Raw genomic sequence first — 461,373 nt, forward strand, 5'->3', positions numbered from 1 at the left:
AATGGTAATGCCTTTTATTGGCAAAATAATGGTAATAATATTTCAAGTGCTGGAGACTATCCTGACGACAATTCTCAGGCAATTATTAATTTAGATCTTAACGACTCAACTGATGCTTGTGCGCAATTAAGCATAACGCATAACTCCGATTTTTATGTCAGGTCTGTAAACTGGAATGTAAATACGTTTCAGCCGTGGCGTAAAATCTTGTCATCAAAAAATACAACTGTGGATGCAAATGGTTTCATTAAGTCAGCATCACCAGTTGTTAAATTGTTTGCAGATAAAATTGAACCTAACGATGAAGCTGCTGAGCAGAACATTACTTTTGAAAAGCTCGATGTAGGGCACTACTTGCTAAAAGGAACGTCAGGTTTTGCAACGGAAGGTTGGTATATCGAAACGCCAAAAGATGCTAACGGGAACATTCTTTTTGCTGTGATTTATCAGCAGTTAGAAAATAAAGATATTGAAATCAAAACTTTTAAAAAGAAGTTTGATGTTGAGTCTGCTTCAATTATTGCTGATTTGGATAATCCAGTTGATATTTCAACGGGTCGCTGGATCGATATTCGCTTGCAAGAAATTCCTAAACCAGTACCCGAAATGCCAGTGGTGACAGAAAATGACCCTGAATAGTGATTTCCAGAAGCTTTATGTAGATGGATTAATCCATTTGTATGAACTAGATGCCAGCAGCTTAGGTGCTGGCATTTTACGTTTTCATGGCCATATAGCTTTTCAAGACTGGGAGAAAATTTACTCATCGATCGGATCTGAAGGATTGATCGGTGCAGATTCAGGAAGCATTGGTAAGGTTTTTGATACCGGTGATCAAAAAGTATGGAACCGAAATATTATCTGGCAAGGTCAAGTATTTGAGCCAATGGCGCTTGAGGTGTCTGGCCTTGAAATGCGTTCGGACGGTAAAGCTTCAGCGCCAACTTTAAGCATGGCCAACAATATCAACGGTATTCAAAATGCTGTGTCTGCTTACTGTTTGCAGTTTAAAGACTTTGCTGGTGCAAAACTTAAAGTTATTACCACTCTTGCTAAATACCTTGATGCTGAAAACTTCACAGCAGGTAATCCAACTGCTTCAAATGAATCAAAAGAGCAAATCTGGTACATCGAGCAAAAGACATCTGAAAATGCTCAGGCCGTCACTTTTGAACTATCCAATCCAATCGACTTTGAAGGTTTAAAAATACCAGTCCGACAGGTTTCCAATTATTGCCATTGGTGTGCGATGGGCGATTATCGTGGCGAAGAATGCCAGTACACAGGCGCGGCAATGTTTACCGATAAAGATGAGCCAACGGATAACCCTGCACTAGATCGCTGTTCTGGTCGCCTATCTTCATGTCGTATTCGCAACAATGAAATCCGCTTTGGTGGCTTTCCAGCATCGAGTTTAATGTGATGAAACTAACCGCAAAACTTAAAAAAGCAATCCAGACGCATGCTGCTGAAGTTTATCCTTCCGAGTGCTGCGGTGTGATTGTGAATAAAGAATATATTCCATGTCGCAATATTTCAGCTCAATCTGATCAGTTTGAAATACATCCTGAAGATTTAGCTATGGCAGAAGACCAAGGCGAAATCTTAGCTTATGTACATTCCCATCCAGATGGTACTACACGAGCCTCAGAACTAGACTTAATTCAAATTGAGTTACATCAAAAGCCGTGGGTCATTTGCTCCTATCCAGATCTGGATTTTCAAGTTTATGAGCCATTTGGTTATCGCGCCCCCTTGGTGGGGCGTAATTATTTTCATGGCTGGCAAGATTGCTATGCGCTTGTACGTGATTTTTATAGTCGTGAATTGGGTGTAGAACTGATGGATTTCGAGCGTAAAGATGTATGGTGGGAAGATAAAGATCATCCTTCTCTTTACCTTGAAAATTATGAGAAAGCAGGCTTCTATGAAGTAGATAAACCAAAATATGGCGATATGCTTGTTTGTCGTGTTGGACGTACTGAACATCCAAATCATGCGGTTGTTTGGCTCGGAGATAACGGAAAGTTGAAATCAGAAGAAAGTGAAAACTGCATTGGTTCAGCGTTAATTCTTCATCATCCATATAACCGCAAATCTGTTCGGGAAATATATGGTCAACAATGGCTTGAACGTACTGTAAAAATCTTGAGGCATAGAGATGTTAAAAACAATTAAGTTGTACGGCATCTTGGGGCAAAAGTTCGGTCGTGAATTTAAGCTCGATGTCGCAAATACACGTGAAGTCATGCGTGCATTATCTGTTCAGATCGCTGGCTTTGAGCATTTTATGTTGCATGCACATGAGCAGGGCCTACGCTTTGCCGTGTTTTTAAAATCAAAGAACTCAAGTAATAAGCGAGGCAAGAAACGCCCAGCGATTTATGACCACGAAACTAAGCGGCTCATTACCGGCGATAACATCGGTGAAGAGCAGCTAGACATGAATACTGAAGCAGACACTATTCATATCGTCCCGCGTGTAATGGGGGCTGGTGGCAATAATGGGATTTTGCAACTTGTACTTGGTGCGATTCTGATAGCTGCTTCATTTATACCAGGTATTGGTCAGGCTGCTCAGGTTGCATTGATAGGTGCAGGTGCTGGCATGGCTATGGGAGGGGTTGCATCAATGCTCATGCCAAAAATTGATAATATTCAAGACCAAAACCAAGACGGCAACCGTGCCAACAAAGGCTTTGGCGGTGCAGTTACCACGGTTGCACAAGGAAATCCGGTGCCAGTGCTTTACGGCCAGCGTGAAGTCGGTGGCTTTATCGCAAGTGCTGGGCAGTATCCAGAAGATTTGATGTAAACACTTAAAAACACAGGCGCAATGAGCGCCTTTTTTATTGTTTAGGGAAAAGTATGAACGCAGTAATTAAAGGCGCAAAGGCAGGGCAGGGCAAATCAAGACAGCCAGTGATTGCACCCGACTCAGCACAATCTAAAACCTATATTAAAATTCTATATGGTTTATCTGAGGGTGAAGTTGAAGGCTTGGCCAATGGTTTGCAATCGGTTTATCTGGAAGAAACTCCGCTACAAAATCCGGCTGGCGGCTGGAACTTTGAAGATGTTCAGGCTGATTTTCGCCATGGTACTAATGACCAGACTCATATCGAAGGCTTTCCAGATATCTCCTCTGAAACTGCAATCAATGTTGAATTAAAGTCTGAATCGCCTTGGGTTCGCTCACTCACCAATACTGATCTGGATGCAATCCGTTTACGCTTCAAGTGGGGGCCGCTACGTGAGCAGAATGCTGAAAATGGTGATGTAAAAGGCATCGTCATTCAGTATGCGATTGATCTACAAACTGATGGTGGCACATGGACTGAGGTTTTAAATACTCAAATCGCTGACAAAACTTCTGCAAACTATGAGCGCTCACACCGGATTGATTTACCTAAGGCCGATACCGGCTGGACGATCCGTGTCCGTAGAATCACACCGAACTCAACATCAGAATATATCAGTGACAAGATGTATGTGGATGCGCTGACTGAAGTTATCGACCTGAGATTGAGTTATCCAAATACAGCTTTACTCGGTCTGCAATATGACGCTGAAACTTTCTCTAATGTCGCAAAAATTGCTGTGGATTTAAAAGGTATCAAGCTTCAGGTTCCATCAAATTATGATCCGGTTGCACGCACTTATGCAGGCATGTGGGATGGTACATTTAAACGCGCTTATACCAATAACCCTGCGTGGATTTATTACGACATTTGCACATCAAAGCGCTATGCATTGGGCGACCGCTTAACGTCTGCAATGCTGGATAAATGGTCTTTATATCGCCTTGCACAGTATTGCGACCAGATGGTTGATGATGGCAAAGGCGGAAAAGAGCCACGTTTTACCTGCAACGTTTATCTGCAATCCGCCGAAGATGCTTATGTAATTCTCAGCAAACTGGCAGGTGTATTCCGTGCGATTTCATACTGGGATGGCAATTCCATTGTGTGTGATGCTGATATTCCGCAAGACACTTACTTTACTTACACACGCGCCAATGTGATTGATGGTCTGTTTGAGTATTCAGGCACTCGTGCGCGTGATCGACACACAGTTGCAAAAGTAGCTTGGGATAACCCAGCAAATCACTATAAAACTGAATATGTGTATGTGCGTGATGAAGCAGCTATTGCAAAGCTCGGTGTACGTATTGCTGAAATTGATGCATGGGGCTGCACATCAGAAGGGCAGGCACAGCGTGCAGGTCTTTGGGCGCTAAAGTCTGAGCAATTAGAAACTCGCACTGTATCTTTTAAAGTTGGTTTGGATGGTTATATTCCACAGCCGGGCCGTGTGATTGAAATCGCAGATGAACTGTTTGCAGGTCGTGCCAATGGCGGTCGTATTTCTGCTGTCAGTGCCGACCGCAAAGTCATTACTCTGGATCGTGATGATGTGGTGTGTCGTGCGGGTGACCGGCTTGTTGTAAACGGTGAAGATGGTAAAGCACAAGCGCGAATTGTGTCATCTATAAATGGTCGCAATATCACTGTAACCACGGCTTTTGATGCGGTTGCACCAGAAAATGTTTGGGTCGTTGATGCTCAAGACTTAAAAACCATGAAGTTTCGCGTCATGAGTATTACTCAAGACGACAAACATCAGTTTTCAATCACTGGCTTGCAATACGAGTCAGCAAAATATGATGCGATTGATTTTGGTGCTTTTATTGATGAGCGTCCGATTTCAATTATTAATCCAACTGTTCAAGCGCCTGTCGAGTCTGTATCAATCACTTCTGAAACTATGGTGCAACAAGGTCTTGCAGTGGAAACCATGGTTATCTCATGGCCACAGGCACAAGGTGCAACCAAGTACCAGGTGGAATGGCGAAAGGATGATGGCACCTGGATTAAATTACCGATTACCGGAAATAACTCAGCTGAAGTGTCAGGCATTTATGCTGGTAATTATGAAGCGCGTGTGACAGCAATTTCAGCCTTTGATATTGCTTCACTGCCAACATATTCAATTCTGACTTCACTGACCGGAAAACAAGGCTTGCCGCCTGCTTTAGCCAACATTACAGCGACAGGTATCCTGTTCGGTTATCGCTTGAACTGGAATTTTCCTGCGGTTGGCGCACTTGATACCGCTTATACGGAAATTGAAATTTCAAGTACAGCGAATGGTGCTAACGCTGCACAGCTTGGTTTATTTGCTTATCCAACAGATACGCACGAAATTCAGGGAATGCAGCCAAATTTAACACGTTGGTTCCGTGGTCGTTTGATTGACCGGATTGGAAACATTGGGCCATGGTCGGATTGGACTCATGCGACAACTTCTGCCGATGCAACAGATGTTCTTGAGCTCTTGAACGATCAAATCAGTGAAACTCAGCTCAATCAGGATCTTAAAACCAGGATTGATCATATTGAGACTATTGACGCTGAAATTGGTCCAATTAAGCAAGATATACAAAATACGAAAGATCGGATTGCACAAGAAGTCATTGATCGACAAAACGCTATTCAGCAAGCTTCAGATGGCCTTTCACAGCAAATTATTGATGGTGATGAAAGTGTTCTTGAAGTTGTAGAAACGGTCAAGAAATCAAGTGATGATGGTCTTGCGGCGGTTCAGGAAGATATTCGTGTTGTTGCAAATGAACTCTCACTTGTTGCTGAAAAGACCGATGGCGTGTATGCACAGTTAAATCCACCTTTAATTGGCTCTGAGTCTGATCTGATTGGTAACGATCAAGGTTTTGCTGGCACATGGTCTGTTCAATCGGCAATGATCGAAGGAGACTTGGCACTTAGTAAGCGTATTGATACGACAGTTGTTGAAGTTAATGATTTACGTGCTTACGCACGGCAAGAAGTTGAAGCGCGAATTGAAGGCGATAAAGTAACAGTTCAAAAGATTGATACGTATATCGCAAGTAATGACAGTGCTCTTGCAACTGTACGCCAATCTGCACAAGTTGCAGTTGAGCAGTCAGCTGCAAATGCTGAAGCAATTGATTCAATTAATCTTGAGCTTGACGATAAAGCTTCAACTGGTGCACTTGAGCAAGTTAAGTCTGATATTAAGAATGTAGATGACAAAGTTATTGCCCAAACTACAAGGATTGATGGAGTTTACGCGCAAATCAATCCTCCGTTGATCGGGTCAGAATCTGACTTAATTGGAAATGAAGGAGGTTATGCAGGCGTATGGTCAGAGCAATCTGCTCGTATCGAAGGTGATTTGGCCCAAGCTAAACTTACTGAACAGCTTTCTGCTCAGATGAATGAGAACAATGCCGTATTCAAGCGCCAGCTCGAGGCAAATTCAAGTGCTATTTCTTCAACGATAAAAGTAACGGAAACGTTGCAAACTAAAGTCGGTGAGAATAGTGCGTCTATTCAAAATGTCAGTGAAAGTGTAGATGGCATCTATGCTCAGCAGTTTACTAAGTTCGATGTAAATGGCCATGTTTCAGGTCATGGATCAATGAATGATGGTACGACTTCTACTTTCATTTTTAACTATGACTGCATTCAATTTGGTACTCCGGTGGGTATAGATGGTATTGAGCCAAAACCCTTGATGACATTACAGAATAAGCCTGTGACTCTGCCTAATGGCACTGTTATTCCGCGTGGTTTGTATGTCGATAATGGTAGTTTTGGGTATATCAATGCGAATCGAATCTGGGCTGAAAACTTAAGTGCTATTAGTGCAGATTTGGGTGATATTGAAGTTGATAATGCTCACATTAAAAACGGAGCAGTAGATACTTTAAAAATTCAAGATGAAGCAGTCACTGTCCCTTCTGGAGTAATTAATCAATCAGAGCGTAAGTTTTATTTTGCTGTTTCTAATTCAATGGCGGGTTCGGTTGCCTATACACAAGATCTAATTACCCTGAATGTAGAGACGCAAGGAGGGAAGTTAAGGATTGATGGATCGTTTGTGTTTGATTGTAAGGTCAGACTTACACAATATCCATCCTCCTACAACATCTTGAAATGTGTGACATTGGCTTGTCGGGTATTAGTAAATGGTACTGTTGCATACACTCAGGAAATATACCCAACATTTTATGAAGGGAGCAATACAATCCGGTTTATTGGAGTTACTGCGACACCTGTTTATATCCTACCTGCTTCCACCGGTACAAAAACAGTAGTGCTTCAGTTGGCCTATATCACTAAATATTCCAATATTTATTATGGCTCATTTGAAGCTCAAGGTGGCTTTGCCGAAGCTCCTACAATAATCACCATGTCATCTTTATCAACATTGGAGCTTAAAAAGTGACGGTATTAGTTTCAAAGAATGGTGAAGTTATTGGACATATTTTTGGTAATGAAGAGATGATCAAGCTGAATACTCCGGAGGGGTGTGTAGCTTTAGATGATCCTCCTTATCCAAATATGTTTTATCAGGGTGGGTGGGTAGAGATGCCTGCTCAACCCTCGCCATATCATATCTTCGATTATGAAACTAAGAAGTGGGTCGATAATCGATCTTTAGAAGAGGTGAAAAGGCACAAATGGGAACAAATCAAACAGATTCGGGATCAGTATGAGTTTGGCGGTTTTGAGTTTGAAAATAAGCTTTATGATTCAGATCCTAATTCTCAATTAAGAATCGCTACTGCAGCTTTGCTCGGCGTATCAGTTGAGTGGACTTTAAAAGACAATTCAGTTGTTAATCTTAGTCCTGATCAATTGATTGACTTAAAAACAGCACTTGCAGTGCACATTAATAACATTCATGAAAGAGGGCGTATTGCACGACAGAAAATTGAAACTGCTTTGACATATGAAGAAATTGAAGCAGTAAATTTTTAATTTAGAAATTTCTTAGATAGCACCCAACTGGGTGCTTTTTTATTGCCTACGATCTGGAGGATAGCATGCATGAACGATCAGACAAATAGTGTAGTTGAAGCAGCTGCAAGTACAGCTGCCGCAACTGCAACAAAATTCACTTATGGCTATGTAGTAGGGGGCAGCTTGATTGGTGTAGTTGGCAAAATTGATTGGGCTGTTGTCTTTTCAATCTTAATTGGTTTAGCGACCTATTTTACTAATCTCTATTTTAAGCGCCGTGATGAAAAGCGTAAGAACGAGATTCATGAGCTTCAAACCAAGCAATATGAGCTAACTAAGAAACGCTTAGAAGGGGAAACAGATGACAAGCGAACAGACTAGAGCATACCTTTCATTTGCTCTTGTGGGATTAATGTTTGTATTGGTGATTGCTTTATTTTTTGTGGAAATGCCACGGGAAAATAGCACTCTTTTAAATACAGCATTGGGTTTTATTGCGGGGGCGATGTCTATGGCGTGTGGCTATTACTTCGGAAGTTCAGAACTAGAAAAGAAAAAGAAAACCGAAGAAACCAAACAATTGTAATTTACTAAATCTTTATACCGCCTTCGGGCGGTTTTTTTATATCTGAAGGAAACCGAAATGAACATTGAAAAATATCTTGATGAATTAATTCAGCGTGAGGGCGGTTATGTAAATAACCCAGCTGATCGCGGCGGTGCAACAAAGTTCGGTATTACTGAAGCTGTAGCACGTGAAAACGGCTATAAGGGCAATATGAAAGATTTACCGCTTGATGTGGCCAAAGCAATTTATCGGAAACAGTACTGGATAGAGCCACGTTTTGATCAGGTGAATACTCTTAGCTCTGCGGTAGCTGAAGAGCTTTTAGATACTGGTGTGAATTGCGGTACCGGCTTTGCAAAACCTCTTTTACAACGAGCTTTGAACTTACTAAACAACCAAGGAAAAGCTGGATATGCAGATTTGAAAGTGGATGGCGTGTATGGCTCTAATACCTTAGGTGCTCTTAAAACATATCTGGCTAAACGTGGCAAAGAGGGTGAGAAAGTCCTGGTTCGAGTTCTCAACATTATGCAAGGTCAGCGCTATATCGAGATTTGTGAGCGAAATAAAAGCCAAGAGCAGTTTTTCTATGGCTGGATCGCCAATCGGGTTGTTATATGAAAGTCTTTTATTGCAGAGTAAGCATCCGGCTAACACAGCCTTACCAAGCGGTCCTATAAGCCTTAATTTAGTTCCCACCTAAAAACAAGTGGGGACTTAATCCATGAACATGGATATATATTCAGCAACACCTCCTGTTGCTAAAAAACGCAGAACATACAGCAAAGAATTCAAACTCAGTATTGTCAATGCCTGTAAAAATCCTAATACCTCGATCGCTTCGGTCGCACTGCAACATAGTATTAATGCCAACCTTGTCAGTCGTTGGATCAGGATCTTCAGCCATCATGAGGGTGCCGTGCAGGATCCTACTCATGTGAATCCAGCATTTATTGCTTTGCCTTACACTGCTGCAATCAGCCAACCTATTGATGAGAGGATCACGTTGTGTATCACCGTGCCTCATACGAATAATGATATTCAGCTAAAATGGCAGACATCAGAAATACCTGCCTTGGCAGAATTACTCAAGGCACTGGCAACATGATCCGTATCAATGAAATTTGGCTCTCTACCCAGCCCATGGATATGCGAGCAGGAATGGATACTGTCATGGCTCAGGTGGTGAGAGCCTTTGGCTACATCAAACCGCATTGCGCCTACCTGTTCTGTAATAAACGTGGTCATCGTATGAAAGTGTTGGTACATGATGGACTGGGCATCTGGCTGTGTGCCCGGCGTTTGGAACAGGGTAAATTTCACTGGGCTCAAGTTCACCAAGGTGAAACCGTGGCCCTCAGCCCGGAACAGTTACAGGCATTAATCCAAGGTTTGCCCTGGCAGAGAATTGGATTGCAGCAAGTGGTGAATATGCTCTAAACCAAGCTCGACCATTCTGCCATCCTCCAAACGTTCTATTTCATTCTCTTCATGACCTCAGGCATACTGCGGTCATGAATACGCTGCCTGACTTAAGCCAACTGACCCATGAACAACTGCTGGAATTCACCAGACAGTTGGCGATGCAGCATCAGTCTCTAGCACAATCAAACCAACAATTGGATGCCAAAGTTCAACATCTTTCTATTCTCAATCAAAAATACGAGCATGAACTGGCGCTGTTTAAAAAGCACAAATTCGCCCAAAAGAATGAACACTTAACGGCAAAACAAATCCACCTATGGGATGAAGCGGTTGAAGAAGATATTGCTGCTGTTGATCTGGAATTAGAACGATTAAATGCAGATAAAACCGATGCAGCGACACAGAAAGCCAAAACCAATAAACCTAAACGTCGACCACTGCCAGATCATCTACACACCATCCGTATTGAGCATGAACCTGCATCAACCCAATGCACTTGTGGATGCCAACTCCGTCGTATCGGCGAAGATGTCAGTGAGAAACTGCATTTCAGACCGGCACAGTTCTATAAGGAACAGCATGTGCGTGGTAAATGGGTCTGTGATCAGTGTGACACTCTGACTCAGCAAGCGATGCCCGCCTATGTGATTGATAAAGGCATTGCTTCACCTGAATTGCTCAGCCATGTGCTGGTATCGAAGTATGCCGATCATTTGCCGCTGTACCGTCAACGTCTGATCTATCAGCGGGCGGGAATCGAACTTTCTAGATCAACTTTATCTGACTGGATAGGTCGCTGCGGTGTAGAACTGGAACCTCTGGCCAATGCCTTAAAAGAGGTGGTGCTGCAACAGCGGGTGCTGCATGCAGATGAAACACCGGTCACCATCATGCGGATGGGTGAGAATGAGAAAAAACCGAAGAAAGGTTATGTCTGGGCCTATGCCACCACACAGTACAATCCAGTTCAGGCGGTGATCTATGACTTTCAGGATAGTCGTTCAGGCCAGCATGCTGCAGAGTTCTTGAAAGGCTGGCAGGGCAATCTAGTCTGTGATGATTACAGTGGTTATAAAGCACGCTTTAAATCAGGCCAGGTCATAGAGGTCGGCTGCATGGCCCATGCACGTCGTAAATTCCATGAACTGCATGTGACCGGGAAAAGTCAGGTCGCTGAACAGGCATTGGTGCTGATTCAGAAACTGTATGCGATAGAAGCAGAACTCAGGAAAAAGACCGATGGTACAGCGGAAGACCGCCGCGAATACCGACAACAGCATAGTCAACCAGTGATGCAACAACTATATGAATGGCTCAACCAACATCATCTGACAGTGCCATCGAGTTCTCCCACCGCCAAGGCCATCAATTACACTCTGAAGCGTTGGCCAGCCTTAAGCCGCTATCTGGATGATGGCAATCTACCGATATGCAACAATTGGGTAGAGAATCAGATGCGTCCCTGGGCGTTGGGGCGCAAGAACTGGCTGTTTGCAGGTTCGCTGCGCAGTGGTCAGCGAGCGGCAAACATCATGACTTTAATCCAGTCAGCAAAGCTGAATGGGCTGGATCCGTATGCCTATTTAAGTGATGTGCTGAAAAGGTTACCGACACATAAAGTGACCCAGATTGAAGAGTTACTGCCGCACTGCTGGAAACCTAAATCGAATTAAAAAATAGGTATGGGATTCAGCGGACGCTTACATTGCAGACGCTCAAAGATAGCTTTCACAATTACATTGCTGTGCATTCTATTATCAGGGTGCACAGCTCATACGATCAATAACAAGGTAAGTGTTAGGATATGTGCAAAAGCTCTTTAAAAGGGCTTTTTCATCTTTGTAAGATCTATTGAATCAAGTAGATGATTCTCAAGTTCTTTGTATATATTATCCATTCGTTCTATTAATTCATAAATACTTTCAAATTCATATAGTTCATTATTACCTATAAACTTAACGGGAAAATTAATATGAACATTTAAAAGACCAACCTCTACATTGTTTTTTTCTTTTGGGTTGACATATTCCGGAAATGTTCGAGTGTTCATGATATGTGTACGTTCAGAATTGCTGATTTCACTATTAAACTTATCGTAATATTTAGTATATGATTCTTGGATGCGACTAAAATTTTCGATTAAATATGTAAAATGAGTTTGATAGATAGAATAAATACTAAATATTGAATTCGAATTATGATTCAATCTATCTAATATTTTGACATTCAGTTGTTTTCTATAAAATTCATCTCTTAAGTCATTAGCTTTAAACGTGCAAAAGTCTTCAGAAAGAATTTTATATTTATTAACTTTTTTTAGATTGATCAGTATTTCTTCAACTTTATGGAGTTCATCGTAACTTAAGGCTAGCAAATAACATATTTCATTAACATGTTCTTTTTTTAGTTCAAAAGAAGCTTGATGTCTCCAATCATTAAATAAGCTCGCTGCAACATATGCTGTAGCTAATGTTGCGATACCTCCGAAAAAGCTAGCTGTTAAGGTTAATGAGTCTTTTATCTGTGCAATAGATGCATTACTTTCACCGACCATTAAATAATAAATAAAACCAAAAAGAATAATTGAAACTACACTACAAATAAGAAAAACTGTTTGTATAAGATCTTTAATATGCATAATTTTTCTGTAAAAAATAATTATTATAAGTATATAAATAATATTCAATTTTTAATAGATAGTAACTCATCCCATCTAAATGGGTTCTTGCTCAACTTATCCCTACTCATCGACCAGTTTCGACCAGGGACAAAGCATGGTCCGACCCCGATTTTTTTCTTTCCAAATTTACTATGGATACCATCCATAGCTTTCATCAAACATTCCTTTTTCTCTATTTGTTCAAAGTCAGTTAATAAGTCATAGGTATGGCCAGACTTTGGCTCTAAACATGTCAGTACTACGCCGCACTTCTTATATTTAATTCCTTCTTTGTAGATATCGTTTAACATCCTCGTAGCTGCTTTGACAAAATCTATCGCGTAATCTGTGGGTTCAGAAAACGAGCCTGTGATTGATTTGTTGTAGAACGGCACATTGGGGTCAAATGGATTTGATTGAACGAAAGCAATCATACATCCGCATAAAAGCCCTTCATCACGCAAGCGTTTACATGCATCTTGAGCATACATAGAGATAGCTTCTTTTAGATCCGTTAGTTCAGTTACACGACCACCGAAAGACCGGCTTGCAATTATTTGCTTTTTTGAGGGCGGGGTGTGCTCAATCTCAATGCATGAGATGCCTTGTAGTTCGTAAATGGTTCTGGCCATGACGATAGAAAAACGTTTTTGCATTTCTCGAGGTTGAGCACAGGCTAAATCAAGTACCGTATTAATCCCCATGCTTTGCAACTTTTTTGAGTGCTTGCGACCAACGCCCCAAACCTCTGAAACATCGATAAGTGAGAAATAATATTCTTTATTGCACGGATCCATATTCACTAAATCACAAACACTATTAAAGCCGGGGTTTTTCTTTGCAATATGATTTGCAATCTTGGCTTCTGTTTTACTTCTGCCGATTCCGACACAAACAGGCAAGCCTAACCACTTCCATATTTGTTGGCGCATCTCTTGGCCAACTTTCTCTACATCAAAGTTCTTTTCATAAGCTGTAAAGTCTACAAAGCACTCATCAATCGAGTATGGTTCAACTTCTTCTGAAGTTACGTAAGAAGCAAGGATCGTATGAAAGCGCCGTGACATTTCTGCATACATTGCATAGTTGCTTGAAAGAACAATTACGTTATGTTGCTGAACAATGTCTTTAATTTGAAAAAGAGGCACACCCATTTTAATGCCTAAAGCTTTTGATTCATTACTACGAGCTACGGCACACCCATCGTTATTGCTGAGCACAATAACGGGTTTATCATTCAAAGATGGGTCAAAGACTCTCTCACATGAAACGTACATGTTGTTGACGTCTATCAAGAAAAAGACTTTGTTCTCATGCTTCATGATTTTCTTATCATTTTAATTACGCAGGTAACAACACCCCAGATAATTAATTCTTGGCCATCCGAAAGGTAAATATTTTTATAATCCGGATTTTCAGCTTTTAGCCATTTTCCCTTTTCATCGATCATTAATCGTTTTACGGTAAATTCATTATCGATTAGTGCAACGACAATATCGCCATGCTTTGCATCAAGACTACGATCGACAATCAATTCGTCATCAATATCAATGCCAGCATTAAGCATCGAAAGTGAAGCGACTTTTACAATAAATGTTGAAGTTGCATTTTTGATTAAGTGTTCATTCATATCGAGCGCTTTATCGACATAATCTTGTGCGGGGCTGGGGAAGCCTGCTGAAATCTTTTCAAGTGCGTAGGGGATAAGCATGTGAGTTGACGGTACAACTTGCTTAAATGATAAAGCTTCAGATAAAACAATACTTTGTGTGATGTACGGTTTTATCTGAATAATGGATGGTGCAATTTCGCTCATAGACTTCCCCTAGCTTGATTTTGTAACATATTCAAGATGATATTCTAGAGATGAGCATAAATTCAAATTTAAAAAACTGTGGATAAACAAGTAGAAGTCAAAAATTGACGTCTTTTATTGTGTATTTGGTCGGAAATTCTTCAAATTAAATTACTTTGTAAATTTGGAAGTAGAGAGTAAAAAATTAACAAGAAAATTATAACAAAATGAGTCACTTCAAAAACTACATGGTACTAAGTTATTGATTTTATAGTTATCCACAAAGTTATCTATAAATGTTTTTTTATAGCTTTGGTACGCTATTTCTTATCAAATCATACAGATAAAAAATTAATAAAAAGTCAAGATTGATCTGCTCTTATACGTGCTATAAGCTTAGAAATACAAAGAGATAGCATGCTGTCTAGATAGCTAATGTATTTTTGGCAAGAGAATTTGTTCGTTGATTTTTTTGACTAGGAATAAAAACATTAGGAGGGGCTGCTCACTTTCGAAATTTTGGTCGAGGACGAAAGCGAGCAGCGGATTTAAACAAGCGCGTTATTAAACGTTGTTTAATTTAATTTTCAACGAAATTTAAAACTAAGTCTTAAACCGTTTTCAATTGAGAATATATTGACATTGTTTTAAAGAAAATTCAAACAACGAATTTTAGCGCCGCAATAAAGGCGAAATGTAATGTTAAGACTTAAAGTCTTGAAATTCGTATGCTTTCACTTAATTGGGATCTTAGCTGATTTAGTTCAGATCGCTGATTTTGTGATTCGTTAAGATTTTGAAAAATAAGCTAAACTTAGACCCGTTTGCTGGTGCAGGCGGGTCTTTTATTTAGGAGCTATTTTATTTTTAGGGAAGTAGTCAGCAGTAAATTCACCTATTGGTATCTCAAAGAAAAATTGAGCTGCATCTTCTTTTTTACAGTTCAACCAATCTTCTCGATACTCTTCAGGAATTACGATGATAGATCTCTTTTCATCTTCTGGTTTATGAAATTGTGACATAAAAGGGTGATTATCTGCATTAATAGTCAGCATTGACATTGATCGAACTTGTTGCCCATCAATGATAGTAGAATCGTAAATAGCAGCTACGGTGAAAGGTAAGCCGTCTTCTCGATAAATTCCCCATCTTTCCGCTTTACCATTCACATATCTCGGTTCATAGATCTTTTCAACTGGTATTAGTGCAAACTGGCTTTTAGCCCATGCATGTCTAAAACTTGGCTTTTTATCGACTGTCTCGGTTCTAGCGTTATAAGTGTATTTCGAAAACTTTAAATCATGGTTCCAAGGTGGAATCATTCCAAACTTCACAGAGCGCCATTCAAGATTGCCTTTATTGCTAAAAATAAGAGGGCAGTCATAACCCGGATAAACATCATTCTTATAGTCGAATGTCGGTTCAAATAGATCTAGTAGGTGTACCCGGTCTTTTGATATTGGTTCGTAGTTCGCGCACATATAAAGTAACCTCTTTATGATTTTCGAAATTACTTTTCCATCATAACTAATATAAATAAAAAGAGGGTAAATAATAGGCTGTAGACGCTATTATTTACCCTCATGGTATATATCTTTAACGCCAGCTATTCGGAACTTTGAATTTACCTGTAGGCATTGGAGAACCCAGAACATACTTAACGTTGTAAATTAAACCAGGCAAAACAGTGTTTGGCTTTTCATTAAAGCAAACATAGGTATTGTTTCTGGATGGTTTAATTAACTTATATTGTGTACCAGCACTTGAGACATAATAGACACCATTTGAGGTAGTCATAAGGCCAGCATCAACTTTAGAAATATTTTGATTATAACTCTGGCTTGTATTGTTAATAGCTGAGAAATAACTACACCCTAGAGATTTAGATACTTCAGCAGCTTTACGTAATGCGTACTGGTTTGCTATAGATTTATGGGTATATCCATTTACAGATGCGCGTACTTGAAAGACATTATCATCAATAATAGTGGCTTCAACGCCACCAGAAGCCCCCATTTCTTGATAAGGTGTAGTACAGGCTTGTAAACCAATTGTTGCTAAAGCAGCTAAAAATATCTTTTTCATAATTTATATAAAGTGATAAATGCGTCACATTAATTTTAACTATTTAGAAGAATTTTTCAATTGCTTAAGGATTTCTTAAAACTTGAGCTCTAAAAATCTAGAATTTGGCCTGCCATTTTAAAGTTATCTAACACTTGAATGTGGTGGTTAATTAATTCTTGAGCCTGATTTCTCGATTCGTTTTTCTCGAAATACAAGCGACTTTTGATTAATGCTTTTACCGGTTCAGAAATAATCACGTCTTCAATCATATTCATAGCTTTCTTTAAATCATCGAAAGAAACTTGAATATAGCCATCTGTTACATCGTTATCATCATCATCTGTAGTGTGATTGATTAAACGTTTAATCGTATAGCTTCCTATGGCCAAGCTGTTCGCAATAGTACCAAACGTGCGGCGCAAGTCATGGAATGTAAATTCGATACCTGAATTCTCAGTTACTTTTTCACGTGCTGCTCGGCGGTCTGAAATATGGGAAACACCATTTCTATCGGTAAAGACATATTTATTATTGCCGGCACGTTTTTTTCGTTCACGCATAAGGTGCCAAAGGGTATCACCCATAGGCAATAAAAGGTCCTCATGGTTTTTGGTGTTAACGATTTTGATGGTACCAAACTGAAGATCTACATTTTTCCATTCGACAGCCTCAGCCTCACTACGTCTAAAACCAGTTAAAGCGAGTAAGAATAAAAAGTCTTGGTTTGTGTACGCTCTGAAATCATTATTTTGTTCACCCATCCAGTAAGTGGTAGCAACTGCAAGTGCCCATGCTTCGCGCTGATCCGCACGTACGTGGCCTTTTCTGCGTTTAATCTTATTGAAAGCCTTTTCTTCTTTAACGATTACAACAGGATTTTTAATATTTAGAATTTTATTCCCGGACTCATCCTTATATCTGCTAATCGTATGATTAAAGAGAGCATGTAAAAATTTTGATGCAAGATTAGCTCGGGAAGGGCTTGCTTCAGAAAGCTTTAAATGACGATCAATAATCATTGCACTGGTGATTTGATCAAGTTTTAAATCTTTCCAATCACTAAAGTAATTCTCTATGCATCCGTCATAGGCAATTAAAGATGTTTCCGCCAGCTTTTTACGCAATTTATAATATTGGTAAGCTTCAGAAAGGGTAGGCACTAGCTTTTGTAAGGCATCATTTTGAATTGCTGAGGCTCGTATTTCACGCTTTTGCTTAACTGGATCTACACCTTCATCCATCAAGATAAGAAGTCGTTTAGCTTCAGTTCTGGCTTGTTCCAATGTATAGACGCCATGTTTTCCAATAACTTTACGCTTAGACTTGCCATTAGGCATTTTCTTTTCAGCAAAATAGCTTTTAGTTTTGCCCACACATAAGCCAAATCCTATAGTTACTGTATCTCTGTAAAAGATTTGTTTCTCTTCAGACAAAGGAATAGAGTCTATTACTGATTTAGTAAATTTAATGTGTTGAGCCATCTTTAATTTAAGCAATACAAAGCAATACCTAACGATACAACACAATAATTGTGAAGTCTATTAAGAGTCTATTTTGAAGGATTAGTCTATTAAAAAAGAGAGTTTTAAGTAGGGGATTTTATTTTAAGTTGTTGTTATCTAATTAAAAATAAATGCTCCGAAGATGCCGCTGCATGTCGTTACCCTTGAACCCTAAAGTTCAAGGTGGAGGTGACGCATACTTGCTGGGTTTCCTACTCGGGGTAGGCATACGCTCTAAATATGCAGAACACCATCCTAAAGAGATGATATCGGCTCAGGGGAATCAGACCGGCTGGCGAACATCCCAGAGACAGCTTTAGTATAACTGATCTGACTTCGTTGGCAATCATCTGAGCCTATCGAACTGTAAACTTACTTTGCGTTTGATGAAGCTTTATGCGAATTGTTTACACTATTTGTTCAACATCTTCCAAAATAGTCTGGAGTAAACGTTCACAATGCGCATATTCTTGCAAAGATTTATTTAAACTTAACACTTCTTGAGTAAGCTGTAGAGCTACCATGATGACAAGTTTATTATGCTCAACACGAGGGGCACTACGACGCATATCATTGAATTTTTCATTGAGAAGCTCAGCTGCACGTTCAAGCTCTTCTCTTTTATCAGAAGTCGTTGCAAGCCTAAAAGTTTGTTCAATCAGCCGAAGCTCTACCATGACTTGTTCACTCATGATTGTGTCTCCTCACCAGCTTCAGCATTTGGATGAGCAAGTTGCTGAATTTCTTGCGCATGTTGATCTTGAGCAGTACCTAAAATTGCTAAACGTTGAATGATGGCTTCAACTTTTGCTTTGGCAAGTTCATTTTTTTGTAACAAACGGTCACGATCTTGCTGCAAGTCGTGTAACTCTTGTTGAGTTTGACGTTGCTGTGACTGAAGTTTTTCTTTGGTAACGCGTAATTCATTACGCTCTGCCAAAATTTCCTGAAAACGATTTTTTAAATCGGTCGTACTTTTTTCTAGGCGGCTGTAACGCTCTGCAAGTGTGTTAGCATCTTGATTCAATTGTTGAAATTGGCCTTGTAACTGAGTGAGTTTCTCGGTTAATGTCTCAATTTCCTCTTGTTTTTTAGTGATGATGCTATTTTTTTGCACAACTTGTGCGTGATGCTCTGTTTCAGCCAGTTCTTTAGCTTCCGAGAGAGCAGAATTTTCACTCTCTAGATGATGTAAGCGTGTTTTTAAAACGCCAATATGCGCTTGTAGACGCTGTAATTGTTCTAACATAACGAGGTCGCACAGAATTGCAATCAAAGGTAATATATACGAAGTATAGAGATTGGATAAACGAATGCAAGACGATATTTCAGGCTGGACAGAATGGAACGCTCATTTTGAAGGAATTGAAGAAATTTCAAGCCCTAGTGAGTTACATGGTTTATTAACAGGTATTGTTTGTGTGACAGAAGCGCCTACGCGTGAAGAATGGACACAAATCTTAACAACTCTTAATGTGCCTGAGTTAAATGAAGAAGCTTTAGCTCTTTTAACAGATGAAGCAGAAGATGTAGCACATGCATTATCGGAAGATGAATTGGACTATTTACCAATGCTTCCAGATGATGAACATCTTCTTCAAGACCGTGTACAAGCATTGTCAGATTGGTGTGCTGGCGTTGTGCTCGGTTTTGGTTTGGCATCGGGCCATGTTCGTACAGATGAGCGTGAGTTGATCGAACATTTGCAAGATGTTGCAGCAGTAGAATTTGAAGACTCTGATAACGATGAAGAAGGCGAAAGCAGTTACGAAGAATTGTATGAATTTGTACGCCTTATTCCAGTGAGCTTATCTATTGGTAGAAAGAAAGTAACAGTGGCTGAAAGTTCATTGTTGAAAAACTTTTATGCAAAAAGTAAAACTTCTACTGTAGGCACCGCAGATCAAAATATTGTAGAAATGTTTACACCACATCGCCCAAGTTAATTGAGGCGATGTGTTATTGGCTGTGTTTAATTTTTTGACTTTAAAATTCTAAATCAAGTAGATCATTATGAAATTGCCTCAAGCTGATTTTCAACATCGCAGAAACCGTCTAGCAGAAAAAATGGGTCCAAACAGCATTGCGATTATTGCAACGCGTGAGGAAATGTACCGTAATCGTGATGCGGATTATAAATTCCGTGCCGATAGTAGTTTTTTCTATTTGACGGGTTTTGCAGAGCCTGAGGCAGTTGCTGTCATTGAAACCTTTGATGACGTTACTGACTATAGCTATAGTCTTTTTTGCCGTGAACGTAATCGTGAGATGGAAATCTGGAATGGTTATCGTGCGGGAATTGACGGCGCAATTGAAGAGTACGAAGCAGATGAAGCTTATGCAATTGATCTGCTTGATGAAGAAATTATTGAAAAATTATTAAATAAAGAGCGTCTTTATTATCGAATCGGACACAATGCTGCATTTGATGCCAGAGTAAGCCAATGGATCAAAAAAGCGAATGCCGAGCATCGTCATGAAGCCGCTCCAGCCCAGTTAGTTCAACTTGATCGCATTATTGATGAAATGCGGTTAATTAAATCACCGCAAGAAATTGAGCTGATGCAAATTGCTTCAACAATTAGTGCTAAGGCACATACTCGTGCAATGCAAACTGTTCGCCCCGGCATGATGGAATATGCATTAGAAGCCGAGCTCAATTATATATTTGGGCAAAACGGCTGTGTACCTTCATATAACAGTATTGTTGGTGGCGGTGCCAATGCTTGTATTTTGCACTATGTTGAAAATAACCAAGCTCTTAAAGACGGTGATTTAGTTTTAATTGATGCTGCATGTGAATATGAGTTCTATGCATCGGATATTACCCGTACTTTTCCTGTAAACGGAAAATTTAGCCCCGAACAAAAAGCATTGTATGAGGTGGTATTGGCCTCTCAATATGCGGCGATTGATGCAGTACGTATAGGTAACTCATACCGTGAGCCTCATGAGGTTGCAGTCAATATTTTAACGGAAGGCTTAGTTGATTTAGGTTTGCTCAAAGGTGATGTGAGTGAGCTGATTGAAACAGAAGCTTATCGTCAATTTTATATGCATGGTACAGGCCACTGGTTAGGTATGGATGTACATGATGTCGGTTCTTATAAAAAAGATGACGACTGGCGCCAATATGAAGAGGGCATGGTTGTTACTGTTGAACCCGGTTTATACATTGCACCAGATGATGAAACTGTAGATAAAAAATGGTGTGGTATTGGTATTCGTATTGAAGATGATGTGGTCGCAACGTCAAAAGGCCCACGAGTTTTAACTGCTGACGTGGTTAAAGATATTGCAGACATTGAACATTTAATGGCACAAGCTAAAGCATAATTAAACGTATTCGCCAAAGGAGCAAACTCGATGCAACAACAAGTGATTATTGTAGGTGGGGGTATGGTGGGTTTGAGCCTTTCCCTCATGCTGGCGAAGGCTAATATCGCGGTAAAGCTATTAGAAGCTGTGAAATACCCAAACTATGATGATCAAAATGTTGCCCCTTATCATTCCAGTTTTGATGCGCGGAATACGGCTTTATCACGTCGTAGCGTACAGATTTATCAGAAGTTAGGGTTATGGGATGCCTTACAACAGCATGCCACTCCAATTTTGCAAGTTCACATTACTGAACAAGGCAGTTTTGGGAAAGCACGTTTAATTGCAGAACAAGAGAAAGTCGAAAGCTTTGGGCAAGTCATTGAGAATGCTTGGCTTGGTCGAGTTTTGTTAACACAAGTACGTCAACAACCTTTAATTGAACTGATTGATGGCGTACAAGTAACTGCTTTAACTCAAGACGCTGAAAAGGTACATATTGAAGCTCAGCGTGCTGATGAAGTCTTAAAGCTTGAGTCAAAATTATTAATAGCAGCAGATGGGCGCGATTCTTTCTGTCGTCAAGCAATAGGTGTGGGTGTTGATGTCCACGACTATGATCAGGTTGCGATCGTTACGACTGTTCAGACTTCAAAACCGCATGAGCATGTAGGGTTTGAACGTTTTAGTGCATTAGGGCCTTTAGCTTTGTTACCATTACCGGGTGAATACCGTCGCTCAGTGGTATGGCCTGTTAAAAAAGGCACTGAAGGTGAGTGGTTGGGTGAAGAAAACGACCAACACTTTTTAGATGCTTTGCAAAAAACTTATGGTGACAGAGCGGGTAAATTTGAAAAAACGGGTAAACGCTTTAGCTATCCGCTTTCACAAGTGCTTGCGCATAAACAAGCGGTTGGACGCGTTATTTTAATGGGTAATGCAGCACACACCATTCATCCTGTTGCAGGCCAAGGTTTTAATTTATGCCTACGTGATGCAGATGTGTTGCTACGTTATTTAGTGAACCAGTTAAGCACATCTGATGATATTGGTAACCCAGATAATTTGCTTGCCTATGAACAAGCCCGTTTATCTGACCAGCAGCGAGTAATTAAATTCTGCGATACCGTAGTTCGGGGCTTTAGTAACCAAAACCCATTATTAAAATTAATCCGTAATACGGGATTAATTGCATTTGATGTCATTCCGGGTGTTAAGCCACTGGTAGCGAACTATGCAATGGGGTTAAAAGCATGAGTGAAGTGTTAGATGTCGTCATTGTTGGTGGTGGACTAGTTGGTGGCTTAACTGCTTTATTACTTGCACAAGGTGGTGTACAGCCTACCGTGCTTGATGCTGCCCCTGTACTTGATGTTGAAAAAACATTAAGCGTGATGAACCCGCGTGTTTTAGCACTTAGCCAAGCGACCATCCATTTACTTAAAACAGTCAATGTTTGGGATGATCTGGCACGTCAAATGCCTTATACAGGCATGCAGGTGTGGAACTTAAATGGCTATGGTGAAATTAATTTTGGCCATGAGTCTGTACAAAGACCAATACCAGAACAGTCCTTGGGTTCTATGGTTGAGCCAAGTGTATTGAATGTTGCTATTCAACAAAAAATGCTTGAGCAGTTAACAGATTATCGCACTCAAGTTCGCGTGACTCGCATTGAGCAGGGAGTTGGGTGTTGGCATATTCAATTGGCAGATGGTACGACACTTAAAACAAAACTACTTATTGGTGCAGATGGTGCAAATTCATTTGTACGTGAGCAAGCTTTTATTGACCTCGACGTACTAGATTACAAGCAAGCAGCCATTAGCTGTGCAATAAAGACTTCCAAACCTCATCACTATGTTGCCCGTCAAATCTTCTTACCTACAGGGCCTTTAGCATATTTGCCGATGGCTAGTCTTGAAGAAAGTGAAAATGGCTACAGGCAGTCCATTGTCTGGACACTGCCAGATGATTATGCCGATGAATATTCAGCTTTAAGTGATGCTGAGTTTATGCAACTTCTAACCCGTGAAAGCCAACATATGTTGGGTGAAGTGTTAGATGTTCGTTCAAGAGCACAATTTTCATTAAAAGCGCGCGCTGCAAAACAATACGTTAAAGCTGGCCTAGCCCTAATCGGTGATGCAGCTCATGTGATTCATCCACTTGCTGGGCAAGGGGTAAATATTGGTTGTTTAGATGCAGCGGTACTCTGTGATGCACTATTGCATGATTTAGGTCGTGGTGTATGGGCGCATGAACAAACCTTAATGCGTTATGAACACCGCCGTAAAGGACAGAATGATGCGATGATGCATAGTATGTCGGCAATTGGTTGGCTAGAAAGCAGTGAGCTATTTCCATTGATTTGGGCCCGGAATGTGGGACTCAAGCAAGTTGAACAAATTTCGTTCTTAAAAGAGCGTTTTATGCAACAAGCAAATGGTTTAGGGGCTTTACAAAACACCCAGTATAGTCGTTAAAATAATTACGAAGTTTATGCTCTACTGATCTAAATAAATATCAGTAGATATTTTTTAAACAATCATTTATATATCATTACCAATTCGGTCAGAAAAGATACGGATTTGACCAATTTGGCTCTTTGCTAAATGCAAAGAGATTGCTAAATTTCTGAGGTCTTGAAGACCATAGCGATGATGCAATACAAATCATTGTGGGGAGTGTAAAAATGACAGATATCAATGATTATGAAGATGCAGAAGATTCTGCTGTAGATGAAGATGAAGCCAAAGCGGCTGAAAGTGGCGCAGCTGATGAAGAAGCAGGCAACTTAACTGATGCCGATCTTGCAGAAGCAGAAACGCTTACCGTAACTGCGAAACAAAAACAACGCCAAGCGTTGGAAGATGAAGTCGCTGCGTTTTTAGCTCGTGGCGGAAGAATCACAGAAGTTCCACCAGATGAACATAGCGATCGTTAATATTAAAAAAGCATCACTTGAGTGATGCTTTTTTATTGCCCGTTTTATGATGATTTAAGGATGGTTTTGTAGTTCTTTTAAAATGCCGCATTCATCTACTGTACGGTCGGTAGAGCAGTGTTGTTTTAAATCGATTAGGGTTTCTTTTAAAAGCAACAGTCGCTCAATCTTTTCCGATACTTCTATTAAGTATTTATTCACCAAGTTATCGACTTCCGTACAAGCCCGTTTCGGCTGAGCTTTCATTTCTTTTAGCGTTTTAATATCACTGAGAGAAATATCTAATTCACGGCAATGTTTAATAAATAATAGGTCTGCAAGTGTTTGATCTGTGTAAACACGATAATTATTTTCTGAGCGCTGAATTCGGTCCAACACACCTACTTTTTCGTAATAACGAATAGTATCGATCGGGACATCCGCTTTTTTTGATAATTGACCAATAGAAAGACTCATAAGACTTGACTCTGGAGCTACTCAAGGGTTTTTAATCACTATAAAAGAGTTTTTGAGGAAATAAAATGGCTGGATGTGGATGTGCTTCAACCTGCTCTCCTACAAAGAAAGTAAGCCCACGCTTTAGAAAAGCGTTATGGATTGCACTTGTAATTAATGCACTCATGTTTGTCGTTGAAATAGTCGGTGGTTATAAAGCCCAATCTGTTTCATTATGGGCAGATGCATTAGATTTTGCCGGAGATGCTGCAAATTATGCTCTGTCTTTAGTCGTGCTTTCGATGAGCCTTTACTGGCGTGCAACCGCAGCACTTGTTAAGGGTATAACGATGGCCGCTTTTGGGTTCTTCGTTATTGCAAAAGTCGTTTGGTCATTTTTTCATGGTGTTTCACCTGAACCGATGGTCATGGGGGCAATTGGGGTAATCGCTTTAATTGCTAACGTTTCTGTTGCTTTAATGCTTTATGCATTCCGCGATGGCGATGCCAATATGCGCTCTGTCTGGTTGTGTAGTCGAAATGATTCTATCGCCAATATTGCTGTTGTTTTGGCAGCTGTAGGCGTGTTTGGAACAGGCACTATATTTCCGGATTTGTTCGTAGCCTTTGTTATTGCATATTTAGGTGTATCTTCGGGTTATACTGTGATTAAGCAATCATTACAAGAAAGAAAACAATCAAAGTTAATGTTGGGTTCAGAAGCTTAATTTTGATTGCATAAAAAAGTACCATGTAAGCATGGTACTTTTTTTGTTTTTGAATGCATTAGATGAGAAGTGATATTGCGATACTCCACATAACGCAACCAATCATGAAATCTAAAATTTTCCAAGCTTTTGGATTGATAAATAATGGTTTTAGAAATCTTGCACCATAGCCTAGACTGAAAAAGAAGATCCAAGAGGCAAGAATGCTACCTAAGGCAAAACTGATTTTATCTTCTAGCTGTGTCGCAACCGAACCAATCAGTACAATGGTATCTAAATAAACATGTGGATTCAGCCAAGTAAAGGCAAGACAGGTTATAAGTGCTTGGGTTAAAGTCTGCTTTTGGCTGCTATCAAGCTCCATGCCTTGGTTAGTTTTAAATGCGGCATAGAAGGCTTTTGCACCGTAGACGAATAAGAACGTTGCCCCTAAATATTTAGCGACTGTGATTAAGATGGGTGATGCTGTCATAATTTCGGCAAAACCTAATACACCACAGGCGATTAAAATTGAATCGGACAGGGCACAAATTAAACATAGCCAAAATACATATTGCTGTTTAAGTCCTTGTTTTAGAACAAAAGCATTTTGGGCACCAATTGCTACAATTAGGCCGCTACCAATACCTAAACCTTTAAAAAACACACTCAGAGAAAGCATAACCATTAAGCAGAAAAAATCAGATGGGGGAATTATCTGTCTTTTTATTAAGAAATAAGTAAAATTAAGAATATTTAGGTTTGGCTAAAAATAATTTAGGTTTTGTATGTTGGATAGTAAGCAATGTGAAGCGTTTCTGGCGGTTGCAGAAGTCGGAAGTTTTGATGCGGCAGGAGAGCACTTATGTATAACTCCCTCTGCTGTATCACTACGTGTACAAGCGCTAGAAAAATATTTAGGTCAGATTTTAATTATACGTGGCCGTCCTTGTGTACTTACACAAGCAGGGCAAACCTTACTCCAGCATTTACGTCATACAAGGTTAATGGAGCAAAATCTATTACAAGGTTTAATGGGCAAATCTTCTGAATCAGAATTTTATAAAATTGCGTTGGCTTCAAATGCCGACTCATTAGCAACTTGGCTTTTACCCAGTATTCAGCAAACACTTTTTAAAGAAAAAATAGTGTTAGAGCTAAAAATTGATGATCAATCACACACGCATACTTTGCTAGAAACAGGGCAGGTCAATGCATGTATCACAGCAGAAGAGCAGGTGATGGCAGGCTGTTTAGCTCAGCCTCTTGGTAAAATGCGCTATAAAATGCTGGCATCGGCCGAGTTTGTAAATCGGTGGTTTAGTGGTGGAGTTAACCGAGAAGTTTTAAGAAAAACGCCGGCAGTTATTTTTAACCATAAAGATTTAATGCATTCAGAGGTTTTATTAAAAGGATACGGTTTACCGATGCAGAGTTATCCTTATAGTTTTATTCCGGCGACAGATGCTTTTGTTAAAGCAATTCAACTAGGTTTAGGCTATGGCATGGTGCCTGAACTTCAGGTTCAACCATTACTCGAAAATGGAACACTTGTTGATATTATGCCTGAGGCTCAACTTGATGTTCCTTTATATTGGCATCACTGGAAAAGACAGTCGAAACAACTTGATGTACTGACCGAGACCATTGTTGAATCAGCAAAACAGATATTGAGATAATTTTAGATCTTGGTTTTTAAATGGCGATTTGAAATGTGTTGAATATAAAACTCTATATCTTGTACTGAGTAACCTAAAAGTTGTCCGATTCTACGGTCGAGTTCTAGGCGCTCTTCAAGTTGAGTTGCTTTTAATGACCTTTCAATACATAACATGAGTTCATTCAAATCTGCTAAAGACGCATCTTTATAGATCAACATAATTGAAAAGGGGAGAGACAGAGAAGTTTCAATGTCTTTACTGATCATAGATAAAGACCCTTGTTCAAGATGCTTTATAAATTCAATGGGTAATAACTCATAAAAATAAGCGATAGGTTTTTTGCCTGAAAGTAATAATTCTAGTTCTTGTCCTTCATGCGGGCCAAGTTTTCCAAGTGATTCAGTCATATCAATACTCTTATTTTTTTATCTTTAATATTGTTATGCAAAATTTATGCGAGGTGATGACATAGGCGTTGGTCATCACCGTTTAGTTAATAAATTAAGATTGTGTTAACTCAAGCGCACGTTGATAAGCGACTTTTTTCTTAATACCCGTTAAATCAGCAGCCAGTTGAGATGCTGCTTTAACTGATAAATCTTGAAGTAAGCGCTTTAAAAGCTCATCTAGTTTTTCTTGTTCCAGATCGGTTTTTTCTGGTGCACCGCCAACTACAAGAACAATTTCACCTTTTTCTTGGTTATGGTCATTTTCAATAAAACTAACCAAATCTTTTAAGGTCATTTTTTTGATCGTTTCAAATGTTTTGGTAATTTCACGCGCGAAACCTACAGGGCGGTTTTCACCAAATACTTCAGCCATATTTTTTACGCATTCTAAAATACGATGTGGGGCTTCATAGAAAATTAAGGTTTGAGTTTCATTTTTAAGTTTTTCGAGTTGCGTAATACGTTGAGAAGCCTTTGATGGTAAAAAGCCTTCAAAACTAAAACGGTCACTTGGTAGGCCCACAGCACTTAACGCCGCAATTGCAGCACATGCACCCGGTACAGGTACAACCCTAATACCATTTTCTTGAGCAGCACGGACCAGTTTAAACCCAGGGTCACTAATAAGTGGTGTGCCTGCATCACTAATCAAAGCAATATTTTCACCAGCAAGTAGCTTTTGAACTAACTGCTCAATTTTGTTGCTTTCATTATGGTCGTGGCATGCGGTAAGTGGAGTAGATATATTATAGTGTTTGAATAATTGAGCTGATTGGCGTGTATCTTCGGCAGCAACAACAGAAACTGATTTTAAGATATCAATTGCACGGAAAGTCATATCATCTAAGTGCCCGATTGGGGTGGCTACAACAAATAACTGAGCACTCATTTGGTTTTTACTCCGTACAGATAAACAATTTTAATGGGTTAGTGTACCCGAAATTATGTTTTTGGCGTGAACAATGTCAGTAGGCTTTTTATTTTTCGAAACATCTGCTTTTGATTTGTTCAATTCAAAAATAAAAAGGTATAGAACCGGCTTTAACAGTATTTACATTTTTAATTGGGGAAACAAAAAAATTATGTTAGTTGCACAGCAGTTGGGCCAATGGGCGGAACAAACAGCACTAAAACTTTTAAAAGAACAAAATTATGAATGGGTCGCCAGTAATTATCATTCACGCCGTGGAGAGGTCGATCTGATTGTAAAACGTGGTAACGAATTGATTTTTGTTGAGGTAAAAGCGCGAGGGCAGGGAAATTATGGTCAAGCTTGTGAAATGGTGACCTTGAGCAAACAGAAAAAAATAATTAAGACGGCGATGAGGTTTTTACAGCGCTACCCATCTTATCAGGATTTTTATTGTCGTTTTGATGTGATTTGTTTTGATTTTCCACAGAAAATTGCAAAAACAGTACAGCAAGACTTTTCGAAATTCCATTATGATCTGCAATGGATCGAAAATGCATTTACTTTGGATTAAGAGTTCATTACTCTTTTGAGCAAATTAAAGACCGATGTTTTATGATCAAGCCAAGAAGAGATTGATAGGAGTCTGGTGGAGTGTTGAAACGTATTGCTGTAACAGCGCTTTGTGTCGCAAGTTTGTCAGGTTGCGCAAGTTTTATTTCTGGTGGAACAGGTACAGCTCCAGTTGGAACAGATAGTGGTGTACGTAGCTTAGGCCAAGTATTTATTGATTCTTCAATTAAGCGTACAGCGAATATTAACCTCTATAAGCTTGATCAGCGTTTTAAACAATCTCGTATTAACATCGAAAGCTTCCATAGCACAGTATTGTTAACTGGACAGGTGTCAGACCCATACTTAAAACAGTTGGCAGAAGACAACGTTAAGGCCATGAGTGATGTGAAAGCCGTACATAACTATATTACGGTGGGTAACAAAGTAAGCTATAACACGATTATGCAAGATGCTGGGGTAACTGCAAATACACGTGCTTTATTAATGAAAGCGCCAGTAGTATCGGACAGTAAAGTACTGGTTCATACCGAAGATGGTGTTTTATATGTGATGGGGCGTTTAAACACAGCTGAAATTAATGACTTAAACAATGTGCTTCAAAATGTCGGTAACGTAACTAAGATTGTAACGCTCATTGATAATATTGATTTAGCGCCTGCTCCGGCAGCGAGTACTGCCAGCGCAACAACTACACCAGTAATTAATAATGTTCTTGCTCAACCAACAGTTCAAACTCCTGTTGCAATTGATCCGGACCAAACAGATCCAGCATCTTCTGCACAATAAAATATGAACCTGATTGAACAATTACAAAGCAAAATTGAGCAGGCGAGAACTCTTTATAAAGAGTTCCGTCTGTATGATTTGGGGAGCTTTGCTTTAAACCGTTTTACGCCAAAAGATGGTTTTGAGCAGGTTTTAAATGTGCGTTATGGCTTAAAGCCTCGCCATCGTCTAGATATTTATCGTTCTACTAAGCGCTTAGCTCATCGACCACTCATTGTTTTTGTACATGGTGGTGCTTGGCAACATGGTAATAAACGAGACTATTTATTTGTGGGTGAAGCGTTTACGAAAGAAGGTTATGACGTTGCTGTCATTAACTATCAGCTCGCACCGAAGAATATTTTTCCAAGTTATGTAGATGACTTAACGCAAGCGTTAAATTATTTACACCAGAACCAAGAAAAATTGGAAATCTCGACAGAGAATATTGTGCTTATGGGACATTCGGCAGGTGCATTTAATGTGATGTCTGCTGTTTATCATCCAAAGCCAAATACAATTCAATGTTTAGGTAATATTAAAGCAATTTTTGGTTTGGCAGGTCCTTATCATTTTGATTATAAAGGTGATCCGCTTGCCGAAGATGCTTTTGATCAAAGCATTTCTTATAAAGAAGTGATGCCATATTATTTTGTAAATCAAAATCATATTAAGCATTATCTGCTCATGGCTGAAAATGATCAGCTTGTAAAAAAAGAAAATACCTTTGATCTTGATCAGGCACTTAGACAAAGCGGAAATCACAGTCATATCGCTGTGATTCCTAAAACAGGTCATATTACAATTTTGGCGAGTTTATCGAGTTTTGTAAGTCATTACTTCCGAACTAAACGGACCATTTTGCACTTTCTGGATGAAGTATTCTAAAACATCTGTTTGAGAGCGCAGATTACTTCGCTTGAGTAATCTGCGTAATCATTGCGTGTGCAATACTGCCTTTAAATGGAATTTCAGGTAGCTGATCAAATTTAAAGAACTGCGCATCGGCAATTTCATCTTCTTGCAAAGAAATTTCACCTGACTCATATTCAGCTCTAAATGCAATCATGAGATTGCTTGGAAAAGGCCAAGGTTGGCTTGACATATATTGGATATTTTTGAGTTTAAGTCCCACTTCTTCTAAAGCTTCGCGCTGAACAGCTTCTTCAAGCGTTTCCCCAACTTCTACAAATCCTGCGATCAAGCCATACATATTGGTTTTATTGTGAATAGATTTCGCCAATAAAATTTCATCATCGCCTTTAGTAATGATGGTGATAATACATGGGTTTACACGCGGATATTGGTGGTAGCGACAAGAAGGGCACACCATAGCATATTCTGTAGGGTGTACTTCGGTAGCATGCCCGCAGTGGCTACAAAACTTGTGATTACGTCGCCATTCGAGCAACTGTACAGCACGACTTGCCTGTAAAAATTGTTCTTTTGACCAGTTGGAAATAAGTTGACGAATTGGAACGAGTTGCAGTCCTTCCGGAATGGCTTCTTCACTCAACAGGTCACGTGCAATGACCTGTTCATCATGAGTGAAAAGCAGATCACTTGCTAACTTTTCGACTTTAGGTAATTGAAGGTTTTGGTCAACCAATAATTGTTGATGATGAAAAATATAAGCAAGTGATAACTCAGACATTAAGCTGCCTTTTTTTGAAGTTGTTGACTACTTAGCAATGCTACATCAAACATGGATTGTAGAACAGGCTGTTTATTTTTTAAATTGTCAACTAACATATCTAGCCCAGCTAAAACGTTAAAAATACAGTGAATCTGATCATGATTGAAAGGCTGATTTTGATCGATTTGCTTTTGTACAAATTTGGCAGTTTCAAGCAAAGCATTTTGTTGAACTGTGCTTCCTAAAAATTCAGCCGCGCCAGCCAACTCTTTTAAAGAGCCTGCAATTGCTTCAATATTTTGAGTTTGATCGTTGGCATAGAGAGTCAAACTTTGGCATACAAAATCGGTTAAATTTTTGGTCTCATTCAATAATGTCTGATGTGCTTCATCTAAACGATCTAGAGAGATATTGGTATTGTTCACACGAATTTGTAGACGGTTAGATGAATAATGGCGCACCAAAATACCAATGGCATTCATGGCAGATAAAATGCTTTTCATCAACTGCTGAGCATAGTTTTCATTACTCAAGATATTGATTTGGCTTAAACTGCTGGCTTGTTGAGAAAGCTCTGAAGCAGCTTCATTTAAGTTGAGTAATTTAAAAGTATGAGCAAGCTGCATAAGATTGCTTTGTAGTTGCTGAGCTTTTTCTGGTGACATGTTTTGGTAGTTATATTCAATATCATTACGAACTTTATTCATTTCGCTTAAGATTAATTGACTTACCGTTTGCATGGTATCAAAGTCTGGACCATACAAGTGTTGGCTCAGTGCTTTAAGTTGAGTGTCGGTGAGAAACTCATGACCAATGTTTAACTGACTACGGATTTGCTGCGCAAGTTGGTCTTCTTGTCCAATCACAATACTCAGGATATCTGCTAGAGCAGTTAAGTTTGCTTCAAAGCCTTCAGGTGAAGCTAAAAATAAACTTATGGCATTTTCAAGGTTAATGAACACACGTAGGCGAGCATCATTTAAAACAAGTTCATCAATATGACTAAAGGCAGAGTTCACCAATTGCCAGTATTGCTGGCTTGGTTGACCTTGAGCCATGCTCACTAAATAACTGCCAATCAGTTTAAATGCTTGAAAGTCTCGAGCACTTTCAGTTTTATTTAAAAATTGATGTAGTGATAATTTATAAAGCTGATGGATAAACTGAGTTCTTTCATTAATAAGCACTTCGGGTAACGGTAACTCAAGTGAAGCTGTTGAAAGCTTTGATGCAATCTGTTTTCCAGAAGAGGTTAGTGGCTTATTTAAAGCTTTTTCTAAATTATTTAAGGTGTCTAAAAGAAACTGAGGTACTTCGACTTCACGTAAACAGATGAATTCAATATAACGTTTAACCATGGTTGTGCCTTCACTTAAAGCAACAACGTCATCGGTATTGATGTGCTCTGGATTCGCCATAATCTTTTGCATCAACTCGGTTGAATATTGAGTGATTTTTGCCAAATACGGAATATCAATGAGACGTAAGACGTGAGTACATTGTTTAAATTGTTCTAATGCATCATCAATACCAAAAGGGAGAGCCTGTTCTTCAATTAAGGTACTTACAGCGCCTTCCACCAGTTTTATTGAATTATCAATTTCATTTTTAATGATGAGTAACGCTGTTGGATCAAATTGAATCGAATTATGCTCAGACATAAAAAATTCCCCTTTGCAAAAAAATCAATTGTTATATTCGTCATGGCTCAATAGTTTGAGCTAAAAATCTATACGACTAATATAACTTAACTTGCAAAAGGGGAAACTAAAAAACATTAGAGAATCAAAAATTTATTTTGCAAAAAGGCAAGGTTCTCCATGTTTTTTCTCAAATTCTTTGACCCAAGTCTCATGTATGTTTAGCTCCTCATCTGAAGGGTAAATAACAGGTAATTCAATTTGAACTCTAGCTTTAGTCGTTTTTTGCTGGTCACTTTCACTTTGTGATAGGGCATCCATATCAAAGGAAACTTGACCACCGGTCATTGCCAAGTAAACATCAGAAAGAATTTCAGCATCGAGTAATGCGCCGTGGAAAGTACGGTCACGCGCTGGAATTTCATAACGTCTAACTAAGGCATCAAGTGAGTTTTTCTGCCCAGGATGCTTATTTTTCGCTAAAGCTAAAGTATCAGTAACTTCACAAACTTCTGAAAGAGCAGGTAACCCAACACGCTTAAACTCCATATCTAAGAAGTTCATATCGAAGGTTGCGTTATGGGCAATAATTTCTGCGCCTTTTAGGTATTCAAATAAGGTATCTGCAATTTCTGCATATTTTGGTTTGTCGACCAAAAACTCATCAGTAATACCGTGGACTTGAACAGAGTCACCCACTGGTTTTTCAGGATTAATATAAATGTGAATCGAACTGCCCGTAAGCTTACGGTTAATCATTTCGATGGCACCGACTTCAATAATGCGGTCACCATCTTGGAAATAGAAACCAGTTGTTTCCGTATCGAGTATGAGTTGTCTTGGGCCTTGTAATTTAAGCTTGGCTTCAGTCATCACAATTTGTGGATGAATATTGGTATTTTGCTGTTGTTCTTCTTGTTCTACAGCTTCAACTACATTCATTTCTTCATCCGCGACAATCATCTCAACTTCTTGTGTCTGCTCTAAAGTAACCGTTTCATCTTCGGTTGTTTCAACCAGATCGAATCCGAAAGGATCGTCTAGTAACCAGTCTTGTTCAGGCTTTTTTATATCTTGCGATACAGTGGCTGACTGTGGTTGCTTAAGTTCTTGAGCAGTTTTGTCTGCACCTAAATTCGCAAGTTGGTCAGCCATTTCATTACCTGCATGTCCTGCATGGCCTTTAATCCAGTTCCATTCAATATTTCTACCCGCACAAACGGCATCGAGTTTTTGCCATAGGTCAGGATTTTTAACATCTTTCCAGTTTTTCTTTTTCCAACCATGAATCCATTCTGTAATACCTTGCTTCACATAATTTGAGTCTGTCCAGACAATTAATTGAGCATCAGGAGGGCAAAAAGAAATTCCTTCAATAGCCGCAGTAAGTTCCATACGGTTATTTGTTGTGTCGGGTTGACCGCCAAATAATTTATGTTCACCCTGTTCGGTAATGACATATGCACCCCAACCGCCTAAACCCGGATTGCCACGACATGCACCATCAACATACAGTGTGATTGTTTGAGACATAAATCGAAACCTAAACTGAAAGAAAAAGAGCTGAATTTGGTGTATTGTATACGCAAAAAGTTCGGTTCCATCGTTACAAAGCAAGCTTTTTTTAATTTCTTGTAACATTTCCATGCAAATGACATTAAATTATTGCCTTGTCTATCTTGCATGCTTTACTACAATGGCATCGAAGACCTAGGGTTTGTGGGCAGACCCCAAGAAATATTACGCGAGTTGTTTGGAAGTTTTTATGTATAAACCAACCACATTTGTGTGGCAGCCATCTGCAGCATCATTATTCAAAATTACAGTCCTTAGCTCTGCTTTAGCTGCGTTGGGTATTACAACAGGCTGTTCTTCGACTCCGCAATCTGCAAAAACCTCGAAAACAAAACAGGTGAGTGGAGCAGGCTATCTTGATGCAAGCAGTCTGGATTCTTTAGAAGACTTACTTTCAGCAACAGATATGCGCGCTGTAGAGGGTGACCGTTTACTTATTTTAAAACACGGTGATGTCTGGAAGCGTATGGCCGTAGGCTTCAAAATGGACCTTAATCATTGGGATCCACGTATTGAAGCGCAGCGTAGTTGGTTTATCTCACGTCAGCCCTACCTTGACCGTTTAAGTGCTCGCGCAAGTCGTTATTTATATCATACTGTTAAAGAAGCAGAACGCCGTGGTCTTCCAACCGAACTTGCGTTATTACCAGTGATTGAAAGTTCATATGACCCAGCTGCAACAAGTAGTGCGGCGGCGGCGGGTTTATGGCAATTTATTCCAAGTACTGGTCGTATTTATGGTTTACAACAAACGGGTATGTACGACGGACGCCGTGATGTTGTGGAATCTACTCGTGCTGCCTATGAGTTTTTAGGAAGCTTATATAACCAGTTCGGTTCATGGGAATTAGCTTTGGCTGCTTATAACGCTGGTCCGGGTCGTATTCAACAGGCGATTAACCGAAATCAGGCTGCTGGTTTGCCAACAGACTATTGGTCACTAAAATTACCGCAAGAAACCATGAACTATGTTCCGCGTTTCTTGGCTGTTGCACAAATTATTAAAAACCCACGCGCTTATGGGGTTTCGTTACCTCCGATTGCAAACAGACCCCATTTCCGTGAAGTTACCTTATCTGCACCATTATCTTTAAATGAAATCGCGTCGGTGACAGGTCTTAGCCGTGCTGAGTTATATGCATTAAACCCAGGTTATCGTGGTGAAACAGTAGACCCTGCAAGTCCAATGCGTATTTTGATTCCAGCTGATATAAGTCCTTCAGTTGATAACAAGTTAAAAGGGATGAAAGCAGGTGGAAGTTCAGGCTGGTGGGCAAGTGTTACTTCGCCGTCTAAACCGACCACAACGACTTCAACTTCAGTCACAGTTCGAACTACTCCATCAACTCCAGCTCAGCCAGTAAGACCATCGACACCTGCTAAAACAAGTAGCAGCTCGGTAACGGTAAAAACTGCAACTCCTCGTGGTTCTGATGCGCTAGCTGCTTTTGCAGCGTCAGCTGATGTACCAAGTGCACCACGTATTCCTGTTGCGGTCACTCCGGCTGCAAATATCAAACCTGTGAGAACGGAACCGCCAATTTCAGCAACTGAACGCGAGAAAATTTTAGCGGCAGTGCGTGCTGAAGGGGAAAAGGAAACAGTTGATCAAGCTTTAGAGCCTCAAGCTACTCAAGCTGAAAAAGACCAAGTTGTTGCTGAGTTAAAAGCACTTGCACCTCAGGGTACAGAAATTGTCGATCCGTATGATGGCAAAATTAAGTTAACCGCAATTCAGACCAGCCAATCTGTTGCTGAGCAGCAAGGTAAAGAAGTAAGTAAAGGTTTTGCTTATCCAAAAACTTTAGCTGAAGATGCAACTCTTGCAAACTCTGAAGATGCTCAGCGCAATAAAGATAAGCCTTATATTAAGACTGATACAGATGTTGTGGTTGTACAACCTAAAGGTAAGCGTAGTACTTATACAGTACAGCCTGGCGATACTTTAGCAGTTATTGCCATGAAGAATGGTGTGAACTGGCGTGATGTAGCTAAATGGAACCAGATTGACCCAGAAAAGACTTTATTTGTAGGAACCAGTCTATATCTCTATGATGCTAAGCCTCAAGAGGTGGAAACTACGGCAAAATCGGTAGCTAAACCTGATGTCTATGTTGTTCAAGCAAATGACAGTTTAACAGGAGTGGCAAATCAATTTAATTTGTCAGTGAAACAGCTAGCTGAATATAACGATTTGTCTGTAACAGATGGCTTGTTTGTAGGGCAAAAATTACAGTTAAAAGAACCTAAAGGTAATCGTGCTGCTAAAGTAGAGCCAAAGGCAATTCAAGCAAGTACACGTCGTATTGCAACAAAGAGTTATACGGTTAAACGCGGCGAATATTTGAAATTAATTGCAGACCGTTATGCATTATCTAATCAAGAGTTGGCTGACCTAACACCGGGGTTATCAGCTGGTAGTAATTTAATTGTAGGCCAAAAAATTAATGTACCTGCAAAAGAAATCACTGTTGATGAAGTTGATGACAGCAAGGCTTCTGGTAAATATGAAAAGCTTGCAGCAGGTCCATCATATAAAACTGAAAGTTATAAAGTGCAGCGTGGCGATACATTATCAAGCATTGCGACCAAATCTAAAATTAGCCTAGCTGAGCTTGCTGAACTGAACAACTTAAAAGCCAACAGTCATGTCCAACTGGGACAAACTCTAAAAGTTCCGGCTGGTGCATCAGTTCCTGACCAATATGTTGTGCAGTCAGGCGATAGCTTAAATGCAATTGCAGCTAAATATAACTTACAAACCAGTTATTTGGCGGATTTGAATGGCTTGTCACGTACTGCAGGCCTTCGTGCTGGTCAGCGTTTAAAATTAACTGGTGAAGTTGAAACAACTAGCAAAGTTTCGGCTAAAAATACCAAAGAAGAAACGCCAGAGACCTACACAGTTAAATCTGGTGATAGCTTAGGAAATATCGCCAATCGCTATCATTTACAGTTAGATTACCTTGCTGCATTGAACGGTTTGTCTCGCAACAGTAATGTTCGTGTTGGTCAACGCTTAAAATTAACAGGTGATTTACCAACAGTAGAAACAGCTAAAACGGATACGGCAAAATCGTCTCCAAAAGCTGTAGTTGCAGGAAAAAATACTGAAAAGTACACGGTTAAAGCTGGTGATTCGTTAAATGCTATTGCGAGTCGTGCGGGTATTTCAGTTCGTGAACTTGCTGAAATGAATGCATTAAAAGCAAATGCCAATTTACAGCGTGGACAAAATATTGTGATTCCAAAAACTGTAGTGGAATACAAAGTCAAACGTGGTGATACCTTAATTGGTCTTGCGAGTAAATATGGTTTAGAAACCACTTTACTGGCGGAACTCAACAACCTAACACCGTCGACTCAATTGCGTATTGGCGATATCATTAAAGTGCCTAATTTATAGAATAATTAGTACTTTATGCAAAAGTTATATTCTCAACTGAGCCTGCTAGTCGGGCTCAGTGTTTTTTCGCAAGTTATATTCGCTGCTCAGCAAACCACGCCGTATATCGCAATTCATTCTAAACCTAAATATCTGGCAATGGCTGCTATGCCTTATGCCAACCCGAATGCACCTAAAGGCGGAATATTGAGTCAGGCTGCGCAAGGGACATTTGATAACTTAAACAGTATGAACGGTAAGGGAAATGCGACAGAAGGGGTAAATTATCTTTTTGATACCTTAATGACCCAATCACTTGATGAAGTGGGCGTGTTATATCCACTCTTGGCAGAAAAAGTTTCGTATGATCCTATAAAAACTCAGTCAGTTACTTTTTATTTAAACCCAAAAGCTCGATTTAGTAATGGGCTGCCCGTAACAGCTGAAGATGTGAAATTTAGCTTTGATACCTATCAAACCAAATCTAATTTTGGTCTACAAATGTATCTTGGAGACTTAGCGAAAACAGAAGTGGTAAACCCACATCAAGTTAAATTCACTTTTAAGTCTGGCCATAATCCTAAAATGCCATTTGTTGTGGCGAGTTTACCGATTTACTCAAAAGCAGATTGGCAGAAACGTGATTTTACCCGTATTAGCTTGCAACCGATTATAGGTTCAGGGCCTTACGTTGTTGAGAAAATTGATGCAGGTCGAAGTATTAGTTATAAACGTAATCCGAATTATTGGGCAAAAGACTTACCTATTAATAAAGGGCGCTATAACTTCGATCATTTAAAGTATGTTTATTACCGAAATTGGGACATTGCATTCGAAGGTTTTAAATCTGGGCAATATACTTTGCATGAAGAAACTAATCCAAAAAAATGGGTCACTGACTATCATTTTCCGGCTGTAAAAGCAGGCTTGGTAACGCAATATAAATTTAGACATCATAACCCCATTGCAACCGAGAGTTATGTTTTTAACACACGGCGCAAACCTTTCAATGACATCCGCTTTAGACAAGCTTTAACTTATGCCTATGATTTTGAATGGCAAAATAAAGCTTTGTTTTACGGACAATATCAAAGACTACAAAGTTATTTTGAAAATAGTGATTTGGCAGCGACAGGTCGTCCTTCAAACAATGAACTGGCCATATTAAAGCCTCTTTTGCCAAAGCTTTCTCCAATCATGCAAAAAGCTGTTTTGGCTGATTGGAAATATCCAGCCTCAGATGCCAGTGGTTTTAACCGGCAAAATTTATTAATTGCTAGACAGTTGTTGATTCAAGCGGGTTATAAAATTAAAGAAGGGCAATTATATACACCCGAAGGCAAACCTGTAAAAATTGAGTTTCTCATTCAGCAAGATGGCAAACAAAGAACACTGATGCCATTTGTAAGAAATTTAAAAAAATTAGGAATTAATATTAATTTAAGGCAGGTTGATGCGCCGCAATATTTAGAGCGTACACGCCGTTATGACTTTGACATGACTACGATGAATTTGCCTCAATCTTTAAACCCGGGCAATGAACAGGCTCAGTTCTGGGGAAGTGCCGCAGCAGTTCAAGATGGCAACTATAACTATGCTGGTATCCGTAATCCGGTTATTGATGAAGTCATTTCAAAACTGGTGACTGCCAAAGACCGTGAACAGCAAATCACTTATACTCATGTTCTTGACCGATTGCTTCGTGCAGGATATTACCAGATCCCGACTTATGGAAAAGGGGATTATTGGTATGCGTACTGGAATATGTATCAGCAGCCTAAAGTGAAACCTGTGCTCTCTGCCGGTATAGAGTATTGGTGGAGTAATGCAAACCAAGCTAAGAAAGTTGCTCAATATTTACATCAACAATAAAAGCACGTACCTAAAGGAAATCCTGTTATATGGGTTCATATATTCTAAAGCGACTTCTTTTAATGATTCCAACGTTGTTCATTATTTTATTGATCAACTTTGTGGTCGTGCAAATTGCACCGGGTGGACCAGTTGAACAGGCAATTCATGAAGTAGAAAGTGGCTTAGGAGCAGGGCGTATATTAGGCACTGAAATGTACTATCAAGGTGCTAAAGGTTTAAGCCCCGAAATGGTCGAGCAAATTAAAGCCCAATACGGGTTTGACCATCCTCCAGTAGAACGTTTTTTACTGATGTTAAAAGGCTATTTGACTTTAGACTTTGGACAAAGCTTTTTTAAAGATAAATCAGTGGTTGAGCTGCTCTGGGAAAAAATGCCTGTGTCAATTTCACTTGGGCTATGGAGCACTTTGCTGATTTATCTTATTTCAATTCCACTTGGAATTAAAAAAGCGAAGCAACAAGGGACATGGTTTGATCGTTCCACTTCTTTATTGCTAGTGGTGGGTTATGCAGTACCCAGCTTTGTCTTTGGTATACTACTTATTGTCTTTTTTGCTGGCGGTTCATATTTTCAGTGGTTTCCATTACAAAACCTAGTGTCAGATAATTTTTATCAATTGAGTTGGTTCGGAAAAATTACGGACTATTTATGGCACATGACGTTGCCGCTTATTACCATGGTGTTGGGTGGTTTTGCCAGCCTAACTTATCTAACCAAATATTCATTTTTAGAAGAGCTTAATAAACCTTATGTCTTGGCAGCTTATGCAAAAGGTTTAAATAGTCAACAAGTCTTATATAAACATGTATTCCGTAATGCCATTTTAGTGGTTCTTGTTGGATTGCCGGAAGCTTTAGCAGGCATTTTCTTTGTGGGAAATCTTTTTATTGAAATTATTTTTCACCTAGATGGTGTGGGGTTATTGGGCTTTGAAGCAATTGTTCAGCGAGACTATCCGGTTATTTTTGGCGTATTATTTTTCTTCACGCTGTTTAGTCTGCTTTTACGACTTATTTGCGATGTACTGTATCAATGGATTGATCCGCGTATTCACTTTGACGTACAAGGAGGCAAATAATGTCTTTTATTGTGCGTTCACGACTGCAAAAGTTTAGGCAACATAAATTAGGGTGGGCAAGCTTTATCTTGTTTAGCCTCATTTTAGTGATGTCCTTGGCTGCTGAGCTCATTGCTAACGACAAACCATTGTTGGTGAAATATGAGGACGCTTATTATTTGCCTATCTTTAAAACATATTCCGAAACCACTTTTGGTGGCGTGTTTGAAACAGAAGCAGATTATAAAGATCCCGCTGTACAAGAACTCATTAATCATAAAGGCTGGGCTATTTGGCCCCTCATAAGATTTTCTTACCAGACTCCTAATTTAGATTTAGCTGTACCTGTGCCATCGCCACCTTCTAAGCAGAACTGGTTAGGAACAGATGACCAAGGGCGAGACGTGCTTGCACGTATTCTCTATGGGCTTAGAGTCTCATTACTTTTCGGCTTGGCTTTAACAGGTTGTGCAGCACTACTTGGTATTTTTGTGGGGGCTATACAAGGCTACTATGGTGGCTGGGTTGATTTGTTAGGGCAACGGTTGGTAGAAGTTTGGAATGGTTTACCCATGCTCTTTATGGTCATGATTTTGGTCAGCATGTTTACCCCAAATGTATATTGGCTATTTTTTATTATGCTGTTCTTTAGCTGGACTGTACTTGTGGGAATTGTCCGTGCCGAATTTTTAAAAGCGCGTCAACTTGACTATGTGCGTGCGGCTCAGGCTTTAGGTGTAACTGATAGAGCAATTATCTTTAAGCACATTTTGCCAAATGCCATAAGTTCTAGTCTATCGCAGTTACCTTTTATTTTGACGACTAATATTATTGCTTTAACCGCACTCGATTTCTTGGGCTATGGTTTGCCGCCAGATGCAGCCTCTTTAGGTGAGTTGTTGTTGCAAGGTAAAAATAACTTAGACGCACCGTGGTTGGCTTTATCTGGGTTTTTTAGCTTAGCTTTTGTATTGTCATTATTAATTTATATTGGGGAGGCGGCACGTGATGCATTTGACCCAAGAAAATAACTTAAATGTAGATGCTAGATTGCTAAATATAGAAAACCTTTCAATCTCTACGCAAGATCAGCCTTTATTAGAAGGTCTCAATTTACACTTACAAGCAGGTGATACGCTTGCAATTGTAGGTGAGAGCGGTTCAGGTAAAACAATAAGCTGTTTGGCAATGATGGGATTATTACCAGAAAAATTAAAAACATCTGGTCGTATTATTATTGATTCAAAAAATATTTTAGAAATAGACGAAAAGACGCAAACACATATACGCGGCTGCCAAATTGCCATGATTTTTCAGGAGCCTTCTACGGCTTTAAACCCATTACATCGTGTTGAAAAAATTGTCGGTGAAAATTTTATTTTACAAGGTGGGTCAAAAGCGAAAGCTCAACAGCAGGTAATTCAATTATTAAAAGATGTAGGAATCGCTAATCCAGAGTACATTTTAAAACGTTATCCGCATGAGCTTTCTGGAGGACAAAAACAGCGGGTCATGATTGCAGCTGCGCTAGTTCTTCAACCTAAAATTTTAATTGCAGATGAACCAACTACCGCGCTTGATGTGATTTTACAGACGCAAATTTTAGAATTATTAAAATCTTTGCAAAGCAAATATGGTATGGCACTGATTTTAATTAGCCATGATTTAAATTTGGTACGCCGTTATGCTGATAAGCTGATTGTATTACACAAAGGACAAGTTGTAGAGCAAGGTCAGCTTCAGCAGATCTTTAAAAATCCTGCGTCAATTTATACCCAGCAATTATTAGAACATGACCTTGGTTTCGCTGAGCAACGTTCAACCAGTCATAAGATTTTATCTGTTCAACAACTCAATGTTAAATATCCAATACGACGTGGTTTCTTTAACCGAATTCAGGGTTATACCAATGCGGTTGAAAATGTAAATTTTGAGCTTGCTCAAGGCGAAGCATTAGGCATTGTGGGTGAAAGTGGATCCGGAAAATCTTCATTGGCTTTGGCTCTGGTTCGATTAATTAAAAGTGAGGGACAGATTAACTTTCTAGGGCAAGATATAAACCGCTTAGAACAAAAAGCTTTACGCAAGATCAGGTCAGACTTACAGATTGTTTTCCAAGATCCATTTGGTAGTCTAAACCCACGTATGACGGTAGGGCAGATTGTTGCTGAAGGGTTAAAAGTCAAAGCGATAGCTGATAAAGAAATTAAACAGCAAGTTGAATCAGCTTTGATAAAAGTTGAGTTGGCAGAGGGCTTTCAACATCGCTATCCACATGAACTTTCTGGTGGGCAACGACAACGTGTTGCTTTAGCGAGAGCTTTAGTAGTTCAACCTAAACTTTTAATTTTAGATGAACCAACGTCTGCCTTAGACCGAACCACGCAAAAAGCGATGATTCAATTATTACGACGTTTACAACAAACAGAGCACTTGAGCTATATTTTTATTAGTCATGATTTAAATGTGGTCAAAGCACTGTGTCATAAAGTGATGGTATTACGACATGCAAAAGTTGTGGAATATCAGCCGACTGAGCAGTTATTTAATGCCCCAAAAACTGAATATACCAAGCAGTTAATTGCGGCAAGTTATTAAATTTATTTAATAAGATTCTGTTTTATAATAATAAATTTTATTTAAATTTTTAATGCAAAAAGTTGCATTTTTTTATATTTTTTAAATTTGACATGTGCTATTGTCAGTTATCGATTTCCCCTTGACATGACCTATAACTCATCTAAATTAGAGTAATTGCTCTAAAATATTAAAAGAGGTTAACCATGAGCCAGATTGCACAACCAATCACAATTCGAAATACCACATTTAAAAACCGGATTATTAAAGGTGCAATGAGTGAGGCACTTGCAAACTATGAAGGCCAGCCGAATGACTTACATTTAGGTTTGTATGGTGCATGGGCCAAAGGTGGTTTGGGCTGTGCGATTACTGGAAATGTTATGGTCAATGTAGAGGCCAAAAACGAACCCGGGGTAGTGGTGATTGAAACCGAGCGTGACCTAGAGCGTTTAAAAGAATGGGCAGCAGTCGGTAAACAATATGGGATGGTACAGCTTATCCAATTGTCTCACCCTGGTCGTCAGTGTCCAAAGGGCCTAAATAAAGAAACAGTTGCACCTTCGGCAGTTCCTTTTAGCCCAGCTTTAGCGACGATGTTTGGTACTCCACGCGCTCTTACGCATGAAGAAATTTTGGATATTATTAAACGCTTTGCGAACGCTGCTCGTATTTGTGAAAAGGCAGGTTTTGAAGGGGTACAGTTACATGGCGCACATGGCTATTTAATTAGCCAGTTTTTATCACCATTAACCAATAAACGTACAGACCAGTGGGGTGGTTCAATCGAAAACCGTACTCGCTTTTTACTAGAAGTTTATAAAGCAGTACGTGAAGCAACTTCTGATAATTTTATTATTTCCGTTAAGCTCAACTCTGCCGACTTCCAGCGCGGTGGTATTAGCGAACAAGATGTGATTTCGGTATTTAAAGCAGTTGATGAAGCAGGGATCGACTTAATTGAAATTTCAGGTGGAACTTACGAAGCACCTGCAATGGCTGGTGCCAAAGCTGATAAACGTAAGGCAAGTACTATTGCACGTGAAGCGTATTTCTTAGACTTCGCTGAAAAAATCCGTCAGCATGTAAAATGTAAACTTATGGTGACAGGCGGCTTCCGTACGGTCGAAGGCATGAATGCTGCTTTGGCAAGTGGTGCATGTGATTTTATTGGTATTGCTCGTCCACTTGCAGTTGAAACAGATTTAACAGACCGTTTAATTGCAGGCCAAGACGTTCGTTATGCAGTAAAACCGATTAAAACAGGTTTACCTTTTGTCGATAAAATGGCGATTATGGAAATCATTTGGTATGCAGCACAATTTAAAGCCATTGGGCAGGGTAAAAAGCCAAATCCTAAACTGTCACCTTTAATTGTGTTTTTAAATTATGCCAAGGGTAATATTAAGGCTGTTGTTCAAGGACGCGTGAATTCACGTAAGTCAGCGTAAAAATTTCTTAAAGTAAAGGTACTATTTCTAAGGATGAAATAGTACCTTTATACTCAATTTAGAACGTATAGCTCATACCTAATTGAACGGTACGTGATTCACCCGGATAAGCATATAAATTGAAAGCACTTTCATCATAAACTTTATCAAAAATGTTCTTCACATCTAAGTTAAGACGAAGTTTTGGTGTCGCCTGATAATAAGAAACCAAATCTGTAACTGCATAACCTTTCATGATATAGGTACTATTGGCTGTCTGACCTGCACGTTTATCAATATATTTTTGATTGATGCCTAGACCTAAGCCTTGTAAAGGACCATCCTGAAATTCATAGATATTTAAAAGATTAAAACTATTCTTTGGAATATTGGCTAGAGCTGTTCCTTTTTGCAAAGTATTGTCTTTAGTTACTTCCGCATCTGTATAAGCATATCCACCAATAATTTTCCAAGCTGGTGTAATTTGACCAGCAATATTTAACTCAATGCCACGGCTACGAACTTCGCCAGCAGCGACTTTATAAGCTGAATCAACAGGGTCTAGTGTTAAGACATTTTCTTTATTAGCGTAAAAAATAGCGGAATCAATTGATAACATATTATCAAGTGCTTGCCATTTAAAACCTAACTCGTAAGCCGTACCTTCTTCAGGATCAAAACCTTCTCCGTTACGGCTGGCGCCAGTATTTGGTTTAAAAGATTTTGCAGCATTGCCATAGAGTGAAAGGTCATCACTTGCTTTATAAACTAAGCCTAAACGTGGAATAAATGCATCATGACTGGTATTCCAGTTGGTAGTATTTGGTAATAGGTTTTTGTAATCGTGCTCGTAATGTTCAAATCGTAAGCCTAAGAGTGCACTTAAACGCTCATTTAAGTCGATTTGGTCTTGTACAAAAAGGGCCGTTGTTTTTAAGTTTTCACGGTCATGTGTGGTTACACGATTGAGCTCAGGTAAAGGTTGCCCTAAAACCGGATTATAAATATTAATAGGGTAGCTACCGATATCTCCGCTTGAGCGAATAATGTATGACTTATAATCATAATTTTCATATTCAAGCCCAGTCACTAAAGTATGGGCTAAACCTAAAAGCTGAAAATTACCTGTGAGATTAATTTGGGCATCGGTATCTTGCCATTTTAATTCGCGATAATTGTAATTTCGCCCTAATGTTTCTCCGTCATTTTGAATGCCATTTGCTTCTACTGCATAGCCATGCAATTTGCCATTTAAATATTGCACGCCAGCATTTAGCTTCCAGTCATTCCCAAGGTCATGTTCAACTCGTAATTGAGTCATATTGTTATCATTGTAGAGTCGATTGTAGTATTTACCCGTTTCCCATAAATAGGTTTCTGGTGAGCTATTAAAAGATTTCTGTGTTGGATAACGTGTATGACCACGGTCGAGTGGATGTTGGTTTCTTAAAATATCGGCTTCAAAAGTAACCTTGGTGGCATCAGTAGCTTGCCATTGAATGACTGGTGCAATGCCATAACGTTTAGATTCGACATGGTCACGGTAACTATCACCGCCTTCTGCAATTACACTTAGGCGATAACCAATATTTTCTGCATTTGGGATAGTACCTGTTGTATCGACAGTAGTGCGATATAAACCTTCACTGTTGAGCTGTGCACCTAAAGTGGTTTGTTGCTCAGACTTTGGCGTTTTAGAAATTAAGTTAAACGTACCACCTGGGTCACCACGGCCATATAAGCTAGAAGAGGGACCACGTAAAACATCTACACGTTCAATAGTGTTGCTATCCGGCGCATTTGGATAGCCACGGTTAATTGGAAACCCATTTCGATAAAACTCACCACTGGTAAACCCGCGCACGTTAAAACCAGTTAAACCTTGACCACCAAAGTTATTAGCACGAGTCACGCCACCAGCTAAATCAAGTGCTTCAACTAAGCGAGTTGCACCAATATCTTCAATTACTTTTTGGGTTACTACGCTCACAGATTGCGGGGTATTTTGTAATGCAATTTCACTACGCGTAGCACTACTGGAACTATCCACTTTATAAGTCTGGTCAGATGCCTGTTGGGCTTTAATTTTGATAGTTGCAAGAGTAGTTGAAGAGTTGTTCGTGTCTGCAAAAGCAGCTGGAATACAGCATAGTTGTGCAATACTCAGGGAGAGAAGGCGAAGCTTAAGATCCATTTAAAACCATTTTGATAATAAATATCAGTATAAAAATAAGAATGATTATATTGTAAAACGATGCAAAGGAAATACTGGATCAGTGATATATTTGCACAAGTGTATTTTATTTAGAAATAAAGAAAAAATATAAAAAGAATAAGAAGACAGAACTTAGAGAGAAAAAATTTATATGAAGAGAATATGGCGTCCCTACGGGGATTCGAACCCCGGTTACCGCCGTGAAAGGGCGATGTCCTAGGCCTCTAGACGATAGGGACGTTGAGGATGGCGGTATCTTAAGAAGCCGCCACCAAACTGTCAAGGAGGTAAGGAGACAGTTTGTTCAAAATATAGCAAAACAGTTCAGCAGTCTTTTGAGTATCGTATAAAGCAGAGTGTGCTTCTTTACCATCAAACTCAATTCCAGCTTGAATACATGCTTTTGCAAGTACAGTTTGTCCAAACATTACTGCACTTAAAGTGACCGTATCCATCACTGAAAAACTATGGAACGGGTTTTGGTTTTTTGTACCTGAGCGAGCAATGGCCGCTTGTAAAAAACCAAGGTCAAAATGCGCGTTGTGGCCTACGAGTACTGCATGAGTACAATGTTGCTGTTTACGAACTTCATTGACCGATTTAAAAATACGACGTAAAGCAGTTCTTTCATCTTCAGCCATTGCAATACGCATTGGGTTGAATGGGTCAATACCAATGAAGTCTAGCGAACGGCGGTCGAGGTTAGCCCCTTCAAAAGGGTTAATATGTGCATGAAATGCAGGACCAGGGACAAATTGTCCCTGAGCATCATACACAATCGGAATGCATGCGATTTCTAGCAATGCATCTGTCTGGGCATTAAAACCTGCCGTTTCAACATCGACAACAACAGGTAAGAAGCCACGAAAACGTTGGCCAATGACCGGGACAGAGTTTTCTTGTGTCACACTTTTCTCCATTGCAGCGTTTTCCCGGCATGCAGCGGGATGATTTTTTGATTATCTAAATAATCAAAAGATTCTGGAACGAGGTTATCTTCTTTAACCAAAGTAATGGTAGAAGTATTACGTGGTAGACCGTAGAAGTCCGCACCAAAATGGCTAGCAAAACCTTCTAGACGCTCTAATTTACCGACTTGGTCAAATGCTTGTGCATAAAGCTCAATTGCATTTGGTGCACTATAGCAGCCTGCACATCCACAAGCATTCTCTTTTGCATTTTGTGCATGAGGAGCGCTGTCTGTACCTAAGAAAAATTTAGGATTACCGCTTGTCGCTACTTCAAGTAAAGTCGTTTGATGCGTTTGGCGTTTTAAAATTGGTAAACAGTAGAAGTGCGGTTTAATACCACCGACCAACATATCATTACGGTTAAATAATAAATGTTGTGGAGTGATTGTTGCCGCCACATTACGGTCTTGTTCTAAAACAAAGTGTGCTGCATCACTAGTAGTGATGTGCTCAAGCACAACTTTAAGTTTCGGGAACTGTTTCAATAGAGGTGATAATACCTCATCTAGGAAGCGTTTTTCACGATCAAAAATATCTACATGATTATGAGTTACTTCACCATGAAGCAATAACGGAACTTGATGTTCCTCTAATTGCTCAATGACTGCATAAACTTTACGAATATCACTCACACCATTATCGGAGTTTGTGGTCGCACCAGCAGGATAAAGCTTAATTGCATTTACATGTTCTGATTCTTTAATTTTACGAACTTCATCAGGTGAAGTGTGGTCAGTAAAATAAAGCACCATACGAGGGTCAAAATTATTGCCTTCCGGAACATGAGCAAGAATGCGTTCGCGATAAGCTAAAGCTTCTTCTACTGTTTTTACAGGCGGTACAAGGTTAGGCATACAAATCGCGCGGGCGAATTGTTTAGCCAAATCTGGAACAGTACGTTTTAATGCTAAACCATCACGTAAATGTGCATGCCAATCATCTGGCTGGAGCAGGGTAATAGAGTTCAAGGCAGTTCAAACTTCGAAATAAAACAAATGATAATCGATAAAGTGTGAAAATGGTAACGAGAATTACGGACAAATGGCAAAATAAAGCGCAGGGAGCTTTAAAAAATAATGTTATATTTTGTTAATGCAGAATATGTGGGAATCGACTAGTGGCGAATAGGGGAAATGTACATCAATTACTCAAATCTAAAGAAGAAATCGAGTATTTGGTCACTCTACATACCCATCGTTATGCCAACATGCCTTTGCCCAAGCAACTGGAAAAAAAATTCTGGTGTTTAAATCTTGATCGAACTAGACAGAACATCTCAAAGTTTCTAGCAAGTGGTGTACTCACTTATTTAATTTTTATTTTATTGGCCCTGCCGACCGACTATTTAGTGATTGGGGTACCTTATATTACTTTGGACTTTATTCATTGTTTACTTAGTGCAATGAATATTGCACTTGCCCTGTTATTGTTCTGGGTTTTTGCCAAATTTACAAAACTCTCCGAGCACTTTTATTTAGCTGCATGTGGCATTGTATTTTTAACCATTATTATTAATGCGATGTTATTGCTTAGTGTCGGAAATATGGCGCTTAAGAACCAGTCTATGTTGCTTCTTTCATTTTTATATATGCTCGGGTTTATATTAAGCGGTATTAAACCTTTGCATATGCTTTGTGTTGGTTTATTGGCAGCATTTTTAGTTTTTGCTTTTCTTATTTTGTTAGATGTAAATTGTGACTATATTGCGTTGGGCCGTGCTTTGTTCGGTAGTTGTATTTTAGGTTTCTCGATTAGCAGTATGCTCATCTCAAGAGAAAGAAGCCTGTTTTTAAATAACCAGCTTGCTGAAATTAATGAGCAGATCTTACGGATTGAGGCATCGGAGTTATTACATTTAAGCCAGCAGGATGCCCTGACTCAAATTTCGAATCGACGTACATTTGATGAGATGTTTGATTTTTTCTACTACCGAGCAAATCAGGAGAAGCGTCCTTTAGCTGTTTTATTTATTGATATTGATTTTTTTAAAAACTATAACGATTTTTACGGGCACCAGATGGGAGATAAAGTCATCTCTAGCATTGCCGCAGCAATTAAAAACTCAATTCGTCATGTCGACTTTGTTGCGCGTTATGGGGGCGAGGAGTTCGTTGTACTTTTACCTGAAACACCTGCACAGGGTGCTTATTCAGTGGCTGCAAATATCTATAAAGCCATTGAGCGGCAAGCGATTCCTCATGCAGCTTCTTTAGTGTCGAAGTATGTCACTATCAGTTTAGGGTTTACCGTATATACGGGTGGGCTAAAGATGGGACAAGATAGGCTTATTCATGCGGCAGATCAGGCTTTATATCGGGCAAAACAGCTTGGCCGTAATCAAATTTATTATCAGCCATTACAAGTCGCCGAAATTGCCTAACTTAACTTTAAGTATAAAAAAGCCACCTATTGAGGTGGCTTTTTTGACGTTATAAGAAATTATTTTTTCTTATTGTCTAATTGAGGTACAGCAGAACCTTGACCGATTGAAAGCAAGCCAGCATCTGTATAGATGCCTAGTTTTGCACGTGTATCGGTAATGTCGAGGTTACGCATAGTCAACTGACCAATGCGGTCCATTGGCGTAAACATTGAATCACCTTTTTCCATTGTTAAACGTTCAGCTTCGTACGTTAAGTTTGGAGATTCAGTGTTCATGATGGTGTAGTCATTACCACGACGAAGTTCAAGTGTTACTTCACCAGTAATCGCTTTAGCTACCCAACGCTGTGCAGTTTCACGCAACATAAGCGCTTGTGAGTCGAACCAACGGCCTTGGTAAAGTAAACGGCCTAAACGTAAACCGTTAATGCGGTATTGTTCGATCGTATCTTCGTTGTGAATACCAGTAACCAAACGCTCGTAAGCAATATGAAGAAGGGCCATACCCGGTGCTTCATAGATACCACGAGATTTCGCTTCGATAATACGGTTTTCGATTTGGTCAGACATACCTAAACCATGACGGCCACCAATACGGTTTGCTTCAAGAATAAGCTCAACCGGATTGTCAAAACGCTGACCATTTAATGCAACAGGTACACCTTCTTCAAAACGTACAGTCACTTCTTCTGGTTTGATTTCAACTTCTTCTTTCCAGAAAGCAACGCCCATGATTGGGTCAACGATTTTGATACCTGCATTTAGGTATTCAAGATCTTTTGCTTCGTGAGTTGCGCCCAACATGTTTGAGTCAGTTGAGTACGCTTTTTCTTTTGACATTTTGTAGTCAAAACCGTTGTCGATGAGGAACTGTGACATTTCTGCACGGCCACCAAGCTCATCAATAAAGTTTTGATCTAACCACGGCTTGTAAATTTTAAGATTTGGGTTGGTCAACAAACCATAACGATAGAAACGTTCAATATCGTTACCTTTATAAGTTGAACCATCACCCCAGATGTTTACGTCATCTTCTTTCATGGCAGTAACGAGCATAGTACCTGTTACTGCACGACCGAGTGGAGTCGTATTGAAATAAGGAACACCACCTGTACTGATATGGAATGCACCACACTGAATTGCAGCAATACCTTCAAGCGCCAATTGTAAGCGGCAGTCAATTAAGCGAGCTTTTACAGCGCCGTATTGTTCTGCTTTCTTTGGAATTGCATCGTAGTCATCTTCATCTGGCTGGCCTAAGTTTGCAGTATATGCATAAGGCTCAGCGCCTTTTTGTTTCATCCACAATAAAGCAGCTGAAGTGTCTAGACCACCGGAGAAGGCAATCCCAACTTTTTTGCCTACTGGTACATGCTGCAAGATAGTTGCATTATCAGTCATTGCTAATCCTAACATTTATTAGTAAAGATACCGAATAGGGCATCTTGAGAATAAAAAATCGGAACTATTGTAACACTTTTAGTGCAGTAAAGTTTTGTAAAATCGAGTTGATCGTGGTGAAAATTAAAATTTTTATAAGTCTTGGTATTTTTTTCTATTTGGGTGATCTATTGAAATGATGAGTCAAAATAGATGGATGGATTTTTCATATTAGAGATACATCTATTTTGAACGTTGTTGGATAAATGTTTTGAAATCGTGAGGATTAACAGGTTCAACTTTCGTGGGAATAACACTTTCTGATGATAGCCATTGCATATGGTCAATTTTTATGAAGTTCTCTGAAGGAAGTGTATATAAATAACCAATACGATCCCAATTGACACTACATTGGTAAAGTTCAACATAGACGAAGTCATCCTTAAATTTAATACTGAAGCGGGCGTCATTGGATAGGCCGAGATATTCAATTGCAAATAATTGCGCAATTCTTTTATCTTCAACGGCATATATACCAATGGCATTGTCCATTTCTCCATCGCCTATGGCTTGTTTTGGCTCAAGATATTCTCGATAGCTTGTAGAGCCATGAAATAAGTATTTAGGCCTAGATAGCATATTGTTTTGTTAGCTTCCAAGATTTGAGTGTTATATCAATTATATAATCTGACTATATTCTAATATTGACGTATTTGACTACATTTTAGTGAAAATGTGTCAACCACTCCAATAACAAATCAAAGTACTATGCAACAAGTTGCAGAAAAATATTGGGACGCAGCATGACAAGTTACGCCAATTTATTAAAACCATTACATTTGGGCTTCACAACCATTAAAAACCGTGTGGTCATGGGATCTATGCATACGGGGCTTGAAGACCGCTTTTTTAACTACCCAAAACTGGCAGCTTATTTTGAAGAGCGTGCCAAAGGTGGAGTTGGTTTGATTGTGACTGGCGGTATTTCTCCGAACCGTCAAGGATGGTTGGCTCCGGCTGGCGGAACCATGAATAGCTTATTTGATATTCCGCAGCACCGTTTGGTGACTCATGCCGTCCATAAGCATGGTTCAAAAATTCTGATGCAAATATTGCATGCGGGACGCTATGGTTACCAGCCATTTGTAGTATCTTCGAGTGCAATAAAATCACCGATTTCACCATTTAAGCCACGTCAACTTTCTGAAAAAAATATTCTCAGCACAATAGAAGATTACGCACAGTGCGCTGACATTGCTAAAAAAGCAGGTTATGACGGCGTCGAAATTATGGGGTCAGAAGGATATCTGATTAACCAGTTTTTAAGTCGCCATGTAAACCAGCGTACAGACCGTTGGGGTGGTGAAATTGAAAACCGTATGCGTTTTCCAGTTGAAATTGTCAAAGCGATCCGCGCAAAAGTTGGCGAAAAATTTATTATCTGTTTCCGTTTATCGTTGCTCGACCTTGTGCATGACGGTAACACCATGCAAGAAGTGGTTACGGTTGCGAAAGCTTTAGAAAAAGCGGGTGTCACTTTATTAAATACGGGTATTGGTTGGCATGAAGCACGTGTGCCGACTATTGTCACTTCTGTGCCTCGTGCCGCGTTTGTCGATTATACGGCTCATGTAAAACAACATATTTCAATTCCAATCATTGCTTCTAACCGTATTAATATGCCTGAAACTGCTGAAGAGATTTTGGCAACTGGCAAAGCAGATATGATTCAAATGGCTCGCCCTTTATTAGCGGATGCTTTTTGGGTAAATAAAACTGCGACCAATCGTGTAGATGAAATTAATACGTGTATTGCCTGTAACCAAGCATGTTTAGATCATGCATTTAAAAATAAGCGTGTATCTTGTTTAGTAAACCCACGTGCAGGCCATGAAACTGAATTGGTTTATTTAAAAACCAAACAACCAAAGCGTATCGCCGTTGTAGGTGGTGGTGTAGCCGGTATGTCTGCTGCAACTGTTGCTGCACGTCGCGGTCATGCAGTGACCCTGTTTGAAGCCAATGCAGATGTAGGTGGTCAGTTTAACTTTGCAAAGGTTGTGCCGGGTAAAGAAGAATTTCACGAAACGATTCGCTACTTTAAAGTACAACTTCAAAAAACTGGGGTAGATGTTCGTTTAAATACTCGTGTTAATCGTGAACAACTTGAACGTGAAGGTTTTGATGAGGTGATTGTGGCGACTGGAGTCGTGCCGCGCGCATTAAAGATTGAAGGAAGTAATTCACCTCAAGTCCTTTCTTATGCTCAAGTTTTACAGGGTGCTGAAGTTGGACGAAAGGTTGCAGTGATTGGGGCAGGTGGTATTGGTTTCGATGTCTCAGAATTTTTACTTAAACCACCACATCAACCACAGCCTCAACCTTTAGCCGAGTGGCAACGTGAGTGGGGGGTAGACCCAGATCCAAATTATGTTTCGGAAGGTGGTATGCAACCACCAGTAGTTGAGCCAGCAATAAGAGAAATTTATTTACTGCAACGTAAAACAACCCCACTCGGTATTGGTCTTGGCAAGACTTCGGGGTGGGTACATCGTGCTCAGCTTAAAAAGCACGGTGTACGCATGCTTCGTGGCGTGCAATATAAAGCAGTTACCGATGAAGGGCTTTGGATTGAGCATAATGGTCAGGACCAGCTTTTACGTGTAGATACCGTTGTAGTGTGTGCGGGGCAAGAGTCGGTAAAAGACTTGATGCCAAAAGAAGGGGAGTCGACTATAGCGAACTACCATATTATTGGTGGTGCAAAGCTCGCAGCAGAGCTAGATGCGAAGCGTGCGATTAAAGAAGGAGCAGAATTGGCTGCCCAACTGTAAAATTGATGAAACAATATGCACTTGAACACAAAGCGATGATTTTTTTCTTGAATAAAATGAATAAGCTTTGTATTCTTACGCACATGGAAGCGTGGCAGAGCGGTTTAATGCACCGGTCTTGAAAACCGACGAGGGTGTGAGTCCTCCGTGAGTTCGAATCTCACCGCTTCCGCCAAATTCTAAAAGCCCCTGTTAAAAGCAGGGGCTTTTTTTATGCTTAAAATAAAAATTACAACTTCATTTAGCTTAAATCTTGCTAATAAATGCCAAAAATTTCATATAAATCAAGCGAGTATATATTTTAATCAAAATTACTATCTTTATATAATATGTTTTTTGTTTTCAATATCTTAGCAATAAGAGGCCTATATATCAGAATCGAACAAGTTATTTGTAGAATATTCATTTATTGATATATGATGAGGCCATATTTAGAAACTGATTCAAAACATAATTCTATTGTTCAGCGTGCAAATTCACGGAAGGAATGATGCTGAAATCAGGCTTCTAAACCCTATATCTGGAAATTATATCCAGCCAAATATTGCATTTCGACCCAATGGTTGGAAATGTCTCTCTCTGATTTAGGGGAGGCGTTTCCTATTTTAGGATATATTTATGAAAAAATTATTTAGCGTACTGTTCAGTGCCTCTGTACTGACACTTACTGCATGTAATAAACAGCCTGCACAAACTGAAAATACAGCAGCAGCCAAAGATAAAACTGAGTCGGTTCGTACAATTAAATTGGTTTCAACAGGTTCTGATACGGACGTATGGAAATACGTGGCAACACTTCCTGAAACTGCTCAAGCGGGTATTAAACTCGAAGTAACCAATTTGACTGACTATGTTGTGCTCAATACGTCTGTAGCAAGTGGCGAACAAGATGTAAATGCGTTCCAGTCATTCAACTATTTGGCAGCTTATAATGCTTCAAATAAAGCTAAAGTTGCTGCTGTTGCGACAACTTACTTGGAACCAATGGGTATTTATGCAAATAAAGTTAAAACCGTTGATGAGTTCCCGCAAGGCGCTACCATTGCAATTCCAAACGATACTGCTAACGAAGCTCGTGCATTAACATTATTGCAGTCTGCTAAATTAATTAAACTTAAACCAGGTTTTGACCCTGTAAAAGGGACAGTGAATGATATTGCTGAAAACCCTAAAAACTTACAATTAAAACCTATTCAAATGACAACCGCAGTTCGTGTTAAAAACGATGTAGATGCGATTGTACTGGGTAATACATTGGCACTTGAGGGTGGCCTCAATGTAATGAAAGACGCAATCTTCCGTGAGCCAATCGATCAGTCTACTAAGCTTTATGTCAATTTATTAGGTGTTGCTGAAGCGAACAAAAATGACCCGATCTATACGAAGCTTGGTGAACTTTACCACTTACCTAAAGTACAAAAGTTTGTAAATGAAAAATTTGGCGGCACAAAAGTTGAAGTGAACAAGCCTGTTTCTGAATTTGCAGACATCAAATAAGTAATTTTTTAATTAAAATTATTTTTTAAAGCTAAGTCGCGGTTATCGTGGCTTAGCTTTATTTTATTTGGAATAATGCCATTTTCTTCCTCCGTATATGTATCTAGAAATTTTTTCACCCAACACTATTTAAATGCATTAACGCTTTCTATAGGAATTCCTCTTTAATAGGAGGATCGAATATTGAGTCTTTATTATCTAGTGTTCATTCTCTTTATAAATCCTACTTTAACAATAACTTGTTAATTATTTATCCTTACTTTTTAATGATCTAATTTAAATCAAATGTCATTTTGTGTGCTTGACTACAAGAGGGTGGAATACTATTCTTCGCATGCTGGCCACATTGCCAGCCGGTTGTCGCAGACCGGGAAAACAAAGTCGATATGCAAAATTCTTGTTTTGTGTGTCGGGAACTCGTTCGCCCCCTTTTTCTCTACGGTAGGGCGGAAGGGGGACACCTCTGGTGTGCTGGTTCCTTTGTTTCCAGTCTGCGAACCCCCTTTCGTTCTGCCACCATAATTTAAATATTTTGGCAGAACTCCCAATAAAAAGGAGTTGGCTTTGCACATCCACTATTTTTTGGCAGCCTTTGCCAAAAGCTATAACGACACAACTTAACAATTTAAAGCAGCTTGATAGCCTGTAGGGTTTTCATGCTTTAAGTCATTACGGCTCAAAAAACTTGCATCAACAATAAAACTTGAGATGTGCCAAGCACAGTCTTTATGGCTTTGATGTGCCTTTTTTTCTCCCAAAAAAGTATCTCATTTAGAAACAACAAGAATTTATAACGGTAAAACTATGCCAAATTTAGTTCTCCCAACACGTGCCTTATACGTTGTAAATAAAGCAATTGATCTGTTTCATCACCGTGGGTTCCACCTTATTGGGGTCGACAGAATAGTGAAAGAATCAGAGATTACTAAAGCGACTTTTTATAATTATTTTCACTCTAAAGAACGACTCATTGAAATTTGCCTGATGGTGCAAAAAGAAAAGCTCCAGGAACAAGTAGTCGCAATGGTCGAATATGACTTAAACACTCTTGTAATAGATAAACTCAAAAAGCTTTACTTTCTACATACCGATTTAGAAGGGCCGTATTACTTATTATTTAAAGCCGTTTTTGAAATTAAAAATAGCTATCCCAACGCTTATCAATCCGCAGTGCGCTATAGAACATGGCTAAAAAATGAAATTTATAGCCAGCTTAGAACCCTAAAAACCGATGTCTCTTTTACCGATGCCAAACTATTTTTATATATGGTGGAAGGCACAATCATTCAGCTTTTAAGTTCTGGCAGGGTAAGCGAGAGGGAGAGTGTGTTTGAATATTTTTTACGAGGACTAACTTCATGCAAATAAAAAGTTTTGGGTGCATTGGTTGTAACTAAACACGGTGTAATGGAGAGGTGTTATTATTGCAAATATATGTTTATCAAAATATTTGCAATAATTTAGAAGTGAAAGAAACAATTTTTTAAGACTAGGTGTATATAAAAAGACAAATTTTTGAATATTTTTTAATTGTTGAGTCTATAAGCTTATATAAGAACAAAAAATATTTTTATAAGGGCTCTACAAAGATTCTTTAGTTTTTCTTAAAAATATTTGTTCGAAATATAAGAACTCTCAATTTGCATATTTGATTGTATTCATTTGAGTATATAAATGTATATTTCCTAGATGCAAGGATTTATTGCAGAAAATAAAACTGTTCATAAGGATTTTGTTATGGTTAGAAAAAAACTGACAATCGCATCATTATTTATACCAACGATGCTATGTGCAGCTTTGGCTAATGCGACCGATACTGTTAGGAAACCTAATGTATTAGTGATTGTTGCAGATGATTTGGGTTTTTCTGATACAGAGCCTTTTGGGAGTGAAATACGAACTCCTAATATTAATAAGCTCGCTAAAGAAGGCGCTATTCTAACTAATTTTCATGCAGGTCCAACATGTTCAGTAACTCGTTCCATGCTTTTGACGGGCAATGATAGCCATCAAGCCGGATTTGGAACCATGGCTGAGTATTTGCAGCCTGAACAAAAAGGTAAACCTGGTTATGAAGGTCGCTTAAATAAAAGAGTAATTACTTTAGCTGAAATTTTAAAAACTCAAGGATATGCTTCATTTGTAGCAGGTAAATGGCATTTAGGCTCCACTGAAGACAGTAATGCAAAAGCTCGAGGTTTTGATCGCTCATTTACACTAATGCCAGGTGGTGCTGCACATATGGATGCAAGCCAAATGTTCCCTGGTAATTATAAAGCCCGCTATCTTGAAGATGGTAAAGATATAAATTTACCTAAAGATTTTTATTCAAGTGATTTTTTTACAACTAAAATGATTTCCTATATGGAAAATGATCGAAAAAAAGGACAACCTTTTTTTGGATATTTGGCTTTCACCGCACCACATTGGCCGTTACAAGCACCTGATCAGTATTTGAAAAAATATGAAGGGCATTATAAAGAAGGGTATGAAAAAATTCGCCAAGCTCGTTTAGAGCGTATGATTAAGCTTGGAATTATGCCAAAGGGAACAAAAATTAATAATCCATTAATGGATGTTTTCCCTGCATGGGAGCAGTTAACAGAAAGCCAAAAACAAGATCAAATAAAAACAATGCAAATTTATGCAGCAATGATCGATAATCTTGATCACAATATTGGGCGTGTAATTGATTACTTAAAGCGTAGTGGAGAGTTAGATAATACGCTTATTTTATTTATGTCTGACAATGGCGCTGAGTCTGCTACTCCTGAATCGTTGGGGACAACTGAGGATAAGAATGGTATCCGAGAGTGGGTAAATGCTACATTTGATAACAGCCCTAAAAACATGGGACGTAAGGGTTCGTATGTAACATTAGGACCTCAATGGGCACAAGTTGCTTCAACACCGCTTCCATATTTTAAAAGCTTCTTGGCGAATGGGGGAATTCATGTCCCAGCCATAATTCGTTATCCAGCTAAAGTTAAAGCTGGGCAGATTAATAGTGAAACACTGCATGTTATGGATTTCGTACCTTCAGTTTTAGATCTTACAAATACTAAACGCCCAGAAAATTTTGAAGGAAATCCAATTTTAAAGTTAGAAGGTCGTTCATTCTTACCTATTTTTAGCGGGAAAAAATTACCAGAAAGAACGTTAGGATGGGAATTTAACACACGCCGTGCTCTTTATAAGGGAGATTGGGCTATTCAGTATCAGGCTCCTCCTTACGGTACAGGACAATGGGAGTTATATAACCGTAAAACTGATCCTTCTTACCGTATTAATTTGGCACTTAAAAAACCAGAAAAAGTAAAGGAACTAGCAGCAGATTGGGATGTATATGCCAAACGTGTAGGTGTAACTGAAGCTCCTGTACGTTATAAATATGGTCAAATGAATTGTTTTTATGATAAATGCATTCAACCTGAATTTTTAAAACAAGTAGCTAATCAGTCAACTACTGCTCACTAAGGAATTATCTGATTTTGGGGATTTTAAATATGAGCTTATTCATTTGAGTAAGCTCAGTTGATTCTCGAAATATAATATTTATTGGTTTGAATCTCAAAAGGAAATTGGTATGAGAACTATTCAATGTGTAGTGGTTTTTGCCTGTATTTTGGGAGTCACAGGATGTAGTAAGCCTTCCAAAAAGCAAATTCGGGGACCTAAGTTACAACAATTAGGAAGTTTAAATAAATGTAAAGAGTATTCAGGTCTACCTGTTAACTGGCAAAAAGATGCCTATGCTGGGATGGTAAAAATACCTAGTGGGACTTTTAAGATTGGAAACAATAATAGTTATCCTGAAGAAAAAGCACTCTATAAAAGTGATCGTACAATTAAAGAATTCTGGATTGATGCGACTGAGGTGACAAATGCACAATTTCAAAGTTTTGTAAAAGCTACAGGGTATTTAACGGAAGCGGAGTCACAAGGAGAAGCTGCCGTATTTACTCCTCCAAAAGAACAAGTTGCTGAACTGGCTTGGTGGTCTTTGATGAAAGGGGCAAATTGGCGACATCCTTGGGGACCAGATGCTACACGGCAGATTCTTCCTAATGAGCCTGTCCGCATGATTACATTGAAAGATGCAATGGCCTATGCCGATTGGTTAGGAAGAGACTTACCTACTGAAGAACAATGGGAATATGCAGCTAAAGGCTTCAGTAAAGAGCGGGATATTAGTGCAAATCTTGAGCATATAGATGCAAATGTTTGGGAAGGGCAATTCCCTTATCAAAATGAAAATAAAGATGGATTTGAGGATGTCGCACCAGTAGGTTGTTTTCCATCAAATGGATTTGGTCTATATGACATGATCGGTAATGTATGGGAGTACACAAGTAGTCCATTTACAGGGACTCATGATGACCATATGGGAGAGCAACAATTACACACGGGTCATCCTCAAGTTTTTAACAGTTATACGATAAAGGGTGGCTCATTTTTATGTGCCTCTAATTATTGTATGCGCTATCGAGCATCAGCGCGCCATTCACAAGAGGCAGATTTAGGAATCAGTCATGTAGGATTCAGGACTGTAAAAAATATTAAATAAATTAATGGATTAAAAATGAATAAACTTATTTATATTGTGCCATGTCTTTTGGTCATGGCGGCAAAGGTTAATGTCGTCTTTGCAAAAGACATAAACGTAGATTTAACATTTAAAAATCTTTATGCAGATCGGGATTATAACGATGACAGTAAGCCTTCGATTGGAAGCTGGAGTCAGGGAGTAATTGCTCGAGCAAGTACTAAGCAGAACTTAACTCAAGATACAAATTTATTAATAACAGGATCCTTGCAGTATGCACAGCGTTTAAGTAGTGATAATCATTTAAATGATTTAATCTTGCCTTTCGATAAAGACTCTCAAAAGCAAGCTTCAAGTTATAACAAAATTGCAGGATCAATTGGCTTTCAGCATAAACAACATAAGTTAAGTTGGGGAGAGCAATGGGTTGATACGCCTCTTGCTACTACGGATTATAGTCGCCAACTAATAACGATCTATCAAGGAGTTTTATACTCAGGGCAGATTAATAAAGATTTAAGTATAGATATTGGTCATTTAAATAGATATTCAGTAAGAAATGAGGAAAAATTTAAAAAATTATCTGTAAAAAATCATGCATCAGATGGTTTAACATATATCGATCTAAAACATAAATCTTTTCAAGGAAAACTTGATACACAGTTATTTGTGAGCGAGCTAGAAGATTTATATGATCAGTATTCATTGGGGCTAAATTTAAAAGAAGATTTTGATCAATTTAGATTAAAAACTAAATTCCGTTATTACTATACAGAAGAGACCGGACGTCAATTATTAGGAAAAATTGATAATCAATATTTTGGTTTGATGCAAGAGATTGGGTATGGACCAAATACTTTCGGTATAGGGGTTCAAAAAATTGGAGGGAATACTGATTTTCCTATGTTAGATGGGGCTGTTCCTGTTCTTAGTTATATTAATTGGACGCAAGGCACTTTCAATAAAGCTAATGAGCTTTCATACCACTTCACTTTTAATCATGATGCTGGCTGGTTAATGCCTGGTTTGAGCTTTTTACTTCGTTACGTTGATGGGAAAAATTATCTAATTAATAATGAAAAAGGATTTGATGAAAGTGAATTTGATTTCATTATGAATTACAAAATAAAAGAAGGAAAATTCAAAGGGCTTGGCCTGCAATGGCTTAACTTAAATTATAAAAATGATATTGGAGGGGACTATATGGAAAACCGGATTATTACCTCATACACGCTTAACTTTTAAGAAGTAAATAAAGATAATTTCAGTTCTTTTTTACACCATGAATAGTATATTTGAAGAGCTGTCTGGTTGAGGCAGTTCTTTTCTTAATTGAAGTAATGAGGGTAAAGATTAATTATTGAAACAGCTTAACCATAGGTGATAAATATCCCTTTTCGATGAGCTGTTGATCCCACTCAGGTACTAGATCAAGTTTTTCAACTAGAAAATCAATCATGCAACGAATCTTGGTTAAATTTCTAGAGTTTGAAGGGAATACTGCTCTTAATCCATAATTAGGCAGTGGGTAGTCTATAAGTACAGGAGTCAGTTTTTTATCTAAAAGGCTCTCTCGAGCCACAATTGTTGGTAAGCAAACGATTCCTCCTCCTGTTAATGCAAAATCATGTAATAAATGAATTGAGCTTGATGAAACCCTTGCGTGAATAGAGAATTCATGGAATCTATTATTGATCATAAATTTGATCTTATTTCTTTCAGGGTATCCCGAATAATAGCCTAATTCAAATTGCTGAAGCTGCTGTGGGCTTTGGGGTTGACCATGTTTTTCGATAAATTCTGGTGAAGCACACATTACACGGTTTATATTAAAAATTTTTCTCTCAATTAGACTTTCACCTTTTGGGGGAAACATCTGAAAAGCGATATCAAATCCAGAAGAAATTGGATCAATGACTTTATCATATACAACAATATCTAATTCAATATCTCTGTATTGTGTAGTGAATTGAGATAAAAGTTTACTGAAATAGCTTAAAGCAAAACCTGGTGCCATATAAATACGTAAGCGACCATGTAACTCATTTTTTGCATGTGACATCTCATCGGCTAGTTGCTCGAAACGACTAATTAGCTCTACACATTCAGGATAATACTTTTCACCAATAGCTGATAATCTTACTGATCGTGTACTACGATGAAATAATGGTGCATCTACAAATTTTTCAAGCTGCTGAATACGTGTACTTATCACTGAGCGTGTAACACCAAGAGATTCTGCGGCCTGAATAAAACTTCCACTTTGTGCGACTCTCACAAAGGCTTCCATACATTGTAATTTATCCATGAGTTAATCCATCAACTATGAAAATAAAGGTATTGATTTTATACCCGATGAAATTTACAGATTTACTTAAATTACCTAAATAATCAGTTATACATTTAGAAAAATTAAAGCATGCCTGATATGCAAGCAAAAGGTATCAATGACAGGTTTGCTAAAAGTTTGAAAAGTTATATATTTTTTAACATGATAGAGTAGAAAAAGCACTCCTTAAGAATGCTTTTAATAAAAGATGTAAACTATTCTTGAGTTGGCTCAATTTCAAATGCTTGGATATTTTGTACTTTACGCGGAGCTGTTTCAAGAATAAAGAAACTAATAAACATACCTATAATTGCTCCTATTAAACTTAGATAGAAAATATTTTGAATACCATAGTTTTCAGCAATTATTCCTGAAATTACTGGAGCAACACCTCCACCAAATATTTCACCAGCGCCAACAACAAGGCCAATTGCAGATGCAACTAAGCCTACAGGGGCAGATTCAGCAGCTAATGGACCTGAAAGTAAAGCAATTAGACCTAAGCTAAAAAATGAGACTACAAACAGTAATCCAAATAGAACAGATAAGGATGCTGAAGCATTCGCAAATAAATAAATGAAAATAGCTGAACCTAGAAATCCTAAAATAGAAGCCATACGGCGACCAATCCAGTCAGAAAGCGCAGGAACAAGAAATTGACCCAAGAAACCACCAAATCCAATTGCAGAAACAATTATCCCCATATCTTGTGGATTCATTTTTAAAAAGTTTTCAAGATATAGAGGGACCATTGCACTAATCACGAAAACACAGGACATTGTACAAAAGAGACCGATCATGCTTAGCAAAATATTACGTGTCTTTAATAATTCCATCCAATTAACTTTTACATGAGCTTCAGTATTTTTCTGAGCAATTAATAATTGTCCCCCTTGAGTATTTTGAGGTTCTCTTAATACAAAGAAAAGACAAGCAGCTAAAATGAATCCAGGAATTGCAACTACCCAAAATACCTCGCGCCAAGATGGTACGATTAAAAGTAGTTGAGTTGCGATAAGTGGTCCTAGGCCTAGACCAAATAAGGCAAAACCACTTTGCTGCAATCCTTGTAATGCTCCACGGCGTGAAGGTTTTGCTGCTACAGCTGTTGCTGCAAAACTAGTCGGACAAAATGCTCCTTCTGAAATTCCCATCAATGCTCGGATCAATATTAAGCTCGTAAGTCCCATTGCTGAACCAGAAAAACCAGAAGCTAAAGAAAAGACAAGTAGTGATACTATTAAGATTTTACGATGACCAATTTTATCTGAGAGACTACCAGCAAAAATTGCAAAAACACCCCATGTGATACCTAATGCTCCAAATATCAGACCAACGTCCTGATAGCTTAAAGAGAGGTCTCTCATAATTGAAGGTAGTAATGGTGCAATAATCCATCTATCTAATCCTACAAGTCCAAAACCAAGAGTGAGAAGAAGTACAATTTTCCATTCATAGGAAGTATCCCATTTTTGTAGATTCATCTTAATATCCTTTTAAATGAATTTTAAAAAAGAAAGTTAAATCAATTAAATATGATAATTTTCTACTTTCAATTCCAGTGAGTAGTGGATGTAAATAGTTTTTACTACGATAGCCTTTGCTCTTCTCGTAAAAAAATTATGAGAGCACATAACTTATGTACTTCATCCGAACGTTTTTTATTCAAGTGCAAAGTATGCTGAGCTGTCAATGTGACTAAAACAGAGGATTGTTATAGAAAGTATTTGTAAGATTTTGTTTTTTATATTTATTTTTTTAATTGTTCGCAGATTGCAAACATTCATGTTGCTGCTTTCTTCATTGTCTTCAACAAGGGATTGGCGTAATTTCAAACTGTCGAGGAAAGACCATACACGAAGAATTTCAGTAAGGAATATGGAAATGAGTGCTTATACAACAAAGCTCGGTAGTTTGGAAAACTACGAAAAAGGTTCAATCCAGATTATTCAGGGTGAAGCTACTAATTATGCCTTTTCAAATATTTTTGAAGTGGCAGCAATGAGTAAACCTTATGAAAAAACAGTTGTTGGGATGAACCTCAAGTTTGTCATTGAATCTGTTCTGGCAGAAGGACAATCTGCTTGGTATACCGCATCACATGATGAATTTGTTATTGTAATGGATGGCGAAGTTCGTGTCGATTATTTGAAATTAAAAGACCCAATAGTCTTACAGGATCAAGAGGGTACTCATCTTGCGGGAGAGAGACCAGATGGAATACCAATGGGATATGTTGTCTTGAAAAAAGGTCATCAAGCAATTTTACCAGTCGGATCAGCCTATCGTTTTGATGCATCAAAAAAATCAGTGATGTTAATCCAAACAATTAAAGGTCCACTTTCTGTCGAAAAATGGAATGACATTTGTATTAAGTAATCAAGGAGAGATGAAAATGAATGCGATGCAAAATAAATTTGTTGAAGATGATGGTGTAACGATTACTGGATATGATGAAATTTCAGGTTATTCAACTTTCCAGTTAGGTAATTTTAAGTTTAGCCGTGATGAATACTTTGCCAAAGTAACATGGGAAGCAAAAGGTCAAGAGCATTCTCATTTAATGTCTGTTGATGCTTTTTTACGGGCTTTGATGAGAGATGTTGCTTGGGGTTTTTTCTATGGTTGGGTTAACTTCGATCATGTTATTGGTACTCAAAACCACTATGGCAATGTCGACTTATATGCTGGCACTTTTAATGGAGTATTAAAAGCAGCAGGGGTAGATTATGTTGAGAACTTTGAAACTCCACTAATCATGGCGACTTTTAAAGCTATTTTACATGATTGGGTAAGTGAAGGATTTGATCCATTTGCTGCCCCAGAAGAAACGGGTTCTGCTTTTGGTCGTAAGCATGGTGATAATTCAGAAGCGATTGACCGTTATCGAATTGCCACCAAACGTATGCCTGGGTTACCTGATGATTCGCCTTTACGTGATGATTTACCAGTTAACCGTCAGTTTGAAGATGTGGCTCAAGATGATCCACTTATATATTGTGAACCTGGTTTTGAAGGTCAACTTAGTGGTTTTAACTTGTTTAAATATCTGTCGCGTTCAGATGTGACATGGAATCCTTCTGTAACTTCTGTTTGTAAACAGAGCTTATTCTGCCCTACTACAGAAGAATATATTTTACCAATTTTTCATGGCAATGATCGCGTAGAGTGGTTCTTGCAATTATCAGATGAAATCACTTGGGATATTGGCGATAAAGTAGATGGTAGTCCTATTGCCCGCGTCATTATGAAAGCGGGGGATATCGCAGCAATGCCAGCCAATATTCGTCATCAAGGATACTCAACTAAACGCTCAATGTTACTTGTTTGGGAAAATGCGACACCAAATCTACCTGAACGTTATGAGTCAGGCGAATTATCTCCTTATCCAATCCAATTCTAAGCATTCAGCTAGAGGCTGTTAACTTCCTACATTTAACAGCCTCTAATACTCATTAGGTAAAATTATGAATACTCAATTATTTATTGATGGCCAATTCGTGCCTGCAAAAAATGGTGGCACCATTGATGTACTCAATCCATCTAATGGCGAGTTAATTACCAAAATTGCGGCGGCTGAAGCAGAAGATGTCAATATTGCTGTAGCTGCAGCAAAGCGTGCTTTTCCGGCATGGGCAGCAACGCCAGCGGCTGAACGTGGCAGATTATTATTAAAACTTGCTGATCTGATTGAGGAAAATCTGGAAGAATTGGCTCAGCTTGAGTCACTCGATACCGGACATCCGATTCGTGATTCACGCCGTTTAGATGTACCACGTACCGCGGCATGTTTCCGCTATTTTGGTGGTATGGCTGACAAAATTGAAGGTTCGGTTATTCCGGTTGAGCAAGGTTTTTTAAACTACGTGGTTCGTGAACCAATTGGTGTGGTTGGGCAGATTGTGCCGTGGAATTTCCCGCTTATGTTTACCAGCTGGAAACTTGGCCCTGCGCTTGCGGCAGGTAATACCGTGGTGATGAAACCTTCAGAATTGACACCTTTATCGACGCTCAAAATTGCTGAATTAGTGAAAAAAGCCGGTTTTCCAGATGGTGTAGTTAACGTGGTAACAGGTTATGGTCATACCGCAGGGCAACGCCTGGCAGAGCATGAAGATGTCGGCAAAATTGCCTTTACTGGTTCAACTTTAACAGGTCAGAACATTGTCCGCTCATCTGTAGGTAACTTAAAACGCGTACAGCTTGAGCTGGGTGGTAAAGGTGCCAACATTGTGTTTGAAGATGCCAACATTGATGCAGCAGTAAACGGTGCAGCTTGGGCGATTTTCCACAATCAGGGACAAGCATGTATTGCTGGATCACGCTTGGTGCTGCATGAGGCTATTGCCGATGAGTTCCTGGAAAAATTTATCAAACTGGCAGAATCCATCCGTTTAGGTGACCCGCTAGATCCAAACACCGAAATGGGACCATTGACCTCGGAAGCTCACCGCAACAAGGTATTGTCTTATGTGGAAATTGCCAAAGAACAGGGTGGACACGTCCTGTCAGGTGGTAAGGCACCAGAAGATTCCAGCCTTCAAAATGGCTACTACGTTTTACCAACGGTGGTTGAAGCCAAACCGATGGACCGTGTAGCACAAGAAGAAGTGTTTGGGCCTTTCGTAACGGTATTGCGCTTTAAAACTGATGATGAAGCATTGGATATTGCCAACTGTACTGAATATGGTTTGGGCAGTGGTTTATGGACACAAAACTTACAACGTGCGCACCAGTTTGCCAAAAAGATTAATGCCGGAATGTGCTGGATTAACAGCTATAAACGTGTCAATCCGGGCAGTCCGTTTGGTGGTGTAGGCAAATCGGGTTATGGTCGTGAAATGGGTTTTGAAGCCATCCATGACTATACGGAAGCCAAATCGATTTGGGTCAATGTTGATGCAAATATTCCACCGCATTTTCAGCGAGGATAAACAGCATGAATGCATTCCATTATAAGTCATTGCCATTGGACGTGTATTTTGACAATGGCAAATCTAAAGAAATCAAAGAGATTTTGACACAGCATGGCTATCAGAAAGTTTTGGTACTAACGACCCCTGAGCAGGAAGACGCAGGCCAAAAGCTGGCAGAACAACTTGCAAATATTGCCGTGGGCGTATATCCACATGCAGTAATGCATGTTCCGGTTGATGTGGCGAATCAAGCCGTCGAGTATGTGCAAGCCAACAATATTGATTGTTGTTTGGCATTGGGTGGTGGTTCGACCATTGGTCTGGCTAAAGCGATTGCTTTAAAAATTCATACCCCGATTGTGGCTATTCCAACCACCTATGCCGGTAGTGAAATGACTACGGTATATGGTCTGACCGAAAATAATCTGAAAACTACTGGTAAAGACATTCATGTGTTACCCAAAGTGGTGATTTATGACCCAGAATTGAGCATAACTCTACCCGCAGAAATTTCGGCTTGTTCCGGCATGAATGCGATGGCACATGCAGTGGAAGCCCTATATGCACAGGACAAAAATCCGATTATTAGCTTGATGGCAACGGATTCGATTCAGGCGTTAAAAGCCGCATTACCAGCGATTGTTAAAGATACACATGACCTTGAAGCACGTCAAAAAGCGACTTATGGTGCATGGCTGGCGGGTATTTGTTTAGGCTCTGTTGGCATGGCAATTCACCATAAAATCTGCCATACCTTGGGTGGAACCTTTAACCTGCCGCATGCACAGGCACATGCCATTACTTTGGCTTACTCGGTACATTACAACCGTAATGCTGATGTTGAAGCCATGGATCGATTGGCAGGGGCATTAGGCGTAGCAAGTCGTGAAGACGTTGGTATGGCAATTTATCGATTAAACCAGTCTTTAAATATTCCATTGGCACTAAAAGATATTGGCCTGCCGGAACAAGGGCCTGCTGAAGTGGCGCGAATTATTTGTGACAGTCCGTACTACAACCCACGTGGCTATGATTACGACGAGTTACTTGATTTGCTCACCAAAGCTTATCAAGGGCTGCCACCGGTTTAAGACAAACCGAAACTCATCATGAAGATAGATCTGACCGCAGTACTTTATTTGCTGCGGGCGGGTGACTCACGCCGCAAAAAAGGAATTGATCATGAGCGTAACAACCCAAGCTGTTCAAAGCTTCCAACGTATAGAAGATGTTCGTCACCGGACTTTAATCACAGCACTCGTACAAAAGTTGCATGACTATATCAACGAAGTTCAACTGACCGAAGCTGAGTGGATGCAAGCTATCCAGTTTTTAACCCAAACTGGGCAACTTTGCCATGAGCAACGACAAGAGTATATTTTGCTCTCTGATGTACTCGGTATTTCTATGTTGGTTGATCAAATTAACCATCAAAAAAATGAAGTTCAAACGCCGTCTACTGTTTTCGGGCCATTCTTTATTGCCGATATGCCAGTTCGCAACTTTGCAGATAGCATTGTGATCGAAAATGCTGAGCAATGCCGCCCTTTACTGATTAAAGGCAATATTCGTAATACACAAGGCGAAGCAATAGCTAATGCTTATATTGATGTCTGGCAAACAGCCGCCAATGGCATGTATTCTGGTCAAGATCCTGAACAGCAAATTGATAACCTGCGTGGAGTGTTTGTGAGTCAAGCTGATGGTGCGTATGCGATTAAATCTATTCTACCCGTCAGTTATGAAATTCCTTCGGATGGTACGGTGGGACAACTGCTGAATTATGCCAAACGAACCTTTTGGCGACCTGCACATATTCATTTCAAAATCGTTGCCGAAGGTTATCAACCTCTTGTCACGCATATCTTTTTAGAGAATGAGGAATACTTACAAAATGACGCTGTATTTGGCGTAAAAGATCGGTTAATTGTCTGCCATGAATCGAAACAAGCAGATCCTCAAAGCCAAGCTGTATACGGTTTAGACGGTGATTATGATCTGATGGAATACGATTTTATTCTTTCGGAGGCTTGAGCATGGTTAACTTAATTAAGCTTTGTGAGCAGACCGATTTTCAGGAGAAGATCTGCTTTCGGGTGCTTCATCCAGAGGATGAGAAAAAAAGTATTGTGGTGATCAAAGGGCAGAATGGTTTTTATGCCTATGAAAATGTTTGTCCACATTTTTCAGTACAACTGGATTATAAGGATGGGGTGTTTAGTACTTACAAGAATAAGTTGATCATGTGTGCCCATCATTCTGCCATGTTTGACATTACCACTGGAGAATGTGTGGATGGGCCCTGTAAAGGTCATTACCTTAAGGCTGTACCTATCGATGTAACAGATGGTGTTGTATTTTTAAAACGTTAGCGCTGATTTGTCGCTAACGCTTTATATGTTGATTAAGCACTAAAAGGAGTTGCCTGATACATCATCAACTTCAACTGATCCTGCTGCTTTTTCCAAATCGACAATGCCCGATTTTGTAAGGTGCGTGGTTGCTTGCCGACCAGTAACTTTGCATGAAAATTGGCAGTAACAATCACACAATCTTGCATATCAACCACGTTAATAATATCGTAATCAATGTGTTGATAATCATAATAACCCGCCTGTAATTTGTTCATAAAAGCAGACAAATCATCGACTGTGCCACTAGTGTGTACATAACGTAAATGTTGGTCACACATTGCAGCAAAATGATCATATTGTTTATTAATTAGACTGTTGAAGCGCTGTTTTTCCATTTCACGGACTTGCTCTTCCATATCGTTGACTCCTTATGATTGATCATGTCTTTATCATATTGAGTTTGGAGCAGTGGGATTGTTCTAAATTACAGAACATTGTATTTGCAGTTTCGCAGGCTATTTATGTGGACGAACGCAATACAATAGAGGGAAGGGATTTTAGAATAATGGATGAATTATGATTGACAAAAGTAAGTCCTCACTAAGCGAGGTTTTATCGCAAATTAAAGATGGTGCAACCATTCTGATTGGTGGTTTTGGTACCGCAGGACAACCCGCTGAACTCATTGACGGTCTGATTGAACTTGGCGTTAAAGACCTGACCATTGTCAGCAACAATGCCGGTAATGGTGATTATGGTCTGGCGAAACTGCTTAAAGCTGGTTCAGTTAAAAAAGTGATCTGTTCTTTTCCACGTCAGTCTGACTCTTATGTGTTTGATGAACTTTATCGTGCCGGAAAGATCGAGCTTGAAGTCGTACCGCAAGGTAATCTGGCGTGTCGTATTCAGGCAGCTGGTATGGGCCTTGGGGCGGTGTTTACCCCAACTGGCTTTGGCACACTTTTAGCCGAAGGCAAAGAGACCCGTGAGATTGATGGTAAAGACTACGTACTCGAATATCCGATCAAGGCTGACTTTGCCTTGATTAAAGCCTACAAAGGCGACCGCTGGGGCAATCTTGTTTACCGTAAATCAGCACGTAACTTTGGTCCGATCATGGCCATGGCTGCTGATGTCACCATTGCTCAAGTTTCTGAAGTGGTTGAGTTAGGTGGATTAGATCCGGAACATATCATTACCCCAGGTATCTTTGTACAGCACGTTGTACAAGTACAGCCCGCCCAGTAAGCAATAAGGAGAAATAACATGAGCTACCAGAAACTCAGCCGTGACCAGATTGCACAACGTGTGGCACAAGATATTCCCGATGGCGCCTATGTCAACTTGGGTATTGGTTTACCGACCAAGATTGCCAGCTACTTACCTGCTGACAAAGATGTTTTTCTACATTCTGAAAATGGTTTATTGGCTTTTGGCCCACCGCCAGCTGTGGGTGAAGAAGACCCTGAACTGATTAATGCGGGTAAAGAGTTTGTGACCATGCTTGAAGGCGGCAGCTTTTTCCACCATGGTGACTCCTTTGCCATGATGCGTGGTGGTCACCTTGATATTGCGGTGCTTGGGGCATTTCAGGTGGCAGCCAATGGTGACTTGGCGAACTGGCACACGGGTGCACCGGATGCGATTCCTGCCGTAGGTGGTGCGATGGATTTGGCGGTTGGTGCCAAGAAAGTATTTATCACTACGGACCATGTAACCAAACAAGGTGAGCCAAAGATTGTCGCTGAGCTGACTTATCCAGTTACTGGTAAACACTGTGTGGATCGTATTGTTAGCGGCAATGTAAAAATGACCCCCCAACAGCATTTGAAAATTGACCCCCTTGGTTAATATAGTGGTCTTTTTGGACTGCTCAACATGTTAACTTTGGAGCAAGCAGTGACAATCCAAATACTTCATCAACAAGGTCAATCTATTAAGGCAATTAGCCGCGAACTCGGTATTTCTAGAAATACTGTGCGTAAATATTTACGATCTCAAGTAACACCTAAATATCAACGAACACAATCTAAAGTGAGTATTCTTGAGCCTTATAAACCGTATTTAATCAAACGTGTAAATGCCGCCGATCCAGAATGGATACCGGCTGCAGTGTTGTATCAAGAAATCTTGCAAAAAGGCTACACGGGGAAAATTAGAACACTACAAAATTATCTCAATACATTAAAGCCAACTAAACAACCAGAGCCGATTAAGCGATTTGAGACTCAACCAGGTCAACAAATGCAGGTTGATTTCACAAAAATTCGACGTCATCACACCACATTAAAAGCATTTGTTGCAACTTTGGGATACTCTAGAGCAACCTTTGTTAAGTTTTATGATCATGAACGTTCTGATGCATGGATTGATGGCTTAGAAAGTGCTTTTCAGTTCTTTGGTGGTGTTCCTAAAGATGTATTATTTGATAATGCTAAGGCCATTATGATTGAACGTGATGCTTATCAAGATGGTCAACATCGCTGGAATGCTAAATTACTTGATTGTGCTAAGAAATATAACTTCCGACCACGTGTTTGTAAGCCATATCGTGCGCAAACAAAAGGTAAAGTAGAACGCTTTAATAGTTATTTGAAATCAAGTTTTATCGTGCCATTAAAAGCAAGTTTAAAGGTGGTTGACCTTAGCTTAGATGTTGATATGGCAAATGCCTATATTGGTCGATGGCTTAGTGAAACAGCAAATCAACGCATTCATGCAACAACTAAAGAAAAACCAAGTACTCGTTTGCTTGAAGAACAACAATATTTTTCTTCATTACCTTTATTTAATGATGGTTCTAAAAATCTGTAATTGATGATGTTAGCCCATCATCACTCATACCTCATGAGAGTGTTCAACACCCCTTATCAATCTATGATGAATTACTGGAGGTTTCTTAATGAATTTACAGTATGAGCGTATTGAACAGCTTTGCCGTCAGCTTGGTCTACAAACAGTGGCATCACAATGGTCACATCATGCACAACAAACCTTAGCAAAGGATGGCAGTTATGCAGATTTCGTTGAAGCTATGCTATTACATGAATACACAGCCAAGCAGCAACGTAGTCAACAGATTCTTTTACAACTTTCAGGTCTTACTCAAATCAAAACGTTGGAGGCTTATGATTTTAATTATGCTTTAGGTGCTCCAAAGTCGCAGTTGCTTGAACTATTTAATTTAAGCTTTATTCCAAGAGCTGAAAATGTTGTATTTATTGGTGCAAGTGGTGTTGGGAAAACACATCTATCAATGGCTTTAGGCTATAAGGCAATTATGAATAATATTAAGACTAAGTTTATTACTGCAGCTGATTTAATGTTGCAACTTAGCCTAGCTTATCAACAAGGTAAATTAAAAAACTACATGCAACGTGTTGTACTTGCTCCAAAGTTATTGATTATCGATGAAATAGGATATTTACCATTTGGTCGTGAAGAAGCAAATTTATTTTTTAATGTTATTGCCAAGCGCTATGAAAAAGGCAGTACGATTTTGACCAGTAATTTACCATTTAGCCAGTGGTCTAAATCATTCGCAGATGATGTTACTTTGACAGCAGCAATGTTGGATCGTTTATTACATCATTGTCATGTTGTACAAATATCTGGGGAAAGTTATCGTCTAAAAGATAAAAAGAGAGTAGGAATTCAACCACAAATTGAGTCTTAATAAATCATCAAAGGGGTCAATTTTACTTTGCTGTTTTAAGGTAAAAGGGGTCAGTTTTAAATTGCCGTTGACAGTATTTACACTGACCTGTGTGTGATTGATGTGACTAGCGAAGGTTTAAAGGTGATTGAGAAAGTTGAAGGTCTTAGCTTTGATGAGTTACAGGCTTTAACAGGTGCAACTTTGATTGATGCGACTCAAGGGTAAGGTTTACACAACAAACACCTATTACACAGCATTCACTATCGTGACAGGCGACATGGATGTCGCCCGTTGGACAGGGAGGCAAGGAAGCCTCCTCAGTTCAACAAAGGTTTTTGTTACTTTTGACCTTTCAAAAGTAAGGTATCGCTTATACAACAGACCTATGGATATCACAATAAATTACAGCTGTGATGTTATTCGTTGATATGAAAATTTATAAAGCATCACAACGGAGTCTTATCTGTTTAAGTCAGGTACCACCAGCTAATTCGTGTCACTTTTTTAAAAAAGTAACCAAAAACCTTTGTTACTCAGACACAACCTCCCTGTTGTGCTGAGCAACAAGGCGACATCCATGTCGCCACTGCGAAATACTTACAGAGAATGGCTAAAAAGGCCTGAAGTAAAGGACAAAAGTTAGAATGAAAAACGCTTATATCATCGATGCCATCCGTACTCCATTCGGCCGTTATGCCGGTGGCCTTGCATCTGTCCGTGCTGATGACCTTGGCGCTGTGCCGATTAAAGCCCTCATGCAGCGTAACCCGAATGTAGATTGGGAACAGGTCGATGATGTGATCTATGGCTGTGCGAATCAAGCCGGTGAAGATAACCGTAATGTCGGCCGTATGTCAGCACTACTTGCAGGTTTACCGTATCAGGTTCCAGCAACCACCATTAACCGTTTATGCGGTTCATCACTCGATGCGATTGCCATTGCTGCCCGTGCCATTAAAGCCGGCGAAGCGAACTTGGTAATTGCAGGTGGTGTGGAAAGCATGAGCCGTGCACCTTATGTAATGGGTAAGTCAGACAGTGCTTTTGGCCGTAGCCAGAAGATTGAGGACACCACCATGGGCTGGCGTTTCATTAACCCTAAACTTAAAGAATTGTATGGTGTAGACACCATGCCCCAGACTGCTGAAAACGTCGCTGAACAGTTCAATGTCAATCGTGCAGATCAGGACCAGTTTGCCTTGGTGAGCCAACAACGCACCGCAAGCGCGCAAGCCAAAGGCTTTTTTTCTAAAGAAATCGTGGCAGTTGAAATCCCTCAGCGTAAGGGTGATGCTGTTGTGATTGATACTGATGAACATCCACGTGCATCGACCACACTTGAAGGTTTAAGCAAACTTAAGCCTGTTGTAAAAGCAGAGGGCACGGTCACTGCGGGTAATGCTTCAGGCATTAACGATGGTGCAGCAGCTCTACTGATTGCTTCGGATGAGGCAGTTCAGGCCTACAATCTCAAACCACGTGCCAAGATCATTGCTTCAACAGCAGTGGGCGTAGAGCCACGTATTATGGGTTTTGCTCCAGCGCCTGCAATTAAAAAATTACTTAAACAAGCTAACCTGACTTTAGATCAGATGGATGTGATTGAGCTGAATGAAGCCTTTGCTGCACAGGCTTTGGCAGTGACTCGTGATTTAGGTTTGCCAGACGATTCTGCCAAGGTAAATCCAAACGGTGGTGCAATTGCATTAGGTCATCCACTTGGGGCATCAGGTGCACGTCTTGTGACTACAGCCTTAAACCAGCTTGAGCAAACAGGTGGCCGTTATGCCTTGTGTTCAATGTGTATTGGTGTGGGGCAAGGCATCGCATTGATTATTGAACGTGTTATTTAAAAGGAAAGAATTAATGCTATTTACGTACGAAAATATTTAACTATATCTACTCCTTTAACTGATCAGAAAATTGAAGATATTCAAGCAGAGGAGAGTGCTTATTTCAAAGAAATTCAAAAGTCAGGAAGTGCTCCCACTTATAGAGAATAATGGAGCAATATACAAACATGAGTATTTTGATGTTGAAAGCAATTAGGAACTACATAACTTGTTGCAAAGTTTACCACTTTATTCTTATAGAAAATGGAAGTGGTTCGTTTAAACCCATTCTATCTTCAGTATGAGAAAATGTTTATTAATTTTTGATTAAAGCTATATTATTTTCTGCAAAGTATATATTTTTTTGTAACGAATATTCGGAAAACCTGTTAGATGGTTTTAATTTTTGGGTTTTTAAATACAAACAGCTTTTGGAGTGAAAGAGATACGATGTTGGAGTATTTTTTTTAAATTTGCTCATTAAACCTAAGTTAGATCTAAATGTTGTCTTTTTCTTCAAGATATAAGTTGAATATATTGATTATATTTAATTTATATGTATGAGGTGTTTGAATTTTTTAATAATTTTTAACTAAATTGGAGGTGGAATTTAGTTGAAAATTAAAGAATAAATTAGTAACTGGCTTTGCAATTGAATGAGGGCAAAGGAAAAATTTAGTATTCTTATATGTCGTATAATATATTTTTATTTTCGAATAAAACAGAGTTTGGTATAAATTTATTTAATTATAGGAGTAAATAAGATATACAAACTTAAAGGTTTATTTTATGAGATTTAATAATTATAATTTAAAAGTTTATTTAATAGCATTAATATCATTATGTCAAAATTAGAAGTAAAGGCCGAAAACCATAAAATTTTTGTTTTCAAAAAGATATTTGAGTTTGAGTCCGCTAAGCAACAAGCTGAAAAGAAAAAGGTCAACGCTTTTGGAATGTTGGCAAAATTTAATTTTCTAAAACGTCCTACTGAAGAAACTGTAAATTTAAAAAATCATATTCTACGTTATGAACCGTTTTGGTTTGTTTCAAGTGAACGCAATTTAAACTATGATTGTGTTGTTACTTATTCTATTCCTGTACATAATCCTCATGCGAAGCAGATTCAGGTTTATACAGATCCTGAACAAAAAAATTATCCTGTTACACGCCAACAAGATAAAGGCAAAATAGAATTACAAATGAAGGAAGTGTGTAGCCGGAAAATAGAGTTTTCAAATTATTTTGATGGCTTGCAGCGTGAACTTAAATCATCTCATTTAGCAGAATATATTAGAAAATTTGAACTTACCGAAGTAGAGAAAGTCGAAGTTGAGAATGTACTTCAACCATTACTTTCTCTTGATTCAGTTACTAGTATAGTTAGGTCAGAACTACAAAATCAAAAAGTTCATGCAACTAATATCATTGAAGATTCAGAAGAAATAACTCAACTTTACCTTTATTTTCGCCCCGTTTATGCGTTTGAATATATTTGGTCTAATGCAGATAAAATTGGTGTTATTGAAGTTGATGGACTTACCGGCGAGGTTATTGAACAAGGAAATTGGTTCAGAAATACTTTTGATCAAGCTTTTACTAAAGAAAATTTAGTAGAGCTTTCAGCAGAATTGGCGAGTACAGTTGTTCCAGGTGGAGGTACTTTGGTAAAAGTCGCATCAAAAGCTATTCCTCTTTAAGGTAGCCTCTACCTATTGGATTCTTTAAGCCAAACAACTTGTTTGGCTCTTATTTTCAGAATTTAATTCCTATCTATTGAGACTCATCTAAATCACGTTCGCGGCATGATAATTCATAATAATTACCTTTTGGCAGAGAACTAATTTTAAACCCATAGTAAGTGCTATCGGTTTCTATCGGAGCGATATTACATTGATTCTTTTTTGCAAATTTTTCAATTAATTTTAAATTGGTGGTTTGCTTAAATACAGCTACCCAACCTTCACTCACACAACAGCCCACATATTCAGACATATATTCATCTGAAATAAGTACAACATTTTGTCCCATAAATTCATAAGGTTTTTTGAGTTTGTATATATCGTTATAGTCTGCTCTTGAAATATTAGGTTTTTTGGCTAGGAAACCTTTTTGTTTAAGAATTTGAAACTTTAAAAAATCTTCAGGACCAGTACCAAGTCCCCGATAAGTTGAGCTATTGTCCTCTGCAAAACTATATGAGCTGAAAATGCTAACTAAGCTTAAAAGTAATAATTTTTTCATTTGTAATTTCAGAAGTTGTATTAGGGCATAATTGTTTCATATCTTCTTTAAAGCGTAAAGTAAGTAGCTGATTTTTATATTATAGATAGATTTTTCTATACCGCGGAAAACCATAATTAATTTACTAATAATAGGTTTCATATAATTAACTATCTATAGAATAAATTTTTTGCTTCTTTAAAAATTATTTAAACGAATTAAGTAAATTTTTTATTAAAGTCCTAATTTATTCGCTTATTGGATAGTCTTTTTGTATATAATATGTATTCTTTGTATTTATTTATCTTTATAGAGTAAACATGAAAAAAATATTAATCATTACTATGGCGTGTTCTTTCGGTTTAATTGCTTGTTCAACTACTGAAACTTCAAGAACGATACAAAGTCCACAAGTCATTGCTGCTACTGCTACAACAAAATATACCGGAGTAAAAACTCCTATTTCTATTGGTAAGTTTGATAATCGCTCTAGTTATATGAGAGGTGTTTTCTCTGATAATGTCGATCGTTTAGGTGGGCAGGCGAAAACTATTCTTGAAACACATTTACAGCAAACTGGCTATTTTTCAGTTTTAAACCGTGACAATCTATCAGAAATTAAACAAGAAGTAGGTTATAGCAATACTGCTCAATCTATTAAAGGTGCTCGCTACGTTATTACTGGTGATGTCTCTGAATTTGGTCGTAAAGAAGTAGGCGATCAACAGTTATTTGGTATTTTAGGACGCGGTAAACAACAAGTTGCTTATGCCAAAGTTAATTTAAATATTGTTGATGTAAAAACATCAGAAGTTGTGCATTCGGTACAAGGTGCTGGTGAATATGTATTAGGTGCACGTGAAGTTTTAGGCTTTGGTACTACAGCTTCTTACGATTCTACGTTAAATGGTAAAGTACTCGACTTAGCTGTTCGTGAAGCAGTAAATAATCTTGTGACAGATATTCAAAATAACCGTTGGTCAATTCAATAATTTTGGATATGTGTTAGATGAAAAAAATTCTTTTTAGCAGTTTTCTTGCGATGAGTTTGGTGGGTTGTGCCGCTGGTCCTCAACCTTTATACAATTGGGGAACTTATACTCATCAAACCTATTTGATGTATAACGCACCTGAAAAAGCAACGCCAAATACGCAGATCACAAAATTAGAAGCAGAGATTGAAAAAACCAAAGGTAAGGGCCTAGCTGTACCACCGGGGTTATATGCTCATTTAGGATTATTGTATTTACAAGAAAATAATTCTCAAAAAGCAATCGAGTATTTCCAACTTGAACGTCAAGTATATCCAGAATCTACCGTTTTAATGGATCGCTTATTGCAAAAAATGAATGCGAATGGTGGGAATGCAAAATCATGATTAAGAAACTTCTCATTGCCAGCTTGGTCATTTCTAGCCTTGCATTTACAGGATGTGCAGTTACTGCACCACCTAATAAAGATATTACGGCCTATAAAGCCCATATGCCAAAGTCAATTTTGGTATTGCCACCAGTCAATGATTCACCTGATGTAAAAGCGACCTATAGTTATTGGCCTACTGTGGTGGCACCTGTAGCAGAAGCTGGCTATTATGTTTTTCCAATCTCTGTTATAGACAACATGTTTAAAGAGAATGGCGTTACTAATGGCAACGATGCTCAGTCTATTTCACCTCAGAAATTACAAGAAATTTTTGGCGCAGATGCTGCTCTCTATATTCGAATTAAAGAATATGGCTCTAAATATCAAGTCATTCAAAGTGTTGCTACAGTAAGTGCAGATGCAAAACTTGTTGATTTGAAAACGGGAGATGTGATTTGGACAGGTGAGAAAAAACTTGTTCAAGCGAGTAGTGATGGTAATGCGGGTTTAATAGGGATGGTCGTTGGGGCTTTAGTTGAACAGATTGCTGGCAGCTTTAATGATAGAGCTTATCCATTAGCAAGTATGGTCAATACTCAACTGTTTACCCCGACTAATTATAATCCAGGTATGGGGTTATTATACGGACCACGTTCACCTAAATTTCAACAAGATGGCGTAGCTAAGTAAATTAAACTCAAGCTAGTTTCTTAATTTCTTAAATAAGTTGCTTCATATATTTGCTATGTGGAGCACTTCTATAAAAACTTTGAACTAAGCAGAATAGATAGTTAAGAAACTGATTTTATCTGCTTAATTCAATTGAAATCATATTATTTCTTCCGTTTAAAACGGTATTTACATTTCAAGCAGCGATAGTCCTGAAATATATTTTTATCAATCATTACGCCTGCTTTTTTACCAAAAATATTACCTACCACACCGCCAGTAATGCCTGCACTGATTGCACCGACAAATGTTCCTACAGTTCCACCAACAATTACACCTAATGGTCCGGCAACAGTACCAATCGCTGCCCCTACAGTAGCACCAGTTGCGGCGCCGCCTACAGTACCTGCCGTAGTGCCTGCAGCTGTTAATAAAACACCGCCAGTGGTTTTAAGTAATTTGTCATGATCACGTGTTTCAATTTCTGTAGAACCACATTTCGGACATTGCAGTGTTTTTTCCATAAAATTTTCCTGTCTTTCATCATTGAGCGACGCAGTAAATAGCGCGAAATCTATAAGTGGGTAAAGCACTGGGTTAGATGAAGTGTCTTTTTCCTAGAAGGGCATCGCAACAATATACTTTGTCAGCCTCGATTTTAGCTGAACATAAGCACAAATAATTATAGATCATGTAAACACTTGTATTTTAATCATGATCTGTTGAGTATGACTTAATTGCTTGTTTTAGAATGAATAAAGAATACATAAAATATCTCAGAATTAATTATTGTGAATTAAATTAGAAATAGGCATATGGCATAATTGGTTTGTTCTGAAGGCAAATTGTTTGTAAACCCCAAAATAATAAAGGCTTATCTTGTTTGAATAAGCCTTGTTTGAAGATTAGAGTGATTTTTTCCAACTCAAAATTGTATATAGCCCAAACATAAAGGCGATCCAGATTGGAATGATAATTACTGACTTTTCAAAGCCTTGAGTCCACATGATATATAAAATCATGCCAATAAAAGTCAAAACGATATAGTTACTCAAAGGAGAAAATAGTGCAGGAAATTTGGCAACTTTATTTTCAAGCTTCATCGAACGTTTAAATTTTAAATGGGTAAAACTAATAATTGCCCAGTTTAAAACCAAAGCTGCTACAGCCATGTACATAAGATAGCTTAAAGCTTCTTCTGGTATGAAATAGTTAAGTAATACACACCCAAAAATTAGAATAGAAGAAAAGATAACCGCGGATGTAGGTACACCTTGTTTGCTTACTTTTGCAAAAACTTTAGGTGCGTTGCCTTGAACTGCTAGCCCGTACAACATACGGCTATTGGCATACATCCCACTGTTATAAACAGAAAGTGCAGCAGTCAAAATAATAAAGTTAAGTAAATGTGCTGCCCAACCAATGCCCAGTTGGCTAAAAATCATGACAAATGGACTCTTATCTAAACCGCCGAGGTCCAGTTGATTCCATGGAATAAGCGACATAATAATTGCCAGCGAAGCCACATAAAATACCAAAATTCGAAAAATGACTTGGTTAATGGCTTGTGGAATACTTTTTTCAGGATTTTCAGCTTCAGCTGCCGTCATTCCAATGAGTTCAATACCACCAAAGGCAAACATTAAAAAAGCGAGCATATAAAACAGGCCCGAGAATCCATGAGGGAAAAATCCGCCATGCTGCCATAGGTTTGAAAAGCTAGCTATAGAGTCACTACCTGTGGTAAGCAGTAAATATAAGCCAAACACAATCATTGAAATGACCGCAGCAACCTTAATAATAGCTAACCAAAATTCAGATTCGCCATAAAATTTAACATTGCCCAAGTTCAAGCAAGTGACCAGCACAAAGAAAAATAAAACTGAAACCCAAGCAGGGATATGAGGCCACCAATAATGTACATATTTAGCCACGGCGGTAAGCTCGGTCATGGCAACCAAAATGTACACTACCCAATAATTCCAGCCCGATAAAAAACCGGGAAATCTTCCCCAGTATTTTTGTGCAAAGTAGCTAAAAGAACCGACTACAGGCTCTTCGACAATCATTTCACCCATTTGGCGCATGATTAAAAATGCAACCAAACCGACAATGGCATAACCCAAAATGATTGAAGGACCAGCAGATTGAATGACTTGTGCCGAGCCTAAAAATAGTCCTGTGCCCACAGCACCACCCATAGCGATTAACTGGATGTGACGATTTTTAAGTCCACGTTTTAGTTGGGAAGATGAGTTACTCAAAATACTATGCGCTGAATAAAGAAGCCGGCGTTATTGTAATAGATTGAAAAGGGATAACCTAGTTTGAAAATGAATATTGCTTTGATATAAAAAGATTCGCACAAAACTGTACGAATCTTTTTTAGAAAATGACGTTTTTATAAATTAGAAAGAAACCATTTTGCCCGGATTAATCATTGCACCGAGGCCATACATGCTTTTAGCGAGTGGAATAACAACTGGGGCAAGGGTACGACCAAAAATAATATTTTGATGGTCAATTTTAGATAACATTTCAAAGTCATTCGATTGGCCAACAAAATCATTTGCGATGGCTTTACCAATACGTACTGTCTGCGCTACGCCATGACCGCTCCAGCCGTGAACAGCATAAATCGGGAACTTGTTGCCAAATTTACGGCTATCGACTGCACCATTTACCGTTAAATCAGTAGTTCCACTCCAGACGAAATCCATCTCTAGATTTTTAATTTGCGGGAATACGGTATGAATTCGATGCTCTAGATAATTTAGAGTTTTCTCTGGTCCCCAACATGTTCCAGTACCTTGTCCACCAAACAGTAAACGGTTATTAAAGACAGGGCGGTAGTAATCAATCTGGAACTGAGTGTCATAAACCGGATGTCCAAATGGCAGAAGCTCTTTGGTATCAAGCTCTAAAGGAGCGGTGGTCGCGACATAGGTATAAAACGGAATAGTGGTATTGTTCTGTTCAGATAAAAGTTTAAATGAAGCATGGTGTACCGCTAAAACCACAGACTTTTTAGCTTTTACGACTGCATTTGCTGTTTGAACATAAATACCATCTGCTTTTTCTTCTATTGAAATAACTTCTGTTTGCTCATACACAGAGCCGCCGTTTTGGCAAAAGCCATAAATTAAGCCACGGTTTAGAGCCAACGGATGGATTTGTCCACCTAACTCATCAATTAAACCACCTGTATAGTAGTCAGACTTAATATAGTCCATGAGTTCGTGTTTACCCACAATACGGGTGTGGTCTTCACCTAAGTATTTTCGGGCATCGGCACCTTGTGTTAAGCCAACCAAATGTCCTTCATGAACGGCGGCAGTAATATGGCCGTATTTACGGTCAAAGTTGAGTTGGTATTTTTCCGAGATATCATCAATCAGTTGCATCGCTTCAGTAGAGGTAAAATGCCATAGTTTTTTGGCATCTTCGTAGCTGAGACGATCGGCCATTTCTTGAGCTTCCCAACGTGCTAAACCTGGGGTGAGTTGTCCACCATTTCGACCTGAAGCTGCACTACCAATACGATTTTTTTCTAATAAAACCGTATCTACACCTTGTTCAGCTAAATGTAAGGCAGTTGATGAACCTAATAAGCCACCACCAATAACCACCACATCACACTCGATGTCAGTATTTAAACTGTCAAATGTATGCCAATTCGAGAGGGAACTTTCATAGTAGTTTGCTGGGTTATCTACCGAAGTGCCGTTAACCGTGGTTGCGTCAAATTTTGTATGTTTTGGATTTAACCAGCTCCATTCTTTACCCACTTGTAAAGACTGACTTGGTTTGTATTCCACATCTTTTAAAAGTTGAGGTTTAGAAATAATTTTCATGACGAAGTTCCTTAAAAAATTAATAAGCATTACTAATTGCAATACTTTGTTTTTTAATCGTTTTATAAATGAATAGGAGAATGCCTAAAGCTAACCAGAAGCACCCAAAAGTCAGTGAAGACGAGTCGAGATTGAGCCATAAACAAATAATGCTGACGACCGATAACAGCGGTAAAAATAGGTTTAGAAATTTATTTTTAAAACCTGAGCGTTGCTTATCTTTAATATAAAATTTCATAAAAACTGAGAAGTTTACGGCTGTAAACGCAACGAGCGCACCAAAACTGATCAGACTGACAACTTGAGCTAAATCTAAGAAAATAGCCGACATTGAAATAAGCCCGACAAATAAAACCGAGAAAAAGGGTGTCCCTAAAGAGCTATGGATGGTTCCAAAATACTTTTTAGGGAAAATATTGTCAGTGCCCATTATATACAGTAAACGCGAAGCACTGGCATGTGAGGCAAGGCCAGAGGCGACAGTGTTCATAATTTGTCCGCATAAGAAGATGGACTGAAACAAAGCACCACCGACATAAAGCACAATTTCTGGTAACGCTTCTGAAGGATGGTGAAAACGGACATTGTTTGGAAAATAAAGCTGAATAAACCAAGCGGCTGTGAAGAAAATAGCTCCGCCAGCAAGTGTGGTTAACATGACTGCACGGGGGATATTTTTGGTGGGTTGTTTGGTTTCATTTGAAAGGGTGGTGACCGCATCAAAACCCAAGAATGAAAAGCATAGAACGGAGGCCCCAGCAACAAGTGGTAACAGTGATTGCTGACCATGCCATAGGGGAGCCAAGGTAAGTACATGTTCGTAACCTTGGGTAGAGCCAATACCCCGGACCACTAAATATACAAAAATGACCATGAGGATAATGGGTGCGAACACAAACAAGAGGCTTAAGTTGGCAAGTAACCGAATACGGAAACAGTTGACTAAAGTCACAAGGCCCGCCGATACCAGCACCCAAAACCAATAAGGCAAACTTGGAATCAGTGCGGTGAGATAAATTGCTGCCAGTAATACATTGATGAGCGGTAATAACAGATAGTCGAGTAGAGAGCACCAACCGACAAAAAAGCCACTTTTGGGTCCTAAGCTTTCGGCAGTATAACTATAGGCTGAGCCTGATTTTTCCGAATTTTGACTAAACCTTGCGTAGCTCCAAGCGGTAAGCAACATAGCACCTAAAGCAAGTAAATATGCAAGAGGGACACGCCCGTTGGTAATTCCGGAAACAATACCGAAAGTATCAAAAACCGTCATGGGGGTCATATAGGCAATACCAATAATTGTCACTTGCCATAGCGATAATTTTTTTAAGGAAGACGCTTTATTTTCCATGTCTTTTCAACCTCAAATTTCGTTGTTTTTGCTTTTCATCCAGAAAGGCGATGCTATTTTTAGGCCAAAACTTCCCCTAGACCTGAATAAACAAGTCTGTTTGAAGAAAGTTTGAACAACAGCTAGGGCTTAGAGTGCTATATCACCTTGGTGGTACACTAAAGCGGGAATAAAAGGCCAATATTCTTTGCTTTTTAGATGACAACCAACTGGAAAGACTGACAGGGTTGTGAGAAAAACTGTTGATCAGTCTTAGCTTTAAATAATGTCCCGGTTCTGATGCTAATGTCATTTGAAGTAATGACTCGAGATGAATCATTCATAATGACCGCCTTTTGCTTAATGTTTTTGAGTTTTGGCATAAGTAGTTTTTCAAGGGCCGAAACTAAAATATCGGTCGCAATGACACCGATAAAATGGTCATGAATCATGACAGGGTGAGCAATGGTAATGGTATAGGCACCATTGCAAATATAATCCACATAAGGACCATGTATGCATGGACTTTTATTTTGTGCAGGTTTATGGAACCACTCAAATGAGCGGAAATCTAAAAAGCGCTGCGCATTTTGGTAGTTTTCAAGTTTCGCTTGTTGTAATTGATCTTCTTTTTTATACCACCATTCTAGCGTCCAATAGTCTTGCTCATCTTGAGTTGCCGGACTATAACTTGCAAAACCCGTACCTTGACTATAATGGCTCTGAGAGAGTGCTTTTTTAATTTCTTTCTGCAAAGCAGCGCGTTCTGAAGTTGAAAGCTTAATATCTGCATTTTTTTCAGAAGCGTGTTTTGACAGAATTTTACTTGCTTTACTTGCGAGTGTTTCCGTAATAGAGGTTGTTTCGTCAACCACCGTCTTTAACAAATTTTGAAGCTCTTCTACATCTAAATGTTGGGTCATTCCTATAACTCCTAAAATTCCATATTTCTAACTTGTGTATTGATAAGCCATCTTATTTCTTATTTTTATTCACTCGATAATTTATATCGAAGCATTTGGTCAGTGAGCATTGAAACTATTTTTCTGGCTTGAATAACAGCTTCATTTTCATTGTTGTCAATAAAAGACGACAAAAGATGGTGATATTGCTTTACAACTTCACGGTGAAAATCATCATCTTGATAAAGCACGGCAATGAGCGGAGCCCATTCAGCCTGAATCGTGAGTTCCTGATTTGCCAGTCTTGAAGATTGGGCAAATGAGGTGAGTGTGAGTAAACAACGTAAATCAAGCTGTGCACGTGTATCTGCTTCAACGGCTTGTTCAAATTGGTCAATCAACTCTTTGATTTTGTTAAGTTCGTATTCAGTTGTTCTTTGAGCGGCCAGATAGGCACTATGACTTAAAATTGCACTGTGAAACTCGCCTAAATCGGCAAGATACTCATTTGAAGCTTGGCGCAAAGGATGTTGATTTAAAAGTAAATCCGAAGGTAGCTCACAAACAAAACTTCCACCATTTCTTCCGCGACGTGTATCAATTAAACCCTTTACGCGTAAAGTATTTAATGCTTCACGAACAGTAATTGGCGAAACTCCCATTAAGCGTGCTAAGTCTGCTTCATTAGGAAGTTGTTCATTGCTTTTGAGCAAACCAGAGATAATTGCATTTTCCAAGCGTTCTACAACTTGTTCCGAACGAGTTGCTTGAGCAATAGGTGCAAAAATTATCGTATATGCTGACATGGCGAATTCTCTAAAAGCTAAGTCAAAAGACTTAGCTTAATGAAGCGGATAAATAGTTATTAAAACACGCCATAACCATGGACAGCCTGTTCATCTTCAGGCACAGCAGGTATTGCATCCCAAAGTTCAACAATTTTGCCATTATCTACACGCCATAGTTCAAAATAGGCATGTCGATTTCCGGCAATACTGCCTTCGGAATGTGTCAATACAAATTGACCATCAGCAATGGAGCGATGCGTTTTTGAGTATACCAAACCTTGTCCTTCATTACGGATATTGTTCAAAAAATCAATCACGGCTTTAACGCCATCACCAATATCTGGACTATGTTGAATGAACTGATCGCCGTCGGTATATTCTTTAAAGGCTTCATAATTTCCATCAATTAATGACTTCTTGAAGAAAGACGTCACAATCTCGCGGTTTTTCTCTGGGTCATGGTGAGTTACGATTTCGGTCGGACCATCTAGTTGAGTTCTACCGCTTACATTCGGTGCAGCTTCTGCCACAAGACCATCCCAATGCTCGACAATTTTGCCGTCTTTTACTCGGTAAATATCAAAACCAACCAATGGGTTTTCATCTAAGCCTTGAAAGCGGCCATGAATTGCAACCAAGTCACCATCTGCTAGTACACGTACAGCTTCGTGTTGCATATCGGGACAATCTTCTACCAATTGACGAAGACCTGAAATACCATTTGCAACGAGTGGTGAGTGCTCTATAAAGTCTTCAGAAAAATAACGGTCTAGAGCAGTGGTGTCATGCAAATTAAAGAGCTCATGATGGGCTTTAGTCACCAAGTCTTTCATTTCTTGCTTATTCATTTTGATCTCCTTTCAAAACGCATTGTTATTATTCGTTTGAACTCATCACATGTTTAACACGGGTATATTCTTCAAAACCGTAACCAGATAAATCTTTACCATATCCTGACTTTTTGAAGCCGCCGTGTGGCATTTCCGCGGTTAAAGGAATATGGGTATTAATCCAAACTGTACCGAAATCAAGTTCACGTGACAGGCGTGTTGCACGAGCATGGTCTTTGGTCCAAACACTTGAAGCTAGGCCATATTCAACATCGTTGGCTTTTTCAATGGCATCATTTTCATCGGTAAATTTCTGAACGGTAATCACTGGTCCAAAAATTTCATTTTGAATAGCTTCATCATGTTGTTTTAGGCCACTAATAACAGTCGGTTCAAAATAGAAACCTGGGCGGTCTGCCTGTTTTCCGCCTGTTTCAACTTTGGCGTGAGCAGGTAAGTTGTCGATAAACGCTTTAACATTCTTTAATTGATTGGCATTGTTAAGTGGACCATAAAGTGCATCTTGATCATCTGGATCGCCAAAACGGGTATTTTTTGCAGCTTCAACGAGTTTAGCTAAAAACTCGTCATGAACAGATTCAGCCACAATTACACGTGTTGCAGCAGTACAGTCTTGGCCTGCGTTGAAATAGCCTGTTAAAGCAATCATTTCAACGGCTTTATCAAGATCGGCATCTTCAAAAACCAGTACAGGTGCTTTACCTCCAAGTTCAAGATGAGCTTTTGCTAAATTTGCCGCAGCAGAAGCAGCAACTTGTAATCCGGCGCGAACTGAACCTGTAATCGAAACAAGAGCAGGGGTTTTGTGTGATACAACTTTTGAACCAACTTGCGCTTGGCCTAACACCACGTTAAATGCACCTTTCGGAAAAAATGGTGCAGCAATTTCTGCAAGTAAAAGGGTACTTTCAGGAGTGGTGTCACTTGGTTTTAATACGACAGTATTACCTGCGGCTAAAGCTGGAGCAATTTTCCAAACAGCCATCATGAGTGGATAGTTCCAAGGCGTAACTTGACCAACCACACCGACTGGTTCACGACGAATAGAAGAAGTTAAACCTTCTAAATATTCGCCAGTTGCTGTGCCATCGAGTAAGCGGGCAGCGCCTGCAAAGAAACGAACTTGATCTGCCGATGCACCTACTTCTTCAGATGCAATTAAATGTTTTAACTGACCTGTATTGCGGCTTTGCGCTTCAATTAAACGGTCAGCATTTGCTTCAATAGCATCTGCCAAGTTAAGTAATGCTTTTTGACGAGTCGAAGGTGTACTACGTCCCCAAATTTTAAATGCTTCTTTTGCAGCAGCATAAGCTGCATCAACTTCTGCCTCGGTCGCATTCGGCGATTGTGCATAGACTTCACCAGTGACTGGGCTTACCAAATCGAAGAAATCATTTCCTTTGCTAGCAACATATTCGCCGTTAATGAAGTGTTGTAGTTGAGTTTTAGCCATTTTTTATACCTTGTCCTTAGGTTTTAACATATAACATATAATACTATATGTATTATGTTTTAAATTTTCTGTCAAATGCTTTGATGAGGGGAGTGAATGAAAAAGTGGGAATTTAAATCGAATTAGATTTTAAGTTTTTGATTTTGATTATTTAAAAAAATTAAAAATTTATTGAGGATTGTTAGAATAGGTTCACCATGAGGATGGCGCTTTTAGATTTAACGAGCGGCGATAGAGAAATTTTTGAATGAAAGGGAATGGATGAGCTCAGCCGTATAGTTGGCTCACCCCATGTTTAATTTAAGTTTGAACGCAGTAATTAGGTCTTATGGCTAGCAAGTAAAATACTAGTTTCACTGTTATAAATACCTGAAATATTTCTAATTCTTTCTAATACTTTATCGAAGTTTTCTAAAGTGTCGGAACGTAGCTCAACCAGAATATCCCATTTACCGTTAGTTTTATGCAGACATTCAACCGCACTTTCTAGGCGTAGTTCTTTAATCACAGACTGTGCTTTGGTGCCTTCGACCATAATGCTCATCCATGCACGGATGACATTCCGTTCCGCATTTGGTTTAAAACGAACCGTATATCCGGTAATAATGCCCGAAGATTCAAGATACTCCATTCTCTTTTTAATCGTTGCTCTTGAGACGTGAACTTTTTCGGCTAACTCGGTTACGGACATCCGTGCGTTATCTTTAAGTAAACCTAAAATAATTTGATCAATATTGTCCATAATGTAATTGTCAATTATCAGATTGGTAAAAAATAATTCATTTTTTACTGAATTACAAATTTTGTGAATCAATTTGATTTTGAATAATAAGGTCATCAGTTAATCCGAATAATTTAATTTAATGGACTAGATAAGATGAATAATTTTGCAGTTTCTCGTGGTGACTTTAACGAGTGGATGGTTCCAGTATTTGCACCGGCAAATTTCATTCCGGTACGTGGTGAAGGTTCACGTATCTGGGATCAAGAAAATAAAGAATATATCGATTTTGCAGGCGGGATTGCAGTAAATGCATTAGGTCATGCGCATCCAGTGGCAGTCAATGCGTTAACAGAACAAGCAAAAAAACTTTGGCATGTTGGTAACGGTTATACAAATGAACCCGTTCTACGCCTTGCAAAACAACTCACTGAAAATACATTTGCCGATAAGGTATTCTTCTGTAACTCAGGTGCAGAAGCGAATGAAGCAGCTTTAAAACTTGCGCGTAAAGTTGGGCTAGACAGTGGTATAGCTGGTAAAAGCGGTATCGTTGCATTTAACAATGCGTTCCACGGCCGTACTTTATTTACCGTTTCAGCGGGTGGCCAACCTAAATATTCACAAGACTTTGCACCACTTCCCAATGGCATTAACCATGTTGCCTTTAATGATTTAGAAGCTGCAAAAGCAGTGATCAATGAGCAAACATGTGCTGTTATTGTTGAGCCAATCCAAGGTGAAGGTGGCGTTATTCCTGCTGAGATCGAATTTTTAAAAGGTTTGCGTGCGCTATGTGATGAGTTCGGTGCCTTACTTATTTTTGATGAAGTGCAAACGGGTGTTGGCCGTACAGGTGCACTGTATGCCTACATGAACTCTGGTGTTATTCCAGATGTATTAACCACTGCAAAAGCATTGGGTGGTGGTTTCCCAGTCGGCGCAATGTTAACAACCGATAAGTTTGCTCCGCATTTTTCAGTGGGTACACATGGTACGACTTATGGCGGTAACCCTTTAGCAAGTGCGGTTGCTGGTGCAGTATTTGAATTTATTAATACGCCTGAAGTACTTAATGGGGTTAAAGAGCGTCATGACTACTATAAAAACGCTTTAAATAAATTAAATGAAAAATATGAAATCTTTGAAATGATTCGCGGTGAAGGTTTACTGATTGGTTGTGCTTTAAAAGCCGAATTTGCTGGTAAAGCAAAAGACATCAATAACCTTGCGGGCGAAGAAGGTTTACTGAGTCTTATTGCTGGTCCAAATGTAGTCCGTTTTACACCTTCTTTAATCGTTCCATTTGCTGATATTGATGAAGGTTTAAAACGCTTTGAACGTGCGCTTGCTCGCTTTGTAGAAATTCAAAAGGATGAACAAGCAGCATGATGATTATTCGCTACATTGAACCTAGGGATGTTAATGATCTTTACCTGTTGGCTCAAAAAGCGGGTTTTGGTTTGACATCTTTGCAGCCAAATATGGAAAAGTTGGCTGCACGTATTGAACGGGCGTGTAAGACAGTCGCAGGCGAACTCCCAAAGGCAGATCAGGTTTACTTATTTGTTTTAGAAGATACTAAACTCAACAAAGTTGTCGGGGTTTGCGGAATTGAAGTCGCCCTTGGTTTAAAAGAGCCTTGGTACAATTTCCATGTAGGAACCCAAGTTCACGCTTCAGAACCGTTAAGCGTTTATAACGCTTTACCTACTTTGTATTTGAGTAATGACCATACTAACTGTAGTGAGCTTTGTACTTTATTTTTAGATCCTGACTATCGCTTAAATAAAAATGGCAAATTTTTATCTAAAGTCCGTTTCTTGTTTCTCTCTGCCTTTCGCCAATATTTTGAAGAAACGATTGTTGCCGAAATGCGTGGATACTCTGATGCAAATGGGCAGTCACCATTTTGGAATGCGGTAGGCCATAAGTTTTTTAATATTGAATTTACCAAAGCCGATTATTTGAGTGGGGTGGGACAAAAGGCTTTTATTGCTGAGTTGATGCCGAGACATCCACTCTATGTTGATATGCTGCCTGATGATGCTAAAGCCGCGATTGGAATTGTTCACCCCAATACTCGACCAGCCTACAATCTCTTGCTTGAAGAAGGACTACGCTACAAAGGCTATATAGATATTTTTGATGGTGGTGCAACGCTGCAAGCAGATATTGAAAATTTACGAGCAATTAAAGAAAGCCAGATTTTAACTGTACAAGTTGTAGAGTCTATTCCTCTTAGTTCAGGTGATGAACCCTATATTGTGGCCAACGATAACTATGAAAATTATCGAGCCATTCTTGTATTCGGCACACCTTATCAGGAGTTATTGCAAATAACAAAAGCACAAGCAAAACAATTAAATGTTGAAAATGGCTCTTTAGTTCGTGTGCTAAGTGTCCATGTTAAACAGGACTCGAACCCACAGATAGTGAACAAACTTAAAGAAACAGAACATTTGCGAATGGCTGTTAATTAAGCAGAAATACTATACATTTCACCAAATTTAAGAAGGAATACTATATTATCGCTAGCGCAAGAGGGGTATATGGATAAATACGATCTTGCTCGCTGAGCTGGGATTAATTAGCCTGTTTTATTATATAAAAGATAATTCAATAAAATATGTAATTAATTTATATATTTTAAGAATTTTTCAAAATTATATTTTTAAATGCAGGCTAATATAATAATGAAGGAAAGGAATGATGAATAATTTTTATTGTTATAGGTGATAGCTTTTAAAAAGGAATTTATAAGGTTTTAAATGATTTAATAATATTTTTAACATGATTTAATGGACTAAATTAATAATCATATAATTTATTTATTATTAAAGCATTTACGACGGTTGCTATAAATTGGAGTAAATATTACATGAGTAAGAAGAACGGAAAGCAATTCCTGGAAGGAGATCTTCTTGGTAGTCAACATATGACTGAGCAAGAAGAAGAGAAATTGCAGCGCTCATTGACAAATCGTCATATTCAAATGATCGCAATTGGTGGTGCAATTGGTACTGGATTATTTATGGGTTCCGGGAAAACATTAAGTGTTTCGGGTACTTCAATTGTTTTAACCTATTTAATTATTGGTTTTTTCTTTTTCTTCGTAATGCGGGCAATGGGTGAATTGTTGCTTGCGAATACCAATTTTAAAACATTCGCCGATTTTGCAACGGCTTATCTCGGTCCATGGGCAGGGTTCTTCCTTGGTTGGTCCTACTGGTGTAACTGGATTATTACTGCGATTGCCGATGTAATCGTGATCGGAGGGTACATGCAGTTTTGGTATCCAGATTTACCCGTCTGGATTCCGGCATTTACTTCATTGGCGATCTTAACCATACTCAATTTTGTGGCTGTTCGGCTTTTTGGTGAACTTGAGTTTTGGTTCTCCCTCATCAAAATTACCGCAATTATTCTGTTTATTCTGGCGGGTATTTATTTAATAGGTACCGGATTTACTTCTCCAAATGGGGTTAAGGCCTCAATGAGTCATTTGTTTGAAACAGAGTCGATGTTCCCTTATGGTGTAACAGGTTTCTTGGCTGGCTTCCAAATTGCCATCTTTGCATTTGTGGGTATTGAGCTTGTCGGTACGACTGCTGCTGAAACCAAAGACCCGCATACTTCACTTCCAAAAGCCATTAACTCTATTCCTTTACGCATTTTATTATTCTATGTGGGCGCGTTGGTTTGTATTATTGCAGTCACATCTTGGGCAAAAGTTTCACCAGAAAAAAGTCCATTTGTAGAAATGTTTACTTTGGTCGGGTTACCAATTGCTGCGGGTTTAATCAATTTTGTTGTTGCGACTTCGGCTTTATCTTCGGCAAACAGTGGAATCTTTGCAACCAGTCGTATGTTATACGGTCTAGCGTTAGATAATGATGCACCTAAAAGCTTTAGTAAGCTGTCAAAAAGAAAAGTTCCAATTCGCGGACTTGTATTTTCAATGGCATGCGTAACGGTTGGAACATCTATTTTATTTATTGTGCCTAATGTTATGACCGCATTTACGATTATTTCAGCACTCACTTCAATTTTATGTATTTTTACATTCATGTTGATTGTACTTTCGTATATTTATTATCGTAAGAAAAGCCCTGAACTACACATCCAGTCAAAATATAAAATGCCGGGTGGATTATTTATGGCTTGGATGACCATGTTGTTTTTAGTGTTTACTATCGTAATTTTAGCTTTAGACCATGATACTTTAATTGCACTTGAGTGCTCACCAATCTGGTTTATTGGTTTATTTGTTGCCTATAAATATAAAAAGAAAAAGATGTTGCAGCTTGATATTTTAAAAGCACAAAAGGTTGATTATATTTAAATAAATTTTAGTGATTTTATTAGAAATCTTATTATTTAAAACCCAATAAAAAGCCTCATTGCGAGGCTTTTTTATCATCCTTATTTAATATTTGGATCACCTTTCTTCAAGAAAAAGCGAATCGCTAATTTTTGTAAGAATGTTCCATAAGGAGGGTGGAAAAGCTGAGTCGGGAAAAGCCGATGGCGAATAAAAACAGTTTTTGCATGTGAAAGTTCGCGGAAACCTTCTTCTCCATGATATGACCCCATGCCCGAGTTGCCGATACCACCAAAAGGAGCATCATGGTTAACTACATGCCAACCCCAGTCATTGATGGTCACACCACCCGAATGAGTTTCACGTAAAATACGATCACGTTCTATCGAGCTATGTGTAAAGCAATAAAGCGCTAAAGGTCGTTCGTCCGATTTCACATAGGTAATCGCATCATCTAAAGAATCATAAGCCACCACAGGTAAAATAGGGCCAAAGAGTTCTTCTTTCATAATCCGCATGTCTGGCGTGCAATTCAGCACAATCTGTACAGGCATCCTGCGACCTTGTTGGTCAAAGCTATAAGTATCGCAAGGAATAATAAGGGCACCTTTTTCTTGCGCATCGGTCAAAATATCTTGAATACGTTTTAAATGGCGGTCGTTCACAATGGATGTGTAATTCTCATTATTTTCAATGTTTTGACCAAACATTTTTATAAAGCTTGATTTCGCAGCTTCAACAAATTCATCAATACTTTCTTTGGGAACCAACGCGTAGTCAGGCGCTACACAGATTTGACCACTATTAGTTGCTTTGCCATGGGTAATACGTTTTGCCGCATCGGCAAGTGGGTAATTACGGCTCACAATGGCCGGTGATTTGCCACCTAACTCAAGTGTAACAGGTGTTAGATTTTCAGCAGCAGCTCGCATGACGACTTTGCCAATGGCAGGAGAACCTGTAAATACAATATGGTTAAATGGCAAAGAGGTAAATCTTGCTGGGTCTGTAATTTCTTCACCAAACACGGCTACTTCATCTTCGTTAAAGACTTCGGCAAGCATGCGTCTTAGCATGGCATTGGTATTTGGTGTAATTTCAGGGAGTTTAATCATGACTCGGTTGCCTGCAGCTAATGCGGCAATGAGTGGGCCAAGTGCTAAATAAACAGGGAAATTCCAAGGAACAATCACACCAACCACGCCTTTAGGTTGGTATTGCACACTTAAACGGTTCGATAAAAATAAAAGCTCGGTACGGCGTTTACTTGGACGCATCCAGTGGCGTAAATGATGAATCGCATGATCAGCTTCCAACACAGAACCAAGCAAATCTAGTAGTTTAGATTCATCAAGTGATCTAGAACTAAAATCGGAATTAATCGCGGCAGCTAAAGCATCTTGATAACGAATAATTTGTTTTTTAAGTTGATGCAGTTTTGTGCGGCGTGCTTCAAGACTTGGGTAAGGATCTGCCTCAAAATTGGCACGTTGTTTGAAAAAAATAAGTTCCATATGTTCAGTGGCAGAGCCGCTATATTCTTTTAAAGTGGAGCGTTCCATTATTGTTCCTTCCATACTTTTGCTTATCATACTTTATGCTTGAAGCGTCGTATGGTCGATGTTAAATTGAGACAACAAGAGGTAGTTTAGTGCCATTATGCACGTCACTCTAGGGATGGTATGAGTTAAATGCCTAAAAATCTTTATAAAAATGCAAATAGTGTTATCGAAGGAAATTATGATAATACACCCTTAGGTGCCAATACATATTTGCTGGGTTTAACCAGTTTATTTGATGAAATGGGGGCGCAAGGCCATTCAATATCCGATGTTTTATCTGGCACAAATATTTCACCAGATGCTATGAATCAATCCTCTTTATATATTTCCCAAGTCCAAAAAATTCAGCTATTTCAAAATATTCAAAAGCTATCAAATGATCCCTTGATCGGTCTACGAGCGGGACAAAAGCAGCGATTGTCAGATTTTGGAGTGTATGGCTATGCGCTATATTCTTCACGTAATTTTAGACAAGCAGTCGAGCTTGGTATTCGACACATTAAGCTTGCAGGACCTATTTTAAAGAAGTCATTTTATATTCGAGATGATGTTGCCGTTTTTGAAGGGCAGGACATTATTGCACTGGGTAAGCTTTTACCTTTAGTGTGCGAGTTTTGGTTTAGCTCTATGCAAACCTTAATTGAACGAGTGCTTGAAGGACCATTTCAAGCGAAGAAGCTTTTATTACCATACCCAGCGCCTGATTATGCAGAAGAATATGAAAAAGTTTTTCATTGTCCTGTTCAGTTTAATGCTGGGGTAATGCAATGGCACTTTGATTTAAAATGGCTCGATGTACCTTGTCCAAATGCCAATCCGATTACTGCGGACATGTGTAAGTCGTTTTGTGAGCGGATGTTAGGCGCTGCTGAACTTGAAGAGCCTGAGTTGGTGAAAACGATTCGTTTAATATTATTGGATGGAACAGGGCTTTTTCCATCAGCTCAAGAAATGGCTGAACGTTTACATATCTCAAAGCGTACTTTACACCGGCGCTTGGCAGGTTTTGATTTAACCTATCAAGAATTGTTAGATGAGACTCGGCGCCGTCTTGCTGATGAATATTTGCGAGAGACAACTTTAACCATAGATGAAATTGCTGAGAGAATTGGCTTTTCAGATACTTCTAACTTTCGAAAAGCCTATCGTCACTGGACAGGCATTTCACCAAATGAGTATCGAATACAGTACCTAAATTAGATTAAGGTTTGTTTATTATTTAAATCGAGAGAGTAACTTTTTCTGCAAAAATGGATTACAGAGCAAAATGGCAAATAAAATAATAAATATGCCGATAATACTGAATAGATCTGGTAATTCATGCCAAAAAACAAATCCCCATATCCCTGCAAAAATAATGGCAATGTAATTCATTGGGCCAATTTGTCCTGCCGGCGCTAAGCTGTAGGCATAAGACATAAACAGTTGACTAATATTAGCTAAAAGTCCTGCGGCAATGAGTAATGCTAATTCATGCCAAGTGAAAATACGCCAATGCCAAAACATCGGAATAGAGGAAATTAAACTACCAAAAACACAAAAGTAAAAAACAATACGTTCAGGTGGCTCTGTACTGGTTAAAGCTCTTACGGTGACAAAAGCCATTGCTGATAAAAAGCATGCACCTAAGCCAATAAATGATAGTGCGTTAAATAGACCTTGATCGGGTTTAGCGACAAATAAAACCCCAATGAGTCCAATCACAGCGGCAAAAATCATCGATTTGGTAATTTTTTCTTTTAAGAAAAGCCATGCAATGAGTGGAATAAAAATAGGAGATGAATAACTAAAAACCATGGCGTTCGATAGTTTTAAGTTCGCAATGGCATAGAAAAAACCATACATGGCGGCTAGCCCGACAATGCTTCGCCAAGTATGCATCCAGAGTTTATCGGTTTTAATAAAATCTAGCCCCTGTTTAAAGAGCATCGGAATAAAAATAAATAAACCTACTGCATTTCTAAAAAATACGACGGTCGCGTTATCTACCGTTTGTGAAGCAAAACGAATGCACACTCCCATAATGGAAAACAATAATGCCGACGTCATAAGACAAAGCAGTGCTTTTCCAAGTTGTGTAGAGGGGAGGTTTGAAGCAGTCTGATTTTGCATAGAGAAATACAGTTCTTAATTTTCGATGTTATTTTAGCAGCGCTGTTAAGTTTTAGTGAAATGTGTCGTAATTAATAGGGGAAATAAGAAAGATGAGGTGATATAACCTCATCTTCTAAACCTTATTAGGTCACTGGTGCAGGGTTAAATACAGCGAGTGAGTTATGAATACCCCAACGGTCCGACCACGTTTGCTGCTCACCACTAGCCACGCGTAAAATCATTTCAAAAAGCTCCCAGCCCACTTCTTCAATAGTTTTCTTTCCAATCGCAATATCGCCAGCACTGATATCAATCAGGTCATACCAACGGTTTGCAATATTATTTCGGCTTGCCATTTTAATGACAGGTACGGCTGCCAGCCCGTAGGGTGTACCGCGGCCTGTAGTAAAGACTTGGACCGTAATTCCAGATGCCATTTGCTGCGTACCACAGATAAAGTCACTCGAAGGAGTGGCCGCAAAAATTAAACCCTTTTTAGTCGGTCTTTGGCCCGGTGCGAGAACTTCTACAATCGGTGAGCGGCCCGATTTGGCGATCGATCCCATCGCTTTTTCTACAATGTTATTCAGTCCGCCTTTTTTATTGCCGGGTGTGGTATTGGCACTTCGGTCCACTTGGCCTGCTGCTAAATAGTCATCGTACCATTTCATTTCCCGAATTAGATCTTTGGCAACTTGTTCATTTGCTGCACGTGGAGTAAGTAGGTGAATACCATCTCGGACTTCTGTAACTTCAGAGAACATGACTGTACCGCCACATTGCACAATCAAGTCAGCTGCGAAACCAACGGCAGGGTTAGAGGTAACTCCCGAAAATGCATCACTCCCACCACATTGCATGCCTACAACTAATTCAGAGGCTGGAACTTCTTCTCGAGTACGTTGATTAAGCTTTTCAAGGTGTTGTTCTGCCACGGTTAAAATATGGTTCACCATACTTTCAAAACCGTTGTGGCGTTCATCTTGTAACTGAATAATATCTTCGTTTGCTAGGGGAATATATTTGTTTTCTTTAGGAATATTTAAAAGTCGTTCGGGTTGCATTTTTTCGCAGCCCAGACTCACCACCATAATTTCTCCACCAAAATTAGGATTGAGTGCAAGGTTATGTATGGTACGAATAGGAACAATTGCAGCGGGTGCATCGATTGCCACACCACAACCATATAAATGGTTTAATCCAACTACACCATCTACATTTGGATATTTTGGAAGTAAATCACGTTCAATAATTTTAACGACATAATCGACAATACCCTCTACACAGTTAACACTGGTCGTAATACCTAAAATATTTTTTGTGCCGACGCTGCCATCCTTATTTTTATAACCTTTAAATGTATATCCGGTCAGTGGAGGAAGCTTGGGGTCGGGGCGAGTTGCTAACTCAAGAGTATCTAGCTCAGGTGCCTCTGGCATTTGGGTAACGGCTTCATTTACCCAAGAACCTGCGGGTAAATCTTTGTTGGCATAGCCAATGATTTCGCCATAACGAACAATTGCTTCACCTTGCTTTAACGGCTCCAATAAAACCTTATGTCCTTGTGGTACTTCATCAACCAAGGTGAGTTGGTATTCTTCAATATATGTAGAGGATGGTAAGCCACCGTCATTGACCACAATGGCTACATTATCGAGAGGACTGATTCTTATTAGGAGAGGCTTCAGCATGATCGTTCCTTGTATACATTTGAAGAGAGACCATAACGCTTAATGTGTTTAAGCGTTATGGTGTAAAGGTTTAAGAAGTAGGTTTTAACTCGAAGCGCTGAATTTTGCCGACAATAACGGTATAGCAAATGACAGCTGCGATGGCATGTACACCGACATAAGTTAATGCAAGGTTGAAAGAGCCTGTACTTGCCAAGATATAGCCGATCACAATTGGGGTTACGATTCCTGCCGTATTACCAAATGCATTCATCATTCCACCTGATAAGCCCACCATTTCTTTTGGTGCAACATCAGACATCACTGCCCAACCTAAAGAGCCGATTCCTTTACCGAAGAATGATAAGGACATAAAGAATACAATTGCTGCTTGAGAATCTACGTAATTACATAAAATAATTGAGGTTGAAACCAGGAAGCCAACTACGATAGGAAGCTTTCTCGAAAAGCTTAAGCTGTAATTCATTCGAATTAACTTATCTGAAATTAAGCCACCTAAAATTCCGCCTACAAAGCCACAGAGTGCTGGTGCAACCGCCGCAAAACCCGCTTCTAAAATGCTGAGATGTCTTTCTTTGACAAGGTAAACAGGGAACCAAGTCAAGAAAAAATAGGTCAGTGTATTTACACAATATTGGCCAATAAAAATACCGAGCATCATACGTGAAGCAAGAAGTTGTTTAACTTTACTCCAAGTAATTTTCTCTTTTTTAGCGTTTTGGCTGTTTTCGCCCATATCGAGTAAAGCACCTTCTGAAGCAATGTATTTTACTTCTTCAGGATTTACTGTTGGATGATTGGTCGGGCTATAAATGACCTTGAGCCAGATAAAGGAAAGAATGATTCCAAGACCACCCATGACCCAGAAAATAGACTGCCAGTGGACGGTTGCAACAAGCCAGCCCATGAGGGGAGCGAAAAGTACGGTCGAGAAATAAGAGGATGAGTTAAAAATGGCAGCGGCAGTTCCACGTTCTTTGGTTGGAAACCATGCAGCAGCAATTTTACTGTTACCCGGAAAAGCAGGCGACTCAGACAGACCGACTAAAAATCTGAGTATAAAGAGTGAAGTAATGATGGTTGCAGTATCACCTAAAATGTCGGTAAAACCGATTAAAACAGTGAACAAAGACCATAAAAACAGGCTCCAGAAATATACACGGCGAGCACCAAACTTATCGAGTAGCCAGCCACCTGGAATTTGACCAATCACATAGGCCCATGCAAAGGCCGAGAAAATATATCCCATAGTGACTGAGTCAATTCCCAGTTCATGAGACATTGGCGTTGCTGCCATTGAGAGAGTTGCACGATCACCGTAATTAAAAGCCGTGACCAAAAAAATCATCGCAAGAATGTAATAGCGAGTTTTTGTATGCTTGGCTCTTTGCTGAGTCACTACAGCAATATTTGTTTGCAGATTATCCATATACAAACTCTTTTTAATAATCGACCTATTTGCATATCCGTGAAATAGGTGACGTCATGTCAAATTCATCGATAGAATAGATGAGAAAACGGAATGTTGTATCTACTCTATAGTCCTAATTCTAAAACCGCGCCTTTAGATGTATGACATCATATGATTAAAAATATTATTTTGGCAAGTAGGCTCGAAAAATAATTTTTGTGCGAGTTTATATTGACAAGTTGTCTGATGTCTTATAAGTTTTGGTGATGAAAAAATAGTATCAGTATGCCAAGGAGTATTTTAATGGCGACCTCTACACCTATTGTTAAATCCATTCGAGCAATCCCTGTTGCTGGGCATGATAGTATGCTGCTCAATTTGAGTGGTGCCCATGGACCTTATTTCACTCGTAATATACTCATCATTGAAGATAACTCTGGAAATATTGGTGTAGGTGAAATTCCAGGCGGAGAGAAAATTTTAGCGACATTAAATGATGCTAAAGCCTTGGTAGAAGGGCAGCCGATTGGTGAATATAAAAATCTACTTAAAAAAATTCAGCAAACTTTTGCTGATCGTGACAGTGGTGGTCGAGGAAACCAAACCTTTGATTTGCGTACAACCATTCACGTTGTAACGGCTTATGAGTCAGCATTACTTGATTTGCTTGGTAAGCATTTAAATGTAAATGTTGCAAGTTTACTTGGTGAAGGGCAACAACGTAGTGAAGTTGAAGTATTAGGGTATTTATTCTTTATTGGTGACCGAAAACAGACTTCATTAGACTACGCAACATCTACTCAGCAGCATGAATGGTATAAAGTCCGTCATGAAAAAGCGTTAACACCTGAGGCTGTGCAGCGTTTAGCAGAAGCATCTTATGACCGTTATGGGTTTAAAGACTTTAAGTTAAAAGGTGGCGTGTTACAGGGTGAACAAGAAGCCGAAGCTGTTACAGCTATCGCGCGCCGTTTCCCGGATGCACGTGTAACGCTTGATCCAAATGGTGCGTGGTTTTTAGATGAAGCAATTGCTTTAGGTAAACATTTAAAAGGTGTGCTGGCCTATGCAGAAGACCCGTGTGGTGCAGAGCAAGGTTATTCAAGCCGTGAAATTATGGCTGAGTTTAAGCGAGCAACGGGGTTACCGACCGCTACGAATATGGTTGCGACCGACTGGCGGGAAATGTCGCATAGTATTCAATTGCAAGCTGTTGATATTCCTTTAGCTGACCCGCATTTCTGGACATTGGAAGGTTCGGTGCGTGTTTCTCAGTTATGTAAAATGTATAACTTAACGTGGGGATCGCATTCAAATAATCACTTTGATATTTCCCTTGCCATGTTTACCCATGTTGCAGCGGCTGCCGTGGGTAATGTGACTGCAATTGATACGCACTGGATTTGGCAAGAAGGTACAGATCAACTGACTAAAGCACCGCTTGAAATTAAAGACGGTAAAATTCAGGTACCAACAGCACCGGGACTTGGCGTCGAACTTGATTGGGATCGAATTAATCGAGCCCATGAACTTTATAAGTTAAAAGGTTTAGGAGCTCGTAATGATGCGGATGCGATGCAATTTCTGATTCCTAATTGGACTTTTAATAATAAAAAGCCATGTTTGGTTCGTTAATCTGACTCGATTCGTATTTAAATATTGAATTGATAGCTGTCCTTTGGGGCAGCTTTTTTATTGCTATAAAAAAATTAATTTTAAAAAGAAAAAAGATATTGAAAGAAATTAGATTGATGATGTAAGATGTCTGACAACATAAACACGTATGGAAACTTGCAAATGGATGCTCTTGAGTTAAAAAACATTATTTCTGATGGTTTACTGTCTTTCCCCGTAACAGATTTCGATCAAAACGGAGATTTTAATAAGTCTTCTTATGCAAAACGTCTTGAGTGGTTAGCTCCATACGGCGCAAGTGCTTTATTTGCTGCAGGTGGTACAGGTGAATTTTTCTCATTAACTGGCAATGAATATTCTGAAGTAATTAAAACTGCGGTAGATACATGCAAAGGCAGTGTACCGATTATTGCTGGGGCAGGTGGTCCGACACGTCAGGCGATTGAACAGGCAAAAGAAGCGGAACGTTTAGGGGCACACGGTATTTTGTTAATGCCGCATTACTTAACTGAAGCAAGCCAAGAGGGTTTAATTGAACACGTTAAGCAAGTATGTAATTCAGTAGACTTTGGCGTAATTTTTTATAACCGTAGCGTATCAAGATTAAATCTCGATTCGATCCAAAAGTTAACTGAGATGTGCCCGAACTTAATCGGTTTTAAAGACAGCTCTGGCCAAATTGATATGATGACGGCAGTGACTCAAACTATGGGTGATCGTTTGTCATATTTAGGTGGCTTGCCGACAGCAGAAGTTTTTGCAGCGCCATATAAAGCCTTAGGTTGCCCAGTTTACTCGTCAGCTGTATTTAACTTTATTCCAAAGACTGCTATGGAGTTTTATAACGCGCTTCGCAGTGATGACTTTGAAACAACCAATCGTTTGATTAAAGATTTCTTCTTGCCACTGATTAAAATTCGCGACCGTAAATCAGGTTATGCGGTAAGCATGATTAAAGCAGGTGCCAAAATTGTTGGGCATGATGCAGGTCCTGTGCGTCCACCATTAAGTGATTTAACTCAAGCAGACTATGAAGATTTGGCTGCTCTCATTGCGACACTTGGTCCGCAATAATTCTAACTGTTTAGGTATTGGAGCTTTAAAATGAGTAAAAATAACGGTCGGCAGTTTATTAATGGTCAACGCGTTGCTGTAAATGCGCCAGCTTTAGAAAGTATAGGTGCAAAAGACTATCAGCCAACAGGTTATGTATTTAGTCAGGCGACCCTTGAAGAAGTGGATCAAGCTGCTCAAGCTGCGCATAACGCTTTTTTAGTTTATAGCCAAACTTCTCAAGAGCAACGTGCCTCTTTTCTTGAGGAAATTGCTCGCCAAATTGAAGCATTAGGTGCGAACCTGCAAGAAGTCGCTTCACTTGAAACAGGCTTACCACTTGCTCGTCTTCAAGGAGAGACAGGCCGTGTTACTGGTCAGCTTCGACTGTTTGCTGAACTTTTACGCCGTGGCGATTTTTATGGTGCTCGTATTGATGTGGCATTACCAGAACGTAAGCCCTTGCCGCGTGTCGATTTGCGTCAATATAAAGTTGGGGTAGGACCGGTTGCTGTGTTTGGCGCGAGTAATTTCCCACTCGCATTTTCAACTGCAGGCGGTGATACCGTAGCTGCTTTAGCAGCAGGATGTCCGGTTGTCTTTAAAGCACACTCTGGCCATATGGCGACTGCTGAGCTTGTTGCAGAAGCCATTGAAAAAGCAATTGAAGTTTGCGGTATGCCTAAAGGCACATTCAATATGATTTTTGGTGGCCGTATTGGTGCAAACTTGGTAGAACATCCACTCATTCAGGCAGCTGGTTTTACAGGTTCTCTTGAAGGCGGAATGGCGCTTTATAACCTTGCGCAGAGCCGTCCTCAGCCGATTCCATTTTTTGCTGAAATGTCGAGTGTGAACCCTGTAGTGGTTTTATCTCAAGCGCTGAGTTCTCGTGGTGAACAAATCGCTCAGGATACGGTTGCCTCATTTAATATGGGATGCGGCCAGTTCTGTACAAAACCGGGGTTAATTTTAGGCGTACAAGGTCCTGAATTTGACAGTTTCGTAGCAGCTTTAGCTGAAAGCACGCAAAAAGCTGTGCCTCAGGTTATGTTGAATGAAGGTACTTTAAAAAGCTATCGAACTGGTATTGATGCATTAATAAATGAAGCTGGTTTTGAGGTCATTGCATCGGGTCAGGAACCTGAGTTGGTTTCTCAAGCAAAAGCACATCTATTTAAAGCGGACCAATCTGTTTTATTGTCAGGCAACCCAAAACTACAACATGAAGTTTTCGGGCCAATGTCGATTGTGATTGGCGTAGAAGATGAAGCGACTTTGTTAAAAGGGATCGAGGCTTTAGGTGGACAGCTTACAGCAACCATTATTGGTGATGAAAATGAATTGTCTAAGGCAGGCGAGCTTCTTGATTTGTTAACCCGTAAAGTTGGCCGGATATTGTTTAACGGTTTCCCGACAGGGGTAGAGGTATCGGATGCTATGGTACATGGTGGTCCTTTCCCTGCAACCAGTGATGCCCGTGGCACTTCGGTGGGTACGGGAGCAATTGAGCGCTTCTTACGCCCGGTATGCTTCCAAAATACGCCACAATTATTATTACCCGATGCATTAAAAGACAGTAATCCACTACAGATTACTCGTCTGGTCAATGGGCAGTTAAGTCAGGCCCAAATTTAAAAATGGTGCAGCTTAATCAAGAGTATTGAGCTGCATATTTTTTAACTTATTCAAAGAATTGTTAAATATTTAAATAAGCACAAATTGCTTACTTTTTAAATATGAGTGGTGGTTTAATAAGTGAGAGAAAATATTTTATTTTTAATAACTTAAGGGTCTAAAAACCGAATATGACTATCGGCTAAGTTTATAGTAAAATGAATTTTATAATTTTTTTCAACATTTCATGAGTTCTTCAGATTATGTCTAGCGCAATTAAACCTAGATCAACAAAAAAACTAAGCCAGATTATTGTAGAACAACTGATCGAAAAAATTCAGTCTGGAGAATTTAAAGTTGGAGAAAAAATCCCGACCGAACTTGAATTAATTGAAACTTTTGAAGTAAGCCGTTCTGTCATTCGCGAGGCAATTACTGAGTTGCGTTCATTAGGATTCGTCGAGACTCGTCACGGAATTGGTACTTTTGTAAAAGAGCAGACTGTTGAGCAAAACTTTCTGTTGTCTAATGCCAGTTTAGAAACCATTAATGACATTATTTCCTTGCTTGAGCTTCGGATTAGCCTTGAGTCTGAAGCTGTCTTTTTAGCATCTGAGCGCCGTAAGCAAATCCACATCGATAAAATGAAAGCTGCGCTTGAAGACTTTGAACGACATATTTCTTCAGATGCAAATGATGGTACGGTAAAAGCTGACTATGATTTCCATATTGCCATTGCTGAAGCTTCTGAAAACCAATATTTCGTTGATTTTTTAAAGTATCTGGGTGAAAAAATTATTCCACGTGCACGTGTTAAATCTATTGAGCAAAGTCCTGAAAATCGCGAAGAATATTTAAAAGCGGTTCACCATGATCATGTCAATATTTATAACGCAATTGTGGATCAGGACGGTTTATTGGCCCGACAAATGATGCGAGCTCATTTGTCTAAAAGTATTAAAAAGTTTAAGCAGTAAAGCTTGAGCTAAGATCAAGATAAAAAAGAGAGCTTATTTAAGCTCTCTTTTAATTTTATACGGTGTTATTTACAGCTAAAGTTTTCAGCTTTTTCGCTATCACCTTGACCATTGTAACGAGCAATCAGTGGGTAAGGGCAAAGTGGACGAGTACGGTCAGGCGCCCAGTCTTGAGGAAGTTCAGTATTCACTTGACCACTCGGGTTACCTGCACCGCGTGCAGTTGCAATGATTTTGTCAGGTGCTTGCCCGTATTCCACCCAGTTGACTAAAGCAGTCAATGCATCAAATTGGTCGGTCGCAATGCCATCACGGGTATGGTTCATGCCCGGAACTCTAAAGAAACGTGCAAATTCAGGTGCTGTACCTTTTGCATCATTTTTATAGTGTTGTAGCAGTTGATCGTACCAATTTTGGGTGTCATCTACAGAGAAAACACCGTCTGCTGTGCCTTGTACCACAATCATTTTTCCACCGTGATTACGGAGTTTATCCAAATTCAATTCATCAGGTGGCATCATGAATGACATGGAACTTTCGGTATAAACATCATTGGTTGCTGATAGTTTTGGATAGTCGGTATCGAAGTTAAAATTAAAGGCAAATTGTCTAGAGTTTTGAGTCACAGTTGGGTCTGGTGGAACCTGAAAAAGAATGCCGACTGCAACGGGGTCACGTGCTGTTCCCACCGAAGATTCAAATTTCCAGCTTGCCCAGTTACTGCCGACTAAACCGGGGTCGAAAGGCTGGGTTGCATAGAGGGCTTGTCTAGCCGAATTTACAGGACCACGGTAAATGTTGGCTAATACATCAATTTGTTCGGGGCTTAAACAAGTACCGTCTCTTGTGCTTGAGCAAACGGGTACATGCTTATGAATATCAAAAGCTGTACGGCAAGCCTCGACGTCTTGAACCAGTCCATCTGTAACACCGTCTAAAGCATCGCATCGATCTAAAATCGCTTTTGCTAATACTTTACGCTCTGAAAGAGTAAGTGCGGTACTTAGGTCATTTTCATCTGTTGCTACACGACGAAGCTGCTGCGCTGTGTAGAGCTGAGCCGCGGCTGCACGAGGTAAATGAAAACCCGGTGTACTTGCTAAAATTCCATCATATTGGTTACCCAAACGAGTTGCAGCAATCATGGCATGACGCCCACCGTTAGATGTACCGCCTGCATAGGAGCGGTCTGGCAATTTACCATATGCGGCTTTAATTAGATTTTTTGCCATAGGCGTGAGTTTGGTAATCGCACCGTAGCCGTAGTTAATTCTAGCTTGAGGGTCTAAACCGAACATTGGATTTTGTGAAGCATTATGTCCGGCGTCGGAGGAAATAACCGCAAAACCATCATGTAAAGCATTGGTCAGTGGACCACCGCTGCCGACCTGACCTGTTGCAGGCACTAAATTACCATCGGTTCCGCCATTACCTTGATAGAGGAAACGGCCGTTCCAGTCTATTGGTAAGCGCATTTCAAAACCAATTTGATAAGTTTGTCCATCGACAGGGCTTACCCGTTGATCCATATAACCTTTGACCAAACAATGTGCACCAATCGGTTTGTTGGCGACAGTCAATGTACCTGCTTCTTGAAGGGTAGCTGAGCTAATAACGGTATTGTTGTACTGAAATCCGAGTAAGTCTGAACAGCTTCCTGTCATTTTTACGCCAACAGCAGGAGATAACTGCGGTGGTTTGGTTGTTGACGGAACCGTTGTGTCATCATTATCACTTCCACAGCCTGCCAAAGAACTAAGCATGGCAAGCACCAAAGCGGAGCGGGTCAAAATTCGTTTATTGTTGGTGTAATTCATTTATTCATATCCTTATTGAATGAATGTTTGCAATTAATCTAAAACCAAAAAATTAGCTGTGCTTCGTGCAATCATTTTGTTGTTTTGCCAAGCTTCACTTTCGAGATTTAGTACAGTTTTGCCTTGTTTAATGAATCGGCATTTTGTAATGACTTCGCCCACAGCACAGGGTCTTAAAAAATCCATCGTTAAGTTGATGGTGGTAGCGGGTTTACGGTCATTAGCGAGATATGCAAAAAGTCCCATCACATCGTCAAGCATGGCGCAGATCATGCCGCCTTCAACGGTGCCGCGTGGATTGGTAAAGCTTTCTAGCGCCGTGTAGTGGATGGTGAGTTCAGTGTTTTGGTCATTCCAATGGATATTATGTCCACCCAAATGCTGATGGATGGGCGGTAAGTGTTCTAAAGTTTTTTGATCCATAATGAAGGCTCCATCCTTTTTGTAGGTGTTATAAAAATTATTATTTCAGGGTATAGGCATCATAAATAACTGCTTTACCCAAGCGCATTGCACTGCCTACCGCAACGGTCTGGTTAAGCCATGAGTATTTAGGTGAGCTGGTTTCAAACTGCATGGTAATTTTGAAATAGTAGTTTTTCGGGTCGACATCTTTGCCTTGGGCAAGCTGTTTTAGCGTCTCTGCCGAGCCATGGCGGTAACCTTTGGTTTGAAGGTAAATAAGCGCACCATCATCGGTTTCTAACAAATATCGCGTATCAATAATGGCCAGTCCTTTACTGTCGACAATTTGCCAATCTGCGCCATTATTTAAAATGCGGCCCTTAAGGGATTTACCTTCAAATGTCCCGCCTGTAATAGGAATAACTCGGCGTTTACCTGCATCACTGGTGGTGCCTAACTCCCAAACAGGCGCATTTAGATCAACACTAAATTTTGCTAAAGGCTCAAGCTGAATAGGTGGTGGGTTATATTGCGTTTCGGCATGAGTCAGGCTAAAGAGACAAATTCCGCAGAGTAGTGTTACAACTTTCTTCATGATGAATTTCCCGAAATAAAAAGAGGTTCTATGTGTGATAGAACCTCTGGTTTTGAATTATTTAAATTTCCATGTGTAGTCGATGTTGATACGGGTTTCGTTTACAGGTTTGATATTGGCTGTAGAGAGCATGTTGTTGTCATAAATGGCATAGCGCGCGCGTAGCCCTAGATTTTTTAACCAGCCACTTTGAACGGTGTAGCCTAAATCAAAGTCTGTTTCGCGTTCTTTTAAATTGGTCCCACCTAAGTTAGGTGCATAAATATTGTGACCTGTGGTGTAACGAGTCATAAACCGTAAACCCGGTACATAATCTTTAAAGTCATATTCATAACGGAAGCTATAGGCTTTTTCTTTTGGGTTTAAAAACTCACCTGGCCATGTATCAATGAGTAGACCCGTTTCACCTCCCGTTAAATACGGGAACGCGGTGTCGCCGTGATGTTGGAAGGTTCCAAAAATAAATTTATGGTTTTGATGTTTAAGTTCGAAATGCGCATGATAAAGGTCATTATCGACTAAGCCTGCTTTTGCTTGTCCGTCATCTCGGCTGCGGTAGTAACGTAATTGAGAGCTAAAATTAGTGGTGTCATTAATTTTGTGTTGGTGTAGTGCGCCGACCATGGTTTGGTTATAAAGATCATCAACATCCATGTAGAAAGCGGTGAGTTTGAGTGCAGGATTAAACTGATAGTTTCCACCTAAATAATAGAGTCCATCAGTTTCGGCACTTTTAAATCGTCCATTCACCCCAGAAATTTTAATTTTTTCATAGTTGGTCGAATCACGATGATTCACTTTATCGAGGTAGGCTGCCTGTAAATCAAAATCTTTAATATCTTTACTGGTTAGTGAAATTCCTCGATAAGTTTGAGGAAGCAAACGAGCAGGTGAAGCCACTAAAACAGGATTCATTGGCATTAGGGTACCAATGCGTAGTTCAGTCTGACTCATTTTCGCTTTTGCTGTGACCCCAATTTCGCCATAAGAGTCGGCAGGCTCATTGGTGCGCGTGTCTCTAGGTAAGTTACCTGTACCTCCATGCTCTGCATCGGCATCAAGTTTAAAACCTGCCGTTGCAAGCACATCCAGCCCAAAACCGACAGTCCCTTCGGTATAACCTGAATTGGCTTTAAGAATAAAACCTTGTGTCCAGTCCTTGGCAGCAGGGTAAGCAGATTGCTCTTGGTAGTCGCGGTCAAAATAGAAATTACGTGTGGTGAGTTCTACTGAACTATTATCAATAAAACTGCCAGCCCACACTGAACCTGAGAGCATAAGGGTAGAGTACATCCATAATTTCGACATAGCATTTCTTCCTGAAATATCATTTTTTGTTTTCAACAAGGCATAGTTGTTGTGTCTGCTTTGTTTGGTTTTTAAATCGAATTATTTTCCGAGCAGTTCTCGGGCGACGATTTCTTTCATAATTTCATTGGTTCCCCCATAAATTTTTTGTACCCGCGCATCCACAAAAAAGCGTGAAATCGGGTATTCCTGCATGTAACCGTAGCCACCAAAAAGCTGAAGTAATTGGTCAATCACTTCACATTGGACATCGGTAATAAAGCATTTCAGTGCGGCAACTTGAGTCACGCTTAACTGGTGTTGTTGATACAGCGCCGCACATTGGTCTACAAAAGCTTGGGCGGCTTTGGCTTTGATTTGCGCGTTTGCGAGCACGAAGCGTGTGTTTTGCATGTGGCTTAAAGGTTGCCCGAAAGCTTTACGCTCTAATACATAGTCTTTGGTCAGTTCGATAGCGCCTAAAATTGACCCCAAAGCCATCATGGAAATACTCAAACGTTCGCGAGGTAACTCTTGCATTAAATAAGCAAAGCCTTGTCCTTCTTCCCCCAAACGCTGAGTTACAGGCACACAAACATCATCAAAAAATAGTTCGGCTGTATCTTGGGCATGCAGCCCGATTTTTTGTAAAGAGCGGCCTTTTTTAACACCGTCTAAAGCTGCATCAACTAAAAAAATCGAAATACCTTTTGCTTTGGCTTGAGGATCAGTTTTTGCTACCAGAACGATCAGGTCGGCATGCAAGCCATTTGAGATAAACGTTTTTGAACCATTCACACGATATTGGCCATTTTCTAAAATGGCTTGAGTGCGTATAGCCTGTAAGTCTGAACCCGCATTGGCCTCTGTCATGGCAATTGCAGTGACGACTTCACCTGTCACCATTTTCGGTAACCAATAACGTTTTTGCTCTTCGGATCCGATATTTTGTAGATAAGGAGAGACCAACTCATTTTGCCCACCAATGGCAACAGCTAAAGACGCAAAGCCCGCTTGAGCAGTTTCTTGAACCAGCATGAGGGAGTAATGAACAGGAGCGCCATAGCCGCCATATTCCTCAGGCACATCAACACACAAAAAACCATTTTCCCCAAGACGAAGCCATAGATCACGTGGGATAAGACCATCGTGTTCCCATTGTTCGTAGTATGGAGCAACCTGTTCTTTTAAGAACCTGCGATAGCTGTCCCGAAATAGTTCAAATTCTGTATCGTGTGGCATGTTGAACCTTTTTTGGCAAAAGTGAGGCTAAGGCCCAAATCGAAGTTTGAGCTTCCTTTTTTATTTCAATTGCTTATTGTTTTAAGGTGGGCACCCGAATAATCAGTGGGTTATCAGTCTGCTTTTGATAAAGCTCATCAATTAAAGCGGCACGACGTTTCGTAATACTGCTTTGATTGAGGTTGCCTTTATCGGTCACTTCGCCTGCATCGAGTTGAGGTGGTTCAGTCATTAAATAAAGCATTGAGACTGTATTTGAGCTGCCAGTCGCATCTTTATTAAAGGTCGTTAAAAATTGGCGGAACCATTGTTGGACTTTAGGGTGTTGCAGTATCTCTGCTGCAGAATGTTCGCCCAGCTTAAGACCTGCATATTGAGCACATGCTTCTAATTTTGGAAAAATCAGAAAGCCAATAGCATTTAGATTTGAACCAGTAATACAAACATCCTGAATCAGTAAATTACCTTGAATCAGTACCTTGTTGCGTAGTGTGCCGACATTCACAAAAGTACCCGTATTGAGTTTAAAGTCTTCGGCAATTCGTCCGTCATACATTAGGCCTTTAGTCGGATCATTGATATCGACTAAACGAACGGCATCGCCTGTATGGAAAAAGCCTTCATCATCAAAAATAGTACTTTGCTGGTCCGCCTTTAAGCGCCAATAGCCTTTCATGACGTGTTTGCCACGAACGCAAAACTCAAGTTTGTCACCACATGGCACTAGCTTGATTTCACATCCCGGAGCAGGGTAACCAATAAAACCTGCCATCACGCGTGGGCCAGTTGTAAAAGCGCAAGAGGGTGCTGTTTCGGTCATGCCCAATCCACTCATTATGCGAATTTTTTCTCCGCAATGTTGCTGAGCAATTTTATCGAGTCTGTTCCAGCCCGCTTCTGAAAGTGCAGCACCGGCAAAGAATAAAATTTTAACTTTGGCAAAAAAGCGGTCTCTTAATTCTTCATCTTTTTCTAAAGCTTCGGTGAGTTCTTCCCAACCTTTTGGCACATTTAAATAAACTGTTGGAGAAATTTCTTTGAGATTACGAATGGTTTCGTCAAATTTTCCTGCAACGGGTTTGCCATCATCAACGTAAATGGTACCGCCGTTATAGAGTGCGATGCCGACATTGTGACTACCACCAAACGTGTGGTGCCAAGACAGCCAGTCGAGTAGGACAGGCGGTGTTTCTTCAAACTCAGGGAAAGTCTGCAATAACATTTGCTGATTAACACACAACATTAAATGTGTGGTCGGTACAGCCTTAGGTAATTTAGTTGAACCTGATGTAAACAGAAATTTAGCAATCTGGTTTTCATCAAGGGTTTGATAAAATTCTTGAACATTTGAAACTGGTGTATCTAACAGCGATTGAAAAGACGTGCAGATCTGATCGCCTACAATCCCTTTATTTGTGATCACTTCAATATCGGATGTAATACATGCCTGAATGGCTTTGGCAAAGGCTTGTCCATCGCTGGCATAAACCATACCTGGTGTGAGCACTTCAAACACATGTTTGAGTTTGCCGAAGTCTTGAGAAATAAGAGAGTAGGCAGGGGAAATAGCCGAGAAAGGTACACCTGCCAGCATAGCACCCATAGAGAGTGTTAAATGCTCAAGATCATTACCACTTAAAATAACGAGTGGTCGTTCTTGGCTTAAATTACGGTCATGTAATGCCTGAGCAATGTGCCATGCGCGTTGTAGAACTTCTGCATAACTCAGTTTGACCCATTCGCCTTGAGCATTGCGTTTTGCTGCAAAAATATGTTCGGGTTTGGTTTGTGCAAAATGAATTAACCGATCTGTCAGTTTTTGTGGATACGGTTTTAATTGCTCTTTTGGGCTGATATAGAGCGTTTGATCTTTATAGTGATAATGAATATCGTGTTGCCCTAATTTTACGAACCGTTCGCGGTCTTGTGATTGAGTGGCATTCATTTGCATTTCTTTCACTCCATGGAAAGCGCATCACTGCGCTTTATTTTTTGCATCATGCAATTTTTATTTAATATGTTGTTGTCCGCATTACCCTGACTAAATCGGGTAATGACGTGATTGGGTTTGAATGGTAATCCAGCGTAAATCGGTAAACTCGGCAATAGATGCTTTACTACCAAAACGTCCGTAACCACTCGATTTTGTTCCGCCAAATGGCATTTGAGCTTCGTCATGTACGGTTGCGCCGTTAATATGACAAATACCCGAATCAATCTGTTTAGCGACTTCTAATGCCTGTGAAATATTCTGGCTAAACACTGCCGAAGACAGACCAAACTCGCTGTCATTTGCCAGTGCTACGCCTTCTTCAATGCTTGAAAAACGTTGAACTGTGCATACAGGTCCAAATGATTCTTCACGGTAAAGCAGCATGTCAGGTTTAATATTGAGCACCAGCGTCGGTTGCATGGTGGTGTCTTCAATATGAATACCTAAAGGTAAGTCAGCACCTTTGTTTTGAGCATCTTCCAGCAAATGCTGAATACGGTTTGCAGCACGGCGACTTTCTAAAACACCCAATACATTGTCTTTTGAGGTTGGATTACCTGCCTGAATAGAACGGGTTTTCTCAATCAACTTTTCAATAAACTGGTCGGCAATTTTATCTTGAACCAAAACACGTTCGGTCGACATACAAATTTGACCCTGATTAAAGAACGCTCCAAAAGCGACTGCATTTACGGCTTCATTAATGTCAGCTTCATTTAAAACCACAACAGGGGCTTTACCACCGAGTTCAAGTAAAACAGGTTTTAAATATTTAGCAGCAGTCTCGGCAATAATTTTGCCGACTTTGGTTGAACCGGTAAAATTAATGCGCTTCACGGCTGGATGAGACACTAAGCGCTCCACGATTTGTGGTGCATCTTCGGTGGCATGCGTAATCACATTCACCACACCTTCACCCAGACCTGCTTCATGTAACACTTCACCAATGAGACGATGTGTTGCTGGACAAGCTTCCGATGCTTTTAATACAACGGTGTTGCCACAAGCCAAAGGCATGGCAAGCGCACGTGTTGCCAAAATGACAGGCGCATTCCAAGGTGCAATTCCTACAATCACACCGCAAGGAACTCGTACACCCATCGCAAGATTGCCCGGCACATCTGACGGAATCAGACTCCCGTCAATTTGTGTGGTCATTGCTGCTGCTTCACGTAACATGTTGGCAGCAAGGTGAACATTAAACCCATACCATGTTGCAGTTGAACCTGTTTCTTGCATTCCAGTTTGAATGAATTGCTCGGTTTTTTGGTCCATTAAATCGGCTGCTTTTAATAAGCGTAAACGGCGCTCGGTAGGCGAGAGCTTCGACCAAACTTTAAAAGCTTGCTGTGCCGAATCGATGGCACGATCAACATCTTCCAATGTTGCAGCAGCAGCTTTAGTTGCTACCGTTCCATCAATTGGACTAATACGCTCAAAAGTTGCCTGATTTGATGCATCAACAGATTGACCGTGAATAAGTAACTGTACATTTTGCATGGGTTGCGTCCTTACGTTGCCATTAAAGAATCAAAAGTTAACCAGTACGTTTATAACTCTGTAAACCCGGTTTAATTGATTTTTCATCTAAGAATTGTTTCAAACCTTCTTGGCGACCATTTTCAGTATCTCGGTGGATACATTGATCGAGTTTGGCATATAAGTAATCTTCGTTTTGGTCCCATGTCAGTTCACGACAACGCTTAAAGCCATTTTTAGCGGTACGAAGAACCACAGGGTTTTTCTCAAGTAAGCAATTTGCAAGTTCAGTCACTTCTGCTTTTAATTGGGCAAGCGGTACGCTTTTGTTCACAAGGCCCATGGTTTCGGCTTCTTTACCGCTAAAAGTTTTACCCGTCATGATGTAATACAAAGATGCACGATGACCTACCGTATCTGCCATTGCTTTGCTTACAAGGTTGCCCGGTGGGATACCCCAGTTAATTTCAGATAAACCGAAAGTTGCTTCATCTGCTGCAATTGCTAGGTCACATGCCACTAAAGGTGAGAAACCGCCTCCAAAGCACCAGCCATTGACCATAGCAATGGTTGGTTTTGAATACATACGAAGAAGTTGCCACTGCCAACGACATGAGTCACGACGAATACGCTCTTGGAAAATCTCTGGTTGAGTATCGACTTCACGGAAATATTCCTTCAAATCCATACCCGCTGTCCAAGAGTCGCCTGCACCAGTCAGAACCAAAACTTTAGCATTTTGATCAAGCTCAAGGGTTTCAAGCACATCAATCATTTCACGATTGAGGGTTGGGCTCATGGCATTTTTCTTTTCAGGGCGGTTTAAAGTAACCCATGCAATTCCATCTTCAACTTTAACATCTACTGTTTCCCAGCGGTTTTCATAACTCATCTTCATACTCCTTGAATGATTTCTTGCTGTTCTGGGATTTAATCTAATATCAGTTAAACTTACATTCAAGTCTTTTTTGGAAAATTTTATAAATATTTTATAATTTGTTGTATTTTAAACATTAATTATTTTAAAAATTAATTTTAAATAAAAATATGTTGATTTTTTAATAAGTTTAACTGATATTTTTGGTGTGTTTAAAAATAATACACAAAGGGCTAAATGGAACGACTAGTCAATAAAGGACAACACAATGGAAAAAATATCAGGACAGCCTTCAAGGGCAAAAATCACGTTGCTACTGTGCTTTGCCATAGCGATTTTTGAAGGATTTGATCTTCAATCAATGGGGGTAGCCGCTCCACGAATGCGGGCTGAGTTTATGTTAGATAATGCCCAGATGGCGTGGGCATTTAGTGCTGCAATTTTGGGAACACTCCCAGGCGCAATATTAGGTGGTCGGTTTGCCGATATTGTCGGGCGTAAGAAAATTCTGATTTTTAGTATCTTACTTTTTGGAATTATGTCTTTGCTAACCGCCTATGCGGCCAATTTTAGTCTGTTACTGCTTATTCGTTTTTGTACGGGTTTGGGAATGGGTGGGGCGCTACCCATGATGATTACGCTTGCCTCTGAAGCTGTGCCTGACCAGCACAAAGGTACTGCGGTTAGTGTGATGTATAGTGGCATTCCTTTTGGTGGCTTACTCACTTCCGTCGTTGCTATGTCGTTGGCAGGCGATGCAGAGTGGCGTCATATTTTCTATATCGGGGGATTGCACCTATTTTACTAATCCCACTGATTATGCGCTTTTTACCTGAGTCAAATGACTACCTGCAACGCAAAGTTCAAGCACAGCAAACCACGCCATTCTTTGAGGTTTTATTTGCGAAAGAACGCCGTATGTCGACCATTCAGCTTTGGATAAGCTTTTTCTGCACGCTGGTGGTGTTGTATTTCTTGTTGAACTGGTTGCCGTTACTCATGGGTGCGCAGGGCCTATCAAAACTACAGGCGAACTATGTACAGATGGGCTACAACGTTGGCGGAATTTTAGGTTCAATCCTCATGGGCGTATTGCTTGATAAATTACGCATGAGCTTTGTGATTAAGCTAATTTATCTCGGCATTTTATTCTCACTATGCTGTTTAGCAATTTCTCCAACCGTTGCTTTACTTGCACTTTCGGCAGTGGGTTGTGGCTTATTCATTGTGGGTGGGCAATCGGCGTTGTATGGTTTGGCTGCCATGTATTATCCAACCGAAATGCGTGGAACCGGAGTTGGCGCTGCGGTTGCAATCGGGCGTATTGGTTCGTTTGCTGGACCTTTAATGGCTGGTTTTTTACTCTCGCTTGGACAAAGCTCGACCATCGTGATTGGTTCAAGTATTCCAGTGATCTTAATTGCAGCGATCTCTGCATTACTTCTTGTCAAAAAACCTAAACAGCCTGTACATTTAGTACAAAGCTCAGGTGCTCGCTAAGTTTTAACGAAAGTATGGGGTTAGAACCTCATACTTTCACTACAGATTTTCTTATGATGATTGAAAGGTTATGGTACGTTCGAATTTAGTTCAAAAAAAAGTAGAAGATGAGCCTAAGTTAAGTTACATGATTGCTCGTGTTGACCGAATTATTAGTAAACATTTAACAGAACATTTAAAAGAGCTTGAAATTACCTTACCGCAATTTACCGCACTTTCTGTTTTAGCTTCAAAAAGTAATTTATCCAATGCCAAGCTTGCTGAGCGTTCTTTCATAAAGCCGCAATCTGCCAACAAAATTTTGCAAGATTTACTGGTGAATGGCTGGATTGAGAAAAAACCGGACCCGACACATGGCCGCCGTATTTTAATTACCCTGACCGAAAGCGGGATTGAAAAATTAAACAAATGCAATGAAGTGGTTTTAAAAGTCGAAGAAAAAATGCTTGAAGGCATTGATATTAACTTGGCTTATTTGATCCGTAATAATCTCGATATTATGGTCAATAATCTTAAAAATTTTAAATAAGTGTGTTTGTTTAGGTTGAGTTAAATTGCTAAGTAATGATTCACACAGAAAATTGATTTCATTTTGCAAATGAACTTGCTAGCATCAAAGTGACGTTTTTGATGATGTGTGGCAACGAATGTCTTCAGGACAACAAGTTTTACTAAAACTAAGAAAAATGATTATTTCAGGGGAACTTGAAGGCGGTGCCAGAATTGCCGAGATTCCTACTGCCGAGTTACTTGGCGTTTCACGCCAGCCTGTTCGTATAGCCTTTCGGTTGCTCGAACAAGAAGGTCTCCTCATTAAAAACCCAACTCGTGGTTATACGGTTCGTGAAATTTCCGGAAAACTGGTGCATGACGCACTTGAAGTGCGCGGTGTGCTTGAAGGGTTGGCTGCGAAAACTTTGGCAGAGCAAGGCTTAAGCGAAGAGCAAAAAAGACCTTGCAACATTGCATTCAGGAAACGGAAAAACTCTTTAATGAAAAAGACGAGTTTGGCGATGCTGAGCTAGAGCGTTATCACCATTTTAATGTCATCTTTCATGACACCATTATTGAGGGAGCGCAAAACGTTGCGCTCATCCAAGCGTTGGCTAAAAACAACCAATTGCCGATGGCTTCTGCCCAAGCCATTACCTATGACCAGAACCAAGCTTTGTCAGAATATCGCCGTTTGCACTATGCACATTTGCAGCATTGTTCGATTTTCGATGCATTGGTAAATCGTCAGGCAGGGCGTGCTGAAACATTAATGCGTGAACACAGTAGTGTGGTGATTTTAGGTGAAACGCTAAGAAATGTTCTCAGCACTTAAAGTGAAAAGTTCCTTTATTTTGAATAAAGGAATTTTCGAGTTAAAGCTCAATTACAAGATGTTTAGTTTTTGCACGAGAACAACAAGGCGTAAATTGGTCATTTAGTGCATGCTCCTCATCAGTCATAAATAGATCCCGATGATCAGGTATACCTTCTACAACGCGGGTAATACATGTGCCGCAAATGCCTTGTTCACATGAAACAGGAATATCAAAACCATTTGCAATTAATGCTTCTGTTGCAGTCTGCTCTGGCAATACTTCAATTCGGCGGCCCGTACCTTTCACTTCAATAGTAAAAGCTTCATTGTTGGACGTATCTACTTTTTGCGCGACAAAATGCTCTTGATGTAACTGTTCGCTATGCCAACCCGCTTGTTCGGCTGAGCTCATGACAAACTGCATAAATCCTGTTGGACCGCATACATATAAGTGTCTATCTGGTGAACTCTGACCCAAAACCTCTGCCATATTACATTCAGTGTCGGGTTGATCTTGAATATGAAAATGGACTTGGTCACCAAAATGCTCGGTTAAGTTGCCATAGAAAGCAATCATTTCATGACTACGAACAAAGTAGTGCAACTCAAAAGGTATATTGGCCGCCTTAAGTCGATACGCCATCGACAAAATAGGGGTAATACCAATACCACCAGCAAATAAAACTGCTTGTTTGGTTTGAGGATGAATCTCAAATAAATTACGCGGTTCACCAATTTTTAAATGATCGCCTTCACGATATTCGGTGTGGATGCAACGTGAGCCACCGCGTGAATTGGCATAATGTAAAACACCAATGACATAGCGATGTTTTTCAGTGCAGCAGTTTGAAAGTGAATACTGACGGGTGAGGCCATTTTTCAGATGCACATCAATGTGTGCACCTGCTTCAAAACTCGGCAGCTCCGTACCATTTGCTGCAACCAATTCAAATGCACGAATGGTCGGGGTGAGCTGGTGAATTTTTTGAATGATAACGTCCATGTCCATGCTCCTTTAAATAATCCGAATGTTTGGAAACTTCTGTGTGGACGTTTCAGGAGGTGTTTTATTTTCTTCGGCAAGTAGTCGGTCAATCACTTTACGAGACTGGACACCGCCTGCGTCGATGTTGAGCATCAGTAACTTGCGATGTGGATTGTTTAAAATATTTTGCTGCTGTTGCTCCAGCATTTCTAAATCTTCAGTAAAGATTTTGCCTTGGCCTTCACGAATTTGATCGGTGAGTTCAGCATTATCTGGCTGGAAGTTACGTGCCATTCCCCAGAAATACCAATGTGATGTTTCAGTTTCCGGTGTAATAAAATCGACCACGATTGAGGAAACTTTTTTATCTTTCGGTGCGTGATAACCGCCATGTCCAGCATGCGCTACACCTACTTCAATGTGGACATTACTTGGCGCAAAGAAGTGGCAACGTTGCCAACGGTCGACAGGTACATCATCTGCTAAATGATTGCCGCGAAGGGCCATTTGCCAAAATGGAGGTGCGATCACATTTTCCATATAGCGTTCGGTAATGACATGGTCACCGTCAACTTTAGTCACTGGCAGGGCTTCATCAATTTCTTTTTGCCCAATACTGCTTGAGTGAACATAGGTCTCATGGGTTAAATCCATTAGGTTGTCGATCATTAGGCGATAGTCGCACTGAATGTGAAACAAGCCTCCGCCATAGCTCCATTCCGGATGATCTGCCCATTCTAAAGTTGGGAGTTTTGCTTCATCTGCTAAAGCCTTTTCACCTGGCCATACCCAAATAAAGCCGAACTTTTCAACAACTGCATATGCTTTATTGCAAGGGAAACCATTTACACGTTGGGCTGGCATTGAAACGGTCTTTCCGTCACAACCCATGACTAAGCCATGGTAGCCACAGACAAGGTTGCCATCTTCGACATAGCCAAGTGAGAGTGGGGCACCACGATGCGGACAAAAATCTTCAACGGCTGCAACTTGGTTTTCTTTACCACGATAAAAAACGATTTTTTCACCACAGATGGTGCGACCTAATGGTTTATCTTGGATTTCTTCTGGACGGCAAGCGACATACCAAGCATTTTTAATAAACATTTGTGACGACTCCTTATCACTTATTGGATCCAATTTATAATAAATAAAAATATTGGTCAATTGATAAGCAGTATATTTATTCAAAAATATTGTTCTTTAAGGTTGGTTAATTTGTATATTTTTAACTATTGTTAAGGACTTTTACGTTTCTTTGGAATTTTAAGACGAAATTTTTTATTGGTTTATTTGGATCCATAATGGCTGTAACTATAGCCATTATGGGGCGTGAAAATTTAGAAATTAAAAGTGTAATGAAGCATCATGCGCTGTTCATCCAGACTTTTGCCATGTTTGGTGTCGTAGTTAATATTTTAGAAAAGAAACTTAAGATTTTTAATCCAAGCATTTAGGTCGTACTGAATCAACACATCACTTTCTTGCTCAAAATCGTTTTGATTCATGGTTTGAAAAGAGTCGCCATAAATATATTTATAGGTCACTTTTAAACCCTTGATATAGTTTTTAAAGTCATAGGAAGCAACGAAATGATAAGACTTTTCATCTGCTTTGGTAAACGCGCCTAAGGTCCAGTTCACCATGTGAGGAATGGGCATATTATCGAGTTTTGGAATACCATCTTTGCCAAAGTTTTCTTGATAGCCAATTCCGGTTGTAAAGTTGCCATGTTTGATGAAATGCATAGCGCCTATGGATGTATTGTCATATTCACCAAGCTTTGATTTACCGACATCATCGTGGCGAAACACACGTAATTTTGTGGTGTGCTGCTTTGTCCATTGATAATCAAAAGCAAGGTAACTTTGATTGATGAGGTCAGTTAAATAGCCATTATAAAATTTCCAGTGGTACCGTGGTGTTTTGCCGTCCCATTGAAAGAAATAGAGTCCGTCAGATTCATGTTTTGATATGGCGAGTTTGTGATAGTCCTCCTCATTTTTGGGTGAATAACGGTTAATCAAACCCAGCTCGAAATTTTGTTGCGGTGTCTTATATTTTAATTCCAAGCCTTTGTAGTTCACTCGTAATTGATGTGTGTCGACTTGTGGGGTAAGTGGTGAGTCGGGAGTGATTTCACCTATATTCATGCGAAAGTTTTGATATTCAACTCCAGCTCCTAAGCCATATTTAACGTAGTCTTGTGCTTGTTTTTTTGTGTTAGGGTCAAAGGGTATGACCATATCATTGGTGTGTTGGTCGCTACTTAGGCGATAAGCATATTGAATGCTTGGATTGAGGTGTACCTGAACCTCATTAAGCTTGGTTGACCAGTCGCCACGATAGATCAGACCTTGGCTCAAGCTGTGAGTATCGGGGCTGGTCCCATTTTCATATTGTCTGTCGAAGTTGAATGTTTTTAGTGTGAGTGTATTTTGAAAATTAACATCGACTGCGCTATGAGCTAAACAGCAGGCAAGGGTCGTCCCTGAGAAGAAAATCCCATAAATAAAAATATGCTTCATTTTTAAATCCGTTTAAAAGCGTTTTACTGTTCTAAATCCGACATGGCTGGTGGCAAGGTCGAGTTCTTGTGGATGCCTCGCGGCAGCACGATAACGCGCGCAATAGTTGGTTGCGCATAAATAAGACCCACCTTTAATCGTGTATTGCAAAATCTGTTCGTGACTTTGCCGATATTTCGATGGATCTCCCATATGATGATCTCTTGGACCTGTATAGGGTGTTTGCGTCCATTCCCATACATTGCCAATCAAGTCGTATAAGCCAAATGGGTTTTTGCTAAAACAACCAACAGGGGCCACATCCTTAAAACCATCTTCCTGAACATTTTTGTATGGAAATTCACCTTGCCAGAAGTTGGCTACAATATGGCCTTCATGGGTGGGGCCAATGTCGGAGTTTTGCTGAAAACCTTTAGCTGCATATTCCCATTCAAGTTCGGTCGGTAAGTCATGACCTAGCCAGTTTGCATAAGCATAAGCATCATTCCATGTCACCATACGTACAGGCTCATGAGGTGCAGGTTGTTTAGAGTTATTTAAGCCCCATGGGTGTTTCCAATTGGCACCTTTTCCAAATTTCCACCACTGTAATTCTTCAACTGGATGCTCAGGTTGTACAAACATGGCCGCACCGCCTTGCTTTTCTGCATCGGTGACATAACCCGTTTGTTTAACAAACTCTTGAAATTGGGCATTGGTGACTTCAGTTGCATCAATTAAAAAATCGGGAACTGAAGTTGCCTGTAAGTTTAATGGGCGTTCATCTTCATAACCTTGTGTGGTGCCTAAAACAATTTTTCCTTGCGGAAGCTTGATCATGCCTGCTTCTTTATTTTTAGGCCAACCCGAAGGAAGGCCCGAATAAGAATTACATTTAGCTTTGCTGCCTAAGTCGAGCAAGGTGGTCTGTTCTAGTTGAGGCGTGGTTTTTTGGCACGCACAAAGTAAGAGAAACAATGAAAGCATCATGATCTGTTTCATCAGGTTTTCTCTACTTTTTGTTGTATTGCTCAAAATCCACAACACCATTTTCATCGGCATATCTTAAATATTTATCATTTAAGACTTTGACAATCTCAGGATGTTCTGCATAAACATTATGTTGCTCATTAAAATCTGTTTTTAAATTGTAGAGTTCCCAACCGTGGCTTTTAAATTTAGAAGGTGAGTTTTCAACAAGTTTCCATTCGTCAGTTTTGGCGTAGCGGCTGCCATGCAATTCTTTAAAGTCATAATAATTAACAGGGCGAATACGGGCAGTATTATCCTTAAAAGCAGGAATTAGGCTAAAGCCCGACGGTTTAATTTTAGTGCTTGAAGTTGGATAGATTTGATTATTTTGAATACCCGCGAGTTCCATAACAGTCGGGAATATATCTCTGACTGTCACAAAGTTATTGTTGATTCCACGTTGTTTAGAAATTTGCACAGGTGATTTAACAATAAATGGAACACGTACTCCACCTTCCGAAGCAGCTGATTTCCAATAGGTGAATGGTGTACTGCTGACTTCGGCCCATCGTGGTCCCATATAAACATATGAGCTGGCATTGCCTATATTTTCATAGCGATTATCGGCATCACCCATTGGGAAATTATGATCACCACCTTCAGCGCCGTTATCTGACATAAACACAATCAAAGTGTTGTCATATAAATGATGCTTTTTAAGATATTGAATGACATCACCCACGCGGTCGTCTAACTGGGTAACCATGCCCGCATAAACTTCCATTTTACGCGCTTCATATTTGCGCTCTTGTGGGGTGAGTTCATTCCAGCTTTTGGTGCCTAAAGCTTGGTTACCACGTTCGACTGGATATTTTGCATTTGTAGGAATTAATCCTAATTGCTTTTGTTTCTCAAAGCGTTGTTTGCGAATCGCATCGTAGCCTTGATCGTATTTACCTTTATATAAGTCTCTATAATGAGCTGGTGCCTGTATTGGCCAGTGGGGAGCAGTATAGGCGAGGTAGGCAAAAAATGGTTTTTGCGCTTTATTTTTGTCTAAGTACTCAAACGCTTTTTGTGTAAAAAAGTCGGTTGAGTAGTAGTGGTCAGGCAGTGTGACCTTTTGACCATTTTCCGTGTATTGGGTGTTGCGCGGATAGTTTTTAGGTTGGTCTTTAAAATGTAAATCGAAGCCATCGAGCAGGGCAAAAGATTGATCAAAACCACGGGCTTTAGGGTTTTGTTCGGGAGCATAGCCTAAGTGCCATTTACCGACCATGAAGGTGTAATAATCTTTAGTCTTTAAAATTTCTGCGAGTGTATAAGCATTTTGCGTTAAGTGACCTGAATATCCATCAATTTTGAGCAGTGCACGCGGACTATCGGTGCCAACCAATTTTTCTTGTCGTTTTGAAGTTTCATACATGGCACCTAAACCGACCAAGTGATTATCTGCACCTGTCATAAGCTGTGCACGAATAGGTGAACACATTGATGAAGCATGAAAATTGAAAAGCATTTTTCCTTGCTTTAACAGGCTGTCAATATGAGGTGTTTTAATCTCACTGCCATAGGCACTAATGTCTGAAAATCCAAGATCATCGGCCAAAATAATCATGATATTCGGTGGTTGTTGATTTTTTGGAGATGCTGCTTGCGCTGTGTAAAACAATTGGCTGGCAAAAAAAAGTCCCAATGTAAGCTGGCTTACTCTTTTGAGTTTCATAACACAATCCTTTGAAGTTTTATAAATGCATCTTGCATTCCATGGAAATGAACAGAGCTTTTTTGGCTAAAAAATGCTCTGGAATCGATCATAATAGATTTTTTATTGTGGATCCATAAAAATATTCAAACAATCTAATTTTATGTTTTTAATAATTTTATACTTATATAATTTATATGTTTATAGATGTTTTAATAATCAATTTATAATTTTAGTTGATTTTTTGGATCCAAATATTCAGTATATAAAAAGAGCAGGATGCTCAAAAAAACAAATATTCCTCTAGGTCAAGATGGATACGGATATGCATAACCACCCAATCGCTCATATTAGCAATGTCGTGTGTATCTCTTATCCACATTGGGAGATGCACAAATGGAAAGAGATGTTCTAAGTGAGATCAATCACAATAATATGAGCCGTTATCAATGGTTCATCATTTTGATCTGTATTTGTCTCAATATTATTGATGGCTTTGATGTGATGGTAATGGCATTTACCGCTCCGTCCGTGTCAGCAGAATGGTCACTTTCAGGCGCACAAATTGGCTTATTGCTGAGTTCAGGTCTTTTTGGTATGGCTGCCGGTTCAATTTTTCTCGCACCTTTAGCCGATAAAATCGGTCGCCGTTTACTTATCTTGGTTTGTCTTGTAATTGCAGGTCTTAGCATGTTGGGCTGTGCTTTAGTGCAAAGTCACGGCATGTTGGCAGCACTTCGGTTTATTACCGGAATTGGGGTAGGCGGGATTCTTGCGAGTAGTAATGTCTTGGCAAGTGAGTATGCCAATGCACGCTGGCGCAGTCTCGCAGTGAGCTTAATGTCTACAGGTTATGGTATTGGTGCGACACTGGGCGGAGTACTCTCACTGGCCTTGATTGAGCATTTAGGTTGGCGTTCAATCTTTTTTGCAGGGGGCATCACAACCATAGTGATGTTATTAATTAGCGTATGGTTATTACCTGAATCTTTAGATTATTTGTTGGCAAAAAGACCAAAACAGGCACTAGAACGTATTAACACAACAGTAAATCGTATGGGTTTAACTGCTTTAAAGGCATTACCTTATTACGGTCAGAATAATCAAAAAAATACAGGTGATATTGGTAAATTATTTTCAGGGCAGCAGGGGTTCCAGACACTTTGTCTTTGGTTTGCATTCTTTTTAGTGATGTTTGGCTTTTACTTTGTCATGAGCTGGACACCAAAAATTTTGATTTCAATGGGAATGTCGCCTGAACAAGGCGTAAGTACCGGTATTTTAATTAGTATTGGTGGTATTTTCGGAGCAGCCATTATTGGTTTACTTGCTTCGCGTATGAAAATTTTCTATGCCCTCAGCTTATTTCTGGGATTAACCTCTGTCTGTGTTTTCCTATTTGTCGCTGTCTCATCTCAAGTGAGCATTGCGCTCATAGTCGGTTTATTACTTGGCACACTCATTAATGGCTGTGTGGCAGGTTTATATTCTATTTCTCCAACAATTTATGATGCTGAAATCCGTAGTCGCGGTGTGGGCTATGCAATTGGTTTTGGTCGGATTGGGGCAATCTTATCGCCAACGGTTGCAGGCATTTTCTTAGATAAAGGTATTGCACCCGCAACGTTGTATGCCTATTACGGTGTGGTGTTTATTTTGGCTATTTTCCTGATTTTGAGTTTAGGTAGCGCTTTTTACCGAAGTAAGAAAGAGCAAAACTACTCTCTTAAAACAGCACCTTAATCCATTAAAAATTAAATAGTTGAGTTAAAAAATGAAAAAGACACCATTGTGGGTGGGGGTATGCTTGTGCCCATTATTTAGTCAAGTTGTGCATGCTGAGTTTATAGCAGACAGTAAAGCTGAGCTGACACTCCGTAATTTTTACTTTGACCGAGACTATAAAAAAGATCCATATCCCTATACAGCAGCCAGAGATTGGGCACAGGGTTTAATTTTTAAAGGACAGTCGGGTTATACCGAAGGGACAGTTGGGTTTGGTGTTGATGTGCTCGCAATGGCAGGTTTTAACCTGATGGGAAGCCGTGCTGATGACTATGCACGTAGTGGCTTACTCCCAGTTAATACTGACAACTCGCGTGACGACTATTATGGAAAAATAGGCATTACAGGGAAGGCTAAATTTAGAAAAAATGAGCTTTTTGTGGGCGACTTAGTTCCGCAATTACCAACCATATTTTCATCGCCAGCGCGTTTGTTTCCACAGACTTATCGCGGTATCCGTTTCGTTTCAAATGAAATTCCAAATCTTCAACTCGAAGGGTTTTATGTCGACGAAGTACGGCAGCGCGATTCAATTCGTTATACCGATGTTGGAACAGACAATATCAATCATAGATTTAACAAAGCTGCCACCACTGACTCGTTTTATACTTTAGGTGGAAGTTATCAGTTAAAAGACTACCGTTTACGTGCTTATCATGCTGAACTGAAAGACATTTACCAGCAACAATTTTTGGGCTTTAACGGCAAACAACCTTTGAATGACCGGCTTAACTTTTTAAGTGATGTGCGGTTTTTTAATAGTGAAGAAACTGGAAGTAAAAAAATAGGAGAGGTCGATAACCGACATATTAGTGGCTTATTTGGTTTGAACTATCAAAATCATACGGTTTCTTTGGGCTACATGCAGTCGTTTGGCTCGACTGGTCTGCCATTTTTGTCGGGAACTGAAAGTCCGGTTGTGCTTGATTTTATGAGTTCGGACTACTCAAATAAAGACGAAAAAGTCTATTCAATTCGTTACGAATATGACTTTAAAAATACGCGGATAGGGGATGTTTCATTAAACGGACTACGTTTTATGACTCGCTACGCAAAAGGCGAAGATATTGATTTACTGCAATATGGCGATCAGCGATTTAAAGAAGATTCGCTAGAGTTTGATTTGGGTTATAAAATTCCAGAAGGCAAGTTAAAAGGCTTAGGAATGCGAGCTCGCTTTTCTCACTACCGTAATGACATGCCAACGAATATGACCTTCCACTCGGCAAATGAAACGCGTTTGAATGTCGATTACACCTTTAAATTTTAAATATTAAAAAAGCAGGTCAAAACCTTTTATTTGAGGCTTTAACCTGCTTTTGGATGTGGTTAAGCAGATACTTTTGCTGCTTCTAAAACTTCACCCTGAGTTTGAGTATAAGCTTGTTCTTCTAAAGTATGTTTAGTCGGAATATAAGACATTGCACGTTCTGCTAGAGCTGTAATGGTGAGACTTGGGTTAACGCCCAAATTTGCACCTAACATCGAACCATCTACAACGTATAAGTTTTTATAGTTAAACACCCGATTTTGTCCATCTACCACACCACGCTCTGGACTTGAAGCAATTGCACAACCACCCATACAGTGAGCTGTAAAAGGTACGTTAAACAAAATTTCGGTAATGGTCGTCATGGGGTGGCCATTAAACATTTTGGCAACTTTTTCGGTAAATGCATTCGCCTGCGGAATATAAACAGGTAGCTTTTTACCTTCGCTCGATAACACCTTGCCAAAAGGCCAAAACCAGTTACGTTTCAAGCGCATGTTAATGGACGCATCTGCAGTTTGCATGACAAGGAAAATTAAGGTTTGACGTGCAAAACTGACAGGATTACTCATGCGAAGGAAAATAAATGGATGGCAAATGAGTGCCCATAACCAAAAGAAAATACGCGTCCAACCCGGTTTTCCTTTAGCCATGTAAGTACACATAAGGCCCATAGCATCTGAACCACTTTGGTAGCGAGTTGCTTCAATGTGAGTGTCATGGTCAATGTAAATACTTGAACCAATAGCAACACCTTTACTCATGTCGACATCTTTACCAAAAAAGCGAACACCTAAAATCGACTCGGCATTGGTACGAACCCGATTACCTAAATCATCAGAAATATTTGGCAGAGAACCGGACTGTTTTAAACGGAACAACATCTCTTGTGTGCCTAAAGAAGATGCAGAGAAAATTACATTACGAACTCGCCAAGTACGACGTTGTTTGTTAAACCATGAGCTTGAACATTCAGTCGTGACTTCATAACCATCACTGCCATCGGCTTTACCATTGAGCGGTTTAACATCAACTACTTTGGTTTCTTCATAAACCTTGGCGCCATTTTTTTCGGCAAAGTACAAATAGTTTTTATCTAATGTATTTTTTGCGTTGTGTTTACAACCCGTCATACAACCGCCACATGCGGTACAAGTGCCACGATCTGGACCTTCGCCGTTAAAATAAGGGTCCGGGTAGGTCTTCCCACCTTCTTCACCTTCCGGTGGAAAGAAAGTGGCAACACGAGTAGGTTTAAATGTATGGCCGACACCGACTGCTTCACCCATTTTCTTTAGCATGTGGTCGGCAGGGCCGAAAATTTTATTATCAGTCACCCCAAGCATACGTTCTGCTTCAGCATAGTGCTGAGGCATTTCATTTTTCCAGTCCGCTGCATCTGCCCACGTGCCTTCATCCCAAATATGTTCAGGTGGAACCAGTAGGGTATTGGCATAAGTGATCGAACCACCGCCGACAGCATTACCGCAAATAATGGTGACATGGCGAAAAAAACGCATGTTGAAATAACCGAAAAGTTTCATGCTCGGACGCCAAATCCAGCGGCGGGTATTCCAGTTGTTTTTAGCAAAATCTTCAGCTTTCCAGCGTCGCCCCATTTCCATTACGGCAACCGAGTAGCCTTTTTCGGTTAAACGGCAAGCAGAAACACTACCACCAAAGCCTGAACCAATAATCAGGTAATCATAGTCATAATTGTTTATTGTCACGATGAAGGCTCCTGTCTAATGATATTTTTTATATTGACTCTGTATGTTTATCAATGAATTGCCCAATGCGCTCAATGGAGTCATTAGATTCCTTTAGTATACCTGCATGAAATTGAAAAACATGTCCGACTTGGTCATAAAGCTTTAAGTTCGTCGGAATGCCGTATTTTTCAGTCTGTTCAGCAAGTCGTTTTGCATCGTCTAATAAAACTTCTTCGGTACCGACATGGATCAGAACTGGTGGTAATCCGGTTAAGTCAGCATAGAGTGGGGAACACGTTGGATCGGTTGCCGATTTTTGGCCGCAATAGTTTTTTGCACACCAAGTTAACCAGTCTTCCGAGAGCATTGCATCTTGAGCAGCATGAGTTTTTATTGTGTTTCCTGAAAGACTTAAGTCAACCCAAGGCGAAAGTAAAACTAAAGCCGCTGGTAAAGGTAAACCCGCATCTCGTAAAGCAATTACGGTGCTTAAGCTCAGCCCGCCACCAGCTGAGTCCCCCACAATCACAAGTTTTTTAGGGTCTTGTCCGTAAGCAAGTAAAGCTTTATAGACAGCAATGATATCTTCAATAGCAGCAGGGCTTGGGTGTTCTGGGGCCAGACGATATTCAGGTAACCAGACTTGTGCTTGAGCTACATGTCCGATCTGAGCGGCAAGTTTAGCGTGACTTTTGCTACTGCCCACGACATAGCCACCACCATGTAAATACAAAATACCGAGACCTGACTTAATGGTCTTAGGCCGAATATGAAGCGTAGGAACTTGAGCAATTATTTGCTTTTTTGTTTGATAACCACGAGGCCCAAGCACAATAGCACTGGCTGCATCACTACAAAAACGTTGTAGCTTTAGTGGTGTTTTAGGGGATAAAGCTGGACGTAGTGTGGTACGGATGGTCCATGCAAGAAGTTGCTTCATAATAAGGACTCATACTAAGCATGTGAGATTAGTCAGCATCCCTTAAGATTAAGAGCATGCTGACCACTATTTTTATCTTGCTGATTTGTTGAGTAGGCGAGTTTGCCAAGCGGTCGCGGCTGCAAAGATCTTTTGGTAACCTTGCGGAAGAATACGCTGAATTACATCGACGGCTTTTGCATCGGCTCCAATAAGTAAACGGCGGCGGTCCTTACGAACAGCTTCCAAAATTTGCTGAGCTGCATCATCAGCAGGGGTGCGAAGTAATTTATCGAAAGCATCTTGGCTTTTTAGCGGGTCCATTCCTAAAGACTGGACACTATTATTCATACGTGCAGCTTTGGCAATATTGGTGCGAATACCACCCGGATGCACACAAGTCGCGCTCACACCAGCATTTTGCATATCAAGTTCTTGGCGTAATGATTCAGTAAAACCACGAACGGCAAATTTACTGGCGTTATAAGCACTTTGGGTCGGTTGAGCTGTTAAACCAAACATACTGGAAATATTAATAATATGCCCATCACCACTTTGCTTTAAATAAGGTAAAAATTCTTTGGTGCCATAAACCACGCCCCAAAAATTAATACCAATGAGCCATTCAAGATCTTCATAGCTCACACCTTCAGCCGTGCTACCTATTGCGACACCAGCATTATTAAAAATCAGGTTAACTTGACCATGCTCATCTACCACTGCCTTTGCCCAAGTTGCAACTTCATCACGTTTAGCCACATCAACTTTTTGAGTGGTGACTTTGACAGAATAGGGTGCTAATAGCTCGACTGTTTTGGCTAACCCGGCTTCACTAATATCAGAAAGTGCCAGATGACAGCCTTGTTTGGCGAGGGCGATTGCAATTGCTTGACCAATACCTGAACCCGCACCTGTCACAGCTGCGACTTTATTTTTAAAAGACTTCATAAAATTCTCCGTTTATTTTTCTCATTTCCTATGGCGAAGCGTATTTAAGAAATAGCCGACACCTGAGTGTAGTTTTCAATGTCAAAGCGACGAGTGCGTTGGCGATATTCAAGGGTAAAACCTGGCCAGTTATTGGTATTTTTGCCATCAGCAGTTTGGTACCAACTGGTACAGCCTTGCGCCCACACCGTTTTTTTCATTTTTTCCTGAATATTTTGATTAAACTCGTGTTGAATTTCGGCACGAATGTTGGTGAACAGCAGGTTATTTTTCAAAGTAGTGCGCAGTGCATCTAAAATATAATTCACCTGACTTTCAATCATATAGACGATTGAATTATGCCCGAGGTTGGTATTTGGTCCATATAACATAAAGAAGTTAGGAAATCCGTTTACTGTTAGGCCTAAATAAGCCTCAGCACCATCTTTCCATGTGTCTTTTAATGTACGCCCATCAAGTCCAGTAATTTGCATTGGCGCCATAAATTCAGTCGCTGTAAAACCTGTACCGTAAATAATGGCATCAACTTCACGCAGCTTTCCTTCCGTGTCTAAAATGCCATGTTCAGTAATTTCCTGAATACCTGTATCAATCACATCAACATGAGGTTGGGTCAGCGTTTCATACCAGTGGTTAGAGATTAAAATACGTTTACAACCAATTGGATAGTCCGGCATTAAACGATGGCGTAACTTCCCATCTTTAACAACTTTTCGAATGTGGCGCTGGAATATGTATTCCACCAAAGGCATTTCATTGAGTGAAGTTGTAAAGGCAAGTAGGCGAATTTCATGATGACCATATTGCAAGGCACGGTCTAGACTTTGCAAGATCGGCAGTTTACGGAAAGCTTTTTTCTCTAAAGGTTGGTAAACCCGATCCGGTTTTGGAATAACATAAGGCGCTGAGCGTTGATAAACGTCTAGGTGAGCCACTTGTTTTGCAATTTCAGGTACAAACTGAATCGCGCTTGCGCCTGTGCCAATGACTGCAACACGTTTACCAGTTAAGTCATAGTCATGGTCCCAACGTGCTGAGTGAAATGCCTTACCTTTGAAGTTTTCAATGCCTTTAAGTTTTGGATAGGCAGGGCGGTTAAGTTGGCCTACCGCGCCCACTAAAAATTCAGCTTCAAACTGTTCACCAGTTGTACTTTGGATGTGCCATATACCTTGCAGTGCATCAAATTCGGCGCTGGCTATTTCAGTGTTAAATTTGATGTGCGGGCGAAGGTCATATTTATCGGCACAGTGACGTAAATATTGATAAATCTCTTGAGATGTCCCGTAGCGATTTTTCCAACCAAGTTCCTGTTCAAAAGAAAAAGAATAAAGATGTGACGGCACATCACATGCAGCGCCCGGATAAGTGTTGTCACGCCAGACACCACCTACATCGGCAGCTTTTTCAAATAGAGTAAATTGTTCAAAACCTGCTTGTTTGAGACGAATGGCAAGTCCTAGACCACCAAAGCCAGTGCCAATAATGGCGATGCGTACATTTTTATTTGAATTAGACGACGAATTAAACATAGGCTGCTCTAAAATCCTTAAAAACAGTGAGCGAAAAAATCGCAATTTCCTGTATGCAGAATAGACGTTTATTAACTTGATTTAGAGGATGGATGAGGACAAAATATTGTGATTCGAGGACATTCTGAGCGATACAGTGAAGTATGCATGGGCATTTGAACGCAGTGTACATAGTGTTCGGTTAATGGCTGATTTCGCGATGGAATCAGGCATCTCTTATCAGACAATTTTGCAAGGGACTGGGCTTAGCCAACAACAATTACTTGACCCTAATATGGTGGTGACAGGTCATCAGGAATTACAGTTGATTCATAACTTGGTTGAGCAACTAGGAGACAGACCAACATTAGGCTTAGAGGTGGGCACACGCTATCATTTCACCACATTTGGGCCATTGGGCATGGCTCTGATGAGTAGTGCCAGCATTCGTGAAGCACTGGATTTGGCTTTAACCTATTTTACTTTAACCTTTGCTTTTACCCGCTTTGATGTGTCGGATACACCACAAGGAATTCGTATCGAAATTGATGAGCAAGATATTCCATCTTCAGTGCGTCAATTCATTATTGAACGCGATGCCGCTGCACTCATTACGGTACAGCGAGATTTGGTGCAGGACAATTTTTGCCAATATTTGGCTTTTTCTTTCCAATCCAAAGGTGATGCCGAGCCTTATCGGAATTTATTTGGGGTTATGCCAGAATTTGGCGCAGCTAAAAGTTTTGTAATTCTTGATCCGCAAAAAGTGGATCAAAAATTACTCATGGCGAATGAGTTGGTTCTGCACACTGCAGAAGAACAATGTCGTCAAATATTAGAAAAGCGCCAATCACAAAATAAATATACAACCTTAGTGCAACAGCAGCTGATGAGTATGCGTGGGGAAATGCCATCCATGGATATAGTGGCTGATCGACTGCATTTAAATATAAGAACCCTGCGCCGTCACTTGGCATCGGAAGGAATGACTTTTATCCAGATTCGTGAAGAGGTTAGACAGGTCTTAGCAGAGCAATATTTAGCATTACCAAAAGCTTCTGTTGAGCAAATTGCCGAGTGGTTAGGTTATGCCGAACCTGCCAGTTTTATTCATGCTTATAAAAGATGGCATGGGAAAACACCTCATGCCATGCGTTTAGTACAAAAATAAAAAAATGAAGGGTGCTTTTGCTTTCCCTTCATTAAAGAGTAGTTTATTTAATAAAGCTTAGTTGCTTACTGATTTTTTCTAAAATCGGTGCTTTCTTGGCTTGAAATTCAACTTTGTTTTGTTGAATCAGGTTGTTGCCTTTAGTGTCGATAGAAATAATGAGCGGACCAAATTCTCTCACACGGTTAATCCAAAGGGTTTCTGGCATACCTAGATCTTGCCATTCAGCGCCTTCAATCTCTTCAACTAAAGTTGCTGCAAGTACTGCACATCCACCTGGGAAAATCGCATGAACTGCAATATTTTCCTGACATCCAGCAGCTGTTTCTGGTCCCATGCCACCTTTACCCACAATGAGCTTAACGCCAGTTTGCTTGATAAATTCCCGCTCGAATTTTTCCATCCGCATACTGGTTGTTGGGCCAATCGAAACCATTTCGAAGTCGTTTTCACCTTTCTTGCGCACAATAGGGCCAGCATGAAAAATTGCTCCACCTTCAAGATTAACTGGTAGTTCTCGACCTTGTTCAATCAGTCTGCGATGGGCAACGTCACGACAAGTTACCAAACGGCCAGTCAAATAAACTACATCACCGACTTTAAGGTCTAAAAGGTCTTCATCTTTGATTGGCGTTGTTAGAATTTTTTTCATAGTACAACTCCTTCGTGAGACAAGATTTCATACGACATATCTGGATTAATCTTAATTTTGCCACGGCGATGTGCCCAGCAACCTGTGTTTACGGCAACACCAATTGTTGATGGATGACGTGCAGAAGATTCAATATTGACCCCCATTACACTGTTATTGCCTGTGAGTCCCTGAGGACCAATACCAATTTCATTAAGACCTTGTTCTAACAGTTGTTCCATTAAGGCAGCGCGTGGGTTCTCACTTGTTGAGTCAACTGGACGCATAATCGCGAGTTTAGAAAGACGAGCTGCGGTTTCAACCGAAGTTGATACGCCAACACCGACCAGTAACGGTGGACAGGCATTTACACCGCGTTCGGTAATAACATCCATTACAAATTCAGCAACGCCTTCGTAGCCTTGACCTGGCATTAAAACTTTTGCCGCACCCGGTAGAGTACAACCGCCACCAGCCATATAGACATCAATGGTACAAGTATCGAGTTCAGGGACAATACGCCAGTCTAACCATGGAATTTGAGTACCGGTATTTGTGCCTGTATTTTTTTCATCAAAGGTTTCAACAGCGTTGTGACGTAATGGACCTATGCGTGTTGCTTCAGCAGTTGCTTCGCTCAAAATATCTTGAAGTTCACCAAGCAAAGGGAAGTTGGCACCTGCTTCAACAAAATATTGAATGACACCCGTGTCCTGGCAGCTTGGGCGATTGAGTTTATCGGCAGCTTGCTGATTTTCTTCCATCGAGTCATAAACTGATTTAGCCAATGGATTGGTTTCTAAAGTACGCAGTTCAATTAACTTGCTTTTCACATCTTTCGGTAGGCGTTTTCCAATATAAGCCGTAAATTTGGCCATGGTGTCCGTAAGGGACTGGACTGCAATATCTTTGTCCATGTTGTGCTCCTTGAAGAAACTTGTTCAGATCTAATTGGTGTAAATAGGGTTATTGGGTTGCTTTGGCAGCGTTTACTTTCACTTTTTGGGAGAAGCTCAGCACTAGTGTCAGTAAGGTCGAGATGATGAGTAGGCCTGCAACAAAATAGAGTCCGCCTGTGAAATCTCCAGTTTGATCTTTAATCCAGCCGATCATGGCAGGGCCTGCAAACCCGCCTAAATTTCCGATTGAGTTAATCGTGGCGATGCCTGCTGCTGCGGCTGATCCTGACAAGAACATGGTTGGCATGCTCCATAGCGGTGGCTTGGCACAACTAATACCGACATTCACAATGGTAAGTGCTGCAATTAAACCAATGACGTTATGTGTGCCTGCTGCAATTGCGAGACCAACTGCTGCGGTTAAACACGCGAGAGCAACATGCCATGTACGTTCATTGGTGCGGTCAGAGTGTCGAGACCATAAAACCATGGCAATGACAGAAACGATTGGAGGAATAGCATTTAAAAGCCCCACAGTCATAGACGTTACGCCAAGCTGTTTAATAATTTGTGGCGCCCAGATGCCGAGGGTATAAAGCCCAGCCGACGTTCCGAAATAAATCAATGCAAGGGCAAGTACCCGTGGGTTGGCAAGACCACGAAGAATGCTGTGATGCTCAGGTGCATTTTTTCCTACATCCTCTTCCTTCATGGTTTTTACAAGCCATTCGCGTTCATCCTGTCCTAACCAAGTAGCTTGTTCAGGGCGATCCGTCATATATTTAAAAACAACAACGCCTAAGATGATTGCTGGTATTGCCTCAATAATGAACATCCACTGCCAACCAGCGAGACCCCAAATTCCATGCATTTCAAGTAATGCGGCTGAGATTGGTGAACCAACTGCTGTGGCAATTGGGGCGGCTGCCATAAATAAAGCAATCACCCCAGCACGATGTCGTGCAGGAAACCAGTAAGTTAAGTACAGAATAATGCCGGGAAAGAAGCCAGCCTCGGCAACGCCGAGTAAAAATCGCATAACGTAAAAGCTGGTCGAGCTTTCTACAAACGCCATACCGGCTGCAATCAGACCCCATGTCACCATAACTCGAGCAATCCAGATACGGGCACCGACTTTATGCAAAATAATGTTGGATGGGACTTCAAATAAGAAATAGCCCAAAAAGAAAATTCCGGCACCAAAACCGAGAACCGAGGCTGTAAAGCCTAAGTCTTCTTTCATGGTGAGTGCGGCAAAACCAATATTGACGCGGTCGATATAGGCTATAAGGTATAACAACATAATAAACGGTACGATTCTCCAAGTAATTCGACGTAACGTTCGCTTTTCAATATCCATTTCCATGTCATGACTCCATATTCATGACTACCAATCCTGATTGGTAGTTTTCGCTTTCTTTACCGCTATTGATTCGGCTAGATGGCTTTTCCCGTTCATCCACAGCATTCCTTCTGCGGACATTGTTATGCTCTTAAACAAGAGATGCCTTATGTCGGGAAACATTGAAATGGATGTTAAACCCTTTAAAAAACTGATGAATCGATATAAAGTTAAATCACTATTGCAAAAAACTTAATAATCATGAATGCAGATACGGAATTAGCTTTCTTTTGTTTATTGGTCAAACAAGGAAGTCTTGTCGCGACGGCACGAGAGTTAAACTTGACTCCACCTGCGGTTTCTAGACGTTTAACTCAACTTGAAGAGCGTTTGGGAGTAAGGCTTTTAAATAGAACAACACGGCGAATTAGTTTAACCAGTGAAGGTGAGGTCTACTTTGAAAATGCAGTTCGTATTTTAAAAGAGATTGATGAAATGGAGCGTTTGGTTTCAAGTAGTCGGGCAGCACCCAAAGGGGTATTGCGTGTGAATGCTCCTTTAGGCTTTGGTCGTTCTTATATTGCGCCAGCGATTTCTACATTTGCCAAAATCTATCCTGATGTCGATGTCCAACTGCATTTAACTGACCGCCCGATTAATCTGCCAGATGAAGCGATTGATGTCTCAATCCGCTTTGGCGAAATACCTGATTCACGTCTAATTGCAAAAAAATTGGCAGCCAACCGCCGTTTATTATGTGCATCACCTAGCTATTTAAAAAAGGCAGGGCAACCACTCACTCCTCATGATTTAACACAGCATCAGTGTATTGTGATTCGGCAAAATGATTTTGCTTATGGTAATTGGCGGTTAAGTCATGGCAAACAAGTTGAAACCGTTAAAGTTCATGGGCAACTGAGTACGAATGATGGGGCAGTCGCATTAAATTGGGCCTTAGAAGGCTATGGTATTTTGATGCGAGCAGAGTGGGACGTAGCAAAATATTTAAGAAGTGGTAGATTAGTTCAAGTGCTAGCGGACTATGAAACACCACCCGCAGATGTCTATGCGGTGTATTTAGAGAGACTGAATCTGTCGCCTAAAGTCGCGCATTTTCTAGATCATTTACGCCAATTTTTAAATCAGCATGTCGATGGTCCAGAGCCTCGTTCAAGTTGGTAACGATGGTATTAACCTCAATTAAAAAAAGCCAACTTAAAGTCTAAGTTGGCTTTTAACATTAGTTTTTATTTAAACGCAAATGTAGCAAACGTGTTGCCGATGTATGGCGTATATTGTCGGCACGGTTATAAAAATAACGTTCAGTAATAGCTTCACCAGACAAGTCTTCGACTACTTCAAAACCCATTTTTTCAACCGCCTGATGTAAATCTGAAGGTTTAAATTGACCTAGTAAAGGTTCTTTCAGCAAATGGGTAAACTGTGCAACACCCATACTCCCAAGTCGCTCAATACCGTTTAGCTCCTGAAAGTCGGTTGAATAGTCGAGTACCACTTCGCTTCCGTTTGCAGCAAATTCAGCAATACTTTTTAAAGTTTGTAGCGTAGTGTCCGGCTTTAAATAATGAGTGGTGCCTAACCAAGAAAAGAAAGCCGGAGTTTTTCGTACATAGCGACTTCGGGCAAGCGCTTCAGAGATAGATTCTTTCTCAAAGTTAATAGAAACAAATTCAACAGTAGAGGGAAGTTCGCCTAATTTTTTGAGTTTAGATTGTTTGGCAGCCTGAGTATCAGGATGGTCAACTTCAAAAATTTTTAAAGTTGGATAATGCTGTGATTTTCGGAGCACAAAAGAGTCTAAACCCGCTCCAACCAAAACATATTGCTCAATATTGTGTTGAACAGCTTGATTAAGTAAGTCCTCGGCATAACGTGATCGACCGACAACCTGTCCACTCAATAAACCTAAGGTACGGTTTAAAATGGGTGAATTCATTAATTTAACAATGAGTGGTGTAGATAAAAGCTTTTTCCAACCTTTACTGGTCATTTCAAAAGCATAGGGATCTGAAAATACAGGATTTATCGTATTTTTAAAGTGATTCGCACGTAAAGCAGCAGCGGCTTCGGCAGTACGGCTTGATTGACCTTCTTTCATCTTTAACCTGTTCTTTTATTTCTTGAAGATTGAATGAAGAAGGCAGTGTATTTCATGAAAATCTAAAATACACTGCCCATTCCTTACAACTGATTTGGTCAAATTTACAAATTAATGTGTCTTTGACATTTGATATGTAACTTCATAATCCTTCAAATCTAGTTTTTTCAAACGTTGTTTAAGCTTTTTCAATGACCACGGCCATGCTGCAAAGTTGCGACCGTTAGCGTCAAGGTAATAACTCTTACAGCCACCGCTATTGAATACAGTGGTTTGTAAGTGCTTTTGCACCAAGTCATTGTGCTTTTTAATTACATCAGCCTTAACATTTAACTTGCTAATTCCTTTGTTTTTAATTTTCAATAAGCCATCTACGATATAGTCGAGCTGTGCTTCTGCCAAACCAATAAATGAGTCATAAACCAGTACGTTTGGTCCCAACACTAAGAATGCATTTGGTACATTTTCAATGTTAGTTCCTAAGTAAGCTTCCGGTGAACTATTTTTCCACAAATCATTTAAACGTTGGCCTTTTTCATTAAACACACGTTTGCCGATTGGTGGGTGAGATACTTCAAAACCTGTACCCCAAATAATCACGTCAACTTCATGGCGTTCGCCATTAGCTGCAATCACCGTATTGCCTTCGACTTTAACCAGGCCATGTGGAATAAGCGTGGTATTTGGTGCTTGTAGTGCAGGGTAGTAATTGTTAGCAAACAAAATACGTTTACAGCCAATATCAAAGTTTGGCGTTACGTTTTTACGTAATTCAGGGTCCGCAATTTGAAGTTTGAGTAATTGCTTACCCAATACATTTACTGGTTTTAGTGCAAGTGGGTTACGTAAACCAAAATTAATCGCATTGAGAGTTAGCGCTACACTTTTACGCCAACTTGCCTGAATCGCTGGATATTTGGCAATGACTGATTTACTAAACTCGCCTAAGTCTGTATCCGGTTTTGGTAATACCCAAGGGGCTGTACGTTGGAACACAAATAGCTCTTTGGCTTTAGGTTGAATTTGGGGCACAAACTGGATGGCAGATGCACCTGTACCAATTACAGCAATGCGTTTTCCAGTTAAGTCATAATCATGGTTCCATTTCGCTGAATGGAACATTTCACCTGTAAAGGTATCCAAACCTTCAAGACGTGGAATCTGGGCTTCGGTAATTGGGCCTGTTGCAAAAATAACAGTTCGAGATAGATATTGACCAGTAGTTGTATCAAGTACCCACAAATGGCGTGATTCATCCCAAGCAGCATTGAGTAGTTCGTTGTTAAACTCAATTTTAGACGTGATATTAAACTCATTACTTACATCTTCTAAATAACTTAAGATTTCCGGCTGACGCGCAAATAAGTGACTCCATTTTGCACTAGGCGCAAACGAATAAGAATACAAAGCCGACGGTACATCGCAGCCACAGCCCGGATAGGTGTTTTCACGCCAAGTGCCACCTACACGTCCTGCTTTTTCAATAATTTTATAGTTGGTATAGCCAACTTGGTCGAGACGAATCGCTGCGGCGATACCGGAAATTCCAGCACCGACAATAAAGGTATCGTAAATATGGTTAGGTGAATTGACAGCTTTTTTTGCTGATGCATTTGTTTTCATTTGAGCAGTCATATGGGTACTACCTATAAAATTTCTTATTTAAATAATTTGTAAGAGGTACCAAGAAACTTGGTATACAAACTTGGTGATGCACGTTTCATCAGCCAGAACAACTTCGCATCGATTTGAGGAATGGTATAAAGCTCATCCTGATCAAGACGGTTAAGTGTGAGTTTGGCTACATCATCACTTGTGGTGAGTGCGTAGTTCATGAGCGCATGGTCTGCAAGTTTTGAATAACGGCCCGGAATACGACCATTTTTAATGATATTGGTAGGCACCAAGGTCGGGCAGAGCACATTCACTTTAATGTTGAATTTGCGAAGCTCAGCCGAAAGTGTTTCAGACAACGCACGAACACCCGCTTTCGTTACGTTATAAGCAGTCATTTCTGGTGCTGCGGTATAAGATGCCGCAGAAGCTACATTAATAATTGCGCCGTAACCTAGTTTTTTGAACTTTGGCACAAATGCATGACAACCATGAATAACACCCCACAGGTTAATATTCATGACCCAGTTCCAGTCTTCTAGGCTGAGTTCGTCAAACTTACCGCCTAAACCTACACCCGCATTATTAATGACAAGGGTGACAGGATGACTAAGTAAAATTTCAGCAGTTTCAGCCAAATTTGTGACATGTTCAGGATTACCTACGTCACAATGCATTGCAAATGCTTTTGCACCCTGTTGTTCAAGCAGCGTTACAGTTTCTTCAGCAGCTTCTAAATTAATATCTGCGCAGACTACGCTGCCGCCACGTTTTGCCAGTTCAACTGCAAAACTTCGTCCAATTCCACTGCCTGCACCCGTCACGACGGCATAAGCTTTTTGGCTTGGTTTAACTTTCTTTTTGCCAAATAAAATCATGATTCATCCCGAAATAGATTTAAGGAAAGCCAGTCATTAAGTAATGACTGGTTGCAAGCCAGTTAAGACAAGCGTACAGGTGGGGTAAATTCCTTCACAAAGTAAGGTGCAATCGCGCCGCCTTCTTTGAGTAATTTGTCTTTGTAGTACTCTAGATATTCGGTCGTGTCATGGTCATTTGGATGGAAGTCAGGACGTAAGTAATCGAAAATCTGGCCAATGGTGCTACCAAATACACCATCTTTTGGACCAAAAATAAGTCCTACACCACGGCGCGCGTCTTTCCAGAATTTTCTAGTCAACATTTCCTGTGGTTTTCTTAAAACCGGAATAAACAAGGTAGTTGCTGGGATCAAACCTAAAATAGTAAAGAAAGCTAAGAAGAAGCCAGAAGCTCGTAGTGGGTAGCTACCATTGAGTAATTGATATACATCATAGGCAATATCTTTATGCTCAGATTCTTCAAGCATATGCCACATCCATAAAGCACGGCTTTTTGCATCATCTGAATAGTAGAAATTCTTTTCGTGCTTCATCATGTATTCGGCAAGTACCGCAGTAAAATGCTCAATACCGGCCATCATCGATAATTTAAGCGGTTGCGGGAATTTCAAAAACACATATTTAAAGAAGTTTTCACCCAAGAAACGGTATAAATCGACAGGGTATTCAACATCTTTAAGCGCATCGTTATATTCATTGTGTAACTTAGAATGAATCGCCTCTTGTCCAATCAATGAAGTAACACGCTGTTTTAAAACTGGATCTTGAATAAATTCACGGTGATGACGAGCTGTTTCAATCACCAGATCTTCACCATAAGTTAGAAATACTGAAAGCGTAGCAAAAAACATCGTGGCAAATTGATTATTCATATAGAATTCAACATCAATCTCTTTACCTTCAAATCCGATATTTAAATGACGGATTGGGATGGATTTTTTACTGGCAAAATCCGGTAACTCGATTTCACGGTAAAATTTAATTTTGTTTAGTGATTTTTTAACTGTGGTCGAGATCATGGTGACACCTTCAGATCAATCAGTGATAGTGCGGCTATGTCGAAAATCAAAAAGCTTTGATTTGCAACAGGACACTGTAAATTCCATTTTCAAAAAGCAGTTTTCTCTGCTTACTGACTACGGTGATGTTGCTCCGTTATTTGTGTGATTATTTGACTGAATAACGGGAAAAAGAGGAAAGTTCAGTAAAACGGCTCAACCTCTTTTTAGATTTTTTCATGTTAATCTGAGTTTATGTTCGGATTCAATTCGGGTAACTTTTCAAGTTTCTAAACCTAAAGTTTCATGTTTTTATAAAATAAAAAATTAGTTTTAAAATTTATTAATATATTGATTTTTATTTAAATATTTTAATGTAATTAAAAAGAAATACTCAAACATAAAAGAACTTATAACTGTATTTCATTGTAGTTTTAAAAGAAATATTTCATGAAAGTTGACAACTATTCGGATTTTGTTTTTTTATTAGGGTAGGGCTAAATTACATGCTAATCTGAGCTTATGTTCGGATTATTTATAAGAAAATATGTCTACGCGAAAACCCCGTCAGGCACGAGCCAAAGTCACTGTCGATACCATTATTGAAGCAGGTTTTATTGCTGTAGCATTGCATGGACCAAGTGGTACCACCACACGTCATATTGCAGAAATTGCAGGGGTGAGTGTGGGGTCACTCTATGAGTATTTTAAAAACAAAGAAGAAATCTACGATGCGATGAATCACTACTTTGTGAGTGAAATTCTCGACATGATTAAAGAACTAACCCCCACAATTTTAGAGTTGGAGTTAGAACCTGTCATTGAAATGATTTTTTATACGTTCAGTGATTTATTAAAGAAAAATAACGACCGTTATTTAACCGTTTTACGTTATGCTGGTGAGTTGCAATACGATAAATATATTCCAAAAATTGAACAGGCTTTAATGGAAGTCATCATGAAGTATATGATGCATAATCCTAAATATTTAAAAATTAATAACTTACCTGTAATTACCTATATTTGTATTAATAGCGGTATTTTTAACGTTGCAAGGCATCTTATTTTACCCAACCCATTTATTAGTTTTGATGAAATGGTGCAGGGGCTAACCACTATGATTATGAGTTATATCAATACTGAAATGGCACGCTCAGAAGATCAATCATAATTTTTAGTTTTTCAAATGCGATAAAAAAACACCTGCGTATATTTCTACGCAGGTGTTTTTACTATTTATGGCATAGTTGGAATTTCTTCCGGACGCATATCAAAAATTAGAATTTCAGCATTGTCACCATTGGTAAATGATAACTTGCCTCCATCGCGAATACGCGCAGCATCACCGGTATTAAAGGTTTTACCGTTTACATCAATACGGCCTTTTGCCACATGTAGGTAAACATAACGACCTTCAGGAATTGCAAACTCTGCTGTTTCTTCACCATCAAAAAGACCTGAATAAATATTAATGTCTTGTTTGATGGATAAAGTTTTTTCGCCACCTTTTGGTGAAATCATCAAGTGCAATTTGCCGCGTTTGTCTTCCTCGGAAATATGCAATTGTTGATAGCCCGGTGTTGTGTTCACTTCATTTGGAACTACCCAAATTTGCAAGAAGTGCACGTTTTCTTGAGCAGAGTGATTAAATTCACTATGTGCAACCCCACGGCCTGCGCTCATTAACTGAATATCACCAGGCACAATCACCGAACCTGTACCCATTGAATCTTTATGTTCTAACGCACCTTCAAGCACATAAGAAATGATTTCCATGTTGCGGTGAGGGTGAGTACCAAAACCTTTCGATGGAGCAACAGTATCGTCATTAATCACAAGCAAATCTGAAAAGCCTACTTGTTTCGGGTCCCAATAATTTGCAAATGAAAACGTGTGTTTTGACTGTAACCAGCCATGATGTGCTGCACCACGCTCATGAGATAAACGCATATCAAACATGATTTATTATCCTCATTCAATTTTTTTCTCTGAATGCAGTTTATCGTTTTCATTTGTGCAATAAAGCTCTGAAAATAGAAAGCTTAGTGTGATTTTTGGAACGCTGAAATATTGAAATAAGATTTCTATCGAAGTAGGCATAATATTTCATTTTTTATCTTTTAAAGCCATATTTTTATCATTTTAGGACAAATGTATTTTATTTAAATTATTATGAATAATAGTTAGTTATATAAGTTATTTGAAATTATAAAAAATATTTAAGTTGGCAAAAAGTTTCAATGTGGGTTGGCTTTTTTTGTCCTTGTTCGAGAGTTATATCAAGCGCACTATTTAATCTGATTTGGTGAACTTAACAATATTTAAGTTCATAAAACATGACAAGGCAGAGGTATTCGAGCAAATTTTTGTTCTAGAGCAGTTAAAGATTGCAAGAAATAATCTAAAGACAACTTTAACTGTTTGATTCGACGCTGCCTTGTATTTAACAAATTTTATAGGGTGTCGAAAATGGTCGCTCAAGCTATCCGAAATATTATTTCTCCTAAATCAGTTATAGCTCAGTATCAAAAGATAGATTTCTCAAATAAAGGAACTATCCCAATTCGCCATTTAAATATCGGATTTGATGGTAAAGAAATTGATATCGAGTTTTACGTCAACAACCAGTTTGCAACTTTGTTCTTTGCAACGCTTTCGGTTTTTTTGACCTATGGTGAAGATCTGGTGATTGAAACAGCTCGTCATCACCGTGAATTTATTCAAGACCCAGTTTTAAAACAGCGTGTTACATCGCTGATTGGTCAAGAAGCCATCCATTCAAAATTGCATAATGAGTTCAATGATGCAATTAAAGAGCTGGAATATCCGGTCGATTTTTATCGTTTCTTGGGTGAGAACTTCTTTAAATATGTGTTCTTAAAATTCCCGCAGCCATTAAAGCTTTCACTCATGGCGGGTATTGAACATTTTACGGCGGTACTTGCCGAATACATGATGAAGCATGAAAAGAATTTCTATTATACCGACGATGCCAAAAGTCGTGCCTTATGGATGTGGCATATGCTTGAAGAATCTGAGCATAAAGATATTGCTTATGACGTCTATCAGGTTTTAAACGGTAATTATCCGTTACGGGCAACGGGCTTTTTAATGGCTTTCATTACCATTTTAGGGCTTATTCCAACAGCAACTTTATTTGTACCCCTACTGCGTAAGCCAAAAGAACTGTTAACCAGAAAATTCTGGAAAGACGCGCGCCGTGGCGTCAACTTAATTTTTAGTCCAAAAGATGGCGTATTTGGTAGCACCATTGGTCAGATTTTTGATTATTTACGTCCTGACTTCCATCCAAATGACCATGATACGACTGAATATCTGGAGTACTACAAAAAGAAATTACTTAACGAGGGCGGTGCAATTGCGCCTTACTTTGTGAAGGAATTTACACCACCAGTTCGTGCAGTTTCATAAGCCTATTGGTCATGGCAGTAATATGACAATTACTGCCATCTCCCTAAAGTTTTTTAGGATTTACTATGATTTTATTTGGTAAGAAAGACCAGCCGAGCCGAAACGCATATGCGGTCGTAACTGGGGCAGGCAGTGGGATTGGACGAAGCTTTGCAGTTGAACTGGCAAAACGTGGTGGCAGCGTAGTCTGCGCAGATATTAATTTAGAAGCTGCTGAAGAAACCGTAAAGTTAATTGAACAGTTGGGACAAAAAGCATTTGCTGTACAGTGCGATGTTGGGCAAGCAGAACAAGTACAGACTTTGGCTGATCAAGCAGAGCAGTTACTTGATCATCCGGTAACCCTCACCATTAATAATGCTGGCGTAGGGCTAGGTGGCAAATTTGATGAAATGAGCTTAGAAGACTGGAAATGGTGTATGCATGTAAACCTGTGGGGTGTTATTCATGGTTGTCATGCATTTGTGCCAAAGTTCAAAAAACTAGGTTACGGTGCACTCATTAATGTGGCTTCTGCCGCGTCGTATACCGCAGCACCAGAAATGAGTGTCTACAATGTAACGAAAGCGGGTGTTTTGGCATTATCAGAAACCCTTTCAGCCGAGCTTCGTAAATTCAATATTAAAGTTAATGTGCTTTGCCCGACTTTGGTGCCAACCAATATCATTAAAAATGGTCGTATTCCGGGGCGTTATTCAAAACTTGCAGATCATGCACTCATGAACTATGCCATGACAACCAGTGATGCAGTTGCGGCTTTAACATTGAATCGATTAGATCGTGGGCAGCTCTACACCACGCCACAGATCGACGCCAAATTATTCTGGCTTATGAAAAGGACATCTCCAACGCTATATGCAAAGTTCCTTGGGCTTTCGTATCAGTTATTTAAATAAAATTTTGTATAGGCAGAAAAATTATGGTCACTAAACCTAGAACAAATACACGCACCCGTAAAACCCAAGAAGTTGCACATATTTATGACACTTTTATTGTCGGTGCGGGTATTTCTGGTCTTGCTGCTGCAATTAAGCTAAATGAAGCAGGCTTAACTAATTTTAAAATTATTGAAAAAGCAAGCCGCGTTGGTGGTACTTGGCGTGAAAATACCTATCCGGGCTGTGGTTGTGATGTACCTTCGGCTCTGTACTCTTACTCGTTTGCCCCAAGTGCAAAATGGAGCCATTTATTTGCACGCCAGCCGGAAATTTTAAGTTATTTAGAAGATGTTAGTCGTGAGTTTGATATTGAGTCCTTAATTGAATTCAATACCGAACTATTAAAAGCGGAATGGGACAATGTAAAAAATGTCTGGAAACTAGAGACAAGCTCTGGTTTATATATTGCTAAAACAGTTCTATTTGCTACAGGCCCAATTACTGAGGCGCAGATTCCACGCCTTGAAGGTTTAGATACCTTTACTGGTGAAATGTTCCATTCGGCGAAATGGAACCATGACTATGACCTTACTGGAAAACGTATTGCCGTGATTGGTACTGGTGCATCTGCCATCCAGTTTGTGCCCCAAATTCAGCCTAAAGCAAAAGAACTGTTTGTATTCCAACGTACAGCCCCTTGGGTACTGCCAAAACCGGATACAGACTTAGGTGAGTTTAGTAAATCAATTATTGCCAAATATCCAGCGATTCAGGCAGGTTGGCGCCAGACTGTAGCAGGCACCTTAAATGTCATCAATTTTGGTTTACGCAACCCAAAAGCTTTAAAGCCTGTCAATTTTGCTGCGAAACAATTGTTAAAGTTACAAATTAAAGATCCGGTTTTACGTAAAAACGTAACACCTAATTTTGATATTGGTTGTAAACGTATTTTATTTGCCAATAACTACTATCCAGCGTTACAGGCATCCAATACCACGCTTATTCCACATGGCCTGGTTAAAGTCGAAGGCAATACGGTGATTGCAGCTAATGGCGAACGCCACGAAGTAGATGTGATTATTTGGGGCACTGGATTTGAAGTATCTCATCCACCTATTGGTAAACGGGTACATAATGAAAAAGGGGAATGTCTGGCAGAACTCTGGAAAGACTCCTCTCCGGAAGCTTACTTAGGAACCAATATTGAAAATGTACCGAACGCATTTCTTATGCTAGGGCCAAATGTCTTGGTTTATGACTCATTCATTGGTCTTGCTGAAGCCCAACTGCAATATATTGTAGATGGTTTATTGCAAATGAAAGCGAAAGGTATTGTTAAACTTTCTGTAAAATCAGAAATAATTAAAAAGCATAATGAGCTTGTACAAAAGCATTTACAAACTACAGTATTCAATAGTGGTGGTTGTAAGAGTTATTACCTTGATGCAAATGGTCGCAACTTTGCAGCATGGCCATGGTCATTGAAAAAGCTTAAACAGCGTTTACATCATTTAAATTTAGAAGAATATGAGGTCATCTATGAAGCTGATCTTGTAAAAGTAAAACCTAAAGTTGAAGAAGTCGCAGGTTAATTAATTTATAAAAGCCCACTTTATTGATTAAGGTGGGCTTTTTACTATTAAATAATGAAAGAAATATATGAAAATTCAATAAATAATATAATGAAGTTAAAGTAAACGATAAATTTAAATATACTTCAAAATAAAAATGGGCCAAGCAGTCTATATAATTTTCATTTAAAATAATATAGCTATTTTTAAAAATGAATTTTTAAGTGAAAAGTTTTCTTTTTAATCAATTTTTTAAATTGCATAGTGGAAAACATTTTTATATCAATAACTTGTGTAGTTGATAATTATTGTAAATAAATGTGAAAGTATTCACAACCTTATTTTTTTTTGTTAAGATCATTAACATTAAAAACATAGAGATAATAATAATGATCAATAAAGTATTAATAGTGTTATGCGTGAGTATTGTATTTGTATTAGGGTATTGGGCATATTTAGATACCCAAAATAAAAGACATCAAGAGCTCATGAGGATCATTCAAGAAGCTGAAAAAAATTTACAGACCATCGAACGTAATCCTAACCGTGTTAGTCATAGCAATTTAGCTTCATATAATTTGCAAAAATATATCAGTGATAAAAAAGTTTTTTTCTAAGCACAGTGTCGATTGTGATTTGCTTTAAAAAGTGTGCCATTGATCATATCTTTTCATAAATTTTGATCATGTTGCTGTTGAATCTGTTAAACTTATTGAACGTATAGTAAAAAAGCTGCATAGGGGTTATGCAGCTTTTTTGTGTTTCAAGAGGGGCTGTGGCTATTTTCTGTGTATGACAGCAGAAATCAAATGAGTGGCATATTTGTTGCTTCGTCTATTTAAGATTTTTGTCTAGAGATCTGAACAGAAAAACAAGATTGCTCAGATACCTACATAGAAGTACATATTCCACAGCTCAGATTTTGCATAGAGGCTACTTATGGCGGCGCCCAATTCTTCGGCAGGGTGGTTAGAGCGTTTATTTAAGTTAAGCGACAATAAAACCACGTTTCGAACAGAAGTTCTTGCTGGTGTAACAACATTTTTAACAATGTGCTACATCATCATTGTCAATCCACTCATTTTATCTGAAACCGGCATGGATCATGGCGCCGTATTCGTTGCGACCTGTTTGGCAGCAGCAATCGGTTGCTTAGTGATGGGTATTATTGCTAATTATCCAATCGCCTTGGCACCCGGTATGGGGCTTAATGCTTATTTTACCTATTCGGTTTGTATGGGCATGGGAGTGCCATGGCAGACAGCTTTAGCAGCTGTTTTTGTTTCAGGTGTGGTATTCCTTGCAATTAGTTTCTTTAAAATTCGTGAGGCGATTGTCAATGCAATCCCGATGTCGCTTAAATTTGCGATAGGTGGTGGTATTGGTTTATTCCTTGCGCTTATTGCGTTAAAAAATGCCGGAATTATTGTCGCAAACCAAGCAACGTTGGTCGGTTTGGGCGATATTAAACAACCTACTGTATTATTAGCTTTATTTGGCTTTTTACTTATCGTAATTTTGCATCAGCTTAAAGTTCGTGGTGCGATTATTATTAGTATTTTAGTCGTTACAGCAATTGCCACAGCTTTAGGTCTAAATGAATTTAAGGGTGTGGTTGGTGAAATTCCTTCAATTGCGCCAACATTCATGCAAATGGACTTTGAAGGATTGTTTACCGCAAGTATGGTTGGTGTCATCTTCGTATTCTTTATTGTTGACTTGTTTGACAGTACAGGTACTTTGGTTGGCGTTTCACACCGTGCCGGCCTTTTACAAGATGGTAAATTGCCACGTTTGAAAAAAGCGCTATTTGCTGACTCTACTGCAATCGTTGCTGGTGCTGCATTAGGTACCTCATCAACTACGCCATATATTGAATCGGCTTCAGGTGTAGCAGCAGGTGGACGTACAGGTTTAACCGCGGTAGTTGTCGCTTTCTTATTTATTTGCTGTTTATTCTTGGCACCTCTTGCTCAATCTGTGCCAGGTTTTGCAACAGCACCCGCTTTATTGTTCATTGGTGTATTGATGATCCAAGGGATCACTCACATCGATTGGGATGATATTACAGAAGCTGTACCAGCCTTTTTAACGATTGTATTTATGCCATTTGCTTACTCAATTGCAGATGGTATTGCAATGGGCTTTATCAGCTATGCATTAGTTAAATTATTTACGGGTAAGGCAAAAACTGTTCCATACATGGTGTGGATTATTGCTGCCCTTTGGGTATTTAAATTTATCGCCTTTGGCGGTTAAGACGATTGTTTATAATTTCCTTCTAGAACTATTTTAGTGATAGGGATATAAAAAGGAAATTATAGAAGGGTGTGCTTACCACACCCTTTTTTCTTTAGATGTGGAGTTAATATGAATCAAGTCGAGCTGATTCAGGCCTTACCAAAAGCCGAGTTGCATGTGCATATTGAAGGGACCTTTGAACCTGAATTAATGTTTGCCATTGCACAGCGTAATCAGATTCAGATTCCTTACAAATCTGTTGAAGAAGTAAAGCAAGCTTATAACTTTCATAATCTTCAATCATTTTTAGATATTTACTATGCTGGTGCAAATGTTCTTGTTCATGAGCAAGATTTCTACGACCTAGCATGGGCATATTTTGAAAAGTGTGCAGAAGATCGTGTCGTTCATACAGAAATGTTCTTCGATCCGCAAACTCATACTGACCGTGGTATTGCTTTTGCAACCGTGATCAATGGGCTTAAACGTGCATGTGCTGACGCAAAAGCCAAATTTGGTATCAGTTCTCAGCTGATCATGTGTTTCTTACGTCATTTAAGCGAAGAAGCTGCATTTGAAACGCTTGAGCAAGCTTTACCGTTTAAACAAGATATTATCGCTGTAGGACTTGATTCAAGCGAAGTAGGCCATCCACCAGCTAAATTTGAACGTGTTTTTGCTAAAGCGCGTGAAGAAGGCTTCTTAATCGTGGCTCATGCAGGTGAGGAAGGCCCACCTGAATATGTGTGGGAGGCTTTAGACCTGCTCAAAGTAAACCGTATTGACCATGGCGTGCGTTCTGAAGAAGACGAACAATTAATGGCTCGTTTAATTAATGAAAAAATGCCATTAACGGTTTGTCCTTTAAGTAACTTAAAGCTATGTGTTGTTAAGGATATGAGAGATCACAATATCCGCCGTCTTTTACAAAAAGGCGTACACGTGACTGTTAACTCAGATGATCCTTCATATTTCGGCGGTTATATGAATGATAATTTCTTTGCCATTCAACAGGCATTAGATTTAACCAATGATGAGTTGAAGCAACTCGCAATTAACTCTTTTGAAGCCTCTTTCATTTCAGATGAAGAGAAACAAAAGTGGATTTCAGAAATCCAGAAAATCTAAATAAAAAAAAACCGCCTGTGATAGGCGGTTTTTTTAACATTGAATTTATTTAGGTTGTTTGGTCATACTGTTTAAAACATTGTCTTTATCTACAAAGTGATGTTTTAAAGCTGCAAGTACATGTCCAACAATAAGTAAACCAGCAAACCATGAAATATAAATATGTAATGGTTTAACAATGGCTAATAACTCAGGATTATCTTGCACTAGGCGTGGAATTTCAAATAAATATAAAACCGGAGCAGGGTGACCAGCACTCCAGCTAAATAAACAGCCAGTGACTGGTAAAGCGACTAAAATCACATACAGTAATAAATGTCCGATGTGAGCTAAAGTTTTCATTGTTGGTGACATCGTGTCAGGCAATTGTGGGGCAGGATGGGTGTAACGCCAAAACAGACGAATGACCACGAGGAAGATAATGGTTGTGGCGATATTCTTATGTAGTGTAATGACATCCCCTTTAAAGCTGCCATCAACGTCATAACTTAGAAAATTTCCACTATAGAAACCAATCACCCAAGCAGTGATAAAAATGATGGCCATGACCCAATGCAGAATCTGTGCAGTACGGGTGTAGTATTGAGAGGTTGAGGCAGGCATAAAAGACCCTTTTTTTGTCATTCTAGCGCTAGATTTTATGGGAAACTGTTAAATTTGAGAAATATTGTTCCCGTAACAGAGCGTGCTATAAACAGAACGGTTCAATTTAAAAAACACGGTTAAGTTGAGCTGGAGAATAAGGGACTTAATTTGCACAAATGCATCAATTTATTTGTTTCTTCTAAGTACAAGTTTAGGCAAAATACGCGCTGCTTACATTCGATCAAAGGAAAAAATGATGAAAAAATTGATGCTCGCTGTAGCACCAGTTGTTTTAGCTTTAACTGCATGTGCAACCACTACAGGTACCGGTACTGGCGGTGCTTCTGCACAAACGACAACTCAACAGTTAGGCGTAGCTGCTTTAAAAGTTGCTGTTAATGCGAAATGTATTACAGAAATTAATAATGTTGCTGCATGGAAGACAGCAACAAAATATATGACTGCTGAACAGCGTGATAGCATCCAAACGAATGTTTGCGGCTGTGTAAGTGAAAAAGCACCAAATAGTGTGACTGCAGTAGAATTAGCTGCTGCTGCGCTTGACGTGAATGCACGTGCTACAATCGTAAACCAAGTGGTTTCTAAAACTGTAAATGCTTGTGTAGCAGAAGCTTTACAAAAATAATTGATGTTTTAAGCATTAAAGAAGGCCGATTCTTATAAATCGGCCTCTTTTTCATTGGAGTATACATGTTTGTTGCAGGCGTAGATGAGGCAGGACGAGGCCCATTAGTGGGCTCTGTTGTTGCTGCAGCTGTTATTTTAGATCCGAATAATCCAATTTTAGGTTTAAACGACTCTAAAAAATTAACTGAAAAGAAACGTGAAAAGTTGTTTATTGAAATTCAAGAAAAAGCTTTAGCATGGTCAATAGCAGAAGCTACACATGCAGAAATTGATGAGCTGAATATCTTGCAGGCAACTTTTTTGGCTATGCAACGTGCAGTGGATGGTCTGAAAACACAACCTCAAAAGGTAATTGTAGATGGTAATCAAATTCCCAAAGGAATTGTTATTCCTTGCGAGGCGATTGTAGGGGGAGATGCAAGCCATGCCGAGATTAGTGCGGCGAGTATCTTGGCTAAAGTCACGCGTGATCGTCAAATGGCAGAATTAGATCAACAATATCCATTATTTGGTTTTGCCAAACATAAGGGGTATCCAACCAAAGCACACTTTGAAGCCATTGCAGCTCATGGCGTGATTGATCAACACCGTCGTAGTTATGCACCTGTAAAACGCGCATTAGGTCTATAAATTTATATATTCCCAAAAAATTTAAAGCGACTATAAAGTCGCTTTAATTAGGGAGAGAACAACTTCATACTAACGATTGAAGTTTTTCTGTGCATAATTATCATCTTCATATGAAACTTGATAATCTTGATCAAGATGTTGAAGGTGTTCATGCATTGCACGTTCATGTTGAATACGTTGATAAATTTCTTCGCGATGAACAGAAACCTCTTTTGGTGCATTTACACCAATTCGAACTTGGTTTCCTTTGACGCCAAGCACAGTAACACTGACTTGATCCCCAATCATTAATGTTTCCCCGACACGGCGGGTCAGAATCAGCATGTTTATCTCCTTGCTAAACGCTTAAAACTGCAATATTGGTACCCAAATAAAAAGCTCAACCTCAGTTTTCAGTCAGATTCTAACAGAAATATGAGAACAAAGTCATATTTTGATAATCACTGCCAAAAAACTTTCCGTTTAATATAACAGAGCCGCTATAAAAAAAACTATAGCGGCTCTGTGTTTTCTTTGATTATTGTCGGACAAGTAAACATTTTTTAATGAATTCTTGACCGTTCGGTAAAATTAAGCGCGTGCGCTGCTTTCACCATGTTCACGATCTAAACCAAAAGCGGTATGTAAGCAACGAACTGCAAGCTCAAGGTATTTTTCATCAATAATGACAGAAACCTTAATTTCAGATGTTGAAATCATAAGGATGTTAATACCTTCGTCAGCAAGGGCAGTAAACATTTTGCTTGCTACACCCGCATGCGAGCGCATACCTACACCCACGATAGATACTTTAACGATATCATCGCGTGTTGAAACTTCACGTGCACCAATATTTTTGGCAGTTTCATTTAAGATTTTTTCAGCTTTTGCTAAATCAACACGGTTTACAGTAAATGTGAAATCTGTTGTGCCATCTTCTTCAACATTTTGGACTATCATATCCACTTCAATGTTGGCATCACTTACTGGTGATAAAATTTTAGAAGCAATACCCGGTTCATCAGGTACACCTAAAATTGTTAATTTTGCTTCGTCACGGTTAAAAGCGATACCTGCAATGATTGGCTGTTCCATAGTGTCTTCTGCCTCAGTAGTAATGAGTGTACCTACATTTTCTTTAAATTCGTCGTCAAATGCGCCGTCGTCATCATTATCAAAACTTGATAATACGCGTAAAGGAACTTGATATTTTCCGGCAAATTCTACTGAGCGAATCTGTAAAACTTTAGAACCTAATGATGCCATTTCTAGCATTTCTTCAAAAGAAATACGATCGATTTTCTTCGCTTTAGGGGCAACACGAGGGTCTGTAGTATAAACCCCATCAACGTCAGTATAAATTTGGCATTCATCTGCTTTTAGGGCAGCTGCAATGGCAACACCAGAAGTATCTGAACCGCCACGTCCTAGAGTTGTAGTATTTCCGTTGGCATCGAAGCCTTGGAAGCCTGCAACTACAATAACACGGCCTGCATCTAGGTCATTGGTCATGACATCTGTGTCAATCGACTCAATACGCGCCTTAGTAAATGCACTGTCAGTTTTAATACCGACTTGACGTCCGGTATAGGATTTAGCTTCCACACCAATCGAATTAAGTGCCATAGCTAACATGGAAATCGTCACCTGTTCACCGGTTGAAACCATTTGGTCTAACTCGCGTGGGTCAGGTGTTTCGGTAATGGCTTTAGCGAGGGCAAGTAAGCGGTTTGTTTCACCACTCATTGCAGATACGACCACAACAACCTTGTGACCGTGATCATGCCAACGCTTCACACGACGAGCAACATTTAAAATGCGCTCGGGGGTACCCATAGAAGTACCGCCATATTTTTGAACGATTAATGCCATAGTTGTTCCATATAAGCCATGACCCTGAGAGGCTTGTCAGGGTCAGTTACACAAAAAGTGAAGTCTTATTTTTGTTCAAGCCAAGCAGGTAATGCTGCCATAACTTGTCCAAACTTCTCGTTAAGTGGCGCGCCACCTTGTGCTAAGTCAGGTTTACCACCACCTTTACCACCTAACTCGGTCGCTAAATGTTTGATGATGTCACCTGCTTTTAGATTTGCAGTGTATTGCGACGCGACTGATGCAAGCAGGCTGACTTTGTCACCCTCTACACCTGCTAACACAATCACTGCGTTCTCTAATTTTGATTTTACACTGTCATGTAAGTTGCGAAGCGCTTTGGCATCAACACCCTGAACAGTAGTAATAAGCGTTTGACGACCAGCAATAGTTTGAACTTGGTCAATCAAATCAGCCGCTTGGAAGTTTGCCAATTTTTGGTTGAGTTGTTCAATCTGCTTTTGTAATGCAGAAACCAATTCTACGTTGGCTTGTACACGCTCAACCGTTTGGTCTTTCTGTGCTTTTAATAAGCTATTAATGTGCTGAATATCATGATCAGCTTTTTGTACTACTTCTAATGCTTTAGTACCGGTCACTGCTTCAATACGACGTACGCCTGCAGCTACGCCACCTTCAGAAGTGATTTTGAATAAACCAATATCACCTGTACGTTTTACGTGAATACCGCCACAAAGTTCGATTGAGAAGTTTTTCTCGTCAATGACTGAGCCCATAGAGAGCACACGAACTTCATCACCGTATTTTTCACCGAACAACATCATTGCGCCTTTTGCTTTCGCAGTTTCAATGTCGAGTAGTTCAGTTGTTACAGCAGTATTTGCAATGATTTCAGCATTTACGAGACGTTCAACTTGTTGTAGTTGTTCAAATGACACAGGTTGGTCATTTGCAAAGTCAAAACGTAAGATATCACTTGCAACCAAAGAGCCTTTTTGTTGTACATGTGAACCTAAAATTTGACGAAGGGCAGCATGCAACAAGTGAGTTGCTGAGTGGTTACGCGCAGTAGCTTCACGAATGTCTGCTTTAACAATCGCTTCTACATTTTGACTGGTTTTAAGGTTACCAACAGTCACAATACCTTGATGAACAAAGGCGCCACCAGACTTTTTCGTATCCTGAACTTCAAAAATACCTGTTTCGTTTTTGAAGATACCAGTATCACCAATCTGACCACCGCTTTCAGCATAGAAAGGAGTTTGGTTTAAAACGATAAGTGCTTCGTCGCCTTCAGAAACTTCATCAACTTGTACGCCATCTTTATAGATCGCTACAATCTGGCCTTGACCGGTTGTGTTGGTATAACCGTCGAATTGAGTTTCGCCTTCAACTTTTACAATGTTGTTATAGTCAACAGCAAATTTACCAGCATCACGCGCACGTTGACGCTGTGCAGCCATTTCAACTTCAAAACCTGCTTCATCAATAATAAAGCCACGTTCACGTGCAATATCAGCAGTTAAATCTGTTGGGAAACCGTAAGTGTCGTAAAGTTTAAATACAGTCGCACCCGGAATAGTTTTGTCTTTTAACTGAGCAAGTTCACCTTCAAGAAGTTTTAAACCTTGCTCTAAGGTTTTAGCAAACTGTTCTTCTTCACGACTTAATGTTGCTTCAATGACTTCACGGCGAGCTTCTAACTCAGGATAAGCCTGTCCCATTACTTCAATTAATGGTTGCAACATTTTGTAGAAGAATGTACCTGTTGCGCCAAGCTTGTTACCGTGACGGACAGCACGGCGGATAATACGACGTAATACATAACCACGTCCTTCATTACTTGGGTTTACACCATCAGCAATTAAGAAGCAGCAAGAGCGGGCATGGTCTGCAACTACACGTAAAGAAGGCTGACCTTCATCTTCAATACCAATGATGTTTGCAGCAGCTTTTAATAAGTGTTGGAACAGGTCAATGTCATAGTTTGAATTAACATGTTGCAATACGGCAGAAATACGCTCTAAGCCCATACCTGTATCTACAGATGGAGCAGGGAGTGGGTGAAGTACGCCATCAGCAGTACGGTTAAACTGCATGAAAACGTTGTTCCAGATTTCAATGAAACGGTCACCGTCTTCTTCAGGTGAACCAGGTAAACCACCCCAAATGTGTTCACCGTGGTCGAAGAAAATTTCTGAACATGGACCGCAAGGACCTGTATCACCCATTGCCCAGAAGTTATCTGATGCGTATTTTTCGCCTTTGTTATCACCAATACGGATAATACGTTCTGGTGCTAGGCCGATTTCTTTATTCCAAATGTCATAAGCTTCGTCATCAGTATGGTAAACCGTGACATAAAGTTTATCTTTCGGTAAAGCAAGCCATTGTTCGCTAGTTAAAAATTCCCATGCGAACTTGAGAGCATCACGTTTGAAATAGTCACCAAATGAGAAGTTACCCAACATTTCAAAGAATGTATGGTGACGAGCTGTATAACCAACATTATCTAAATCGTTATGTTTACCGCCTGCACGTACACATTTTTGTGATGTTGTTGCACGTACATAATCACGTTTTTCAAGACCTAAAAAACAGTCTTTAAACTGGTTCATCCCAGCATTTGTAAATAATAAAGTTGGGTCGTTGGCAGGAACAAGAGAACTCGATGCAACACGTGTATGCCCTTGCGTTTCAAAGTAGCGCAAAAATGCTTCACGAATTTCAGCAGATGTCATTAAACGAGTACTCACAACCAAGTCACTCCATATTTTCGAATTTGGCTAAAAGCATCACCACAAGTTTATTTGTTCATAAAACTCGCACGTGATACGGGGCTTATTTTTAAAAAACGCTAAATTGTAACGGAAAAACCCCACCGAACCAACGATTTTAGAGGGAATATCTTACAAAACTGTGATTTGGCTAAAAATCTATATTCAATTAGCCATGACGTGTTTTACTATATGCCTTCTTTCGCTTCTCGTTTTGTAGATAAGGATAGGTCATGCAACGTATCGCCATTAATGGGTTTGGCCGGATTGGACGTAATGTTTTACGTGCCTGGTTTGAGAGCCCGAAACAATTTCATTTTGAAATCGTGGCGATTAACGATATAGCAGATGTACATACACTGGTACATTTATTCAAATATGACTCAACGCATGGTCGTTTTAATGGCAAAGTTGATATCACCATTGAAAATGAAAAGATTTATTTAAATATTCAATCTAACCAGAGACTCTTAAAGGTTGAAGTTTTGCAGCAAAAACAGCCGGAACTTTTACCGTGGGCAAGTTTAAAAATTGATGTTGTACTTGAGTGTACAGGTTTATTCCGCTCCCATGCTGATGCTACCCGCCATTTAGAAGCAGGGGCTAAAAGGGTCATTATTGGCGCTGCGCCTTTTGATCATGTTGATGCTGCAATTGTTTATGGTGTTAACCATGCTGATGTGAAAGCGACTGATCAGATTATATCGAGTGTGTCATGTACGACACAGGCTTTAGTTCCACTGGTTAAAATCATTGATGATGCATTTGGCATAGAAACAGCGCTTATGACCGAAATTCATGCGGTAACAGCAGATCAGTCTGTGCTTGATCATGCGCATCGTGATTTGCGTCGTGCTAGAGCTTCTGGACAAAACATTATCCCGACTACTTCTAGTGCGCTTGGTGCTTTAAAGCGTGTGATGCCAAAAATGGAAGACCGTATTGATGGTTACTCAATTCGGGTACCTACCATTAATGTAGCGGCAATTGATTTAACGTTTATCGCGCAATCTCCAATTACGGTCCATCATATTAATGAATTGCTGATTAAAGCATCTCAAACAGATTATGCAGAAATTATGGCTGTAACAGATGAACCATTAGTTTCAAGTGATTTTAATCATTCGCCCTATTCACTTATTGTTGATTTAACTCAAACCATGGTTGTTGGACATCAAGCCAAAGTATTTGCTTGGTATGATAATGAGTGGGGCTATGCAAATCGTTTATTGGATTTGTGTGATTCTTTCAAAAGTTAAATTTGGTTAATTGGAAACCGGGTGATAGTTCAGTTATTGCCCCATTCTTTGGTCTAAGAACTTTTATTGATAATGGAAGTCAAAAACAATAAGTCTTTGAATATTATTTTTAATTCATAGAGTCTACTTTTTGACTTTAGAGTTTATTAAGAAAGATTTATGCAAATTGTCAGGTGCATGGCACAAAGTATCATGCTACACTAAGAGAAATCGGGTGTGTTCCCGATTTTTTTATGTGGGGTCGTTCCACGTTGATCAGATTTTAGGCTTGAAATATGACCATTTCAGAGACATGGTTGCTGCCTGACGGGGTAGCAGATGTATTGCCGGAACAGGCGCAAGTCATTGAAAAACTTCGCCGTGAAGCTATAGATTTCCTCGCAGTACGAGGTTATCAACTGGTATATACACCATTTATCGAATACATCGAATCGTTGTCTTCATTATCAGAATCAAATCAAGACCTGGATATAGTAACTTTTAAGGTGATTGACCAGCTTTCAGGCCGTTTACTCGGTATCCGTGCTGATATGACACCGCAAGTTGCACGTATTGATGCACATGTAAGACCTGTTGAAGGTGTTGCACGTTACTGTTACGCAGGGACTGTATTACATACAAAACCACAAAATTTCAATGCGACTCGCGCACCTTTACAATTAGGCGCAGAGTTATATGGGCATGATAGTATTGAAGCTGATGTCGAAATGGTCGACGTGATGCTTGGTTTGATTGAAAATGCCTATACTTTGCAAGGCGCACATTTAGACTTAGGGCATGTAGGCCTATTTCGTAGCTTAGTAAAATATGCGGGTCTTTCTAAAAATGAAGAGCATGAGTTATCTGATCTTTATCAAAGAAAAGCATTGCCTGAGTTAGCTGAATTTACCCAAAATTTAAATATGGGTTCAGATTTCTATGCACTTGGCCGTTATGCAAGTGATTTAGATGCCTTACAAGCGCATTTAAGTGCAGATATTTTAAAAGATGCTGAATTTGATGCTGCATTAAATGCACTTAAAACCACTCTCGAACAGATTAAAAACCGTTGGCCAGCACTTAATGTTGGAATTGACGTGGTTGAACTTCGCAGTTACCACTACCACACTGGTTTGATGTATGCAGTTTATGCACCAAATCGTGCCGCACCTTTAGCGCAAGGTGGCCGTTATGATGGTATTGGGGAACACTTCGGTCGTGCACGTCCGGCTACCGGTTTTAGTTGTGATTTATATGCTTTAGGTGCGAACCAGTTTGCCGAAATCGAAACTGTAGTGGCACCTAAAGGTACAGAAGCTGATTTACTTAAAGCAATTGCGAATGCGCGTTCAGAGGGTTTACGTGTAGTTCAATTGTTAGGTAATGATGATTTAAGTTCTATTCCTTATGCAACACATCAATTGGTATTGCAAAACGGACAATGGAATATTGAAAAGATTTAAACGCCAGCAGTAAGTTTTTTACTGATGGTTTCCAATTTTAACAGCATGATGTAATGAGGCTATTATGGGCAAAAATGTTGTGGTACTTGGTACCCAATGGGGCGACGAAGGTAAAGGTAAAATCGTCGACCTGCTCACAGATCAGGCGGCTGCAGTAGTACGTTATCAAGGCGGACATAACGCAGGTCATACTCTTGTCGTAGGTGGTAAAAAGACTGTATTACACCTCATTCCATCAGGCATTTTACGTGAAAACGTATTGTGCTTAATTGGCAATGGCGTGGTGCTTTCACCAGCAGCATTAATTGAAGAAATGGGAATTTTGGAAGCTGAGGGTGTTCCGGTTAAGGAGCGTCTACGCATTTCTCCAAACTGTCCACTTATTTTGCCTAACCACATTGCTCTTGATCAGGCACGTGAGAAGAAACGTGGTAACGCTAAAATCGGTACTACAGGTCGTGGTATCGGTCCTGCGTACGAAGATAAAGTTGCGCGCCGTGCAGTGCGTGTTGCTGACCTTGTTCGTGGTGGTGCAGCGTTAGAAGAAAAACTAGCCGAAATGCTAGAGTTACATAACTTCCAATTGACTCAGTTCTACGGTGTAGAAGCGGTTAAATTTGAAGACGTATTGGCTCTTTGCAACCAATGGCGTGAAGTTCTTGCTCCATTAGTGATTGACGTAACTAAAGTATTACATGACTACCGCAAAGAAGGTAAGGCTGTAATGTTTGAAGGTGCTCAAGGTTCACTTCTAGACATCGACCACGGTACTTATCCGTATGTTACCAGCTCAAATACAACTGCTGGTGGTGTAAGTTCTGGTTCAGGTATGGGTCCTTTACATCTTGATTATGTATTAGGTATTACGAAAGCTTATACAACACGTGTAGGTGCTGGTCCGTTCCCAACTGAATTGGTTTACGATGCTGCAAGTGATTCTGGTGACCCAATTGGTAAACATTTGGGTACTGTAGGTCATGAGTTCGGTGCTTCTACTGGTCGTCAACGTCGTTGTGGTTGGTTTGATGCTGAAATCTTACGCCGTTCTGTAGATGTAAACTCACTTTCAGGTATTTGCTTAACTAAACTTGACGTTTTAGATGGTTTAGAAGAAGTGAAAATCTGTGTGGGTTATGAAAATACAGATTCAGGTTGTGTAGGTTCTTCTGATGCGGTTTCCTTCGAATGCTTGAAGCCAATTTATGAAACTATGCCAGGTTGGAGCGAGTCAACTGTTGGTTTAACGAGCATTGACCAATTACCTGCAAATGCTTTGGCTTATGTAAAACGTATTGAACAATTAATCGAATGTCCGATTGATATCGTTTCAACTGGTCCAGACCGTGCAGAAACAATCATTTTACGTCATCCATTCTCTGCGTAATTCGCAAAGATAAAAATAGCCTCCTAAAAGGGGGCTTTTTTTATACCCTACTAAAGTGCAGTTTTGGTTTGGTTCGATTCAGATTAAAACATGATATATAGATCAGGAATCATAGGCTCAGGATGAAGCTGCAACCCACTATTTCGAAAACCATTTTTTATTCTTTTTTATTTGCTATAGGTGGTTCACCCACATTAGCAATGCTGATTATTTATGGTCAAAATTATAATCCGGACTTCTTTATGACGGCATTTATGAGTCTTTCTGTCCTGATTGCTTGTGTCCTCATTCCTGTTGTTCTCATACAAAACAGTTATTTACTCTGGAAGAGGAAAAATCCTAATCTTGAAGAGAAAGTTAAGACTTTAAGTCACGTTTATCTTGGTTTAAACATAATATGTTTAATATTCTGGATTTATTTGATGACTTTATCTAATTGACCGTTACATAAATACTATGATCGTGAAGAAATGAGAGATTTAAAGCGTGAGTGGTATTTCTTATAATAAGTGCAAAAGAATAAACAGTTTTTTGACGATTTAGGTGACCCATGTTAATGAATAAAAAGTTCGTTCTAAGCTTGTGCGCAGCAGGTGCAGTAACAATTTCTGGTTGTGCCACAATGGCTGATATGGCAGGTGCAGATACCGCAACCTTAAATGCTCAATCTGCGCAAAGTTTCAATAAAATGGTGCAGGAAGCGCGTGGTAAAGGTGCTTTAGATACAAGTTCAAGTACCTATAACCGTATTAATGCGGTTTTTAACCGTTTAAAACCTTATGCGAATCAAATGAATCAGACAGGCCAGCCATTTAGTTGGCAATTGGCTGTATTGAAGTCAGATACGATTAATGCTTACGTTGCACCTGGTGGCAAGGTAGTGTTTTATACAGGTATTGTAAATAAACTGAACTTGACTGATGCTGAAATTGCAGCAGTTATGGGCCATGAAATGACTCACGCCTTGGAAGAGCATGCAAAAAGTAAAATTGGCGCTCAAGCTTTAACTGATTTAGCGTTAAATATTGGTTTAAGTCAGATTAATGGTGGTAATGTGAGTCAACTAGGCGCGGCTGCGGCTCAGTTAGGCACACAAGTAGGTGTGGGTCTGCCATATTCTCGTAGTTTGGAAAGCCGTGCTGACCAAGGTGGTTTAATGCTAATGGCGCGTGCAGGTTATAACCCAAATGCAGCGATTACGCTTTGGGAAAAAATGAACAAGCTTGAAGGCAGTGGATCATCTTTCTTGTCTACTCACCCATCAAACGCTCAACGTATTAATGACATGCGTAAGAATTTACCTGCGGCATTAGCTATTTATAATGGTCGTAAGTAAGTTTTAACACTTATAGAACTGATGTTAAAAACGGATGCTTGAGCATCCGTTTTTGTTTTTAAGGAGCAGGATTAGGCTGTTGTATATGAATAGCCTCAATGCCTTGTAAAATCTCCGGTGAAAGCTCGATTTCAAAAGCTTGGATATTTTCTTTGAGCTGATCTAAATTGGTTGCACCAATAATTGTACTCGTCACAAAAAATTGCTGCTTAATAAAAGCCAGAGCCAATTGAGTCAGGCTTAAACCATGCTTTTCAGCAAGCTGTGCATATTGTTCAGTTGCCCATTCACTTTGCGGGTTGCTGTATCTGCTAAAGCGAGGGAAAAGTGTAACGCGGGCATTGGCTGGTCGAGCCCCATTTCTAAATTTGCCAGTTAAATAACCAAAAGCAAGAGGAGAGTATGCAAGTAAACCTACACCCTCATATTTGGCAATTTCTGACATACCGATTTCATAGGTGCGATTAAGCAGACTATACGGATTTTGCACACTCACAAATTTACTCACACCTAAATTTTCGGCAAGCTGAAGGAACTTCATGGTGCCCCACGGTGTTTCATTAGATAAGCCGATATAACGAATGCGGCCTCGATTAATCTCTTTTTGGAGAGCGAGTAATGTTTCTTCTAAGGGAGTAGTATCGTAATCATTTTGGGCTTGCTGATTACCATAAGCGAGCGTTCCAAAGAAGTTGGTATGGCGTTCAGGCCAATGTAATTGATAAAGATCAATATAATCAGTTTGTAAGCGTTTGAGAGAGCCATCAATTGCTTGTGAAATATGTTCACTATTAAACTTGGTATGGCCTTCTCGAATATGGGTTCCACCAAAACCAGGACCTGCAATTTTTGAAGCAAGGAATACTTTATCGCGCTGACCATGCTGTGCAAACCAATTGCCTAAGATGGTTTCGGTTGCTCCATATGTTTCTGGTTTAGGAGGCACGGAATACATCTCTGCCGTATCCCAAAAATATAAACCGTGTTCTAAAGCATAATTGAGTTGTTCGAAAGCTTCTTGTTGAGTATTTTGCTCACCAAATGTCATGGTACCTAAGCAAATTTCAGGAAGGTTAATGCCAGTGTGACCAAGTGGTTTAAATTGCATACTGCGAAATCCTTAAGAAATTTTAAGTTAGCCTAACGGAGAATATGTATTCAACTTAAATCATAAAAACAGAATAGATTGTAAGCTTTGTGTATTAACTCATTGTTGCATATAAAAAAAGCAAACCGAAGTTTGCTCTTTATTCAATAATTACGAGTAATTATTCTTCGTCATCATAGTCTTCGTCAGTGACTGGGGTTTCTTCTAATGAAGTATCAAAAATCAAAATAGCTTTACCGTCAGTTTGAATCATACCTTGATCTTCTAAGGTCTTTAATACACGGCCAACCATTTCTCGTGAACACCCGACAATGCGTCCAATCTCTTGTCGAGTAATACGAATTTGACGGCCATTCGGCAAAATCATTGCTTCTGGTTGTGAAGATAGGTCGATTAAGCAACGCGCAATACGACCTGACACATCAATAAATGCAAGATCGGTCATTTTACGAGTTGTATTTTTTAAACGACGAACGAGTTGCGCGAAAACGGCATAGCTGAGATCTGGATACTGTTTGCTCAGTTCGTGGAAGTTGTCATATGAAATTTCCGCAATTTCACAGACATCACGGGTACGAACTTCAGCTGTACGTTGAGGGTTCGGTTCGAAAAGCCCCATTTCCCCAAAGAAGTCACCAGGATTCAAATATGCCACAACAATTTCACGTTCATCGTCTTCACGTAAAATAATTGAAACTGAGCCTTTTAAAATTAAATATAAAGATTTTGACTCTGTTCCGGCATCAACAATTGTGGTTCGTTTTGGATATCTGTTGATGTGAGCACGTTTTAACAATGCTTTAACGGATTCAGGTAGTTGCCCCGGAGATAAAGCATCTGTGCTGAGTTGTGAAAAATTTGAAGTCATGCTTGATATGTTCCGAATAGGGTAAACAATTCACACAAGCTCGAGATGAGCTATTACACAGAAGAGATGAAATTCCTTATCAACTCATTTTATGTTAGTGTACAAAACAAGGGTCTGTTGACATTTCACAGATGGTTGCGACATAAGACAATTTTTCTGGACGTTACGAAGCAAGAACTATGGAATTTAGTCATTCTAAATCAATAGAGCTTAACAACGAAACGAACAAAAAATCTGGCCTTGCGCTGCATCAAAGATGCTTTAATTGCACCTCAGATTCCGGCTGAAATTTAACAAACTTTATTACAAAACTGGACAAAGGATTGCCCTTGTCTGTGTTTTGCGTTTTATTTGGATTAATTTTTAGCTATTACGCAATCCATAGATGAAATGTCAACAGACCCTGCTTAAATTTATAATTTTTTTTGGGTAGTTGCAATGCAAACAAGTGTACATTGGCTAGAGAATGTTGCTTTTGAAGCGAAATCAGAGAGCGGTCATAGTGTAGTGATGGATGGCTCACCTGAGTACGGTGGTGAAAACCGTGGACCACGTCCTATGGAGTTGATATTAATGGGACTTGGTGGGTGTGCTTCGTTTGATATTGTGACTATTTTAAAGAAATCCCGTCAAGATGTGACGAATGTCGTATGTCAGCTTAAAGCTGAGAGAGCAGATGCAATTCCGGCAGTTTTCACCAAGATCCATTTACACTTTGTAGTGACAGGTAAAGCTGTAAAAGAAAAACAGGTCGCAAAAGCAGTAGAGCTATCAGCTGAAAAATATTGTTCAGCAAGTAAAATGCTTTCAGATGGTGGCGTAGAAATTACTCACGATTTTGAAATTATTGAAGCAGCGTAATTTTATTTGTGAATGCCTAAAAAATAAAAAGCTAACAGTCATGTTGGCTTTTTTTATGATAAGAATAATTAAAAAATAAAAGGAGAGTTAAGTGAATATCCGTTTAGCACAATGGGAAGATACCGAGACCATATGTTATTTACTTAAACAAATGGGATATTCACAGCCTTTAAAAGTAGTTCAAGAACAATTTCAAATACTAAGTAAAGATCCTAATGCGATTACGTTGGTCGCAGCTGACGATTTAAAAGTGTATGGAGTTTTATCGCTTTATTTTATTCCACAAATTGCCTTACAAGGTGAGTTTGCCAAAATATGTTATCTGTGTGTTGACGAGAAGATGCGTAGTAAAGGAGTGGGACATTTGCTTGTGCAAGAAGCAGAACGGTTAGCAAAGCAACGTGGTTGTGACCGAATGGAACTTCATTCGGGGATACAAAGACCTTTGGCACATCAATTTTACCTAAGAGAAGGCTATGTCGAAGCACCAAAGTACTTTCGTAAAGCTTTAAATTAATGAGTCGTAGTTAGAAAAAGTTGAGGGTCTACCCGTGCATTGTTAAGGCTCATTCCCCAATGTAAATGAGGGCCTGTGACACGTCCTGTTTTACCGACTAGACCTAAAGTTTCCCCTTGACGAATATGCTGGCCTTTTTCTACTTTTATCTCGCTTAAATGGCAAAACATACTAATTAAGCCTTGGCCGTGATCGATTAATACAGTTTGTCCATTAAAAAAATAATGACCTGTTTGAACGACTACACCGTCTGCTGGAGCAACTACTTTTTGGCCTATTGGTGCTGGAATGTCTAGACCTGAGTGTGGAGCACGTTCTTCACCATTAAAAAAGCGTTTTCTTCCAAAAGAATTGGTAAATTTACCCGAAGTTGGGCGTATAAATTTTGGTAAGGCTTGCCACGAACTTTGCGTAAATGAACTATATACATCATTTTGTTCTTTAGCTTCTTGAGCGTAACGATCTAATTGACTTTGATTGGGATTTACATAGTCTTGATTGGTAACTTTAAGGCGTTGCTCAGCATATGGATAAGATTTAACTTCTATTTGAATAGGGGCTTTATTGGTATCGAGTTGAACACTACCAAGTGGAGTAGATAACGGAATGCCGAAAACAGCATAACGCTGCTGTCCTTCTTGGCTAATTAAAACCGGTTTGTGTTGAAAAGTGACCTGAGTAATATCCGAAGTTAAAGGAATAACTGCAATACCACCGGGTCTTCTTGAATCTTGGGGTAACTCAGCCATTGCTAGAGTCGAGCTGAAAAGACAAGTTGTTAATATAATATGTTTTAAGCGCATTTTTAATTTCAAAAACAGGATGGAATTGGCAAGATAAATTAATTCTTAATTCGGGAATTCTCAATGAAGTCTTTGTGAAGACCATAAAATAGATGAGAGTAAATATAAATATTCAAGATATTTAATAAAATGTAGCCGAAGTGTACTTGAAATATATACAAAACAAACCCATATTATAATCGAGTTTTACTCGCAGTATTTTTTATAACTTAATGAAAAATATATAAAAATTTATTTGAAATCCGAAAAAGTGTTCCCATCTATTACACAAGTACGAATTTGTTGTGAGGAATAACAAGAATGCGATTTGAAAAATTTACGAACCGCTTGCAGCAAGCCCTCTCAGATGCTCAATCCTTAGCGATGGGTAAAGACCATACAGCTATAGCAGGTATTCATATTTTGAGTACTTTATTGGAAGAGCCGTCCAATATTAGTTTGTTGCAACAAGCAGGTGCACGGTTACCTGAACTTAAACAAAAGCTAGAGCAGGCTTTAAAAGATGCTCCGACTATTGCTAACCCGACGGGCGATGTCAATTTAAACCCAGAAGCAGTTAAAGCACTCAACTTGGCAGATCGATACGCGCAAAAAGCTGGCGATGAATTTTTGTCAACTGACTGGGTTTTATTGGGCTTGGCAGAAACTGGTGAAACAAAAAATATTTTAAGTGCCGTAGGTGTAACTCCCGACAGCTTACGCAAAGTAATTGAAAATATTCGAGGTAGTGACAAAGTCATGAGTAATAATCACGAAGACCAACGTGACTCACTTAATAAATATACGATTGATTTAACCGAGCGGGCTTTATCGGGGAAACTTGATCCGGTGATTGGGCGTGATGATGAGATCCGCCGTACCATTCAGGTCTTGTCACGCCGTACTAAGAATAACCCAGTACTCATTGGTGAACCTGGGGTAGGTAAAACCGCTATTGTTGAAGGTTTGGCACAACGTATTGTCAATGGTGAAGTACCAGAAGGCTTAAAGAATAAACGTGTTTTATCGTTAGATTTAGGTTCATTGCTTGCTGGTGCTAAGTATCGTGGTGAGTTTGAAGAACGTTTAAAAGCTGTTTTAAAAGATTTGGCGAAACACGAAGGCGAAATCATCTTATTCATTGACGAGTTACATACACTCGTTGGTGCTGGTAAAGGTGATGGTGCGATGGATGCAGGTAATATGTTAAAACCTGCGTTGGCTCGTGGTGAGTTGCGCTGTGTGGGTGCAACAACCTTAGATGAATATCGCCAATACATTGAAAAAGACGCAGCCTTGGAGCGTCGTTTCCAAAAAGTGCTGGTCGATGAACCAAGTGTAGAAGATACCATTGCGATTTTACGTGGTCTGAAAGAAAAGTATGCGACTCACCATGGCGTACAGATTTTAGACTCAGCGATTATTGCTGCGGCGAAAATGTCTCATCGTTATATTACAGACCGTCAATTACCAGACAAGGCGATTGACCTGATTGATGAGGCAGCTTCTCGTATTAAGATGGAAATCGATTCTAAGCCAGAAGCACTTGATAAACTTGACCGCCGTTTAATCCAGTTGAAAATGCAATTGGAAGCGGTGAAAAAAGATGAAGACGCAGGCAGTAAGGCCGAAGTTACTCATCTTGAAAAACAGATCGCTGAAGTCGAGAAAGAATACAACGATCTGGAAGAAGTGTGGAAAGCTGAGAAAACACTGGTAGAAGGCACTAAACAAGCTCAGGTTGAACTTGATAAAGCACGTATTGCTTTTGAAAAAGCTCAGCGTGAAGGCGATTTGGCAGAAGCAGCACGTTTGCAATATGGTGTAATTCCAGAGCTTCAAAAACAATTGGAGCAAGACGAAGTTGCTGAAGAAAACGAAGAGCCAAAACTCATTCGTACAAAAGTAACTGAAAATGAAATTGCCGAAGTCGTTAGTGCTGCAACAGGTATTCCGGTTGCTAAAATGATGCAAGGCGAGCGTGAAAAACTCCTTCATATGGAAGAGTTCTTGCATGACCGTGTTGTAGGGCAAGATGAAGCAGTCGTTGCGGTATCGAATGCTGTTCGCCGTTCACGTGCCGGTTTGTCTGACCCGAATCGTCCTAGCGGATCATTCTTATTCTTAGGTCCAACAGGTGTAGGTAAAACTGAGTTAACTAAAGCTTTAGCTAACTTCTTGTTTGACAGTGATGATGCCATGATTCGTATCGATATGAGTGAATTCATGGAGAAACATTCTGTCAGCCGTTTAGTTGGTGCGCCTCCGGGTTACGTAGGTTACGAAGAGGGCGGTGTTTTAACCGAAGCTGTTCGCCGTAAACCATATAGCGTAGTGTTGTTTGATGAGGTTGAAAAAGCGCATCCAGATGTCTTCAATATCTTGCTACAAGTGTTAGACGATGGACGCTTAACCGACTCACAAGGTCGTGTAGTGGACTTTAAAAACACGGTTATTGTGATGACATCGAACTTGGGTTCACAAGATGTACGTGAACTTGGTGAAGGTGCAACTGATGATGAAGTGCGTACTATTGTAATGAATGCGGTAAGTCAGCATTTCCGTCCAGAATTTATTAACCGGATTGATGAGTTGGTGATTTTCCATTCACTCAAAAAAGCACAGATTCGTGGCATTGCCGATATTCAGTTAGACCGTTTACGCTCACGACTTGTTGATCGTGATATGAGTTTAACTGTAGATGACAGTGCATTTGACTTATTGATTGACGCTGGTTTTGACCCTGTATACGGAGCGCGTCCATTGAAACGTGCAATTCAACAACAGGTTGAAAATACACTAGCTCAAAAAATCTTGTCAGGTGACTTTGTTGCGGGTGATACCATTTTAGTTAAAGGCGAAAATGGTCACTTAGTGTTTGATAAGCTGAAACTCAGCTAAGTTTTTTCTGCTAAAACCGAAAAGAGAATATGGAAACATATTCTCTTTTTTTTATATTTAACTTTTATGCTGATTTGAAGATATAAGCGCAATAATTGAGTCTGCTACTTTCTGTGTGAGAGTTTTAAGTTTTTGTTCGGCATGACCTGATAAAAAATAATGGTAATGATAAATACGTCCTAGATAAGAAATACAGATAAAGAAAGTACCTACAGGTTTTTCCGTGGTTTCACTTCCGCCAGGTTTTAATAAACCTGTGCAGCTCACAACAATGTCAGCTTGTTGAAATAGGGTTTGGCCAAGCCTGCACATTTCTTCAGTTACTTGTGGTGATTCTGCTGTGTAGGTTTCAATTAACTTTGGATCAACTTTTAAAACACTGATTTTAATACTGGGGTCATAACTGACTAACCCACCCAGTAAAATATCAGCACCACTATTTTTATGAATCGAAAACTGACTGGTTAAGTAACCTGAACTGGCACTTTCAATAAACGCGACTTTAAGTAAACGGTCTTCTAATAACTGACAGCATTGCTGAAGCATTATTCCACCTCGTATGGTGTTTATTTATGAATAAATCTAACTACAAATAAATTATAAAATCACGTTAAGTGATCTAAGGGTATGGTTCAAGTCTAAGATAAAAATCTATAAAACTATTTGAATATTCACAAAAAGCCTGTGAAGAATTTCAGGTTTTAAAATGATCAATGCTAATTATCGGGAAGTTTCTTTATAACATTGCGACAAGGTTAAAAACTTGTTAGTTTGATTCGATATAACAAACAATAACAATTTTAGGATGAACATGATGAACAATAAGCAAGGGTGTGTGCTGGGAATTTTAAGTTGTATAGTGGTATTACCGACGAATCTATGGGCTGCACAGCCTATGAATGAAAGTGCGCTTGCAACTCAAACAGGAGCAGTAACGGCAGCTCTACCCGTAATTATTGCGAAAGCTCAAGATGATGCGAAGAAGCCAGAAATAGAGCAACGTCAAGTTCGGCAAACACTAGGGGATAACTATTTACAGCAGGTTCGATGGAATTCACTGCGCACAAGTGTGTTATCGCCTTATCAAGAACAAAAGCAAAATCAGGTCATTGATGGAAAAGAGAAGAAAAAATTAGAAATGGTTGCTCTGCCAGAAAGAGCTGATCGATTTACGCGTTATGATTTTGAGTCAAAGAATGTACATGGTGAAGTTATCATTACCGTGAAGTAATGATAACTTCCTTTTTCAAATTCAGATTAACTTAATCCAGGATGCTGAATTTTCCATGCACGGTGGATTTTTTTATTACGTTTAAAATCGGGTCCAATCGTTTCAGAAGTAATTTCTTCAACGTCATATAAAGCCTCGATCTCTTCATCCATCTCAAAACCACGATAATTATTTGAGAAGTAAAGTGTACCTTCACTTGTTAAGCGGTTCATTGCACGTTTAATCAAAGAGACGTGATCGCGCTGCACATCAAAAGTACCGTGGAACTTTTTAGAGTTAGAGAATGTTGGCGGGTCAATAAAAATAAGATCGTATTGTTCATGACCTTCTTTTAACCATTCAAAACAGTCACTTGCAAAGAACATATGCTGTTCGTCTGCATGATCTACCGTTAAACCGTTTAAAACGAAGTTTTCTTTTGACCAGCTCAAGTAAGTATTAGATAAATCTACACTGGTTGTACTTGCAGCGCCGCCTAAAGCCGCGTGTAAGCTGGCTGTCGAGGTATAACTATAAAGATTTAAGAAGTGCTTACCACGTGCTTCTTTTGCAATACGTAAACGCATTTGACGGTGGTCAAGGAACAAACCTGTATCGAGGTAGTCAGTTAGGTTCACTAAAATTTTAGCTTTACCTTCTTGAACGATGAAACGTTTATTGGCTGTACTTTGTTTGGTGTACTGATTAGTACCAGTTTGACGCGCACGTGTTTTAATAAAGATTGCATCGCGATTTAATCCTGTTACCGCACGAATAGCAGCAAGCGCTAAGTTAAAACGTTTTTTTGCTTTTTCAGGATCAATCTTTTTAGGTGGTGCATATTCCTGAACATGTAAACGGTCGCCGTATAAGTCTACAGCAAGGTTAAAGTCAGGGAGGTCTGCATCGTATAAACGTAAGCAATAGATATTTTCTTTGGTTGCCCATTTTTTCAAGGCAGTCATGTTCTTTTGCAAACGGTTAGCAAAGTCTTGAGCTTCTTCCATTTCAACAGGTTGAGCTTGCCAGTTTGCCAAGAATGGTTGAGTGACTTTTTCAGGTTTAACTGTACCGAAACGAACATAAATCGGTAATTTACCATTCATTAAGCGTAATGTTTCTGGTGCTTCAAATGCTAAAACATCGGCTTGTTCAATTTGTGCGGCAATAATTGCTGCATATTGATTTGGGAAGTTCTTTTGTAAGAGGGCAGATAAGCCTAAGTAAAGAGAACGGTTAGAAGCTTTGTCACCTAAGCGCTCACCATACGGGGGGTTGGTAACGATAAAAGCAGTTTTATTTTCAGCACCGAAATCTGGCCAGTCTGCTAAAGTACGCTCTTCAATTTGAATATCGCCTAGTAGCTTTTCAAAACCTGCTGCAATAATGTTTTCGCGTGTTGCTTTTACAGCTTCCCAGTCAGCATCGTATGCATAAAACTTAGGTAAAGGTTGTTCAAGTGCTTTTTCATGACGCTCTGCTGCTTCGGCTTTGAGTGAAAGCCAGAGTTCACGGTCATGACCATGCCAGCCATTAAAACCAAAACGACGTACAAGACCCGGCGCACGATCAGTTAAAATCATTAACGCTTCAATAATAAATGTGCCTGAACCACACATTGGATCAAGTACAATTTCCGGGTTACGTTCCTGAAGCTTGGCTTTTTGCAAAATTGCTGCTGCGAGGTTTTCTTTAATTGGCGCATCTGTCATGAAACGACGGTAGCCGCGTTTATGTAATGAATCACCAGATAAATCTAGACAGTAGGTATGCTCGGTTTTGCCCGCAAGCACATATAATGTAATTTCTGGTTGTTTGGTATCAATACTTGGGCGGCGACCTACAGCTTCCATAAAGGAATCAACAACACCGTCTTTTACACGGAGGGTTGCAAACTGCGTATTTACCTTAATTTCACGCTCTGCATGTAAGCGAATTGCAAAGGTACTTTGTGGTGCAAAAATAAGTGACCAATCAAAACTAATTGCACCTTCATAAAGCTCTTCTGCTACATCACGCGCATCGTGGGTACGTTCAAGTTCATAAGTATGAATTGGAAGTAAAACACGTGAAGCAAGACGTGACCACATGCAAATACGGTAAGCATGTTCAAGCGTTCCTTCAATGATTAAACGTCCTGCTTTACGTTCTGTCACTTTGGTGCCAAGCTGTTCTATTTCTTCTTGTAAGAGGGTTTCTAAACCATCAGCACAAGTAATCCAATAGTGGTTTAAACGTAAAGAGGTATTCATAAACTCGATTGACCAAAACATATAAATATTAACGATGCAAAGTTTAACGTATTTTGGTGTCTAAAAGTTTTTAAATTATTGCAACCTATCACTTGGCAACCAATAAATTGATTTTTAAAGCTTAAAATATAAAAACTGGTATGTATTTTGCTAAATCTTTCGAAATAAAACTTATTTAATTAATCATTATTGATGGTTTTTAACCAATTTCATGATTTGAATACATAGGGGAATATAAATGAAAGATATGATGGGGAATGGTTTTATAGCGAATGCAGAAGCTTTCACACTAGCTACTCAAATTTATGTGCGTATGCGCAGAGTAACGGGACGGGTGATAGATGCAATGTACTTTGTTCAAAATAAAGACTATGCAAAATATGTAATTGCACTGGCACTAGAAGCAGAAGATGACGAATTAAAACGCTGTGTTGAACGATTAATGGTATTGACTGATTCAATACCAGAGCAGTCTCAAAAAGAAATGACAGTAAGTATTCAAACTAGTGAAGAATCAGAAATCACAGCCGAAGACATTTATCGGGCACAAGTTCCACATCATTATATTGGTGCTTTAAGGTAATCTGAGCACGGCTCTAAATTTTCTGGTCAATTTAGGGCCTTATTCTGTAAAGTTCTTCTGCGAAAAGAACGGAATTCAGCTACACTATGCACGTTTTCGCGATTCGACCCATAGGAATCCATTATGCATATTGCAGCGTTGCATCAACCGAGCCAGGTTCAGCTCAATCAAGACGGAAATTTAAAACATTTTTTAACGATTGAGGGCCTTTCAAAAGAAAACCTCACTAAGATTTTAGATACCGCGCAAAGCTTTTTAGATGATAATAATAATTTAATTAACCGCCCGCTTTTAGAAGGTCGGACGGTTATGAATCTCTTCTTTGAAAACTCCACCCGTACTCGTACTACTTTTGAAGCAGCAGCAAAACGTTTGTCTGCCAATGTATTGAACATTGATATTGCACGTTCAAGCACGTCAAAAGGTGAGACTTTACGAGATACGCTTTGGAACCTCGAAGCAATGGCTGCCGATATTTTTGTTGTACGTCATTCATCTTCAGGTGCTGCACATTTCATTGCTAAAGATGTATGTCCGAAAGTCGCAATTATTAATGCCGGAGATGGACGTCATGCCCATCCAACGCAAGCGATGCTCGATATGCTCACTATTCGCCGTGAGACGAAAAAACCATTTGAAGACTTGAGTGTTGCCATTATTGGTGACATTAAACACTCTCGCGTTGCGCGTTCAGATGTAGCTGCACTTCAAACACTCGGATGTAAAGATATCCGTGTGATTGCGCCGAACACCTTATTACCGGTTGGTTTTTCAGAATATGGCGACCATGTTCGTTTGTTCAATAACATGGATGAAGGCATTACCGGTTGTGATGTGATTATTGCTTTACGTATTCAAAATGAACGTATCGATTCACCAGCATTATCTTCACAATCTGAATTTTACAGAATGTACGGTTTAAACAAAGAGCGCCTTAGCTTGGCTAAACCGGACTGTATTGTTATGCATCCGGGACCAATGAACCGTGGTGTAGAAATTGATTCGAGTATTGCTGATGGCGAACAGTCAGTGATTTTAAAACAGGTCACTAACGGTATTGCAGTTCGTATGGCTGTGCTAGCGTTGTCTATGCAAGGGCAACTCCAAGAACAAGGTTTAATTGAAGCGATTGCGTTGTAAGGAATGGATCACATGAGTATTGTAAAAATTGAAAATGTACGTGTGTTAGACCCAATCCAAAAAACAGACAGCGTACAAACTGTATATCTTCAAGATGGTAAGCTCATTGCCCCAGTCGATCAGGTTGAACAAACTATTGATGGTCAGGGTAAATGGTTAATGCCAACTATGGTTGATTTGTGTGCACGTTTGCGTGAACCAGGTCAGCAGCAGCATGGAACGTTGAAATCAGAAGGTAAAGCTGCACGTGCTAATGGTATTTTGCACGTCATTACGCCGCCAGACTCAAAGCCGATTGTACAAGACAACGGTGCGCTCATTCACGGCTTAATTGAAAAAGCTTGGCATGATGGTGGTATTCACATGCATATCATCGGTGCCCAGACTCAAGGTCTAAATGGTAAGCAACCAGCAAATATGGCAGGCCTTAAAAAGGGTGGCTGTACTGCTGTTTCAAATGCGAATGCTGCTTTTGAAAATGACGATGTTGTTGTTCGTACATTAGAGTACGCCGCGGGTCTTGGTTTAACCGTCGTTTTCTATGCTGAAGAGCCACAACTTGCTAAAGATGGTTGTGCTCATGAAGGCTTTATTGCATCACGTCAAGGTTTACCAATGATTCCTGCAATTGCAGAAACCGTAGCGATTGCAAAATATCTGCTTATGATTGAAGCGACAGGTGTCAAAGCTCACTTTGGTTTGTTGTCTTGTGGCGCTTCGGTCGAATTAATTCGTGCTGCAAAAGCAAAAGGTTTACCGGTTACTGCCGATGTAGCAATGCATCAGTTACATTTAACTGAGCAACTAATTGATGGCTTCAATTCACTTGCACATGTTCGTCCACCATTACGTTCTGAGCAAGATAAAGAGCTTTTACGCCAAGGTTTAAAACAAGGTGTAATTGATGCAATCTGTACCCACCATGAGCCTTTAAGCAGTTCAGCTAAAATGGCTCCATTTGCAGAGACCCAACCGGGTATTACTGCATTTGATACTTATGTGGCTTTGGGTATTCAGCTCATTAATGAAGGTTTATTTGAACCTTTAGAATGGGTAACTAAAGTGACAAGTGCTCCTGCACAGGTAGCAAATATGACAGCACGTTGGCAAGCTGAAGCAGGGTGGGTGTTGGTAGATCCTGAGTTAAGCTGGACTGTAAGTAAAGACACTATTTTATCTCAAGGGAAAAACACCCCTTTACTGGGTCAAAAGCTTACAGGTAAAGTCTTACAGACTTTTGCTGTTTAATTTTAAGCAGCAAAATGCCGATATAAAATATAAACAGGTAGATCATAAAGATCTACCTGTTTTGTAAATACTAGATGGAAAATTGTATATAAATTATTTAAAAAACAACAAAAGATTTCGAGCGCATTAGAATAAAAAACTATCAGCAAAGAGAAGTATTTGAATAATCAAAAAGTTGCTGGTTACGACGTATAAGATTCGGGAGAATAACCAATGTCGATAAACCCTATAGAACTGCTTAAAGAAAAAGTATCTTCAACAATATTAAATAATCAGGATGGATACCTCGGCGAAAAAACAAACGCTTTATCTAAGTTTTATCCAATTCTACTTTCATTATTAGCTGCTAAACCTGATCTTATAGGACAATTGAAAAACAGTTTGGCTCCGTCATTATCCGATCTTTTTTCTCATAATGAGCAAATTAAGAATACTGTGCTTACCCATTTAAGCGGTACAGCACCAAATAATGAAATCGAAAATACCCTCAATAGCGCATTAAAACCGAGCCTTAATGCAATTTCTGACGTTGCCGGAAATGATCAACAAAGTATTGTGAACTATTTACGTCAGTATGCTGAAACGATCCGTTCATATTTACCAGGATGGGCCGTGGGCTTATTAGCTCCATTAGGTATTGGAGCTGGTTTATCTTCTGTAACTTCATCGACAGCACCGCCACTTGCAGCAGCAACAGAGACTACGGGCAAATCTCGTGGTTTTTTACCCATTATTGCGCTCATTATTCTTGGGTTATTAATTGCTTGGTTGTGGCGCTCTTGCCAGCATAAAGAAGCTACACCTGCACCTGAAACTAAAGCTGCAAGCGGTGTAGAGGCCGCGGCTGCTCCAGCTACTTTAACTTTAAGCACCGATGATAAAGGTGCTGTGAGCCAGTGTCAGGCTGGAATTGGCGATCAAGGTTTCTTGGCGACTTTACAAACTCAAGTTAAACAAGTCTTTTCAGCTACTAAAGATTGTGATGTTGATACAAGTCAAACTTATGCGGCTGCTTTTACCGATAAGGATGCTTTAGCAGGCGTGTTGGGTGCATTAAAAGGTATTCCAAACGCTTCTTTAGAATGGGTGGGTGACAAGATTACATTGAAAGCAGGTGATGCTGCAGCGTTAGAAGCGTTAACTGCTAAAGTAAAAGCACTTGTTCCACATACCGAAGTTGTTGCCGCAGCGCCAGAAACAGCTGAACAGTCTGTAAGCAATAGTTTAAGTGCTTCACAAACAGCCTTAACTGCAATTGACCCGAACAATGTAGATGTAAACGCACTAGTTAAAGCACTTAATTTACAAATTATTAACTTTGCGAGTGGCTCAAGTGACATACCTGCAGATAACAAAGCTATTCTTGATCAAGCAGCAACCCTTTTAAATAAAGTGTCTGGTGTTAAATTAGATGTAGGTGGTCACACCGACTCAACAGGGAATGCCGCTGCTAATAAAGCGCTTTCTCAAAGACGTGCTCAAGCAGTAGTAGATTATTTAGTTTCTAAAGGAGTGGATGCTTCTAAACTGGTTGCTAAAGGCCATGGTTCAGAACAGCCAGTTGCAGACAATACGACTGAAGAAGGACGCTTTAAAAACCGTCGTATTGAGTTTTCAGTAGCTCAATAAAAAACAGATTTTATTGAATTCTAATTTGAAAAAAGCTTCTCATTTTGAGAAGCTTTTTTTATAGAAATAAATATTGTTAGGTTGGCATGAAAATTAGTTTGTTAGGGAGTGGGCGTGTTGCCTTCCATTTGGCAAAGGCACTGTTGGCTCAAGGTCATCACATCGCACAAGTCTATGCACGTGATTTTGAGAAAACTAAGAAGTTTGCAGAGCAAATTCAAGCGAAAGCATGTCAGTCTCTTCAAGAGTTTCAACCAAGCGATTTAATTATTCTAGCTGTTTCAGACAGTGCTATTACTGAACTTGCAACGCAGGTACATGAGATATTCCCAGAAACGCTTATGGTCCATACCTCGGGTAGCACAGACATTCAAGTCATCAGTAATATTCATGAAAAAGCAGGGGTGTTTTATCCTTTGCAAACGTTCAGTCTTGAAAGAGACGTTGATTGGCAAGCCACACCATTATTTGTAGAGGCGACCAATAAAGACGATTTAGTCATACTTTCTGATTTAGCAAATAGCCTAAGTAAGCGTGTATATCAATATACCTCCAAACAACGTTTAACTTTGCATTTGGCAGCCGTGTTTGCCTGTAATTTTAGTAATTATTGTTTTGATATGGCAAAGCAAGTTGTAGATGCAGAGCAGGTCGACTTTGGCTTGCTTTACCCATTAATTCTGGAAACAGCAAAAAAAGCTACTGAAAATGATCCAAAGCAAATGCAAACAGGACCTGCAATGCGGGGAGATCAGAATATCTTGGTAATGCATCAAAGCTTATTAGCCCAAGCAAATCGAGATGATTTAAAACAGGTTTATCAACTTTTAAGTGATGGCATCGTAAAGCGCCATCACTCATCTTAATTTTAAGAGGTTAAGGTTGACCGTTATTGCCCCATTTTAAAAAGCCTTTACGCTGATTTAAACGTTCAAAATATTGGTCGACATGTTTAAGCGCTGGATGGTCAAAAGGAGTTGCTTTCCAGCGTTGTACAGACAGCCCAATTGGTATATCAGCTAGGGTAAACTCAGTACCTGCAACATAGGCTTGAGTTTTTGCAAGTTGTTGATCGAGAATCTGCATTTGTTTATTCCACTGATCAATACCTTGTTGTAACAAATTCGGGTCCTGATGAAGGGCTGAATGTCGAATGAGCGACATAAATGCATAAGTCCAACTGTTATTCAGTTCTATAGCTTGCCAATCAACCCACTGGTCAATAATAGCTCTTTGTTTAGCTTGAGTTGGGTAGAGTATATGATTTTTATCATAAGCATTTGCTAGATAACGTATAATGCTATTCGACTGCCAAAGGACTAAGTCGCCATCTAAAATCACTGGAATTTGTCCATTTGGATTTAATTCCAAAAATTCAGGAGATTGAGCGGAGCGGAAGCCTATACCCCAATCTTCTCTCTCATATGTAAGATTTAATTCGTCACATAGCCATAAGACTTTGCGAACATTAATAGAATTATCACGCCCTAAGATTTTTAACATGTGTTGTCCTTAGTATTTTTTAGTATGGCAGTAAGCGTCCGCTGAATCCCATACCTATTTTTTAATTCGATTTAGGTTTCCAGCAGTGCGGCAGTAACTCTTCAATCTGGGTCACTTTATGTGTCGGTAACCTTTTCAGCACATCACTTAAATAGGCATACGGATCCAGCCCATTCAGCTTTGCTGACTGGATTAAAGTCATGATGTTTGCCGCTCGCTGACCACTGCGCAGCGAACCTGCAAACAGCCAGTTCTTGCGCCCCAACGCCCAGGGACGCATCTGATTCTCTACCCAATTGTTGCATATCGGTAGATTGCCATCATCCAGATAGCGGCTTAAGGCTGGCCAACGCTTCAGAGTGTAATTGATGGCCTTGGCGGTGGGAGAACTCGATGGCACTGTCAGATGATGTTGGTTGAGCCATTCATATAGTTGTTGCATCACTGGTTGACTATGCTGTTGTCGGTATTCGCGGCGGTCTTCCGCTGTACCATCGGTCTTTTTCCTGAGTTCTGCTTCTATCGCATACAGTTTCTGAATCAGCACCAATGCCTGTTCAGCGACCTGACTTTTCCCGGTCACATGCAGTTCATGGAATTTACGACGTGCATGGGCCATGCAGCCGACCTCTATGACCTGGCCTGATTTAAAGCGTGCTTTATAACCACTGTAATCATCACAGACTAGATTGCCCTGCCAGCCTTTCAAGAACTCTGCAGCATGCTGGCCTGAACGACTATCCTGAAAGTCATAGATCACCGCCTGAACTGGATTGTACTGTGTGGTGGCATAGGCCCAGACATAACCTTTCTTCGGTTTTTTCTCATTCTCACCCATCCGCATGATGGTGACCGGTGTTTCATCTGCATGCAGCACCCGCTGTTGCAGCACCACCTCTTTTAAGGCATTGGCCAGAGGTTCCAGTTCTACACCGCAGCGACCTATCCAGTCAGATAAAGTTGATCTAGAAAGTTCGATTCCCGCCCGCTGATAGATCAGACGTTGACGGTACAGCGGCAAATGATCGGCATACTTCGATACCAGCACATGGCTGAGCAATTCAGGTGAAGCAATGCCTTTATCAATCACATAGGCGGGCATCGCTTGCTGAGTCAGAGTGTCACACTGATCACAGACCCATTTACCACGCACATGCTGTTCCTTATAGAACTGTGCCGGTCTGAAATGCAGTTTCTCACTGACATCTTCGCCGATACGACGGAGTTGGCATCCACAAGTGCATTGGGTTGATGCAGGTTCATGCTCAATACGGATGGTGTGTAGATGATCTGGCAGTGGTCGACGTTTAGGTTTATTGGTTTTGGCTTTCTGTGTCGCTGCATCGGTTTTATCTGCATTTAATCGTTCTAATTCCAGATCAACAGCAGCAATATCTTCTTCAACCGCTTCATCCCATAGGTGGATTTGTTTTGCCGTTAAGTGTTCATTCTTTTGGGCGAATTTGTGCTTTTTAAACAGCGCCAGTTCATGCTCGTATTTTTGATTGAGAATAGAAAGATGTTGAACTTTGGCATCCAATTGTTGGTTTGATTGTGCTAGAGACTGATGCTGCATCGCCAACTGTCTGGTGAATTCCAGCAGTTGTTCATGGGTCAGTTGGCTTAAGTCAGGCAGCGTATTCATGACCGCAGTATGCCTGAGGTCATGAAGAGAATGAAATAGAACGTTTGGAGGATGGCAGAATGGTCGAGCTTGGTTTAGAGCATATTCACCACTTGCTGCAATCCAATTCTCTGCCAGGGCAAACCTTGGATTAATGCCTGTAACTGTTCCGGGCTGAGGGCCACGGTTTCACCTTGGTGAACTTGAGCCCAGTGAAATTTACCCTGTTCCAAACGCCGGGCACACAGCCAGATGCCCAGTCCATCATGTACCAACACTTTCATACGATGACCACGTTTATTACAGAACAGGTAGGCGCAATGCGGTTTGATGTAGCCAAAGGCTCTCACCACCTGAGCCATGACAGTATCCATTCCTGCTCGCATATCCATGGGCTGGGTAGAGAGCCAAATTTCATTGATACGGATCATGTTGCCAGTGCCTTGAGTAATTCTGCCAAGGCAGGTATTTCTGATGTCTGCCATTTTAGCTGAATATCATTATTCGTATGAGGCACGGTGATACACAACGTGATCCTCTCATCAATAGGTTGGCTGATTGCAGCAGTGTAAGGCAAAGCAATAAATGCTGGATTCACATGAGTAGGATCCTGCACGGCACCCTCATGATGGCTGAAGATCCTGATCCAACGACTGACAAGGTTGGCATTAATACTATGTTGCAGTGCGACCGAAGCGATCGAGGTATTAGGATTTTTACAGGCATTGACAATACTGAGTTTGAATTCTTTGCTGTATGTTCTGCGTTTTTTAGCAACAGGAGGTGTTGCTGAATATATATCCATGTTCATGGATTAAGTCCCCACTTGTTTTTAGGTGGGAACTAAATTAAGGCTTATAGGACCGCTTGGTAAGGCTGTGTTAGCCGGATGCTTACGTATGGCAAGTACCTTTTCTATAAATAACGAGATTGAGTTCAATTGGCAATCTTTAATTAGTCAGAAAAATGGACAAGATAAGTTATAGGTTTATTTAATTTTTAATATTGAAATGAAAAGGGCCTAGTTTGTTACTAAGCCCTGTTTCTTACTTAATCTTCTTAAAGATAAAGTCATTAATCTTATGACCTGACTCAATGCCACGGCGTTCAAACTTAGTTACTGGGCGCCATTCTGGTCTAGGATAGCTGTTGCCTTTACCCGCCAAGTTTTCAAGGTTTGGACGGTTGTCTAAAACATCTAACATCCACTCAGCATACGGTTCCCAGTCTGTTGCAGCGTGGAATGTGCCACCAAGCTCAAGTTTTTGTTCAACCAATTGCATACGTTCATGAATAACGAAGCGGCGTTTGAAATGACGTTTTTTTTGCCAAGGGTCTGGGAAGTAAAGTTGTACGCAGTTGATACTGTTGTCAGGCATTTCACGTAGTACTTGAATTGCGTCAGCATCGAGTACTCGTAAATTTTTAAGCTCTGCCATACCTGCTTCATAGACACATTGAGCAATGCCCGGTACATGGACTTCAATACCCACATAGTTGCGTTCAGGGTTCGCTTTAGCCATAAGTACTAAAGAACGGCCCATACCGAAACCGATTTCAACTGTTAAAGGGCGCTCTGGATGCTCGAAGTGCTGACGTAAGTCACCCACGGGATATTCCAAAATTAAATCGCGATGTTGTTCTAAAGCCGTGCGTTGAGACGTATTGAGTGGGGCTGAACGACGCATAAACGTCACAATTTCACGGTGTTCAGGCAAATTGTCCAATTCTGCAATTTGCGTTTCTAACTGATCGATCGACATAACCTTGGCAATATTGAAATTCAAATGCGGTATTTTAAGTCTTCAGGTGGTCAAGTCAAATGTTTCGGTGTTTTTCTTCATGTAGATGTCATGATCAATATTTAAGCTAAGAGGCTAATTAAAACTCACATGAACATTTTTACTCATGAAAACTTTTCAATTAAAAACACTTTCGGTTTTTTTAAGTGCATTAGGTGCATTTTCATATAGTTCTGTTGCTCAGGCACAGCTCATGTTTAGCCAGTATGTTGATGGTAGCAGTAATAAAAAAGGGTTAGAAATTTATAACCCGGATGGTACTACCGTTAACTTGGCTGATTATGAAATTCAACAATTTAATAATGGTGGGACTGCGAAAACAGCCACTTTCCGTTTACAAGGTACACTTGCAAGTAAACAAAAATTTTTGGTGGGGCGTTCAGAGTTACAGACAGAACTTGGCAATAAAGTAAATCAAGTGGCTGCATTGTCTTTTAATGGGGATGATGCAGTTGTGCTTGTTTATAAAGGCACACCTGTAGATCGTTTTGGCCGTATTGGGGAGCAACCTGAGGCAGGATGGGGAACTGCCGTTTCAAGCTTGGGAAATAGCTTTAAACGTATTGAAACTGAAAATCCAGCTTTGAGTATTGATCCGACAGCGGCATTTGATTTGGACCATTCATGGACAGCATGGGCAAACCGAAATGATTTTACAAATCTATCAGGTACTACTACTCAGCCTCCTATTGAAACGGTCAGCTGTTCAAGCTCAGATACACCAATTGCCGATTTAGCAACATCAGCACAAAACCAGACTTATACCGTGCGTGGGGTAATTACTGCCGACTATCGTTATGCAAATGGTTTCTCAGGTTTTTATGTTCAAACACCTGATACGAAAGCACGTGCAAATGTGAGCAATGCCATTTTTGTTTATATTCCGAATAGTAGTACGGTGAAAGGTGGACAAATTGGTGATGAGGTTATTTTACGTGGCCGTTTAACCAGCTATCAAAATCAGCTACAGATTGACCAATTACAACAAGATATTCAAACCTGTAATAGCAATATGGCAAATCAGGTTCAGCCAATTAGCCTTGAACTACCATTTTCGAGCTTAACAGGCGGTTCAACCCATTCTCCGCAGCGTTATCAAGGCATGTTGGTGAAATTGCCTCAGACTTTAACGGTGAGTGAGAATTATAATTATGGTCGTTATGGTGAGTTATCGTTAAGTTTAGGTCGCTTATATATTCCAACCAATTTATATCCAGCGCTATCTCCTGAAGCTAAAGCTCTAGCTCAGAAAAATTTATTATCTAAAATTATTTTTGATGATGGTTATAACAACCAAAACCGTACGCCATGGTTACCTACAAATTTTAGTGCTGCCAATACATTGCGTTCAGGCTATCAGCTTAAAAATATCGAAGGGGTTTTAGAATATCGTTTTAACGGTTGGCGCGTACAACCAGTGCTTGGACGTACGCAACCAGAAGTTGTTACTCAAACAAATCCACGCCAGAGTGTCATTACAAAAAATGCCAATCATATTCGTGTAGCTTCATTTAATGTCTTGAACTATGACAATGGTGCAACAGGTTTCCCAACACAGCGTGGTGCAAACACACAAGCAGAGTTTGATAAACAGCACCGTAAAATTGTGAGTGCACTCAAATCGATTGATGCTGACGTTTACGGATTAATGGAAATTGCCAACAATGGCTATGGCCCAAACAGCGCGATTGCTCATTTAACGAGTGCACTAGGTCCAGACTGGAAATATGTTATTCCTGAAAATCTGGATCGTTTAGGTAATGATGTTATTGCTGTTGCGATTATCTATAACAGTAAGCGTGTGAAGCCTTTAAATAAAGCTGTTGTGCTTGATTTAGGTGATAAAAACAGAACGACCTTAGCTCAAACGTTCCAAGCTGTCCGTGGTAATAAAACATTTACCGTTATTCCAAACCATTTGAAATCAAAAGGGTGTAGTGGAGTAGATGCTAACTCTTCTGATGCCGATCAAAATGATGGTCAGGGATGCTGGAATCCAACCCGTGTAAAAGCAGTTGATCAAATTGTGCAGTGGCTAGCAAAAAATCCAACGCAAGTGCCTAAGCAAAATGCTTTACTCGTTGGAGACATGAACAGTTATGCAAAAGAGGCGCCGATTTTGGCATTTGAAAAAGCCAATTATAAAGTCTTACTCAATGACGCTAAAGTTGGGCAAGGCGCTCAGGCGTACAGTTATGTTTTTGGTGTGGCAAGTGATGCAAATGGTAATGGTGGAGCGGGTAACTTAGACCATGCTATTGCTGATGCAGATTTATATCCAAAAGTAGTTCGTACTTTTGCTTGGCATATTAATGCTGACGAGCCGACGGTTCTAGATTACAACGAAGAATATAAAACTGATGAGCAAAAAGCTTTGTTCTATGGTGAAGATGCCTATCGTTCTTCGGACCATGACCCTGTGATTGTCGATCTAGATTTAAATGGCAAAGACTCGAATCAGCCAAATGATAACCAGAAAAGTCCAATTTTCGATTTCTTATCTCAATTAATGGAATGGATTAGCCAGCTTTTTAAACGTAGTTAAGGGTAAAAATGCATGATGTGAATGTGTTTTATCATATTTTAAACAATCGTCACGCAAGACAACTTGCAAGGGAAAACTTTTTCAAGAATATTAGGTAGTGTAAGTAATTTATAAATTTACGCTTTTTTACAATTAAGGAATTGTACAAACCTTGCAGGTTTTTTAGAACCAATTTAAAACGTTAATGTGAGATAACAAGGATCAGATATGAAATTATATTATTCGCCAGGCGCATGTTCTTTAGCTGCACATATTATTTTAAATGAAATTAATGTTGATTTTGATTTAGAACGAGTAAATTTAAAAACACATAAAACAGAAAAAGGTGCAGATTATTATGAAATTAACCCAAAGGGATATGTACCAGCTTTAGAAATTAATCCGGGATTAATTTTAACTGAAAACGTAGCGATTTTACCTTTCCTTGCTCAGCACGACCCTAAACAAGATTTGATTCCTCCTTCGGGCTTAGGCCGTGCGAAAGTATTAGAATGGTTGGGCTATTTAAATTCTGAACTGCATGATGCATACGCGGTATTTTTTGGGGCAGCGTTAACAAATGATGAAAAAACCAAAGCTTATGCTGAAATCGACCGTCTTTTAAAATATATCGATAATTATTTGGCTGAGTCGGATTATGACTATTTGGTAAATGATAATTTTGGTCCAGCAGATGCGTATTTATTTGTTTTAACAAATTGGTCAAACTCAATTGAGCATGATTTAACGCCATATAAACATATTATTGCCTTACGTAATAAAGTTGCAGAACGTCAGTCAGTACAAATTGCAATGCGTGATGAAGGTTTAATTTCATAAGCAATTTTCAAAAGCATTAAAAAAGCCCCTAAGCAATAGGGGCTTTTTTAATGCTAAAGCGAATTAGTGTTGAGCATCTTTTTTCACATCAGCAGCTGCATTTTCAACAGCTTGAGCTGTATCAGCAGTCGCTTTACGTGCAGTAGCTTCTGTTTCAGCTGCAGCTTTAGCAGTCGCATCAGCAGCGTGGTCAGCAGCAGCATCAATTTTAGCTGAAGCGTTGTCTGTTGCAGTTGCAATATCGCTCGCAGCTTGATCACCAGCAGATTTGATATCTGCTGTTGCTTGTTGAGCAGCATTTTCTAAGTGTTCACCTGTAGTAGCACCAGTTTCTGGAGCTTTATCTTTATTACAACCAACAAGGGCAACAGTCGCAGCAAGACCTAAAGCAACAAGTAATTTATTCATTGTGTTTTTCCTTCTAATTCATGGCATCCAAAATTATGGATGTCTAAAATATAAACATAAAGTAACTGATTAATAAAGATCAAAAATTGTTAAAAAGTTGTAACTCTCGTATTAAAAAAGCCTAGCATTTTGTAATGCTAGGCTTGAATTAAATGATAGTGATTTGACCAGTTTTACTGCCCAGAACGAATGATGTAATCAAACGCAGAGAGTGATGCTTTAGCGCCTTCACCTGTAGCAATAATGATCTGCTTGTACGGTACAGTGGTACAGTCACCTGCAGCAAATACACCTTTTACATTGGTTTCGTTGCGGTCATTAACAATGATCTCGCCACGGTTGGTTAACTCAACCTCACTGTCTTTTAAGAAGTCAGTGTTTGGAAGTAAACCAATCTGTACAAAGATCCCTGCAAGCTCTACCACATGCTCTTCATCAGTTGCACGGTCTTTATATTTAAGACCGGTTACTTGTGAACCGTCGCCTAACACTTCTGTACTTAACGCATTCATAATCACTGTGGTGTTTGGCAAGCTATGCAATTTGTTTTGCAAGACTTGGTCAGCACGAAGTTTAGTGTCAAACTCAACCAGAGTTACATGCTCAACAATACCTGCAAGGTCAATCGCCGCTTCAACACCTGAGTTACCGCCACCAATCACGGCAACACGTTTGCCTTTGAACAATGGACCATCACAGTGTGGGCAGTAAGCAACACCACGGGTACGGTATTCAGCTTCACCCGGTACATTCATTTCTCTCCAACGTGCCCCTGTTGAAAGGATCACAGTTTTCGATTCAAGTTTTGCACCGTTTTCAAGTTCAACTTCAACCAAGCCATTTGCTGTTTGGTCTGCACCCGTGATTTTGCTGACACGTTGCAGGTTCATGATATCCACATCGTATTCACGAACATGTGCTTCCATTTCAGCAGCAAACTTAGGACCTTGTGTTTTTTGCACAGAAGTGAAGTTTTCAATGTCCATGGTATCCATGACCTGACCACCAAAGCGTTCAGCCACGATACCTGTGTTAATGCCTTTACGTGCCGCATAGATTGCAGCTGTTGCACCCGCAGGTCCACCACCAATCACCAATACATCAAACGCATCTTTGGCATTGAGTGCTGCTGCGTCTTTTTCAGCTGAATTGGTATCAAGTTTTGCCACAATCTCTTCAAGCGTCATACGACCTTGACCAATGTGTTCATTGTCCTGGAAGACCATCGGTACAGCCATGATTTTGCGTTGTTCCACTTCGTCTTGGAAGAATGCACCATCAATCATGGTTGCCGTGGTGTTCGGGTTATAAATGGCAATCAGGTTAAGTGCCTGTACCACGTCCGGACAGTTATGACAGCTTAATGATACGAATACATCAAAGTTAGCTTTGAGGTTTAAGCCTTTAATCTGATTTAAAACTTCATCCGATACTTTAGGTGCATAGCCAGACACTTGTAACAGAGCCAAGATCAAAGACGTAAACTCATGACCCATTGGTAAGCCTGCGAAGAACACACGAGGTTGTTCACCTGCTTTAGCCACACCAAAGCTTGGGCGACGTGTATTATTACCGTCAAAACGGGCTGTTACCTTGTCAGAAAGCTCAGCGATTTCAGTTACTAATTCTTTAATTTGAGCAGCTTTATCTGATTCATCTAAAGCAGCAACTAATTCGATTGGACTTTCTAAACGTTCTAGGTAAGCTTTTAATTGAGTTTTAATGTTTTGATCTAACATCTGTTTTTTACTCCAATGCATCCAAATTCTTTCAATAGATGCATAGTACGTTAAAACAATGAATAGGTAAAACAGTATGTTTTTATGAATTTAATCGTTTTTTTGAATGTTGGTATGCAACAACGCGTAAGTTAAGAAAGTGCAAAAGAGCATCTTAATTTCATTTTTAGTTTTGCAGTATTTTAAAGTGAAAGTGTTTGAAAATTTATATATGTTATATGGCTGTAAAGATTTTATGTCATAACATTAAAAGGTACTTTCATGTCATTGCAACGCGGCATTTATCAGCATTATAAAGGTAATCTCTATCAAGTTTTTTCTGTAGCAAAACACAGTGAAACTGAAGAGGAATTGGTCGTTTATCAATGTTTATATGGTGATTATTCAACTTGGGTTCGACCACTTGATATGTTTACTGAAACCGTGCAAATGAGTGATGGTAGCGTCGTACCGCGTTTTAAATTAATACAAAGTACTTAAATAAAACGGCTGTCATATAAAGAAGGAGTAAAATAGATGCCAAATACTATTTTCTTACAAAGAGTTGCTGATTTATATGACACCTTTAAACAGCATGACTCACAGCAATCCGATCGTTTACAACGATATCGTAATATAGAAGTAGAATCTGCTCAGCTAATTTCCCAGCTTATTCGTATGCAGCAAGCCAAGTCTATTTTGGAAATTGGCACTTCAACAGGCTATTCAACTTTGTGGCTTGCCGAAGCTGCCCAAGCGACTGGTGGGCAAGTCATTACAGTTGAAATTGATGCAAAGCGAAGTGCAGAGGCAAAACGTCATGTAGCTGAGTTAGAGCTCAGTGAAATTGTTCAATTTTGGGTAGGAGATGCAGCCGATTACTTAAAAGCAGCTCAGGAAAAATTTGATTTTATTTTGTTAGATGCTGAACGCGATGCATATGAAAATTATTGGCCAGATTTAAAACGCCTAATGAAGCCTAAAGGTGGGGTTTTAGTTGTCGATAATGTGATATCCCATGCGGCAGAAGTAAATCGATTTATAGCCTTAATTAAAAAAGATCCGGATTATATGAGTAGCATTTTGCCTGTCGGCGCAGGTTTGTGTTTAGTGGTCACAAAATAGTTATGCTGAAATAATTTTTCATATTCCAGTGGGGGCCTGTTTCGAACAGGCCTTTTTTATAATTTTATGAGGCAATCACCAAAGAGAGTCGGGTAAAGTGCAAATTAAATTCTAAGTATTTGTGTACAAAAGCGGCTTTATCGGTTGAACGCAATAAGTTGTCATAAACAAACTCAGGAACAGGATGATAAAGATCTCCTGAGCCATCGCTATAAAAGATTTTTAAATGACGCGATGTCGCATTGTATTTCCATGAAGTGACGACCGCTGTATTCGCCATAAATGCACCCCTTTATTTCATATCAAACGTACTCAAAAAATAACCAGTTGTTTATTTGACATTACTCAATGTTTAGGTAACGGGGAAGGGCAGAATTGTAAAAGTATCAGTAGAAAATGTGATGTGCTTATTCAAAACAAAAGAACCATCCGATAAAGGATGGTTCTTTAGGTTTTTAAAATCTAAGAGAGATTAGATTTTACCAACTAGGTCGATAGATGGAGCAAGAGTTGCTTCGCCTTCTTTCCATTTAGCTGGGCAAACTTCACCTGGGTGAGAGTGTACGTATTGAGCAGCTTTTACTTTACGAAGAAGCTCAGATGCGTCACGACCGATACCGCCAGCGTTGATTTCAACGATTTGGATTTTACCTTCTGGATCGATAACGAAAGTACCACGGTCAGCTAAACCTTCAGACTCGATTAAAACGTCAAAGTTTTTAGAAAGAGTCCAAGTTGGATCGCCGATTAATGGGTATTGGATTTTCTTGATCGCGTCTGAAGTGTCGTGCCAAGCTTTGTGAGTGAAGTGAGTGTCAGTAGAAACACCGTAGATTTCCACGCCTAATTTTTGGAATTCAGCGTAGTTATCAGCTAAGTCTTCAAGCTCAGTAGGACATACGAAAGTGAAGTCAGCAGGATAGAAGAATACAACAGACCACTTACCTTTAAGGTTAGTTTCGTTCACTTCGATGAATTGGCCGTTGTGGTAAGCAGTTGCTTGGAAAGGTTTAACTTCAGTATTAATCAAGCTCATCATTGTCTCCATGATTGAGGTTTATATTTAAACTTGTTTACGAGATGTAGAATAAATAAAAATTCTTTATTGGGGAAATAGTATTTTTACATGACTAAAATCGGAAAATTGAATAAGTATGAAATTTTCGATTTTTAAGTCCCCAAATACTGTATTCGATTTGACTGCAAAAACATGTAAATCAAATGACAGTTATAGTAAAAGAAACTTGCTTAACAACATGAAGCTTACATATTAAAAATTCAAGGGTGAAATGTAAAAAAATTAAAAATATATAAAAAACCAATTGTTTTACCTTATGGTCATTAAGGCGTAAAATAGAGGATTGTTGAATTTTCAGGAAAATTTATCTGTGCTGAATGGTTTAAATATAGATCAATGGGTGATGGCGAGAGATCGTTACCGTTTAAATCGTTTACGTAAAGATAAAAAAGCCAATACTGCAGAGATTGAAAAATTATTTGAACAGTCTAATGCAAAAGTTAGACAGCGTTTTGAACGCTTACCAAAAATCAAATTAAATCAGGATCTTCCTGTAACCCAATATGCTGACCGTTTAATAGAAGCGATTCAAAAGCATCAGGTCATTATTGTGGCTGGTGAAACAGGTTCAGGGAAAACTACTCAGCTCCCTCAAATTGCAATGTTAGCAGGGCGTGGCTTGACTGGTATGATTGGTCATACCCAGCCACGTCGTTTAGCTGCACGTAGTGTGTCGCAGCGTATTGCAGAAGAAGTCGGCGAAAAGCTCGGCGAATCGATTGGTTTTAAAATCCGTTTTAATGAACAAGGCTCGCAAGATTCGATTGTCCGTTTAATGACTGACGGTATTTTGCTTGCCGAGTTAGGTAATGACCGCTTTTTGTCTAAATATGACACCATCATTATTGATGAAGCACATGAACGCTCACTCAATATCGATTTTATTATGGGCTATTTAAAGCAGTTACTGCCAAAACGCCCAGATTTAAAAGTCATCGTGACTTCGGCAACTTTAGATGTAAATCGTTTTAGTAACTACTTTAATAATGCACCAATTTTTGAAGTAGAAGGGCGTAGTTATCCGGTTGAAGTGCGTTATCGTCCAATTTCAGAAATGAATATTGGTGGTAGTGATGACGACGAGTTCGACGACTTTGAAGAAAACCTGCCGCGTGCAGTCGTACAAGCTGTAGAAGAATGCTTTGCTGATGCCGAAGAAAAAGGCCATCCAGAACATGCAGATATTCTGATTTTCTCAAGCACAGAGCAAGAAATTCGAGAATTGCAGGAAACCTTACAAAAGTACGGGCCGAGACATACCGAGATTTTACCTTTGTATGCACGCTTAGCCGTTTCTGAGCAACAAAAGATTTTTAGCCCAAGTGGAAAGGGCCGCCGTATTATTATTGCGACGAACGTTGCAGAAACTGCACTGACTGTTCCTAATATTCGCTACGTGATTGATAGCGGCTTTGCACGTATATCTCGTTATAACTACCGCTCACGCGTGCAACGCTTACCGATTGAGGCAATTTCACAAGCTGCAGCAAATCAACGTAAAGGGCGTTGTGGTCGTGTTGCTCCAGGTGTTTGTATTCGTTTATATAGCGAAGAAGACTTTTTAAGTCGTCCTGAGTTTACCGAACCTGAAATTAAGCGAACCAACTTGGCATCGGTTATTCTGCAAATGCAGAGCTTAGGTTTAGGTGAGCTGGAAAACTTTGATTTCATTGAGCCGCCAGATTTCCGTCTAGTCAATGATGGTCGTAAGCTACTCATTGAGTTAGGTGCGCTGAACGAGAAGAAAAACGAACTGACCAAAGTCGGCCAAATGATGGCACGTATGCCGATTGACCCAAGACTCGCACGTATGATTGTGGGTGGGGCTCATTTTGGTGTACTCAAAGAAATTTTGGTGGTGGTGAGTGCACTTGCAGTTCAAGACCCGCGTGAACGTCCAGCAGATAAACAGATGCAAGCTGATCAAAAGCACGCATTATTCAAAGAGGCAGATTCAGATTTTCTGTTTTATTTAAAACTTTGGGATACTTTAAATCCTAAAGGTGAAGCAGGAATGTCGGAAAACAAGCGCCGTCAATTTGCTAAGCAGCATTTCTTAAGCTGGTTACGGTTACGTGAATGGAAACAGACACACCAGCAGTTAGTTGAGCTGGCCGAAGGTTTAAAACTTAGTTTTAATGAAAAGCCTGCAAATTATGAAAATTTGCACCGTGCGTTGCTAACAGGTTTATTGTCTTTTATTGCTAATAAAACTGATGAACGTAATACCTTTATGGCGGTGCGTCAGCAAAAGGCTAAAGTTTTTCCGGCCAGTACTTTGCATAAAACCAATACTGCGTGGGTGATGGCTTTTGAGATGGTGGAAACCTCTCAGGTCTATTTACGTACATTAGCAAAAATTGATCCTGAATGGATTTTGCTTGCTGCACGCGACTTATTGAAATATCACTATTTCGAACCGCATTGGTCTAAAAAAGCCGGTATTGTAAATGCTTATGCACAAATTTCATTGTTTGGTTTAATTATTGAACCGAAGCGTTTGGTTAATTTTGAGAAAGTTGACCAACCTGCTGCACATGAGATTTTCTTACGTGATGCATTAACCACAGGAAATCTGGGTACAGTTCCACCATTTTTAAAACACAACTTGCTTAAACTTGAAGAAGTAGAGCGAGTTGAAGATAAATTACGTCGCCGCGATTTGGTGGTCGATGAAGAAACGATTTATCAGTTCTATGCGTCGAAAATTCCTGAAGAAATTGCGAGTCGTCGTAGTTTTGAAGACTGGCGTGCAACTGTAGAAGCAAAAAATCCGCGTTATTTATATGTAGAAGATGATGCGCTTTGGCTCAATGACCGTCCGACCACGCAGCAATTCCCTGATCATTTACATAATGGTCAGTTACGCTTGGCAACTACTTATCGCTTTGACCCAAGTCATGATGAAGATGGCGCAACGGTCCAAATTCCGGTACAGGCATTGCCTCAGGTAGATGAAAATATTTGGTCGTGGGGGATTCCAGGCTGGCGGTTAGATCTCATTGAAGCCTTATTGAAAGCCTTACCAAAAGATAAACGTCGTAACCTCGTACCAATTCCAGATACAGCGCGTAAGCTCATGCAAGGTATTGATGCTGTACATTTGCGACAACATATCTTTAGCTATCTGGCGTTTGCTTTACGTGGTGAGCAGATTACGGAAAAAGATTTTTCATTTGAACGAATAGATCCGTATTTGGTGCCTTTTATTAAGGTGATTGATGAAAAAGGTAAATTGATCGCCAAAGGCCGTGACTTGGCTGAATTGAAGGCTCGTTGTCGCGTAGAAACGCATCGTCCGGTGAAACAGCAAAAAGGTGAATTTAAAACCTTCCCTGAAAACTTTACCTTTGAAGCTTCACAGAAGGTGACAGGTGTTGTTGTTAAACAATATCAAGCTTTAGTACCAACTAAAAATTTTGCCGAACTTGAGGCGAAAGATGAGTCTGGCGTAGTTATACAAACATTTAACGATCAGGCAGAGGCGATTAAACAGCATCGCGAAGGTATTATTCGTCTGGTCCATATGCAACTTGGCGATTTGGTTCGCCAGTTGAAAAAGCAGATTTCAAAACCGCTTGCGTTGGCTTATTCACCTTTAGGCGATAAAGCTAAGCTTGAGCAGATGTTGGTCTATGCAACGTTGCAGATGGCAATTACGACTTTGCCAATTAACGCTGATGAATTTAATAAGCTGCTAGATCAGGTCAAAAAGCAATTTTTGAGTTATGGTCAGCAAGCACTTGAGCAATTAGGTGATATTTATATTCAGTGGCAACAAATCCGTCGTCAACTTTTAGTACTTGATCCGGACGTATTTGGACGCAGTATCGATGATATTGAAGATCAGCTAGATTTAATGTCACTCGGCAATTTTGTCTATTGCCAGCCAGTTGATCTTTGGCAGGAATATCCACGTTATTTAAAAGCACTGCTATTGCGTTTAGATCGATTGCCAAATAATCTACAGCGAGATCATGCTGCTATTGACGATGTCGATCCATGGATGGACAAGGTATTTAAGTTCAAAAATGATCCAAGAATCAAAGAATTGTATTTGATGCTGGAAGAATTACGGATTTCTTTATTTTCTCAGCCGATGAAAACCAAGATGCCTATTTCGCCAACTCGACTACAAAAGTTATGGGATCGTTTGGGAATCAGTTAAAATAGATCGGGGTCTGTTTATGTTGTTTTTAGCTGGCAACGCAATTTATAAATGAAAGATTAACAGACCCTATTCATTTTTTTAGGAGTTTTACATGGGCATTCGTATCACAGGTACTGGGCTATTTCACCCAACAGAAATCATTTCTAATGAAGAACTGGCCGACAGTTTAAATGCTTATGTGGAACAATATAACCAAGAGAATGCAGAGAAAATTGCAGCAGGCGAGCTAGAAGAATTACGTGGTTCAAGTGCTGAATTTATTGAAAAAGCTTCTGGTATTAAGCGCCGTTACGTGATTGAAAAATCGGGTATTCTTGATCCAACACGTTTACGTCCGCGTTTGTCTGAACGTTCAAATGATGAACTTTCAATTCAAGCAGAGTGGGGCGTTATTGCTGCAAAACAGGCAATGGAAAATGCAGGTGTAACTGCTGAAGATATCGATGTTGTGATTTTGGCGTGTTCAAATATGCAGCGTGCTTATCCGGCTGTAGCAATTGAAATCCAGTCGGCACTTGGTATTCAAGGTTATGCTTACGACATGAACGTTGCGTGTTCAGCTGCTACTTTTGGTTTGAAACAAGCGGCAGATGCAATTCGTTCAGGTGCTCGCCGTGTTTTATTAGTGAATGTTGAGATTACATCTGGTCACCTAGACTACCGTAACCGTGATTGTCACTTCATTTTTGGTGATGTGGCGACCGCTTCTATTATTGAAGAAACCACTACTAAAACTGGTTTTGAAATTTTAGATATTCATTTATTTACTCAATTTTCAAACAACATTCGCAATAACTTCGGTTTCTTAAACCGTAGCGAAGATGCAGTGGTTGATGACAAGTTATTCCGTCAAGATGGCCGCAAAGTATTTAAAGATGTTTGTCCGTTGGTGGCAAAAATCATTAATGCACAGTTGGAAAAAATGCAGTTAACTGCAAACGATATTAAGCGTTTCTGGTTACACCAAGCCAATGCCAACATGAATGAATTAATCTTGAAATATGTGGCTGGTAAAGATGCAGATCTAAGCCGTGCACCAATTATTCTAGATGAGTTTGCCAATACTTCTTCAGCAGGTGTAATTATTGCTTTACACTGTACAGGCCACGAAGTGGATGATGGCGAATATGGCGTGATTTCATCTTTCGGTGCTGGCTATTCAGTAGGTTCGATTGTTGTACAAAAGCATGTGGCTTAAGTTACTAGATTAATTAAAAACGCTCGTAAGAGCGTTTTTTTATGGCACAAAAATAATAAAGCGAGCCAAAATTAGCCCACTTTAGTTGAATCAAAAATGATTAAAACTTTTTAGTGTAGTTTACAAACAAGCGATCTTCACCAAAGTCATTGCCATGTTTTACGTTGTAATCAATTCGAATATATTGCAGGGCAAAGCCTTTTAAGAAAGGCTGTTGAAACGTATAGTTTAAAATCACATTCGACTCGGTTTCGTGGTTTTTCTCGCCATTTGCTGCTTTAAAGTCATGACCGTAAACATATTTCACCATCGCATTTAGGCCAGGCACATAGTCCTTAAAATCGTAGCCGTACATCACATGGTAAGACCTTTCGTCTTCTTTAAAGAAGCCTGTAGCATTCCAGTTAATGAAATAGGTTTCTGGTAAAAAACCATCCGGTAATGGATAAGCCGACTCACCCATAATTTGCTGGTACCCCAAACCAAAGGTATGATTTTTCACTTTAAATGTCTCTAATATCCCAATGTTTTGCGCATCGATATCAAAAGTATTGCCATCATCTTTTGCATTGAAGTATTTAAACTTAGAGGTGAGGGCAAAATTAGGTTGTTTCCAATTATGCTCAAGTCCTACATAGTGTTTATTGTAGAGGTCTTCTAAATTACCAAAGTAATATTCACCCTTGAGTGTCGGCGTAAATTGATAGCGCAGGTCAATATAATTTAAGCCATCAGATTCTTTGGTCATTCCATTTGCTGTGAATGAAAACTTTTTAAAATCTTCTTCATTTCGTGGCGAAACTTTTTCAACTCGTCCAATTTCAGCATAAAGCTGATCTGAAAGTTGTGACTTAAGATTAGTTCCCCAATAAGAGGCAAGTAATTGTCGGCTGGCATCGACAGCCGTTACAGGTAAATCCAGCCAGAGTTCACCGATACTCAACAGGGTTTTGTCATAGCCCAGTTTTAAGGTTGCACCGTATTTTAAGAAATCTGATGCTTGAGATTGTGTTTCCTTATTAAAAGGCAAAACTGTGTCCGCAACATGTTTATCTGAACTCAAGCGCACGGCGTATTGAACGGAAGCATCAGCTCCAATCGTAATAGGCTTGTCTGCTATGATTAACGGAGTGTCATGCATTTTCGACTTATAAAATAGCGATGCGGCTTGAGACCAACTGCCAGTATCTTTGAGTGCATCATTATCAAAATTACGGTTGATATAGGCATTTTTTAGCGTGAACTTCCATTCATCTTCGCTTTGTTGAGTGGTGTCTGCTGCCCATAAACTTGAGCTAGTTAATAAACCGAATAATGTGGTTATTGCTAAATTACATGGTTTAAAACGGTGTACGAATTCCATAATCCATTTCCAAAAAGATGCGCCAGTCCTCGGCGCATTTATGTTTACTGCTGGGTAAGCGTGTTTTGAGGGTTAAAAGTTGATGGCGTTTGTGCAGCAACAGAGGCTTTTAGATTGACCATAAATATTGCAAGTGCAGCAATCACACCCGGAATTGCAATCGCCAAGAAATTCATTTGGTGAGGAAGTTCAAATGAAAGTAAAGCACCTGTTAAAACTGGTCCAATAATCGCGCCAATACGGCCAATTCCCGATGCCCAGCCCATGCCAGTTGAACGAAGTGCTGTCGGATAGAACTGCGCAACAAAAGTGTAGAGTAAGATTTGTGAACCAATTGTGGCAGCACCGGCAATCGCAATCAGGCTATATAAAATAAATTGTGGACTATTAATGCCAAGCAGAATTAAAGCTGCTGATCCCACAATAAACATAATGGTAATGACAGGTTTTAAATGAAATCTGTCTGCTAAAGCACCGCCACCAATTGCACCGACCATGCCGCCAATATTAAGTGCAAAGAGGAACAACATGCTCGCACCTAACGAATAGCCCGCTTGCAGCATGAGTTTAGGCAACCAGCTTCCTAAGGCATACACCATGAGTAAGCACATAAAGAAAGCAATCCAGAACATAAACGTGCTGAAGGTACGGCCTTGTTGGAAAAGCGCACGGACAGGTGCATCTGTTGTTGTACTTTCATTTAACACCAGTTGAGTATTGGCATTGACTTGAGTTTGAGGCGCAATTTTACTCACTATATTTTTTGCCTGTTCGCTATGATTAGATTTCACTAAAAAGGCAAGAGACTCTGGCAAAAATTTCCAGATGAGTGGGAGCAGCAACAGGGGAATACCCGCAATTAAAAACATGATTTGCCAGCCCATATCTTTTACTAGCCATGCGCCGAGTAGTGCAGATGTCATGCCACCAATTGCATAGCCACTAAACATGATTGCGACTAATGTACTGCGGATTTTTTTTGGTGCGTATTCGGTCATAAGTGCGACAACATTTGGCATAACGCCACCAATCCCAAGACCTGCAATAAAGCGCAAAATAGCAAACTCAGTTGGCCCTTTGGCAAAGGCACCTATAAAGGTAAATCCGCTAAATAAGGTGACACAAATCAGGATGGTCTTTTTACGTCCCAGTTTGTCTGAAAGTGTGCCGAAAATCATGGCACCAAACATCATCCCGAATAGTGCAGCACTGGCGAGCAGGCCTGCTTCAACTGCAGTTAATGACCATTGCTGCATTAACAGAGGAAGAGCAACTCCATAAATAACTAAATCATATCCATCAAAAATAATAATAAGTAAGCACCAGATTAAAACTTTCCAATGAAAAGATGTAAAACTGGCTTTATCAATTAACTCATTAATATTAACCTTGCTCGTATCCATTTTCTTCACCTCCAATTTGTGAAGCATCGCGTTATTTTTTAATAAACTATTTTGTTATTGGATTAGAGTCAAAAACCTAATTGATATATCTTTATGTCTTTAAGGTATTATGCTTTTATTAATTTAATTATTTGAAAAATATGTATTTATTTTTATTTTTATTGTTTTAGTTGGCTTTGTTGTGTCTTTAAAATAGGGTTAAATATTGTATTATGAGAATTTTAAGGATTTTATAGATGTTTTTTTATAGATTTTATTGATGATAATCACAACTAAAAATATCATTAAATTTATATTATGAGTTGAAGTGAAAATATAAAAATAAAATACTAAAGTCTATTATTTAATTATTTTATAAATTGATCTTAAGAATGAAAATTAATTTATATTTAATAAAAATCGCCAAGTCAGAATTAGCAAGTTATTTGCATCCTGATTTGGCGATTGAGGTTTTATTTTAGTGGCGGGCGCTTAGATAAAAACTTAATTTGTGGCTGAAGTTGAACGTGGGGTGAGAATGAAATGGGCGATTACACCAATACAAATACCCCAAAAGACTGAGCTTAATCCAAGAAAATGCATACCTGATGCGCTAGCTAAAAAGGTAATAAGTGCAGCATCACGTTGACCATCATTTTTCATGGCAACAGAAATATTGGTGGCAATTGCACCAAGCAAAGCTAAACCTGCTAGTGCTGCCACCAACTCTTTAGGAAGTAAGCTAAATAGCATGACAATACTGCCAGCAAATAAGCCTCCTAAAATATAAAAAATTCCGTTGGCGATTCCTGCAATATATCGTTTTTCTTTAAGTTCATGTGCATCTTTACCCATACATAAAGCAGCAGTAATTGAGGCAAGCACAATGGTAATACCACCGACACAGGCAACGGCTAACGAGGCAATACTGGTGGCCGTAATAATGGGTTTGGCTGGTGTGTCGTAACCGCTAAGTTTCATAATCGCCATACCCGGTAAAAATTGGCCGGTTAGACTGACTAAAATAAGAGGAACGGCGAGGTTGAGTGTTGAGTTCCAAGTCCATTCCGGGCTAATCCACTGGGGGATTGCTAAATTAAAACTCACATCAACCGGATTCATTTTGCCTAAAATGAGGCTTAATAAAACTCCGGCAGCTAACACCCAAATCATGGTGTAGCGAGGCATTAAACGTTTGGCAATTAAAAAGACAATGAGCATACTAAAGACAATCAAAGGCATGCTATCAGATGCGGTAAATAGGCTAATACCAAACTGAAAAAGAATACCTGCCATCATGCCTGCAGCAACGTCTTGCGGAATCCACTTCAGTAATTTGTCGAAGTAACCTGTAATGCCAATTAAGAAAATAACGATGGCAGAAGTAATATAGGCGGCTACTGCTTCATTCAATGAGATATTGGGAAATAGGGTAACTAACAGGGCAGTACCTGGTGCGGACCACGCGGTAATCACAGGAGTTTTATATTTAATCGAAAGATAAATACCTGAAACGGCAGCGCCGATTGAAATTCCCCAAATCCATGACACCATCATATCTGTGGACACATGCGCACGCTGAGCAGCTTGGAAAAAAATAATCAGTGGGCCTGAGTAAGAAATTAAAACTGCAAGAAAGCCCGCAACTGTTGCTGATATGGACCAGTCATTTTTTAATGTCTTGAACAGGGTCGCCATGTCCGATTGCCTCCATGCAAATCATGTTATTTATCCAAATATATAAAAAGATCAGGGTTAACCCTGATCTCCACCTCCGACCGGAATGACCGATCCCGTCATATACGATGCTTCGTCTGATGCAAGAAATAAAATTGCATTGACTTGTTCTTGAATTGTGCCATAACGGCCCATAAATGTTCGATCTTTTGTTTGATCAACTACTTGTTGCATCCAGTCTTTTTCATTTTGACTTAACGGATTAGTGTTACGTGGTACTTTGCGAGGTGGCGCTTCGGTTCCACCAGTCGCAACAGCATTGACTCGAATCCCGTCTTTAGCATGTTCAAAAGCAAGCGATGCTGTTAGGGCATTTACCCCACCTTTAGATGCGGAGTAGGGAATACGGTTAATGCCACGGGTTGCAATGGAAGATACATTTACAATAACGCCCGATTGTTGCTTAATCATGGTCGGTAATACAGCGTGGCAGCACCATAAAGTTGGAAACAATGAGCGATTCACTTCCTTAATGATCTCTTCTTCGGAAAACTCTTCAAAAGGTTTCATCCAGATCGCACCACCTACATTATTAATCAGGACATCGACCCGACCATAGTGTTCAATAGCTTTTACAACAACAGCTTGCGCGCCTGCATAGGTTTCTAGGTCAGCATTAATCGTGACAGCATCACCACCTGTACACTGAATTTCTGTGAGTACCTCTTCAACATATTCAGAGCGGTCAGCCATGACGACTTGTCCACCTTCATCCGCGACTTGCAATGCCACGCCGCGGCCAATACCTTGGGCACTACCCGTAACAATCACGACTTTATCGGTAAATCTTTGACGGTTTGACATAGATAATTTCTCCACCTGTTAATTCGCAGAGAATTTTTCAAACAAGAAATTAGCTGGTTTGATATTTTCAGTTTCTAACCAACTACGTACCGCCTCTACCATTGGCACTGGACCACATAGGTAAACATCAACGTCGCCACCGTTTAACCATTCACTTTCAATATGACCAGTCACATAGCCTTTGCGTTCATGGTTACTCTCAGGGCTTGCAACTACAGTTCGATATTCGAACCATGGGAATTTCGCCTGCAACTCATTGAGTTTTTCTAGAGCAACTAAATCAAATTCATTGGTGACACCAAAGACTAAACGAACAGGCTGTTCTGAACCTTTTTCTTCAAGCACTTGTAACATCGACATAAATGGGGCAATGCCAGTACCGCCTGCCAGCATAAGCACTGGACGTACTACATTACGTAAATAGAAGCTACCGAATGGACCGGTAAAAGTCATTTTGTCGCCAGTTTTTGCATTCTTACTTAAGAATTCACTCATTTTGCCATTTGGTACGTTACGTACCACAAAGCCCGTTAAACGATTACCCGGTTTTGAGCTAAATGAATATGAACGTGTTTCGCCAGTTTCTGGAATTGCAACATTCACATACTGACCTGCAAGGAAATGAATATCCGGTTGGCCATCATCAAGTTGAATATCAAATGTGATGGTTGAGTCTGATAAGTTTTCAACGCGGGCTAAAGTACCTTGGAAGCTATGAATTTCTGTTTTGCAAACATCTGAAGATGCTTGAATCTGAAATACGGCGTCTGAAGTTGGTCGACATTGGCAAGCAAGAATATAGCCTTGCTCAGCTTCTTCTGGTGTTAATGCATCTTCAATATAGCTTTCTTCTGGCATGTCATAATGACCTGACTCGCAAAATGCGCGGCAAGTTCCACATGCACCATCACGGCAATCCAAAGGAATATTAATTTTTTGGCGATAGGCTGCGTCAGATAGGGTTTCGCCTTGAGCTACGTTAATAAAACGTGTAACACCATCTTCAAATTGAAGTGCAACATTGTGGTTTGACATGGCATGTATCCTACAAAATATTTGAAACTTTTACCCTCAGCCAACAGTCCGTTTAGCTGAGGGGGTATGTCTTAAAGGTGGTAGATATCAATGACTTGATTGATATAGTCATTTTTCAAAACGACATACTTGCTCAAGATTTTTGGTTGATCACCTGAAAAATCGATCACATAACGTGACATACCGAAATAGCTGTAATTTGTCTTGTAACGGAAACTTAAGGTATTCCAGTTAAAGCGAACAGTGACTTTGTCGCCGTCGCGATCGAGAACTTCAACGTTGGCAATATTGTGGCTTGTGCGTGTGTCTGGCATGGTTGCAGATGAGCGTTCGGTTTTAATACGGAACACTCGATCTTCTAAACCTTGACGGTCTGGATAATAAATAAGTGAAATTTCAGATTGCGGATCTTCAGTTAATCTATCGTCGTCATCCCAAGCTGGCATCCAGAAAGAAGCTTCTGGCGCATAGCATTCAAGCCAGTCATCCCATTGTTCATCATCTAAAAAGCGAGCTTCACGATAAAGAAACTGAGCAATATTTTCTAAAGTTGCTTTGTCTTGAGTACTCATGCTGTTTCTCCCTGATCAGCAATTTCTTTCTCTGATGCAATCGCGTGTTTCATGGTCTTTAACCAATATTGATGCTGGGCCAGATACAGGCCTTCATCTTCAGTTTTAATCCCACTTAACATGGGTTTTAAACCAATCTCGTTTGCTGCATCGTCCGGTCCATAAATCCAGTGTTTTGAACCGCGGCACATGTCATTCCACTCAAGTGCAATACCTGCGTAGCCTGCCTGACAAGCACGGAACTCTTCTAAATCGTCTGGCGTTGCCATACCTGATGCATTAAAGAAATCTTCATATTGACGGATACGGCGTGCACGCGCTTCAGGTGCTTCGCCCTTAGGTGCGATACAGTAAATAGTGACTTCAGTTCGATTGACCGAAAGTGGACGAAGTACACGAATTTGTGAACCGAATTGATCCATCAAATAAACGTTTGGATACAGACAAAGATTACGTGAACGCTCAATCATCCATTTCGACATGGCTTCGCCGTATTTTTCGGTGTATTCGTCTGCTTTCGGGAAGTTTGGACGGTCTTCTGGATTTGCCCATTGTGTCCAAAGCAACATGTGGCCATTTTCAAAGCCATACGAGCCACCGCCTTGTTTACCCCAAGAACCTGCACTCATGGCACGAATGTTATCGGCAGCTTGAGTTTCTTTACGGTGTTGAGTTGTTGCTGCATAGTTCCAGTGAACAGCAGAAACATGATAACCATCGGCACCATTTTCAGCGGTGAGTTTCCAGTTGCCTTCATAGGTATAGGTAGATGAACCACGTAAAACTTCTAAACCATGTTCAGACTGGTCAACAATCATGTCGATGATTTTGGTGGTTTCTCCCAAGAATTCTTCAAGTGAAGGAACATCGGGATTTAAGCTACCAAATAAGAAACCTTTGTAACTCTCAAAACGTGCTACTTTTTTAAGGTCGTGTGAACCCTCTTGGTTAAAACAGTCAGAATAGCCTGCTTCACTTGGATCTTTAACCTTGAGCAATTTACCTGAATTGTTAAAAGTCCAGCCGTGGAAAGGGCAAGTATACGTTGCTTTGTTACCACGTTTGTAACGGCAAAGTTGTGCTCCGCGGTGTGAACACGCATTGATCATGGCATTGAGTTCGCCGTTACGGTTACGTGCAATAATGACTGGCTGACGACCAATGTGAGTGGTGTAGTAATCATTATTATTTGGAATTTGGCTTTCGTGCGCTAAGTAAACCCAATTGCCTTCGAAGATATATTTCATTTCGAGGTCAAAAAGAGCTTCGTCAGTAAACACTGAGCGATGAAGTTTAAATTCGCCTGTATCGATATTGTCTACAAGTAATTCATCAATACGGTCAAGATGGCTAGTATTGATTACAGGAATACGTGGCATGTCCGTTCTCCGACTTTCCAAAAGTGTGGAAGTCACCAAGGCCTTAGCTACGATCTACAAGGTCTTGATATCCTAATATTTTCAATGAAGCGCATGAGTGCGCTGAGTGTTTAACCGTGAATTGATGAAGATGAATAACTGGAAGATTGGCAAAAGGCTTGTTCACAAAGCAATTCATCACTTCATCGGTTTGTTGCTTGTATATACCTTAAAAGAATGGTTAAACTGTGTCTAAGACTGAATTTGCATTTTTTTATATCTTAAAGGTATGGAAACCTGATGGAACTAAGACATTTACGGTATTTTGTAGCGGTTGTTGAAGAACAGAGCTTTACAAAAGCCGCGGAAAAACTATTTATTGCTCAACCACCTTTGAGTCGACAGATTCAAAATTTGGAAAGTGAGCTTGGAATTCAACTGTTTGAGCGTGGAAGCCGTCCTTTACAGACAACACCAGCCGGACATTTCTTTTATCAGCATGCCCTTAAACTTTTGTCGAATGCTGAAGAAATAAAAAGTATGACCAAACGTATTGGTCTGATTGAACGTAGTGTGACGATTGGTTTTGTCGGGTCTTTACTCTATGGTTTACTGCCTCGAATCATTTATTTATTTCGGCAACAACAACCTCATTTGAATATTCAATTGATGGAGTTAAGTACCACTGAACAACTACAGGCATTAAAAGAAGGACGCATTGATGTTGGTTTCGGGCGTTTAAGAATTAGTGATCCCGCCGTGAGGCGAATTCTTTTACGTAAAGAGCGTTTGGTCGTTGCCGCGCATACCAGTCATCCAATTGCACAGCGCACAGAAGGGGTATATCTGGCCGATTTGATTGATGAAAAGATGTTTATGTATCCCACTTCACCGAAACCCAACTTCTCAACCCAGCTTTTGAATATTTTTGCCGAACATAGTTTGGTTCCCAAAAATATGCATGAGATACGGGAAATTCAATTGGCTTTGGGCTTAGTCGCAGCGGGGGAAGGGATCTGCATTATTCCAGCAAGTGCTGATACCATTCGATTTCCACACTTAAACTATATTCCGATTTTAGATAACGGCGCGGTCAGCCCAATTTTTATTACTGCACGGGCAATGGACAGAAGTGAAGACTTACAATCATTGTTCGACTGTATTTATCAGGTTTATGACTTGGAAGGGATACCTTATCAACGAACTGTTTTTACACTTGATCAGAACCCGATAGATGATTCAAATGGTATCGATTTTTAAATAAGGGAAGTGCATAGCCTCAAAGGTTGAAGCTATGCGTTGATGTGTTTTAGAAAGCCCAAATTAATTTTAGCCAGCTGGTATGGCCTTCGGGGCGATATTCGACTTCGGTTTCTTTTAGAAATTTGGCTTCAATAGACCAATTCTTATCGGCATATTGAATGCCTGGCCCAATTGCAAAAGCCTGTCCTTTAAACCCAATGTCACTTCCGTTTACTTTGTCATCTGTGGTTTGTTTAAAGGCATAGCCTTCAACTGCAACTTTGAGTTTTGGGTTAATGCGATAACCCAAGCTATAGTCACCCGCAATGTATTGTCCAGACTGGTAGTCGGTCGCGTCATTACGCGTATTCCAGCTATAAGACAATTTAGTAGATAGATCTAAACCTGCCGCGTTGGCATAACTATAGGCAATAATTGGTCGAATGGTGTGATAGTTTTTCCCGAGATTGGCTTCAACTGGATGTGTCGCACTTGGAGTGTCATATTCACCTGTCCCGAGCACAGTTTCTAGGGCTGCAATCCAGTGATGATTTCCTTGATGCCAGCCGAGCATGCCACCCAAAATCAAGTCTCCGAGACCTTGGTTTGAGTCAGCCATTCCATTTATTTTAAGCCTTTGATAAACCAATGGTTGGGCTGCATAAAAACCGAGTTGTCCATCCATAATTTTTTGATCGGTCATCCAAACCAACCGCGGAACCACAGCGTTGACATCAACATGGAACTGATTGGGACCATTTTGAAACTCTGATGCGTGGTAATTTTGATAATAACTGAGTAAGTAGACGCCAGCAGGTGGTAGAGCACCTGCCATCATACCTTCGGCACCTAAAGCAAAAGAGTCTGAGCCATTTTCTGTCGCAAATGCAGACGGAAGGTAAAGGGAGCTGATTACACCACATATGATTGCAGAGATTTTGTTATTCATAGAATGTCCTATTCTGTGTTGTTTGGCTTGTCACTAAAAAAACGTTATTCCTTAACGGTCTTTAAAAATTTGAGTCTGTTTAACCTGTAAATTTGGAATGCAGAACTCTTGTGAGTCTTGTATTTGCTTTCTAAATTACAAATACAAAGCTCATTTGAAAAAGCCGAGTGCTTAAAGATTTATCTTTAAATATGTTTGAATAAAGCTGAACGCGATTGTCCGGCAGCACCATCGGCTGCACTTAAGAAGCGTTCAGTGTGAATGTCCCGTTCGAATAAGCGACTTTGCATGAGTGTTGAAATTGCCGAGTCGATCATGATGGGTGGGCCACACAAATACGCTTTGTGTCCACCACATCGATTTTCAAAGTAATCGGCAACAGCCTCATGCACAAATCCGGTAAATCCAGTCCATTGGTCTTCTGGTTTTGGTGCATTGAGAGCAGGGATATAGCGGAAGTTCGGATAGTCTTTTACGAGCTGTTCAAACAATTCTCGGTTGTATAGCTCTGCCAAGTCTCGTGCTCCTTGGAAGAGGTAAATCGTGCGACTATCTCCAGACTCAAGCAAATCTAAAATCATCGATTGTGGGCTTGAAAGACCTGAACCACCCGCAATGAAAATGGCATTTTGATCATCTGACTTGCGTACAAAAAATTGACCATAAGGGCCTGAAATATCGAGCTGATCACCTGTGGTAAGTTGTTCATGCACATAAGTCGTTGCTGCACCGCCTTCAACTTTACGAATATGCAGCTCAACGATGCCGACTTCACTTGGTGAGTTGGCAATTGAAAATGCACGAGTTCCTTCAATGTTTGGAAATTGGACATTGATATATTGGCCAGCTTGGAATTCGATTGAACGATCTAGTTGTAGACGAATACTCTTAATGGTCGGGGACAAGTCTTTTATTTCAATGACGGTCGCTTGATAGTCTTGAACCAAATGACCTAAGAAATCTGGGTCTTCATCGACATCGGCTTCAATGACCATGTCGGACTGTGGTTTGCAGCAGCAGGCAAGCACCTTATTTTCATCACGTTCAATATCCATGAGCGCAAAGGGAGAAGCTTCACCGACATCATAAAAACCATCGGTGACTTGAACCTTGCATGTCCCGCAAGTGCCATGACCACAGGCAAAGGGTAACCAAACACCTTGGCGTAAAGCTGCATCTAAAATGGTCTGGTCTTCTTCTACTTCAATCGTTGTTCCGATCGGTTCAATGGTGACTTGATAACTCATGACACACCTCCGAATTAAACGTAACTGTCGTTATAGCCATTTAATTCTGGCGTAACGAAACGAAGTAATGACTTATGCCCAAAACCAAGCTCTACCAAAGTTTTTGTACTCTCAGGACTAATTGCTTGACCATCTAATGTGTATTGCACTTTTGACCAATCAATTTTGGAAAAATCTGGATGTTGGGCAAAACCACCTGTAATTTGTTGCTCAATCAACTGTCCAAAAGTTTGTTGAGGCGAGGCAAGCATGGCATGTGCCGAGCAAAAAAGGGTGTGATGATCCCAACCCACGTAAAGTAAGAATTGATCGCCATAATTTTTTTGCAGATCAAGCGGTTCAAATTGATAGTTGTTGTGTATCGCGCGAACAGTCATGTTCAATCTCCTTATTTCCTATCAGGCAGCTTGATGACTGCCTGAACAATTCCTTGTGCTTAAGCTGCGTTGCCTTTCCATTTTTTCCAGCGCTGTTGGTCTGGAGAACCTTCAATATCCAGATTGTCGGCACCGACATTCATGCGGTAATAATCACGGAGCATAGTTTCGAGGTCACCGCCACCACAGTTACCTTGCAATATTTGATTTACAGGTAGCCATGCTTGTATATATTTTTCAGGCTCGCGTTCGAAAATGTCATGACAGCCATCTGAACAGGTGTGGTAGCGTTCGCCTTGGTAAATGCTATGGCGATAACTAAATTGAGTCGGGTCATCGCCCATTTCGGTAAAGGTCATTGGAATCTGACAAACCTGACAAAGCTGTGGTAAACCTGCGCTGTAGAAGCGTTTACCTTCGGCTTCCATTTTGCGAGCCAGCTCCCATTTTGGACGGTAGTATTTATCGAAAGTGTCTGGATATTTAGCCGATAACCAATCCATTTCTTCGTCGGTTGGAATCCAAGTATGGAAACCAGCAGCATGACCAAAGTTATAGAAAATCCACCATGCCTGATGTGAGACATGCTCTTTTTCTTTTACAATGACATCGCTATATTTCGGCATACGAATGCCATAACGGCTTAAATCTTTAAATAGCGCGCCGCCTGCCTGTTCAAAATAAACCTCCCAAGCTTCTTTCCACGACATCACTTTATTTGGCAGCATGTAATCCATCATCATGCCCACAATTGAAAGCAAACGCGTTCCACGCCAGAACCATTTATCAATCCATTCCTGCACAATCGGCACGTTGTCCTCATGCTGTTCGAGCAAGAATTTCACGATTTCAAGACCAAGCGTCATGTGGCGAGCTTCATCTGACTGCGCACTAAAGCCAAAGGTTACAGTTGCCATATCGCCGTTATAAGCTGCACCTGACATAAACGGCACAAACAGTAAGTTGGTAAGTACATATTCAAAAGCAAAACTAATCGCTAATAAAAATTCGAAAGGTCCGGCAGAACGGGCATCTTCAAAAAATGATTTAGGCACAGACAAATACCAAACGCGGTCATGCATATGTGCCCAGTCCTGAAAACCATCAAAGAACTTGTTGTAATGGCTCATGGCATGAATTTGGGTCTGTACATGACGCAGCTCATCAATCGACTGCATCTGAGAAGCAATACGTGCTCCAATACCACTAAACTGGCGACCTACATGGGCATAGCCTTGATAAGCTTGATATTCAAGTGGAGTCACCGCCGTTAAAAAGAGTTTGATCGCATTTAAGTAGCGTTCATTGCTGACATTCATCTGACCATTATTTTGAGCAAAGGCATCAAAAATGGCATAAAGTTTTTTCTCTTTTTCTGCCTGATATTTCCAGTAAGCATCCATGGTTAAACGGAATGGATCTTCCCATTTAGACCAGTCCGTAATTTTGATGCCTTCAAATTCTTCATAAGGAAAGGCGTCTTTACGGTCAGCATAGGAAAAGTCCCAGTCCAGATCACGGGTTAATGCGCGGTAACGATCTTTAGCATTTAACTTTTTGCTGGTTTCTTTCGTTTGAGTTGTCATGATTGATCATCCTTAAATCTTTGTTAAACAACATCTATGTTGTGATTAATTCCAGTGAAGGCGGAAAGTATCATCATCTTCTTCGACGTTGCCGCCCAGCGTAATCATATTGAGTTGTAACGATTGGATGTCCCAATCTTGGCCTAGTTTTTCAGATACGGTTTCGGCTTTAATGACCAAATCAGTTTCACTTTCAATTCGAATCATGGCTGGTAAATACTGAATTGAAGCTTCAGGGTTATCTTCTTCAATCGCCTCGATGATGTAGCGTGAAGTATCGTTGTCTTGTAATGCGAGATAGACTTTAGACATGTTGCTTCTCCTTAAGCATTTGTAAGTGGTTGTAGGCCGAGTTTTTTTGCGCGTTCAATAACGGCATGTTCTGCTTGATCGACTGCATCTGCTGTTAAGGCTGCTGATGCCCAAGATGTAAAGACTGCTTTCACTTGAGCCAAAGACTGAGTGAACCATTCATTTAATAGCTGTTTGTTGTGATCTGACTCTGCAGCGGCAGTTTTAATGACGGTGTCTGACCACTTACGTAAATCACCTAAAGTGTCTTTCATAAACTCAGTCAGCATGGCTAAGTCGCGAGCATTTTGAGTGACTAACCACTGATCAAACTGTTGATAAACAAGCTCTGTCACAAAGCCGTCAATCACAAGGTTCTGTAATAAGAAAAGTTTGAAGTAGTCTTGCTCGGTGAGGCTTTCTTCACACAGACGGCGTAAGCCTTGCCATGCCGGATGTTGCATCCAAGCCTGTTTTGCCTGTTGTAATGAATTGCCGCTATTACCATCTAAAGCTAAACCAATCCGTGAGATGTACTGCGCAATTCCTAAATGATCCATCGCGGCATAAATACAAGCTTGGGTAAGCACGGTGCCATAACCATAGGCACTTCCAGACATCATGTGTAAGTTTGCAGTTTGTTCAACGTGGCGAAATGGCAATAGGCACTCAATGACCTTGGCTTTGACTTCGTCAGACAAATGCTCTGCAAGCTGACGTTTTTCAAAAAAAGCAAAATTACTTTCGGCTGTGTCCTGCAAACGTGCACGATGTTGAACGTAAGTTCCATAATAGAATTGACGTGGATCTTTAAATGCATACCAATCTTGCATTTGCAGGGCAGTATGGGTTTTGTCATTTAAGGTTTTTTCAGGTTTCCACAAAGGACGATAGTGGAAATTAGTTTCTGCCTGTACATCAAAACTCACTTCTTGATATCGAGTTGCTGGCTTACTACCAAATCGTCTTTCGATATAGGCGTAGTTCTGGCGGATAGGTTCGACATTTGACGTTTTGATTTCTAAAGTCATGGCTTTATCTCCTTATATTTTTACATCTGATCATCGTGATCGTTGCTATTACGTTGCGTGCCGACTAAGGCACTGCTTCAGTGCCATAGCGCCATTTTTCTTCCTGAACATCATTAAAAGCTTGTTGCTCTTGGGTCATTTCAACCACTTGATTGGTCTTACAAAAATCATTAAATGCATGTTTAGGCAAAACCAGTTCCACAAATAGACTTGGGTCATGAATGGCAAAATCGAATTCGATAAACTCTGCGTTTAAGTCGCCAGTGACCCGAATATATTTGGTTAATGCTTCGACTTGAGGTTGCGTCATGCTGTACTCCATCAAGACATGGTCTTGAAATTGATGAATGCTCCTTGCTCTCGCTATTAGCTTTACAAAAGCTATGCCAACTTTATTTTTATTATTAAAAACAATTAATTAAGATTTTTGTGAAAAGTGAGGCGTTTTCAAAATTCACTATTTCATGAATTCTTTTGAATGGTGAAATAGAGATATTCATGATTTGATGAAAGCGGGTTATAAAAATTTATTTTTAGAATGTTTGAGGCTTTAAAAGGAGAGATTTAGAAATACTTTTTTAGTATGAAGTTATGTCTTTAAGGTACTAGGACATTTATCTGGTTCTTCGATAAGATGAGATAAAACCCAAATGTGTTTAATGGATTAAAACAGATCACTCATGGCTCGAGTAAAATACGATACAACGGGACGATACGCAGATCATCCGCAAGAAATTCACGATTTGCTGTCTAAACTGCACTTTGATACTGCCCACGGCCAAATCTGGTTTGATGAATATCGGATGCTGCTTTTACACACCAGCATTATGGGATATTTGCGTAAAGACTTGGCACACATGATTGGGCTTGAGCGGACTAAGCGTTTCTTTATTCGTTTAGGGTATCAAGCAGGGTTAAAAGATGCAGAAGTTACAACAAAAATGCGTCCCGATTTAAATGAATACGATGCTTTTATGGCGGGTCCACAAATGCATGCGATTCGTGGAATGGTGCAAGTACAGGCCAACCAGCTCAATTTAAGCCACGACAAAAAACAGTTTTATGCTGATTTAAATTGGCTTAACTCTTTTGAAGCCGATGTGCATTTAGAGCACTTTGGCCCGAGTGATGAACCTGCGTGCTGGATGCTTCTGGGTTATGCATGCGGCTACAGTAGTTTTGCGACCGGCATGACCATTATTTATCAAGAAATAGAGTGTAAAGCTTGTGGCCACGAGCATTGCCGTATTATTGGTAAGCCTTTAGAAGAGTGGGAAAATGCAGATAATCTAATTCAGTTCATGTCTCCCGAACCTATGGAAAAAGAACTGATTGCGTTGCAGGCTGAACTGTTTGAATTAAAAAAATCAATTTATAGCGACAGCGAAGTCGATTACCAATTATTTAGTTCTGTGGGTAAGTCAGCCTCTTATAAACAGGTCTGTGCATTATTAACCAAAGCAGCAGGCTCGAAAGTTTCTATTTTGCTACAAGGCGAAACTGGCGTTGGTAAAGAAGCTTTTGCACGAGGTGTCCATGAAAATAGCCAAAGAAAAGACCAACCTTTTATTGCGGTAAATTGTGCAGCGATTCCACCAGAGTTAATTGAGTCCGAATTATTCGGGGTAGAAAAGGGTGCCTATACGGGGGCACATCAGTCTCGCTTGGGTAAGTTTGAACGAGCCAATGGCGGTACGATTTTTTTAGATGAGGTGATTGAGCTTTCTCCTCGTGCACAAGCAGCACTATTACGCATTTTGCAAGAAGGTGAATTTGAGCGAGTAGGAGACTCACAAACTCGTATTTTAGATGTTCGTGTAATTACAGCAACCAATGAAGATCTTGAGCAAGCGGTGAAAACAGGACGATTTCGGGCAGATTTGTATTATCGCTTAAATATTTTTCCAGTTCAGATTCCGCCTTTGCGGGAGCGCCGTGAAGACATCCCTTTACTAGTTGAACACTTTCTTCATCGCTTTGAAAAAATGTACGGCAAAACCATTCAGGGTGTAAGTGAAAAGACCAAAGTTTTTATGCAGCAATATGAATGGCCGGGAAATATTCGTGAGTTAGAAAACTTATTAGAAAGGGCGGTTTTATTAACGGATGATCAGCAACTGATTAAGTTAAATGCCATTTTCCCTCAGATCAAGCATGACCCAGAGCAGGCTGTAGCTGTTAAAACTGACTTTGAGCAATTATTACAGGCAGAGTTTAATTTAGAAGAACACGAGAAGCAGTTAATTTTAACGGCTTTAAAAAAGGCAAATCATAATGTGTCTGAAGCGGCACGTTTATTAGGGCTAACTCGGGCAGCACTAGACTATCGAATTAAAAAATTTCAGCTTTGAGTCAATATCAACAAGCTCAAAAATAAAGGCCTAACTTTAAATGTTAGGCCCTATTCATTATTGCACTTTCGCTGGGAAACCATCTTCTTCAAGTGCTTCGGTAATTTTATCGATGCTTTCACTGCTTTCAACAGTCACAATTTTGCTCGCTAAGTCTACATCTACTTTTGCATTTGGATCGACATCTTGAATCGTTGCAGTCACGCCACGTGCGCAGCCACCACAAGTCATATTTTCAATAAGTAGTTTCATATTCATACTCCATCAAGAATGAGATGTTTGTTTGGATAACACTGAGTCTAAACCTTGTCATGATTGTAAGGTCAAGACCAAATTTTTAAAAAAATATGCTTGACCTTCCCATGATGGGAATCTGTATGCTCAATACAGAATATTAAATTTTGCAGATTTGCAGAGGTGTTTGATGGACTCAAAAACCACAAAATTGCCAGCATATAGTGAAACACTCTCAATTGAGGGCATGACTTGTGCCTCCTGTGTAGGACGTGTCGAAAAAGCACTTAAGAAAGTTGAAAATATAGAAATTGCTAACGTTAATTTGGCAACAGAGAAAGCTGTTGTTTATTCAAATCAACCGATTCAACGTGAAGCCCTGATTAAAGCAGTTGAACGAGCAGGTTATGATGTTCCAAAAGCTGCGCCAGTGGAGTTGTCTATTGAGGGCATGACCTGTGCATCTTGTGTTGCACGTGTTGAAAAAGCCCTTAAAAAAGTAGACGGCGTTCAAGAGGCAACCGTCAACTTGGCAACAGAGCAGGCTTGGGTACAAGCAGATTCCTCAGTCAATGTTGAAGACTTAATTAGCGCTGTGAAAAAAGCAGGATATGACGCGAAAGCATCGGAAAAACATCAAGATGAGCAATTCGATAAAAAAGCTTCAGAGTTAGACCAGCTTAAAAAAGATTTGATCATTTCGATTGTGTTAGCCTTACCTGTGTTTATTTTGGAAATGGGTTCACATCTAATCCCAGCTTTTCACATGTGGGTCATGCACACCATTGGTCAATACAATAGCTGGCTTTTACAGTTTGTTTTGACCACCTTAGTACTCGTTTTTCCTGGACGCCGTTTTTACCAAAAAGGGATTCCAGCCTTATGGCGTTTAGCACCCGATATGAACTCGTTGGTCGCTGTTGGAACTTTAGCTGCCTACAGTTTCTCAGTCGTGGCAACCTTTATGCCGCAGGTTTTACCACAAGGCACGGTCAATGTTTACTTTGAAGCGGCTGCTGTAATTGTCAGTTTAATTTTACTCGGACGTTATTTTGAAGCAAAAGCTAAAGGACGTACTTCGCAAGCGATTCAACATTTGGTAGGAATGCAGCCAAAAACTGCTCGCATTCAGCGCGATGGACAAATAGTGGAAGTTGCAGTTGCCGAAGTGGTCAGTGGAACTATTGTAGAAATCCGTCCGGGTGAGCGTGTGCCAGTCGATGGTGAGGTGGTTGAAGGGCACAGCTATATTGATGAATCTATGATTACGGGTGAGCCTGTTCCTGTTGAAAAAGTAGTGGGACAGCAGGTGGTTGGAGGCACGGTCAATCAAAACGGTACTCTAAACATTCGGGCAACCGCCGTTGGTTCTTCGTCTGTACTTTCACAAATTATTCGCATGGTTGAACAAGCCCAAGGTTCTAAACTTCCGATTCAGGGGTTGGTCGATAAAGTCACTATGTGGTTTGTGCCTGTAGTGATGCTAATTGCTGCAATTACTTTCTTGGTTTGGTTTATTTGGGGACCAGAGCCTGCGCTAACTTTTGGCTTGGTGAATGCTGTTGCGGTACTGATTATTGCTTGTCCTTGTGCGATGGGGCTTGCAACACCAACTTCTATCATGGTCGGTACTGGACGTGGTGCTGAGCTAGGTGTCTTGTTCCGTAAAGGTGAAGCTTTGCAGCTTTTACAAGAAGCGAAAGTGGTTGCAGTTGATAAAACGGGTACGCTCACCGAAGGCAAACCGACACTGACAGACTTTAATGTGCAATCAGGTTTTGAACGTAAGCAAGTGCTGACTTTAGTTGCCTCTGTCGAAGCCAAGTCTGAACATCCAATCGCTTTAGCTATTGTTCAAGCAGCAGAAAGTGAAGGCATAAACTTATTACCAGTAACAGCATTTAACTCGATTACAGGTTCAGGTATTGAGGCGGAAGTTTCTGGTCAAAAAGTACAAATTGGCGCAGACCGTTATATGCACCAACTTGGTTTAGATACCAACTCATTCCAAGCGATTGCTGCTCAATTGGGGGAAGAAGGCAAAACACCACTCTATGTTGCCATTGACCAGCAACTTGCAGCAATTATTGCCGTGGCAGACCCAATTAAAGAAACAACCTATGCTGCGATTGAGGCCTTACATCAGCTTGGGTTAAAGGTTGCCATGATTACAGGCGACAACCGTCATACGGCGCAAGCAATTGCCAAAAAGCTGAACATTGATGAAGTTGTGGCAGAGGTTTTACCCGAGGGCAAAGTGGATACAGTCCGCCAACTGCAAAAACAATATGGTCGCTTAGCTTTTGTAGGTGATGGCATTAACGATGCACCAGCCTTGGCACAAGCGGACGTGGGCTTAGCCATTGGTACAGGAACTGATGTTGCGATTGAAGCTGCCGATGTGGTGCTGATGTCAGGTAGTTTAAAAGGCGTACCGAACGCAATTGCACTAAGTAAAGTAACTATGCGAAACATACGCCAAAATCTGTTCTGGGCATTTGTATATAACGTTGCACTTATTCCAATTGCAGCAGGTGCCCTATATCCAGCCTTTGGGGTGTTACTTTCACCAATGTTTGCAGCAGGTGCGATGGCACTTTCTTCGGTCTTTGTTTTAGGCAATGCATTACGCTTAAAACGCTTTCATGCGCCAGTACAGTAAGCGTGCTGAAAATCAACTTTTGGTTTAAGATCATGACAGCAGGTCTTAAACCAAATTTAATATTTGAGGTGTGAGATGAATATCGGTCAGGCATCCAAACATTCGGGTATTTCAGCGAAAATGATTCGCTACTATGAAGAAATCGGTTTACTTGAAGCAGCTCGGCGTTCTGCTTCTGGCTATCGCATTTATTCAGAAACAGACCTTAAAACTTTAAACTTTTTAAAGCATGCTCGAGAGTTAGGTTTTTCATCTGAACAGATGAAAGAGCTTATTTCGCTTTGGAAAAATACCGATCGGCATAGTGCAGAGGTGAAAGCTTTAACCGTAAAACACATTGCCGAATTAAAGCAAAAAATTGCTCATTTACAGGAAATGGTTAATATTTTGCAGGCTTCAGCTGATGATTGCTGTGGTGACCAGCAGGCTTCGTGTGCGATTTTAGACCACATTGAAAAAGGTGTAGGCGTAAGTTAAACCTTATAAAAATAAAAAGGAAAAATCATGGCTTATTCAGTTTCTTGTCTTTGTAATGGTGTTCAACTTCGTATTAATGCCGAATTAGAACCCATTATGGTTTGTCACTGTAAGCAATGCCAAAAAGCACAAGGGGCTGCTTTTGCGGCCATCACTCAAGTACAAAAAAGCGATTTAGAGATTGTACAGGGTGAAAATCTTTTGCAAGCGTATTTTGCATCGCCTAATAAAAAAAGAGTGTTCTGTAAAATCTGCGGTTCACCTGTCTGGAGTGAACGTTTAGATAAACCTGATGTGGTGCGTTTAAGGGTAGGGCTCATTAATGAAGAAATATCCACGCCAGTCATCTCTCATGCTTTTGTCAATTCACAAGTGAAGTGGTATCCGATTTGTGATACGGCTCGCCAGTACGCAAATGGCGTCGAAAACCCTTGAAATATGAAGGTTTGAAAGTGTTTTATTCATTTGTAAAAAAACGTGAACAGCACTAGCCATGAATAAATAATGTGCTATAAATGTACTTAAGGTAATCGTAATATCTCCTCGATCCACAGGGAAACTTGGGACAGGGCAAAAGATACGATAAGACCTTATAAACAGCTAGCAAAGAGCAAATAAAAATGGATAGACACATTTTTTGAGTGCTCAACGTTGCAGAAAAGCCCGTGAAACGGGCTTTTTTAATGCCTATGAAAAGTTATTTCTAAGTGTGGGATAGCTTATGTTTTTAAACTATTTAAGAAAAAGTAATGTAAAAATAATAAAATATTTCAAATATACAGACTATTCTGTATTGCAATTTATTTTTATTAAGGGTACATTTAGTTAACGGTTTAAAGTTCAAGCTTAATAATGAACTCATGGTCGTTGTGGGAGATCTAAGAGCCTGCATTTTCCCCAAGATGCGGGTTTTTTTATGCCTAAAAAAAGTAATGACTCATCTGATCTAAAAATTTAATTCTTTGTTCTATAAAGTTTTAAAACCTACGAACGTAATAGGCCGTAGGTTTCTAAACACGTCTAAAAATTAAGCACGATATGCCTGACAAGCTTGAGCACACGCTAAACATGCTTTTGCACAAACCTGACAATGCTCATGTTCGTGTTTACTACACTCAGCTGCACATAGTTGACATGCATTAGCACATAGCTGCATGGCTTGTTCAGCAAGCTCGGAATGTCTTAATTCTAAAGATGTGCATAACTGACAGGTTTCTACACAGGTTAAGCAGTGTTTGATGCACTCACGCATCATATGCACATGCTCTTCTTGTAGGCATGCAGAGGCACAATGCTTACAAGCAAATATACATTCAATGCAGGCTTGAATAGAGGTAGATGCTTGATTAAACAGAGATTGATTTGGTTCTTGTGAGCTATTCATTTTAATATTCTCCTTTTGAAAGGCTATTATTAAAAAACCGAATATTGTTATCTTTTTTCATTTTATAAAATCATTTTTCCTATCGGGCACTTTGAAATGAAAGATCTACAAATGCTCAATACGAGATTAACCTCGTATAAGAATGTTACAGGTACTTTGTTAGCTAAATTCTAAAAAGACAGTAAAACCTTAAGAAGAGATACCTAAAAACAAAAAATAAAATTTGTTTGGATATAATACTTTTGGCTAATTTTTTAATGTATGAAAATTAGGCAAATTATCAGTGTGAACTTTAAGGGCACACGTAATGGAAAACATTGAACAGTACGCTCACGGAGCTGAGCATGAAGTCCACGTACACTGCAAACGATCATTAAGCACTTTAATACTGAGCTTGTTTGTATTAATTGCAACTGGTCGATAAAGAAAAAGCACCCACGGGTGCTTTTTCTGTATGACTTGACTATAGGTAAATTGAATTAAGAGCCTGTAAAGCCGCGGCGCTTTTTGTAGGCTTTACGATCATAAGAGGGAATATTGGACTTTTGAAGATCAATAGCCAATTGTTTTCTGCGTTGAAATTGCACTTCATTTAAAAGCGCATCATAGATTTTAGGTCGGTCAGTTTTAAACTTTTCTACATCCAGTGGAATCTTACTTTCCTCTTTAACAATATACAGAACAGAACCATTGGCATTGGTTTCATATACTGTCCAACCAACCCGTACTGTATAGAGGCCGGTTTTCTGATCCTTTCCTAAATAAGATTTAAAACCATCGGGATGAGGGCGTACATAAGCATTCATCATGCATCCTCCATCAACTATTTAATTCGATGAAAGCGGCGATCAATGAATTGATGGGAACGATACATCTATTCAGTAAAATCACGATTTTCATGTGTATATATATTGATCAATTTGATAATTTCAAGCTCTGTAATTTTTCTTTTTGTGGGATGAAAAACGTGAGAATTTGTCTAAAAAAGATACAAAAATAACCACTTCATTTTTATAGATAAATTAAGTCTATTTTTAACTTGAATTTGGTTTTTTAAAATTTATGTGACGTATTTTGCAAATTTAAAATTGAATAATTTATAGTGAAGCTTGAGTTCATTTTTTATTAATGATTTGATTTTAAAAAATAAAAAATATTTGTAATATTTCTTGTTACAACGATTTTGTCGACAATACAGGATTGTTTTTGACATATTTCGCCTAGCGTAATCAATAGAGTTTTTTGCCTATGGTGTCATTTTTATTTATTGGACTTGTAGTCACTATTTTGTTGACTCCAGGACCAACAAATACATTATTAGCCTCGGCTGGCATACAAGCAGGGGTAAAGCATTCTCTTAAGTTGATTCCGGCAGAGGTAATAGGTTACCTGATCGCAATTACCTCATGGGGTGTTTTACTTGAATCGGTGTCTCATTTCATTCCATGGCTTCCAGCCATATTAAAGCTGATGAGTGCGGGTTTTATACTCTATCTTGCTTTTAAACTCTGGATGACATCGTCTGAAGATATTAATTTAGACCGACCGCTTATTACACCAAAAGCTTTATTTCTTGCGACACTTTTAAATCCGAAAGCTTTACTTTTTGCTTCAGCGATTTTTCCACATGCAGCGTGGGAAGTTCCTCATTTATATTTTATTCACATTGTTGTCTTTTTATCTTTAATTACCCCAATTGCTTTTTTATGGATTATGTTTGGTACAGTATTAATCTCAAATAAAGTCACTTGGTTAAATCAACGTAACTTACAACGTATTGCTGCATTTATTTTAACTTTTTTTGCCATGCCAATCGGCTATTCAGCGATTAGCTCATTTTAGACCTAACAAATTAATTTATATTAAAAAATTTAATATACAGGAGTTTTTTCATGAAGAGATTAAAAGTTGTTATTAAAGATCAGTTTGACCAAGAAAGTATTGCTTTAGCAAAGGTTAGACCTGCGAACGATCAGAAATTAGAGCTGTATAAAAGTGTAGAGCATATCGAAATTGATGACGATATTATTCTACCGAATATGGATTTACTGTATGAAAATCCAAAAGATGGAAAAATTTATAAATTAGTTGGCCCGTTTAATGAAGATGAATTATAGAGGGGCGAAGGAAAATTGATTTTTTCATCTGTTTTAGTGTTGCTTAAAATAAAAGCAAACTAACGTATAGACACAATTAAAATCTTGAACACCAAGGGGTCCTTATGGAACTATGTTTTTGCAAAAATGTGACCTAATCCACATTTTTGTATTTCAGGACTAAGTGGTGTTCACTAAGCCCATTTCTTCAATGAGAAGTAGAAATGGGCTTTTTTTATGGAAATTTATTCTTTAAAAGTTTCATCTAAAGCTTGCTGGACTGCTTCAATGCGAGCTTTGCAAGCTTTATAAGCACCAATGGATTCTTCAACAATCTTCATCAAATTATCAATATCTGGGCTTTCCTGAGATTCAAGTAATTCGGCATTTCGCTTTAAAATGTCATGACCTTCTTTAAAAGTCAGTTCTTTATCATTCATTTGGAATTACCTCGGTAATATTAGCGTTAATTGCTCCATCTTGCATATCAACAGTAATGGTAGAGCTAGTGATTTGGTGAATGGAACGAATTGCTTTGCCTTCTGATCTTACAATTGCATAACCTTTTGCTTGAATTTGTTTCGGGTTTTGCAAAAGAATTTCTCGCATAAGAGATTCAGTTTGCGATAGAGAAAATTTAACTTGTTGCTGTGAAACAAATTGAATGCGTTCCTTCATCTGCTCAAGGAACTGGTGAGCTGAATTAAGCTGAGCTTGGGCAGAGGATTTAATATGTTGTAGATATTGATCATTCTTGCTTTGATAGGTCGTGATTTGATGTTGTGACAAGAGTTTGATTGTTTGCAGGTTGTCTACAGCTTCTTGTACACGTTCAACAATATGGTTGCGAATACCCGCAATCACTTTACTTGGAGTATCAAACGAACGGTGTGCAATCTCGTCAAGGATAGTACGATCTTTTTCATGTCCAATACCGACCCAAATCGGCACGCTGCGTTTACAGAGGAGAGCGGCAAGCTCATAATCATTTAAATAAGCTAAGTCATTTACAGCGCCACCCCCGCGAATAATTACAATCAGGTCGGGTGGAAAGTTAAAATTATTTGCCCATTGTTTTAAACCTGTTGCCAACGACTCCATAAGACTGACGGCAGCCGTATTTCCCTGAAAGGTTGCACTTTGATAAACAAAATGACAAACCCTATTCCGCTCAAGAGCATCCGCATCCTTTTTAAAGTCACCTAAACCCGCAGCATTTTGAGGAGCAATAACTAATACATTTTGTATATCAAAAGGAGTAGGGAGAAGTTTGTTCTTATGTATTAACCCTTCTTGAGTTAAACGTTCTACAATTTGTTGATAACGTTTTGCAATTTCTCCAAGTGTAAAACTTGAGTCTATTTCTTCAATATTGACTGAAAATCCATATTGCGGATCGAAACGCGCTCTAATTTTGATTAAAACGTTTAAATCACTAGCTAACTCAATACCTGTTTCACGTTCAAACTTGAGAACAATTTTACTTGCTGAAAATTTCCAGATGGTCGCTTTACAGCTTGCAATGACCTTGTCGGTGTCAGCATCTTTTTCTGCAAGCTCTAAATAATAATGTCCACCTTTAACATTTAAATTCCGAATTTCCGCTCTCACCCATACAGGCTCGTCAAAAGTCAGGCGTATGACTTCCTGCACTGTACCGAGATATTCACTAAGAGAGAGCTGAGGATCAGACATATAAACTATAAATGATGGGTTGAAACTAGATAGTATAAAAGCTACCCAAGCATGGCAATTGTTGTCTATGAATAACGGGTTCTGTTTAAAATAAATACAACAATTTAGAGCGTTAAAATTGAAATTGAGGGGGCTTATTTAATTTGAGCGGATAAAAAGAAAAATTAATAAAAAGATAATTCTTAATAATTACAACCGATTAAAAAATAAAGTTTGCTTTATAAAATATATAAGCGTATAAAGCTTACTTCCAATTGCGGGGTGGAGCAGTCTGGTAGCTCGTCGGGCTCATAACCCGAAGGTCGTTGGTTCAAATCCGACCCCCGCATCCAAAATATTATGCTCTGTGATGTACTACTTTTCATGATACGAAATCATGGAAAGCAATTAGCTTATAAATAACCCTATATCAAGCTAAATATTAAATTCTAGACGAATTGTCCATACCTTAAATCTAGCGTTCTAATTAAATACCGTTAAATCACATGAGCTCAGTGATGAGTGAATGATTGTGAATATAGTAAATGAGTGGCAAATCGCCACAGCCGTAAATGGCAATGAAATTAATGTGAGGATTGTTCCTCACGTCCGTAAGCAAAACTCGCTTGATGGTTATCGTTGGGTTGAGGTTGGAAAGAAAATTCAGCTTCAAACTGGTGAAGAAATTGAGTTAAACCAAGACGGAAAAAGCTTTTATGCTGGGTTTAATCAACTTTATCGTTTAAATACATATTGTTGATAAAATCATGGTAATAAAAAAGCAAAAAAACCTATCCCTTTTAAAGGAGATAGGTTTTTTTATATCAAGAAGAAAGTTAAATAATTAAAGTTATAAAAAGACGAAAGTGATGAAAAAGGTCTTATTATTATTTTAGCTATATTTAATAACTAAATTAGCCCGCTCTCCAGAACTGACGCCCCATGACCTTAAAGTTTTTACCGTTCTCTTCGGTGACACGTCGGTCTCTAAATTTTTCATTTAAACTATGCAAAATTAAAGAGCCATCTGCCTCTTTAAAAATTTGTTTAATCATGCCTTCACCAGCAAAATAAACGGCATAGATTTCACCATCAATTACTTCTGTTTGAGAAATATCAATACCGACCAGATCACCATCTTTGATGTAATCGGTCATACTATCGCCCTTAGCTTTGATAATACGCATGCATTCCTGAGCAACACGTTTTTCTTTAAAGAATGAAGCGGGGAAAGGAATTTTCCCATTAATTGCATCAAAATGAAATTCGATTGATTCGCCTGTACCACAAGAAAAACTCGCTTCAACTACTTCGATCCAGACATATTGGTCTGCTGCATCGTTATTCACGACAGTAGGACTAAATACATCACTTTCTCTAAAAGAGTCTTCTGAGTTTCCTGTAGTAAGCCAATAAGCATCTACACCTAAAAACTGTGCAATGAGTGGAAGAAAAGCAGATTTTAAATTCTTCCCCGATTCTAAAGCTTGATAAGCAGGCTGAGACATCTTTACTGCTTCAGCAACCTCTGCCTGTGTTTTTTTAGCTTTAATCCTTGAATCTTTTAAACGGTCTTTAAGAGCCATAATGATCGCACCAGCTAACTTATAACAAATATATAACTTAAGTTATATTTAGTAAAACAACTATAGTTATTGACTAATAATAACTATAGTTATAATATCAGTTATAAGGACATATTGATAGAACGAAAATAATATTTTATTTGAAATTTATTTCTTAATTTTATCAATATTTTATCAAGAAAGTAATGATTATTCTGCCTCACTGGACGACAGAATATAAAAATGGCGATAGTCGATGAGTGGTTTATACAGACTATTAAAAACAAGAAATGGAATAAAAAAAGCCCGATTCCGTGGATCAGGCTTAATGTTCATCGATAAAGGGTATCAAGAACATGAAGAATCTAACAAAGAATTTAATGCGTCACAAAAGTTTCCGATATACGGCAACGTGTTATCTCAACTTTATGGTCAAAAAAGAGAGGTTATCTAGCGGTGCAGTTTTACTGAGGCTTATGTCATTCATAGCGGTTTAAAAAGAACAAGAGCGACTAGATTAAATCTGTATACATAGCAGAGTTAGATATAAAAATATGAAAAATAACAAAGCAGTAGCCATGATTATTTTTCAAAAAATTACACTTTAGGCAGGATTAAATTATGGAAAATTTTTTAACTTCAAATGGGCTAGCTGCCGCTTTTAACCTTTATGGCACTGTCATGATGGTGGCTTTAGCAGTGAGCTTAGTTGTTGCAGTAGTTTTAATTATGCGCTTTCCACGTTCACCTCAAGAATGGGCCGTTGGTTTGATTTGTACGGTTGTTTCAAGCTTGACTGGTGGCTCATTCATTATCATGAAATGGAATTTACATGAGTGGGTGACAGATATATGGGGAATGATCACTTTAGGTGGATTCTTCTTTATTTGTGGCTTACCTGGTTGGGCAATTGTGAGGTGGATATTTAATTTCATTAATAAACAAGAAGGAAAAACCATTGTTGAAGTCATGAAAGATCTAAAAAAAGCGAAAGATGATATCCAAAGCTAATAGCTGTTTGGCCCTAATAAAGATGAGGACAACTCTTATGAATATTGAACAATATTTAGATGCACTAATAAAACGCGAAGGTGGCTATGTAAATGATCCACTTGATCATGGGCATGCGACTAAATTTGGAATTACACAAGCCGTTGCTCGTAGTTATGGTTATCAAGGTGCAATGGAGAATTTAACGTTAGAGACAGCCAGAGAAATTTATAGGAATCAATATTGGCTTGAGCCGCGATTTGATCAAGTTAATTTGATCAGCGCACTTATTGCTGAAGAGTTATTCGACACGGGTGTGAATTGTGGCATTAGTTTCACAAAACCACTTTTACAACGTGCATTAAATTTATTGAATAGGGAGGGCAAAGAAGGCTGGGTAGACCTTAAGGTAGATGGTGAATATGGGCCAGCCACTTTGCAGGCTTTAATAAAATATATTAAAAACCGTGGTAAGGAAGGTGAAAAAGTGCTGGTACGGCTTCTTAATATTATGCAAGGCCAATGCTATATTGAAATTACGGAAACAAATCCGAAGCATGAGCAATTCTTTTATGGATGGCTTGCTAATCGTATCAGCTTATAAAAAAGCTAACTTGCTAAAGCTATTGAGTTATAGCCTTACAAGTTGGCTCACTTTCATAAAATAGTTTTATTGAGTAATAAGTAAAACTGCTAAAAGAAAAAATATACAACCACTGACTTTATTGAGCTTAGAAAAATTATTTCCGGCAAGCATCTTCTCTTTGAATATTGAGGAAAAGTTGGCATAAACTAAATGAATTAAAAATCCGATCAAGCAGAATGTTAAAGATAAAACCAAAAACTGATTTAATATTTCTTTTTTAATATCAATAAACTGTGGGAAAAGGGCAATAAAAAAGACAATTGTCTTTGGATTAAGTAGTGAGGCAAACAACCCTTGATAGAAAAGCTTTGATTTCTTTATCCCTTTTTCATTATGTTCAGTTTCTAATAAGTCTTGAGTTGGGGATTTTTTAATAAAATTTTTATAGCCTAAGTACATTAAGTAAAAGGCCCCAATAAATTTTAAAGCAGTGAAGATAGTAGGGTTGCTAGTAATAATAAGTCCGACACCGCTTGCAGAAATCACAGCGATAATAAACATACCAATAATTAAACCACTAATGCCAAATAAAGCTGTTCTCACACCATAATTTATTGAATTTGTTACTGTAAATAAAACGCCTGGGCCTGGGCTTGATAAAGTAAGAAAAGCAATGGTTATAAAAACTAAAAGACCGCTCACGTTGATACTTCCTGTTTTATCATCAATATGTTAATTGCATGCCTACTTTAAAGTAGAATAGGAATAATGTATACAGACAAGTATGTATAATTTATAAAAAAGTAAATTAATAGGATAATATTTGAAAGTTCCTACACAATCTTATTTTTTTAACTCTAAATAATTTGAAAATTAAAAATCCAATACTTTAAAAAGCATTAAATATTTTTAATTAATATATAGATACAGTGTTAGAAAATTATATTTAAATATCATTGAAAATCAGATAGAAAGTTAGAATTTGATACCTTCGTATTCAATAAGAAATGAATTAATTAAGATATCGATTGCAATTCGTTAAGAAGCGTGTATAGTCGACACTAACTACAAAAATATTCATGTTACCCAAAGTCTCTCTTTTCGCAGTTTTATTTATAATCCTCCGTATATTTTTAGATATTTAAGTAGAATGTGTATTTTTTAGTTCTATTGGTTTGCCCAATAATAAATGATAATGTTTTTAAAAGTTAGGATTAATTTATGTCTAATACTACTGGTACAGTAAAATGGTTTAATGAAACTAAAGGTTTCGGTTTTATTCAAACTGATGAAGGTAAAGATGTTTTTGCACATTTTTCTGAGATTCAAACACAAGGCTTTAAAGTTCTTTTAGAAGGTCAGCGTGTTCAGTTTACTGTAACACAGGGTAAAAAAGGCCCACAAGCTTCGAATATCACAATTGTGACGAATGCTTAAACTAAAGTAATTTGATGATTTTAGACGATTTGATCTGTAGTGATTTGCTCAATTAAACGGCTCTAATCATCAATATAGTTAAAAAACCCACTTCTTCCTTTGTGGGTTTTTTATATGGATAATTAAATAAGTTGATTATTTGTTTTATATAATATAGAAATTAGAATTGTGTTGTATAAGTTGACTTTATAACTGGTATAAAAATGGATATTTGTATTGGCGGTATTTTAAACGGTAAAGTAAGAAAGAATAATGAAAATTATTTCTCTATAGGAAATCCTCATTCAGATGATGTAACTGAATATCACAAGCAATATTTCCATTTGGATGGAAAGCTTTTATCATTTTGGGTGTGTAATGAAATCAATTTTCAAGAAGCCTCCAGAATAGCTGAAAGTTTCTTTAAAAAAGAACAAAGTTTTTATTAAGTAAATTTTAATTAAATACTTTAAGTCTGGTAAGTCTATTTCTTCAATGAGATAAGCTAAAAATTATTTTTAATTACATATTTTTAACAATTTAGATTAATTTGTTACTTATAAATCCATAAGTAAAGAGTAATCTTAGCTCATAATATAAAATCATTGTAAAATTAAACTTAACATTCATGAAAATTTATTAAATTTTTCTTGTCTTAACAGTCATGACTTAAGTCATAAATAATATTTCTTTTTGTAGTATATCTAAAGGAAGGAAATAATTCTAAATGTTGAATATAGTACAGCCTAATATTTGCTTCATTGGTAGCAGTAATTTGTCTTTAGCTTTAATTGGAGGTTTAGTTTTAAAAGGCTTTCAAAGAGAAAAAATTAATCTAATAGAGGAAGTCAAATTTGAGAATCAAATCATTCTAAAGCAAAAGCAACATGAGGTGAAAAAGGCAGATATAGTTGTTCTATTACTAGACCCAAAAGACTTAAAGGCTATACTGGCGCCCTTAAAAAAATGGTTAGCTGATAAAACTATTGTGTCGATGATGGCCGGAGTTAATATTAAACAATTAATGAGTATTACGGGTTCAAAAAAAATTATCAGAGTCATTTCTAATCCCCCTGTATTAACCTATACAGGTACTCATGTGTTAATTGGTTCAGACTATTTAGAGCCTTTAGATAAAGAAGTGATAGAAACAATTTACTCAGCAACAGGGCGAACCTATTGGGCAAATTCAGAATCCCAAAGTGATGCGATTATTGCTTTATCGGGTTCAGGACCAGCTTACTTCTTCTATATTCTCGACAGTATGGTGAAAACAGGGGTGTCTATGGGGCTAGATAAGCAATTTGCTTTAGATCTAATACTTCAAGCTGCATCAGGCGCTGTAGAAATGGTTCGTAAAAGTAATGTTCAGCCTAGTGAGTTATGTGGCAAGGTCACATTAGCGAATGGTATTACAGAGTCTGCATTACGAATGTTTGAATTAGGCAACCTCTCTGATGATATTCGGCTGGCTTTAAAAGCAGCTTACCATCGTAGTAAAGAAATAAGCTTAGAAATTAATGCAGAAATTACGAGACACTAGCTTTAGCTGATTACAAAGTGCCTTCCAAATATTAACACCTTATATTTGGAAGGTATTTTTTTAACCACCATGGTTTAGCCGTATAAAGGTAAAGCAAACATTATCTTTCAAAGAACCATCAAAACGGCTACTTTAAAAATCAATTATTAGCTCAAGTTATGGAATTTGTAGGAAATACTCCCAAATAATAAAACCTAAGCCGAACCCTAGCATTGAATAGAGGGTAATAATAAATAGTACAAAACTAGCTTTATTTTTCTTTCTTAAAAAACTCATGTTAGCTACCTCGTGTCTAGATAGTTACTATCATGAAGAAAGGCAAGGTGTAATCATAGATACAGAATTTTTTCAAAAAAATATAACAGATGGGTAGGTGTTATAACCTCATCTTTTAATTAAGTTTTTCTTCAAATTTATGACTGAAAAAAGACTAAAGTATGGTGAATCTAGAAGCATGAGAGGAACTTATAAAAATTATTTCTACATTGTTTTTTAATGATAATTTATTACTCATGTTGTGTGAAAAATAATCATTTACAATTGAAAGAAAATATTTCTAATTGGTTAAAAGTATTAAATAAAATTGTGAAACATTTAACATTAGCTTGACTATTTGTGTTCCGTTATGGTGCAATTTTACATAATATAGGTAGTTCTTACATTGTTTTAAATTTATTTGCACTCAATTACAATTAAGTCTTCATAATCAAAAGATGAATTTTTTTATTTTCAATTATTTATAATAATATTGAGGAGGAAGAAATGCCAAAGTATTTAGCTATAGCGGAGAAAGTATACAAGGAAATTAAAAAAGATAATTTATTTACTGAAGATACCATTCAAAATTTAAATTGTTTAATTAGCTTGATTCGTAAAGCAATTAAAGGTACTGAGTTCAAACTTAAGTACAATTTTATAAATTTTGAAGAATGCTTAAATCAATTTAATAAAGAAAAATCAGTACATATTGATTTAAGTCTTATGCCCAAGTTTAAAAATGAAGATGAATTCATTTTGTGGCTTGCAGGCTTTATTGAGCGAATGACAATTGGAGGGAAAGAGAAGCTTCCTCCAATTTCAAACTATATTCCAAAAGGCTTTAAAATTGATCAAGCCGAAATTCCTGTGGCTGCTGAACCAAGCAAAGAAGAAAATGCCGAGATGATTATTAACTACTTTAAATCTGAGGATTTCATTAAAAATAATAAAATATCCTCTTAAATATAGAAGTATTTGTCCACCTTACTTCTATATCTGGCTGATAATATTCAGCTACCGCCTTCTGGGGCGGTTTTTTATTTAACCAGCTTAAATGATCAGCATATAAAACTTATCAAAAATGTCAGTAAATATGGAAATGTTTTATAAAGAATTAATAATGATATAAAAAATAATAAGTTGGAGATTATATTGTTATTTTTATTAAAATATTTTTCACATAAAAATAATCTTAAATTACGTATAGAAACATTTACTGGTACATAATTTCCAAAAAAATAGGATGATGAAGAGATGAATGAGAATGCTGAACTCATTAAATATTTAGATATTGCCGAAAATGTATACGAAAATATGTATGAAAAGTACCAGATTACGGATAATCCTGTAACTAATCTCAATAGAGTGATGGCAGAAATTAGAAAAGAAGCCGAACAAAATGATTTACAGTTAAAATATACCAAAATTGATTTTGAAGAATGTTTAACTAAGCCTCTTTCTGAAAGAGAGATAAAAGTTGACTTAAGTCTACTTCCTCGTTTTGAGTATAGGGATGAATTTATTTTGTGGCTCACTAATTTTATTAGAAATATTAGTGTGCAAAAAAAGTTCGTAAAACAAAAGTACTATTTTAATTAGCTTTATAAACTTTTTAACTACTCAAAACTATTAATAAATTTTATAGAACAGCGATATAAAAAGAAAAATAAAGTGCACCTTTGTAGAGGTAACTTACATGAAGAATATTACTGAAAAATCACTTTTTGATGTTTTTACCCAGCATCAAGCTTATCTCTACCGAGCATCATCGCGATCGGTAAATGAACTTTATAAGTTTTTTAATAGTGAAACGATGGATATGCTTGATCGGTTAAGCAATTTAATGAAAGAGCTGAATGAAACTGAGAGGTTTGCTCTTGCTGGTGGAGAGTATACAACTCAGCATCTAAAAAACATTCAACTTGTTATTTCGAACTGGTTTAATTCAATTAGCACTGTTTTACCGGAAATTTTTACTCACTCGGCAATTGCTTTGGCTATATATGAATCAAACTATATGGCCAAACTATTTGGTAAGGTTATTAAAGATTTAGAGGGAGAGCAGCTTTATCGGTCAATAAAACGAGTGCCTTTGGCTGGCGGTGCCTTGGTTGATGAATCCTTAGCTCAAATTGGTGAAAATGCCCTTCAACGCATTGAATATGCTATTCGGGATGGTATGAATACCGGGATGACGCCTCAGCAAATCATCAAACGTATTACAGGTACAAAACGCCTTAAGTACGAAGATGGATTGCTCAACAGTACCAAAATCGATATTGAAAGAATTATTAGAACGCTACGTAGCCATATATCAAATCAGGTCTATTTATATAACTTCAAAAATTTTAATTTTGAATATGTAAGGTTTGTGAGCGTTTTAGATGGCAGGACTTCTAAAATCTGTGCAGCCATTGACGGTTCTATTTGGAAACTGAATGACCCGGCGAAAAGAGTGCCACCTTTGCATCCGAATTGCCGAAGTATTCTGGTTCCCGTAAGTAGGGATGGAAGGCTTATTGGGAACAGATCTTTCGTTATGGATGAAAGAAAAGTACGAGATATTCCTAAAGATGAGCGGACTCAGTTAATGGGGCAAATAGACGCAAATATTTCCTTCAAAGAATTTTTTAATCTGACCGATAATTTTTTCCAAAAAGAATGGTTAGGCCCTAAACGTTATAAGTTATATAAAGAAGGGCAATTTGATTTTGATAAATTTTTTGATCCAAAGGGCTGGCTCTATACTTTGGATGAATTGAGAGAATTAGATGAACGAACTTTTAAAATACTTGGGTTATAGCTTTATCGTTCTCCACCAAAATAATAACGCCAATAAACTCACACATGCGCCTAGGCCACATACGCCGAGCCATCCTGCATAAGCATAAGTCGCTGTTGTGCTGATTGCACCCAGTCCACTACCTACTGCATAAAAGAGCATGTATAGACCCACAAGACGACTATGTGCTTCTGGGCGAGTGCGAAAAATCATACTCTGGTTGGTCACATGCAGGGCTTGCCCACCTAAGTCGAGCAATACTATGCCAATCACCAGCGCCCAAAGTGAGTAGGTCATGAGTGAAAGCGGCCACCATGCGAGCAGCAATATTAACAGTGCTGCCAAGCTTGTGCGCTGAGCATATCCGCGGTCGGCCCATTGGCCAGCACGAGTGGCGGCTAGAGCACCGATTACACCGAACAGTCCAAAAGACCCAATTACAGTATGCGAAAAGTTATAGGGTGGTGCACTTAACGGTAGTACCAATGCGCTCCAGAGAATATTAAATGCCGCGAACATGAGTAAGGCTAATACACCGCGTACTTGTAGGACTTTTTCTTGGCGCAGTAGCTTTAACATAGAAGCTAGAAGTTGCGGGTAGCGCATGGTAACGGGCTGAACATTTAAATGAGGGAGTCGCCTCCAAAGTGGTAAGGCAATCATGAGCATAATGATAGCTGCGCAAAAGTACACGCCGCGCCAACCCGCTATATCACTTATTCCTCCTGAAAATACACGGGCAAGTAGTAACCCAATGAACACACCACTCTGTGCAGTACCGACCACATGCCCTTGCTCATGTGGGGCCGCAGCACTTGCAGCATAGGCAATAAGTCCTTGTGTCATAGCTGTGCCGAGTAGACCCACCGCAAGCATTCCTGTCAAAAGAACAATTGTAGAGTGGGCAAAGGCAACCATTAGCAATGCAGATATTAAAGCCAGTAACTGTATAGCCATTAACCGACGCCGATTTACAAGATCACCCAACGGCACTAAAAACACGAGGGCAAGTGCACAACCTATTTGAGTGGCTGTAACCACACCACCAATGACGGCATGACTCACATTAAAGTCACTCGCCAAGATGTCGAGCAAAGGCTGTGCATAATAGACGTTTGCTACGCTTGCACCACTTGCTATAGCAAATAGCAAAACTATGCTACGAGGTAGGTTCGAATGCGTTTTATTGTTGTCTACCGGAGACGTTGAAGATACAAGAGAAGCTTTCATTATCCCTAAATCCATTCAATCTAGTTTTAAAATGCAACTAGTTGAATGTTAGATCGCCTGGTTTTAAAATGCAACTAGATATCTTGTTACTGATTATTGGTAAGGAAACTCAATGGCTAACTCTACATTGATGAAAGAAGAACCTTGTCCTGTTGCACGCTGCGTCAATCTCATAGGAGATCGCTGGTCACTGCTTATTGTGCGCGATGCATTTGACGGAATGCGCCGTTTTGGAGATTTCCAGCGGAGCTTAGGCGTTGCACGAAATATTCTTTCTGACCGGCTGAAAAAGTTGGTGGATGTTGGTGTTCTTGAAATGCAAGATGCTTCAGATGGTACGGCTTATCAGGAATATGTGCTAACCCCTAAAGGGGAGAGTTTATTTCCTGTAATTGTTGCTCTACGTCAATGGGGAGAACACAACTTATTCGAAAGTGGTGAGCGCCATTCTCTGTTAATTGATAAAAATACAGGTCAACAAATTCCATTTATGGTGCCAGTCGCGGCAGATGGAAAAGTGCTAAAAGCCTCTGATACTCAAGTGCAAAAGGTGAAATAAAATAAGAGAATAGAAAAATTAACCTTTTTTAACTTAAATTTTGGGAGATTAATTGCTAACCTTGCGCGTCAAATTAAGGTGAGATTATGAGATTTATATTCCTCTTTATAAGCGCAATTTCAATTCAATGTTATGCAGCATCTGAAGCGATGGAGCTTCATTACTGTGAAACTGTGAAAAAAGCAGCGAGTGGCGTGATGGATGCTAGACAACATGAAGTGCCAGCTAAAGAGTTACATGACATCGCCAATCATCTTGAAGAGCAACAAGCTAAACAACTTTATCAAGAGCTGATCAAATCTGCATATTCTTCAAAGCTATTTGAAGACCCTCTCATTAAATCAAAAGCTGTCGAGAATTTTCAAACCACTTGGCATGAACAATGTTTGGCAAAAGAATTAGCTAAAAATATGTGAGTGTTAGGGGGAAATGGCTAGCTTAGGTTGGAAGATAGAACTTTATTTCTTACTTACCTCTTAGTTATAAAAAGCCCTCGGAATTTCAGAGGGCTTTTTGTTGTGTATAAGTTAAGATCAAATTATTTAACTATGTAAAATTAAGAAATTGGCAAGTTCATACTCTTCTGCAGTTAAAAGTGTTGATTCGGGGTTAATTTCTTCAAAGTTTCCTTTAATGCTGTCAATTAGGAGAACGCTTTTTTATAGATGGGCGAATAAGTTAAATTGGTTTAAATTTTCTTTAAATATATTTAATTTTAGCTTTAGTATCTATAAGTTAATATAACGAGCTTTATTGTTATTTTCGTAAAAATAAAAAATAAAAATTTTTTTAAGTTAATGTTTTTTAAAATTATATATATTTTATATTTACATTAATAAGATTGGATACAGAGGCATGATTCATTATTAAATTTATATCATCTACTTTAAATAAGCTATTTACCCTTTGCGAAGAATATTCAACGAGCGGTATAAATATGGTTGATTGAAATAATGAATAAATAACCCCAACCTTGAATTTACAAGTAGGGATATAGATTGGAAATGTGAAAAAGCTACCCATAGGTAGAAATACTCATGAATTAAGTTAAAGGATATTGGTATGAAAGCTATTTTAACGAAGAAAATTATTAGCTGTATCGCAATTAGTGGTGTTTTAAGCTTCAGTGCATTTGAGATTATGGCAGCGAATCAACAAACTATAAATGATGGGAAGAATCACTCTAAAATATTAAATGAAAACCATGAAAATTTGACTGATAGTCAAATTTTCAAGATATTAAGTACAGCCAATAATGGTGAAATTAAGCAGGCAAAAACTGCATTGCCAAAACTAAAAATGGATGAAGCTAAGAAATATGCTGAAATGATGATTAAAGAACATTCAGCCAATGAAAAAAATGCACAAGCGTTGGCAAGTCGGTTACAGTTGATTTCACAAACCAGTAATCTTAGTAAATCATTGCAAAATGATAGTGATAAAATTGTTAGTAAGCTTAATCAAATAACATCAGATACTGATAAAAATTATATGATGAGTCAAGTTAAAGTTCACCGTAAAGTTTTGACGATAATTGATAAGCAGTTAATACCAAACACGAAAAGTTCTGAATTAAAAAATATGCTCGTACAAACACGTGATGCTGTTGCGAAACACCTAAAAGCAGCTGAAGATATATTTAAAAATATGAAATAATATATAATTATTATCTTTTAAAAATACATTTAAAAAGCCTAGTATTAATTAACTAGGCTTTTTTAAATTGCATATATATAAAATCATAATTTTCTGCAGGGTAGTGTAAAACTAGAATGTTATAGGAAATGTTTAATCTAGCGAAATATAATGATTATGGGATAAAGAATGATGTAGTTGTGAAGACTATTTGAATAAGAATTTTTATTGATGAGAAATAACTTCTTTAATTAATAACATCTCCTTACTTAATAGGGGTATTTATGAAACATAACTAACCTAAAGGTGAATTATAATAATTGTCAAGCATATTTCAAAAGTTCTTTTAATATTCTAGCTCTTTTGAAAGACACTAGATTTTAAAATATAGGGAGTAAGAAAATGGTAAATACAAAACAATCAAATTCAGTTGGTAATCATACGACTCAAAAAGAGCCATCTTCTAATGGTAATGTATCAAATAGCAAACCATTACAAGACATTTCATCCACAATTGATAATGCTCGTCCAGATTTAAACTCTCCACCGACTAATCACAATCATGTACCCGATATGAATGAAGGGGGAGAGAATTTGGTTGCTACAGGCGCAGGAACCTTGGGAGGAGCGGCGGTAGGTGCTGCATTTGGTGTTGTTGGCGGCCCTCCAGGTGCTGTTGTTGGGGGGATTATTGGTGGTGTGGTAGGGGCAATAGCAGGTAATGATATAGCTCAAACAAATAATCAAAAAGATGATAGTAATGACTGGCAAGAAGAAGATAATTATTGGCGAGAAAACTATAAAAAAATGCCATATTATACTGAAGACAAGAATCTAGAATATGATCGTGATTATCGGGCGGCTTATCGTTTAGGTTATGAAAATCGTGTAGATAATAATGCAGAAATTAATTTTTCCGAGGTTGAATCTAAATTGAAAACTAAATGGGAACAAGTTAAAGGTAGTTCACGTCTACAGTGGGAGGAAGCTAAATTTGCTGTAGAAGATGGATTGAAAAAAATTCATCCTTAAGTCATTTAATACTTAGAAAGTCTCCTCAATGGGGGAGACTTTGCGATAATATACTTTTAAGCTAATTTTTAATTTCAATATCAATAAAAACTTAATGATGGGTTTAATCATAAAATATTAATTATATTTTCATTATTCTTTCTTCTTTAGGCATTTAAGTATTTGAACAATTAAGCGGGCACTCTTCATTTTTCTGCCTTCTTCTTGATAGTACTGTTCAAAAAAGGGCATAGAAGGGGATATGGATTTTTCAGACTCAGGATTAGCCTGTTCAAATTTTAATTCTAATAATTTTTTAGCGGCCCATTGTTCACACTCACTCGCAGTATCTCGAGTAGCTGTATAATGTTTACCTAAATAACGGACAGTGATGCGTCACGCGTCTCCGCGCTTAACCAGCTTTTGCATAATAACACTCCAAATTTCATGGTACTGCAATGGAAATATAAAGCGTTTTTTAATGCGAATTTTGAATTGACCTATAGACAATAAAAAAACCACCTAACTCTTTCGAATTAAGTGGTTTTTGAATTTTGGAGCGGGAAACGAGACTCGAACTCGCGACCCCAACCTTGGCAAGGTTATAATAAATATTAAATAACAAAAGGTTATATTTTAATGGTGCCGAAGTGAGGTCGAATAATTTTTTACAATTTTATTATGGTGTAAGGTAAGATCAAGCTTTTAATTTTATCATTTTTAATATGAATAAGTTTAATAAATTTAATTTATTGGCAATTGGTACTTTTCTTTTGGTTTTGTGTGCTTTTTTATCATATGTAGGAGAAAAATGGTTAAATTTACAGGGAGATTACTTATCTGCAGCTGCTACACTATTCGCTGCTGTAATTGCATTTTTATTGTTCAACGATTGGAAAGACCAATTTTTAATTACAAAATTTGAAAAATATTCAGAAGAAATAGAGTCTCTTTCTAAACAATTAAGAGGTGAGATGCATGAAATTGGGTATTTAAAAAATAGAAACGATGAGGAATCTAATAAAATTTTATTAGCGAAGTATATTAAAGTAAGAAGAATACTAAGGTTTTTAAATCAAACTTTTTTAATATATGTGTATTTTCTGGAGAATTTTGAAAAGGACAATTTAGAAGAGTATAAAAAACAAATTCATGAATTGCTCACAGATATTCATTTTCTCGTGGAATTATTGAATGAGATCAATCGATTGGAAAGTGATGAAGTTAAATTGCAAAATTTAAGTCATCAAAATATAAATAGAAAACTACAAAATGTAGATATACAGGTATTCAATTTATCAATTGACTCTCGTACTAGAATATTTAATCTCCTTTTGAAAAAGTAATTTTAAGATAGATGGTAATTAAGATTTCTAACTAAGATTTAAAAAATATTTGTTTAATAACAGAATTAAATAGAATAGAATATTTTTTAATTTTCGCTATCAAATAGTCTTTAAAATTAAGATTATTGGGGTATTTCTTGGAGTTCTTAGTTTTGTGAAGAGTTATCTTGCTCAATGGTTAATAGATCTTGGGACAATATTTAGCATAATTGGTTTTTTTATAACTATATGGCTACTCTGGGAAGCTAAACAGTTACGTAAATCTTTTTTCAGAAGAGCGAGATTACCAGAAGTAATAGAAAATTTAACAATTGCTTCTAGCAAGTTATCTTCTCATTTAAAAAAGTGGGAAACAGAAGATAAAGAGGCGATTCATCAACTTTCTATTTGCAAAGCTGTGATCGAAAATGTTACACCCAAACTACCTGATAATGCGCAAAAAAAATGCAAAATTTTTGTAAAATCAGTTACCCCAACGACTTTTCTAATATGGACTTTTGGTAGTTCAGATATTGATAAGGATAAAGCGTGGGATCTGTACGCCTTGCTCAGCGAAGTAGTAACAATGCTTCAAGAATTGGAAAAAGATTTGAAATGGGATTAATGCATGAATATTGACGAAAAAGCAATTCTATTAATTACAAAATTAGTCAGAAAGACATCTGCTGATGAAATTAAATGGAAGGTCGCAAATCCACCAAAATCTTTAGTTTCTGCAACAGAGGATGAGATTTTTACATTCTTTGAGGCAAATTATAAAGAAAAAAAATTTGCTATATTTGAGCGTAAATCTAAATTTTTTTTTGATGAGCATGAGTTTTATTGGACAAGTGATGATGTCTTTGCAATTTTAGACAATAATGAAAATGTAATTTTAGAATATTCTAAGAATACGCCAGTCTTAGTTGATCTTTTTACAACTGTTAGAGAACAAGTAGCAGATTTAGATAATCTTATAGATGATTTATAAGTTTAAATTTTTAGTGTAATTTCTTGAAATTAAAGGGCTTTAAGCCCTTTTTTTAATTTTTACGTCTCGACTGCCGTTGCTGTCTTTGCCTATTTAAATTTTCAAGGATAGGAAGAACTTCATTTGGATCGTATAGATGTTTGCCATCAGTCCCTTTATTGAATGGACGAAGCTCATCAATAATCAATTTACGAGACAGACTATAGCGATCCATTAACCATGCTGCAGTAACTGAAATGACGTAGCTAAATAATTAAAACCTCTGGTACGAATAAAAGTTGTTTCATGTCATAATTAAAAACCTAATGATTCAAATAGTTAGAAATGTGAAAGGTATTATATAAATGAAGAAATTAATGCTTACATTGTTAGTGTTATTTTGTGGGGTTGCTCATGCAGAATGTAAAACTGGCAATGTTTATTCTGATATTGAATGCTTTGAAAAACAGTTAAAAACTGATAAAGCTAAAATGAATAAGATATACAATAAATTAGCTTCAAACTTGGATAGTGAAGGGAAAGCCAGTTTGGAAAATTCCCAAAAGGCTTGGCTTGATTATCGTACAAAGCAATGTTCTGGTTTGATGGGGTATTATGGATCTCAAGCAATGGGAGCAGGTTCACATTTAATTATTTTAAGTTGTGAAGCTGATAAAACTAAAGAACGTCTTAATGAGCTTAAAAGTTTAGATCTTTAAAATAGGTTTTAAAAATTACGGTGTTTTAAATATTTAATTTTAAACCTGCCTTTTAGCGGGTTTTTTAATACTTAAAGTATAGGTTAGTTGAATATTCTAATTAATCAAAGCAAATAACTACCAGACAATAAAAAAACCACCTAATTCTTTCGAATTAAGTGGTCTTTAAATTTTGGAGCGGGAAACGAGACTCGAACTCGCGACCCCAACCTTGGCAAGGTTATGCTCTACCAACTGAGCTATTCCCGCAATGTGAGCACATTATAGAGTGTTTCATTAAAGTGTCAACACTCTTGTGATCTAATTGAACGTTTAATCAGCACGACGCCAAACTGTACCTTGACGTGTATCTTCAAGAACTACACCTTGCTCAAGTAAAGACTGACGAATGCTATCTGCTTTAGCAAAGTCTTTTGCTTTTTTCGCATCAACACGTTGTTGAATGAAATCTTCAATTTCAGCATCAGACAAAGCAAGTGCATCTTGTCCAATATCTGATTTTAAGAAATCGTCTACATTGTGTTGTACCAAACCTAAAATGTTGGTGAGGTGACGTAATGTTGAATAAAGCACAGTCGCTTGGTCAGCTTGCTCTTCTTTTACAGCACGGTTTAACTCTTTGTTCAGTTCAAACAATACAGCCATTGCTTCAGCAGTATTGAAATCGTCACACATTGCATTATTAAAGCGTTCAACAAAGCTTTGATCAAGCGCTTCAGTTGTCGTTTGACCGTACACTTGTTGATAAGCTTTAAATGAATGATAGAAACGAGTTAAAGAAGTTTTTGCCTCTTTAAGTGCTACATCAGAGAAGTTCACAGGGCTACGATAGTGTGAAGACACAATGAAGTATCGAATCACTTCTGGGTGGAATTTCTCCATTACGTCACGAATCGTAAAGAAGTTGCCTAAAGATTTAGACATCTTTTCACCATCAACGTTAATAAAGCCAACATGCATCCAGTAGTTTACATATTGCTCACCAGTCGAAGCTTCACTTTGCGCAATTTCATTTTCATGGTGCGGGAACATTAAATCTGAACCGCCCCCATGAATGTCAAAGTGATTACCTAGGCAGCAAGTCGACATTGCAGAACATTCAATGTGCCAACCTGGACGACCATTACCCCAAGGAGATGCCCAAGACGGTTCATTTTCTTTTGCATGTTTCCAAAGCACAAAGTCAAAAGGATGTTTCTTTTCAACTTCTACATCAACACGCTCACTTGCACCAGCTTGCATGTCATCAAGCTTACGGCCAGAGAGACGACCATATTTTTCAAATTTGGTGACTTCAAAATAAACATCACCGTTTGAAGCAGGGTAAGCAGCGCCTTTATTCACCAGATTGCCAATCATGTTTTGCATCTGGTCGATATATTCAGTCGCTTTAGGTGCTTCATCTGGTGCTAAACAGCCTAAGTTCGCTGCATCTTCATTCATGGCGTCGATGAAACGCGTGGTGAGCTGTTGGATTGTTTCACCATTCTCATTCGCACGTTTGATGATTTTGTCATCGATATCGGTAATGTTGCGAATGTAGCGGACTTTCCAGCCTTGACTACGCAAAAAACGGATAATGTAGTCAAATGCAACCATAACTCGAGCATGCCCGATATGACAGTAGTCGTAAACGGTCATACCGCAGACGTACATATCGATGTGACCTTCTTTGCGAGGTACAAATTCAACTTTTTTTCGTTGCTCAGAGTTATATAAAACAAACGGTTGCATAAGGGTTTTCAAACACTCAACAAAAATAGTGTTACATCATAACTGATGCATCATTTTTAACAAAGTTTTATGCATGAATTTTATAAGCTTGTGAAATCTTATACATTTAAAAACGTGTAACTGATTGAGTTATGCTAGAATGCCCCCAAATCTTTTGATTAAAATCACCGATCTCAACCAGAGATCAGATCAATTATTTTGAGTCAAACTCGTATGCCTAATCCTACAGATTTCCAAAGCAGTGCATTAGCGACATTGCGCATTGAGCAACAAGCCATAGATGTATTAGCAACACAAATTGATGACCGTTTTAATCGTGCTTGTGAAAAATTATTACAATGCAAAGGTCGTGTTGTGATCACGGGTATGGGTAAATCTGGGCATATTGGCCGAAAAATGGCAGCGACATTTGCTTCGACAGGTACGCCGTCTTTCTTTATGCATCCTGGCGAAGCAGGCCATGGCGATTTAGGAATGCTTGTTCGTGGCGATGTACTTATTGCAATTTCCAACTCGGGAAAAAGCGATGAAATCATGATGTTGATGCCACTCATTAAGCATCTTGGTGTACCTCTTATTACGATTAGTCGTGATGATAAAGGCCCAATGCCGCAAAATGCAGATATTGCTTTAACTCTGGGTGAGTCTGACGAAGCATGCCCTTTAGGCTTGGCGCCTACTTCAAGTACGACAGCGACTTTGGTTTTAGGCGATGCTTTAGCAGTTGCTTTACTTGAAGCTCGTGGTTTTACTGCTGATGACTTTGCTCGTTCGCATCCGGCAGGTGCGTTGGGTAAGCGTTTACTGTTACATGTAAAACATTTAATGCATACAGGCGAAGAGTTACCAAAAGTTTCACCTGAGACTCCAATGAACCAAGTGCTTTACGAGATCTCAAATAAGCGTTTAGGTTTGACAACAATTGTTGATGAACAAGACCATCTACTTGGTATTTTTACAGATGGGGATTTACGTCGTCTCATCGATAAACAGCAAGGGTTTGATGTAAATTTACCTGTGTCTGAAGTGATGACAAAGAAACCGTCAACGATCTCTCAAGAAGCACGAGCTGTAGAAGCTTTACAACAACTTAACCAGAAAAAAATCAGTCAGTTTGTGGTAGTCGATGACCAGAACAAAGTGATTGGTGTAATTAGTATGCATGACCTTATTCAGGCAGGGGTGAATTAATCAATGGCATCGTATGCATTGTTAGAACAAGCACGTCATTTGCAGGCATTGGTTCTGGATGTTGATGGTATTTTAAGTGATGGCTTTGTGACATTAACCAACACGGGCGATGAAATTAAATCATTCGATATTCGTGATGGTTTGGGTATGAAACTTGCGCAACAAGCAGGTATGAAAGTCATCATTATTACTGGACGAAAAAGTAATATCGTTGAAAAACGCATGTCCGATTTAGGCGTCGATCTGGTTTTCCAAGGCCGTGAAGATAAAGGCTCGGCACTACGTGAAGCGTGTGCACAGTTTAATATCCTGCCTTCAGACTGCTTATACATGGGTGATGATTGGCCGGATCTTTCAGCATTTGCCATTGCCGGAATGAGTGTTACTGTTCCAAACGGACATGAAGAAGTGCGCCGTCGTGCGGATTTGGTAACACAGGCGATGGGTGGCCGTGGAGCTGTGCGTGAAGTTTGTGATATGTTGCTGATCGCAAAAGGCATTTACCAAGAACTTCTTGAAAAATATCTTGCAGTACCGCATTAATAACAAGATTACTTAAAAAGGTAGGCTATTCCTGCTCATGGATACCAGAGTTTTATATATTGTTGCTGTAGTGGTTGCTGCTGTGAGTGGTGGTTACTACTACTATAGTGGCAAGGCAAAAAAACTGGACATTGGTTCGGCGAAGAATATGACTTATTCGGCGCAGGGCGTCCATTTGACTCAAACTGATGACAAAGGCAATTTGTATATTCGTGCTGAAGTTCGTCAGCTTGAACAGGATATGCAACAAAAAACGTCAAAGTTGGATCAACTCAATGCCACTATGTATAAATTAGGTAAAGTTGATGCAACATTCTTTGCTAAACAAGCTTATGGATATGATGATAATCAAAAGGTTGTGTTATCAGGTGATGTGGTAGCCACTAAGCTGGCACCGCAAGGAACCATTGAGTTTCAAACCGATGAATTAACTGGTTATCCAAAAACTAGAGATATTGAAACTAATCATCAAGTGACAGTTCAGTCTCCACAAGGCGAGTTTGTGAGTAAAGGACTAAAAGCCAATTTGAATAATGGTCAGTACGAATTTTTTAATATTCGAGGAAAGTATGCACCAAAGTCTTAATTTAAAACGTTCTTCAGCTTTCCTAAAACAAGCTGCGGTAATTACATTCGTTGCTTTATCATCTGCTTCGACTTTTGCTTTGCCGTCTGACCGTAATCAACAAATTTCGTTAGTGGCAGACCGAGCAACTTATAATGAAAAAACCGGTTTGACGACTTATACGGGTAATGTCGTGATTGAGCAGGGCACCATGAAGCTTCAGGCTGACTCAATTGTGGCTACGCTAAACTCTAAACGTGAAATTCAAACGATCACTGCTAAAGGTAGACCGTCTAAGTTTCAGCAACAAATAAGTGCTGATAAAGGTATTGCACGCGGTGAAGGACAAACGATTGTTTATAATGCAGATACAGGCATTATTACCTTGTCTGGCGGTGCATATTTATACCAAGATGGTTCAAGTATTCGCGGTAACACCCTGAAATATAGTATGAATAAGGGTGATGTTGAAGCTCAAGGTTCTTCTTCAAACCGTGTACAAATCATTATTCCACCTTCAAGTTCAAAAAGTTTCCCAGGAGCGCGTGACTAATGCAGCAAGCTCTTCAACAACCGCAAACTTTGTGTATTAAACACTTAGCAAAAAACTATAGTAAGCGTTGGGTTGTCAAAGACGTCTCTTTTAGTATGCAAAGTGGACAGATTGTTGGTTTGCTTGGTCCTAACGGCGCTGGAAAAACCACCAGTTTCTATATGGTGGTTGGACTAGTGCGCATGGATAAAGGTGAGATTCATCTTGATGACTTGGATATGTCAGACCTAGCGATGCATGAACGTGCACGTAAGGGTATTGGTTATTTACCTCAAGAAGCTTCTATCTTTAGAAAATTGACGATTGCTGAAAATATTATGTCGATCTTAGAGACGCGTAAAGATTTGAATAAACAGCAACGTCAGCAGCGCCTTACTGAGTTATTAAATGACTTTAAAATTAGTCATATTAAAGATTCATTGGGAATGAGTGTATCTGGTGGTGAACGTCGTCGTGCAGAAATTGCACGTGCTTTGGCCGCAGATCCGAAATTTATGCTTTTGGATGAGCCGTTCGCTGGTGTTGACCCAATTTCAGTGGGCGATATTAAAGATATTATCCAGACCTTGAAGGATCGAGGTATTGGTGTCCTCATTACCGATCACAATGTTCGTGAAACTTTAGCAATCTGTGAACGTGCTTATATTGTAAGTGAAGGCTCGGTAATTGCCGAAGGCACACCACAAGAAATTTTAGACAATGAACAGGTACGTAAAGTCTATTTAGGTGATGATTTCACAGTTTAATTAAAGACATTAATCTGTTTGGTTAAAAAGAGGTCAAGGCCTCTTTTTTTATTTTTTAGTATTTTATAAATAAAAACAAATACATATATCAATCATTTAATGAAAAAATAATGTGTGATTTATTCCATCAATTATGCTGCTTTAGGTGAAAAACTATGTAGAATGTAGAAGCTTTTAAACGATAACAAACAAGATCAACAAGATAAGCATGATTGGATATAACCAAAGAAGAGTAAGAGGGATATGTAGAAAGCAGGCTTTCCTGAAAGGGCTTATGCTTTTAAGTACACTACATGTACCTGTCGTGATATACGCTGCTAAGCCAAGTGAGCAATACCACACCCTGAAAGAGAACTTGTCACAACTTTTTGTCCCTAAAAGTAGTGATGACTTTAAAGTTGCCAAAATGCACAAGCTTAGTAATTTTAAGCTAGACCGTTCTATTGTGCAGGAATTTCCTACTGTTCAACTTAATGATAATCGAGCTTCATCTTTTTCTAACTTGCCATCTAGAACGATGACATTGCAAGATGCGGTAAAAATTGCCATTCAGCGTAGCCCCGATATTTCACAATCTATTGCAACTTTAGCAGGTCAAAATTCAGGAGTTGACGTTGCTAAAGCCGGTTACTATCCCCAGCTTTCAGGAGGGATTACGACTGGTGATTTAAGCAGTGGAGAACGAGGTCGGCAGTTATTAACCTTAAGTGCTACCCAAATGCTTTATGACTTCGGTAAAGTCAAATCAGGTGTTGATGTTGAAGAAGCGAAAGTTCAGGTTGAACAAGCCAACGTCTTGGTTAGCGTTGATACTCTAGCTTTGGATGTTGCACAGACCATTGTGAATATTCAGCGTTATCTACAGCTTAATAAAATTGCTGAGCAGCAAATTGCCGGTATTCGACGTATTCAGGAAATTGCTAACCTGCGTGCAAACGCTGGTGTCGCGAGTCAAGCAGACCCAATTCAGGCGCAGTCATACTTACAGGCAGCGCAGTCTGCTTTGATTGCTCAGCAATCATTATTACGTCAATACCAACAGCATTTAAGAACCTTATTAGGTGCAGATGTTAGTCATACTGGATGGATTATTTCCGATGATCTCGTGAAGCAATCTGATCTTTATGGTGAACCTGAGTTTAATACCATTCCAAAAATGATTGCCGCGCAGGCAGGTGTTGAGGTTGCAAAAGCTCAAAAACAACAAACCCGTTTAACCCGATATCCGACCTTGGCTGTGAAAGGTTCGGTAAGTCAGGCGATTAATGGTAAAAACCCGAATAACGACAAAGATGACGGTTTATATAGTTCAGTCATGCTTGAAGCAACCAGTCAGTTTTACCAAGGTGGTGCTACCGCTTCACAAGTAAAAATGGCAAGTTATGCCGAAGAAGCTGCAAAAGCCAAAGTGAATTCGGTGTATATGGATGTTCTGGACCAAATTAGAACAAGTCGCGAACAGATTGAAAATAAACAGCGTCAAATGCAGGTTTTGGCAAGTCGCCAAGCAACAACGGTTCGTACACGTGAACTCTATCAAGAGCCTCTGTACACGATAAAAATAGATAACTCATTGAAATAATGTCATAATAATTGTTTTCTAACGACGAATACTATGACACATCTCAATGAGTTATATCTTATCTTAAACAAATATCTAAAATGGAACAAGTCACATTTAAAGTGCTTTGCGCTCATCATGCTTGTGATTATTTTAAAGCAAACATGTAATCTTTCTTCTGCATCTAAAGCCTTGCCCATCAAGTGCTTACCACAATCATTTTATCGACGTATGCAGCGCTTCTTTGCAGGTCAGTATTTTGATTATCGTCAAATTTCTCAGTTGATTTTCAATATGTTTTCATTCGACCAAGTGCAACTGACTTTAGATAGAACCAATTGGAAATGGGGAAAACGAAATATTAATATCCTGATGCTCGCAATCGTTTATCGTGGAATAGCGATACCTATCCTTTGGACATTGCTTAATAAACGTGGAAATTCAGATACGAAAGAGCGTATTGCTTTGATTCAACGCTTTATAGCCATTTTTGGTAAAGACCGTATTGTGAATGTGTTCGCAGACAGAGAGTTTATCGGTGAGCAGTGGTTTACATGGTTAATTGAACAAGACATCAACTTCTGCATTCGTGTTAAAAAAACTTCATTGTCACCAATCATTTAGGAAAGAATCATAAAATTAGTGATTTATTTCGCCATCTTAAAGTTGGTCAAATTGAATGTCGTAAACGACGGATTTTGGTTGGTCGGGTGAAACTATATATAAGTGCACTACAGTTAGAAAATGGAGAGCTTTTACTCGTCGTTTCTCCTCAGTTTAATGCCAATGCTATTCAGGATTATGCATTACGCTGGGAAATTGAAACCTTATTCAGTTGTCTCAAAGGACGCGGGTTTAATCTTGAAAATACGCGCTTGACAGACCCTAGACGAGTGAAAAAATTGATTGCGGTGTTAGCTATAAGCTTCTGTTGGTGTTACTTAACGGGTGAATGGCAACATGATCAAAAAAAAGCGATAAAAATAAAGAAGCATGGACGACTCTCAATGAGTTTATTTCGCTATGGTTTAGACTATGTTCAAATGGCGATTCAGCGTTTAATTGGTTTTGGGAAAAAAGAAGAGTTTAAGGAAATTTTGGCAATTTTAAGAAGGCAGAACCCTGATAGGATAAGGGTTCTGTGAAATTTGTCGTGTACAGAGATCAAGAGCAATACAAGCTCGGTACGCGTTCATTGGTCGATTTATTAAATGCTGAACAAGCTATTCATAGTGCCAACTCAGAACTCGAATCAGCACGTTATGACATTTATAGCAGCATTGTTCAGTACATTGAAGCAACAGGACGTTCCCGCCAAGCCTATGGCTTAAATAATATTTCAATTCAGGGGTTCGAAGTACAACCATGATGACAAAAATAAATTACCAGCCTTGGCTACAGGCGGTCTTAACTATTGCTAAACATTATCGAATAGAGCCTTCAGAAGAAAGAATTCGTTTACAACTTGATTGGAACCAAAATCAGAATTTAGATAACGTCTTGCAGTTAATGACACGTCAAGTCGGTCTGAATCTTCGTAAGGCACCATTTTCCTTAGACTTACTCAACCCATGGCGTTTACCTGTCATGGTGGAGTTTAATGATGGTCAAGTCGGTGTAATCGATAAGGCTGATACCCAAGGAAATGTGAGTATCCAGTTCAGTGGAGATCAGGGCCTTTCACAAAGTTTATCTTTAGACGCTTTAAAAACTACACTTAAAAATGTCTATATCTTGCGTCCTGAAACGTCTATTCCAGATGCACGTATTGACGAATATATCAAACCTTATGAAGCCAACTGGTTCTGGTCAATCGTTTTAAGAGACTGGAAACGCTACGTAGATATTATGTTTGCCTCGCTGATTGCCAATGTGCTGGCACTGGCAACCATTATTTTCTCGATGCAAGTGTATGACCGCGTGGTTCCTTCCCAGTCAATTCCCACTTTATGGGTTTTAGCGGGTGGTGTACTGATTGCCGCTCTTTTTGAGTTTACCTTACGTGTTTCACGAGTATATTTATCCGATATTATTGGTAAACGTGCTGACTTACGTGTGTCGGATCGTGTATTCGGCCATGCCTTAAGAATTAAAAATAAAGATCGCTCAAAATCTACAGGTAGTTTTATTTCCCAGATTCGTGAACTCGAAGGCGTTCGTGAACTGGTCACCTCAACTACAATTAGCGCGATTGCCGATTTTCCGTTCTTTTTCCTGTTCTTAGTAATTTTTGCCATTATTGGTGGAAAACTGTTCTGGGTAATGCTACTTGTTGTGCCGCTTATGATCTTGCCGGGTATTTTGGTACAGAAGAAGCTGGCTCAACTAGCACAAGAGGGTATGAGAGAATCTTCAATTCGTAACGCAATTTTGGTAGAAGCGGTGCAAGGTATTGAAGACATTAAGCTCTTACGTGCTGAATCACGTTTCCAAAACCAATGGAACCATATGAATGAAGTCTCAGCCGACATTGGTATGAGACAGCGTAAAATTGTGGGTACCTTAATGGCGTGGACCCAAATGGTTCAGGGTTTAACTTATGCCATTGTGGTGTTAGTAGGCTGTTTTGCGGTAATGGACGGTGAAATGACCACAGGTGCGTTAGTCGCATGTTCAATTTTATCTTCGCGTATGTTAGGGCCAATTGCCCAGATTACGGGTGTATTAGGTCGTTTACAACAGGCAAAAGTTGCTAAGCAAAGTTTAGATGAGCTCATGCAGCGTCCGATTGATCAGGCCGACCGTTCACATCTGGTACACAAAGCTGTTTTAAATGGCGACTATGAATTAAAAAATATCTTGTTCCAATATGGAGAAGAAGATCCGAGGCCAAGTCTTGCGATCCGCCATTTAAAAATTCGTGCTGGAGAAAAAATTGCGATTTTGGGGCGTAATGGTGCTGGTAAATCAACATTGCTTCAGCTTTTATCTGGCATGCAGGTTCCAACTCAGGGAGCTGTGCATTTAGATGGACTCGATCTTTCTTTAATTGACCCATCAGATGTGCGCCGAGATATGGGGCTACTCAACCAGAATGCACATTTATTCTATGGAACAATCCGTGAAAACCTGACTTTAGGTGCACCGCTTGCAACAGATGAAGATATTCTTCGTGCATTGGTGGTAACAGGTGCTTTGTCTTTTGTTCAAGAGAAAAAAGAAGGCTTGGATTACTTGGTTTTAGAAGGAGGCGTTGGTTTCTCTGGTGGTCAAAAGCAAGCTTTATTGCTGGCGCGTTTATTGATTCGTCAACCGAATATTTTATTGCTTGATGAGCCGACAGCAGCCATTGATGATGTTGCAGAGAAACAATTAATTGATCATCTCAAAGGATGGTTAGCACACCGAACGTTGGTTGTGGCGACCCACCGCCGAGCTGTTCTTGAACTGGTCGATCGAATTATTGTCGTCAATGAAGGCAAAATCGTGATGGATGGACCACGAGATCAGGTACTTAATCAATCTACAGCCCAACAAAAACAAGTGAGCCAAGGGGGCAATTCATGAGCGAACAACAACAAGAACTTACCCGTTCAATGAATGTATCTTATAGTGAACCACCATTACCACGTGCCAGTTTAGTCATCTGGATTGTGGGCATTGGTTTAGTGATTTTCTTTATCTGGGCATGGTTTTTTAAGCTCGAAGAAGTTTCAACCGGTACAGGTAAAGTTATTCCATCCTCTAAAGAACAGGTCATCCAGTCTTTAGAAGGTGGTATTTTAACTAAGCTAAATGTACAAGAAGGCGATATTGTCCAAAAAGGGCAAATTCTTGCTCAGCTTGACCCAACCCGTTTTGCTTCAAATGTGGGTGAGTCGAGATCTTTATTAATTGCAGCTCAGGCCACAGCAGCACGTTTACGTGCGGAAGTGAACGGTACACCACTGGTTTTCCCTGAAATAGTTGCACAAGATCCGAAGCTTGTTCATGAAGAGACTGCTTTGTATGAATCACGCAGAGCTGATCTTGAACAAACGCTTTCAGGATTAAGACAGGCTTTACAACTGGTTCAGCAAGAATTGGCCATGACAGAGCCTTTGGTTGCCAAAGGTGCGGCAAGTGAGGTTGAGGTTTTACGCTTACGCCGTGAAGCAAATGATTTGCAAAACAAGATGAACGATGCACGTAACCAATACTACGTTAAGGCACGTGAAGAGTTATCTAAAGCAAATACTGACACGCAAACTCAACAACAAGTTGTCATGGGCCGTAATGACAGTTTACAACGTGCCGTATTTAAAGCTCCTGTGCGCGGTGTCGTAAAAGAAATTACAGTGACAACGCATGGCGGTGTGATTCCACAAAACGGTAAGTTAATGACCATCGTGCCAATTGATGAACAGTTATTAATTGAAGCCCGTATTTTGCCTCGTGACATTGCGTTCATTCGTCCTGGTCAAGAAGCTTTGGTTAAGATCACGGCCTATGACTACTCAATTTATGGTGGTTTAAAAGGTAAGGTTACGGTTATTTCTCCAGATACCATTCGCGATGAAGTGAAACAGGATCAATTCTATTATCGTGTTTATATCCGAACTGACTCCGACAAGCTTTACAATAAAGAAGGTAAAGCATTCGGTATTACACCGGGTATGGTGGCAACTGTAGATATTCGTACTGGTGAGAAGACTGTACTGGATTACTTACTTAAACCATTTAATAAAGCCAAAGAAGCATTAAGAGAAAGATAAGAAAAAAAGCCCCGAAATTCGGGGCTTTTTTTATAGGTTTGCTTCTATTAAATTCACGTTATAATTTGATTTTTATTATGCTTTATTTCATTTATGGCTTTTACGATTGCATCACCCGTTACTTTTGAAGAAGAAATTAAAAAAAGTAGATTTCAGGCGATTGCTGCGCCAGTAGAAAATGAACAGCAAGTGAAAGAGTTTTTAGAATTAAATAAAGATATCTCGACCACACATCAATGTTGGGCATGGAAAATTGGACATAACGTTCGCTTTAATGATGATGGTGAACCATCTGGTACAGCGGGACGTCCAATTCTGGCAACTATTGAAGGAAATGACCTGACTAATATTATTGTCATGGTGAACCGCTGGTATGGCGGTATAAAACTGGGAACTGGGGGGCTTGTTCGGGCATATGGTGGTTGTGCCGGACAATCATTATTGTTAGCTGAACGTATTGAACTGATTGCCAAGAAAACGATTCATTTTTCTTGTCATTTTAATGAGTGGGCCATTTTTCAGTATGAGCTGACACAGCAGCAAATTGAATATCAGGAAAGTTATACTGCAACAGGTGTCGATATCGAAGCGAGGCTACAGGTTCACCAAATTGAACCACTCGCTCTAAAACTACGAGATGTGACTCGTGGTCGCGAAGAATTAAAAGTTGAGGAGGAATTGACTGATGACTGATTCTTTACTCAAGTACCGCGAGCAACATAAACACCGTTTAAATTATATGCCATGGCTATATTGGACATTGAAGCCCAAACACCGTGTTTGGGCGGAAGAATGGCAAAAAGAATATCAGGCTTATTTAATGGATATGGAAACGGTCGAGATCGGGGAGAACTGTTTTATTTCACCGTTAGCCCATATTTTTGCCGAGCCGGGCCGGAAAATTAAGATTGGTAATAATTGTTTTATCGCGGCAGATTGTAGTTTGCATGGACCGCTTGAGATTGGTAATGAGGTTGCAATTAACCACCACTGTATCTTAGATGGTGGTCGGGCAGGCATAAAACTGCATGATCAAGTTCGTATTGCTGCTTATTGTCATCTCTACGCATTTGATCATGGCATGCAACTCGACCGTCCACTTTACCAACAGCCTGTTCGCTCACAGGGTATCGAAATTGAAAAAGATGTTTGGTTAGGTGCGCATGTGGGGATTAAAGACGGGATTAAAATTGGAAAACATGCTGTAGTTGGCATGAATAGTATGGTGACAAAGGATGTGGAGCCGTACTATATTGTGGGAGGAAACCCAGCAAAATTTATCCGTTTAAGAGAATAATGCAGTCTCAAGAATGTAATAAAATGTTTGATCTTTAAACAAAAAAGTGGATTTTAATACATAAACCTTAACATACGGATTTTTATCTATGTTAAGTTAAAGCTAAGTTATAGAAAAATCTCCAAGGCAAATAGACCTGAAGAAGAGAGGCAAAAATGAACCGTGTTATTGCGTGTATTGACTCATCACCTTGTATTAATGCTATTGCAGATGCAGCGGCTTGGGTTGCGAAAGCAACTGGACGAGAGCTTGTATTATTACAAATTCTAGATTACTACCCGGCAAGTTATCACCTTGGTGAAATTAGCGGTGTAATCGGCTTTGAAAGCAATGCAATGTTGCTTAAAGAGTTAGCTGAATTAGAGCAAAAACAAAGTGAACTCGCTTTAGATTACAGCAATAATTTACTCAGACATATCTCTGACTTAATTAAAGAAAAACACGGAATTACTTGCTCAAAAATTCAGGAAAAAGGGGATTTTCTAGAGCAAAGTTTTAATCTCTTACACGAAAACGATATCGTGATTTTAGGTCGCGTAGGCGAAAGAGCTGCCGAAAAACATAAACCGATTGGCAGCAATGTTGAAAACTTTATCCGCGGTGCAAATTGTACGGTTTTGACCATTGGTGAAAACTTCAAAGTACCGACACGTTTTATTTTCGCTTATGAATACTCTCCGACATGTCAAAAAATGATGTGCCGTATTGCGCAAAGTGACTTATTACGGACTTTACAGTGCCATTTAGTCTATGTCGGTGACCATCCTGAAATATTGAATGAACCAGAGCATTACTTGAAACAAGCGGGGCTAGATGTAGTGACCGTTTATAGATACGGTGATGTGGCGCAAAATATTCTAGAGTACCAACAAGAACACGGCATTCAAATTATTGTGCTCGGCGCATTTAGCCATAGCAAAATACATCAGTTCTTCTTGGGAAGTATTGCAACCACGATTTTCCGTAACGCGACTGTACCATTACTTGTGGCTAAATGATGAGATTTGCATATAGTTATCCGCAAATCTTGTGGATAACTATATGGAAAAGCAGGGGTAATAAAAGTAATTTATTGATTATAAATAATAAAATGAAAAAGATGATTTTTTAACCATTATTTCACAATTGCAATTGCAAAACCATCATGACCTTTTGAGCCAACCGTTTGTAAAGCTGTGCAAGACAAAATTTGCGGATGATTTTCTAGGGCTTTAAAGGTTTCACGAATGCCTTCAATACTTGGTTTTTTGTTTTCAGGATTCAAAATATCACCAGCACGAATGACATTATCTAGCACAATAATAGTGCCCGATTTTGAAAATTTGAGACTGAGTTCTAAATATTCCGGATAGCCCTGTTTATCGGCATCGATAAAGATAAAATCAAAAGGCTCAATCGACTGAGGGTCAATTGCAGAAAGTACATCGGCGGCACGACCTAATTTAAGCTCAACTTTTACAGGCAGGTTGGCATGATCGATATTCTTTTGAGCCATTTCTGCATGAGTATCACGACCTTCAATGGTAAGCAAATAGCCATCTTCAGGCAGTGCACGTCCTAACCAGATTGTACTGTAGGCAGCAAAGGTCCCAATTTCCAAAACACGCTTGCACTTATTCATCTGAATGAGCATTTGCAAGAACATTCCTTGATTTGGAGCAACTGCAAGATGATTTGAAAAGCCGTGTTCGTCGGTATTTTTTAATGCAAAGTCGAGTCGAGGATCTTCGGGAATTAAATGTGAATCGATATATTCGTCAATGTCTGTCCACATCTGCTGCATAGTCAAATTTACCTGTATGTTGATATGCGTATTTTAAACGTTTATGACTAGAGTGCAAAAATCTTCGATTCAAGAAATTTTGGTTGATTATAGAATGAGCAAATCCCCTTAAACTGAAGCGCATAAGGGGATTTATATTTTAGAAATTACACATTGACGTATTACGGGTTAGGTCAGGTCCCCAAGTACGATAGCCTTGAGTATCAATATGGATTTGTCCTGAACTATATAATCCAATACCTAAATTTAAACTTTGGCCGTGCTGAGCCCAGAACTGACACAATTTAAACTTCGTATTTTCAATAAAAGCGTAGTCTTGTGGCTGTGGAACTTCTGGTCCAATACGGAAATCGATGGCAGAGTTAAACAAATGCTTAGAAGAACTTGCGCCGCCTGCACATTCATTTAAAGGTAAGTCTCGGTAAACCGAGGTGACCTCAAAGTCGGTTAAAACTTTTGCGGCAATAAGATATTTAAAGACACGTAAGGTCGATAAAGAATTATTCCAAAGTTCACGGTTAGGTACCGCATATTCTGAACGGCCACACTTCTGCCAATCACGAGCGGATCTTAATAATTCAAAACTTGGTACGATACCTGCCACATCATGACGCGCCAGAAATTTTTCATATTCGCGTACACGTTCATAATGATCGCCTGTATTTAACCAAGCGCGATAGGAAGCAGGTTCAACTTTAGGTGGAATTGGACGTTCGATAATAACGCGCTCTTGAGGAATAAAGATGCGCTTACCGCTTGGAGAGGTTTTGCCTGTTGTTGTGTGTTGAGGAGAGCTGGCGCAACCCACCATAATCGCAGGGATTATGCATAGGGGCAGCATGCTCTGCAAAAACTTCCGCATAAGAAAAATCAAAAGCTTATAAATATTGCGCCTATTTTAATGCAAAACAGTGCACAAATTACGAGGAATTTGCAATGAAATGTTTGAATAGGGTATAAAAAAGATCAGCGGTTGCTGATCTTTTTGAAATTATTTTTCTAGATACTGTAACTTATCTGGTTTGCCGTTCCATTCTTCGCGGTCAGCAGGCTGTTCACCAATTTGGGTAATGTTAGGCCACTTTTGAGAAAGTTCAGCATTTAATTCAATAAATACTTCTTGACCTTCTGGTAGCTCATCTTCAGAGAAAATTGCATTTGCAGGGCATTCTGGTTCACACAATGCACAGTCAATACATTCATCCGGATTAATCACTAGGAAATTCGGACCTTCGTAAAAACAGTCTACAGGACAAACTTCTACGCAATCTTGGTATTTACATTTAATACAATTTTCAGTGACAACAAAGGTCATGGCGACAGCTACCTAAAAAATATGGTTTCATTTCGAATAGCTTATTTTAGGCAAAAAAGGGGTAAACAAACAATTGCTTTTATTGATATTGTTTATTTATACATATGAAGATAAGTTAATACATTGATATTCAAAAGAATGTTTCAGCTTAAACAAGAGCTAAATTATAAAATCAGGATAATAATAAGTTTTATAAAACAATAGCTTAAATAATTTTTTTGTCATGAGTTTTAATGTCATTTGGGTCAAGGTATCTGTTTAAGCAGACACCTCAACTACAACATTTACTTTTAAATTTTGCCTCTATGCTGAATTGATATACAAAAAAATCGTCAAGTAATGAGCTTAAAGTGTACAAAGTAAATGGATGTCTTCTGGTTCAAGTTCCCATAATTGACGATCTGGGTGCTTTAATACGACCGCGCCATGCTTTATATAGAAATCTACTGTACGCTTACTTGGCGTAGCTGAAATATAAAGTTGATTGGCTTCCAATTGCTTGGCCGATTCTTTTGCCGCTTGCATCAGCTTTGCACCAATACCTTTGCCTTGTTGATCGGCATCGACGTAAAAATATTGCAGTAATTTTGCATTGGGATAATCAGTAATAGTCTGATTCGAGACTACACTAATGCCAGCCAACTGTTCAGACGCATCAAAAGCACCGATAAATAAAGCCCCTTGTTCATAGAGTTCTTTTAATTTGGGTGGATCATTTTCTAAATGATAAGCATCCCAATGTTTAACATCATAAAAACAATCTGTTAATTCTAAGTGTTCTTGTTTTTGTAAGTAGAGTTGGGTAATCAGTTCACGACGATTAATCTGTTGCCAAATTAAATCGATCTCTGTGTATTGTAGTGGCCTTAAGAAAATAGAAATTTTATTCTCCTTAATGTAAGAGCAAACATGCCAAGATACATGTTTGCTCAATGAATGATTATGAATTAAGCGCTGCTTTTAGCTCATAAAGCTGTTCAAGTGCCTGACGAGGAGTCAGGTTGTCTACTTCGATTTGCTTAAGTAAATCGAGGGCAGGTGAAGAGACTTCAACTTCAATCACTTTCTCTATGACTTGAGTACTTGGAGTAACTTCTGAATCTAAAGTTGCAAACAAATCACTTTGAACACTAGTTTGTAAGTGCTGTTGTTGTTGCTTCTCTAAAATACGTAAACGCTTCTGAGCTTCTTTAATCACATTAGCTGGAATACCGGCTAATTTTGCAACTTGTAAACCATGACTTTGACTTGCTGGTCCTTGTTGGACTTTATGCAATAAAATGAGATTGCCGTTTAACTCTTGAGCAGTGACATGGTAGTTATCAATACCAGGTTCGCTACCCAACTCTGTTAATTCGAAATAGTGAGTTGCAAACAAGCAAAGACATTTAACGCGTTTGGTTAAATCAACCACACAAGCCCACGCTAAAGAAAGACCATCGTAGGTACTGGTTCCGCGACCAACTTCATCCATTAACACAAGCGATTGATTCGTCGCATGGTGCAAGATTTGTGAAGTTTCAGTCATCTCAACCATAAAGGTCGATTTGCCTGTCGATAAGTCATCGGCTGAACCAATACGGGTAAAAATACGGTCAATCGGACCAAGTTTGGCAGCTCGTGCCGGAACGTAACTACCGCAGTAAGCAAGCAAACTAATTAATGCTGTTTGGCGCATAAAGGTAGACTTACCACCCATGTTTGGACCGGTAATAATTGCCATACGGTGCTGCACATCAAGGAAAGTATCATTTGGTGTAAATGGTGCTTTACTTAACGCTTCAACTACAGGATGACGGCCACCTTGAATCTTAATACCTGTTTCTGGTGTAAATTCAGGGCGTGCCCAATTGTTTAAACGCGCTTGATGAGCAAAGTTTGCAATTACATCAATTTGCGCGATTGCTGAACTCATCATTTGTAGGTGAGCAATATTTTCACGAAGGTTTTCAAGTAAAGCTTCAAATAATGCTTTTTCACGAGCTAATGCACGCGACTCACTTGATAAAACTTTATCTTCAAAACTTTTTAGTTCAGGGGTAATGTAGCGCTCGGCATTCTTTAATGTCTGACGGCGGATATAGTCGGCCGGGGCTTGCTCGGCTTGAGCGCGAGTCAGCTCAATGTAGTAACCACTCACACGGTTATAACCGATTTTTAAGGTGCTAATACCAGTACGTTCACGCTCTTTTATTTCTAAATCAATGAGGAATTGACCTGCATGATCACGAATTTGGCGTAATTCATCAAGTTCAGCATCATAGCCTTCTGCAATTACATTGCCATCACGAAGTAATACAGGCGGATTTTCAACAATCGCAGCCATTAAATGTTGATGAAGCGATTTAAAGTCACCTAATTCCTGATCGAGCTGTCCTAATAACTTAGATTTCTTTGCTTGTATAACAGGTGCTAAAGCATTTCGTAAAAATGGAATTTGCGCGCAAGCATGACGAAGTTGAACTAAATCACGTGGTCGCGCACTACCCAGCGCCACACGACTAAGAACACGTTCAATATCACCAATTTCTTTAAGTACCAGACGAACTGGGCTTTCATGGTATCCTTGAATCAATTGCTCAATCGCATCTAAACGTGCGTCAAGTAATGCTGTATCACGGACAGGCTGCATGAGTGTTCTGCTAAGTAAACGTCCACCCATTGCGGTTTGGCAATCGTTCACAAGCTGAAATAAAGAAGTTCCATGCTCAAACAAAGGTTCAATAATTTCCAAGTTACGGCGCGTGATTGGGTCGAGCGCAATAAAGTCAGTACTTTGTTCTAAAAGAATTGAACGGATATGAGGTAACGCCGTTTTTTGAGTTTCTTTGGCATAGTGAATAAGTGCTGCCGCGGCGGCCTTAGCCAAAGGTAACGGGTCTAGTCCGAAGCCAGAGAGTGTTGATACAGAGAACTGGTCACATAAGGTTTTTTGCGCATTGTTTAAATTAAAATCTACATTTGGGCGCTTGGTTACAGGGCAATCTAAATGCTTTTTAATTTGTTCGATAATATTCGGGTCAACCAGGTCTTCATCAATCAAAATTTCACTTGGCATGAGGCGAGCCAGTTCAATTGGAAGTTGTTCCGGTTTGTAGTCTTGTTGTTGAACTTTAAAAATACCCGCACTTAAGTCGAGTAAAGCAAAACCGATCTGGTTTTGATGGATACATAGCGCAACAAGGTTAGAGGACTGATAACTTGTAAGTAGTGCGTCGTCAGTTAAAGTACCCGGTGTAAGAATACGAACAACTTTGCGTTCAACCGGGCCTTTGCCAGTAACTTCACCGACTTGCTCACAAATAGCTACAGTTCGGCCGGCTTTTACTAAACGCGCCAAATAACCTTCGGCTGAATGGTAGGGAACACCTGCCATTGGAATCGGGTTGCCATTTGCTTTACCCCGATGGGTTAAGGTAATACCTAAAAGTTTGGCTGCTAAATGCGCGTCTTCAAAGAACAATTCATAAAAGTCGCCCATACGATAAAACAGCAACGCATGTTGATAGTCTTTTTTGACTTTGAGATATTGCTGCATCATTGGAGTGTGGTTGGAGAGATCAGCCATGATTTCAGCGCTATTCATGCGTAATAAACCCTTAAAAAAACGAAAAATCTACTTTTGGTTTATTAACCAATTTCAAGTCTTTAAAAATGAATGTAATTCAAGAAAAGTACAACAACTGGATGAACTTTAGAATCAGCATCCCTAGTATAAAGTGACTTCAGACCATTCCAGTGGTGCAATGGTAACAAATTTGAGTAATTGAAAAAAAGTGATCAAGGATTGAAATAGAGGTTGAATGTAGCAAGACATAAAAATAGAACAATTGGGTCTTTTAAGCCAAGGATTGAAAAATTTAAATATTCAACTCAAAGTTTACTTTTACGCGATCTAAAACAATGAGTGTTCTATAAGTTTTCACGTCTTCATTATCAGCGAAATGTTTTCTAACTAAACTTTCAAAATGAGATAAGTTATTGCTCAGCATGATAATTATAAATGAGACTCCTCCATTCACGAAGTAGCACTGTTGAATTTCTTCAACAGCAGCAAAGTATAGCTTCGCTCTGTCCATAACTATTGAACGATCTTCGCTAAGGCGGACCTCAATAATAGAAGTAATTTTTTCACCAAATTTGAGAGGATTTAAGATAGCGCAATTTTTTAAAATAATTTCCTTTTCTTCCATCCGAGTTATACGCCTTTGTACAGATGCCGCTGATAGACCGATTTTTTCAGAAATTTCTCGATGGGAAGTTTTATTGTCTTTTTGCAGTATTCTTAAGATCGCATAATCAAAATTATCTAAAGAAATCTCTGACATGAGTAAATCTCTCATTAAAGGTTAAATATAGAGTTATTTAATCGTTTTACCGTGAAAAATAGAAGAAATATATTGATTATAGAGAATTAAAATTTCAATCATCCCCCCCAATAGTAAAGATGATGATTGAGACAAACTCCAAACAAGGTATGGCATTTGCAGCCGCATTTTTATCTTTAGTTTCTGTACAGATCGGCGCAGCAATAGCAAAAGTCCTTTTTCCGATTCTTACTGCTGAAGGAGTCACCTTAACTCGACTTGCCTTATCGGCCTGTTTCTTATGGGTAGTCTTTAAACCATGGCGGCAGTGGAATAAACAGATCAATTGGAAAAATCTAATTATTTATGGATCAATCCTCACTTTAATGAATACTTTGGTTTATAAAGCATTTTCTTACATGTCTGTTGGGATTGCGATTTCCATCGAAGTGTTAGGACCACTTACGGTTGCTATTTTAATGTCTAAAAATAAATTAGATTATTTTTGGGGTGGATTATCTATTATTGGTTTGCTTCTTCTACCTATGGGCAATGCAAATAATAACTTTGGTTTTATTGGAATGACGTATGCTTTATTAGCTGCAGTGGGTTGGGGACTGTATGTGATTTATGGCTCAAAAGTTGCACAAGGTGGTGGTAGCTCTGTTGCGACTGGAATGTTTATAGCGGCTTTATTTGCAACACCTTTAGGTGCATCTCACATTATCCATATTTTTGATAGTTATAAGATTCTTTTTACATGTTTACTTATGGCGATGCTAGCAAGTGCTATTCCATTTATATTAGATATGATTGCCATGAAAAAACTGCATCCTCGAGTTTTTGGGATTTTACTAAGTGCGTCACCCGCAGTGAGCGCTTTGGCTGGATGGCTGATTTTAGATGAACGATTAAATAGTTTTCAGGTTCTAGGGATAACAATTATTATGGCATCGTGTGCAGGTTGCTCTTATTTTTCTTATAAACGTAATAAGGTATAAGCCAAGACTTCTATATTATTAAAAAATAAATATTTCTGGTAAACATGAGATAACCCGATCAAAAATATGAGATGGGTATCTCATGGGTTCTTTAGCTTTTAGCTCCAACCTCAGAACAACAAAGCTCACAACTTGGTCATTAGCAGCATAATTAAGCACACATGTGCATTATTTTAAATGGTCCTATTGATGAATCTAAATAATAAAAATATTTAACGCAGAAATTGTAATTCACTAATTTTTCTGCACTTAAAGGCTGTACCTGAGAGTCATAGGCATGTATCGTTAAGTCATGATACTCTAAAATTATAGAGTGTTTAAAAAGCAGTATCGTTCAAGTGACCTAATCGGGCTATACCATCAAGATGATTAAAACTTGATCTCAAAATAATAAGTACAAATCACAATGGGAGAAATGATTACGTTTTATTGGTAAATATTGAAATGGAGTATCAATGACCAAGCTAGCTGGGGTCCTTTAAAGAAATATTTACGGTTGGTTTATTTATGATAACTTCGTCTTACTTTAAAAAACACAAGAAAAATTACCGCTCCCTAAAGGACCAGCAGCTTACAATCGCAGCCAAAGCAAATATTTTTATTTGTATTATTTTTTGCTTGTTTTGGACTATATATTTTGCATTTGCCCAAATGTGGGTGATTGTTTATATGGATATCTGTTTCACACTAATTTCCATATTTAGCTTTTTTCTTATTTATATAAACCGTATTTCGGCAGGGATACTTTTATCACAAGCGGTTCTGCTGGTGTTTCCAGTGGTTTTTTGCTTATTTTTCGATGTTGCTACGCCTGATCGCCCTCGAGTGGCCCATTTGTTTTTACCTGCCGGAGCGATACTGGGATATTTGAATTACCGTAGGGAGCCAAGCTTCTTACAAATTGTTTTAATTTTACTGTCGATTGGCTGCTTTATATTTTTTAGTGGTAGCTCTTTTACTCTCGATAATGCCATACCTTTATCAGAAGATATTCGTGATCATGGTGGGTGGATAGCCACTTGTGTCGCTACTCTTATGATTTGTATTTCAATTTATACCATGCAACTAGAGATACAAATAGAAAGCAGTATGGAGCACAATCTACGTTTGGCACTCACTAAGCAACAATTTGAGCTTTTTTATCAGCCCCAAGTTAATTCGTCAGAAAAACTGATTGGTGCGGAAGCCTTGTTAAGATGGCATCATCCGGTTTTAGGGTATATTCCAACAAAAGAGTTTATTCCGGCAGCGGCAACTTTTGGGTTAATGCCAGAGATCGGCGAGTGGGTATTGGACCAAGCCTGCCAAGTTTTACAAGACTGGAGTAAAAAAGAAGAGACCAAAGATCTTACGCTTTCAATCAATATTAGTGCTGATCATTTTATGCAATCTAACTTTGAGCACACGGTGATTGGTCTGGTTCAGCGGTATGACTTCAATCCATCTCGGCTCATATTAGAAATTACTGAAAATATTGCTTTAAATAATTGTGCGAGCATGATCGAAAAAATGCACTTCTTGTCTAAGCATGGTATTCAGCTTTCACTTGATGACTTTGGTACAGGGTATTCATCCTTAAGCTATTTACAAAAAATGCCAATTAAACAAATTAAAATTGATCGCAGCTTTGTACAGGCAGCTTTAGATGATAAACGCAGCAATAAATTAGTGACGGGTATAATTAAAATTGGCCTAGATTTAAACCTTCGCGTGTTGGTAGAAGGAATAGAAACGGCTGAACAGTTTAGTGCTTTTAAAAGTAATGGTTGTACCGAGTTTCAGGGCTATTTATGGGGCTGCCCAATGTCTTTAAATGAGTTTATCAAGCAATTGTCCATCAAGACCGATAAAGAATAAATCTGAGCAGTAAGCGTCCGCTGAATCCCATACCTATTTTTTAATTCGATTTAGGTTTCCAGCAGTGCGGCAGTAACTCTTCAATCTGGGTCACTTTATGTGTCGGTAACCTTTTCAGCACATCACTTAAATAGGCATACGGATCCAGCCCATTCAGCTTTGCTGACTGGATTAAAGTCATGATGTTTGCCGCTCGCTGACCACTGCGCAGCGAACCTGCAAACAGCCAGTTCTTGCGCCCCAACGCCCAGGGACGCATCTGATTCTCTACCCAATTGTTGCATATCGGTAGATTGCCATCATCCAGATAGCGGCTTAAGGCTGGCCAACGCTTCAGAGTGTAATTGATGGCCTTGGCGGTGGGAGAACTCGATGGCACTGTCAGATGATGTTGGTTGAGCCATTCATATAGTTGTTGCATCACTGGTTGACTATGCTGTTGTCGGTATTCGCGGCGGTCTTCCGCTGTACCATCGGTCTTTTTCCTGAGTTCTGCTTCTATCGCATACAGTTTCTGAATCAGCACCAATGCCTGTTCAGCGACCTGACTTTTCCCGGTCACATGCAGTTCATGGAATTTACGACGTGCATGGGCCATGCAGCCGACCTCTATGACCTGGCCTGATTTAAAGCGTGCTTTATAACCACTGTAATCATCACAGACTAGATTGCCCTGCCAGCCTTTCAAGAACTCTGCAGCATGCTGGCCTGAACGACTATCCTGAAAGTCATAGATCACCGCCTGAACTGGATTGTACTGTGTGGTGGCATAGGCCCAGACATAACCTTTCTTCGGTTTTTTCTCATTCTCACCCATCCGCATGATGGTGACCGGTGTTTCATCTGCATGCAGCACCCGCTGTTGCAGCACCACCTCTTTTAAGGCATTGGCCAGAGGTTCCAGTTCTACACCGCAGCGACCTATCCAGTCAGATAAAGTTGATCTAGAAAGTTCGATTCCCGCCCGCTGATAGATCAGACGTTGACGGTACAGCGGCAAATGATCGGCATACTTCGATACCAGCACATGGCTGAGCAATTCAGGTGAAGCAATGCCTTTATCAATCACATAGGCGGGCATCGCTTGCTGAGTCAGAGTGTCACACTGATCACAGACCCATTTACCACGCACATGCTGTTCCTTATAGAACTGTGCCGGTCTGAAATGCAGTTTCTCACTGACATCTTCGCCGATACGACGGAGTTGGCATCCACAAGTGCATTGGGTTGATGCAGGTTCATGCTCAATACGGATGGTGTGTAGATGATCTGGCAGTGGTCGACGTTTAGGTTTATTGGTTTTGGCTTTCTGTGTCGCTGCATCGGTTTTATCTGCATTTAATCGTTCTAATTCCAGATCAACAGCAGCAATATCTTCTTCAACCGCTTCATCCCATAGGTGGATTTGTTTTGCCGTTAAGTGTTCATTCTTTTGGGCGAATTTGTGCTTTTTAAACAGCGCCAGTTCATGCTCGTATTTTTGATTGAGAATAGAAAGATGTTGAACTTTGGCATCCAATTGTTGGTTTGATTGTGCTAGAGACTGATGCTGCATCGCCAACTGTCTGGTGAATTCCAGCAGTTGTTCATGGGTCAGTTGGCTTAAGTCAGGCAGCGTATTCATGACCGCAGTATGCCTGAGGTCATGAAGAGAATGAAATAGAACGTTTGGAGGATGGCAGAATGGTCGAGCTTGGTTTAGAGCATATTCACCACTTGCTGCAATCCAATTCTCTGCCAGGGCAAACCTTGGATTAATGCCTGTAACTGTTCCGGGCTGAGGGCCACGGTTTCACCTTGGTGAACTTGAGCCCAGTGAAATTTACCCTGTTCCAAACGCCGGGCACACAGCCAGATGCCCAGTCCATCATGTACCAACACTTTCATACGATGACCACGTTTATTACAGAACAGGTAGGCGCAATGCGGTTTGATGTAGCCAAAGGCTCTCACCACCTGAGCCATGACAGTATCCATTCCTGCTCGCATATCCATGGGCTGGGTAGAGAGCCAAATTTCATTGATACGGATCATGTTGCCAGTGCCTTGAGTAATTCTGCCAAGGCAGGTATTTCTGATGTCTGCCATTTTAGCTGAATATCATTATTCGTATGAGGCACGGTGATACACAACGTGATCCTCTCATCAATAGGTTGGCTGATTGCAGCAGTGTAAGGCAAAGCAATAAATGCTGGATTCACATGAGTAGGATCCTGCACGGCACCCTCATGATGGCTGAAGATCCTGATCCAACGACTGACAAGGTTGGCATTAATACTATGTTGCAGTGCGACCGAAGCGATCGAGGTATTAGGATTTTTACAGGCATTGACAATACTGAGTTTGAATTCTTTGCTGTATGTTCTGCGTTTTTTAGCAACAGGAGGTGTTGCTGAATATATATCCATGTTCATGGATTAAGTCCCCACTTGTTTTTAGGTGGGAACTAAATTAAGGCTTATAGGACCGCTTGGTAAGGCTGTGTTAGCCGGATGCTTACTCTGAGCACTCACCAGTACTGTTTAGTAGTTGTTTGCTAGATTGAGTCTAATATTAAGACACACTTTACAAACGTATGTAGAGTGCGAGTGTGTTAGGATGAATTTCTATACCTCTAGATATTTACAATATGACGAAACCTGAAGCGCAGTATCAATCAGGGCAATTTCAATTTTCCTTTCTATCATTAAAATATTGGGGTATCTGGTTCACAGCTTTTATTCTAACGTTTCTTGCGTACTTGCCTTGGGCAATCCAGTGGCGCTTAGCAAAACTATTTTCAAAAATTGCTTGGACACTATTGGGTTCTAGAAGGAAAACGACTTTAAGAAATTTAGGTGCGTGTTTTCCGGAAAAAACACCTGAGCAAATTGAGGCCAAGGCTAAGTCGGTTTTTACCGATACGATGATTGGTATATTTGAAGCCTTAAATGCTTGGTATTGTCCTGCATGGTTTAAAAAAAGAGTTCATATAGAAGGCTTGGAACATCTAAATGACAATAGGGATCGCGGTATTCTACTGTTAGGCACGCATAGCACATTACTCGATGCCGGAGGTGCTGCATGTACGCTATTTTTTGATATGGATGTGGTGTATAGACCTCAAAATAATCCTTTCATGGATTTCCTCATTCATCGTAGTCGCGCTAGGGTTTATAAAAATCAGATTGCAAAAGACAACATGCGTAGCTTAATTGAAAAACTCAAAAATGGTCATGCAATCTGGTATAGCCCTGATCAGGACTTTGGTTTAAAGCAAGGCGTTATGGCTTCATTTTTTGGAATACAGGCAGCAACAGTCACGGCACACCGAAGACTCATGGATATTTCAAACGCTGTTGCAATACCTTTATATTTTTACAGAAGCGGGGATATTCGAGATCCTCAATACAATGTACTGGTAGAACCTAAACTTGAAAATTTTCCTAGCGAATGCGAAGTGAATGATGCTGAACGCGTCAATAAAATTATTGAAAACCAGATTCGGATCGCCCCAACACAATATATGTGGTTTCATAGAAGGTTTAAAACTCGTCCTGCTGGTGAGGCGAAGTTTTACTGATTTTGTTATGCATTTTTATACAGTCAACTGAGAGATTTAAAGGCCTTTAAACCGAGACTTTATAAATCCCAATTTAACAATAATTTTTAATTATTTATCCTTAGTTTTTAATGATCTATTTTAAAACAAATGTCATTTTGTGTGCTTGACTGTATGGGGCTTGGCTACTAACCTTCGTAGCGGTAGGACGGAGGTGGGACGCCTTGTGCGTGCCGGTTTCTAGATGACTGGTCTGTCAACCCGCCTTCGTTCTACCACCATCATTTGATAGTGATTTGGTAGAACCGCAGATTTTAGTATCTAAACTAGCTTGTGACGTTGTGGAAGTTAAGAAATACGCGTCATTTGAGTATGAACAAGTTAGATATCTTCAGAATGCTGTCACGAATATTATGAATATTAAACAAAACCAAATTGTTAAGGTCTTTACTATTATTACTGCTGTGTTTTTATCACTAACATTGGTAGGTACATTTTATGGGATGGACTTTGATGTAATGCCTGAATTATCTTGGGAGCACGGTTTTTTATATTGTATGATACTTACTTTAGCAGTAGCGATAATACCTTTAGCATATATTAAATACAAAGGTTGGTTACGTTATTCTATATCCAGAATGTGCTCTTTCCGAATATAAAAGGGCATAATAAAAGTATTTTAAAAAGATGAGCGTATATTTCCTTCTATTAATTCTTTTCATTTTTTTTGATTTTATTTAAAACATAAAGTAAAGTTTGCTCGCAAGATATTAAATAAAATGCATGGCTTTTTATAAATATTATAAAAAGCTTTTGATGAGTTTTATAAAGCTAAACATATGATTCCAAATTGTAAAATATAGATATGGCCTCTAAAAACTTTCTTTCTACGCTGCCACGGAAAATTAAAGAGAACAAAGGGAGTATAGCTATATGTTTTATTCTTTTTATTATTCCTTTATTTGTATTTCCTACTTATCCTAAAAACGAATGGCAGTACGAAATATATCAATACATTACACAAATTATGCATGTGACTATTGGTACGAAAGGGCCATTACCGTTTTTTACGATTCTTTACAGCCTTTATATAACCATAGTCATGTTCATTGTTGGTTGTGTTATATGTTATTTTTTTATTAGAAAATATGGAATTAATAACGCTTATCAAGAGGAAATCTATAAATTATTTTTCAAAGCCGAATTTGAATCTTCAAAAAAATACCGTTGGTTAGAAAAGCCTCTAATTAAAAAGACTTTAGTCTCAAGTACCTTTGCTGGGTGTTTTGTCATAGGAATTATTCACTTTATTGAGGATGATATTACTCAGCAAAGACCTAGACGTAGAGGTGGACTTATAGCATTTAGTTATAATTACAGAGTCGGGGTGATGTTTTGGGAAATAGTAACAACTGTCTTTAGCATTTTCCCGATTTTTTATTTTGGCTTGTTATTCTTATATATCATTAATTATTTTTTTCGCGGGTTAGGTACAGGTAAAGTGGTTGTTTTAGAAAAAACTTCAAACCCAAAATTCAGATCTTCTAATAAATAATTATAAGTAATTTTCAAGTGAAAAGGATTTTTATATAAATCACAAATGAACAATAAATTTTAATTATTTATCCTTACATTTTAATGATCTATTTTAAAACAAATGTCATTTTGTGTGCTTGACTGTAATAGGGCAGAGCACTATCCTTTGCCTGCTGGCCACATTGCCAGTCGGTTTTAGCAGGCCGTATTTACCCAAAGCACACGAAAAAGTCTCTCTTTTTTGTGGGCATCCCTACGTGCCCCCTCTGCGGCGGAACGGGAGGGGGACATCTTCGGATGTGCTGATTTTTGGGTAAATCAGTCTGCTAACCCCTTTTCGTTTCGCCACCATAATCATTTAGCAGTGATGTGGCGAAACTTCTTTCTTACCCAAAGGAGTTCGCACATGCGTACTATTTCTTATTTATTGGCTTTTGCCAAATTCTCTCTATTGATACCGCCGAAACAGTCTTTAAAACGGCTCTAGGTTTTCTACACCTTAAGAATCGTCACGACTAAAAATCATATCAACAACAAAACTCGAGATAGGCGAGCACACCACTTGTGCGGCTTTTGCATGCCTGTATTTAGCACTCATTTTAAGAGTGACGGTATTTCTATCTCTTTACATACAACAAGAATTTATAACGGTAAAACTATGCCAAATTTAGAAACCTCTTCTAAAAAATTACACATTATTCGTACCGCTATTCGTTTGTTTACCACACATGGATTTCATACAACAGGCGTAGACCTGATTGTCAAAGAATCAGAAATACCGAAAGCCACCTTGTATAACTATTTTCACTCAAAAGAACGTCTTATTGAAATGTGTATAGCTTTCCAAAAAAGTCTACTTAAAGAAGAAGTGCTTGCGATTATCTATTCAAGCCGTTATTGCACGCCAACCGATAAGCTCAAGGAAATAGTAGTTTTACATGTTAACTCTAACAGTCTGTATCACTTGCTACTTAAAGCCTTTTTTGAAATTAAAGTGGCTTACCAGCAGGCTTACCGTATGGCAATAGAGTATAGAAAATGGCTGACTCGTGAAATTTTTGAACTGATTTTTAGTTTAGAAATACGTGCGTTAAAACCCGATGCCAATATGGTTTTAAACTTAATAGATGGCTTGATGTTCGAGTTTTTAAGTACAAATAGTTTGGGTGAAAGGGATGTGGTGGTGGAGTATTTTTTTAAGCCAACTTGTTTGAGGTAAATGAGTTATTTAAATAAAAGGATTTATGGTTTGCTTGATTTTTATTAGATGAGCAGACCATATACACCATGCGATGATATGAGCTCATTACCCGGATTAGATCAAATAATTCGATCTAATATACTGTTTATATTATAAAAATTAATATTTTTGACTTAGTGGCAATAATATTGCTATTTTATTTTTACGCTAATCGTAAATAGATTACGTATAGCATAATTAAAATGGAATTAATTTAAAGCGAGTCATGGAGAAAGGAATACCATGAAAGAAATTGTATTAAGTGATTTGATCAATCAGCAGAAAGTTGGACCTTATCAAAAATTTATTTTGGTTACCTGCTTATTACTAATGATTATGGATGGGTATGATATTCAGTCCATGGCTTACGCAGCCCCACTGATTATAGAAGAATGGGGTGTTCAAAAATCCATGTTGGGAGTGGTGTTTAGTGCAAGCTTGTTTGGTTTGTTTGTTGGATCATTTTTATTAAGTTCACTTTCTGATCGTTTTGGTCGCCGTCCGATACTACTGATCTCGACCTTTATATTCTCCATATTGATGCTGTTGACACCACATGTAGGCAATATTGAGCAATTGACCGTAATCCGCTTTGTTACAGGAATTTTTTTAGGCGGTATCATGCCAAATGTGATGGCTTATAGCTCCGAAATTGTTCCATATAAATCTCGTATTTTTACCATGATGGTCATTTCTTGTGGCTATACGGTAGGGGCAATGTTGGGGGGCGGAATATCAGCCTTACTAGTTCCTTGGGGAGGATGGCAGGCGATTTTTTATTTCGGCGGTATTATCCCTTTAATTATTTTCTTTATCACATTCTTTAAGTTACCAGAATCTTTATATTTTTTAAGTGAAAATAGCAAAAATAGCTCCAAAATTTTGTTTTGGTTGAAGAAGTTTTATCCAGCATTAACATTCAATACAGAGATAAAAATCATCAATAATACTGAGGTTCAGGTTAAAAAGTCACCGCTTGAGTTATTTAAAAATCAGCGTGCGTTTTTTACCTATTCCATCTGGATCATCAGTATTTTAAATATGATCAGTTTATATTTTCTGGCAAATTGGCTACCGACTTTGGCCAAAGAGTCAGGGCTTTCATTAAATCAGGCATTGTTGATCGGCTCCACTCTACAATTAGGCGGTACGATTGGTAGTGTGGTGATGGGCCTTAAAATTGATAAGACAGGATTTTATAAAGTATTAATTCCTGTTTTTTTGGTTGCAGTGATTAGTGTTGCTTTAATTGGCTATTCTGTTAGTCATATCGTTTTATTGTTTATTATCATTTTTATTGCTGGCTTTGCCATTGTTGGTGGGCAACCTGCTATTAATGCTTTGTCGGCCAGTTATTACCCAGTTTCACTTCGTACTACAGGGGTGGGCTGGAGTATTGGAATCGCTCGTTTGGGTTCTGTCATTGGGCCGTTATTTGGCGGTTATCTCTCTCAATTTCTGGTCATTACCCATTTATTTGTGATTGCTGCCATACCTTCGCTATTCGTCATTATCATGCTGATGATTCAGGCCAAGTATCGGTCATAATACGGTCTAAATATAGAATTTACATAGTGCATATATAGACCGTAATTATGATCGGTGAGTAGCTTCAGAGAGTTGGTCACAAGCTACTCATGGATTATTTAACTCGATACCATGTTTGGTTTCGGCCAATTGCAGAAATACCAATGTAGCCACGAGCGGTAAGTTTTTCCCCATCTGGTGATACGGTTACACTAAAGCGATAAGTCTTGTCTGACTGAGGATCGAGAATAGATCCTTTGTCATATTTATTTTGACCTACGTTTTTTAAATTTTTGACAATGGTTAAACCAATTAAAGATTTATTTTTATAAGTCCCTTCACACATCGTACATTTATTGGCTTCGCTTGGAACAAGGATTTTTTCAATATTTGCGGATAGAACTCCATTTTTGTCTTGGCTAAATCTTACCAGCGCTCTCGGTTGATTGGTGGCATCATCAATAGTTTTCCAAACACTGCCATGTAGTTTGTCCGAAGCAAATGAATGAACCGAATAAAAGCTGAATAAAATTAATAATAAATATTTTTTCATATCAAATGTTTCTCTAATTAAATATGGATGGCTTTAACTGCCAAAAATGATTCATTTTAAATTTAACTTCACAGTCTTCTTAGTATTGATCTATAAGCTTAACAATATGTAAAGTTATAATCTATTTGTCTAAATATTATTTTGAATACATTACTTATGCAATTGCGAGAATGGACAGAATTATTAAGTTTTTTAAAGTCATTTAGTTAGTATTAAATCACAGTCTGCAATATTAAATTTTATGACTAAAAATCCTGAAACTGTTTCTTTACTTTAATCATATTTACGGGTAAATGGCTCTTCCTGAAAAAAAGAGCCATTTAAATTGATAGATAGAACTAAGCACTATGCTTGAATGCTGCTACTGCTTTTTCTAGAAAGTGTAGGGTAACTGGTTTGAGCCAAGTACCGTCAGCAAGGCTTGGTTCATTTTGCATTGCTAAACGGATCTTTTCTTGAGTGCTTGGATTTTCGCCAGTATAACCTTGTAGCATAGAGAGCCATTGCTGTGCCAAACGCTTTGCTCCTTCACTATTCGGTTTAACCTCAGCGTCAATCAATTTCTCAATATCGACTAATAGTTGAGGCCATTTTTTCATTTCGCGAACATAATTTTCCTTTAAAAAAGCAAACTCATTATCAGATAAATAACGAGCAAAAATACTCAGCTTACTCTCTGAAAAGGCCTTAAGTAAAAACTCAACAACTTCTGGCATTACTCCTAATTTTTCCTGAAATTCAGGTTCTGCTGAATTGATGTTATTTAATTTAACAAGCCATTCTGGATTGGTGCGCGTATTCTGCTCAAGTGTTTTCATCCACTTATGGGCGAGCTTTTGAGCGGTTTCACTGCTAGATGATTCTCCAGCATTAAATACCGTATTTACAGCCTGAGTTAACTCTTGCCATTCTTGGTGGCTTTTAGTACCTGATTGTAAAAATGTAAGCTTTTCAAGTTCTTCTTGCGTAAAGTATTTCTCGTACATTGCTATAAGCTCCTGCATATTTAACCAATCCTCCAAATCAAGTTCTTCACCATTGATGAGCTGAGATTTCAATTGTCCTAGCTGATTTCGCAATTTTTTCTGCTCTGCCAGTCTTTGATCAATTGCTTGAATCTGCCGATCAATAATCGGTAAAAGTGCTAGATTGGGATCTTCAAGAACCGTATAGATTTCGGCTAGCGACATACCCAGCCCTCGTAATGCTTGAATTTGATGCAAACGAGTAATGTCTTTAGGGGTATATAGTCGATAACCAGCATCGGAACGGGCCGAAGGCTGAAGTAAACCGATATCGTCATAGTGATGAAGAGCACGGACAGTAAGTCCTGTTTGCTTAGCCAATTCACCAACTTTTAACAGCATCTTTTTAGCTCCTTCTTCCTTAGGCGTGTTTTATGCTAGGGGCTTACGTTACGTGAGGGTCAACTACTTTAAATCATAATTTTTTATTATTTTATTTTTGATAAATGTTCAGATTTATCTTTTTACTGTGGTTTAACGACCAGAAATTCTTCACGATTCTAAAAGTAATTTTTGGTTTTTGACTGGTTCTATATAAGATATTGAAATATCTAACAAATCAGTAGAAGCCGATATTCACCATCATTTTCAACTGGTGCCCGATGAACACACGGTAAAACCTTTTGAGTTGGATGATCTACTGCTAAGCGCCATAAGTGTCCTGTACCCAAATTTATAGGTTGTGCATTGGGTTTAGGCTGATAATGTAAATCAAAAAAATACTCTGCTAAAAAGCTTTCAAATTCGGCTTCTGGGCCGTCATGTAAAGCTTTGAGCTTTTCTCTAATTTCTGGAATTAAAACTTTTTGTTCAACCTGATCATTCGGCACAATGTCGCTAGCAGCGCCGTGATAAGTACATAAGAATGTGTCGGTTTCAATGGGGGAGCGGTCAACATGAAATGAATATACATCTGTTGAAATGAAATCTAGCTCTTCATCGCGTTCATAGTTTTTAAGCAAATTAAGTACAGGTGATGCCCCCATATCAGTTAAGAGCTGCATGTCTTTTAAAATAATATCTCGAGCCAAATCACCTTGTTCTGAAAGCTCAAGTGCTAACAGGTCTTCAGTAGAAATTTCGGTAATATTTTCTTTTAACTTAAGTTTAGCCACAATTTCTTTAAAGTCGCCTACCAAATTTCTGTACCAACAAATAGCATTCTTATTTCCCTGAAAATGTGTATTCACAAGTTCAGCAAAAGTAGATACCACTTCAACTTGCTTGTGGTCAGAAAATGTATTTGTCATATTAAAGTTAAATGGCTCAAAATCTTGCCAATCATACACCCTTAGCGCTTATAGGGCTGCAAGCAGTAGCCAAAATTTGCTTAAAAAATGAAGGTAATGCAAGAAAAGTACAATAATGGTATGAAGTTTTGGTTATGCGTGCTTATTATAAATTGGCTTTGAATAACTGAGAAAAGGTAAGAAGTCGACTATTTTTATAGTCATGCAAGGAATAAGAAAAGTTTTGAAGTAATAAGGTCACGAGGAAAATATGGAAGGAATTAAAACAATCGGTGTGGTTGGTGTCGGTATCATTGGTGCAAGCTGGACAGCATTATTTTTATATAAAGGCTTTAAGGTAAAGGTGTATGACGCTTATCCAATAGACGAAGAATTATTTAAAAAGAGAATACAGGCAAATCTTAGTGATTTGCTCGCTTTAGATCAGCAAACAGATTCAAGTCATCATTTACAAGATATTTTCCTAAATTTAGAGCTTTACAACAACTTAAAAGATGCGGTGATTGATGCCGATTTTATTCAAGAAAATGCACCGGAGAGGTTAGATTTAAAGCAAAATTTATATCAAGAAATCACTTCATATTGCCCTGAAAAAACACTAATTGCTTCAAGTTCTTCAGGTCTAAAAGTTTCTGACTTTCAAAAAGATGCAACTCATCCCGAGCGTATTTTTTTAGGTCATCCATTTAACCCACCTCATCTATTACCTTTGGTTGAAATTGTGGGTGGAAAATTAACAGATCCGCAAATTTTAAAGAAAGCTTCCGAGTTTTATCAAAGTTTGGGTAAGCATCCGATTGTTTTAAATAAAGAAGTTAAAGGGCATGTAGCAAATCGTTTACAAGCTGCTTTGTGGCGAGAGGCATTTTCACTGGTTAAAGAAGGGGTGTGTTCGGCAGAAGATGTTGATATCGCAATCACCAGTGGGCCTGGGCTGAGATGGGCTTTATTTGGCCCCTATATAAATATGGAACTTGCCAATCAGAAGGGGTTTAAAGAGGCAATTCACCATTTAGGACCACCTATGACCGAATGGTGGAATGATATGCAAAATTTTCAGCACTCTGAAGAAACTACTGAGTTGCTAGAAGAACAAACTAAAGAGCTTTTAACACATTATAAAGATATCGATTTATCTCAGAAAAGGGATAAAGGACTAGTCGATATTTTAAAATTGAGACAACAATTAGAGTTAGATTAAGCCAGTTTTTATGAAAACCGATAAAAAGTCACCTAAAAAAGTATAGAAGTATTGATCCATTATAGTTCTATATGCTGTTGATTTTATATTCAGCAATCGCCCTCTAGGACGGTTTTTTAAATGAAGTCGGAGTTTCTATCTGAGCATTTAAAAAGTAGTGAGCAGTTTATAAAAACCAAATGCTTATGCTATAAAAATATTCAAGTAATTAATTCTGTAGTCCATGCATCATAACTGTAAACCCAGTCAGCATTTTCTTGGCCTTTCATCCATTGATTGCCTCTCGAACCTATCTGTATTTTTGCCGTACATTCCTTGCGAGAATTCTCATAAGTTTGTAAGGCAATTTTTGCTTCTAACTTTGAAGATATATTAGATAAACTTCGAACTAAAATAATTGCATCTTCGATAGCCATTCCTGCCCCTTGAGCCATAAAAAAGGTAGCATTGGATGACAGGCATCACCTAATAATGTGACATTATCAACAGACCATTTTAATAAAGGATCTCGTTCATATAGAGCACTTTTGAAAGTGGTTTCACAAGCTTGAAGTAATGCCCTTGCATCTTTATAAAAATTAAGGAGTTCTTGAAGATCCCCCCGCACTAGTCCAAGATTTCTCAGTCCAACTTTCTTGCCCGATTGTTGCAAATATAAAAGTTTCTTTACGTTGATTTAATGGGAAAGTGACAATTTGTTTTTGTGGAGTATCACCCCACCATTTAATAAATGCTTCTATTTCTGGGATATGTTTAACTTTTTCTGTAGATACTACAGATCTAAAAGAAACAATTCCTGTAAATCTAGGTGACTCTGCACCAAAAAGGGCTGTACGAACTGGCGAATGGATACCGTCTGCACCAATAACTGTATCGTAATTTAATCTTTCCATGATCTCATCTCACCAAATGATCTTGAATTTGGTAGAGCTAAAGTTTTATATGTAAAATAATTTATTATATATAAAACAACATTATTTTCTATAATTATGAATCTTATCTAGATAGGTTAAGACAATGCAATAAACCACAAATGCAGAAAATTTTAGCTCAATTTCTAAGAGATGATGTAATCTCGTGGTCATCTCAAGTCATTTATAGCTGGAAGCAAACCTTCAAAGCTAATAGTTTGACTAAAATTCACCATGAATATAAACCCTTGGTGGGCGGTTCAGTTGCTCTCTATCCAGATGAATATAACCAGCAATTTTGTATGGATAAACAATTTAAGCAAGGCTTAAAAAAAGCCAGTGCAGAAAATTCGCCGTTTAGTGCTTTGGGCTATATTTTGACGACGGGTGCAAATTGGGCAAAGCCGATTGAAAATTTTAAGCTCACTATTGAGCGAGATAAAAATGAATTAGTGTCATTTTGTTGGGATGGACCAGTCAAAAAGATTAGCCCAACTCAATTTCAAATGATCAAAACCAAGTTTGTGCCTAAAAAAGATTTGGATATTATTTTTGTGAGAGTGAAATAGGCCAAATTCAAATAAAAACGAATAAATGGGTAGCCTAACTCAGCTAAAAGCTTACATACTATAAAAGTAAAGGAATTTTTAAGACAGGATGAAACGTGAATTTAAAGAATCTTGAAGCATTTTATTGGGTCGTGACTTTAAATAGCTTCAATAAGGCGGCAACTAAATTACAAACGACGCAGCCTGCGGTATCTCAAAAAATCACATCTCTTGAAAATGAATTAGGTTTTAAAGTTTTAGACCGAAGCTTACGGCAGTTTAAACTGACCCATAAAGGCATGACATTATTTAAGTATGCCGAAAAGTTTATGCGTTTAGAAACTGATTTGGTTGCAGAGCTTACCGAAAATCAGCACCTGACCGGAACCATACGTTTAGGCGTTTCTGAGACTATCGTGTATACGTGGTTGGTTGAATATATCGAAAAAGTTCAACAGGAATTCCCAAAAGTTTCGGTTGAAATTGTGGTAGATCTGACCCCTAACTTGCAAGAGGGGGTACGTACAGGCGATTTGGACATGGCCTTTTTGCTTGGGCCAACTTTGGCTTTTGAATGTATTGAGCAGTCGCTTTGTAACTTTGAACTGAGTTTCTTGGCGGCGCCATCTTTTAAAGGTGGAATTGGGCAAATGTCTTTTAAAACTTTAATGTCGCATACCATTTTAACCTATCCAAAAATTACCTATCCCTATAAAGAATTAAAGGCAAAAATGAAAGAAAAGGGGATTGATGAACCACTTTCTATTACCAGTTATTCTTTAGCGACGTTATTGCGTCTAGCAGAGCAAGGTTTGGGTATTGCGGTCGTGCCGACCTTAACGGCATTAAAGGAAATTACCGACGGACGATTGGAAATATTAAATACGCCCATCCGTTTAAAAACTTTTCATTTCACGTCTATTTATATTCATGGTAATGACGTTGCTTTGAAAGAAAAATTAACTGAAGTAGCGGTTCAGGTTTCAGAAAGTGCCATGAAAAGACTCAATGAACAAATTAAAAAATAAGATGTTTCTTGAATGCTTTTTATCCCTATTTTTTCTTATTAAAAAAAGCTGTTTTGTAGGTAAAACGATAAAAGCAGCTTATGTACTTCGATAAGTAAAATTTATCCCACTCTTTCTTTTGAAAATAAGTTTATAAAAATCAAAAGTTTAAAATTTTAAATTTCTGTAAAAAGTCTTATTGTTCGTAGGGATTAGCTATGTTTTTATTTTAAACACAAGATTTGATCACCGATTATGTTGATTGGGGAACAGGGAATCTTTGTCATTTAAAAGGATTAAAGAATATCGTTTGGGACAAAAATGATGTTCTTGATTCAATTTGAAAATAGCGTTGTTAAGCTCAAATGGATGAGGAACGCATTAATATGTCTTTACTGAAATCTTCTTTTTTATCAGATCGCCAATGGGCCATTGTTGCCTCAATTTTTATGATGGCGACCTCTGCAATGGGGCCGGGATTTTTAACCCAAACTGCTGTATTTACAGTTAAGTTAGGTGCTGCATTTGGCTTTGCAATTTTAATTTCTATTTTAATTGATTATGTCGTCCAACAAAATATCTGGCGAGTGGTGACACTTACCCAAATGCGTGCATCTGATATTGCCAATAAAGCCTTACCGGGTAGTGGTTATTTACTGGCGTTTCTGGTGATTTTGGGTGGTTTTTTCTTTAGTGTCGGTAACATTGCAGGTGCGGCTTTAGGTTTAAATGCACTTTTTGGCCTAGATACAAAGTGGGGCGGTATTTTAAGTGGTGCTTTAGCCATTTTGATTTTTGCCTCTAAAAAAGCCACACTTGCCATGGATAAAAGCATGATCGTGTTGGGATTGCTTAAAATCTTGCTGATTATTATTGTGGCCGTCATTGTAATGCCTCCTGTTGGGCAAGCAGTTCAGCAAACCTTTGCTCCAGACCATATCGACTTTGCCATTATTACCACCATTGTTGGCGGTACAGTTGGTGGTTATATCTGTTATGCCGGAGCACACCGTTTACTCGATAAAGGTGCTGTTGGACCTGAAAATATTAATGAAGTTGCCAAAGCTGCGACCAAGGGCATTGTTGTAGTCGGCATCATGCGTTATGTGTTGTTCTTAGCATTCTTAGGTGTGGTGGTAAGCGGTGCTCATATTGATTTAGCCAGTCACGATGCCAACCCGGCAGCCCAAGCATTCCAATATGCAGCAGGTACATTTGGTTTTAAATTATTTGGTTTAATTTTCTGGGCAGCAGGTATTAGTAGCACGATCGGCGCAGCATATACTTCAGTGTCATTCTTTACTGCATTTAAAAAGAACTTAACACCAAAACAGACCAACTATACGACCATTACCTTTATCGCATTAGCGTTATTGCTCTATGTGTTATTGGGTGCAACTCCGGCAGGCTTACTCATTTTCGTAGGTGGTTTTAACGGATTGGTGTTGCCAATTGGCCTTACAATTTTTGTGTATGTGGCTGCATGCCGTAAAGATTTAATGGGTAATTATAACTATCCAAAATGGTTGCTTATTTTAGGTGGATTAACATGTCTGTTAACGTGGTGGATGGGCTATATGTCATTTACGACAGTATTTAATTATTTGACCAAGCTTTAAGCCAGACGACATGAATTGATAAAGGGATAATGCCATGTTTGTAGATTTAAATAGTGATTTGGGCGAAAGCTTTGGGTCATGGAAAATGGGTAATGATGACCAGATTTTACCTGTCGTGACCAGTGCGAACATTGCTTGTGGTTTTCATGCTGGTGATCCGCTCGGCATTTTAAAAACAGTTCGTAAAGCGGTTGAACTTGGCGTGACCATCGGTGCTCATGTGTCTTACCCAGACCTTGTAGGCTTTGGCCGCCGTAATATGGATTTGTCGCGTGACGAACTGATTGCCGATGTGCTGTACCAAATTTCTGCACTCGATGGCTTGGCGAAAGTAGCAGGCTCAAAAGTGCAATATGTTAAACCACATGGCGCGCTCTATAACACCATTGCCCATGACCAAGTTCAGGCAGCAGCCGTGATTGATGCGATTAAAATGTATAACCCTGAACTGGTTTTGGTGGCTTTAGCAGGTTCGAACTTAGTCGAGCAGGCACGCGCGGCTGGTTTAAAAGTTGTGTCTGAAGCATTTGCAGACCGCGCTTATAACAGTGATGGTTCACTGGTGTCTCGTCGTCTCGAAGGTGCGGTTTTACACGACTCGGCATTTGTTGCGAGCCGTGTGGTGTCTATGCTTAAAAATGGTGGGGTCGAGTCAATTGATGGTGTATTTACCCCAATTCAGGCTGACACGATTTGCCTACACGGCGATACCGACGGCGCACTAGAAATGTCGGCAGCCATTAAAGCCGAACTTGTAAAAAACAATATTGAAATCCGCCCGTTTGTAAACAAAGCATAAGGATGAGCACAATGTATAAGGATATTAAAGTCGACCCAGCTCAACTTGAAGCCGCATTAGATGCGCGTTTAAAAATCCGTGCAGGTTTTGATAAACCGACAGCAGGCATGGCGGCTGGCATGACGCAGGTCAACATGATTTCGGTGCCAAAAGAGTGGGCATATGACTTTTTGCTCTATGCACATCGCAACCCGCAAAGCTGCCCAGTGCTTGATGTGCTCGAAGAAGGTATCTATGCAACTAAGCTTGCCGCAGATTCAGACATTCGAACCGATTTCCCGCGCTATCGCATTTGGAAAGATGGGAAAATGGTCGATGAAGTGACCGACGCAAGAGAGATTTATAGCGCTCATCCAGATTTAGTCACGTTCTTAATTGGCTGTAGTTTTTCGTTTGAAACTGCTTTGCAAGAAGCGGGTATTGAAGTTCGCCATATTCATGATGACACCAATGTTCCGATGTATTTGAGCAATATAAAGTGCCAACCGGCAGGGCGTATTTCAGGAAATATGGTGGTTTCCATGCGACCGATTCCATCGCATCAAATTAGTGAAGCGGTACAAATTACCGCACGCATGCCAAGCGTGCATGGCGCACCTGTACATATTGGGCACCCTGAAAGTTTAGGCATTAAGGATGTAAATAAGCCTGACTTTGGTGATGCTTCCCGTATAGAAGCGGGTGAAATTCCAGTGTTTTGGGCTTGTGGGGTAACACCGCAAGCAGCAGTGATGAACTCGAAAATTCCTTTTGCGATTAGTCATGCACCAGGTTACATGTTTATTACCGATATTCCTGACCGCGCTTGGATGGGCTAAATAGCTAAGGAAGAATTAAAAAGGATAAGCAAATGCGTTTTTTATCGGTAAACGCCGATTGTTTTCTGATTGAGCTTGCGAGCTTAGAGGAAACTTTGGCGTTATACAATAAATTGCAAAATACGCAATTGAATGGAATTAAAGACTTAGTCCCTGCTGCAAAAACAATTTTGGTTTTTTTCAACGAGATCGAAACCAACTTTAAAACGTTGGTTGCTTCAATTCAGGGCCTTAAAGTTGATTCTGGATTTGAACGTAGCAGCCAAGAAGTGATTGTGCCGATTCGTTACGACGGTGAAGACCTTGCGCAAGTTGCCGAGCTACAAGGGCTGTCTGTAGCTGATGTAATTAGAAAACATTACCAAAGCGTGTGGAATGTGGCTTTTATTGGTTTTGCGCCGGGCTTTGCTTATATGAGCAGTCCCGATAAGCCTTTTACCGATATTCCACGTTTAACGGTTCCGCGTAAAAAAATACCGTCAGGCTCGTTGGGCTTGGCTGGAAAATACTCTGGTATTTACCCAAAAGACAGTCCGGGTGGCTGGCAGCTGATTGGGACAACATCAGAAAAAATGTGGGATTTAGAGCGTAAAAATCCAGCACTACTTTTACCAGGCATGACCGTTCATTTTGAGGATGTCACGCATCGTCCAATCACTGTAAGTGTACCGAAGCAAATCACGCGTACAGTTAAGCCGAAACAATCGGTGCCACTGTTTAAGATCACTGCGCCAAGTTTACAGATGCTTATTCAAGATGAAGGGCGTTTAAATCAAACCAATATTGGGGTTGGGGTTGCTGGTGCGATGGATTTATCTGCCATGCACAGTGCTAATCGTATTGTCGGTAATCCAACCGATACACCCGTTATTGAAGTTTTAAATGGTGGGCTAAAAGCCAAAATGCAGCATGCAGGCGTTATTGCAGTTGCAGGTGCTATTTCAAACATTCGTGTGAAATTTGCCGACGGACAAACCGCAGACTTTGCAAGCCATCAACCGATTGATCTGGATGAAGGCGATGAATTTCAAATTCAGCCACCGACCGCAGGCTTAAGAAACTATCTAGCAGTTCGTGGTGGTATAGACGTTGAACCAGTACTCAATAGTGCCTCGTTTGACAGCTTGGCAGTGTTAGGTCCAGAACCTTTAAAGCTTGGAGATACCATTTACCAAGGGCAGGTAAAGGCAGCCAATATTAGCGTAAATGAAGTGGGCAAAAGTGACTTACCGCGAACTGGCGAAGTCGTTGAGCTAGATATTGTGATGGGCCCACGTACCGACTGGTTCGAACAAGACAGTATTGAACTGCTCTGTCAGCAAGAATGGCTCGTGACCAATGAAAGCAACCGAGTCGGGCTAAGACTTTCAGGTGCACAGCCTTTAACTCGCAAAATTACCTACGAGTTGGAAAGTGAAGGCACGTGTATTGGCGCTTTGCAGATTCCACCGAGTGGTCAGCCTGTTTTGTTTATGAACGATCACCCTTTAACGGGTGGGTATCCGGTCATTGGCTCTGTTGCTAAACACCATTGGGACTTGGTGGCACAGATTCCAGCAGGTTGCCGCATCAAATTTAAAAAAATTGCCGAATTTACAGATTTTGAGAATGAATGATGAATACAGAAAAATTATTGATTGCTAACCGTGGTGAAATTGCCGTTCGTATTATTCATGCTTGCCGTGATATGGGAATTTCATCAGTCGCGTTATATGCAGATGACGATATTGGCAGCATGCATGTCGAACTTGCAGATGAAGCATGGGGGTTGGCTGGTGCGACTGCTAGCGAGACTTACCTAAATATTCCAGCCATTATTGAAGTTGCAAAGAAATCGAAAGCGACCATGGTGCATCCAGGTTATGGCTTTTTATCTGAACGTGCTGAATTTGCCCAAGCCGTGATTGATGCGGGCTTAAAATGGGTAGGGCCATCACCAAGTGCCATTGAAAAACTAGGCGATAAAATCGAAGCACGTAAAATTGCAGCTTCGGTTGGTGCGCCCTTGGTTCAGGGTACGCAAGATCCACTCAATAATGCAGATGAAGCTTTAGAGTTTGCCAAACAATATGGTTTACCAATTGCCATTAAAGCGGCGTTTGGTGGCGGTGGCCGTGGCTTAAAAGTCGCGTGGAAACTCGAAGAAGTCAAAGAGCTTTATGAGTCGGCAGTACGTGAAGCAAAAGCTGCCTTTGGCCGTGGTGAATGTTTTGTCGAGCAATATCTCGATAAACCGCGCCATGTAGAAGCGCAGGTGATAGCAGACCAACATGGCAATATTGTGGTACTTGGTACACGTGATTGTTCATTGCAACGCCGTAACCAAAAGTTAGTCGAAGAAGCACCAGCGCCATTTATTAGTGATGAGATTTACCAACAAATTTTAACCTCGGCAAAAAATATTTGTCAGGCTGCAAACTATGTGGGTGCGGGAACAGTTGAATATTTACTGAGTCGTGACGGCAAGCTTTCATTCTTAGAAGTAAACACACGCTTGCAAGTTGAGCATCCTGTTACCGAAGAAACGTCGAAAGTCGATTTGGTGGTGGAACAAATTCGTGTTGCACAAGGTGAAGCGCTTTCTATTAAAGAAACACCAAAAGCACAAGGCCATGCCATTGAGTTTCGTATTAATGCTGAAGACCCAGCACGTGGTTTTATTCCGGCCTTTGGTGTATTGAGTTTATTTGAAGCGCCGTTTGGTAACGGTGTACGAGTCGACACAGGTGTTCGCACTGGGTCATTAGTGTCTAGCCATTTTGACTCACTCATGGCAAAGCTAATTGTGACTGGTCCAACCCGCGAAGTTGCAATTGCTCGCGCTAAACGTGCTTTAAAACAATTTAAAATTGAAGGCGTAGCTTCGGTTTTAGATTTTCACCGCGCGGTACTTAATGAACCTGACTTTACAGATGAATTTAATGTACACACGCGCTGGATTGAAAATGACTTTAAACAAGAATTAAAGCCAACCAAACGTGGCATTCCAAACCATCAACAACCGATGTTACTGAGCTACATTGAAATTGATGGTAAGTTACACCGTTTAGGTTTACCTGCGGGGATGTTTGCACAAGGTCCAGCAACTGCAGTTCAAGCGCAGACTGCCGAGCCAGAAGTAAGTGCCGAGCATTTACTTACTCCAATTAATGGTGTGATTAGCACTTGGAAAGTCGAAAATGGTGAGCAAGTCACCGAAGGCCAAGTGGTTGCGATTATGGAGGCCATGAAAATGGAAGTGCAGGTACTGGCACACCGCAGTGGTGTTATTCAGATTGGCGCAGAGAAGGGCGCGACCTGTCATGCAGAAACCGTGATTGCGAGTATTAATTAAGACTTCATTAAATGATTTGGCTCACTTAAGCATCAGTTTAATTGGGTCAAATCGAATGCTTATTTATTCACTTAGTTCGTTATTTTTCGCAGTACTCGTTAACCATTTTTAGCTTGAAAATCAGCACTAATTATGAGATATTCCTCACAGTTTAGTGATATGAAAATTAATCACTGTATTGAAAGCTCGCTTATGCGGGCTTTAATTTTTAGCCCAGTTTAAGCATTTCTCACTTAATGAGCTGGCAGCATAAAAATAATTTGAGAATTTGGCACTCACTCAAAGGCGAATTGAAGAAAGCGAATGAAAATTCTACCTTCATCTGAATATGATCAAATTCTAAAATACAGTGTCTATTGGCTCGTCATCTCGATCGTGATTGGAGTCGTCGCGGGGTTGGCCTCGACTTTAATTTTTGTTGCCTTTGATATTTCCAACAAAGTCAGAAGCCTGCATCACTGGCTCATCTACTTTTTGCCTTTTGTGGGTTTTGGTATTGGTTATCTCATTAAAAAATATGGTTCGCCCATTGAACGCGGAACTCATTTACTCATAGATGAAATTCACCAACCCAAGTCGTTTATTCCAAAACGAATGAGCCCCATCATTTTTATTACTTCAATTTTAACGCAGTTGTTTGGTGGTTCGGCAGGGCGTGAGGCGCCAGCAGTTCAGCTTTCAGGTGCTTTAATTGACCACTTAAGCCATATATTAAAAATCTCGGAAGATAACCGAAAAATTTGCTTAATCGCTAGTATTGGCGCGGGCTTTGCGGGGGTGTTTGGCTTGCCTCTGGCGGGTGCAATCTATGGTTTAGAAATTACTGCCTTAGGTAATTTAAGATACTCAGCCATTTTTCCATGTTTTGTGTCGGCGCTGATTGCTTCGGCCATCCCTGAGCTATTCGAAATTGTTCATCCGCATGTTTTTTATGTAATTAGCGAGTTTCCAGCCATTCATTTTGGAACGCTCATGAGCCTGATTGCGGCAGGGTTGATCTTTGGTTTAGTTGCGCGTTTCTTTATTGCAGCTATTCATTTTGCGAGTGACGTTTTTTATAAATATGTTCGGTATTTGCCTTTAAGAACGATGGTGGGCGGTATTGTCATTATGCTACTTACTTTGTTCACTGCGCATCAGCAATACAATGGTTTGGGTACAGATAAAATCATTTCATCTTTTTATGTGCCGATTGAGTTTTACGACTTTTTTAACAAGACTATTTTTACAGCCATCACTTTAGGTTCAGGCTTTAAAGGTGGTGAAATTACGCCATTGTTTTATGTAGGTGCGACATTAGGCAATGCTTTAGGCGCAGTTTTAAATCTGCCAATTTCATTGCTTGCAGGTTTAGGTTTGGTGAGCCTGTTTTCAGGGGCGAGTAAGGCACCGTTAACATCTATTATTTTAGCTGTTGAGCTATTTGGAATGAATGTTGCCACTTACGCCATTATTACCTGTTTGTTGGCAGCGCTATTTTCTGGGAATTGTGGGTTGTATCGTCGTAAAAAGTTGATGGATTGATTAAGCCTTTCTAAGGAGTTAAGTAATTTTAGGTTGCTTAACTCTTATTAAATATTCTTTTTTAAGAATAATGATAAAAATTAGCCTAGTAAGTAAAATACTTCTAAAAATATGAAAAGAATTGAATTTATATCTTATAAAAGAAGATGGAAATTAATTTTAATGAACAACTATTGTTTTCTAAATATTTAAATCATGGGTATACATTAATAAAAATTAAAAATATTTAAAAAATTTCCAAAATGTTTCAATTATGAATTTTTTATGACATTTGTTGTTGATTATGAATGATTCATGTAGTTTTTGTTTGATTTTTTATCTATTTGGTAAATTAAAAATAATATTTTATGCAAAACAAAATTTTTTTTACTCACGCTTTTTTTCTTTTATATGGGTTAGCTACGCATGCTTATGCTATCGATGATATTTCTTTACCAGATCGTATACGTCAGGAACAACGTTTAAAAGAGCTTAATCAACAATTAGAAGCGCAAATCACTCAACTTCCACCTAAACCTGATACTACCCAATTGCAGGATTTTAAAACTATAGTTGTTCCGGAAGAGCCATGTGTTCAGGTCAAGAATATTAATTTTGATAGCAAAACGTTACAGGACCCTGAATATTATAAATTTCACTTTATGCTTCGGGCAATCTGGAACCATCCCCAGAAGATCATTGGCAAATGTATCGGTACGCAAAGCTTACATAACCTCGTTAATTTTGCCCAAAATGAGTTGATTAAAAAAGGATTTATTACCAGTCAGGTTACTGTTGACCCTCAAGATATCCAGCAAGGTTCTTTGCGACTTGGTGTGCAGATTGGGCGTTTACGTAAAATCATCGTAGAAGGTGAGCAACTCTCCTTATTACAACTTAAAGCAGCTTTACCCTTTAAAGAAGGTGATGTCCTGAATTTACAACAACTTGATCAGGGGCTAGAAAACTTAAAACGAGCTTATACGGTAGATATACAAATTGTGCCGTCAAACGAGTCTGTTCAGGATACTCAAGGTTATAGCGATCTGGTTATTAAGTTACAGGCACATTCAAAGATCAGTTTAAATTTAGGCTTGGATAATTCAGGTAGTAAAGATACTGGTAAATACATCGGTAGCTTAGGAGTCAGTATTAACAATCCATTCTACTTAAGCGATTCTCTTTCTTTTAATTTTAGTCATTCATTAGATAACTTACATCGAGACTTAAATAAAAACTACTTTGTAAGTTATCAGCTTCCGTTAGGAAACTATGATTTTAGTACTAGCTATAGCCGTTATCAATACGAGCAAAATGTATTGGGTGCAAATAGTGTACTACGTTATCACGGCTTAAGTGAGCAGGGTAACTTGAATGTATCTCGAGTCCTTAGCCGAAGTGGGCAACATAAAACCACTCTCTATGGCAAGCTCTACCATAAGCAAAACTCAAACTTTATTGATGATATTGAAATTGAAGTCCAACATAGAAGAACGTCAGGCTGGAATGCCGGGATTCAACATCGGCAATATCTGGGGGATGCTGTATTAGATGCGGGTTTGGATTATCGGCATGGTACAGGCGCCTTTGATGCGTTGTTAGCACCAGAAGAACAAATTAAGGATATTGATAAAAATCCATTACCGTCAGAAGGGTATTCCCGTGCACCGATCTGGAGTGCCGATTTACGTTTTCAAATGCCATTTTTGCTTTTAGATACGCCTGCTCAATACCGTTTGAACTGGCGTGGACAATATGCTCCACGAGTGTTAGTACCTAATGACCGGTTTTATATCGGTGGTCGTTATAGCGTTCGAGGTTTTGATGGTGAATTGATGCTATCAGGCGATAACGGACAGTATTTACAACAGGAAATCAGCGTAAATACACAAATTCCTAATACCCAATTTTACATGGCTGTAGATCAGGGCTGGGTGAACGGTGAGAACAGTATTGCTGGGCAGCGCCATCTGATGGGGAGTGTCGTGGGGGTGCGTAGTTACCTGAACCATTTTTATATTGATGCCTTTACAGGGCGCGGTCTAATCGCTCCGCAAAGTATAAAAAAAGACTGGATATTTGGATTTAGCCTAAATGCTTTTTATTAAGTTTCCTTATGAAAAAAGATTAATTTTAATTAGAGAAAACTGACTTATGAATAAAAATCTTTATCGAATTGTTTTTAACAAAGCGCGTAACATGTTTATGGCAGTTGCTGAGAATGTCAGGAGTCAGAGCAAGGCGACAGGACAATCCACATCCTCAGAAATAGTGAGTTCTGGGCAATTACTGGTACAAGAAAAATCATTTCATCAACTGTGGCATGTCAAGGCATTAGTGACAAGTATGAGCTTAATGGTACCTTTTGCTCCAGTCTATGCTGATATCATTGCAGATAGTGCAGCAAATGCTGCAAACCGAGCTGTCATTGCTGCTGGCAAGAACTCAGCAGGCACAACAGTTCCAGTGGTTAATATCCAGACTCCTAAAAATGGTATTTCCCACAATATCTATAAACAGTTTGATGTGTTGGCTGAAGGCGCTGTTTTAAATAATAGCCGAACAGGAGCTATCACCAAAACGATAGGGGGCGTGGGGGCGAACCCATTTTTAGCGACTGGTGAAGCTCGTGTCATCCTCAATGAAGTAAATTCAACAGTCGCTTCACGCTTTGAAGGGAATTTGGAAGTTGCAGGGCAAATGGCAGATGTGATTATTGCCAACCCGTCTGGTATTAATATTAAAGGCGGTGGCTTTATTAATGCCAATAAAGCAATTTTTACTACAGGTAAGCCCCAGTTAAATGCTGATGGCAGTATCAAACAGTTCACAGTTGATCAAGGAAGAATTACGATTTCAGCAAATCCTAACTCGAAGTTTGGATTAGGGGGAAATAATAATGATGCAAACTATGTGGACCTCTATGCTCGTGCATTAGAACTTAGTGCTGAACTACGTGCCAAAAATGATATTCAGGTGATTGCCGGGGCAAATAATGTCAGTGCAGATTTGCAGGATGTTACAGCTAAAACAGGTACTGGAACTGCACCGACATTGGCTGTGGATGTTAAAGCTCTAGGTGGGATGTATGCCAATAACATATATCTGATGGGTACAGAAAAGGGCTTGGGCGTTACCAATGCGGGGACACTTCAAGCAGTCAACAATCTGGTGATTACCAGTGCAGGGAAAATTGAGCATAGCGGTACTATCAGTTCAACCAGTAAAACCCAAGGTTTAGTCAGTGTGCAAACAACGGGTGTTGGTGTAGCTGCAGATATCAATTCATCAGGTAGTATCAATAGTAATGGCATGCTCAATATTGATTCAGGTAATAATCTGAATGTAAATGCTAAAGAAATTATTATTAATAATGGTAGCTTGGCTTCCTCTCCTTTAATCATCAATACTAAAGGGAATTTAAATTTAGCAGCAAATAGTCGAATTTTTAATGATGCGCAGAGTGGGGAGTTATATGTTGATGCAGCGAACATCAATCTGGCAACTAACGCAGGCATAACCAGTAATCGTGGTTCTGCTTATATTCAGTCACAAAAAGATGTGGTTGCAGCACAAGGTGCAAAATTAATAGCAGCACAAAATTTAAATGTATCTGGGCGAGGTAAGCTCTCACTAAACGAAAATCAGATACAGGCATCCTTGGGTTCAATAAACCTACAAGTAGATTCTTCAAATACAGATGGTTTAATTGATATTCGAGGTGGGACTATTTATGGGGGTAAAGATTTAAACTTATATAGTTCAGGAGATGTAAATTTACAGAATCTTGGATTTGCACTTGAAAATTATGTAACACGAGTCAAGAACATTAATGCTCACAGTGGGCGTAACTTGGTCTGGAACAATGCAACAAAAGTTCTACCCCAGATTACAGGGAAAGTTGCATTGGATGCCGAGAATAATTTAAGTCTTTCATCACAAGGGTTCTCTAGTAAAGGTGGTATTCAGCTACAAGCAGATCAATTAACATTAAATACGGCTCTTACTTCTCAAAACAATATTAGTTTAACCGCAGAAATTGCTGATTTGGTTTTAGATAATGCATTGACTGCTCAAAATGATATTAACGTTACAGCTCTAGCGGGTAATTTAAAAACTTTCAGCTTAAAAGCTAATTCAATAGCTGGAAAGATTTCACTGCTTGCGAACAAAGATGTTAACTTATCATCTATGCAACATTTTGATTCAATGGCTTCTTATGATGTAATCACTACTAATAAAACTAATATTAACGGAGCTAAAGGCGTTGTTGTTGGTTCAACAGGTGAAGGTGCTTTAAGTATCTCAGCAACAGATATAATGGCCAATCAAGGTGATGTTCAACTTATAAGTAACAATGGCCTTAAAATCTTGGCGAATAATGATGTAAGTATGCATAATGATGATAATGGCCGATCAGTTTTAAGTCCTACGACTATTACAGCACAGAATATTAATATCAATAATAAGAAGAATGATTTAGTTGTTGATAATGGAACAAGTTTTATAGCTGCTAATGAGTTGAAAATTAATAGCGAAGGAAAATTAAATTTTAAAAATAGTATTTTAAACTCTAAAGGTAACACTGAAATATCGTCTAAAGATCATTTAACTTTGTTAGGTGTTACAGCTAATTCTGATAAGCATCTAGCCTTAAGTAGCAAGAAAAATATTTATATTAATGGTGAATATGGTACAACTACAGTTTGGACACCCTATGTTGAAAGTAATTTAACAGCCAAGGGTATTTTGTCAATGACAAGTGGCGGTAGCCACGCTGCTCAAAATACTACCTATACTGGTGGGGCAATATCATTAGAGGCTGGCAATGTTTTGACTACACCTTCTAATGCAACATTAACCTTAAATGCAGTTGATAGTGCTTTTCTCAGAAGTGATCCTGCTCTCAAAGATTTAAATGGTGATCTTACCATCCAGACCAATGGTGCTTTAACGATTGACCCAAAGATCCACACGTTGAATGCTAAAGGTGATGTCCAGCTTATTTCAAAAAATGGAGCATTAAACCTGAATGGGTATGGAGGAAAAAATGGAAATGGATCAGAGCAAGTTGTAAAAATACAAACGACTGATGGCAATATTAATTTAATTGGAACAAAAGTGCATATTAATGGAGCAAAGTTACAAGCTAGCTCCAGTAACGCTTTTATACCAAGAGATATTAACATTACAGCAACAGATGGTGATGTTGTCATTAGTGGTGTTAAGAATACGGCAGTTGATTACGTTACACAAAAACGTATTCAAGAAATTGGCATAGAACTGTCTGCTTTAGATGCGCAAATTGAACGATATAAACAAGATCAAGCTAATTATAAAGCACAAACTTTTGAGTCTATGGTGCAGCAAAGAAATATCATGTCTCAAGGTTTAGAAATGTTAAAAACCAAAGGGAAGGCAATCGAGCATTCATATGCAGAAATATTACCATGGACAAAGGCTGCGGCTATCGGTACAGGTACTCCCTATTGGGCGAAAGGTAATGTCAATATATTGTCTAATGGCGGTATCAAACTGGAGGGGACTCAAGTTGATGGACTTAGTGTATTAATAAGGGCAAAAGGACTGTTATCCCAAGATCCAGATGTTGGAAATAAAACAGAAATTTTACCCAATAGTGTCGTTATACAAAAATCGCCTACCAGTATTTATATTGCTGGACTGTTAGATGAGTTTGAATATGGAGTGGCTGGAGCAAATAATTATGGGTATGCCAGTTTTAATACTCCAAGTTATATTAATGGTTCAAAATCGGTAAAAATAGAAACGCTTGGGGGAAATAATGGCTTAACAATAGTTTCTTCTTCCTTAAATGGTGGAATTGATGGAGTAAATTTAGCTGCTTCTGGAGATTTACGTTTAGAAGCAACTCAAGAAGAATTATATAAATACTCCACAAAAACTTATAAAACTGGCAATTGGTATAAACGTAAAACGGTTACAGAAACGGAAACTTATAATACCAATACACCTACACCTACTTCTATAATTTCAAATAGGGATATTAAAATCTCTTCGAATGGAAGCCTCACATTGGTATCCACAGATTTACAGAGTCATGATGGAAATATTAACTTAAATGCAGGGGGTTATTTAAGGCTCTGGACTAAACCGACAAGCCAGTTCAGTCAAATTGACGTGTCCAAAAAGTCTAAGCTTTTTGGGGTGAAATATAATACAAGTACAGTGAGTTCAACTCGTTCTGTTGAATCTGAGTTGCCAGCTGTATTGGTTGCTCAGCGAAATACCAATTTAAGTTCAGGAAATACCACATGGATTAGAGGATCCGAGTTTGAAAATAAACTTGGTCATGCTGAAATTAAAGCTGGTGTCGGTGAAAATGCAGTTGAGGGGGCGCAAATTATTCTACAAGATATTGTTACTAAGATAACCGAAACTAAAAAAAGAGATTCTAACTCAGTTGTCTGGCAATCTATGCAGGATAAAGGCTCTATTACAGAAACAGCCAAACTTCCAAGTTTTAATGGTCCCACACCACCGATCTTTAAAGCCACTGGTGGGCTGAGCGTACAAATACCGATAAGCGAAAAAGATGCCAATAAAATAGTACTTCGGGATGAAATTTTAAAATTAGCAAACCAATCTGGAAATACTTACCTTAAAGATTTAGTCAATCGTAATGATGTGGATTGGCAGAAGGTTCTCCTTACTCAAAAGGATTGGGATTATAAATCACAAGGTTTAACTGGAGCAGGGGCAGCGATTATTGCTATTATCGTCGTAGCAGCAACTGCTGGAGCGGGGGCGACAGTAGTCGGTGCACTAGGTGGAACAGCATCGACTCTAGGTGGCTCTGCTGTTGCAATGAGTCAAGCAGCAATTACGACTATAGCTTCTCAGGCTAGTATCAGTTTGATCAATAATGGGGGAGATATTGGTAAAACTCTAAACGATTTGGGTAGTAAAGAGTCGATCCGAAATTTAGCAGCAAGTGTTGTAACTGCTGGATTATTAAGTCAGGTAAGTACGGCATTGAATCTTAAACCTGATAGTACTTTATTTCCTGATCGTTTAATGAATAATTTTACCACCTCTGTAGGATCCACCTTGGTACAAACTGCCATTAATGGTGGGAATCTTGGCGATAATTTACAGGTTGCTTTACTAGCAGGTCTAGCGGGGGCATTACAAGGAGAGTTAGCTAGTCAGATTGGAACAAGTTTAGATAAAGTTGATCCGAATATATTTGAATATACAATTCATAAAATTGCTCACGCCGCTGTTGGATGTGCAACAGCAGCTGCAACGAAGTCTAGCTGTGAGGCAGGTGCGATTGGCGCTGGCGTAGGTGAAATAGTGGCAGGGTTAATGCCAGAACCAGCCAATGGTATTGAATATACTGATGCAGAAAAACTAAAAATCCGGAATATTGGTAAATTAGTTTCTGGAACGGTTGCAGCATATACAGGTTATGATGTTAATACTGCTGCGAACAGTGCTGATACTGCAATCCAGAATAACTCTTTAGTTCGATTAGCAACAACTACAGGCAAAGTTTTAGTGAAAACTTTGGATAAATATAATGCTTTAAGAAAAACAGGGAAACAAGTCACAAAAGATGACATCGTAGCATCCTTAAAGGAGCAGAGTGCTGATGAGCTAATAGGTATTGCTGATGATTTATTGACTGTATTTGGCCGAAGCACCTCTCCATTTGATCGGGCAATGGCTGCAATAGATTTGGTTGTTGGCACTGATTTAAAACCAGGCAAGGGAGAGTCATTAAAACTTGCAAAGAGTGAGCTAGATAAATTAAAAATAGATCGCTCTTATGTTCAAACAGTTTATCAAAATAGAGTAGATGTTGTTACACGCAATAGGATGAATGGAAAGGAGTTTGAAACCAGTGTTGCAAGTAAATTGGGAGTAAAGCGAAATACCGATCGACAAATGATTACTATAAAAACAGAGAGAGATGGGCAAATTAATATTATTCCAGATGCATTCGGTAATGGCGGCACATTAGTTGAGTTCAAGAATGTTCAATATCTTACAGATACTAAACAGCTTAGAGGCTATGCTGCAACAGGAAAACCAGTTAGTTTGGTTGTGAATATGAACACAAAAATATCCGAAACAGTAAAGAATAATATTTTATCTAATAAGGGAACAATTCAAAGATTTGATCCTATTAAACAGACACTCCACCCATATTAGGAAATTATCAAATGAAGTTTAAACGCCCTATTCATAGTAAAATTTTTACTCCAAATATGTTGAGAGAGCCCCAAGATTTTTTTAAAAGAGTACATAATTACTGTAACTTTTTCCCAGAAATGCTTCCAGAGAAGTGTGGTTTTTGGGAACCATTAAAAACCCCATTTTCACCTGAGATAATAGAAAAATTAGTTCCTAATGACAAAGGGGGAGCCGCTGATCGATTATTGTGCCAACGTTTAAAAAAGCCTCGTTATCAAGGAAGTTTTTGGCCTTCATTGCATGGAGAGACGCATAGTGAGGAATATCTTACCTCAGAGTTTACTCAAATTGATCAGCATAAATTGATAAATTATCTGAAAACTACTACCTTACAATTTAATGCGGACTTAGCAATTATTGATGCAAATCGTCATTCGGAACCACAGTTAGGAATTAAAGAAGGATGGCGTGGGGTAACACCTTTTTCCCATGAACTAAAACATTGGTTACCAGATATGTATTGGGGAACGGTATTTGGTAAACCTTATGTCGATTTATTTGGCTTAGAGTGTTTATTGTCTACCCCCGCGTATAAAGTAGAAAAGTTATCAGATGATGCTGTTTACATTCAATTAACTGAGCAAGTACAAGATATATTTGAAAAAACAGAACATGTGGATGAACAGCGTGAAATAGTTAAACATCATTTGGGTTCTGATGCCTTTTGGTCACCAGAAAAGGCTTATGTAATAAACACGGATTATAGAGTTTTAAAAGGCTTATCTGAACATAATGTAATTCATATTCCTTTGCAGACTAATTATACTGATGTCTTCCGTGTGCCTCATTTTAATTTAATATCAGATGCTTATATGCAAGCAGAAGTACCGCCGGAAAATATTTATACATATTTGAAGGAAATAAAGGAATTTGGTACCGATCAATGGATTATTCAATTGTCTCAAGCATGGTTATTACGCATGTTTGATCCTATAGCACTTGGTTATGGTGTTGAGGATGTTTATAGTCATGGTGAGGTAAGTGAAATAGAGTTTTTTTATAAACCAGATGGATATGACGCTCCTATAGAAAAGGAACTATTTATTGGAGCGTGGGATCGACCAGAGCAAGAAACAATGAGCCGTCAGAAGTATGCTGAATCCATACTTCAAGTATTAGCTAGTAATTACCCATTAGCGCAATCAGAATGGTCAAATGTAGAAAGTAAAGTTGATCATTTTGAGGAATATTCAGAAGTTTATTTAGACCAAATCGATCAACAAGAGTTTAATTTGTTTCGTATAGCAATTAAAGTAATTGTATTTGAGCGGTTTTTTGTTAAGGTCACTTTCATGGATTATTGGTGTAATGACTTGAGTGAATCTCAAGAAATTTCTAACCCAATTTTTAACTCGTTTAAAGCGAAGTAATATTTAGAAATAAATTTTATTGTTTTATATAAGGGGGGGCTAAACCCTCCTTATTAGTTAAAATATTTAATTATTAAAATTGAATATTAAAGTAAAAACGGGAGAACTTCTTATTTCTAGATTTTTAGTTATTTAATAGATAAAACCTAAATAATTGTTAGCCTCCTTATAAAACTATTTTTTATACAATGAGTAATTAAATATAGAAATATTAGAAGACTATCATTTATTGAAAATAGACTATTGAATTATATTGTCTGTAAATTTAAGATAAATATATAAATATTAATTTAAATAAGAAATAAATAACAAAGAAACTATTTTATTTCCCCTTACTTTTTAATGATCTATTTTAAAACAAATGTCATTTCCCACGCTTGACGATATCAAAAGCGAATACTATCCTTTGCCTGCTGGCCTACATTGCCAGTCGGTTTTAGCAGACCGAGAGCGTATAGCGCATCAAAAAAGCAATTTTTTGGTGGCGAACTCGTTCGTCCCCCATTCGTAGCGGTAGGACGGAAGGGGGACGCCTTGTGCGTGCTGGTTCTATATGCCCAGTCTGCTAACCCTCTTTCGTTCTGCCACCATAATCATTTAGCAGTGATTGGCAGAAATTTTATGCATATAGGAGTTCGCTCATGCGTACTATTTCTTCTCAATTTTTGGCCTTTGCCAAAATCTCTCTATTTATACCGTTTAAATACTCTATAAATTGGTTTAACCGACTCTAGGTTTTTACACCTAAACATCGTTACGACTAAAAAATCATAGCAACAATAAACCCGAGATAGACGAGCACATCTTTATTGTGCGGCTTTTGCATGCCTGTATTTAGCACTCAATTTAAGAGTGACGGTATGTCTATCTCTTTTATATACAACAAGAAATTATTTTAAACGGTATAACTATGCCAAATTTAGAAGCTTCATTTAGAGCACTCAGAGTGCTTCATACAGCAAAAGATTTATTTAACCAATATGGATTTCATAAAGTCGGTATTGACCGAATTATTGCCGAATCTAAGGTGACCAAAGCCACGTTTTATAACCATTTTCATTCAAAAGAAAGGCTCATTGAAATGTGCTTAACCTTTCAAAAAGATGGGTTAAAAGAAGAGGTATTTTCTATTATTCATTCTTATCGTGAACTTATGGTGTTTGATAAGCTGAGAAAAATATTTTATCTCCATGCCAACCTCGAAGGGCTGTACCGTTTGCCTTTTAAGGCCATTTTTGAAACTGAAAAGTTTTATCCCACTGCCTATAAAGTGGTGGTTGATTATAGAAACTGGTTAGTGACTCAAATACATGGCCTACTTTTAACCATCAAACCCGCAGCCTTAATGGAAGATGCTCACATGTTTTTGTTTGTGATTGATGGGGCAATGGTTCAGTTGTTAAGTGCCAATAGCGTAGATGAACAGGATAAATTATTAGATTATTTTTTAAGAAAGCTGTCTGAGTATTAAGTCTAGAAACACTAAAATAAAAAGCCCATCACTGGGCTTTTTTTTGTAGATATTGGTCTATTAAAACTTAAGTTTTTTTAGCCCACGACTCACGCCATTTTGTAAAGCCGCTTTAATGATAGGACCAATAAAAGGAACGCGACCTTTAAAGCTAATGGTGTAATTTAAACGAGTTCGGTTATTTCCCAAGTCTGTAAATTGCATCACACCACGGTGTGCCTTAATTGGGCTAATGCCGCTTGTAATTGCGTACTCGATCAGTTCATTTTCTTTGTAGACTAAATTTGTTTCAACAAATGAAGGTGTAAACGGAATAGACATCTTGCGTGCAGAGCCAACCCCATTACGTGCATCCTTTCCATTACTAATGCGAGTGACTTTAGCAGGGGCAAAAAGTTTACTTAGGTTTTCGTGTTCACTTAAGGCTGCAAAGACCTTGTCTACGGGTGCATCAAATTCTTGTACGATGTTGATTTTTTGAGTTTTTAACATCTTGTTCCCTCTAAAGTAAATTTGACATGAGTAATTGTCAGAATTTGGATATTAGCATGCTTTTCACTAGGGTGGAATTCTAGTTTATCGGCGTGATTTCATCTCTATATTGCACCTTTTTTGTTAGAAGTGGAGCCTTAACTCATTTGCATTTAAGCAATATGCCTTACGTGAAAAATAACAATCGTTGCAAACCGTAAAGAAAGCCTCCTCATAATCAAATGACAATTATAGGAAATAGAGGAATAACAAATGCGCGCTCTTACTTACCACGGTGCAGAAGACGTTCGAGTAGAAACGGTTGCAGACCCGATTATTCAAGAACCAGATGACATTATTTTACGTGTGACTGCCACAGCGATATGTGGTTCCGACTTACATTTATATCGAGGCAAAATCCCAAAGACTGAACATGGCGATATCTTTGGGCATGAGTTCATGGGCATTGTTGAAGAGGTCGGTCCAGCCGTCACTGCAGTCAAAAAGGGCGACCGTGTGATTGTGCCATTTGTGATTGCCTGTGGTGAATGTTTCTTTTGCCAACTCGACTTAACCGCTGCATGTGAGACCACCAATACAGGGCGCGGCGCGATTATCAATAAAAAGCAGATTCCACCGGGTGCAGCTTTATTTGGCTATAGTCATCTTTACGGCGGTGTACCGGGCGGGCAAGCAGAATATGTGCGTGTGCCAAAAGCCAATAAAGGACCTTTTAAAGTACCCGGCTCACTGTCAGATGAAAAAGTACTTTTCTTGACCGATATTTTGCCTACGGCTTGGCAGGCAGTGAATAATGCCCAAGTGAAACGTGGCTCAACCGTTGCAATTTATGGTGCTGGTCCGGTTGGGCTATTAAGTGCTGCTTGTGCCAAGATGCTTGGCGCTGAAAAAATATTTATGGTCGATCACAATGAATATCGATTGAACTATGCGGCGGCAACCTATGACGCTATTCCGGTTAATTTTGATGAAGTCGATGCAGCCGAATTTATTATTCAAAATACTGACAATTATCGTGGCGTCGATGCGGTGATTGATGCGATTGGTTTCGAGGCAAAAGGCAGTGTGATTGAAACAGTCCTGACCAATTTAAAACTTGAAGGTTCAAGTGGCGCAGCGCTTCGTCAATGTATAGCCGCGGTTCGCCGTGGTGGAGTGGTGAGTGTACCGGGCGTATATGCAGGCCCGATTCATGGTTTTTTATTTGGTGATGCTTTTGATAAAGGCTTAACTTTTAAAATGGGACAAACCCATGTGCATCAATATTTGCCCCAACTCTTAGAATTGATTGAGCGTGGTGAATTAACACCTGAAACGATTATTACCCATCGAATGAAATTAGAAGATGCCGCAGAGGGTTACCGCATTTTTAATGAAAGAGAAGAGGACTGCCGTAAGGTGATTCTGCTTCCTTAAAACTTTCAATCTTATAATTCATTCTTAAGCCTCTTACTGAAAGGGGCTTTTTTATTTTGAAGTGCACAATTTTGAATGCAGTTTTTTATTTTTGAACTTAAATCGCACCTAAACGGCTCAAGTTTAGTATTACTTTTCACCAAAAACGTAATACTAAGCTGGCATGTCCTTTGCATAGTCATAACCAATCAAAAGTGATCTAGGGTTCCGATACTTTATGTATGACTGGACCGAGAGTTCACGGTTCCTAGCGAACTACACGGAGGGATAAAAGCCCGGGAGGAAGTCTAAAACTATCCGACAGGAGTAGCTATGAACACTGCAAGTTATCATAACAATCAGGCGATTTGGACCGAACTTTTACCCGGCGGACATCACTGGTCGGGTCGTATTCAAAAAGGAACTATTCTTAGATTTACATCGCTTGGCGCTCAGGCAAATGTTTCTTTGTTTTGTGTAAATGCTGCCGATGTGCTTGAACGTTTCAACATGCCCGACAGTTTAAAAGGGCAACACACTGTCTATTTAAAAGCTTCCAACGTATTGTACTCAGACCTTGGCCGTGTCATGGCTTCCATTGTTCGTGATGATCATGGTTGGAATGATGCACTTTGTGGCCCAAGCCGACCAGAACAAATTGAAAAGCAATTCGGTACTCGTACATTTCAAGATGCCCGCAATGATATGTACCAAAACGGCTTAGACAGCTTACTCATTGAAATGTGTAAATACGGACTTGCCAGCCAAGACCTGAGTGCCACCGTTAATCTATTTTCTAAAGTTGCACCAGATGAAAACGGTGCTTTGTCTTATGTCAGTTCTGATAACACCAATCAAAGCATTGAACTGCGTTTTGAAATGGACTGCCTATTATTTTTATCTGCCGCGCCGCATGGTTTAGACACTAGCCCAAGCTATCAACCTGCCGATATTCAACTCAGTTTATTTAAAGCCAATTCTCTAACAGACAGCGATATTTGTCGTGATGCATGTTCGCAAAATCAGCGTGCGTTCCAAAACACAGCCCGCTACTACGCACTTAGCAATATTTAAATCAGGAGAAGCATCATGACAGTTTTACAATCATTTGAAAAAGCAGTTTTAAATGAAGTTTGTCCTGCTGGCGAAGCGTGGATGTGCGAGGTTAAAAAGGGCCAATATTTTCGAATTATTGACCTTGAGGGAAACCAAGCGGTCGATACTTTATTTATGAGTGCAGAAAACCCGACTGAGCGTTATAGCGCAATGGACACTTTGGCCATCAACCAACAAATCTATTTAGAAAAGGGCACTAAACTCTATAGTAACTTGGGTCGTCCAATTGCCGTTATTCATGATGATAACTGTGGGCGCCATGACACCATTGGCGGTGCTTGCTCATGTGAAAGTAATACAGTTCGCTATGCACATGAAACCTACCCAATGCATAGTTGCCGTAACAACTTTATGTATGCCTTGGCAAAACACCCGATTGCAAAAAAGCATGGTTTAAATGTCCGTCACATCGGCCCAAATATTAACTTCTTTATGAATGTGCCTGTTACGCCAGACGGTCAGCTTAAATTTGATGATGGAATTTCAGGTCCGGGAAAATATGTAGAAGTTCGGGCGGAAATGGATTTGATTGTTTTAATTTCAAATTGTCCGCAGCTCAATAACCCATGTAATGCCTATAACCCAACCAAAATTCAACTGGTTGTCCGTGAAGCGGAAGGGGTGTAAGCATGTTTAAAAAAGTTCTGATTGCTAACCGCGGTGCAATTGCCTGTCGCGTAATTCGCACCCTTAAAAAACTCGGGATCGCTTCAGTTGCAGTTTACTCCGAGGCCGACCGTGACTCGTTACACGTGACTTTGGCCGATGAAGCTTTTCTGATTGGCCCTGCACCTGCACATCAAAGTTATTTAAATATTGAAAAAATCCTTGAGGTTGCTAAACAGTCGGGAGCAGAAGCCATTCATCCCGGTTATGGTTTTTTGTCTGAAAATGCCGAGTTTTGTGATTTGTGCGAAAGCCAAGGCATTGCCTTTATTGGGCCAACTTCAAGCCAAATGCTGGATTTTGGTTTAAAACATACCGCACGTGAACTCGCTATTAAAAGCAATGTGCCTTTACTTCCGGGTAGCTCATTACTAGCTAATGAAGCCGAGGCTTTGACCGAAGCTGCTCGTATTGGCTATCCAGTCATGCTGAAAAGTACCGCGGGCGGTGGTGGTATTGGTATGCGTCTGGTCTGGAATGAAACTGAATTAAAAGATGCCTACCAAACCGTATCTTATTTAGCGCAGGTCAATTTTAAAGATGCAGGTTTATATTTAGAAAAATTTGTACAACATGCACGCCATATTGAAGTGCAAATTTTTGGTGATGGGAAAGGGCAAGTTTTAGCCTTGGGTGAGCGTGATTGTTCGGTACAACGCCGTAATCAGAAAGTCATTGAAGAAACACCCGCGCCCCACTTAAATGAACAACAACGTGACCACCTCCAAAAAGTTGCGATTCAACTCATGCAGTCGGTGAACTATCGCTCGGCAGGCACAGTTGAATTTGTCATGGATACCGAAACCCAAGAGTTTTATTTCTTAGAGGTCAACACGCGTTTGCAAGTCGAGCACGGCGTGACCGAGCAAGTGTTTGGTGTCGACTTAGTTGAATGGATGGTTACTTTGGCAAGCGGTGACTGGTCAGCACCAACAGAAAAGTTAGAGCCAACAGGACATTCCATTCAAGTTCGTCTTTATGCCGAAGACCCAATTAAACAGTTCCAGCCGAGTGCAGGCCTGCTTACACATGTTAAATTTGACCCGCAAGCCCGAGTCGAAACATGGGTTGAAACAGGTTCAACGGTATCGTCTTTTTATGACCCAATGATTGCCAAAATCATTGTGACTGCTGCAACACGGGACCAAGCCATACAGGCAATGAGTGCTAGTCTTGCCAACACGCAGGTGGCTGGCATCGAAACCAATTTAGAATATTTACAAAACATTATTGCTTGTGATGTGTTTGCTTTGGGTACTCAAACCACTCGATTTTTAAATACGTTTGAATGGAAAACGCAAAAAATTGAGGTCTTGCAGTCTGGTATTCAAACTGCCATTCAGGACGTAACAGGCCGATTAGGTTATTGGGATGTTGGGGTGCCGCCATCAGGTGCCATCGATCCACTCAGTTTAACGGTGGCAAACCAGCTTCTAGCCAATGAGCCAAATACGGCAGGACTTGAATGCACCTTGCAAGGGCCAACTTTAAAGTTTCACTGCGATAGCCAAATTGTCATTACAGGCGGTGATATGCCTTCAAAACTTGATGGCGAACTGGTGCCGATGTGGCAAACCATTAATGTGAAAAAAGGCCAAGTTTTAAAATGTGGGCTTATCCGTTCAGGTTGCCGTAGCTATATAGGCGTGAAAGGGGGTTTCGATGTTCCTGAGTATTTAGGGTCACAGGCGACTTTTACTTTGGGGCAGTTTGGTGGGCACGCAGGCCGTAATTTATTAATTGGCGATATGCTGCCGATTACTGAATATTCCGCTCAAACGACTATAGCTTTAGCTCAAGCGCAAATTCCTAGCTTTACCCAAAACTGGGAAATTGCAGTCATGTATGGCCCACATGGCGCACCAGATTTTTTCACCAAACAAGATATTGATACGTTCTTTGCCAATGAGTTTGAAATTCACTATAACTCAAGCCGGACAGGTATTCGTTTAATTGGGCCGAAACCTGAGTGGGCACGTGAAGATGGCGGTGAGGCAGGCTTACATCCTTCCAATATTCACGACAATGCTTATGCGATTGGCGCAATTGATTTTACTGGCGATATGCCAATTATTTTGGGTCCAGATGGTCCGAGCTTAGGCGGCTTTGTTTGCCCTGCGGTAGTCATTCATTCCGAGCTTTGGAAAATCGGGCAGCTAAAAGCAGGCGACAAGGTCAAATTTGTACCCGTGAGTTATGCGCAAGCAAAAGCACTCGATCAAAAATATCATCAAAGTTTAACCGCGACTGATACAACTCAGATCGATTTTAATCCAGCTATTCAAGCAGAACCCGACACTTTAAAAGATGCCGTTTTAGCTACTTTAGACGGTGAAGCTGACTTACCAGGCGTGACCTATCGACCAGCGGGAAATAGCTATTTGTTGGTGGAATATGGAGAGTTAGTACTTGACCTAAATTTACGCTTCCGTATTCATGCGCTTATGCAATGGGTCAAAGATCAAAACATTCAGGGCATTATCGACTTAACACCGGGCATTCGTTCACTACAGATTCATTTTGATTCAATCCAGCTCGATCAACTTGAGCTTTTACAGAAACTTCAACAGGCAGAAGCCGAATTACCCGATATTCAAAATATGCAGGTGCCTTCACGGACTGTCTATTTGCCTTTGGCTTGGGAAGATTCGCAGACTCAACTTGCAACTGAGCGCTACACACAAATTGTTCGACCAGATGCACCGTGGTGCCCAGATAACGTCGAGTTTATTCGCCGTATTAATGGCTTAGCTTCAAAGCAAGCAGTTAAAGATGTGGTTTATAGCGCAAACTATTTGGTGATGGGTTTAGGCGATGTGTATTTAGGTGCACCCGTTGCAACGCCACTCGATCCACGCCAACGTTTAGTCACCACAAAATATAACCCTGCGCGAACTTGGACACCTGAAAATGCGGTCGGCATTGGCGGGGCGTATATGTGTGTGTACGGTATGGAAGGGCCGGGTGGCTACCAGTTTGTTGGTCGCACGACCCAAATGTGGAGCCGTTACCGTAAAAATGCCAACTTCGAAGAAGGCAAACCGTGGTTACTGCGCTTTTTTGACCAAGTTAAGTTTTATGAAGTTTCTGAGACTGAACTTCTACAAATGCGTGAAGACTTTAAGGCGGGCCGACTACAACTTCGTATTGAAGATGGTGTGCTTAACTTAAAAGAATACAACGAGTTTTTAAAAACACATCAAGACAGCATTCAAGCCTTTAAAGACATGCAACAAGCTAACTTTGAGGCTGAGCGCCGCCGTTGGCACGAAGCGGGCTTACAAGAATATATCTCTGAAAGCCTAGATGCTGTTGATGAAGGTGAAACCGTGGTTATTCCTGAAGGAGGCTGTGCAGTCGAATCACACATGCCGGGTTCAATCTGGAAAATCGAATGTGCATCAGGAGATATTGTTGAAGAAGGTGCAACCCTTGCAGTAATTGAAGCAATGAAAATTGAAATTCCGATTATTGCGCCGGAACGCATGAAAGTAGAAACCATTACCATTGAAAAAGGGCAAACCGTAAAAACAGGACAAGTACTATTTACTTTGGCACCAGTCGCTTAAACCAAAAGAGAGCATCGATATTGATGCTCTCTTTTTTATTATGCTTCGGTCAAATGTTTTAATACTTTATGGCCATGTTCAACAGCTTCTAATTTAATTTTCGACTCTGGGTTACCCGATAAAGGCGATACGTCATAAAGCAAAAATGTGCCGCTTAACTGCATTTGTGTATATTGAATTGAATGTTGAACTGATTTTAAAAAGCTATCGATTAAGTTTTCTTGGTCGTTCACCATGTTCGCTTCTTTTTGCCCGACCGTCATACTAATAATGACTTTTTTATCTTTTAATTTATCGCCCTGAGAGCCATAAGCAAACTGATAAGTAAAAACTTCATCAAACCATAACTTCAAAATTGCCGGCATATTAAACCAGAACATTGGATATTGCAGAATGATGGTGTCGTGGCGTAACAACGCTTCTTGTTCAGCGCTGACGTCAATTTTATAGTCCGGATAAAGCTGGAAAATATCTCGCACTTCAAGGTCCGGATAGGTTTTTACGAGTTCATTCACAATCGTTTTATTTGCAATTGATTGAGCGTAGTAGGGATGAGCTAAAATCAGTAAAGCCATGAGAGTGCCTTTAAACTATAAAAATAATAGTCACTATAATTTTTATAGTATGGGCGTACAATAACTATCAAAGTTGATAGGTAGCGTTTAAAAATGGCAAAACCTGAAAATAAATGTGAAGTTACGATAAATGGAAAAACGTATCCATGCCATATCAGTATGGCTATGGATTTGGTGGGTGGAAAATGGAAATGCGTGATTTTGTATTATCTAAAAGATGGGCCAAAACGTTTTAATGAAATCAATCAATTAATGCCAACCATTACAGAAATGACCTTAAGCCTGCAACTCAAGCAATTAGAGCAAAGTGGCTTAATCTCTAGAACCGTTTATGGTGAAAAAGCACCGATTAAAGTGGTTTATGAAATGACCGAATTAGGCCAGTCTTTTAAACCTGTTTTAGAGTCTTTATCGGTATGGGCACATACAATGATTAATCAGTCATAAGATGAAAAATTAACTTTTTTAAAAATATGAATATTAGCCCCATCCCTGTGCATGGGGCTTTTTTATGCCCAAAAAACACTCATAAATATCTATCAAATCCATCAAAACTACGCTTAAAAACTGGCACATTTTCTGCATCTCATATCAGTAATACAAAAACTGAATTTGGTAATACCAAGCTAGAGGTGTGATATGAACGATGTAAAACCTGTGGTTCAACCAAAGCAAACTTTAAAAGCCTTTTTAGTCGAATTGCTTAGCGTACGTGCAGGCGTATATATCAAGCAAAACAATCAGCTGCCTAAAACAAAAGGATAAGACTGTGCCGAAACAAAAGTTGGCTCGAATCAGTATTACCGTACCTGAATCGACCCTCAACGCGCTCGACCAAAAAATTGTCGAGCAGAACTATGAAAGTCGCTCGCAAGCCATTGTCGACATGATTAATAAACACCTGATTGCAGAGCAAGCACAGGCTAATGAAGTCATGGTGGGCACATTAACGCTGCTTTATGACGCTAGCCAAATGACCTTGCGCAATCAATTGGTTGACTTGCAACAACAGTTTTTAGCACAGGTGATTAGTTCACTTCATATTCAGCTCGACCAACAAAAGATATTGCAAGTCATGTTAATGCAGGGCGCGAGTTCTGAGCTTAGACAAATTAGCCAGCAATTTATTGTGCTGAAAGGGGTAATCAAAGGGCATTTAGAACTGATGGATGCCGTCATGCCGCCTATACAACAAAATGACTAAATGAGGAGTAGCGTGTTGAAAAATTTATGGACCATCCAAGACTGGAAAACAGCATATCAAAAAGGGCAAATCCATCTTGCAGATATGATTGGCTATGTGGCAGAAATTAAAAATGATGACCATGCATGGATTGAAATTGCATCGAACGAGCAGATTCAATCGCAAATTGATATTTTAAAAGACCAGAATATTGCTGACTTACCTCTATATGGTGTGCCATTTGCAGTTAAAGACAACATTGATGTCGCTGACTTTCACACCACTGCTGCCTGTAAAGAGGTTCAATATTTAGCGACACAAAATGCCGTCGTTGCCAAACTGAAAAAAGCAGGGGCAATTGTGGTGGGTAAAACCAATCTCGATCAGTTTGCGACTGGACTGGTTGGCGTTCGTTCCCCATATGGTGCAGTAAAAAATAGTTTTAACCCGGAATATATCAGCGGTGGATCAAGCTCTGGTTCTTCGGTAGTGGTTGCCAACGGTATTGTACCTTTTAGTTTAGGAACTGACACGGCGGGGTCAGGCCGTGTTCCTGCGGGCCATAACAATATTGTGGGTCTTAAACCAACAAAGGGCTGGTTTTCTACCACAGGTTTAATCCCTGCATGTCGGACTATTGATGTCATTTCCATTTTTGCCTTGCATGTTGATGATGCGTGGATCATTGCCAGCTTAATGCAGGGATACGATGAAACAGATGAATATTCACGAGTACATCCAGCCAATGTACCGACTCAGTTTTCTAAACAAAAAATTGCTATTCCAGCTCAACTTGAGTTTTATGGTGATATTGAATCTGAAAAAGCCTTTTTAGTTGCAGTCGAGCGTGTAAAAAAACTGGGTTACGAAGTTGAGAGTATTGCTTTCAGTGCGTTTAATGAGCTTGCTGTCGCACTGTATAACGATGCTTGGGTAGCGGAAAGAACAGTCGCCGTTGAACGCATGACAACACGTGAAAAGGCTCATCCAGTTATTGCTCAAATTATTGCGCAGGCAGATAAATTCAAGGCAACAGATGCACTTCAAGCCGAATATAACCGCGCCGTACTAGCTCGAAAAATTAATTTGGCATTACAACCTTTTGATGCATTGATGGTTCCGACAGCGCCAACCATTTACACCATTGCCGAAGTTGAAGCCGACCCATTGACTAAAAACGCGCACATAGGGGCCTATACCAACTTTGTTAATTTTGCTGATCTTTCTGCTTTAGCTTTACCTAATGTACTTCGTGAAGACGGTCTACCAAGCGGTGTAACCTTTATTGCACCAGCTTGGCACGATCAGGCACTCGCCAATTTTGCGCAGCTTTGGCAAACCGAGACATCGCTGAGTTTAGGTAAATCAACTCAACATTATCAAAAAAGTATAAACATCCATTCGAATCATTCAGTACAGCTTGCCGTTGTGGGAGCACATTTAACAGGCATGCCCCTTAATTTTCAGCTCACTAGTCGTAATGCCACTTTGCTCAAGAAAACTCAGACGGCAGATGCTTATAAACTCTTTGCTTTAAAAAATACCACACCACCAAAGCCAGGCCTACAGTGCGATGCAGCAGGTACGTCAATTGACGTTGAAGTGTGGGATGTTCCTTTAGCAAATTTTGGAGCCATTGTGGCTGAAGTACCTGCACCACTTGGTATTGGGAACCTGAAATTAAAAGATGGAACATGGGTTAAAGGCTTTATTTGCGAAGCGTATGCCATTCAAGATGCAACCGATATTAGCCATTTTGGAGGCTGGCGAGCTTATATACAGTCACTCAATCAAACCGCTCAAAGTATTGTTAGTAAAAATGTTGGGGAAGTTTCTATATGATTAAAAAAGCGTTGTTATCCGTATCTATTTTATCGGCAGTTGTATTGGGTGGGTGTGACAATACCGCTAAAGTGCCCGAGGCTAAACAAGACGCTCAGGCATCCACAAATACAAAACCAATTACCATTGGCTATAGTGATTGGCCGGGCTGGGTGGCTTGGCAAGTGGCTATTGAAAAAGGCTGGTTAAAAGAAGCAGGGCTAAATGTAGAGTTTAAATGGTTTGATTATTCGGCTTCTCTTTCGGCTTTTTCGGCAAATCAGCTCGATGCGGTGTTGGTCACCAATGGTGATAACTTGGTAACTGCTTCGGGTGGTACGCAAGGCATGATGATCATGGCAACGGATTATTCCGCGGGCAATGATGTCATTATTGCAAAAGAGGGCATTAATACCATTCAAGACTTAAAAGGAAAATCGATTGGTGTCGAAAAAGGCTTGGTTGACCATCTTTTACTAGCAACAGCTTTAACCGACCATAACATTAAAGCGAATGAGGTGAAGCTGGTAAATTCAGCGACGAACCAATTACCTCAAGTGTTTAATAGCCCAGATATTTCCGCGATTGCTGTTTGGCAACCTGTTGCAGGTCAGGCATTAAAAGCAGTGGCAGGCTCTAAAATTATCTATACCTCTAAAGACAAGCCGGGTTTAATTTACGACACCTTAACAGTCAACATGAGTCATTTAACAGCTCATCAAGAGGAATGGAAAAAACTCATTCAAGTGTGGGATAAAACAGTTAAATATATTAATGACCCTGCAACTCATGCTGACGCAGTTAAAATTATGGCAAATCGTTCAGGGGTTGACCCAAAACAATATGAGTTGATGGTTAGCGGTACGCATTTATTAGATATCAATGCCAATAAAAAAGTATTTACTAAATCTCAAGGCTTTGACTCGATTTATGGCTCTAGCTATCACGTCAATAAATTTAACGTCGAAAACGGTATTTATAAAACTGAACAAAATGTAGATGGGCTGATTTATCCGACACTTATAGAACAGCTCAAATAAGCCAAATAAGCAAAAAGCCCAAGTTAAACTTGGGCTTTTTAATGTCTTACTTATTTTTCTGTACTGACTTGAGTCATACGCGGTATTTTTGGTAAGTCTTGTAAAGCTGGGTCAAGCTCGTCTTCTTCAGCGTGAACCAGATAATCAACTCGTGCCCGAAGTTGTTTGAACTCAGGTGTGCTCATTAAATCGAGTGAGCGTGGGCGAGGTAAATTAACTTCAATAATTTCTTTAATTTCACCTGGGTTGGCTTTGAGTGCTACAATTCGGTCAGCCAGTAAAATAGCCTCATCCATGTCATGGGTTACAAAAATAATGGTGATATCAATGTTTTGCCATAAATCCATCAGGTGCTTTTGCATTTTTTGACGGGTGTGTGGGTCGAGTGCACCAAAAGGTTCATCCATGAGTAAAATTTTAGGTTGATTAACCAAGGCTCTAGCAATCGCAACGCGCTGTTTCATGCCACCAGAAAGTTGGTGTGGATACTGATTTTCATATTTTTCTAAACCAATAATATTGATCCATTCGCGTGCTTGAGCTTCGGCTGTCATTTGACTAGCCCCGCGCATTTGCGGACCAAACATCACGTTTTCTTTTACGGTTTTCCAAGGGAAAAGGGTATAGCCCTGAAACACCATGCCGCGTTCAGGACATGGCCCCGTAATACATTCGCCGTCTACTAAAACTTCTCCACTATGGTAGGGGTCTAAACCTGCAATAACACGGCTTAGCGTCGATTTACCGCAGCCAGAAGGGCCAATCACACAAATAAATTCTCTTTTATGAATTTTTAAATCGAGCTTATTTAAAACAGTACGTTCAGTTTGACCATGCTTAAAAACTTGGCTCAGTTGTTTAGCTTCTAAAATCACAGGACGTTCATAAATTTTTTGAAAGTATTCATGTGCGTTAAATGTTGAATCGTTCATTATTTTGCTCCTACTTTCCATGTGAACATCCGCTCACCTAATTTCATTAATACCCAATCACAGACCAGCCCAATCACGCCAATAATCAAAATAGCCGCATAGACATTGTCAAAGTTTTGATAGCGTGCCTGTTGGGTAATGAACCATGTAATACCCGAGGTCGTACCAATCAACTCTGAAACAATTAAATAGGTCCATGCCCAGCCCAATAGCACACGTAAGTCACGGTAAATATCAGGTAAGGCAGCAGGAATCACCACATGAAATAAACTTTTGAGCTTATTGGTGCCAAGCGTATAGCCAGCTTCAATTAAGCTTCGATCAACCATTCGTGTGGTATTGGCAATAATGAGAATTTGCTGAAAGAGTGTACCAATCACAATAATGGCAATTTTAGGTGCGTCATTAATCCCTAAAATTGCCACTGCAAGCGCACCAAATGCAGGTGCGGGTAAGTAACGGAAAAACTCGACAAACGGTTCTGTTAACAGGGATATCCGCTTAGAAAAACCACACAAAATACCTAGTGGAATCCCGATAAGCGAAGAGATAAAAAAAGCTGAAAATACCAGTTTAATACTGTGCCATAAACTTTGATGAAACCATGGCGAATCAGGTTGTTCAGGTGGTGTGGTAAATGCGGTGACCAAAGCCTTAGCGACTTCATGGGGAGCGGGTAAATAAATTGGATTGACTAAAATACCTTGTGGTGGTGCAGAATCTCGATTGACTGCATTTTGTGCTTCGAGATAGAACACATTTTTATCAACGCGACTTCCTACTTGTAAGTAAGGAACACTGCCTGAACTTGTGATTTGTACTTGAGGATGCCAAACAAAAGGTAAGTAACTGATTGCGCACCAAAGACATATTGGAATCACGAAAGAACAAATACTGAGAATCAGCTTGTTCTTTTGCGTAAATTCCTTTGCAACATAACCCATATCGAGAGCTCCCCGTTTTGATCAGTATTACGATTTTCATAAAACGTAATATTGTTAAGCAAAATAGGTGCCATCTTTAAGGTGCTCTAGATGAGTTAAGAAGATGAGGGAACTAAAGTTTCATGCAAATAAACCCAATAACATTTTTCGTCTTCTACTTTAATGCAGGCCGTAGAGGTACGCACTGTCTCGGTTTCATCAGTTTGCTGATGTTCCTGATATTGCACCCAACAATAATTTTCAAATTCGTATAAAGCTGTACTCTTAATAATGTCGATTTTTAAAGAAGGCTTCTTTCCAATATTTTGACTAAATAAGTTTTTAACTTCGGCTAAGCCAATACTCTGACCTTGAACCGTAACCATCTTAAAATTTTGATCAAAGCTATCTAAAAGCGGTCCCAGACTTTGCTCTGCATTTTTTCCTGTAAATACATTTTCTATTAAAACATGTAGGTCAATGATACTTTGAATGGCTTGATCTATTTGATTAGACATGAGTTTTCTCCTTTAAAATTTTACCTTTATTTTAGATAAACTAAAAAGTATGTAAGTTAGGGGAAGATAAGCTAATTTATATAAATTAGACAATTCTGTCTGTTTTTTATAAAATATCGATGATTATTACTCAGTTTTTATAATAATGATGTCCCATAAAATATTTCAAATTTTAGATAGTTTAGGATTGGTCGCACAGAATCGCGTTCTTCATGTGCAATTTTCCAACGCATCATTAAACAATCAAGTCTTCTTACAACGTATTGAAGGCGAACATACGCTTAATCAGGGCAGCGTTGCTGAGTTATTGTGTCTGTCGACAAACGCCCATATTGCATTAAAACAGTTTATTGGCTGTCAGGTTGCCGTCGATCAGGTCACCGATACAGGCCAGTTTTTTAGAACGACAGGTATTATTACCGAAGCCAGCCAAGGGCAAAGCGACGGCTCACTCACTATTTATAACCTCACCTTAAAAGACCCAACTGCACTCTGGCATAAACGCCGTAATAGCCGCGTGTTTATGAATAAAAGCGTGCGCGATATTAGTGAAATTCTGTTTAAGGAATGGCAGGAAAAAAGCCCGTTATTTGCCTCAAGCATAACGCTCGATACATCCGGCTTAACTAAAGACTACGATGTGCGTCCATTTGTGATGCAGTCAAATGAAAGCGATTATGACTTTTTAACCCGTTTGTGGCGTAGTGAAGGTATTAACTGGTTGGTCGATGAGTCACAGCTTTTTGTCGCTGACCCGAATGCTTCTATCCAGCCACAAGTCTTACGTTTAATTGACGATAACCAAAATTATCAGGCACTTGAACGCCGTAGCATCCGCTATCAACGCAGCAGTGCGACAGAGCAGTTCGATACCATTACCCAAGTCAAAGCTGAGCGTCGTTTACAACCAACCTCGGTTCATGTGCAACGCTGGCAAGCCGATGCTTTGCAACAAGAAGAAGGTAGCGGCAGCGTACAAGGCACCCAAAAGCACAGCGAACACTATGACAATGCAAGCCTGAACCTTGAAGATGCATGGCATGTTAGCCCAGCGTGGATGCAGGATCTAAACGGGGAAGATCAAGCCACAGCTTCAGGCAATAGCCAGATTGAACAGCTTAACCAGCACATCAATGCTTACCATCACCTGAGTTCTAAACAGTTTACCGTTGCAGGGAATGTCCGTGATGCACAGGTAGGTTACTGGTTTGAACTCAATGAACACCCAGAACTTGACCAACATGACAGTGCTGATAAAGAGTTCTTAATCTTAAGCAAACACTACTATAACCAGAATAATTTACCGAAAGAATTACAACAGCAACTTGAGTGCCTATTACCACAAGGCAAACTCAAGGCAGCCCAACTCGACAGTCAAAACCCTGAGCAGCGCCACTTTGCTGAGCTGAATGTCGTTCGTCGTAACATCAAAGCTGTGCCTGAATATAACCCGTTAGAGCACCGACCAGCCGCTCACCCACAGCGCGCTAGAGTGGTGGGTTTAGAGGGTGAAAGCATTCATGTCGACCAGTGGGGACGCATTAAAGTCCGTTTCCTGTTTACCCGAGCTGATGACCACAGTCATGATGGTGGAGCAGGAAGTAACGACAATGACACCGACTCGGCTTGGATCGATGTGCTGACTCCATGGGCGGGTGCAGGTTATGGCGCACGTTTCTTGCCACGTGTTGGTGAAATTGTTGTCATCGATTTCTTTGACGGGAACATTGACCGCCCGTTTGTGGTGGGGCGTATTCATGAAGCCGAGCGCCACCCGACCCAGTTTGACCAGAAAGGTCAGCTACCTGACACTAAAAAACTCAGCGGCATTCGTTCAGAAGAAGTTGATGGCAAAGGCTTTAACCAACTCCGTTTTGATGACACCACAGGCCAAATCAGTGCCCAGCTACAAAGTAGCCATGCGGCCAGCCAGCTAAACTTGGGTAACTTAAGCCATCCAAAAGACAAGGCGGAAAGTGATGGTCGTGGGGAAGGTTTTGAACTCAGAACTGACCAATGGGGAGCAGTTCGAGCTGGTAGCGGCTTACTCATTAGTACCCACAAACAGGATCAGGCTCAAGGTGTACACCTTGATGCAAGTGAGGCCAAGCAACAAATCGAAGGCGGCCTCAACAATGCCAAGGCACTCAGTGAAGTTGCTAAAAATCAGCAAACTGACCCGTTAGATATGCTTGAGAATATTCAGACTTTCTTAGAAGTTCTCAAACAAGAAGATCCTAAAAAAGCTGCTGAGTTTCAATCAGCAGTGATGCTGCTAGCATCTCCAAAAAGTATTGCTGTAAGTAGTAATGAAGATATACACCTCAGTGCAAATGGTCAGCTCACTCAAAGTGCTGGAGATAGCATTAATATGAGTACGCAAAAGAATATAGTGAATCATGCGAGCCAAAAGATTAGTCTCTTTGCTGCTCAGGAGGGTGCTCGACTTTTTGCTGGGAAGGGCAAAGTAGAAATTCAAGCTCAAGGTGATGGCTTAGATGTCATTGCTCGAAAAGGTGTACAGATTACTTCAACCGAAGACACAGTTTATATTACTAGCCCAACTGAGATTAATCTGACAGCAAACGGATCTCAAGTTAAGCTGAACGGTTCAGGTATTTTCCCTGTTACGGGCGGTAAGCTTGAGGTGAAAGCTGGGCAGCACTTGTTTATGGGAGGGTCATCAATAAATCCGCCTGCTTTAGATTTACCAGACTGTTCGGCTAAGCAAACTCAAGCTGCTCAAAATGGTTCGGCTAAGGTAGATTTATCATGAGTTTGTCGGTTTTTAATACAACCCAATATGAAGATTTAAAAGATATTACTTCTAAAATTGAAGAACAGTGCATCCAAATTCTGAATGAATATGGCCAGATTATTTTTTTATTAGATACTACACTGAATGATTCTATTTTTAACGGTGTAATAGATAATCTATCAAACAAAAATATTGCATATATCCCTTTAGCGCATAAGAAAGGAATTGCAAAGTCAAATCTCTTTTTTATTTGTATTGATGGTAAAAAAGTATTTGAGCAGGTTAAAGAGGACTTATTGCAAAATCTATCGAGAAATAAAAATATTACGAATGATTGCTATTTTGTTCATGGGTTTGGCGTGGCGATGACACGCTCACTTGAGGAATTGCGAGATCAAATAAAAGCTAAATTAGTGATTTCTGATCAAGGTAAAAAAATTCTTTTCCGTTGGTATGACCCTAGAGTCATGATCTACTTGGATGAGATTTTTAAAACAGAATATGTAGGCGGCTTATTAAATGGCTTTAAAGAATGGCATTTTTTGCATCCAAAGGGTCTATTTAGCTTTAAATCTTACGATGAATCGCGATCAATCTTGAATCTAAAAAAAGTGAACCTTGAGCAATCTATAGAATTGGATTTAATTGAAATTGCTAATAATGTATTTCAACAATTAAGTGAATTTGAACAAGTTGATCTAATAAAAATTCATCCAGTTGAAATCCATCAAAATCTTAAAGAGGCTTACTACGATTTTGGTATTCAAAATCATTTAGATTTAGTTACATATGGTCTTTACAGCCAAATTATACATAAAAATTTTATACAGCATCCCATGGTAACCAATGTGCTCTACGACCATTGTGTAATGAATAAAATGTCTTTTACGGACGCTATGGATTATGTAACGAAAGACTTATATGAGCAGATAGCTAAAGAATTGAATGGATAAAAAGATGTCAGAAAATCAAAAAATGATATTGGGCAAGTCAAAATCAAATAATTTATTTAATGAGGCTATTGCTCAGCAAAAACAGAAGCAGAGTCAAATTCCTGTTATGGGAAAAACCAAAGCAGTGGGCGATATGCGCAACCCAACAGTTGCTAAAAATATTAATAAGAAGATTGAAGAAAGTGAAATTGCAAAATCAGCGAAACAGTCAACTGCTGCAAACATGCAAAATAGTAGTGCGGGGCAGGCCCAGAAAGAGTGTTCAAATTTTTGTCGTAAAAAAGGCTTCAATATTTTACCTTTACGATACACCGTTGTTAAAGATAATCCACCTGCTTTGCCTCCAACCTTGGGTAAAAATGTCAAAGATATTCAGTTAAGCCATCTCAAATATGCAGTTGAGATGATTAATACTGGTTATATCTATCGCTTAGTAAAAAGAACATCTGGAGCTTTGGAGTGGGCTGGATATAAAGTTACTCCAAATGGACATTTGTCTTATTTTCCTGTGGGTAAAGAAGCACCTAAAAGTGTTCCAGAGTTCGCATGTAAAGGAGCAGGTCATAGTTTTAATTCATCTGTGATAGCTGTAGAAAGTAACCCTAAAGATGAGGCGAAGATTGCATATATTATTCATACGCATGTGCCTATGAGTAAGGCCAAAATATCTGAATATGAAAAAAATGCCGATAAGTTTGTAACAGAAGGAAAGTGGCAGAAAATTTTAATTAATGGTGGAAGTGCGCAAGAACATTGTATTGCTGCAAGCCAATTTAAAACTACGGTTTATAATCTAAACAGTTTTGGTAAAAACCGTATCGATGCGACATTAAACAAGTTTAAAGATGAGCCTAAATCGCTTGCCTGTATGGCTTTATATGATCCAGTTGGTATTACGAGAAAGTTGAATGACAGTCGTAATAGTCAGTTTGGTAAATTAACAAATTATCTAGCCAAAAATGTAGAAAAGATTAGCAATGAACACCGACTACAATCTTCTCAGCTCGTAGATAGTATTAAAATAGTTGTTGAGAATAAACTAATTAATCAACAATTAAGCGCACGAAGCCAAGTTGCTGATCTATCTGCAAAAATAGAATATGCTAAAGATAAAATACCAAAATTTGGTTCGATGGATCAGAGGGAATATTTAAGTAAAATTCAAGAAATTTGGGATCGAGCACCTACTGCTGAAAGAGATAAATTTCTTCTGCAAAGGAATAAAAAATTTGCAGAAGGCGAACAAAAGTTAAAAGAGAAAATTATAACGCAATCAAAAGCTGAAGCTAAAATAACTTGGGAAACAAAATATGCACCTAAAATTAATTGGGATACTAAAAAAGCTTTTGATAAAGAAGTAAAAAAACTAATAAATGAAGGCCGTACACTTGCTCAAACTTATGCAAGTGATCATATTAAGTGGCTTAAATCTAAGCATTTGCTGAATGCATTTTATGTTTATGACCAAACAATTTTAAAAGAATATGGTGCATTGTTCCATGTACACGCTTTAGCTGTGATGGATGGAATGACAGGATGTGATGAGGGACAAGCATTAATGGAAAAATGGTTGGGGGTTGAAGAAATTTCTGACGATAATCTATATATGCGGGCAGTCACTTATAACCAAAAAAATTTAATTGATCAATATAATGCAAAAAGCTCTGAGATTACCTCTTTGACGTGGGATCAGACCCAATCCAGTTTAAAAAGCTTAATCGCTGCATTTGTAAGTGCTGACCAGCTTTGGGAGCAATGGTTAGCTGATCCAAATAATAAAATTAATGAGCTGAAATGGTATAACCCTGCTAAATCCTTACTCTGGATTTCAGAAATTACTAGAAGTGTGGCTAAGTGGAGCCTGCAATATAATATAAATCCATTGATTGCAAAAAGACTTTCACGTGTTTCATTCATTGCTTATGCGCATAGCTCACTATTAACAGACAGAGTGCCAAAGTGGTCGTTGCTCTATAATGTAGATTTTAAAATGACAAATGCGAGTACCCAACTGAATGTAACAGAGATAGAAAGACGCTGGAAAAATGCAGGGCAAAATACCGCTGCACAAAAAATCAAAGAAATCCTTAGTAAGTCTCCAGCAAGCGTAGCAATTAGGATTTCAAGTATTGTGGCTTTGTTTGAATTAATAAATTTTGGAGTGCAATCTAATAAGTTTATTGGCGAAAGAAATTGGGAAAATGGGTTTCAATTAATATCAGGTTTATTAGCATCTTCAGCAGCGGTATTGGATATTGCTGGTGGGGGAATGGATGCCTTAAGTTTTCAAGAGAAAGCAAATAAAATTCGATTATATGGTGCAAGACTGGGCGAATTCAAACATGAGGTGCGACAGTTTCAAAAGCCATATGATAATCAACAAGCTGAGCAAATTTCTCTAATGGTGTAAGCCAATCTAACGCCTTTCTAGGACGAGTATTCAGTGACATGGCAACTTGATTTAAATAATGCTGATCTGCCTGATTTAAATCAATCCCTTTAGGTAAATATTGCCTAATTAAACCATTCATATTTTCGCATGTGCCTTTTTGCCAGGGTGAATGTGGGTCACAGAAATATACATCTATGCCTAAATCTTCTTCGAGTATTTTATGTTCTGACATCTCACGTCCACGGTCATAGGTCAACGTTTTACGCAGTTCTGCAGGTAAATATTTCAGAGCTTCAGTTAAAGCCTTGCGCACTGATTCTGCCTTTGCATCAGGTAATGTTGCCAAGATACAGAGCCGTGTATTTCGTTCAATAAGTGTTGCTATCGAACTTTTATTGTCTTTACCTTTAATTAAATCAGCTTCCCAATGACCCGGTATTTTTCTTTCTTGAACTTCGGCTGGGCGCTCATGAATAGTTTTAATATCCTGTAATATAGAATCTTTTTTAGGTTCACCGTTAGCTTTTCGCTTTTTATTTTCATGACGTAGACAGGATAATAAGTCTTTTTTCAACTCACCCTTGGGTAATGCTCGTATCGTTGAATAAATCGTTGTATGGCTTACATTCATTGTTTGATCCAAATCAGGAAATGTCTTTAAACGCTTTGCTATTTGCTGAGGAGACCATAAACAACGGATCGCTTCAACAATAAATTTCCAGAGGATTGAATCGATTTTGAGTTTTCTGTGACCACGTCTACGTCTAGCAAAAGTGTTATCAGAAGCATATTGAGCTTGATAAACGTCATTGATGCTATTTCTTTTAAGCTCACGATAGATCGTACTAGGATGTCTTTTAATAAGTTCAGCAAATTTTCTGGCTGAAAAGCCTTCTTTTCTTGACTCAAGCATTAATGCAGTACGATCTTCAAAGTTAAGATGATGGTATGACAATTTTATATACTCCATAAACCCTTTAAATTAATTAGGTGGTTTATGTCGCACTTCAAGTTTTACTCTGCCCTGGCTGTTTCAGCAGCTATTATATCTTTTTGTATAGATGCATTTGCTGTGTATAAGGAAAAGGAAGGTGATAAAGATAAAATTCTTATGGCTTTTCTATTCACAAAGGCAACCGTATCCTTAGTAATGGTTGGAGTTGGTTTTGGATTGTTACTAAATTTACCGATATTACAAAATTCATGGGTAGTGTCATCAGCTAATAAAATAGCTTTTACAAGAATCCTTTTAAGAGCAAATTTTATACGTATTGCAGCATATTGTAATTGGATCGGTATTGGTTTTTTGGTTATTGAATATTTGCTTAAAACATATGTGTTAGATGATGATTTACAAAAATGGTGTGAGAAATCAATATTTGGTAAAGATTCAAGCAAGTTTAAGCTATTTAAAGATGAAGAAGAAGCTTTTAGTAAAGCTATTATGAGTATTTAGTATGAAAGTTATTCAAGGTGAAATTCAGAAACTTACTATTGAAGATTCTAAAATTCTTCCTTTAAAAAATATAGAAAAACAAGCAGTTGGTTCTGCGATGCTTGGAGCTTTAGCATCAAGTAGTACTTTAATGACTAATGCACCAATTATGCTTATGGCTGCAAGAGGAATTGATGCTAAAACTTTTACTTGTGAAATCAATGGTTATAAGGTCATAGGGCAATTTACTACTGTACAGTTTCAAGAAAATGATCCACTTGTTATTGTGATTAGTGATGAACAAGAACAGGGACGGCATTTAGCTTACTCTATATTGGATCCTCGGACGGGTCTATTATATATGTTATATGAAATGGGGAGGTCACTTAAAAACTCTTATAAAAATATTTGGCAGCTAGTTTTTATTTGGTCTATAAGTGCTAGTATTATTTTTACGGGACTATTTTTTATATTTGATATTTTTTCTGGAAAAGAAATTTTCAATTTTTCTTATTTAATTGAAAATCTAAAATTATTTTTCTTAATTCTTTGTGTACTTTTAATTTTCTTTAGTTTATTTATGAATCTTGTTTTTAGAAGAAGCTTTAAACAAGCTGCTGAGTTATCAGAGAAAATCTTTTCTATTTTAGGTTTTAAAAATGTAGATGAACAAGATTTTTATAACGATTTTATTATTAAAGATGGAGTACATGTCAGTGTTATGGAGTATCGAAAAAATTTAAAAGGCCCAGATCCATACCCAGAAGATTATTTTAGTAAGAATACAACAAGCGAATAAGTAGTGGAACTTAAATTAAACCTTAAGCTAGTTAAAGGTCCAATACATTCTTTAGAAAAAGCAAATTCTAAAATTCCAGTAAATCAGAATATTGGTGGAATTGCGGCTGGGACCGCTTTTGCTGGTGTGCTCGCTGAGAGTAGTTCGTTGCTGACCAGTGCACCTATATTAGTAATGGCCGCTAAGGCTAAGGATGGTATAACTTTTATTGGTGAAGTAGAGGGATATCCAGTAATCGGACAATTTACGACAGCACGTTTTGAAGAAAATGATGAGTTGATTGCTGTAATTAGCGAAAAACCTGTAGATGGACGTTATCAGGTCTATGCAATTATCGACCCTAAATCAGGCTTATTGTATATGATTTATGAGATGGGGCGTTCAGTAAAAATGGGTTATAAAGCCATTTTTAAGCAAACTTATTATTTTACATTGTTGTCATGGGGTTTTCTCTTAATTTTTATTTTATTTTATTTTTAATTTTTCTTATTCTGTGAATACCATTTTATATTTTCTAGAGATTGTTGGCACTACTTTATTTGTTACTGTAGCAATTTCTGGTTTTGTTAATTATTTTGGTTATAGGAAATCGTATGAAAATTTTGGAACATTATCGGAGCAAATATTTGAAAAGCTAGGATTTGAATATCCAAAAGAACAGGATTTCTATAATGATTTTTTAACTGATGATGGTGTTCAGATTAGTGTAATGAAATATAGAAAAAATTTAAAAGGTCTAGATCCATACCCAGAAGATTATTTTGATAAGAAAAATTTTTTGAAGTAAAAGGTTGTTTAATGAAGCTTAGATTGTTTGTCATTACCTTAATATTAGTCACATCTGCATGCAGTCAGCAGAAGGAAGAACACACTTATGGAGCTTTGACTAAAGATTATAAAGATGTGTCTGAATATAAGTCTAAACATGAACTAGAAAAGGCTGCAAAAGCAAATGACGCTGAGGCTATTTTTGTATTAGCATCTATGTATGCCACAGGCGAAGGTGAAAAACTTGATCAAAAGAAAGCACTGGAACTATTTGAGAAATCTGCACAACTAGGCTCTTCAAATGCCATGTTGCAATTAGGATTAATTTATCGGAATGGTAATGATTTAATAAAAAAAGATGATTTAAAAGCTTTAAAGTGGTTTGAACAGGGGGCTAAGAAAGGTAATCCTTCAGCTATACATAATTTAGGCGTTTCATATTATAAAGGATTGGGTATAACAGAAGATAAAGCGAAAGCTTTTAAGTATTTTAGTCAATCTGCAGAATTAGGCTTATTACAATCACAGGTAATAGTTGCGGGTCTTTTATACAACGGTGAAGGTGTAACTAAAGATCACAAAAAGGCTTTTGAGTGGGCATTAAAGGCAGCCAATCAGGGGGATGTTGAGTCACAAAACAATATCGGTTTAGCTTATGAAAATGGAGATGGGGTTGCAAAAGACCCTGTGCTTGCAAAAAAATGGTTTGAAAAAGCAGCTAATAATGGTTCTGTATTAGGGCAATATAATCTTGCACTTAAGTATTTTGATGGTAATGGTGTAGAGCAGAATTTTTCAAAATCAATTGAGTATGCAGAAAAAGCAGCTAATGCGCAGAATAAAGCTGCTATACAATTGTTGGTTGATATCTATTCAAATGATAGAAGCCCTAAATATAATCCTGAGAAAGCTAATTATTGGAAATCTAAGCTTTAATTGAGATTAGTATAAGAATTTTTAAGGCATGTTAGTATCAATATGAACATGCCTTTTTTAAATGAGTCATTATAATAAATTATTAAAAAAATTAATTTTGTATTGCTGGGTGTACTTTAGAATCTTGTTTTTAGGGTGGGTGAAAATAAACATACTGTGTCAGATATTTAGGATAAGTAGTTTATAGCTCTTAGAAAGATTCGATAGTGCAGTAAATTGTCAACAAAACTTTGATGGCTCATATGTAGCTTAAGGTTATTCAATTGGCTGCTGAATATTAGCAACACAAAGAACAGAATATAAGCGATATTTTGATTTGGTTTCCTCATCTGGGATGGGTGGGGCTTTATTTCTAGCTATATTAAAACCATCATTCATCATTAAGTTATCGGCTCCCATTGCTAGAGTACCTCTTAAAACTTTTTCTGTACCCATTTGGAGTCCTGTTGGGTTATCACTAGGTGAGTGTTTATAATAATCTTTATCGTACCAATCATTCATCCATTCATAATTATTGGTAACAAGATCGTAAAAACCTAAAGGATTTGGTGGTGTTTGACCTATAACCGGAATATTCGCGACAGTTTGTAAGTCATGTGAATGCCTGTAGTTATCATATTGTCCTTTATTTCGGGCTACATATTCCCATTGCGATTCAATGGGTAAATCCATGGGTGTATCCACTTGTTGTCCAAGCCATTGGCAATAATCTTTGGCTTGTTGCCACGCCATACCAGTTGCTATTTTATGAGCAATGCTTGCACTATATCGTTTATTATATGTACTCTCAATTTGTCCAGTTGCTTTTGTAAAAATATTAAAGTCTTCTAAGGTAGTCTTATAAGCACTCATATTAAAACTGCTAAGGGAAACTTTATGAAGTGTTTTATTATCACCGCCTGGGGAAAATAGTTGGTTACTAGGTTTTCCAGTATTACCTTTAGGATTTTTTACCGCCATGCTATCAGGTACAGTTTTTCTAATTCAGGAGTTACTAGCCTAAAATCTCCCATGAGATAGCTACCACCTCGACAAAAATCATATTCTTTTTAGTTTTCTCAACCAACTTCTGAATTTTTTGCTCCAGTTCAGGTGAGGGCTTTGTTTGTTTTTGATTTGATTCAGTAGATGTTGCACAAGCACTTAAAGCAATGCTTGAAAATAAGATAATAGCTATATTTTGTTTCATCATTTTTTGAAAATCATTAGGTTGTATATATCAAATATATGCTTTTAAAGAAAATCGAATTTGCTATAAAGAAACATGATGTTAATGCTTTCTTTTAAAAGAAATACATTCGTGTAAATTTCCTTTGATTGATGAGACTCTTAAGAATCTATATAGATTAAAAACTTTAGCTGGGCATGATCTATACAAATGTTACTCAAATTTGTAATAAGAGTATCCAATGTATATAGGAGCTTCTCTTTTCAGCTAGTTGCCAAGTAAATTAAAACTGAAAAAAATATACTAAATAGACAGATTAGTCTTGACAAGTTGATTTTATTTATAGTGAGCTTTTAGTCACATAAATTTGAAATGTATTTTTTACAGTCATTTAATCTAGTTGTCTTTTAGCTGGAATAAAATCTTTTTAAGTAAATGTTTCATAAATCTTAACTAAGTGATATTTATGATAATTTTTTCTTAGTTTTAATTTTTTGTTTAATTAATAAAAATCAATAACTTATTTTTATTTACAAAAATTAACAATATTATTTTTTTATAAGAAAAACTTTATTAAGCTATATTTTATAGGCATCTTAACTATTAGCTTTTAGTTTAAGTTAATATGTTTTTTATATAAAATATGTTTATTTATATGTTAAACTGCGACTAAATTTTTTGAATATAAGGTTTTTATACTGATTTTTTGATATTTATAAAATGTTAATTTTTCAGTAAAACCTTGACTAAATAAGAAGATAGAGGAATGAAAGTTGTGTTAAAGCAAAGTGTTTTGATACTTTTTTTAATTGGTAACTATGTTGGTTTGGCTTGTGCACAAGCTGCAGAATTAGAGCCTATAAAACTAAAGAAAAGCTGTGTTAAGAAAAATCCTATAATTGAAGGGCAAACTGATCCAGAATTATTAAATCTTTTTAAACAAGTATGTGATACAGATAATTCTACTCAAAAGAATGATTTATTAGCTAAAGCAGCTATGCGTTTTTATCAAACCAACCAACCAGTTAAGGCATTAAATTTAGCTAATCAATTACAGAGTCAAAACGTTCGTGGTTCATTATTAACAGATGTATTGTTTTTATCAGGTGTAAGTATTGCAAATAACTCTTTGCAACAAATGCGTAGTCAAGAAATGCGATATTTAACAAATGACGTAACATATCCCCCTGCGAAACAGTTAATTGAAAATATTCATACAGCAATGCCAGCACCTGATCCTTCAAGTTTCAAAACTAGCTCAGAAGGTAGTTCAGCTGATAATGAAAAAAGAAGTTATAGAAAACAAAATGTAGTGCGTAATCGGGTTTCTACTCCTCGAACGACAACTAAGCGTACAGTAACTCCCGTAAAAACATCTGCGGTTAAACCAAAAACAGCACCTGTTGCGAGTGTTAGTAAATCAAAAAGTTCGCCTTTTGACCCTTTAACTAAATAATCTGGGATAGAACCTTATGGCTAAGAGAGAAAGCGTACAAAAGAAGCTTCAGCGAATTCGACCTCCACGTGTTCAGCTTACATATGATGTCGAAATTGGTGATGCAAAAGAAGCGAAAGAACTACCATTCGTTGTAGGTGTAATGGGTGATTTTTCAGCTGCATCAGAGCTTGAGCGTACAAAATTAAAAGATAAAAAATTCATTAATGTCGATTTAGATAATATTGATGAAGTAATGGAATCTCTGTCTCCAAGAGCTGCTTTTCAAGTAGACAATACGTTGACAGAAGAAGGCGGTAAAATGGCTGTTGATTTAACATTTAAATCAATGGAAGATTTTCGCCCAGAAAATGTTGTACAGCAAGTTGATCCATTAAAGAAATTGGTTGAGGCGCGTGAGCGTTTAACCGATTTAAGAAACAAAATTTCAAACAGTGAGCGTTTAGAAGATCTGCTTGATGAGGTTCTTAAAAATACTGATCAAATCCGTAAATTAAGTGCGGAGGCCGATCATGAATAATACTCAATCAGCAGCAATGCCACTTGTTGAAAATGAAGAAGTTAATCTTTTAGATTCGATTGTTGAACAAAGTCGTATTGCACGAAATGAAGAAGAACATTCTCGTGCTAAAAGCTTAATTGGTGAGCTTGCTAAAGAAGTAATGGCAGGAACCATTACTGTTTCTGAAAATATGACTTTATCAATTGATAAGCGTATTGCAGAAATTGATGCTCTGATTTCAAAGCAGTTAAGTCAGATCATGCACAATGAACAATTCCAAAAAATTGAGTCAACTTGGCGTGGTCTTTATTACTTTTGTCAGGAAACGCCTTCAAATCCGCTCATTAAAATTCGTATGCTCAATACGACTAAGAAAGAGTTGGTAAAAGATTTCCAAGGTGCTACAGACTTTGATCAAAGCACTTTGTTTAAGAAAATCTACGAAGAAGAATACGGTTCTTTTGGTGGTGCACCATACTCAGCATTAATTGGTGATTTTGAGTTTGACCGTACTCCATCTGATATGTATTTGCTTGAGCAAATCTCTCATGTTGCAGCGGCAGCACATGCACCCTTTATTTCAGCTGCTAGTCCGAGCATTTTAGGCCTTGAATCATTTACAGATATTGATCGTCCTAGAGATGTTTCAAAAATCTTTGAAACCGCTGAATATGTTCAATGGCGTTCGTTCCGTGATAGTGAAGACTCACGTTATGTTGCATTGACTTTGCCTCATGTCTTGGGTCGTCTCCCATATCATCCAAAAGAAGGTACTGCGACAGAAGGCTTTAATTTTATTGAAGATGTTTCTGGTGAAAACCATAATGAATATTTGTGGATGAATGCAGCTTATGCTTTTGGTACTCGCTTAACAAATGCATTTGATATGCATGGTTGGTGTGCTGCTATTCGCGGTGTTGAAGGTGGTGGTTTGGTTGAAGGCTTGCCAGTACATACTTTTAAAACACAAGATGGCGAAGTGGTATTCAAGTGTCCAACTGAAATTGCAATCACGGATCGCCGTGAAAAAGAGTTAAGCGATCTAGGCTTCATTCCGTTAGTACATTGTAAAAATACAGATTACGCAGCTTTCTTTGGCGCGCAATCAACTCAAAAGCCTAAAAAATATGACAATGATACAGCCAATGCAAACTCGGCTTTATCAAGTCAGATTCAGTACATCATGGCTGTTTCACGTATTGCACATTACTTAAAAGCAATGATGCGAGATAAAGTGGGTAGCTTTGCTTCTGCTGGAAATGTTGAAGCATTCTTAAATGAGTGGTTGTCACAGTATGTCTTACTTGACGATGGTGCTTCTCAAGAAGCAAAAGCTCAATACCCGTTACGTGAAGCGTCTGTAAAAGTTGTAGAAGATCCTGCTCAACCAGGTCACTACAAATCTGTGGTTTTCTTGCGACCACATTTCCAGCTGGATGAGTTGTCGGTTTCTTTACGACTTGTCACTGAGTTACCTCAGTCCTCAAATTAATCAAGGTCAGCTAAAGAATAACTTTAAATTAAAAATAGGAAAGTTCTAAATGAAAGATATATACGTTGAGTTTCGCGGTAAATATAAAGTTGATGGAGAATCTCGTGATTCTGAGCACAAAGGTTGGTTAGAAGTTAACTCTTGGTCTCATAACATCCGTCAACCTAAATCTGCTACTTCAAGTAGTGTAGGCGGCCACACTGCTGAACGTGTTGAACATTCTGACATGGTTTTCGTGAAAGACTTAGACGCAACTAGCCCTAAATTATGGGAAGCTTGTTCAGCTGGTTACACATTTGATGAAGTACAAATCGACTTCTATCGCGCAAATGGCGATAAACGTATCAAGTACTTACAAATCAAATTGAAGCACGTTTTAGTTTCTAGTGTGACTCCAACTGTTAACGAAGAAGGCGTTCCTACAGAAGCATTCGGTTTGAAATATGCTGCTGTTGAGTGGACTTATAACCAACAAGATATTAACGGTACTGCTAAAGGTGCTGTTACTAAGAAATGGTCACTTTCTAATAATACAGCTTCTTACGCAGCGTAATTATTTAAGTGAATATTTGGTGGAGGCTGACATAAAGTTAGCCTCTGCTGTCTTTAAATATACTTTGTTGTGAACTCGAATGAACTTAGATCGGCTTTATCCATACGGATTTCGTTCAACTTTATTTGATCGCTTAATTCCAGAAAGTGAAGATTATGCAAAAGGTCTTTCTATTCAGCAATTAAGAGAATCTGTAGCAAAGGATTTAGAAGATTTGCTCAATAGTCGGGTAGCAAAGTTAGATCATGTGATTGATGACTATCCACTTGTAAAAAAATCGATACTTCAGTTCGGGATTATTGATTTTGTGGGGCTTTCTACAGCCAACCCTCTGGATCGGGATAAAATTTGCCAATCCATTGAGCAATCAATAGCAGCTCATGAACCTCGGCTAAGACAAATACGGGTAGAGATGTTATTAGATGGACATAATATGGGCGCATTATGTTTAAGTATTCAGGCTTATCTAAATATTCACCCCTTATATGAACCTGTTGTATTTGATGCATTGTTAAAACCAACAACGCAGCAATATGTAATTTCAGCAAGAACTTAAGCGTAGTGGGTGTGTTGTGATAGAAGAGCTTTTACCGTTTTATGAAAAACAATTACAAGAATTTGGACAACAATCTCGGGAATTTGCCCAAAAATATCCAAAAATTGCTCAGCGCTTATCTTTAAATCAAGAGCAAATTGATGACCCACATATTGAACGTCTGATTCAGGCTTTTTCGCTGATTGCTGCTCGAATCGATAAAAAACTAACAGACAGTTACGATGTTTTTACTCGTTCTTTATTTGAGGTGATGTTTCCTCAATACTTACGACATTTTCCTGCGTGTTCAGTTGTTAGTTTTGAAGATATTAATAAGATTAAACAGCTTACAGAACCTCATCTTGTACCTCATCATACGGTTTTGAAATCTCGTAGTTTCAAAGGGGTGCAGTGTGAGTTTAATACAACTCAAGATGTTAAATTACTGCCTATTCATTTAAGTGGTTTAGATTTTAAAACTACACCTAGTGCACATATGCACTTAAATCAAAATGCGACGTTGAGCCTTAAATTTGAAATTTTTAATAACGCTCATGCTTGTTTAACTGATGAGAAGCTTCCTATTTATTTGGATGCTATCTCTAATTTTCCTCTACAGGTCCTTGATAGTATTTTCAAAAAAGGAACCAGTTTTGCGGTTAAATATGGACAAACAATTGTAGAATTGAGCAAGAATCCATTCGAATTGATTGGTTTTGCAGAACAAGAAAGTTTATTACCGCTTGATCAACATACCCATCATGCTTATCGTTTGTTGATGGAATACTTTTGTTTCCCGGAAAAGTTTAGTTATCTTAAGCTCGATTTGGATTTTTTAAAGCGAATACCTCAGCATGTATCCGAATTTGAGCTTTTAATTCATTTCAAATTAAACTTAAATGATCAAGCCGTTGTTAGAAACTATTCTGAGCTAAATATTGCAAACTTTAAATTATTTACTACCCCAGTAATTAATTTATTTGAAAAATATGCTGAACCTCAGAAGATAGTTCACAAGCAGTTAGAATATCCTTTAGTTACAGATGCACATCATCCTGAGTTTTATCAGGTATATTCAATACTTGAGATGAATATGGTGCGTGAAAAAACAAATCAGGAAGAAAGCTATGTTCCTGTTTTGGCTTTTTTTGCGATGAGCCATTACCACAATGATACAGCTCGCTTTTTTTACTCAGTAAACTATCAAAAGTTACAGTCCAATTTCGTTGAAATGGGCTATTCGATTATTTCTAAAAATTTAAATCCATTTTCAACGCGCTCAGATTTTATTAGTACCAAATTATTATGTTCAAACCGTGATTTACCTCATGAAGCACTGGGTCAGTCTAATAACGTATTAAATTTAAATGATAGTAGCTTGGCGAGACGTGCCATTGTTTTAAAACGACCTACAAAGCCTTATAAGTTTGAACAAGGCCAAAGTGAACAGTGGCGTGTGATCTCGCATCTTTCATTAAATAGCTTAGCACTTATGAAAGGGGATGCTGTTTCTCATGTTAAAGAGCTGCTGGCTTTATATAACTTACCGCAGTCAAAAGAAAACTATTTAATTATAGAATCAATTAAAAAATTAGAATTTTCTCTTACCCATAAACTCGTAGATGGCAAACCATTTCCAATGTTTGTAAGAGGAGTAAAAGCTGAATTACAAATTGATTCATCCGTATTTAGAGGGCATAGCTTATATATTTTTAGTCAGTTATTAAGTCGTGTTTTTAATTTAAAGGTTCAAATTAATAGTTTTGTTGATTTGGTGGTTAAGGATTATTCATCTCAGCAGGAGTTATACCAATGCAGTCAGAACGTTGGTGGCAAGACTCTTCTGTAACGGCTGAGTTGTTTCAACGCCCTAAGTCTTTTGAGTTTATTCAAGCAACACGTTTATTGCGTCATATGCCTGCCAATGACGCAGCTTTGTCATGGTCTGACTATTTTAAATTTGAGACCTCATTTAACTTAAATTTTCCAGCCACTGAAATTGAAAGTTTAGAGTTAGTAGATGAGCGTGTTCATTTAACAAACCTGATCGTTGGTCTGACTGGTATACAAGGTGCATTACCTTATACATATACAAATAAAATTAAGCAGGCTCCAAGGCAACAACGCGCTGAAACGAAAGAGTTTTTAAGCTTATTTAATCATAAGTTGACCAGTCAGTATGTTGAGTCAAGTATTACTTATCACTTGCCTGTGCGCTATGAAATTGAAAATAAAAATGATTATTTGGATATTCTCCATGCATTGAATGGCTATGTTCGCTCACAACATCAGCAACAAGACTTGGATGAATATTTCGCTGAATTTTCAGGCCTAATGCAGGGGCAAAATAATACGGTTCATGCTTTAAAGACGATGTTGAGTTGTATTTTTAAGCATGAAATTACAATTAAAGAGTTTGTACAGGAATCGTTTAAGTTAGCGGGTGATCAGCTAACCACTTTAGGCGGAAGTCAACCGAGCTTACTTGGTATTAACACATTTTGTGGGGAAACGATTCAACAAATTGATGGAAAAATTGAGATTCAAATAGGTCCGCTTAAGCGTCAGCAATATTTAAAATTTTTACCTCATCAAGAGCTTAGCTTAAAGCTCAAAAAAATCGTAGAAACCTGGTGCAGTCCAACTTTATCGATAGATTTAAGATTGATATTGGATGAGACTGAAATACAACCTGTTCGCTTAACTCAAGGCCAAGAAAGTGGTTTAGGGCAAGGCGCTTTTTTAATGTCTCGTAATCCTAATACACATAACGATGAAACATGTTATAGCCTTATTGGAGAGCAAATATGATTAAAAAAATATTACTCTCATTCATCGCTATTTTTACAGTTGTTAGTGGAATTATCATTTTCTACTGGCGTGATGTTCAATATAACCCAAATAAAATCGACTTTTTCCTTTATTTTTTATTATTGCCAGCAATCATTACTTTGGTGATCTTATCACCTTGGTTAATTTATAGTGTTTATAAAAGCTACAAAGAAAAGAAAGAGCAGGCTGCAAATCAAAGTCAAGATGATGATAGTCAAAAATCATCTGCTGCAATTGAACAACCTCTAGAACAGCTAGATTTTAATGTATATTCCGCTTTTGCTATACATGCCCTAGGCGAGAATGAAACTATTATTGAAGAAATACAAAATTTTAAAAGTCCGGAGCTTGATGAGCAATTGTTGAATTCGTATGGATTGCCTCTTTTATCTTATCGAATTAAAGATTTAGCTGAGACAAATGATGAGGATATTCAATACGCTGCTTCACCAAGACAAGTTCGTATCATGTCTTTAATCAGGCAACAACTAGAACAAAATATAGAGAATTTGTATCGCTTGGCTGAACATTTAAAGCGCTCAATTTTATTTTATGAATCTCATCAGATCCGTGAATATCATATGCATTCTGCATGGGTCGATCCAAATAGCGAATATGAAGATGCGGAAACACCCGTAGTTGAAGTACACCGTTTAAATCGACTGAATTTGCATATTTTTCTTCCAGAAGATTTATTACATGTTTGGAATGATGAGCAAAGTAATGATCTGATTTTAGAGTTTTTTAATGAGATTGGCATTATTTCTCAAAAAGTTCATATCGAATATCACTTTTTGGGTGAGCGTGTAGCTTATCAAGAATTTATTCATTTATTAAAACGCATTCAAAAGAAAGAACATGAGGTATTTCTCATGCTGGCTGTTGATTCAGAGATTGATCAAGATCTTATTGATGAAAAATCATGGATGGTCAAAGATTATATTCCGGCTGAATTTGCTGCAAGCTGCCTCCTTGCGGACCCATCATTAAAAATCGAAGAACTCGAACCAGCTAAAAACTTAAAAATTGTGGTGGGCCAAGAAAAAGCAGCCAAAGTTCTTCATACGCTGAACTTAAATGAATTACAGCAGTATGAGGGAGATGAGCCATATGTACTTATTCTTTCAGATCAGACAGATATAAAAGCAGCGAAGCAATTACAACAGCAGTTTGCACAAACATCTGTTGAACCACATCACTATATTTATGTGAAATCTTCATTGGGGCATACCCAGCATTTAGTTGATATTTATGGCTTTATGCTCAGTATGCATTTTCCTGAACATATCGTTCCTTTTGTCTTTGGAGAAAATACAGTGTCAGCACATACATTTGTGCAGAGTGTCACTGAAAATTCAGAAGATGATGCGATGGTGTTGAATAGCTAATTTAAACTTTGAACTTAGAACGAGAATAGAATGCATACAATTTTAGGCTACTTGTGGCAGTACATCACGAATCCTAAAGCAATTATCGCCTTGTCATTGTTCGTGGCATTGATGTCTTCCTATACTTCAATTCCTCGCCATATATTTTGGGCTTTAGCATCTGCATATGCTTTAGGGCTCATCGCTTATGGAATTTATTGGCTAATTCAGCGTAAAAAGCATGCTGTCCAAGGTGAAGAACTTGCGCAAGCGATTGAAAAGGATACCCAAGCAGAGTACGGCAAAAATAAAGATAAAGAAGAGCTACAACTTATTAGCCAACAAATGAAAGAATCTATTCAATTGATTCGTAAGTCAAAGTTAGGCGATAAAAAGGGGAACGCAGCACTATATGAGTTGCCATGGTATATGGTCATTGGTAACCCGGCTGCTGGTAAAAGTTCTGCGATCTATAATTCTGGTTTAAAGTTTCCTTTTGAAGAAACCCATCAAAAAATGGTTTCGGCTGGTTTAAGCGGTACGCGTAATTGTGACTGGTTTTTTTCGACTGAGGGTATTTTACTCGACACCGCTGGACGTTATTCGGTCTATAGTGAAGATCACTCTGAATGGTTAGGCTTTTTAAATATCTTAAAGAAGAACCGTTCGAAGGCACCAGTAAATGGTTTAATTCTTATTGTTAGTATTGCTGAGCTTGTTAGTCAGAGTCCTGAACACTCATTAAAACTTGCGAAAAATTTACGCGCTCGTATTCAGGATTTAACCGAACGTTTAGAAGTAGTTGTACCCGTATATCTAGTCTTTTCAAAAATGGATTTGATCGCGGGTTTTACCGAATTTTTCGAATTCTATGAAGCGCAAGAATATAATCAGGCGTGGGGCGCAACACTACCATATGAGCAAAGCTCTTCTCATAATGCCGTAGATCTTTTTGAGAAACACTACAATATTCTTTATGACGGTTTAAAAGGGGTCAGTTCAACTCATCTTAGCCGTCGACATTCTCAAAATATCTCACCTAGTGTGATGACTTTCCCATTAGAATTTAAGACATTAAAACCAGCATTAAAAAGTTTTATTGCGACACTGTTTGAAGATAACCCTTACCAGTTCCAACCAGTTTTCCGCGGGTTTTATTTCACAAGTGCTTTGCAAGAAGGCGTAATAGAAAGTCCAATGACTGAGCAAATTGCACAGGAATTCCAGCTTTCCCAAATTGCTCAAAGTGAAGTAAAAGATCAACTAAAAACAACGCCTAACCATGGTTATTTCTTAAAAGGCTTGTTTTCAGATGTCATTTTAAAAGATAAAGATCTGGTTAAACAGCATGTCAATACAAGCAAAAAGCGTCAGCGTTATATTGCATTTATTGGTGCTTTAGCTGGCGTATCCATTATTCTAGGTGTGTGGGTTTGGTCATATCGTAACAATCAACAACTTATTGCTGAAGTTCAAGCTGATTTAAATAAAGTTGTTCAATTGGAAAAGAGTTCAGGTCAACAATTGTCGACTCAATTAGAGGCCTTACTTATCTTGCAAAGACGTCTACAACAGTTAGACGAATTTGATGAAAATAGACCACTAAAATTTAGTTTTGGTTTATATCAAGGTAATGAGCTACGTGAAAAATTAAAAGCTGAATATTTAAAAGGTGTTAAGCAAATTGTTTTGATACCTACACAGCAAAATATTGCTCAGTATTTGCAACGTGTAAAAAATAACGAAGCAACTTTAAAAGCAAATCATACCAATGTTGAGATCAAGCAAACTGCTCAAACTCAGCAATATTTAGAGCCTTCGGATACCAACCCTCAAGATGCTTATAATGCTTTAAAAGCATATTTAATGATGAGCAATCCACAGTATATGGATGCAAGTCACTTAAGTGATCAGGTAACGCGTTTCTGGCGTTCTTGGCTTGATGCCAATAAAGGGCAGATGCCACGTGCAGATATGATCCAAGAAGCTGAGCAGATCTTATCTTATGCAATGACATTGGCAAATGATAAACAATTCCCGATCTTGGATGCTGACTCTCAACTCGTGGATCAGACACGTCAAGTATTGCTCTCTGTTATTAGAGGTATGCCAGCACGTGACCGTGTTTATAATGAAATTAAAATGCGTGCTGCTGTGCGCTTTCCAGCTTTAACTGTAAGCCAGATTGTAGGTGACGCAAATAAAAATATTGTATTGGGTAGTTATGCATTACCAGGGGTATTTACTCAAAAAGCTTGGAACGAGTATGTAGAAAAAGCAATTGAGGAAGCAGCAGACAAACCTACGGATACTAAAGACTGGGTGCTTAATAGCCGTCAATCTGATGATTTAACTTTCTCTGGTAGTCCAGAGCAAATCAGAAAGCAGCTTACTGCATTGTATAAACAAGAATATATTGCAGAGTGGAGAAAATTCTTAAGTGGCATTCACTATGCAAAAGCAACTCAGTTTGCTCAGCAAGTTAAAAATATTGATGTATTGGGCGAACCACAAAATTCACCAATTCGCATGCTTATTGAACGCGTAGCCATTGAAACAAACTGGGATAATCCGGTTGTTCAAGCAGAGTTAGCAGCGCCTCAAAAAGGATTTATTGCATGGTTTAAACGTAAGGTTTTAAACCATGATGATAAACAATTAGCAAATCAGGCTGTAACGAATGCTCAAGGGCCTATTTCTCAAGAATATCAAATGTTCTATCAATTGGTTCGTAAACGTGATGATCAGCAAGGTAAATCTTTGCTTGATGAATATATGACGAATCTTGCCTTAGTACGTAGTAAGTTTAATGAACTTAAGAATGCGGGTGAGATCGGACCGAATGCGATGACATTGGTTAAGCAAACTTTAAATGAGCAGACATCGGTATTTAACCAGACTCAAAAAATTGTAGATGAAAAGATGGCGGTTGGTTTCAGTGAAATTGATCAGCAACTTCTACAAAAATTAGTGGTGAGTCCACTTACCCAAGCCTTTGAAAGTTTAATTACACCTACTCAAGATGAAATTAATAAGCTATGGGTAATGCAAGCCTATCAACCATTTACTGCAAATCTTGCTAAGAAATATCCATTTAACTCATCAGCTTCTTTACAAGCAACAAGTAGTGAAATTGGACAAATTCTTGGTGAGAACGGCAGTATTTCCCGTTTTGTTAAAGAGAGTTTAGACCCGTTTGTTATCCGCCGCGGTTATACCTTAACCTCCAAAACATGGAAAGATTTGGGGATTAGTTTAAACCCACAATTTGTTATGAACTTCCAACGCTATGTTGCACCTACAAATGGAATGGCAACAGGTGAGTTAAATAGCCAAGCACCAGCTGCTCCGGCAACCAATCAGTCTAACTTCCAGTTCTACCCAATTCAAAACCCGCAGTTACTTTCATATACCGTTGATATTGATGGTCAGCGTATGACTTATGAAAATGGGGTGCAGCAATGGGTTAACTTTATTTGGCCAAATCAAGGCAGTATTCCGGGTGCTCGTATTACGGCTGTAGATTTACAAGGTCAAACACATACCATTTTTGATGAACCAGGCGAATACGGGATTAACCGTTTAATCGATAGTGCACAGCGTAAAGAGCAAAACGGTGGTTTTGAAATGCTTTGGCGCAGTAAGACAGATCCATCACTCTTTGTGAAAATGAACTTCCGTCTTATTAGTAGTAATTCAGGAAGTATCGGTTCAAGCCGTGGCTACTCTGGTATGCAACTGGTTGACAAAGTAACTGCGGATAAGGCTGCTCGCGTTGTATCCGCACAGCAAGCACCAGCTCAGGCAGCTGCTCCTGCCAAAACTGAAAATCCAGTTTCTGCACTAGCACAACCTGCTGCGGGAATTAAGCCATGACATGGAAACTAACCTCTACATTCAAGGAGGAGCATTGATGCATACATTAAAAACAACTCCTCTGTATTACGGGAAAAGCCCTGCACGTGGTGACTTCTTAAAGACAAAAGGTCAATATGCCTTAATACAGGTACTTGATCAGTGGATAACAGAAGCATTGGAATATGCAATGCAGTCAAATATGTTCAAAGAAGCATATAGCAAGTTGCCTTCATTGGATTTCTTTATTGCAAATCCACAAGAGAACATGTTCTTGGCTGCTAATTTGTTGGCGAGCGAAGACAGTTCAGGTCGAGCTTTTCCGATGGTACTCAGTCATTTACTTGAGATTGATTTACCATATGAAAATTTACTATATGCACCTTATAGCTATAAGCATGTCTTAGTTGATTTATTTCAAAATAATCGTGCATTAAGAGGGATTAAAGATTCTGATTTATTATTTGGTAAGCTAAATCATTTACCAAATCAAATTCAGGTTTTATCTGAACGTGAATGTGTAGGTTTTTATGAAAATCATACCATGCATTCATTTGCTCAGTTAATGAAGCTAAGTATTTATGAGTTAGCTCAAAGCATGATTGGTTTAGGATTACTACTACAACCAATTTTACAAAATGGGACTAGCCGTTTAAATAAAGTCTTGATTCTACCGATTAATAATCCTGCTTATTGTTATGAAATAGCGGCATTCTGGGTCAGTATTATTTGTCGTTTTTTAAAACAGCATAATACCGAAGTATTAATTGGATTGTTACATCGGGAGCAGCCAGTATTATTCTTTGGTTTTCAGGGTGCTGATATTTTAGCTCTTAGCGATATTTTTACTCAGAATATGGATAGCAAACATTGGGTTTCTTTAATACAAGCTCAATGGATTGATACTTATTTGGAACAGAATGCTGGTTTAGCAACGCTAGAACAATCTTTATGTCAACGCCAATTAAGTTTAAATCAAGGTTTAAAACTATTTAGACAGACTTTTTTGGGTGAATAACAATGAATCAAAAATATCAAATTAAACTTTCACAATTTATAAAAGGCTGTTTTATATATGCAATTGCGAATTATGCTTTAGCACAGCCAATAGTTGTAGAAGGTGTAGTGCCAAATGAAGCAAGTAAACAGGCTATTTTAATGAAAATGCAGTCTGTTTATGGTGCAGATCAAGTTGTCGATAAAATACAAGTTCGACCAGTTGCTGCTCCAAATGGATGGAGTGACTCTGTCACACGAGTGATTACACCTGATCTTAAAAAAGTTTCTCAGGGTAAGTTAAGTGTTAATGGAACCCGATTTGAACTGACCGGGAAAATGCTAAATCCGACAGAAATACAGCCAACCATTCAGTCTTTTCAGAGTTTGGTACAGCCTCCATATCAATTATTTTCCCAGCTTTCTGTAAATCAGGCTGAGCAGAAGATTATTGATGATGCTTTAAAAAATCGAATTATTGAATTTGAATCTGGTAGTGCAGTATTAACTGAAGCTGGGCAAAAGATTCTTGATGAAATGGCTGTTGCTTTAAATAAAGTGGGCGGGAAAAAAGTCAAAATTGTGGGGCATACCGATAGTTCTGGTGATGCGACCAAAAACTTAAAACTCAGCCAAGATCGAGCTTTAGCAGTTAAAAATTATTTAATTAGTAAGAATATTCCTGCTGATCATTTATCTACCGAAGGTTTAGGTTCATCTAAGCCTGTAGCGGACAATACTTCTGCGGAAGGTAGAAAGAAAAACCGCCGAATTGAGTTCACCGTTTTATAGGGATAAGGAGAAGAATATGGCTAGCCCTTACATTACGATTGGATGCCCAACGACAGGTGGAGGGCAAGTCATTTCTGGTAATAGTGCATTTTTAATTGAGGGAATCGCAATTGCATGTGTAGGTGATAAAGCAACTTGTCCGGCGCATAAAACGGTTTCTACGATTGTTTCCGGTGACCCAAATATGCAAGTGATGGGAAAAGCAGCAGCAAGAGTAAATGATTCATTATCGTGTGGCTGTAAATTATTACCGAAACAAAGTTTGGTTAATCAAGGGTAGCAGAGGGTATATCTTTTTTCTTAAATGGTTAAGTTAAAAAGATATGTGTACTAATTAAATGATCTTAAATGGTATTAGATTTTTTATTCAGATATAAGAAATCTAATAAATCATATTAATGATTGTAATGCTGGGTTATTTGTCGGATAAAGCTAAATTTTGGTAATATACGGGCATTATGATTTTAAGTATTAAATTATTTAAAAATATTGAGAGTAATGATGAGTAGTTTAAAAATTTTAATTACAAAACTTTCTACAGCTGCACGCACTGCTTTAGAAAAATCTGCTAATGCTTGTGTTCTTCAGCAAAACTACGAAATTGAAATTGAACATTTATTTTTAGAGTTACTTAATCAGCCTTTAGAAAACGATTTAAAAATTTTATTAAAAAAATATAAAATCTCAGCCGATGCTTTAGCAGATGATTTAAAAGAAACAATTTCTCAATTACCAAAAGGTAATACACGTACTCCAATTTTTGCTAAATCAATTGTTCGTTTATTTGAACAAGCTTGGTTATTGGCTTCAGCAGAACAAAATCCTGTCATTCGTAGTGGTCATTTACTGGTTGCATTATTAACTGCACCAGACCTCTATCAAATTGCAACGAGAGCTTCGAGTTTATTTGATCTTTTCCCGATAGACTCAATGAAACATAAGTTTCTTGAAATTTGTGAAAAAAGTGTAGAACAACAAGAAGAATCAAAAACATCTTCACAAGCAGATGAATTAGAACAAGCCGCGACTCCAACTGCAAAAACTCAAAAAACACCTGCTTTAGATCAATATACAATTAATTTAACTGAAAAAGCGAAGAATGGTGGGATTGACCCTGTTATTGGGCGTGAATATGAAATTCGTTTGATGCTCGATATTTTAATGCGTAGACGTCAGAACAACCCAATTTTAACTGGTGAGCCAGGTGTAGGTAAAACAGCTGTAGTTGAAGGGTTGGCTTTAAAAATTGCTCAAGGTTTAGTTCCTGAAGCATTAAAAAATGTTCATTTGCACGTTTTAGATATGGGGCTTTTGCAAGCTGGGGCAAGTGTTAAAGGTGAATTTGAAAACCGTTTAAAGCAAGTTATTCAAGAAGTCCAATCATCGGCTCATCCTATTATTTTATTTATTGATGAAGCGCATACGCTTATTGGAGCAGGTGGCCAAGCGGGGCAAAACGATGCTGCCAATCTTTTAAAACCTGCACTTGCTCGTGGCGAGTTACGTACTATTGCTGCAACAACATGGGCAGAATATAAACAGTATTTTGAGAAAGATGCTGCATTAAGCCGCCGTTTTCAGGTGGTAAAGGTTGAAGAACCGACCGAAGAAGTTGCTGTAGATATGTTACGTGCAATGATTCCCGTAATGCAAAATCACTTTAATTTACAAATTGATGATGAAGCAATTGTAACGGCTGTACATGCCTCTCACCGCTATATTAGTGGTCGTCAACTCCCAGACAAAGCAGTAAGTGTTCTTGATACTGCAGCAGCGCGTGTAGCTTTGACCCAAAATGCACAACCAGTCAAACTTGATCAATTAAAAGCACAAGAACATAACTTAAAGCTTGAGCAACAAATTTTGGAAAATGAACACCGTCAAATTCCAATACATCATGAAAGATTAGAAAATCTGAAAAACCAACTAGAGTCATTACAAAGTGAGATCCAAGAGACTCAGGAACAATGGCAAAAAGAATTAGAGCTAGTTCGTAAAATTCAGGAATTAGAAGCGCAGAGCCATTCTAATGAGTCTGAAGCCTACGATCAGATTAATTTAATACGCAAAGACCTTGCTGATATTCAGGGACAACAGCCGTTAGTTTTTGAGCGAGTAAACTCTCAGATCATCAATGAAATTATTTCTGATTGGACAGGTATTCCTGTTGGGAAAATGGTCAATGATGAAATTAAGCAGATTTTAACGCTTGAAGATAAATTAGGTGAGCGTGTAATGGGGCAAGATTATGCACTTACACAATTAGTTCAAGGGATTAAAACTTCAAAAGCTAAATTAGAAGATCCAAATAAACCTCAAGGGGTGTTCCTTTTAGTCGGGCCTAGTGGGGTTGGTAAAACTGAAACTGCTTTAGCCTTAGCTAATGAGTTATATGGCGGTGAACAGCATTTAATCACGATTAATATGTCTGAGTATCAAGAAGCACATACTGTCTCTTCGCTTAAAGGTGCACCTCCAGGCTATGTTGGCTATGGTCAGGGTGGGGTTTTAACTGAAGCTGTACGCCGTAATCCTTATAGTGTTGTGTTACTCGACGAAATTGAAAAAGCACATAGCGATGTTCAGGAGTTGTTCTATCAAGTATTTGATAAAGGTACTTTAGAGGATGGTGAAGGGCGCGTTATTGATTTTAAAAACACGACAATCTTATTAACTTCAAATACGGGCTCGAGTGCAATTATGCAGGCATGTTTAAATCAGCCTGTAGAAGAATGGCCTACCGCAGAAGATTTAATCGAACATTTAAAGCCGAGTTTATATAAACAGTTTAAGCCAGCCTTTTTAGGGCGTATGAGAGTTGTGCCATATTTCCCATTGCATGATGATTTATTGGTTCGAATTATTAAACATAAATTGGGCAAAATTACTGCTCGAATTGAAAAACAATATGGAACGGAAGTTCAATATTCAGATGACTTGGTCGAGTTGCTACTCAGCCGTTGTACTGAAGTGGATAGTGGCGCCCGTAATGTTGATAACATCTTAAATTCTACAGTTTTACCTGCTTTGGCAACTGAAATTTTAGTGGCGTTAGCAGATCAAAAATTGCCGAAATTGATCATGATTGATGCGAAAGATGACGAGATCCAATATTTACTAGATCCTGTGGCGAAGCCTGCCAAAAAACGGACTAGTAAAAAGTTGAAATCAGAAGTTTAAAAATTTAATAGAGCCAAAATTAGATGAGTATTGATATTTCTGAACTACTTAAACCCATTAATGACAGCTTGCTTTGTGGTGAGGATTATTCATTTTCTAATGAATTTCACGAGATAAAGAAAGCCAGAACACAGGATGATCTATTATTAGATCAGGGGGATTGGGTTGCTGAACGGAAGCAGGCAGATTGGGACTTTGTTGCGAAGAGTGTAAGCACTTTGCTCATTGAAAAAACCAAAGATATCCGTCTATTAACTTGGGTAATAGAAGCCTGGACTCATCTAAATGGTTTTGAAGGCATGGTAAAGGGAATCACTTTAACTCATACCATGCTGAACCAATATTGGCAGGATATTCATCCGATTATTGAAGATGATGATTTGGATCAGCGTATTGGTTTATTACAAGGACTTATTAATCAGTTGCCAATGCTGTTGAAGAAAGTACCTTTAACTAACACAGCTCCTTATTATAACTTGCTTGATTACGATAATTTTCTATATCACGAAAATATACGCCGTAAGCAAACAGAAGAGTACGAGAGTCAGTCAGGTCCATCTGAATTAGAACAATTTGATCAAGCGATCTTTAATACCTCTAAAACCTTTCAATACTCAAATTATCAAGAGTTTAATTCGGTTTTAACGGAGTGGAATGTTTTAAAGCAGACACTCGACCATTTAATGGGATTAGATTCACCGAGTTTTGCTGCAATTGATTCTGCATTTGAAACAATACACAGCACTTTACGTAAAATTTACAAAGCAGAGGCTTTTGGTACTGGGCTTGCGCCGAGCCAAGAACAGGCCGCTGTCATCACGACACCGTCTATGGAAAATCAAGTGCCTGTACAAATCGTATCAGACCAGCCTATGTTTCAGCCACAAGCACAAACTCACTTGGCCAATCGCGAGCAAGCAATGAAAGTGCTGCAAGAAATAGCTGATTATTTTCAAGCAAATGAGCCCCATAGTCCTGTGAGCTATATGCTCCAAAAGACCATTAAATGGAGCCAAATGCCGTTGCATGAATGGTTAGCACAAGTGATTAAAGATGAGCATCCATTACAAATGGTTCAGGAAATGTTAGGTGTTCAACCTAAAAATGAATATGAATAAAGATTGGTAAAGAGATATGTTTAAAGCTGAAAAAGTCCTGTGGGGCGAAGGTTTATTTTTAAGACCTCAACATTTCCAGATTCAAGATACCTATCATGAACAACGTTTAAATCATACGGTTCGTGCTGTTGTGCCATTTTCCTATGGCGTTCAAAAACTTAGTTTTGATGAAGCACAGTTAAGTACGCATATTCTTGCACTTGAATCGGTAGAAATGATTTGGCAAGACGGTGAAATATATCAAGCGCCTGCTTATGACTTATTACCTGAACCTATTTTGCTTGATGAGCTTAATTTACGTGGTGAAATGGTCATCTATTTGGCATTACCATTATTACAAGCCAATAAACAAAATTTAATCGATCAAAATCAATCACAAAAGGGGCGCTATCAATCACATTTGGTTGAGACCCATGATCTGTTCACAAACGCGACAGAGGCTGATATCAGCTTATTACGTCGTCGAGCTGTGTTTAAATTATTAGATGCACATAGTAATCCTGATCATAATTTAGATGGTTTCCTGTATTTGCCAATAGGCAAAATTAAACGTCAGAGTTCAGGTGCTTTCGAAATTGACCGCAAATTTATTCCGCCCATTTTGCATGTCGATGCATCTGAGACCTTGGTTTCAAATTTAAAAAGAACCTTGAATGTTATTAAGGCAAAAATTAAAACGATTCAAACCAATAACCGAGAAAATGAGCAGAAATTAATTGAATTCCGTTCAGGTGATATCGTTTCGTTTTGGTTGGTAAATGCTTTAAATACTGCTCATGCTGGTCTGAGCCATTTCTTGCAATATCCGCAAATTCATCCGGAACGCTTATTCTTTGAATTGCTACGTTTGGCAGGTTCATTATTAACTTTCTCGACAGCTTATGAAGTTGATCAGTTGCCTGCATATAAACATCATAATTTGCAAGAGAGCTTCACCCAGCTCGACACAATTTTACGTGATTTACTCGATACGATTATTTCGAGTCGTTACATCAGTATTGCCCTTAAAGAAATTCGCCCTTCATATTGGGTGGGAAGTCTCGAAACCGATAAGATTACTCGAGATACCAGACTTTATATTGCTGTATCAAGTAGCGCGATGCAGACCCACGAGTTGATTCAAATCGTTCCTCTACGTTTTAAAATCGGTAGTACTTTAGATGTTGAACAACGTGTTGTTGCAGCATTACCAGCAATTCCATTACATCACTTAATCCAAGTTCCAACTGCTATTCCAGTACGTTCGGGTGTGAGCTATTTTGAAATCGAACCGCATCATGAACTCTATCAACGTATGTTGGATTCAGAAACGATTTGTATTTATGTTCCGGCTGGATTCCAAGATATCAGTATTGAGCTGATTGCGGTCATGAACGCTTAAAGATAAAGGAGAGAAAAATGTCACAATCTACAGGTGCTCCTTCTTTATTTGACGATGGGCAAATTGGGACAGGGGGGAATAATAATAGCCAGTCCCAAGTAAAGTTACAGGCAATTAATCTGATTGATTTATTGCATGATGGTTTTTACTTAATCTTTTTAATTCGAAATCAGTATGTGCCAGCTGATCCACAGCGCTTTCGTGAAAAAATTCTAGATTTGCTTAATCGATTTGAGCAACAAGCGAAAAAGTTACAATTTTCAGCTGATGATATTCATGATGCTAAATATGCGTTTTGTGCGCTAATTGATGAAACGATCGTAACCCAGCAAGATCCAAGCTATTTTAATTTACAAAATTCTTGGTTAATTAGCCCATTACAGTTAAGTCTCTTTGGTTCTCAGTTAGCGGGTTATCAATTCTTCGAAATTTTAGAGCAACTACGTAGTCGTGGAAAAGAGCGATTAGCTGCTCTTGAAGTCTTCCATTACTGCTTATTATTAGGTTTTCAGGGTAAATACCGAATTGAGTCAATTGAAAGCCTTAACCATTTGGTGGCACGAGTAGGCGATGAAATTGATTATCTGAAAGGGAAAAAAGTGGCCTTCTCGCCATTCTCGGCAATTCCTGATCAGATACGAAATATTATCCATCGTGAGTTACCTTTTTTCTGGATTTTGATTTTCTTATTGATTTTTGCATTACTTACCTTTGCAGGTTTAAGGTTTATGCTTAACAATCAAAATGATAAAGCATTATCTAATTATCAAAATGTGATTTCTGCCCCACAAGAGCAGGCACATATTACAATTTACTTACCTTGATGATGGAAAGAAATGGCTCAGGAAAAACCAACTTCTATTCGAGTTTTGCAATCGAATAAAAAAAAGTCGAGATCACCCGTAATCTATATCATCATTGGTATTATTGCAGGTGTTTTTGTAAGTATCTCGCTGTTCCTGTTCTTGTCTCAACCGTATTCATCCGACCCTACAAGTGTTGAGAGCAAATCGAATCAAGATCAGGAGCTTGACCAAGTCTTGATGACTAATTCTTCTGCACATGATCAAGCAGTAAGTGATCAGCAAGAGCAAACTGATCCGATGAGCCATGATGGTTTTGAGCAACCTAAAGAGAATGAGTTAAGTAACATTTTTAAGCCTGCTCCTCATAAAGAGGCAGTACCTAACCCGCAACGTGTTTCACCTTTTGATGCACAGTTAACAGGTGAACAGGTTGTACCTAAGCAACAGGCTGTAGCTAAACCTGTACAGCCAAAACTACAGGTAGTTCAGCAAAAACCGGCTACCCAGACGAAAGTGGTTCAAGCCAAACCCGCTGAGGTAAATAAAGCTCCGGTTGAACAAGAGGCTGATGTGGAACCACCTAAAGCTTCGGTTGATATTAAGATTACACGAAGTCCATTTGCTGTGAATTAGTTAAGTCATGATGATTTTTCTAATTTTCTTTTGTTTTGCTTGCCTTGCTATAGGGTTAGCATTTTTGATGTCTTATGAGTTAAGAAATAAGGGTAGAACATTTGTTCTATCTTTATTACCTCAGGGGCGTCGGCAGCTAAATCAAGTTAGACAATTTGCTCAAACAATGAATCAGGCTGCGGCTCCTGAAAAACTACAATCACATTGGCATTTACAGCAGTGGTGGATTGTAATTGCAGGATTTTTTTTATTTGCCAGTATTTTAATTTTTGCTTTTACTCGACCAATCAGTTCAACACGAATTGAAGCCGAGTATCTTAAAAAAACTGATCCGCAAATTTATGCATTATTAAATGGAGAAATATTATCGCCTCCACCTGAAGTAGATGAAAGCCTGATTGAAGCTGCAATTGTTGAAGCAACTCAGTTAGAGCAGCAATATGCTTCTCAAGAAAGTGGTGTTATAAATTCTTCACCAATTGATAATACAAGTTTTGATGGCCGTGCGATTTTAGATACGAGTTTAGTCAACCGTAAGTGGGATAAAATGAACCCACGCTATAAGCAGCGTTTGCTTATGGTCTTTAAAATTATGAAAGAACAATATGGTTATGAACTTGTTTTGCTTGAAGGTTATCGTAGTCCAGCACGTCAAAATATGTTGGCAGGCAATCCGAATACAACCAGAGCAAAAGGGTATCAAAGTTATCATCAATTTGGTTTAGCGGCAGATGTGGCCTTTAAGCGAAACGGTAAAGTTGTTATTTCTGAACGTGACCCATGGGCTATGCAGGGTTACCGCCTATATGGGCAAGTTGCTGAGTCCGTCGGGCTTACTTGGGGTGGTCGCTGGAAATCTATACAAGATTATGGCCATACAGAATATAGAATGCCAGGCTTGAAGAAAACTCAAGAAATGGCGGAAAAGTTAATTGCTGAAAGCTTAAATGACATCAGTTAAACCTAGGAGCCTGATTGGAAGCGATCATGTAAAACGGTAGCCATGTGATCGACAAGCTGGGAAATCAACCCAGCTTTTTCCCATGTATAAATTGAAACAACCATAGGTGAAGCTTCACCTAAAGATTTATATCTACGTACACGACGGCCTTTTGTTGTACTTACTGGCAGTAAAGATATTCCCAAACCTGTTTCGACACTTACTAGAACACTTTCTAAACTACTGCCTGTAAAAGCAATATACCAACGTCGCCGTTCACGTTCTAATGTTTCAAACATTTCATCTCGGTAAAGTCCACCTTGAGGAAAGGTCACTAAACGAATTGGTTCAGACAAAGGCGTAATCGCATTTTTACTTTCAAACCATGCCATTTCTTCAGGAAAAGAGGCATAACAATCGGCGCTGGCTGCTGATTCTTTCACAATAACAATATCTAGCTCACCATTACGATAGCGCTCTGTCAGGTTACGGCTTAAGCCTGAAGTGACATCTAACCGAATAGTACGATGTTCTTGAGCAAATAGACCGAAAACTTCTGCCATAGCAGTACTCATCATATCTTCTGGCAATCCAATTCGAATAGGAATGCTGCCAGCTGGATCTTTTAAGACCGCCTCAGCCTCTTGTTGAAGCGTCAAAATTCTTTGAGCATAACCAATTAAATATTCACCTGAAGCTGTTAATTGTAATGGTCTTGCTGTGCGATCAATAAGGGAGTGACCAACCGATTCTTCGAGGCGTGCTAACTGCTGACTAATAGTTGATTGTGTCAGATGCAACTTATCAGCGGCGGCTGTAAAACTACCACTTTCGAAAATGGTTACAAATGCACGAAGAAGACGAGGGTCAAACATAAATGAATACCATCAATTACGCAGAGAACAAGATGCTTAAGTATTTATAATCTTAATACAATCGATTAAATAATTTAATTTCCAAATACTTTTAAGCGCGCTTATTCTAGTGCCAAATTGTTATGCAATTCATTTTTATTTGGAGTGTTTCATGCGCAAGTCCCTCATATGGATCAATCTGATCATTGCGATGGGCGCTTTGGGTTTTACAAATGCGGTAAATGCAAAAGATGAATACCCTTTACACATGGCAGCTGCAAATGACGATATTCAGTTAATAAAACATATTTTGTCTCAAAAGACCTTAATTGATGCACGTGATGAAACAGGTTCAACAGCATTAATGGTGGCAACAAGAGCAAACAATATACATGCTGCTCATATGTTGATTGAGGCCGGCGCAGATGTAAATGCGAAAGATAATATACAAGATAGTCCTTATTTGTATGCAGGCGCACAAGGTTATTTAAAAATTTTACGAATGACACTCATGCATGGTGCCGATTTAAAGAGTACTAACCGTTATGGGGGAACCGCGCTTATTCCAGCAGCAGAACGGGGCCATGTAGAAACTGTCCGTACTTTAATTGCCGCAGGTGTAAACGTAAATCATGTCAATAATTTAGGTTGGACAGCTTTACTAGAAGCAATCATTTTAGGTAATGGCAAATCCAACTATCAGCAAATTGTGGCGCTTTTGCTAAAAGCTGGTGCCAATCCGAATTTGGCAGATAAAGATGGGATCACACCATTACAACATGCACGTACAAGAGGATATCGTGAAATTGAAAAACTCCTTCTTGTAGCTGGTGCAAAGTAGATGGAGGAGGAATAAATGAAAGCAAATCAGGAATTTTTACGTCAAGCCATTGAGCTTGCTTATAACAATATAGAAAAAGGTGGCCGACCATTTGGTGCAGTAATTGTAAAAGATGGCAAAGTAATTGCTTCAGGTGTTAATCAAATTTTGACAACCAATGATCCGACTGCACATGCTGAACTATTGGCAATTCGTGCAGCCAGCCAAATTCTAGGAACCGCGAATTTAGAAGGTTGTTCGGTATTTGCAAGCGGGCATCCATGTCCTATGTGTATGGCTGCAATGCGTTTAGCGGGTATAAAAACAGTTAACTATGCTTATTCTAATGAAGATGGCGCACCATTTGGTTTATCTACAGCTGAAATATATACCGATCTTGTAAAACCATTTGCTGAACAGTCCATGAAAATCGAATATGTGCCTGTTCGATTTGAAGACCGTACCGATCTTTATGTGTTTTGGAAAAATTATCAAGCTAAGCAATCGGGCCTAAAGTAATGAAGCAGTCTGAAGCTTTCTTGGCTCGTCCCATGCTTATTTTGACAGTCGCTCTGGTTGGACTTAATTTCAGACCTTTTATGACCAGTATTGGTCCTTTAGTCTCAAAGATTCGAGTAGGTACCGGATTAAGTCTACAAGGAATAGCTCTACTCACTTTATTGCCCATGATGTTGATGGGACTTATTGCCTTTATTGGTCCAATCGTACAGAGCATGGTTGGAGAACGCAGAGTTGTTTTGGGTGCTTTGCTGACTATTTGTATTGGATGCGCACTTAGATTTTTATTTCCTACAGCTGAGGGTTTAATTGCTAGTGCAATAATTATTGGTTTAGGCGTCGCGCTGATACAGGCTGCTTTTCCAGGAATTATTAAACGAGAGTTTAGTCAACATATCGGGCCTATGATGGGGCTTTATTCAGCTATGCTTATGGGTGGTGGTGCATTAGGCGCATGGTTGGCACCTGTGATTTCCAATATAACGGGTCTATGGTCACTGGGGCTGGCTTTCTTTACTATACCCGCTGTATTAGCATTATTATCAACATTTATTTTTTTACCCTCCATTGTAAGTTCGACTGCCCATCTGTCACCTGTAAAAACGTTATTAAAGAAACCTAGAACATGGTTGTTAATGCTGTGTTTTGGTTTGGTCAATGGTGGCTATTCTTCGGTGGTTGCGTGGCTGGCACCTTCGTTTCAAGATCATGGCTGGAGTATTTCTCAAAGTGGGAAATTGCTTGCCTTACTTGCCTTGAGTCAAGCAGCCTCGGCTCTGTCTTTGCCTATTTTAGCTAGACAATATAAAGATCGACGTCCGTGGTTGTGGTTTACTCTATTCATGCAATTTGCTGGCTTTGCAGGACTTGCTTTTATACCTGAATTTGCATCTGTGTTATGGGCAATTTGTTTAGGAATAGGCTTGGGAGGTTGTTTTGCTTTAACACTTATTGTGGCATTAGACCATTTTGAAGAGCCGAACAATGCGGGTGCTTTATCTGCACTTATGCAAGGAGGCGGTTTTTTACTTGCTGCAATACCGCCTTGGTTTGTAGCAGTTTTGCATGACTTTACAGGGACTTATAAGGCAGGTTGGATTTTTCATTTATGTAGTGTGATATTGGTCATTGTGTTAGTGGTAAGGTTAGCTCCAAGAAGTTATAACAAAATTCACTAATAAAGGTTTAGGTGAGTAAAGAATATTACGGACCTAAAGAAATACTATTTTGAAGGGAAGATAGTTAAATAAAAGTGATAGGATAATATTGAAACTTTCAGTTTTTAAATGAACACAACAATATTTGATTTTTATGACATCTTCTTTGAAAAAAATAGCTTTATTAAAACAGGGCTTAGAAAAAAATAGTCCATTCGCAGCAGGTAGGCAAGGAACATTAGAGGCGATTGACCATTTAGGTTATGTGCAGATTGATACCATATCTGTCGTTGAACGTGCTCATCACCATATATTGTGGAGTCGAGTGCCAGATTATGATTTAAGCCATTTAAACAGTTTGGTTCGTGAACGGCAGATTTTCGAATATTGGTATCATGCGGCATCTTATCTTCCTATGAAAGATTATCGATATGCATTACCGGCAATGATGTCTGTCAGAAAAGGGGAAAGTCGCTATTTTAATAGAGGCGATCAACACCTTATGAATGAAATTCTGGCACGTGTTCGTGCCGAAGGTAAAATTCGATTAAGGGATATTGATAAGAAAAATAAAGAGAGTTTAGGGAATTGGTGGAATACCGGTCCAGGCCGCCGTGCTTTTGAGCAGTTATATATGCAAGGTGACCTGATGATCTGTGAACGTAATGGTATGGAAAAAGTTTACGATTTGACTGAACGCTGCCTACCTGAAAATATTGATTTAAGTTTGCCTACGCTTTACGAATATGCTCAGTATTTATTTAATAATACGCTTCGAGCTCATGGTGCATTTACGTGGAAACAATTGGTTCATTTAAAGAAAAATGATTTAAAAGAAACCATGCGTGTCGTGCTGAAAGAGCAGATTGATGCAGGTGTCGTATCAGCGATTAAACTTGCAGATGGGCAAACTCTATATGTGGATGTAACTGCAATAGAGCAACAATTGGATACTGATTTTGGTCTAAAAATACTTTCGCCTTTTGATAACTCTCTTATTCATCGTGACCGTTTAACTTCTTTATTTGAATTTGATTATCGGATCGAATGCTATGTACCAGCGGCCAAACGGGTATTTGGATATTTTTGTTTGCCTATTCTTTATCAAAATGAGTTAGTAGGACGAATCGACTGTAAAGCACACCGGACAGTAAAAGAACTAGAAGTGATTAGTCTACATTTAGAAAAAACGGTAAAAGATAAAGAGCATTTCTTTTTTGAATTAGATCAGGAACTCAAGCGTTTTGCAGCATTTAATCAATGCTCAACTGTGAATGATAAGGTAGTCAAACTCATTCGCAGCAAGCTTTAAGTACCAATCTATTTGGGTAGTCAAAAATGATTAAAGCTAAAACACCAAAAGAGTAAAAATTTTTGGTGTTTAACTTCGCTTAGTTCAAAGACATACGGTACTGAATAACGCCGGGATTTTGTGCAATCCAATCATAGAGCTTTTGGGCTGTTTGATTGCTTTCTTGAGTATGCCAATATAAACGTTCACAGCTATGTTCGGTGGCTTGCTTCTGTACATACTCAATAAGTTGTTTACCAATGTGTCGTCCACGAACTTCAGGTGATACATACAGATCTTCTAAATAACAGTAGTTATTTTCTGCCCAAGTAGACCGATGAAACATATAAGTGACAAAACCTAAGATACGTTCTTTATTTTTGGCAACAGCACAATAAATAGGTTCTTTTTCATCGAAAAAACGATCCCAAGTCTTTTTTGTGATATGGAGGGGTAAATTGACCTGATAGAAATTTTGATAGGCAACCCAATATTCTAACCATTGAGTATAGTCTTGTTGTTGAACTGGCGAGACTTCGATCGTTTCATTTTGAATCATAATTACACTTCATTCTGACTAATTGATGAAATTATATGTTGGATATAAATGTTTTATAGAAACATTAAAGTATTAAAAACTAACACAATAAATTTGATGAGAAAAGAAATTGCTTATTTTTATAACTTTCTAAAATAAAAATTTTTTTATTAATCTTATTTTAAGCTAGCTTTATTATTCTAATAAAACAAAGCTCGTCTAAGTACACCTTTTAGCCACATTCTCCAGATGTGGCTCTTTTTATTTGCGGTTAGAAAAATCTAGAAGTAAATAAATATAATTAAATATTTATTTTTGAATCGCTATAAATTTTTTTAATCATTTTCCATTGTATTACTATAAAACTTAACACCTATTTTAATGCGATCTCGACCATTACTCATACGCCAGCGATTCGTATCACGTAGGGAATACACACAGCCACAATATTCTTGCTGGTAGAATTCTTCACGTTTACTAATCTCAATCATGCGGCTAGAGCCACCATTTTTTCGCCAGTTGTAGTCCCAGTACTGAATATCGGGATAGTGTGAAGCAGCGCGAATCCCGCAGTCATTGATTTGCGCCATATTTTTCCATCTTGAAATCCCTAAAGAGCTGCTGATTAGACTAAACCCATGTTCATATGCATACAAAGCGGTACGCTCGAAGCGCATATCAAAACACATGGTACAGCGGATACCGCGTTCAGGTTCATTTTCCATACCTTTAGCACGGGCAAACCAATTATCGGTGTCATAATCTGCATCAATAAAGGGAATATTATGTTTTTCTGCGAAGCGGATATTTTCTTCTTTACGAATGAGATATTCTTTTACCGGATGAATATTAGGATTATAAAAGAATATAGAAAAGTTTATATTAGACTCAATTAATGACTCCATTACTTCTCCAGAGCAGGGAGCACAGCAAGAATGGAGTAATAATTTATTATGTCCAGATGGGAGTTCGAGTTTTTGACGTTGAATAGCCATAATTAAAAAATAAGTTATATTTTTATATATTTTAGATTTTTTAACTGCTTATAAAAATGAATTTTTTTCAATTAATGATGAAAATATCTAATCTTTATTATTTGTGCTGAATAATAAAGTATTTTTTAATTTTATTACATATAACAAATAATATATTATATTTGTGTAATATTATTAAAAATAATTTTAACTTTCTATTGTTAAAAAAGTGCACTCAATGGAAAATAGTAATAATTTTATATTTGTGTAACTATTTGTCTTTTATATATTTATCTACTAAGTTTTAGCTAGGAAAATTGTGTGATGAACGTCTCAAATAAGTATTATTTTTTAAATTTAAATATTTTTTTAGATTTATATTTTTAATAAATTTATACTAAAACAGTTATTCTATTTTTCTCATTTGAGTATGTGATATTTTAAGATATGGACGATTGGCAATGTAAGTATTGTAATGGTTACATTATGGTTAATCATTCAAGGATAGAGGTAGGGGAAAAAGTTTACTTTTTGGTATATAAATTCGATGCAAAAAATGAAAGAAAAAAACTATATAAAAAAGGAACTGTAATTGCACGTTGTGATAGTATTTTACATATCGAATCAAGAAAAAAGACATATAAAATAGAGGAGGCTAAAGTCTATCCTTTAGGTGCACCTATGCCATTTGTTTATAATATGTTCTGGATATGTGGTTGTGAAAACAGACTATAATATTTTTATTGAATCTAAAATGAATAGTGAATTTAAATAATTTTGATGATTTTTTATTCAATTTTGCAAATTATAGTTTTTAATTTTTATAAATAGCTTAAATTGCTGAAAGGTTAAAGTTAGATTGCAATTTGACAAAATTTTAGCAACCTTTTATAAGACCTCAACTAAGCTTGAGATTAATAAAAATGAGTGAAAGGAATCAAAGTCGTTTGTTAACGGTTGGTGAGGTTGCAAAACGTAGCGGTGTTGCAGTTTCAACCCTTCATTTTTACGAATCTAAAGGTTTAATTAAAAGTATAAGAACCAATGGTAACCAACGCCGTTTTACTCTAGTGGTGTTACGTTACATTGCGATCATTAAAATTGCTCAAAAAGTTGGTATTCCATTAGATGAAATAAAACAAGCCCTAAGTAAATATCCGATGGGTTCTAAATTAACTGCACAACAATGGAAAGAGCTATCTCTCGATTGGCGGAAGAATTTGGATGAGCGTATTCAAAAACTCACAAGACTCAGAGACGAAATGGATTGGTGTATTGGATGTGGTTGTTTGTCATTAGAACAATGTCCATTAAGAAATCCAAATGATGTGTTGGGACAAGAAGGTGCCGGGCCACGTATTTTAGAAAGACCATAGAAAATAAATTTTATTGTTAAATATAACGCATCATAATTTAACATTTGCAATAGAGAATTATTTTGTAAGTTGCTCTCTATGAAGGTTTTTTATTGTAAACAAGTCATATAAAACATAAATTTTTTTGATATCTTTATTTCTTTTAGTAAGAAGCAAAATTTATGAAAAAAATTATCTTTCTTGGTTTAGCGCTTGTTTCGTTAACGGCTTGCTCATCAGTACAACATAAAGATTCAACTCCTCCAAAAATTGGTTCACCAAATCCTGCTAGTCAATATTGCGTTGAACAAGGCGGGAAATTAGAAATTAGAAATGAAGCAAATGGTCAGGTAGGTTATTGCCATTTGCCAAATGGACAAGTCGTCGAAGAGTGGAAATTATTCCGTGATAATCAGGCGAACTGTGTTTCAGAAGAAGCTCAAAAATTAGTTGGGCAATCTGGTTTAACCGATGATCAAATTAAGCAAAAAACGAAGTCAGAAATTGTTCGTAAAGTTGCTCCAGGTCAACCGATGACAATGGATTATCGTTCAAATCGAGTAACTGTCACAATTGATCCAACTTCTAAAAAAATTACTCAAGCAACATGTGGTTAATTCTTTAATTAAAGAATTAACTTAAGTTCGAACAAGAAGGCCTGTCAAAAGACAGGCTTTTTTTAGACAGCCAAATAAATTGTTAAGCTTAATCACATAAATTTTCATAATGCACAAAAACCTGTTAAACCTCATTCAAAGAAAAACAAACATAGGTGTTAAGTTTTAAGTTCCTTTTAAATCATGTGTAGGACCGAGCTATGATGCAAGCAATGTTTTTCTTTAGTGCTGGAGCAGTTTTTGGTTATTGCTATCGTCATTACGATGCTAAAGTTAAAAAAGCCAATGATTCAAAATAAATGATTAAAAAAGCCTGCTTCTTGAGTAGGCTTTTTTCTTTTTATTATTCCCACCCATTGAATAGAACATATTTTAAGTAATCATAAAAAAAGCCCCTAGCGGACTAGAGGCAGAAAAACTTCAGATGCAGGTAACAGGTGAATTATGCATCTGAGTTAAGTAGGTTGTATCAAACCATGTAAAGCACTTTACCAGTAAAAATGAGTAAAAATAGGGATGTGCGACTAATGGCTAATGTTTCCTGTATCTTTTTTAACCATTTTAAAAGTAAATAATTTTCTTCAGACCCGTTTAATTTTTGAACCTTTATTATTAATAAATCAGAAAAAAGCTTTCAAAACATATCCTATTTATCAGTTCTACAGTTTCTATCTTTGTTTTTTATACGTTTTTTTTAGATAAAAAGAATTTTAGAACAAAGACTATTCTTTTTTATGTATATCGTATACGATATATGAAGAATGATTGGACAGCTATTGATACCCATTCCATAACTTTTGAGATGGATTAACTCAAAAGTACAACTACCAATAGTTTTAACTATATTACTGAGGAATAATTATGAGTAATATCTTCACAGGATGTATCCCGGCGCTAATGACTCCATGTACTCCTAACCGTGAGCCAGATTTTGATGCGCTTGTGAAAAAAGGGCATGAGCTTATTGAAGCGGGAATGAGTGCGGTAGTGTATTGTGGTTCAATGGGCGATTGGCCTTTATTGACCGAAGCTCAACGTCAAGAAGGTGTAGCACGACTTGTAGCTGCTGGTATTCCGACAATTGTGGGTACTGGGGCAGTTAATTCAAAAGAAGCCGTTTCTCATGCAGCTCATGCAGAAAAAGTAGGTGCACAAGGGCTTATGGTAATTCCACGTGTATTATCACGTGGTGCATCGCCAACTGCACAAAAGGCACACTTTTCTGCGATTTTAAAAGCTGCTCCTAGCTTACCTGCGGTAATTTACAATAGCCCGTATTATGGATTTGCGACTCGTGCAGATTTGTTTTTTGAATTACGCCGTGAATTTCCAAACTTAATTGGTTTTAAAGAGTTTGGTGGTGCTGCTGATATGCGTTATGCAGCTGAGTTCATCACTTCCCAAGATGACTCTGTGACATTAATGGCTGGTGTAGATACTCAGGTTTTCCATGGTTTTGTTAACTGCAATGCAACGGGTGCGATTACGGGCATTGGTAATGCTTTGCCTAAAGAAGTTTTGCAGTTGGTTGACCTTAGTAAGAAAGCTGCAGCAGGGGATGCGAAAGCTCGTCGTTTGGCACAAGAATTATCAAGCGCTTTAGAAGTTTTATCGTCTTTTGATGAAGGTACTGATTTAGTCCTTTATTACAAGTACTTAATGGTACTTAATGGCGATAAAGAATATACCTTACATTTTAACGAGACGGATGCATTGAGTGAATCACAACGTAAATACGTTGAAACTCAGTATGAATTATTCCGTACTTGGTACCGTAACTGGTCAGCTGAAATCTAAGCAAATATCTATAAAAAAAGAGGCTAACGATTTAGCCTCTTTTTTACTTCTATTATTTATTTTTTAGTGAGGACAATAACGCAGAGGAATATTAAAACTAAACCTAAATAACTATTCATTGTTAAACTTTCGCCTACGACAACAACTGCCAATAAAGCTGCAACAGGAATTTCGACCAAAGCTAACGTCATGGCTTGACTGGCTGGAATACGTTTTAAACCGAAGCTAAAAAATAAATAGCCTAAGAACATAGGTACGATTGGGATATAAAGGGCTACCCAAATATTATTTGGATAATTAAATAGGTGAGTTGCTGTAATTAATAAAGTAGGTAATAACAGAACTGCTGAAATCCCAAAGATCACGCCCATGGCAGCTCTTGAGTTGATGCCTTTATGGATTAAGTTTTTCATAATCCATGAATATGTTGCATAACTCAGACTTGAGAGTAAGCCAAAAAATACACCTAATAGCCGTTCGGATTGGACGCCTTGATGTTGGTGACTATGTTCGCCTGCATATGAGAGTAAAACGACTCCTAAAAAACCAAGAATAAAACTGATAAGCCATTTTAAAGAAAGCTTACGTTTATCTAATAACCACTCAAGCATAACTGAAAACAAAGGGGCGCAGCCAATTGAAATAACAGTACCAATTGAAACACCAGCTAATGAGACCGAAGAATAAAAAGCAAACGGACAAAGAATAGAAACAATGACGGCAATCAAAACTTTGGTTTTATAGTCAAAAAGCTTTCGGTAATCTTTTTTAATGGCTTTTAAACTTAAAAATGTGTGAATTAAACCACCAAAGCCCACAGAAATGGTAGCAATCACAAGTGGACTGATGCCCTTTGCAAAAGATGCTGCTGTGCCTGCCGTACCCCATAGAAAAGCAGCAAATAGTACAGATAAGAAACCCGTATAATAAGTCAGGGAAAATTTTGCTTCTGTTGGCGTACTCATATGAAGTGACTCAAACTCTGAAAGTTTTATGCAGCAAGATTTCTACAAGATAAAATTTTTTACCTTGTAAGGAATAATCAGCTCAATGGATAAGAATTTTTGACAGTTTCCCGTCAAGAGAACAGGGTAGTATGCTGGTATTTATGACGATTTGCTTGGTTAAATACAATAAAATAATGACGATTTCGGCATAGTCTAATAATAGTTTTGTGAATTAAATGGTATAAAGTATACTTTGTATATGAATGATTTTAAAAATTATTGATTTATAGTGATATAAAAATAGTTTTTAAAAGCTTTATATGAAGGATAAGCCGTACCGAAAATGATGCTTTCAAAGCAATAATTTCATTATGGTGGATGACTAAAATTATCATCCTTTTGTTTGTGTCATATTTTGAGGTTAAGAGAATATTCGTGACGCTACCATCTTTTAATGTATCAAATCTTGGTGCAATGCCTTCGGTATCTGAAGTTATTGTCAAATATATTAGAGAAGCAATTATTGCAGGGCATATTGCTGAAGGTGAGCCGATCCGTCAGGATGAAATTGCCAAGCTATTTAATGTCAGCAAAATTCCGGTACGTGAAGCCTTAAAGCAACTTGAAGCCGAAGGTTTAGTTGAGTTTATAAAAAATCGCGGTGCAATTGTGACCCGAATCTCTGAAGAAGAATTAGCTCAGATTTTTGAAGTACGGGTTATGTTAGAAACGAAGTTGATTCAGCTCGCCGTGCCGAATATGACAGAAGAAACTTATAAAAAGGCAGATGAAATTTGTAATGCCTTTATCGATAACATGGATATTGGAAGCTGGACAACACTAAATTGGCAGTTACATGCGTGCCTTTATGAACCAGCACAGCGACCTTATATGCTCGGATTAATTCGTTCTATTTACGATAAAATTGAGCGCTATTTAAGATTGCAGATGAATGTTTCCGAAGGCAAATCGCGTGCAAATGATGAGCACAAAGAAATTGTGAAAGCCTGTAAAGCCAAGGATGTTGATTTGGCGGTTAAGTTAATTGAAGAGCATATTAATGGTGTTTGCCAATCACTTTATGAGCACTTACCTCACCATAAAAATGTGAAAAAATAAGCGCTGCATTCTTTATCATTTCAATTAGGCCAATGGCCTAATTTTTTTGTCTTTATTTTAGCTGAAGTAAGTTTTCACTATGCTGATTTCGTCATAGATTTATAAGAAAACGATCAAGCTTGCTGTTTTGAGATCAGTCATCCTAAAGGAAAATGTAAGGATACTTCTATGAAAACAGTAAAAATTTTGGACTCTCATACTGGTGGTGAACCAACACGATTAGTGCTTGAAGGTTTTCCTGATTTAGGCACAGGGGATATGGAAAGCCGCCGAAAAATATTATCAGAACAATATGACCATTTCCGTAGAGCAACCATGTTAGAGCCGCGCGGTAATGATGTGTTGGTTGGCGCATTATTGTGTAAGCCAGTGAATCCAAAAGCGAGCGCGGGCGTTATTTTCTTTAATAACACAGGCTACCTTGGTATGTGTGGTCATGGCACGATTGGTTTGGTAGCTTCGTTAGCACACTTGGGAAAAATACAAGTAGGTACACACTTAATTGAAACTCCAGTAGGTGATGTTGAAGCGACATTGCATGAAGACCATTCAGTGAGTGTGCGAAATGTACCGGCATATCGTTATAAAAAAGCAGTCGAAGTTGATGTTGAAAAATATGGAAAAGTTACTGGTGATATTGCATGGGGCGGTAACTGGTTCTTCTTGATTAATGATCATGGTCAACGTGTTTCAAGTGATAATTTGGATCAACTTACCGAATATGCGTGGACTGTTAGACAAGCGCTTACGGCACAAGGAATAACCGGTAAAGATGGGCAAGAAATTGACCATATTGAGTTATTTGCAAGTGACACCGAAGCAGACAGTAAAAATTTCGTACTTTGCCCAGGCAAGGCCTATGACCGCTCACCATGTGGAACTGGAACGAGTGCGAAAATTGCTTGCTTGGCCGCAGATGGCAAACTTGAGCCAGGAAAGTTATGGAAACAAGCCAGCATTATCGGTAGCCAGTTTATTGCCTCGTATGAGCAAGCAGGGGAATATGTGATTCCAACCATTCGTGGTGAAGCTTACATGAGTGCCGAAGCAACTTTATTTATGGATGAAAATGACCCATTTGCTTGGGGTATTCAGCTATGAAAACCGATGCCATCGTCATTGGGGCAGGCATTGTAGGTGCGGCATGTGCTTATGAATTGGCTCGGCAAGGGTTAAATGTGCAAGTTTTGGATGCTCGGATTGGTGGTGCCACAGCCGCGGGCATGGGGCATTTGGTCATTATGGATGACTTGAAAGCCGAATTAAAACTTAGTCATTGGTCAGTTCAGCTATGGCATGAATTAGGACACGAACTTTCGGAAGACTGTGCTTATCGCCAAACGCCAACTTTATGGCTGGCAAGTAGCCCAGAAGAAATGCAGATTGCTGAGGAAAAATATCAACGTCTCACTGCACAAGGTGTCCGTTGCCAACTTCGAAACGCAGATGAAGTTCATCAGCTTGAACCTCACTTAAAGCAGGGTCTTTATGGTGGTTTAGAAGTTTTTGATGATGGAATTTTATATGCACCTTGTGCTGCTGAATGGTTATTAAAAAAATTTCCCCACAAGGTTCAGGTTCAACAAGCTAAAGTTATTCATATTGAAGAAAATCGGGTTCAGTTAAGTGATGGCAAATGGCTAGAAGCTGCGCATATCGTTTTGGCTAACGGTATTCATGCGACAGATTTTTTTCCAGAGCTACCGATTGAACCTAAAAAAGGTCATCTGGCGATTACTGATCGTTATCCCGAATTAAATGTAAAGCATACGTTGGTGGCTTTGGCTTATGCGGCCAGTACTCAAGCGACAAGTGGAATTTCGGTGGCTTGTAATATTCAGCCTAGACCGACGGGCCAGCTTTTTATTGGGTCATCTCGTCAGTTTAATACAGTTGATCCGACTGTAGAGCCAGAAGTCTTTACTCGGGTACTTAAAGAGGCTGCCGATTATTTTCCAGCTTTGGCTGATCTTAATGTTATTCGGGCATGGACTGGCTTTCGCGCAGCCACACCCGATGGTATTCCGGTAATTGGACAACATCCTGCATTTCAATCGATTTATTTAGCGGTAGGTCATGAAGGATTAGGTGTCACAACAGCAACAGGGACAGCAAAACTGATTGCCTCACACATATGTGGAATAACTTTTGATATAGATCCAGAGCCTTTTTTACCTCATCGTTTTATAGGAGCTGCATAGATGATTCAGCTTTTTATTAACGGACAATCAGTTTCTGTGATTGAAGGTACGAGTGTTGCTGCTGCTTTAGCACAAGCGAAATCTTACAGCCGTTTGTCAGTTTGTGGTGAAAAACGTACTCCATTTTGTGGAATGGGAGTTTGTCAGGAATGCCGTGTCAATATTAATGGACTCAGAGTGCTTGCTTGTCAGACGCTGTGCCAGCAAGACATGAAAGTGGAAACACAATAATGGAAAAACAATACGATGTGGTGGTTGTTGGTGCTGGGCCTGCAGGGTTGTCAGCTGCTATTGCAGCCGCCGAAAGTGGCGGGCGAATTTTAATATTGGATAATAACCCACAGGCGGGCGGTCAAATCTGGCGCGCTGGACCGATTTTCCCTGTACCTGAAATGGCGCAGCAGAAATATCAACAAATCAAAGCTCATCCTAATATTGAATTTATGTTTGGTTCGAAAATTGTCGCCGCGCCTTTTGCAGGCCAGTTACTCGTTGAGCGACCTCACGACAGCCTAAACTTGTCTTATCACCAGCTTATATTGTGTACGGGAGCAAGAGAACTGTTTTTGCCTTTTCCCGGTTGGACTTTACCTGGCGTAACAGGGGCAGGTGGTTTGCAAGCCTTAATTAAAGCAGGCACACCTGTCAAAAATGAACGCATTGTGATTGCAGGTTCAGGGCCATTACTTTTAGCAAGTGCGGATACGGCAAAAAAAGCAGAGGCTCAAGTTCTCTATGTTGCCGAACAGGCGGCTTCATCTTCCGTTCGTAAATTTGCACTGCAACTTTGGCGTTGGCCTTCGAAAGTAATACAAGCGTTATCTTTACCTCATCGTTTATATCAACCTGACAGTTATGTGGTTGAAGCGATTGGTCAGGAACGTCTTGAACGAGTAAGGCTACAAACGCCGAAAGGAATCATTGAAATTGAGTGTGATCGACTCGCGTGCGGATTTGGTTTAGTCCCGAATACTCAATTAGGGCAGTTAATGGGTTGTCAAATTAAGGACAATGCGATTACGGTCGATGACTATCAACGTACATCACAGCCACAGGTGTGGGCAGCAGGTGAGTGTACAGGTTTTGGCGGAAGTGAGCTGGCGATGGTCGAAGGTAGCATCGCAGGTTATGCCGCTATAGGCCAAAATGAAAAAGCCAGACAATTATTTGCTCAAAGACAACGGTATCGTTTATTTGCACATCTCCTTGAGAAAAGCTTTAAGTTACGTGCTGAGTTAAAAACGCTTGCACGCCCAGAAACTATTTTTTGTCGATGTGAAGATGTAACTTTTGATAAGGTTGCCAAGCGTAGTAGTTGGATTGATGCAAAATTACATACACGTTGTGGAATGGGAGCTTGCCAAGGAAGCACATGTGCAACAGCAGCGGCCTGCCTGTTTGATTGGCAGTTGCCTAACTCTAGACCACCATTACTGCCTACTCGTGTAAAAAGCCTCATGGCGATGTCTACTTCTCCTTTAAATCAAAAATGAAATGTTCTAGAGTAGACAAGTTATAACTTTGTCCGCTCTAGCTCATGACTTTGGTTCAAATTCCGAAACTAACTACCACTTTGGAAGATTTCTTAAAAAATCTGGAAAGTATAGAACCATTGTTTGATGCTTTATCTTCGGTGGTGTTTTTCATCAAAAATACCGAAGCACGTTATGTCTTTGTCAATCAAACATTAGTAAATCGCTGCGGTCTAAAAGATAAAACTGCAATATTGGGAAAAACCTCTTCTGAAGTTTTTCCTCATTCACTTGGAAAAATATATACATCGCAAGACTTGCAAGTTATTCGCCGCGGTAAAAAGTTAACAGAGCAATTAGAACTACATTTATATGCAAAAAATCAGTCGGGTTGGTGTTTAACTTATAAAGAACCATTATTTGATACGGATGGAAACTTAGTAGGAATAGCGGGTATTTCTAATGATTTAAATGTGCCTGAAAATACACATCCTGCTTTTTATAAAATGGTTCAGGTTGAGGAATATATTAAAAAGAATTACGCCGAAACCATTACTTTGGCGCATTTGACCGCAATTGCTGGCGTGTCGGTGGCTCAGTTAGAACGTTATTGCAAAAAAATATACCATTTAACGCCTCGGCAAATGATTAGCAAAATTCGTCTCCAAGTCGCCACTGAACTGCTTGCGACTGACTTACCGATTACTCAAATTGGTTTGCGCTGTGGTTATACCGACCATAGTGCTTTTTGTCGTCAGTTTAAGTTACATACAGGCATGTCACCTACTTTGTATCGGGCCTCTATCAAAAATATTTAGATAAAAAAAATGGGTTGTATAGAACAACCCAAAAATGATTATTAAGTGCTGAATTTGTATATTAAAGATTAATCTTTAAAAGCTAGAGATCGGCCTTTGGTTTCTTTCACCAGCAAAATCGAGACAATAGAAATCAGACTTGCGGCAACCAAATATAAAGAAATCGGAACCGAGCTATTAAATTCTTTGAGTAAGGTTAAGGCAATTAATGGAGCAAGGGAACCTGCCATAATGGGTGCGACCTGATAACAAAATGAAAGCGCCGTATAGCGGATGTGAGTTGGAAATAACTCAGTCATTAACGCAGAGTAAGGCGAGTAGGTCATGGACTCAATAAATAAACCAAGCACAATTGCTAGCATAATGAGCCAGTCATTGCCTGTATCCATTAAAGGAAAGCCGACAAAACCCCAAAAAGCAGTAAGTACAGCCCCAATAAGATAAATAGGTTTGCGGCCAAATATATCGCTTAAATGTCCCATAAAAGGAATAATAAAGAAATGGATCAGATGAGCGCCAAACATGAGCAGTAAGATCTGCGAAGTATCTTTATGGACGACTAACTTTAAATAACTGATCGAAAAAGTAACCACCATATAGTACAAAATATTTTCTGCAAATCTGGCACCGATACCCGCAATAACAGATTTCTTATGATATTTTAAAACCTCAATAATCCCGAGTTGTTGTTTTTCAAGAAGCTGTTGTTTGGCCTGTGCTTCTTTAAACACTTCGGCATCGTCTACATTTTTTCGAATCCATAAACCAATCAGTACCACGACTGCTGAGAACCAGAATGCACAGCGCCACCCCCAGTCTAGGAATTGTTCGGGTGAGAGGTTTTTTGAAAGTAATAATAAAACCAGTGTGGCTACTAAATTTCCGAGCGGTACGCCAGTTTGTGGCCAGCTTGCCCAATAACCTCTGCGAACATCTGGACTGTGCTCTGAAACTAAAATAACTGCGCCGCCCCATTCACCACCAAAAGCAAAACCTTGAATTAAACGCAGTATCACTAGGAGTGTAGGTGCCCAATAGCCAATTTGATGAAAGGTCGGAATACAGCCCATTAAAAAAGTAGTGATACCGACAATAATCAGGCTAATTTGCAATAATTTCTTGCGCCCAATTTTATCGCCGTAGTGACCAAACACGAGGCCACCGAGAGGTCTTGCTAAAAAGCCAACGGCATACAGGGCAAAGGCCGCCAAAATTCCATCTATAGCATTGCCAGTTTGTTGAAAGAAAAGTTCGCCAAAGACGAGGGCAGAAGCGGTTCCATAAAGGAAAAATTCATACCATTCTGCTACGGAGCCAACCATGGAGGCCGCTACTACCTTTTTTAGTGTTGTCGTCATATACCAATATCCTTATTTGAAAATATGTTACGCATTGATTTAATGGAGCATCGTGCTATTCATTTTTTGCACTTTTTTATTTAAATAATGTGCGGTTACGCTGGAGGCTTTGAACTAAAAAAAGGAGTTCATCTCTTGGATAAACTCCTTTAAAGAATTAAAGAGCAGCTTTACTCATTTCACCATTGACCAAGCGCGCAATACCAAGCGGATTGGCATTTTGAAGGGCGAGTGGCAATAAGTGATCTGGATAGTTTTGGTAGCATACTGGACGTAAATAACGCTCGATTGCCAAGGTTCCTACCGATGTACCACGTGCATCTGAAGTTGCAGGATATGGCCCGCCGTGTACCATGGCATCACAGACTTCCACACCTGTTGGGTAACCATTTAGAAGTAAACGTCCTGCTTTTTCTTCGAGTAATGGAATAAGGGTTGCGAAGTTCTCAAAATCTTGTGGCTCGGCAATTAATGATGCTGTAAGTTGACCACGTAGACCGCTTAATGCGAGAGCAAGCTGCTCTGCTGATTCAACTTCAATCACAATCGTCGTTGGGCCGAACACTTCTTCTTGAAGTAATTCATCATGCTCGAGTAAAAGAGATACATCGGCTTTAAAGAGCTGAGGATAGGCTTGCTGGCCTTGTTGTGGTTGACCCGCTAAATGCTCAATCTTGTCATGTGCGAGTAATGCTTTAAGACCATGCTCGTAGCTTCTTAAAGTGCCTTTGTTAAGCATAGTTTGTGGCGGTTGCTGAGCCATTGCAGCCTTGAACCGCGTAATAAATTGGCTAAATTCAGGTGATTTAATTCCAATAATTAGGCCCGGATTAGTACAAAACTGACCGCAGCCTAAAACCACTGAACCACTAAGTTCGGTCGCAATTTTATCACCACGCACTTTTAGAGCTTCGGGTAATAAAATCATTGGGTTAATGCTCGACATTTCGGCAAAAACAGGAATGGGTTCAGGACGTGCGGCAGCTAAATCGCATAGAGCGCGGCCACCTTTAAGTGAACCTGTAAATCCAACGGCTTTAATTGCAGGATGTTTTACCAGTGGCTCACCGACACCTTGACCATAAATCATGCTAAAGATACCTTTTGGCATGGCGCATTTCTCAATCGCACTACAAATGGCATTTGCAATAGATTCGGCCGTTGCCATGTGACCGCTATGAGCCTTCACAATAACTGGACATCCAGCAGCAAGTGCTGAAGCGGTATCGCCACCCGCAGTAGAAAAGGCAAGAGGGAAGTTACTTGCACCAAATACGGCAACTGGTCCAACACCGATTTTATATTGACGTAAATCTGGACGTGGAAGTGGCTGGCGCTCAGGTAAAGCCAAATCAATACGGGCACCTAAATAGTCACCACGGCGTAATACTTGAGCAAATAGGCGTAATTGACCTGTGGTCCGCCCACGTTCACCGCGAATACGCGCTTCCGGCAAAGCAGTTTCTTGACAGACTGTTGCAATAAACTGGTCATCAAGCGCATCAATTTCACTGGCAATCGTTTCTAGAAAAACGGCGCGTTGTTCTGGCGTAGTTTGTCTAAAAGCCGGATAAGCCAATGCAGCTGCTTGAGCTGCCTGATCAATTTCTTCAGGAGTTGCTTGAGCAAACTGATAGGGTAATGCTTCATCTGTTGCAGCATCGTAGCTTAATACAAACTTACTGCCTGCACTTGAACGTTGACCTGCAATAAAATTTTGACCAGTAATATTTAACATTATCAACCTCACTTGAGAGTGAACGTCAAAAGTGGTTCTTCTGACGTTGGAGAGTTATCAAAGCGAAGGTTTTACATTTGAAAATATTGTATTTTGTATACGGTATTAATCAAAAGAAAACCTTAACTTATATGTGTTTAAGCAAACGATCGCTAAGCTTCATCGTCATTTTTAATCAGTGCTTTTGGTAAACCTGAGCGTATACCCCAGTAGTAGCAACCAAGAGAAATCACCATGACGAATAAGGTGTCGAAAGGCGCTGCCAATAGGTGTGATGCGCCATCACCGAAGCTGCCAAGGTAAGAGGCAAGAATCATTAAAATGTAGTAAACAAGGAGCCATGTTGATGACTTTAACTGTTGGGCAAGGCTGACTTCTTGGGTTGGCACGTAGCGCTTAAAAATGACATAGAGTGCAAACAACACGATTTGTGCGCCTAGCAACCATGAAATGACATTCCAGCCAGACCAATACACAATAAAAGACGCAATGACAAAAGCGAGCGGCCCGAGAACAGTAAATCCTTTTACATAGAATGGACGTTCAAGCTCAGGAGCATTACGGCGTAAAGCACCCACTGTGACAGGAGCTAGGGCATAACTTAAAACTAACGCTGCTGAAACTACGGAAATTAATTTATCCCAAGATGGAAACGGCATGGTCCAAAATACTGAAAGTGCAAACGTTAACCATAATGCATAACGTGGAATGCCAGATTTTGGGTCTACACGCGTAAAAATACGGAAGAATGTATTACTGTTTGACCATGCATAAATGACACGTGGAGTTGCAGCCATATAGATATTGCCGCAGCCAGACGGAGAAATAATGGCATCTGAAACAACTAAGAGTGCTAACCATCCCAAACCTAATAACATGGCAATGTCGCGGTAAGGTAATGGGAACTTGTCACTAAGTCCTGACCAACCATTTGCTAACATATCGGTAGGTACTGCACCTAAGAAAGCAACTTGAAGCACTACATAAATAATCGTTGCCAAAACGACAGATAAGATGAGTGCAAAAGGAATCGTAAATTGAGGACGTTTTACTTCACTTGCTACCGAAATAATCGGCGTTAAACCCAAATACGCAAAAATAATACCGCCAGCAGATACGGCACCTTGTACGCCGTGAGCGCCCATTGGAGCAAACTCGGTCATTGAAAAGTTTGCAGGTTTAAAATGGTATAGAAGTGCAACCATCACTAAAACCGGAACAGCAAATTTCAACGCACTAATCAGGTTGTTGGCAATTGCAAAGGTCTTTACGCTGTAATAGTTCAATGCAAAAAATACGCATAAAAGTGCAAACTGAAACAACCATCCAATGGTAGTTGGAGTTCGAACACCATCATGTACGGCGGTAAGAGAAGGGAACCATGCTGCTGCATATTCGCGGGCAGCGACGACTTCAATTGCAATTAAACTTGAAAAGGCAATGACGGTCACAGAACCCAATAAATATCCTTGTAATGGGCCATGTGAAAATACGGGATAACGGATAATACCGCCTGCTCGGGGTAAGGCTGCGCCTAACTCACAATAAATAATTCCCAGAATTAAAACGGCAAAGCCCCCAATAATCCATGACAATATACCCGCAGGGCCGGCTTGAGAGGCCACATGACTTGCTGAAAATAACCATCCTGAACCGAAAATGGCGCCTAAGCCAATGAATGTAAGATCCATTAGAGATAACTGTTTTTTAAACTGACTTGTCATTACGTTTTCCTTAACGACAGAACTATTGTTCTTTCATATATCGTATACGATATATGGTTATTGGTAAATAGGGGAATTTTTATTCTATTTATGGGCAATGAATGATTTAAATACTATGTAAATGTTTGTTTTTAATTGATTTTAAATAGCCTAAATTTCAAGTAAATAACTTGAAAACCAAATATTTTTATAAAAAATTGGCAAAGGTTTGTGATTTTATTTGCTCAAAAGAACAATTCTTCAATATTGGTTGAGTCATTTACCATTTAAATTAATGGAAAATTCAATTTTTAAAAAAGGCTGTATTAGCAATTGATTGTGTTGTTTTTAGGCAATGAACCATTTATTTTCAGTGCTTTATAGATGGCTTAATGATAATTTTAGAGCTATCCGAAAGGACACAATAATGACGAACATACGAATAATAATGAATCGAAGGTAGGACCACGTGTTTATTAGTGTATTTGATCTTTTTAAAATTGGCATCGGCCCATCTAGCTCCCATACAGTTGGACCCATGCGAGCGGCATACAGTTTTGTGGAAGATTTATTGAAGCAAGACGATTTACAAGCCACGGTTAGAGTTCAGGTGAAGTTATACGGTTCGCTGTCGGCAACCGGTGTCGGTCATGCGACAGATAAGGCTGTTCTGTTAGGTTTAATGGGTTTTGACCCTGAACATATTGATACTCAAGTAAGTACAAGCTTGATTGAAGATGTTCTTGAAAATAAAGCCATCCAGCTTAATCAGCAAAAGACTATTTCTTTTGACTATAAGCATGATGTGCTTTTTTTAGATGAATCTTTGCCTTATCACCCCAATGCAATGGAACTAATTGCGTATAACGAGGCTCAAGAAATTTTATATGCAGAAACTTACTATTCGGTTGGTGGTGGCTTTATTGTCAGTGAAAGAAAATTAACACACATCCACACTGAAACCAATGACGTTAAAGTTCCATATCCATTTCACAGTGCGGCTGAACTTTTAAGCTTATGTAAGACTCATCATTTATCAGTGAGCGAGTTAATGCTTGAAAATGAAAAAAGCTGGCGGAGTGAAGCTGAGATTCGTAGCAAGATTATGGAAATCTGGAAAGTGATGCAGCAATGTATTCACAACGGATTAATTAATGAAGGCATATTACCGGGCGGATTAAACGTAAAACGTCGGGCTAAAAAAATTCACGATAAGTTATTAAATAAGAAAAATTCAAACCTGATTGTGACGACTTTTCATGCGATGGAATGGGTCAATTTATTTGCCTTAGCGGTAAATGAAGAAAATGCTGCTGGCGGTCGAGTAGTGACGGCACCTACAAATGGGGCCGCAGGAATTATTCCGGCAGTTTTATATTACTACGTGACTTTCTCTAAAGACTTTTCCGAAGATAAAGTGGTTCGTTTCTTTTTAAGTGCGGCAGCCGTTGGCATTTTATGTAAACTCAATGCTTCTATTTCTGGTGCAGAAGTAGGGTGTCAGGGAGAAGTCGGCTCGGCATGTGCAATGGCTTCGGCAGGCTTAGCCGAAATTTTAGGTGCCTCACCTGAGCAAGTGGAGCATGCGGCTGAAATTGGGCTTGAACATAATTTAGGGTTAACGTGTGACCCGATTGGTGGTTTGGTTCAGGTGCCTTGCATTGAACGAAATGCAATTGCAGCCGTAAAAGCCATTAATGCAGCCCAAATGGCACTTCATGATGACGATGAACACTTTGTCACACTAGATAAAGTCATTCAGACTATGAAGGAAACAGGTAAAGATATGTCTGAGAAATATAAAGAGACTTCAAAAGGTGGTCTCGCTGTTAACGCCATTGAGTGTTAAAAAAATGAGATGGGGACGAGGTGACCCCATCTCATTTTAAACATTAAGCCTCGCGAGCAACTAAAGTTAAAATGTCGTAAGTTGCGACAAGTTCACCGCGTTGGTTTTTGACTTTAATATCCCATACCACAACGCCATGTGCAGGCTGAGACGGGTCTTTTTGTGGTTTAGGGGTTTTCTGTTTACAGGTAAGTTCAACTTGGATTGAGTCACCAATTTTAACCGGTTCAACAAAACGTAAGTTGTCCATACCGTAGTTGGCAATCACTGGGCCTTGTGCTGCATCTACAAATAGACCTGCTGCGGCAGACACAATGAAATATCCATGTGCAACGCGTTCACCAAAGAAAGACTCGGCCGCTGCGATTTTGTCAGTATGTGCATAGAAGTAGTCACCGCTTAAACAAGCAAAATTGACAATATCTGCTTCGGTGACTGTACGGCGCGCCGTTAATAAACGCTCACCAATCACTAACTCATCAAAAGACTTTTTAAATGGATGTACGCGGTCTTCATTAACTTTTGAGCCAGCAGTCCATGAGTGAGTAATTTGTGTCAGACTGTTTGGAGAGCCTTGAATTGCAGTGCGCTGCATATAATGTTTAACCGCGCGAATACCACCTAACTCTTCACCGCCACCTGCACGGCCAGGGCCGCCGTGTACTAAATGTGGAAGTGGTGAACCATGACCTGTACTTTCTTTTGCCGATTCTGCATCGAGTACATGCACACGGCCATGCCAAGGCGCAATTTTTTGAATAATCTGTTCAATATTTTCATCGTTATTTTTAACGACAGAAGCCACTAAGCTACCTTCACCACGTGAAACAAGGTCAGCTAGTTCTTCAATGTTTTGATATGGCATGAGTGTACATACCGGACCGAAAGCTTCCGTGGTATGAATATTCGTTGCTTGTAAAGGTTGTTCGCACACCAATAAAGTTGGAGCGAAAAAAGCACCTTTTTCAGGATGGTCTGCATTAAATGTAAAACTATCGTTGCCACCAAAAACAATTTTTGCATCTTTGCTGAGTTCGGCAACTTTTTCTGCAACGTCATGTTTTTGTTTAATGCTCGCTAAAGCCCCCATGGTAGTTTCTTCTTTTTGAGGGTCGCCCACCACAACTTTAGCAAGTTTGGCAGTCAGCTTCTCTTGTACAGTCGCTAACAAGTTTTCAGGAACAAATGCACGACGAATTGCAGTACATTTTTGGCCTGCTTTTGTAGTCATTTCACGGAAGACTTCACGCACATATAAATCGACAGTTTCTTCATTTGCCTCAGGGCTTAAAATTGCACTGTTTACCGAGTCAGCTTCCATACTAAATGGAATCGAATATTTATTGAGGTGAGGGTGGTTACGTAGTTTTTGGCCTGTGTAGGCAGAACCTGTAAAAGTCACGCAGTCTTGTGGACCTAACTGTTCTAACAGGTCATAAGTCTGACCGCAAATGAGTTGTAGTGCGCCTTTTGGTAAGACATGTGTTTCTTCAATGGCTTTTACAACTGCTTGAGTTAATTGGGCACCATCGGTTGCTGGTTTCACAATACATGGCACGCCTGCAAGTAGCGTCGGTGCAATCTTTTCAAGCATTCCCCAAATTGGGAAATTAAAAGCATTAATATGAACGGCAACACCTGCTTTAGGGCTTAAAATGTGTTTAGCGCCGAAAGTGCCGTTTTTAGATAATTGAATCCAGCTATCTTCAGTAATAATTTTTTCATCATTGAGTTCACGGCGAACCAGACTTGAATAAGCAAATAATGTCTGGATGCCACCTTCAATATCAATCCATGCATCTTTACGAGTTGCACCTGTTGCATAAACAAGTTTGTAGAAGTCTTCCTTACGTTCAAGTAAATGTTGGGCAATTTGTTTTAACGCATTAGCACGTTGGTGAAACGTCCAGTTAGCCAGTTCTGAACCATTCTGTTTGGCATACTGAACAACACGTTTCATATCTATGCCATGACTACTTACGGCATAAATCGCTTCACCTGTAATGGCATGATAAACGGTACGTAATTCTTCGTCAGACGAATGCCATGTTCCATAGACATAAGAAGCAAGGTGAGGCAGTTGATGCTCAGACTGCTGAAAATCTGTGTCAGTTGAGGTTCCTTCTAGGTGTGCTTGTTCAAGCATGACCAAACTCCTTTTTATTTGATACATCAATTATAAAAATTGCAAAAATATGATTCATAATTTCAGATTAATTTGTATAAAAGTCAACTTTATTTTGATTTTTAAACGTAAAAAAGTTTTTTACATTTAAATTAATTTTATTAATTTCAATAACTTGATTTGTTTTATTGTTGTGGATTTAATTTGATACTAAAAAATTAGTTGACTTTGTTTTTTGTGTATCGAAAAATAGATTTAAGGGTGATACCTACAGGGAATGAAAGAATGGAAAACAATTACCAGAAATTTGAACAAAATATTGCCAATGAAATTACGATCGAGGCTAAGGATCAAATGCCTGATGCCTACCGCAAAACATTGATTCGTCAAATCGGGCAACATGGCCATTCTGAAATTGTAGGTATGTTGCCTGAAGGAAACTGGATTACTCGTGCGCCAACTTTAAAACGCAAAGCGGTTTTGCTCGCGAAAGTACAAGATGAAGCGGGTCATGGTTTATATCTGTATAGCGCAGCAGAAACCTTAGGTGCTGACCGTGATGACATGATGGAAAAGTTGATTAATGGGAAAATGAAATACTCATCAATCTTTAACTATCCAACTTTGACTTGGGCAGATGTCGCTGCAATTGGTTGGCTTGTCGATGGGGCAGCCATTGTGAACCAAGTTGCGCTTTGCCGTACTTCATATGGGCCATATGCACGTGCGATGGTACGTATTTGTAAAGAAGAAAGTTTCCACCAACGTCAAGGTTTTGAAGCCATGATGGCTTTGGCAAACGGTACACCGGAACAAAAGCAGATGGCACAAGATGCAGTGAACCGTTTCTGGTGGCCAGCACTCATGATGTTTGGTCCAAGCGATGAACATTCTCCAAACAGCGCACAAAGCATGGCGTGGAAAATCAAACGCTTTAGTAACGATGAATTACGTCAAAAGTTTGTCGATAACACTGTACCGCAAGTGTTGCAACTTGGCTTGGAAGTACCGGACCCAGATTTAAAGTTCAATGAAGAAACAGGACACTATGAGTTTGGCGAGATTGACTGGCACGAATTTAATGAAGTGATTGCCGGACGTGGACCATGTAATCACGAGCGTATCGAAGCACGCCGTAAAGCATGGGAAAACGGCAAATGGGTTCGTGATGCAGCCGTGGTCTACGCGAAAAAACAGCAGCTTGAAGCGAACAAAGTGGCTTAACAAGATTTATGGAAAAATTTGAGGAAATCAAAATGGAAGATAAAAACAACTGGTCGCTCTACGAAGTATTTGTACGTAGTAAACAAGGCTTAAGCCACCGTCACGTAGGCAGCTTAAGAGCACCTGATGATGAAATCGCACTACAACATGCTCGTGATGTTTACACGCGTCGTAATGAAGGAATTAGCATTTGGGTAGTTCGTTCAGAACTGATTAAGTCATCACAGCCAGATGAAAAAGCTGAATTTTTCGATCCTTCTTTAGACAAGGTTTATCGTCATCCGACTTTTTACCATATCCCAGATGGCATTGAGCACATGTAAGGGGAATGGCAAATGAATCATTCAGTTTTATCTAAATTCTTATTACATATTGGCGATAGCCAACTGGTTTTATCTCAGCGTTTGGCTGAATGGTGCGGGCATGCACCTGAGCTAGAAATTGATATTGCCTTAGCAAATATCGGCTTGGACTTGTTAGGTCAAGCAAGAAACTTTCTAACTTTGGCTGGTCAATATGATGAAGCTAAGCGTGATGAAGACCAACTTGCGTATTTCCGTACAGAACGTGAGTTTTTAAACCTCTTGTTGTGCGAACAACCCAATGGTGACTTTGCACAAACGATTGTACGCCAGTGGTTGATGGACCATTACCATCTTCATTTATTTACGGCTTTAGCGCAAAGCTCACTTCCTGAATTAAGCGCGCTTGCTGTGAAATCTTTAAAAGAAGTGAAGTATCACATCCGCTTTTCAACAAGCTGGATGGAACGTTTAAGTTTAAGTACAGATGAAGCACATCAACGTGTGCAAGACGGTTTAAATAATTTATGGCGCTTTACCGCTGAATTATTTGAACTGAGTGCAGACGAACAAGCATTAGTTGCAGAAGGTGTGATTCCAGATTTTTCAAATGAAAAAGAACAATGGAACCAAACTATTGCAGATGAGCTTAAGCGTTTTGAATTAAATGTTGCTGTGAACGGTGCTTATCGCCGTGGTGCGAAACAAGGATTGCATACCGAGCATTTGGGTTATTTGTTGGCTGAAATGCAATGTATTCAAAGAACTTATCCGGGAATGACCTGGTAAGACAAGGAGGTGAGCCATGCAAATGATTCGTCATTGCATCGACCAATGTTGGGATGTTCTACAAACGGTAAGTGACCCTGAAATTCCGGTTTTATCGGTTGTCGATTTAGGCATGATTCGCGGTGTAGAGATTAACGATCAACAAGAAATTATTGTTCGGCTAACTCCAACATATAGCGGTTGCCCAGCAACAGATATGCTCAAAGCACAAATTGTTGAGGCATTTACCGCAGAAGCTTTGACACCGGTCAAAGTCATGGTCGATTTATCAGAAGCATGGACCACGGACTGGATGTCTGATGCGGGTAAAAAGAAACTACAAGTTTATGGCATTGCACCACCTGAAGGGTTGGCGCATCAGTGTGGAACTCACGTTCATTTAAATGATGGTGTCGAGTGCCCACGTTGCAAAAGCCGACATACCCGACTGTTAACAGAGTTTAGTTCCACCGCCTGTAAAGCACTTTATAAATGTCAGGACTGTCTTGAGCCTTTTGATTACTTCAAATGTATTTAAGTCTTTAGATAAGGAAATCAGCCATGAGCCAATTTGTACCATTAAAAGTAAAAAGTATTACACCGCAAACCGATCAGGCAATTTGTATTGCATTTGACGTTGTACCTGAACAACAAGAACAATTTCAATTTCAACCGGGACAACATTTAACCATTCGCCATTTAACTGAAGCGGGTGAAATCCGCCGTTGCTATTCAATTTGTAGCTATGCGGGCAAAGAAGACATCAGTATTGCGGTTAAAAAAATTGATCAGGGTCAATTTTCAAACTGGGCCAATGACCATTTAAAAGTGGGCGATGTGCTTGAAGTCATGCCACCACAAGGTGTGTTTTTTCAAAAAGCAGCCAAGATGGGCGGACAAAACTATTTAGGCGTTGCGGCAGGCAGTGGTATCACGCCAATTCTATCAATTATTAAACAAGTTTTATTTGAACAACCTGAAGCTAATTTTACCTTGCTCTATGGCAATCGCTCATGGAAACAAACTATGTTTGCCGAGCAAATTATGGATTTGAAAGATCAGTTTAAAGAACGCTTTCAACTCATCAATATTTTTTCTCGTGAGTTCAACGATAGTGAACTCATGAACGGTCGTATTGATGCAGAAAAGCTTAAGCAACTTTTTGATTTTGAAGTGCTTGAAACAAATTTCGATCATGTGTTTGCCTGCGGCCCGGACGAAATGATGAATGCCGTAGAAAATACTTTACCGAACTTTGGTATTGCCAAAGAGCGCATTCACACCGAACGTTTCCATACAGGACAAGCGCGTAAACGTAGTGTTGAAGCGGATGCAAACCGTAAAGAAGAAAAGGTCAACATCATTTTAGATGGTCGTGAACTGATTGTTTCTGTGGCTCAAGATGATGAAAGTATTCTTGATGCGGCTTTACGTGCAGGTGCTGACTTACCGTATGCATGTAAAGGTGGAGTGTGTGCGACCTGTCGTTGTAAGGTGCTTTCTGGCGAAGTCGATATGTTCCTTAACTATAGTCTTGAAGAAGATGAAGTGGAAAAAGGCTATGTGCTGAGCTGTCAGACCTTACCAAAAGGCTCAAATGTTCGCTTGAGTTTTGATGAATAGAGGCTGTCATGCAAGAGTTGATCAAAGCCAGTACAGCTGCTGACGGTGTTTTATTATTAACTCTAAACCGTCCGGAAAAAAGAAATGCCTTAAACAATGCAACATTGCAGTGTTTATGCGAGTTGCTCGAAGAAGCTGAACATAATGCTCAAGTCAAAGCGGTGGTTTTAACAGGTAATGCTCAATGTTTTGCGGCTGGAGCAGATCTTAGCGAGCTGGCTGCAATGGATGCCGTGACTTTACAACTCGATATTCGCCCGAAGCTTTGGCAGAAAATTGATGCGTTTAGTAAGCCACTCATTAGCGCAGTCAATGGCTATGCCTTGGGCGCTGGGTTTGAGTTAGTTTTGCATTCAGATATGGTGATTTGCGGTGAAAATGCCCGATTCGCTTTACCTGAAATTGGCCTTGGTATGTTGCCGGGTGCTGGCGGAACACAGCGTTTAGCACGCTTGGTTGGACAACAACTCACCATGCGCTGGGCTATGACAGGTGAAATGATTTCGGTAAAACAGGCAGAGCAATATGGCATTTGCAGTCAAGTGGTGCCGACCGAATTAACCGTTGAATATGCGGTTCAACTTGCAGCCAAAATTGCTAAACAAGCGCCTTTAGCGATTCGCGTGATTAAACAATCAATTAAAAGTATTCATGAAACAACATTAAGTCAGGGACTCAAGTTTGAACGTCAAAACTTTGTCTGGCTGGCAGCTACAAAAGATCGAAACGAAGGGATTAATGCTTTCTTTGAGAAAAGAAAGCCAGTGTTTAGAGGTGAGTGATGGACTATCAAAATATTATTGCTGAAGAAAAAAATGGTGTTGGCTACCTGACATTTAACCGCCCAAAAGCACTGAATAGCTTTAACGTTGATATGCACCGTGAAGTGGCTGATGTTTTAAACCAGTGGACCAAAAGTCCGGATGTTCGTTGTGTTGTGATTAGTGGTGAAGGCCGTGGCTTCTGTGCAGGGCAAGACTTAGGCGACCGTGTAGTTGACCCAAACGCTGAAGCTCCAGATTTAGGATATTCCATTGAAACTTACTATAACCCGCTCATTAAAACGATTGTAAATATGCCAAAGCCTGTGATTTGCGCGGTAAATGGTGTAGCAGCAGGTGCAGGGGCAAATATTGCACTGGCATGTGATTTGGTGATTGCAGCTAAATCGGCAAACTTCGTACAAGCATTTTGCCGCTTAGGTTTGGTTCCAGACTCGGCGGGTACATGGTTTTTACCACGTGCTGTAGGTCATGCGCGTGCTATGGGATTGGCTTTGTTAGGTGACAAGCTCCCAGCAGAAACCGCAAAAGAATGGGGCATGATTTGGGATGTGGTTGAAGATGCCGAGCTTAAAACAAAAGTGACTGAACTTGCTGAACGTTTAGCAAAACAACCTACTTTTGGCTTATCTCTTATTAAAAAGGCCATTCATCAATCAAGCAACAACACTTTTGATGAGCAAATGTTGTTAGAGCGTGATTTACAACGTATTGCGGGTCGTTCCGAAGATTATCGTGAAGGGGTACAAGCCTTTATGAATAAACGTGAACCAAATTTTAAAGGGCGCTAAGCATGACAGATTTAGACTTATCTCGTGCCCGAATTGCCGTTATTGGTTCTGGCACCATGGGCATCGGCATTGCTCAGTTAGCCATTGTTAATGGGCACTCGACTGTTTTATATGATCTGGACGCTCAAAAAGCGCAACAAGCCACTCATGGCTTAGGGCAGACATTTAAAAAGCTGGTTGAAAAGAGCAAGCTCACAGAGCAGCAAGCGGATGAAGCTTTAGCGCGTTTAACGGTGGTCAATCAAATTGAAGCTTTAAGTGAGGCTGACTTAGTCATTGAAGCAGTGGTTGAGAAAAAAGAAGTTAAACAGTCTTTATTTAAGCAACTCGCTGAGATTTGTAGTGCGCAAACCATTTTTGCAAGCAATACATCTTCAATTTCAGTGACTGCAATTTCGGCGGGCATTACTCATCCTGAGCGCGTAGTGGGTTTACACTTTTTTAACCCTGCACCAGTCATGAAACTGGTTGAAATTGTACAAGGCTTAAAAACACCAAACAGCTTATGTTTGGCTCTAAAAAACTTGATGTTGAATTGGAAAAAAATTCCGGTACTCACCAAGTCGACTCCCGGATTTATTGTTAACCGAATTGCACGGCCGTTTTATGCAGAAGGCTTTAGAGCACTGCAAGAACAAGTCACCAGCTACGACCGACTAGACTATGCTTTAAAGCAATGTGGTGGTTTTGCGATGGGGCCTTGTGAACTCACCGACCTCATTGGGCAAGATGTTAACTTTTCGGTGACCCAAAGCGTTTACCAAGAGTTTTTTTACGAACCACGCTACCGTCCAAGCCTCATTCAAAAAGAATTGGTCGATGCAGGAGCTTGGGGCCGTAAGTCAAAACAAGGCTTTTACAGCTATAACGAAAAAAATCAGTACGAGACATTTCAGCCTCAAGCTGTGGTTGCCAAACCAGTCGATGCCCATATTCAGCTAAAAGGGACTTGGTCTCAGCTACCTACGTTTTTAACGCGTTTAGGTTTAAAAAGCGGATCTGCAAGTGACGACAATATTCTTCAAATTGATGATATCGACTTACGCTTAAGCCAAGGTGAGTCAGCCAATATTCATTACCTAAGCCGTAAAGTAGTTTTAATGGATTGGCATCATGATTTTGAAAAAGCTCAGGCTGTGGTGCTTAGTCATAACGAACTTTGTGAAGCAAGTGATCTCGCTAAAGTTGAAGCGTACTTTGCACAGTTTGGTATCAGCGTGATGTGGATTAAAGACCATCCCGCACTGTTAACCTTGCGCACCATCGCTTTACTCATTAATGAAGCCTGTGAAGCAAGTTTACATGGTGTTGCGAGTCTGGAAGATATTGATAATGCCATGAAATATGGAGTGAATTATCCTAAAGGTCCTTACCAGTGGTTGACACAAATGGGTGGTGCGTATGTGCTCCAAACCTTAAATAACTTATATGCACTGTATGGAGAGGAAAAATATCGCGCGAGTATCTACCTCAAGCAATATGTAGCGAAAACTCAAAACATTGCTACCCAATATTCACGTGATATGACCGAATTTGCATAATCAGGAGTCAACATGGAAGACGTTTTAATTTGCGATTTTATTCGTACCCCAATTGGACGATATGCAGGTGCCCTAAGTGCTGTACGTGCAGATGATTTAGCTGCATTGCCCATCAAATATTTAAAAGATAAACACCCGAACCTACCGTGGAATACGGTAGACGAAGTGTTTTTGGGATGTGCCAACCAAGCAGGTGAAGACAACCGTAACGTTGCACGTATGGCAACACTCTTGGCAGGCTTACCTGATACAGTACCAGCCATGACCGTCAATCGCTTATGTGCTTCGGGTTTAGATGCGGTAGGCCTTGCTGCACGCTCAATTAAAGCTGGTGAAGCACAATTTGTGTTGGCAGGTGGTGTAGAGTCCATGAGCCGTGCGCCATTTGTACAAGCTAAACCAACAGAAGCGTTTAGCCGTACACCTGAAATTTATGACACCACCATTGGCTGGCGTTTTGTAAATAAGCAACTTAAAGCGCAATACGGCACCGACAGCATGCCTGAAACTGCCGAAAATGTAGCTGAAAAATACCAGATTAGTCGTGAAGACCAAGATGCGTTTGCATTGCGTAGCCAACAAAAAACGGCTGCGGCACAACAAAACGGTTTCTTTAACGATGAGATTTTGCCTGTCGAGATTACAGACCGTAAGAAAAACGTGGTTGTGGTGAACCGTGATGAACATCCGCGTGAAACAACACTTGAAGCACTCGCTAAACTAAAAGCACCATTTAAAAAAGAAGGCGGTTCGGTGACTGCCGGAAATGCCTCTGGTGTAAATGACGGTGCCGCGTGTGTGTTAATTACCAACCGTGAATTTGCAGATACACATGGTTTAAAACCTTTAGCACGTGTAATTGGCATTGCAAGTGCAGGGGTTGAACCCAAATATATGGGTATAGGTCCTGTTCCGGCTGTGCAGAAAATTTTAAAGCAAACAGGTTTAACGCTAGATCAGATGGATGTGATTGAGCTGAATGAAGCATTCGCAGCCCAATCTTTAGCTTGTATGCGTGAGCTTGGTCTAAAAAATGACGATGAACGCGTGAACCCAAATGGTGGTGCGATTGCGTTAGGCCATCCGTTAGGTATGAGTGGTACACGTTTAGTGATTACGGCAACACGTGAGCTAAAAAAACGCGGTGGACGCTATGCACTTTGCACGATGTGTGTAGGTGTTGGACAAGGCGTCGCACTGATTTTGGAAAACTTAAATTAATTCAGACGGTTTTTAAAATTACATAATGAGGAGAGAGGCGATGGACAGCCTTACAATGGATAATGTTGAGCAATTAACACTTGCAGAGCTTAGAGAGCTGCAAACGAAACGGTTAAAGCAAACCCTGACTTTTGTATATGAAAATAGTCCGGTCTATAAGAAAAAGTTCGATGAAGCGGGTGTACATCCTGATGACTTCGTAACTTTAGATGATCTGGCAAAGTTTCCATTTACCACCAAACAGGATTTAAGAGACAACTATCCTTTTGGGATGTTTGCCGTACCGCAAGAGCAAATTGTGCGTTTACATGCATCATCAGGCACAACTGGCAAACCGACGGTGGTGGGCTATACCCAAAAAGATATTAACACGTGGTCGGATATTGTTGCGCGTTGCTTACGCATGGCAGGTTTAACCGCGAAAGATATGGTTCAGGTGGCTTATGGCTATGGACTGTTTACTGGTGGTCTAGGCGCACATTATGGTGCCGAGCGCTTAGGTGCAACGGTTATTCCAATGTCTGGCGGGCAAACTGAAAAGCAAGTTCAGCTTATTCAAGACTTTAAACCGACTGCAATTATGGTTACGCCATCGTATTGCGTGAGCATTATTGAAAAGCTTGAGCAACAATTTGGTACTGCACGTAATACGTCTTTAAAAGTCGGTATTTTTGGTGCCGAGCCGTGGACCAACGAACTGCGCCGTGAAATTGAAGAACGTCTCAATATTAAAGCACTCGATATTTATGGTTTGTCTGAGGTGATGGGACCGGGTGTTGCGATGCAGTGCTTAGGTGAGGGCGAGGGATTAACCATTTGGGAAGATCATTTCTACCCTGAAATTATTAACCCTGAAACAGGTGAAGTCTGTAAAGATGGCGAACTTGGCGAGCTAGTCTTTACAACCATTACCAAAGAAGGCTTACCGATTATTCGTTATCGTACTCGTGATTTGACCCGCTTACTGCCGGGTGAAAATCTGGCAATGCGTAAAATGGATAAAATAGTGGGCCGCAGTGACGACATGCTGATTATTCGCGGTGTGAACGTTTTCCCGACCCAAATTGAAGAGCAAATTTTGCAAGTTCCACATTTAGTTCCAAATTATGAAATTTTGGTGACTAAAAAAGGCCATATGGATACTTTGCATATTCGTACAGAGATGTGTCATAACTGTACTATACAGGCCAATCAACTTGCTCAGGAGTTGATGAAACGTATTAAAACCATGATTGGGATTAGCGTTACTGTAGAAGTTGTGACAGAAGCGACCTTACCTCGTTCGGAAGGCAAGGCAAAACGGGTAATCGATATGCGTCAGATTGCTTAACATCAAGATCATTCAGGGTATAGAATCTATACCCTGAAACTAAACGCCAAGACATGAGTATGAGTGCAAAAATACAGCAAATAATTGATTCTGTTGTAAAGAATGAAACCTTAAGTGGAACTTCGCTTATTTCGACAATTTTTGGAGATTCAGTACTTCATCGGGGTGGAAACATTAGTCTTGCAAGCCTGATTCAGTTATTAGAGCTGTTTGGTTTTAATGACCGTGCTGTAAGAACCTCTGTTTTTCGTTTAGTTAAAAATGATTGGTTATGTTCAGACAAAATCGGCAGAACCAGTTTTTATCGCATTACCGATTCGAGCCGTTCGACTTATTTGCAGGCCGAGCAACGCATTTATAACGACCAGATGAAAGAGTGGGACCATTATTGGGATCTTATTCTGATGTCTAGTCTCGATACTGAAAATAAAGTGTTGTTAAAGAAAGAACTCGAATGGTTAGGATTTGCCAATATTTCGACAAACCTAATGGCTTATCCGGGTTGTAACCGTATTGAACTGCAACGCTTGTTGGTTGACTTAAATATGAGTGAGCAAGTGGTGGTGTTTAAAGCTGAAACCTTGCAGCTCTTTAATAACTCGGTTGATACCATTGGGCGTATGCTCAGAACCAACTGGCCTATCGATGAATTACGCCAAAGATATTTACAGTTTCTCGATATTTTTAGAGAAATTGGCGTATTGCTGATGCAGGAAAACGAACAACTCGAACCGGTTCAGGCCTTTCAAATTCGAACTTTGCTGATTCATTATTATCGACGGATTTTATTGAAAGACCCAGCATTACCGCTTGAGCTGTTGCCAACTGACTGGCCCGCGATAAGTGCACGAACTTTATCAATGAATATTTATAAAAAAGTATTTGAACCTGCGGATGAATACTTCTTGTCTGTTGCCGCAACAGCAGAAGGACCAATGCCAAATGCCACAGCACACTATTGGCGTCGTTTCGGAGGTTTGGTGGCGACAAATGAGAGGTTAAATCATGCCTTGTTATAGTATTGACGGTGTTATTCCAGTCGTTAGCCCAGAGGCTTTTGTACACCCAACCGCTGTTTTAATTGGTGATGTGATTATTGAAGCGGGTGTATATGTAGGACCATTTGCTTCATTGCGTGCCGATTTTGGACGTATTCATATTAAGCAAAATGCCAATATACAAGATAGCTGCACCGTACATGGTTTTCCGCAAAGCGTGACTTTAGTTGAAGAAATGGGGCACATTGGGCATGGCACAACTTTACATGGTTGCCGCATTGGTAAAAATGTTTTGGTTGGCATGAACAGCGTAATTTTGGACTATGCCGAAATTGGTGAAAACACCATTATTGGTGCAAATAGTCTGGTCAAAACCAAAGATGTTATTCCGGCAAATGTATTGGCAATGGGTAGTCCTGCCAAGGTTGCACGTGATTTATCAGAACAAGAAAAAAAATGGAAAACCCGCGGTACGCAAGAATACATGGAGCTTGCACAGCGCTGCTTAAACTCAATGCAAGAAGTTCAGCCTCTAACTTCAGAGTTGGATGACCGCCTAACCTATAAGGACTTTAGTTCTTCAAACTATCAGATTAAACAAGATAGCGTTTAACGGCTCTTGACAAGTCGATTTCAATACACATAGATTCATAAAACTCAAGGAATACTCGCACGAGTAGGGAGACGTTTGTGCAAAAAATGGAAAAGACTGCGGTTGATCAATTCGCAGAGCTATTGGGTGTTCAAGTGCTGCATCGCAGTTTTGATGAAGCGCGTTGCAAGCTTAATGTGAAAGACGAACACATGAATGCCTTGGGCGGCGTGCATGGTGGCGTCATATTTTCTTTAGCCGATATTGCTTTTGCGATGGCTTGTAACGCAGGGGATGCACCATATACAGGCCTACAGGCTGATATTCGCTATATGAGTGGTGCGAAAGATAGAGTGTTATTTGCAACGGCAACCAAGGTCGGAAGTAGTAAAAAATTCGCGCATTATGAAGTTGTGATAACAGACGGTTTGAATAATAGAGTCGCTTTATTTACATCTACGTGTTACAGACTTGCGCCGTGATAGGGGGGTGATGGTGAGATTAAGAGTAAAACTTAACTAACACGACAGTTTGAGTCGTTTATATATTGATCAATTTAACGACTTAGATATGATAAAAGCTTCTTAACTATGGGGTTTTTATTATGTCAAAAAATTCAAAACAAACTTCTAATAAAGTCGCTAAATTAGCTTCAGAAGTATTGCGAGATCCATCTTCCTCAGCAATTCAGAAAAAGTTAGCTGGATCAGCTTTAGCCCAAACGCATTCCTCTAAACAAACGGGGAATGAAATGGAATCAGAAGCATCTAGAGTATTAAAGAGCGACAAATATAATGACACGACAAAGACTTTAGCTGCTTCATTAGTATCGCAGTCTAATAAAGAAAGATAAGTTATTTCACTTATTAATAATAATTAGCTGTATATGAGTACAGCTAATTATATTTAAAGCCAGTATTTTTACTAACTACGGTTCAACTATTGAAATAGCAGAGAAGCTTTGTTTCTGTCATATCAACTACTGCGGAGTAGGTAGAACTTAACAAATCTGTCATTTCATTATTTAAGGCACTATAACTAACACCTGGTTGAGCAATTGAGAAAAGGAAGCGAACGTTTTTATATTTTAGTTCATCACGAATAGTATTCAGTATAGCTTCATTACCTTTATAAAAACGTTTACCTGCTAATACACCCGTTTTATTTCTTCTTTTTAAGTGGCTAATTAGATCTTCTGGTTTCCATTTATATCTAAGAGATACGATTACTTGTCCACACACTTCATAAAGATCTGATAGGCGTGAACCAGATTCTTGCTTAGAGTATTTACAGTGGGTGACTTTAAAGATAATTTCTTCTTCAGTTGAATAGATGGCTACAACATCTGCAACTTCACCTGAATTATCATCATTGAACACTATATCTGCATTTTCATTAACATATTTTTTCATTATGTATTCTTGGACAGAATTTTCTCTTATAACCCCATTCTTATACATTGATTCATGAGGAAAATGTACATTTTCCCAATCTAGAATATGGATTTGATCGGAAGGAATTCTATAAGTAGGTTGAGTATTGTAAATGGTATGAATACAGCCACTAATTGTGTCACTATTTGATAGAAATAATGTTGGCGGATAGTTTTCAAAGAATTTCTTTAAAGAAATATCTTCTCTTTTTAAATTTGAAATACAAATTTTTTCATTATCTAGATTTTGAATATTAAAACCATTTTCACCACCTGTCAGCTCTATTGAAAAGTCTAAAGTTTCTATTTCTGTTTTTATAGCGAGATCAATCTTTTTAGAACTCACATTTTTTATGATAAGTTTAGTTTCATAAAGACAGTATTCATGTTGGTCAGTCTTGAGCGTAATTCGATGAATTTTTTCATACAATTCTTCGGCCCAATCAGCGGCTAAAATTTTGATGTTTTCAGGAAATTCAACGATATCTTGCTTTTTAGCAGAGTCTTCAAGAATTTGATCTGAATTAATATTCGGATCAGTTATTAAAGCTCCAATTTGAATACACCATTCTTTCCATTCTTTTAAATCTGCAATTTTCGCAGGACTCCAAATTTTTCCTTTGGCTGAAGCTCCAATACTTATAGGTTTTCCATTACGATAACCTATACCTACAAAATCAGATTTCTTACATTTACTACCTTCTCTAATCTTACTCAATTCAATTGTGACATCAGCACCACTGAATCTTGAATATCGATGCAAGTGATTAGCAGGTTTGAACACACCTGCATGAACTATACTTAGGCGTTTGATATCATTAAAAGATTTGAAAACATCATCTTTATCTATTTTCTTTGCAGTTCCCAGTGAAATGATTTGTACTAAATTATCTATATCAAGTAATTTATCTGAATAACCTAAATACAATAATTTTTTTGATTTATCGAAATGAAGAACGACTAAACCCCAAATTTGATCTTTAATATGATCTGATTTAGCCCATTTCACTTTATCTCTACATTGAGTCGTAAAGTAAAAAACATTTTCCACTTCATTAATAAATGGCTGAGAAAGAGAATAGTATTTTGTATTAAAAGCCTCTCTAAATTTATACCAATCTACTTTTTGGGCGTGGAAACATACAAAGCTTAGGGCCGGAAAAACGATTTTAGGATTTAAATCTATATCAGGAGAATCAAAACCGGATAAAGGCTTACATTCCTGTAAAAAGGCGAGTAAGGAGGCAGCTTGTTCTTTTCTGGTATCTGCAATTTGGCTAATTACGTTTTCCCACCCAGTTCCTTCTTGGAAAAGACTCTCTAATTCCATTGTGAGTTTTTCTTCTGCAAAATTCACAATAAATGATGCATCACCAAGATTGTCTTTCGTGCGTGTAAAACGTCCAATAAATTGTAGCAAGACCGAAATAGATTTATGCATACCATGAACTGCTGCTATTTTGAAATTCGGATAGTCAAAACCTTCCTTTAACATATCGACGCATATAACAATATCAAACTCATGATTTTTAATAGATTCAATTATTTGTTTTTTCCCTGAAACTTTAGAATGAACAAGAGTTATTTTTTCTTCAGGAAACCACATACGATATTTGCTTAGTAAGTCTTCTGCTTTTTCTCTAGTCTCTGCTCTAACCATGACTTTATGGTTATAAAAACCTCTTTGGCGATCTTTATATAATTGATTAATAGCAGTATGAGCTATTTCATAATCTTTTTTACTTGGATGACGTTCATCTACTGAGATTAATGAAATTTTAGAAAAACATTTATCATTAAGAGCTTGTGATAAAGGATAATTGTAAACAACTTTTCCTTGAATCGGTTGTCTATCTAATCGATAAGGCGTAGCAGTAAATTGGACAATTTTTGAAGCTGAGAATAATTGTTTTAGCATATCCCATTCTTTTGCTGTTACATGATGGGCTTCATCAAAATATACATGACTAAAAAAGTTTTTTAATTTATGTTTTATAGCAGATGGGCTTCTTGCTAAAAGAGCTGGAGTAGAAATAATAACTTCTGCATTTAATAAATATTCAACTTCTTCTTCAGATTTAATAGTCTCTTTTAAAGCAATAATTTTAGGATTTCGAAAATTTTGAGGTATCACACCTAGATCTTTAAGGATTCCCCAACTACTAAATTTTTGAAAGAGTTGTTCTTTTAATTCAATAGTAGGAACAATTACTAATGTTCTTTTAGATTGGTCGACTAATGTTGTTAATAGCATAGTCTCCGTTTTTCCAGTGCCTGTAGGTAAGACTACCGTTGCAGGCTCTTTAGATAGAGTCCAATGTGCTATTAATGAGTATAGAGCACCAATTTGAGCTGCTCTTAATCTTTCTCCATTTTCATTAATTGCATTGATATTAATTGCAGAGGATGTAGTAATAAATTCAAATAATGGAATAAGTAGATTTTTTTCAACTTTTAGTATTCCTTGATTTCTTTTCAAGGTGGCCTTAAATAAAAGATTTGTACTTAAACTTTTTAAAGTATATGTACTTTTATCTTGATAACAGATGGCGAAAGTATTTTTTCTTTCAGGTAATGCTAATTCTTGGATTTGACCAAGACGACTATGTTTATCCCAATAAGTATAGAGAAATTGATCAAATATTATTTCTTCTTGGAAAAGTTGATGTTGTTCAAAGCTATTTGAAGACATAGTGTTTAATTTCCTTATCATCACTCTTAATTAATTATTATTTTTTTTTAAGAATTGTTAAAGAGAAAAAAGAATTAATATTAATTTATAATAAAGATACAAATTTGATTTAATGGAAAAAAGAACAATATAGAAATATGAAACGAATAAAAAGACAATTAATTTCTAATTTCCCACTTATATTGCAAAATTAGCACAGCATTAATAGATAAAACCTTAAGCTTTACACCCCCACTTAACAATAATCCACCCATTATTTAGCCTTACTTTTCTAATGATTTAATTTAAAACAAATGGCATTTTGTGTGCTTGACTGTAAAAGGGTTGGGCACTATTCTTTGCCTGCTGGCCACATTGCCAGCCGGTCGTCGCGGACCGATTACAACAGCATCAGAATTATTCCTTTCTGAGGGATAATTTTGTGTGAGCATCTCCTCGTCTCCTCCCGTTGCGGTAGGACGGGAGAGGGACACCTTCGGGTGTGCTGGTTGTTGTACCAGTCCGCGAACCCTTTCTCGTTCTGCCACCATAATTTCGATTCATGTCGGCAGAACTCCCAATAAAAAGGAGTTGGCTTTGCACATCCATTATTTCTTGGCTCTCAATGCCAAAAGCTATAACGACACAGCTTAAAAAATAAAGCAGCTTGAACGCCTTAAGGTTTTCAGGCTTTAAGTCATTTTTACTTAAAACTTAGCAACAACAAAACTTGAGATGTGCCAAGCACAGTCTTTACGGCTTTGCTGTGCCTTTTTTTCTCCCAAAAGGGGCACAGGCTTTTTATCTCATTTAGAAACAACAAGAATTTATAACGGTAAAACTATGCCAAATTTAGTTCTCCCAACACGTACCTTATATGTTGTAAATAAAGCAATTGATCTGTTTCACCACCGTGGGTTTCACCTTATTGGGGTCGATAGAATAGTGAAAGAGTCAGAAATTACGAAAGCGACTTTTTATAATTACTTTCACTCAAAAGAGCGGCTTATTGAAATCTGCCTTGTGGTGCAAAAAGAAAAACTCCAAGAGCAAGTAGTCGCAATGGTCGAGTACGACTTAAGTACCCCTGCAATAGATAAACTTAAAAAGCTGTATTATTTACATACCGATTTAGAAGGGCCGTATTACTTATTATTTAAAGCCATATTTGAGATTAAAAATAGTTATCCCAACGCTTATCAATCCGCAATGCGCTATAGAACATGGCTCAAAAATGAAATTTATAGTCAGCTTAGAATGCTAAACGCGGATGCTTCTTTTACCGATGCCAAGCTATTTGTATATATGGTGGAGGGCACAATCATTCAGCTTTTAAGCTCAGATGGGGCAATCGAGCGGGAAAAGATGTTGGATTTTTTTTTTAACTCTTTTGTTAGAAATTTTAGTCCATGTATGTTTACTCATGTCGATGCTAGCAAGTGTTAGCCTGTTCTTCTATGAGGGTTTATATGTAAAAGCTAGACGAGTGGTTTTGAGGGGGGAGAGAAATAATAAATAAAGCCCCCTTAAAAAAAACTGCTTGTGTACAAAAGAATATAAAAACAGCAAGTAACAATTACTCAAGTATCATTTTAATCTGATTGATATTTATACAATATAGTTACCAGATCACAAGGATATGAACCGATGAAATTTCAAAAATTTTTAACTTTTAGCACGATTCTTACCTTATCCGCACATAGTTATGCGACAGTGGGTGGTGGACAAAAAATTGAAGTATTGGGCTATCAGCAAAAAGAGAAGAAACTTTATGTATTAAGACATTATGAAGATGGCCGAGGACGCCTACCACAACTCTATTATTATCTATTAAATAGTAAATCGCCTGATAAACTTATCGAGGTTAAATCTCTTTATATCAATCCAAAAACACATAAGATTGATTATGATCAAGATAGTACAGCGTTTAATAAGGCACTTAATAAAATTAAAAAGAATTTAACTCCTTTGATCGTAAGTAATAGTAAGACCGTAAAAATTCAAACATTAAAAACACATCAGAATCAGGTATCGTCTTGGTTTGATCCTTCAGGAAAGATCACTCAATATAAAATAGAATATGTTGTAAAATCGCCGTCTTTACAAAGTAAGACCCATGTTGCGGTTCATTACACCAAAGCAATAAAAATTTCCCAAAATTATAAGGTGCCTAAACAAGATAAGAGGTTGGTTGTCGTTAAATATTTGGGGGTTCCAGAAGAAACTGGTTACGACATTGAAGACCCTGTTTTACTGCTACCTATGAAAAAATAAGCTTAAGCGAAAATTATTTTTACGTTAGTAGAATTTTTGACTTTTCAGCAAAATAATTCTGATTTTCATTGAGAAAATGAAGATATAGTTTTTAGTGTTTTATTATTTAAGTTAGAAATTTTCCTTTCTATTAAGTTTTAGTTTCTGAAATTTCTCTAAATTTTCTTGGGCTATAACCAAATGTTTGAATAAAAGATCTGGTAAAAGCAGCTGGTGAAGAATAACCAACTAAATCAGCAATTTGTGAAATACTTTTATTCGTTTCAATTAAATATTGTTTTGCTAACTTCATTCGCCAATGTTTGAGATAATTAATTGGGGTAGTACCTACCAATTGTATAAAATTTTTTGAAAACTTTGATTTAGATTGATTAGTTTCTTTGGCAAGAATTTCTACGGTCCACTCTTTAGTAGGATTAGAATGCATTAAGAATAATGCCTTGCTAATAGTAGGACTCTGCAAAGCTGAAATCCAACTTTTATGGTTAAGTGTTTCTTTGTTTAGCCAGTATCTTATTGACCACACTAACAGCAAATCGATAACACTTGAAAGCATAACCTGACTACCTAAAGAAGGTTGATCAAGTTCTAATTTTATTGCAGCTACTGTCATTGGGATCCATTCAGCAACTTTACCATCTTGGTCAGAAGGAACGACTATATATTTAGGCAATCCTTCAGCGATTGTTTGTCCATATACACCGTTTAATTGAAAAACACATGTAATAACAACTGGTTCTGCAGCTTTATCTTCTATAATTTCGATAGAATGCTTAAATCTTGAAGGAATAACGATAACATCCCCGTCGTTTACGATCTCATTTATTTTTTGTTCATCACTTTTAATTCTAAAACTACTTCCTTGAAATATATGAATATACGAATAATCACTATCCAGAAAAACAATATTTTTATTTTTATAATTTTCGACTTGATAAATTTGTCCTGATATTTTTGCATTCTTGTAAATATCAAAAAAAATATCAGTTAATTTATTTACATCTTGCTCATTTTCCATCTCACTACATCTCATCGAAAAAAATGTTTCTGCAAAAAAATATGCTGTTTTGGTAATTGTGGAAAGTAGTTTTATAACAAATAATCATTTTAGAAGATTTTATAGTTTGATATTTGATCAAATTATCGAAACTTTATGGATAAATATTTTTAATTTAATTTATTAAATTCAATGTCATAGCAAAAGCTAGGAGAAAAAAATGAGTAATAAACCAACAATTATATTAGTACATGGCTTTTGGGGAGGTGCAGCCCACTGGAGTAAAGTTATTATTGAACTTTCCCATAGAGGTTTTACCTCATTACAAGCAGTTGAATTGCCATTAACCTCACTAGCTGATGATGTCGAACGGACAAAGAAAATGATAGCTCAGGTTGATGGTGACGTAATATTAGTTGGGCACTCTTATGGAGGTGCGGTTATTACTGAAGCGGGTAATCTTCCAAATGTAGTTGGCCTCGTCTATATTGCAGCGTTTGCTCCTGATACAAATGAGAGTCCAGGGGAGATTACGCAAAAGCATCTACCTGTAGCTGCTCCTAATTTATCACCAGATAGTGATGGTTACCTTTGGCTTAAAGCAGATAAATTTCATGAAAGTTTCTGTCAAGATTTAACAGAAGATGAAGGTCTAGTTATGGGAGTAACACAAAAAGCTCCGCTAGCAAGCACCTTTGGCGACACCATTACCTCACCAGCTTGGAAAACTAAACCTTCGTGGTATCAAATTTCTACTCAGGATCGAATGATTAGTCCTGAAAATCAAGAATTTATGTCATCGAGATTAAAAGCTAAAAATGTTATTTCTTTAGATGCGAGCCATGCTTCATTAGCTTCCAAGCCAGTTGAAGTTGCGGATTTAATAGATGAAGCTGTTTCTTTCTTTAGTTCATAAAGTTATTTAATTTAAATCTACAAAAATTAAGAAGTTAAGAAAATAATAATTTTTTTAACTTCTTTTTTTCTAAGTATCTAAGTATAAGTTCATCCTACTTATATGGATTGTTGCGAAAATTAATGAGGAGAGCCTTAGTTGTTTATAACATATTTATATTTGATTTTAACTTGGTAAGTTTAAGCTTTTTATAATATTTTATTTATCAGAATCATAGGCGAGAAATATAAAATTTTTATAATTCTATATATTTATTATAGCGTTATGAGTTTCAAGTTATAAGATGGGTCATCTGTAGTGCATATAGAAAATATTATTCGTAAATTGGATTTGGTCACCTTAACGATTTTCCAGTCTGTTTGTGATGAAAAATCTCTGAGCAAGGCCGCTGAAAAAAATATGATTGCGCTGTCTGCTGCAAGTAAGCGTTTGACTGATTTGGAGCATTTGATTGGAACCAAACTGTTTATTCGTGATGGTAAGGGCATGCAAATTACGCCTGCTGGTGAAAGCCTGCTTTATCATTGCAGAACCATCTTAGACTCGGTTTATAAAGCTTCGGTTGAGTTAGAAGAATACAAAATAGGCATTAAAGGTTTTGTACGATTACAGGCAAATTTATCAACCATCATTCAGTTTTTACCCGAAAGTCTACATCCTTTTATTGTTGAAAACCCTCAAATTAAAATTGAACTTGAAGAACGCCCTAGTATAGAAATTATTCAAAATGTAAGTAATAAAATTGCCGACTTAGGCATCTGCATTGCCGAGAATTTATCAGAAGATCTGGATTATTATCATTATCGTAGCGATCGGCTGGTCGCGGTCATACAAAACCAGCAATATTTAAGTGAACAGAAAATCATTTCCTTTGAAGATGCATTAGATTACGACTTTATTGGTTTACATACTCAAAGTGCGATTAACCGGATTTTGCAGCAAAAATCTGAAGCGTTAGGAAAACAGCTCAAACTCAGAATATTGGTGACAAGTTTTGATGCTGTTTGCCGTATGGTACAGGCGGGTATGGGGATTGGAATTTTGCCACATAAGGTTTTTGAAATCTTTGGTAAACCATTAGGGCTGGCAAGTGTAGAGTTAACCGATGATTGGGCAAAAAGAGACTTATATCTTGTGTCCAAGCGTGATGAGTTTTTAAATCCAGTAACTTTGCTTTTAAAACAATATTTTATGCATCCACATAAAGAAATTATACCTAAATGATTTTTATAGGTTTCGCAAAACACGAAGACTTGTTGATCTTTTAAGAATTGTATTACTGCTCATTGCGCCATAAATTTAATTCTATCGGAAGTAGATATAATATGGATTGTTATGAGTCTAGCCCTTGAAAAAATAAAAGTCCTAGAAATAGGAACGCTGATTGCAGCTCCTTTTGCAACACGTATTCTTGCTGAGTTCGGTGCTGAAGTCATAAAAATTGAACCTATTGGCAAAGGCGATCCACTTCGTAAATGGCGTAAGTTACATCACGGAACATCTTTGTGGTGGTATTTACAGTCACGTAATAAGAAATCTTTAGCACTTAATCTTAAGTCACCAGAAGCAATTGCTTTAATCAAAAAGATGATTGTCGATACCGACATTCTGGTCGAAAACATGCGTCCCGGTGCGCTTGAAAAGCTGGGGTTAGATTGGGAAACCCTAAAATCAATTAATCCTAAACTGACTTTTGTTCGCATATCTGGTTATGGTCAATCTGGCCCTTATAAAGACAAGCCGGGCTTTGGTGCAATTGGTGAGGCAATGGGTGGAATTCGTTATACAACGGGTTCTCAAGATTCTGCGCCTGCACGAGTTGGCGTGAGTTTGGGTGACTCACTTGCTTCATTACATGCGGTGATTGGCGCTTTAATGTCGATTGTGAATATCAAAACCAATAACGGTAACGGACAGATTGTTGACGTGTCACTTGCAGAGAGTGTCTTCAATATTATGGAAAGTGTTGTCCCGGAATACGACTTGCATGGTTTTATTCGGGAGCGTTCTGGAGGTTCATTACCGGGTATTGCACCTTCAAATACCTATCGAACCAAAGACAATGCTTTTGTGGTGATTGCAGGAAATAGTGACCCAATTTTTAAGCGCTTAATGCATGTGATTGGCCGTGAAGATTTGGCAAATCGACCTGAGTTTGAACACAACGATGGGCGTGCGCAACAGAGTGATTTACTCGATGCTGCAATTGAATCATGGAGTCGACAGCATTCAATTGATGAGGTCTTGCAGCAGCTTGAACAGGCTGAGGTTCCATCTGGGCGTATTTATTCTGTAGCCGATATGGTCAATGATCCGCACTTTAATGCACGTGATATGTTGCTTTCAACCGAGTTGCCTGATGGTCAGGTAGTAAAAATGCCGGGTATTGTTCCGAAGCTTTCCGAAACACCGGGGCAGGTCAAATGGCGTGGTCCTGAGCTGGGTGAGCATACTGAATCTGTTTTAAAACAATACGGTTATCAAGCTGAAGAAATTGAAAGCCTGCGTGTATCGGGAGTAGTGCAATGACAGCATTTTCCGACTTACTTGTTGTACAAGAAGTCTCTCCACGAGATGGTTTGCAAATTGAGCCGACTTGGGTACCCACCGATAAGAAAATTGATTTAATTAATCAGTTGTCGACAATGGGTTTCTCTCGAATTGAAGCAGGCTCTTTTGTCTCGCCAAAAGCGATTCCAAATTTGAGAGATGGTGAGGAGGTTTTTACTGGAATTACACGCCATAAAGATATTATTTATGTTGGGCTAATTCCAAATTTAAAAGGCGCGCTTCGGGCAGTGGAAGCCAATGCAAATGAGTTGAATCTTGTCCTCTCTGCTAGCCAAACCCACAACCTTGCCAATATGCGTATGACTAAAGCTCAATCGTTTGCAGGATTTACCGAAATTGTGGAGCAGCTACAGGGTAAAACACAGTTTAATGGAACTGTTGCGACAACGTTTGGCTGTCCATTTGAAGGTAAGATTAGTGAAAAAGAAGTGTTCAACCTAGTTGAGCACTATCTAAAACTGGGTATTCATAACATTACACTGGCAGATACCACTGGCATGGCGAACCCAGTGCAAGTGAAAAGAATTGTCTCTCATGTTTTATCGTTAATTTCGCCTGAGCAGTTGACCCTACATTTTCATAATACACGTGGACTGGGATTAACTAATGTTCTTGCAGCTTATGAGGTTGGAGCAAGACGGTTTGATGCTGCATTGGGTGGTTTAGGCGGGTGCCCATTTGCACCAGGGGCTTCTGGAAATATCTGTACTGAAGATTTGGTCAATATGTGTGAGGAAATTGGAATACCCACCACGATTGATTTAGATGCTCTTATTCAACTTTCCAGAACCTTACCAGCTCTTTTAGGGCATGACACGCCAAGCCAGCTTGCCAAGGCGGGGAGAAATACAGACTTGCATCCTATACCGGATTATATCAAATCACTTAATTAAGATACGTCACTCAAGATAGTTGGAAATGAGACGATATTCGTATCGTCATCGGTCAACTCGTCTTTAAAATCTTGATAGGACGCGTCTTAAGGCTCATTTTCAGGAGAAAATAAATGAGTTTAACGCAAAGCATGGAATTATCGGCTGAAGCAATTGCCGAAAAGCAATTAATAAAAAAAGTAGCATGGAAAATCATGCCATTAATTATGGTGTGTTACTTATTTGCTTTTTTTGATCGTATCAATATTAGTTTTGCCAAGTTTCAGTTACAAGCTGATTTATCTCTAAGCAATACAGCTTATGGCCTTGGTGCCAGTTTGTTTGTAATTGGGTATGTAATATTTGAAGTACCTAGTAATTTATTGCTACATAAATTTGGTGCGAGAAAATGGATTGCGCGCATCATGATTTCTTGGGGTGTTGCAACGGCCTTAATGGTATTTGTGACCACAGAGTGGCAATTTTATGTATTACGTTTCTTGATTGGTGCAATGGAGGCTGGCTTTGCTCCGGGTGTGCTGTATTACATGACGCTTTGGTTTCCTCAAAGCTATCGTGGTCGAATTATTTCATTATTTTTCCTTGCTTCTGCTTTTTCAGGCATCTTTGGAGGACCAATTTCAGGGGTGTTATTGTCATCACTTGATGGTGTGATGAACATGCGTGGATGGCATTGGTTATTTTTAGTCGGTGGCGTGCCTTGCGTTTTACTGGGTCTTTGTGTTCTTACTTATTTAAAAGATCGTATTGATGATGCGCAATGGCTATCATCCTCAGAAAAAGTTCACTTAAAACGTTTGGTTGAACCTAAACAACCAGAAAAGGCCTCTCATTCATTATGGGCTGCCATTAAAACCCCGGGATTATTAATTTTAGGTGCTATCTATTTTCTGATTCAGATTGCATCTTATGGTTTAAATTTCTGGGGGCCACAGTTAATAAAAAGCTCAGGTATTGATGATACGCAAATGATTGGTTTTCTTAGTGCCATTCCATACCTCATGGGAGCAATTACAATGGTAATTGTTGGACGTTTAGCAGATAAATCTGGGGAGCGTTTAAAATTTACTGCTGGTTTACTCTCTTTAGGTGCTATTGGTTTCTTTACCGCCGGTTTCTTTGATGCGAACCCCGTTGTTGTGGTCATTTCGCTTGCTTTATTAGGGGCAGGTATTGTTGCTGCAATTCCTTCTTTCTGGAATTTACCACCTAAAGTCTTGGTCGGAGCTGGGGCGGGGGCTGCGGGTGGTACAGCGCTCATTAATACATTAGGGCAAGTAGGGGGAATTGTTAGTCCTATTATGGTTGGTCATATTAAAGACATAACAGGGAGTACAACGCCTGCGCTGTATATTATTGCAAGCTTATGTGTTGTGTGTATTGCACTACTAATATGGGCTACGCCAAAACGGTTAAAAGAAAAAGGTTAAACGATTCACTCATGCTCAAAGCCAGTTGGTTGGCTGGGCATGAGTGTATTTAATATGAAAATGATCTAATAGTTAAAAAATAAAACTTATAGCCAACTTATAAAACTAAAAGCCAATGTGACTTGTCAAAAAGTGGGAACTTTTACATTTTTCGTTCCCATGCTTTATTTATCTCCATTCAAATGTTAATAAACTTAATAATAACCTCACGGTACGTAACTTATATGGCCCAGAAATAAATATTATATTAAGGTTTATCACTATTGGATCCAGAAATTTCGGGATTTTATTTACTTAGCTAATCTTGAACATAATTCCATCAAATTAAGTAATACTCTTTTTTATAGGATCAAACTTTTCTTTATAAATGCAGCTATATAATTTACACAGGATGAAGAATGAATAATTTGAATTTTAAAACTCTAAAGAAGTACTGGCTGCGATTCGTGGGTATTGCTGTAATCGCAGGCGCTTTAGTATTGGCATTTGCTTGGACCGCTGGTCTATTTGGACATCGAACAACATCCAAAACTTTTTTGGGTGACACATTAAAAAACTTTGATCCCGGATATCGACGAGCACATGGTAAAGGTATTTGTTTTGATGGCACTTACCATAGTAATGGTGCGGCAGCAGCACTCTCTAAAGCCACGGTATTTACCAAGTCTGATATACCAGCAATTGGCCGATTTTCTATTGGAAGCGGTAACCCGCATGCGGCAGATAATTCTACCGCAACAGTGAGTATGGCTTTATTACTTTCTCCAGCCGATCATTCGCAGTGGCGCATGAAATTAAACAACTTTCCTTATTTCCCGACTCGAAATGCTGAAGGTTTTTTGGCGCAGCAAAAAGCATTTAAACCGGTTCCGTCTACTGGTAAACCTGATCCAGCCCTTGTTGAGGCATTTTTAAAAGAATATCCCGAAGCGCGTAAGTCTATTGAGCAAAAGGCCAAGATGCCATTAACTGGTAGTTTCAGCGGTGCAGAATTTTATGTCGTAAATGCCTTTATATTGCGGGCAGCCAATGGACAAGAACAGCCAGTCCGTTGGTCTATGCGTCCTCATTCAAAATTTATTAGTCTGACGAAAGAGCAACGTGATCAAGCTGATCATGATTTCTTATTTAAAGACATCAAAAAACGTTTGGCTGAAGGACCGCTCTATTGGGACTTGGTTTTGCAACTTGCCGAGCCGGGAGACCCGGTGAATGACCCATCTCAGCCTTGGCCAAAAGGCCGTAAAGAAGTTATAGCCGGAACATTGGAAGTCAAAAATGTAACTGATCAGGTAAATGGCGCTTGTCGTGATATTAACTTTGACCCAACTTTGGTGCCACCGGGAATTGAGTTATCAGATGACCCAGTACTCGCAGCACGAGCGGCTATCTATTCACAGTCTTACAATGCTCGATTACGTGAAATTGGATTTGGCAAAGCAACGGATGCCGTGGGCAAATAGGAGAGCTGAACAATGCAAAATAAATCTAACGATACTGCTCCACGTCATTTTAATTTGACTGCTCGAATACTGCATTGGCTTATGGCGGCAGCAATTCTGGCTATGCTATTTATTGGGGTAGGAATGACCACCTCAATGACTTGGCGTCCGTGGTTAATTGATATTCACCGTCCTTTAGGAATCGCAATCTTACTATTGGTCATCATAAGATTAATAAATCGACTCTGTTATCCAATTCCACCTTTGCCGCCGACTGTACCGCGCTGGCAGGCGTTTCTTGCCCATGCATCACATTGGCTACTTTATATTTTGATGTTTAGTTTGCCATTGCTCGGATGGGCGACGCTATCGGCAGGTAATTGGCCTGTCACTTTATTTCCGGGTTGGGATCTTCCACCTATAGCACCAACCAACTCTACGCTTTACGCTTGGTTCCGTACTCTACACGGAATTTTGGCTTGGCTATTATTTGCTGTCGTCATTGGTCATTTATCTGCTGCGTTATTACATGCCTGGATTTATCGCGATGGCGTATTTTCGAGTATGGCTTTGGGGCCTTCTTCTAAAAAAGAAGAAGCTGATTAGTTTGCTTGAAATTTTTTCGATTGAATGATGAGTTAATGGTGAGGTTTTTATAAGGTTTATTTAAAACATATAAATAAGCTCGCTGATATAACAACTTAAAATAGAATTGATTTCTCAAGTTGAGAAATCAATTCAGCAATTTAGATCCCTTCAACAAAACTCACCATGACATCACAGCAGCCTTGGCGTTTACTTTTGGCAAGCTGATATTCAGGTGAAAAATAACATTCACGTGCAGTTTCCATATCTGGAAACTCAATCACCACATGACGTTCAAACTCTTGTCCTTCTAAGACTTCCGAGGCACCGCCACGCGCAAGAAACTTGGCACCATACTTTTGAAAAGCTTGCGGAGCAGTGGCCATATATTGTTTATATTGTTCCATATCATGAATGGTGACATGAGCAATCCAGTACGCAGACATATCGTATTTCCCTATAACTTATTCAATAAAGGCCTATTTACCTTTTCCTAAAATTTGTGATTTCACGCATCTAAAATATTTTTTGCGACAGCAGCAGCTTCAGCAATATGTTCAGCAACAGCTTGTTTTGCCTTTTCAGGGTCTTTGTGAAGATAGATGGCCTCACACATATTTTTAATACGTTGATAACCTGAAATTTCACGCTTTGTTGATTTCATGGTCATGGCACGAAGACGGCTAATTCGACCGTTTAAACGTTGAACCACTTCCCAAGCAATATGGTGATTGGCTGTAGTAAAAATAGTTTCATAAAGCCGGGTAGAGGTCGCAATAATGAGATTGATGTCATCGGCGGCAAACGCAGCTTTAAGATCTTCTAATAGAAGTTTTAATTTTTCAGCAGTTTTTTCATCTAGATTTTTAGTGCAGTCGACCACGGCACTTTGCTCTAATAAAAGACGAATTTCATAAATTTGTGAAGCGATGTCCCAGTTAAGGAGCGAAACGATAGGGCCTTTATTTGGCAAAATCTCGACTAAACCTTCTGCTTCCAAATAACGAATCACTTCGCGAACTACAGAACGGCTCACGCCAAGTTCTTCACATAACGTTCTTTCAACCAATCTTTTTCCTGAAGGGAAATAGCCCGTAATAATAGCATTACGCACTTTATCTAAACACAGCTCTCGTAAAGTTACGGGCGGGTTCTCAATTTTAAGATTCATAGGTAATTAAATTTTCCTGTTTTTTAACATGTTGAGTTTCATTACATGTTTTTCAATAAAAATTAGCATAGCAAACTCTTGCTTTTTTTTCAGTATGTATTATGGTATACCGTAATACGAATGATAAGATAATTTACTTGCAAGGAAGAGCAATGGAACTCATACGTAAAACTGTGCTTCATGTAGAAACCACTTATGTAGATGGCGGCAAAGAAGCAGCCAAGCCTTTAAAAATGGTGGCAGCAGCAGCGGTGATTAAAAATCCGTGGGCAGGGCAAGGTTATGTAGAAAACCTAACACCGGAAATTCGTCGTATCGCTCCAATCTTAAGCAAGCATTTAACCAAGCTTATTCTTGATGAAGTCGGTTCGGGCGAGGCTGTTGAAGCTTTTGGTAAAAGTGCAGTGGTGGGCTTAAATGGTGAACTTGAGCATGCATCAGCTTTAATTCACACCTTACATTTTGGTAATACTTACCGTAGTGCTGTTGGCGCGAAGTCTTATTTGGCATTTAACAATACCCGTGGCCCAGCAAATGCGCCGATTTTAATTCCAATGATGGATAAAAATGACGAAGGCCGCCGTTCTCATTACTTAACATTGCAATTTGCAATTCCAGATGCACCTGCTGCTGACGAACTGGTTGTTGTGATTGGTGCAGCAACAGGTGGTCGACCACATCATCGTATTGGTGATCGTTATAAAGATTTGGAAGAGTTAGGTCATGATGTCAAAAACCCTGCAGCTGTCAAATAACCGTATTGCTCACTATTTTGAGCAAGGCGAAGGAGAGCCTCTGGTTCTGATCCATGGAGTGGGAATGCAAGCTGCGGCATGGTATCCACAAATTGAATATTTTTCTAAACATTATCATGTGATTTCAGTAGATATGCCGGGACATGGTCAAAGTACCAAATTACCGGCAGAAGCCAAATTACAAGATTTTGTTGAATGGACTATCGAATTTATTACAGCCTTAAATTTAGGTCCGGTAAATTTAGCAGGGCACTCAATGGGATCACTCATTACGACAGGAGTCAGTGTTACCCGTCCTGATTTAGTTAAACGGATGGCTGTACTCAATGGTGTGTATAAACGGACACCACAGGCACGTCATGCAGTCATCCAAAGAGCTGAAGAGTTAAAAACAGGCCGTATTGATGTTGAAACTCCGCTACAACGCTGGTTTGGTGAAAGTGAAGTCGAGCGTATAGCAGCTGCCAAAGTGAAAACTTGGCTCGAAAATGTCGACTTATCTGGTTATACCACTGCGTATTCTGCGTTTGCACAAGGCGATGAAACTTATGCAGATGACTGGTCAAAGATCACTTGTCCTGCTTTGGTGTTGACCGGTACGGATGATCCGAACTCAACTGCAGAAATGGCAATACAAATGGCAAAACAGGCAAAGCATGGCACTGCAATTGTCATTGAAAATGAACGTCATATGGTGAATTTAACTGCACCTGACAAAGTGAATAATGCAATGCAAGCGTGGTTGGAAACCAACGTTTAAATTGCCACACATTGCTGAAGGAATATAACAATGAGTGAAATGGATACTATCAATAAAATGCGTGAACTTCGTGATGCTTTCGGGTCATTTATGACAGGCGTTACGGTGGTCACAACCTGTAAAGAAGATGGAACGCCACTTGGCTTTACAGCGAACTCTTTTGCTTCGGTGTCTTTGGACCCAGCTTTACTTCTAGTGAGTATTGCCAAGACATCAAGCAATTATCATAACTTTGCAAATACCACTCATTTTGCAATCAATATTTTGGCAGAAGAGCAAAAGGATGTTTCAAATACTTTTGCTCGTCCAAGCGAAGACCGTTTTGCAAATCTTTCATGGTCAAAAAGCGCTTGCCAGAACCCGCTGATCGATCATGTCAGTGCATGGTTTGACTGTACTACCTACCAAGTTGTCGATGCTGGTGACCATGCGATTTTAATTGGTAAAGTTGAAGATTTTGCTTCGACCGGTTTTGCAGGTCTTGGTTATTATCGTGGTGGATATTTCACACCAGCCAAACTTTCTGCCGAGGTGATCTCTGGCCCTAAAGTGGTGATGAGTGCCATTATTGGACATGAAAATACCATTTTACTTGAAGAAACTGCCGATCATAAATGGACTATTCCGCATGTCATGGTAGATAAAGACGGTGCAGATAAAGCGCTCGAGAAAATCTTTGCACAATATCAGCCAGATGCTTCTGCCAACTTCATTTACTCTGTATATGAAAACGTTGAAAACCAGCAGCAATATATTTCATTTTTATGCAACACACCCGTAGCTCAAGCCACTAAAGGTCAGTTTGTCGATTTAAATGATCTTGAGAAACTTGAGTTTGTAGACAGTGCTTTAGAAAGTATGCTGATGCGCTATCGCAAAGAAAACCATTTGAAAACTTATGGTGTTTATTACGGAAATCAGACAACAGGTACAGTTCGTCAAATCGTTAAAGAGGAAGTTTAATCATGCGTTTTTCATTATTTGTGCATATGGAACGTGTTTCTGATCAGCAAACCCAGAAGCAGCTTTATGATGAAATGATTGAGCTTTGTCAAATTGCAGACCGTGGCGGTATGCATGCGGTTTGGACAGGCGAACACCATGCCATGAACTTTACCATTGCACCGAACCCATTTTTAAATCTGGTCGATTTAGCGAATAAAACCAAAAATGTTCGTTTAGGTACGGGTACGGTAGTAGCGCCATTCTGGCACCCGATTAAACTTGCAGGTGAAGCTGCAATGACCGACATTATTACCAACGGCCGTTTAGATATTGGTATTGCTCGTGGTGCTTATTCGTTTGAATATGAACGTATGGTTCCGGGCATGGATGCATGGAGTGCAGGTCAGCGTTTACGTGAAATGATTCCCGCAATTAAAAACCTTTGGAAAGGCGATTATGAGCATAACGGGGAATTTTGGCAGTTTCCAAAAACGACTTCGGCGCCTCAACCGCTTCAACAACCGCATCCACCAATTTGGGTTGCTGCCCGTGATCCAAATAGCCACGAATTTGCTGTGCAAAATGGCTGTAATGTACAGGTAACGCCGTTACATTTAGGTGACGAAGAAGTTGAAAAGCTCATGGGACATTTCAATGCAGCTTGCGAAAAGTTCAGTGATGTACCGCGTCCGGAAATTATGTTGCTCCGCCATACCTATGTGGCAGATAGCGAAGAAGATGCTCAACTGGCAGCAGATGAAATTAATACGTTCTATAACTACTTTGGTGCTTGGTTTAAAAATGAGCGTGAAATTAATCAAGGTTTAATCGCACCTTTAAGCCCTGAAGAAATTGCTGCACATCCTTTTTATACACCTGAGGCGATGCGCAAAAATAACGTGATTGGGCAAGCCCAAGAAGTCATTGATCGCTTAAAAGCCTATGAAGCGATGGGCTATAACGAATATTCTTTCTGGATTGATACAGGCATGAGCTTTGAACGTAAAAAAGCCTCATTAGAACGTATGATCAATGAAGTTATGCCGGCATTTGCATAGAGGCGAATATCATGACAGCAGACTTTCAGCTTTATATTAATGGTCAGTTTGAATCTGGTGCAGCGACTTTTGAAAGTATTAATCCTGCAACAGGTGAAGTTTGGGCACACATGCCGGAAGCTCGAACCGAGGAAGTCAACCGAGCAGTTCAAGCGGCATCTCAGGCATTAAAAGCACCGGAGTGGGCAGGTTTAACGGCCTCCCAGCGCGGTAAATTGCTCTATAAGTTGGCTGATTTAATTGAAAAAGCTGCACCGCAACTTGCCCAAATTGAAACCAGTGATACGGGCAAAATTATTCGTGAAACATCGAGCCAGATTGCCTATGTCGCTGAATATTATCGCTACTATGCAGGTATTGCCGACAAATTAGAGGGTAGTTTTCTACCGATTGATAAGGCAGACATGCAAGCATGGATTGTTCGTGAACCCGTGGGTGTGGTTGCTGCAATTGTTCCTTGGAACAGTCAGTTATTTTTATCGGCAGTGAAGGTAGGTCCTGCTTTAGCAGCAGGTTGTACAGTTGTGCTAAAAGCCTCTGAAGACGGCCCTGGACCATTGTTAGCCTTTGCTAAATTGGTCCATGAAGCGGGTTTTCCGGCTGGAGTGGTCAATGTGATTACCGGTTTCGGACCTGAATGTGGCGCCGTGCTGAGTAGTCATCCTGATGTTGCCCATGTTGCGTTTACAGGTGGACCAGAAACAGCGCGGCACATTGTGCGTAACTCGGCTGAAAATCTTGCAAAAGTTTCACTCGAATTAGGTGGCAAATCACCATTTATTGTATTTGCTGATGCAGATATTCAAAGTGCGGTAAATGCTCAGGTTGCTGCTATTTTTGCTGCTACTGGGCAAAGTTGTGTAGCAGGTTCACGCTTACTGGTTGAAGAAAGCATTAAAGATGAATTTGTTCAGCGTTTGGTTGAGCGTGTACAAACCATAAAAATTGGTTTACCTCATGAGATGGCCACCGAGTTTGGGCCGCTTTGTACCTTACGCCAACGCCAAAAAATTGAGCAAGTCGTTGCAAGTTCAATCCAGCAAGGGGCAAAACTTCTTACTGGCGGGAAAAGCCTTGAGCGAGCAGGTTATTACTATCCACCGACCATTTTAGATTGCACCGATGCACCTCAAGCAGATTGCATTACCACAGAACTATTTGGTCCGGTGTTATCGGTAGATAGTTTCAAAGATGAAGCGGAAGCTGTGCAAAAAGCCAATAGCACGCCTTACGGGCTGGCAGCAGGCGTTTTTACCACCAATTTAAGCCGTGCTCACCGTATGACCAAAGTCATTGGGTCGGGAATTGTTTGGCTAAACACTTACCGCGCGGTTTCTCCACTTGCACCTTTTGGTGGACATGGGCTTTCGGGGCATGGTCGGGAAGGTGGCGCAAATGCGGTTCTAGATTACACCACCACCAAAACAGTTTGGTTACGTACCTCAGATGAGCCAATTGATGACCCATTTGTCATGAGATAAGTCATGACTTGAGGTATGAAAATATATCGGGATTTTAATTTCAAGGATGAAAAAATGAATCAGTCAAACCCAGTAATCGCCTAAAGCTTTAAATAGTTGAAAACGTAAAACTAGATGTATCGATGCTTAATCAAGTATTGATCGGACTGGCTTTACCTTTTTTCTTGGCTAAAACAACACAAACAGAAAAATGAGCTGTTTGTAAAAGGAAATAAAAAGATGAAGCCGAGTCATATTGAAATGACTTTGGCTGGGCAGATTTTTTGATGTTGAGGAAATGAATTCCTCAAAGAGAGATTAAGGATATGAGCCAAAACGAAAATAGCAATAATGCTTTCGCCATCGAAAGTCATTCCATTGATTATGTTGCTCCCTCTGAACGTAATGGGAAAGTTCGCGATCTATTCACATTATGGTTTTGTACCAATATTGCACCGCTTGCCGTGATTACGGGTGCAATGTCAATTTTAACGTTTAACCTCAATATTGTAAGTGCATTGCTTGCGATCTGCTGCGGACATTTTTTTGGTGCAGCGATTCTGGCCTTAACCTCTGCACAAGGCCCACAGGTCGGCATTCCTCAAATGATTCAGAGCCGCGCACAGTTCGGGCGTTATGGGGCATTGCTGGTTGTACTGTTTACCACCCTCATTTATTTAGGTTTTTTCATCTCTAACATTATTTTGTCAGGCAAAACCCTTCATACCGTTGTTCCTGCTATTCCTGTGCCGACTGCGACTGTGATTGGTGCAATTGCAGCAACCACAATAGGCGTGATCGGTTATCACTTTATTCATAAGTTCAATAAAATTGGAACTTGGTTTATGGGTGGTTCGTTGCTCATTGGCCTCATGATTATGGTGCCGCATATTAATGCAGATGTACTTGCTAAAGGCTCTTTCAATATGAAAGGCTGGTTTGCCATGTTTGGTTTGTGTGCGGTATGGCAAATTAGTTTTTCACCCTATACCTCAGATTATTCACGATATTTACCGAAGTCGATTGGTATTTATAAGCCATTTATCTTTACCTATTTAGGCGCATCGTTAGGAACTATTTTTGCGATGGCATTTGGTACGATTGCGGTCAGTATTGGCTCAACGGCAGATGCTATGGAAGCGGTAAAGTCAGGCACTGGGCTGTTCGGTTATGTCCTTATGATTTTGTTCTTATGCAATATCATTGGTCATAATGCCATGAACCTCTACGGTGCGGTTCTTTCCTGTATTACCTCAATTCAGACTTTTGCAGGGCAGTGGATGCCAAGCCGAAATATCCGAGTCGTGTTATCAATCATTGTATTAGTTCTAGCGACTTTAACGGCGCTTTGGGCATCAAGTAACTTTATTAGTTTCTTCTTGAATGTGATTTTTGCCTTGTTATTTATTTTGGTGCCGTGGGTGTCTATTAATTTATTAGATTTCTATGTCGTGAATAAAAAGTCTTATGATATTCAATCGATCTTTGCACGTGATGGTGGTATTTACGGCAAATTTAATGCAAAAGCGCTTACGGCTTATTTCATTGGGATCGCGGTACAAATTCCGTTCTTAAAAAATGCCTTCTTCACAGGTGCATTGGCTGATGTAATTCCGGATGTGGATATTTCATGGGTCATTGGATTGGTGGTGAGTCTGGTGGTGTATTACGTCTTTAATCTAGGAAAGATTAAATGTTCTGCACCTGCATTAAACGCAAAATTACCTCAATAAGCATTGTAGTGAAAGGAATCCGACAATGAAAAAAAGCTATTTACAAGCAGCTTTAAGCACAGCATTGATGGCTGTAATCTATCCGAGTTACGCAGGTATAAGTTTTGGAAACACCGATGATGAATACGGCAAGCTCACCGTATCCGGCTATGTTCGCGCTAACTATCAAGATAAACACTATGGAGAGTCTGCTTCTGATCAAAAAATTCGTTTTGATGCTGCGCAGTTAAAACTGGACTACGAGCGTGGACCGTTATTTGGTCATGCGGAATATCGTTGTTATCAATATGACCATCTATGTGATTTTTCTACCTTAATTGATGGTTATGTAGGGTACAAATTAAATAAAACAGATCAAGTGGTGGCAGGTGTTCAGCCGATTCCATTTGGACCGGGACGTTTTTGGGGCAATAGCCTATATGGAAGTATGAGCACAACCGCAGGTTTAGAAGACGTTCATAATCTTGGTTTGAATTATCATTTTGAATTGCCGACAGCAACCAAGTTTGATGTGGGTTATTTTGCGGTAGATGGTGGGAACTACACAGGTTCTACCCAAGATTCAGGTCGCTACACTGCAAATTATGTGAGTTCAGATGATCCGAATAAAACCGATTTGCAAGAAAAGAACATGTGGGTAGGCCGAGTGACTCAAGATATAAATCTTGGAATTAATGGTTTAACCACACAACTCGGTGGTTCCTATTGGACATCCGATATTGAAAATAAAGCTGCTTCGAGTGATGGGCGCCGTCATGCATGGGCACTTTTTGGTAAAGCCAATTATGGCAATTTTAATGTGACCCTTACTGGTGGTAAAAATGATGTAACTAATCAGGACCAGCTTAATCCTAATCAGTCGCTCATGGGCTCTTACGACACCGAATATTATGTAGCTAACAAAGGAACATTCTATACAGCAGATGTTGGTTATTCTTTCAAAAATGTTAAGCAAATCGGAAACATTACGCCGTACTTTATGTACAGCCATTACGATAAAGATCAGGACAGTATGAAAGATTCGATTCGTAATATTATTGGTGTGTCTATTGACCATAAACAGCTATCTTTGGTGGCTGAATACATCATGAGTAAAAATGACCCATTCATTGGTGGGACTCAAGATTCATTGGCAAAAGGGGATGATAACCAGTGGAATAAGTTGCTTAACTTAACGCTGTTTTATTATTTCTAAAGACATTTAAACATTCGGGCATACCGAAAATTTTTTTAAATTAATTTTTGGTATGCCATAATACAAAGTTGATGGTGAGCTATTTAATTTATGTATCGCTCGACTATCAATGCAGAAGATCTCAACAGGATAATGATCATGCAGCTTAATGAACTCACTTTATTTCGTCAGCAAGCTTTTGTTGCTGGAAAGTGGTGCGATGCAGACCATCAACAAACATCCGAAATTTTAAATCCGGCGACATTAGAGATTATTGGTACTGTCCCAAATATGGGCAAGGCTGAAGCCGAGCGTGCCATTGAAGCTGCCAAAGAAGCTTGGCCGTTATGGAAAAATAAAACAGCAAAAGATCGATCCATTATTTTAAAAAAATGGTTCGATTTAATTATTTCAAATGCAGATGAATTGGCTTTTATTTTAACAAGTGAGCAAGGAAAGCCTTTAGCCGAAGCCAAAGGTGAAATTTTATATGCTGCCAGTTTTATTGAATGGTTTGCCGAAGAAGCAAAACGAGTGTATGGCGATATTATTCCGAGTCCATATCCCGATGCTCGTATTGTCGTAAATAAACAGCCTATTGGTGTTGTGGCAGCCATTACACCGTGGAATTTTCCCGCTGCCATGATTACGCGTAAGGTTGCTCCAGCCTTGGCGGCGGGTTGTCCTTGTATAGTAAAACCGGCGCCTGAAACGCCTTTTACTGCTTTGGCTTTAGTGGACTTAGCCGTGCAAGCTGGCGTGCCTGCTGAAATCTTTAGTGTGATTACAGGCGACGCGGCTCATATTGGTGATGCGATTTTTGAAAGTGATGTCGTACGCAAGTTTACTTTTACCGGTTCAACACCAGTTGGCAAAATGTTGCTTGAGCGTTCAGCAAAAACCTTAAAAAAAGTTTCCTTAGAATTGGGTGGCAATGCGCCGTTCATTGTATTTGATGATGCCGATTTAGATGCAGCAATTGAGGGAGCACTCATTGCTAAATTTAGAAATGCAGGGCAAACCTGTGTATGCGTCAATCGATTCTTAGTGCAGGCGGGCATTTATGAAAAATTTATTGCTGCCTTAAGCCAAAAAATCCAAAACTTTAATATTGGTAATGGATTAGAAGCTGGGCATGACATTGGGCCATTAATTAATGCCAATGCGGTGAAAAAAGTTGAAGCTCATATTCAAGATGCATTAGATAAAAATGGTCGTCTTGTGATTGGTGGTAAAAGGCATACTGCGGGTGAATTATTTTTTGAACCGACACTGATTGCAGATGTTACCGCTGATATGGATGTGGCAACCCAAGAAACGTTTGGTCCGCTAGCAGCTGTATTTAAATTTGAAACCGAGCAACAAGCAGTTGAAATGGCAAATGCAACTGAATTTGGTTTAGCCGCATATTGTTATACCAAAGATTTAGGCCGTGCTTGGCGAATGAGTGAACAGCTTGAGTATGGCATGGTCGGAATTAATAAAGGCCTTATTTCAAATGAAGTTGCGCCTTTTGGTGGCATTAAACAGTCTGGTTTGGGGCGTGAAGGTTCTAAATACGGTATTGAAGATTATCTGGAAATTAAATACACCTTGTTTGGAGGATTGAATATATGAGTAATGAAAAATTTGAAAAGGGTTTAGCAATCCGTAAACAAGTTCTTGGTGAAGAATATGTAAATAATTCAATCAACAATGCTGATGAGTTTAATCTTCCTCTTCAAGAATTAGTCACTGAATATTGCTGGGGAGCTGTTTGGGGGCGTGAAGAATTAAGTAAGCCTGAGCGCAGTTTAATTAACTTGGCAATGATCTCAGCTTTAAATCGTCCGCATGAATTAAAACTACATGTTAAAGGTGCACTTCGAAATGGTGTACCTAAAGAGAAAATTCGTGAAGTGCTTTTGCAGGTTGCAATTTACTGTGGCGTGCCTGCTGCCGTAGATAGCTTTCGAATTGCTAAAGAGGCAATTAAAGAGTTTGAATCTGAGCAATAAACATTAGCTTTGAATATTAAAAAAGGCCTTGTTCGAATGAACGAGGCTTTTTTATTTTAAGCTTGTTTGTTAAGTTTAGAGGGTAAATGCTGCGCCAAATAATCAATTGCAAGGCGGGTTTTTAGTGGCATAAAAGGCAGTGTAGGCCATACCAAATGAATCGGAAAAGCAATGCTAGACATGGTGTCTAACACTTGTACCAGCTTACCGTCCTGTAATTCATTTTGAATGAGCCAGTCGGGTAGCCAAGCAATACCTGCGCCAGCAAGTGCTGCATTTTTAATGGCTTGTAAGTCATTTAAAAGAAGTTTTGCTTTGGGCTTAATAAATAAAGGTTCTGCATTTTCCTTTTGAAGTCGCCATTTCTGCATTTGACCAAAATGCGGATCGGCAATCGTGGCGTGCAGGTCTAAGTCTTCAATATTTTCTAATGGACCTGCTTCATTTAAATAGTCAGGTGAAGCACAAAGCAGCATTCGATGTTCACCAATCGGTTTGGCAACGAGCTGAGTGGTGTCAGGCAATTCCCCGATTCTTATACATAAATCAAAACCTTCTTCGATCAAGTCTACATTTCGGTCATTAAATGAAATTTCTAACTGTAAGTCCGCATGTTGATGAGCAAATTTAACCATGAGCGGGGCAGCAAAGAGTTGTCCAAAAAGTACAGGCACAGATATTCTTAATCGACCTGTTGCGTTAATTTTCCTTTGGTCTAATAAAGCTGCTGCATTTTGTATTTCACTTAATGCTCGACGGCTATGTTCATAAAACAAAGCACCTTCATCAGTCATGCTGAGCGAACGTGTTGTTCTTTTAAATAGAACTACACCAAGCTGTTCTTCAAGCCGAGCAATATTTTTACTTATGGCTGAGCGAGTTAAATGCAATTGCTCGGCAGCTTTTACAAAACTTCCAGCTTCAACCACAGTCACAAATATAGAAATTGCACTTAGCTCATGTTGCATGATTGTTGCCTAAATAGAACCAATGATAAGAAATAATATCACCACTGTTGAATTTATTGTGGAGTTAATATGGCTTCATTGAAAACGTGGAGATGGTCATGGCTAAAATATTGGTATTAAAATCCAGCATTATGGGTGAGGGTTCACAAACCAATCGCTTAATTGATGTAATGCTTGAACATCGAAAAGACCAAGGTTTGCAAGATGACATTACCATACGCAATTTAGCTGAAATGAACCTGCCTGTATTAGATCTGGAAATTTTCCAAGCGCTGCGTGGGGCTGAAAATATAAATCAAGACATTCAACAGATTGTTGCTTTATCGGACGAATTAATTGCTGAATTAAAAAATACTGATTTATTGGTCATTGGTGCACCCATGTACAACTTAAATGTGCCGACTCAACTTAAAAACTGGTTTGATTTGGTGGCACGAGCAAGACAAACATTCCGCTATACCGAAACTTATCCTCAAGGTTTGGTTGAAGGCGTAAAAGCTGTGGTGGTAAGCAGTCGGGGGGGTATTCATGTCGGCCAAGAAACTGAGGCAGTCACGCCTTATCTCAAAGCAGTGTTAGGGCTAATGGGCATTCATGACATCGATTTTATCTATGCAGAAGGCTTAGACATGCAGGCCTATCGCAGCAACGCTTTAGATTTGGCAAGCCAGCAAGTGAAAGAATTCGCCATTTAAAATCATGAACTGAAACTCTTGTACCTCTAATTAATGACAAGAGTTTCTAAGTCTATTTAAATTACATTTCTAAGTTCATTTGCCGTGTTACGCAGCAATGGCAAAATTTGCTGAACCAAATAATCTTCTTGTACTCGGTTGGTTTGAGACATGCAGTTAAGTGCTGCCACTGCTTGACCTTGTGCATTAAAAACGGGCACGGCAATCGCAATTACGCCAAGTTCATGTTCTTCTTTAGAAAGACAATAATCCGATAACGAAATACCCTTAAGCACTTCAAAAAACTTTGACTCATCTACAATGGTAAATGGGGTTAAGCGTTTTAAACCGTAATTTTTTACCCACGTATGTTGGGCTTCTTCGGGTAGTGCTGCCAGCAATACTTTACCCGTGGAAGTGGCATGGGCAGGGAGACGGTTTCCTAAATGCATGCCATAAGGGCTAACGCGCAAATTATCTTGCTGTGGTAAATAACTACGGGCAATCGGCACCACTTCGTTATCGTCTAACACCACAATCGAAAAAGTCAGAGATGTCTGGGCACACAAAAGATTTAAAAATGACTGAGCAACTTTAGGCAGGTGGGCAGAGCTTAAATAAGAACTCGAAAAGCGCAGCACGCGATGAGTGAGCCAAAAGTAATGTTCATCTGTCTCTAAATAGCCTAAGTATTTTAAAGTTTTTAGATAACGCCTTGCTGCTGTACGACTAATACCGGTTTGCTCAGCCACTTGAGTGACATTAAGCCGTTGCCGATCTGTTCCAAAAGCTTCCAATAAAGCCAAGCCTTTTGCTAATCCTGCAATATAGTCATCTTGACGAATTTTCTCATGCGAGTTCGGGTGCTCTAGAAAAGCATCGAGAGAAGGCATCCTTTCATTCCTGTTATTTTGGTTGTTTCTGTCCGCTATTCGGACAAACTAAATGATAAACGGTTATTTTCGTCTTGAATACATAGTGAACAAAACTTAAAGCCAGTAATTTAAAAGTCAGGATGAAACAAGGATGAAGTTATGGATATTTTAAAGACACAGGTTGCAATTATTGGTTCTGGACCAGCAGGGTTATTGCTTGGGCAACTTCTATATAAAGCTGGCATCGATCATATTATTGTTGAGCAACGTAGTGCTGAATATGTGGCTTCACGGATTCGTGCAGGAATTTTAGAGCAAGTTTCGGTCGATTTACTTAAACAAGCAGGCGTTGACCAAAACTTAAAAGAAAAAGGATTACCACATTCAGGCATCGAAATCTTAACCAATGGTGAATTGCATCGGGTTGATTTGGCTGCACTCACAGGTGGAAAACAAGTGACTGTATATGGCCAGACCGAAGTCACCAAAGATTTAATGACTGCGCGTGAAGCAGCACAGCTCACTTCATATTATGAAGCTCAAAATGTACAAGTAAAAGATTTCTACACTGCACCGAAAGTTGAGTTTGAGTACCAAGGTAAAGCTTTTCAAATTCAGTGTGACTTTATAGCAGGGTGTGATGGTTACCACGGTGTCTGCCGTGCCAGTGTGCCAGAAGACAAAATTAAAACCTTTGAAAAAGTTTATCCGTTTGGCTGGTTAGGGGTGTTGGCCGATGTTCCACCTGTAGCGGATGAACTCATTTACGTACAGTCAGAACGTGGATTTGCTTTATGTAGTATGCGTTCAGAAACGCGTAGCCGTTATTATTTACAAGTCCCTTTAACAGATCATGTAGAAGACTGGTCCGATGAAAAGTTCTGGGACGAGCTAAAAAACCGTCTAGACCCTGAAAGCCGTGAAAAGTTAGTGACAGGACCTTCTATTGAAAAAAGTATCGCGCCGTTACGTAGCTTTGTGACCGAACCAATGCGTTTCGGAAAACTATTTTTAGCAGGTGATGCTGCGCATATTGTTCCACCGACTGGAGCAAAAGGCTTAAATCTCGCTGCCTCTGATATTGCTTATTTATCAAGCGCACTCATTGAATATTATGCCGAAGGTTCCGAACAAGGGATAAATGAATACTCTGAAAAATGCCTACAACGCGTATGGAAAGCAGAGCGTTTTTCTTGGTGGATGACTCATTTATTGCATCGTTTTGAAACTGAAAGTGAGTTTGATCATAAGATTAAACAAGCCGAGTTGAGTTATGTACTGGGTTCGATTGCGGGTAAAACCACATTGGCTGAAAACTATGTCGGTTTGCCTTATGAGATTAAGCAAATTGATAGTTTTAAGCACGCCAGCTAAAGGCTAAGTAAAAATAAAAAGGGCATGCAAATGCTCTTTTTTTATAGAAAAATTTAAGTGGGCCGTACTAGCTTAAGAGATTGTTTTGCTTAAAAGATCAGCATTAATAAAAGCTTTTGTCATATTTTTTCAGTATATTGCTATTAATTTCTTTATTTATAAATTCTAAGTTTGTATGGAACAGGACCAAGCACGCATACCTAAATATATTCCTATCCGCGATGCAATTGCCCACGATATTGAATCTGGCGTATTAGAAGCCCACGCAAAACTCCCTTCGGAAAGAGTGCTTTCTGAACAATTTCAAACCACTCGCGTGGCTGCACGTGAAGCTTTACTGGCTTTGGAAACTGATGGCCTGATTTATCGATTAGACCGTCGTGGTTGGTATGTTCGTTCTCCTCGTATTATTTATCACCCGCAATCGACAAAAAACTTTAATCAGTTTGTGATTGAACAAGGCTATGAACCTTCGACAGAAGTGATTTCGAGTGAACTGACTCAGGCCACTTCTTGGGATGCCAAGCATTTAAAAGTTGAAAAAGGGCATCCGATTTATTCAGTTTGGCGACGTCGTTGTATTAATGGTCGACCTGTTTTGGTTGAACATTTAAGGGTGAACGCCGAGCTTTTCCCTGAGTTTCTAACTCACGATCTCAAGCAATCCATTACTTTACTGATGGCAAATCAATATAACTGCCATATCACCAGAGCTGACATTAACCTCTATCCAACCGCTTTATCGGAACAGCAGGCCAAAGCACTGCATGTGAATGTGGGCGCGCTTGGTTTATATATTTGCCGTAGCAACAGAAATGAAGAAGGCGTGATTACCGATGTTGACCAAGAATATTGGCTACATGATGTTTTAGATTTACATTTCGAAGCGCGAGCATAAAAACACAATCTGGTTTAAACCAGATTAATTAAACTGTCATATAAAGCTGTTGAAATACGATCATCAAATAATTGCATTCGATGGTTTGCAGATGAAACAGTATGTTCAACAGACAATTAAACTCGGCACTGCATCAGTTTTAAGTGTGGTGATCGCTATTCAAATGGGATGTTCATCAGCAACATCAAAACAATCAGAAGAAATTACAGTCTATACGGCAGTGGAAGCCGACCAGCTTAAACAGTACCAAGAAGAATTACATAAAGCCTATCCTGAACTCAAAGTAAAATGGGTACGTGATTCAACTGGTGTGATCACTGCTAAACTTTTGGCAGAGCAGAAAAACCCACAAGCAGATGTGGTTTTTGGTGTGGCTTTAACCAGTTTGCTGGTCATGGAAAAGAAGGACATGCTTGAGCCTTTCAAACCAGAAGGCATTGAAAATTTAAAACCAGAATTTGTAAGTCAAAAACCTGTACCGACTTGGACGGGTATGGATGCATGGGAATCTGCAATTTGTGTCAATAAAGTCGAATTAGAAAAGCGTAAGTTACCGATTCCAAAAGCTTGGAAAGATTTAACCAACCCCATTTATAAAAACCTGATTGTGATGCCAAATCCGGCTTCGAGTGGCACAGGCTATTTAGATGTCACGGCTTGGATACAAATTTGGGGTGAAAAGCAGGCATGGGATTATATGCAGGCTTTGGATAAAAACATTTCACAATATCCTCATTCTGGTTCAAAACCTTGCAAGATGGCAGCACAGGGCGAAATCCCAATTGGTATTTCTTTCGGCTATCCGGCATTTAAATTAAAAGCAGAGGGTGCGCCTTTAGAAGTGGTTTATCCAACTGAAGGTTTAGGCTGGGAAATGGAAGCCTCAGCAATTGTGAAAGGAACCAAGAAATTAAGTAGCGCGCAAAAATTTATAAATTGGTCGGTAAGCAAAGCGGCAAACGAAGCCTATGCCCATAACTTTTCAATGGTGGCCTATAAAGGCATTGAAAATACTACTATGGACTTCCCGAAAAATCTTCCTCAAATGCTCGTGAAAAATGATTTTTATTGGGCGGCCGAGCAGCGTGAACGTATTTTGGCTGAATGGTCAAAGCGTTTTGAAAAGTGATCTTTGGGATAAGGGCCTCATTATGCAAATACCTTCGTCATTGCAATCATCGCTGCTAGGTCAAAACCAAAAGGGTGAGTTAGCAGGGCATTTATTGTCGACCTTAACGACCTATAAATATCCTGAACATGGCCCCTCAGTTTTAGAAGTGATGGATATTCAAAAAAAGTTCCAACACTTTCAGGCCCTAGCGCATATTAATTTAGACCTGAAAGCGGGCGAGTTCGTGAGCTTTTTGGGACCTTCTGGATGCGGTAAAACCACATTGCTACGCATAATTGCGGGTCTAGAAAAACCTGATTATGGAAAGGTTATAAAAAAGGGCGCAGACATTACCTTGTTGAGTGCTGAAAAGCGTCACTGCGGCATTGTGTTTCAGAACTATGCGTTATTTCCAAACTTAAATGTAGAAGAAAATATTGCTTTTGGCTTGGACAAAAAAAGATGGGATAAATCACAGCGTAGCCAACGGATTCAACAGTTATTAGAACTGATTGAGTTACCTGATATTGCTAAAAAATATCCAAACCAATTGTCGGGTGGTCAGCAACAACGTGTTGCGCTTGCTCGGGCAATTGCGCCGAAGCCTGATATTTTACTGTTGGATGAACCATTGTCTGCACTCGATGCTCAGGTACGTCTAAACCTAAGACAAAAGATCCGTTCGATTCAAACGCAGCTTAATTTGCCAACCATTATGGTCACACATGACCAAGAAGAAGCATTAAGCATTTCTGACCGTGTTGTAGTCATGAATCATGGTGTCATTGAGCAAATTGATACGCCGCACAATATTTACTACAAGCCACAAACCCAATTCGTTGCCAAGTTTATTGGTACCATGAATTTTTTAAAAGCCACTTGCGTTGTACCGAATCAGCTCGAGGTTTTAGGTTTTATTCCTCTAAATTTGGAACAGCAAAAACTTAAAGCTGGGCAAAACTACAGCATTGGTTTTAGACCCGAAGCTGTCGAGTTGGTTGATGATTTCGGTAGTGATAAAGAGTCGTTGTATTTGCCAATTAAAGTATTAAGCACTGAATTTTTAGGTGCCAAGCGTCGTTTATTTTGCGCTATTCATATCGATGGAATTGAGCAGGCAAAACACCTTTTGCAAATTGAAATTGAAAATACCAAGTTCAAATCTTTACAAGAACTGATGTTTATAAAAGTGCCTAATCAGCTCATCCATGTCTTTGACGAACAAGGGTACGCACTATGTTAAATGAAGCTGCTTCAGCGGTTTTAAAAACACAGCCGCGTCGAAAAACTGAATATTCATTAAGATCAAATGTTGCTTTAGCAGCCGTTGCAATTGCTTTAACTTTAGCGATTATTGCTCCTTTAATGATGTTGTTTGAAACTGCATTTTTTGATGAAAATCAAAATTTTGTTGGTCTTGAAAATTTTTATAATTATTTTGATAGTCCAGCTTTACTCAGTTCCGTATTTAACTCGGTGTGGGTTGCCTGTGCTGCTACTATCATTACAGTATTTCTTGCCAGTATTTATGCTTTTGCACTCACCAATGTAAATATAAAAGGCAAAGGCTTCTTTAAATTAGTGGCTTTTTTACCGATTTTAGCGCCATCACTTTTGCCTTCTTTGGCATTGGTTTATTTGTTTGGTAAGCAAGGTGTGTTTAAACCTTTGCTGGGCGATATACAAATTTATGGTCCAATCGGTATTTTAATCAGCTACTGCTTTTGGCTATTTCCAGCAATTTTAATGTTGATGATGGTGTCTTTTCGCAGTGTCGATCAGCGTTTAATTGAGGCATCTTTGTCACTGGGCAAAAATATCTGGAAGACGCATTATCACGTTACGCTACCTGCAATTCGTTATGGACTCATCAGCGCAAGTTTGGTGGCTTTTATTTATGTGCTGACCGATTTCGGAATTCCGAAAGTCATTGGCGGTTCATTTAACATGATGGCCCTTGATGTCTATAAACAGATTATTGGTCAGCAAAATATGAGCATGGGTGCGGTGATTTCCATCTTATTGTTGCTACCAGCAGTGTTTGTATTTATTTTTGATCGAATACAAAGCAAGCGGCATGCACGGTTTCAAGCCTTTCAGACTAAACCTTATGTTTCAGCATCGAATAAAAAACTTGAAGTTGTTCTAAGCATATTTTGTGGTTTGGTTTCAGGTTCGATTTTACTGATTATTTTTACGGCAGTGCTGGCTTCATTCATTCAGTCTTGGCCTTATGATTTGTCTTTGACCTTAGCGCATTACAGTTTTGAATATGTCGATGGTGGCGGTTGGGCAGCGTACTTTAACTCGGTTCGCATGGCACTCTTTAGTACGGTTTTTGGAACAGCACTGATTTTTATGGTGGCACTATTAACCGAACGTTTTAAGGCACATCCACTTATTAAAAACTATGTGCAAGCTTTGGTTTTATTACCACTTGCTGTGCCGGGGCTGGTTCTAGGTATTGCTTATATTTTGTTTTTTAACCAGCAGAGTAATCCGTTAAACGTGCTGTATGGAACCATGACCATTTTGGTGATTTCAACCATTGTGCATTATTACACCGTGCCACATCTGACTTTAACCAATGCGATTAAACAAATTCCGCTACAGCTCGACCAAGCAGCACAAACTTTAGGTACATCGAAGTGGAAAACCTTTTGGAAAGTGTATTTGCCTATGTGTTTTCCAGCGCTATGCGATGTATCGGTCTATATTTTTGTGAATGCCATGACCACTGTATCGGCTGCCATTTTCCTCTATTCACCAGACACCAGTTTAGCTGCGGTAGCTGTTTTAAATATGGATGATGCGGGAGACACGGTTGCTGCTGTTGCGATGAGCATTTTGATTTTAACCACCTCATGTGTTGTAAAACTCATTCATTGGTTATTTACCAGAAAAATTATGGCAAGAAGTCAGCAATGGCGTGAAAGCGCTCACTAAGTTTTAGCTAAACACAATTTTTATTTAACCGACTGAAACGAAATGCTTTGTTCAACAAGGCAAGGGTTTATTCATCCTAAATTTCGCAAATTGGAAGTCTTATGAATAATGCACAGTTTGATTTAATTGTTGTCGGAGCCGGTATTTTAGGTTTGTCCGCTGCAATACAGGCACAAGAACAAGGCTTGAAAGTTTGCATCTTCGAGAAAAATGCCAAGCCTGTGGGCGCAACTCGCCGTAATTTCGGCATGGTCGGAACATCGACCTTAACCCATCCAGAGCAACAGTGGCGAAAGTACGCGCTTGAAACGCGTTCTTTTTATCAGCGTATTCAAACTGAAACTGATATTTCGTTTGCTCAACGCCAAGGAGTCTATCTGGCAAATACGGCACTTGAATGGCAAGTTTTAAATGAGTTTGCCGAGCGTGCAAATAATTACCAAATTCCAGTTCATTTGCTAAAACATGATGAACTGGTCACCCAATTTTCTTATTTAAACCCCGCGCAGCAGTTTCAAGGCGGCTTGGTTTTTGAAGAAGATTATTCGGTCGAACCCCATGTGGTTGGGCAACGACTATTGGCATATGCACAAAGTCAAGGTGTAGAGATTTATACCAATGCCTGTGTTGTTCAAACCCAATATCAGCAGGAAAGTTGTCAGGTTCGTTTGGCAAGTGGCGAGGCATATCGGGCAAATAAAGTTTTGATCTGCCACGGTGAAGTCATCGATGTTTTATATCCAGATCTCTTACAAAGTTTGAATCTGAAACGTTGTGGCCTACAAATGGCTCTGACTCAACCGTTTCACCAAAACTTAAATGCTTCTCTTTATTCAGGCTTATCTATTTCACGTTATCCGGCTTTTGAAATTTGCCCAAGTCATGCCGAGCTAGTTAAAGCATCACAGCAGGGTTTCATTAAAGAATTCGGTATTCATATTCTGATTAAACAAAACGAATTTGGTGAACTGATCGTGGGCGATAGTCACGAATATTATTCTATTAATGAAGCGCCTCAGTTCGAGCAGCGTGAAGAGATTAATGAGTTTATTCAAACGTACTGCCATGAAAAACTAGGGCTGAATTTACCTCCAATTCAAAAACGTTGGAATGGTTATTACCTGACCCATGAACATGAGTTGGCCTGTGTCACTGAAGCTGAAAAAAATATCTTTCTGGTGAGTGCGATTGCTGGCAAAGGCATGACTACAGGGGCTGGCTTTATGAAAGAAATATTAGAACAAAATATTTACTAGTTTGTCATCTGGTTTAAACCAGATTGATGTATATTGAAGTGAACGCGAAAGAAATGAGTAACATTATGAACATGCAACCCCAACTCGATATGGATTTAGAGAACAAGTATTTGCTTCTTACTCCAGGACCATTATCAACATCGGCAACAGTACGCCGTGCAATGCAAAAAGACTGGTGTACTTGGGACCAAGAATACAACTCACTGGTACAAGATATCCGCTCTCGTCTAGTCAACTTGGCGACCAGTCAACCTGAAAAATATACGGCTGTGTTAATGCAAGGCAGTGGAAGCTTTGCTGTGGAGTCTGTACTTGGTTCAGCTATTCCGCGTGATGGCAAAATCTTGATCATTAATAACGGCGCATATGGTGCACGTATGGTGCAAATGGCGCGTTGCTTAAATATTGAAGTTGTAGAGCTGAACTATTTAGAAACTCAAACACCAGATTTACAAGAGATTGAGCGCGTTTTAGAAGATAAAACCATTAGCCATGTTGCTTGTGTGCACTGTGAAACCACCACTGGTATTTTAAATCCGATTCAAGACATTGGCCGTTTAGTTAAAGCAGCAGGAAAAATCTGGATTGTGGATGCCATGAGTTCATTTGGTGGAGTACCTATGGATATGGCTGAGCTTGAAATTGATTTTCTAATTTCAAGTGCAAATAAATGTATTCAAGGTGTTCCGGGCTTTGGCTTTATTTTGGCAAAGCGTGATTGCCTAGAAGCATGTAAAGGCTTGGCACGTTCGGTCAGTCTCGATTTGTATGACCAGTGGAATACGATGGAGCAGCATAACGGTAAATGGCGTTTTACCTCGCCAACCCATGTGGTACGTGCATTTTATCAAGCATTACTTGAGCTTGAGACAGAAGGCGGTGTTGCTGCACGTTATCAACGTTATTTACAGAACCAACAAACTTTATCTAAAGGTATGCAACAACTGGGCTTTGAATTGGTACTCGGTGAAGAGTGCCCACAATCACCCATCATTACCACTTTTCTGTACCCAACAGCCGAGACATTTAGCTTCCAGTCATTTTATGAAACCCTGAAAAAATCAGGTTATGTAATTTATCCGGGCAAAGTCACAGATCTCAACTGCTTCCGTATTGGCAATATTGGCGAAGTTTATATTCAAGATATTGAAGGGCTTCTTGCTGCGATTGCCAGCTACTGCGAAAACCACCTAAACCAAGCTGTAACAGCATAATTTTTATTAAATTAAGGGGAATACATCATGACAACCAACAATACACAAATTCAGGCTGTGGTTTTTGACTGGGCTGGTACAACAGTAGATTTTGGCTCACGCGCACCAATTTTGGCTTTTATGGCTTTATTTAAAGACAATAAAGTTGAAATTACGGTTGAAGAAGCGCGTGCCCCAGTGGGCTTAGAAAAACGCGACCATATTGCAGCAGTTTTAAAAATGCCACGTGTGGCAGCGGCATGGCAGGAAGTATATGGGCAAGCTGCAACTGAAGCAGATATTGACCGTTTATATAAAGACTTTATTCCGTATCAGTTAAAATCGATTCCAACATGTTCTGCTTTAATTCCGGGCGCATTGGAAACGTTTGAAAATATTAAAAAGCGTGGTGCAAAAATTGGTAGTAATACAGGATATGCATCCATGATGATTGGTCGTTTGGTTAAAGATGCTGCCGATCAGGGTTATCGACCGGACTGTATCGTTACGGCAAGTGACGTGAAATTTGGCCGACCATATCCTGAAATGTTGTGGAAGAACTTAATTCAACTCGATGTATCTGACATCAAAACTGTTGTAAAAGTAGATGATACTGTGGTGGGAATTGACGAAGGTTTAAACGCAGGGTGCTGGACAGTCGGGCTTGCGATTAGTGGCAATGAAGTCGGTTTAAGCTATGAAGAGTGGAGCGCATTATCGGCCGATGAACAGATTGTTCTAAAAGATAAGGCATACCAAAAAATGAATGCGTCGGGCGCTCACTATGTGATTGATAGTGTCGCTGATTTGCCAAATGTTTTAGATGATATTGAACGCCGTTTGGGGCAGGGTGAACGACCTTAAAGATAGTTTAGGCCAATATATTTTTAAGCTTAGCTCCCTTGGGAGCTAAGCTTACCTAAAAAATTAAAATGAAGAGTAATAAACTCTACATATGTGGAAATAAAGAGTAACTTTGAGGAGTAAATTCCTTATTTCCTGCTAACCATCTAAAACACATGTTTAGATCGTTAGACCATCAATCCTATAGTCATAGGACCTATAGGATTTTTTGTGATGGATCTTTTACGACTTTTGAGGGTCGTATATTTTTTCTTTAATGAATAGGGCTGGTATCACACCACAAATGAGGTAGGCAGCACCCATGACGACAAAGCCTAACCCAATTGAGCCGCCAGAGGCTAAGAAACCAATCGTTGCAGGGGCTAATGCAGCGCCTAAACGTCCGACGTTATAAGCACCACCAATGGCTGTACCGCGAATAGCTGTCGCAAAGCTTTCGGTCATGTAGGTTGCATTTACGCCATACGGGATGCCGTAGAGGAAACCAAAGGTGACCAGTAAATATAAAATGTTGCTTGGTGAGTTATAAAAAACGATCAAAGGTAGGAAAATAGCAGTACCAATTGCACCAAAAGCATAGGTAAAGCGACGCCCTAATTTATCGGCCATCATACCCGCAAGAACTTTACCTAAAATCATAGCGGTATATGTACCTACCATATAAGCCGTCATTTCTTTGAACTTCATACCCAGTTCGCTTTCTAGATATGAAGGCATCCAGTTATTTACACCATAGTAGCCAAACTGTAAAAAGCCTGCCGTTAACGCCCATAAGATAAACATATTACGGTTTCGTTTATCTTGGAAAATAAGCTTAAATGCTGAAGTTTTTTGAGCATTCTGAGCCACAACAGGTTGTTGTAGTCGAGACTTTTGCCATGCTTCTGGTTCTGGTACAAGAATATGCATGAGGACAGCAATAACAACAGGAATAATCGCAACATAAAACAGCATGCGCCAGCCATGATCAGGAATAATCCAGCCTGCAAGCAAAGTCGCAACAATATAGCCAACGGTCCAGCCAGCTTGTAAGGTTCCAAGTACTGTGGTGCGATAACGGGTTGGAACATATTCGGCCATGAGGGTATTACAGGCGATATAAAGTGAACCCAAACCCAGTGATGCAAAAAATCTTAAAATACCAAACTGAAGAAAGCTTTGGGTGAAACCTAAGCCACAGGTGAGGAGCGAGAAAGTTAAAATAGAAATAACCACAATGCGCACGCGACCAAATTTATCGCATGCCCATCCCCCAAAAATTCCACCAACAGCCATACCTGCCAATGTAAAACTGCCAAGCATACCTGCTTGTACTGAATTTAATCCAAAATCTGCCTTAATACTATTTAAGCTATAAGACAGCAGCATCAAATCTGCCCCATCTACCAATAGTGCTAGAAATGCAAAAATAAATGCTATTTTCCACGTATGAGGCTGTATACGAGAAAGACCTTCTTTGTAATTTGTAGCCATAATCCATTACCTACATTTGATAAAAAGCACTCCAAGTCGTTTTAAAGTGCTTAAAATTTAATTAAGATGCAGCGCGAATCATGTTTCGGGCAATAATCATTTGTTGAATTTGAGTGGTCCCTTCATAAAGACGGAACAGACGAACATCTCGATAAAAACGTTCAATGGCATATTCACTGATATAGCCCGCACCGCCGTGAATTTGTACGCAGCGATCAGCAACGCGGCCACACATTTCGGTTGCAAACATTTTTGCGCAAGAAGCTTCGGTGCTAACGTTTTGCCCTGCATCGCGTAGGCGTGCAGCGTCTAAGACCATACATTTGGCGGCATAAATTTCAGCTTTCGAGTCAGCAAGCATGGCTTGAATGAGTTGGAATTCGGCAATTGGTTGTCCAAATTGCTTGCGTTCGATGGCGTAATTTAAAGAATCATCTAGCATTCGTGTTGCTGCGCCGACACTCAAGGCAGCAATATGCAAACGGCCTTTATCCAGCACTTTCATAGCAGTTTTAAAACCAACACCTTCAACACCACCAATGAGTGCCGAAGCAGGGATGCGGCAATTTTCAAAAATAACGTCACAGGTATGTGCGCCTTTTTGCCCCATTTTTTTATCGCGTTTGCCAAGAGAAATGCCCGGAGTTTGGCTATCGACGATAAAAGCAGAAATGCCGCCAGCACCTTTAATGTCAAAGTTTGTGCGTGCCATGACTGTAAATACACCAGCATGAGGTGCATTGGTAATAAAGCGTTTGGTGCCATTTAAAATATAAAAATCACCATCTTTTACTGCACTGGTTTTTAAAGATGCCGCATCAGAACCTGCATCCGGTTCGGTTAAGCAAAAAGAGCTGATCACTTCACCACGTGCTAAACGTGGCAAGAAAAATGATTTTTGTGCTTCGGTCCCATCAATAATCAGGCCACTTGAGCCAATGCCATTATTGGTTCCAATCAGAGAGCGAAAAGCAGGAGAAGTACGACCTAATTCAAAAGCGACATAGACCTCTTCTTCCATTGTTAGGCCAAGACCTTCGTATTCTTCAGGAATGGTTAAACCAAATAAGCCGAGAGCTTTCATTTGCTCAACAATCTCTTGAGGAATTTCATCCGTTTCAGCGACTTCATTCTCATGAGGAATTAAGACACCTTCAACAAATTGTCGAATCATATCAACAAGTTGATTTAAGGTTTCCTGATCTCGAATCATAGTCTCGTCCTTTTACTACATACTAAAAACATCAATGTGATGTTCGTAAAATCACCAATATTTGAAGCGATAGTAATCAAAGGATGAACGCAAAACAATATATTTTGAAAATTAATTTCGCAATGCGATACTTTGTTATTGATTTATGTTTGGCTAATTTGTTGATTTATTTAAGCTATATTTTCTTATAAAAAATCATTATTTTTAGTAGAAAATTAAAGTTTGATTTTTAAAAAGAGCTGTGTATATTAAAAATATATATCGCTATGCGAAATTTTAAATGGATAAGTTTTCTTATAGGAAATAAGTCACAAAATATAGTGGGATGAAGATGGGTGCTTTAAATGGAATTCGGGTGCTTGACTTAAGTCGGGTATTGGCTGGACCTTGGTGCGGGCAGATTCTTGCAGATTTAGGCGCAGAAGTAATCAAGATTGAACGACCAAAAGTTGGTGACGATACCCGTTCTTGGGGGCCACCTTGGATGAAAGATGACTCAGGCCAAGACACTCAAGAAGCTGCTTATTATCAGTCAACCAACCGCAATAAACTATCGGTTGCCATCGACATTGCCAGTTCTGAAGGCCAAGAATTGATTAAAGCCCTCATTCAAGACACCGATGTCGTGATTGAAAACTACAAAGCTGGTTCTTTAAAAAAGTACGGCTTAGACTACGAGTCTTTATCTGCGATTAACCCTAAACTGGTGTATTGCTCAATTACAGGTTTTGGTCAAACTGGTCCAAGAGCAGAGGAACCCGGTTACGACTTTATTATTCAGGGCATGGGCGGGCTCATGTCGGTCACAGGTGAGCGTGATGATTTGCCGGGTGGTGGACCACAAAAAGTAGGCGTCGCATTTTCTGATTTAGCTACGGGACTTTATTCTACGATTGCCATACAGGCTGCTTTACTCAACCGCCATGTAACGGGTTTAGGCCAATACATTGATATGGCTTTGCTTGATGTTCAAATTGCCACAATGGCAAATCAGGGAATGAACTATCTTTCATCGGGTAATATCCCTAAACGTTATGGCAATGCACACGCCAATATTGTCCCTTATCAAGTGTTCAAAGCTTCTGACCGTGATTTTATTATTGCATGCGGAAATGACACTCAGTTTATTCAACTCTGTCGTAGTATTGGTTTACCCGATTTACCAAATGATTCGCGTTTTGCCCGAAATGCAGACCGAATCAAGCATCGTGATGAAATTATAGGAATTTTACAAACACACTTTTTAACAAAAACAGCCGATGAATGGGTAGATGCAATATATGCGGCTAAAGTTCCCGTAGGTGTAATCAATAACTTGGAACAAGCTTTTCAAGAACCTCAAGTGATTGCCCGTGAAATGTTAGTCGAGATGAACCATCCTCAGCGTGAAAAACTGAAGGTAATTGGGTCACCAATCAAACTTTCTAGAACACCCGTTGAATACAAAACAGCACCGCCGCTGTTGGGTGAACATACGCAGGCCGTTTTGGGAAGAGTGGTTTCTTCAGAAAAACTGGCTGAGCTCAAAGAAAAAGGTGTAATTGGGTAGGTGGTTTAAAAGCGGAAGGTTAAAATTATATTTAAAATCAGAAAATAAAATATTTAATCTTTCGCTTTAATGAGTTAAATGAAGTTATCTTTTAGATGCAGACTCGGATGTTTGCTCTTTTGCTATTTATAGAAAAAATAGATTATAATTTTCGCAGTGCGAAACAAAATATGGATTGGTATGACAATGAACGATGCAGTTGATGCAGAACAGACAGAAAAATTATTAGCGCCTTTAAGGCATGAATTATTACATCCGATTGAAGACATGCAGGATGAAAATGATCGCCAATTTATTACTGCATTAGCACGTGGTTTAGAGCTATTACGTTGTTTTACGCCTAAACATCAGCATTTGGGCAATCAAGAGCTTGCGCAGATGACAGGTTTGCCAAAACCAACCATTACTCGCCTCACACATACCTTGTCGCGTTTGGGCTATATCAAACAAGTACCTAACTCAAGCAAATTTCAGCTTTCAGTAGGAGTTCTTGCGTTTGGTTATTCGATGCTATCTAACGTATCGATTCGCTCTATTGCTCATCCATATATGAAAAATTTGGCAGACTATGCTGGCGCTGCTGTAGCCATGGCAACACGTGATCGACTGAACATGATTTATCTTGATGTGGTATAAGGCAAAGGCAATATGACCATGCGCCGTCAAGTTGGAACCTATTTACCGATTCATTTAAGTTCGATGGGGCGTGCATGTTTAGCTGCCATGCCTGAAGATGAAAGAGAGTTCTTGCTTAATGCCATTCGTAACAAGCACAAAGAAGATTGGATCAAAATTAATCGTGATCTAGACAAAGCCTTTAAAGATTACCAAGATTTTGGATACTGTTTTTCAATTGGCGAATGGCATAAAGACGTTAACTCGGTTGCGGTTCCACTCATTCATGAACAACATGGTTTATTGGTGTTTAACTGTGGTGGTCCAAGCTTTATTATGAACCGTGAAAAACTCGAAGAAGATATTGCACCGCGTCTTTTACATATGGTGAATAATATTCGTACCGAGATTAGCTAAACCTATTTGATTTATTTATAAGAGCCAGCTGTGATCTTCAAAGCTGGCTTTTTAGTGGGTAAGCTTTAGGCTGTTTGGTTGTGAAAGTTCGGTTTCCGTTTTTCTTTGAAAGCACTTAATGCTTCTTTAAACTCGCAACCTTGTAAACAACGCGAGAAAATAGTCGACTCATGGTCAATACGATTGAGTAGATCATCAATTGGCATATCTCTTAGTAACTTTTTACTCAGTTGTAAGGCTTGGCTTGGTTTGTGAGCAAGTTTAATTGCCACATCTTCAACCACTTGATCCAGCTCAGTTGCCTCAAATATTTCATTTACTAGACCATAATTTTTTGCTTGTTCCGCCGAAAACTTTTCACCGAGTAAAATAATTTCTGAAGCTCGAGCAAAGCCCAATAATCTTGGCAAGATGTAACTTGAACCCGCTTCAGGTACAAGCCCCAAATTCACAAAGGGAAACTGAAAAATAGAATTTTGGCTTGCATACACAAGGTCGCAATGTAGAAGCATAGTGCTGCCAATGCCAATTGCCACACCATTTACTTTGGCAATAATCGGTTTTGGAAAAGTTGCCAAGCTTTTTAAGAAAACAATCGAAGCGGGTGGTTCTGAAGTGGTGGTATCTCGTTTTTCAAATGCGTTGACATCATTGCCGCTGGTAAATGCGGAGTCTTCACCAGTAAGCACAACCACATGAATGTCTTGATTGGTTGCAGCTTGATCTAATGCCTGACTTAAAGCTGCATACATTTCATAATTAATTGCATTCTTTTTAGTGGCATTACTCATGGTGAGCGTTAGTATATTTCTATCAAAATACTTATGAATTGTGCCTGTTTTAAGCTCGCTTTGGGTTTTGTTGTTCTGCTGCATCATTCATTCCTTTAAATAATTTTCCGTCTAAAATTTAAACTAATGCTATCGAAAAATAATTCCGTTATCAATTATTTTGTTTTATATTGTGGTATAAAATTTTGTATTGTGAAATTTTTAACTTAAATTACTTTAAATACTGCTAGGATTTATGCGTAAATAAGCATCTAGCCCTGCTAAGGAAATGAGAAGCTAGCTATAGAACAGTGAGTGGAAAGAATATGAAGACCAAAATTACAGAATTATTTGAAATTGAGCATCCAATTATTCAAGGCGGTATGCATTATGTTGGTTTTGCAGAGCTTGCTGCTGCGGTTTCGAACGCGGGCGGGTTAGGTATTATCACTGGCCTGACTCAGCGTACGCCTGAAAATCTGGCAAAAGAAATTGCACGTTGCCGAGAAATGACCGATAAGCCTTTTGGGGTAAATTTAACCTTTTTGCCTACCGTAAATACTCCTGATTATCCGGGTTTTGTAGAGGCAATTATTAAAGGTGGCGTAAAGATTGTAGAAACAGCAGGGCGTAATCCTGAACAGGTGATGCCATATTTAAAGACTGCTGGTATTAAAGTAATTCACAAATGTACTTCGGTTCGACATAGCTTAAAAGCTCAGCAAATTGGATGTGATGCAGTTTCTGTAGATGGTTTTGAGTGTGGTGGGCATCCTGGTGAGGATGACGTGCCCAATATGATTTTATTGCCCTTAGCAGCCGATGCATTAGAGATTCCGTTTGTTGCTTCAGGTGGTATGGCAGATGGGCGCTCACTTGCTGCGGCTTTAGCGATGGGAGCCGATGGAATTAATATGGGAACACGCTTTATTGCGACTCAGGAAGCTCCCGTACATGCAAATGTGAAACAGGCGATTTTGAATGCAACCGAAAGAGATACGCGTTTAATTATGCGTGCTTTGCGTAATACAGAACGTGTCATGAATAATGCGGCCGTAGAAAAAATCGTGGCAAAAGAAAAAGCACTCGGCGATAACATTAAATTTGAAGATATTATTGAAGAAGTTGCAGGGGTTTATCCAAAAGTCATGATTGATGGCGATGTTAATGCAGGAGCATGGTCATGTGGGTTGGTGGCTAGCTTGATTCATGATATTCCGACATGCGATGAACTAGTTAGTCGAATTGTCAAAGAAGCAGAAGATATTATTCGTGGTCGGTTATTAGGGGTTCTATAACGAACTATTGCCTACTTTATATAAGATCAGCACAAGTTTTAATTGTGCTGATTTTTTGCATCACTCACACAATAATAAAGACATAAAACGGCAAAAATTAAGCCTAAAATACAGACGCCCGTCCATCCGAAGTGTTTCCAAGCATAACTTCCTGCCGTTGTGCCTAAAGCGCCTCCAGCAAAGTAACCTGTCATATAAATCGCGTTAAACCGCGAACGTAATTCTTGATTAAGTTTAAATACAATACTTTGATTGGTGACATGTACAGCAGAAAGAGAAGCGTAGAGAATGAGTAAGGCAATAATATAAAAGGCGAAATGGTAGGGTAAAAGTAAAAACAGAACCCAACTTAATATAAGGCCAATGCCGCAATAAATTGAAATTTTATGGATATAGCCTTGGTCAATAAATTTGCCTGAAAAATTAGCAACGAAAGTTCCTAACACGCCAACAAAACCGAAAAGGCCAATGGTAAAGTCGCTAAAAAAATAGGGCGCTGGAGCCAGAAGCAACGACATGGTGGTAAAGGTTAAACTCACACATGCAAATGTAAAACCACCAATATAAGTTCTGGTTCTTAACCGACGATTTTGAATAAAAATCTGTGGTAAAGAACGAATGGTTTTCGCATAGTTTTCAGATTTGGTCGGTGCAAATAACCCGATATTACGATGCAAAATAAAGGCAATCACAAGTAACAGAAAGCCACTGACCAGATAAATAATATTCCATGCAAAAAGTGTAGACATCAGTCCAGAAAGGGAGCGGGCGAGTAAAACTCCCATCATGAGCCCGCTCAGTAGGAAGCCAACGACACGGCCGCTTTGTTGAATTGGAACCAGACTTGCAGCAAGTGGTAACAACAGTTGGGCTGCACTAGAAAATAGACCAGTAATGATAGTGCCAAGCAGTAAAAGATAAATATTGTGCGAAAAACCGCTAATAATTAATCCACTTGAAGCCAATAACATAAAGATAAATAGCAGCTTACGCTTTTCTATGATGTCCCCTAATGGCATTAAAAAGAGTAAGCCACAGGCATAGGTGATTTGGGCTAGAGTTGGCACCCACGCTGTAGTTGTTTCGGTTAAATTTAGGCTTACACTAATTGAGTGAATAAGTGGCTGGCTAAAATAATTTCCACCTGTACAAATGCCTGCGGCAATCGCCATTAAAATAATGGTTGGGGTATAGAGTGCGTTTTTCATCATGCCTATAGTCATAATGAAAGTGGAACTTTAATCAACACAACCATGACTTTTTAAGCACGATTGTTAGTGCGTTTCATTCAAAGCATCTTGAATATTGTGCACCATGTGGATTAAACGTGGTCCAATTTCACCTTCAAGTTTTTCCGGATTTAAATGAAAACTTGGCGCACCACAGTTAAAAACATAAAGACCGTGTTTAGAACTAACCAAAGGTACAGCCACCGAGTTCACTTCTTTATGCCACTCACCTAACGACAAACAATATCCATAATCTTGATAATCACGGAAAGCTCGTTCTAATGAGCGTTTTATGGCTGGCCAGTTTTCGGGGTTCTTTTGTTTTAGTGCATCAAGTAGAAAGTTGCGTTCACGTTCAGGGGTCGCAGCTAAGCATGCTCGGCCCATTGAACTGCTATGCAGTGGTAAAGTTGAACCAATTGGACGGCGCATGTTTAATGCAGTTTCAATTTGCACAACATCGATATACACCATATTTAAGCGATCACGCGTTGCCATCGCTACAGGCGCTTGAACATACTGGCTCATCTCTTCCATATATTGATGAGCAATATTACGAATCGAGATGTTAGATAATGCTGCATATCCTAAAGATAAAACGCCAATATCTAATGTATATTTGGTCGAGTTAGGCAATTGTTTTAAATAACCTAATGACACAAGGGTATTGGTAATACGTGCAATGGTCGGTTTAGGTAAACCTGTCATTTTTGCTAATTCTTGGTTGCCAAGCACCTGATTATTTGCAGAAAAGCATCTTAAAAGTTCTAAACCGCGTGCTAAAGAAGCAATAAATTGCGGGTTGTTTTCCCGATGTATATGCGAAATAGGATCTAAACGTATCTCATCAAAATTTATTGGTTTTTCAGTTTCCGTGTTTTGAGACATTCGATCCTCAAATATAATTAAAGCAATAGTTTTGCCATTATATTTCGCTCTGCAAAATAAATCCATTCATCACTGCGCTGTTGTGATGAATGGATATCCGGTTCAATGGTTATGAAACGTTTTCAATCACCATCGCAAGACCTTGACCTACACCAATACATAAGCTCACCACGGCATATTTCTTCTTACGGCGAATTAACTCGCGCGCTACTGTTAACGCAAGACGAGCGCCTGAAGCACCAAGTGGATGACCAACAGCAATTGCGCCACCGTTCGGGTTCACACGTGGGTCATTAAAATCAACATTTAAACCTTTTAAACAAGATAAAACCTGTGAAGCAAAGGCTTCATTAATTTCAATAATATCCATGTCATCTAAAGTAAGGCCAGCACGTGCAACCGCTTTTTTAATGGCTTCGATCGGACCTGCACCCATAATGCGTGGCTCAATACCTGCAGCCGCCGCTGACAAGATTTTTGCCATTGGTTTTAAGCCATATTTTTGACCTGCTGCTTCTGAACCAATCAAAAGTGCTGCTGCCCCATCATTAATACCTGAGGCATTACCAGCTGTAACCACGCCACCTTCAAATAGCGGTTTTAACTTTGTGAGTGCTTCAACAGTTGAGCTTGGGCGAGGATGTTCATCTTCAGAAACGAGTTTAGGGGGCAATTTTTTGCTTTGGAAAACCTCAATTGGTGTAATTTCATCGGCAAAGAAACCTTCTTCTTTAGCTTTTTGATATTTGGCTTGTGATTGGGCTGCAAATAAGTCGGCTTGTTCACGGCTAATACCAAAGTCAGCTGCAACGTTATCGCCCGTTTCAGGCATTGAATGTCCGCCGTACTGAGCAATAATTTTTTTATTTGGAAAGCGAGAGCCAATGGTGGTGTCATAAATTTTTGCATCACGGCTATAAGCACTTTCCGCTTTACCCATCACGAAGGGAGCACGTGACATACTTTCTACACCACCGGCAATATACAGTTCGCCTTCACCACAAGTAATGGCACGTGCTGAATCAATTACTGCACCTAAACCACTCGCACATAGGCGGTTTACCGTCTGGCCTGGCACAGTAACAGGTAAACCTGCAAGTAATAGCGCATTTCGTGCCACATTACGGCTATCTTCTCCAGCTTGGTTGGTGTCGCCTAAGATCACATCTTCAATATCCGCACCCGGCACACCAGTTTTTTCTAGTAGTTTTTGAATGACAGTTGCGGCTAAATCATCAGGGCGAATTGAGGCAAGTTCACCTGCATGACGACCAAATGGACTACGTAAACCATCATAGATATATGCATTTAACATTGAGAAATTCCTTTTCAAGACTCGTGAGTAAAAGTAAGTGGTAAATGAAGTGCGACACGACGCTGTAACCATGGGCTAGGGCGGTAACGCGGGTCATGCGTAAGTGCTGTTATACGGTTAAGAATGAGTAAGATTTTTTCGCTACCGACTTGATCGCCCCATTCAATTGGTCCAAATGGATAGCCTAAGCCAAGACGTACTGCAGCATTAATGTCATCTACCGTTGCAATATTTTGCTGGGCAATATCGCAGCCTAAATTAATGACCATTGCTAAAACGCGCTGCGCAACAAAGCCAATACTTTCATTAATCATGCTGACCATATTTCCATCTAGATTGAAAATAGAGTGAGCAGCTTGTCGGTATTCAGGTTTGGTAATGAGTGAAGGCATCAAGGTGCGGTGCTTTGCAATGCCATAAAGCATGTCTATAGCAACGGCTTGTTCTGGGTTAATCCCAAGGCGAGTAGCCGCTTGAGTGGTATCTTCACCATAACAAGCAACTAAACATAAGCTATCTGTTTGTGGTTCAGGGTTGATGTCTAGAGCAATATTGTGTTGAGTTAAATAATCTTCGAGCTGTTTTTTATCGTCTAAGAAATCTGCCGCAATCCAAACTTTTGGATATTGCGCTAAACGCTCTACAAACTTGGCAGGTTGTTCACCTGTTTTTGAGCCGGTTTCGTAGTTATAAAAACCTTGATTAACCTTACGTCCAAGTTGCTTGGCATCAAGCATTTGTTTGGTGAGCGGGTTTGGTTTGTAGCGAGCTTCTTCATAGTATTGATGATAAATCGACTCCATAACTGGATGCGAGACATCAAGACCAGTTAAATCGAGTAATTCAAAAGGACCCATTCTAAAACCAACGCCGTCACGTAAAATTCGATCAATTTCACTGATATCGCAAACGTTTTCATTTAAAATTTTGAGTGCTTCGGTGCCATAAGCTCGACCAGCGTGATTAATAATAAATCCAGGGGTATCCTTCGCTACAACAGGGCGGTGACCAAATGCACGAGATAAATCGTTTAAAGCATCAATAATAAGTGGGTCTGTTTTTAAACCACGAATGACTTCGACCACTTTCATGAGTGGAACGGGGTTAAAAAAGTGATAACCCACAACACGCTCAGGCTTTTTGCAATTTGCAGCAATGGCTGTAATAGAAAGAGAAGAGGTGTTTGAGGCTAAAATAGTATTATCCGAAACAATATCTTCAAGCTGCTGCATCAAGCTTTGTTTGATATCAAGACGTTCAACAATTGCTTCTACAATGAGGTCGCAATTTTTTAAATCTTCAATTTGATGAGCAACAATTAAATGGTTATTTGCCGCTGCTGCTTGCTCAGATGTAATTTTATTTTTGTCGACTAACTTTTGAAATGTAGCAGCCAGTTTTTCTTTAGCCTGTTCTGCTGCACCTGCTTTGGCATCATATAAATAGGTGGTATGTCCTGACTGTGCAGCAATTTGAGCAATACCACTGCCCATGACACCTACACCAATCACAGCCATGCTTTTAATATCATAAGTCATGTCGATCATCCTGATTATTGATCTATATTTGAAATTAAACGGAAAAATAGGGTTAGGTGATTTAGCTTAAGCATTGTTTATCACCATCAATGGGTAAGATTTGTCCTGAAATTGAGCGACCACTGTCTGACGCTAAAAATAGGCATAAATCTGCAATATGTTTTGGATTGACAAAATATTTGAGCGACTGATTTTTCAGTGCATTTTGAGTCACTTCTTCAAGTGAGGTATGCGCTACATCGGCACGGGCCTGTAATACGCGTTGAACCCGATCACCATCTACTGCACCCGGAAGAATGGCGTTAACTCGAATATTATCTGCACCAAGTTCCATAGAAAGCGTTTTGGTAAAACCAATCAGTCCCCATTTTGAAGTGGAATAGGCCAATCGATATGGATAGCCTAAGCGTCCGGCAATAGATGACATATTTATAATCACGCCTGCCTGTGCTTGCTTTAAATAGGGAATGGCTAACTGTGTAATTAAAAAAGTGCTATTCAGGTTTAAATTAATCACCGTGTTCCAATCATCAAAACTTAGTTCATCTGCGGCAACAGTCGGGCCTGAGATGCCTGTGTTATTGACTAAAATATCAATACCGCCAAGTTTCTGAACTGCTTCATTAAACATGAGTTTAATTTGCTCATGATCAGCCAAATCACAGGTATATATGTGCAGCTTTGGATAATCTTGTTGAAATTGTTCTAGGCTTTTAGCATTAATATCGCAAACAAAAACTTCATCCTGATTGTTTAAAAAAACTTCAGCAATGCATCGTCCAATCCCTGAACCACCTGCACTAATTAATACTTTTCTGACCATTTTCATTCCTTTGTTATTATGGTTTTAAATTATTTACCTTGATACGACGGCTTACGCTTTTCGATAAAAGCTTGAACGCCTTCATTTTTATCTTCGGTCGAAAACAGTAATTGGAATGCTTTACGTTCTAACGTTAAACCTGCATTTAATGGAACATCTTCGCTCATCAACGCAACTTCTTTAATTTGTTGCAGGGCAATCGGCGGCATTTTGGCTAGGCTTTGTGCCATTTGAATTGCAGTTGGAATAGTTTGGTCATCTTCTGTGACTTGTGAAACAAGACCAATCAAATAAGCTTCTTCGGCTTTGACCATGGCGCCTGTCATAATCATGCGCATGGCATGGAATTTACCCACAGCACGGAATAAACGTTGTGTACCGCCAGCACCAGGCATTAAACCAACTTTAATTTCCGGCTGGCCAAAGGTTGCGCCTTTACCTGCAATAATAATATCAGCGTGCATTGCAAGTTCGCATCCACCCCCTAATGCATAACCATTTACGGCAGCAATCATGGGTTTAGGGCACTGGGCAATCGCGTTCCAATAACGTTCTGTATGACGCAATAACATTTCTGTGGAAGTTGCGGTTGCCATTTCTTTTAGATCTGCACCTGCAGCAAAGACTTCTTCACCGCCTGTGAGCACAACCGCATTGATCTCATCGTTAAAACTTAACTCGGTAAAAACTTGTGCGAGTTGTTTGCGAACTTCACCGTTTAAAGCATTTTTTGCTTCTGGGCGGTTAATTTTAACAACCGCTATTTTTTGAATAGAAAAGTCGACTTCTACGAAATTATTCCCTGTTGACACACTCATTTTTGAATTCCTTGTTTCGCATATCAAAACTATATTCCTTTTATGATGCTTATTTTGGAATTTATTTCAAGTCTTATTTCTTTTAAGAGCGTAGTTGTTATCTTTTAAAAGATCTAAGTTATTGATATTACGTAGTGGTCTAATTTTAAATTTCGTTAAACGAAATTAATTTTCAAAAAAGCTTGAAATTTGTATTTTTGTTCTCGTACTATGAAACACATCCGCAGTAAACAAGATTTAAAACATGGTATCCAGACAAGCTGGAGATGGCTGATGGGTACGATGGAAATACATAAAAAGGGAGATCACAGATGATCCGTGATGAAGGGATGTTGGAGCAGTTACTTTCAACAATTCGAGATTTTGTAAAAAATGAATTGATCCCTCGTGAAAACGAAGTGGTAGAGAAAGACAAAATTCCGGATGACATTGTGCAGCAAATGCGTGAGCTTGGTTTGTTCGGACTCACAATTCCCGAAGAATATGGTGGCTTAGGTATCACTATGGAAGAGGAAGTCAGAGTTGCATTTGAACTTGGACAAACTTCACCAGCTTTTCGTTCTTTAATTGGTACTAATAACGGTATTGGCTCAAGTGCAATTTTGATTGATGGCACAGAAGAGCAAAAGCAGAAATATTTACCACGTTACGCAAGTGGCGAAATTATTGGTTCATTTTGTTTAACCGAGCCTGAATCTGGCTCTGACGCTGCCTCTTTAAAAACCAGTGCTGTAAAAGACGGCGATTTTTATGTATTAAACGGTACCAAACGTTTTATTACCAATGCACCCCATGCTGCAACTTTCACTGTAATGGCTCGGACGAATCCTGAAATTAAAGGGTCGGGTGGCATTTCAGCCTTTTTAGTCGAGGCCAATACACCAGGCATTACATTAGGCAAAATTGACCAAAAAATGGGGCAAAAGGGTTCACATACCTGTGATGTGATTTTTGAAAATTGCCGTGTGCCTGCTTCTGCACTGATTGGTGGCGTAGAAGGTGTCGGTTTTAAAACGGCCATGAAAGTGCTGGATAAAGGGCGTTTGCATATTGGTGCCTATAGCGTGGGTGTTGCCGAACGTATGTTAAACGACGCATTGCACTATGCGATTGAGCGTAAACAGTTTGGTCAACCTATTGCAAACTTCCAGCTTATTCAAGCCATGCTTGCCGACTCAAAAGCCGAGATTTATGCAGCTAAATGTATGGTCCTAGATGCAGCTCGCCGCCGTGACAATGGCGAAAACATTAGCACAGAAGCATCTTGCGCAAAAATGTTTGCGACTGAAATGTGTGGACGTGTTGCTGACCGCTGTGTACAGATTCATGGTGGTGCGGGCTATATCAGTGAATATGCGATTGAGCGTTTTTATCGAGATGTGCGTTTGTTCCGTTTATATGAAGGAACCACGCAAGTTCAACAACTTATTATTGCCAAAAACATGATTAGGGAAGCTACAGCCTAATAAAAAATTAAATGCCATGAGGCATGGGATGCCTCATGTTCCTTCTGAGGATATGGACATGACAACAAAGACTGTTACAGAGAATATGAGTAGCACTGAAGCTATTCAAACACCAAAAAAGATTTGGATTACAGCTTTTATATTCGCTTTTTTTACACTTTTATGTGACGGGGCCGACTTAGGTTTTTTGGCATTAAGCCTCACTAGTCTTAAAGCAGAGTTTCATTTAACTGGTGTGCAAGCCGGAACATTAGGAAGCTTGACACTATTTGGTTCGGCCGTGGGTGGTCTTATTGGTGGTTGGGCTTGCGACCGTTTTGGTCGGGTTCGCATTATTGTTTTCTTTATTGCTTTTTCTTCGATATTAACCTGCGCACTCGGCTTTACACATTCTTATATGCAATTTGCAGTTTTAAGAACAATAGGCGCCATGGGCTTAGGTGCATTATATATTGCCTGTAACATTCTTATGTCTGAAATGGTGCCAACCAAACACCGTTCTACCGTTTTAGCAACGCTGATGACAGGTTATACCCTAGGTTCTTTATTAGCGACATTACTAGCAGGTCATATTATTCCTGAACATGGCTGGCGTTTCCTATACTGGATTGCAATTACCCCTGTGGTTTTGTCAGTTTTGATGCATTTTTGTGTACCTGAACCTGAGTCATGGAAAAAAGCCCGTCAACTAAAAGCGCTAGAAGTCGCTCAAAGTAACCAACCTAAAAAACGCCAAAATCCATATCTTGAGATTTTAAGAGATAAAAAACATGGAACCATGTTTATTCTTTGGATTATTAGTACTGGGGCATTGCAGTTTGGTTATTACGGGGTAAGTAACTGGTTACCTGCTTATTTAGAGTCTGACCTTGGCATCAAGTTTAAAGAAATGGCCATGTATATGGTCGGTACATTCCTAATTATGATGTTTGCCAAAGTGATTGCAGGGATCGTTGCCGATAAATTAGGACGCCGCGCTGTATTTGCTTTCGGAACCATTGGTACAGCTTTATTTATTCCAGTGATTGTCTATTTAAATACACCGACCAATATTTTATGGATGATGCTGTTCTTCGGTTTCCTTTACGGTATTCCATACGCAATTAATGCCACCTATATGACAGAAAGCTTTCCGACTTCTATTCGAGGTTCGGCAGTGGGTGGTGCTTATAACATCGGCAAAGTACTTTCTATTTTCTCTCCATTAACAATTGGTTATCTATCGCAAAACGGTTCTATTGGTTTAGGGCTCTTGGTGATGGCTGCAGCTTATTTTATCTGCGGGGTAATTCCATTGTTATTTATTAAAGACCGACTATTTAACCCGCAAAAGGCAGAGTGACAGATCAATCTGTCACCTTAAATTAAGGATGAAAAGGGACAAGTGAGATGATAAATAAAATCACCAGTGACATTGAACCGATTTTAAAAGCTATTCCTGATGGGGCAACCATCATGACAGGCGGGTTTGGTGTGACGGGGCAACCTGCTGAATTAATTGAAGCCTTAATCGATTTAGGAAAAAAAGAACTCACCATTGTAAATAACAATGCGGCCTCTGGTGATCGTGGTTTAACAAATCTGATTATTGCCGGTTGTGTTAAAAAAATGATTTGTTCATTTCCGAAATCTGCTGGATCAACCGTTTTTCAAGACTTATATAGAGCGGGAAAAATTGAGTTAGAACTGGTTCCACAAGGTAATTTGGCTTGTCGTATTCAGGCCGCAGGAGCTGGCCTCGGGGCTATTTTTACTCCGACGGGTTATGGCACTAAAGTTGCCGAGGGTAAAGAGACCCGAACCATTAACGGTAAAAACTATGTGCTTGAATACCCACTTGAAGCTGATTTTGCACTGATTTATGCCGATAAAGCTGACCGCTGGGGCAATTTAACTTACCGCAAAGCGGCCCGCAATTTTGGCCCAATTATGGCAAAAGCCGCCAAGACCACGATTGTTCAAGTGAATGACACCGTAGAGCTAGGAACGCTTGACCCTGAGTGCATTATTACACCAGGAATTTTTGTTCAGCACGTTGTAAAAGTAGGAGATATCTAATGTCAGTTCAAAAGCGTTCTCGTGAAGATATTGCCAAGCTCATTGCCAATGACATTCCCGAAGGTTCTTATGTCAATTTAGGCATTGGCTTACCCACCAACGTTGCTAAATTTTTGCCAAAAGACAAAGAAATCTTTTTACATTCGGAAAATGGGGTTTTAGCTTTTGGGCCGCCGCCACAACCTGGTGAGGAAGATCAAGATTTGGTTAATGCCGGAAAAGAACTTGTTACTTTGTTAGACGGCGGATGCTTTATGCATCATGGCGACTCATTTGACATTATGCGTGGCGGCCATTTGGACATTTGTGTGATCGGTGCATTCCAAGTTGCGGTAAATGGAGACTTGGCAAACTGGCATACTGGTAAAGCAGATGATGTGCCGGCAGTTGGCGGTGCTATGGATTTGGCAGTTGGTGCAAAAACGATTTATGTCTATATGGAGCATGTCACTAAAAAAGGTGAGCCCAAAATTGTAAAAGAACTGAGCTATCCAATAACGGGTGAGCAGTGTGTAAACCGTATTTATACCGATTTATGCATTATTGAACTCAAAGACCAAAAAGCTTACGTCAAGGAAATGGTAGACGGCTTAACTTTTGATGAATTACAGGCAGTCACTGACTGTGAACTAATCGATGCACGTGTAGCCTAAATACACACGGAAAAACGCTTCTTTAAGGATTAAAAGATGAAAAAATTAATTTTAGCTGCAGCTTGTGCTGCGGCTTCAGGGACTATTTTTGCAAATTCTTCAGATACGACAGAACAAAGAATTAATTTGCTAGAAACTGAGCTGCAAAAATTAAAAGCAGAACTTGCTGCTCAGAAACAAACTCAAAATAATTTACAGGTCAAACAGGTTAAGATTGAAGAGAACATTGAAAAAACTAAAGCAACGGTAACAGAAAAGCCTGTTGCTCCTTCATGGGTCACTTGGACGGATAACGTTAAGGTTTACGGTATTGCCCGTATTGATGCAGCGGTGGATTTTAAATCATCGCCTGATTCGGGTGGTAGAACGACCAGCAGCCTGTACCGAACACCTTTTGAAAGTGAAAAACGTTCAAACCATGCACGCTCTGATGCCATGATTAATGCAAGCCGATTAGGCGTTTATTTTAATAGCCCAAATAAAGCGGTTACAGGGAATATCGAAGCCGATTTCTTTGATAGCTCTAACATGGGAACGGGGGATGGTAAATTCCGTATCCGTCATGCATTTTTTACCTATAAAGACTGGACTTTTGGTCAAACATGGTCACTCATGTCTAACATGGAAACCCGTACAGAAGCTGTCGATTACACCCAATTTGTGGGGACTTCTTATACACGTACTCCTCAAATTCGTTATGACTGGAAAATTGATGCCAATAATGATTTAAAAGTAGCTTTGGAATATACAGGTTCGAGAGTCTCGGCATTTCCAACTTTAACGGGTCGCTATACCTTTAAACAAGGTCCTTTAACAGCACTTGCTCAAGGCTTTATTAATGAAAAATCCACAGATGTCGCAACTGCCACGGTGAAGAAAGTAAGCTGGGGTGCTGGAGGCGGTTTAAAATATCAACTCACGCCACAACAATCAGTACAAGCAAATTATCAATATATTGTTGGTGATCAAAAATTTATGCCGTACACAACCCAAAGTGGTTTGGCAAATTCAACAAATTTAAATGCCGCGGGTGATTTTTCTTTAAGCGAAGACAAAACAGATTTGGTTATGAATAAGTTGAATAGCATCAATATTGGTTATTCATATAAATTTAATGAGCAATGGCGTGCAAACTTATCGGCTTCAATGTTTGATTATGATGATGACACGGCTTATGCCAAACTCAACCCAGATGCCAATAAACGTTTAACGGACTACGCAGCTAACGTCTTTTATTCACCGATTGAGCAAATGGATATTGGGATGGAATATCACCAAGGCAAACGAGAAGTGTTTGACGGCAGAACCGCTGATGTATCACGTGTAAACTTTGTTTCGATGTATAAATTTTAAAATAGGGCGTAGTTAAAAATGGAAAAAATAGTTGAGCCCAATGCAGAAAATATACTGTCAAAAAGCTTTATTTTTATCATGGCAATGACATGTGGAATTTGTGCGGGTTCAAACTATTATAACCAGCCCTTAATCTATTCGATTGCTGAAGCATTAAAAGTTAATGCCGACCAAGTCGCTTTAACTATTGTGATTAGCCAACTGTCATATGCAGTTGGCCTTTTTATATTGGTTCCCTTAGGCGACTTTTTTGAAAAGCGTAGTTATATTTGTTTGCTCATGTGCTGTACGGGGCTTGCACAAGTAGGGTTATCCTTAAGTCAAACCTTGCCAGCTTTATATGGCTTTACTTTTTTAGCCACATTCTTTTCAATTGCGACTCAAGTTTTGGTTCCTTTTGCCGCAGGTTTAGCCAGCCCGAAAAAAAGCCCTCAAGTTGTAGGCACTCTCATGAGTGGTTTGTTCTTGGGAATATTATTGGCACGCTCTATTGCAGGCTTACTTTCTACAGTCTGGTCTTGGCATGCGGTTTATTTAATTAGCGGAATTGTCATTTTAGTGTTTGCTTGGGTAATGTGGGTAAAGTTACCAGTTGCGCGTAAGTCTCACCAACTTAATATTCTACAGATTTATGGTTCACTATTTTCATTAGCTGTTCATCAGCCTCATTTACTACGCCGTGGTCTTGCAGGGGGAATTGGCTTTGGAATTTTGGCCCTCATTTTTACCACCATGACTTTTATTTTGGCGAATGAGCCTTATCACTTTAACGATTTCCAGATTGGTTTATTTGGAATTGTGGGCTTGGCTGGCGTATTTGCGACTCCTTGGGCAGGTAAGAAAATTGCAGCAGGTCTTGAAAATAAAATTGCAGTGATTTGCATGGGGTTATTAATGAGTGCATGGATACCCCTATTTTTTGCTCAGCAGTCTTTGGTGGCCTACGCTGTTGGTGTGATCATGGCGTACTTTGGGTTGTCAGCATTTCATGTGCTTAACCAAAATTTGGTCTACCGAATCTCGGCCGAGGCTCGTTCCCGTATTAATTCAATTTATATGACCTTATATTTTGGCGGAGCCGCCTTAGGTTCTTTTATTGCGGTGTATGCTTGGAAACACTGGGGATGGGAAGCATGTGCAGCCTTAGGTTTAGCGATGGCAATGTTAAGTTTCTTGATTGATCGCTTAGATTTTTATGAAATGAACAAAATTGCAAAGCAAGAAAAAGCTCCATAAATAGGAGCTTAGATATTTTATTATTTGCGAATAATCATTAAGGTTGCCGAAGCAAAAGCATACACTTTGCCGTTCTCATCTACGATTTTACCTTGGGTACTAATAATATTGCGGCCCGCATTGATCAACTCGGCCGTCGCATAGTAAGACGTATCAACCTGCATGGGGCGGATCATTTTTACATTTAAATCAATGGTTCCATAGCCAACACCATGTTCAAGTAGGGTATGGGCCGCACTGCCTGTCGCCGTATCTAAAGCTGTGGCACAAAAGCCGCCGTGTACACCGCCTTGTATATTTCTATGTTCTTTGCGAGGAGTAACTTTATAAGTTGCTTTACCTTCGGAAACTTCAACGAGTTCCATCGGTATGGTGTGAGCCATAGGTGATGGAGAAACTTCACCATTTTTTAAAGCGGTTAAAAACTCAAGACCTGTGTATTTCGGGCTTTCCATAAATCGTCCTTGCATGATTAAGCAGTCTAATCACCATACTATAAATTGATTTTTTACGGAATAAAATTTTGCAATACAAAATAAAAATTTATTCTAGTTAAACAAGACTAATTAATTTTTATCTTATATTTGTATTTAAAAACATATGTTTATATTTTATCTCTATAGCTAAGTTAGGATAATTTTATTAAATTAGTGAAAATATATTTTGCTATAAGAAATTTTTTGATATTTTGGTGAGATTGAAACAATAAAAGTCCATTTTAAGGAAAAACGATATCTGCCCATGACATAGGCAGTGAAGTGAAAGGAAAAAACTATGCCTTTATACAAAGCTCCATTACGTGATATGCAATTTGTACTGCATGAAATGCTTCAAACAGAACAAAACTATCAAGGTTTAAGCAAATATCAGGAAAGCGTAAATCGAGAATTAATTGATCAATATTTAGAGGCAGCAGCAGATTTTTGTGAAAATGAATTGGCGCCCATAAATCAAAATGGTGATCAGGAAGGCTGTCATTTAAATCAAGGCGTAGTCACAACGCCGAAAGGTTTTAAAGAAGCCTACCAAAAATATGCCGAGCTTGGGTTTACTTCATTAACCGCCGATCCGGAATATGGTGGGCAGGGCTTGCCGACATTGCTGCGGATTGCGATTTCTGAAATGTTATGTGGTTCTAATTGGGCTTGGGCAATGTATCCGGGATTGTCTCATGGCGCAATGAGAACAATTGAGCATCATGGGACTGAGCAACAAAAACAAAAGTTTTTGACTAAACTTATTAGTGGGGCTTGGACTGGAACGATGTGTTTAACCGAATCACATGCGGGTTCGGACCTTGGATTAATTAGAACAAAAGCAGAGCCAAATCCGGACGGTAGCTACTCCATTACAGGTGAAAAGATTTTTATCTCGGCGGGTGAGCATGATCTTTCTGAAAATATTATTCATATTGTTTTAGCCCGTTTGCCTCAGGCACCTGCAGGGACTAAAGGCATTTCTTTATTTATTGTGCCTAAATTTAATGTGAGTGACGACGGTCAGGCGCTGGACCGTAATAAAGTCGTTTGTAGCGCGATTGAACATAAAATGGGGATTCATGGCAATGCCACCTGTGTACTTAATTTTGATGGCGCCAAAGGTTATTTGATTGGTCCGGAAAATCGCGGGCTTAATTGTATGTTTACCTTCATGAATACCGCACGTATTGGAACAGCTGTACAAGGGCTTGCTGCTTCTGAAATTTCATTTCAAGGTGCATTAAGTTATGCCAAAGAGCGCCTTGCTATGCGTTCGTTATCTGGTCCTAAATATCCTGACAAAAATGCCGATCCAATTATTGTGCATCCCGCTGTACGTTCAATGTTAATGACACAAAAAGCTTTTTCCGAAGGTGGTCGTGCGCTGGCTTATTTTCTGGCTCAGCATGTCGATATTGTCGAAAGCTCAAACGATCAGGAACAGCAAAAACACTCCGACGAATTACTGGCTTTTTTAACGCCAATTGCTAAGGCCTTTTTAACAGAGTCGGGTAATGAGTCTGCAAAGCATGGCGTTCAAGTATTTGGCGGCCACGGCTTTATTGTTGAGCATGGTATGGAGCAAATTGTACGTGATGCACGTATCTCAACCTTGTATGAAGGAACAACAGAGATTCAGTCTCTAGATCTGCTGGCACGTAAAGTCCTCAAGTCGGAAGGCAAACTTTTAAAGAACATGACTGATTTAATTGATCAGTTTATTAGCCAGCACCAATCCAATGAAGTGCTGAAACCTTATCTAGAAAAATTAGCTGAGCTTAAGCAGCAATGGCTGTCACTGACCAAATTGATTGCAGAGAAAGCCAAGCACAACCCTGAAGAAATAGGAGCCGCTTCAGTAGATTATCTTTATTTTTCCAGTTACGTTGTGTTCGCGTATTTGTGGGCTCGAATGGCACAAGTTGCCCATGAAAAATTAGAATCGGGTACACAAGAGGAAGCTTTTTATAAAGCAAAATTAACGACTGCTAAGTTTTTCTATCAAAAACTTTTAAATCGTACACAGAGCCATGCCGCTTCTATTGAGTCTGGAGCTGAATCTGTGATGGAGCTCGATCAAGATGCTTTTGCATTTTAGTGAATGGTAAGTTCTAGAATCGCTGGGTGAAATTGACATGCGAAATTTTACCTAGTGATTAAATTTGTAATTTTAGACTCATCAGTTTTTGGTAGGAAAAACCAGTTGAGCCAATGAAATAGAGGGTTAACATAAGCATTAAAACGTGAATTTTCATCAAATATTGAAGTTGTATAAGGACTAAGGAAAGAAAATCATGAATGCTTATTATCAATTACTGAATAGAACAATTGGTCCTCAAGGTGAAGTGATTGCTCATTATTGCTCAACTGTTCATGCGCAAGGTGCTTGGAACCCTCATGAACAGCATATGGCGCCTGCAAGTGGCGTGATCGCAGTAGAGTTAGAACAGTTTTCACCGCGACAAGATATGCGAATTGGCCGAATTAGTTTTGATATTTTTGGATTAATTGCATTTGGTGAATTTACGATTAAGACCCATGTGATTCGTGCCGGTAAAACGATTGAATTGATTGAAGCAGAACTACAAGCACAAGGTAAAACTTGTATTGTGGCTAGAGCATGGCGCATGTGCACTCAAGACAGTTCCGAGATTGCGGGGCTTGAAGATCAACCAATTCATCATCCCGATACCTTTACCGAATGGACGGGCATGAAAAGATGGCCGGGTGGTTTTATCCAGACATTAGTCACTAAAACTAATGATCAGCACCGCGCGGGCAAAGGCATTGTGTGGCTAAACAATGACAAAGAAATGGTTGAAGGGCAGCCGACCACAGATTTTGCGCATTTAATTGGCATGGTAGATGCGGCAAACGGCATTGTACCAAGACAAGAAGGAGAATTTACTTGGGGCTTTCCAAATCTTGATTTACAAATCCACATGCACCGTTATCCGCAAGGGAAATGGCTAGGTTTGGAAACCGTTCAGCAATATGGTACGGATGGCATTGGTTTAACCAGTGCAGTTTTACATGATGTATATGGTCCATTTGGACGAAGCGAGCAGATTTTGACTTTACGTAAAATGACTAAATAACTTTTTAAGTCAATAAAAAAGTCATCCCTAAGGATGACTTTTTTATTTTGAGATTTAATTTTTAGTTACGGACTTTTAGTAGTGTTGGGGTAAGTTCATCCCAACGTTGTTTTGCAGCGTCCATTGCTTTCATTTTGATATGTCCATAACCGCGGACTTCTGCCGGTAGTTTTGCAATTTGTTCAGCAACTGCCAAGTTATGATTGTCTGGTGCTTCAACAAGTGCTTCAACAAATGCGATGTAACGGTCACGCCAAGCTTGTTCGTGTTGACGTTCTTCTTGACGTGCAAATGGGTCAAGGAAAGTTTCACGAAGCCATTGTAAACGAGCAAGCATCATCATTGGGAAGCGCATCCAGTAACCAAACGCACGTTTACGGACATTTTTCAGGCCACCAAGTAATGCTGGCGGAGCAAGATGATACGTTAAACGTAAGCCTTTACCGAATTGGGTTTCGATCGATTCTTTGAAGCTTTTACCTGTTAGTAGACGTGCAACTTCATATTCATCTTTATAAGCCATAACTCTATAAAGCTGAGTTGCAATCGTACCTGTTAACTCTTCTGGTAACTTTTTAGCTGCCAATTCTACAAGTGTGCGGTATTTAGCTGCATAAGCTTCATTCCAGTAGTCTGTTAGACGAGCAGAACGGTCTTCAACAAGTTCAGCCAAAGTTTGCGGAGTTTTAGTTTTTGGCATTGCTGCAAGTAAACGAGCAGCTAAAGTCGGGTCACTTGCAAGATGACAACCCACGCGGAAAGCTTCGATGTTCTTTTCAACTGCCGTACCATTTAGGCGAATTGCTTTTTCAATGCTTTCACGTAATAGCGGAATGCGACCAGATTGCCATGCCATACCGAGTAATAACTGGTTGGTATAAATTGAATCACCTAAGAGTAGTGTGGCAATGCGAGCCGCTGGTAGAGAAACTAGTTGACCTTGACGAACACGACCACGAAGACGATCAATTAAATCGGTAATAGGCGCATACCAGTCACGAGATTTAATAAACTCAGAAGTAGGAGTGCTGTCTTCATTCACAATGACTAGAGCATCTTCTTTTAAGCGCGAAAGGGCTGCACCACTACCAGCAACTACCGCATCTGCACCAATGAGTAATTCACATTGACCTGCTGGAATTTTGGTTGAAGAAATTTGCTCATCACTTGCTGCAAGTTGTACGTATGAATAAACCGTACCACCTTTTTGCGCAAGACCTGCCATATCCATAACACGTGTTGCTTTGCCTTCTAAGTGAGCTGCCATACCAAGAAGTGCACCGATAGTCACAACACCCGTACCACCAATACCACCGACCATAATGCGACTTGGAACATCATATAACTGAGGAATAATTGGGGACGTTGGCCATCCTGCGCTAATACCTTCAAATTTAGCAGGACGTTTCATATCACGTGTATGAACAGTCACAAAGCTTGGGCAGAACCCTTCAGCACAAGTGAAGTCCTTATTACAACTACTTTGGTTAATTTGACGTTTAGTGCCTAAAGCTGTTTCTACTGGCTCAATAGATAAACAGTTTGATTTTTTAGAACAGTCGCCACAGCCTTCGCAAATATCGGTATTAATGAATAAACGTTCAGCTGGGTCAGGGTAAGCATCGCGTTTACGGCGACGGCGTTTTTCACTGGCACAGGTTTGTACATAAATTAAAGCAGTTACACCTGAAATTTCACGCAGCTCACGTTGAACTGCGTCAAGTTCATTACGGTGGCGAATTTCTACACCTGGCGCAATACCGTCTTCTTCATTTAACAGTTTGATTTCATCAGTCACAATGACTTGTTTTTTAATACCTTCGGCATCGAGCTGACGAGTTAATTGTGCAACGCTCAAATGACCATCTACATGCTGACCGCCTGTCATAGCGACTGCGTCGTTGTAGAGGATTTTATAGGTGATATTGGTTTTTGCAGCAATAGACTGACGAATTGCCAAGTAACCTGAGTGGAAGTAAGTCCCATCACCAAGGTTAGCAAAAATGTGTTTTTCATTGGTAAAAGGCGATGCACCGACCCAGCTTACACCTTCACCACCCATTTGAGAGAATGTTTCCGTACCACGGTCAAGCGAAACAGCAATATAGTGGCAACCAATCCCACCTAATGCACGGCTACCTTCAGGAACGACGGTTGATGAGTTATGTGGGCAACCACTGCAGAAATAAGGTTTACGTTCAGCAAGGTCAATAACACGTTTTGATTCTTGCTCTGCTTTTAGTAGGAGGTCGATTCTGCTTTGAATTTGTACTTTTAAGCTTTCTGGAATATCTAGTTTTAAGAAGCGAGCAGCCAGCATTTTTGCAATCGGTTCAGGCTGGTACTCATAGTGACCAATGAGCGGTGCTTCTTCAATAGAGGTACTCCATTCACCTTTGCCGTCAGTTGCTTTACCAATGACACGAGGACGTTGGTCATCAGGAAGTGAGTAAAGCTCATCTTTAATTTGTGTTTCAAGAATTGGACGTTTTTCTTCAATAACGATCAACTCTTCTAAACCTTTGGCGAATTCACGAATACCTTGTGGTTCTAAAGGCCAGATTAGACCAACTTGATAAACACGTAGCCCAAGCTGTTGGGCTGTTTCATCTTCAATTCCTAAAATACGTAGGGCTTCAATGGTATCTAAATAACCTTTACCACTTGCAGCAATACCAATACGGGCATTTTCACAAGGCCATGTTACGGTATTGATTTTATTCGCACGGGCATAGGCCAAAACAGCTGGTAAGCGATATTTATAAAGACGTTCTTCTTGTTGGATGCCATGATCTGGCCAACGAATATTGACGCCACCCTCTGGGAAATTAACATCTTCTGGTATAACAGGAGTGACACGGTCTAAGTCGACATGAACTGAAGCGGAAGTTTCTACAATTTCACTGACCAGCTTCATGGAAGTCCAAAGACCAGAAAAACGTGAAACTGCGATGGCGTGAACACCAAAGTCTAAAATTTGTTGAACGGATGTTGGGTAGAAAATTGGAATACCGCAACCAATCATGACATGCTCAGACTGGTGGGGAACTGTAGAAGATTTACATGAGTGGTCATCACCAAATAAAGCAACGACACCACCACGTTCAGAGGTACCAGCTAAGTTAGCATGGCGGAGTACATCGCCTGAACGGTCAACACCCGGGCCTTTACCATACCACCATGAAGACACTCCATCATATTTGCCTTGACCTGAAAGATTTGCTTGTTGTGTACCCCAGATTGCGGTAGCAGCCAAGTCTTCGTTTACACCAGGTTGAAATACGACATTATGGGATTTAAGTAATCCTTCAACTTGCCAAAGGAAATTATCATAGTTACCAATAGGGGAACCACGATAACCAGAAATAAAACCAGCAGTATGATAACCATTGATCGCGTCACGGCGAGTTTGGGCAAGAGGCAAGCGAACAAGTGCCTGAATGCCGGTCATAAATGCTGTACCGTTATCACTTACATATTTATCTTCAAGTGACACATCCTTTGTTGCAATAATATTTGGAGTGACTTTTGTAGCTATATTCATTTATATCTCCTTAGAATTTTTAGTAGCTCGGACTACTTTCTTTTTTCAACATCCAGTTGAATATTTGGAGCAAGTGACATACGAAATAAAAAAGATCGGTTCCTCTTCTTAAAAAAGAATTAGTGCCAATGTATGTACATTTAGTCATTGTGGTTGATCTAAACTGGTGCAACAATCCGTAATTTAGGAAAAGATATTTACGTTATGCGCAAAAATCTCGATGGTGGACTTTTGCATGCAATGCATGCATTCCTGAAAGTGATTGATAGCGGGAGTTTCACAGCAGCAGCTGAGCAGATGGATCTGACCACAGCACAGGTTTCACGTCTTATCAGCGAGCTAGAAACACGCTTAGGTACAAAATTAATACAACGCTCAACGCGCCAGCAGGCACTGACTGATATTGGTGCAACTTATGCAGAGCGTTGTCGGCAAGTTATTTCAATGGTGGATGAAGCAGAGGCAGAAGTCACCGGAACGGCCTCTAAACCAAAAGGTCGTTTACGTGTATTAAGTATGGGAAGCTTTGGGCATCATTATGTTTTCCCTGTCATGGCCGAGTTTTGTAAGCATTATCCCGAATTAACCGTGGAATATACGACCTCACAATACGTTCCGGACCTGTTAGCAAAAGGGGTGGATGTCAGTCTTTATCTCACTGAATCATTAACAGACTCTCGTTTTGTTGCACGCAGAATTGGCACTATTTTTTCTGTTTTATGTGCTTCACCTGCGTACCTAGAAAAACATGGCGTTCCTAAGTCTCCAGAAGACTTAAAAAATCATGCCTGTTTACGCTTGGTAAACCCGTCTATTACACCAGATTGGCATTTGTTAAATGCCAATGGTGAATCTTATCAAATCGACATTGGGGGGCAACTCATTGCAGATAACCCTGAGTTATTGTTAGATGTGGTACAACAGGATATGGGTGTCGCATTATTGCCGATGTTTTCGGCTTTAGACGCGGTTCAAAATGGAAGATTATGTCATATCTTGCCAGAGTGGCGTTCGCCTGATATTGGGGTTTATACCTTATTACCTTCACGCCATTTTATTGATGCCAAAACACGCGCATGGTTGGATTGGGTAGAAGAATATATTTCTCCAAGAATTGAAATGGATGCATCTTATTTTTATAAATAATGAGTTAAATTTTTTAAGGATTACAATTGAAAAAGGATGAAGAATAATACGGATTAGAATAAAATAGGGTAGAAAATGCTTCTTTTTAAAGAGGCATTTAATACAGAGATGAACGGTAAATTTTAAAAAAATTGCATGAGGAATTGAGTCCCAATTCCTGAACAGAATGAGATAAAGATGAGATAGGATGATCTGGTACTTTGCCTAATATTCAGCTTTATACCAGATGCTGAGCTATTTTAATTTATGACTATGCACACTTGGTTTGCCAATACGCATTTGCATAATTCGACAAGCTTTTTCGGTTTAATACGTTGCTAATATTTTGGCTGGCTTGCATCAGTTTTTCTAAATCAATACCAGTTTCAAAGCCCATGTGTGATAGCAAATAAAACAAATCTTCAGTTGATACATTACCTGAGGCGCCTTTGGCATAAGGGCAACCCCCAAGTCCTGCAAGAGACGAATCAAAAACACGAATACCTTGTTGTAAAGACTGATAAATATTGGCAATCGCCATGCCATAGGTGTTATGGAAATGCCCGGCTAATACCTTGCTATCGAGTTCAGCAAGGCAGGCTTGCCATACCTTTTGAACACGATTTGGTGTTGCGGTACCAATGGTTTCACCTAAAGACACTTCATAGCAGCCCATGTCATAGAGTCGTTTAACCACTTTTACCACTTGCTCAGGTGCAATTGCGCCTTCATAGGGACAATCGACAATACAAGAGACATAGCCGCGTACACGGATGTTATGTGCTTTTGCTGCGTTCATGACATCGCTAAACTTTTCAAAGCTTTCGTCGATTGTACAGTTAATATTTTTACGGGTAAAACTTTCAGAAGCTGCGGTAAACACGGCAACCTCTTTGCATCCGACCGCTTGAGCAGTTTCAAAACCTTTAATATTGGGAGTGAGCAGACTAAATTGCACATCGGTTGTTTGGGGTAATAACTTAAATAGCTCGTCACTTTGAGCCATTTGCGGTACCCATTTTGCTGAAACGCATGAACCGACTTCAATGGATTTTAAGCCCGCACTGATTAGGTCATTAATAAAGTTTAAGCGTTGTTCGACAGTTAAAGCCTGCTTTTCATTTTGGAGGCCGTCTCTGGGACCGACCTCCACGATTTTGACAAACTCACTCATGCAACTTCCTCCTGAGCAGGCTGAAATTCCACAAGCTCATCGCCAGCTTTGACCTGATCACCGACTTGGAAGTAGGAGTCTACAATCACGCCATCTTTAGGGGCGCGGATGGTATATTCCATTTTCATGGCTTCAAGCGTCATTAAAATATCGTCTTTCTTCACGCTATGATTTGCACTGACTAGCACTTGAGTGACCACACCCGGCATTGGGGCTTTTAAGTGACCTTCATCGGCTTGGCTATCTGCCTGATTAAAGTCTTGGCGGATATAAGCAAACTTATAGCTTTGACCATTTTGGAACAAGGTAATGCCTTGCTGACTTTGGTTAAAAGGTAGCTTTTGCTGAGTTCCACTAATTTGAACAGAAACAGTATGTGCATCAATCAATTGACCTGAAATTGGGTAGCTTTGCCCATTATATTCTGCGGTGAAGCCATCTTCATTTGAGGCAAATTTAATTTGAATATTTTGGTTTAAATAGTTCAGTTTAATACTGTGCTGATAGGCAATATTTAAACGCCAAAGCGGTTGAGCCTGCCAAAGCTGTTTTTGGCTTGAACTGTTGTTATTAAGTTGGCTTAAAAACTCAATAAATGCCGCTGCTACCACCAGTTCCGGTTTGATCTCTTCAGGGCTAAACAAGAAGTTTTGTTCACGTTGAATCAGGTTGGTACCAAGCTTGGCTTGTTTAAACGATTCGCTACGAACAATCTTTTCCAGAAAGGCAATATTGTTGCCTAAACCATCGACATGGAATTGGCTTAAAGCATTTTGCATTTGAATAAGTGCAGCTTCACGGTTTTTACCCCATACGATGAGTTTGGCAATCATTGGGTCGTAATAGGTCGTGATTTCATCGCCTTCAACAATACCGCTATCTACACGCACATATTGGTTTTGAGTTGGGTAGCGCAAATAGTCAATTTTACCGATTGCAGGTAAAAAGCCTTTTTCAGGTTCTTCTGCGTAGATCCGTGCTTCAAGCGCATGTCCATGAATCTGCAATTCGTTTTGTAGTTTAGGCAAAGGTTCGCCATAAGCCACACGAAGTTGCCACTCGACCAAGTCTTCACCTGTAATCATTTCAGTAACAGGATGCTCGACTTGTAGACGGGTATTCATTTCCATGAAATACGCCGTACCGTCTTGTTCCACAATAAACTCGACCGTACCTGCACCAACATAATTTACCGCTCGTGCAGCATCAATTGCAGCTTGGCGCATTGCATCGAGCTTTTCGCTTGGCATTTGTGGAGCAGGGGCTTCTTCTAGCACTTTTTGGTGGCGGCGTTGTACTGAACAGTCGCGTTCAAACAAATGTACGTAGTTGCCATGTGTATCGCCAAACACTTGCACTTCAATATGGCGCGGTTGAATCACATAACGCTCAATCAAGACATCATCATTACCAAAACTCGATTTGGCCTCACGTTTACAAGAGGCTAAGGTATGCAGAAAATCTTCACTGCGTTCAACTAGACTCATGCCTTTACCACCGCCGCCAGCACTGGCTTTAATTAAAACAGGATAGCCAATTCGGTCTGCCTGTTGCTTTAAAAAGTCCGCATCTTGGTTGGTTCCGTGATAACCCGGTGTTAAAGGGACACCAGCTTTTTCCATTAAAGCTTTAGAGGTTGCTTTTAAGCCCATCGCTAAAATGGCATCCACTGGCGGGCCAATAAAGCAAATGTTGTGTTGTTGGCAAGCGAGTGCGAACTGGTCGTTTTCAGAAAGGAAGCCATAGCCCGGATGAACCGCTTGGCTGCCTGTATCAATGGCAGCTTGAATAATACGGTCAACCTGTAAATAACTTTGTGTTGCAGGGGACTGACCAATATAAACCGCTTCATCTGCAAGTTTGACGTGTTGTGCATTTGCGTCTGCATCTGAGTAAACGGCAACCGTTCTAATACCTAATTTTTTAGCTGTACGAATTACGCGGCAGGCAATCTCGCCACGGTTCGCAATTAAAATCTTTTCAAACATGATGATCGTCCTTAATTGTTGTTATTCGAGTTAGAAACCCAAGCAGGCTGTTGTTTATTTAAAAAGGCACTTAGACCTTCTTTTGCCTCACTGCCTTGACGAACTTGAGCAATATGATGTGCTGTCTGTTGCAGCAAGTCATTGCTCATGGTCTGGTTGCTCACCATTTGAATGAGTTGTTTTGAAGCCGCTTGAGCGTGCGGGCCACCGAGTAATAGAGCATCAATAATTTCTTGAACTTTTTTATCTAAGTCTTCAGCATCTGCTACTTCGTGTGCTAAACCAATTTGTTTGGCTTCACGTGCTGAAATCCGCTCGGCAGTTAAGAAGTAACGGGAAGCTTGTCTTGCACCAATCGCACGAATCACATAAGGACTAATGGTAGATGGAGCAAGGCCTAAACGAACTTCAGAGGTTGCAAACTTGGCATCAGTACTGGCAATACAAATATCACATGCCGATGCCAAGCCCATACCACCACCAAAGGCAATGCCATGCACGCGGGCAATAGTCGGTTGTTTAAGTGTTGCAAGTGCATCTAACATTTGGGCAAGTTTTAATGCATCTGCTTCATTTTCAGCCGAAGATGCTTGACCTGCCTGTTTCATCCAGTTGAGGTCGGCGCCTGCCGAAAAGCTTTTACCGCGACCAGCTAAGACCACAACACGAATGTCATCACGAGTATTAATTTGCTTAAAGCAAGTATGCAATTCTTCAATGACTGTCGTATTAAAAGCATTGTGCAATTCAGGGCGGTTCAGCCATACATAGGCAACCTGACCTTGTTGTTCGAGTTGTAAAAATTGATAGCTCATATACACCTCTTACATGCGGAACACGCCAAATTTGGTTGGCTGGATTGGAGCGTTCATGGCAGCTGCAAGACTTAAACCAAGTACATGACGAGTTTGAGCTGGATCAATTACACCGTCGTCCCAAAGGCGGGCAGAAGCATAGTATGGATGGCCTTGGCGCTCGTATTGTTCACGAATTGGTTGTTTAAATTCGTCTTCTTCTTGCGCTGACCACTCGGCACCTTTTTGCTCAATTTGATCTCGTTTTAAAGTCGAAAGTACGCTCGCTGCTTGTTCGCCGCCCATCACTGAAATACGAGAGTTTGGCCATGTCCATAAAAAGCGTGGTGAATAAGCGCGGCCACACATACCGTAGTTACCTGCACCAAATGAACCACCAATAATCAGGGTGAGTTTAGGTACATTTGCAGTGGCAACTGCCATCACCAGTTTAGCGCCGTGTTTGGCAATTCCTTCATTTTCATACTGGCGACCAACCATAAAGCCAGTGATGTTTTGTATAAATAACAATGGAATATTGCGCTGTGTGCACAGTTCAATAAAGTGCGCGCCTTTTTGAGCAGACTCGGAAAATAAAATTCCGTTATTGGCAATAATCCCGACTGGCATGCCGTAGAGAGAAGCGAAACCCGTTACAAGTGTTGAGCCAAAGCGGGCTTTAAACTCGTCAAAACGAGAGCCGTCTACAATACGTGCAATGACTTCACGCACATCGAAAGGTTTACGCGCATCACTTGGCACCACGCCATAGAGTTCCGATGCATCAAATAATGGTTCATCAATTTGCTTATTTAACTCATTTGGCTTTTTATTTAAGTTAGCAACAATGTTTCGTGCAATCGCAATGGCATGTTCATCATTTTCAGCTAAGTGGTCAGCTACACCTGAAAGACGTGTGTGTACATCGCCACCGCCTAAATCTTCACTGCTTACCACTTCGCCAGTTGCAGCTTTTACCAGAGGAGGACCACCTAAGAAAATCGTACCTTGATTACGGACAATAATCGTTTCATCAGACATGGCTGGTACATAGGCACCACCTGCGGTACAGCTACCCATTACCACAGCAATTTGGGCAATACCAAGACTCGACATGCGTGCCTGATTATAGAAAATACGCCCGAAGTGATCGCGGTCTGGGAAAACCTCATCTTGCATTGGTAAATAGGCACCGCCTGAATCTACTAAATAAATACAAGGCAAGTGATTTTGTTCAGCAATTTCTTGTGCGCGTAAATGCTTTTTAACCGTAAGTGGGTAATACGTTCCACCTTTAACCGTTGCATCGTTAGCAACGATCATGCAAGTGATGCCGTTGACTTGACCAATACCTGCAATCACACCCGCAGCAGGAACATCATCTTCATAAACGTTGTACGCTGCCAACTGACCAATTTCTAAAAATGCCGTGCCGACATCAATCAGTTGATCAATACGTTCACGGGGTAAAAGCTTACCTCGAGACAAATGTTTCTGACGGGCATTTTCACCACCGCCTAAAGCAATACGCTGGGCAACTTGTTTGAGATCTGTGACCAATGTTTGCATGGCTTGCTGGTTTGTTTTGAAGTCTTCGCTTCGAACATTAATCTTGCTTTGTAATTGGTTCATAAGATGCGTCCTTATTTATAATTATTATTTGGTTTCATTGAAAAGTTCGCGGCCAATCAGCATGCGGCGAATTTCAGAAGTTCCCGCGCCAATTTCATAAAGTTTGGCATCGCGCCATAAACGCCCAGCAGGGAATTCATTGATATAACCGTTGCCACCTAAAGTTTGAATTGCTTCACCCGCCATCCATGTTGCTTTTTCAGCAGCATATAAAATGGCACTTGCGGCATCTTTGCGTAGGCTGCGGTCATGGTCAGCTTTGTCGCAGGCAGCACCAACAGCATAAACGAGAGCTTTACATGCCAACCAAGTTGAATACATATCGGCAAGTTTGCCTTGCATAAGCTGGAATTCACCTAAAGCCTGACCAAACTGTTCACGCTGATGTAAGTAAGGAATAACGACATCTAAGCAAGCATCCATAATGCCTAAAGGTCCGGCACTTAAAACTGCTCGTTCATAGTCCAAACCACTCATGAGTACTTTAACCCCGTTACCAACACCACCGAGTACGTTTTCAGCAGGGACTTCTACATTGTCAAAGAATAGGGGGTAAGTGTTAGAGCCGCGCATACCGAGTTTGTCTAAGTGGTTGCCGTGACTAAAGCCTTTCATGCCTTTTTCAATCAAGAATGCGGTCATGCCTTTAGGGCCAGCTTGTGGATCAGTTTTAGTGTAAACGACCAGTACATCTGCATCACCGCCGTTAGTAATCCACATTTTTGAACCGTTTAAAACAAAGTGATCACCTTTTTGCTCGGCGCGTAATTTCATACTGACAACATCGGAACCGGCATTCGGCTCAGACATGGCAAGGGCACCAACATATTCACCAGAAATCAATTTGGGTAAATACTTTTGTTTCTGCTGCTCGTTACCGTTACGGTTAATTTGGTTTACACATAAATTAGAATGAGCACCATAAGAAAGACCAATGGCTGCCGAAGCACGGGAAATTTCTTGCATGGCAATAATATGGGCTAAATAACCCATATTGGCACCGCCATATTCTTCAGAAACCGTCATACCTAAAAGGCCCATATCTCCGAATTTTTTCCAGAGATGTGCAGGGAATTTGTTGTCTTGATCAACTTGTTGGGCAATTGGTGCAATTTCCTTTGCACAAAATGCGGCTACCGAATCTTGAAGCGCAATTAAAGTTTCATCTAGACCGAAATTCAAGCTGCGTAGGTTCATGATATTTTCATCCTATTGGTTATATTTGTTGTCCATAAAATATTTTGTGGGTATTTGATAATTACCATACAATGATTTTTTGAAAAAGTGAATACAGATTCATAAAATGATTTACAATTCATTTTATTTGTTAGAGAATAAATTATGAGCTATAAACGATCATCTTTAATGCAAGAGCGGATGGAACAAAATCGTAAGTCGATTTTGAGTTCAGCCAGAAAAATAATTTCAGAGGGAGGGTTCAAAGACGCACAAATACAAACAATTGCAGAGCAAGCGGGTGTATCTAGTGGACTGGTTTATCGCTACTTCGATAATAAAAGCCAAGTGCTAATAGAAGTTTTGTCTGATGCCATTAATACAGAACTATTGGTGATTGAATCGATTACCGAAAGTGACTTATCGGCAAAGCAGAAATTACACAAGGCGGTAGCAACCTTTGTAAAACGGGCACTCAATAGTCCTCAGCTTGCATATTCACTCATGTTTGAACCCGTCGATTCAACGGTTGAACATGAGCGCTTTCGTGTGAAGCAATTGATTAAACAAAGTATTAAAAAAATACTTGCGGATGGAAATGCAAGTGGTGAGTTTGTCTTGGATGATTTAAACACAGCAGCACTTTGTGTAGTCGGTGCTATGACTTATGTGGTGGTTGAACCCCTAGACCCAGCTCAAAATACAAAGTTTGATCATGCGTATAAAGACTATTTTTCAAAACAGATTGCTGACTTTTGTGTGGATGCTGTGCAGAAAAAATAGGGCATATAAAGGATAAAACAACACAAAATAAGTAGTTTGGAAAAGTAGTTGCAGTAACAACAATTAGATCAGGTAAGAAGAGAATTAGAAGAATCAAGGAGAATGATTCAATGCAACAAGAACGGTTAAGCTACGCCTCGGGACCAAGTACACAACCCTTATTGGGTATGACCATTGGTGAACAATTTGATCAGGCCTGTCAGCAATATGCTGAAAAGGAAGCGATTGTCAGTTTTCATCAAAACAGACGATTAACCTATAAAGCTTTACAGGATGAAGTAAACGCTTTTGCTTGTAGCCTATTAAAATTGGGATTAAAAAAAGGAGACCGATTAGCGATCTGGTCACCTAACTGTGTGGAATGGACCATTACGCAGTTTGCAGCTTTTAAAGCAGGGATTATTCTAGTCAATCTAAATACAGCTTATAAAAGTCATGAGCTTGAATATGTGTTGAATAAGGTCTCATGCAAAGGATTGATTATTGCTTCTCAATTTAAAACGACGGATTATCAAGAATTACTCACAAAAATTGCTCCTGAGTTAACCACCTGTACAGATAAAGTGCTCAGTTCAGAGCGACTGCCACATTTAAAATTTGTCATTAAAATTGATGACCAACAACATACTGGTATTTATCGTTTTAGTGATTTACTAACTACACCAACTTCTGAACAGCTAGAACAATTAAAACAATTAGCCAGACAGCTCCAGTTTGATGAAACCATTAATATCCAATTTACTTCAGGTACAACAGGTAACCCGAAAGGGACCATGTTAACCCATCATAATATTTTAAATAATGGTTATTTTGTCGGTGAAGGCATTCGTTTAACCCCCCAAGATAAAGTCTGTATTTCTGTGCCATTGTTCCATTGTTTTGGCATGGTGATGGGGAATCTGGCGTGTGTGACGCATGGGGCAACCATGGTCTATCCATCTGCTGTATTTAATCCTTTGGAAACTTTAAAAGCGATTCATCAAGAACGTTGTACGGCAGCTTATGGCGTACCAACCATGTTTATTGCAACCTTAGAGCATGAACAGTTTAATGATTTTGATCTATCGAGCTTAAGAACAGGCATTATGGCAGGTAGTCCTTGTCCACGTGAAATTATGCAACGTGTTATAGACCGAATGCATATGTCTGAAATCACCATTTGTTATGGCATGACCGAAACCTCGCCAGTGAGTGTACAAAGCTCGGTAAACGATTCGATTGATAAGCGAGTAAGCACAGTTGGGCATGTTCATCCGCATGTTGAAATTAAAATTGTCGATTTAGAAGGGCAAATTGTTCCGCAAGGGACTTTGGGTGAGCTATGCGTCCGTGGTTATTCAGTGATGGCTGGTTATTGGGGTGAAGAGGAAAAGACCCGTGAAGTGATTGATGCGGCTGGCTGGATGCATACGGGTGACATTGCCGAGATGGATCAAGACGGTTTTATTAAAATTAAAGGCCGTATTAAAGATGTCGTGATTCGTGGTGGGGAAAACCTCTTTCCAAAAGAGATTGAAGACTTTTTATATACTCATCCAGACGTAAGCGATGTACAGGTGATTGGCTTGCCAGATGCGAAATATGGTGAAGAACTTTGTGCATGCATTATTCTGCATGAGCATCACCAAGTCGATGAAGACAGCATCCGCCAATTTTGCAAAGAACACATTTCACACAACAAAGTGCCGCGTTATGTCCGATTCTTTAATGAGTTTCCAATGACTGCTTCTGGCAAAGCCCAAAAGTTTAAATTGCAGGAAATTATGCGAGCTGAACTTAATTTAACGGGAAATGTCTTTGACTAAATAAGTCAAAAGCTCGGTCAAAGTGCAACAAAGGAAAATCGAAATACGGTTTAAATAGAGGACACGCAAAATGGCAAAAGACTTTAATAGCCCTAAAGTAGTCGAAGGATATGATGTGCATATTCGTAAATTAATTCCGGGCTATGAAGTGATCCACCAACAGGTGGATGCCATTTTGCAGTCGGTGTTGCTACCAGATGCTCATATCTTAATTGTGGGCTGTGGTACGGGTTACGAACTCGATTATTTACTTAAAAGACATCCAAACTGGCAATTCACAGCGGTTGATCCATCTTTAACCATGCTGCAAAAAGCTCAGGAGCAGGTGGAGATTTTAGGTAAGTCTACCCAAGTCACTTTTGTTCACGGTGAAACTTCAGCTTTACCTCTCGAGAGTTGCTTTGATGCTGCACTTTCTATTCTTGTGGCTCATTTTATTGCAGATGACATAAAACCAGCCTTCTTTAAGGATATTTATAAGCGCTTAAAAGAAAAAGCGCCTTTACTTACCTATGACCTCATGACTTGTGCAAATCCACAGCAGCTTCAAGCATTACATTATTTGTGTTTGGCTCAAGGGTTAACAGAAGAACAATGTCAAAAAATGTTGGAGCGTATGGCGGAGGACTTTTTTAGTTTAACGACTGAAGGATATATAAAGCTTTTGGAAAAGACAGGCTTTGAAAGCGTACAGCCATATACGCAAATTTTGTCTTATCAAGGGTTTATTGCAAAAAAATAATACTATTGGGGAATATAAATAAGGGTTTAAAACCGAATATTCTCAATGTGGAAGAGAATATAAAAAATGGAAAATTAAAAAGTTGCTTTTGCTGCACTAGGGAGGGTGGATCTAAAAAATATGAGGGAACGTCTTTCTTGTGAAAGAAAGGCAAATTTTCAAGGATCTATTTTAGATAGGTACATAACAAAAAGGATGTCGAGACTTTTAAGACTACTTAAAGGTCTAAAGGAAAATTTCATGATGAAAATTTTAAATACAACGATTCAAAAAAGCTTGTTGGCAGTTTCTGTGACTCTGCTTATGTCTTCTGCTTTTGCAGGCCAAGTAAACCCTGAAATAGAGCAACTTCGCCAAGAAATAAAAGAATTACGAGCTATGCTACAAACTAATATGGAGGCTCAAAAATCTTTAGCTCAAAAAAGAGTAGAACAAGCTGCTCCTGTAGTTACTCAAGCTCCACAACCTATACAGCAAACATTAACTAAATCTGGTGCGGAATTTAACTTATACGGTTATATACGAGCAGATGCTTCTTATCAAATTAAGGGTGCATCTACCATGTATAACAATATTAGTGGCGTTCCTCTTGAAAATACGCCAGAAGAATCTGCACAGAAAGATCAGTTGCACAGTACGATTTATGTGACGCGTTTTGGATTGAATTTTAAAACACCTACCGCCATTGGTGATGTAGGCGGAAAGTTAGAAATGGACTTTTTTGGGGCGGCTACTCGTGATCAGTTTCGGATACGTCATGCCTATTTAACTTTTGATAAATGGCTTATTGGTCAAACATGGTCGACATTTATTGCCCCTGAATATTACCCAGAAACGATTGATGCGGGTACATTTGTAGGCAGTGCATTATTAAGATCGCCGCTTGTTCGCTATAGCGATAACTTAACGGCAAATACAAGTTTTGCAGTATCAGTTGAAGACCCGAAATATACTGCTGCAACAGATCCAGATAATAAAATGCGTTTACCTGCTTTAGTCGGACGTTTAAATCATAAATTTGCCAATGGTTCGATGCTTTCAGGCCGTAGTTTTGTTGCAGAAAAAAGAACTAACAATGATAGCGAGTGGGCGTGGGGGGTAGGCTTGGGCGGTAAATATCAAATTACCCCTGATACATTACTTAAAGCCGATTATTACCATGTCAAAGGTGATGGACGTTTCTTGCTATGGAGTAACAGTGGCTATGCAATAGACGATCAAAACAATATGCATAGCAATGAATTTGACACGGTTTCTTTGGGTATCACTCATCAATTTACACCGCAAATTCGCTCGACTTTAGGCTATGGCTATATGAAGGCTAAAGATGATAACCGTTTTGCCGAATTACAGCGTACGAGTACCACCCAAAACAAACAGCTTTGGCAAGGTTGGGTGAATGCACTTTATAACCCGTATAAGCCGATTACTTTGGGTATCGAATATGTTTATGGAGAACGAGAAACATTCGATAATCGCAACGGGATTGATAACCGCTTCAACATGATAGCAAGTTATGATTTTTAAATAAGCAGCCCCATCATGTGAAGATTTCACCTGATGGGGGAATCATTAATTTTTAATAATTTGATCTAAATCTACCAATTCTGCCATATGCTGATTGCCTCGATCATTAGGATGTAAATGATCTCCAGAATCATAAATTGGATTTAATCGATTGGGATGTTTTGGATCTTTTAAGCCTTCATCAAGATCAAGCACACCATCAAAGGTATGACTGGTTCTCATCCAGTGGTTAATGCGCTGACGTAATTGATCTTTGTTGGGTTGATAATAATTATCTAAAGGGGTATTAGGCAAAGCACCAGAGAACGGAAGTAAGGTTGCACCAATCACCTGAATATTATGTTTATGGGCCTCACTTACAACACGTCGATAACCTTGAGTGAGCGCTTCAAAAGAAGGTATTTGCTGTTTAGGAGCAAAAGCTGTACCGGGCCATGAAATGTCATTGATACCGACCAAAACAATTAAAGTTTTAACCCCTGAATATTGAAATACTTCACTGTTTAAGCGTTTTAAAACCCTATCGCCCATACCATCGGTAAGTAATCGATTTCCTGAAATTCCGCTATTAATCACGGCTACATGGTGTGCTGATAAACGTTTCGCTAAAAAATCGGTCCATCTTGTATTTGCATCTAAGGTTGCAGTCGCCCCATCGGTAATTGAATCTCCAACAACTGCAACTACATGAGCCTTTTGTTTGGGTTTTACCTCTATTGCAGACAGTAATAACCGTGCCGTCGTTGTTTTGGCATCGGTTGGCGTAGTTAAATTTGTTGTCTGATTTCCACTAATCAGCCAACTGGTTTGTTTGGCATCCCAATGAAATGTTTTAAACGTTGTAGGCTTTTGAATAAAGCTATTCACCACCAATTGAGCATGATCGGGTACAGGCAACTGAATTGGATCACTTATGAGTTGTTTGCCAGGTAAAATTCTTGCTTTAAGTTGACCAGAAAAATAAACGGGATAGGTGCTCTTAGATTTTAGAGTTACTGCGTTCGCTAAACCAATCGTTGTTTGATCAATATAAAGTGGCTGTTTACCATATTGATTGGTAAAAACGAGCCGAACAGCTTCACCGCCCAAACTAATTTTGCTCATTTGTCTAATAGTCTGATTAGATACTTGCTCTGGAATGAGTGTTGGAAAAACGAAGTCTTTATTCCAGACTTTTTGAGGGCTCGCAGACCAAGTGGTAATCCATTGGCTGTTTTCTACATCAGCTTGTGCCAAGCTCGTAATTAAAACCAAAGAAAATAGGGTAGCTTGCTAAAGTTTCATCTCAAGAACTCTTTAAAACGAATTAAAGGTATCTTGAAACAAATTGATGCCTTGTTATAGCGGGCTAAGCGGAATAAGATTTGTGAATACAATTCATAAATAAATTTTGCTATGTCTTATTTTGATATCAATCGTTCTGGCGAGTTGGCAATTTTTATACGGGTGGTCGAGCTTGGAAGTTTTTCAGCGGTAGCAAGAGCATGTAACATGACGCCGTCTGCCGTAAGCAAGTTAATTTCTCGTTTAGAAAAAAGACTGGGTGTCAGGTTACTCAATCGTTCAACACGTCAGTTTCAGCTTACCAGTGAAGGATGCCAGTTTTATGAGCAAGGCATTCAAATACTCAATGACTTGGACGAACTGGAACAATCGGTTACCGCAAATCATACACCGAAAGGGCGAATTAGAATCCATACCAGTTTTTCATATTGGACACACTTTTTATTGCCATGCATTAGATTGTTTAATCAACGTTACCCGGAAATTGAATTAGAAGCTCATTTGAGTGATGAAGTAATTAATTTGGTTGAACAAAGAATTGATGTTGCGATTCGAACAGGACCTTTGAAAAGCTCCAATTTGGTGGCCCGCTCGCTTGGCAGTACTTATAAACAGTATGTTTGCTCACCTGTATATATTGAAAAGTATGGTTGTCCTGAGCATCCAGATGAACTACATGAACATCAGCTTTTAGATGTAAGTTATCAACGCCAGAACAAAACCTGGTTATTCAAAAAAGCAACTCAGGAAATCAGCCTTACCCCCTCTAAAGTTTTAAAAGTAAACCATGGCGAAGCAATTTTACAGTTGGCACTGGCAGGTGCTGGCATTGCT

Annotated in this window: 402 protein-coding genes, 4 tRNA genes, 1 other RNA gene, 18 pseudogenes and 1 riboswitch (2 of these 426 running past the window's edge); of the genes and pseudogenes, 264 read left to right on the forward strand and 161 right to left on the reverse strand. The window is 39.2% G+C overall.

The features are described 5' to 3' along the window. The 12 genes from EGS71_RS18805 to EGS71_RS18860 all read left to right on the forward strand — a co-directional run. A protein-coding gene (locus EGS71_RS18805; protein ID WP_000155324.1) for a hypothetical protein crosses the window boundary here: on the forward strand, positions 1 to 639 show its 3' portion. The gene continues 219 nt to the left of window position 1, outside the view; only the last 639 of its 858 coding nucleotides appear in the window; its start codon lies off the left edge, out of view; its stop codon occupies positions 637 to 639. After that, positions 626 to 1,423: a phage minor tail protein L gene (locus EGS71_RS18810; protein WP_000174376.1), complete on the forward strand. Its 798-nt coding sequence runs from the start codon at positions 626 to 628 to the stop codon at positions 1,421 to 1,423. Before EGS71_RS18805 ends, EGS71_RS18810 begins: the two co-directional genes overlap by 14 nt. Then, positions 1,423 to 2,178 (forward strand): C40 family peptidase, encoded by a 756-nt coding sequence (locus EGS71_RS18815; RefSeq protein ID WP_000778494.1) that lies wholly within the window; start codon positions 1,423 to 1,425, stop codon positions 2,176 to 2,178. The genes EGS71_RS18810 and EGS71_RS18815 overlap by 1 nt, the downstream gene beginning before the upstream one ends. After that, positions 2,162 to 2,815: a tail assembly protein gene (locus tag EGS71_RS18820; RefSeq protein WP_000920731.1), complete on the forward strand. Its 654-nt coding sequence runs from the start codon at positions 2,162 to 2,164 to the stop codon at positions 2,813 to 2,815. Before EGS71_RS18815 ends, EGS71_RS18820 begins: the two co-directional genes overlap by 17 nt. 53 nt (positions 2,816 to 2,868) lie before the next feature. Continuing rightward, entirely contained in the window at positions 2,869 to 7,272 is a 4,404-nt protein-coding gene (locus EGS71_RS18825; RefSeq protein ID WP_000994706.1) for a host specificity protein J, read from the forward strand. Beyond that, positions 7,269 to 7,808, forward strand: coding sequence for a DUF4376 domain-containing protein (locus tag EGS71_RS18830; protein ID WP_000217487.1), 540 nt, complete (start codon positions 7,269 to 7,271; stop codon positions 7,806 to 7,808). Before EGS71_RS18825 ends, EGS71_RS18830 begins: the two co-directional genes overlap by 4 nt. A gap of 69 nt (positions 7,809 to 7,877) precedes the next feature. Beyond that, entirely contained in the window at positions 7,878 to 8,171 is a 294-nt protein-coding gene (locus EGS71_RS18835; protein ID WP_000999698.1) for a phage holin, read from the forward strand. Then, the gene (locus EGS71_RS18840; protein ID WP_000200152.1) at positions 8,152 to 8,376 is read left to right on the forward strand and encodes a hypothetical protein; all 225 of its coding nucleotides are present in this window, start codon (positions 8,152 to 8,154) and stop codon (positions 8,374 to 8,376) included. Before EGS71_RS18835 ends, EGS71_RS18840 begins: the two co-directional genes overlap by 20 nt. 57 nt (positions 8,377 to 8,433) lie before the next feature. Further along, positions 8,434 to 8,979 (forward strand): glycoside hydrolase family 108 protein, encoded by a 546-nt coding sequence (locus tag EGS71_RS18845; protein WP_001019396.1) that lies wholly within the window; start codon positions 8,434 to 8,436, stop codon positions 8,977 to 8,979. Positions 8,980 to 9,082: 103 nt separating this feature from the next. Further along, positions 9,083 to 9,466 carry a transposase gene (locus tag EGS71_RS18850; protein WP_001055589.1) on the forward strand — a complete coding sequence of 128 codons (384 nt, stop codon included), beginning with the start codon at positions 9,083 to 9,085 and terminating at the stop codon, positions 9,464 to 9,466. After that, positions 9,463 to 9,798 (forward strand): IS66 family insertion sequence element accessory protein TnpB, encoded by a 336-nt coding sequence (gene tnpB / locus EGS71_RS18855; protein ID WP_000619347.1) that lies wholly within the window; start codon positions 9,463 to 9,465, stop codon positions 9,796 to 9,798. The genes EGS71_RS18850 and tnpB (EGS71_RS18855) overlap by 4 nt, the downstream gene beginning before the upstream one ends. Before the next feature lie 74 nt (positions 9,799 to 9,872). Continuing rightward, complete coding sequence (locus EGS71_RS18860) at positions 9,873 to 11,456, forward strand: IS66-like element ISAba25 family transposase (protein WP_001094424.1); 1,584 nt, start codon at positions 9,873 to 9,875, stop codon at positions 11,454 to 11,456. A gap of 146 nt (positions 11,457 to 11,602) precedes the next feature. Here EGS71_RS18860 and EGS71_RS18865 read toward each other — a convergent pair whose 3' ends face one another. The 9 genes from EGS71_RS18865 to EGS71_RS18905 form a co-directional block, all read right to left on the reverse strand. Next, positions 11,603 to 12,421 (reverse strand): hypothetical protein, encoded by an 819-nt coding sequence (locus tag EGS71_RS18865; RefSeq protein ID WP_002011275.1) that lies wholly within the window; start codon positions 12,419 to 12,421, stop codon positions 11,603 to 11,605. Between the two features lie 44 nt (positions 12,422 to 12,465). Then, positions 12,466 to 13,764, reverse strand: coding sequence for a Y-family DNA polymerase (locus EGS71_RS18870; RefSeq protein ID WP_000679990.1), 1,299 nt, complete (start codon positions 13,762 to 13,764; stop codon positions 12,466 to 12,468). Then, positions 13,761 to 14,258: a LexA family protein gene (locus EGS71_RS18875; RefSeq protein ID WP_001289326.1), complete on the reverse strand. Its 498-nt coding sequence runs from the start codon at positions 14,256 to 14,258 to the stop codon at positions 13,761 to 13,763. The genes EGS71_RS18870 and EGS71_RS18875 overlap by 4 nt, the downstream gene beginning before the upstream one ends. A gap of 824 nt (positions 14,259 to 15,082) precedes the next feature. After that, positions 15,083 to 15,718: an SOS response-associated peptidase gene (locus EGS71_RS18880; RefSeq protein ID WP_000332606.1), complete on the reverse strand. Its 636-nt coding sequence runs from the start codon at positions 15,716 to 15,718 to the stop codon at positions 15,083 to 15,085. A 115-nt stretch (positions 15,719 to 15,833) separates the two neighbouring features. Next, positions 15,834 to 16,322 (reverse strand): CC0125/CC1285 family lipoprotein, encoded by a 489-nt coding sequence (locus EGS71_RS18885; RefSeq protein WP_000718102.1) that lies wholly within the window; start codon positions 16,320 to 16,322, stop codon positions 15,834 to 15,836. Positions 16,323 to 16,411: 89 nt separating this feature from the next. Beyond that, a complete protein-coding gene (locus EGS71_RS18890) occupies positions 16,412 to 17,785 on the reverse strand; it encodes a tyrosine-type recombinase/integrase (RefSeq protein ID WP_025464987.1) in 1,374 nt (457 codons plus the stop codon). Between the two features lie 150 nt (positions 17,786 to 17,935). Continuing rightward, a non-coding RNA gene (gene ssrS / locus EGS71_RS18895) (6S RNA) lies at positions 17,936 to 18,120 on the reverse strand. A gap of 93 nt (positions 18,121 to 18,213) precedes the next feature. After that, the gene (locus EGS71_RS18900; RefSeq protein ID WP_000003719.1) at positions 18,214 to 18,498 is read right to left on the reverse strand and encodes a cell division protein ZapA; all 285 of its coding nucleotides are present in this window, start codon (positions 18,496 to 18,498) and stop codon (positions 18,214 to 18,216) included. Then, on the reverse strand, positions 18,495 to 19,055 hold the full coding sequence (locus tag EGS71_RS18905) for a hypothetical protein (protein ID WP_000893183.1): 561 nt from the start codon (positions 19,053 to 19,055) through the stop codon (positions 18,495 to 18,497). The genes EGS71_RS18900 and EGS71_RS18905 overlap by 4 nt, the downstream gene beginning before the upstream one ends. Before the next feature lie 64 nt (positions 19,056 to 19,119). Between EGS71_RS18905 and EGS71_RS18910 the strand changes: the two genes are divergently transcribed. From EGS71_RS18910 to EGS71_RS18930, 5 genes are all read left to right on the forward strand, one after another. Further along, positions 19,120 to 19,752 carry a UPF0149 family protein gene (locus EGS71_RS18910; RefSeq protein WP_001150153.1) on the forward strand — a complete coding sequence of 211 codons (633 nt, stop codon included), beginning with the start codon at positions 19,120 to 19,122 and terminating at the stop codon, positions 19,750 to 19,752. Positions 19,753 to 19,819: 67 nt separating this feature from the next. After that, the gene (pepP, locus tag EGS71_RS18915; RefSeq protein WP_002011347.1) at positions 19,820 to 21,142 is read left to right on the forward strand and encodes a Xaa-Pro aminopeptidase; all 1,323 of its coding nucleotides are present in this window, start codon (positions 19,820 to 19,822) and stop codon (positions 21,140 to 21,142) included. Between the two features lie 30 nt (positions 21,143 to 21,172). Next, the gene (locus EGS71_RS18920; protein ID WP_001187356.1) at positions 21,173 to 22,381 is read left to right on the forward strand and encodes an FAD-dependent monooxygenase; all 1,209 of its coding nucleotides are present in this window, start codon (positions 21,173 to 21,175) and stop codon (positions 22,379 to 22,381) included. Next, positions 22,378 to 23,610, forward strand: a complete 1,233-nt coding sequence (locus tag EGS71_RS18925) for an FAD-dependent monooxygenase (protein WP_000005673.1) — start codon at positions 22,378 to 22,380, stop codon at positions 23,608 to 23,610. Before EGS71_RS18920 ends, EGS71_RS18925 begins: the two co-directional genes overlap by 4 nt. 209 nt (positions 23,611 to 23,819) lie before the next feature. Further along, the gene (locus EGS71_RS18930; RefSeq protein ID WP_000129799.1) at positions 23,820 to 24,071 is read left to right on the forward strand and encodes a hypothetical protein; all 252 of its coding nucleotides are present in this window, start codon (positions 23,820 to 23,822) and stop codon (positions 24,069 to 24,071) included. A 54-nt stretch (positions 24,072 to 24,125) separates the two neighbouring features. On the opposite strand, the gene EGS71_RS18935 is transcribed toward EGS71_RS18930, so the two are convergent. Next, the gene (locus EGS71_RS18935; RefSeq protein WP_000058923.1) at positions 24,126 to 24,527 is read right to left on the reverse strand and encodes a MerR family transcriptional regulator; all 402 of its coding nucleotides are present in this window, start codon (positions 24,525 to 24,527) and stop codon (positions 24,126 to 24,128) included. Positions 24,528 to 24,592: 65 nt separating this feature from the next. On the opposite strand from EGS71_RS18935, the gene EGS71_RS18940 reads away from it, so the two are divergent. Continuing rightward, positions 24,593 to 25,234: a cation transporter gene (locus EGS71_RS18940; protein ID WP_000896587.1), complete on the forward strand. Its 642-nt coding sequence runs from the start codon at positions 24,593 to 24,595 to the stop codon at positions 25,232 to 25,234. A 58-nt stretch (positions 25,235 to 25,292) separates the two neighbouring features. Here the strand turns inward: EGS71_RS18940 and EGS71_RS18945 are convergent, their stop codons facing one another. Then, complete coding sequence (locus tag EGS71_RS18945; RefSeq protein WP_000950251.1) at positions 25,293 to 25,895, reverse strand: LysE/ArgO family amino acid transporter; 603 nt, start codon at positions 25,893 to 25,895, stop codon at positions 25,293 to 25,295. A 106-nt stretch (positions 25,896 to 26,001) separates the two neighbouring features. Between EGS71_RS18945 and EGS71_RS18950 the strand changes: the two genes are divergently transcribed. Then, positions 26,002 to 26,892 (forward strand): LysR family transcriptional regulator ArgP, encoded by an 891-nt coding sequence (locus EGS71_RS18950; RefSeq protein ID WP_000887367.1) that lies wholly within the window; start codon positions 26,002 to 26,004, stop codon positions 26,890 to 26,892. A 2-nt stretch (positions 26,893 to 26,894) separates the two neighbouring features. On the opposite strand, the gene EGS71_RS18955 is transcribed toward EGS71_RS18950, so the two are convergent. Together EGS71_RS18955 and rsmI are read right to left on the reverse strand one after the other, a co-directional pair. Next, a complete protein-coding gene (locus tag EGS71_RS18955) occupies positions 26,895 to 27,281 on the reverse strand; it encodes a hypothetical protein (protein ID WP_000140378.1) in 387 nt (128 codons plus the stop codon). A 94-nt stretch (positions 27,282 to 27,375) separates the two neighbouring features. Beyond that, complete coding sequence (gene rsmI, locus EGS71_RS18960; protein WP_001275994.1) at positions 27,376 to 28,212, reverse strand: 16S rRNA (cytidine(1402)-2'-O)-methyltransferase; 837 nt, start codon at positions 28,210 to 28,212, stop codon at positions 27,376 to 27,378. Between the two features lie 193 nt (positions 28,213 to 28,405). Here rsmI and EGS71_RS18965 point away from each other — a divergent pair, with 193 nt between their 5' ends. The 3 genes from EGS71_RS18965 (at position 28,406) to EGS71_RS18975 (ending at position 30,462) form a co-directional block, all read left to right on the forward strand. Beyond that, positions 28,406 to 28,807, forward strand: coding sequence for a YraN family protein (locus EGS71_RS18965; RefSeq protein ID WP_000959396.1), 402 nt, complete (start codon positions 28,406 to 28,408; stop codon positions 28,805 to 28,807). An 80-nt stretch (positions 28,808 to 28,887) separates the two neighbouring features. Further along, entirely contained in the window at positions 28,888 to 29,595 is a 708-nt protein-coding gene (locus tag EGS71_RS18970) for a BON domain-containing protein (protein ID WP_000919366.1), read from the forward strand. A gap of 3 nt (positions 29,596 to 29,598) precedes the next feature. After that, a complete protein-coding gene (locus EGS71_RS18975; protein ID WP_001048903.1) occupies positions 29,599 to 30,462 on the forward strand; it encodes an alpha/beta hydrolase in 864 nt (287 codons plus the stop codon). A 22-nt stretch (positions 30,463 to 30,484) separates the two neighbouring features. On the opposite strand, the gene nudC is transcribed toward EGS71_RS18975, so the two are convergent. From nudC to dnaQ, 3 genes are all read right to left on the reverse strand, one after another. Further along, positions 30,485 to 31,228, reverse strand: a complete 744-nt coding sequence (gene nudC / locus EGS71_RS18980) for an NAD(+) diphosphatase (protein ID WP_001292948.1) — start codon at positions 31,226 to 31,228, stop codon at positions 30,485 to 30,487. Next, positions 31,228 to 32,871 (reverse strand): hypothetical protein, encoded by a 1,644-nt coding sequence (locus EGS71_RS18985; protein ID WP_001289226.1) that lies wholly within the window; start codon positions 32,869 to 32,871, stop codon positions 31,228 to 31,230. The genes nudC and EGS71_RS18985 overlap by 1 nt, the downstream gene beginning before the upstream one ends. A 132-nt stretch (positions 32,872 to 33,003) precedes the next feature. Next, positions 33,004 to 34,383 carry a DNA polymerase III subunit epsilon gene (gene dnaQ / locus EGS71_RS18990; RefSeq protein WP_002011229.1) on the reverse strand — a complete coding sequence of 460 codons (1,380 nt, stop codon included), beginning with the start codon at positions 34,381 to 34,383 and terminating at the stop codon, positions 33,004 to 33,006. A 232-nt stretch (positions 34,384 to 34,615) separates the two neighbouring features. Here dnaQ and EGS71_RS18995 point away from each other — a divergent pair, with 232 nt between their 5' ends. From EGS71_RS18995 to EGS71_RS19020, 6 genes are all read left to right on the forward strand, one after another. Beyond that, the gene (locus EGS71_RS18995; RefSeq protein WP_000277830.1) at positions 34,616 to 37,831 is read left to right on the forward strand and encodes a lytic transglycosylase; all 3,216 of its coding nucleotides are present in this window, start codon (positions 34,616 to 34,618) and stop codon (positions 37,829 to 37,831) included. A gap of 15 nt (positions 37,832 to 37,846) precedes the next feature. Then, a complete protein-coding gene (locus EGS71_RS19000; protein ID WP_001171014.1) occupies positions 37,847 to 39,682 on the forward strand; it encodes an extracellular solute-binding protein in 1,836 nt (611 codons plus the stop codon). A gap of 29 nt (positions 39,683 to 39,711) precedes the next feature. After that, complete coding sequence (locus EGS71_RS19005) at positions 39,712 to 40,764, forward strand: microcin C ABC transporter permease YejB (protein WP_000536097.1); 1,053 nt, start codon at positions 39,712 to 39,714, stop codon at positions 40,762 to 40,764. Continuing rightward, positions 40,764 to 41,774 carry an ABC transporter permease gene (locus EGS71_RS19010; protein ID WP_000008508.1) on the forward strand — a complete coding sequence of 337 codons (1,011 nt, stop codon included), beginning with the start codon at positions 40,764 to 40,766 and terminating at the stop codon, positions 41,772 to 41,774. Before EGS71_RS19005 ends, EGS71_RS19010 begins: the two co-directional genes overlap by 1 nt. After that, on the forward strand, positions 41,752 to 43,341 hold the full coding sequence (locus EGS71_RS19015; protein ID WP_000550792.1) for an ABC transporter ATP-binding protein: 1,590 nt from the start codon (positions 41,752 to 41,754) through the stop codon (positions 43,339 to 43,341). The genes EGS71_RS19010 and EGS71_RS19015 overlap by 23 nt, the downstream gene beginning before the upstream one ends. 185 nt (positions 43,342 to 43,526) lie before the next feature. After that, positions 43,527 to 44,771: an NADH:flavin oxidoreductase/NADH oxidase family protein gene (locus EGS71_RS19020; protein WP_000077957.1), complete on the forward strand. Its 1,245-nt coding sequence runs from the start codon at positions 43,527 to 43,529 to the stop codon at positions 44,769 to 44,771. Positions 44,772 to 44,829: 58 nt separating this feature from the next. Here EGS71_RS19020 and EGS71_RS19025 read toward each other — a convergent pair whose 3' ends face one another. The 4 genes from EGS71_RS19025 to pyrC all read right to left on the reverse strand — a co-directional run bounded on the left by EGS71_RS19025 (position 44,830) and on the right by pyrC (position 48,904). Further along, the gene (locus tag EGS71_RS19025; RefSeq protein WP_000364478.1) at positions 44,830 to 46,944 is read right to left on the reverse strand and encodes a TonB-dependent siderophore receptor; all 2,115 of its coding nucleotides are present in this window, start codon (positions 46,942 to 46,944) and stop codon (positions 44,830 to 44,832) included. A 184-nt stretch (positions 46,945 to 47,128) separates the two neighbouring features. Further along, a tRNA-Glu gene (locus EGS71_RS19030) sits at positions 47,129 to 47,204 on the reverse strand. Positions 47,205 to 47,222: 18 nt separating this feature from the next. Then, on the reverse strand, positions 47,223 to 47,885 hold the full coding sequence (rnt, locus tag EGS71_RS19035) for a ribonuclease T (protein WP_001982681.1): 663 nt from the start codon (positions 47,883 to 47,885) through the stop codon (positions 47,223 to 47,225). Further along, the gene (gene pyrC, locus EGS71_RS19040; protein ID WP_001084867.1) at positions 47,870 to 48,904 is read right to left on the reverse strand and encodes a dihydroorotase; all 1,035 of its coding nucleotides are present in this window, start codon (positions 48,902 to 48,904) and stop codon (positions 47,870 to 47,872) included. The genes rnt and pyrC overlap by 16 nt, the downstream gene beginning before the upstream one ends. A 149-nt stretch (positions 48,905 to 49,053) precedes the next feature. Between pyrC and EGS71_RS19045 the strand changes: the two genes are divergently transcribed. Further along, on the forward strand, positions 49,054 to 50,316 hold the full coding sequence (locus EGS71_RS19045; protein ID WP_000013374.1) for a diguanylate cyclase: 1,263 nt from the start codon (positions 49,054 to 49,056) through the stop codon (positions 50,314 to 50,316). A 59-nt stretch (positions 50,317 to 50,375) separates the two neighbouring features. On the opposite strand, the gene argG is transcribed toward EGS71_RS19045, so the two are convergent. Beyond that, entirely contained in the window at positions 50,376 to 51,734 is a 1,359-nt protein-coding gene (gene argG, locus EGS71_RS19050; protein WP_001986427.1) for an argininosuccinate synthase, read from the reverse strand. 207 nt (positions 51,735 to 51,941) lie between these two features. Continuing rightward, positions 51,942 to 52,337, reverse strand: a complete 396-nt coding sequence (locus tag EGS71_RS19055; protein WP_000952697.1) for a hypothetical protein — start codon at positions 52,335 to 52,337, stop codon at positions 51,942 to 51,944. A 164-nt stretch (positions 52,338 to 52,501) separates the two neighbouring features. Between EGS71_RS19055 and EGS71_RS19060 the strand changes: the two genes are divergently transcribed. The 3 genes from EGS71_RS19060 (at position 52,502) to EGS71_RS19070 (ending at position 56,029) form a co-directional block, all read left to right on the forward strand. Further along, positions 52,502 to 54,532 carry an NADPH-dependent 2,4-dienoyl-CoA reductase gene (locus EGS71_RS19060; RefSeq protein ID WP_000205083.1) on the forward strand — a complete coding sequence of 677 codons (2,031 nt, stop codon included), beginning with the start codon at positions 52,502 to 52,504 and terminating at the stop codon, positions 54,530 to 54,532. Positions 54,533 to 54,617: 85 nt separating this feature from the next. Continuing rightward, positions 54,618 to 54,707, forward strand: a tRNA-Ser gene (locus EGS71_RS19065). A 443-nt stretch (positions 54,708 to 55,150) separates the two neighbouring features. After that, positions 55,151 to 56,029, forward strand: coding sequence for a MetQ/NlpA family ABC transporter substrate-binding protein (locus tag EGS71_RS19070; protein WP_000732870.1), 879 nt, complete (start codon positions 55,151 to 55,153; stop codon positions 56,027 to 56,029). A 617-nt stretch (positions 56,030 to 56,646) separates the two neighbouring features. On the opposite strand, the gene EGS71_RS22500 is transcribed toward EGS71_RS19070, so the two are convergent. Next, entirely contained in the window at positions 56,647 to 56,787 is a 141-nt protein-coding gene (locus tag EGS71_RS22500) for a hypothetical protein (protein ID WP_000504068.1), read from the reverse strand. Positions 56,788 to 56,833: 46 nt separating this feature from the next. Between EGS71_RS22500 and EGS71_RS22580 the strand changes: the two genes are divergently transcribed. The 4 genes from EGS71_RS22580 to EGS71_RS19095 all read left to right on the forward strand — a co-directional run bounded on the left by EGS71_RS22580 (position 56,834) and on the right by EGS71_RS19095 (position 61,820). Continuing rightward, positions 56,834 to 57,397, forward strand: coding sequence for a TetR/AcrR family transcriptional regulator (locus tag EGS71_RS22580; protein ID WP_001133235.1), 564 nt, complete (start codon positions 56,834 to 56,836; stop codon positions 57,395 to 57,397). Positions 57,398 to 57,766: 369 nt separating this feature from the next. Next, positions 57,767 to 59,506, forward strand: coding sequence for an arylsulfatase (locus EGS71_RS19085; protein WP_004738569.1), 1,740 nt, complete (start codon positions 57,767 to 57,769; stop codon positions 59,504 to 59,506). Positions 59,507 to 59,615: 109 nt separating this feature from the next. Continuing rightward, on the forward strand, positions 59,616 to 60,596 hold the full coding sequence (locus EGS71_RS19090; RefSeq protein ID WP_001259241.1) for a formylglycine-generating enzyme family protein: 981 nt from the start codon (positions 59,616 to 59,618) through the stop codon (positions 60,594 to 60,596). Between the two features lie 15 nt (positions 60,597 to 60,611). Further along, complete coding sequence (locus EGS71_RS19095; protein ID WP_001037499.1) at positions 60,612 to 61,820, forward strand: OprD family outer membrane porin; 1,209 nt, start codon at positions 60,612 to 60,614, stop codon at positions 61,818 to 61,820. Between the two features lie 112 nt (positions 61,821 to 61,932). Here the strand turns inward: EGS71_RS19095 and EGS71_RS19100 are convergent, their stop codons facing one another. Together EGS71_RS19100 and EGS71_RS19105 are read right to left on the reverse strand one after the other, a co-directional pair. Then, the gene (locus EGS71_RS19100) at positions 61,933 to 62,883 is read right to left on the reverse strand and encodes a LysR family transcriptional regulator (RefSeq protein WP_000359628.1); all 951 of its coding nucleotides are present in this window, start codon (positions 62,881 to 62,883) and stop codon (positions 61,933 to 61,935) included. Positions 62,884 to 63,119: 236 nt separating this feature from the next. Then, a complete protein-coding gene (locus tag EGS71_RS19105) occupies positions 63,120 to 64,388 on the reverse strand; it encodes an MFS transporter (protein ID WP_001053217.1) in 1,269 nt (422 codons plus the stop codon). A gap of 400 nt (positions 64,389 to 64,788) precedes the next feature. Here EGS71_RS19105 and EGS71_RS19110 point away from each other — a divergent pair, with 400 nt between their 5' ends. The 6 genes from EGS71_RS19110 (at position 64,789) to EGS71_RS19135 (ending at position 70,192) form a co-directional block, all read left to right on the forward strand. Beyond that, on the forward strand, positions 64,789 to 65,283 hold the full coding sequence (locus EGS71_RS19110; protein WP_001277452.1) for a hypothetical protein: 495 nt from the start codon (positions 64,789 to 64,791) through the stop codon (positions 65,281 to 65,283). A gap of 16 nt (positions 65,284 to 65,299) precedes the next feature. Further along, positions 65,300 to 66,307, forward strand: coding sequence for a hypothetical protein (locus tag EGS71_RS19115; RefSeq protein WP_000993229.1), 1,008 nt, complete (start codon positions 65,300 to 65,302; stop codon positions 66,305 to 66,307). 64 nt (positions 66,308 to 66,371) lie between these two features. Further along, positions 66,372 to 67,838 (forward strand): aldehyde dehydrogenase family protein, encoded by a 1,467-nt coding sequence (locus tag EGS71_RS19120; RefSeq protein WP_001095978.1) that lies wholly within the window; start codon positions 66,372 to 66,374, stop codon positions 67,836 to 67,838. A gap of 5 nt (positions 67,839 to 67,843) precedes the next feature. Beyond that, positions 67,844 to 68,911 carry a maleylacetate reductase gene (locus tag EGS71_RS19125; protein ID WP_000990946.1) on the forward strand — a complete coding sequence of 356 codons (1,068 nt, stop codon included), beginning with the start codon at positions 67,844 to 67,846 and terminating at the stop codon, positions 68,909 to 68,911. A gap of 91 nt (positions 68,912 to 69,002) precedes the next feature. After that, positions 69,003 to 69,854, forward strand: a complete 852-nt coding sequence (locus tag EGS71_RS19130) for a dioxygenase (RefSeq protein ID WP_000117564.1) — start codon at positions 69,003 to 69,005, stop codon at positions 69,852 to 69,854. A gap of 2 nt (positions 69,855 to 69,856) precedes the next feature. Beyond that, on the forward strand, positions 69,857 to 70,192 hold the full coding sequence (locus EGS71_RS19135; protein WP_000247645.1) for a Rieske (2Fe-2S) protein: 336 nt from the start codon (positions 69,857 to 69,859) through the stop codon (positions 70,190 to 70,192). A gap of 32 nt (positions 70,193 to 70,224) precedes the next feature. Here the strand turns inward: EGS71_RS19135 and EGS71_RS19140 are convergent, their stop codons facing one another. Continuing rightward, positions 70,225 to 70,590 (reverse strand): nuclear transport factor 2 family protein, encoded by a 366-nt coding sequence (locus EGS71_RS19140; protein ID WP_000392591.1) that lies wholly within the window; start codon positions 70,588 to 70,590, stop codon positions 70,225 to 70,227. 160 nt (positions 70,591 to 70,750) lie between these two features. Between EGS71_RS19140 and EGS71_RS19145 the strand changes: the two genes are divergently transcribed. The 7 genes and pseudogenes from EGS71_RS19145 (at position 70,751) to EGS71_RS19175 (ending at position 77,364) form a co-directional block, all read left to right on the forward strand. Then, positions 70,751 to 71,422 (forward strand): 3-oxoacid CoA-transferase subunit A, encoded by a 672-nt coding sequence (locus EGS71_RS19145; protein WP_000566018.1) that lies wholly within the window; start codon positions 70,751 to 70,753, stop codon positions 71,420 to 71,422. An 18-nt stretch (positions 71,423 to 71,440) separates the two neighbouring features. Continuing rightward, positions 71,441 to 71,965, forward strand: a pseudogene (locus EGS71_RS19150) (3-oxoacid CoA-transferase subunit B); the annotation flags it as partial. Between the two features lie 87 nt (positions 71,966 to 72,052). Then, positions 72,053 to 73,077, forward strand: a pseudogene (gene istA, locus EGS71_RS19155) (IS21-like element ISEc57 family transposase). Continuing rightward, entirely contained in the window at positions 73,077 to 73,850 is a 774-nt protein-coding gene (gene istB, locus EGS71_RS19160; RefSeq protein WP_001053381.1) for an IS21-like element ISEc57 family helper ATPase IstB, read from the forward strand. Before istA ends, istB begins: the two are co-directional and overlap by 1 nt. A 66-nt stretch (positions 73,851 to 73,916) precedes the next feature. Next, a pseudogene (locus EGS71_RS19165) lies at positions 73,917 to 74,057 on the forward strand (3-oxoadipate CoA-transferase); the annotation flags it as partial. 419 nt (positions 74,058 to 74,476) lie between these two features. After that, the gene (gene pcaF, locus EGS71_RS19170) at positions 74,477 to 75,685 is read left to right on the forward strand and encodes a 3-oxoadipyl-CoA thiolase (RefSeq protein ID WP_000786473.1); all 1,209 of its coding nucleotides are present in this window, start codon (positions 74,477 to 74,479) and stop codon (positions 75,683 to 75,685) included. A gap of 768 nt (positions 75,686 to 76,453) precedes the next feature. After that, positions 76,454 to 77,364: pseudogene (locus tag EGS71_RS19175) on the forward strand (hypothetical protein). Positions 77,365 to 77,437: 73 nt separating this feature from the next. On the opposite strand, the gene EGS71_RS19180 reads toward EGS71_RS19175, so the two are convergent. Next, a complete protein-coding gene (locus tag EGS71_RS19180; protein WP_000735021.1) occupies positions 77,438 to 77,908 on the reverse strand; it encodes a hypothetical protein in 471 nt (156 codons plus the stop codon). A gap of 299 nt (positions 77,909 to 78,207) precedes the next feature. Between EGS71_RS19180 and EGS71_RS19185 the strand changes: the two genes are divergently transcribed. The 3 genes from EGS71_RS19185 to EGS71_RS19195 are packed head-to-tail and all read left to right on the forward strand — an operon-like array spanning position 78,208 to position 79,939. Further along, a complete protein-coding gene (locus tag EGS71_RS19185; protein WP_000721903.1) occupies positions 78,208 to 78,879 on the forward strand; it encodes a CsgG/HfaB family protein in 672 nt (223 codons plus the stop codon). Between the two features lie 17 nt (positions 78,880 to 78,896). Next, positions 78,897 to 79,265, forward strand: coding sequence for a DUF4810 domain-containing protein (locus EGS71_RS19190; protein WP_000721818.1), 369 nt, complete (start codon positions 78,897 to 78,899; stop codon positions 79,263 to 79,265). Continuing rightward, positions 79,262 to 79,939 carry a DUF799 domain-containing protein gene (locus EGS71_RS19195; RefSeq protein ID WP_000592252.1) on the forward strand — a complete coding sequence of 226 codons (678 nt, stop codon included), beginning with the start codon at positions 79,262 to 79,264 and terminating at the stop codon, positions 79,937 to 79,939. The genes EGS71_RS19190 and EGS71_RS19195 overlap by 4 nt, the downstream gene beginning before the upstream one ends. A gap of 143 nt (positions 79,940 to 80,082) precedes the next feature. Here the strand turns inward: EGS71_RS19195 and EGS71_RS19200 are convergent, their stop codons facing one another. The 9 genes from EGS71_RS19200 to EGS71_RS19240 all read right to left on the reverse strand — a co-directional run bounded on the left by EGS71_RS19200 (position 80,083) and on the right by EGS71_RS19240 (position 89,841). Then, positions 80,083 to 80,442 (reverse strand): hypothetical protein, encoded by a 360-nt coding sequence (locus EGS71_RS19200; RefSeq protein WP_000416093.1) that lies wholly within the window; start codon positions 80,440 to 80,442, stop codon positions 80,083 to 80,085. A 381-nt stretch (positions 80,443 to 80,823) separates the two neighbouring features. After that, positions 80,824 to 82,182 carry an amino acid permease gene (locus EGS71_RS19205; RefSeq protein ID WP_002015374.1) on the reverse strand — a complete coding sequence of 453 codons (1,359 nt, stop codon included), beginning with the start codon at positions 82,180 to 82,182 and terminating at the stop codon, positions 80,824 to 80,826. Between the two features lie 144 nt (positions 82,183 to 82,326). Further along, positions 82,327 to 83,772, reverse strand: coding sequence for an NAD(P)/FAD-dependent oxidoreductase (locus tag EGS71_RS19210; protein WP_000691976.1), 1,446 nt, complete (start codon positions 83,770 to 83,772; stop codon positions 82,327 to 82,329). Positions 83,773 to 83,791: 19 nt separating this feature from the next. Then, a complete protein-coding gene (locus EGS71_RS19215; protein WP_000428076.1) occupies positions 83,792 to 85,123 on the reverse strand; it encodes an APC family permease in 1,332 nt (443 codons plus the stop codon). 194 nt (positions 85,124 to 85,317) lie between these two features. Next, the gene (locus EGS71_RS19220) at positions 85,318 to 86,025 is read right to left on the reverse strand and encodes a cache domain-containing protein (protein WP_000191921.1); all 708 of its coding nucleotides are present in this window, start codon (positions 86,023 to 86,025) and stop codon (positions 85,318 to 85,320) included. A 65-nt stretch (positions 86,026 to 86,090) separates the two neighbouring features. Next, a complete protein-coding gene (locus EGS71_RS19225; RefSeq protein ID WP_001277431.1) occupies positions 86,091 to 86,810 on the reverse strand; it encodes a FadR/GntR family transcriptional regulator in 720 nt (239 codons plus the stop codon). Positions 86,811 to 86,869: 59 nt separating this feature from the next. Beyond that, the gene (locus tag EGS71_RS19230; RefSeq protein ID WP_001041177.1) at positions 86,870 to 87,640 is read right to left on the reverse strand and encodes a nuclear transport factor 2 family protein; all 771 of its coding nucleotides are present in this window, start codon (positions 87,638 to 87,640) and stop codon (positions 86,870 to 86,872) included. A gap of 28 nt (positions 87,641 to 87,668) precedes the next feature. Further along, positions 87,669 to 89,099, reverse strand: coding sequence for a gamma-aminobutyraldehyde dehydrogenase (locus EGS71_RS19235; RefSeq protein ID WP_001140774.1), 1,431 nt, complete (start codon positions 89,097 to 89,099; stop codon positions 87,669 to 87,671). A gap of 319 nt (positions 89,100 to 89,418) precedes the next feature. After that, entirely contained in the window at positions 89,419 to 89,841 is a 423-nt protein-coding gene (locus EGS71_RS19240; protein ID WP_002001056.1) for an Lrp/AsnC family transcriptional regulator, read from the reverse strand. Positions 89,842 to 89,976: 135 nt separating this feature from the next. Here EGS71_RS19240 and EGS71_RS19245 point away from each other — a divergent pair, with 135 nt between their 5' ends. The 3 genes from EGS71_RS19245 to EGS71_RS19255 all read left to right on the forward strand — a co-directional run bounded on the left by EGS71_RS19245 (position 89,977) and on the right by EGS71_RS19255 (position 94,165). Further along, entirely contained in the window at positions 89,977 to 91,212 is a 1,236-nt protein-coding gene (locus EGS71_RS19245; protein ID WP_001058605.1) for an aspartate aminotransferase family protein, read from the forward strand. Continuing rightward, positions 91,209 to 92,303, forward strand: a complete 1,095-nt coding sequence (astA, locus tag EGS71_RS19250) for an arginine N-succinyltransferase (RefSeq protein ID WP_000972695.1) — start codon at positions 91,209 to 91,211, stop codon at positions 92,301 to 92,303. The genes EGS71_RS19245 and astA overlap by 4 nt, the downstream gene beginning before the upstream one ends. Positions 92,304 to 92,701: 398 nt before the next feature. Then, the gene (locus tag EGS71_RS19255) at positions 92,702 to 94,165 is read left to right on the forward strand and encodes an amino acid permease (protein WP_004736069.1); all 1,464 of its coding nucleotides are present in this window, start codon (positions 92,702 to 92,704) and stop codon (positions 94,163 to 94,165) included. Positions 94,166 to 94,245: 80 nt separating this feature from the next. Here the strand turns inward: EGS71_RS19255 and EGS71_RS19260 are convergent, their stop codons facing one another. Beyond that, complete coding sequence (locus EGS71_RS19260; RefSeq protein WP_000442404.1) at positions 94,246 to 95,706, reverse strand: coniferyl aldehyde dehydrogenase; 1,461 nt, start codon at positions 95,704 to 95,706, stop codon at positions 94,246 to 94,248. A 129-nt stretch (positions 95,707 to 95,835) separates the two neighbouring features. On the opposite strand from EGS71_RS19260, the gene EGS71_RS19265 reads away from it, so the two are divergent. Then, entirely contained in the window at positions 95,836 to 96,906 is a 1,071-nt protein-coding gene (locus EGS71_RS19265) for an AraC family transcriptional regulator (protein ID WP_001125646.1), read from the forward strand. A 15-nt stretch (positions 96,907 to 96,921) separates the two neighbouring features. Here the strand turns inward: EGS71_RS19265 and EGS71_RS19270 are convergent, their stop codons facing one another. The 3 genes from EGS71_RS19270 to EGS71_RS19280 all read right to left on the reverse strand — a co-directional run bounded on the left by EGS71_RS19270 (position 96,922) and on the right by EGS71_RS19280 (position 100,920). Further along, entirely contained in the window at positions 96,922 to 97,818 is an 897-nt protein-coding gene (locus EGS71_RS19270) for a DMT family transporter (RefSeq protein WP_001181015.1), read from the reverse strand. Positions 97,819 to 97,943: 125 nt separating this feature from the next. Beyond that, the gene (gene garD / locus EGS71_RS19275; RefSeq protein WP_000917348.1) at positions 97,944 to 99,491 is read right to left on the reverse strand and encodes a galactarate dehydratase; all 1,548 of its coding nucleotides are present in this window, start codon (positions 99,489 to 99,491) and stop codon (positions 97,944 to 97,946) included. Positions 99,492 to 99,561: 70 nt separating this feature from the next. Beyond that, positions 99,562 to 100,920 carry an MFS transporter gene (locus EGS71_RS19280; protein ID WP_000369462.1) on the reverse strand — a complete coding sequence of 453 codons (1,359 nt, stop codon included), beginning with the start codon at positions 100,918 to 100,920 and terminating at the stop codon, positions 99,562 to 99,564. 285 nt (positions 100,921 to 101,205) lie between these two features. Here EGS71_RS19280 and gudD point away from each other — a divergent pair, with 285 nt between their 5' ends. The 4 genes from gudD to EGS71_RS19300 all read left to right on the forward strand — a co-directional run bounded on the left by gudD (position 101,206) and on the right by EGS71_RS19300 (position 106,184). Then, positions 101,206 to 102,537, forward strand: coding sequence for a glucarate dehydratase (gene gudD / locus EGS71_RS19285; RefSeq protein ID WP_000235928.1), 1,332 nt, complete (start codon positions 101,206 to 101,208; stop codon positions 102,535 to 102,537). A gap of 162 nt (positions 102,538 to 102,699) precedes the next feature. After that, a complete protein-coding gene (kdgD, locus tag EGS71_RS19290; RefSeq protein WP_000339251.1) occupies positions 102,700 to 103,611 on the forward strand; it encodes a 5-dehydro-4-deoxyglucarate dehydratase in 912 nt (303 codons plus the stop codon). A 30-nt stretch (positions 103,612 to 103,641) separates the two neighbouring features. Beyond that, a complete protein-coding gene (locus EGS71_RS19295) occupies positions 103,642 to 105,228 on the forward strand; it encodes an aldehyde dehydrogenase (NADP(+)) (protein ID WP_000042114.1) in 1,587 nt (528 codons plus the stop codon). A gap of 242 nt (positions 105,229 to 105,470) precedes the next feature. Next, the gene (locus EGS71_RS19300; RefSeq protein ID WP_000092890.1) at positions 105,471 to 106,184 is read left to right on the forward strand and encodes a FadR/GntR family transcriptional regulator; all 714 of its coding nucleotides are present in this window, start codon (positions 105,471 to 105,473) and stop codon (positions 106,182 to 106,184) included. A 65-nt stretch (positions 106,185 to 106,249) separates the two neighbouring features. Here the strand turns inward: EGS71_RS19300 and EGS71_RS19305 are convergent, their stop codons facing one another. From EGS71_RS19305 to EGS71_RS19340, 8 genes are all read right to left on the reverse strand, one after another. Next, a complete protein-coding gene (locus tag EGS71_RS19305) occupies positions 106,250 to 108,001 on the reverse strand; it encodes a tannase/feruloyl esterase family alpha/beta hydrolase (protein ID WP_001110031.1) in 1,752 nt (583 codons plus the stop codon). Between the two features lie 33 nt (positions 108,002 to 108,034). Then, positions 108,035 to 108,424, reverse strand: coding sequence for a PaaI family thioesterase (locus EGS71_RS19310; RefSeq protein ID WP_000372418.1), 390 nt, complete (start codon positions 108,422 to 108,424; stop codon positions 108,035 to 108,037). A 40-nt stretch (positions 108,425 to 108,464) separates the two neighbouring features. Beyond that, entirely contained in the window at positions 108,465 to 109,001 is a 537-nt protein-coding gene (locus EGS71_RS19315) for a DUF3237 domain-containing protein (protein WP_000758281.1), read from the reverse strand. A gap of 57 nt (positions 109,002 to 109,058) precedes the next feature. Next, positions 109,059 to 110,309 (reverse strand): OprD family porin, encoded by a 1,251-nt coding sequence (locus EGS71_RS19320; RefSeq protein WP_000041308.1) that lies wholly within the window; start codon positions 110,307 to 110,309, stop codon positions 109,059 to 109,061. Between the two features lie 81 nt (positions 110,310 to 110,390). Further along, positions 110,391 to 111,530, reverse strand: coding sequence for an acyl-CoA dehydrogenase family protein (locus tag EGS71_RS19325; protein WP_001119792.1), 1,140 nt, complete (start codon positions 111,528 to 111,530; stop codon positions 110,391 to 110,393). A gap of 73 nt (positions 111,531 to 111,603) precedes the next feature. Further along, on the reverse strand, positions 111,604 to 113,490 hold the full coding sequence (locus EGS71_RS19330) for a feruloyl-CoA synthase (RefSeq protein ID WP_171057413.1): 1,887 nt from the start codon (positions 113,488 to 113,490) through the stop codon (positions 111,604 to 111,606). 81 nt (positions 113,491 to 113,571) lie between these two features. Then, entirely contained in the window at positions 113,572 to 115,023 is a 1,452-nt protein-coding gene (locus EGS71_RS19335; RefSeq protein ID WP_001181817.1) for an aldehyde dehydrogenase, read from the reverse strand. A 37-nt stretch (positions 115,024 to 115,060) separates the two neighbouring features. Further along, complete coding sequence (locus EGS71_RS19340) at positions 115,061 to 115,900, reverse strand: p-hydroxycinnamoyl CoA hydratase/lyase (protein ID WP_002040868.1); 840 nt, start codon at positions 115,898 to 115,900, stop codon at positions 115,061 to 115,063. A gap of 247 nt (positions 115,901 to 116,147) precedes the next feature. Here EGS71_RS19340 and mhpT point away from each other — a divergent pair. The 3 genes and pseudogenes from mhpT to EGS71_RS19355 all read left to right on the forward strand — a co-directional run bounded on the left by mhpT (position 116,148) and on the right by EGS71_RS19355 (position 118,706). Then, positions 116,148 to 117,379: pseudogene (gene mhpT, locus EGS71_RS19345) on the forward strand (3-(3-hydroxy-phenyl)propionate transporter MhpT). A 70-nt stretch (positions 117,380 to 117,449) separates the two neighbouring features. Next, the gene (locus EGS71_RS19350) at positions 117,450 to 117,908 is read left to right on the forward strand and encodes a MarR family winged helix-turn-helix transcriptional regulator (protein WP_000252463.1); all 459 of its coding nucleotides are present in this window, start codon (positions 117,450 to 117,452) and stop codon (positions 117,906 to 117,908) included. A 106-nt stretch (positions 117,909 to 118,014) separates the two neighbouring features. Then, a pseudogene (locus EGS71_RS19355) lies at positions 118,015 to 118,706 on the forward strand (GntR family transcriptional regulator). Positions 118,707 to 118,746: 40 nt separating this feature from the next. On the opposite strand, the gene EGS71_RS19360 reads toward EGS71_RS19355, so the two are convergent. From EGS71_RS19360 to EGS71_RS19380, 5 genes and pseudogenes are all read right to left on the reverse strand, one after another. Beyond that, positions 118,747 to 119,691: a PDR/VanB family oxidoreductase gene (locus tag EGS71_RS19360; RefSeq protein ID WP_000382547.1), complete on the reverse strand. Its 945-nt coding sequence runs from the start codon at positions 119,689 to 119,691 to the stop codon at positions 118,747 to 118,749. A gap of 12 nt (positions 119,692 to 119,703) precedes the next feature. Further along, positions 119,704 to 120,780: an aromatic ring-hydroxylating oxygenase subunit alpha gene (locus EGS71_RS19365; RefSeq protein ID WP_000470071.1), complete on the reverse strand. Its 1,077-nt coding sequence runs from the start codon at positions 120,778 to 120,780 to the stop codon at positions 119,704 to 119,706. Positions 120,781 to 121,013: 233 nt separating this feature from the next. Continuing rightward, positions 121,014 to 122,201: pseudogene (locus EGS71_RS19370) on the reverse strand (OprD family outer membrane porin). A 12-nt stretch (positions 122,202 to 122,213) separates the two neighbouring features. Further along, positions 122,214 to 123,167, reverse strand: a complete 954-nt coding sequence (locus tag EGS71_RS19375; protein WP_085944051.1) for a formylglycine-generating enzyme family protein — start codon at positions 123,165 to 123,167, stop codon at positions 122,214 to 122,216. A gap of 25 nt (positions 123,168 to 123,192) precedes the next feature. Then, positions 123,193 to 124,878 (reverse strand): arylsulfatase, encoded by a 1,686-nt coding sequence (locus EGS71_RS19380; protein WP_002011355.1) that lies wholly within the window; start codon positions 124,876 to 124,878, stop codon positions 123,193 to 123,195. A 375-nt stretch (positions 124,879 to 125,253) separates the two neighbouring features. Here EGS71_RS19380 and EGS71_RS19385 point away from each other — a divergent pair, with 375 nt between their 5' ends. Together EGS71_RS19385 and EGS71_RS19390 are read left to right on the forward strand one after the other, a co-directional pair. Further along, positions 125,254 to 126,600, forward strand: a complete 1,347-nt coding sequence (locus tag EGS71_RS19385; protein ID WP_002015746.1) for an MFS transporter — start codon at positions 125,254 to 125,256, stop codon at positions 126,598 to 126,600. 31 nt (positions 126,601 to 126,631) lie between these two features. Beyond that, positions 126,632 to 127,912 (forward strand): OprD family outer membrane porin, encoded by a 1,281-nt coding sequence (locus EGS71_RS19390; RefSeq protein WP_000753543.1) that lies wholly within the window; start codon positions 126,632 to 126,634, stop codon positions 127,910 to 127,912. A 59-nt stretch (positions 127,913 to 127,971) separates the two neighbouring features. Here EGS71_RS19390 and EGS71_RS19395 read toward each other — a convergent pair whose 3' ends face one another. The 4 genes from EGS71_RS19395 to EGS71_RS19410 all read right to left on the reverse strand — a co-directional run bounded on the left by EGS71_RS19395 (position 127,972) and on the right by EGS71_RS19410 (position 133,023). Continuing rightward, positions 127,972 to 129,642: a GMC family oxidoreductase gene (locus EGS71_RS19395; protein WP_000154602.1), complete on the reverse strand. Its 1,671-nt coding sequence runs from the start codon at positions 129,640 to 129,642 to the stop codon at positions 127,972 to 127,974. Between the two features lie 28 nt (positions 129,643 to 129,670). Beyond that, positions 129,671 to 130,564, reverse strand: a complete 894-nt coding sequence (locus EGS71_RS19400; protein ID WP_000811573.1) for an alpha/beta hydrolase — start codon at positions 130,562 to 130,564, stop codon at positions 129,671 to 129,673. A 72-nt stretch (positions 130,565 to 130,636) separates the two neighbouring features. Next, the gene (locus EGS71_RS19405) at positions 130,637 to 131,491 is read right to left on the reverse strand and encodes an SDR family NAD(P)-dependent oxidoreductase (protein ID WP_000834591.1); all 855 of its coding nucleotides are present in this window, start codon (positions 131,489 to 131,491) and stop codon (positions 130,637 to 130,639) included. A 44-nt stretch (positions 131,492 to 131,535) separates the two neighbouring features. Then, positions 131,536 to 133,023 carry a flavin-containing monooxygenase gene (locus EGS71_RS19410; protein WP_000483420.1) on the reverse strand — a complete coding sequence of 496 codons (1,488 nt, stop codon included), beginning with the start codon at positions 133,021 to 133,023 and terminating at the stop codon, positions 131,536 to 131,538. Positions 133,024 to 133,159: 136 nt separating this feature from the next. On the opposite strand from EGS71_RS19410, the gene EGS71_RS19415 reads away from it, so the two are divergent. Then, entirely contained in the window at positions 133,160 to 134,173 is a 1,014-nt protein-coding gene (locus EGS71_RS19415; protein WP_000872538.1) for an AraC family transcriptional regulator, read from the forward strand. 43 nt (positions 134,174 to 134,216) lie between these two features. On the opposite strand, the gene ttdB is transcribed toward EGS71_RS19415, so the two are convergent. Genes ttdB through EGS71_RS19430 form a run of 3 tightly spaced genes read right to left on the reverse strand, consistent with a single transcriptional unit; the run spans position 134,217 to position 137,069 of the window. Then, positions 134,217 to 134,825, reverse strand: coding sequence for a L(+)-tartrate dehydratase subunit beta (gene ttdB, locus EGS71_RS19420; protein ID WP_000722967.1), 609 nt, complete (start codon positions 134,823 to 134,825; stop codon positions 134,217 to 134,219). Beyond that, a complete protein-coding gene (ttdA, locus tag EGS71_RS19425; protein ID WP_000356537.1) occupies positions 134,822 to 135,721 on the reverse strand; it encodes a L(+)-tartrate dehydratase subunit alpha in 900 nt (299 codons plus the stop codon). Before ttdA ends, ttdB begins: the two co-directional genes overlap by 4 nt. Before the next feature lie 49 nt (positions 135,722 to 135,770). Continuing rightward, complete coding sequence (locus EGS71_RS19430; protein ID WP_000425068.1) at positions 135,771 to 137,069, reverse strand: MFS transporter; 1,299 nt, start codon at positions 137,067 to 137,069, stop codon at positions 135,771 to 135,773. Between the two features lie 237 nt (positions 137,070 to 137,306). Here EGS71_RS19430 and EGS71_RS19435 point away from each other — a divergent pair, with 237 nt between their 5' ends. After that, a complete protein-coding gene (locus EGS71_RS19435) occupies positions 137,307 to 138,227 on the forward strand; it encodes a LysR family transcriptional regulator (protein WP_000990660.1) in 921 nt (306 codons plus the stop codon). Positions 138,228 to 138,285: 58 nt separating this feature from the next. Here the strand turns inward: EGS71_RS19435 and EGS71_RS19440 are convergent, their stop codons facing one another. The 4 genes from EGS71_RS19440 to EGS71_RS19455 all read right to left on the reverse strand — a co-directional run bounded on the left by EGS71_RS19440 (position 138,286) and on the right by EGS71_RS19455 (position 142,678). Next, the gene (locus tag EGS71_RS19440; protein ID WP_000658000.1) at positions 138,286 to 139,164 is read right to left on the reverse strand and encodes a class I SAM-dependent methyltransferase; all 879 of its coding nucleotides are present in this window, start codon (positions 139,162 to 139,164) and stop codon (positions 138,286 to 138,288) included. 111 nt (positions 139,165 to 139,275) lie between these two features. After that, complete coding sequence (locus tag EGS71_RS19445; protein ID WP_000126750.1) at positions 139,276 to 140,799, reverse strand: flavin-containing monooxygenase; 1,524 nt, start codon at positions 140,797 to 140,799, stop codon at positions 139,276 to 139,278. Between the two features lie 23 nt (positions 140,800 to 140,822). After that, positions 140,823 to 141,656 (reverse strand): SDR family NAD(P)-dependent oxidoreductase, encoded by an 834-nt coding sequence (locus EGS71_RS19450; RefSeq protein WP_000600028.1) that lies wholly within the window; start codon positions 141,654 to 141,656, stop codon positions 140,823 to 140,825. 62 nt (positions 141,657 to 141,718) lie between these two features. Next, on the reverse strand, positions 141,719 to 142,678 hold the full coding sequence (locus EGS71_RS19455; RefSeq protein WP_000626177.1) for a metal-dependent hydrolase: 960 nt from the start codon (positions 142,676 to 142,678) through the stop codon (positions 141,719 to 141,721). 526 nt (positions 142,679 to 143,204) lie between these two features. On the opposite strand from EGS71_RS19455, the gene EGS71_RS19460 reads away from it, so the two are divergent. Continuing rightward, positions 143,205 to 143,828, forward strand: coding sequence for a TetR/AcrR family transcriptional regulator (locus tag EGS71_RS19460; RefSeq protein WP_000107496.1), 624 nt, complete (start codon positions 143,205 to 143,207; stop codon positions 143,826 to 143,828). A gap of 65 nt (positions 143,829 to 143,893) precedes the next feature. Here EGS71_RS19460 and EGS71_RS19465 read toward each other — a convergent pair whose 3' ends face one another. Continuing rightward, positions 143,894 to 144,616 (reverse strand): pirin family protein, encoded by a 723-nt coding sequence (locus EGS71_RS19465; protein WP_000459994.1) that lies wholly within the window; start codon positions 144,614 to 144,616, stop codon positions 143,894 to 143,896. Between the two features lie 510 nt (positions 144,617 to 145,126). Here EGS71_RS19465 and EGS71_RS19470 point away from each other — a divergent pair. From EGS71_RS19470 to EGS71_RS19495, 6 genes are all read left to right on the forward strand, one after another. Further along, positions 145,127 to 146,089 (forward strand): metal-dependent hydrolase, encoded by a 963-nt coding sequence (locus tag EGS71_RS19470; protein WP_000226463.1) that lies wholly within the window; start codon positions 145,127 to 145,129, stop codon positions 146,087 to 146,089. A 65-nt stretch (positions 146,090 to 146,154) separates the two neighbouring features. Beyond that, entirely contained in the window at positions 146,155 to 146,985 is an 831-nt protein-coding gene (locus EGS71_RS19475) for an SDR family NAD(P)-dependent oxidoreductase (protein WP_000599999.1), read from the forward strand. A gap of 23 nt (positions 146,986 to 147,008) precedes the next feature. Beyond that, positions 147,009 to 148,559, forward strand: coding sequence for a flavin-containing monooxygenase (locus EGS71_RS19480; RefSeq protein WP_000256744.1), 1,551 nt, complete (start codon positions 147,009 to 147,011; stop codon positions 148,557 to 148,559). Between the two features lie 368 nt (positions 148,560 to 148,927). Then, positions 148,928 to 149,155 (forward strand): hypothetical protein, encoded by a 228-nt coding sequence (locus EGS71_RS19485; RefSeq protein ID WP_000608974.1) that lies wholly within the window; start codon positions 148,928 to 148,930, stop codon positions 149,153 to 149,155. 322 nt (positions 149,156 to 149,477) lie between these two features. Further along, positions 149,478 to 150,797 carry an NCS2 family permease gene (locus EGS71_RS19490; protein ID WP_000729980.1) on the forward strand — a complete coding sequence of 440 codons (1,320 nt, stop codon included), beginning with the start codon at positions 149,478 to 149,480 and terminating at the stop codon, positions 150,795 to 150,797. Between the two features lie 111 nt (positions 150,798 to 150,908). Then, a complete protein-coding gene (locus EGS71_RS19495; protein ID WP_001077407.1) occupies positions 150,909 to 151,907 on the forward strand; it encodes an adenosine deaminase in 999 nt (332 codons plus the stop codon). A gap of 45 nt (positions 151,908 to 151,952) precedes the next feature. Here EGS71_RS19495 and EGS71_RS19500 read toward each other — a convergent pair whose 3' ends face one another. After that, positions 151,953 to 152,510: a cytochrome b gene (locus EGS71_RS19500; RefSeq protein WP_001111768.1), complete on the reverse strand. Its 558-nt coding sequence runs from the start codon at positions 152,508 to 152,510 to the stop codon at positions 151,953 to 151,955. A gap of 238 nt (positions 152,511 to 152,748) precedes the next feature. Between EGS71_RS19500 and EGS71_RS19505 the strand changes: the two genes are divergently transcribed. Further along, entirely contained in the window at positions 152,749 to 153,138 is a 390-nt protein-coding gene (locus EGS71_RS19505; RefSeq protein ID WP_000735756.1) for a hypothetical protein, read from the forward strand. A gap of 65 nt (positions 153,139 to 153,203) precedes the next feature. After that, a complete protein-coding gene (gene rnhB / locus EGS71_RS19510; protein WP_000495834.1) occupies positions 153,204 to 153,770 on the forward strand; it encodes a ribonuclease HII in 567 nt (188 codons plus the stop codon). Positions 153,771 to 153,839: 69 nt separating this feature from the next. Here rnhB and csrA read toward each other — a convergent pair whose 3' ends face one another. The 3 genes from csrA to alaS all read right to left on the reverse strand — a co-directional run bounded on the left by csrA (position 153,840) and on the right by alaS (position 158,323). Then, positions 153,840 to 154,094, reverse strand: coding sequence for a carbon storage regulator CsrA (gene csrA, locus EGS71_RS19515; RefSeq protein WP_000906487.1), 255 nt, complete (start codon positions 154,092 to 154,094; stop codon positions 153,840 to 153,842). A gap of 246 nt (positions 154,095 to 154,340) precedes the next feature. Further along, on the reverse strand, positions 154,341 to 155,621 hold the full coding sequence (locus EGS71_RS19520; protein ID WP_001185176.1) for an aspartate kinase: 1,281 nt from the start codon (positions 155,619 to 155,621) through the stop codon (positions 154,341 to 154,343). Positions 155,622 to 155,686: 65 nt separating this feature from the next. Then, a complete protein-coding gene (gene alaS / locus EGS71_RS19525) occupies positions 155,687 to 158,323 on the reverse strand; it encodes an alanine--tRNA ligase (protein ID WP_000199465.1) in 2,637 nt (878 codons plus the stop codon). A gap of 269 nt (positions 158,324 to 158,592) precedes the next feature. Between alaS and gap the strand changes: the two genes are divergently transcribed. From gap to EGS71_RS19550, 5 genes are all read left to right on the forward strand, one after another. Beyond that, positions 158,593 to 159,618, forward strand: coding sequence for a type I glyceraldehyde-3-phosphate dehydrogenase (gap, locus tag EGS71_RS19530; RefSeq protein WP_001188823.1), 1,026 nt, complete (start codon positions 158,593 to 158,595; stop codon positions 159,616 to 159,618). A gap of 275 nt (positions 159,619 to 159,893) precedes the next feature. Beyond that, positions 159,894 to 161,060 (forward strand): ATP phosphoribosyltransferase regulatory subunit, encoded by a 1,167-nt coding sequence (locus EGS71_RS19535; protein WP_002011152.1) that lies wholly within the window; start codon positions 159,894 to 159,896, stop codon positions 161,058 to 161,060. A gap of 64 nt (positions 161,061 to 161,124) precedes the next feature. Beyond that, positions 161,125 to 162,444: an adenylosuccinate synthase gene (locus EGS71_RS19540; protein WP_000517792.1), complete on the forward strand. Its 1,320-nt coding sequence runs from the start codon at positions 161,125 to 161,127 to the stop codon at positions 162,442 to 162,444. A gap of 122 nt (positions 162,445 to 162,566) precedes the next feature. After that, complete coding sequence (locus tag EGS71_RS19545) at positions 162,567 to 162,884, forward strand: hypothetical protein (protein ID WP_000776215.1); 318 nt, start codon at positions 162,567 to 162,569, stop codon at positions 162,882 to 162,884. Positions 162,885 to 163,000: 116 nt separating this feature from the next. Continuing rightward, positions 163,001 to 163,780: a M48 family metallopeptidase gene (locus EGS71_RS19550; protein WP_001034598.1), complete on the forward strand. Its 780-nt coding sequence runs from the start codon at positions 163,001 to 163,003 to the stop codon at positions 163,778 to 163,780. A 58-nt stretch (positions 163,781 to 163,838) separates the two neighbouring features. Here EGS71_RS19550 and EGS71_RS19555 read toward each other — a convergent pair whose 3' ends face one another. Together EGS71_RS19555 and crp are read right to left on the reverse strand one after the other, a co-directional pair. Beyond that, positions 163,839 to 164,888 (reverse strand): NADP(H)-dependent aldo-keto reductase, encoded by a 1,050-nt coding sequence (locus EGS71_RS19555; RefSeq protein WP_001159805.1) that lies wholly within the window; start codon positions 164,886 to 164,888, stop codon positions 163,839 to 163,841. A 160-nt stretch (positions 164,889 to 165,048) separates the two neighbouring features. Further along, the gene (gene crp, locus EGS71_RS19560) at positions 165,049 to 165,756 is read right to left on the reverse strand and encodes a cAMP-activated global transcriptional regulator CRP (protein ID WP_000203217.1); all 708 of its coding nucleotides are present in this window, start codon (positions 165,754 to 165,756) and stop codon (positions 165,049 to 165,051) included. Between the two features lie 240 nt (positions 165,757 to 165,996). Between crp and EGS71_RS22585 the strand changes: the two are divergent. The 3 genes and pseudogenes from EGS71_RS22585 (at position 165,997) to EGS71_RS19570 (ending at position 167,134) form a co-directional block, all read left to right on the forward strand. Continuing rightward, positions 165,997 to 166,116: pseudogene (locus EGS71_RS22585) on the forward strand (hypothetical protein). Positions 166,117 to 166,194: 78 nt separating this feature from the next. Continuing rightward, entirely contained in the window at positions 166,195 to 166,617 is a 423-nt protein-coding gene (locus EGS71_RS19565; RefSeq protein ID WP_001195082.1) for an OsmC family protein, read from the forward strand. A 91-nt stretch (positions 166,618 to 166,708) separates the two neighbouring features. Further along, a complete protein-coding gene (locus EGS71_RS19570; protein ID WP_001026236.1) occupies positions 166,709 to 167,134 on the forward strand; it encodes a GNAT family N-acetyltransferase in 426 nt (141 codons plus the stop codon). Here the strand turns inward: EGS71_RS19570 and EGS71_RS19575 are convergent. Further along, the gene (locus EGS71_RS19575) at positions 167,131 to 167,937 is read right to left on the reverse strand and encodes a peptidoglycan DD-metalloendopeptidase family protein (protein ID WP_001237344.1); all 807 of its coding nucleotides are present in this window, start codon (positions 167,935 to 167,937) and stop codon (positions 167,131 to 167,133) included. The genes EGS71_RS19570 and EGS71_RS19575 overlap by 4 nt on opposite strands. Positions 167,938 to 168,237: 300 nt before the next feature. Between EGS71_RS19575 and clpB the strand changes: the two genes are divergently transcribed. Beyond that, positions 168,238 to 170,817, forward strand: coding sequence for an ATP-dependent chaperone ClpB (gene clpB / locus EGS71_RS19580; RefSeq protein WP_001210050.1), 2,580 nt, complete (start codon positions 168,238 to 168,240; stop codon positions 170,815 to 170,817). 57 nt (positions 170,818 to 170,874) lie between these two features. On the opposite strand, the gene EGS71_RS19585 is transcribed toward clpB, so the two are convergent. After that, a complete protein-coding gene (locus tag EGS71_RS19585; RefSeq protein WP_000941316.1) occupies positions 170,875 to 171,363 on the reverse strand; it encodes a CinA family protein in 489 nt (162 codons plus the stop codon). A gap of 268 nt (positions 171,364 to 171,631) precedes the next feature. Between EGS71_RS19585 and EGS71_RS19590 the strand changes: the two genes are divergently transcribed. Further along, positions 171,632 to 172,048, forward strand: a complete 417-nt coding sequence (locus tag EGS71_RS19590; RefSeq protein WP_001060743.1) for a hypothetical protein — start codon at positions 171,632 to 171,634, stop codon at positions 172,046 to 172,048. A 26-nt stretch (positions 172,049 to 172,074) separates the two neighbouring features. On the opposite strand, the gene rlmKL is transcribed toward EGS71_RS19590, so the two are convergent. Then, positions 172,075 to 174,279: a bifunctional 23S rRNA (guanine(2069)-N(7))-methyltransferase RlmK/23S rRNA (guanine(2445)-N(2))-methyltransferase RlmL gene (gene rlmKL / locus EGS71_RS19595; protein WP_002011361.1), complete on the reverse strand. Its 2,205-nt coding sequence runs from the start codon at positions 174,277 to 174,279 to the stop codon at positions 172,075 to 172,077. Positions 174,280 to 174,517: 238 nt separating this feature from the next. Between rlmKL and EGS71_RS19600 the strand changes: the two genes are divergently transcribed. The 5 genes from EGS71_RS19600 to EGS71_RS19620 all read left to right on the forward strand — a co-directional run bounded on the left by EGS71_RS19600 (position 174,518) and on the right by EGS71_RS19620 (position 179,745). Next, the gene (locus tag EGS71_RS19600; RefSeq protein WP_000654260.1) at positions 174,518 to 174,862 is read left to right on the forward strand and encodes a hypothetical protein; all 345 of its coding nucleotides are present in this window, start codon (positions 174,518 to 174,520) and stop codon (positions 174,860 to 174,862) included. Between the two features lie 123 nt (positions 174,863 to 174,985). Then, a complete protein-coding gene (locus EGS71_RS19605; RefSeq protein ID WP_000546639.1) occupies positions 174,986 to 176,002 on the forward strand; it encodes an aspartate carbamoyltransferase catalytic subunit in 1,017 nt (338 codons plus the stop codon). Between the two features lie 12 nt (positions 176,003 to 176,014). Beyond that, entirely contained in the window at positions 176,015 to 177,250 is a 1,236-nt protein-coding gene (locus EGS71_RS19610; protein ID WP_000029356.1) for a dihydroorotase, read from the forward strand. A 213-nt stretch (positions 177,251 to 177,463) separates the two neighbouring features. Then, positions 177,464 to 178,879 carry an OmpA family protein gene (locus EGS71_RS19615; RefSeq protein ID WP_000026493.1) on the forward strand — a complete coding sequence of 472 codons (1,416 nt, stop codon included), beginning with the start codon at positions 177,464 to 177,466 and terminating at the stop codon, positions 178,877 to 178,879. An 86-nt stretch (positions 178,880 to 178,965) separates the two neighbouring features. Further along, complete coding sequence (locus EGS71_RS19620) at positions 178,966 to 179,745, forward strand: Rossmann-like and DUF2520 domain-containing protein (protein ID WP_000703552.1); 780 nt, start codon at positions 178,966 to 178,968, stop codon at positions 179,743 to 179,745. Positions 179,746 to 179,755: 10 nt separating this feature from the next. Here the strand turns inward: EGS71_RS19620 and EGS71_RS19625 are convergent, their stop codons facing one another. The 5 genes from EGS71_RS19625 to trmB form a co-directional block, all read right to left on the reverse strand. Beyond that, positions 179,756 to 180,382 carry a glutathione S-transferase family protein gene (locus tag EGS71_RS19625; RefSeq protein ID WP_000912920.1) on the reverse strand — a complete coding sequence of 209 codons (627 nt, stop codon included), beginning with the start codon at positions 180,380 to 180,382 and terminating at the stop codon, positions 179,756 to 179,758. A gap of 61 nt (positions 180,383 to 180,443) precedes the next feature. Then, positions 180,444 to 182,027, reverse strand: a complete 1,584-nt coding sequence (locus EGS71_RS19630; RefSeq protein WP_001094424.1) for an IS66-like element ISAba25 family transposase — start codon at positions 182,025 to 182,027, stop codon at positions 180,444 to 180,446. 74 nt (positions 182,028 to 182,101) lie between these two features. Beyond that, positions 182,102 to 182,437 carry an IS66 family insertion sequence element accessory protein TnpB gene (gene tnpB, locus EGS71_RS19635; RefSeq protein WP_000619347.1) on the reverse strand — a complete coding sequence of 112 codons (336 nt, stop codon included), beginning with the start codon at positions 182,435 to 182,437 and terminating at the stop codon, positions 182,102 to 182,104. Further along, complete coding sequence (locus EGS71_RS19640) at positions 182,434 to 182,817, reverse strand: transposase (RefSeq protein WP_001055589.1); 384 nt, start codon at positions 182,815 to 182,817, stop codon at positions 182,434 to 182,436. Before EGS71_RS19640 ends, tnpB (EGS71_RS19635) begins: the two co-directional genes overlap by 4 nt. A 235-nt stretch (positions 182,818 to 183,052) precedes the next feature. Continuing rightward, positions 183,053 to 183,769, reverse strand: a complete 717-nt coding sequence (trmB, locus tag EGS71_RS19645; protein WP_000020860.1) for a tRNA (guanosine(46)-N7)-methyltransferase TrmB — start codon at positions 183,767 to 183,769, stop codon at positions 183,053 to 183,055. A gap of 145 nt (positions 183,770 to 183,914) precedes the next feature. On the opposite strand from trmB, the gene EGS71_RS19650 reads away from it, so the two are divergent. After that, on the forward strand, positions 183,915 to 186,353 hold the full coding sequence (locus EGS71_RS19650) for an ExeM/NucH family extracellular endonuclease (protein WP_000847230.1): 2,439 nt from the start codon (positions 183,915 to 183,917) through the stop codon (positions 186,351 to 186,353). A gap of 207 nt (positions 186,354 to 186,560) precedes the next feature. Continuing rightward, positions 186,561 to 187,172 carry a glutathione binding-like protein gene (locus EGS71_RS19655; RefSeq protein ID WP_000781337.1) on the forward strand — a complete coding sequence of 204 codons (612 nt, stop codon included), beginning with the start codon at positions 186,561 to 186,563 and terminating at the stop codon, positions 187,170 to 187,172. Positions 187,173 to 187,235: 63 nt separating this feature from the next. On the opposite strand, the gene EGS71_RS19660 is transcribed toward EGS71_RS19655, so the two are convergent. Beyond that, positions 187,236 to 187,580 (reverse strand): hypothetical protein, encoded by a 345-nt coding sequence (locus EGS71_RS19660; RefSeq protein ID WP_001037895.1) that lies wholly within the window; start codon positions 187,578 to 187,580, stop codon positions 187,236 to 187,238. Positions 187,581 to 187,753: 173 nt separating this feature from the next. Continuing rightward, on the reverse strand, positions 187,754 to 189,319 hold the full coding sequence (gene ahpF, locus EGS71_RS19665; protein ID WP_000886806.1) for an alkyl hydroperoxide reductase subunit F: 1,566 nt from the start codon (positions 189,317 to 189,319) through the stop codon (positions 187,754 to 187,756). A 261-nt stretch (positions 189,320 to 189,580) separates the two neighbouring features. On the opposite strand from ahpF, the gene EGS71_RS19670 reads away from it, so the two are divergent. Beyond that, positions 189,581 to 189,799, forward strand: coding sequence for a DUF1653 domain-containing protein (locus EGS71_RS19670; protein ID WP_000058246.1), 219 nt, complete (start codon positions 189,581 to 189,583; stop codon positions 189,797 to 189,799). Positions 189,800 to 189,835: 36 nt separating this feature from the next. Next, the gene (locus EGS71_RS19675; RefSeq protein ID WP_001133993.1) at positions 189,836 to 190,423 is read left to right on the forward strand and encodes an O-methyltransferase; all 588 of its coding nucleotides are present in this window, start codon (positions 189,836 to 189,838) and stop codon (positions 190,421 to 190,423) included. A gap of 64 nt (positions 190,424 to 190,487) precedes the next feature. Here EGS71_RS19675 and EGS71_RS19680 read toward each other — a convergent pair whose 3' ends face one another. Next, positions 190,488 to 190,703: a KTSC domain-containing protein gene (locus tag EGS71_RS19680; protein ID WP_000024050.1), complete on the reverse strand. Its 216-nt coding sequence runs from the start codon at positions 190,701 to 190,703 to the stop codon at positions 190,488 to 190,490. Positions 190,704 to 190,895: 192 nt separating this feature from the next. Continuing rightward, entirely contained in the window at positions 190,896 to 191,459 is a 564-nt protein-coding gene (ahpC, locus tag EGS71_RS19685; RefSeq protein ID WP_000052794.1) for an alkyl hydroperoxide reductase subunit C, read from the reverse strand. Between the two features lie 352 nt (positions 191,460 to 191,811). Between ahpC and hrpA the strand changes: the two genes are divergently transcribed. Both hrpA and EGS71_RS19695 read left to right on the forward strand, forming a co-directional pair. Then, positions 191,812 to 195,669 (forward strand): ATP-dependent RNA helicase HrpA, encoded by a 3,858-nt coding sequence (hrpA, locus tag EGS71_RS19690; RefSeq protein ID WP_000931783.1) that lies wholly within the window; start codon positions 191,812 to 191,814, stop codon positions 195,667 to 195,669. Positions 195,670 to 195,763: 94 nt separating this feature from the next. Then, positions 195,764 to 196,870, forward strand: a complete 1,107-nt coding sequence (locus tag EGS71_RS19695) for a beta-ketoacyl-ACP synthase III (protein WP_000512835.1) — start codon at positions 195,764 to 195,766, stop codon at positions 196,868 to 196,870. A 100-nt stretch (positions 196,871 to 196,970) separates the two neighbouring features. On the opposite strand, the gene EGS71_RS19700 is transcribed toward EGS71_RS19695, so the two are convergent. The 7 genes and pseudogenes from EGS71_RS19700 to benA all read right to left on the reverse strand — a co-directional run bounded on the left by EGS71_RS19700 (position 196,971) and on the right by benA (position 205,142). Continuing rightward, entirely contained in the window at positions 196,971 to 198,233 is a 1,263-nt protein-coding gene (locus EGS71_RS19700; RefSeq protein WP_000397482.1) for an OprD family outer membrane porin, read from the reverse strand. A 44-nt stretch (positions 198,234 to 198,277) separates the two neighbouring features. Next, the gene (locus tag EGS71_RS19705; RefSeq protein WP_000381298.1) at positions 198,278 to 199,636 is read right to left on the reverse strand and encodes an aromatic acid/H+ symport family MFS transporter; all 1,359 of its coding nucleotides are present in this window, start codon (positions 199,634 to 199,636) and stop codon (positions 198,278 to 198,280) included. Between the two features lie 483 nt (positions 199,637 to 200,119). Continuing rightward, entirely contained in the window at positions 200,120 to 201,313 is a 1,194-nt protein-coding gene (gene benE, locus EGS71_RS19710) for a benzoate/H(+) symporter BenE (protein ID WP_000212308.1), read from the reverse strand. A gap of 57 nt (positions 201,314 to 201,370) precedes the next feature. Beyond that, entirely contained in the window at positions 201,371 to 202,156 is a 786-nt protein-coding gene (locus EGS71_RS19715) for a 1,6-dihydroxycyclohexa-2,4-diene-1-carboxylate dehydrogenase (protein WP_000071244.1), read from the reverse strand. Positions 202,157 to 202,174: 18 nt separating this feature from the next. Beyond that, positions 202,175 to 203,191: a benzoate 1,2-dioxygenase electron transfer component BenC gene (benC, locus tag EGS71_RS19720; RefSeq protein ID WP_000064936.1), complete on the reverse strand. Its 1,017-nt coding sequence runs from the start codon at positions 203,189 to 203,191 to the stop codon at positions 202,175 to 202,177. 52 nt (positions 203,192 to 203,243) lie between these two features. Then, a pseudogene (gene benB / locus EGS71_RS19725) lies at positions 203,244 to 203,763 on the reverse strand (benzoate 1,2-dioxygenase small subunit). Then, the gene (benA, locus tag EGS71_RS19730; protein WP_001137391.1) at positions 203,760 to 205,142 is read right to left on the reverse strand and encodes a benzoate 1,2-dioxygenase large subunit; all 1,383 of its coding nucleotides are present in this window, start codon (positions 205,140 to 205,142) and stop codon (positions 203,760 to 203,762) included. The pseudogene benB and the gene benA overlap by 4 nt, the downstream one beginning before the upstream one ends. 106 nt (positions 205,143 to 205,248) lie before the next feature. Between benA and EGS71_RS19735 the strand changes: the two genes are divergently transcribed. Together EGS71_RS19735 and EGS71_RS19740 are read left to right on the forward strand one after the other, a co-directional pair. After that, positions 205,249 to 205,377 carry a hypothetical protein gene (locus EGS71_RS19735; protein WP_002011251.1) on the forward strand — a complete coding sequence of 43 codons (129 nt, stop codon included), beginning with the start codon at positions 205,249 to 205,251 and terminating at the stop codon, positions 205,375 to 205,377. 44 nt (positions 205,378 to 205,421) lie between these two features. Continuing rightward, positions 205,422 to 206,381 (forward strand): LysR family transcriptional regulator, encoded by a 960-nt coding sequence (locus EGS71_RS19740; RefSeq protein ID WP_000423274.1) that lies wholly within the window; start codon positions 205,422 to 205,424, stop codon positions 206,379 to 206,381. 49 nt (positions 206,382 to 206,430) lie between these two features. On the opposite strand, the gene EGS71_RS19745 is transcribed toward EGS71_RS19740, so the two are convergent. From EGS71_RS19745 to EGS71_RS19775, 7 genes and pseudogenes are all read right to left on the reverse strand, one after another. Next, complete coding sequence (locus tag EGS71_RS19745) at positions 206,431 to 207,312, reverse strand: SphA family protein (RefSeq protein ID WP_001060340.1); 882 nt, start codon at positions 207,310 to 207,312, stop codon at positions 206,431 to 206,433. A gap of 185 nt (positions 207,313 to 207,497) precedes the next feature. Then, a complete protein-coding gene (locus tag EGS71_RS19750) occupies positions 207,498 to 208,559 on the reverse strand; it encodes an NADH:ubiquinone reductase (Na(+)-transporting) subunit F (protein WP_000122052.1) in 1,062 nt (353 codons plus the stop codon). Positions 208,560 to 208,573: 14 nt separating this feature from the next. Beyond that, on the reverse strand, positions 208,574 to 208,936 hold the full coding sequence (locus EGS71_RS19755; RefSeq protein WP_000218246.1) for a phenol hydroxylase subunit P4: 363 nt from the start codon (positions 208,934 to 208,936) through the stop codon (positions 208,574 to 208,576). A 59-nt stretch (positions 208,937 to 208,995) separates the two neighbouring features. Beyond that, positions 208,996 to 210,522, reverse strand: coding sequence for an aromatic/alkene/methane monooxygenase hydroxylase/oxygenase subunit alpha (locus EGS71_RS19760; RefSeq protein ID WP_000211828.1), 1,527 nt, complete (start codon positions 210,520 to 210,522; stop codon positions 208,996 to 208,998). A 45-nt stretch (positions 210,523 to 210,567) separates the two neighbouring features. After that, a complete protein-coding gene (locus tag EGS71_RS19765; protein ID WP_000049448.1) occupies positions 210,568 to 210,834 on the reverse strand; it encodes an MmoB/DmpM family protein in 267 nt (88 codons plus the stop codon). A gap of 11 nt (positions 210,835 to 210,845) precedes the next feature. Continuing rightward, a complete protein-coding gene (locus EGS71_RS19770) occupies positions 210,846 to 211,844 on the reverse strand; it encodes an aromatic/alkene monooxygenase hydroxylase subunit beta (RefSeq protein WP_000171370.1) in 999 nt (332 codons plus the stop codon). Between the two features lie 20 nt (positions 211,845 to 211,864). Next, positions 211,865 to 212,154, reverse strand: a pseudogene (locus tag EGS71_RS19775) (phenol hydroxylase subunit). A 370-nt stretch (positions 212,155 to 212,524) separates the two neighbouring features. Here EGS71_RS19775 and mobR point away from each other — a divergent pair. Further along, positions 212,525 to 214,195 (forward strand): phenol degradation transcriptional regulator MobR, encoded by a 1,671-nt coding sequence (gene mobR / locus EGS71_RS19780; protein WP_000124865.1) that lies wholly within the window; start codon positions 212,525 to 212,527, stop codon positions 214,193 to 214,195. 57 nt (positions 214,196 to 214,252) lie between these two features. On the opposite strand, the gene EGS71_RS19785 is transcribed toward mobR, so the two are convergent. Beyond that, positions 214,253 to 214,453, reverse strand: coding sequence for a heavy-metal-associated domain-containing protein (locus tag EGS71_RS19785; protein ID WP_014466119.1), 201 nt, complete (start codon positions 214,451 to 214,453; stop codon positions 214,253 to 214,255). Between the two features lie 166 nt (positions 214,454 to 214,619). On the opposite strand from EGS71_RS19785, the gene EGS71_RS19790 reads away from it, so the two are divergent. The 3 genes from EGS71_RS19790 (at position 214,620) to EGS71_RS19800 (ending at position 218,003) form a co-directional block, all read left to right on the forward strand. After that, a complete protein-coding gene (locus EGS71_RS19790) occupies positions 214,620 to 217,091 on the forward strand; it encodes a heavy metal translocating P-type ATPase (protein WP_000377575.1) in 2,472 nt (823 codons plus the stop codon). A gap of 75 nt (positions 217,092 to 217,166) precedes the next feature. Beyond that, on the forward strand, positions 217,167 to 217,568 hold the full coding sequence (gene cueR / locus EGS71_RS19795) for a Cu(I)-responsive transcriptional regulator (protein WP_001020654.1): 402 nt from the start codon (positions 217,167 to 217,169) through the stop codon (positions 217,566 to 217,568). A 27-nt stretch (positions 217,569 to 217,595) separates the two neighbouring features. After that, positions 217,596 to 218,003 carry a GFA family protein gene (locus EGS71_RS19800; RefSeq protein WP_000331886.1) on the forward strand — a complete coding sequence of 136 codons (408 nt, stop codon included), beginning with the start codon at positions 217,596 to 217,598 and terminating at the stop codon, positions 218,001 to 218,003. A 592-nt stretch (positions 218,004 to 218,595) separates the two neighbouring features. On the opposite strand, the gene EGS71_RS19805 is transcribed toward EGS71_RS19800, so the two are convergent. Then, positions 218,596 to 218,952, reverse strand: coding sequence for a four-helix bundle copper-binding protein (locus EGS71_RS19805; protein WP_001088961.1), 357 nt, complete (start codon positions 218,950 to 218,952; stop codon positions 218,596 to 218,598). Positions 218,953 to 219,431: 479 nt separating this feature from the next. Next, on the reverse strand, positions 219,432 to 219,761 hold the full coding sequence (locus EGS71_RS19810) for a hypothetical protein (RefSeq protein ID WP_000980495.1): 330 nt from the start codon (positions 219,759 to 219,761) through the stop codon (positions 219,432 to 219,434). 439 nt (positions 219,762 to 220,200) lie between these two features. Between EGS71_RS19810 and EGS71_RS19820 the strand changes: the two genes are divergently transcribed. Together EGS71_RS19820 and EGS71_RS19825 are read left to right on the forward strand one after the other, a co-directional pair. After that, positions 220,201 to 220,794 carry a LysE family translocator gene (locus EGS71_RS19820; RefSeq protein WP_000253376.1) on the forward strand — a complete coding sequence of 198 codons (594 nt, stop codon included), beginning with the start codon at positions 220,201 to 220,203 and terminating at the stop codon, positions 220,792 to 220,794. Positions 220,795 to 220,844: 50 nt separating this feature from the next. After that, positions 220,845 to 221,069, forward strand: a complete 225-nt coding sequence (locus EGS71_RS19825; protein ID WP_000825869.1) for a hypothetical protein — start codon at positions 220,845 to 220,847, stop codon at positions 221,067 to 221,069. 224 nt (positions 221,070 to 221,293) lie between these two features. Here EGS71_RS19825 and xseB read toward each other — a convergent pair whose 3' ends face one another. Next, entirely contained in the window at positions 221,294 to 221,488 is a 195-nt protein-coding gene (gene xseB, locus EGS71_RS19830; RefSeq protein WP_000998195.1) for an exodeoxyribonuclease VII small subunit, read from the reverse strand. Next, on the reverse strand, positions 221,481 to 222,743 hold the full coding sequence (gene xseA, locus EGS71_RS19835) for an exodeoxyribonuclease VII large subunit (protein ID WP_001283237.1): 1,263 nt from the start codon (positions 222,741 to 222,743) through the stop codon (positions 221,481 to 221,483). Before xseA ends, xseB begins: the two co-directional genes overlap by 8 nt. 255 nt (positions 222,744 to 222,998) lie before the next feature. Here xseA and EGS71_RS19840 point away from each other — a divergent pair. Both EGS71_RS19840 and EGS71_RS19845 read left to right on the forward strand, forming a co-directional pair. Next, positions 222,999 to 223,075: transfer RNA gene (locus EGS71_RS19840), tRNA-Met, on the forward strand. 173 nt (positions 223,076 to 223,248) lie between these two features. Further along, positions 223,249 to 223,482 carry a transposase gene (locus EGS71_RS19845; protein WP_000636785.1) on the forward strand — a complete coding sequence of 78 codons (234 nt, stop codon included), beginning with the start codon at positions 223,249 to 223,251 and terminating at the stop codon, positions 223,480 to 223,482. A 154-nt stretch (positions 223,483 to 223,636) separates the two neighbouring features. Here EGS71_RS19845 and EGS71_RS19850 read toward each other — a convergent pair whose 3' ends face one another. Next, positions 223,637 to 224,308 carry an XRE family transcriptional regulator gene (locus tag EGS71_RS19850; RefSeq protein ID WP_001185369.1) on the reverse strand — a complete coding sequence of 224 codons (672 nt, stop codon included), beginning with the start codon at positions 224,306 to 224,308 and terminating at the stop codon, positions 223,637 to 223,639. A gap of 600 nt (positions 224,309 to 224,908) precedes the next feature. Between EGS71_RS19850 and EGS71_RS19860 the strand changes: the two genes are divergently transcribed. Together EGS71_RS19860 and EGS71_RS19865 are read left to right on the forward strand one after the other, a co-directional pair. Then, positions 224,909 to 225,298 (forward strand): hypothetical protein, encoded by a 390-nt coding sequence (locus EGS71_RS19860; RefSeq protein WP_000427176.1) that lies wholly within the window; start codon positions 224,909 to 224,911, stop codon positions 225,296 to 225,298. A gap of 37 nt (positions 225,299 to 225,335) precedes the next feature. After that, positions 225,336 to 225,881, forward strand: a complete 546-nt coding sequence (locus tag EGS71_RS19865; RefSeq protein WP_001019683.1) for a glycoside hydrolase family 108 protein — start codon at positions 225,336 to 225,338, stop codon at positions 225,879 to 225,881. A 66-nt stretch (positions 225,882 to 225,947) separates the two neighbouring features. Here EGS71_RS19865 and EGS71_RS19870 read toward each other — a convergent pair whose 3' ends face one another. Next, positions 225,948 to 226,565 (reverse strand): LysE family translocator, encoded by a 618-nt coding sequence (locus tag EGS71_RS19870; protein WP_000015971.1) that lies wholly within the window; start codon positions 226,563 to 226,565, stop codon positions 225,948 to 225,950. A gap of 519 nt (positions 226,566 to 227,084) precedes the next feature. On the opposite strand from EGS71_RS19870, the gene EGS71_RS19875 reads away from it, so the two are divergent. The 3 genes from EGS71_RS19875 (at position 227,085) to EGS71_RS19885 (ending at position 228,822) form a co-directional block, all read left to right on the forward strand. Further along, the gene (locus EGS71_RS19875) at positions 227,085 to 227,300 is read left to right on the forward strand and encodes a cold-shock protein (RefSeq protein WP_000072673.1); all 216 of its coding nucleotides are present in this window, start codon (positions 227,085 to 227,087) and stop codon (positions 227,298 to 227,300) included. A 203-nt stretch (positions 227,301 to 227,503) separates the two neighbouring features. Next, positions 227,504 to 227,728 (forward strand): hypothetical protein, encoded by a 225-nt coding sequence (locus EGS71_RS19880; protein WP_000350299.1) that lies wholly within the window; start codon positions 227,504 to 227,506, stop codon positions 227,726 to 227,728. A 278-nt stretch (positions 227,729 to 228,006) separates the two neighbouring features. Further along, positions 228,007 to 228,822: a pyrroline-5-carboxylate reductase family protein gene (locus EGS71_RS19885; protein ID WP_000932369.1), complete on the forward strand. Its 816-nt coding sequence runs from the start codon at positions 228,007 to 228,009 to the stop codon at positions 228,820 to 228,822. 156 nt (positions 228,823 to 228,978) lie between these two features. On the opposite strand, the gene EGS71_RS19890 is transcribed toward EGS71_RS19885, so the two are convergent. After that, positions 228,979 to 229,098: a hypothetical protein gene (locus tag EGS71_RS19890; RefSeq protein WP_001982898.1), complete on the reverse strand. Its 120-nt coding sequence runs from the start codon at positions 229,096 to 229,098 to the stop codon at positions 228,979 to 228,981. Between the two features lie 486 nt (positions 229,099 to 229,584). On the opposite strand from EGS71_RS19890, the gene EGS71_RS19900 reads away from it, so the two are divergent. The 3 genes from EGS71_RS19900 to EGS71_RS19910 all read left to right on the forward strand — a co-directional run bounded on the left by EGS71_RS19900 (position 229,585) and on the right by EGS71_RS19910 (position 231,883). After that, positions 229,585 to 230,043, forward strand: a complete 459-nt coding sequence (locus EGS71_RS19900) for a hypothetical protein (protein WP_001127325.1) — start codon at positions 229,585 to 229,587, stop codon at positions 230,041 to 230,043. 291 nt (positions 230,044 to 230,334) lie between these two features. After that, positions 230,335 to 230,679: a hypothetical protein gene (locus EGS71_RS19905; protein WP_001004679.1), complete on the forward strand. Its 345-nt coding sequence runs from the start codon at positions 230,335 to 230,337 to the stop codon at positions 230,677 to 230,679. Between the two features lie 97 nt (positions 230,680 to 230,776). After that, the gene (locus EGS71_RS19910; RefSeq protein ID WP_000790406.1) at positions 230,777 to 231,883 is read left to right on the forward strand and encodes a minor capsid protein; all 1,107 of its coding nucleotides are present in this window, start codon (positions 230,777 to 230,779) and stop codon (positions 231,881 to 231,883) included. On the opposite strand, the gene EGS71_RS19915 is transcribed toward EGS71_RS19910, so the two are convergent. Further along, positions 231,878 to 233,092: an MFS transporter gene (locus tag EGS71_RS19915; RefSeq protein ID WP_000648033.1), complete on the reverse strand. Its 1,215-nt coding sequence runs from the start codon at positions 233,090 to 233,092 to the stop codon at positions 231,878 to 231,880. The two genes, EGS71_RS19910 and EGS71_RS19915, sit on opposite strands and share 6 nt — an antisense overlap. A gap of 112 nt (positions 233,093 to 233,204) precedes the next feature. Here EGS71_RS19915 and EGS71_RS19920 point away from each other — a divergent pair, with 112 nt between their 5' ends. The 7 genes from EGS71_RS19920 to EGS71_RS19955 all read left to right on the forward strand — a co-directional run bounded on the left by EGS71_RS19920 (position 233,205) and on the right by EGS71_RS19955 (position 238,613). After that, entirely contained in the window at positions 233,205 to 233,651 is a 447-nt protein-coding gene (locus EGS71_RS19920) for a winged helix-turn-helix transcriptional regulator (RefSeq protein ID WP_000024026.1), read from the forward strand. An 86-nt stretch (positions 233,652 to 233,737) separates the two neighbouring features. Then, on the forward strand, positions 233,738 to 234,067 hold the full coding sequence (locus EGS71_RS19925) for a hypothetical protein (protein ID WP_001210983.1): 330 nt from the start codon (positions 233,738 to 233,740) through the stop codon (positions 234,065 to 234,067). A 646-nt stretch (positions 234,068 to 234,713) separates the two neighbouring features. Then, positions 234,714 to 235,307: a DUF4142 domain-containing protein gene (locus EGS71_RS19930; protein WP_000644342.1), complete on the forward strand. Its 594-nt coding sequence runs from the start codon at positions 234,714 to 234,716 to the stop codon at positions 235,305 to 235,307. 381 nt (positions 235,308 to 235,688) lie between these two features. After that, the gene (locus tag EGS71_RS19935; protein ID WP_000248347.1) at positions 235,689 to 236,318 is read left to right on the forward strand and encodes a hypothetical protein; all 630 of its coding nucleotides are present in this window, start codon (positions 235,689 to 235,691) and stop codon (positions 236,316 to 236,318) included. Positions 236,319 to 237,022: 704 nt separating this feature from the next. Then, positions 237,023 to 237,643 (forward strand): hypothetical protein, encoded by a 621-nt coding sequence (locus tag EGS71_RS19945; RefSeq protein ID WP_001032037.1) that lies wholly within the window; start codon positions 237,023 to 237,025, stop codon positions 237,641 to 237,643. A gap of 154 nt (positions 237,644 to 237,797) precedes the next feature. Beyond that, the gene (locus tag EGS71_RS19950; RefSeq protein ID WP_000844428.1) at positions 237,798 to 238,247 is read left to right on the forward strand and encodes a hypothetical protein; all 450 of its coding nucleotides are present in this window, start codon (positions 237,798 to 237,800) and stop codon (positions 238,245 to 238,247) included. Positions 238,248 to 238,250: 3 nt separating this feature from the next. After that, positions 238,251 to 238,613: a hypothetical protein gene (locus EGS71_RS19955; RefSeq protein WP_001017795.1), complete on the forward strand. Its 363-nt coding sequence runs from the start codon at positions 238,251 to 238,253 to the stop codon at positions 238,611 to 238,613. 52 nt (positions 238,614 to 238,665) lie between these two features. Here EGS71_RS19955 and EGS71_RS22510 read toward each other — a convergent pair. Beyond that, positions 238,666 to 238,845, reverse strand: a pseudogene (locus tag EGS71_RS22510) (hypothetical protein); the annotation flags it as partial. Between the two features lie 112 nt (positions 238,846 to 238,957). Between EGS71_RS22510 and EGS71_RS19960 the strand changes: the two are divergent. After that, a complete protein-coding gene (locus EGS71_RS19960) occupies positions 238,958 to 239,311 on the forward strand; it encodes a lysozyme inhibitor LprI family protein (RefSeq protein ID WP_000735767.1) in 354 nt (117 codons plus the stop codon). A 173-nt stretch (positions 239,312 to 239,484) separates the two neighbouring features. Here EGS71_RS19960 and EGS71_RS19965 read toward each other — a convergent pair. Next, positions 239,485 to 239,560 (reverse strand) — tRNA-Gly (locus EGS71_RS19965). A 63-nt stretch (positions 239,561 to 239,623) separates the two neighbouring features. Further along, entirely contained in the window at positions 239,624 to 241,045 is a 1,422-nt protein-coding gene (cysS, locus tag EGS71_RS19970) for a cysteine--tRNA ligase (RefSeq protein ID WP_001182278.1), read from the reverse strand. Positions 241,046 to 241,258: 213 nt separating this feature from the next. On the opposite strand from cysS, the gene EGS71_RS19975 reads away from it, so the two are divergent. From EGS71_RS19975 to EGS71_RS20035, 13 genes and pseudogenes are all read left to right on the forward strand, one after another. After that, positions 241,259 to 242,236, forward strand: coding sequence for a KpsF/GutQ family sugar-phosphate isomerase (locus EGS71_RS19975; protein ID WP_001133560.1), 978 nt, complete (start codon positions 241,259 to 241,261; stop codon positions 242,234 to 242,236). A 3-nt stretch (positions 242,237 to 242,239) separates the two neighbouring features. Then, entirely contained in the window at positions 242,240 to 242,779 is a 540-nt protein-coding gene (locus tag EGS71_RS19980; protein ID WP_000179337.1) for a KdsC family phosphatase, read from the forward strand. Positions 242,780 to 242,816: 37 nt separating this feature from the next. After that, positions 242,817 to 243,365 (forward strand): LPS export ABC transporter periplasmic protein LptC, encoded by a 549-nt coding sequence (lptC, locus tag EGS71_RS19985; protein ID WP_000381220.1) that lies wholly within the window; start codon positions 242,817 to 242,819, stop codon positions 243,363 to 243,365. Next, complete coding sequence (gene lptA / locus EGS71_RS19990) at positions 243,349 to 243,897, forward strand: lipopolysaccharide transport periplasmic protein LptA (protein ID WP_000554244.1); 549 nt, start codon at positions 243,349 to 243,351, stop codon at positions 243,895 to 243,897. The genes lptC and lptA overlap by 17 nt, the downstream gene beginning before the upstream one ends. Then, on the forward strand, positions 243,897 to 244,643 hold the full coding sequence (gene lptB / locus EGS71_RS19995) for an LPS export ABC transporter ATP-binding protein (RefSeq protein ID WP_001183458.1): 747 nt from the start codon (positions 243,897 to 243,899) through the stop codon (positions 244,641 to 244,643). The genes lptA and lptB overlap by 1 nt, the downstream gene beginning before the upstream one ends. Positions 244,644 to 244,917: 274 nt before the next feature. Beyond that, positions 244,918 to 246,186 (forward strand): annotated as a pseudogene (locus tag EGS71_RS20000) (TolC family protein); the annotation flags it as partial. Positions 246,187 to 246,258: 72 nt separating this feature from the next. After that, a protein-coding gene (locus EGS71_RS20005; protein WP_085940413.1) for an IS4-like element ISAba1 family transposase occupies positions 246,259 to 247,349 on the forward strand; the annotation gives its coding sequence in 2 pieces (ribosomal slippage) (positions 246,259 to 246,799 and positions 246,799 to 247,349; 1,092 coding nt in all). Positions 247,350 to 247,369: 20 nt separating this feature from the next. Further along, positions 247,370 to 247,573: pseudogene (locus tag EGS71_RS20010) on the forward strand (TolC family protein); the annotation flags it as partial. Continuing rightward, complete coding sequence (locus EGS71_RS20015) at positions 247,570 to 249,711, forward strand: type I secretion system permease/ATPase (protein WP_000988402.1); 2,142 nt, start codon at positions 247,570 to 247,572, stop codon at positions 249,709 to 249,711. The pseudogene EGS71_RS20010 and the gene EGS71_RS20015, both read left to right, overlap by 4 nt. After that, on the forward strand, positions 249,708 to 250,898 hold the full coding sequence (locus EGS71_RS20020) for an HlyD family type I secretion periplasmic adaptor subunit (RefSeq protein ID WP_000003555.1): 1,191 nt from the start codon (positions 249,708 to 249,710) through the stop codon (positions 250,896 to 250,898). Before EGS71_RS20015 ends, EGS71_RS20020 begins: the two co-directional genes overlap by 4 nt. 93 nt (positions 250,899 to 250,991) lie before the next feature. Beyond that, complete coding sequence (locus EGS71_RS20025; RefSeq protein WP_000885988.1) at positions 250,992 to 251,591, forward strand: IMPACT family protein; 600 nt, start codon at positions 250,992 to 250,994, stop codon at positions 251,589 to 251,591. Then, positions 251,584 to 252,195 (forward strand): chloramphenicol acetyltransferase CAT, encoded by a 612-nt coding sequence (locus tag EGS71_RS20030; protein WP_000132360.1) that lies wholly within the window; start codon positions 251,584 to 251,586, stop codon positions 252,193 to 252,195. The genes EGS71_RS20025 and EGS71_RS20030 overlap by 8 nt, the downstream gene beginning before the upstream one ends. A gap of 155 nt (positions 252,196 to 252,350) precedes the next feature. Further along, entirely contained in the window at positions 252,351 to 253,193 is an 843-nt protein-coding gene (locus EGS71_RS20035) for a universal stress protein (RefSeq protein WP_001082435.1), read from the forward strand. 116 nt (positions 253,194 to 253,309) lie between these two features. Here EGS71_RS20035 and EGS71_RS20040 read toward each other — a convergent pair whose 3' ends face one another. The 6 genes from EGS71_RS20040 to EGS71_RS20065 all read right to left on the reverse strand — a co-directional run bounded on the left by EGS71_RS20040 (position 253,310) and on the right by EGS71_RS20065 (position 259,621). Continuing rightward, positions 253,310 to 253,978 (reverse strand): O-methyltransferase, encoded by a 669-nt coding sequence (locus EGS71_RS20040; protein WP_001186837.1) that lies wholly within the window; start codon positions 253,976 to 253,978, stop codon positions 253,310 to 253,312. A 139-nt stretch (positions 253,979 to 254,117) separates the two neighbouring features. Further along, positions 254,118 to 254,840 carry a D-Ala-D-Ala carboxypeptidase family metallohydrolase gene (locus EGS71_RS20045; RefSeq protein ID WP_001986294.1) on the reverse strand — a complete coding sequence of 241 codons (723 nt, stop codon included), beginning with the start codon at positions 254,838 to 254,840 and terminating at the stop codon, positions 254,118 to 254,120. A gap of 129 nt (positions 254,841 to 254,969) precedes the next feature. Then, the gene (gene fdxA, locus EGS71_RS20050; protein ID WP_000144889.1) at positions 254,970 to 255,293 is read right to left on the reverse strand and encodes a ferredoxin FdxA; all 324 of its coding nucleotides are present in this window, start codon (positions 255,291 to 255,293) and stop codon (positions 254,970 to 254,972) included. 345 nt (positions 255,294 to 255,638) lie between these two features. Continuing rightward, positions 255,639 to 256,169 (reverse strand): GNAT family N-acetyltransferase, encoded by a 531-nt coding sequence (locus EGS71_RS20055; protein ID WP_031946146.1) that lies wholly within the window; start codon positions 256,167 to 256,169, stop codon positions 255,639 to 255,641. 64 nt (positions 256,170 to 256,233) lie between these two features. Beyond that, positions 256,234 to 258,879: a DNA mismatch repair protein MutS gene (gene mutS, locus EGS71_RS20060; protein WP_001083260.1), complete on the reverse strand. Its 2,646-nt coding sequence runs from the start codon at positions 258,877 to 258,879 to the stop codon at positions 256,234 to 256,236. Positions 258,880 to 259,153: 274 nt separating this feature from the next. Beyond that, positions 259,154 to 259,621 (reverse strand): Lrp/AsnC family transcriptional regulator, encoded by a 468-nt coding sequence (locus EGS71_RS20065; RefSeq protein ID WP_001290071.1) that lies wholly within the window; start codon positions 259,619 to 259,621, stop codon positions 259,154 to 259,156. A 119-nt stretch (positions 259,622 to 259,740) separates the two neighbouring features. Between EGS71_RS20065 and EGS71_RS20070 the strand changes: the two genes are divergently transcribed. Together EGS71_RS20070 and EGS71_RS20075 are read left to right on the forward strand one after the other, a co-directional pair. Next, positions 259,741 to 260,601 carry an EamA family transporter gene (locus EGS71_RS20070; protein ID WP_000972448.1) on the forward strand — a complete coding sequence of 287 codons (861 nt, stop codon included), beginning with the start codon at positions 259,741 to 259,743 and terminating at the stop codon, positions 260,599 to 260,601. Between the two features lie 507 nt (positions 260,602 to 261,108). Further along, positions 261,109 to 262,458, forward strand: a complete 1,350-nt coding sequence (locus EGS71_RS20075; RefSeq protein WP_000633301.1) for an EAL domain-containing protein — start codon at positions 261,109 to 261,111, stop codon at positions 262,456 to 262,458. Between the two features lie 40 nt (positions 262,459 to 262,498). On the opposite strand, the gene EGS71_RS20080 is transcribed toward EGS71_RS20075, so the two are convergent. From EGS71_RS20080 to EGS71_RS20090, 3 genes are all read right to left on the reverse strand, one after another. Further along, positions 262,499 to 264,082, reverse strand: a complete 1,584-nt coding sequence (locus tag EGS71_RS20080; protein ID WP_001094424.1) for an IS66-like element ISAba25 family transposase — start codon at positions 264,080 to 264,082, stop codon at positions 262,499 to 262,501. Between the two features lie 74 nt (positions 264,083 to 264,156). Next, a complete protein-coding gene (tnpB, locus tag EGS71_RS20085) occupies positions 264,157 to 264,492 on the reverse strand; it encodes an IS66 family insertion sequence element accessory protein TnpB (protein WP_000619347.1) in 336 nt (111 codons plus the stop codon). Next, positions 264,489 to 264,872: a transposase gene (locus tag EGS71_RS20090; RefSeq protein ID WP_001055589.1), complete on the reverse strand. Its 384-nt coding sequence runs from the start codon at positions 264,870 to 264,872 to the stop codon at positions 264,489 to 264,491. The genes tnpB (EGS71_RS20085) and EGS71_RS20090 overlap by 4 nt, the downstream gene beginning before the upstream one ends. A gap of 215 nt (positions 264,873 to 265,087) precedes the next feature. Between EGS71_RS20090 and EGS71_RS20095 the strand changes: the two genes are divergently transcribed. The 5 genes from EGS71_RS20095 to EGS71_RS20120 all read left to right on the forward strand — a co-directional run bounded on the left by EGS71_RS20095 (position 265,088) and on the right by EGS71_RS20120 (position 270,323). Next, positions 265,088 to 266,020 (forward strand): lauroyl acyltransferase, encoded by a 933-nt coding sequence (locus EGS71_RS20095; RefSeq protein ID WP_000165403.1) that lies wholly within the window; start codon positions 265,088 to 265,090, stop codon positions 266,018 to 266,020. A 275-nt stretch (positions 266,021 to 266,295) separates the two neighbouring features. Continuing rightward, positions 266,296 to 266,658 (forward strand): CorA family divalent cation transporter, encoded by a 363-nt coding sequence (locus EGS71_RS20100; protein ID WP_002005372.1) that lies wholly within the window; start codon positions 266,296 to 266,298, stop codon positions 266,656 to 266,658. 206 nt (positions 266,659 to 266,864) lie between these two features. Continuing rightward, complete coding sequence (locus EGS71_RS20105) at positions 266,865 to 267,554, forward strand: hypothetical protein (RefSeq protein WP_000157166.1); 690 nt, start codon at positions 266,865 to 266,867, stop codon at positions 267,552 to 267,554. Between the two features lie 639 nt (positions 267,555 to 268,193). Then, on the forward strand, positions 268,194 to 268,754 hold the full coding sequence (locus EGS71_RS20115) for a TetR/AcrR family transcriptional regulator (RefSeq protein WP_163078266.1): 561 nt from the start codon (positions 268,194 to 268,196) through the stop codon (positions 268,752 to 268,754). 264 nt (positions 268,755 to 269,018) lie between these two features. Continuing rightward, entirely contained in the window at positions 269,019 to 270,323 is a 1,305-nt protein-coding gene (locus EGS71_RS20120) for an MFS transporter (protein WP_000659375.1), read from the forward strand. A 94-nt stretch (positions 270,324 to 270,417) separates the two neighbouring features. Here the strand turns inward: EGS71_RS20120 and EGS71_RS20125 are convergent, their stop codons facing one another. The 3 genes from EGS71_RS20125 to EGS71_RS20135 all read right to left on the reverse strand — a co-directional run bounded on the left by EGS71_RS20125 (position 270,418) and on the right by EGS71_RS20135 (position 273,130). Next, positions 270,418 to 270,855, reverse strand: coding sequence for a DUF2147 domain-containing protein (locus EGS71_RS20125; RefSeq protein WP_000760391.1), 438 nt, complete (start codon positions 270,853 to 270,855; stop codon positions 270,418 to 270,420). Between the two features lie 338 nt (positions 270,856 to 271,193). Then, positions 271,194 to 272,222, reverse strand: coding sequence for a MerR family transcriptional regulator (locus EGS71_RS20130; protein WP_000925265.1), 1,029 nt, complete (start codon positions 272,220 to 272,222; stop codon positions 271,194 to 271,196). 209 nt (positions 272,223 to 272,431) lie between these two features. After that, positions 272,432 to 273,130, reverse strand: a complete 699-nt coding sequence (locus tag EGS71_RS20135) for a DUF1826 domain-containing protein (protein WP_004736222.1) — start codon at positions 273,128 to 273,130, stop codon at positions 272,432 to 272,434. Positions 273,131 to 273,380: 250 nt separating this feature from the next. Here EGS71_RS20135 and EGS71_RS20140 point away from each other — a divergent pair, with 250 nt between their 5' ends. Continuing rightward, entirely contained in the window at positions 273,381 to 274,331 is a 951-nt protein-coding gene (locus EGS71_RS20140; protein ID WP_000398494.1) for a 3-hydroxyacyl-CoA dehydrogenase NAD-binding domain-containing protein, read from the forward strand. A gap of 200 nt (positions 274,332 to 274,531) precedes the next feature. Here EGS71_RS20140 and EGS71_RS20145 read toward each other — a convergent pair whose 3' ends face one another. After that, complete coding sequence (locus tag EGS71_RS20145) at positions 274,532 to 274,747, reverse strand: hypothetical protein (RefSeq protein WP_004738715.1); 216 nt, start codon at positions 274,745 to 274,747, stop codon at positions 274,532 to 274,534. Between the two features lie 162 nt (positions 274,748 to 274,909). After that, the gene (locus tag EGS71_RS20150) at positions 274,910 to 275,224 is read right to left on the reverse strand and encodes an FAD-dependent monooxygenase (RefSeq protein WP_002011334.1); all 315 of its coding nucleotides are present in this window, start codon (positions 275,222 to 275,224) and stop codon (positions 274,910 to 274,912) included. Positions 275,225 to 275,313: 89 nt separating this feature from the next. Between EGS71_RS20150 and EGS71_RS20155 the strand changes: the two are divergent. From EGS71_RS20155 to EGS71_RS20215, 12 genes and pseudogenes are all read left to right on the forward strand, one after another. Then, positions 275,314 to 275,811, forward strand: a pseudogene (locus EGS71_RS20155) (DUF4424 family protein); the annotation flags it as partial. A 95-nt stretch (positions 275,812 to 275,906) separates the two neighbouring features. Beyond that, positions 275,907 to 276,818, forward strand: coding sequence for a LysR family transcriptional regulator MumR (mumR, locus tag EGS71_RS20160; RefSeq protein ID WP_001049897.1), 912 nt, complete (start codon positions 275,907 to 275,909; stop codon positions 276,816 to 276,818). A gap of 344 nt (positions 276,819 to 277,162) precedes the next feature. Further along, positions 277,163 to 278,416 carry an NRAMP family divalent metal transporter gene (locus EGS71_RS20165; RefSeq protein WP_085944084.1) on the forward strand — a complete coding sequence of 418 codons (1,254 nt, stop codon included), beginning with the start codon at positions 277,163 to 277,165 and terminating at the stop codon, positions 278,414 to 278,416. A 34-nt stretch (positions 278,417 to 278,450) separates the two neighbouring features. Beyond that, positions 278,451 to 279,215 carry a LamB/YcsF family protein gene (locus EGS71_RS20170; protein ID WP_000496076.1) on the forward strand — a complete coding sequence of 255 codons (765 nt, stop codon included), beginning with the start codon at positions 278,451 to 278,453 and terminating at the stop codon, positions 279,213 to 279,215. A 2-nt stretch (positions 279,216 to 279,217) separates the two neighbouring features. After that, positions 279,218 to 280,033 carry a putative hydro-lyase gene (locus EGS71_RS20175; RefSeq protein WP_085944083.1) on the forward strand — a complete coding sequence of 272 codons (816 nt, stop codon included), beginning with the start codon at positions 279,218 to 279,220 and terminating at the stop codon, positions 280,031 to 280,033. A 32-nt stretch (positions 280,034 to 280,065) separates the two neighbouring features. Further along, positions 280,066 to 281,649 (forward strand): urea amidolyase family protein, encoded by a 1,584-nt coding sequence (locus EGS71_RS20180; RefSeq protein WP_001211789.1) that lies wholly within the window; start codon positions 280,066 to 280,068, stop codon positions 281,647 to 281,649. Then, positions 281,649 to 283,367 (forward strand): acetyl/propionyl/methylcrotonyl-CoA carboxylase subunit alpha, encoded by a 1,719-nt coding sequence (locus EGS71_RS20185; RefSeq protein WP_001091003.1) that lies wholly within the window; start codon positions 281,649 to 281,651, stop codon positions 283,365 to 283,367. Before EGS71_RS20180 ends, EGS71_RS20185 begins: the two co-directional genes overlap by 1 nt. 303 nt (positions 283,368 to 283,670) lie before the next feature. Further along, positions 283,671 to 284,891, forward strand: coding sequence for a chloride channel protein (locus EGS71_RS20190; protein ID WP_000698630.1), 1,221 nt, complete (start codon positions 283,671 to 283,673; stop codon positions 284,889 to 284,891). A 347-nt stretch (positions 284,892 to 285,238) separates the two neighbouring features. After that, on the forward strand, positions 285,239 to 286,978 hold the full coding sequence (locus EGS71_RS20195; protein ID WP_001179931.1) for a ShlB/FhaC/HecB family hemolysin secretion/activation protein: 1,740 nt from the start codon (positions 285,239 to 285,241) through the stop codon (positions 286,976 to 286,978). 46 nt (positions 286,979 to 287,024) lie between these two features. Further along, positions 287,025 to 293,069, forward strand: coding sequence for a DUF637 domain-containing protein (locus EGS71_RS20200; RefSeq protein ID WP_002015586.1), 6,045 nt, complete (start codon positions 287,025 to 287,027; stop codon positions 293,067 to 293,069). Between the two features lie 11 nt (positions 293,070 to 293,080). Further along, positions 293,081 to 294,481, forward strand: coding sequence for a hypothetical protein (locus tag EGS71_RS20205; protein WP_000669679.1), 1,401 nt, complete (start codon positions 293,081 to 293,083; stop codon positions 294,479 to 294,481). A gap of 910 nt (positions 294,482 to 295,391) precedes the next feature. Continuing rightward, complete coding sequence (locus EGS71_RS20215; protein ID WP_001133104.1) at positions 295,392 to 295,952, forward strand: TetR/AcrR family transcriptional regulator; 561 nt, start codon at positions 295,392 to 295,394, stop codon at positions 295,950 to 295,952. Between the two features lie 60 nt (positions 295,953 to 296,012). Here EGS71_RS20215 and EGS71_RS20220 read toward each other — a convergent pair whose 3' ends face one another. Continuing rightward, positions 296,013 to 296,444: an SRPBCC family protein gene (locus EGS71_RS20220; RefSeq protein WP_000921226.1), complete on the reverse strand. Its 432-nt coding sequence runs from the start codon at positions 296,442 to 296,444 to the stop codon at positions 296,013 to 296,015. Between the two features lie 252 nt (positions 296,445 to 296,696). Between EGS71_RS20220 and EGS71_RS20225 the strand changes: the two genes are divergently transcribed. From EGS71_RS20225 to uca, 4 genes are all read left to right on the forward strand, one after another. After that, positions 296,697 to 297,860, forward strand: a complete 1,164-nt coding sequence (locus EGS71_RS20225; protein ID WP_001202393.1) for a zinc-dependent alcohol dehydrogenase — start codon at positions 296,697 to 296,699, stop codon at positions 297,858 to 297,860. A gap of 188 nt (positions 297,861 to 298,048) precedes the next feature. Further along, positions 298,049 to 298,144, forward strand: a riboswitch (guanidine-I (ykkC/yxkD leader). A gap of 28 nt (positions 298,145 to 298,172) precedes the next feature. After that, positions 298,173 to 298,913 (forward strand): urea amidolyase associated protein UAAP1, encoded by a 741-nt coding sequence (locus EGS71_RS20230; protein ID WP_001090548.1) that lies wholly within the window; start codon positions 298,173 to 298,175, stop codon positions 298,911 to 298,913. Between the two features lie 15 nt (positions 298,914 to 298,928). Continuing rightward, a complete protein-coding gene (locus EGS71_RS20235) occupies positions 298,929 to 299,582 on the forward strand; it encodes an urea amidolyase associated protein UAAP2 (protein ID WP_000217385.1) in 654 nt (217 codons plus the stop codon). A gap of 2 nt (positions 299,583 to 299,584) precedes the next feature. Continuing rightward, positions 299,585 to 303,190 carry an urea carboxylase gene (uca, locus tag EGS71_RS20240; protein WP_000475266.1) on the forward strand — a complete coding sequence of 1,202 codons (3,606 nt, stop codon included), beginning with the start codon at positions 299,585 to 299,587 and terminating at the stop codon, positions 303,188 to 303,190. Between the two features lie 38 nt (positions 303,191 to 303,228). Here uca and EGS71_RS20245 read toward each other — a convergent pair whose 3' ends face one another. Continuing rightward, positions 303,229 to 303,765 (reverse strand): NAD(P)H-dependent oxidoreductase, encoded by a 537-nt coding sequence (locus EGS71_RS20245; RefSeq protein WP_001196271.1) that lies wholly within the window; start codon positions 303,763 to 303,765, stop codon positions 303,229 to 303,231. A gap of 93 nt (positions 303,766 to 303,858) precedes the next feature. Here EGS71_RS20245 and EGS71_RS20250 point away from each other — a divergent pair, with 93 nt between their 5' ends. The 5 genes from EGS71_RS20250 to EGS71_RS20270 all read left to right on the forward strand — a co-directional run bounded on the left by EGS71_RS20250 (position 303,859) and on the right by EGS71_RS20270 (position 307,809). Beyond that, positions 303,859 to 304,212, forward strand: coding sequence for a winged helix-turn-helix transcriptional regulator (locus EGS71_RS20250; protein WP_001118141.1), 354 nt, complete (start codon positions 303,859 to 303,861; stop codon positions 304,210 to 304,212). A 192-nt stretch (positions 304,213 to 304,404) separates the two neighbouring features. Next, positions 304,405 to 304,530, forward strand: a complete 126-nt coding sequence (locus tag EGS71_RS20255; RefSeq protein WP_001000629.1) for a hypothetical protein — start codon at positions 304,405 to 304,407, stop codon at positions 304,528 to 304,530. A 4-nt stretch (positions 304,531 to 304,534) separates the two neighbouring features. After that, on the forward strand, positions 304,535 to 304,969 hold the full coding sequence (locus EGS71_RS20260; RefSeq protein WP_001125930.1) for a CopG family ribbon-helix-helix protein: 435 nt from the start codon (positions 304,535 to 304,537) through the stop codon (positions 304,967 to 304,969). Between the two features lie 12 nt (positions 304,970 to 304,981). Next, complete coding sequence (gene atzF, locus EGS71_RS20265) at positions 304,982 to 306,790, forward strand: allophanate hydrolase (protein ID WP_002011156.1); 1,809 nt, start codon at positions 304,982 to 304,984, stop codon at positions 306,788 to 306,790. Beyond that, the gene (locus EGS71_RS20270) at positions 306,787 to 307,809 is read left to right on the forward strand and encodes an ABC transporter substrate-binding protein (protein ID WP_000591251.1); all 1,023 of its coding nucleotides are present in this window, start codon (positions 306,787 to 306,789) and stop codon (positions 307,807 to 307,809) included. The genes atzF and EGS71_RS20270 overlap by 4 nt, the downstream gene beginning before the upstream one ends. A gap of 50 nt (positions 307,810 to 307,859) precedes the next feature. Here EGS71_RS20270 and EGS71_RS20275 read toward each other — a convergent pair whose 3' ends face one another. From EGS71_RS20275 to EGS71_RS20285, 3 genes are all read right to left on the reverse strand, one after another. After that, positions 307,860 to 308,741, reverse strand: coding sequence for an ABC transporter ATP-binding protein (locus EGS71_RS20275; protein WP_001000093.1), 882 nt, complete (start codon positions 308,739 to 308,741; stop codon positions 307,860 to 307,862). Beyond that, on the reverse strand, positions 308,741 to 309,685 hold the full coding sequence (locus tag EGS71_RS20280) for an ABC transporter permease (RefSeq protein WP_000542522.1): 945 nt from the start codon (positions 309,683 to 309,685) through the stop codon (positions 308,741 to 308,743). The genes EGS71_RS20275 and EGS71_RS20280 overlap by 1 nt, the downstream gene beginning before the upstream one ends. 95 nt (positions 309,686 to 309,780) lie before the next feature. Beyond that, complete coding sequence (locus tag EGS71_RS20285; RefSeq protein ID WP_000070712.1) at positions 309,781 to 310,182, reverse strand: hypothetical protein; 402 nt, start codon at positions 310,180 to 310,182, stop codon at positions 309,781 to 309,783. Between the two features lie 145 nt (positions 310,183 to 310,327). On the opposite strand from EGS71_RS20285, the gene EGS71_RS20290 reads away from it, so the two are divergent. From EGS71_RS20290 to EGS71_RS20300, 3 genes are read left to right on the forward strand one after another with little or no spacing between them, the layout of a single operon-like run. Beyond that, positions 310,328 to 312,958 (forward strand): type VI secretion system Vgr family protein, encoded by a 2,631-nt coding sequence (locus tag EGS71_RS20290; RefSeq protein ID WP_002011259.1) that lies wholly within the window; start codon positions 310,328 to 310,330, stop codon positions 312,956 to 312,958. Further along, a complete protein-coding gene (locus EGS71_RS20295; RefSeq protein WP_000059482.1) occupies positions 312,955 to 313,893 on the forward strand; it encodes a hypothetical protein in 939 nt (312 codons plus the stop codon). The genes EGS71_RS20290 and EGS71_RS20295 overlap by 4 nt, the downstream gene beginning before the upstream one ends. Positions 313,894 to 313,897: 4 nt before the next feature. Further along, entirely contained in the window at positions 313,898 to 316,303 is a 2,406-nt protein-coding gene (locus EGS71_RS20300) for a T6SS effector BTH_I2691 family protein (RefSeq protein ID WP_228201091.1), read from the forward strand. Here EGS71_RS20300 and EGS71_RS20305 read toward each other — a convergent pair. Continuing rightward, positions 316,230 to 317,198, reverse strand: a complete 969-nt coding sequence (locus EGS71_RS20305; RefSeq protein ID WP_012308653.1) for an IS30 family transposase — start codon at positions 317,196 to 317,198, stop codon at positions 316,230 to 316,232. The two genes, EGS71_RS20300 and EGS71_RS20305, sit on opposite strands and share 74 nt — an antisense overlap. 84 nt (positions 317,199 to 317,282) lie before the next feature. Here EGS71_RS20305 and EGS71_RS20310 point away from each other — a divergent pair, with 84 nt between their 5' ends. From EGS71_RS20310 to EGS71_RS20330, 4 genes and pseudogenes are all read left to right on the forward strand, one after another. Continuing rightward, a complete protein-coding gene (locus tag EGS71_RS20310; RefSeq protein WP_228201092.1) occupies positions 317,283 to 317,741 on the forward strand; it encodes a hypothetical protein in 459 nt (152 codons plus the stop codon). A gap of 1 nt (position 317,742) precedes the next feature. Next, positions 317,743 to 318,519, forward strand: coding sequence for a putative type VI secretion system effector (locus EGS71_RS20315; RefSeq protein ID WP_000864764.1), 777 nt, complete (start codon positions 317,743 to 317,745; stop codon positions 318,517 to 318,519). A gap of 3 nt (positions 318,520 to 318,522) precedes the next feature. Then, a pseudogene (locus tag EGS71_RS22830) lies at positions 318,523 to 319,306 on the forward strand (putative type VI secretion system effector). A gap of 11 nt (positions 319,307 to 319,317) precedes the next feature. After that, positions 319,318 to 320,223: a tetratricopeptide repeat protein gene (locus EGS71_RS20330; RefSeq protein ID WP_000776716.1), complete on the forward strand. Its 906-nt coding sequence runs from the start codon at positions 319,318 to 319,320 to the stop codon at positions 320,221 to 320,223. Positions 320,224 to 320,478: 255 nt separating this feature from the next. Here the strand turns inward: EGS71_RS20330 and EGS71_RS20335 are convergent. After that, positions 320,479 to 321,415: pseudogene (locus EGS71_RS20335) on the reverse strand (formylglycine-generating enzyme family protein). Positions 321,416 to 322,157: 742 nt separating this feature from the next. Here EGS71_RS20335 and EGS71_RS20345 point away from each other — a divergent pair. The 18 genes from EGS71_RS20345 (at position 322,158) to EGS71_RS20430 (ending at position 343,850) form a co-directional block, all read left to right on the forward strand. Further along, complete coding sequence (locus tag EGS71_RS20345; protein ID WP_000869704.1) at positions 322,158 to 322,847, forward strand: hypothetical protein; 690 nt, start codon at positions 322,158 to 322,160, stop codon at positions 322,845 to 322,847. 16 nt (positions 322,848 to 322,863) lie between these two features. Then, positions 322,864 to 323,367 (forward strand): type VI secretion system contractile sheath small subunit, encoded by a 504-nt coding sequence (gene tssB / locus EGS71_RS20350; protein ID WP_001119042.1) that lies wholly within the window; start codon positions 322,864 to 322,866, stop codon positions 323,365 to 323,367. Then, entirely contained in the window at positions 323,360 to 324,841 is a 1,482-nt protein-coding gene (tssC, locus tag EGS71_RS20355) for a type VI secretion system contractile sheath large subunit (protein WP_001066523.1), read from the forward strand. The genes tssB and tssC overlap by 8 nt, the downstream gene beginning before the upstream one ends. 49 nt (positions 324,842 to 324,890) lie before the next feature. Next, positions 324,891 to 325,394: an Hcp family type VI secretion system effector gene (locus EGS71_RS20360; RefSeq protein WP_000653195.1), complete on the forward strand. Its 504-nt coding sequence runs from the start codon at positions 324,891 to 324,893 to the stop codon at positions 325,392 to 325,394. A 79-nt stretch (positions 325,395 to 325,473) separates the two neighbouring features. After that, a complete protein-coding gene (tssE, locus tag EGS71_RS20365) occupies positions 325,474 to 325,950 on the forward strand; it encodes a type VI secretion system baseplate subunit TssE (protein ID WP_001047031.1) in 477 nt (158 codons plus the stop codon). 16 nt (positions 325,951 to 325,966) lie between these two features. Continuing rightward, on the forward strand, positions 325,967 to 327,778 hold the full coding sequence (gene tssF, locus EGS71_RS20370; protein ID WP_000568819.1) for a type VI secretion system baseplate subunit TssF: 1,812 nt from the start codon (positions 325,967 to 325,969) through the stop codon (positions 327,776 to 327,778). Further along, entirely contained in the window at positions 327,742 to 328,740 is a 999-nt protein-coding gene (tssG, locus tag EGS71_RS20375) for a type VI secretion system baseplate subunit TssG (protein ID WP_001190397.1), read from the forward strand. Before tssF ends, tssG begins: the two co-directional genes overlap by 37 nt. After that, positions 328,737 to 330,149 carry a hypothetical protein gene (locus EGS71_RS20380; protein ID WP_000591884.1) on the forward strand — a complete coding sequence of 471 codons (1,413 nt, stop codon included), beginning with the start codon at positions 328,737 to 328,739 and terminating at the stop codon, positions 330,147 to 330,149. Before tssG ends, EGS71_RS20380 begins: the two co-directional genes overlap by 4 nt. Positions 330,150 to 330,179: 30 nt before the next feature. Further along, positions 330,180 to 334,004, forward strand: coding sequence for a type VI secretion system membrane subunit TssM (gene tssM, locus EGS71_RS20385; RefSeq protein WP_000556924.1), 3,825 nt, complete (start codon positions 330,180 to 330,182; stop codon positions 334,002 to 334,004). A gap of 37 nt (positions 334,005 to 334,041) precedes the next feature. Further along, positions 334,042 to 335,001: a type VI secretion system-associated protein TagF gene (gene tagF / locus EGS71_RS20390; RefSeq protein ID WP_000557241.1), complete on the forward strand. Its 960-nt coding sequence runs from the start codon at positions 334,042 to 334,044 to the stop codon at positions 334,999 to 335,001. Positions 335,002 to 335,003: 2 nt separating this feature from the next. Then, a complete protein-coding gene (locus EGS71_RS20395) occupies positions 335,004 to 335,771 on the forward strand; it encodes an OmpA family protein (RefSeq protein ID WP_001072404.1) in 768 nt (255 codons plus the stop codon). Positions 335,772 to 335,787: 16 nt separating this feature from the next. Beyond that, positions 335,788 to 336,051 (forward strand): PAAR domain-containing protein, encoded by a 264-nt coding sequence (locus EGS71_RS20400; RefSeq protein ID WP_000168112.1) that lies wholly within the window; start codon positions 335,788 to 335,790, stop codon positions 336,049 to 336,051. A 218-nt stretch (positions 336,052 to 336,269) separates the two neighbouring features. Next, the gene (gene tssH / locus EGS71_RS20405) at positions 336,270 to 338,951 is read left to right on the forward strand and encodes a type VI secretion system ATPase TssH (RefSeq protein ID WP_002009235.1); all 2,682 of its coding nucleotides are present in this window, start codon (positions 336,270 to 336,272) and stop codon (positions 338,949 to 338,951) included. 23 nt (positions 338,952 to 338,974) lie between these two features. Beyond that, positions 338,975 to 340,069: a type VI secretion system protein TssA gene (gene tssA, locus EGS71_RS20410; RefSeq protein ID WP_000020713.1), complete on the forward strand. Its 1,095-nt coding sequence runs from the start codon at positions 338,975 to 338,977 to the stop codon at positions 340,067 to 340,069. Positions 340,070 to 340,085: 16 nt separating this feature from the next. After that, entirely contained in the window at positions 340,086 to 341,450 is a 1,365-nt protein-coding gene (tssK, locus tag EGS71_RS20415) for a type VI secretion system baseplate subunit TssK (protein WP_000471444.1), read from the forward strand. A gap of 17 nt (positions 341,451 to 341,467) precedes the next feature. Then, complete coding sequence (gene icmH, locus EGS71_RS20420) at positions 341,468 to 342,274, forward strand: type IVB secretion system protein IcmH/DotU (RefSeq protein ID WP_000083629.1); 807 nt, start codon at positions 341,468 to 341,470, stop codon at positions 342,272 to 342,274. Positions 342,275 to 342,286: 12 nt separating this feature from the next. Next, complete coding sequence (locus tag EGS71_RS20425) at positions 342,287 to 342,889, forward strand: hypothetical protein (protein ID WP_000046452.1); 603 nt, start codon at positions 342,287 to 342,289, stop codon at positions 342,887 to 342,889. Between the two features lie 7 nt (positions 342,890 to 342,896). After that, positions 342,897 to 343,850: a M15 family metallopeptidase gene (locus EGS71_RS20430; RefSeq protein ID WP_000972583.1), complete on the forward strand. Its 954-nt coding sequence runs from the start codon at positions 342,897 to 342,899 to the stop codon at positions 343,848 to 343,850. A 2-nt stretch (positions 343,851 to 343,852) separates the two neighbouring features. Here EGS71_RS20430 and EGS71_RS20435 read toward each other — a convergent pair whose 3' ends face one another. Continuing rightward, positions 343,853 to 344,704, reverse strand: coding sequence for a LysR family transcriptional regulator (locus EGS71_RS20435; protein ID WP_000460188.1), 852 nt, complete (start codon positions 344,702 to 344,704; stop codon positions 343,853 to 343,855). Positions 344,705 to 344,855: 151 nt separating this feature from the next. On the opposite strand from EGS71_RS20435, the gene EGS71_RS20440 reads away from it, so the two are divergent. The 4 genes from EGS71_RS20440 to EGS71_RS20455 all read left to right on the forward strand — a co-directional run bounded on the left by EGS71_RS20440 (position 344,856) and on the right by EGS71_RS20455 (position 348,491). Next, the gene (locus tag EGS71_RS20440; protein ID WP_001232203.1) at positions 344,856 to 345,524 is read left to right on the forward strand and encodes an ankyrin repeat domain-containing protein; all 669 of its coding nucleotides are present in this window, start codon (positions 344,856 to 344,858) and stop codon (positions 345,522 to 345,524) included. 15 nt (positions 345,525 to 345,539) lie between these two features. Further along, a complete protein-coding gene (locus tag EGS71_RS20445; RefSeq protein ID WP_000646722.1) occupies positions 345,540 to 346,022 on the forward strand; it encodes a nucleoside deaminase in 483 nt (160 codons plus the stop codon). After that, positions 346,022 to 347,200, forward strand: a complete 1,179-nt coding sequence (locus EGS71_RS20450) for a cyanate transporter (RefSeq protein WP_000813788.1) — start codon at positions 346,022 to 346,024, stop codon at positions 347,198 to 347,200. The genes EGS71_RS20445 and EGS71_RS20450 overlap by 1 nt, the downstream gene beginning before the upstream one ends. A gap of 133 nt (positions 347,201 to 347,333) precedes the next feature. Continuing rightward, complete coding sequence (locus EGS71_RS20455) at positions 347,334 to 348,491, forward strand: winged helix-turn-helix domain-containing protein (RefSeq protein WP_000204286.1); 1,158 nt, start codon at positions 347,334 to 347,336, stop codon at positions 348,489 to 348,491. Positions 348,492 to 348,570: 79 nt separating this feature from the next. Here EGS71_RS20455 and EGS71_RS20460 read toward each other — a convergent pair whose 3' ends face one another. Together EGS71_RS20460 and EGS71_RS20465 are read right to left on the reverse strand one after the other, a co-directional pair. Continuing rightward, on the reverse strand, positions 348,571 to 349,029 hold the full coding sequence (locus EGS71_RS20460) for a GNAT family N-acetyltransferase (RefSeq protein WP_000615565.1): 459 nt from the start codon (positions 349,027 to 349,029) through the stop codon (positions 348,571 to 348,573). Positions 349,030 to 349,343: 314 nt separating this feature from the next. Then, the gene (locus EGS71_RS20465) at positions 349,344 to 350,003 is read right to left on the reverse strand and encodes an epoxyqueuosine reductase QueH (RefSeq protein WP_002015778.1); all 660 of its coding nucleotides are present in this window, start codon (positions 350,001 to 350,003) and stop codon (positions 349,344 to 349,346) included. A gap of 426 nt (positions 350,004 to 350,429) precedes the next feature. Here EGS71_RS20465 and EGS71_RS20470 point away from each other — a divergent pair, with 426 nt between their 5' ends. The 4 genes from EGS71_RS20470 (at position 350,430) to EGS71_RS20490 (ending at position 353,751) form a co-directional block, all read left to right on the forward strand. Then, a complete protein-coding gene (locus tag EGS71_RS20470) occupies positions 350,430 to 350,717 on the forward strand; it encodes a hypothetical protein (protein WP_002025179.1) in 288 nt (95 codons plus the stop codon). 188 nt (positions 350,718 to 350,905) lie between these two features. Beyond that, a complete protein-coding gene (gene soxR, locus EGS71_RS20475) occupies positions 350,906 to 351,358 on the forward strand; it encodes a redox-sensitive transcriptional activator SoxR (RefSeq protein WP_000004112.1) in 453 nt (150 codons plus the stop codon). A gap of 161 nt (positions 351,359 to 351,519) precedes the next feature. Then, on the forward strand, positions 351,520 to 351,954 hold the full coding sequence (locus EGS71_RS20480) for an I78 family peptidase inhibitor (protein WP_000720063.1): 435 nt from the start codon (positions 351,520 to 351,522) through the stop codon (positions 351,952 to 351,954). 861 nt (positions 351,955 to 352,815) lie between these two features. Further along, positions 352,816 to 353,751 (forward strand): dihydrodipicolinate synthase family protein, encoded by a 936-nt coding sequence (locus tag EGS71_RS20490; protein ID WP_000065199.1) that lies wholly within the window; start codon positions 352,816 to 352,818, stop codon positions 353,749 to 353,751. A 56-nt stretch (positions 353,752 to 353,807) separates the two neighbouring features. On the opposite strand, the gene EGS71_RS20495 is transcribed toward EGS71_RS20490, so the two are convergent. Continuing rightward, positions 353,808 to 354,716, reverse strand: a complete 909-nt coding sequence (locus EGS71_RS20495; protein ID WP_000106979.1) for a DMT family transporter — start codon at positions 354,714 to 354,716, stop codon at positions 353,808 to 353,810. A 417-nt stretch (positions 354,717 to 355,133) separates the two neighbouring features. Between EGS71_RS20495 and EGS71_RS20500 the strand changes: the two genes are divergently transcribed. From EGS71_RS20500 to EGS71_RS20525, 6 genes are all read left to right on the forward strand, one after another. Further along, positions 355,134 to 355,817, forward strand: coding sequence for a GntR family transcriptional regulator (locus EGS71_RS20500; RefSeq protein ID WP_000174668.1), 684 nt, complete (start codon positions 355,134 to 355,136; stop codon positions 355,815 to 355,817). 168 nt (positions 355,818 to 355,985) lie between these two features. Continuing rightward, positions 355,986 to 356,918 (forward strand): 4-hydroxyproline epimerase, encoded by a 933-nt coding sequence (locus EGS71_RS20505; RefSeq protein ID WP_000859582.1) that lies wholly within the window; start codon positions 355,986 to 355,988, stop codon positions 356,916 to 356,918. Then, the gene (locus EGS71_RS20510; RefSeq protein ID WP_000845219.1) at positions 356,915 to 358,018 is read left to right on the forward strand and encodes an NAD(P)/FAD-dependent oxidoreductase; all 1,104 of its coding nucleotides are present in this window, start codon (positions 356,915 to 356,917) and stop codon (positions 358,016 to 358,018) included. The genes EGS71_RS20505 and EGS71_RS20510 overlap by 4 nt, the downstream gene beginning before the upstream one ends. Next, positions 358,019 to 358,249, forward strand: a complete 231-nt coding sequence (locus EGS71_RS20515) for a (2Fe-2S)-binding protein (RefSeq protein WP_000615330.1) — start codon at positions 358,019 to 358,021, stop codon at positions 358,247 to 358,249. After that, positions 358,249 to 359,511, forward strand: coding sequence for an NAD(P)/FAD-dependent oxidoreductase (locus EGS71_RS20520; protein ID WP_000415221.1), 1,263 nt, complete (start codon positions 358,249 to 358,251; stop codon positions 359,509 to 359,511). Before EGS71_RS20515 ends, EGS71_RS20520 begins: the two co-directional genes overlap by 1 nt. Positions 359,512 to 359,555: 44 nt before the next feature. Next, entirely contained in the window at positions 359,556 to 360,308 is a 753-nt protein-coding gene (locus EGS71_RS20525; protein WP_000177082.1) for an AraC family transcriptional regulator, read from the forward strand. 68 nt (positions 360,309 to 360,376) lie between these two features. On the opposite strand, the gene abaF is transcribed toward EGS71_RS20525, so the two are convergent. The 3 genes from abaF to EGS71_RS20540 form a co-directional block, all read right to left on the reverse strand. Further along, positions 360,377 to 361,666 carry a fosfomycin efflux MFS transporter AbaF gene (gene abaF, locus EGS71_RS20530; RefSeq protein ID WP_025464941.1) on the reverse strand — a complete coding sequence of 430 codons (1,290 nt, stop codon included), beginning with the start codon at positions 361,664 to 361,666 and terminating at the stop codon, positions 360,377 to 360,379. Positions 361,667 to 361,823: 157 nt separating this feature from the next. Further along, on the reverse strand, positions 361,824 to 363,404 hold the full coding sequence (locus tag EGS71_RS20535; RefSeq protein WP_000932290.1) for an aldehyde dehydrogenase (NADP(+)): 1,581 nt from the start codon (positions 363,402 to 363,404) through the stop codon (positions 361,824 to 361,826). A 152-nt stretch (positions 363,405 to 363,556) separates the two neighbouring features. Continuing rightward, positions 363,557 to 365,128, reverse strand: coding sequence for an APC family permease (locus EGS71_RS20540; RefSeq protein WP_000203775.1), 1,572 nt, complete (start codon positions 365,126 to 365,128; stop codon positions 363,557 to 363,559). A 448-nt stretch (positions 365,129 to 365,576) separates the two neighbouring features. On the opposite strand from EGS71_RS20540, the gene EGS71_RS20545 reads away from it, so the two are divergent. Then, entirely contained in the window at positions 365,577 to 366,956 is a 1,380-nt protein-coding gene (locus tag EGS71_RS20545) for an L-serine ammonia-lyase (RefSeq protein WP_000470942.1), read from the forward strand. 43 nt (positions 366,957 to 366,999) lie between these two features. On the opposite strand, the gene paaZ is transcribed toward EGS71_RS20545, so the two are convergent. Continuing rightward, positions 367,000 to 369,102, reverse strand: a complete 2,103-nt coding sequence (gene paaZ / locus EGS71_RS20550) for a phenylacetic acid degradation bifunctional protein PaaZ (RefSeq protein ID WP_000892935.1) — start codon at positions 369,100 to 369,102, stop codon at positions 367,000 to 367,002. A 264-nt stretch (positions 369,103 to 369,366) separates the two neighbouring features. Here paaZ and paaA point away from each other — a divergent pair, with 264 nt between their 5' ends. From paaA to EGS71_RS20620, 14 genes are all read left to right on the forward strand, one after another. Continuing rightward, positions 369,367 to 370,305, forward strand: a complete 939-nt coding sequence (gene paaA, locus EGS71_RS20555; protein ID WP_000431128.1) for a 1,2-phenylacetyl-CoA epoxidase subunit PaaA — start codon at positions 369,367 to 369,369, stop codon at positions 370,303 to 370,305. A 32-nt stretch (positions 370,306 to 370,337) separates the two neighbouring features. Then, the gene (gene paaB / locus EGS71_RS20560) at positions 370,338 to 370,628 is read left to right on the forward strand and encodes a 1,2-phenylacetyl-CoA epoxidase subunit PaaB (RefSeq protein WP_000389648.1); all 291 of its coding nucleotides are present in this window, start codon (positions 370,338 to 370,340) and stop codon (positions 370,626 to 370,628) included. Between the two features lie 12 nt (positions 370,629 to 370,640). Then, positions 370,641 to 371,396: a 1,2-phenylacetyl-CoA epoxidase subunit PaaC gene (gene paaC, locus EGS71_RS20565; RefSeq protein ID WP_001016793.1), complete on the forward strand. Its 756-nt coding sequence runs from the start codon at positions 370,641 to 370,643 to the stop codon at positions 371,394 to 371,396. Between the two features lie 16 nt (positions 371,397 to 371,412). After that, on the forward strand, positions 371,413 to 371,913 hold the full coding sequence (paaD, locus tag EGS71_RS20570) for a 1,2-phenylacetyl-CoA epoxidase subunit PaaD (RefSeq protein ID WP_001177936.1): 501 nt from the start codon (positions 371,413 to 371,415) through the stop codon (positions 371,911 to 371,913). Between the two features lie 23 nt (positions 371,914 to 371,936). Beyond that, positions 371,937 to 372,998 (forward strand): 1,2-phenylacetyl-CoA epoxidase subunit PaaE, encoded by a 1,062-nt coding sequence (paaE, locus tag EGS71_RS20575; RefSeq protein WP_000077460.1) that lies wholly within the window; start codon positions 371,937 to 371,939, stop codon positions 372,996 to 372,998. An 8-nt stretch (positions 372,999 to 373,006) separates the two neighbouring features. After that, positions 373,007 to 373,780 carry an enoyl-CoA hydratase-related protein gene (locus tag EGS71_RS20580; protein WP_001156950.1) on the forward strand — a complete coding sequence of 258 codons (774 nt, stop codon included), beginning with the start codon at positions 373,007 to 373,009 and terminating at the stop codon, positions 373,778 to 373,780. Further along, positions 373,780 to 374,571, forward strand: coding sequence for a 2-(1,2-epoxy-1,2-dihydrophenyl)acetyl-CoA isomerase PaaG (gene paaG / locus EGS71_RS20585; RefSeq protein WP_000386290.1), 792 nt, complete (start codon positions 373,780 to 373,782; stop codon positions 374,569 to 374,571). The genes EGS71_RS20580 and paaG overlap by 1 nt, the downstream gene beginning before the upstream one ends. 2 nt (positions 374,572 to 374,573) lie before the next feature. Continuing rightward, entirely contained in the window at positions 374,574 to 376,112 is a 1,539-nt protein-coding gene (locus tag EGS71_RS20590) for a 3-hydroxyacyl-CoA dehydrogenase (protein WP_000130572.1), read from the forward strand. A 12-nt stretch (positions 376,113 to 376,124) separates the two neighbouring features. Continuing rightward, positions 376,125 to 377,333, forward strand: coding sequence for a 3-oxoadipyl-CoA thiolase (gene pcaF / locus EGS71_RS20595; RefSeq protein ID WP_000390394.1), 1,209 nt, complete (start codon positions 376,125 to 376,127; stop codon positions 377,331 to 377,333). Between the two features lie 40 nt (positions 377,334 to 377,373). After that, positions 377,374 to 378,663: a phenylacetate--CoA ligase PaaK gene (gene paaK / locus EGS71_RS20600; RefSeq protein WP_000377856.1), complete on the forward strand. Its 1,290-nt coding sequence runs from the start codon at positions 377,374 to 377,376 to the stop codon at positions 378,661 to 378,663. Positions 378,664 to 378,716: 53 nt separating this feature from the next. Then, the gene (locus tag EGS71_RS20605; RefSeq protein WP_000062823.1) at positions 378,717 to 379,682 is read left to right on the forward strand and encodes a PaaX family transcriptional regulator C-terminal domain-containing protein; all 966 of its coding nucleotides are present in this window, start codon (positions 378,717 to 378,719) and stop codon (positions 379,680 to 379,682) included. After that, positions 379,669 to 380,274, forward strand: a complete 606-nt coding sequence (locus EGS71_RS20610; RefSeq protein ID WP_001112281.1) for a DapH/DapD/GlmU-related protein — start codon at positions 379,669 to 379,671, stop codon at positions 380,272 to 380,274. The genes EGS71_RS20605 and EGS71_RS20610 overlap by 14 nt, the downstream gene beginning before the upstream one ends. 77 nt (positions 380,275 to 380,351) lie before the next feature. Continuing rightward, a complete protein-coding gene (locus EGS71_RS20615; RefSeq protein WP_002009255.1) occupies positions 380,352 to 380,735 on the forward strand; it encodes a PaaI family thioesterase in 384 nt (127 codons plus the stop codon). 122 nt (positions 380,736 to 380,857) lie between these two features. After that, on the forward strand, positions 380,858 to 381,106 hold the full coding sequence (locus EGS71_RS20620) for a hypothetical protein (RefSeq protein ID WP_000042204.1): 249 nt from the start codon (positions 380,858 to 380,860) through the stop codon (positions 381,104 to 381,106). Positions 381,107 to 381,188: 82 nt separating this feature from the next. On the opposite strand, the gene EGS71_RS20625 is transcribed toward EGS71_RS20620, so the two are convergent. After that, complete coding sequence (locus tag EGS71_RS20625; RefSeq protein WP_000097769.1) at positions 381,189 to 384,377, reverse strand: DEAD/DEAH box helicase; 3,189 nt, start codon at positions 384,375 to 384,377, stop codon at positions 381,189 to 381,191. 822 nt (positions 384,378 to 385,199) lie between these two features. Between EGS71_RS20625 and EGS71_RS20635 the strand changes: the two genes are divergently transcribed. Together EGS71_RS20635 and EGS71_RS20640 are read left to right on the forward strand one after the other, a co-directional pair. Further along, entirely contained in the window at positions 385,200 to 385,802 is a 603-nt protein-coding gene (locus EGS71_RS20635) for a TetR/AcrR family transcriptional regulator (RefSeq protein WP_001133276.1), read from the forward strand. A gap of 201 nt (positions 385,803 to 386,003) precedes the next feature. After that, a complete protein-coding gene (locus tag EGS71_RS20640; RefSeq protein ID WP_000671896.1) occupies positions 386,004 to 386,630 on the forward strand; it encodes a hypothetical protein in 627 nt (208 codons plus the stop codon). Positions 386,631 to 386,760: 130 nt separating this feature from the next. Here EGS71_RS20640 and EGS71_RS20645 read toward each other — a convergent pair whose 3' ends face one another. Next, positions 386,761 to 387,648, reverse strand: a complete 888-nt coding sequence (locus EGS71_RS20645) for an AraC family transcriptional regulator (protein ID WP_000426821.1) — start codon at positions 387,646 to 387,648, stop codon at positions 386,761 to 386,763. A 199-nt stretch (positions 387,649 to 387,847) separates the two neighbouring features. Here EGS71_RS20645 and EGS71_RS20650 point away from each other — a divergent pair, with 199 nt between their 5' ends. From EGS71_RS20650 to EGS71_RS20680, 7 genes are all read left to right on the forward strand, one after another. Further along, entirely contained in the window at positions 387,848 to 388,543 is a 696-nt protein-coding gene (locus EGS71_RS20650) for an alpha/beta hydrolase (RefSeq protein WP_000066755.1), read from the forward strand. A 297-nt stretch (positions 388,544 to 388,840) separates the two neighbouring features. Then, complete coding sequence (locus tag EGS71_RS20655) at positions 388,841 to 389,767, forward strand: LysR family transcriptional regulator (RefSeq protein ID WP_000546789.1); 927 nt, start codon at positions 388,841 to 388,843, stop codon at positions 389,765 to 389,767. 111 nt (positions 389,768 to 389,878) lie between these two features. Further along, a complete protein-coding gene (locus EGS71_RS20660; RefSeq protein ID WP_000050378.1) occupies positions 389,879 to 391,072 on the forward strand; it encodes a CaiB/BaiF CoA transferase family protein in 1,194 nt (397 codons plus the stop codon). After that, positions 391,069 to 392,007 carry a hydroxymethylglutaryl-CoA lyase gene (locus EGS71_RS20665; RefSeq protein WP_000123653.1) on the forward strand — a complete coding sequence of 313 codons (939 nt, stop codon included), beginning with the start codon at positions 391,069 to 391,071 and terminating at the stop codon, positions 392,005 to 392,007. Before EGS71_RS20660 ends, EGS71_RS20665 begins: the two co-directional genes overlap by 4 nt. 113 nt (positions 392,008 to 392,120) lie before the next feature. Then, complete coding sequence (locus tag EGS71_RS20670) at positions 392,121 to 393,437, forward strand: MFS transporter (RefSeq protein WP_000060070.1); 1,317 nt, start codon at positions 392,121 to 392,123, stop codon at positions 393,435 to 393,437. A gap of 398 nt (positions 393,438 to 393,835) precedes the next feature. After that, on the forward strand, positions 393,836 to 394,900 hold the full coding sequence (locus tag EGS71_RS20675; RefSeq protein ID WP_001061484.1) for a catalase family peroxidase: 1,065 nt from the start codon (positions 393,836 to 393,838) through the stop codon (positions 394,898 to 394,900). 12 nt (positions 394,901 to 394,912) lie between these two features. Beyond that, the gene (locus tag EGS71_RS20680; protein WP_001180298.1) at positions 394,913 to 395,485 is read left to right on the forward strand and encodes a cytochrome b; all 573 of its coding nucleotides are present in this window, start codon (positions 394,913 to 394,915) and stop codon (positions 395,483 to 395,485) included. A 140-nt stretch (positions 395,486 to 395,625) separates the two neighbouring features. Here the strand turns inward: EGS71_RS20680 and EGS71_RS20685 are convergent, their stop codons facing one another. Further along, positions 395,626 to 395,910, reverse strand: coding sequence for a DUF1330 domain-containing protein (locus EGS71_RS20685; protein ID WP_001277471.1), 285 nt, complete (start codon positions 395,908 to 395,910; stop codon positions 395,626 to 395,628). A gap of 62 nt (positions 395,911 to 395,972) precedes the next feature. Continuing rightward, on the reverse strand, positions 395,973 to 396,635 hold the full coding sequence (locus EGS71_RS20690; RefSeq protein WP_001049495.1) for a GntR family transcriptional regulator: 663 nt from the start codon (positions 396,633 to 396,635) through the stop codon (positions 395,973 to 395,975). 152 nt (positions 396,636 to 396,787) lie between these two features. Between EGS71_RS20690 and EGS71_RS20695 the strand changes: the two genes are divergently transcribed. The 10 genes and pseudogenes from EGS71_RS20695 (at position 396,788) to EGS71_RS20740 (ending at position 406,517) form a co-directional block, all read left to right on the forward strand. After that, positions 396,788 to 397,390 (forward strand): amino acid synthesis family protein, encoded by a 603-nt coding sequence (locus EGS71_RS20695; RefSeq protein ID WP_000420417.1) that lies wholly within the window; start codon positions 396,788 to 396,790, stop codon positions 397,388 to 397,390. After that, positions 397,359 to 398,150: an alpha/beta fold hydrolase gene (locus EGS71_RS20700; RefSeq protein WP_000987217.1), complete on the forward strand. Its 792-nt coding sequence runs from the start codon at positions 397,359 to 397,361 to the stop codon at positions 398,148 to 398,150. Before EGS71_RS20695 ends, EGS71_RS20700 begins: the two co-directional genes overlap by 32 nt. Before the next feature lie 30 nt (positions 398,151 to 398,180). Then, positions 398,181 to 399,113: a flavin-dependent trigonelline monooxygenase reductase component gene (gene tgnA / locus EGS71_RS20705; RefSeq protein ID WP_001293253.1), complete on the forward strand. Its 933-nt coding sequence runs from the start codon at positions 398,181 to 398,183 to the stop codon at positions 399,111 to 399,113. Positions 399,114 to 399,115: 2 nt separating this feature from the next. After that, positions 399,116 to 400,153: a flavin-dependent trigonelline monooxygenase oxygenase component gene (tgnB, locus tag EGS71_RS20710; protein ID WP_001212565.1), complete on the forward strand. Its 1,038-nt coding sequence runs from the start codon at positions 399,116 to 399,118 to the stop codon at positions 400,151 to 400,153. Between the two features lie 11 nt (positions 400,154 to 400,164). Then, on the forward strand, positions 400,165 to 401,634 hold the full coding sequence (gene tgnC, locus EGS71_RS20715; RefSeq protein WP_000123067.1) for a (Z)-2-((N-methylformamido)methylene)-5-hydroxybutyrolactone dehydrogenase: 1,470 nt from the start codon (positions 400,165 to 400,167) through the stop codon (positions 401,632 to 401,634). A 122-nt stretch (positions 401,635 to 401,756) separates the two neighbouring features. Then, positions 401,757 to 401,901, forward strand: a pseudogene (locus EGS71_RS20720) (hypothetical protein). A 38-nt stretch (positions 401,902 to 401,939) separates the two neighbouring features. Next, positions 401,940 to 403,346: a purine-cytosine permease family protein gene (locus EGS71_RS20725; protein ID WP_000081160.1), complete on the forward strand. Its 1,407-nt coding sequence runs from the start codon at positions 401,940 to 401,942 to the stop codon at positions 403,344 to 403,346. Positions 403,347 to 403,371: 25 nt separating this feature from the next. Further along, positions 403,372 to 404,541, forward strand: a complete 1,170-nt coding sequence (locus EGS71_RS20730) for a hypothetical protein (RefSeq protein ID WP_000750366.1) — start codon at positions 403,372 to 403,374, stop codon at positions 404,539 to 404,541. 138 nt (positions 404,542 to 404,679) lie between these two features. Further along, on the forward strand, positions 404,680 to 406,137 hold the full coding sequence (locus tag EGS71_RS20735; protein WP_001176563.1) for an NAD-dependent succinate-semialdehyde dehydrogenase: 1,458 nt from the start codon (positions 404,680 to 404,682) through the stop codon (positions 406,135 to 406,137). Continuing rightward, positions 406,134 to 406,517 (forward strand): carboxymuconolactone decarboxylase family protein, encoded by a 384-nt coding sequence (locus EGS71_RS20740; protein WP_000064100.1) that lies wholly within the window; start codon positions 406,134 to 406,136, stop codon positions 406,515 to 406,517. Before EGS71_RS20735 ends, EGS71_RS20740 begins: the two co-directional genes overlap by 4 nt. Before the next feature lie 56 nt (positions 406,518 to 406,573). On the opposite strand, the gene EGS71_RS20745 is transcribed toward EGS71_RS20740, so the two are convergent. Further along, positions 406,574 to 407,485 carry a LysR family transcriptional regulator gene (locus tag EGS71_RS20745; RefSeq protein WP_001163445.1) on the reverse strand — a complete coding sequence of 304 codons (912 nt, stop codon included), beginning with the start codon at positions 407,483 to 407,485 and terminating at the stop codon, positions 406,574 to 406,576. Positions 407,486 to 407,583: 98 nt separating this feature from the next. On the opposite strand from EGS71_RS20745, the gene EGS71_RS20750 reads away from it, so the two are divergent. Next, the gene (locus EGS71_RS20750) at positions 407,584 to 408,180 is read left to right on the forward strand and encodes an NAD(P)H-dependent oxidoreductase (protein WP_001062875.1); all 597 of its coding nucleotides are present in this window, start codon (positions 407,584 to 407,586) and stop codon (positions 408,178 to 408,180) included. 56 nt (positions 408,181 to 408,236) lie between these two features. Here the strand turns inward: EGS71_RS20750 and pobR are convergent, their stop codons facing one another. Then, positions 408,237 to 409,052: an IclR family transcriptional regulator PobR gene (gene pobR, locus EGS71_RS20755; protein WP_002009185.1), complete on the reverse strand. Its 816-nt coding sequence runs from the start codon at positions 409,050 to 409,052 to the stop codon at positions 408,237 to 408,239. 141 nt (positions 409,053 to 409,193) lie between these two features. On the opposite strand from pobR, the gene pobA reads away from it, so the two are divergent. From pobA to phnX, 8 genes are all read left to right on the forward strand, one after another. Then, positions 409,194 to 410,408: a 4-hydroxybenzoate 3-monooxygenase gene (pobA, locus tag EGS71_RS20760; RefSeq protein ID WP_000353521.1), complete on the forward strand. Its 1,215-nt coding sequence runs from the start codon at positions 409,194 to 409,196 to the stop codon at positions 410,406 to 410,408. A 175-nt stretch (positions 410,409 to 410,583) separates the two neighbouring features. Continuing rightward, positions 410,584 to 411,306 (forward strand): UTRA domain-containing protein, encoded by a 723-nt coding sequence (locus EGS71_RS20765; protein WP_000434318.1) that lies wholly within the window; start codon positions 410,584 to 410,586, stop codon positions 411,304 to 411,306. 91 nt (positions 411,307 to 411,397) lie between these two features. Further along, the gene (locus EGS71_RS20770; protein ID WP_000816409.1) at positions 411,398 to 412,435 is read left to right on the forward strand and encodes a putative 2-aminoethylphosphonate ABC transporter substrate-binding protein; all 1,038 of its coding nucleotides are present in this window, start codon (positions 411,398 to 411,400) and stop codon (positions 412,433 to 412,435) included. A 22-nt stretch (positions 412,436 to 412,457) separates the two neighbouring features. Next, a complete protein-coding gene (locus EGS71_RS20775) occupies positions 412,458 to 413,660 on the forward strand; it encodes an ABC transporter ATP-binding protein (RefSeq protein ID WP_001166816.1) in 1,203 nt (400 codons plus the stop codon). Further along, the gene (locus tag EGS71_RS20780; RefSeq protein WP_000930942.1) at positions 413,654 to 415,363 is read left to right on the forward strand and encodes a putative 2-aminoethylphosphonate ABC transporter permease subunit; all 1,710 of its coding nucleotides are present in this window, start codon (positions 413,654 to 413,656) and stop codon (positions 415,361 to 415,363) included. The genes EGS71_RS20775 and EGS71_RS20780 overlap by 7 nt, the downstream gene beginning before the upstream one ends. Before the next feature lie 101 nt (positions 415,364 to 415,464). Then, entirely contained in the window at positions 415,465 to 416,619 is a 1,155-nt protein-coding gene (locus EGS71_RS20785) for a TIGR03364 family FAD-dependent oxidoreductase (RefSeq protein ID WP_001057862.1), read from the forward strand. 26 nt (positions 416,620 to 416,645) lie between these two features. Continuing rightward, a complete protein-coding gene (phnW, locus tag EGS71_RS20790) occupies positions 416,646 to 417,833 on the forward strand; it encodes a 2-aminoethylphosphonate--pyruvate transaminase (protein WP_000275190.1) in 1,188 nt (395 codons plus the stop codon). A 27-nt stretch (positions 417,834 to 417,860) separates the two neighbouring features. Then, positions 417,861 to 418,676, forward strand: coding sequence for a phosphonoacetaldehyde hydrolase (gene phnX, locus EGS71_RS20795; RefSeq protein ID WP_000210537.1), 816 nt, complete (start codon positions 417,861 to 417,863; stop codon positions 418,674 to 418,676). A 222-nt stretch (positions 418,677 to 418,898) separates the two neighbouring features. On the opposite strand, the gene EGS71_RS20800 is transcribed toward phnX, so the two are convergent. Together EGS71_RS20800 and EGS71_RS20805 are read right to left on the reverse strand one after the other, a co-directional pair. Beyond that, on the reverse strand, positions 418,899 to 420,149 hold the full coding sequence (locus EGS71_RS20800) for an MFS transporter (protein ID WP_000224805.1): 1,251 nt from the start codon (positions 420,147 to 420,149) through the stop codon (positions 418,899 to 418,901). Between the two features lie 61 nt (positions 420,150 to 420,210). Continuing rightward, entirely contained in the window at positions 420,211 to 421,362 is a 1,152-nt protein-coding gene (locus EGS71_RS20805; protein WP_000617434.1) for an acyl-CoA dehydrogenase family protein, read from the reverse strand. A gap of 331 nt (positions 421,363 to 421,693) precedes the next feature. Here EGS71_RS20805 and EGS71_RS20810 point away from each other — a divergent pair, with 331 nt between their 5' ends. Together EGS71_RS20810 and EGS71_RS20815 are read left to right on the forward strand one after the other, a co-directional pair. Next, positions 421,694 to 422,911: a CaiB/BaiF CoA transferase family protein gene (locus tag EGS71_RS20810; RefSeq protein WP_000501120.1), complete on the forward strand. Its 1,218-nt coding sequence runs from the start codon at positions 421,694 to 421,696 to the stop codon at positions 422,909 to 422,911. Positions 422,912 to 423,097: 186 nt separating this feature from the next. Then, a pseudogene (locus tag EGS71_RS20815) lies at positions 423,098 to 423,943 on the forward strand (IclR family transcriptional regulator). 65 nt (positions 423,944 to 424,008) lie between these two features. On the opposite strand, the gene EGS71_RS20820 reads toward EGS71_RS20815, so the two are convergent. Then, positions 424,009 to 424,818: an enoyl-CoA hydratase gene (locus tag EGS71_RS20820; protein ID WP_001186962.1), complete on the reverse strand. Its 810-nt coding sequence runs from the start codon at positions 424,816 to 424,818 to the stop codon at positions 424,009 to 424,011. Positions 424,819 to 425,039: 221 nt separating this feature from the next. On the opposite strand from EGS71_RS20820, the gene EGS71_RS20825 reads away from it, so the two are divergent. Beyond that, positions 425,040 to 426,011 carry an NAD(P)H-dependent flavin oxidoreductase gene (locus EGS71_RS20825; RefSeq protein ID WP_000850365.1) on the forward strand — a complete coding sequence of 324 codons (972 nt, stop codon included), beginning with the start codon at positions 425,040 to 425,042 and terminating at the stop codon, positions 426,009 to 426,011. Positions 426,012 to 426,049: 38 nt separating this feature from the next. Here the strand turns inward: EGS71_RS20825 and EGS71_RS20830 are convergent, their stop codons facing one another. The 6 genes from EGS71_RS20830 to EGS71_RS20855 form a co-directional block, all read right to left on the reverse strand. Beyond that, entirely contained in the window at positions 426,050 to 427,222 is a 1,173-nt protein-coding gene (locus tag EGS71_RS20830) for an MFS transporter (protein WP_000977184.1), read from the reverse strand. Positions 427,223 to 427,285: 63 nt separating this feature from the next. Further along, a complete protein-coding gene (locus EGS71_RS20835) occupies positions 427,286 to 428,128 on the reverse strand; it encodes an IclR family transcriptional regulator (protein WP_000081482.1) in 843 nt (280 codons plus the stop codon). A 109-nt stretch (positions 428,129 to 428,237) separates the two neighbouring features. Next, positions 428,238 to 429,443, reverse strand: a complete 1,206-nt coding sequence (locus EGS71_RS20840; protein WP_000930796.1) for a 3-oxoadipyl-CoA thiolase — start codon at positions 429,441 to 429,443, stop codon at positions 428,238 to 428,240. A 14-nt stretch (positions 429,444 to 429,457) separates the two neighbouring features. Beyond that, positions 429,458 to 430,981 (reverse strand): 3-hydroxyacyl-CoA dehydrogenase, encoded by a 1,524-nt coding sequence (locus tag EGS71_RS20845; protein ID WP_000220493.1) that lies wholly within the window; start codon positions 430,979 to 430,981, stop codon positions 429,458 to 429,460. Positions 430,982 to 431,042: 61 nt separating this feature from the next. Next, positions 431,043 to 431,804, reverse strand: a complete 762-nt coding sequence (locus EGS71_RS20850; protein ID WP_000251871.1) for an SDR family oxidoreductase — start codon at positions 431,802 to 431,804, stop codon at positions 431,043 to 431,045. 29 nt (positions 431,805 to 431,833) lie between these two features. Further along, complete coding sequence (locus tag EGS71_RS20855) at positions 431,834 to 432,622, reverse strand: enoyl-CoA hydratase (RefSeq protein WP_000116916.1); 789 nt, start codon at positions 432,620 to 432,622, stop codon at positions 431,834 to 431,836. Positions 432,623 to 432,933: 311 nt separating this feature from the next. On the opposite strand from EGS71_RS20855, the gene EGS71_RS20860 reads away from it, so the two are divergent. From EGS71_RS20860 to EGS71_RS20885, 6 genes are read left to right on the forward strand one after another with little or no spacing between them, the layout of a single operon-like run. Further along, the gene (locus EGS71_RS20860) at positions 432,934 to 434,088 is read left to right on the forward strand and encodes an acyl-CoA dehydrogenase family protein (RefSeq protein WP_000617392.1); all 1,155 of its coding nucleotides are present in this window, start codon (positions 432,934 to 432,936) and stop codon (positions 434,086 to 434,088) included. A gap of 58 nt (positions 434,089 to 434,146) precedes the next feature. Further along, complete coding sequence (locus tag EGS71_RS20865) at positions 434,147 to 435,430, forward strand: MFS transporter (RefSeq protein ID WP_000208930.1); 1,284 nt, start codon at positions 434,147 to 434,149, stop codon at positions 435,428 to 435,430. Positions 435,431 to 435,477: 47 nt separating this feature from the next. Next, on the forward strand, positions 435,478 to 436,146 hold the full coding sequence (locus tag EGS71_RS20870) for a 3-oxoacid CoA-transferase subunit A (protein ID WP_000608703.1): 669 nt from the start codon (positions 435,478 to 435,480) through the stop codon (positions 436,144 to 436,146). Then, positions 436,146 to 436,799, forward strand: a complete 654-nt coding sequence (locus EGS71_RS20875; protein WP_000116039.1) for a 3-oxoacid CoA-transferase subunit B — start codon at positions 436,146 to 436,148, stop codon at positions 436,797 to 436,799. The genes EGS71_RS20870 and EGS71_RS20875 overlap by 1 nt, the downstream gene beginning before the upstream one ends. Before the next feature lie 36 nt (positions 436,800 to 436,835). Further along, positions 436,836 to 438,152: an outer membrane trimeric porin-like protein DcaP gene (gene dcaP, locus EGS71_RS20880; protein ID WP_000733487.1), complete on the forward strand. Its 1,317-nt coding sequence runs from the start codon at positions 436,836 to 436,838 to the stop codon at positions 438,150 to 438,152. 18 nt (positions 438,153 to 438,170) lie between these two features. After that, complete coding sequence (locus EGS71_RS20885) at positions 438,171 to 439,388, forward strand: MFS transporter (RefSeq protein ID WP_000411825.1); 1,218 nt, start codon at positions 438,171 to 438,173, stop codon at positions 439,386 to 439,388. A gap of 20 nt (positions 439,389 to 439,408) precedes the next feature. On the opposite strand, the gene EGS71_RS20890 is transcribed toward EGS71_RS20885, so the two are convergent. After that, positions 439,409 to 439,858, reverse strand: coding sequence for a PaaI family thioesterase (locus EGS71_RS20890; protein WP_001984007.1), 450 nt, complete (start codon positions 439,856 to 439,858; stop codon positions 439,409 to 439,411). A gap of 304 nt (positions 439,859 to 440,162) precedes the next feature. On the opposite strand from EGS71_RS20890, the gene EGS71_RS20895 reads away from it, so the two are divergent. Then, a complete protein-coding gene (locus tag EGS71_RS20895; protein ID WP_001131932.1) occupies positions 440,163 to 441,965 on the forward strand; it encodes an acyl-CoA dehydrogenase C-terminal domain-containing protein in 1,803 nt (600 codons plus the stop codon). A 196-nt stretch (positions 441,966 to 442,161) separates the two neighbouring features. Next, positions 442,162 to 442,965 (forward strand): thioesterase family protein, encoded by an 804-nt coding sequence (locus EGS71_RS20900; RefSeq protein ID WP_000995512.1) that lies wholly within the window; start codon positions 442,162 to 442,164, stop codon positions 442,963 to 442,965. Between the two features lie 61 nt (positions 442,966 to 443,026). Here the strand turns inward: EGS71_RS20900 and EGS71_RS20905 are convergent, their stop codons facing one another. Then, complete coding sequence (locus EGS71_RS20905; protein ID WP_001017554.1) at positions 443,027 to 446,509, reverse strand: indolepyruvate ferredoxin oxidoreductase family protein; 3,483 nt, start codon at positions 446,507 to 446,509, stop codon at positions 443,027 to 443,029. 204 nt (positions 446,510 to 446,713) lie between these two features. On the opposite strand from EGS71_RS20905, the gene EGS71_RS20910 reads away from it, so the two are divergent. Then, positions 446,714 to 447,655 carry a LysR family transcriptional regulator gene (locus EGS71_RS20910; protein WP_001230727.1) on the forward strand — a complete coding sequence of 314 codons (942 nt, stop codon included), beginning with the start codon at positions 446,714 to 446,716 and terminating at the stop codon, positions 447,653 to 447,655. A 250-nt stretch (positions 447,656 to 447,905) separates the two neighbouring features. On the opposite strand, the gene EGS71_RS20915 is transcribed toward EGS71_RS20910, so the two are convergent. From EGS71_RS20915 to EGS71_RS20935, 5 genes are read right to left on the reverse strand one after another with little or no spacing between them, the layout of a single operon-like run. Continuing rightward, the gene (locus EGS71_RS20915) at positions 447,906 to 448,808 is read right to left on the reverse strand and encodes a hydroxymethylglutaryl-CoA lyase (protein WP_002009208.1); all 903 of its coding nucleotides are present in this window, start codon (positions 448,806 to 448,808) and stop codon (positions 447,906 to 447,908) included. After that, positions 448,805 to 450,796, reverse strand: coding sequence for an acetyl/propionyl/methylcrotonyl-CoA carboxylase subunit alpha (locus EGS71_RS20920; RefSeq protein ID WP_002009162.1), 1,992 nt, complete (start codon positions 450,794 to 450,796; stop codon positions 448,805 to 448,807). The genes EGS71_RS20915 and EGS71_RS20920 overlap by 4 nt, the downstream gene beginning before the upstream one ends. Positions 450,797 to 450,807: 11 nt before the next feature. Then, positions 450,808 to 451,611, reverse strand: coding sequence for an enoyl-CoA hydratase/isomerase family protein (locus EGS71_RS20925; RefSeq protein ID WP_000121724.1), 804 nt, complete (start codon positions 451,609 to 451,611; stop codon positions 450,808 to 450,810). Between the two features lie 9 nt (positions 451,612 to 451,620). Next, the gene (locus tag EGS71_RS20930; protein WP_001072772.1) at positions 451,621 to 453,222 is read right to left on the reverse strand and encodes a carboxyl transferase domain-containing protein; all 1,602 of its coding nucleotides are present in this window, start codon (positions 453,220 to 453,222) and stop codon (positions 451,621 to 451,623) included. A 24-nt stretch (positions 453,223 to 453,246) separates the two neighbouring features. Continuing rightward, positions 453,247 to 454,419 (reverse strand): isovaleryl-CoA dehydrogenase, encoded by a 1,173-nt coding sequence (locus EGS71_RS20935; protein WP_001053642.1) that lies wholly within the window; start codon positions 454,417 to 454,419, stop codon positions 453,247 to 453,249. A 144-nt stretch (positions 454,420 to 454,563) separates the two neighbouring features. On the opposite strand from EGS71_RS20935, the gene EGS71_RS20940 reads away from it, so the two are divergent. The 4 genes from EGS71_RS20940 to EGS71_RS20955 all read left to right on the forward strand — a co-directional run bounded on the left by EGS71_RS20940 (position 454,564) and on the right by EGS71_RS20955 (position 459,255). Further along, positions 454,564 to 455,181, forward strand: coding sequence for a TetR/AcrR family transcriptional regulator (locus tag EGS71_RS20940; RefSeq protein ID WP_000120693.1), 618 nt, complete (start codon positions 454,564 to 454,566; stop codon positions 455,179 to 455,181). Positions 455,182 to 455,291: 110 nt separating this feature from the next. Next, positions 455,292 to 456,986 (forward strand): AMP-binding protein, encoded by a 1,695-nt coding sequence (locus EGS71_RS20945; protein WP_001183739.1) that lies wholly within the window; start codon positions 455,292 to 455,294, stop codon positions 456,984 to 456,986. Between the two features lie 70 nt (positions 456,987 to 457,056). Then, entirely contained in the window at positions 457,057 to 457,728 is a 672-nt protein-coding gene (locus EGS71_RS20950) for a class I SAM-dependent methyltransferase (protein WP_001029903.1), read from the forward strand. Between the two features lie 243 nt (positions 457,729 to 457,971). Beyond that, positions 457,972 to 459,255, forward strand: coding sequence for a DcaP family trimeric outer membrane transporter (locus EGS71_RS20955; RefSeq protein ID WP_002157402.1), 1,284 nt, complete (start codon positions 457,972 to 457,974; stop codon positions 459,253 to 459,255). A 45-nt stretch (positions 459,256 to 459,300) separates the two neighbouring features. Here EGS71_RS20955 and EGS71_RS20960 read toward each other — a convergent pair whose 3' ends face one another. After that, positions 459,301 to 460,509, reverse strand: coding sequence for an SGNH/GDSL hydrolase family protein (locus EGS71_RS20960; RefSeq protein ID WP_000243046.1), 1,209 nt, complete (start codon positions 460,507 to 460,509; stop codon positions 459,301 to 459,303). A gap of 141 nt (positions 460,510 to 460,650) precedes the next feature. On the opposite strand from EGS71_RS20960, the gene EGS71_RS20965 reads away from it, so the two are divergent. Then, on the forward strand, positions 460,651 to 461,373 hold the 5' portion of the coding sequence (locus EGS71_RS20965) for a LysR family transcriptional regulator (protein ID WP_000119787.1). The gene runs 183 nt beyond the window's last position; the window shows 723 of its 906 coding nt (coding positions 1–723); its start codon is at positions 460,651 to 460,653; its stop codon lies off the right edge, out of view.

Source organism: Acinetobacter sp. FDAARGOS_559, assembly GCF_003940475.1.
GTDB lineage: Bacteria > Pseudomonadota > Gammaproteobacteria > Pseudomonadales > Moraxellaceae > Acinetobacter > Acinetobacter baumannii.

What these genes read in the sequence shown, in the direction of transcription:
- EGS71_RS19480 (WP_000256744.1), top strand. Translation starts at nt 147,009, where the DNA reads ATGGTCACTAAACCTAGAACAAATACACGCACCCGTAAAACCCAAGAA.
- icmH (WP_000083629.1), top strand. Translation starts at nt 341,468, where the DNA reads ATGTCACAATCTACAGGTGCTCCTTCTTTATTTGACGATGGGCAAATT.
- EGS71_RS18995 (WP_000277830.1), top strand. Translation starts at nt 34,616, where the DNA reads ATGTATAAACCAACCACATTTGTGTGGCAGCCATCTGCAGCATCATTA.
- EGS71_RS20515 (WP_000615330.1), top strand. Translation starts at nt 358,019, where the DNA reads ATGATTCAGCTTTTTATTAACGGACAATCAGTTTCTGTGATTGAAGGT.
- xseB (WP_000998195.1), bottom strand. Translation starts at nt 221,488, where the DNA reads ATGAATGATAAAGAACTGACTTTTAAAGAAGGTCATGACATTTTAAAG.
- abaF (WP_025464941.1), bottom strand. Translation starts at nt 361,666, where the DNA reads ATGACGACAACACTAAAAAAGGTAGTAGCGGCCTCCATGGTTGGCTCC.
- EGS71_RS19845 (WP_000636785.1), top strand. Translation starts at nt 223,249, where the DNA reads ATGATTGTGAATATAGTAAATGAGTGGCAAATCGCCACAGCCGTAAAT.
- EGS71_RS19430 (WP_000425068.1), bottom strand. Translation starts at nt 137,069, where the DNA reads ATGGAAATGGATATTGAAAAGCGAACGTTACGTCGAATTACTTGGAGA.
- EGS71_RS19695 (WP_000512835.1), top strand. Translation starts at nt 195,764, where the DNA reads ATGGGCATTCGTATCACAGGTACTGGGCTATTTCACCCAACAGAAATC.
- EGS71_RS20435 (WP_000460188.1), bottom strand. Translation starts at nt 344,704, where the DNA reads ATGTTTGACCCTCGTCTTCTTCGTGCATTTGTAACCATTTTCGAAAGT.
- EGS71_RS20450 (WP_000813788.1), top strand. Translation starts at nt 346,022, where the DNA reads ATGAAGCAGTCTGAAGCTTTCTTGGCTCGTCCCATGCTTATTTTGACA.
- EGS71_RS19005 (WP_000536097.1), top strand. Translation starts at nt 39,712, where the DNA reads ATGGGTTCATATATTCTAAAGCGACTTCTTTTAATGATTCCAACGTTG.
- crp (WP_000203217.1), bottom strand. Translation starts at nt 165,756, where the DNA reads ATGACTTCAAATTTTTCACAACTCAGCACAGATGCTTTATCTCCGGGG.
- EGS71_RS19790 (WP_000377575.1), top strand. Translation starts at nt 214,620, where the DNA reads ATGGACTCAAAAACCACAAAATTGCCAGCATATAGTGAAACACTCTCA.
- tssM (WP_000556924.1), top strand. Translation starts at nt 330,180, where the DNA reads ATGCATACAATTTTAGGCTACTTGTGGCAGTACATCACGAATCCTAAA.
- EGS71_RS18905 (WP_000893183.1), bottom strand. Translation starts at nt 19,055, where the DNA reads ATGTTAGAACAATTACAGCGTCTACAAGCGCATATTGGCGTTTTAAAA.
- EGS71_RS18875 (WP_001289326.1), bottom strand. Translation starts at nt 14,258, where the DNA reads ATGAGCGAAATTGCACCATCCATTATTCAGATAAAACCGTACATCACA.
- paaE (WP_000077460.1), top strand. Translation starts at nt 371,937, where the DNA reads ATGAGCCAATTTGTACCATTAAAAGTAAAAAGTATTACACCGCAAACC.
- EGS71_RS20080 (WP_001094424.1), bottom strand. Translation starts at nt 264,082, where the DNA reads ATGAATACGCTGCCTGACTTAAGCCAACTGACCCATGAACAACTGCTG.
- EGS71_RS19300 (WP_000092890.1), top strand. Translation starts at nt 105,471, where the DNA reads ATGTCTAGCGCAATTAAACCTAGATCAACAAAAAAACTAAGCCAGATT.
- EGS71_RS20180 (WP_001211789.1), top strand. Translation starts at nt 280,066, where the DNA reads ATGCGTTTTTTATCGGTAAACGCCGATTGTTTTCTGATTGAGCTTGCG.
- EGS71_RS20115 (WP_163078266.1), top strand. Translation starts at nt 268,194, where the DNA reads ATGCCAAATTTAGAAACCTCTTCTAAAAAATTACACATTATTCGTACC.
- EGS71_RS19385 (WP_002015746.1), top strand. Translation starts at nt 125,254, where the DNA reads ATGGAAAGAGATGTTCTAAGTGAGATCAATCACAATAATATGAGCCGT.
- EGS71_RS20245 (WP_001196271.1), bottom strand. Translation starts at nt 303,765, where the DNA reads ATGGCTTTACTGATTTTAGCTCATCCCTACTACGCTCAATCAATTGCA.
- EGS71_RS20865 (WP_000208930.1), top strand. Translation starts at nt 434,147, where the DNA reads ATGACAACAAAGACTGTTACAGAGAATATGAGTAGCACTGAAGCTATT.
- EGS71_RS19460 (WP_000107496.1), top strand. Translation starts at nt 143,205, where the DNA reads ATGTCTACGCGAAAACCCCGTCAGGCACGAGCCAAAGTCACTGTCGAT.
- csrA (WP_000906487.1), bottom strand. Translation starts at nt 154,094, where the DNA reads ATGCTGATTCTGACCCGCCGTGTCGGGGAAACATTAATGATTGGGGAT.
- EGS71_RS19960 (WP_000735767.1), top strand. Translation starts at nt 238,958, where the DNA reads ATGAAGAAATTAATGCTTACATTGTTAGTGTTATTTTGTGGGGTTGCT.
- EGS71_RS20235 (WP_000217385.1), top strand. Translation starts at nt 298,929, where the DNA reads ATGACAGTTTTACAATCATTTGAAAAAGCAGTTTTAAATGAAGTTTGT.
- EGS71_RS20590 (WP_000130572.1), top strand. Translation starts at nt 374,574, where the DNA reads ATGACAGATTTAGACTTATCTCGTGCCCGAATTGCCGTTATTGGTTCT.
- EGS71_RS19100 (WP_000359628.1), bottom strand. Translation starts at nt 62,883, where the DNA reads ATGGATAAATTACAATGTATGGAAGCCTTTGTGAGAGTCGCACAAAGT.
- EGS71_RS20395 (WP_001072404.1), top strand. Translation starts at nt 335,004, where the DNA reads ATGAATCAAAAATATCAAATTAAACTTTCACAATTTATAAAAGGCTGT.
- EGS71_RS19465 (WP_000459994.1), bottom strand. Translation starts at nt 144,616, where the DNA reads ATGTTTGATATGCGTTTATCTCATGAGCGTGGTGCAGCACATCATGGC.
- EGS71_RS20090 (WP_001055589.1), bottom strand. Translation starts at nt 264,872, where the DNA reads ATGAACATGGATATATATTCAGCAACACCTCCTGTTGCTAAAAAACGC.
- EGS71_RS20610 (WP_001112281.1), top strand. Translation starts at nt 379,669, where the DNA reads ATGCCTTGTTATAGTATTGACGGTGTTATTCCAGTCGTTAGCCCAGAG.
- EGS71_RS19760 (WP_000211828.1), bottom strand. Translation starts at nt 210,522, where the DNA reads ATGACAACTCAAACGAAAGAAACCAGCAAAAAGTTAAATGCTAAAGAT.
- alaS (WP_000199465.1), bottom strand. Translation starts at nt 158,323, where the DNA reads ATGACATCTGCTGAAATTCGTGAAGCATTTTTGCGCTACTTTGAAACG.
- EGS71_RS20065 (WP_001290071.1), bottom strand. Translation starts at nt 259,621, where the DNA reads ATGTCAGAGATTTCTTTAGATAATTTTGATTATGCGATCTTAAGAATA.
- mutS (WP_001083260.1), bottom strand. Translation starts at nt 258,879, where the DNA reads ATGAATAGCGCTGAAATCATGGCTGATCTCTCCAACCACACTCCAATG.
- EGS71_RS20025 (WP_000885988.1), top strand. Translation starts at nt 250,992, where the DNA reads ATGGCTTTTACGATTGCATCACCCGTTACTTTTGAAGAAGAAATTAAA.
- EGS71_RS19700 (WP_000397482.1), bottom strand. Translation starts at nt 198,233, where the DNA reads ATGGAATTCGTACACCGTTTTAAACCATGTAATTTAGCAATAACCACA.
- EGS71_RS20330 (WP_000776716.1), top strand. Translation starts at nt 319,318, where the DNA reads ATGAAGCTTAGATTGTTTGTCATTACCTTAATATTAGTCACATCTGCA.
- EGS71_RS20830 (WP_000977184.1), bottom strand. Translation starts at nt 427,222, where the DNA reads ATGATGAAAAACGCACTCTATACCCCAACCATTATTTTAATGGCGATT.
- EGS71_RS20095 (WP_000165403.1), top strand. Translation starts at nt 265,088, where the DNA reads ATGACGAAACCTGAAGCGCAGTATCAATCAGGGCAATTTCAATTTTCC.
- EGS71_RS20870 (WP_000608703.1), top strand. Translation starts at nt 435,478, where the DNA reads ATGATAAATAAAATCACCAGTGACATTGAACCGATTTTAAAAGCTATT.
- EGS71_RS20940 (WP_000120693.1), top strand. Translation starts at nt 454,564, where the DNA reads ATGAGCTATAAACGATCATCTTTAATGCAAGAGCGGATGGAACAAAAT.
- EGS71_RS19335 (WP_001181817.1), bottom strand. Translation starts at nt 115,023, where the DNA reads ATGCAAAATGTACAGTTACTTATTCACGGTCAATCTGTTGATGCATCA.
- EGS71_RS19485 (WP_000608974.1), top strand. Translation starts at nt 148,928, where the DNA reads ATGATCAATAAAGTATTAATAGTGTTATGCGTGAGTATTGTATTTGTA.
- EGS71_RS19325 (WP_001119792.1), bottom strand. Translation starts at nt 111,530, where the DNA reads ATGCCACACGATACAGAATTTGAACTATTTCGGGACAGCTATCGCAGG.
- EGS71_RS19305 (WP_001110031.1), bottom strand. Translation starts at nt 108,001, where the DNA reads ATGAATTACACCAACAATAAACGAATTTTGACCCGCTCCGCTTTGGTG.
- EGS71_RS20035 (WP_001082435.1), top strand. Translation starts at nt 252,351, where the DNA reads ATGAACCGTGTTATTGCGTGTATTGACTCATCACCTTGTATTAATGCT.
- EGS71_RS19535 (WP_002011152.1), top strand. Translation starts at nt 159,894, where the DNA reads ATGACCATTTCAGAGACATGGTTGCTGCCTGACGGGGTAGCAGATGTA.
- EGS71_RS19785 (WP_014466119.1), bottom strand. Translation starts at nt 214,453, where the DNA reads ATGAATATGAAACTACTTATTGAAAATATGACTTGTGGTGGCTGCGCA.
- EGS71_RS20175 (WP_085944083.1), top strand. Translation starts at nt 279,218, where the DNA reads ATGAGCACAATGTATAAGGATATTAAAGTCGACCCAGCTCAACTTGAA.
- istB (WP_001053381.1), top strand. Translation starts at nt 73,077, where the DNA reads ATGAATTTACAGTATGAGCGTATTGAACAGCTTTGCCGTCAGCTTGGT.
- EGS71_RS19455 (WP_000626177.1), bottom strand. Translation starts at nt 142,678, where the DNA reads ATGATCTCGACCACAGTTAAAAAATCACTAAACAAAATTAAATTTTAC.
- EGS71_RS19860 (WP_000427176.1), top strand. Translation starts at nt 224,909, where the DNA reads ATGGAAAATTTTTTAACTTCAAATGGGCTAGCTGCCGCTTTTAACCTT.
- EGS71_RS20170 (WP_000496076.1), top strand. Translation starts at nt 278,451, where the DNA reads ATGTTTGTAGATTTAAATAGTGATTTGGGCGAAAGCTTTGGGTCATGG.
- rnhB (WP_000495834.1), top strand. Translation starts at nt 153,204, where the DNA reads ATGTTTGTTGCAGGCGTAGATGAGGCAGGACGAGGCCCATTAGTGGGC.
- EGS71_RS20835 (WP_000081482.1), bottom strand. Translation starts at nt 428,128, where the DNA reads ATGTCTCAAAACACGGAAACTGAAAAACCAATAAATTTTGATGAGATA.
- EGS71_RS19475 (WP_000599999.1), top strand. Translation starts at nt 146,155, where the DNA reads ATGATTTTATTTGGTAAGAAAGACCAGCCGAGCCGAAACGCATATGCG.
- EGS71_RS20275 (WP_001000093.1), bottom strand. Translation starts at nt 308,741, where the DNA reads ATGAACGATTCAACATTTAACGCACATGAATACTTTCAAAAAATTTAT.
- EGS71_RS20840 (WP_000930796.1), bottom strand. Translation starts at nt 429,443, where the DNA reads ATGTTAAATGCATATATCTATGATGGTTTACGTAGTCCATTTGGTCGT.
- EGS71_RS18985 (WP_001289226.1), bottom strand. Translation starts at nt 32,871, where the DNA reads ATGTCTGAGCATAATTCGATTCAATTTGATCCAACAGCGTTACTCATC.
- ahpC (WP_000052794.1), bottom strand. Translation starts at nt 191,459, where the DNA reads ATGAGCTTGATTAATACTGAAGTTAAACCTTTCCAAGCAACTGCTTAC.
- EGS71_RS20890 (WP_001984007.1), bottom strand. Translation starts at nt 439,858, where the DNA reads ATGCAAGGACGATTTATGGAAAGCCCGAAATACACAGGTCTTGAGTTT.
- dcaP (WP_000733487.1), top strand. Translation starts at nt 436,836, where the DNA reads ATGAAAAAATTAATTTTAGCTGCAGCTTGTGCTGCGGCTTCAGGGACT.
- EGS71_RS20230 (WP_001090548.1), top strand. Translation starts at nt 298,173, where the DNA reads ATGAACACTGCAAGTTATCATAACAATCAGGCGATTTGGACCGAACTT.
- EGS71_RS19405 (WP_000834591.1), bottom strand. Translation starts at nt 131,491, where the DNA reads ATGAAGTCTTTTAAAAATAAAGTCGCAGCTGTGACAGGTGCGGGTTCA.
- clpB (WP_001210050.1), top strand. Translation starts at nt 168,238, where the DNA reads ATGCGATTTGAAAAATTTACGAACCGCTTGCAGCAAGCCCTCTCAGAT.
- pcaF (WP_000390394.1), top strand. Translation starts at nt 376,125, where the DNA reads ATGGAAGACGTTTTAATTTGCGATTTTATTCGTACCCCAATTGGACGA.
- paaC (WP_001016793.1), top strand. Translation starts at nt 370,641, where the DNA reads ATGAATCATTCAGTTTTATCTAAATTCTTATTACATATTGGCGATAGC.
- EGS71_RS19210 (WP_000691976.1), bottom strand. Translation starts at nt 83,772, where the DNA reads ATGAAAATTATTTCTAAACCTCAACTTTTAAAAGATGTGGAATACAAA.
- EGS71_RS20360 (WP_000653195.1), top strand. Translation starts at nt 324,891, where the DNA reads ATGAAAGATATATACGTTGAGTTTCGCGGTAAATATAAAGTTGATGGA.
- EGS71_RS20285 (WP_000070712.1), bottom strand. Translation starts at nt 310,182, where the DNA reads ATGTCTAATCAAATAGATCAAGCCATTCAAAGTATCATTGACCTACAT.
- EGS71_RS19800 (WP_000331886.1), top strand. Translation starts at nt 217,596, where the DNA reads ATGGCTTATTCAGTTTCTTGTCTTTGTAATGGTGTTCAACTTCGTATT.
- EGS71_RS19650 (WP_000847230.1), top strand. Translation starts at nt 183,915, where the DNA reads ATGAAAACTTTTCAATTAAAAACACTTTCGGTTTTTTTAAGTGCATTA.
- EGS71_RS20030 (WP_000132360.1), top strand. Translation starts at nt 251,584, where the DNA reads ATGACTGATTCTTTACTCAAGTACCGCGAGCAACATAAACACCGTTTA.
- EGS71_RS20480 (WP_000720063.1), top strand. Translation starts at nt 351,520, where the DNA reads ATGAAAAAAATTATCTTTCTTGGTTTAGCGCTTGTTTCGTTAACGGCT.
- EGS71_RS19915 (WP_000648033.1), bottom strand. Translation starts at nt 233,092, where the DNA reads ATGAAAGCTTCTCTTGTATCTTCAACGTCTCCGGTAGACAACAATAAA.
- trmB (WP_000020860.1), bottom strand. Translation starts at nt 183,769, where the DNA reads ATGTCGATCGATCAGTTAGAAACGCAAATTGCAGAATTGGACAATTTG.
- EGS71_RS19900 (WP_001127325.1), top strand. Translation starts at nt 229,585, where the DNA reads ATGCCAAAGTATTTAGCTATAGCGGAGAAAGTATACAAGGAAATTAAA.
- EGS71_RS19320 (WP_000041308.1), bottom strand. Translation starts at nt 110,309, where the DNA reads ATGTCGAAATTATGGATGTACTCTACCCTTATGCTCTCAGGTTCAGTG.
- EGS71_RS20635 (WP_001133276.1), top strand. Translation starts at nt 385,200, where the DNA reads ATGCCAAATTTAGTTCTCCCAACACGTACCTTATATGTTGTAAATAAA.
- EGS71_RS20645 (WP_000426821.1), bottom strand. Translation starts at nt 387,648, where the DNA reads ATGGAAAATGAGCAAGATGTAAATAAATTAACTGATATTTTTTTTGAT.
- EGS71_RS19935 (WP_000248347.1), top strand. Translation starts at nt 235,689, where the DNA reads ATGGTAAATACAAAACAATCAAATTCAGTTGGTAATCATACGACTCAA.
- EGS71_RS19260 (WP_000442404.1), bottom strand. Translation starts at nt 95,706, where the DNA reads ATGGAACGCTCCACTTTAAAAGAATATAGCGGCTCTGCCACTGAACAT.
- EGS71_RS18860 (WP_001094424.1), top strand. Translation starts at nt 9,873, where the DNA reads ATGAATACGCTGCCTGACTTAAGCCAACTGACCCATGAACAACTGCTG.
- EGS71_RS19850 (WP_001185369.1), bottom strand. Translation starts at nt 224,308, where the DNA reads ATGGCTCTTAAAGACCGTTTAAAAGATTCAAGGATTAAAGCTAAAAAA.
- lptB (WP_001183458.1), top strand. Translation starts at nt 243,897, where the DNA reads ATGCAGCAAGCTCTTCAACAACCGCAAACTTTGTGTATTAAACACTTA.
- EGS71_RS19095 (WP_001037499.1), top strand. Translation starts at nt 60,612, where the DNA reads ATGAATAAACTTATTTATATTGTGCCATGTCTTTTGGTCATGGCGGCA.
- EGS71_RS19360 (WP_000382547.1), bottom strand. Translation starts at nt 119,691, where the DNA reads ATGGACGTTATCATTCAAAAAATTCACCAGCTCACCCCGACCATTCGT.
- EGS71_RS20400 (WP_000168112.1), top strand. Translation starts at nt 335,788, where the DNA reads ATGGCTAGCCCTTACATTACGATTGGATGCCCAACGACAGGTGGAGGG.
- EGS71_RS20185 (WP_001091003.1), top strand. Translation starts at nt 281,649, where the DNA reads ATGAATACAGAAAAATTATTGATTGCTAACCGTGGTGAAATTGCCGTT.
- tnpB (WP_000619347.1), bottom strand. Translation starts at nt 264,492, where the DNA reads ATGATCCGTATCAATGAAATTTGGCTCTCTACCCAGCCCATGGATATG.
- EGS71_RS19615 (WP_000026493.1), top strand. Translation starts at nt 177,464, where the DNA reads ATGTCGATAAACCCTATAGAACTGCTTAAAGAAAAAGTATCTTCAACA.
- gap (WP_001188823.1), top strand. Translation starts at nt 158,593, where the DNA reads ATGCAACGTATCGCCATTAATGGGTTTGGCCGGATTGGACGTAATGTT.
- EGS71_RS18870 (WP_000679990.1), bottom strand. Translation starts at nt 13,764, where the DNA reads ATGAAGCATGAGAACAAAGTCTTTTTCTTGATAGACGTCAACAACATG.
- EGS71_RS19550 (WP_001034598.1), top strand. Translation starts at nt 163,001, where the DNA reads ATGAATAAAAAGTTCGTTCTAAGCTTGTGCGCAGCAGGTGCAGTAACA.
- EGS71_RS19925 (WP_001210983.1), top strand. Translation starts at nt 233,738, where the DNA reads ATGAGATTTATATTCCTCTTTATAAGCGCAATTTCAATTCAATGTTAT.
- EGS71_RS19975 (WP_001133560.1), top strand. Translation starts at nt 241,259, where the DNA reads ATGCCTAATCCTACAGATTTCCAAAGCAGTGCATTAGCGACATTGCGC.
- EGS71_RS20905 (WP_001017554.1), bottom strand. Translation starts at nt 446,509, where the DNA reads ATGAATATAGCTACAAAAGTCACTCCAAATATTATTGCAACAAAGGAT.
- EGS71_RS20855 (WP_000116916.1), bottom strand. Translation starts at nt 432,622, where the DNA reads ATGAGTGTGTCAACAGGGAATAATTTCGTAGAAGTCGACTTTTCTATT.
- EGS71_RS19235 (WP_001140774.1), bottom strand. Translation starts at nt 89,099, where the DNA reads ATGGCTAAAACTCAACTACAACACTTCATTAACGGCGAATATGTTGCT.
- EGS71_RS19085 (WP_004738569.1), top strand. Translation starts at nt 57,767, where the DNA reads ATGGTTAGAAAAAAACTGACAATCGCATCATTATTTATACCAACGATG.
- EGS71_RS20915 (WP_002009208.1), bottom strand. Translation starts at nt 448,808, where the DNA reads ATGAGTGAGTTTGTCAAAATCGTGGAGGTCGGTCCCAGAGACGGCCTC.
- kdgD (WP_000339251.1), top strand. Translation starts at nt 102,700, where the DNA reads ATGGATGCTCTTGAGTTAAAAAACATTATTTCTGATGGTTTACTGTCT.
- argG (WP_001986427.1), bottom strand. Translation starts at nt 51,734, where the DNA reads ATGTTAGGATTAGCAATGACTGATAATGCAACTATCTTGCAGCATGTA.
- paaK (WP_000377856.1), top strand. Translation starts at nt 377,374, where the DNA reads ATGGACAGCCTTACAATGGATAATGTTGAGCAATTAACACTTGCAGAG.
- EGS71_RS19605 (WP_000546639.1), top strand. Translation starts at nt 174,986, where the DNA reads ATGCATATTGCAGCGTTGCATCAACCGAGCCAGGTTCAGCTCAATCAA.
- EGS71_RS20785 (WP_001057862.1), top strand. Translation starts at nt 415,465, where the DNA reads ATGAATAATGCACAGTTTGATTTAATTGTTGTCGGAGCCGGTATTTTA.
- EGS71_RS20680 (WP_001180298.1), top strand. Translation starts at nt 394,913, where the DNA reads ATGCAAAATAAATCTAACGATACTGCTCCACGTCATTTTAATTTGACT.
- EGS71_RS19295 (WP_000042114.1), top strand. Translation starts at nt 103,642, where the DNA reads ATGAGTAAAAATAACGGTCGGCAGTTTATTAATGGTCAACGCGTTGCT.
- EGS71_RS19140 (WP_000392591.1), bottom strand. Translation starts at nt 70,590, where the DNA reads ATGGAAGAGCAAGTCCGTGAAATGGAAAAACAGCGCTTCAACAGTCTA.
- EGS71_RS19880 (WP_000350299.1), top strand. Translation starts at nt 227,504, where the DNA reads ATGGATATTTGTATTGGCGGTATTTTAAACGGTAAAGTAAGAAAGAAT.
- EGS71_RS19910 (WP_000790406.1), top strand. Translation starts at nt 230,777, where the DNA reads ATGAAGAATATTACTGAAAAATCACTTTTTGATGTTTTTACCCAGCAT.
- EGS71_RS20310 (WP_228201092.1), top strand. Translation starts at nt 317,283, where the DNA reads ATGTCGCACTTCAAGTTTTACTCTGCCCTGGCTGTTTCAGCAGCTATT.
- EGS71_RS20295 (WP_000059482.1), top strand. Translation starts at nt 312,955, where the DNA reads ATGAGTTTGTCGGTTTTTAATACAACCCAATATGAAGATTTAAAAGAT.
- EGS71_RS20215 (WP_001133104.1), top strand. Translation starts at nt 295,392, where the DNA reads ATGCCAAATTTAGAAGCTTCATTTAGAGCACTCAGAGTGCTTCATACA.
- EGS71_RS19380 (WP_002011355.1), bottom strand. Translation starts at nt 124,878, where the DNA reads ATGAAACTCAAAAGAGTAAGCCAGCTTACATTGGGACTTTTTTTTGCC.
- EGS71_RS19545 (WP_000776215.1), top strand. Translation starts at nt 162,567, where the DNA reads ATGAAGCTGCAACCCACTATTTCGAAAACCATTTTTTATTCTTTTTTA.
- EGS71_RS18885 (WP_000718102.1), bottom strand. Translation starts at nt 16,322, where the DNA reads ATGAAAAAGATATTTTTAGCTGCTTTAGCAACAATTGGTTTACAAGCC.
- EGS71_RS19750 (WP_000122052.1), bottom strand. Translation starts at nt 208,559, where the DNA reads ATGAGTTATCAAGTCACCATTGAACCGATCGGAACAACGATTGAAGTA.
- EGS71_RS20810 (WP_000501120.1), top strand. Translation starts at nt 421,694, where the DNA reads ATGGGTGCTTTAAATGGAATTCGGGTGCTTGACTTAAGTCGGGTATTG.
- EGS71_RS19820 (WP_000253376.1), top strand. Translation starts at nt 220,201, where the DNA reads ATGGTGTCATTTTTATTTATTGGACTTGTAGTCACTATTTTGTTGACT.
- EGS71_RS19740 (WP_000423274.1), top strand. Translation starts at nt 205,422, where the DNA reads ATGGAACTAAGACATTTACGGTATTTTGTAGCGGTTGTTGAAGAACAG.
- EGS71_RS20685 (WP_001277471.1), bottom strand. Translation starts at nt 395,910, where the DNA reads ATGTCTGCGTACTGGATTGCTCATGTCACCATTCATGATATGGAACAA.
- EGS71_RS20445 (WP_000646722.1), top strand. Translation starts at nt 345,540, where the DNA reads ATGAAAGCAAATCAGGAATTTTTACGTCAAGCCATTGAGCTTGCTTAT.
- EGS71_RS20020 (WP_000003555.1), top strand. Translation starts at nt 249,708, where the DNA reads ATGAGCGAACAACAACAAGAACTTACCCGTTCAATGAATGTATCTTAT.
- EGS71_RS20315 (WP_000864764.1), top strand. Translation starts at nt 317,743, where the DNA reads ATGAAAGTTATTCAAGGTGAAATTCAGAAACTTACTATTGAAGATTCT.
- mobR (WP_000124865.1), top strand. Translation starts at nt 212,525, where the DNA reads ATGGCTCGAGTAAAATACGATACAACGGGACGATACGCAGATCATCCG.
- EGS71_RS19745 (WP_001060340.1), bottom strand. Translation starts at nt 207,312, where the DNA reads ATGAATAACAAAATCTCTGCAATCATATGTGGTGTAATCAGCTCCCTT.
- benE (WP_000212308.1), bottom strand. Translation starts at nt 201,313, where the DNA reads ATGGCGACCCTGTTCAAGACATTAAAAAATGACTGGTCCATATCAGCA.
- paaG (WP_000386290.1), top strand. Translation starts at nt 373,780, where the DNA reads ATGGACTATCAAAATATTATTGCTGAAGAAAAAAATGGTGTTGGCTAC.
- EGS71_RS20845 (WP_000220493.1), bottom strand. Translation starts at nt 430,981, where the DNA reads ATGACTTATGATATTAAAAGCATGGCTGTGATTGGTGTAGGTGTCATG.
- EGS71_RS18950 (WP_000887367.1), top strand. Translation starts at nt 26,002, where the DNA reads ATGTTGGATAGTAAGCAATGTGAAGCGTTTCTGGCGGTTGCAGAAGTC.
- EGS71_RS19265 (WP_001125646.1), top strand. Translation starts at nt 95,836, where the DNA reads ATGCCTAAAAATCTTTATAAAAATGCAAATAGTGTTATCGAAGGAAAT.
- EGS71_RS20520 (WP_000415221.1), top strand. Translation starts at nt 358,249, where the DNA reads ATGGAAAAACAATACGATGTGGTGGTTGTTGGTGCTGGGCCTGCAGGG.
- EGS71_RS19885 (WP_000932369.1), top strand. Translation starts at nt 228,007, where the DNA reads ATGTTGAATATAGTACAGCCTAATATTTGCTTCATTGGTAGCAGTAAT.
- EGS71_RS19660 (WP_001037895.1), bottom strand. Translation starts at nt 187,580, where the DNA reads ATGAATAAATTACTTGTTGCTTTAGGTCTTGCTGCGACTGTTGCCCTT.
- EGS71_RS20925 (WP_000121724.1), bottom strand. Translation starts at nt 451,611, where the DNA reads ATGAGCTATCAATTTTTACAACTCGAACAACAAGGTCAGGTTGCCTAT.
- benA (WP_001137391.1), bottom strand. Translation starts at nt 205,142, where the DNA reads ATGCCACGTATTCCTGTAATCAATACTAGCCATCTTGACCGTATTGAT.
- benC (WP_000064936.1), bottom strand. Translation starts at nt 203,191, where the DNA reads ATGTCAAACCACAATGTTGCACTTCAATTTGAAGATGGTGTTACACGT.
- EGS71_RS18810 (WP_000174376.1), top strand. Translation starts at nt 626, where the DNA reads ATGACCCTGAATAGTGATTTCCAGAAGCTTTATGTAGATGGATTAATC.
- EGS71_RS20930 (WP_001072772.1), bottom strand. Translation starts at nt 453,222, where the DNA reads ATGAACCAATTACAAAGCAAGATTAATGTTCGAAGCGAAGACTTCAAA.
- EGS71_RS18975 (WP_001048903.1), top strand. Translation starts at nt 29,599, where the DNA reads ATGAACCTGATTGAACAATTACAAAGCAAAATTGAGCAGGCGAGAACT.
- EGS71_RS20070 (WP_000972448.1), top strand. Translation starts at nt 259,741, where the DNA reads ATGATGATTGAGACAAACTCCAAACAAGGTATGGCATTTGCAGCCGCA.
- EGS71_RS20075 (WP_000633301.1), top strand. Translation starts at nt 261,109, where the DNA reads ATGATAACTTCGTCTTACTTTAAAAAACACAAGAAAAATTACCGCTCC.
- EGS71_RS19670 (WP_000058246.1), top strand. Translation starts at nt 189,581, where the DNA reads ATGTCATTGCAACGCGGCATTTATCAGCATTATAAAGGTAATCTCTAT.
- EGS71_RS19365 (WP_000470071.1), bottom strand. Translation starts at nt 120,780, where the DNA reads ATGTTTATTAAAAATGCTTGGTATGTCGCTTGCCGTCCAGAAGAAATC.
- EGS71_RS19945 (WP_001032037.1), top strand. Translation starts at nt 237,023, where the DNA reads ATGAATAAGTTTAATAAATTTAATTTATTGGCAATTGGTACTTTTCTT.
- EGS71_RS19565 (WP_001195082.1), top strand. Translation starts at nt 166,195, where the DNA reads ATGCAAACAAGTGTACATTGGCTAGAGAATGTTGCTTTTGAAGCGAAA.
- EGS71_RS20430 (WP_000972583.1), top strand. Translation starts at nt 342,897, where the DNA reads ATGATGATTTTTCTAATTTTCTTTTGTTTTGCTTGCCTTGCTATAGGG.
- EGS71_RS19350 (WP_000252463.1), top strand. Translation starts at nt 117,450, where the DNA reads ATGGTACGTTCGAATTTAGTTCAAAAAAAAGTAGAAGATGAGCCTAAG.
- EGS71_RS18930 (WP_000129799.1), top strand. Translation starts at nt 23,820, where the DNA reads ATGACAGATATCAATGATTATGAAGATGCAGAAGATTCTGCTGTAGAT.
- EGS71_RS19230 (WP_001041177.1), bottom strand. Translation starts at nt 87,640, where the DNA reads ATGAATAAGCAAGAAATGAAAGACTTGGTGACTAAAGCCCATCATGAG.
- EGS71_RS18900 (WP_000003719.1), bottom strand. Translation starts at nt 18,498, where the DNA reads ATGAGTGAACAAGTCATGGTAGAGCTTCGGCTGATTGAACAAACTTTT.
- EGS71_RS19270 (WP_001181015.1), bottom strand. Translation starts at nt 97,818, where the DNA reads ATGCAAAATCAGACTGCTTCAAACCTCCCCTCTACACAACTTGGAAAA.
- EGS71_RS20670 (WP_000060070.1), top strand. Translation starts at nt 392,121, where the DNA reads ATGAGTTTAACGCAAAGCATGGAATTATCGGCTGAAGCAATTGCCGAA.
- EGS71_RS20945 (WP_001183739.1), top strand. Translation starts at nt 455,292, where the DNA reads ATGCAACAAGAACGGTTAAGCTACGCCTCGGGACCAAGTACACAACCC.
- EGS71_RS19980 (WP_000179337.1), top strand. Translation starts at nt 242,240, where the DNA reads ATGGCATCGTATGCATTGTTAGAACAAGCACGTCATTTGCAGGCATTG.
- EGS71_RS19435 (WP_000990660.1), top strand. Translation starts at nt 137,307, where the DNA reads ATGAATGCAGATACGGAATTAGCTTTCTTTTGTTTATTGGTCAAACAA.
- EGS71_RS20470 (WP_002025179.1), top strand. Translation starts at nt 350,430, where the DNA reads ATGGACGATTGGCAATGTAAGTATTGTAATGGTTACATTATGGTTAAT.
- pobA (WP_000353521.1), top strand. Translation starts at nt 409,194, where the DNA reads ATGGATATTTTAAAGACACAGGTTGCAATTATTGGTTCTGGACCAGCA.
- nudC (WP_001292948.1), bottom strand. Translation starts at nt 31,228, where the DNA reads ATGTCTGAGTTATCACTTGCTTATATTTTTCATCATCAACAATTATTG.
- EGS71_RS20425 (WP_000046452.1), top strand. Translation starts at nt 342,287, where the DNA reads ATGGCTCAGGAAAAACCAACTTCTATTCGAGTTTTGCAATCGAATAAA.
- EGS71_RS19130 (WP_000117564.1), top strand. Translation starts at nt 69,003, where the DNA reads ATGAGCGTAACAACCCAAGCTGTTCAAAGCTTCCAACGTATAGAAGAT.
- rsmI (WP_001275994.1), bottom strand. Translation starts at nt 28,212, where the DNA reads ATGAGTGCTCAGTTATTTGTTGTAGCCACCCCAATCGGGCACTTAGAT.
- EGS71_RS20505 (WP_000859582.1), top strand. Translation starts at nt 355,986, where the DNA reads ATGAAAACAGTAAAAATTTTGGACTCTCATACTGGTGGTGAACCAACA.
- EGS71_RS19375 (WP_085944051.1), bottom strand. Translation starts at nt 123,167, where the DNA reads ATGCTTTCATTGTTTCTCTTACTTTGTGCGTGCCAAAAAACCACGCCT.
- EGS71_RS20725 (WP_000081160.1), top strand. Translation starts at nt 401,940, where the DNA reads ATGAGCCAAAACGAAAATAGCAATAATGCTTTCGCCATCGAAAGTCAT.
- EGS71_RS18955 (WP_000140378.1), bottom strand. Translation starts at nt 27,281, where the DNA reads ATGACTGAATCACTTGGAAAACTTGGCCCGCATGAAGGACAAGAACTA.
- lptA (WP_000554244.1), top strand. Translation starts at nt 243,349, where the DNA reads ATGCACCAAAGTCTTAATTTAAAACGTTCTTCAGCTTTCCTAAAACAA.
- EGS71_RS20885 (WP_000411825.1), top strand. Translation starts at nt 438,171, where the DNA reads ATGGAAAAAATAGTTGAGCCCAATGCAGAAAATATACTGTCAAAAAGC.
- EGS71_RS19625 (WP_000912920.1), bottom strand. Translation starts at nt 180,382, where the DNA reads ATGTTAAAAATCTTAGGGCGTGATAATTCTATTAATGTTCGCAAAGTC.
- EGS71_RS20850 (WP_000251871.1), bottom strand. Translation starts at nt 431,804, where the DNA reads ATGGTCAGAAAAGTATTAATTAGTGCAGGTGGTTCAGGGATTGGACGA.
- EGS71_RS19120 (WP_001095978.1), top strand. Translation starts at nt 66,372, where the DNA reads ATGAATACTCAATTATTTATTGATGGCCAATTCGTGCCTGCAAAAAAT.
- EGS71_RS19630 (WP_001094424.1), bottom strand. Translation starts at nt 182,027, where the DNA reads ATGAATACGCTGCCTGACTTAAGCCAACTGACCCATGAACAACTGCTG.
- EGS71_RS20495 (WP_000106979.1), bottom strand. Translation starts at nt 354,716, where the DNA reads ATGAGTACGCCAACAGAAGCAAAATTTTCCCTGACTTATTATACGGGT.
- EGS71_RS20780 (WP_000930942.1), top strand. Translation starts at nt 413,654, where the DNA reads ATGTTAAATGAAGCTGCTTCAGCGGTTTTAAAAACACAGCCGCGTCGA.
- EGS71_RS20270 (WP_000591251.1), top strand. Translation starts at nt 306,787, where the DNA reads ATGATTAAAAAAGCGTTGTTATCCGTATCTATTTTATCGGCAGTTGTA.
- ahpF (WP_000886806.1), bottom strand. Translation starts at nt 189,319, where the DNA reads ATGTTAGATCAAAACATTAAAACTCAATTAAAAGCTTACCTAGAACGT.
- EGS71_RS19020 (WP_000077957.1), top strand. Translation starts at nt 43,527, where the DNA reads ATGAGCCAGATTGCACAACCAATCACAATTCGAAATACCACATTTAAA.
- tgnC (WP_000123067.1), top strand. Translation starts at nt 400,165, where the DNA reads ATGACAGCAGACTTTCAGCTTTATATTAATGGTCAGTTTGAATCTGGT.
- paaD (WP_001177936.1), top strand. Translation starts at nt 371,413, where the DNA reads ATGCAAATGATTCGTCATTGCATCGACCAATGTTGGGATGTTCTACAA.
- EGS71_RS20745 (WP_001163445.1), bottom strand. Translation starts at nt 407,485, where the DNA reads ATGCAACATGAGCTAAGTGCAATTTCTATATTTGTGACTGTGGTTGAA.
- EGS71_RS19890 (WP_001982898.1), bottom strand. Translation starts at nt 229,098, where the DNA reads ATGAGTTTTTTAAGAAAGAAAAATAAAGCTAGTTTTGTACTATTTATT.
- EGS71_RS20820 (WP_001186962.1), bottom strand. Translation starts at nt 424,818, where the DNA reads ATGCAGCAGAACAACAAAACCCAAAGCGAGCTTAAAACAGGCACAATT.
- phnX (WP_000210537.1), top strand. Translation starts at nt 417,861, where the DNA reads ATGACAACCAACAATACACAAATTCAGGCTGTGGTTTTTGACTGGGCT.
- EGS71_RS19825 (WP_000825869.1), top strand. Translation starts at nt 220,845, where the DNA reads ATGAAGAGATTAAAAGTTGTTATTAAAGATCAGTTTGACCAAGAAAGT.
- EGS71_RS20920 (WP_002009162.1), bottom strand. Translation starts at nt 450,796, where the DNA reads ATGTTTGAAAAGATTTTAATTGCGAACCGTGGCGAGATTGCCTGCCGC.
- EGS71_RS20910 (WP_001230727.1), top strand. Translation starts at nt 446,714, where the DNA reads ATGCGCAAAAATCTCGATGGTGGACTTTTGCATGCAATGCATGCATTC.
- EGS71_RS19280 (WP_000369462.1), bottom strand. Translation starts at nt 100,920, where the DNA reads ATGGATAATCTGCAAACAAATATTGCTGTAGTGACTCAGCAAAGAGCC.
- EGS71_RS19070 (WP_000732870.1), top strand. Translation starts at nt 55,151, where the DNA reads ATGAAAAAATTATTTAGCGTACTGTTCAGTGCCTCTGTACTGACACTT.
- EGS71_RS20935 (WP_001053642.1), bottom strand. Translation starts at nt 454,419, where the DNA reads ATGAACCTACGCAGCTTGAATTTCGGTCTAGATGAAACTTTAATTGCG.
- EGS71_RS19240 (WP_002001056.1), bottom strand. Translation starts at nt 89,841, where the DNA reads ATGGACAATATTGATCAAATTATTTTAGGTTTACTTAAAGATAACGCA.
- EGS71_RS20190 (WP_000698630.1), top strand. Translation starts at nt 283,671, where the DNA reads ATGAAAATTCTACCTTCATCTGAATATGATCAAATTCTAAAATACAGT.
- EGS71_RS18935 (WP_000058923.1), bottom strand. Translation starts at nt 24,527, where the DNA reads ATGAGTCTTTCTATTGGTCAATTATCAAAAAAAGCGGATGTCCCGATC.
- EGS71_RS19600 (WP_000654260.1), top strand. Translation starts at nt 174,518, where the DNA reads ATGAAAGATATGATGGGGAATGGTTTTATAGCGAATGCAGAAGCTTTC.
- soxR (WP_000004112.1), top strand. Translation starts at nt 350,906, where the DNA reads ATGAGTGAAAGGAATCAAAGTCGTTTGTTAACGGTTGGTGAGGTTGCA.
- EGS71_RS19000 (WP_001171014.1), top strand. Translation starts at nt 37,847, where the DNA reads ATGCAAAAGTTATATTCTCAACTGAGCCTGCTAGTCGGGCTCAGTGTT.
- EGS71_RS19190 (WP_000721818.1), top strand. Translation starts at nt 78,897, where the DNA reads ATGAAAAAAATTCTTTTTAGCAGTTTTCTTGCGATGAGTTTGGTGGGT.
- EGS71_RS19410 (WP_000483420.1), bottom strand. Translation starts at nt 133,023, where the DNA reads ATGTTTAATTCGTCGTCTAATTCAAATAAAAATGTACGCATCGCCATT.
- lptC (WP_000381220.1), top strand. Translation starts at nt 242,817, where the DNA reads ATGGATACCAGAGTTTTATATATTGTTGCTGTAGTGGTTGCTGCTGTG.
- EGS71_RS20140 (WP_000398494.1), top strand. Translation starts at nt 273,381, where the DNA reads ATGGAAGGAATTAAAACAATCGGTGTGGTTGGTGTCGGTATCATTGGT.
- EGS71_RS19180 (WP_000735021.1), bottom strand. Translation starts at nt 77,908, where the DNA reads ATGAAAAAATTATTACTTTTAAGCTTAGTTAGCATTTTCAGCTCATAT.
- EGS71_RS20150 (WP_002011334.1), bottom strand. Translation starts at nt 275,224, where the DNA reads ATGGAAAGATTAAATTACGATACAGTTATTGGTGCAGACGGTATCCAT.
- uca (WP_000475266.1), top strand. Translation starts at nt 299,585, where the DNA reads ATGTTTAAAAAAGTTCTGATTGCTAACCGCGGTGCAATTGCCTGTCGC.
- EGS71_RS20105 (WP_000157166.1), top strand. Translation starts at nt 266,865, where the DNA reads ATGGCCTCTAAAAACTTTCTTTCTACGCTGCCACGGAAAATTAAAGAG.
- EGS71_RS20525 (WP_000177082.1), top strand. Translation starts at nt 359,556, where the DNA reads ATGACTTTGGTTCAAATTCCGAAACTAACTACCACTTTGGAAGATTTC.
- EGS71_RS20625 (WP_000097769.1), bottom strand. Translation starts at nt 384,377, where the DNA reads ATGTCTTCAAATAGCTTTGAACAACATCAACTTTTCCAAGAAGAAATA.
- EGS71_RS20740 (WP_000064100.1), top strand. Translation starts at nt 406,134, where the DNA reads ATGAGTAATGAAAAATTTGAAAAGGGTTTAGCAATCCGTAAACAAGTT.
- EGS71_RS20465 (WP_002015778.1), bottom strand. Translation starts at nt 350,003, where the DNA reads ATGGCTATTCAACGTCAAAAACTCGAACTCCCATCTGGACATAATAAA.
- EGS71_RS18865 (WP_002011275.1), bottom strand. Translation starts at nt 12,421, where the DNA reads ATGCATATTAAAGATCTTATACAAACAGTTTTTCTTATTTGTAGTGTA.
- EGS71_RS19640 (WP_001055589.1), bottom strand. Translation starts at nt 182,817, where the DNA reads ATGAACATGGATATATATTCAGCAACACCTCCTGTTGCTAAAAAACGC.
- EGS71_RS20380 (WP_000591884.1), top strand. Translation starts at nt 328,737, where the DNA reads ATGATTAAAAAAATATTACTCTCATTCATCGCTATTTTTACAGTTGTT.
- EGS71_RS19680 (WP_000024050.1), bottom strand. Translation starts at nt 190,703, where the DNA reads ATGGCGAATACAGCGGTCGTCACTTCATGGAAATACAATGCGACATCG.
- EGS71_RS20220 (WP_000921226.1), bottom strand. Translation starts at nt 296,444, where the DNA reads ATGTTAAAAACTCAAAAAATCAACATCGTACAAGAATTTGATGCACCC.
- ttdB (WP_000722967.1), bottom strand. Translation starts at nt 134,825, where the DNA reads ATGAAAAAAATTCTAACAACGCCAATCAAAGATGAAGACCTTTTAGAC.
- garD (WP_000917348.1), bottom strand. Translation starts at nt 99,491, where the DNA reads ATGCTGAAGCCTCTCCTAATAAGAATCAGTCCTCTCGATAATGTAGCC.
- EGS71_RS19655 (WP_000781337.1), top strand. Translation starts at nt 186,561, where the DNA reads ATGAAATTATATTATTCGCCAGGCGCATGTTCTTTAGCTGCACATATT.
- EGS71_RS18920 (WP_001187356.1), top strand. Translation starts at nt 21,173, where the DNA reads ATGCAACAACAAGTGATTATTGTAGGTGGGGGTATGGTGGGTTTGAGC.
- EGS71_RS20165 (WP_085944084.1), top strand. Translation starts at nt 277,163, where the DNA reads ATGGATGAGGAACGCATTAATATGTCTTTACTGAAATCTTCTTTTTTA.
- EGS71_RS20900 (WP_000995512.1), top strand. Translation starts at nt 442,162, where the DNA reads ATGAATGCTTATTATCAATTACTGAATAGAACAATTGGTCCTCAAGGT.
- EGS71_RS19255 (WP_004736069.1), top strand. Translation starts at nt 92,702, where the DNA reads ATGAGTAAGAAGAACGGAAAGCAATTCCTGGAAGGAGATCTTCTTGGT.
- EGS71_RS19955 (WP_001017795.1), top strand. Translation starts at nt 238,251, where the DNA reads ATGAATATTGACGAAAAAGCAATTCTATTAATTACAAAATTAGTCAGA.
- EGS71_RS20700 (WP_000987217.1), top strand. Translation starts at nt 397,359, where the DNA reads ATGATGTCAAAAACCCTGCAGCTGTCAAATAACCGTATTGCTCACTAT.
- EGS71_RS20255 (WP_001000629.1), top strand. Translation starts at nt 304,405, where the DNA reads ATGAACGATGTAAAACCTGTGGTTCAACCAAAGCAAACTTTAAAAGCC.
- EGS71_RS20490 (WP_000065199.1), top strand. Translation starts at nt 352,816, where the DNA reads ATGAGTAATATCTTCACAGGATGTATCCCGGCGCTAATGACTCCATGT.
- EGS71_RS19520 (WP_001185176.1), bottom strand. Translation starts at nt 155,621, where the DNA reads ATGGCATTAATCGTTCAAAAATATGGCGGTACTTCTATGGGTACCCCC.
- EGS71_RS19805 (WP_001088961.1), bottom strand. Translation starts at nt 218,952, where the DNA reads ATGAATAGCTCACAAGAACCAAATCAATCTCTGTTTAATCAAGCATCT.
- EGS71_RS20650 (WP_000066755.1), top strand. Translation starts at nt 387,848, where the DNA reads ATGAGTAATAAACCAACAATTATATTAGTACATGGCTTTTGGGGAGGT.
- EGS71_RS18820 (WP_000920731.1), top strand. Translation starts at nt 2,162, where the DNA reads ATGTTAAAAACAATTAAGTTGTACGGCATCTTGGGGCAAAAGTTCGGT.
- EGS71_RS18840 (WP_000200152.1), top strand. Translation starts at nt 8,152, where the DNA reads ATGACAAGCGAACAGACTAGAGCATACCTTTCATTTGCTCTTGTGGGA.
- EGS71_RS18835 (WP_000999698.1), top strand. Translation starts at nt 7,878, where the DNA reads ATGAACGATCAGACAAATAGTGTAGTTGAAGCAGCTGCAAGTACAGCT.
- EGS71_RS19125 (WP_000990946.1), top strand. Translation starts at nt 67,844, where the DNA reads ATGAATGCATTCCATTATAAGTCATTGCCATTGGACGTGTATTTTGAC.
- cueR (WP_001020654.1), top strand. Translation starts at nt 217,167, where the DNA reads ATGAATATCGGTCAGGCATCCAAACATTCGGGTATTTCAGCGAAAATG.
- tssH (WP_002009235.1), top strand. Translation starts at nt 336,270, where the DNA reads ATGATGAGTAGTTTAAAAATTTTAATTACAAAACTTTCTACAGCTGCA.
- EGS71_RS20195 (WP_001179931.1), top strand. Translation starts at nt 285,239, where the DNA reads ATGCAAAACAAAATTTTTTTTACTCACGCTTTTTTTCTTTTATATGGG.
- EGS71_RS20130 (WP_000925265.1), bottom strand. Translation starts at nt 272,222, where the DNA reads ATGCTGTTAAAAGTTGGTGAATTGGCTAAGCAAACAGGACTTACTGTC.
- EGS71_RS19585 (WP_000941316.1), bottom strand. Translation starts at nt 171,363, where the DNA reads ATGCTTCAGCAATGCTGTCAGTTATTAGAAGACCGTTTACTTAAAGTC.
- tgnB (WP_001212565.1), top strand. Translation starts at nt 399,116, where the DNA reads ATGCGTTTTTCATTATTTGTGCATATGGAACGTGTTTCTGATCAGCAA.
- tgnA (WP_001293253.1), top strand. Translation starts at nt 398,181, where the DNA reads ATGAGTGAAATGGATACTATCAATAAAATGCGTGAACTTCGTGATGCT.
- EGS71_RS20805 (WP_000617434.1), bottom strand. Translation starts at nt 421,362, where the DNA reads ATGATTCGAGATCAGGAAACCTTAAATCAACTTGTTGATATGATTCGA.
- tagF (WP_000557241.1), top strand. Translation starts at nt 334,042, where the DNA reads ATGCATACATTAAAAACAACTCCTCTGTATTACGGGAAAAGCCCTGCA.
- pobR (WP_002009185.1), bottom strand. Translation starts at nt 409,052, where the DNA reads ATGCCTTCTCTCGATGCTTTTCTAGAGCACCCGAACTCGCATGAGAAA.
- EGS71_RS19025 (WP_000364478.1), bottom strand. Translation starts at nt 46,944, where the DNA reads ATGGATCTTAAGCTTCGCCTTCTCTCCCTGAGTATTGCACAACTATGC.
- EGS71_RS19540 (WP_000517792.1), top strand. Translation starts at nt 161,125, where the DNA reads ATGGGCAAAAATGTTGTGGTACTTGGTACCCAATGGGGCGACGAAGGT.
- EGS71_RS20875 (WP_000116039.1), top strand. Translation starts at nt 436,146, where the DNA reads ATGTCAGTTCAAAAGCGTTCTCGTGAAGATATTGCCAAGCTCATTGCC.
- EGS71_RS20250 (WP_001118141.1), top strand. Translation starts at nt 303,859, where the DNA reads ATGGCAAAACCTGAAAATAAATGTGAAGTTACGATAAATGGAAAAACG.
- tssB (WP_001119042.1), top strand. Translation starts at nt 322,864, where the DNA reads ATGGCTAAGAGAGAAAGCGTACAAAAGAAGCTTCAGCGAATTCGACCT.
- xseA (WP_001283237.1), bottom strand. Translation starts at nt 222,743, where the DNA reads ATGTCTGATCCTCAGCTCTCTCTTAGTGAATATCTCGGTACAGTGCAG.
- gudD (WP_000235928.1), top strand. Translation starts at nt 101,206, where the DNA reads ATGGCGACCTCTACACCTATTGTTAAATCCATTCGAGCAATCCCTGTT.
- EGS71_RS19505 (WP_000735756.1), top strand. Translation starts at nt 152,749, where the DNA reads ATGAAAAAATTGATGCTCGCTGTAGCACCAGTTGTTTTAGCTTTAACT.
- EGS71_RS18850 (WP_001055589.1), top strand. Translation starts at nt 9,083, where the DNA reads ATGAACATGGATATATATTCAGCAACACCTCCTGTTGCTAAAAAACGC.
- EGS71_RS20770 (WP_000816409.1), top strand. Translation starts at nt 411,398, where the DNA reads ATGAAACAGTATGTTCAACAGACAATTAAACTCGGCACTGCATCAGTT.
- EGS71_RS20535 (WP_000932290.1), bottom strand. Translation starts at nt 363,404, where the DNA reads ATGTTAAATATTACTGGTCAAAATTTTATTGCAGGTCAACGTTCAAGT.
- EGS71_RS19495 (WP_001077407.1), top strand. Translation starts at nt 150,909, where the DNA reads ATGAATCAAGTCGAGCTGATTCAGGCCTTACCAAAAGCCGAGTTGCAT.
- EGS71_RS19765 (WP_000049448.1), bottom strand. Translation starts at nt 210,834, where the DNA reads ATGTCTAAAGTCTATCTCGCATTACAAGACAACGATACTTCACGCTAC.
- EGS71_RS19770 (WP_000171370.1), bottom strand. Translation starts at nt 211,844, where the DNA reads ATGACTTTAGAAATCAAAACGTCAAATGTCGAACCTATCCGCCAGAAC.
- EGS71_RS18825 (WP_000994706.1), top strand. Translation starts at nt 2,869, where the DNA reads ATGAACGCAGTAATTAAAGGCGCAAAGGCAGGGCAGGGCAAATCAAGA.
- EGS71_RS19715 (WP_000071244.1), bottom strand. Translation starts at nt 202,156, where the DNA reads ATGTCAAACCGTCAAAGATTTACCGATAAAGTCGTGATTGTTACGGGT.
- tssE (WP_001047031.1), top strand. Translation starts at nt 325,474, where the DNA reads ATGAACTTAGATCGGCTTTATCCATACGGATTTCGTTCAACTTTATTT.
- EGS71_RS19090 (WP_001259241.1), top strand. Translation starts at nt 59,616, where the DNA reads ATGAGAACTATTCAATGTGTAGTGGTTTTTGCCTGTATTTTGGGAGTC.
- EGS71_RS19920 (WP_000024026.1), top strand. Translation starts at nt 233,205, where the DNA reads ATGGCTAACTCTACATTGATGAAAGAAGAACCTTGTCCTGTTGCACGC.
- EGS71_RS19200 (WP_000416093.1), bottom strand. Translation starts at nt 80,442, where the DNA reads ATGGAAAAAACACTGCAATGTCCGAAATGTGGTTCTACAGAAATTGAA.
- EGS71_RS20950 (WP_001029903.1), top strand. Translation starts at nt 457,057, where the DNA reads ATGGCAAAAGACTTTAATAGCCCTAAAGTAGTCGAAGGATATGATGTG.
- pcaF (WP_000786473.1), top strand. Translation starts at nt 74,477, where the DNA reads ATGAAAAACGCTTATATCATCGATGCCATCCGTACTCCATTCGGCCGT.
- EGS71_RS19135 (WP_000247645.1), top strand. Translation starts at nt 69,857, where the DNA reads ATGGTTAACTTAATTAAGCTTTGTGAGCAGACCGATTTTCAGGAGAAG.
- EGS71_RS19930 (WP_000644342.1), top strand. Translation starts at nt 234,714, where the DNA reads ATGAAAGCTATTTTAACGAAGAAAATTATTAGCTGTATCGCAATTAGT.
- EGS71_RS20730 (WP_000750366.1), top strand. Translation starts at nt 403,372, where the DNA reads ATGAAAAAAAGCTATTTACAAGCAGCTTTAAGCACAGCATTGATGGCT.
- EGS71_RS20580 (WP_001156950.1), top strand. Translation starts at nt 373,007, where the DNA reads ATGCAAGAGTTGATCAAAGCCAGTACAGCTGCTGACGGTGTTTTATTA.
- EGS71_RS19060 (WP_000205083.1), top strand. Translation starts at nt 52,502, where the DNA reads ATGACAAGTTACGCCAATTTATTAAAACCATTACATTTGGGCTTCACA.
- tssG (WP_001190397.1), top strand. Translation starts at nt 327,742, where the DNA reads ATGCAGTCAGAACGTTGGTGGCAAGACTCTTCTGTAACGGCTGAGTTG.
- EGS71_RS19185 (WP_000721903.1), top strand. Translation starts at nt 78,208, where the DNA reads ATGAAAAAAATATTAATCATTACTATGGCGTGTTCTTTCGGTTTAATT.
- EGS71_RS19590 (WP_001060743.1), top strand. Translation starts at nt 171,632, where the DNA reads ATGAACAATAAGCAAGGGTGTGTGCTGGGAATTTTAAGTTGTATAGTG.
- EGS71_RS20620 (WP_000042204.1), top strand. Translation starts at nt 380,858, where the DNA reads ATGTCAAAAAATTCAAAACAAACTTCTAATAAAGTCGCTAAATTAGCT.
- EGS71_RS18890 (WP_025464987.1), bottom strand. Translation starts at nt 17,785, where the DNA reads ATGGCTCAACACATTAAATTTACTAAATCAGTAATAGACTCTATTCCT.
- EGS71_RS20665 (WP_000123653.1), top strand. Translation starts at nt 391,069, where the DNA reads ATGACAGCATTTTCCGACTTACTTGTTGTACAAGAAGTCTCTCCACGA.
- EGS71_RS20205 (WP_000669679.1), top strand. Translation starts at nt 293,081, where the DNA reads ATGAAGTTTAAACGCCCTATTCATAGTAAAATTTTTACTCCAAATATG.
- EGS71_RS20135 (WP_004736222.1), bottom strand. Translation starts at nt 273,130, where the DNA reads ATGACAAATACATTTTCTGACCACAAGCAAGTTGAAGTGGTATCTACT.
- EGS71_RS19875 (WP_000072673.1), top strand. Translation starts at nt 227,085, where the DNA reads ATGTCTAATACTACTGGTACAGTAAAATGGTTTAATGAAACTAAAGGT.
- EGS71_RS19400 (WP_000811573.1), bottom strand. Translation starts at nt 130,564, where the DNA reads ATGAAGCAACTTCTTGCATGGACCATCCGTACCACACTACGTCCAGCT.
- EGS71_RS20825 (WP_000850365.1), top strand. Translation starts at nt 425,040, where the DNA reads ATGAAGACCAAAATTACAGAATTATTTGAAATTGAGCATCCAATTATT.
- EGS71_RS18945 (WP_000950251.1), bottom strand. Translation starts at nt 25,895, where the DNA reads ATGCTTTCTCTGAGTGTGTTTTTTAAAGGTTTAGGTATTGGTAGCGGC.
- paaZ (WP_000892935.1), bottom strand. Translation starts at nt 369,102, where the DNA reads ATGCTTGAACAAGCACACCTAGAAGGAACCTCAACTGACACAGATTTT.
- EGS71_RS19245 (WP_001058605.1), top strand. Translation starts at nt 89,977, where the DNA reads ATGAATAATTTTGCAGTTTCTCGTGGTGACTTTAACGAGTGGATGGTT.
- EGS71_RS20895 (WP_001131932.1), top strand. Translation starts at nt 440,163, where the DNA reads ATGCCTTTATACAAAGCTCCATTACGTGATATGCAATTTGTACTGCAT.
- EGS71_RS19555 (WP_001159805.1), bottom strand. Translation starts at nt 164,888, where the DNA reads ATGCAATTTAAACCACTTGGTCACACTGGCATTAACCTTCCTGAAATT.
- EGS71_RS20695 (WP_000420417.1), top strand. Translation starts at nt 396,788, where the DNA reads ATGGAACTCATACGTAAAACTGTGCTTCATGTAGAAACCACTTATGTA.
- EGS71_RS20290 (WP_002011259.1), top strand. Translation starts at nt 310,328, where the DNA reads ATGATGTCCCATAAAATATTTCAAATTTTAGATAGTTTAGGATTGGTC.
- astA (WP_000972695.1), top strand. Translation starts at nt 91,209, where the DNA reads ATGATGATTATTCGCTACATTGAACCTAGGGATGTTAATGATCTTTAC.
- EGS71_RS19500 (WP_001111768.1), bottom strand. Translation starts at nt 152,510, where the DNA reads ATGCCTGCCTCAACCTCTCAATACTACACCCGTACTGCACAGATTCTG.
- EGS71_RS20455 (WP_000204286.1), top strand. Translation starts at nt 347,334, where the DNA reads ATGACATCTTCTTTGAAAAAAATAGCTTTATTAAAACAGGGCTTAGAA.
- EGS71_RS20015 (WP_000988402.1), top strand. Translation starts at nt 247,570, where the DNA reads ATGATGACAAAAATAAATTACCAGCCTTGGCTACAGGCGGTCTTAACT.
- EGS71_RS19225 (WP_001277431.1), bottom strand. Translation starts at nt 86,810, where the DNA reads ATGTCAGCATATACGATAATTTTTGCACCTATTGCTCAAGCAACTCGT.
- tssA (WP_000020713.1), top strand. Translation starts at nt 338,975, where the DNA reads ATGAGTATTGATATTTCTGAACTACTTAAACCCATTAATGACAGCTTG.
- EGS71_RS20800 (WP_000224805.1), bottom strand. Translation starts at nt 420,149, where the DNA reads ATGGCTACAAATTACAAAGAAGGTCTTTCTCGTATACAGCCTCATACG.
- EGS71_RS20540 (WP_000203775.1), bottom strand. Translation starts at nt 365,128, where the DNA reads ATGACAAGTCAGTTTAAAAAACAGTTATCTCTAATGGATCTTACATTC.
- EGS71_RS19490 (WP_000729980.1), top strand. Translation starts at nt 149,478, where the DNA reads ATGGCGGCGCCCAATTCTTCGGCAGGGTGGTTAGAGCGTTTATTTAAG.
- fdxA (WP_000144889.1), bottom strand. Translation starts at nt 255,293, where the DNA reads ATGACCTTTGTTGTCACTGAAAATTGTATTAAATGTAAATACCAAGAT.
- EGS71_RS19315 (WP_000758281.1), bottom strand. Translation starts at nt 109,001, where the DNA reads ATGAAGAAAGTTGTAACACTACTCTGCGGAATTTGTCTCTTTAGCCTG.
- EGS71_RS20345 (WP_000869704.1), top strand. Translation starts at nt 322,158, where the DNA reads ATGAAAGTTGTGTTAAAGCAAAGTGTTTTGATACTTTTTTTAATTGGT.
- EGS71_RS20225 (WP_001202393.1), top strand. Translation starts at nt 296,697, where the DNA reads ATGCGCGCTCTTACTTACCACGGTGCAGAAGACGTTCGAGTAGAAACG.
- dnaQ (WP_002011229.1), bottom strand. Translation starts at nt 34,383, where the DNA reads ATGTCTCAAACAATCACACTGTATGTTGATGGTGCATGTCGTGGCAAT.
- EGS71_RS20460 (WP_000615565.1), bottom strand. Translation starts at nt 349,029, where the DNA reads ATGATTCAAAATGAAACGATCGAAGTCTCGCCAGTTCAACAACAAGAC.
- EGS71_RS19450 (WP_000600028.1), bottom strand. Translation starts at nt 141,656, where the DNA reads ATGATTTTATTTGGCAAAAAGAAAGTTAAACCAAGCCAAAAAGCTTAT.
- EGS71_RS22580 (WP_001133235.1), top strand. Translation starts at nt 56,834, where the DNA reads ATGCCAAATTTAGTTCTCCCAACACGTGCCTTATACGTTGTAAATAAA.
- EGS71_RS19015 (WP_000550792.1), top strand. Translation starts at nt 41,752, where the DNA reads ATGCATTTGACCCAAGAAAATAACTTAAATGTAGATGCTAGATTGCTA.
- EGS71_RS19905 (WP_001004679.1), top strand. Translation starts at nt 230,335, where the DNA reads ATGAATGAGAATGCTGAACTCATTAAATATTTAGATATTGCCGAAAAT.
- pepP (WP_002011347.1), top strand. Translation starts at nt 19,820, where the DNA reads ATGAAATTGCCTCAAGCTGATTTTCAACATCGCAGAAACCGTCTAGCA.
- EGS71_RS20765 (WP_000434318.1), top strand. Translation starts at nt 410,584, where the DNA reads ATGGAACAGGACCAAGCACGCATACCTAAATATATTCCTATCCGCGAT.
- paaA (WP_000431128.1), top strand. Translation starts at nt 369,367, where the DNA reads ATGGAAAACAATTACCAGAAATTTGAACAAAATATTGCCAATGAAATT.
- EGS71_RS19055 (WP_000952697.1), bottom strand. Translation starts at nt 52,337, where the DNA reads ATGCTATCTAGGCCTAAATACTTATTTCATGGCTCTACAAGCTATCGA.
- EGS71_RS19390 (WP_000753543.1), top strand. Translation starts at nt 126,632, where the DNA reads ATGAAAAAGACACCATTGTGGGTGGGGGTATGCTTGTGCCCATTATTT.
- EGS71_RS19010 (WP_000008508.1), top strand. Translation starts at nt 40,764, where the DNA reads ATGTCTTTTATTGTGCGTTCACGACTGCAAAAGTTTAGGCAACATAAA.
- EGS71_RS20675 (WP_001061484.1), top strand. Translation starts at nt 393,836, where the DNA reads ATGAATAATTTGAATTTTAAAACTCTAAAGAAGTACTGGCTGCGATTC.
- EGS71_RS20120 (WP_000659375.1), top strand. Translation starts at nt 269,019, where the DNA reads ATGAAAGAAATTGTATTAAGTGATTTGATCAATCAGCAGAAAGTTGGA.
- EGS71_RS20125 (WP_000760391.1), bottom strand. Translation starts at nt 270,855, where the DNA reads ATGAAAAAATATTTATTATTAATTTTATTCAGCTTTTATTCGGTTCAT.
- EGS71_RS20750 (WP_001062875.1), top strand. Translation starts at nt 407,584, where the DNA reads ATGGCTAAAATATTGGTATTAAAATCCAGCATTATGGGTGAGGGTTCA.
- EGS71_RS18965 (WP_000959396.1), top strand. Translation starts at nt 28,406, where the DNA reads ATGTTAGTTGCACAGCAGTTGGGCCAATGGGCGGAACAAACAGCACTA.
- EGS71_RS20775 (WP_001166816.1), top strand. Translation starts at nt 412,458, where the DNA reads ATGCAAATACCTTCGTCATTGCAATCATCGCTGCTAGGTCAAAACCAA.
- EGS71_RS19220 (WP_000191921.1), bottom strand. Translation starts at nt 86,025, where the DNA reads ATGACCCAACATTTAGATGTAGAAGAGCTTCAAAATTTGTTAAAGACG.
- EGS71_RS19310 (WP_000372418.1), bottom strand. Translation starts at nt 108,424, where the DNA reads ATGGATCAAAAAACTTTAGAACACTTACCGCCCATCCATCAGCATTTG.
- EGS71_RS18940 (WP_000896587.1), top strand. Translation starts at nt 24,593, where the DNA reads ATGGCTGGATGTGGATGTGCTTCAACCTGCTCTCCTACAAAGAAAGTA.
- EGS71_RS18880 (WP_000332606.1), bottom strand. Translation starts at nt 15,718, where the DNA reads ATGTGCGCGAACTACGAACCAATATCAAAAGACCGGGTACACCTACTA.
- EGS71_RS19610 (WP_000029356.1), top strand. Translation starts at nt 176,015, where the DNA reads ATGAGTATTGTAAAAATTGAAAATGTACGTGTGTTAGACCCAATCCAA.
- ttdA (WP_000356537.1), bottom strand. Translation starts at nt 135,721, where the DNA reads ATGGACAAAGATATTGCAGTCCAGTCCCTTACGGACACCATGGCCAAA.
- phnW (WP_000275190.1), top strand. Translation starts at nt 416,646, where the DNA reads ATGTATATTGAAGTGAACGCGAAAGAAATGAGTAACATTATGAACATG.
- EGS71_RS19575 (WP_001237344.1), bottom strand. Translation starts at nt 167,937, where the DNA reads ATGCGCTTAAAACATATTATATTAACAACTTGTCTTTTCAGCTCGACT.
- EGS71_RS19195 (WP_000592252.1), top strand. Translation starts at nt 79,262, where the DNA reads ATGATTAAGAAACTTCTCATTGCCAGCTTGGTCATTTCTAGCCTTGCA.
- EGS71_RS20640 (WP_000671896.1), top strand. Translation starts at nt 386,004, where the DNA reads ATGAAATTTCAAAAATTTTTAACTTTTAGCACGATTCTTACCTTATCC.
- EGS71_RS19340 (WP_002040868.1), bottom strand. Translation starts at nt 115,900, where the DNA reads ATGAAGATGAGTTATGAAAACCGCTGGGAAACAGTAGATGTTAAAGTT.
- EGS71_RS20200 (WP_002015586.1), top strand. Translation starts at nt 287,025, where the DNA reads ATGAATAAAAATCTTTATCGAATTGTTTTTAACAAAGCGCGTAACATG.
- EGS71_RS19675 (WP_001133993.1), top strand. Translation starts at nt 189,836, where the DNA reads ATGCCAAATACTATTTTCTTACAAAGAGTTGCTGATTTATATGACACC.
- EGS71_RS18845 (WP_001019396.1), top strand. Translation starts at nt 8,434, where the DNA reads ATGAACATTGAAAAATATCTTGATGAATTAATTCAGCGTGAGGGCGGT.
- tnpB (WP_000619347.1), bottom strand. Translation starts at nt 182,437, where the DNA reads ATGATCCGTATCAATGAAATTTGGCTCTCTACCCAGCCCATGGATATG.
- EGS71_RS19865 (WP_001019683.1), top strand. Translation starts at nt 225,336, where the DNA reads ATGAATATTGAACAATATTTAGATGCACTAATAAAACGCGAAGGTGGC.
- paaB (WP_000389648.1), top strand. Translation starts at nt 370,338, where the DNA reads ATGGAAGATAAAAACAACTGGTCGCTCTACGAAGTATTTGTACGTAGT.
- EGS71_RS20300 (WP_228201091.1), top strand. Translation starts at nt 313,898, where the DNA reads ATGTCAGAAAATCAAAAAATGATATTGGGCAAGTCAAAATCAAATAAT.
- EGS71_RS18925 (WP_000005673.1), top strand. Translation starts at nt 22,378, where the DNA reads ATGAGTGAAGTGTTAGATGTCGTCATTGTTGGTGGTGGACTAGTTGGT.
- EGS71_RS20045 (WP_001986294.1), bottom strand. Translation starts at nt 254,840, where the DNA reads ATGCGGAAGTTTTTGCAGAGCATGCTGCCCCTATGCATAATCCCTGCG.
- EGS71_RS19445 (WP_000126750.1), bottom strand. Translation starts at nt 140,799, where the DNA reads ATGACTGCTCAAATGAAAACAAATGCATCAGCAAAAAAAGCTGTCAAT.
- tnpB (WP_000619347.1), top strand. Translation starts at nt 9,463, where the DNA reads ATGATCCGTATCAATGAAATTTGGCTCTCTACCCAGCCCATGGATATG.
- EGS71_RS18815 (WP_000778494.1), top strand. Translation starts at nt 1,423, where the DNA reads ATGAAACTAACCGCAAAACTTAAAAAAGCAATCCAGACGCATGCTGCT.
- rlmKL (WP_002011361.1), bottom strand. Translation starts at nt 174,279, where the DNA reads ATGAATACCTCTTTACGTTTAAACCACTATTGGATTACTTGTGCTGAT.
- EGS71_RS20280 (WP_000542522.1), bottom strand. Translation starts at nt 309,685, where the DNA reads ATGGGTTATGTTGCAAAGGAATTTACGCAAAAGAACAAGCTGATTCTC.
- tssC (WP_001066523.1), top strand. Translation starts at nt 323,360, where the DNA reads ATGAATAATACTCAATCAGCAGCAATGCCACTTGTTGAAAATGAAGAA.
- EGS71_RS20605 (WP_000062823.1), top strand. Translation starts at nt 378,717, where the DNA reads ATGAGTATGAGTGCAAAAATACAGCAAATAATTGATTCTGTTGTAAAG.
- EGS71_RS20040 (WP_001186837.1), bottom strand. Translation starts at nt 253,978, where the DNA reads ATGCAGCAGATGTGGACAGACATTGACGAATATATCGATTCACATTTA.
- EGS71_RS19705 (WP_000381298.1), bottom strand. Translation starts at nt 199,636, where the DNA reads ATGGATACGAGCAAGGTTAATATTAATGAGTTAATTGATAAAGCCAGT.
- EGS71_RS20305 (WP_012308653.1), bottom strand. Translation starts at nt 317,198, where the DNA reads ATGCTTGAGTCAAGAAAAGAAGGCTTTTCAGCCAGAAAATTTGCTGAA.
- EGS71_RS20860 (WP_000617392.1), top strand. Translation starts at nt 432,934, where the DNA reads ATGATCCGTGATGAAGGGATGTTGGAGCAGTTACTTTCAACAATTCGA.
- EGS71_RS19110 (WP_001277452.1), top strand. Translation starts at nt 64,789, where the DNA reads ATGAGTGCTTATACAACAAAGCTCGGTAGTTTGGAAAACTACGAAAAA.
- EGS71_RS19215 (WP_000428076.1), bottom strand. Translation starts at nt 85,123, where the DNA reads ATGGAAAATAAAGCGTCTTCCTTAAAAAAATTATCGCTATGGCAAGTG.
- rnt (WP_001982681.1), bottom strand. Translation starts at nt 47,885, where the DNA reads ATGGAGAAAAGTGTGACACAAGAAAACTCTGTCCCGGTCATTGGCCAA.
- EGS71_RS20145 (WP_004738715.1), bottom strand. Translation starts at nt 274,747, where the DNA reads ATGGCTATCGAAGATGCAATTATTTTAGTTCGAAGTTTATCTAATATA.
- EGS71_RS19145 (WP_000566018.1), top strand. Translation starts at nt 70,751, where the DNA reads ATGATTGACAAAAGTAAGTCCTCACTAAGCGAGGTTTTATCGCAAATT.
- EGS71_RS19470 (WP_000226463.1), top strand. Translation starts at nt 145,127, where the DNA reads ATGGTCGCTCAAGCTATCCGAAATATTATTTCTCCTAAATCAGTTATA.
- EGS71_RS20660 (WP_000050378.1), top strand. Translation starts at nt 389,879, where the DNA reads ATGAGTCTAGCCCTTGAAAAAATAAAAGTCCTAGAAATAGGAACGCTG.
- EGS71_RS19755 (WP_000218246.1), bottom strand. Translation starts at nt 208,936, where the DNA reads ATGACTGTTCGCGCGATACACAACAACTATCAATTTGAACCGCTTGAT.
- EGS71_RS19620 (WP_000703552.1), top strand. Translation starts at nt 178,966, where the DNA reads ATGAAAATTAGTTTGTTAGGGAGTGGGCGTGTTGCCTTCCATTTGGCA.
- EGS71_RS20955 (WP_002157402.1), top strand. Translation starts at nt 457,972, where the DNA reads ATGAAAATTTTAAATACAACGATTCAAAAAAGCTTGTTGGCAGTTTCT.
- EGS71_RS19440 (WP_000658000.1), bottom strand. Translation starts at nt 139,164, where the DNA reads ATGAAAGAAGGTCAATCAAGCCGTACTGCCGAAGCCGCTGCTGCTTTA.
- EGS71_RS20440 (WP_001232203.1), top strand. Translation starts at nt 344,856, where the DNA reads ATGCGCAAGTCCCTCATATGGATCAATCTGATCATTGCGATGGGCGCT.
- EGS71_RS20690 (WP_001049495.1), bottom strand. Translation starts at nt 396,635, where the DNA reads ATGAATCTTAAAATTGAGAACCCGCCCGTAACTTTACGAGAGCTGTGT.
- EGS71_RS20510 (WP_000845219.1), top strand. Translation starts at nt 356,915, where the DNA reads ATGAAAACCGATGCCATCGTCATTGGGGCAGGCATTGTAGGTGCGGCA.
- tssK (WP_000471444.1), top strand. Translation starts at nt 340,086, where the DNA reads ATGTTTAAAGCTGAAAAAGTCCTGTGGGGCGAAGGTTTATTTTTAAGA.
- cysS (WP_001182278.1), bottom strand. Translation starts at nt 241,045, where the DNA reads ATGCAACCGTTTGTTTTATATAACTCTGAGCAACGAAAAAAAGTTGAA.
- EGS71_RS19810 (WP_000980495.1), bottom strand. Translation starts at nt 219,761, where the DNA reads ATGATGAATGCTTATGTACGCCCTCATCCCGATGGTTTTAAATCTTAT.
- EGS71_RS20735 (WP_001176563.1), top strand. Translation starts at nt 404,680, where the DNA reads ATGCAGCTTAATGAACTCACTTTATTTCGTCAGCAAGCTTTTGTTGCT.
- EGS71_RS19105 (WP_001053217.1), bottom strand. Translation starts at nt 64,388, where the DNA reads ATGAATCTACAAAAATGGGATACTTCCTATGAATGGAAAATTGTACTT.
- EGS71_RS19115 (WP_000993229.1), top strand. Translation starts at nt 65,300, where the DNA reads ATGAATGCGATGCAAAATAAATTTGTTGAAGATGATGGTGTAACGATT.
- EGS71_RS18910 (WP_001150153.1), top strand. Translation starts at nt 19,120, where the DNA reads ATGCAAGACGATATTTCAGGCTGGACAGAATGGAACGCTCATTTTGAA.